The organism is Paenibacillus sp. OK060 (assembly GCF_900101205.1).
Taxonomy (GTDB): Bacteria; Bacillota; Bacilli; order Paenibacillales; family Paenibacillaceae; genus Paenibacillus; species Paenibacillus marchantiae.
This window is the reverse complement of the sequence record NZ_FNFR01000007.1, coordinates 55,798-388,501: the sequence shown is the minus strand read 5'-3', so window position 1 is coordinate 388,501 and position 332,704 is coordinate 55,798. Positions and strand designations below refer to the sequence as shown.

Annotated in this window: 309 protein-coding genes, 4 tRNA genes, 1 pseudogene and 1 riboswitch (1 of these 315 cut by a window edge); of the genes and pseudogenes, 64 read left to right on the top strand and 250 right to left on the bottom strand. The window is 46.4% G+C overall.

Annotated features, from left to right (window positions below):
- The 3 genes from BLS14_RS33315 to BLS14_RS25345 form a co-directional block, all read right to left on the bottom strand.
- Positions 1-4,968, bottom strand: a 4,968-nt coding sequence (locus tag BLS14_RS33315) for a hypothetical protein (protein ID WP_090954566.1), incomplete at its 3' end; no start/stop codon positions are given.
- Between the two features lie 208 nt (positions 4,969-5,176).
- Positions 5,177-6,130, bottom strand: a complete 954-nt coding sequence (locus BLS14_RS25350; protein ID WP_090954542.1) for an NAD-dependent epimerase/dehydratase family protein — start codon at positions 6,128-6,130, stop codon at positions 5,177-5,179.
- Positions 6,131-6,246: 116 nt separating this feature from the next.
- The gene (locus tag BLS14_RS25345) at positions 6,247-6,768 is read right to left on the bottom strand and encodes a TetR/AcrR family transcriptional regulator (RefSeq protein WP_063568300.1); all 522 of its coding nucleotides are present in this window, start codon (positions 6,766-6,768) and stop codon (positions 6,247-6,249) included.
- Between the two features lie 489 nt (positions 6,769-7,257).
- On the opposite strand from BLS14_RS25345, the gene BLS14_RS25340 reads away from it, so the two are divergent.
- The 3 genes from BLS14_RS25340 to BLS14_RS25330 all read left to right on the top strand — a co-directional run bounded on the left by BLS14_RS25340 (position 7,258) and on the right by BLS14_RS25330 (position 8,739).
- Positions 7,258-7,677: a MarR family winged helix-turn-helix transcriptional regulator gene (locus tag BLS14_RS25340; RefSeq protein ID WP_063568299.1), complete on the top strand. Its 420-nt coding sequence runs from the start codon at positions 7,258-7,260 to the stop codon at positions 7,675-7,677.
- Positions 7,678-7,704: 27 nt separating this feature from the next.
- Positions 7,705-8,355 (top strand): nitroreductase family protein, encoded by a 651-nt coding sequence (locus tag BLS14_RS25335; protein WP_063568298.1) that lies wholly within the window; start codon positions 7,705-7,707, stop codon positions 8,353-8,355.
- A gap of 87 nt (positions 8,356-8,442) precedes the next feature.
- Positions 8,443-8,739: a putative quinol monooxygenase gene (locus tag BLS14_RS25330; protein WP_063568297.1), complete on the top strand. Its 297-nt coding sequence runs from the start codon at positions 8,443-8,445 to the stop codon at positions 8,737-8,739.
- A gap of 147 nt (positions 8,740-8,886) precedes the next feature.
- On the opposite strand, the gene BLS14_RS25325 is transcribed toward BLS14_RS25330, so the two are convergent.
- The 6 genes from BLS14_RS25325 to BLS14_RS25300 all read right to left on the bottom strand — a co-directional run bounded on the left by BLS14_RS25325 (position 8,887) and on the right by BLS14_RS25300 (position 15,942).
- On the bottom strand, positions 8,887-9,936 hold the full coding sequence (locus tag BLS14_RS25325) for an NAD(P)/FAD-dependent oxidoreductase (protein ID WP_072735886.1): 1,050 nt from the start codon (positions 9,934-9,936) through the stop codon (positions 8,887-8,889).
- A 240-nt stretch (positions 9,937-10,176) separates the two neighbouring features.
- Positions 10,177-10,992 (bottom strand): helix-turn-helix domain-containing protein, encoded by an 816-nt coding sequence (locus tag BLS14_RS25320; RefSeq protein ID WP_090954540.1) that lies wholly within the window; start codon positions 10,990-10,992, stop codon positions 10,177-10,179.
- A 189-nt stretch (positions 10,993-11,181) separates the two neighbouring features.
- The gene (locus BLS14_RS25315) at positions 11,182-12,189 is read right to left on the bottom strand and encodes a FecCD family ABC transporter permease (protein WP_090954538.1); all 1,008 of its coding nucleotides are present in this window, start codon (positions 12,187-12,189) and stop codon (positions 11,182-11,184) included.
- Complete coding sequence (locus BLS14_RS25310; RefSeq protein ID WP_090954536.1) at positions 12,186-13,193, bottom strand: FecCD family ABC transporter permease; 1,008 nt, start codon at positions 13,191-13,193, stop codon at positions 12,186-12,188. The genes BLS14_RS25315 and BLS14_RS25310 overlap by 4 nt, the downstream gene beginning before the upstream one ends.
- A gap of 12 nt (positions 13,194-13,205) precedes the next feature.
- Complete coding sequence (locus BLS14_RS25305) at positions 13,206-14,180, bottom strand: iron-hydroxamate ABC transporter substrate-binding protein (RefSeq protein WP_063568294.1); 975 nt, start codon at positions 14,178-14,180, stop codon at positions 13,206-13,208.
- Positions 14,181-14,295: 115 nt separating this feature from the next.
- Positions 14,296-15,942: a helix-turn-helix domain-containing protein gene (locus BLS14_RS25300; RefSeq protein WP_090812082.1), complete on the bottom strand. Its 1,647-nt coding sequence runs from the start codon at positions 15,940-15,942 to the stop codon at positions 14,296-14,298.
- 535 nt (positions 15,943-16,477) lie between these two features.
- On the opposite strand from BLS14_RS25300, the gene BLS14_RS25295 reads away from it, so the two are divergent.
- Complete coding sequence (locus BLS14_RS25295) at positions 16,478-16,759, top strand: ArsR/SmtB family transcription factor (RefSeq protein ID WP_063568292.1); 282 nt, start codon at positions 16,478-16,480, stop codon at positions 16,757-16,759.
- Positions 16,760-16,831: 72 nt separating this feature from the next.
- A complete protein-coding gene (locus BLS14_RS25290) occupies positions 16,832-18,028 on the top strand; it encodes an MFS transporter (RefSeq protein ID WP_090954534.1) in 1,197 nt (398 codons plus the stop codon).
- Between the two features lie 219 nt (positions 18,029-18,247).
- Here the strand turns inward: BLS14_RS25290 and BLS14_RS25285 are convergent.
- From BLS14_RS25285 to nrdR, 3 genes are all read right to left on the bottom strand, one after another.
- Positions 18,248-18,320 (bottom strand) — tRNA-Lys (locus BLS14_RS25285).
- Between the two features lie 16 nt (positions 18,321-18,336).
- Positions 18,337-18,409 (bottom strand) — tRNA-Ala (locus BLS14_RS25280).
- 185 nt (positions 18,410-18,594) lie between these two features.
- On the bottom strand, positions 18,595-19,062 hold the full coding sequence (nrdR, locus tag BLS14_RS25275; protein WP_063568108.1) for a transcriptional regulator NrdR: 468 nt from the start codon (positions 19,060-19,062) through the stop codon (positions 18,595-18,597).
- A gap of 115 nt (positions 19,063-19,177) precedes the next feature.
- Between nrdR and BLS14_RS25270 the strand changes: the two genes are divergently transcribed.
- On the top strand, positions 19,178-19,399 hold the full coding sequence (locus BLS14_RS25270) for an alpha/beta-type small acid-soluble spore protein (protein WP_053783555.1): 222 nt from the start codon (positions 19,178-19,180) through the stop codon (positions 19,397-19,399).
- Positions 19,400-19,506: 107 nt separating this feature from the next.
- Here BLS14_RS25270 and BLS14_RS25265 read toward each other — a convergent pair whose 3' ends face one another.
- The 12 genes from BLS14_RS25265 to BLS14_RS25210 form a co-directional block, all read right to left on the bottom strand.
- Positions 19,507-20,070: a lytic transglycosylase domain-containing protein gene (locus BLS14_RS25265; RefSeq protein ID WP_063568107.1), complete on the bottom strand. Its 564-nt coding sequence runs from the start codon at positions 20,068-20,070 to the stop codon at positions 19,507-19,509.
- Positions 20,067-20,663 (bottom strand): dephospho-CoA kinase, encoded by a 597-nt coding sequence (coaE, locus tag BLS14_RS25260; RefSeq protein WP_090954532.1) that lies wholly within the window; start codon positions 20,661-20,663, stop codon positions 20,067-20,069. Before coaE ends, BLS14_RS25265 begins: the two co-directional genes overlap by 4 nt.
- A 9-nt stretch (positions 20,664-20,672) precedes the next feature.
- Positions 20,673-21,452 carry a manganese efflux pump gene (locus BLS14_RS25255; protein ID WP_063568105.1) on the bottom strand — a complete coding sequence of 260 codons (780 nt, stop codon included), beginning with the start codon at positions 21,450-21,452 and terminating at the stop codon, positions 20,673-20,675.
- Between the two features lie 154 nt (positions 21,453-21,606).
- Complete coding sequence (mutM, locus tag BLS14_RS25250; RefSeq protein WP_090954530.1) at positions 21,607-22,437, bottom strand: DNA-formamidopyrimidine glycosylase; 831 nt, start codon at positions 22,435-22,437, stop codon at positions 21,607-21,609.
- Positions 22,438-22,553: 116 nt separating this feature from the next.
- The gene (gene polA / locus BLS14_RS25245; protein ID WP_072733975.1) at positions 22,554-25,208 is read right to left on the bottom strand and encodes a DNA polymerase I; all 2,655 of its coding nucleotides are present in this window, start codon (positions 25,206-25,208) and stop codon (positions 22,554-22,556) included.
- Between the two features lie 220 nt (positions 25,209-25,428).
- Positions 25,429-26,088: a phosphate signaling complex protein PhoU gene (gene phoU, locus BLS14_RS25240; RefSeq protein ID WP_063568102.1), complete on the bottom strand. Its 660-nt coding sequence runs from the start codon at positions 26,086-26,088 to the stop codon at positions 25,429-25,431.
- Positions 26,089-26,151: 63 nt separating this feature from the next.
- Positions 26,152-26,907, bottom strand: a complete 756-nt coding sequence (pstB, locus tag BLS14_RS25235) for a phosphate ABC transporter ATP-binding protein PstB (RefSeq protein WP_063568101.1) — start codon at positions 26,905-26,907, stop codon at positions 26,152-26,154.
- 218 nt (positions 26,908-27,125) lie between these two features.
- Positions 27,126-28,319 carry a methyl-accepting chemotaxis protein gene (locus BLS14_RS25230; protein ID WP_090954528.1) on the bottom strand — a complete coding sequence of 398 codons (1,194 nt, stop codon included), beginning with the start codon at positions 28,317-28,319 and terminating at the stop codon, positions 27,126-27,128.
- A gap of 151 nt (positions 28,320-28,470) precedes the next feature.
- A complete protein-coding gene (locus tag BLS14_RS25225) occupies positions 28,471-29,199 on the bottom strand; it encodes a response regulator transcription factor (protein ID WP_053783546.1) in 729 nt (242 codons plus the stop codon).
- Between the two features lie 115 nt (positions 29,200-29,314).
- On the bottom strand, positions 29,315-31,144 hold the full coding sequence (gene pnpS / locus BLS14_RS25220; RefSeq protein WP_064639306.1) for a two-component system histidine kinase PnpS: 1,830 nt from the start codon (positions 31,142-31,144) through the stop codon (positions 29,315-29,317).
- A 30-nt stretch (positions 31,145-31,174) separates the two neighbouring features.
- Positions 31,175-31,519, bottom strand: coding sequence for a cupin domain-containing protein (locus BLS14_RS25215; RefSeq protein WP_079697696.1), 345 nt, complete (start codon positions 31,517-31,519; stop codon positions 31,175-31,177).
- 273 nt (positions 31,520-31,792) lie between these two features.
- A complete protein-coding gene (locus BLS14_RS25210; RefSeq protein WP_090954526.1) occupies positions 31,793-32,662 on the bottom strand; it encodes an SDR family oxidoreductase in 870 nt (289 codons plus the stop codon).
- 448 nt (positions 32,663-33,110) lie between these two features.
- Here BLS14_RS25210 and BLS14_RS25205 point away from each other — a divergent pair, with 448 nt between their 5' ends.
- Entirely contained in the window at positions 33,111-34,670 is a 1,560-nt protein-coding gene (locus BLS14_RS25205) for a histidine kinase N-terminal 7TM domain-containing diguanylate cyclase (RefSeq protein ID WP_090954524.1), read from the top strand.
- 227 nt (positions 34,671-34,897) lie between these two features.
- Here the strand turns inward: BLS14_RS25205 and BLS14_RS25200 are convergent, their stop codons facing one another.
- From BLS14_RS25200 to citZ, 4 genes are all read right to left on the bottom strand, one after another.
- Positions 34,898-35,323 (bottom strand): hypothetical protein, encoded by a 426-nt coding sequence (locus BLS14_RS25200; RefSeq protein ID WP_090808739.1) that lies wholly within the window; start codon positions 35,321-35,323, stop codon positions 34,898-34,900.
- A 138-nt stretch (positions 35,324-35,461) separates the two neighbouring features.
- Positions 35,462-36,403, bottom strand: coding sequence for a malate dehydrogenase (mdh, locus tag BLS14_RS25195; protein WP_072733980.1), 942 nt, complete (start codon positions 36,401-36,403; stop codon positions 35,462-35,464).
- A 15-nt stretch (positions 36,404-36,418) separates the two neighbouring features.
- Positions 36,419-37,711, bottom strand: coding sequence for an NADP-dependent isocitrate dehydrogenase (gene icd, locus BLS14_RS25190; protein ID WP_063568094.1), 1,293 nt, complete (start codon positions 37,709-37,711; stop codon positions 36,419-36,421).
- 149 nt (positions 37,712-37,860) lie between these two features.
- Positions 37,861-38,973 carry a citrate synthase gene (citZ, locus tag BLS14_RS25185; protein WP_063568093.1) on the bottom strand — a complete coding sequence of 371 codons (1,113 nt, stop codon included), beginning with the start codon at positions 38,971-38,973 and terminating at the stop codon, positions 37,861-37,863.
- 478 nt (positions 38,974-39,451) lie between these two features.
- On the opposite strand from citZ, the gene ytvI reads away from it, so the two are divergent.
- The gene (gene ytvI, locus BLS14_RS25180) at positions 39,452-40,570 is read left to right on the top strand and encodes a sporulation integral membrane protein YtvI (protein WP_090808735.1); all 1,119 of its coding nucleotides are present in this window, start codon (positions 39,452-39,454) and stop codon (positions 40,568-40,570) included.
- Positions 40,571-40,641: 71 nt separating this feature from the next.
- Here the strand turns inward: ytvI and BLS14_RS25175 are convergent, their stop codons facing one another.
- The 8 genes from BLS14_RS25175 to BLS14_RS25135 form a co-directional block, all read right to left on the bottom strand.
- Positions 40,642-41,043, bottom strand: coding sequence for an FxsA family protein (locus BLS14_RS25175; protein WP_063568091.1), 402 nt, complete (start codon positions 41,041-41,043; stop codon positions 40,642-40,644).
- 6 nt (positions 41,044-41,049) lie between these two features.
- Complete coding sequence (locus BLS14_RS25170; protein ID WP_090954522.1) at positions 41,050-41,556, bottom strand: acyl-CoA thioesterase; 507 nt, start codon at positions 41,554-41,556, stop codon at positions 41,050-41,052.
- Positions 41,557-41,686: 130 nt separating this feature from the next.
- Positions 41,687-43,114: a pyruvate kinase gene (gene pyk, locus BLS14_RS25165; RefSeq protein ID WP_063568089.1), complete on the bottom strand. Its 1,428-nt coding sequence runs from the start codon at positions 43,112-43,114 to the stop codon at positions 41,687-41,689.
- A gap of 105 nt (positions 43,115-43,219) precedes the next feature.
- The gene (locus BLS14_RS25160; protein ID WP_063568088.1) at positions 43,220-44,251 is read right to left on the bottom strand and encodes an acetyl-CoA carboxylase carboxyltransferase subunit alpha; all 1,032 of its coding nucleotides are present in this window, start codon (positions 44,249-44,251) and stop codon (positions 43,220-43,222) included.
- Positions 44,252-45,145 carry an acetyl-CoA carboxylase, carboxyltransferase subunit beta gene (gene accD / locus BLS14_RS25155; protein ID WP_063568087.1) on the bottom strand — a complete coding sequence of 298 codons (894 nt, stop codon included), beginning with the start codon at positions 45,143-45,145 and terminating at the stop codon, positions 44,252-44,254.
- A 405-nt stretch (positions 45,146-45,550) separates the two neighbouring features.
- A complete protein-coding gene (locus tag BLS14_RS25145) occupies positions 45,551-45,739 on the bottom strand; it encodes a hypothetical protein (RefSeq protein WP_017689496.1) in 189 nt (62 codons plus the stop codon).
- A 285-nt stretch (positions 45,740-46,024) separates the two neighbouring features.
- The gene (locus BLS14_RS25140; RefSeq protein ID WP_024629130.1) at positions 46,025-46,516 is read right to left on the bottom strand and encodes a phosphatidylglycerophosphatase A family protein; all 492 of its coding nucleotides are present in this window, start codon (positions 46,514-46,516) and stop codon (positions 46,025-46,027) included.
- Between the two features lie 560 nt (positions 46,517-47,076).
- On the bottom strand, positions 47,077-51,174 hold the full coding sequence (locus BLS14_RS25135; protein ID WP_090954519.1) for a DNA polymerase III subunit alpha: 4,098 nt from the start codon (positions 51,172-51,174) through the stop codon (positions 47,077-47,079).
- Positions 51,175-51,481: 307 nt separating this feature from the next.
- On the opposite strand from BLS14_RS25135, the gene BLS14_RS25130 reads away from it, so the two are divergent.
- The 3 genes from BLS14_RS25130 (at position 51,482) to BLS14_RS25120 (ending at position 52,761) form a co-directional block, all read left to right on the top strand.
- Positions 51,482-51,811 carry a YtrH family sporulation protein gene (locus tag BLS14_RS25130; RefSeq protein ID WP_024629128.1) on the top strand — a complete coding sequence of 110 codons (330 nt, stop codon included), beginning with the start codon at positions 51,482-51,484 and terminating at the stop codon, positions 51,809-51,811.
- A gap of 21 nt (positions 51,812-51,832) precedes the next feature.
- Positions 51,833-52,321, top strand: a complete 489-nt coding sequence (locus tag BLS14_RS25125) for a sporulation membrane protein YtrI (RefSeq protein ID WP_063564310.1) — start codon at positions 51,833-51,835, stop codon at positions 52,319-52,321.
- Between the two features lie 98 nt (positions 52,322-52,419).
- Positions 52,420-52,761 carry a YtpI family protein gene (locus BLS14_RS25120; protein WP_244552145.1) on the top strand — a complete coding sequence of 114 codons (342 nt, stop codon included), beginning with the start codon at positions 52,420-52,422 and terminating at the stop codon, positions 52,759-52,761.
- Positions 52,762-52,884: 123 nt separating this feature from the next.
- On the opposite strand, the gene BLS14_RS25115 is transcribed toward BLS14_RS25120, so the two are convergent.
- The 3 genes from BLS14_RS25115 to BLS14_RS25105 all read right to left on the bottom strand — a co-directional run bounded on the left by BLS14_RS25115 (position 52,885) and on the right by BLS14_RS25105 (position 55,193).
- Entirely contained in the window at positions 52,885-54,219 is a 1,335-nt protein-coding gene (locus BLS14_RS25115; RefSeq protein ID WP_064639320.1) for a DRTGG domain-containing protein, read from the bottom strand.
- A gap of 237 nt (positions 54,220-54,456) precedes the next feature.
- Positions 54,457-54,744, bottom strand: coding sequence for a hypothetical protein (locus tag BLS14_RS25110; protein WP_063564309.1), 288 nt, complete (start codon positions 54,742-54,744; stop codon positions 54,457-54,459).
- A 101-nt stretch (positions 54,745-54,845) separates the two neighbouring features.
- Positions 54,846-55,193: a YlbF/YmcA family competence regulator gene (locus tag BLS14_RS25105; protein ID WP_024629123.1), complete on the bottom strand. Its 348-nt coding sequence runs from the start codon at positions 55,191-55,193 to the stop codon at positions 54,846-54,848.
- Between the two features lie 280 nt (positions 55,194-55,473).
- On the opposite strand from BLS14_RS25105, the gene BLS14_RS25100 reads away from it, so the two are divergent.
- The 5 genes from BLS14_RS25100 to BLS14_RS25080 are packed head-to-tail and all read left to right on the top strand — an operon-like array spanning position 55,474 to position 61,831.
- Positions 55,474-56,841, top strand: coding sequence for a YheC/YheD family endospore coat-associated protein (locus BLS14_RS25100; RefSeq protein ID WP_063564308.1), 1,368 nt, complete (start codon positions 55,474-55,476; stop codon positions 56,839-56,841).
- A gap of 30 nt (positions 56,842-56,871) precedes the next feature.
- Positions 56,872-58,062, top strand: a complete 1,191-nt coding sequence (locus BLS14_RS25095) for a YheC/YheD family endospore coat-associated protein (RefSeq protein WP_090954517.1) — start codon at positions 56,872-56,874, stop codon at positions 58,060-58,062.
- 60 nt (positions 58,063-58,122) lie between these two features.
- Complete coding sequence (locus BLS14_RS25090) at positions 58,123-59,496, top strand: YheC/YheD family endospore coat-associated protein (RefSeq protein WP_090954515.1); 1,374 nt, start codon at positions 58,123-58,125, stop codon at positions 59,494-59,496.
- Complete coding sequence (locus BLS14_RS25085) at positions 59,496-60,602, top strand: YheC/YheD family endospore coat-associated protein (RefSeq protein WP_090954513.1); 1,107 nt, start codon at positions 59,496-59,498, stop codon at positions 60,600-60,602. The genes BLS14_RS25090 and BLS14_RS25085 overlap by 1 nt, the downstream gene beginning before the upstream one ends.
- A gap of 35 nt (positions 60,603-60,637) precedes the next feature.
- Entirely contained in the window at positions 60,638-61,831 is a 1,194-nt protein-coding gene (locus BLS14_RS25080; RefSeq protein WP_063564304.1) for a YheC/YheD family endospore coat-associated protein, read from the top strand.
- A gap of 106 nt (positions 61,832-61,937) precedes the next feature.
- Here BLS14_RS25080 and BLS14_RS25075 read toward each other — a convergent pair whose 3' ends face one another.
- Positions 61,938-62,624, bottom strand: coding sequence for an HAD hydrolase-like protein (locus tag BLS14_RS25075; RefSeq protein WP_064640984.1), 687 nt, complete (start codon positions 62,622-62,624; stop codon positions 61,938-61,940).
- Positions 62,625-62,910: 286 nt separating this feature from the next.
- Here BLS14_RS25075 and BLS14_RS25070 point away from each other — a divergent pair, with 286 nt between their 5' ends.
- Positions 62,911-64,629, top strand: a complete 1,719-nt coding sequence (locus BLS14_RS25070; protein ID WP_090954511.1) for a methyl-accepting chemotaxis protein — start codon at positions 62,911-62,913, stop codon at positions 64,627-64,629.
- Positions 64,630-64,750: 121 nt separating this feature from the next.
- Here BLS14_RS25070 and BLS14_RS25065 read toward each other — a convergent pair whose 3' ends face one another.
- Positions 64,751-65,722, bottom strand: a complete 972-nt coding sequence (locus tag BLS14_RS25065; RefSeq protein WP_090954509.1) for a Gfo/Idh/MocA family protein — start codon at positions 65,720-65,722, stop codon at positions 64,751-64,753.
- A 405-nt stretch (positions 65,723-66,127) separates the two neighbouring features.
- On the opposite strand from BLS14_RS25065, the gene BLS14_RS25060 reads away from it, so the two are divergent.
- The 4 genes from BLS14_RS25060 to BLS14_RS25045 all read left to right on the top strand — a co-directional run bounded on the left by BLS14_RS25060 (position 66,128) and on the right by BLS14_RS25045 (position 69,725).
- The gene (locus BLS14_RS25060) at positions 66,128-67,759 is read left to right on the top strand and encodes a thiamine pyrophosphate-binding protein (protein WP_063564301.1); all 1,632 of its coding nucleotides are present in this window, start codon (positions 66,128-66,130) and stop codon (positions 67,757-67,759) included.
- Between the two features lie 13 nt (positions 67,760-67,772).
- Entirely contained in the window at positions 67,773-68,141 is a 369-nt protein-coding gene (locus BLS14_RS25055; RefSeq protein WP_090954507.1) for a carboxymuconolactone decarboxylase family protein, read from the top strand.
- A 186-nt stretch (positions 68,142-68,327) separates the two neighbouring features.
- The gene (locus tag BLS14_RS25050; RefSeq protein ID WP_063564300.1) at positions 68,328-68,678 is read left to right on the top strand and encodes a hypothetical protein; all 351 of its coding nucleotides are present in this window, start codon (positions 68,328-68,330) and stop codon (positions 68,676-68,678) included.
- 54 nt (positions 68,679-68,732) lie between these two features.
- On the top strand, positions 68,733-69,725 hold the full coding sequence (locus BLS14_RS25045) for a 3-oxoacyl-[acyl-carrier-protein] synthase III C-terminal domain-containing protein (protein WP_063564299.1): 993 nt from the start codon (positions 68,733-68,735) through the stop codon (positions 69,723-69,725).
- A 220-nt stretch (positions 69,726-69,945) separates the two neighbouring features.
- Here the strand turns inward: BLS14_RS25045 and BLS14_RS25040 are convergent, their stop codons facing one another.
- The 7 genes from BLS14_RS25040 to BLS14_RS25010 all read right to left on the bottom strand — a co-directional run bounded on the left by BLS14_RS25040 (position 69,946) and on the right by BLS14_RS25010 (position 76,756).
- Positions 69,946-70,515, bottom strand: a complete 570-nt coding sequence (locus BLS14_RS25040) for a manganese catalase family protein (RefSeq protein WP_063564298.1) — start codon at positions 70,513-70,515, stop codon at positions 69,946-69,948.
- Positions 70,516-70,608: 93 nt separating this feature from the next.
- The gene (locus tag BLS14_RS25035) at positions 70,609-70,884 is read right to left on the bottom strand and encodes a spore coat protein CotJB (RefSeq protein WP_063564297.1); all 276 of its coding nucleotides are present in this window, start codon (positions 70,882-70,884) and stop codon (positions 70,609-70,611) included.
- Positions 70,874-71,113 (bottom strand): spore coat associated protein CotJA, encoded by a 240-nt coding sequence (locus tag BLS14_RS25030; protein WP_063564296.1) that lies wholly within the window; start codon positions 71,111-71,113, stop codon positions 70,874-70,876. Before BLS14_RS25030 ends, BLS14_RS25035 begins: the two co-directional genes overlap by 11 nt.
- A 222-nt stretch (positions 71,114-71,335) precedes the next feature.
- A complete protein-coding gene (locus BLS14_RS25025; RefSeq protein ID WP_371121669.1) occupies positions 71,336-72,724 on the bottom strand; it encodes a hemolysin family protein in 1,389 nt (462 codons plus the stop codon).
- A 52-nt stretch (positions 72,725-72,776) separates the two neighbouring features.
- On the bottom strand, positions 72,777-73,913 hold the full coding sequence (gene yfkAB, locus BLS14_RS25020; protein ID WP_090954505.1) for a radical SAM/CxCxxxxC motif protein YfkAB: 1,137 nt from the start codon (positions 73,911-73,913) through the stop codon (positions 72,777-72,779).
- A gap of 223 nt (positions 73,914-74,136) precedes the next feature.
- Positions 74,137-75,255 (bottom strand): HD-GYP domain-containing protein, encoded by a 1,119-nt coding sequence (locus BLS14_RS25015; protein ID WP_063564294.1) that lies wholly within the window; start codon positions 75,253-75,255, stop codon positions 74,137-74,139.
- Between the two features lie 70 nt (positions 75,256-75,325).
- Positions 75,326-76,756, bottom strand: coding sequence for a bifunctional metallophosphatase/5'-nucleotidase (locus BLS14_RS25010; protein ID WP_090954503.1), 1,431 nt, complete (start codon positions 76,754-76,756; stop codon positions 75,326-75,328).
- 120 nt (positions 76,757-76,876) lie between these two features.
- On the opposite strand from BLS14_RS25010, the gene BLS14_RS33505 reads away from it, so the two are divergent.
- On the top strand, positions 76,877-77,623 hold the full coding sequence (locus BLS14_RS33505; RefSeq protein WP_090954501.1) for a molybdenum cofactor biosynthesis protein: 747 nt from the start codon (positions 76,877-76,879) through the stop codon (positions 77,621-77,623).
- Between the two features lie 124 nt (positions 77,624-77,747).
- Complete coding sequence (locus BLS14_RS25000) at positions 77,748-78,797, top strand: HD-GYP domain-containing protein (RefSeq protein WP_079697685.1); 1,050 nt, start codon at positions 77,748-77,750, stop codon at positions 78,795-78,797.
- 139 nt (positions 78,798-78,936) lie between these two features.
- Here the strand turns inward: BLS14_RS25000 and BLS14_RS32965 are convergent, their stop codons facing one another.
- The 9 genes from BLS14_RS32965 to BLS14_RS24960 all read right to left on the bottom strand — a co-directional run bounded on the left by BLS14_RS32965 (position 78,937) and on the right by BLS14_RS24960 (position 86,875).
- Complete coding sequence (locus BLS14_RS32965) at positions 78,937-79,068, bottom strand: YjcZ family sporulation protein (protein WP_211754048.1); 132 nt, start codon at positions 79,066-79,068, stop codon at positions 78,937-78,939.
- Positions 79,069-79,210: 142 nt separating this feature from the next.
- The gene (locus BLS14_RS33500; RefSeq protein WP_090954499.1) at positions 79,211-79,930 is read right to left on the bottom strand and encodes a M23 family metallopeptidase; all 720 of its coding nucleotides are present in this window, start codon (positions 79,928-79,930) and stop codon (positions 79,211-79,213) included.
- A 244-nt stretch (positions 79,931-80,174) separates the two neighbouring features.
- A complete protein-coding gene (gene sufB, locus BLS14_RS24990) occupies positions 80,175-81,572 on the bottom strand; it encodes a Fe-S cluster assembly protein SufB (protein WP_024629097.1) in 1,398 nt (465 codons plus the stop codon).
- Positions 81,573-81,592: 20 nt separating this feature from the next.
- The gene (gene sufU / locus BLS14_RS24985; protein ID WP_063564289.1) at positions 81,593-82,024 is read right to left on the bottom strand and encodes a Fe-S cluster assembly sulfur transfer protein SufU; all 432 of its coding nucleotides are present in this window, start codon (positions 82,022-82,024) and stop codon (positions 81,593-81,595) included.
- Positions 82,014-83,234, bottom strand: coding sequence for a cysteine desulfurase (locus tag BLS14_RS24980; protein ID WP_090954498.1), 1,221 nt, complete (start codon positions 83,232-83,234; stop codon positions 82,014-82,016). The genes sufU and BLS14_RS24980 overlap by 11 nt, the downstream gene beginning before the upstream one ends.
- Complete coding sequence (gene sufD, locus BLS14_RS24975) at positions 83,231-84,535, bottom strand: Fe-S cluster assembly protein SufD (protein ID WP_090954496.1); 1,305 nt, start codon at positions 84,533-84,535, stop codon at positions 83,231-83,233. Before sufD ends, BLS14_RS24980 begins: the two co-directional genes overlap by 4 nt.
- Positions 84,536-84,559: 24 nt before the next feature.
- Entirely contained in the window at positions 84,560-85,339 is a 780-nt protein-coding gene (gene sufC / locus BLS14_RS24970) for a Fe-S cluster assembly ATPase SufC (RefSeq protein ID WP_063564286.1), read from the bottom strand.
- A 371-nt stretch (positions 85,340-85,710) separates the two neighbouring features.
- Entirely contained in the window at positions 85,711-86,286 is a 576-nt protein-coding gene (locus BLS14_RS24965; RefSeq protein WP_090808713.1) for a DUF1802 family protein, read from the bottom strand.
- A gap of 127 nt (positions 86,287-86,413) precedes the next feature.
- Positions 86,414-86,875, bottom strand: coding sequence for a Dps family protein (locus BLS14_RS24960; protein ID WP_063564284.1), 462 nt, complete (start codon positions 86,873-86,875; stop codon positions 86,414-86,416).
- A gap of 299 nt (positions 86,876-87,174) precedes the next feature.
- On the opposite strand from BLS14_RS24960, the gene mtnK reads away from it, so the two are divergent.
- Together mtnK and mtnA are read left to right on the top strand one after the other, a co-directional pair.
- Positions 87,175-88,392: an S-methyl-5-thioribose kinase gene (mtnK, locus tag BLS14_RS24955; RefSeq protein ID WP_176854740.1), complete on the top strand. Its 1,218-nt coding sequence runs from the start codon at positions 87,175-87,177 to the stop codon at positions 88,390-88,392.
- A 45-nt stretch (positions 88,393-88,437) separates the two neighbouring features.
- Positions 88,438-89,511 carry an S-methyl-5-thioribose-1-phosphate isomerase gene (gene mtnA / locus BLS14_RS24950; protein ID WP_090954492.1) on the top strand — a complete coding sequence of 358 codons (1,074 nt, stop codon included), beginning with the start codon at positions 88,438-88,440 and terminating at the stop codon, positions 89,509-89,511.
- Positions 89,512-89,616: 105 nt separating this feature from the next.
- On the opposite strand, the gene BLS14_RS24945 is transcribed toward mtnA, so the two are convergent.
- Positions 89,617-89,919 (bottom strand): YunC family protein, encoded by a 303-nt coding sequence (locus tag BLS14_RS24945; RefSeq protein WP_017689545.1) that lies wholly within the window; start codon positions 89,917-89,919, stop codon positions 89,617-89,619.
- A gap of 230 nt (positions 89,920-90,149) precedes the next feature.
- On the opposite strand from BLS14_RS24945, the gene BLS14_RS24940 reads away from it, so the two are divergent.
- Entirely contained in the window at positions 90,150-90,728 is a 579-nt protein-coding gene (locus BLS14_RS24940) for a hypothetical protein (protein WP_072734007.1), read from the top strand.
- A gap of 145 nt (positions 90,729-90,873) precedes the next feature.
- On the opposite strand, the gene BLS14_RS24935 is transcribed toward BLS14_RS24940, so the two are convergent.
- The gene (locus BLS14_RS24935; RefSeq protein WP_063564280.1) at positions 90,874-91,260 is read right to left on the bottom strand and encodes a DUF423 domain-containing protein; all 387 of its coding nucleotides are present in this window, start codon (positions 91,258-91,260) and stop codon (positions 90,874-90,876) included.
- A 278-nt stretch (positions 91,261-91,538) separates the two neighbouring features.
- On the opposite strand from BLS14_RS24935, the gene BLS14_RS24930 reads away from it, so the two are divergent.
- Positions 91,539-92,015 carry a hypothetical protein gene (locus BLS14_RS24930; protein ID WP_090808707.1) on the top strand — a complete coding sequence of 159 codons (477 nt, stop codon included), beginning with the start codon at positions 91,539-91,541 and terminating at the stop codon, positions 92,013-92,015.
- A gap of 120 nt (positions 92,016-92,135) precedes the next feature.
- Positions 92,136-92,984, top strand: coding sequence for a DegV family protein (locus BLS14_RS24925; protein WP_063564278.1), 849 nt, complete (start codon positions 92,136-92,138; stop codon positions 92,982-92,984).
- Between the two features lie 135 nt (positions 92,985-93,119).
- Here the strand turns inward: BLS14_RS24925 and pdaA are convergent, their stop codons facing one another.
- On the bottom strand, positions 93,120-93,899 hold the full coding sequence (gene pdaA, locus BLS14_RS24920) for a delta-lactam-biosynthetic de-N-acetylase (RefSeq protein ID WP_072734009.1): 780 nt from the start codon (positions 93,897-93,899) through the stop codon (positions 93,120-93,122).
- Between the two features lie 157 nt (positions 93,900-94,056).
- On the bottom strand, positions 94,057-94,455 hold the full coding sequence (locus BLS14_RS24915) for a hypothetical protein (RefSeq protein ID WP_053780509.1): 399 nt from the start codon (positions 94,453-94,455) through the stop codon (positions 94,057-94,059).
- Positions 94,456-94,603: 148 nt separating this feature from the next.
- Between BLS14_RS24915 and cysC the strand changes: the two genes are divergently transcribed.
- Positions 94,604-95,242: an adenylyl-sulfate kinase gene (cysC, locus tag BLS14_RS24910; protein ID WP_063564275.1), complete on the top strand. Its 639-nt coding sequence runs from the start codon at positions 94,604-94,606 to the stop codon at positions 95,240-95,242.
- 109 nt (positions 95,243-95,351) lie between these two features.
- Here the strand turns inward: cysC and BLS14_RS24905 are convergent, their stop codons facing one another.
- From BLS14_RS24905 to BLS14_RS24870, 9 genes are all read right to left on the bottom strand, one after another.
- On the bottom strand, positions 95,352-97,253 hold the full coding sequence (locus BLS14_RS24905; protein ID WP_371121668.1) for an ABC transporter ATP-binding protein: 1,902 nt from the start codon (positions 97,251-97,253) through the stop codon (positions 95,352-95,354).
- Positions 97,254-97,259: 6 nt separating this feature from the next.
- Positions 97,260-98,456 (bottom strand): nucleotidyltransferase domain-containing protein, encoded by a 1,197-nt coding sequence (locus BLS14_RS24900; RefSeq protein WP_090954488.1) that lies wholly within the window; start codon positions 98,454-98,456, stop codon positions 97,260-97,262.
- Positions 98,440-98,922 carry a lasso peptide biosynthesis B2 protein gene (locus tag BLS14_RS24895; RefSeq protein ID WP_090954486.1) on the bottom strand — a complete coding sequence of 161 codons (483 nt, stop codon included), beginning with the start codon at positions 98,920-98,922 and terminating at the stop codon, positions 98,440-98,442. Before BLS14_RS24895 ends, BLS14_RS24900 begins: the two co-directional genes overlap by 17 nt.
- Positions 98,923-98,925: 3 nt before the next feature.
- On the bottom strand, positions 98,926-99,225 hold the full coding sequence (locus tag BLS14_RS24890) for a lasso peptide biosynthesis PqqD family chaperone (RefSeq protein ID WP_072734011.1): 300 nt from the start codon (positions 99,223-99,225) through the stop codon (positions 98,926-98,928).
- A complete protein-coding gene (locus BLS14_RS24885; RefSeq protein WP_083584712.1) occupies positions 99,222-100,169 on the bottom strand; it encodes a hypothetical protein in 948 nt (315 codons plus the stop codon). The genes BLS14_RS24890 and BLS14_RS24885 overlap by 4 nt, the downstream gene beginning before the upstream one ends.
- 145 nt (positions 100,170-100,314) lie before the next feature.
- Positions 100,315-100,452, bottom strand: coding sequence for a paeninodin family lasso peptide (locus tag BLS14_RS32345; RefSeq protein ID WP_170867850.1), 138 nt, complete (start codon positions 100,450-100,452; stop codon positions 100,315-100,317).
- Between the two features lie 77 nt (positions 100,453-100,529).
- A complete protein-coding gene (locus BLS14_RS24880) occupies positions 100,530-102,461 on the bottom strand; it encodes an asparagine synthase-related protein (RefSeq protein WP_090954484.1) in 1,932 nt (643 codons plus the stop codon).
- Positions 102,458-103,726 (bottom strand): sulfotransferase family protein, encoded by a 1,269-nt coding sequence (locus BLS14_RS24875; RefSeq protein WP_090954482.1) that lies wholly within the window; start codon positions 103,724-103,726, stop codon positions 102,458-102,460. Before BLS14_RS24875 ends, BLS14_RS24880 begins: the two co-directional genes overlap by 4 nt.
- Positions 103,727-104,107: 381 nt before the next feature.
- Positions 104,108-105,448: an MFS transporter gene (locus BLS14_RS24870; protein WP_090954480.1), complete on the bottom strand. Its 1,341-nt coding sequence runs from the start codon at positions 105,446-105,448 to the stop codon at positions 104,108-104,110.
- Between the two features lie 263 nt (positions 105,449-105,711).
- On the opposite strand from BLS14_RS24870, the gene yhbH reads away from it, so the two are divergent.
- Together yhbH and BLS14_RS24860 are read left to right on the top strand one after the other, a co-directional pair.
- The gene (gene yhbH, locus BLS14_RS24865) at positions 105,712-106,878 is read left to right on the top strand and encodes a sporulation protein YhbH (protein WP_053780501.1); all 1,167 of its coding nucleotides are present in this window, start codon (positions 105,712-105,714) and stop codon (positions 106,876-106,878) included.
- The gene (locus BLS14_RS24860) at positions 106,875-108,314 is read left to right on the top strand and encodes a SpoVR family protein (protein ID WP_063564267.1); all 1,440 of its coding nucleotides are present in this window, start codon (positions 106,875-106,877) and stop codon (positions 108,312-108,314) included. Before yhbH ends, BLS14_RS24860 begins: the two co-directional genes overlap by 4 nt.
- Before the next feature lie 65 nt (positions 108,315-108,379).
- Here the strand turns inward: BLS14_RS24860 and BLS14_RS24855 are convergent, their stop codons facing one another.
- The 7 genes from BLS14_RS24855 to BLS14_RS24825 all read right to left on the bottom strand — a co-directional run bounded on the left by BLS14_RS24855 (position 108,380) and on the right by BLS14_RS24825 (position 120,842).
- Complete coding sequence (locus tag BLS14_RS24855) at positions 108,380-110,851, bottom strand: EAL domain-containing protein (protein WP_090954478.1); 2,472 nt, start codon at positions 110,849-110,851, stop codon at positions 108,380-108,382.
- Between the two features lie 299 nt (positions 110,852-111,150).
- Positions 111,151-112,812: an ABC transporter substrate-binding protein gene (locus BLS14_RS24850; protein WP_090954476.1), complete on the bottom strand. Its 1,662-nt coding sequence runs from the start codon at positions 112,810-112,812 to the stop codon at positions 111,151-111,153.
- A gap of 116 nt (positions 112,813-112,928) precedes the next feature.
- On the bottom strand, positions 112,929-114,698 hold the full coding sequence (locus tag BLS14_RS24845; RefSeq protein WP_371121666.1) for a sensor histidine kinase: 1,770 nt from the start codon (positions 114,696-114,698) through the stop codon (positions 112,929-112,931).
- 12 nt (positions 114,699-114,710) lie between these two features.
- On the bottom strand, positions 114,711-116,333 hold the full coding sequence (locus tag BLS14_RS24840; protein WP_090954474.1) for a response regulator: 1,623 nt from the start codon (positions 116,331-116,333) through the stop codon (positions 114,711-114,713).
- Positions 116,334-116,562: 229 nt separating this feature from the next.
- Positions 116,563-117,567 (bottom strand): LacI family DNA-binding transcriptional regulator, encoded by a 1,005-nt coding sequence (locus BLS14_RS24835; protein ID WP_064639398.1) that lies wholly within the window; start codon positions 117,565-117,567, stop codon positions 116,563-116,565.
- A gap of 129 nt (positions 117,568-117,696) precedes the next feature.
- On the bottom strand, positions 117,697-118,701 hold the full coding sequence (locus BLS14_RS24830; RefSeq protein WP_063564262.1) for a globin-coupled sensor protein: 1,005 nt from the start codon (positions 118,699-118,701) through the stop codon (positions 117,697-117,699).
- 245 nt (positions 118,702-118,946) lie between these two features.
- The gene (locus tag BLS14_RS24825; RefSeq protein WP_063564261.1) at positions 118,947-120,842 is read right to left on the bottom strand and encodes a PrkA family serine protein kinase; all 1,896 of its coding nucleotides are present in this window, start codon (positions 120,840-120,842) and stop codon (positions 118,947-118,949) included.
- 362 nt (positions 120,843-121,204) lie between these two features.
- Here BLS14_RS24825 and BLS14_RS24820 point away from each other — a divergent pair, with 362 nt between their 5' ends.
- Positions 121,205-122,053 carry a DUF2161 domain-containing phosphodiesterase gene (locus BLS14_RS24820; protein ID WP_090954472.1) on the top strand — a complete coding sequence of 283 codons (849 nt, stop codon included), beginning with the start codon at positions 121,205-121,207 and terminating at the stop codon, positions 122,051-122,053.
- 99 nt (positions 122,054-122,152) lie between these two features.
- On the opposite strand, the gene BLS14_RS24815 is transcribed toward BLS14_RS24820, so the two are convergent.
- The 3 genes from BLS14_RS24815 to BLS14_RS24805 all read right to left on the bottom strand — a co-directional run bounded on the left by BLS14_RS24815 (position 122,153) and on the right by BLS14_RS24805 (position 125,040).
- Positions 122,153-122,779: an FMN-dependent NADH-azoreductase gene (locus BLS14_RS24815; protein WP_090808694.1), complete on the bottom strand. Its 627-nt coding sequence runs from the start codon at positions 122,777-122,779 to the stop codon at positions 122,153-122,155.
- A 239-nt stretch (positions 122,780-123,018) separates the two neighbouring features.
- Positions 123,019-124,242, bottom strand: coding sequence for an aminotransferase-like domain-containing protein (locus BLS14_RS24810; protein ID WP_063564258.1), 1,224 nt, complete (start codon positions 124,240-124,242; stop codon positions 123,019-123,021).
- A 141-nt stretch (positions 124,243-124,383) separates the two neighbouring features.
- A complete protein-coding gene (locus BLS14_RS24805; RefSeq protein WP_063564257.1) occupies positions 124,384-125,040 on the bottom strand; it encodes a response regulator transcription factor in 657 nt (218 codons plus the stop codon).
- Between the two features lie 441 nt (positions 125,041-125,481).
- Here BLS14_RS24805 and BLS14_RS24800 point away from each other — a divergent pair, with 441 nt between their 5' ends.
- Both BLS14_RS24800 and BLS14_RS24795 read left to right on the top strand, forming a co-directional pair.
- Positions 125,482-125,892 (top strand): hypothetical protein, encoded by a 411-nt coding sequence (locus tag BLS14_RS24800; RefSeq protein WP_063564256.1) that lies wholly within the window; start codon positions 125,482-125,484, stop codon positions 125,890-125,892.
- Entirely contained in the window at positions 125,889-126,953 is a 1,065-nt protein-coding gene (locus tag BLS14_RS24795) for a phosphodiester glycosidase family protein (protein ID WP_090954470.1), read from the top strand. The genes BLS14_RS24800 and BLS14_RS24795 overlap by 4 nt, the downstream gene beginning before the upstream one ends.
- A gap of 346 nt (positions 126,954-127,299) precedes the next feature.
- On the opposite strand, the gene BLS14_RS24790 is transcribed toward BLS14_RS24795, so the two are convergent.
- The 7 genes from BLS14_RS24790 to BLS14_RS24760 form a co-directional block, all read right to left on the bottom strand.
- Positions 127,300-128,316, bottom strand: coding sequence for a LacI family DNA-binding transcriptional regulator (locus BLS14_RS24790; protein ID WP_063564254.1), 1,017 nt, complete (start codon positions 128,314-128,316; stop codon positions 127,300-127,302).
- 99 nt (positions 128,317-128,415) lie between these two features.
- Positions 128,416-131,787, bottom strand: a complete 3,372-nt coding sequence (locus tag BLS14_RS24785) for a GH36-type glycosyl hydrolase domain-containing protein (protein WP_063564253.1) — start codon at positions 131,785-131,787, stop codon at positions 128,416-128,418.
- A 124-nt stretch (positions 131,788-131,911) separates the two neighbouring features.
- Positions 131,912-134,077, bottom strand: a complete 2,166-nt coding sequence (gene bglX / locus BLS14_RS24780) for a beta-glucosidase BglX (RefSeq protein WP_090954468.1) — start codon at positions 134,075-134,077, stop codon at positions 131,912-131,914.
- 134 nt (positions 134,078-134,211) lie between these two features.
- Entirely contained in the window at positions 134,212-135,810 is a 1,599-nt protein-coding gene (locus tag BLS14_RS24775; RefSeq protein ID WP_063564251.1) for a type 2 periplasmic-binding domain-containing protein, read from the bottom strand.
- 54 nt (positions 135,811-135,864) lie between these two features.
- Positions 135,865-136,767 carry a carbohydrate ABC transporter permease gene (locus tag BLS14_RS24770; protein ID WP_063564250.1) on the bottom strand — a complete coding sequence of 301 codons (903 nt, stop codon included), beginning with the start codon at positions 136,765-136,767 and terminating at the stop codon, positions 135,865-135,867.
- Positions 136,768-136,785: 18 nt separating this feature from the next.
- Complete coding sequence (locus tag BLS14_RS24765; RefSeq protein WP_063564249.1) at positions 136,786-137,745, bottom strand: ABC transporter permease; 960 nt, start codon at positions 137,743-137,745, stop codon at positions 136,786-136,788.
- An 11-nt stretch (positions 137,746-137,756) separates the two neighbouring features.
- A complete protein-coding gene (locus tag BLS14_RS24760; RefSeq protein ID WP_079696555.1) occupies positions 137,757-138,521 on the bottom strand; it encodes an alpha/beta hydrolase in 765 nt (254 codons plus the stop codon).
- 464 nt (positions 138,522-138,985) lie between these two features.
- On the opposite strand from BLS14_RS24760, the gene BLS14_RS24755 reads away from it, so the two are divergent.
- A complete protein-coding gene (locus BLS14_RS24755; protein WP_079696554.1) occupies positions 138,986-139,903 on the top strand; it encodes a serine hydrolase domain-containing protein in 918 nt (305 codons plus the stop codon).
- Positions 139,900-140,331 (top strand): GNAT family N-acetyltransferase, encoded by a 432-nt coding sequence (locus BLS14_RS24750; protein ID WP_072734025.1) that lies wholly within the window; start codon positions 139,900-139,902, stop codon positions 140,329-140,331. Before BLS14_RS24755 ends, BLS14_RS24750 begins: the two co-directional genes overlap by 4 nt.
- A 94-nt stretch (positions 140,332-140,425) precedes the next feature.
- On the opposite strand, the gene BLS14_RS24745 is transcribed toward BLS14_RS24750, so the two are convergent.
- From BLS14_RS24745 to BLS14_RS24665, 17 genes are all read right to left on the bottom strand, one after another.
- Positions 140,426-140,680, bottom strand: a complete 255-nt coding sequence (locus BLS14_RS24745) for an AbrB/MazE/SpoVT family DNA-binding domain-containing protein (RefSeq protein WP_024629045.1) — start codon at positions 140,678-140,680, stop codon at positions 140,426-140,428.
- Positions 140,681-140,850: 170 nt separating this feature from the next.
- Complete coding sequence (gene trmL / locus BLS14_RS24740; protein WP_063564245.1) at positions 140,851-141,315, bottom strand: tRNA (uridine(34)/cytosine(34)/5-carboxymethylaminomethyluridine(34)-2'-O)-methyltransferase TrmL; 465 nt, start codon at positions 141,313-141,315, stop codon at positions 140,851-140,853.
- A 136-nt stretch (positions 141,316-141,451) separates the two neighbouring features.
- Entirely contained in the window at positions 141,452-142,561 is a 1,110-nt protein-coding gene (gene serC / locus BLS14_RS24735) for a 3-phosphoserine/phosphohydroxythreonine transaminase (RefSeq protein ID WP_170867852.1), read from the bottom strand.
- Between the two features lie 212 nt (positions 142,562-142,773).
- A complete protein-coding gene (gene glnA, locus BLS14_RS24730) occupies positions 142,774-144,198 on the bottom strand; it encodes a type I glutamate--ammonia ligase (protein WP_063564243.1) in 1,425 nt (474 codons plus the stop codon).
- A gap of 414 nt (positions 144,199-144,612) precedes the next feature.
- Positions 144,613-145,677, bottom strand: coding sequence for a 3-deoxy-7-phosphoheptulonate synthase (gene aroF, locus BLS14_RS24725; protein WP_063564242.1), 1,065 nt, complete (start codon positions 145,675-145,677; stop codon positions 144,613-144,615).
- 230 nt (positions 145,678-145,907) lie between these two features.
- Positions 145,908-146,861, bottom strand: a complete 954-nt coding sequence (locus tag BLS14_RS24720; protein WP_063564241.1) for a 4-hydroxy-3-methylbut-2-enyl diphosphate reductase — start codon at positions 146,859-146,861, stop codon at positions 145,908-145,910.
- Positions 146,862-146,929: 68 nt separating this feature from the next.
- Positions 146,930-148,390 carry a sensor histidine kinase gene (locus BLS14_RS24715; RefSeq protein ID WP_090954466.1) on the bottom strand — a complete coding sequence of 487 codons (1,461 nt, stop codon included), beginning with the start codon at positions 148,388-148,390 and terminating at the stop codon, positions 146,930-146,932.
- A gap of 1 nt (position 148,391) precedes the next feature.
- The gene (locus BLS14_RS24710) at positions 148,392-149,081 is read right to left on the bottom strand and encodes a response regulator transcription factor (protein ID WP_063564239.1); all 690 of its coding nucleotides are present in this window, start codon (positions 149,079-149,081) and stop codon (positions 148,392-148,394) included.
- A 195-nt stretch (positions 149,082-149,276) separates the two neighbouring features.
- On the bottom strand, positions 149,277-150,977 hold the full coding sequence (locus tag BLS14_RS24705) for a S1C family serine protease (RefSeq protein ID WP_063564238.1): 1,701 nt from the start codon (positions 150,975-150,977) through the stop codon (positions 149,277-149,279).
- A gap of 148 nt (positions 150,978-151,125) precedes the next feature.
- Positions 151,126-151,788, bottom strand: a complete 663-nt coding sequence (locus BLS14_RS24700; RefSeq protein ID WP_072734028.1) for a response regulator — start codon at positions 151,786-151,788, stop codon at positions 151,126-151,128.
- The gene (locus BLS14_RS24695) at positions 151,785-152,822 is read right to left on the bottom strand and encodes a HAMP domain-containing sensor histidine kinase (RefSeq protein WP_175480806.1); all 1,038 of its coding nucleotides are present in this window, start codon (positions 152,820-152,822) and stop codon (positions 151,785-151,787) included. Before BLS14_RS24695 ends, BLS14_RS24700 begins: the two co-directional genes overlap by 4 nt.
- Positions 152,823-152,825: 3 nt before the next feature.
- A complete protein-coding gene (liaF, locus tag BLS14_RS24690; protein WP_256336663.1) occupies positions 152,826-153,896 on the bottom strand; it encodes a cell wall-active antibiotics response protein LiaF in 1,071 nt (356 codons plus the stop codon).
- A gap of 170 nt (positions 153,897-154,066) precedes the next feature.
- Entirely contained in the window at positions 154,067-154,252 is a 186-nt protein-coding gene (locus tag BLS14_RS24685; RefSeq protein WP_063564337.1) for a hypothetical protein, read from the bottom strand.
- Positions 154,253-154,367: 115 nt separating this feature from the next.
- Positions 154,368-154,901, bottom strand: a complete 534-nt coding sequence (locus BLS14_RS33495) for a 3D domain-containing protein (RefSeq protein WP_079696588.1) — start codon at positions 154,899-154,901, stop codon at positions 154,368-154,370.
- A gap of 421 nt (positions 154,902-155,322) precedes the next feature.
- Positions 155,323-157,260 carry a threonine--tRNA ligase gene (thrS, locus tag BLS14_RS24675; RefSeq protein WP_079696550.1) on the bottom strand — a complete coding sequence of 646 codons (1,938 nt, stop codon included), beginning with the start codon at positions 157,258-157,260 and terminating at the stop codon, positions 155,323-155,325.
- Positions 157,261-157,265: 5 nt separating this feature from the next.
- Complete coding sequence (locus tag BLS14_RS24670; RefSeq protein WP_063564233.1) at positions 157,266-157,493, bottom strand: hypothetical protein; 228 nt, start codon at positions 157,491-157,493, stop codon at positions 157,266-157,268.
- Between the two features lie 196 nt (positions 157,494-157,689).
- Positions 157,690-158,634 (bottom strand): putative sporulation protein YtxC, encoded by a 945-nt coding sequence (locus BLS14_RS24665; RefSeq protein ID WP_090954464.1) that lies wholly within the window; start codon positions 158,632-158,634, stop codon positions 157,690-157,692.
- Positions 158,635-158,814: 180 nt separating this feature from the next.
- Between BLS14_RS24665 and BLS14_RS24660 the strand changes: the two genes are divergently transcribed.
- The 4 genes from BLS14_RS24660 to BLS14_RS24645 all read left to right on the top strand — a co-directional run bounded on the left by BLS14_RS24660 (position 158,815) and on the right by BLS14_RS24645 (position 162,289).
- The gene (locus tag BLS14_RS24660; protein ID WP_063564231.1) at positions 158,815-159,219 is read left to right on the top strand and encodes a hypothetical protein; all 405 of its coding nucleotides are present in this window, start codon (positions 158,815-158,817) and stop codon (positions 159,217-159,219) included.
- Positions 159,220-159,531: 312 nt separating this feature from the next.
- A complete protein-coding gene (locus BLS14_RS24655; protein ID WP_053780467.1) occupies positions 159,532-160,026 on the top strand; it encodes a cation:proton antiporter regulatory subunit in 495 nt (164 codons plus the stop codon).
- A 4-nt stretch (positions 160,027-160,030) separates the two neighbouring features.
- Complete coding sequence (locus BLS14_RS24650; protein WP_063564230.1) at positions 160,031-161,269, top strand: cation:proton antiporter; 1,239 nt, start codon at positions 160,031-160,033, stop codon at positions 161,267-161,269.
- Positions 161,270-161,383: 114 nt separating this feature from the next.
- On the top strand, positions 161,384-162,289 hold the full coding sequence (locus BLS14_RS24645) for a YitT family protein (protein WP_063564229.1): 906 nt from the start codon (positions 161,384-161,386) through the stop codon (positions 162,287-162,289).
- Positions 162,290-162,566: 277 nt separating this feature from the next.
- Here BLS14_RS24645 and BLS14_RS24640 read toward each other — a convergent pair whose 3' ends face one another.
- The 6 genes from BLS14_RS24640 to metA all read right to left on the bottom strand — a co-directional run bounded on the left by BLS14_RS24640 (position 162,567) and on the right by metA (position 169,491).
- Complete coding sequence (locus tag BLS14_RS24640; RefSeq protein WP_090954462.1) at positions 162,567-163,580, bottom strand: zinc-binding alcohol dehydrogenase family protein; 1,014 nt, start codon at positions 163,578-163,580, stop codon at positions 162,567-162,569.
- The gene (locus BLS14_RS24635) at positions 163,577-164,542 is read right to left on the bottom strand and encodes an aldo/keto reductase (protein ID WP_090954460.1); all 966 of its coding nucleotides are present in this window, start codon (positions 164,540-164,542) and stop codon (positions 163,577-163,579) included. The genes BLS14_RS24640 and BLS14_RS24635 overlap by 4 nt, the downstream gene beginning before the upstream one ends.
- A 251-nt stretch (positions 164,543-164,793) precedes the next feature.
- Positions 164,794-165,930, bottom strand: a complete 1,137-nt coding sequence (gene mqnC, locus BLS14_RS24630; protein WP_063564227.1) for a cyclic dehypoxanthinyl futalosine synthase — start codon at positions 165,928-165,930, stop codon at positions 164,794-164,796.
- A 245-nt stretch (positions 165,931-166,175) separates the two neighbouring features.
- Positions 166,176-167,369 carry a trans-sulfuration enzyme family protein gene (locus BLS14_RS24625; RefSeq protein ID WP_090954458.1) on the bottom strand — a complete coding sequence of 398 codons (1,194 nt, stop codon included), beginning with the start codon at positions 167,367-167,369 and terminating at the stop codon, positions 166,176-166,178.
- Positions 167,362-168,549, bottom strand: coding sequence for an aminotransferase class I/II-fold pyridoxal phosphate-dependent enzyme (locus BLS14_RS24620; RefSeq protein WP_053780460.1), 1,188 nt, complete (start codon positions 168,547-168,549; stop codon positions 167,362-167,364). The genes BLS14_RS24625 and BLS14_RS24620 overlap by 8 nt, the downstream gene beginning before the upstream one ends.
- Positions 168,550-168,573: 24 nt before the next feature.
- Positions 168,574-169,491 carry a homoserine O-acetyltransferase MetA gene (gene metA / locus BLS14_RS24615; RefSeq protein WP_063564335.1) on the bottom strand — a complete coding sequence of 306 codons (918 nt, stop codon included), beginning with the start codon at positions 169,489-169,491 and terminating at the stop codon, positions 168,574-168,576.
- Between the two features lie 234 nt (positions 169,492-169,725).
- Positions 169,726-169,850, bottom strand: a riboswitch (SAM riboswitch).
- A 453-nt stretch (positions 169,851-170,303) separates the two neighbouring features.
- Between metA and corA the strand changes: the two genes are divergently transcribed.
- A complete protein-coding gene (gene corA / locus BLS14_RS24610) occupies positions 170,304-171,239 on the top strand; it encodes a magnesium/cobalt transporter CorA (protein ID WP_053780458.1) in 936 nt (311 codons plus the stop codon).
- A gap of 92 nt (positions 171,240-171,331) precedes the next feature.
- Here corA and BLS14_RS24605 read toward each other — a convergent pair whose 3' ends face one another.
- From BLS14_RS24605 to BLS14_RS24570, 8 genes are all read right to left on the bottom strand, one after another.
- The gene (locus BLS14_RS24605) at positions 171,332-172,333 is read right to left on the bottom strand and encodes an HRDC domain-containing protein (RefSeq protein ID WP_063564225.1); all 1,002 of its coding nucleotides are present in this window, start codon (positions 172,331-172,333) and stop codon (positions 171,332-171,334) included.
- A 184-nt stretch (positions 172,334-172,517) separates the two neighbouring features.
- Positions 172,518-173,396: an ROK family protein gene (locus BLS14_RS24600; protein ID WP_090954456.1), complete on the bottom strand. Its 879-nt coding sequence runs from the start codon at positions 173,394-173,396 to the stop codon at positions 172,518-172,520.
- 71 nt (positions 173,397-173,467) lie between these two features.
- Entirely contained in the window at positions 173,468-174,163 is a 696-nt protein-coding gene (locus tag BLS14_RS24595; RefSeq protein ID WP_090954453.1) for an MOSC domain-containing protein, read from the bottom strand.
- Positions 174,164-174,192: 29 nt separating this feature from the next.
- A complete protein-coding gene (locus BLS14_RS24590) occupies positions 174,193-175,299 on the bottom strand; it encodes a phosphodiester glycosidase family protein (protein WP_256336662.1) in 1,107 nt (368 codons plus the stop codon).
- A gap of 5 nt (positions 175,300-175,304) precedes the next feature.
- Positions 175,305-176,198: a 5'-3' exonuclease gene (locus tag BLS14_RS24585; RefSeq protein ID WP_090954449.1), complete on the bottom strand. Its 894-nt coding sequence runs from the start codon at positions 176,196-176,198 to the stop codon at positions 175,305-175,307.
- Positions 176,199-176,371: 173 nt separating this feature from the next.
- Entirely contained in the window at positions 176,372-176,737 is a 366-nt protein-coding gene (locus BLS14_RS24580; RefSeq protein ID WP_063564222.1) for an arsenate reductase family protein, read from the bottom strand.
- A gap of 353 nt (positions 176,738-177,090) precedes the next feature.
- Positions 177,091-178,074: an RluA family pseudouridine synthase gene (locus BLS14_RS24575; protein ID WP_090808661.1), complete on the bottom strand. Its 984-nt coding sequence runs from the start codon at positions 178,072-178,074 to the stop codon at positions 177,091-177,093.
- Positions 178,071-178,652, bottom strand: a complete 582-nt coding sequence (locus BLS14_RS24570) for a cob(I)yrinic acid a,c-diamide adenosyltransferase (protein ID WP_076289912.1) — start codon at positions 178,650-178,652, stop codon at positions 178,071-178,073. The genes BLS14_RS24575 and BLS14_RS24570 overlap by 4 nt, the downstream gene beginning before the upstream one ends.
- Positions 178,653-178,878: 226 nt before the next feature.
- Between BLS14_RS24570 and BLS14_RS24565 the strand changes: the two genes are divergently transcribed.
- On the top strand, positions 178,879-179,490 hold the full coding sequence (locus BLS14_RS24565; RefSeq protein WP_024628348.1) for a DedA family protein: 612 nt from the start codon (positions 178,879-178,881) through the stop codon (positions 179,488-179,490).
- 105 nt (positions 179,491-179,595) lie between these two features.
- Here the strand turns inward: BLS14_RS24565 and BLS14_RS24560 are convergent, their stop codons facing one another.
- The 7 genes from BLS14_RS24560 to BLS14_RS24530 form a co-directional block, all read right to left on the bottom strand.
- Positions 179,596-180,132, bottom strand: a complete 537-nt coding sequence (locus BLS14_RS24560; protein ID WP_072734039.1) for a bifunctional adenosylcobinamide kinase/adenosylcobinamide-phosphate guanylyltransferase — start codon at positions 180,130-180,132, stop codon at positions 179,596-179,598.
- A 37-nt stretch (positions 180,133-180,169) separates the two neighbouring features.
- Positions 180,170-180,721 carry a type 2 periplasmic-binding domain-containing protein gene (locus BLS14_RS24555; protein WP_063564218.1) on the bottom strand — a complete coding sequence of 184 codons (552 nt, stop codon included), beginning with the start codon at positions 180,719-180,721 and terminating at the stop codon, positions 180,170-180,172.
- Positions 180,722-180,883: 162 nt separating this feature from the next.
- Positions 180,884-181,105, bottom strand: a complete 222-nt coding sequence (locus BLS14_RS24550) for an aspartyl-phosphate phosphatase Spo0E family protein (RefSeq protein WP_323374397.1) — start codon at positions 181,103-181,105, stop codon at positions 180,884-180,886.
- Positions 181,106-181,295: 190 nt separating this feature from the next.
- Positions 181,296-182,504 (bottom strand): aminotransferase class I/II-fold pyridoxal phosphate-dependent enzyme, encoded by a 1,209-nt coding sequence (locus BLS14_RS24545; protein ID WP_063564217.1) that lies wholly within the window; start codon positions 182,502-182,504, stop codon positions 181,296-181,298.
- Between the two features lie 13 nt (positions 182,505-182,517).
- Entirely contained in the window at positions 182,518-183,018 is a 501-nt protein-coding gene (locus tag BLS14_RS24540) for an Lrp/AsnC family transcriptional regulator (RefSeq protein ID WP_024628343.1), read from the bottom strand.
- Between the two features lie 158 nt (positions 183,019-183,176).
- Positions 183,177-183,572, bottom strand: coding sequence for a spore coat protein (locus tag BLS14_RS24535; protein ID WP_063564216.1), 396 nt, complete (start codon positions 183,570-183,572; stop codon positions 183,177-183,179).
- 35 nt (positions 183,573-183,607) lie between these two features.
- Entirely contained in the window at positions 183,608-183,841 is a 234-nt protein-coding gene (locus tag BLS14_RS24530; protein WP_063564215.1) for a hypothetical protein, read from the bottom strand.
- Between the two features lie 96 nt (positions 183,842-183,937).
- Here BLS14_RS24530 and BLS14_RS24525 point away from each other — a divergent pair, with 96 nt between their 5' ends.
- Entirely contained in the window at positions 183,938-185,158 is a 1,221-nt protein-coding gene (locus BLS14_RS24525; RefSeq protein WP_090954447.1) for an NAD(P)/FAD-dependent oxidoreductase, read from the top strand.
- 61 nt (positions 185,159-185,219) lie between these two features.
- On the opposite strand, the gene BLS14_RS24520 is transcribed toward BLS14_RS24525, so the two are convergent.
- The 4 genes from BLS14_RS24520 to BLS14_RS24505 all read right to left on the bottom strand — a co-directional run bounded on the left by BLS14_RS24520 (position 185,220) and on the right by BLS14_RS24505 (position 190,111).
- Complete coding sequence (locus BLS14_RS24520; RefSeq protein WP_090954445.1) at positions 185,220-186,434, bottom strand: MFS transporter; 1,215 nt, start codon at positions 186,432-186,434, stop codon at positions 185,220-185,222.
- Between the two features lie 128 nt (positions 186,435-186,562).
- The gene (locus BLS14_RS24515) at positions 186,563-187,129 is read right to left on the bottom strand and encodes a hypothetical protein (protein WP_090808656.1); all 567 of its coding nucleotides are present in this window, start codon (positions 187,127-187,129) and stop codon (positions 186,563-186,565) included.
- Between the two features lie 120 nt (positions 187,130-187,249).
- A complete protein-coding gene (locus tag BLS14_RS24510) occupies positions 187,250-187,627 on the bottom strand; it encodes a DUF350 domain-containing protein (RefSeq protein WP_053780553.1) in 378 nt (125 codons plus the stop codon).
- A 114-nt stretch (positions 187,628-187,741) separates the two neighbouring features.
- Positions 187,742-190,111, bottom strand: coding sequence for an endonuclease MutS2 (locus tag BLS14_RS24505; RefSeq protein ID WP_063564211.1), 2,370 nt, complete (start codon positions 190,109-190,111; stop codon positions 187,742-187,744).
- A gap of 187 nt (positions 190,112-190,298) precedes the next feature.
- Between BLS14_RS24505 and BLS14_RS24500 the strand changes: the two genes are divergently transcribed.
- Positions 190,299-190,664, top strand: a complete 366-nt coding sequence (locus BLS14_RS24500) for a phage holin family protein (RefSeq protein WP_053780442.1) — start codon at positions 190,299-190,301, stop codon at positions 190,662-190,664.
- Between the two features lie 204 nt (positions 190,665-190,868).
- Entirely contained in the window at positions 190,869-191,252 is a 384-nt protein-coding gene (locus tag BLS14_RS24495) for a cupredoxin domain-containing protein (RefSeq protein ID WP_079696537.1), read from the top strand.
- Between the two features lie 104 nt (positions 191,253-191,356).
- Here the strand turns inward: BLS14_RS24495 and BLS14_RS24490 are convergent, their stop codons facing one another.
- The 15 genes from BLS14_RS24490 to leuB form a co-directional block, all read right to left on the bottom strand.
- Positions 191,357-194,089 carry a cell division protein ZapA gene (locus BLS14_RS24490; RefSeq protein WP_090954443.1) on the bottom strand — a complete coding sequence of 911 codons (2,733 nt, stop codon included), beginning with the start codon at positions 194,087-194,089 and terminating at the stop codon, positions 191,357-191,359.
- Positions 194,090-194,227: 138 nt separating this feature from the next.
- Entirely contained in the window at positions 194,228-196,681 is a 2,454-nt protein-coding gene (pheT, locus tag BLS14_RS24485) for a phenylalanine--tRNA ligase subunit beta (protein WP_090954441.1), read from the bottom strand.
- Positions 196,682-196,753: 72 nt separating this feature from the next.
- Positions 196,754-197,788 (bottom strand): phenylalanine--tRNA ligase subunit alpha, encoded by a 1,035-nt coding sequence (gene pheS, locus BLS14_RS24480; protein ID WP_024628331.1) that lies wholly within the window; start codon positions 197,786-197,788, stop codon positions 196,754-196,756.
- A gap of 458 nt (positions 197,789-198,246) precedes the next feature.
- Positions 198,247-200,139, bottom strand: coding sequence for a ribosomal protection-like ABC-F family protein (gene abc-f, locus BLS14_RS24475; protein ID WP_090954439.1), 1,893 nt, complete (start codon positions 200,137-200,139; stop codon positions 198,247-198,249).
- A gap of 491 nt (positions 200,140-200,630) precedes the next feature.
- Positions 200,631-200,701 (bottom strand) — tRNA-Gly (locus tag BLS14_RS24470).
- 11 nt (positions 200,702-200,712) lie between these two features.
- Positions 200,713-200,786 (bottom strand) — tRNA-Pro (locus tag BLS14_RS24465).
- A 142-nt stretch (positions 200,787-200,928) separates the two neighbouring features.
- Positions 200,929-203,055, bottom strand: coding sequence for a bifunctional diguanylate cyclase/phosphodiesterase (locus BLS14_RS24460; protein WP_079696526.1), 2,127 nt, complete (start codon positions 203,053-203,055; stop codon positions 200,929-200,931).
- 401 nt (positions 203,056-203,456) lie between these two features.
- Positions 203,457-204,413 (bottom strand): aldolase catalytic domain-containing protein, encoded by a 957-nt coding sequence (locus BLS14_RS24455; protein WP_063564204.1) that lies wholly within the window; start codon positions 204,411-204,413, stop codon positions 203,457-203,459.
- Between the two features lie 83 nt (positions 204,414-204,496).
- Positions 204,497-205,813 carry a hypothetical protein gene (locus BLS14_RS24450; protein WP_090954437.1) on the bottom strand — a complete coding sequence of 439 codons (1,317 nt, stop codon included), beginning with the start codon at positions 205,811-205,813 and terminating at the stop codon, positions 204,497-204,499.
- Positions 205,810-206,925, bottom strand: a complete 1,116-nt coding sequence (locus BLS14_RS24445) for a DUF58 domain-containing protein (RefSeq protein WP_090954435.1) — start codon at positions 206,923-206,925, stop codon at positions 205,810-205,812. The genes BLS14_RS24450 and BLS14_RS24445 overlap by 4 nt, the downstream gene beginning before the upstream one ends.
- Positions 206,926-206,928: 3 nt before the next feature.
- The gene (locus BLS14_RS24440) at positions 206,929-207,897 is read right to left on the bottom strand and encodes an AAA family ATPase (RefSeq protein WP_063564201.1); all 969 of its coding nucleotides are present in this window, start codon (positions 207,895-207,897) and stop codon (positions 206,929-206,931) included.
- Positions 207,898-208,024: 127 nt separating this feature from the next.
- Positions 208,025-209,128, bottom strand: a complete 1,104-nt coding sequence (locus BLS14_RS24435; RefSeq protein ID WP_063564200.1) for an ATP-binding protein — start codon at positions 209,126-209,128, stop codon at positions 208,025-208,027.
- A 443-nt stretch (positions 209,129-209,571) separates the two neighbouring features.
- The gene (locus BLS14_RS24430; protein WP_024628323.1) at positions 209,572-209,988 is read right to left on the bottom strand and encodes a hypothetical protein; all 417 of its coding nucleotides are present in this window, start codon (positions 209,986-209,988) and stop codon (positions 209,572-209,574) included.
- 357 nt (positions 209,989-210,345) lie between these two features.
- Entirely contained in the window at positions 210,346-210,885 is a 540-nt protein-coding gene (locus tag BLS14_RS24425) for a peroxiredoxin (RefSeq protein WP_024628322.1), read from the bottom strand.
- 273 nt (positions 210,886-211,158) lie between these two features.
- The gene (gene leuB / locus BLS14_RS24420; RefSeq protein ID WP_024628321.1) at positions 211,159-212,244 is read right to left on the bottom strand and encodes a 3-isopropylmalate dehydrogenase; all 1,086 of its coding nucleotides are present in this window, start codon (positions 212,242-212,244) and stop codon (positions 211,159-211,161) included.
- Positions 212,245-212,475: 231 nt separating this feature from the next.
- Here leuB and BLS14_RS24415 point away from each other — a divergent pair, with 231 nt between their 5' ends.
- Complete coding sequence (locus BLS14_RS24415) at positions 212,476-213,456, top strand: aldo/keto reductase (protein WP_063564199.1); 981 nt, start codon at positions 212,476-212,478, stop codon at positions 213,454-213,456.
- A gap of 226 nt (positions 213,457-213,682) precedes the next feature.
- Here the strand turns inward: BLS14_RS24415 and BLS14_RS24410 are convergent, their stop codons facing one another.
- From BLS14_RS24410 to ilvB, 4 genes are all read right to left on the bottom strand, one after another.
- Positions 213,683-215,224, bottom strand: a complete 1,542-nt coding sequence (locus BLS14_RS24410) for a 2-isopropylmalate synthase (protein ID WP_063564198.1) — start codon at positions 215,222-215,224, stop codon at positions 213,683-213,685.
- Between the two features lie 123 nt (positions 215,225-215,347).
- The gene (gene ilvC / locus BLS14_RS24405; RefSeq protein WP_053780427.1) at positions 215,348-216,340 is read right to left on the bottom strand and encodes a ketol-acid reductoisomerase; all 993 of its coding nucleotides are present in this window, start codon (positions 216,338-216,340) and stop codon (positions 215,348-215,350) included.
- Between the two features lie 303 nt (positions 216,341-216,643).
- Complete coding sequence (gene ilvN, locus BLS14_RS24400; protein WP_024628317.1) at positions 216,644-217,126, bottom strand: acetolactate synthase small subunit; 483 nt, start codon at positions 217,124-217,126, stop codon at positions 216,644-216,646.
- Positions 217,123-218,874: a biosynthetic-type acetolactate synthase large subunit gene (gene ilvB, locus BLS14_RS24395; RefSeq protein ID WP_063564197.1), complete on the bottom strand. Its 1,752-nt coding sequence runs from the start codon at positions 218,872-218,874 to the stop codon at positions 217,123-217,125. Before ilvB ends, ilvN begins: the two co-directional genes overlap by 4 nt.
- A gap of 600 nt (positions 218,875-219,474) precedes the next feature.
- On the opposite strand from ilvB, the gene BLS14_RS24390 reads away from it, so the two are divergent.
- On the top strand, positions 219,475-219,918 hold the full coding sequence (locus tag BLS14_RS24390) for a GNAT family N-acetyltransferase (RefSeq protein ID WP_063564332.1): 444 nt from the start codon (positions 219,475-219,477) through the stop codon (positions 219,916-219,918).
- A 6-nt stretch (positions 219,919-219,924) separates the two neighbouring features.
- Here BLS14_RS24390 and BLS14_RS24385 read toward each other — a convergent pair whose 3' ends face one another.
- From BLS14_RS24385 to BLS14_RS24345, 9 genes are all read right to left on the bottom strand, one after another.
- On the bottom strand, positions 219,925-220,305 hold the full coding sequence (locus BLS14_RS24385) for a hypothetical protein (protein ID WP_063564196.1): 381 nt from the start codon (positions 220,303-220,305) through the stop codon (positions 219,925-219,927).
- 208 nt (positions 220,306-220,513) lie between these two features.
- On the bottom strand, positions 220,514-221,476 hold the full coding sequence (locus tag BLS14_RS24380; RefSeq protein WP_063564195.1) for an ABC transporter permease: 963 nt from the start codon (positions 221,474-221,476) through the stop codon (positions 220,514-220,516).
- Positions 221,477-222,556 carry an ABC transporter permease gene (locus BLS14_RS24375; protein WP_063564194.1) on the bottom strand — a complete coding sequence of 360 codons (1,080 nt, stop codon included), beginning with the start codon at positions 222,554-222,556 and terminating at the stop codon, positions 221,477-221,479.
- A complete protein-coding gene (locus BLS14_RS24370) occupies positions 222,549-224,087 on the bottom strand; it encodes an ABC transporter ATP-binding protein (protein ID WP_072734050.1) in 1,539 nt (512 codons plus the stop codon). Before BLS14_RS24370 ends, BLS14_RS24375 begins: the two co-directional genes overlap by 8 nt.
- Positions 224,088-224,427: 340 nt before the next feature.
- The gene (locus BLS14_RS24365; RefSeq protein ID WP_063564192.1) at positions 224,428-225,468 is read right to left on the bottom strand and encodes a BMP family lipoprotein; all 1,041 of its coding nucleotides are present in this window, start codon (positions 225,466-225,468) and stop codon (positions 224,428-224,430) included.
- Positions 225,469-226,046: 578 nt separating this feature from the next.
- Positions 226,047-226,406: a 50S ribosomal protein L20 gene (gene rplT / locus BLS14_RS24360; RefSeq protein ID WP_017689664.1), complete on the bottom strand. Its 360-nt coding sequence runs from the start codon at positions 226,404-226,406 to the stop codon at positions 226,047-226,049.
- Between the two features lie 78 nt (positions 226,407-226,484).
- Positions 226,485-226,685: a 50S ribosomal protein L35 gene (rpmI, locus tag BLS14_RS24355; protein ID WP_062320217.1), complete on the bottom strand. Its 201-nt coding sequence runs from the start codon at positions 226,683-226,685 to the stop codon at positions 226,485-226,487.
- A gap of 24 nt (positions 226,686-226,709) precedes the next feature.
- Positions 226,710-227,204, bottom strand: a complete 495-nt coding sequence (gene infC / locus BLS14_RS24350) for a translation initiation factor IF-3 (protein WP_024628309.1) — start codon at positions 227,202-227,204, stop codon at positions 226,710-226,712.
- A gap of 313 nt (positions 227,205-227,517) precedes the next feature.
- Positions 227,518-228,756, bottom strand: coding sequence for a glycosyltransferase family 2 protein (locus tag BLS14_RS24345; RefSeq protein WP_063564191.1), 1,239 nt, complete (start codon positions 228,754-228,756; stop codon positions 227,518-227,520).
- 711 nt (positions 228,757-229,467) lie between these two features.
- Here BLS14_RS24345 and BLS14_RS24340 point away from each other — a divergent pair.
- Positions 229,468-229,995, top strand: coding sequence for a phosphatase PAP2 family protein (locus BLS14_RS24340; protein ID WP_063564190.1), 528 nt, complete (start codon positions 229,468-229,470; stop codon positions 229,993-229,995).
- Positions 229,996-230,045: 50 nt separating this feature from the next.
- Positions 230,046-231,194 carry an MGDG synthase family glycosyltransferase gene (locus BLS14_RS24335; RefSeq protein ID WP_063564189.1) on the top strand — a complete coding sequence of 383 codons (1,149 nt, stop codon included), beginning with the start codon at positions 230,046-230,048 and terminating at the stop codon, positions 231,192-231,194.
- Between the two features lie 83 nt (positions 231,195-231,277).
- Here the strand turns inward: BLS14_RS24335 and BLS14_RS24330 are convergent, their stop codons facing one another.
- From BLS14_RS24330 to BLS14_RS24320, 3 genes are all read right to left on the bottom strand, one after another.
- The gene (locus BLS14_RS24330) at positions 231,278-232,831 is read right to left on the bottom strand and encodes an ABC transporter substrate-binding protein (protein ID WP_371121665.1); all 1,554 of its coding nucleotides are present in this window, start codon (positions 232,829-232,831) and stop codon (positions 231,278-231,280) included.
- A gap of 107 nt (positions 232,832-232,938) precedes the next feature.
- A complete protein-coding gene (locus tag BLS14_RS24325) occupies positions 232,939-233,778 on the bottom strand; it encodes a carbohydrate ABC transporter permease (protein ID WP_371121667.1) in 840 nt (279 codons plus the stop codon).
- Positions 233,779-233,867: 89 nt separating this feature from the next.
- Positions 233,868-234,773, bottom strand: a complete 906-nt coding sequence (locus tag BLS14_RS24320; RefSeq protein WP_063564186.1) for an ABC transporter permease — start codon at positions 234,771-234,773, stop codon at positions 233,868-233,870.
- 401 nt (positions 234,774-235,174) lie between these two features.
- On the opposite strand from BLS14_RS24320, the gene BLS14_RS24315 reads away from it, so the two are divergent.
- Positions 235,175-237,421: an AraC family transcriptional regulator gene (locus BLS14_RS24315; RefSeq protein WP_090954431.1), complete on the top strand. Its 2,247-nt coding sequence runs from the start codon at positions 235,175-235,177 to the stop codon at positions 237,419-237,421.
- A gap of 117 nt (positions 237,422-237,538) precedes the next feature.
- On the opposite strand, the gene trmB is transcribed toward BLS14_RS24315, so the two are convergent.
- Both trmB and BLS14_RS24305 read right to left on the bottom strand, forming a co-directional pair.
- Positions 237,539-238,288 carry a tRNA (guanosine(46)-N7)-methyltransferase TrmB gene (trmB, locus tag BLS14_RS24310; protein ID WP_090954429.1) on the bottom strand — a complete coding sequence of 250 codons (750 nt, stop codon included), beginning with the start codon at positions 238,286-238,288 and terminating at the stop codon, positions 237,539-237,541.
- A 152-nt stretch (positions 238,289-238,440) separates the two neighbouring features.
- On the bottom strand, positions 238,441-238,641 hold the full coding sequence (locus BLS14_RS24305) for a hypothetical protein (protein ID WP_062320234.1): 201 nt from the start codon (positions 238,639-238,641) through the stop codon (positions 238,441-238,443).
- A gap of 272 nt (positions 238,642-238,913) precedes the next feature.
- Here BLS14_RS24305 and BLS14_RS24300 point away from each other — a divergent pair, with 272 nt between their 5' ends.
- From BLS14_RS24300 to BLS14_RS24285, 4 genes are all read left to right on the top strand, one after another.
- Positions 238,914-239,867, top strand: a complete 954-nt coding sequence (locus BLS14_RS24300) for a tRNA modification radical SAM protein MnmL/YtqA (RefSeq protein ID WP_063564182.1) — start codon at positions 238,914-238,916, stop codon at positions 239,865-239,867.
- A gap of 1 nt (position 239,868) precedes the next feature.
- A complete protein-coding gene (locus BLS14_RS24295; protein WP_072734055.1) occupies positions 239,869-240,453 on the top strand; it encodes a tRNA 5-(aminomethyl)-2-thiouridylate-methyltransferase MnmM in 585 nt (194 codons plus the stop codon).
- Between the two features lie 187 nt (positions 240,454-240,640).
- The gene (locus tag BLS14_RS24290) at positions 240,641-241,618 is read left to right on the top strand and encodes a type I phosphomannose isomerase catalytic subunit (protein WP_090954427.1); all 978 of its coding nucleotides are present in this window, start codon (positions 240,641-240,643) and stop codon (positions 241,616-241,618) included.
- Between the two features lie 84 nt (positions 241,619-241,702).
- Positions 241,703-242,680, top strand: a complete 978-nt coding sequence (locus BLS14_RS24285; RefSeq protein WP_072734057.1) for an alpha/beta fold hydrolase — start codon at positions 241,703-241,705, stop codon at positions 242,678-242,680.
- Between the two features lie 127 nt (positions 242,681-242,807).
- On the opposite strand, the gene odhB is transcribed toward BLS14_RS24285, so the two are convergent.
- The 11 genes from odhB to BLS14_RS24230 all read right to left on the bottom strand — a co-directional run bounded on the left by odhB (position 242,808) and on the right by BLS14_RS24230 (position 257,149).
- Positions 242,808-244,082: a 2-oxoglutarate dehydrogenase complex dihydrolipoyllysine-residue succinyltransferase gene (odhB, locus tag BLS14_RS24280; protein WP_090808613.1), complete on the bottom strand. Its 1,275-nt coding sequence runs from the start codon at positions 244,080-244,082 to the stop codon at positions 242,808-242,810.
- Positions 244,083-244,087: 5 nt separating this feature from the next.
- Positions 244,088-246,961, bottom strand: coding sequence for a 2-oxoglutarate dehydrogenase E1 component (locus tag BLS14_RS24275; protein WP_090954425.1), 2,874 nt, complete (start codon positions 246,959-246,961; stop codon positions 244,088-244,090).
- A 677-nt stretch (positions 246,962-247,638) separates the two neighbouring features.
- Positions 247,639-251,265 (bottom strand): DUF5704 domain-containing protein, encoded by a 3,627-nt coding sequence (locus BLS14_RS24270; RefSeq protein ID WP_256336661.1) that lies wholly within the window; start codon positions 251,263-251,265, stop codon positions 247,639-247,641.
- 74 nt (positions 251,266-251,339) lie between these two features.
- The gene (locus BLS14_RS24265; protein ID WP_090954423.1) at positions 251,340-252,623 is read right to left on the bottom strand and encodes an S-layer homology domain-containing protein; all 1,284 of its coding nucleotides are present in this window, start codon (positions 252,621-252,623) and stop codon (positions 251,340-251,342) included.
- A gap of 342 nt (positions 252,624-252,965) precedes the next feature.
- Complete coding sequence (locus BLS14_RS24260; protein WP_256336660.1) at positions 252,966-253,379, bottom strand: NUDIX domain-containing protein; 414 nt, start codon at positions 253,377-253,379, stop codon at positions 252,966-252,968.
- Between the two features lie 163 nt (positions 253,380-253,542).
- Positions 253,543-253,905, bottom strand: coding sequence for a cupin domain-containing protein (locus BLS14_RS24255; protein ID WP_090954419.1), 363 nt, complete (start codon positions 253,903-253,905; stop codon positions 253,543-253,545).
- Positions 253,902-254,420: a GNAT family N-acetyltransferase gene (locus BLS14_RS24250; RefSeq protein WP_072734060.1), complete on the bottom strand. Its 519-nt coding sequence runs from the start codon at positions 254,418-254,420 to the stop codon at positions 253,902-253,904. The genes BLS14_RS24255 and BLS14_RS24250 overlap by 4 nt, the downstream gene beginning before the upstream one ends.
- A 166-nt stretch (positions 254,421-254,586) precedes the next feature.
- A complete protein-coding gene (locus BLS14_RS24245) occupies positions 254,587-255,009 on the bottom strand; it encodes a GNAT family N-acetyltransferase (RefSeq protein WP_371121664.1) in 423 nt (140 codons plus the stop codon).
- A gap of 169 nt (positions 255,010-255,178) precedes the next feature.
- Positions 255,179-255,547 carry a YybH family protein gene (locus tag BLS14_RS24240; protein ID WP_090954416.1) on the bottom strand — a complete coding sequence of 123 codons (369 nt, stop codon included), beginning with the start codon at positions 255,545-255,547 and terminating at the stop codon, positions 255,179-255,181.
- A gap of 44 nt (positions 255,548-255,591) precedes the next feature.
- Positions 255,592-256,086, bottom strand: a complete 495-nt coding sequence (locus BLS14_RS24235) for an 8-oxo-dGTP diphosphatase (RefSeq protein WP_063564170.1) — start codon at positions 256,084-256,086, stop codon at positions 255,592-255,594.
- A 277-nt stretch (positions 256,087-256,363) separates the two neighbouring features.
- Complete coding sequence (locus tag BLS14_RS24230) at positions 256,364-257,149, bottom strand: DUF3891 family protein (RefSeq protein ID WP_072734062.1); 786 nt, start codon at positions 257,147-257,149, stop codon at positions 256,364-256,366.
- 193 nt (positions 257,150-257,342) lie between these two features.
- On the opposite strand from BLS14_RS24230, the gene coaA reads away from it, so the two are divergent.
- Positions 257,343-258,272: a type I pantothenate kinase gene (coaA, locus tag BLS14_RS24225; protein ID WP_072734063.1), complete on the top strand. Its 930-nt coding sequence runs from the start codon at positions 257,343-257,345 to the stop codon at positions 258,270-258,272.
- A 58-nt stretch (positions 258,273-258,330) separates the two neighbouring features.
- Positions 258,331-258,693 carry a DUF423 domain-containing protein gene (locus BLS14_RS24220; protein ID WP_072734064.1) on the top strand — a complete coding sequence of 121 codons (363 nt, stop codon included), beginning with the start codon at positions 258,331-258,333 and terminating at the stop codon, positions 258,691-258,693.
- A gap of 70 nt (positions 258,694-258,763) precedes the next feature.
- On the opposite strand, the gene BLS14_RS24215 is transcribed toward BLS14_RS24220, so the two are convergent.
- The 18 genes and pseudogenes from BLS14_RS24215 to BLS14_RS24135 form a co-directional block, all read right to left on the bottom strand.
- A complete protein-coding gene (locus tag BLS14_RS24215) occupies positions 258,764-259,315 on the bottom strand; it encodes a histidine phosphatase family protein (RefSeq protein WP_090954414.1) in 552 nt (183 codons plus the stop codon).
- 32 nt (positions 259,316-259,347) lie between these two features.
- Positions 259,348-260,172, bottom strand: coding sequence for a glutamate racemase (murI, locus tag BLS14_RS24210; RefSeq protein WP_090954412.1), 825 nt, complete (start codon positions 260,170-260,172; stop codon positions 259,348-259,350).
- Between the two features lie 245 nt (positions 260,173-260,417).
- Positions 260,418-260,804, bottom strand: a complete 387-nt coding sequence (locus tag BLS14_RS24205) for a hypothetical protein (RefSeq protein WP_090954410.1) — start codon at positions 260,802-260,804, stop codon at positions 260,418-260,420.
- 227 nt (positions 260,805-261,031) lie between these two features.
- Complete coding sequence (locus BLS14_RS24200) at positions 261,032-261,700, bottom strand: GNAT family N-acetyltransferase (RefSeq protein ID WP_176854738.1); 669 nt, start codon at positions 261,698-261,700, stop codon at positions 261,032-261,034.
- A gap of 260 nt (positions 261,701-261,960) precedes the next feature.
- A complete protein-coding gene (locus BLS14_RS24195) occupies positions 261,961-262,845 on the bottom strand; it encodes a serine/threonine-protein kinase (protein ID WP_072734069.1) in 885 nt (294 codons plus the stop codon).
- Positions 262,842-263,423 (bottom strand): GNAT family N-acetyltransferase, encoded by a 582-nt coding sequence (locus BLS14_RS24190; protein ID WP_083584717.1) that lies wholly within the window; start codon positions 263,421-263,423, stop codon positions 262,842-262,844. The genes BLS14_RS24195 and BLS14_RS24190 overlap by 4 nt, the downstream gene beginning before the upstream one ends.
- Complete coding sequence (locus BLS14_RS24185; RefSeq protein ID WP_090954407.1) at positions 263,420-264,001, bottom strand: DJ-1/PfpI family protein; 582 nt, start codon at positions 263,999-264,001, stop codon at positions 263,420-263,422. The genes BLS14_RS24190 and BLS14_RS24185 overlap by 4 nt, the downstream gene beginning before the upstream one ends.
- A gap of 20 nt (positions 264,002-264,021) precedes the next feature.
- Entirely contained in the window at positions 264,022-264,144 is a 123-nt protein-coding gene (locus tag BLS14_RS33290) for a hypothetical protein (RefSeq protein WP_256336659.1), read from the bottom strand.
- 40 nt (positions 264,145-264,184) lie between these two features.
- Complete coding sequence (locus BLS14_RS24180; RefSeq protein ID WP_090954405.1) at positions 264,185-265,105, bottom strand: SDR family oxidoreductase; 921 nt, start codon at positions 265,103-265,105, stop codon at positions 264,185-264,187.
- A gap of 51 nt (positions 265,106-265,156) precedes the next feature.
- Complete coding sequence (locus tag BLS14_RS24175; protein WP_090954403.1) at positions 265,157-266,491, bottom strand: F390 synthetase-related protein; 1,335 nt, start codon at positions 266,489-266,491, stop codon at positions 265,157-265,159.
- On the bottom strand, positions 266,488-267,348 hold the full coding sequence (locus BLS14_RS24170; protein ID WP_090954401.1) for an MBL fold metallo-hydrolase: 861 nt from the start codon (positions 267,346-267,348) through the stop codon (positions 266,488-266,490). The genes BLS14_RS24175 and BLS14_RS24170 overlap by 4 nt, the downstream gene beginning before the upstream one ends.
- The gene (locus tag BLS14_RS24165) at positions 267,342-268,337 is read right to left on the bottom strand and encodes an NAD-dependent epimerase/dehydratase family protein (RefSeq protein ID WP_090954399.1); all 996 of its coding nucleotides are present in this window, start codon (positions 268,335-268,337) and stop codon (positions 267,342-267,344) included. Before BLS14_RS24165 ends, BLS14_RS24170 begins: the two co-directional genes overlap by 7 nt.
- The gene (locus tag BLS14_RS24160; RefSeq protein WP_090954397.1) at positions 268,334-269,626 is read right to left on the bottom strand and encodes an ATP-grasp domain-containing protein; all 1,293 of its coding nucleotides are present in this window, start codon (positions 269,624-269,626) and stop codon (positions 268,334-268,336) included. Before BLS14_RS24160 ends, BLS14_RS24165 begins: the two co-directional genes overlap by 4 nt.
- A pseudogene (locus BLS14_RS24155) lies at positions 269,616-270,601 on the bottom strand (beta-ketoacyl-ACP synthase III). The gene BLS14_RS24160 and the pseudogene BLS14_RS24155 overlap by 11 nt, the downstream one beginning before the upstream one ends.
- A 256-nt stretch (positions 270,602-270,857) precedes the next feature.
- Positions 270,858-271,739, bottom strand: coding sequence for a TIGR01777 family oxidoreductase (locus BLS14_RS24150; RefSeq protein WP_063564156.1), 882 nt, complete (start codon positions 271,737-271,739; stop codon positions 270,858-270,860).
- Between the two features lie 82 nt (positions 271,740-271,821).
- Positions 271,822-272,280, bottom strand: a complete 459-nt coding sequence (locus BLS14_RS24145) for a hypothetical protein (RefSeq protein ID WP_176854737.1) — start codon at positions 272,278-272,280, stop codon at positions 271,822-271,824.
- A gap of 103 nt (positions 272,281-272,383) precedes the next feature.
- Positions 272,384-272,941, bottom strand: coding sequence for a DJ-1/PfpI family protein (locus tag BLS14_RS24140; protein ID WP_072734078.1), 558 nt, complete (start codon positions 272,939-272,941; stop codon positions 272,384-272,386).
- Positions 272,942-273,316: 375 nt separating this feature from the next.
- Entirely contained in the window at positions 273,317-273,772 is a 456-nt protein-coding gene (locus BLS14_RS24135; RefSeq protein WP_072734417.1) for a hypothetical protein, read from the bottom strand.
- A 204-nt stretch (positions 273,773-273,976) separates the two neighbouring features.
- Between BLS14_RS24135 and BLS14_RS24130 the strand changes: the two genes are divergently transcribed.
- Positions 273,977-274,324: a helix-turn-helix domain-containing protein gene (locus tag BLS14_RS24130; RefSeq protein ID WP_072734079.1), complete on the top strand. Its 348-nt coding sequence runs from the start codon at positions 273,977-273,979 to the stop codon at positions 274,322-274,324.
- A gap of 99 nt (positions 274,325-274,423) precedes the next feature.
- On the opposite strand, the gene BLS14_RS24125 is transcribed toward BLS14_RS24130, so the two are convergent.
- From BLS14_RS24125 to BLS14_RS24105, 5 genes are all read right to left on the bottom strand, one after another.
- Positions 274,424-275,155, bottom strand: coding sequence for a YdcF family protein (locus BLS14_RS24125; RefSeq protein WP_090808573.1), 732 nt, complete (start codon positions 275,153-275,155; stop codon positions 274,424-274,426).
- Positions 275,156-275,207: 52 nt separating this feature from the next.
- Complete coding sequence (locus tag BLS14_RS24120; protein ID WP_371121663.1) at positions 275,208-275,759, bottom strand: nucleotidyltransferase family protein; 552 nt, start codon at positions 275,757-275,759, stop codon at positions 275,208-275,210.
- 262 nt (positions 275,760-276,021) lie between these two features.
- Complete coding sequence (locus BLS14_RS24115; RefSeq protein ID WP_090808841.1) at positions 276,022-276,903, bottom strand: glycoside hydrolase family 43 protein; 882 nt, start codon at positions 276,901-276,903, stop codon at positions 276,022-276,024.
- A 78-nt stretch (positions 276,904-276,981) separates the two neighbouring features.
- Positions 276,982-277,839 carry a DMT family transporter gene (locus BLS14_RS24110; protein ID WP_205524730.1) on the bottom strand — a complete coding sequence of 286 codons (858 nt, stop codon included), beginning with the start codon at positions 277,837-277,839 and terminating at the stop codon, positions 276,982-276,984.
- 42 nt (positions 277,840-277,881) lie between these two features.
- Entirely contained in the window at positions 277,882-278,847 is a 966-nt protein-coding gene (locus tag BLS14_RS24105; RefSeq protein ID WP_256336658.1) for a metallophosphoesterase family protein, read from the bottom strand.
- A 272-nt stretch (positions 278,848-279,119) separates the two neighbouring features.
- On the opposite strand from BLS14_RS24105, the gene BLS14_RS24100 reads away from it, so the two are divergent.
- The 3 genes from BLS14_RS24100 (at position 279,120) to BLS14_RS24090 (ending at position 281,692) form a co-directional block, all read left to right on the top strand.
- Complete coding sequence (locus tag BLS14_RS24100) at positions 279,120-279,890, top strand: DeoR/GlpR family DNA-binding transcription regulator (protein ID WP_063564152.1); 771 nt, start codon at positions 279,120-279,122, stop codon at positions 279,888-279,890.
- A 76-nt stretch (positions 279,891-279,966) separates the two neighbouring features.
- Positions 279,967-280,497: a TetR/AcrR family transcriptional regulator gene (locus tag BLS14_RS24095; RefSeq protein ID WP_090954392.1), complete on the top strand. Its 531-nt coding sequence runs from the start codon at positions 279,967-279,969 to the stop codon at positions 280,495-280,497.
- An 88-nt stretch (positions 280,498-280,585) separates the two neighbouring features.
- A complete protein-coding gene (locus BLS14_RS24090; protein WP_063564151.1) occupies positions 280,586-281,692 on the top strand; it encodes an MFS transporter in 1,107 nt (368 codons plus the stop codon).
- A gap of 36 nt (positions 281,693-281,728) precedes the next feature.
- On the opposite strand, the gene BLS14_RS24085 is transcribed toward BLS14_RS24090, so the two are convergent.
- From BLS14_RS24085 to BLS14_RS24080, 3 genes are read right to left on the bottom strand one after another with little or no spacing between them, the layout of a single operon-like run.
- On the bottom strand, positions 281,729-282,763 hold the full coding sequence (locus BLS14_RS24085) for a formylglycine-generating enzyme family protein (protein ID WP_090954390.1): 1,035 nt from the start codon (positions 282,761-282,763) through the stop codon (positions 281,729-281,731).
- 27 nt (positions 282,764-282,790) lie between these two features.
- Complete coding sequence (locus BLS14_RS33285) at positions 282,791-282,916, bottom strand: hypothetical protein (RefSeq protein ID WP_256336657.1); 126 nt, start codon at positions 282,914-282,916, stop codon at positions 282,791-282,793.
- Positions 282,913-283,458 carry a hypothetical protein gene (locus BLS14_RS24080; RefSeq protein WP_090954388.1) on the bottom strand — a complete coding sequence of 182 codons (546 nt, stop codon included), beginning with the start codon at positions 283,456-283,458 and terminating at the stop codon, positions 282,913-282,915. Before BLS14_RS24080 ends, BLS14_RS33285 begins: the two co-directional genes overlap by 4 nt.
- Before the next feature lie 246 nt (positions 283,459-283,704).
- Between BLS14_RS24080 and BLS14_RS24075 the strand changes: the two genes are divergently transcribed.
- Entirely contained in the window at positions 283,705-284,022 is a 318-nt protein-coding gene (locus tag BLS14_RS24075; protein WP_090954386.1) for a SunI/YnzG family protein, read from the top strand.
- A 116-nt stretch (positions 284,023-284,138) separates the two neighbouring features.
- On the opposite strand, the gene BLS14_RS24070 is transcribed toward BLS14_RS24075, so the two are convergent.
- The 10 genes from BLS14_RS24070 to BLS14_RS24025 all read right to left on the bottom strand — a co-directional run bounded on the left by BLS14_RS24070 (position 284,139) and on the right by BLS14_RS24025 (position 298,084).
- Complete coding sequence (locus BLS14_RS24070) at positions 284,139-285,101, bottom strand: glycosyl hydrolase (RefSeq protein ID WP_090954385.1); 963 nt, start codon at positions 285,099-285,101, stop codon at positions 284,139-284,141.
- A 91-nt stretch (positions 285,102-285,192) separates the two neighbouring features.
- Positions 285,193-286,203 (bottom strand): carbohydrate ABC transporter permease, encoded by a 1,011-nt coding sequence (locus tag BLS14_RS24065; RefSeq protein WP_079696486.1) that lies wholly within the window; start codon positions 286,201-286,203, stop codon positions 285,193-285,195.
- Positions 286,204-286,235: 32 nt separating this feature from the next.
- Positions 286,236-287,135 (bottom strand): carbohydrate ABC transporter permease, encoded by a 900-nt coding sequence (locus BLS14_RS24060; protein ID WP_090954384.1) that lies wholly within the window; start codon positions 287,133-287,135, stop codon positions 286,236-286,238.
- The gene (locus BLS14_RS24055; protein ID WP_090954382.1) at positions 287,132-289,717 is read right to left on the bottom strand and encodes a DUF5696 domain-containing protein; all 2,586 of its coding nucleotides are present in this window, start codon (positions 289,715-289,717) and stop codon (positions 287,132-287,134) included. Before BLS14_RS24055 ends, BLS14_RS24060 begins: the two co-directional genes overlap by 4 nt.
- A gap of 14 nt (positions 289,718-289,731) precedes the next feature.
- On the bottom strand, positions 289,732-290,352 hold the full coding sequence (locus BLS14_RS24050) for a Yip1 family protein (protein ID WP_090954380.1): 621 nt from the start codon (positions 290,350-290,352) through the stop codon (positions 289,732-289,734).
- Entirely contained in the window at positions 290,333-291,799 is a 1,467-nt protein-coding gene (locus BLS14_RS24045) for an NHL repeat-containing protein (protein ID WP_090954378.1), read from the bottom strand. The genes BLS14_RS24050 and BLS14_RS24045 overlap by 20 nt, the downstream gene beginning before the upstream one ends.
- Positions 291,800-291,810: 11 nt before the next feature.
- Complete coding sequence (locus BLS14_RS24040; RefSeq protein WP_064639582.1) at positions 291,811-292,674, bottom strand: carbohydrate ABC transporter permease; 864 nt, start codon at positions 292,672-292,674, stop codon at positions 291,811-291,813.
- 2 nt (positions 292,675-292,676) lie between these two features.
- The gene (locus tag BLS14_RS24035) at positions 292,677-293,588 is read right to left on the bottom strand and encodes a carbohydrate ABC transporter permease (protein ID WP_064641001.1); all 912 of its coding nucleotides are present in this window, start codon (positions 293,586-293,588) and stop codon (positions 292,677-292,679) included.
- A 75-nt stretch (positions 293,589-293,663) separates the two neighbouring features.
- Entirely contained in the window at positions 293,664-296,591 is a 2,928-nt protein-coding gene (locus BLS14_RS24030) for an extracellular solute-binding protein (protein ID WP_090954376.1), read from the bottom strand.
- Between the two features lie 116 nt (positions 296,592-296,707).
- Positions 296,708-298,084 (bottom strand): ABC transporter substrate-binding protein, encoded by a 1,377-nt coding sequence (locus BLS14_RS24025; protein WP_256336656.1) that lies wholly within the window; start codon positions 298,082-298,084, stop codon positions 296,708-296,710.
- 521 nt (positions 298,085-298,605) lie between these two features.
- Between BLS14_RS24025 and BLS14_RS24020 the strand changes: the two genes are divergently transcribed.
- On the top strand, positions 298,606-299,646 hold the full coding sequence (locus BLS14_RS24020; RefSeq protein WP_256336655.1) for a LacI family DNA-binding transcriptional regulator: 1,041 nt from the start codon (positions 298,606-298,608) through the stop codon (positions 299,644-299,646).
- Positions 299,647-299,758: 112 nt separating this feature from the next.
- Here the strand turns inward: BLS14_RS24020 and BLS14_RS24015 are convergent, their stop codons facing one another.
- From BLS14_RS24015 to BLS14_RS23920, 20 genes are all read right to left on the bottom strand, one after another.
- Positions 299,759-300,937: a DUF4272 domain-containing protein gene (locus BLS14_RS24015; RefSeq protein ID WP_079696479.1), complete on the bottom strand. Its 1,179-nt coding sequence runs from the start codon at positions 300,935-300,937 to the stop codon at positions 299,759-299,761.
- A 214-nt stretch (positions 300,938-301,151) separates the two neighbouring features.
- A complete protein-coding gene (locus BLS14_RS24010) occupies positions 301,152-302,372 on the bottom strand; it encodes an RtcB family protein (RefSeq protein ID WP_090954373.1) in 1,221 nt (406 codons plus the stop codon).
- 199 nt (positions 302,373-302,571) lie between these two features.
- Positions 302,572-302,994 carry a hypothetical protein gene (locus BLS14_RS24005; protein WP_256336654.1) on the bottom strand — a complete coding sequence of 141 codons (423 nt, stop codon included), beginning with the start codon at positions 302,992-302,994 and terminating at the stop codon, positions 302,572-302,574.
- 106 nt (positions 302,995-303,100) lie between these two features.
- Positions 303,101-303,538: a GNAT family N-acetyltransferase gene (locus BLS14_RS24000; RefSeq protein WP_076289992.1), complete on the bottom strand. Its 438-nt coding sequence runs from the start codon at positions 303,536-303,538 to the stop codon at positions 303,101-303,103.
- 40 nt (positions 303,539-303,578) lie between these two features.
- Positions 303,579-304,004, bottom strand: a complete 426-nt coding sequence (locus tag BLS14_RS23995; RefSeq protein WP_090954371.1) for a GNAT family N-acetyltransferase — start codon at positions 304,002-304,004, stop codon at positions 303,579-303,581.
- Between the two features lie 22 nt (positions 304,005-304,026).
- The gene (locus BLS14_RS23990; protein ID WP_072734098.1) at positions 304,027-304,509 is read right to left on the bottom strand and encodes a GNAT family N-acetyltransferase; all 483 of its coding nucleotides are present in this window, start codon (positions 304,507-304,509) and stop codon (positions 304,027-304,029) included.
- Between the two features lie 41 nt (positions 304,510-304,550).
- Positions 304,551-305,129 carry a CDP-diacylglycerol--glycerol-3-phosphate 3-phosphatidyltransferase gene (pgsA, locus tag BLS14_RS23985; RefSeq protein ID WP_090954369.1) on the bottom strand — a complete coding sequence of 193 codons (579 nt, stop codon included), beginning with the start codon at positions 305,127-305,129 and terminating at the stop codon, positions 304,551-304,553.
- A gap of 157 nt (positions 305,130-305,286) precedes the next feature.
- Positions 305,287-307,212 carry an FtsX-like permease family protein gene (locus tag BLS14_RS23980; RefSeq protein WP_090954367.1) on the bottom strand — a complete coding sequence of 642 codons (1,926 nt, stop codon included), beginning with the start codon at positions 307,210-307,212 and terminating at the stop codon, positions 305,287-305,289.
- Positions 307,209-307,964: an ABC transporter ATP-binding protein gene (locus BLS14_RS23975; protein ID WP_090954365.1), complete on the bottom strand. Its 756-nt coding sequence runs from the start codon at positions 307,962-307,964 to the stop codon at positions 307,209-307,211. Before BLS14_RS23975 ends, BLS14_RS23980 begins: the two co-directional genes overlap by 4 nt.
- 100 nt (positions 307,965-308,064) lie before the next feature.
- Positions 308,065-309,069, bottom strand: a complete 1,005-nt coding sequence (locus tag BLS14_RS23970; RefSeq protein ID WP_090954363.1) for a sensor histidine kinase — start codon at positions 309,067-309,069, stop codon at positions 308,065-308,067.
- Entirely contained in the window at positions 309,066-309,755 is a 690-nt protein-coding gene (locus BLS14_RS23965; RefSeq protein WP_090954361.1) for a response regulator transcription factor, read from the bottom strand. The genes BLS14_RS23970 and BLS14_RS23965 overlap by 4 nt, the downstream gene beginning before the upstream one ends.
- A 302-nt stretch (positions 309,756-310,057) precedes the next feature.
- Entirely contained in the window at positions 310,058-310,798 is a 741-nt protein-coding gene (locus BLS14_RS23960; RefSeq protein ID WP_090954359.1) for an SDR family NAD(P)-dependent oxidoreductase, read from the bottom strand.
- A 72-nt stretch (positions 310,799-310,870) separates the two neighbouring features.
- On the bottom strand, positions 310,871-311,590 hold the full coding sequence (locus tag BLS14_RS23955) for a class I SAM-dependent methyltransferase (RefSeq protein WP_090954356.1): 720 nt from the start codon (positions 311,588-311,590) through the stop codon (positions 310,871-310,873).
- A gap of 267 nt (positions 311,591-311,857) precedes the next feature.
- On the bottom strand, positions 311,858-312,364 hold the full coding sequence (locus tag BLS14_RS23950) for a GNAT family N-acetyltransferase (RefSeq protein WP_090954354.1): 507 nt from the start codon (positions 312,362-312,364) through the stop codon (positions 311,858-311,860).
- 30 nt (positions 312,365-312,394) lie between these two features.
- On the bottom strand, positions 312,395-312,868 hold the full coding sequence (locus BLS14_RS23945) for an NUDIX domain-containing protein (RefSeq protein WP_090954353.1): 474 nt from the start codon (positions 312,866-312,868) through the stop codon (positions 312,395-312,397).
- 28 nt (positions 312,869-312,896) lie between these two features.
- Positions 312,897-313,421, bottom strand: coding sequence for a YfiT family bacillithiol transferase (locus tag BLS14_RS23940; RefSeq protein WP_090954351.1), 525 nt, complete (start codon positions 313,419-313,421; stop codon positions 312,897-312,899).
- 47 nt (positions 313,422-313,468) lie between these two features.
- Positions 313,469-314,008 carry a GNAT family N-acetyltransferase gene (locus BLS14_RS23935; RefSeq protein ID WP_064639614.1) on the bottom strand — a complete coding sequence of 180 codons (540 nt, stop codon included), beginning with the start codon at positions 314,006-314,008 and terminating at the stop codon, positions 313,469-313,471.
- Complete coding sequence (locus BLS14_RS23930) at positions 314,008-314,550, bottom strand: hypothetical protein (RefSeq protein WP_090954349.1); 543 nt, start codon at positions 314,548-314,550, stop codon at positions 314,008-314,010. The genes BLS14_RS23935 and BLS14_RS23930 overlap by 1 nt, the downstream gene beginning before the upstream one ends.
- A 20-nt stretch (positions 314,551-314,570) precedes the next feature.
- Positions 314,571-315,011, bottom strand: a complete 441-nt coding sequence (locus tag BLS14_RS23925) for a cupin domain-containing protein (protein ID WP_090954347.1) — start codon at positions 315,009-315,011, stop codon at positions 314,571-314,573.
- 57 nt (positions 315,012-315,068) lie between these two features.
- Positions 315,069-315,740, bottom strand: coding sequence for a class I SAM-dependent methyltransferase (locus tag BLS14_RS23920; protein ID WP_256336665.1), 672 nt, complete (start codon positions 315,738-315,740; stop codon positions 315,069-315,071).
- Between the two features lie 224 nt (positions 315,741-315,964).
- Between BLS14_RS23920 and BLS14_RS23915 the strand changes: the two genes are divergently transcribed.
- Positions 315,965-316,738 (top strand): sporulation protein, encoded by a 774-nt coding sequence (locus tag BLS14_RS23915; protein ID WP_090954345.1) that lies wholly within the window; start codon positions 315,965-315,967, stop codon positions 316,736-316,738.
- A gap of 99 nt (positions 316,739-316,837) precedes the next feature.
- Here the strand turns inward: BLS14_RS23915 and BLS14_RS23910 are convergent, their stop codons facing one another.
- The 3 genes from BLS14_RS23910 to BLS14_RS23900 are packed head-to-tail and all read right to left on the bottom strand — an operon-like array spanning position 316,838 to position 318,272.
- Positions 316,838-317,128, bottom strand: a complete 291-nt coding sequence (locus BLS14_RS23910; RefSeq protein WP_090954341.1) for a hypothetical protein — start codon at positions 317,126-317,128, stop codon at positions 316,838-316,840.
- A 12-nt stretch (positions 317,129-317,140) separates the two neighbouring features.
- Positions 317,141-317,677, bottom strand: coding sequence for a tunicamycin resistance protein (locus BLS14_RS23905; protein WP_090954339.1), 537 nt, complete (start codon positions 317,675-317,677; stop codon positions 317,141-317,143).
- Between the two features lie 19 nt (positions 317,678-317,696).
- On the bottom strand, positions 317,697-318,272 hold the full coding sequence (locus BLS14_RS23900) for a DMP19 family protein (RefSeq protein ID WP_090808513.1): 576 nt from the start codon (positions 318,270-318,272) through the stop codon (positions 317,697-317,699).
- A 241-nt stretch (positions 318,273-318,513) separates the two neighbouring features.
- Here BLS14_RS23900 and BLS14_RS23895 point away from each other — a divergent pair, with 241 nt between their 5' ends.
- Positions 318,514-319,674, top strand: a complete 1,161-nt coding sequence (locus BLS14_RS23895) for a glycosyltransferase family 4 protein (RefSeq protein WP_256336653.1) — start codon at positions 318,514-318,516, stop codon at positions 319,672-319,674.
- Between the two features lie 233 nt (positions 319,675-319,907).
- Here BLS14_RS23895 and BLS14_RS23890 read toward each other — a convergent pair whose 3' ends face one another.
- The 18 genes from BLS14_RS23890 to BLS14_RS23805 all read right to left on the bottom strand — a co-directional run.
- Positions 319,908-320,426, bottom strand: a complete 519-nt coding sequence (locus BLS14_RS23890; protein WP_256336652.1) for an NUDIX domain-containing protein — start codon at positions 320,424-320,426, stop codon at positions 319,908-319,910.
- 66 nt (positions 320,427-320,492) lie between these two features.
- Positions 320,493-321,155, bottom strand: coding sequence for an HAD family hydrolase (locus BLS14_RS23885; protein ID WP_090954332.1), 663 nt, complete (start codon positions 321,153-321,155; stop codon positions 320,493-320,495).
- A gap of 287 nt (positions 321,156-321,442) precedes the next feature.
- Positions 321,443-321,613: a YHYH domain-containing protein gene (locus BLS14_RS23880; protein ID WP_094030628.1), complete on the bottom strand. Its 171-nt coding sequence runs from the start codon at positions 321,611-321,613 to the stop codon at positions 321,443-321,445.
- 103 nt (positions 321,614-321,716) lie between these two features.
- Positions 321,717-322,496 carry a Cof-type HAD-IIB family hydrolase gene (locus BLS14_RS23875; protein ID WP_090954330.1) on the bottom strand — a complete coding sequence of 260 codons (780 nt, stop codon included), beginning with the start codon at positions 322,494-322,496 and terminating at the stop codon, positions 321,717-321,719.
- Positions 322,497-322,777: 281 nt separating this feature from the next.
- Positions 322,778-324,313: a PH domain-containing protein gene (locus tag BLS14_RS23870; RefSeq protein ID WP_090954328.1), complete on the bottom strand. Its 1,536-nt coding sequence runs from the start codon at positions 324,311-324,313 to the stop codon at positions 322,778-322,780.
- A complete protein-coding gene (locus tag BLS14_RS23865) occupies positions 324,310-324,807 on the bottom strand; it encodes a PH domain-containing protein (RefSeq protein WP_090954326.1) in 498 nt (165 codons plus the stop codon). Before BLS14_RS23865 ends, BLS14_RS23870 begins: the two co-directional genes overlap by 4 nt.
- 104 nt (positions 324,808-324,911) lie before the next feature.
- A complete protein-coding gene (locus BLS14_RS23860) occupies positions 324,912-325,478 on the bottom strand; it encodes a GNAT family N-acetyltransferase (protein ID WP_090954324.1) in 567 nt (188 codons plus the stop codon).
- 296 nt (positions 325,479-325,774) lie between these two features.
- Positions 325,775-326,197: a hypothetical protein gene (locus BLS14_RS23855; RefSeq protein ID WP_143021582.1), complete on the bottom strand. Its 423-nt coding sequence runs from the start codon at positions 326,195-326,197 to the stop codon at positions 325,775-325,777.
- Between the two features lie 202 nt (positions 326,198-326,399).
- Positions 326,400-327,176 carry a hypothetical protein gene (locus tag BLS14_RS23850; RefSeq protein ID WP_090954320.1) on the bottom strand — a complete coding sequence of 259 codons (777 nt, stop codon included), beginning with the start codon at positions 327,174-327,176 and terminating at the stop codon, positions 326,400-326,402.
- A gap of 489 nt (positions 327,177-327,665) precedes the next feature.
- The gene (locus tag BLS14_RS23845; RefSeq protein ID WP_072734123.1) at positions 327,666-327,998 is read right to left on the bottom strand and encodes an HIT domain-containing protein; all 333 of its coding nucleotides are present in this window, start codon (positions 327,996-327,998) and stop codon (positions 327,666-327,668) included.
- A 20-nt stretch (positions 327,999-328,018) separates the two neighbouring features.
- The gene (locus BLS14_RS23840) at positions 328,019-328,468 is read right to left on the bottom strand and encodes an NUDIX hydrolase (RefSeq protein WP_090954318.1); all 450 of its coding nucleotides are present in this window, start codon (positions 328,466-328,468) and stop codon (positions 328,019-328,021) included.
- A 46-nt stretch (positions 328,469-328,514) separates the two neighbouring features.
- Entirely contained in the window at positions 328,515-329,111 is a 597-nt protein-coding gene (locus BLS14_RS23835; RefSeq protein ID WP_090954316.1) for an HD domain-containing protein, read from the bottom strand.
- A gap of 35 nt (positions 329,112-329,146) precedes the next feature.
- Positions 329,147-329,998, bottom strand: a complete 852-nt coding sequence (locus tag BLS14_RS23830) for a GNAT family N-acetyltransferase (RefSeq protein WP_090954314.1) — start codon at positions 329,996-329,998, stop codon at positions 329,147-329,149.
- Positions 329,998-330,795: an inositol monophosphatase family protein gene (locus tag BLS14_RS23825; RefSeq protein ID WP_090954552.1), complete on the bottom strand. Its 798-nt coding sequence runs from the start codon at positions 330,793-330,795 to the stop codon at positions 329,998-330,000. Before BLS14_RS23825 ends, BLS14_RS23830 begins: the two co-directional genes overlap by 1 nt.
- Before the next feature lie 72 nt (positions 330,796-330,867).
- Positions 330,868-331,323, bottom strand: a complete 456-nt coding sequence (locus BLS14_RS23820; protein WP_090954312.1) for a GNAT family N-acetyltransferase — start codon at positions 331,321-331,323, stop codon at positions 330,868-330,870.
- 18 nt (positions 331,324-331,341) lie between these two features.
- On the bottom strand, positions 331,342-331,776 hold the full coding sequence (locus BLS14_RS23815) for a cytidine deaminase (protein ID WP_064639657.1): 435 nt from the start codon (positions 331,774-331,776) through the stop codon (positions 331,342-331,344).
- Positions 331,777-331,863: 87 nt separating this feature from the next.
- Entirely contained in the window at positions 331,864-332,667 is an 804-nt protein-coding gene (locus BLS14_RS23810) for an aminoglycoside adenylyltransferase domain-containing protein (RefSeq protein WP_090954311.1), read from the bottom strand.
- Between the two features lie 26 nt (positions 332,668-332,693).
- On the bottom strand, positions 332,694-332,704 hold the end of the coding sequence (locus tag BLS14_RS23805; protein WP_090954309.1) for a PhzF family phenazine biosynthesis protein. Its footprint extends 883 nt past the window's final position; 11 of the gene's 894 nt are visible here — the last part of the coding sequence; the start codon falls outside the window, past its right edge — the gene reads right to left on this strand; its stop codon occupies positions 332,694-332,696.

Sequence of the window (332,704 nt, the reverse complement as noted above, 5' to 3'; positions counted from 1 at the left end):
CCCCGTTGCACCAGTGGCTCCCGTAGCTCCGGTTCCGGTTGCGCCTGTAACACCTGTTACCCCAGTAGATCCTGTCGCGCCGGTGGTTCCTGTTGATCCCGTTCCGGTAGCACCTGTTCCACCAGTTACCCCAGTTGAGCCGGTGGCTCCAGTTGCCCCTGTAGCTCCCGTTCCTGTTGCACCTGTCACACCTGTTACTCCAGTAAGACCCGTTGCACCTGTGGCTCCTGTTGTTCCTATTCCGGTGGCACCTGTCACACCTGTTACCCCAGTAAATCCTGTCGCGCCGGTGGTTCCCGTAGCTCCGGTTCCGGTTGCGCCTGTAACACCAGTTACTCCAGTAAGACCCGTTACTCCCGTGGCTCCGGTTGTTCCCGTTGATCCTGTCGTACCGGTGACCCCAGTTAAGCCCGTTGCACCTGTAGCTCCAGTTACACCGGTAAGACCAGTTGCTCCGGTAGCTCCGGTTGTTCCTGTTCCCGTTGCACCTGTCACACCAGTTACCCCAGTAATGCCCGTTGCACCAGTGGCTCCAGTTGTTCCTGTTCCGGTTGCACCTGTCACACCAGTTACCCCAGTAATGCCCGTTCCACCAGTGGCTCCCGTAGCTCCGGTTCCGGTTGCACCTGTCGCTCCAGTTACCCCAGTTGAACCCGTCGCGCCGGTCGCTCCGGTTATTCCCGTTCCGGTTGATCCTGTCGTACCGGTGACCCCAGTTGAACCCGTTGCACCTGTCACGCCAGTAAATCCTGTCGCTCCCGTGGCTCCAGTTACTCCAGTAAGTCCCGTTGCTCCGGTAGCTCCGGTTGTTCCCGTTCCGGTTGCACCTGTCGCACCAGCTACCCCAGTAATCCCCGTTGCACCAGTGGCTCCCGTAGCTCCGGTTCCGGTTGCGCCTGTAACACCTGTTACCCCAGTAGATCCTGTCGCGCCGGTGGTTCCTGTTGTTCCCGTTCCGGTAGCACCTGTCGCTCCAGTTACCCCAGTTGAACCCGTCGCGCCGGTCGCTCCGGTTATTCCCGTTCCGGTTGATCCTGTCGTACCGGTGACCCCAGTTGAACCCGTTGCACCTGTCACGCCAGTAAATCCTGTCGCTCCCGTGGCTCCAGTTACTCCAGTAAGCCCCGTTGCCCCAGTGGCTCCGGTTGTTCCAGTTCCGGTGGCACCTGTCGCACCAGTTACTCCAGTAAGCCCTGTTGCACCAGTAGCCCCAGTCGTTCCTGTTCCGGTTGCTCCTGTCACTCCTGTTACCCCAGTAAGACCCGTTGCACCTGTGGCTCCAGTTGCTCCTGTTCCGGTTGCGCCTGTTGCACCAGTTACTCCAGTAAGACCCGTTGCACCCGTGGCTCCGGTTGTTCCTATTCCGGTGGCACCTGTCACACCTGTTACCCCAGTAGATCCTGTCGCGCCGGTGGTTCCTGTTGTTCCCGTCCCTGTGGCACCTGTCGCACCAGTTACTCCAGTAAGTCCCGTTGCACCTGTGGCTCCCGTAGCTCCGGTTCCGGTTGCGCCTGTAACACCAGTTACTCCAGTAAGCCCTGTTGCACCAGTGATTCCAGTTGTTCCTATTCCGGTGGCGCCGGTGGTTCCTGTTACCCCAGTAAGACCCGTTGCACCAGTGGCTCCTGTCGTTCCTGTTCCGGTTGCCCCTGTCGCACCAGTTACCCCAGTTGAACCCGTCGCGCCGGTCGCTCCGGTTATTCCCGTTCCGGTTGATCCTGTCGTACCGGTGACCCCAGTTAAGCCCGTTGCACCTGTCACGCCAGTAAATCCTGTGGCTCCGGTTATACCAGTTGAACCCGTCGCACCAGTAGCTCCAATTGTTCCAGTTCCGGTGGCACCTGTCGCACCAGTTACACCAGTAAGCCCTGTTGCACCAGTAGCCCCAGTCGTTCCTGTTCCGGTTGCTCCTGTCACACCAGTTACTCCAGTAAGTCCCGTTGCTCCGGTAGCTCCGGTTGTTCCCGTTCCGGTTGCTCCTGTCACTCCTGTTACTCCAGTAAGACCCGTTGCACCCGTGGCTCCCGTAGCTCCGGTTCCGGTTGCCCCTGTCGCACCAGTTACTCCAATAAGCCCTGTTGCACCAGTGACTCCAGTTGTTCCTGTTCCCGTTGCTCCTGTCACTCCTGTTACTCCAGTAAAACCCGTTGCTCCTGTGGCTCCTGTTGTTCCCGTTCCTGTTGCACCTGTCGCACCAGTTACTCCAGTAAGTCCCGTTGCTCCTGTCGCACCAGTTACCCCAGTAAGCCCTGTTGCACCTGTGGCGCCGGTCGTTCCCGTTCCAGTGGCTCCTGTCGTACCGGTTACCCCAGTAAGACCCGTTGCACCTGTGGCTCCAGTAGCCCCTGTTCCGGTTGCTCCTATCGCACCTGTTACCCCAGTAAGACCCGTTGCACCTGTAGCTCCCGTCGTTCCTGTTCCCGTTGCTCCTGTCGTACCGGTCACCCCAGTTAAGCCCGTTGCACCTGTAGCTCCAGTTGTTCCTGTTCCGGTTGCACCTGTCACACCAGTTACTCCAGTAAGTCCCGTTGAACCCGTCGCACCAGTAGCTCCGGTTGTTCCTGTTCCGGTTGCACCTGTCGCACCAGTTACACCAGTAAGCCCTGTTGCACCAGTAGCTCCAGTCGTTCCTGTTCCGGTTGCACCTGTCACACCAGTTACTCCAGTAAGTCCCGTTGCTCCGGTAGCTCCGGTTGTTCCCGTTCCGATTGCACCTGTCGCACCAGTTACTCCAGTAAAACCCGTGGCACCTGTTATACCAGTAAGTCCCGTTGCACCAGTAGTTCCCGTTGCTCCAGTAGTTCCCGTTGCTCCTGTCACACCAGTTACACCTGTTAAACCCGTCGCACCTGTAGCTCCCGTTGTTCCTGTTCCGGTGGCGCCTGTCGCTCCAGTTGCTCCTGTTCCGGTGGCGCCGGTGGTTCCTGTTGTTCCCGTTACCCCTGTCACGCCAGTAAATCCTGTCGCTCCCGTGGCTCCAGTTACTCCAGTAAGACCCGTTGCACCTGTGGCTCCAGTTATTCCGGTTCCCATTGCCCCTGTCACACCAGTAAGCCCTGTTGCACCAGTGATTCCAGTTGTTCCTATTCCGGTGGCACCTGTCACACCTGTTACCCCAGTAGATCCTATCGCGCCGGTAGCTCCAGTTGTTCCCGTTCCTGTTGCACCTGTTCCACCAGTTACCCCAGTTGAGCCGGTGGCTCCAGTAGCCCCTGTAGCTCCCGTTCCTGTTGCACCTGTCACACCTGTTACCCCAGTAAGTCCTGTTGCACCAGAAGCTCCAGTTGTTCCTATTCCCGTTGCGCCTGTCGTACCGGTGACCCCAGTTAAGCCCGTTGCTCCGGTAGCTCCAGTTGTTCCCGTTCCTGTTGCACCTGTCGCACCTGTTACTCCAGTAAGACCCGTTGCACCTGTGGCTCCTGTTGTTCCCGTTCCCGTTGCACCGGTCGCCCCTGTTACCCCAGTAAGACCCGTTGCACCGGTGGCTCCAGTTGCTCCGGTTCCTGTTACACCTGTCACACCAGTTACACCTGTTAAACCCGTCGCGCCTGTGGCTCCAGTTGTTCCGGTTCCCGTTGCACCTGTCACACCAGTTACTCCAGTAAGACCCGTTGCACCAGTGGCTCCTGTCGTTCCTGTTCCCGTTGCTCCTGTCACTCCGGTTACACCAGTTGAACCCGTCGCACCTGTGGCTCCAGTTGTTCCGGTTCCCGTTGCACCTGTAGCTCCAGTTACACCGGTAAGGCCCGTTGCTCCGGTTGCTCCGGTTGTTCCCGTTCCGGTTGCACCTGTCGCACCAGTTACTCCAGTAAGCCCGGTTGCTCCAGTAAGCCCGGTTGTTCCAGTTCCGGTTGCACCTGTCGTACCGGTGACCCCAGTAAGACCCGTTGCACCTGTGGCTCCAGTCGTTCCGGTTCCGGTTGCCCCTGTCGCACCAGTTACCCCAGTTGAACCCGTCGCGCCGGTTATTCCCGTTCCGGTTGATCCTGTCGTACCGGTAACCCCAGTTAAGCCCGTTGCACCAGTAGCTCCAGTCGTTCCTGTTCCCGTTGCTCCTGTCACGCCAGTTACTCCTGTAAGACCCGTTGCACCTGTGTCCCCGGTTGTTCCAGTTCCGGTTGCTCCCGTCGCACCAGTTATACCCGTAGATCCCGTTGCACCAGTAGTTCCAGTAGTTCCAGTAGTTCCCGTTCCTGTTACTCCTGTCACACCAGTTACGCCCGTAGATCCTGTTACCCCAGTTAAGCCCGTTACACCTGTGGTTCCGGTTGCACCGGTAGTCCCCATCTCTCCCATGGATCCTGTTGCTCCTGTTATACCTGTGGTTCCAATCGTTCCGGTAGCCCCAGTCACACCTGTATTACCTGTAACACCTGTCACTCCAGTGCTACCTGTGGTTCCAGTTACACCTGTTGTGCCCAATGCTCCAACGGCTCCAGTTGCTCCCGTCAAACCTGTGGTTCCTGTGGCTCCTGTTTCACCAGGATCGCCCGTTGCCCCAGTTATCCCTGTCGTGCCAGTCACTCCAGTGCTACCTGTAGTTCCCATTCCAGTTGCGCCGGTTACACCGGTTATGCCCATTGCTCCCACGGCTCCGGTTGCCCCAGTCACACCTGTATTACCTGTAACGCCCGGATCACCAGTTGTACCTGTAAGTCCTCGGACTCCGGTTGATCCCGTTATTCCTATCGAGCCAGTAGCTCCCGTATTCCCCATCCTACCTACTATTCCCATTGCTCCTGTGATTCCCGTAGCCCCGGTTACACCTGTCTTTCCTTGAAACCCTCTATATCCCCTCGGTCCACGTAACACAGGACATCTGGATCTGACAGCTCTTTTCTTTTTAAGCGCAAGCTTCTTTTTGGATTTACATTTTACTTTTCTTTTAATAGAAACACGAGTGCCTGCTTTTTTTAATTTGCGTTTGGTTGTACTGATTGAGGACATTTTGCGCTCCTTTTTGGACATATAGCTCACAAGAAAATCCCCCCTCCTTGTACACCGTATCTATTCTCCGCTTTTGCAATACTACACTCTATGTCTAGGACAGGTTTTGTGCACCGCCCATTAATGAAGTCATATCAGCATTCAGCATTTTACTTTAGGTCGTAAGCATTAACCGATTCATAACGCAATTTAATTATTGATTGATCAATTACAAATCGACATAACACATTTATTTCTTTTGCAGCTCACCTATCGTCTGTGTAATCCCTTCTTCAAAAGAAGTCATCTTCACCGGCCCAACCTTGGCCTCGTATTTCTTTTTACTCAACACCAGCGGTTCTTCTGTCAAATATAACATTTCAACAATTTCTTTCATTACCGGTACGGCCAATCCAAGCAGTGAAAGCCCTGTTTTGCCGAGGGCTATGACCGGTTTCGCTTTACCCGCCGCCTGTTGTGCAATACGTACGATTTCCTTACCAGATATTATCCCAGCACCAGGGATATTCCAGTTCTGCCGATAGGCATCATCTCTGCTCGCCAACTCCACAACCATGACCGCTGCATCTGGCAAATAGATATATTCTCGTGGCATTTTCATAGTTCCGATAAAAAAAGTCATTTTCCCTTCCGCTATTGCTTCAAGCGTAGACCCCAGGTAAGAAGCCTGATTGGCAGTAGGACCATAATAATCAGGCAAGCGAACAATCATCACTTGCGCTTTGCGCCATTTGCTGCTAAATAACATCTGCTCAAAGGCAAGCCGAGTCTTTCCTTTTCGAGTATGCGGCTGCTTTGGATGTTCTTCAGTCACTTCTTTCATTTGTCTTCTGCCATACGGATAAATCCCGTCAATGACGACCACCTTTAGGCCCAATTGTTCTGCCGCCTCCATAACGGATTCACCCAGAGGAATCAGCTTGCTCTCCATTTCGTTATAAGGTACATTCGCGCAATGAAACATTACATCGGCTTCTAGTGAAGCAGCTATAATATCATCGAATCGGAATGCATCTCCAACAGCGATCTGTAGATGATCAGGCGAACCCAGTTTTACCGCAAGTTGCTCCAGTTTTTGACGTGAGCGACCAAAAATGATTGTAGAAATACCACGTTTAATCAATTCCTCTGTAATCGCTGATCCCGTTCCACCTGTTGCCCCAACCACGATTGCTCTTTTCATTACATCTCAACCTCTTTCTCTCAATTAGTTATTGATCAATTACTTACTTCAACACAATATAACGTATATTTAGTGATTGATCAATAACTAAAATGAAAAAAGGGACTCTTCCCTTTCTATCTATCCATAAGCTCTGGCATATCCAGTGCGGTTGATATATTACATAACATGCCGATTGCCAAGAATATCAACGTTCTTTGCTTTGGATTGGCACTGCCTGCCGCTGTAAAAGCTTCCAATACCATATCTCGCACCTCTGCGAATCCTTTTTGCATTGCTTGACGGATGACTTCTTCCTGAACCGTCTGCGCCTGCATTTGCAGCAAAATTTCGTTCTTGTGAGATTTAAGAATCTCTTCATAGGCTTCTGTTAACTCGTTCTCCAACTGATCTGGAGTAGCTGTCTCCACCACCGCTCGGAATGAATCAATCACTCGCGTCCAGGATACCTCAAGTGCTGTTAACAGCAAAGCTTCTTTGCTTTTAAAAAAACGAAAGATATACGGTTGCGAAATATTTGCTCTTTCTGCTACCTGAGCTGTGGTCGCCCGAAAATAGCCAATTTCAGCAAACACCTCAATCGCTGCGGATATGATATCACTACGTCGATTAACCGATACCGCTGCATTTTTAGCCATGTTATCACACCTCCATTACATAGTAATTAATTGATCAATAGCTTGAAGTATATAGGAAAGTCTAATGCATTGCAAAGAGACTCATCCCTGCAATCTAAGCACAGCTTAGAAGCTCTCTATTGTTTAAACATTTCTGTGACGTCAATTTCATCCGTATGTATATCGCCTCATTACAGTTTATAATTATTCTCAACCACAATATAAATCGATATAAAGTTACTTGAATGGATAACCTACACCTACGGAACCAAGAAGAATATCGCTTTGGAATAGATGGATTTATCTTCTCATGACTACCCTGTTGCAAAATCAAAACACCCATGATATATTAATTGAGCCATCAATGATTGATGCATCAAATATTGATACGTCAAAGATTAACTTAGTAGATATTACTGACTAAGCAATGGCACTTTATAATGGCAACTTTATGTATTCTGTTCACATAAGCCGTTGTTCATGGTCGAGATTCACCCGGGAGGTCTAGTCATGACACGTGTGTTTTCCAAGGAGGAGCAGATCATCAATCTGCTCAACGGGCTGGGTAACAAGATCAGCCCCAAGTTCGAACGCTGTACGGGCATCAGCTCATCACGCTTTGAGATTTTGCATGAGTTGGACCAGGTGGACGAGATTAATCAGTCCATGTTGCAAAAAATCATTAATATCGATAGTGCGGCGATCACTCGCCATCTGAAGCAGCTTGAAGCCGATTCGATGGTCACCAGACGTAAAAATCCGGAAGACAACCGCGTTACCTTTGTCCGCCTTACGGATGAAGGACGGAAGCAAATCGAAGGTTATAAAGTTGAGAAAACCAATTTTATCAATCAGATTCTACAGGATTTTAGTGAAGAAGAAGTTCATCTGCTTGCTGATTTCCTGGAACGAATGCAAAACAATTTCTAAACCCATATATAGAGGAGAGAACCATACATGAGTACATTCCAAAGCACTTTTCAAAAGACAAATGATTTTAATGAAATTACTTACGGCCGCCGGTCTGTAAAACTATATGATCCTGAAGTCAAAATCAGCCGTGAAGAAATGACAGAAATTCTGTCAGAAGCTTCTCGCGCTCCATCTTCCATCAATTTGCAGCCTTGGCGTTTTCTCGTTGTAGATACGGCTGAAGGCAAAGAAAAGCTTGCTCCTCTCGCGAAATTCAACCAAAATCAGGTTTTGACTTCCGCGGCAGTTGTTGGTGTATTTATTGATATGAACAATGTCGAGTACATGGACGAAATTTTTGGTAAAGCTGTCGAGCTCGGTTATATGCCACAGGAAGTCAAGGAAATGCAACTCAAAACTGTAATGCCTTATTATGAAAATATGCCCGCTTCCGCTCTTCGCGATGTCAATCTGATTGACGCGGGTCTGGCTTCCATGCAATTGATGCTCGCTGCACGTGCTCATGGGTATGATACCAACCCAATCGGTGGTTATGAGAAAGATCAAATTGCTGAAGCATTCGGTATGGATAAAGATCGTTACCAACCCGTTATGCTGATCTCGATCGGTAAATCGGCCAAAGAAGGTCACCCTTCCTACCGTCTGCCTGTTGAGACAATTACGACTTGGGCATAATATCAGTCAATGTTTTTATGTGCTCCAGCACCATTTACATTTCAAACAATAACAACATTCTAAATACACTAATGGAGGTTGAATATTATGATTATCATTCACGCTCACTTGCAAGTTAAACCAGACCAGGAACAAGCTTTTTTGGAAGCTACAAAAGTGCTGATCCCTGCAACACGTAATGAAGAAGGCAACATCAGCTATGATCTCGCCAAAAGTACTGAACGCGAACATCACTACACGATGATTGAGCTGTGGAAAGACGAAGCCGCTACAGCTTCCCATAATGCAAGCGCCCATTTCCAGACTTTCGTTCAACAAGCAGCAGCATTCATGGCCGCTCCAATGAACGTTGAAGTATTCGCTGGAGAAGCGGTTAAACACTAAAACATGAGCATTACATTAATTAATTAAGCAGACCGACGAGATCGTCGGCTTGTGAAAAAGAAACCGCTCCTCGTCATGCTGACGGGTGAGCGGCTTTTTTGATATTGAACGAATTTTTTTATGATGACCATTTTAGTTTGTTGTATTTTATTTGGTATATAGATGCTTCATCAGCTCACGGTTTTTCTGCGTGAACAAGTCATTGTGCGAGGAAACCATTCCATGTGTATTGGCTTCGGGTGCCACGTACAGTTTGGCTTTGTTCACCGCATTGGCTGCGTCCTGGAACGCTCCTGCGATCAAATGAAGCTTCCCTTCATGATGCAAAATATCTCCCGCAGCAAAAATGCCCGGTACGGATGTTTCGCTGACTGGTGTGCCTGCGATCCAATGATCCTTCATATCAATCTTAATATGACTGTTCACAAGCAATTCCTTGTCCCTCTCATAACCGTAGTTAATGATGACCTCATCCACGGCCAGCTCCAATGAAGCTCCGTCCTCATTACGTTTCAGCACAACCGTCTCAATCTGTTGATGATCGACTGTAGCGACCAGCTTCTCAATCGTTGTATTGAGCAAGCATTCGACTGAACTGTTCTCAAGACGTGATATTTCAGCTTCATGGCCTTTCAGCGTATCTTTCCGATATGTTAAATAGACTTGTTTGGCAATAAGGGCAAGCTCGTTTGCCCAATCAATCGCCGCATTACCGCCACCCGAGATCAGAACCGTTTTGTCCTTGAAACGGGACAGCGATTTGACTGTATAATGTAAGTTCGTTACCTCGAAACGTTCTGCACCTTCAATTTCCAGTTTAATCGGCTTCAGAATTCCTCCACCAATAGCTAAAATCACAGTTTTGGAGTAATGTTTTTCCTCAGAAGCGGTGTGCAGTACGAAGTGTCCTTGCTCATCCTTGGATATGGACGTGACCTTTTCTCCAAGAACAACCTCTGGCTGGAAAGTCAGCCCCTGATTGACCATTTGTTCGATTAGTTGTGCGCCCGGAACGGGTTGTAAGCCCCCTATATCCCAGATCATTTTCTCAGGATACACATGTACCTTCCCGCCAAGATAGGGCTGGAATTCAATGATTTTGGTTTTCATTTCACGCAAACCGCTATAAAAAGCTGAAAATAATCCGGCAGGCCCACCACCAATAATCGTTACATCAAACAATTCATGATCTTTCATCTTGAATACCCCATTTCCGAATTGGTTTGTCCAACATTCTTCTTCCATTTATTCCTGCATGGTTAGAACGGCCGAGGACGCATCGAGAGAGAATAAATAGCTTTTATTGTATTCATCTCAGTCAGCCTTCCAAACCTTTATAATAATGATTCTCATTATCATTTAATACTATAGCAAGGATCATTGAAAATGCGAATGCACAAATCACCAATTTGGGATGTACTATTGTCTAATGGAGGCTTAATTAAGATGCGTGTATTCCGAAGGAGAAACACCAAATTTACTTTTAAAAATTCGACTGAAATAGAGCGGATTGGTATAACCAACACTGATCGCAACATCGCGAATCAAATAACTACCTGATTTCAGCAGCTCCCCTGCCCTCTCCATGCGATAATGGATCACATAGTCAATTGGGCGGAATCCCGTGTATTTGTGAAAAAAGTAGGAGAAACGCTTTGAACTCATGCCATGTAACTCTGCTAGCTCATCCAGTGTCAGCAGATTCATGTAATGTCCATGTATATAAGAGATGGCTTGCTCAATCACCTTTTCACTCGGCGAAGTTCCATTTTCCCGTTGACTGCAGCCTGTAAAAACCTGAACCATGATGCTCAAAAATAATTCTTTGACTCGAAGTTTGCCAATTCCCCCTTGCGCGTGTAATTGTTCCTGCAGCATAACCAGTAATTCAACAACCCTTGGATTGGCCCCGGAGTCCAATTTGAAATGAGAGTCGCATTCCTGAATGCTGTCGCCCTTTTCCAATAGGTCAAAACTATAAAATACTAAATAATATTCATACTCTGAATGACCATTCACTTGTGAGTCCAACTGCATGCCTGGTGCTGCATGAAAAACGGACCCGGGCTGTAATTCGTATATCGTTCCATCTACTGACATACTGGCTTCTCCCCGTACCACAAAAAGAAATCCATGATTTAATGTTCTGAAATCACGCAATATACTTTTGGGCTGTAAAACCAATCGATTGATTCCATCTATTTTAAAAGAATTATCTGCAAATATTGAAGCTAATTGATCCATATCTGTCATGGTAATTCCACCTATCTTTTAGAATCGGTTTAAACTGTGCCTATTTTATCTTATCACACGAATCAAGTCATACTGGGTTGCTTAGTTCACCTTTCCCCCGTCAAAACTACAAACAAAGGCCATCCCTTGTCTTGACGACAAAAGATAGCCTCATTAGCTATGTGTTCAATTAATCTAAAGATTTTTAGATTATTTCTTCAATAATAAATAGACAAAATACGGAACACCGATTAGGGAGACCATAATTCCTGCTGCAATTCCATCAGGATCAACCAGGTTGCGTCCAACCGTATCTGCAATTAATAGAAGCCAGCCTCCAAGCAGAACGGCTACAGGAATAAATAACGAGTTACGTGGACCGACCAGCGCTTTGGCAATGTGTGGAGCCATCAAACCGATAAACGCGATTCCTCCCGTAACCGATACAGCAGATGCGGCAGCTGCAACAGCAATCACCATGAGTACCAAGCGTTCCCGCTCCAGCTTCAACCCCACTCCGATTGCCGTTTCTTCGTTCAATCCCATGAGATCAAGCCGTCTGGTTCTGAACAAAGTAAGCGGGATTAACACAATCAGCCAAGGCAGCAAAGCCCATATGAATGGCCAGTCTGCCCCCCATATGTTTCCGGAGATCCACTTGGCAATAAAGTCGACCTTGGATCGCTCCGCCGAAGATATGATGACAATCATGATGCCTGACAGCGCCATCGAGAATCCAACCCCGACCAACACCATTTTTATGGGATCAAGTCCCTTGGTCCGGCTATAGGAGAACATATAGATGAGCGCGGCTGTCAGTAATGCACCAATAAAAGCAGCTAACGGTAACATATAAACGAACGTGCCCACTTCAATCGGGAAATACAGAAAGAAGATGGCAACGGCAACACCTGCACCTGAATTGATTCCAATGATGCCTGGATCGGCCAAGTCATTACGTGTAATGCTCTGCAAAATAGAGCCTGACAGCGCAAGCGCCATACCAGCTAGTAATGTAATAAAAATTCGAGGTAATCGGACCGAAAACAGAACAAAGTCTTCTTTAAATGTACCTTGGCCAAATAACACCGGAATTACCCTTTTGAAAGACAACGAGGAATACCCCCAGCTCATACCTACCACAGCCGTGATGAGGATCAGCAGCAAACACACGAGCAGAATCAGTCGTTGCTTGCGAATTCGCGCAGACATTGTCATGAGAACGCTTTGCCCCCTCTACGCACAACGAACAGGAAGAAAGGTAAACCAAGCATGGAAGCAATGGCGACCACAGGTGTTTCGTAAGGTGCATTTATCGTTCGACCCAGTGTTTCGGCAAGCAGCATAAACGATGCTCCGGCAAAAATGGATACGGGTATAATATACCGATAATCCGTGCCCACCAATTTACGGACAATGTGCGGGATCATTAAGCCGACAAAGGCCATATTTCCCATCAATGCAACCGACGCTCCGGTAAGCACGATGACCAGCAGGAACAGAACAGTTTTGACGAGTACAAGCTTCTGCCCCAGTCCAGTCGCCACCTCATCGCTCAGGCTAAGAATGTTGATCTGGTTGGAAAGAAACGGAACTACAGCTAAACCAATCAGTATGACAGGCGCAATAGCTTGAATCTGGCCCCATGTCGTTCCGATGAGTCCTCCCGAAGTCCACATGGATACATCCTTGGAAATTTTGAAAAAGATACTGATGCCATCCGAGATGGCATACATAAAAGCGGATACAGCTGCCCCGGCAAGCACTACCCGAATAGGGGATAAGCTCCCCCTCCGCATCGAGCCGAGCACAATAACCAATGCTGCTCCAAGTGCAGCACCAACAAAACAAGCGACCATAATTCCAAAATATCCGAGTGATGGCATGAAAACAAAAGCCAGGGCGAGTGCCATATTGGCACCTGAAGTCAAACCGAGCAGTCCAGGATCAGCCAGCGGATTGCGAGTAATTCCCTGCATGATGCCTCCGGAGACGGCGAGAGCCGCTCCGATCAGCATGGCAGCGAGTTCCCGTGGGAGTCTGATCTCTCGCAGAATAAGAATATTATCGTTCTTCGTCGCAGAGGTCAGGGTCAGCCATAGATTGCGGAATGTCGTTTCTTCTGCGCCAAACATCATGGCGATGATGAAACACACGATAAGTACGAGTACACTACCCAGCAGCTTGGTTGCAAACCGAAAAGGAAGTCGTTTATTTTTCATCGCGTTCAAGTTTTACTTGCCAAGAAAATGTTCGATAAAGAATTCCAGCTGGTATTCCATGCTGAGTGGATCATTGAAGTAGAATGCCTTGGCATCGGCTTCAAATACTCGATTATTTTTCACCGCATCAATATTTTTGTATGTTTCGGTATTTTGGAACGAATTGTCCTCATCGGCATTTTTACTGAATATTACATAGTCTCCCATGTAGTCTTTCAATACTTCGTTCGATACAGCAAAGAATCCGTCTTTCTTAGTAGCTTCCTTGACCTTAACTGGCATACCTAAACCGAATTGATTATAGAGTATTTCCGTTCCACGTCCGAAATTTTCGCCATACACATAAAGTTGTTTATTGAACGTTTCAATAACGGATACAGTCGCATTGTCGCCAATTTTGGCTTTGATTTCTTCCCCTACTTTTTTGCTTCGAGCGTCAAAATCGTCAACCCAGGCCTGTGCTTCTTTTTCTTTGTTCACAAGCTTTCCGATCTCCAGTTGTTGCTTGAGGAAGTCCACCTTACCATATGTATAGGTGACTGTTGGAGCAATTTGCTTCAGCTTATCGATGTTCTTGATATCAGACAGGCCGATAATCAGATCTGGGTTCAATTCAATAATTTTCTCCAGACTTTCGTCGGTAACCGCCTCAGTATTCGCAAGTTTATCTTTGAAATTCGGGTTCTCCTTGGACATTTCATCCACACCAACCAGCGGCACATCCAGTGCCATCACGTTTCCTGTCAGGAATCGGGTCAGCACAACCACACGTTGCGGGTGGGAAGGAACTTCCACAGGACCTGTCTCCGATTGATATGTGAACGTACCCGAATCTGACTCGGATGAAGAACCTGTTGAATCCGTGTTCGAAGAAGTGGATTCGTTGGATGTAGTTGCATTCTCCGTTGTATCTTTGGCTGAGTTGCTTCCACAAGCGCTAAGCAATAAGACCAGAACTAATATAAATGGAACAAAAAGCTTTCTCATTAGATGACTCTCTCCCTTTTCTCTTTGAATATGAAAATCATTCTCATTACAATAGCTAATTATAGGCATGCAGGATGAACCTAACCATGCCTTTTTGTTTGAGAAAACCTTTGGATTATTGGATGCCAGTCCATAAGGATACAGCCCGTCCGAGCTGCAAACGAATGGAAACCGGGTTGTAGGGTATCCACTCTTCCTGCTCCAGATGATAGATCCGATTTCGCTTCACTGCCTCAAGCCCTTTCCAGTATTCCGAGTTAAATATACCTTCTGAATGAGCCTTGGACCCTTTTTCATCTGGAAAAACAATGACGAGCATACGAGTGCCCTCGTAATCCTGAAGTTCCGACAGTTGGATAGAGACCGAATGAAATTGGTCGCCAAACCTCTGTATTTCCTGGGCAATCTTGGCCGGAGGACGTAATCCGAGTGATTGATACATCACATATCCGACATTTCTGATTCCATATATTTGTAAAGTATCTGGTTTTATGACGAGAATGGTCAGCGTCTCATTCACAATCTGGCTCGTCTGAATGGCTTCCCGTGCCTGCTGTTCTTCCCTTTCAAAGTCTGCCAGCCATTGTTCTGCCTTCTCCCCCCTTTGAATGGCCTGTGCGATAAACCGCAGATGTTCTTTCCAACCAAGCTCCATCCAAGCAATTTCAACAATAGGAGCGATGGATCTCAGACGTTCAGAACTTAATCCGTTCATATGTAGATGCTGATTTGCTGCAATGATGAGCTCAATATTAGCATCTAGCAATGCGGACTTTATTTGTTCAGGTGAACTGTCAGAATGGATAAAACGTATCGTTTGAGGTGGGCTAACTCCCTCTGTGCTTACATATTCGCTGCTTTCCGAGATGACGACCGCTGGTTCCAATCCAAGTAACATTAGATGGCTTGCATAAGGTGCACACCACACAGCCACTCGTTGAGAAGGTCTGCGACGTGTGTAACCTGAAGGACTCTCTCCTGTCTGCTGCTTGAAGCGACGACTAAGATAGAATTCATCCTTATATCCGACCTTCAGCGCGATCTCACGAAGTGAAGCGGACCCGCCAATTAATAACTCTTTGGCACGGTGAACACGCAAGCGTGAGAGATACTCATTGGGTGAAAATCCAGTAAGCTGCTTAAATAGGATGGAGTAGTGAGAGCGACTGACTCCCGCAATTTCGGAAAGTCCTTCGGTTGTTATCTTCTCACTAACATGGTTTTCCATAAATGTGATGCTGCGTTCCATAGATGGTTGCTCACTCGCAATATATTTTGCTTCCATTCGTTCCAACAGACTCATCAGTACTTGATGAAACAGAATCTGGTTACGCATATGCCTGACTTCATTGCCAGGTAAACGATACATATAGAGCTCCTCAAGCTGTGCTGCAATCGCAGGTTCATAGAACTCAATAAGAGTTTCTGTTGCGAGCACACTGGACCGTCCCATGGCTATCATTGGCAGTGATCTCTTCTGTTCTTGCGTGCGAATGGAGAGGGTGTATATATGAAGTGGATGCATCTGATTCCCCTGTATAACGACATCACTCTGCGCCGGAATAAGGATTACCATGCCATCGGTGAGTTCGTATATGTGATCGTCGAGATGAAGTGAACCCTTACCACTTGAAACGGCCAACAGAACGGTTAGGTTCTCATGGATCCTATGTATCGGCATGGTTGACGTACTATACAATGATTGAATGCTGTCTGCTGTATATATTGGAAAATAGGACTCTGCCCATTCCGAGTTGTTCATTTTCTTATCCTCCGTGACTGTTATGACTGTTAGCGGAAAACTAAAATAATCGTTCCGTTCTGGGGTCACTCAGTCCACTTACTGATGATGGGATGATGCCTGATAAACGGCTCTGCATGACTATTTTAACATTAAGGCTTCCTTCAGAATACTAGCATTCCGATTATAAATAGCTTATACGATTGTCGCCATAATTATGGGCACAAATTTCAACCGCATTCTGCAACGCAAGTTACTTTTACATAATGGTCTTAAATAAAAGATTCCATCCTATCCTTTTTTAACTCGAAGCTCAATCATGTTGCGGGGAGAGCCGATTCAGGCTGCGAACGCAAGAAGCCGGGAACACCTGATTTCAGGTGTTCCCGGCATGAGAGCCTGGTAAGATGGTAGCTATTTTGACGGAAAGCCCAAGCGACTCATCTGTTAAAATAAACTACACAGTCTTATTCTCTGTTTACATTCAAAAAAAGGTGTGCTACATTATTTTTACGGATATAGAAATAACTATAGTTAGAAAAAAGGTGAATTTACGATGGTAGAAGAAAATGCGAATGTGCGTCAAGCTATTAAAGTGTACAAAGCGCTCGGAGAACCCACGAGAATCAAAATTGCCTTACTCCTTACGGAGGAGACAACTTTGTGTTGCTCGGATATCGAGTCTAAGCTGGAATCGGTAGCCAGCTCAACGCTTTCCCATCACTTGAAGCAATTGACAGACTGTGGACTGTTGAACCTCCGTAAGGAAGGAACGTATATCTACTACAGCGTAAACCGCGAAATGGCACAGAAATATGCGCCTTATTTGCTGGAGTAAATTTTTTTTAAACATTATTTCTATAGATCTAGAAATATAAAACATTGAAGTATAGAGAGGAGCTTTACCCGTATGTCGAACGCATTGAAAATTTATATATTGGCTATTATCAGCTTTCTAGTTGGGACATCCGAATATATTATTGCAGGGATTTTGGATAAGGTAGCTGTAGATGTAGGTGTCTCCGTATCGGTCGCAGGTCAGCTGATTACCGTTTTTTCGCTGGCCTATGCCTTCGGCACACCGATCGTCATAGCCGTCACTGGACGTATGGAGAGACGTAAACTTCTCCTTTATGCGCTTGGTGTATTTGCAGTAGGCAACCTGATTGCCATCGCGTTACCAGGCTTTACATTCTTGCTCGTATCACGTGTTGTTCTCGCGATTAGTACCGGCGTGTTTCTTGTTACCTCATTGACGGTTGCTGCCAAGCTCGCTGCACCTGGCAAACAAGGAAGTGCGATTGCAACACTTATAATGGGCTTCAGTGCCTCCTTAATTATCGGAGTTCCACTTGGAAGAGTCGCCGCTTCGGTTTATGATTGGAAGCTCATTTTCGGCGTTATCGGTCTACTAGGTTTGCTTGCCATGTTCTTAATCCTTATTGCTATTCCCCAATCCAATGGCGAGGCGCCTGTTCCGATTCGCAAACAGTTTGCACTGTTGAAGAAACCTGAAATTGCGATCGCGTTGGCTGTCGCCTTCATGTGGATTGGTGGATACTCTGTTGTTTACACCTATATTTCGCCCTACTTGCTGACCATAACCAAATTAAGCGAGCAAAGCGTAAGCATCGCACTCTTCTCTTTCGGTATCGCTAGCTTGTTTGGTTCTAAATTCGGCGGTTACAGCACCGATAGATGGGGAGCTCCCCGCACATTAGTCATCGGAATGCTGTTTAATACCATTGCTCTAGTTCTGCTCTCACTAGATGGACAATCGCCGTTGATCGTATTCCCACTTCTGATGTTTTGGTCTTTCACCGTTTGGTCTTCGAGCCCAACCCAGCAGTTTTATTTATTGTCACTTGCTCCAGAGGCATCGGGCATTATGCTTAGTATGAATACCTCCGTGTTGCATCTTGGCATGGCCGCTGGTGCTGGTCTTGGCGGTGTTGTCGTCGAGCAGGCATCACTGAGCTACATCAGTTGGATCGGCGCAACGAGCGTCATTCTGGCTGCTGTAACTGCTGCTACCTTCTTCCGTATTTCCTACTTGCGCAAACGCCGCGAAGAAGTAAAATGCAGCCTAGTCGAGACTTGTGCGTAATTCAAATCTACCAAAAAAACCAGGCTGCTAATTTACAGCACCCTGGTTTTTGTTTTTCTATTCAAGTCGGGTCAGGAATTTGTTTTTCTTCCCGTGGCGCAGCACGACAATTTCGTCATATAGTTAAGCATTTTGCCACTTAAAGACTCTGTGACTGTATAAAAGCAATCAAGTTGTCTCCTAATAAAAAAAGAACGGCATCTCTGCCGTTCTTTTTGATGGACTCTCAGGGACTCGAACCCTGGACCAATTGATTAAGAGTCAACTGCTCTACCAACTGAGCTAAGAGTCCATATGATGTTCTTGTATGGAGCCTAGGGGGATCGAACCCCTGACCTCATCGCTGCCAGCGATGCGCTCTCCCAGCTGAGCTAAGGCCCCAAATTATGAATGTAACAAGTTGTCCAACTCTGCAATGCTCCGCAGGCGACTCCTATATCATATAAAATACAGCTTTTGCTGTCAACAACTTTTTCTTGAAGCTAAAGTGATTGGAGAAGAACAACCTTTTTACTGGAACACACAGATGGTAACCCCAGAATGCTCTTCCCCTTTTACCCGTTTCACTAATCCTCGTTGTTGTCTTTGGACAATAAAGATTTCAGTTCTTTCATGAACATATTGATGTCTTTGAATTGACGGTACACCGAAGCAAAGCGCACATAGGCTACTTCATCCACTGGAAACAGCTGTTCCATCAGCAGTTCGCCAATCTGACGGCTCTCTACTTCTGCATCGGCTGTATTTCGCAGAGACTTCTCTGCCTCAGATACCATCATTTCCAGTGTCTCCACAGAGACCGGACGTTTCTCACAAGCCCGAATCAGGCCACGGAGAATCTTGTCCCGGCTAAATTCCTCACGACTGCCATCTTTCTTGATGACGATCAGCGGTGTTTCTTCCACCATTTCAAAAGTTGTAAATCGACGGCTACATTGCTCACACTCACGACGACGACGAATCGATTTCGATTCATTGGCCGGCCTTGAATCAAGCACCTTTGTGCCCAGGTAGGCGCAATAAGGACATTTCAAATCAGATCACTTCCCACGTTTTACTTTTTACCAGAAATTGCCTGCATGCATTTAGTTATGAAAATCGTATTGCCGACACATAATACTTTTACCAACCGCGAGGAGGTGAACAGCAATGGCACAAAGCAATGGTAACTCCAACAACCTGGTGGTAACTAAAGCTTCCGCAGCTCTCGAACAACTGAAATATGAAGTTGCTCAAGAACTCGGAATCAGCATCCCACAAGACGGATACCAAGGTAACATGACTTCTTACGAGAACGGTTCGATCGGTGGATACATCACGAAGCGTCTGGTAACAATTGCAGAACAGCAATTGGCAGGTCAATACCAATAATATCTGCATCGTAATACGGTACACAGAGGAGCATGGAGCGGCCGGTGAACAACCGGCCTGCTCGGTGCTTCTACTTATTTTAGAGCATGAATCCAAAGTGTCTTAACTTAGAACGTATTATAGATCTTTACATATTGATTATAATAATAAATGACGCGTTGTACATAGTGCCGGGTTTCACCAAACGGAATATCTTTGACCGTCTCGAATGAACCGTCCCATACGCCATCCCTTAACCATGAGTTCACTTTACCTGGACCTGCATTGTAAGCAGCAATCATAGCCGCTTCATTCCCGTCAAATTGATCTGACAGATTACGTAGATACCAGGTGCCCAGCTGGATATTCCTTTCAGGCTCGTGCTTCAATTCTTCCAATGAGGTTCCCGGAATTTTGGCTTGCTCCATAATCCAGTTCGCGGTGTCAGGCATCAGCTGCATTAATCCGATGGCACCTCTCTTGGATTCCTTGCTTGTCTTAAAATTGGTCTCCACCTTGATGATGGAAGCGATGAGAAACGGATCAACCTCATAACTCTGAGACTGGGCCCGAATCTCTTCCTTATAATGAATCGGATAGAACCATGACATCCAATTGGTATTCAGGAACAGCACCAATACAAAAGACACAAACATCAACAACAGTACCCGTTTCTTACGCAGCAATCTCATATTAGGCCCTTACGATGCAAAAATGAAATCAGTTGCTGCTCCGTCTCTGACCACAAGCCGCTGTTATCGATAAGCACGTCAGCACGCTGCTTCTTATCTTCAATATCCATCTGCACGTCTATACGGGCATCTGCCTGTTCTGCCGTCATTCCATCCCGGCTCATCAGTCGTTCTAGCTGCACTGACCTCGGAACGTAAACAACCATCACCTCTTCGAAGCCATCCTCCAGCCCTGACTCGTACAATAACGGAATATCCGATACGACCAGCTTGTCCGGATGTTCAAGCTCGTACAGAGCAGCGCGCTCGCGCATCTCCTTGCGGATCGCTGGATGTGTAATAGCCTCAAGTGCCTTACGTTCTTCTGGATTCTGAAAAACAATACTTCCAAGCTTTTTCCGATCCAGTGTTCCGTCCTCATTCAATATGGCTTGTCCGAACCGCTGAACAGCCGCAGCCAAAACGGGATGCCCGGGCAGCATTACTTCCCGGGCAATAACATCTGCATCAATGAGCAACGCTCCCTTACTGGCGAGAAAGGCGGACACGCTGCTTTTGCCTGTCGCGATCCCGCCGGTTAAGCCAATATTCATTATTTCACCTCACAACAACTTCATTATTCCCATAAACATTAATAAAAGCGCAGGTAACACAGATAATCTTCGCATCCACCGCAGAGCAGCAAAGCGCAACCCAACTTTCATGCCCAGTGACAGAAATGCCCCACTAAACAACGCAATAACTAATGCTGTCCACAAAGTCGGAAATCCCAATAATGCTGCCCCTAATCCTGCACCAAAAGCATCCAGAGAAAGGGCTATCCCCAGCCACATCGCTTCTTGGACGGATATACTGCCCGAGTTATCCATATCCGCCTTCGAGGGACTACGCAGGATCTGAATAACCACACCCAGCTTCCGCAGCTCAAGTGTAAAGACCATTCGTTCCAGAGATCCTCCAGAAGCAGATGGCTCAAGCTCCAGCGCGAGCACCTGATTCCTGCCCTTCGACTGAGCTTCTGGTGAGGCTTGCGTACTACTGCGGATTGTTCCTGCTCCTGCTCCTGTTCCCTCACCCACTCCATTGTCCGTTTCCAGCTGTTCCTTGCCCCGTTTTCGAATGAGTTGCAGCAACGACCATGCGCCAATACCGATCAGAATAACCGCTCCAACAATTGAAGCCACGTCCGGAGATACGACATGAGACAGAAGCACACCTACTTGCATCGATAATGCAATAACCAGACCCGAACAGATGGAAATGACGACAATGGATAACAGCGGAATTTTAGTTCTCCGCAGCCCATATGTAATCCCGACTCCAAAACCATCTAAACTAAGCGCCAAAGCAAGCGCCAGTAATGAAATAAAATGATGCAGCACCCCGGATTCCTCCCCTGTGCGGAACTCGTTCCAACTGGCGGCTGCCAGTATGGGTATACGCCCGCTTATTTCTGCCATATCAGTATATGGAGGGAGGAATCCAAGGGTGCTACAATTTGACGATTTCGTTCATGCTACCAAACCCATCAACGATTTAGAGCAGCGGTTGACAGTTTGGACAGTAATGCGTGCCCCTACCACCTACAACACTCTTCTCGATTAATGTGCCACACGTTGCACAAGGTTCAGACTTGCGTCCATATATTTTCAACTGATGCTGGAACATTCCCATCTCGCCCTGTCCATTGACATAGGACTTAATGGAGGAACCTCCTGCATTCACCGCATCCTGGAGCGTAACCACGATCGCTTCATGCAGCACGGTTAACTGGGCTTCGGTTAATGTCTTGGCAATGGTTTCTGGATGAATTCCAGCGCGGAACAAGGCCTCGTCCACATAAATATTCCCGATGCCGACCACATATGCCTGATTTAACAAGACGGCTTTAATTTTGGTCGTGCGTTTGCCAACAGCCTCACGGAATGCAGCTACAGTAAACGCAGGATCAAGCGGCTCCAGCCCCAGTTTTAACAAAGGTTTGGATACCAGTTCCTCCCCTGCATTGAAGAGATGCATTGTACCGAATTGACGAACATCCTTGTAACGTAATTCTGTACCATCGGTAAAGTGAAAGATAACATGGGTATGCTTCTCCACTTCCTCATGTTGTTGGTATACCCCGTACCTGCCTTCCATCCGCAGATGGGAGACAAGCACCAGCCCGTCCAGCAAAATACGCAAAAACTTGCCTCTGCGCTCCACACCGATCACGGTATGTCCCTTAAGTTCCATTGCAAATGCATCTATGTCGTCCGGCCGCTGAATAATCCGCGGCAAGCTAACGGTAACGGAGTCAATGGTCTTGCCAACAATAAGTTGATTCAATGTTCTTCTGACTGTTTCGACTTCCGGTAATTCCGGCATGATGTTCTCACCTCCCCTATATTATAACGGAAGATGGCGCTCAGCGGGACCCCTTCTTGTGTCGAAAACAGTTGAAAAATATTTTGTAAAATAACGGAAAACCCGCTTGGGATCTATTATTTAGCCTCGTACCAGTTTTCTCCGTAGCTGACTTCCGCTTTTAGCGGCACTGACAGCTCCAATGCTTTTTCCATCACCGAAGGAACCAGCTCTTTCATCAGTTCCATTTCATCCGCAGGCACTTCGAATACAAGCTCATCGTGCACCTGTAATAGCATGCGGCTCTTCAGCTTGCGTTCACGCAGTGCTTCATCCATCTGTACCATGGCAAGCTTGATGATATCTGCCGCAGTTCCCTGGATCGGTGTATTCATTGCTGTCCGTTCAGCAAAGGAACGCAGGTTAAAGTTACTTGCATTGATTTCTGGCAGATAACGACGGCGTTCCAGCAACGTTTTGACATAACCATCCTGACGGGCTTCCTTCACAATATCATCCATATATCGACGCACACCCTGGAATACTTCAAAATATTGATCAATGAACTGTGCTGCCTCTTTCCGCGTGATGTGCAGGTTCTGAGACAAACCGTAGTCGCTGATCCCGTATACGATACCAAAGTTAACCGCCTTGGCAGAACGACGCATGTCTCCATCCACCTCTTCTGGCTTCACGCCAAACACATCTGAGGCCGTCTTCGTATGGATATCCATGTCCTGGACAAAAGCTTCCTTCAGCCGCTCATCATCTGAAATATGTGCAAGGACGCGCAGTTCAATCTGCGAATAGTCTGCTGCCAAAATGGACCACCCTGGTTCGGAAGGAACAAATACCTTTCTGATTTTACGGCCTTCCTCCATCCGAATCGGAATGTTCTGCAAGTTCGGGAACTGGCTGCTAAGACGTCCAGTAGCCGCAATCGTCTGACGGTAAAACGTATGCACCTTGCCATCCTTATCTGAAATCTCTTTGAGGAGTCCTTCTACATATGTGGACTGCAACTTGGCAAGTTGACGATATTGCAGAATATGTTTGACTACATCATTATATGGAGCCAGCTTCTCCAATACTTCGGCATCCGTAGAGTATCCTGTCTTTGTTTTCTTCACCACAGGCAAACCGAGTTTATCAAATAAAATCTCACCCAGCTGTTTCGGTGAATTCAGATTGAATTCCGTACCGGAAAGCTTGTAGATTTCCGCCATCAACCTACTTATATTTTCTTCGAACTCACTACCCAAAGCCTTCAAATCTGCCGTATTAGCCTTAATCCCCTGTTTCTCCATATCTGCAAGAATACGTGACAATGGCATCTCCAGTTCATGGAAAAGTGCGTTCATCTCATTACTCTCCAGTGCCTGCTCTTGGAGTGGAATAATGGCTGCTACTGCCGCCGCTTTACGACATAGAAAATCGCCCAATATATTCGCCTCAGGCACTCTGTATTTTGCACCTTTGCCCATAACCGAATCATCCTCCACGAGGGAAGGCAGACCATACTTCGTGGTCAGGCCGCTAATCGTCTGATTCGATTCAGTTGGATCAAGCAAATAGGCAGCCAATTGCACATCAAAGGACGCTCCAGCAAACTCAATGCCATGCGCATGCAGTGCCAGATCAACACGATGTAGATCATAACCACGCTTGGGTTGATCTGCATTGCCGAGCCATTCTCGTACTGGGGCAGCTGCATCTGACTGGAGCAATTCGGAAGACAGGAATGTATAGGTTTCGGCTGAACCAACAGCAAGTCCAATGAGTTTCGCCTGATGCGGGTTATCACCATGTGTCTCCACATGCAGCACATCAATGGATTCGAGTGAACTGAACAGTTCACTAATCGTTTCTTCTGTTGCAATGGAGGATTCCACTACGGCCGCCGGAACGGCTTCCTGTTCAGAAACTACACTTGCACGGAATGACAGGCGCTCTAGCAAAGACTTGAATTCGAGCTTGGCCAAAGCCGGACCTGCCAGTTCCTCTTTTAAGCCAGCAAACTGCATATCTTCCCAAGTTTGTTCCAATGGAACTTCACGGTGGATCGTGGCAAGCTGCTTGCTCATACGTGCATCTTCGGCGTGAGCCTCAATTTTTTCTTTCATTTTGCCCTTTAGCTCACCTGTGCCGTTAAGAACTTCCTCAACCGAACCGAACTGGTGCAGCAGCTTCAGAGCCGTTTTCTCTCCAACACCAGGAATGCCCGGAATATTGTCGGACGCATCGCCCATCAGACCTTTGAGGTCAATGATTTGCAGCGGGGTCAGACCATAGCGCTCCTTGATCTGAGCGGGATCGTATAGCTCAATCTCGGTTACCCCTTTGCGCGTAAGCCCGATATGCACATGTTCAGAGGCAAGCTGCAGCATATCTTTGTCACCTGACACAACGAGAACCTGTCTTCCGGCTTCATCCGCACGTTTCGTTAATGTTCCGATAATATCATCCGCTTCAAACCCTGCAAGCTCAAACTGGGCAATCCCGAAGCCCTGAAGCAGCTCTTTCAGCAGCGGAAATTGTTCCGACAACTCCGGCGGTGTTTTCTCCCGACCACCCTTATACTCCTGGTAACCTTCGTGTCGGAACGTAACTTTGCCTGCATCAAATGCCACCATCACATGTGTCGGTTTATGCTCTTCCAGCAAGCGCAGCAGCATCGTGGTGAAGCCGTACACCGCATTGGTGTGCAAGCCTTTCGAGTTAGTTAGCGGTGGCATTGCAAAAAACGCCCTGTAAATAATGCTATTTCCATCTATAAGAATAAACTTGTCCATTCCAGCACCTCGCGTATCGTATGGTCAATCCTTCAATCACATCTACTCTCATGATACCATACACACCTGTTACAACAAAAAAATTAGTCATCTTTATAGGCCATGATCTGGCCTGCAAAAAAAAGAACTCCCTCCGCGGATGACCTGTTCACAGGCCGCCCGAGAGAAAGTCCCTTCATTTCGCTACGAATAATACCCCAATTCCACTAAAAACGGTTACCTATTGATTCAAATCAGGGCGTTTTCCTGTTACCAGATACACCGTGCTCTCACCAATGTTTGTTGCGTGGTCACCAATCCGTTCGATATAACGTCCTACCAACATCAAGAGCATCGCTTGGGAAGCCTTATTTGGATGGTCTGTCATAAACGAGTAGAGGTCACTGATCATATGACTGTACAATTGGTCAACCTGATCATCGGTCTGAGCCATTTTGTAGGCCAGATCCGTATTTTCTTTCAGGAAGGATTCAATGGATTCCTCAATCATGGACTTCACGATTTCCGCCATTCTTGGAATATCCACAAGCGGTTTAATGAGCTCCTGCCCATCCATACGAAGGGTCACTTTGGCCACATCCAGCGCAAGGTCACCCATACGCTCCAAGTCACTTGAGATTTTGAAGGCAACAATAATGCGTCGCAAATCCTTCGCTACCGGCTGTTGTGTAATGATGAGCTTGGAACCCAATTCCATAATCTTGTCTTCCAAGGCATTCAGATTCGCATCATTCTTGATGATGACCTGAGCTTTCTCGGCATCCATCGTCTGTAAACTTTCAATAGCACCATCCAACGCTGTGCCTACATGCTCACCCATTTGCCGAAGCAGTGTGCGCAGTTCCTCAAGCTCCTGATCAAATTCTCTTCTGCGAATCATAGATTCCATGTCCTCCTTATCCATCATCTCCGGACACGCCGGGATCGTTCGAACTCAGCTTGCTTATCCGAACCGTCCGGATATATAATCCTCGGTTCTGGAATCCTGCGGTGTGGAGAACAACGTTTCTGTATCTGCTGCCTCCACCACTTCCCCGTTCAGGAAAAATACCGTACGACCCGATACCCGTGCAGCTTGGTGCATGTTGTGGGTTACCATTACAATCGTGTATTTGTGGTGCAGTTCCTTGACCAGTTCCTCAATTTTAAGCGTTGAGATTGGATCAAGTGCAGACGTTGCTTCATCCATCAACAGTACGTCAGGCTGCACGGCCAGAGCACGTGCAATACAGAGGCGCTGCTGTTGTCCACCGGAGAGACTGAGTGCCGATTTTTTGAGCACATCCTTCACTTCATCCCACAGTGCAGCATGAACAAGACTCTGCTCAACCAAACGATCCAGTTCGGCTTTTTGCGTCACCCCATGAAGTCGTGGTCCATAGGCCACGTTATCGTAGATCGATTTTGGAAAAGGGTTAGGCTGCTGAAATACCATTCCGACCCGCTTACGCAGCGTCTCTACTTCAATCTCATTGCTATAAATGTCGGAACCGTCCAACATAACTTGTCCTTCCACACGTACGCCTGGAATCATGTCATTCATCCGATTCAATGTACGAAGCAAGGTCGATTTACCACAGCCCGACGGACCGATAAACGCGGTAACTGTCTTCTCCGGCAGGTCCATCGATATATTTTTAAGCGCGTGATGCGTATCATAGTATAAATTAAGTCCTTCAATGTGAATGAGGTCCTTCATGGATGTTCACTTCTCCTTCGCGGCAGGGACAACCAGATTCCCTTACGTAGACCGATGCCAATGATTGAACTTGGCTCTCGGTCATCTATAATATCCTACCCTCTCATTGTAAAAACAGTATCACTTTCATGTTAACGGAATGTAAAAAGTGACATCTTTCACACCCATGACCCTCCTATCCGATCATTGCGTATGAATGATGCCTATCCTACCGTCATTTAGTCATCCGCCTGGACCATATCTTCCAGTCTCTCCCGAATGTGCTCGGCCAATTCTCCAGCCGTTTTGCCTTCCTTCGCGATATCCTCTGCAATATGGGACATGCCTGCCACAGCCGTGTTCAGCTGTTTGAATGCAGCCCCTCCTTCGTTTACATGAACGGAGCTGCTGTCAATCTCTGCCGCGCTTGCTCTCACCAGTTCTACAGTCTGTCTGGTCAATCCTCCGATATCATCCAGTAAAGAGGACATATTTCCCGCAACCTCACGGGTCTGCTTGGCTAGTGCACGAATCTCACCAGCAACGACCTGGAAACCCCGTCCGTACTCCCCCGCATGTGCCGCTTCGATGGAAGCATTCATAGCGAGTAGCCCACTTTGGTCAGCCAATGAACGAATGGAACGTGCCATCCCGGAACCCATGTCGATAGAGCTCAGCATGTCATCAGCGTGTTTCTGCTGACCCTCCATATGCTGATATACACGGTTATAGGAAGCATCAACCTGACTGAGACTGCTCGCTCCCCGTTCGGACAACTGCATGATCTGAGACGCTTCTACCCCAGCCTTTTGAGCGGCTTGAACCAGTTTGGTGACGGAGTCGTTGATTCTCGTTATTTCCTGTCTGCTCTGTGTAATAATATGTACACGTTCTTCTGAAGCCACATGCTGCAGTTTACGGGAAAGGGACATAACATCCCTCATCGTCAACACACCCAGCAATCGGTCTTCTTCCGTAACGATCAAACAATCGTAGAAATATTGCTCACTGCGTGCAAGAGCGATGTCAATAATCGCGGTCGCTTCTGCGTGCACATCGACAATAACAGGAGAAGAGTCAGCTGCGTGTACAACCGGCTTACGATAGAAAAGATCTGCCGCGAAGCGTCCATTCAACATTCGGTATAATGTCTCTCGCATCAACAAACCTAATGGCCGCATGTGATCATCACATAATACAATACACGGATATTCCTGATCCTGATTGAGCAGGCTTGCCGCTTCCCCGCAGGTAGTGTGAACGTCAACTACAGGTATTTGACGGCAATAGTCCCGTAATGAAATTACATTCTCTTTGGTGACCCCAATTTCATCTTCATCTTTTTGTTCTCCCATGGGAGCTACAACTTGTTCCTGTTGCGTATTTATCATTTCTTCGGGCTGGTCGGGCTTCACTTCGAGCAACATGGGCATAAATGCGCAATCTCCTTTACGTATGAGCTCCGTCCTGAGGTGGAATATATAGGTATAAAGTATCACTCAGACAGCTTCATCCTACTCCCTATACGTAAAGGAAAATAATTGTTTATGTTAACGGAATGTAAAAAAAACTCCCCGATCATTGTTAACTTGAATGATGGGGAGTTTTTCTTTTTACAACCAATTTATAACCTACACCGCGAATCGAATCAATATGAACCGATTCCGGGTCCAGCTCCAACTTTTTCCGCAATGAACTGACATGAACGTCCACCGTGCGCTGTCCTCCGATATAATCGAAGCCCCAGACCGCATTCATCAGATCATCCCGTGTAAGCACAACACCCGGCTTCTTGGCCAGATAAAGCAGTACCTCAAACTCCTTGGGACGAAGACTGATGGATTGTCCACCCAATGTCACTTCATACTTCAAAGGATATATCTCAAGCTCTCCCAGAATAATACGGGAACCATCTTTATCCTCTGGTTGCGGCAAATCTTCACCGTTCGAATAACGTCTTAACACTGCATCTACGCGAGCAAGCAATTCGGATACACCAAATGGCTTCGTAATATAATCATCGGCACCTGATTTTAAGCCTTGTACAACTTCGGCTTCACCGTTTTTGGCTGTGAGAATAATGACCGGTGTGCTAACACCCTGAATTCGTAACTTATTCAGAATATCCAGACCGTTCATTCCAGGAAGCATCAGATCCAGCAGAATCAGATCAAACTCCTGGGACAACGCCCGATCATAACCTGAAGATCCGTGATCCTCAGCAATAACATCATAGCCCTCTTGTGTCAGGTTGTACGTAAGCAATCTTGATAATGTTGGTTCATCTTCAATAACGAGCAAACGCTGCGCCATGATACCCCTTCTCTCCTATAGGTTGTCTGTTGCCACAACACTTTCATTATCATAGCACCTAATTGTTAACTCTGTGTAAAACAGCACATTCCTTTTACATTTCACTTCCATCGCACTAGATTTCTTCATCCTGAATTAATGGAAGGATAACACGAAACGTAGTCCCCATGCCAAGTTCACTCTCTACAGACAGTTTGCCATGGTGCAATTCTACCAGATGTTTCACAATTGAAAGTCCAAGTCCAGTGCCTCCCGAGTTACGGGATCTGCCCTTGTCCACCCTATAGAAGCGTTCAAAAATCCGCGGCAAATCTTTCTTCGGAATACCAATTCCTGTGTCGGATACTGCAAATACAACTTCTTCTTCGTCCTCATTATGTTCAACCGACACTTGTAATTTTACCCTTCCGCCCTCAGGCGTGTAATTAATGCCGTTGGATAACAGATTAATAAAGATCTGCTTCATTTTATCCTCATCAGCTTCAATATACAATTCTTCGGGAACATTCATCTCCAGGCGAATTTCTTTCTTCTCCGCCACCTTGGACAAGGTACCCAGGACCATCTCGAAGAACGAATGCACATGCACAGGTGAACACTGCAGGGGAGCCCGTTTGGACTCAATTTTGGATAACTCCAGAATATCTCCGATTAATCGATTCAGTCTGTCACCTTCATCATAGATAATCTGCAGGAATGAACGCTCCGTCTCTTTGTCCTGTACCCCGCCGCTAAGAAGCGTTTCGGCAAAACCTTTGACCGCAGCCACCGGCGTTTTGAGTTCATGAGATACATTCGCGACGAACTCACTGCGCATTGATTCCAGCCTGCGGATCGCCGTGACATCCTGTAGGAGAAAGAGCATCCCCCGATAAGCGCCGTCATCTTCGGACATCGGTACTCCATCAATGCGAATTAATTTTTCCACCGGATTGAACACACTTACTTCTTCATGCATTGGTTCTCGCAACGCAACACTCTCTTCAATCGTGCGTGTCAGCTCATAATGCCGCTTCAATTCAATATATGGTTTGCCAGTAACCCGCTCTGCCTGAATGCCAAGCATACGCTCCGCTTCCCGATTGACCAGCGCAATAGATTGACCAGCATCGATCATTATAATGCCGCCCGTCATGTTGGCAAGCACACTTTGCAGCAGCGCTTCATTATCCCTGATCGTCTTCAGTTGCATCTGAAGGCTGTCTGCCATTCCGTTAATGGCAAGTCCCAGTTGACCGATCTCATCATTACGAGTTACATCCACTCTAGCATCATAATCCAGCTTGGTGATCCGGTGAGCCACCTTCGTAATATGCTCAATGGGCGATGTCAGTCCCCGCGCAACCCGGTAACTTACCAGAGCCACAATCAGGAACAGAAGGCCCAAGGTGAAGAACATCAAAATCCAGCCCTGCTGAAGACCCTGATCAACAGCTTCAAGACTCATGGATAGTCGAATGTAACCATCAAATTTCCCACTGGGTAACTCGATCATGTCGCTTTGATCCGAATTCACAGGAAGTGCCACATACAGCATGTCCTGCCCTAATGTTGCACTATAACGAATCGACTGACCATAATTTTGCCCAACCGCTTCTTTAATCTCCTGACGGTTCAAGTGGTTGTCCATTGAATTGGGATCGCTCTCCGAGTCGCCAATGACCGTTCCGTCTTTATTGATAAAAGTTACCCGTGAATCCGTCAGTCGATCCAGCTCAACCGCACGTTCTGAGTAATATTTCTGTGTCTCTGCATTTTTTGGATTGGTTGCATCATGGAACGGGAACGTTGCTTTTAGCAAGTTGATCTCACGCACCATCGTTTGCTCCAATGCATTAATGTGAGTAGTCTTAAAAACTCTGCCCATCGTATACCCCGCCACAATGACGGAAATACCGATCAGCACCATCATAATGATGGCAAGGCGAATTCGGAACGGTCTCATCTATCTCTTCCTTTGTTATAAAATTAATAATTACATATCCATTTCTATTCGATCACCACGAGTGGTGGGTTGTGAAATGACAAGAAATTCTACGTCTGCTTCGCCCCGATTCTGCATCTGATGTGGCATGCCCGACGCAATTTCTATCCCTTCATGGAGTTCAAGCACAAACTCTTCCCCGTTAAGTTCCATACAAGCCTCACCGCTAAGAATAAAGAAAAACTGACGACTTATCGAATGGTAGTGCCGGGTTTCAGAAGTTCCTGCAGGCATACGTTCATGAATAATGCTCAGTGTTTCATCTTGAACGAGATGCCAACCATCGCACTGTCCACCCCATATATAGTGTGCCGCATTTTGTTTGCTAATCTTCATGTGACCGCCTCCGAAGCTTACTTGTCGGTCTATATCATATCACAGATAGCATGGAGACCCTGCCATTTTTGATTAGCAGCACGCGGCGTCAGTTCTAGAACTATCTCCAGGCAAGCCTAATGATAAAGTATCATGGTTGCATCAACGCCGATCCCGACTTTTGTAAACTGGATCAAAATTATATCTCTTCCGCTATATGCTCATTAAAAAAAGACGTACCGACCAGTCATGCTGGTAACGATACGCCTTCATTCGAAATACGTCGTCAATGGATTATCCGTTGACCACTTCGCCGCCATTAACGTGCATCACCTGACCGCTCACGTAGGAAGAATCATCCGAAGCGAGATATACGTAAGCTGGAGCCAATTCATTCGGTTGCCCTGGACGTTTCATCGGCTGAGTAGCACCAAATTCACTCACCTTTTTCTCATCAAATGTGGATGGAATGAGCGGGGTCCAAATTGGCCCTGGAGCAACAGCATTCACACGAATTCCCTTCTCCACAACATTTATCGACAAAGAGCGTGTAAAAGAAGTGATAGCTCCTTTCGTAGATGAATAATCAATTAACGTCGGATTTCCGCGATATGCGGTAATGGAGGTTGTATTAATGATTGTACTGCCTTTCTTAAGATGTGGCAGAGCAGCCTGTGTAATATAAAACATGCCAAAAATATTTGTGCGGAACGTACGCTCCAGCTGTTCTGGAGTAATATCCTCCAGCTGCTGCTGGGGATGCTGCTCCGCTGCATTATTCACGACAATATCCAGCTTGCCTAGTTGATCCACCGTCTGCTTCACGGATTTCTTGGCAAAGGCATTGTCACCAATATCACCGGGAATCAATATGCATTTGCGTCCTTCCTGTTCGACCTGACGCTTGGTCTCTTCTGCATCCTCATGCTCACTCAGGTATACAATCGCTACATCCGCGCCTTCCTTCGCATATGTAACGGCAACAGCACGTCCAATTCCACTGTCTCCACCCGTGATCAGAGCAACCTTATCTAACAATTTACCGGCTGCTTTATATTCAAGTTTCTCAAACTCTGGTTTGGGGTGCATCTCCGATTCGATACCCGGGCGCTGATCCTGATGTTGGGCAGGCATCGTCTTTTTGTTTTGTGTGTCGGTTGACATCTGGCATTTCTCCTCTCAAAATGGAATGTCCTGATTCAGATTCATTCTGTAGGATGGCATGAACAGTACAGATTAATCCCTTTTCCAATGCTCATGCTCCAAAGTCCCTGTCTCTTGCCTCGATACATACTTACCACTCGCTTTTGGCGGTTAAACAGAAAAATTCCCAATACTCTAATGGCTGTTTCTTTATCGTTTCTCGCAGACATGCTGTCAACTGAGGCAAAGCCGCATTGAATTCGACCTATTATGCCAATCATTCGAAAATTTTATCGAAATTGAACGGATTCACCAACCAAATTGTATTCCTATGCCGTATGGGCTGATGTACAATGTACAGTATACAGATAAGCTTTAAATAAAATTAATCCAGTTTGGATGAAGCGCGGTCATGCAGTTATACTTCCCAACTAAGCAAATATTCTGATCTAATATGGAGACCAAACCCATGGAATCGCACATTAATTCTTATATAACACTTGTAGCAACTTCAGCTGTGCTGAATGTTTTTCTGTGTTTATATACTTATGTTAGAAGAGCAGAAATCCCCAGTTCGAAAATATTCATTCTCTATACAGCAGCTCTGTCGGTTTACACCTTCGGTTACGCGATTGAACTCGCCAGCAATACACTGGAGCAGATGAAATTCTGGACGGTCGTCGAATACATCGGTATGCCTTTCTCCGCCTCTCTTGGGCTGATGCTCATGATGCAATACACGGGTAAAACGTTATCCAAAAAAGCTTCTGCGGCACTGTTTGTAATCCCTTCCATTACCTTGTTCATGGTGGCAACAAATGATTTTCATCATCTTTTCTATAAAAGAGTATGGTTAAGAGAAGACAGTTCCGTCCCTCTAATGGATATTGCCGTAGGGCAATGGTACGTTGTTCATGGCGCATTCACCTTTTCCTGTCTGTTATGTGCCTGCCTTATTCTCGTCGGACAATGGAAACATACCAAAAAGATGTATCGTCGTCAGTTACTCACACTGATCACTTCACAGATTATTCCCATGGTAGCGGCCTTTGTGTATTTACTTGGTCTGACCCCAGGTGGTATGGATCCTGTTCCGGTTCTCATGTGCATTACATCCGCAATGTATATCTGGGCTATTCTATCCTCCCGTCTGTTAACCATCGTACCTATCGCCAAGGATAGTATCTTTGAGAGCATGCGTGAAGGCGTTATCGTGCTGGATAGTTCCAATCGTCTCGTCGACTACAACAAATCTCTGCGTGATATGCTGCCAGAGTTTGATTTCAGCATGGTAGGTCAACCTCTTAACGATGTATGGCTGTCGCTTGCCGGTGAGACCTTTCCAGTGGAATATGGCCGAGAAGGTCTGCAAACCGATCTGTACTGGCAGTTGAACGGAGAGACCGTCTGTTATCAGGTAAGAACCTCTTATGTCTATAACAAAGAAGGACAGGCCGTTGGCACACTGATTATGCTGATTGATATTACAGAGCAACGTTTCCTACAAGAACAATTGAAGCAACTGGCTTACTTCGATGGTCTCACCAAAATATATAACCGCACGCAGTTCCTGCTTAGAGGTCGAGAGATACTGAGTGAAGCCCAGCTTAATCTGCGGCCGACGGCCTTTATCTTATTTGACATTGATCATTTCAAACGAATTAATGACACCTATGGACATGACGTTGGGGATCAGGCCATCATTCATGTGGTCTCTGTATGTAATCGTTATCTGAATTCGGAGATGTTGTTTGCACGTTATGGAGGAGAGGAGTTTGTTATCGCGGTACCCAATGCCTCCCTCCAAGACGGTGAGCAGCTTGCTGAGAAGTTACGCGTGGCTTTGTTGAATGACCCGCTGGAGGTACAAGGTACTCGTATTCCACTGACTTCAAGCTTCGGAGTGGCACAATATAATGGAGGGTCCGATTCTCTGGAATCCTTGCTGCGTGATGCCGATACGGCACTATATGAGTCCAAGCGTAACGGTCGTAACACCGTATTTGCCCACGCTGTAAGCTTGGGTTAACTAAATGTAGCGTTTAACTACGTGAGCCATATATGCCGTTATTTCAACACTAGCACCTTGTTGGTTGTCAGACATCACCCCAGACGGAGCGAACAAAAATAGACAGCCTCTGGGCTGTCTATTTCAATACGGTTTAAGACCTTACTTTCTTATTCAGCTTGTCCCAACGTTTGAAGTGCAAACGCTTTAAGTTCAGCTCGCAAATAAAACTCGTTTCGCAGCTATTGTTAGATCACCTGGTTGTTCACCATCAGATACACCATAATGAGCAGGAATACGGCAAGCAATGTGCTGAACGTACGAATCTTACTTTGTTCTGCACTGACGTCACGGTTGCTTTTCACAGCCTCTGCTGCCAAGCGTAACGGTTTACCCATAATGCCACCGATTGCTGCAATAGCCAGCAACAGAACCACTACCACGCCCATCCACAGATAGGAATACTCACCCTTGGTCATTAAGTAACCACCCGTAAGAAGCTGAATTACAAGTCCGTACTGTGCGATACGGTTTAATGAACGGAGCGATGCAAATGCTCCCTCTTGAGCGGCAGCACTCAATGTACGGATTTTGCCCACAACGAATGGCAAGATCAGATAGAAGCCCATCGCCAGTGCTCCAATAATATGGAGCAAATACATAATCATTGTCAAAATGTCCATCCTCCTCAAAAATTTCAGTCAGTGTGCTATACATCACATCTCATTATACTGGGGAACTTATCCAAAGAAAAGAAAACCTCCGGATGATCCGAAGGTTTTCTGTCTGTTCCTGTCAAAAAGTTTTCAAACTTACAAGTTAACTACTGAAATGACGTTACGAACCGAATCCGCAGATTTGTCGAGTCCAGCTTTTTCTTCCGCAGTCAGTTCCAGTTCAAATATTTTCTCAATTCCGTTACCACCCAGAACGGTTGGCACACCAAGGAACAAGTCGTTGTAGCCATATTCCCCTTCAAGGTAAGCAATAACCGGAATGATTCGTTTTTTGTCTTTCAAAATGGCTTCGGTCATTTGCACCAATGAAGCTGCTGGTGCATAATATGCGCTGCCGTTTCCGAGCAGGTTAACGATCTCACCCCCGCCAACACGTGTGCGTTGTACGATGGCTTCAATGCGCTCTGCCGGGATGAGGGTATCGATTGGAATACCGCCAACGCTGGAATAACGAACGAGTGGTACCATATCGTCTCCGTGGCCGCCAAGAACGAATCCACGGACGTCTTCAACCGATACATTCAGCTCTTGTGCAATGAATGTGCAATAACGTGCAGTATCCAGAACACCGGACTGGCCGATTACGCGGTTTTTAGGGAAACCAAGCGTCTGATAAGCTGCATATGTCATTGCATCTACCGGGTTGCTTAGAATAATGACGATGGAATCAGGGCAATATTTTTTCACATTTTCACAAACAGACTTCACGATTCCTGCATTCGTGTTGACCAGATCATCACGGCTCATACCTGGTTTACGGGCAATACCTGCCGTAATAATAACAATCTCCGAACCTGCAGTATCCTCGTAGTTGGAAGTACCGACGATATTGCTGTCGAAGCCCTGAACAGGACTAGCTTCCCACATGTCGAGCGCTTTACCTTTAGTCGGGTTTTCCAATTGCGGAATATCAACCAGAATAACATCCCCGAGTTCTTTTTGGGCAAGCATCAAAGCCGTTGTAGCTCCGGTAAATCCGGCGCCGACTACTGTGATTTTTTTGCGCTGAATAGTCACGATTCACATCTCCCCTTACAGGTTTTTAATGATTTGATCAGCAAATTCAGAACATTTCACTTCAGTAGCGCCGTCCATCAGACGTGCAAAGTCATAAGTTACTGTTTTGTTGTTGATGGATGTTTCCATACCTTTGTAGATCAGGTTAGCCGCTTCTTGCCATCCCAGGTGCTCAAGCAACATTACGCCGGACAGAATAACGGAACCAGGGTTCACGACATCTTTGTCTGCATATTTAGGTGCAGTACCGTGAGTAGCTTCGAAGATAGCATGTCCTGTTACATAGTTGATGTTCGCTCCTGGAGCGATACCAATTCCGCCAACTTGTGCAGCCAGTGCATCGGACAGATAGTCACCGTTCAGGTTCAACGTTGCGATTACATCGAACTCACCTGGACGAGTCAATACTTGTTGCAGAGCGATATCGGCAATAGCATCTTTCACGATGATTTTGCCAGCATCTTCAGCTGCTTTTTGAGCTGCATTAGCTGCATCCGTACCGTCTTTTTCTTTAATGATATCGTATTGTGCCCAAGTGAACACTTTGTCAGCAAACTCGTCTTCAGCAACTTCATAACCCCAGTTTTTGAAGGCACCTTCTGTAAATTTCATGATATTACCTTTGTGTACCAATGTAACGCTCTTACGGTTGTGATCGATGGCATATTGTACTGCTGCACGTACCAAACGTTTGGAACCTTCGGAGGAAACTGGCTTGATACCAATACCGGAAGTTTCAGGGAAGCGGATTTTGTTTGCACCCATCTCCTGTTGCAGGAATTGGATTACTTTTTTCACTTCTTCTGAACCTTCTGCGTATTCAATACCTGCATAGATATCTTCCGTATTCTCACGGAAAATGACCATGTCTACCAACTCAGGACGTTTAACCGGAGAAGGTACACCATCGAAATAACGAACAGGACGCAAGCAAGTGTACAGATCCAGTTCTTGACGAAGCGCTACGTTCAGGGAACGAATTCCGCCACCGATTGGTGTAGTCAATGGTCCTTTGATCGCTACGATATACTCGCGAATAGCTTCAAGCGTATCGTTTGGCAGCCACTCCCCGTATGTATCGAATGCTTTTTGTCCAGCAAACACTTCATACCATGCGATTTTTTTGTTGCCGTCATATGCTTTTTCAACAGCTGCATCCAATACACGTTTGGAAGCTTTCCAGATGTCACGGCCTGTACCGTCACCTTCGATAAATGGAATGATCGGGTTATTAGGTACTTGCAGTGTACCGTTATCAATTTGAATTTTTTCGCCTTCAGTTGGGTGAGCAAATTTTTCTAATTTCATTAGTATAATTCCTCCTTGGGTTTCGTAGATGCAGTATGATAACACACCGCTTGTCTTATTGGAGGAAGGGTTATGAACGTGCTGCTAATTTCAGCCAACATGTTACACCCCTTCACCCCGTCCTTTTTATTATACTGGTTTTGATGCCATTAGCGAAGTTCGATTGAAACGTACTTCTGATCTGTTGGGCCTGTGTACTCGGCACGCGGACGAATAATACGGTTATCCGCAAGCTGTTCCAGAATATGAGCAGTCCAACCTGATACCCGGCTAATCGCAAAGATTGGTGTAAACAGGACCTCTTCAATACCCAATTGGGTATATACGGAAGCGGAGTAGAAATCTACATTTGGTTTCAGACCTTTTTGTCCTGTCACCAGTTCTTCGATCTTCACCGACATATCGTACAAGCGTGTATCGTTGTTCATTTCCCCCAGTTCCTTGGACATCTTTTGCAGATGTTTCGCACGTGGGTCTCCATTTTTGTAGACACGGTGTCCAAAGCCCATGATCTTCTCACGGTTGTTCAATTTTTCTTGAATAGCTGCTTCCAGACGATCAGGTGTTCCAATCTCATTCAGCATTTTCATAACGGCTTCATTTGCACCGCCATGCAATGGCCCCTTCAATGCGCCAATCGCAGAAGTTACTCCCGAATAGATGTCGGAAAGCGTAGCTACTGTTACACGTGCTGCAAATGTAGAAGCGTTCAACTCGTGATCCGCATGCAGGACAAGCGCTTGATCAAGAGCTTTAACAGCGGTCTCGGCTGGTTGTTCTCCAGTCATCATATATAAAAAGTTTTCTGCGATGGAAGCGCCTTCTTTTGGAGCCACAGGTTCTTTGCCCTGACGGATACGGGCTATGGCTGCCACAATGGTTGGCAACTGCGCTTGCAGCTTAACCGCTTTGTTCTCGTTCGCTTCCGCTGTCATCTCGTCAGCCTGCTCATCGTACAGAGCCAGTGCGGATACCGCGGAACGCAGTGCTGCCATGGTACTCATGTTTTTCGGATACAATTGGATTTGTGCAATCAACTCGCTCGGAATCGGCGCGTAATCGCTCAGGCTTTTGCGAAGGGATTTCAGTTCATCCGTAGTTGGCAATTTACCAAACCACAGTAAATAGGCAACTTCTTCAAAGCTTGCATGTTCTGCCAGATCGTCAATATCGTAACCACGGTATGTAAGCACACCGTCTACAATGGAGCTGATCGAAGAGGTTGTTGCAACGATGCCTTCCAGACCTTTGGTAGCTGTCATATTACATCTCTCCTTTAATAAACGAAATCAAGAACCCATCCAGAGTGTCATCTACGTGCTCAAACGCACTCGTCCTTCTTTTGTAACCATTTACATTTTAAAATTAATAAATACCTCAATATCCGGTTTTCATATCTGTCAATCGGTATTTCCTTATCTCATCATACTGGATTTTGTCGTTTATGTGAACATGATGCGAGGTCATCCGCACATCAAACTTCTTTATCAGACCGATAAAGCATTTTTGAAAACCTTTACAAAAACAAGGTTGACATTTTATTCTTTTTATATAAATCCGTGCTATAAATCAAGTTTTTATTGCTATATTTTGTGAACATGAGGCATACTCTAGGCAAAAGAAAAGATATAATTCGACGACATCCTGGCGTTTCAAATCAGTGTATTTGCTCTATATTAACTAGATAGCTTCCTATGCTTCCTTCATGGTAGCTTGAAATGGAATAAGGAGAGTTGATGCTTGGATAGAATCATAATGAAACGCCTGTTGCGCGGTTTATGGGTGATTGTTGCGACCATACTCATTGCCGTTGCCATATACCTGCTGTTCCCACTGTTATATCCTTTTGCCATCGCCTGGATTATCGCTTATGCGATGAATCCTCTGGTGAAGTTGCTTCAATACAAGGCCCGATTTCCCCGCTGGCTGGCTGTAACCTTATCAATAATCATTTATTTCGGGGCCATTGTCGTCGTATTGTCTGCTGCGGTAACCCGTATGGTCAAGGAAGTCATTTCACTAACGACGAGCTTCGACCTTCATGTCGATGAGATTAAGGCTACGTTCATCCGCTGGACCCAGAATGATACGATTCAGAGTTTAATTGGACAGATCAATGAATTTTACAAGGAAAATCCCAACTATCAGGAGACCATTAACAGCAATATTAGCAAAACAACCGAAACGGTAGGTACAGCTGTAACGGACCTGGTGACCGGATTTTTCAACATGATCCTGAACCTACTCACTTCTCTACCCAATATGGGAGCCGTATTAATTGTGGTTCTGCTATCAACTTTCTTTATTAGCAAAAGTTGGACCAGACACAGTATTACCGTATCGGGCTGGGTGCCCTCATCCATTCGCAAACCGATTACCGACATATGGAATGATCTCAAAAAAGCACTGTTCGGTTATGCACGAGCCCAGTTGATCATGATCTCTATCACCGCATTATTTGTCATGATTGGATTGCTTGTGCTCCAGGTTAAGTCTGCCTTCACGATTGCTTTGCTTATCGGTCTGGTGGATCTGCTTCCTTATCTCGGCGTTGGCCTGGTGATGGTTCCCTGGGCAGCATACCTGCTTATGAATGGAGACTTGTACCTGGGGATCGGCATCAGTATTATATATCTCATTGTGCTGATTGCTCGCCAAATCATTGAACCCAAAGTGCTTGCCAGCAGTGTCGGATTGGACCCTCTGGCCACATTGGTTGGCATGTTTGTCGGATTGAAACTGTTCGGTGTACTCGGTTTGATCATCGGCCCTGTCAGCCTCGTTATCCTTGATGCATTTAATCGAGCGAACGTGTTCCGTGATCTCCGAACATATATTATTAACGGACGTGTCCGATGAATAAAAAAAGGCACCGCTCATCAGACTGAATCTGGTGGTGGGTGCCTTTCTTTAACTGATGCTGGTATATCCTATTTTTTCGGACCACGATAAAACTTAATACTTCCGTTTCTCATTTTTTTCTCCAGCCAGCCCAGGAAGAATAGACGGTACACTGAACGTGTTACTGGGAACAACAGTGTAAATCCGATCAGATCTGTGATAAATCCCGGAATCAACAGCAGGAAACCACCGACAAAAATAAATAGTCCATCTACCATTTTCCTTCCGGGCACCTTACCGCGCTCCATCTCGGATTTGGCATCAATAAGTACTTTTCGTCCTTCAAACTGCAACATTGCTATACCGATCAAGGACGTGAGAATCATGAGAAGCAATGTCTTTCCGGCTCCAATCCAGTCACTCATAAGAATGAAACCAAACAGTTCAATCACCGGAATGATTAATAGCAGGGCCCACATCCATCTTCGCATTACGTATTACCCCTTTCCTGAAAGCCACACTTTCTCAAGCGCGCTGTAGAGCTCAGAAGCTGCCTTATCCAGCCTGACTGGCTTCCAGTCCCCTTTGACCCATACATGTTGGGTAGAGCCTGTAACCAATCGTTCACCAGGAAGGGACTCCTCAGATGACCATACTCGTTGCCCGCTGCCTATCTGCTCATTAAGGTCTGGAGTCATGCGCCTTATGTCATACTCATAGTTCAGTCGCAGACCACTAAATGCAGCAATACGGGTGAAAATGATGATGTCATCATCATACCGGGCAGGTTTATGATATTTTACATCCAGTCCGGTTACCGGAAGCAGTAACCCCTGTTCCTCCATTTTACGATATGTATACCCCATTTGGCGAATCATCTCGGTTCGACCGATTTCAAACCAATTCAAATAGTTGGCGTGATAGACCACACCCATCTGATCACTTTCTTGATAACGCACGCGAAGGCGTGCCTTGTACCAACTGCCATTGCTTTGTTGTTGCATGTTACCGGCCTCCTTCGATATACCAATTATTACGTATCTAGCGACGACAAAGTCTCATAAAGATGGAAAAAAAGCAACGGGACGCAAACGCCCCATTGCTTCATTCCTGTTGCTTCTCGTCCAAACACAATTATGCGTTGTTTGGAATTTGGCTTACTTTGATCAGGTTAGTGGAACCCGAACGACCCAAAGGTACACCCGCTGTAATAACAACAAGATCTCCTTCTTTTACAAGTCCGGATTTCACGCCGCCTTCAATTGCATTTTCAAACAAAGCGTCAGTGGAATCAACAAGTCTTCCTTTGACTGGTGTTACACCCCAAGCCAATGCAAGACGACGGGAAGTTCTGTCTTCCGTTGTCACCGCGATGATTGGAGATTCTGGACGATATTTAGAAATCATGCGTGCTGTATGACCGGATTCAGTCGAAGTAATGATCGCTTTAGCGTTCAGATCTTGAGCTGACAGGGCAACAGATTGGCTGATTGCTTCAGTAACTGTTGTTTGTTGAGCAACACGTTGTTTCAGATACAGCTCTTGGTAAGGCAGAGCGGATTCTGCTTTTTCGGCAATACGGGACATTGTCAGAACGGATTCAACTGGGTATTTACCAGCAGCTGTTTCACCAGACAACATGATTGCATCTGTACCGTCGAAGATCGCATTAGCCACGTCACTTGCTTCTGCACGTGTTGGACGCGGGTTGCGTTGCATGGAATCCAGCATTTGTGTAGCTGTGATAACCGGTTTGCCTGCAACGTTACATTTTTCGATCATGCGTTTTTGTACCAATGGTACTTCTTCCGCAGGAATCTCTACACCCAGGTCTCCACGAGCAACCATCAGGCCATCGGACACTTCAAGGATTTCATCCAGGTTGTCCACACCTTGTTGGTTCTCAATTTTGGAGATGATTTGGATATGTCCAGCATTGTGTTTTTCAAGCAATTCACGAATCTCAAGGACGTCGCTTGCTTTACGAACAAATGAAGCCGCGATGAAATCGACACCTTGCTCGATACCAAATACGATATCGTTAGCATCTTTTTCAGTAATACCCGGCAGAGAAATGGCAACGCCAGGAACGTTAACACCTTTTTTGCTTTTGATCGTACCGCCGTTAACGATACGGCATTTGATCTCGGTGCCTTGTACTTCCACCACAGTCAGTCCGATCAGACCGTCGTCGATCAGAATTGTAGATCCCGGTTCAACATCACTCGGAAGATCTGCATACGTAATGGAGAGACGTTCTTTGGTGCCCAGAATTTCTTCTGTTGTCAAAGTGATGTACTCGTCTTGAACCAATTCGATTGGCTCCACTTCGAGTTTACCTGTCCGAATTTCCGGTCCTTTGGTGTCCAGCAAGATCGCTACTGTCTTGTTCAGCTCTTCGCATGCTTGGCGAATTGCTGTGATCCGTCCGCCGTGCTCATCGAAATCACCGTGGGAGAAGTTCAAACGGGCCACGTTCATACCGGCCATAATCAATTTTTTGGTATTCTCCAATGATTCACTGGATGGACCAATCGTACATACAATCTTTGTTTTGCGCATTTTGGGTTTCCTCCGATTTTAAAGGTCTATCTTTTTATCTCTTTTTCTTTTTCCAACTATTAAATTTACTATACTTTTGCTCATTTGTATAGGAAATTCGTCACATCATTCAGCATTTCCCGACAAATTACCTGCTGTATCGACTTCAACAGGTACTTGAGGGGCCTCAATTTGCACCTCAGGTTCAAACGTGACTGATCCAATCTTACGGAATTTCTCATACCGATCCTGCTTCAATTGGTCACCAGTCCAGCCTTTCATCTCGTCCAGATGACGAACCAATGCCTCGCTAATTGCAGCCGCAGATTCTTCATAATCCCGATGAGCACCACCGCGTGGCTCAGGGATTATTTCTTCAATGACCTCCATCTCCAGAAGGTCTTTGGCCGTTATTTTCATCGCTTCGGCCGCCTGATCTGCCTTGGATGCATCTTTCCAAAGAATGGACGCAGCACCGTTCGGAGAGATCGCTGAGTAAATCGCATGCTCCAGCATCAACACACGATTACCCACAGCCATAGCCAGGGCCCCGCCGCTTCCGCCTTCGCCGATGACCACTATAATAACAGGCACCGAGAGCTTCGCCATTTCCAGCAGGTTACGGGCAATAGCTTCCGATTGACCTCTCTCTTCAGCAGTATTACCCGGATACGCCCCTTTAGTATCAACGAATGTAATAATTGGACGACCAAATTTGTTCGCTTGCTTCATGAGACGCAGCCCTTTTCGGAATCCTTCTGGATGTGCGCTCCCAAAAAAACGGGCGATATTATCCTTCGTATCTTTCCCCCGCTGTTGGCCGATGACCGTTACTGTTTTTCCGTTTAGCTTCGCCAGTCCGCCAACAACCGCCAGATCGTCTCCGAACATGCGATCACCGTGCAACTCAATGAAATCGGTAAATATCAATTGGATTAAATCCAGTGCCGTCGGACGCTGCTGATGCCGCGCCAGATGCATTTTCTGGGCAGCCGTTATGCCGGTATAAATCTCTTCTTCGAGTCTATGATAACGTTCTTCCAGGCGGGCAATTTCATCAGTGAAGTCGATGCCTTTTTCCTGTCCAAACTGTACGAGCTCTTCGATCTTTTTGCGCATCTCAACCAGAGGCGCTTCATATGGCAACTCACCCGCCATTTAGACCCCTCCTTTTTCACTATGCATGTCTAGAAGCTTGCCAAGGGTGGCTCGAAGTTCTTTACGATGGACCACCATGTCCAGCTGACCGTGCTGCAAATTAAATTCTGCCGTCTGGAAATCATCAGGCAGTTTCTGACGGATCGTCTGCTCAATGACGATTCTACCGGCGAAGCCAAATACAGCTCCCGGCTCGGCGATGATGATATCACCAAGGCTCGCAAAACTGGCCGAAACTCCACCTGTCGTAGGATCGGTAATGACCGAAATATACAATCCGCCCTGTTCATCCAAACGGGACAAAGCCGCACTAGTTTTCGCCATTTGCATAAGGCTAAGAATACTCTCTTGCATCCGGGCACCCCCAGATGTTGAGAAAATGATCAAAGGTAAGCGTTTCTCTGTTGCATGCTCAATCGCACGGGTAATTTTCTCCCCTACAACCGAACCCATACTACCTGTGAAGAAGTCGAAGCTCATGACAGCAACAACCACAGGCAAACCTTCTAAAGTTCCCTCACCCGTAATGACAGCTTCCTTCAGTCCTGACTTCAGGCGCTGTTGTTCCAGTTTGTTACTATATCCAGGGAATTCAAGTGGATCAACTGATACCATATCAGCGTCATACTCCACAAACCCTTGCTCATCTAAAACCATGGCGATACGTTCCATTGCGTTCAAACGCATATGGTAGCCGCAAGCCGGACATACTTTCAGGTTTTTTTCCAATTCCTTGCTATATTGAATCGTGCCGCATTTGCTGCACTTGTTCATAAGTCCTTCAGGTATTTCCCGTTTTGGACGTTCTCCAGCTTCCTGACCTTCGCCACGAAGCGCACGCTCGGAAGGTATGGTGGCGTACTTCCGTTTTTTCTGGAATATATCTTTGAACACAACTACACCTCTCCAGCCGTTGATTTGATGGCCGCAACTGCAGTCCGTTGCATGTAGCAACTTCATCCGCGCGCTGCGGTAAACCGCTTACGACCCATACGCTGCCATGGGCCTTGTCCAGCATTCACAACAAAAAAATCCGCCGGTATAAGGCAAGGATCAGCGGCTTCTGTCAGCACGATTGATGTTACCTGCAATAACCGAAAGATTGTTGCGCTGATGTTTGAATCTGTCTTGGTAGGGTCTCTGGGAGCAATCTGGTCAGTCCTTGTCCTAACAAAAAAAGAAGGAAGGACAGCAGCATACAATACATGCAAGTCGATTCCTCTTTCCGCTTACGCGGTCAGTCCCTTATGTACCATTGGTACTTCTTCATCTGCCAAGGCACGTCTGATATCGAATGAATCAGGAATGCAGAATCGAATTCAGCACTTCCTGAACCTCTTCCAATTCCCCTGAAGGGACGCGAATCTCAAATTGCTGCTTGGATAAACTGATGGGACGGGTCTGTACCAGAAAACCTTCTTCCGAAAGCTTGGTCTTAATCTTGTCCGCAACCTTTGCTGTCGGTGCAATGTAAATCACCGTCCACATGCCATGTCCGCCCCCTAAGCTAATGTTCAGAGCCCGTATATTGGACTAATGATAACATACCTCACTTTTTTTCTGCAAGGAAGGGTTCGGGACCTTTGGGGAGAAAACGAGATCTAGAGGGACATTTGTCCCGCGAGGATAACCGATATGGTTGATGCAATGTTCCTAAGACTTTCTTTATCAAAAAGGAATTCCAGGCCGCTCAGGGCAGCAACAGCCACCCTGGATGACCTTCCATTGAACAAACAAAAGATACCAAATGAATGAAAACACAAATGGAGAAAATCAGATATCCGATGGATATTTCTTGGCTTTAATATTTTTGTGAGCAATTCGGGCAGAAGCAGCGGCGGCGAGCCCGGCAACCAGGTCGTCCAGAAAAACATGTATAGCTGGTCCTGCTTCGTTTAGATCATGAATGACACCAATCTTTTCTTTATCCAGATAACCAAAACTGGTTAAACCGATCATACCATACACATGGGTAATGCCAAGAGCAAGAGTCTCGTCCACTCCATACAGGGATTCATCCGCCTCCATAATTGCCTGCAAAGGTTGCGGCAAAAGGCGTTTCTCAGCAAGCTCGTCGAGGGCTATACCTGTGTACAGCGTATATTGCACCTCACGTTTCTGCAGTACCGATTTCACACTCGTGACACAGTCATCCATAGTCAGTTCCGGGTGGTACCCTTTTTGCAGACGATATACAATTTCCGCGATTGCATCAATCTGTACACCCCGCCGGGCCAGCATGGCTTCTACGATTTCATATGACATATCTCGACCTCCCGCATCGCTCCCCCGAGGACCCCCAGGTCCTTCGGTGTTCTCAAGTGTATGCGGCAAACTTCCAAAATGTTCATAAAAAATGCGGAATGCACATTCGCTTTGATAGTCTGCTTATCCTATAAATTATGTAAAAAGATTCACATATTACATTCTTGCTTGCGTTCAATATCTCCTTCGCCTGCATACCTGATGGAATTGGTAAAATAAATACAAAAAAACCTGCTCGGCAGTTGGCCGAACAGGTTTCATCATTGGAAATACGAGGGGGCCCAAAGTCATGAGCATGGCTTGAGACACCTTTCAAGTTTTATTCGATTCGGACCTAACGAATCCAGCGCACGTTATTAGCTCCAATTTCCACAGAACTGCGGTTTAACGAATCACAGAGATGTTATTTCGTCATTCTATAAAGTCGTGCCGCAGTTTTGTACCGGAGTAACGTCACTGAAGTTCGTTAAATTTTGCATTTTACGATCATCTGCCTTTTAAGGCACGGTAGATTCGTTAGCGCTTTGAATCGAGAAAACAATCACTTGCGTGATAGGCTTTTATTTTATTTTGACCGTGCCCTCACCCAGCATCTTCTCCATCTCGGAGAACAAAGAGGGCGAAGGTTTAATCCGGTAGGCATCACTCAATGCGAGCAACTTCTGCTGCTGTTCATAGAAGAGCACCGTCGCCACCGGGCCCGAATGCTGCTGAAGCAACTGTTTCAGTCGGGCCAGAAGCTCGGGCTTCTCCGCCTGCGGGGTGATCTTCACGAACACCCGCTGCTCCGCCACTCGTGGCCCACGACTCTGCTCCGTGCCGCTAGCGGCCTCAGGGGCCCGACGAGCCACGGAAGCGACCCCATTGGCATCGGCCGCCCCAGATCCACCCCCAGCGCTGTGCGACGCTGCCGGCCCCTGGCTTCCGCTGCTGCGTGCAGCTCCAGCATTCACGCCTGCGCTGCTGCGCTGAGCTACGGCTCCCGCGCCGCTCGCCTGCCGTGGCGGAGCCGCCGGGCGCGAAGCACTGCCGCCGCCGGGCTTACCGCGCCGTTCGCGGCTGCGCAGCTGCTGTTCCAGTGCCGCCGGTGACAACGGCGCCACTTCCTCAGCCAGCAGCTTGAACCCTTCGTCCTGCTGCTGCACCTTGGCGCGTACGACGAGCAGTTCACCTTTCCCGACATGCTGCTGGCTGCGCCGCCATACTTCGGGAAAGAGAACCACTTCACAGCGTTCGATCTGGTCTTCCAGCTCCATGAACGCCATAGCCTTACCCTGTTTCGTCGTAATCGACTTCACAGACACAACCATCCCGGCTGCCACGGCCATCGTATCGTCAGCCGCTTCCGTCAGCTCCATAATGCGATCTGCGCCGCTGGATTCAAGCACATCTTCATAGTCATCTAATGGATGACCAGATAGATACAAACCTAACAGCTCACGTTCCAACTCCAATTGCTGACTCCCGGAATAAGGCGGAATTTGAGGATATTCAATCTCCCAGTTCGGCGTCTCGACAAAATCAAACAATTGAATTTGCAGATCCTCGCGTTCTTTGCGCCATTTCAAAGCCGCTTCCACAGTCTCATCCAGCATGGCAAGTAATTGGGCACGGTGCCCAGGCAATGTGTCAAAGGCTCCCGCCTGAATAAGCGATTCAATTACACGTTTGTTGCATACCCGCAAATCGACGCGACGACAAAAATCGAGCAAACTGTCGAACGGTCTTTCCTGCCGTACAATCATAATACTTTCCATCGCCTGGGTGCCTACATTTTTCACCGCAGCCAGACCGAAACGTATCGCCCCGGTTGCTGTATCTGCATCAGAATTCTGATTCGACAATCCATCTTTCTCCTGTACAGCAGACATCCCACGCTGCTCAGCGTGCGAGGACTCTTCTTCCCCAGTCCCATGCAGACGTTCTGCTGTAGAAACAGTCACTACGCCCGAATTAATCCGATCCTCGGACTGCTCTGGCACAGCCGTCGCTGCCTGCCACTCATAGGCACTACCGTCTTCGTCTGGTGAGGGACCCGGGTCATCTGGTAGAGGTGCTTCACCGTACTCCGCTTGTCCGGAATAATGATCATCAACATGTATGGCATGTTCCATCGTAGAACTTGCTGTACCGTCCTCCCCATGTTCTCCCTCTAAACGTTGGGTTTCCGCCGCTTGTCCAGCCTTTGTTCTGTTGGATGATGCAAGCACAGGTGTAAACAGAATGCCGCTCTCATTCACATCCGGTGGAAGTACTTCAATATCCATGCGACGGCATTCCACAACGTACTCCGCTACTTTGCGGTGACTGCCCATAACGGCTGTTAACATCGATGCCATAAAATGAATGGGATAATGTGCTTTCAGATAAGCCGTCTGGAAAGCAAGCACACCATACGCAGCGGCATGAGCACGCGGGAAACCGTAGTTGGCAAACTTGACGATCATGTCATAGACCAGGTCTGCCTCCGCTTCACTGTATCCTTGCTTAAGACTGCCTTGGACAAAATGTCCACGTTCGAGATCCAGTACTTCCCGTTTCTTCTTGGAAACCGCTCTACGGAGCAAATCCGCTTCGCCGAGAGAGAAGCCCGCCATCCGGGAAGCAATCTGCATAATTTGTTCCTGATATACAATGATGCCGTACGTATCCTTGAGGATGGACTCCAGATCCGCATGCGGGTAATCCACTTCGATCTGTCCATGTTTGCCCTGAATGTATTTGGATATGAACTCCATTGGGCCCGGACGATACAAGGCCAGTACGGAAATGATATCTTCAAATACACTTGGCTTCAGCTCCTTCAGGACACGACGCACTCCTGCGGATTCGAGCTGGAATATCCCCATCGTGTCGCCTCGACCAAGCATCTCATATGTGAGTGCGTCGTCATCCGGAATATGACGAAAATCCGGAATTTCGCCATTTGCCCCAATCCAGCGCAGACAGCGTTCAATAATTGAAAGGGTACGCAGACCGAGGAAGTCCATTTTGAGCAGTCCAATAGACTCCAGGTTTTCCATGGAATATTGCGTTAAGGCCGTTCCCTCACTGCCCTCCTGAAGCGGAACAGCATCCGTCAGCGGATCACGGGAGATGACAACCCCCGCCGCATGCGTGGAAGCATGACGAGGCATACCTTCCACCTTCATGGCCATATCGAGCAATTCACGTGTTTTCGGCTTGGTCTCATACAAAGCCTTTAGTTCAGGGGTGGCTTCCATTGCCCGCTGAATGTTAATACCAAGCTGTGCAGGAATCAGCTTCGCTGCCTTGTCCACCTCGCCGTAAGGCACATTCAGTGCACGTCCGACGTCCCGAACGGCTGCACGGGCAGCCATCGTACCAAAGGTAATGATCTGGGCGACATGGGCTTTGCCATATTTTTTCGCCACATATTCAATGACTTCGTCCCTACGTTCATCGCTGAAGTCGATATCAATATCCGGCATGGAGATCCGTTCCGGATTCAAAAACCGCTCGAAGAGCAGGTTATACTTCATGGGATCAACGTCTGTAATACGCAAGGTATAGGCAACCAGACTACCTGCCGAGGAGCCACGTCCCGGTCCGGTAACAATTCCCTGCTGGTGAGAATAGGCGATAAAATCCCACACGATCAGAAAATAATCCGAGAATCCCATACTGTCTATAACCCGGAGCTCATAATCCAGCCGCTGTTCAAGTTCGGCTCTGAGCTCCGAGTCCGTCCAACGTGATGATTCACTATAGCGCTCTTCCATTCCCTCTTCGCACAACTGACGCAGATAGGTAGAAGGACTTTTCCCTTCAGGAAGCGGTCTGTACTCCGGCAAAATGGATTTGCCGAATTCGAGCTGCAACTCACATGACTCCGCGATGCGAACCGTATTCGCCAAAGCCTCGGGCACATGTGGGAACAAACGCGCCATTTCTTGTTCACTCTTGAGATAGAGCTGATTGGTTCCAATGCGCAGCCGATTCTCGTCATCTACCGTTTTCCCTGTTCCGATGCAGATCAACACATCCTGAAGCTCAGCGTCCTCTTCGGACAGATAATGCGCATCATTAGTCGCCACCAATGGAATATCCAGTTCTGCTGCCAGACGAATCAGCTGAGGGTTCACTCTTTTTTGCTCAGATAGCCCATGATCCTGCAGTTCCAGATAGAAATCGGCACCAAAAATATTTTTGTAACGCAGCGCCGCACGCTTTGCCTCTTCCTCTCGTCCATGCAGCAGATGCTGGGGAACCTCGCCTCCCAGACATGCACTTAAACAGATGATACCCTCGTGATGGGCAGCCAGACTCTCCATATCAATACGTGGTTTGTAATGGAAGCCTTCCAAATGTCCGATGGAGCATAGTTTCATCAGATTTTGATAACCCGTCATATTTTTGGCTAGTAAAATCAGATGATGGATCGGCTGATCCTTGCGGCTTCCCCGCTCTTTGCGAGACCCGGCAGTCATATAAGCCTCACATCCAATGATCGGCTTAATTCCCCGCTCGACGCATGCTTTATAGAAAGGAATAGCACCATACATTACACCGTGGTCGGTCAATGCCAGCGTAGTCATTCCGAGATCCGCGGCCTTATTCACGAGATCCGGTATACGCGCAGCGCCGTCCAGCAAACTATATTCACTGTGAACGTGCAAATGCACAAAAGAACTCATGTTTTTTTTCTTCCTTTCGCCATGGACAGTCGCATCAACCTTTTTGCATCAGGTTACTGCACTGTCTTCTTCTATCCGTATTTTTCATCCTTCGGTTCAGACCGAAAGTCGTTTTCTGTATTCATGTAAAATGCTCTATTAATGAAATGAATGAAATATAAGGATTCATCCTAATGGAGCGCGTTTTATTATTCTATTTTATCATAACGTTCGGGGGCACGCCCATACAATAGAAGTACAAGCCGCTCCCCCTGTTACGGACCGAAGACAGGAGGTGTGCTGCTGGGTCTGAAAGGGGTGTTGCCGGATGAGCACATTTTTGTCCAAAGCTATTCTTGATTTCTTCATTGCGTTTGGGATCGTGCTGGGCGGCGCGATGATTGGAGGTATAGGAGCGGTGGTCTCTCTCCAGCCTCCGACACAGACGATGCTTGATGTCGCTGGGAAAATTAAAATTTGGGCGCTCGCAGCGGCCGTTGGCGGTACAATCGATCCGATGCGGGTGATCGAAAGCAACGTGCTGGACGGCAATCTGTCTCCGGCAGTCAAACAAATTTTGTACTTGATATCCGCCTTTATGGGCGCACACATGGGTACTGAACTGGTGAAATGGGTTTGCGGTGGAGGACGGGGTTAGCATGACTCCAGGACAGCGCCCATGAGAATCCCGCCTTTTTCACGTTACCGCCCGCTTATGCGCATGACTGCTGTCTTTGTTCTGGGAATGATCGCCGGTTGTGTCGTGTACAACGGTGTATTTCACCTGAGTTACAACGAGTTGTGGCTCAACAATCAGGAGTTGCAGCTTCAGCTGCATCAGAATGAGGAGGATATTAAAACGCTGAAAAAATACAGTAAACGCCAAACCGTCATCAAGGAAATCAAGGTCCGTGCAGAAGACTCTGACAAAGGTCCGGACGAGGCCTCCCTAAAAGTGATGTTGCAGAAACTGGGGGATGAACTTGAGGTGCTCCGGGGTCGCGACGTCTTCAATATCGATGAGTACAGCAAAATGACGCGGATTATGCTGAACCAAAAAGTGTATACGGTCAGAGAAAAGGAATATACCGTCCAGGTGAAAACGATGCTGGTGATGGAAGGTGTGCTGCAAGTTTGGGTACAGATTCGGATGCACGTTCCGGCTTAGGAAATGGATGACAGCCCCGGAAAAAAACTGCCCTTGCCCTCTGCCTGCATGGTACAATAAGGGCAGTAAATGCTTTCCAGAAAAGGAGCTGCGTCTTTGTGTTCATCGATGTACTCAAATATGCCCTAATCGCCATCTTTGCCCTGGCCATGGTCTGTTCAGCTCTGAACAGCATTCGTTCGCGCAGGACCACTGATCCCATCGCCATAGGTCTTTATCGCTCATGGACCAACATCTGGATGGGTAGCATGCTGATTATTCTTTCCCTCATCCTGATGTTTGTGTTTACCGGTTCTACGCTATCCGTCGTTGTGGAAGCGCTATTTCTGATTATAGGAGCGTACAATCTGTTCGCCGGATTACGTAACCGCAGTTACTATGCCCGTCTTCAGCAGCATGCAGACGGTGGAACTGGCAAGACATCCGGACAATCTGCCTGATGCACTTAGCACGATGTCATTGCTTTTTGCCAAAAAGAGAGTATCCTCATCTATCGAACAAGCCTGAACCACGTCGATTTCGGGGTACAGTTCGCTCTTTCGATAAGAGGATACTCTCTTTTTCTAGGCATGGTCAATGGATTGCAGGGTCATTACTGCTTTGCATACAACATTCCCATCACGGGAAATGACAATATCCATTTTGCAGGTCCGACGACTTGTCTCCAGAATAATGGGACGAACCAGAATCTGATCTTCAATCTGTACCGGACGAACAAAATACGTTGTTACATTATCCACGACATGGTCGTTTCCTGTAACATCCCAGGCTGCGCGCCGTCCTGCCTGTGTCATCACATTCAGCAGAACGCCTTCCGAGATGGTACCAAGGTCTGTCGCCATCTGCGGAATGATGAATCCGTGGAAAAACAATTCGTTCTGCTCTCCGCGCTCTTCCGCAAACCCGTTCCAGATCAGATGATCAAACGTCTCTCCAAGCTGTGGCTGCTTCTGTGCATCACGCATCGCCTGCAATACTTCCTTACGTGTGACGGATGCAATCAGTTTACGGTTCCGATCTACAATCGGCAGGAAGTCAATGCCTTCCCACGTCATGATCTGTGCAGCCGAAGCCAGTGAGGTTTGCAGCGAAGCTGTGATCGGGCGGCGTACGACACACTTCTCAATACTCTGATCCTCTTTTAACTCACTCACATCTTTCAGACTGACAATACCGATAACCCGGTTCCATTCATCTACTACCGGGAAGCGATGCTCTCCCGTTTCGGAAACCAGCAGATGAAAATCCGCGGCTGAACTGGTCACCTTTAGCACCTGAAGGCGGGGTTTCTGACCGATAATATCCTCTACCAACATAATCTTTTTCTTAATCAGTCGATCAAAGATCGCACGGTTAATCATTGAAGCCACTGTGAACGTATCATGTCGGGAGGAAATAATGGGCAGACCCAACTCATCAGCCATCACTCTCACTTCACGGCTTGTACCGAAGCCACCTGTAATTAATACACCAGCGCCCTGTTCGAGCGCGAGGGAATGTGCATTGTCCCGGTTACCAACAATCAACAGGCTTCCCGCGTCAATGTATCGGGCCATGGCCTGCTCTTTCATCGCACCGATCACGTACTTGTGAAGCGGTTTGGCTAGACCGTCACTTCCACCCAGCACATGACCTTCGACGATGGTTACCACATCGGCAAAAGTCAGCTGCTCGGTCATACCGCGAGGTCTTTTCTCGATCCGCACTGTTCCAATTCGTTCCTTGGTCACGACCAGGCCGAAGTTCTCTGCCTCTTTTACCGCACGATATGCTGTTCCTTCGCTTACCCCCAGCTCCCGCGCCAGTCCGCGCACCGATATTTTACTGCCTACCTTCAGTTGTTCAATATGTTGAAGCAATTGTTCGTGCTTCGTCACGTTTTCTTCCTGTCCGTCCATCTGTACCACCCCCGAAGATGCATCTGTACTATTCTGTATCTATTATAACACGACCTCAGGAAAATAACCCCATTCTACGTACCTTTCTCCTAAAGAACCTCGCTACATGGATCTGAATAATCGGAGCAGCAAATTACGGGCATAAAAAAAGACCGGTTCCTTTTATGCCAAAGGGAATCCGGCCTTACTTAGACAAATAGAACCATCTCTATTACCATGTCGTATGTGATCCAAACCTTATACAGATTTGCTCTGCTCCTGCTTGTCCACCAGTTTCATCTCCCACTGCCGCAGCTTTGCCCGTCGAACAGCTTCCAGTGCACGCTTCTTCTCTTCATCCACACCTAGAATAAAATGCAGATGTGCACCAATGATTAATAACGAGAACAGCACCCATACGATGCCAAAAATATTAACCCAGTCCATTCCACCAGCAAAGGAAATCCGCGGCAACGCAATAACCAGCATCGACAACGCGATAACCAGATAGATCACATGTTTTGCTTTCTTTAACCTTTTCACCATTCACAGCTCCTTCGTTCTTGATCGACTCTATATGTCTAGTCTATGAACGATAAGGAGCTAATATGAGAGGTTCAGGCAAAAAAACGGGACAAGGTTTAAGTTTAGGCTTCAGCGCCACCGTACAGATGACCCAGGCTGTCTGCAATAATTTTGTTCACGTCTTCGATAATGACACTCAGGCGACGTTCAGCGTCAAACAGACGACGGATATTCAGGTTCAGGCTCAATACTTCGAACAGTTTCTCCATTTTCTCCATTTCGTCCGGTGCAGGCATATCCCCACTCATCATACGTTGTTGCAATTCCATCTGTTGATCACGAAAATTATCCAGCATAGCCTTTGCTTCCGGGTCTACTTCGATCAGCTTCATCGCAGAAGTTATTTCTTCCACCTCGCTACTTTCTCTCAGTGCTTTGGCCAAATCATTGGCTTTGTCATAAATGTTCACTATAATTCCTCCTCAAATTGGGTTGTTCTTCTGTTATTCATTCGTATTCATTCGCATTCTCATCGCAACGTTCACCCGTGTTAATACACGTATTTCACTTCCGTCAAACAAAGGTTGCGGAAACATGCCATCCATTACCTACCGAGCATCAAATGCATTTAATCCAAATGGGTCAATCACCAAGGGTTATATGTCCTCATATGATGAAGCACATGCCATGTTCAGATGCCGTTCAACTTCGAGATCAGACATCAAGTTGCCGCCCGGAAGGAGATCCGTGATGTCCACTAAAAAAGTAACGATTCAGGTTACCGGCTCGGGCATCCTGCAGGACGACGTCATCATGCTCGGTGAAGGGCTGCTCAAGGCGCTTAAAATCCCTTCGGGAAGGCCGCTTCAGCTGCAATTCGGCTCTTTCCGCCGTGAAGTTACTGTCATCCCTGTTCCCAGGTATGACGGTCTGCGCATCAATCAGACGGTAGCCAGCAAGACCGGCCTTGTTTCCCGTTCGGTCCTGAGCATATCTTATCGTTCAACCAGCCGTACTTTGCGTCTTGGACCCTACATCAGTGTATTGGTCAGCCAGGATTACCCCGATCAGCCCGATCGGCCCTTTGGCTCCATCACGATGTTCTGTCAAGAACTGGTGAACGCCTGCCGGAAGAAGGGCGCCTATGTATCCTTTTTCACACCGGAGGATATTGGAGCGGTAACGGGTTATATGAAAGGCTGGGTGTATGATGACGGCTGGAAAAAGACCGTTCTGCCTATAGCAGACGTCGTCAATAACCGGCTGACGTCCCGTAAGCTTGAGAACAAACCTAGCGTACAGCATTTTATGAAAGAAGTAAAATCGCTCTACGGTACACAAACCTTCAACGAAAAGTTTCTGGACAAAAATGAAGTATTCGATGCCTTGAAGTCCATTTCAACACTGAAGAGGGTACTACCCGAATCCCATTTGCTCAAAGCTTCCGCCACACTCAAAACGATGTGCAATCGATATCCGGTTGTCTTTCTGAAGCCTGTTCGCGGGTCGCTTGGCAAAGGTATCATCCGGGTCTCTCGTCAAAGCGACGGCAGCTTCCTCACCCTCGCTACAAGCGTTGGGGGGACCCGAAAACAAACGTATGCTTCTCTGGATAAACTGTATGCCAGTCTGTCTGGGAAAATGAAAACAACGCGCTACCAGATCCAACAGGGTCTTTCCCTAATTGATAACAGCGGCAGACCCGTAGACTTCCGTGCGCTTGTGCAAAAAAACCGTACGGGCAAATGGAGTGTCACTTCCATCGTCGCACGTATTGCAGGCGGCAGTCACTATGTATCCAACCTGGCACGAGGTGGAAGTCTCAGCACCGTCAAGGAAGCTGTAGCCAAAACCCAATTATCCTCATCAGCCAAAGCTTCTGCGTATGCAGGATTGCATACGGCGGCGCTGGATATCGCCAAAGGCATTGAAGGTGCCATCCCCGCCCATTTCGGTGAACTCGGCATCGACCTTGCCTTGGACACCAGCGGAAGGGTCTGGCTGCTTGAAGTAAACTCCAAACCATCCAAGAACGATAATACGCCACTTAGCGAGAGCAAAATCCGGCCTTCGGTCAAAGCGATGCTGGAATACTCTACCTATCTGGCCGGATTCTGAAGAGTCATCCATTAGAGGAGGTGCAGCGGCATGTTCCTGCAACATCAGACAAACACACTAGCCATCCTGGTTCGGGCAACAGAAGGCTCGCCTCCTTTCGTGGATGAACTCTTCTGTCGTCGTCTCAGTTTGGAAAGCGACCGTTACGGCCTAAATATCATTGTGCTGGCCGTAGCGAATAACCCCAGCGTATCTCGGCTCACACAGGGCTATGTATTTGACAGAGGAGAATGGAACATCGTGCCTCTTCCTGCTGTGGACCTAATCATGGACCGCTGTCTGCTGCCACTTCCCAGAACATTCAAACAGCAGCTTCAGCAGCTAGTTTCCTTAGGCAACGGACACCACGGTCGTTACTGGTCTGCTTCCTTGCCTGGTAAATGGAAGGTATATCGCGCTTTGTCTACTGATATAAGACTGCGTGCTCTTCTTGCGCCTACGACACTTCTTCAGTCGGATACCCGATGGGAGAAATGGCTGGAGCGCTGGCCGAAAGGCATTTTCTTCAAACCTGTATCGGGCACCCATGGTAAAGATACGTTTCGCCTTTATCGCGAAGATCACCACACCTCCTGGATTATGGAGGGCAGAAATACTCGCAATGAATTGATTCACCGTACATTTGAGCATCGCCAGGATGTCTCTGCCTGGCTGGATTCACACAAGGCCGGTAAAAAGATGATCTTACAGCCGTACCTGGAACTGAGTCATCACGGACGACCATTCGACATTAGGGCCTTGATGCAAAAAAATGGGCAAGGACGCTGGTCTCTAACCGGATGTATGGTACGGGAAGGGCCGGCTGGCTCACTCACTTCCAATTTGCATGGAGGGGGAAAGGCGTACCCTGTGCATCCTTATCTGCTGGAACGATATGGGAGCAAGCAAACCAGCGCTCTGCTGGAGAAGATCAGGCAGGCTGCTGCCCGCATCCCTACCCTGTTGGAAAGCCAATTTGGCAGACTGGCCGAACTGGGTCTTGATTTCGGAGCAGATGTTCAGGGTCGCCTCTGGCTGATCGAAGTGAATTCGAGACCGGGACGTTCCTCATTCGCAGAGGCGGTTGACCCCCGTATGCACAGTCTGACCTACACCCAGCCGCTTGCCTATGCCCGTTATTTGCTGCAACAACATGTTCTCACGGACGTGAAGCGTCCAATGAAAATGCCGAATACATCCAGCACAGCTGGCCTGAAACCCATCCCGATTCACGGCGGTTGAGGCACGCAGCGCCCCGCTGCCATGGAGCCGAAGGATCTTTTCAGGATAGGAGGATAAATCATGAGTTTGACCTTTTGCAATCTGCATTTCACACAGCAACCGGATAAAGTGGTTTATGTATCCAACGCATTAATGAAAAGCCTAAATCTAACCGGCAAAAAAACGATTCATCTGCGGTTTGGTCGTGACAGGGTGCCCGCAACCATCAAACCGATCAAAAAGGCTGGCAAACATCTCTATCTCGCTTCTGGCATACGCAATCTGATGAACGTTCCGAAACGGGGCAGCATCTACCTCCGCAACTTGCAGAACGATGAAGTCCAGTTGGGTCCACTGATCGGCGTGCTGTCTGACGGACCTTCGTCTGGCTCCAATCCGTTTGGTTCCCGTACCGGTTTTATCAAGCAGTTGCTTCGCGAAGGCAGCCGTAAATCCTATATTTATGCGTTCACTCCAAGAGATATCAACTGGCAGAACGAAACGGTATCCGGTTTTTTCCTTAACGACAATGGAAGCTTCAGTCGCAAAACCGTACCTCTGCCAGACGTCGTGTATAATCGGTTACCCAGCCGCCGCTCTGACTTCTCACCAGCGATCAACCAACTGCGGGAGCGATTCATTCGCCGCAAAATCCCTTTCTTTAACTGGAGTTTCTTTAACAAATCAGATATCTACAATTTGCTGGAGAATGACCCGGCAGCAGGGAGATATATACCTGAGTCCATCACCAACCCGACGGTAGAGCAAATGAAAGAAATGCTGGAACGCCATCAGTTTGTCTATTACAAACCAACAGCGGGAAGTCTGGGCAACGGTATCTATCGATTGACCTACTCTCCCAAACGTGGATATTTTGCCCGATATCGCAAAAAAAGCGGCAACGCACTTCTGCGCTTCGGCTCATTTAACAGCCTGATGCGCATGCTTCAAGGCAGACATGGCAAACAACTTCGCGGTTATGTTGTTCAACAAGGCATCCGGCTTATTGAGATTGACGAATGCCCCATTGATTTTCGTTTTCACATGCACAAGAATGGCAACAATCAATGGGTCGTCGTTGGAATCGGCGCCAAAAAAGCTGGTCGCGGCAGTGTAACCACACATATCAAAAACGGCGGCTCCCTGATGACACCTGAGCAGGCACTCAAACGAAACTTTGGTGACCGCTCTGGAGAAGTGCTTCAGCATGCCAAATCTGTCGCTATTACACTGGCCCAGGCGATTGAAACCCAGCACCAGCATCTGATTGGTGAGATTGGCTTTGATCTGGGCATTGATCAGGAGGAACATGTATGGATGTTCGAAGCGAACGCCAAACCCGGCCGCTCCATTTTCCGTCACCCTTCGCTGCGGCTGGAAGGAAAATCATCGGTGGAGCACATCCTGGAACATTGCCTGTATTTGAGCAAATTCCGGAAGAAAGACGGCATTTGATGAGCTTGCAGGATGATTTTAGACCCGTTATTGCTATCCTGACCATGCATGATGATCAACGGATGTTCAGAGGAAACCATCAAAACTTCCTGGATATTGTGCAGACGGGCGAAAATATGGGATATGTGGTGTACGTCGTGACTGTAAGAGATTTAAACGTGAGCGGCCCCACCGTAAAAGGATACACTTACAACAATGGGAGTGGGAGATGGACTTCACAGTCCTTCCCCCTTCCCCATGTACTCTACAATCGGATTCCCAACCGGGAAGATGAACGCAAATCTTCAGTACAGCGAAAAATTGAAGAATGCATGCATTCTGGAATCGAACTGTATAACCCGTTTTTTTTCAATAAATGGAATCTGTTCGAATGGCTTAAGAAATCCAAATCCACCCAGCAGCTGGTCCCCCATACTCGCCGGATGCGAACAGCAACTGCTCTCGGGACGGTGCTGCGATCACATCCCTACCTATATCTGAAACCAGAGAGCGGCAAGGCCGGCAAAGGCATCATGATGCTCAAGTTCCAGGAAAAAGAACGTCTTCCTTACCGACTTAAAATACAGAGTACCCGAAAAAGCACCACGTACAAAGCAGCAACCCTTTCCAAGTTATGGGCAAGAATTCGCAAGGAGACCGGTCACACGCCCTATATCATGCAACAGGGTATTGAGCTGGCGTCATCTCACAAGCGCCCATTCGATCTCAGGGTACTCGTGCAGAAAAACGGCAAGGGACAGTGGAGCGTAACCGGTGTTGGCGCCCGTCTCGCTGGCTACCGAAGCATTACCACCCACGTTCCGCGTGGAGGTACGGTGGAGGACCCGGAGAAGCTGCTCACTGATCTGTTCGGGGAAGAAATGTCGACTTCATTGATGAAGCGGGTGAAGTCCACTTCATTGTTGATCGCGAGACAAGTGGAGCGAGGCTCAGGCCATACGCTTGGTGAAATGTCCATGGATCTGGGCATTGACGATCTGGGCGAGATCTGGTTCTTTGAAGCGAATGCAAAGCCGATGAAGTTCGATGAACCGCAGATTCGGCGGAGGTCATTGGAACGTATTTTTCAGTACAGCGCCTACCTTGCCCGTCAGTCCAAACGATGATGAACAGGAATAACAGCTAAAGAAGGTGATTGTTTGTGTCCTCACCTGTTCTGGGCATTATGACGTTGTACTTAAATGAACATCGCGCTCTGGAAGAACGGAGCATATACCGCAGAATGATCCTTGAAGGGCGCAAGCGGGGACTCGATATATATGTGTTCACACCTGCCGATGTACATCCAGGAGGCAAACAGATTGAGGCCATGGTCTTTCATTCGGGAAAAGGCTGGTCCCGGGAATGGCGTTCATTCCCGGATATCATCTTCGACCGCTGCCGCATACAGCGCAATCGCAGATTCCAGCAGCTGCTTGCCTTTCGGCAAAGGTATGGTCACTTGCTCTTTCTCAACCGCCCATTGCGTAATAAGTGGACCATCCATCAGACACTCTCGGCGAAATCAGCCTTTCGTGAGCATTTGCCCGACACTTTTCTGTATCAGGATATGTCCGACGTCAATCGAATGCTGAAGGCCTCCTCCCTGCTCTACCTGAAGCCCATTAATGGAACCGGAGGGCGCGGAATTCTCCGCATCGAACGCAGTGGCAGCGAGGCCAATACAGTTCTCGTACAGGGACGGGACCAGAAGCGGCGGATCATCACCCCGCGTAAAGTCCATCTGTCACGCTTGGGTTCACTTCTCCAGAACTGGAATATGAAAGACAAATATCTGGTTCAACAGGGGATTCAACTCCAGCTTCCGAATGGCCGTGTTCATGATTATCGAATGCTGGTCCAGAAGAACGGCGAAGGACAGTGGGAATTGACCGGATGTGCCGGACGGATGGGTGCGGAGAAAAGTGTTACCTCTAATCTGCATGGTGGTGGTCAGGCCATAGCGATGCACAAACTGATGAAACAATGGATCACGGATGAGAAGCAGCGAACAGAAATTTACGCAACGGCCGAGAAATTCGGGATTGATGTAGCTACGTTTCTGGAAAACACCTATGGCAACTTGTGTGAATTGGCTCTCGATTTGGCGATTGACAAGAGCGGGCACATCTATCTGCTTGAAGTGAATCCGAAGCCTGCGCGTGAGGTGTTTGCCCGCATTGGTGAGAATGATATCTATTCCAAAGCGATCACCCAACCATTGGAGTACGCCTTGTGGGTGTACCGCAATCATGCAAATACAATTCGTCCCCCTCGGGGGGTGAAGGTAACTAAACCGGTCAAACGCGTAAAAGGTAAATCCGCAACCCTCAAAAGAACCAGAGGATCCCGGTGATGACCGTCAGACTTCATTGGTAGTAAACCAAATCCTCCTTGAACTAAAAAACCGACCACTCCGATGTCCGAATGGACTAGGGGTGGTCGTTTTTTTTGGTTTTGTTCTACTCGGCTTCCCGATACAAACGAAGCAGTTCCGTAAAATCAGAGATCAGTACATCTGATCCTGCCAGTTCTTCGTCCCGTCCGAATCCTGCATAGGCACAGCCGATGACGGTCTGGTTATTCATTTTGCCTGCCTCCACATCCGAAGAGCGATCCCCTACCATCCATGCATCCTGAATCCGATGCTTCTCAAGCAGGATCTGAACCAAGTTAACTTTGGAAGGGGTCTTGTACTGTCCAGCACTATACACGCCTTCAAAGAGCGGCATAATCTCATGGGCAAAGGCCACGCCTTTGACATAGTCCTCCAGCCCGTTGCTGGCGACAAACAACCGCACACCCTGTTCTTTCAACGCTTTCAGCGTCTCTTTTACTTGTGGGTACAGCTGCGAGCTTCCCCCATCCAACCCTTCAATCTCCAACTGAAGCAGCAATTCGTCTGCACGTCGATGGGCCGCAACTGAAGCTTCGGGCATAACTACTTTCCATATATCCTCTAGCAACATCCCCAGGCTTCCCAGCATTCGTTCTTCAGGAGGAGTCTCTCCCTCAAAATGCCCTTCGGCCCGCAATGTATCAAACAGCTGATGATAGGCTGGCAACAACAGAGTTTCCGTCTGAAACAAAGTACCATCCATATCAAAAATCATCGCTTCCGGTTTACGCAATACCGTCTCTTTTGTCATGTCCAATGTTCCTTTCGGATTGGGATATGTATTCGGAATCGTTCCCCTTCCATGATAAACATAAACGTTTGGCAGTGTAAACCGCGCAATGTAAAACATCTGTATCGTCGACGCCATACAAAATCCACAAACATTATACTTAAATTAAACAAACTATATACAAGTAAACATCCTTTAAGTATAATACTGAAAATAGTTCTTTAGACACCACACCTAAAGGACTATAATAGCTATTGTTCAAGTTTTTTCGACAAATACATATACCCCAAGGAGAGGCATAACAAACATGAAAAAGCACAGGACCTTCAAAATTTTTTATAAGATTGGTTTAGGTTATTTGCTCGTACTCGCGGTGCTCGCTGGCTCTATTTTATTGATTCAAAACAGTATCAGCCAGTTGCAACGAGAACTGGACTTTCTGGTGGATCACGATATGAAGGTACATGATCTAACCTATGAGATTGAAAATATTATGGTGAACATGGAGACAGGACAACGAGGTTATGTAATTACAGGACAAGAAAACTACCTGGACCCTTATAACACAGGCGTTCAACAGAAGAATATACTCAAGGATCAGCTTGCGGTGCTTGTCTCGGATAGCCCGGCACAGCAGGCACTTCTTGAAGAAATCTCGGCTAAAATGGATGACTGGATTCAGATCGCTGGCGAACCGGTTATTGCGCTTCGAAAAGCGAATGATATGGCGGCGATAAGGCAATTTTTTGTGGAGGACCCCGGCAAGAAGGATATGGATGAGATTCGCGGTTTATTGAATACATTTCGCACCAATGAGCTGGCGTTGACTGAAAATCGCACCGAAGCGCTGAAGCAAAAGAACAAAATTTTGAACTGGGAGCTTTACGGAGCGCTTATCGTTGTGGCCTTGATCTCGATCTTTGCAGCCTTGATTCTATCCCGTTCCATTGTAAAAAACATCCGAACAGTAATCCGCGCGCTGAATGACATCGGCTCCTCCAATGGCGATCTGACACTGCGCATTGCCACGCCGATGAAGGATGAAACGCGGGAACTTGCGGAGGCAGCCAATACGATGCTCCTTGGTTTGCAGCAGATGATGCTGGACGTCCAAAGCAACGCTACCACCCTGAACGCCGCATCTGACCGGCTGGATAAAGGCGTGTCCGACAGTCATCTGGCTGGAAAAGAGGTTGCCGCAGCCATGGAACGTGTGGCCGAAGGCGCAGATGAGCAGGTTGCACTTACACAGACGATGGTTGCCGCCATGGAACAATCCCTGACCGGACTCAACCGGGTTGCTAGCTCCGCATCGGAGGCTGCTGAACGCGCTGTACGCACAGAGTCCATTGCACTCGATGGACAGCAGCGAATTAATAATGCGGTTGGCAAAATGGGGACCATCGAACAATCCTTCCTGTCTGTTCAGGGAGCCATTCATGAAATATCCAAAATGTCCGATCAGGTCATCAACATTGCCGATTCCATGTCAGGCATTGCAAGACAAACGAATCTACTCGCGCTCAATGCCGGAATTGAAGCGGCGCGTGCAGGGGAGAATGGACGCGGATTCGCTGTAGTCGCTGGCGAAATTCGGAATCTGGCAGATCAAAGCGCCACCTCTGCCAAAGAAATTACAAGCATTCTGGAGACGGTCGTAGCTGGTATACAGAGCACCGTTCATGAAGTCGAAGGCAGTACACAGCATGTCAGCGAAGGCTTACAGACGATTGAAGACGCGGGCCAAGCCTTTGCGAATATTACGCAGCACATTCAAGACCTCAGCGCTGAGATGCTGGATGTATCCGCTGTGGTTGAAGAGCTCACCACAGGCAGCGAAGCAGTAATGACATCCATTAACGAAGTATCAGCCGTTGTAGAGGACACCGCATCTGCCACGGAGGAAGTATCGGCTATGACCGAGGAGCAGCTTGCGTCGTTACAGGAAATGGCGGATACGTCCAAGCAATTGAACGAAATGTCAGATGCGCTTGATCAATTGGTTAACCGATTCAAGCTGTCCTGACCCTATTGATCAGTCCCAGATAACACAAAGAAGCAGATCCTACTCTATAGGGATCTGCTTCTTTTTTCAAAATGAAAGAACATTTAACACGAATCCTTTTCTAGCTCAGTACCTTTTTCGATCAGGATTGATCCGGATTACGCAGCGCTTCAAGGACAAGCTGTGCATGATAGCCATCGTTGAAATCGTATATTTTGGTAGGTTGGCCTTGAATACGGGCAATGACGTGTTTAAGTACAGGCAGCTGGCTTAAGGATTCATCCACTTCGACGGGAACAAGCGGCTCTCCGATGCGCCCACTCCATAGTTGGTCCCAGTTTTCCAAGGCAATCGTTCCTTCTGTACCGTAAACCACCATGGATACACGCTCTTCACCTGCAAAATGAGCAATCCCATTTAATTGAATTCGGGTTCCATCCTCTAGCTCCATCGCGGCCTGAACTTCATGTTCACATTCACCTGTATTTTGAGGAAATTGAACCTGACTGTTAATCACACGGATAGCACCAAACACATTTTGGATCATATGAATCCAGTGGATTCCCACTTCAAGAATGAATCCGCCCTGCTCGCGGCTGGTAATCCAGGCATTTTGCTGCCACGCTCGTGGCCACTGAGGGAATTGCAGAATCAGATCGATTTTGCGAATCTCACCAATCGTTTCCTGACGAATCAGCTCTTGCAATTTCACTACTGATGGTTCATGCGGCATGGAGAAATGAATTGCATGTACTACACCAGCCTTCTCGGCTGCCTCGAGCATTGCTCTAGCTTCCTCCACGCTATTGGCCAATGGCTTCTCACAGAATACATGAATCTTGCGCTTTAATGCCCCCATAACGACTGGATAATGATATTTAGGTGGAACTGCTATGTACAGCAGATCAACCGGATGTGTGTCGAGCAATTGCTTGAAATCCATATACGTCTTCGTCTCCGGATGCGAGGAAGCAAACGATGTCAAATTTTCCTCACTGGAATCGCACACTGCTACAATCTCTACTTTTTCGGATAGTTCTGCCTCTGTTGCCTGATGTATCATATGTATTCCCATTTTGCCCAGACCAATTACGGCCATTTTTATCGTTGTCATTTAACTCACTCCCATCGAATTTCAGTATAACAGAAAGCATAATATTGCCAATCCTTGCACGGGACGAAATGGAAAGCATACGCTTCTAATTTGATCTACACAAAAAAATACATCATATTATATATTATTTTACATTTAATTCTATAAATCTTGTTTATAGGTAATTCGGTGCAGGAATATATAACCAATTTATTTTCTCATATGGGACAAGACATTAAGCGTTTCCAACCTAAGAATCAGGAACTTATACTCATAAAAGCGGTTGACAAAAAACCACAAAAAAAGCTACTCTTCCTATTAACAAGGATTTATTTCCTTTTACAACCTTAGACAACGACATACACTCCAAAAATGGAACTTGACCTGTGGGTCCAAAAACCTATTTTGTGAAGCGAGGTGTCCCGCATGAGAACAGTTGCGGACTATTTGGCAGAAGCTCTGCGTAATTTAGGCGTTACTCATGTCTTTGGTATTATCGGAAAATCCATCTGTCCTGCTGTCCTGAAAATGGTCGATTACGGTTTGGAATTCATTCCAGGTCGCCATGAATCCAGTTCAGGCTTTGCCGCATCGGGCTATGCCCTCCAAACAGGGAAACTGGGTGTGGCCTTCGCCACTTCTGGTCCGGGCGGAACCAACTTGCTCACCGCTGCAGCCCATGCCAAGGCCAATAATTTGCCCGTCCTGTTTATTACGGGTCATCAATCCATTCAGGAATTGGGGCTTCCGCAATGTCAGGACTCTTCTTCCTACTTGGCTGATCTGGCGGAGATGTTCCGTCCTGCCACGCTATTCAGCAAACTGGTGGAGCGTGGTGATCATTTCAGCACCATATTGAATCACGCCCTTTCCATTGCACTCGGTCCCAACAAAGGGCCCGTCCATCTCTGTCTTCCTTTTGATGTACAAACCGAACAGCTTGCTGACTTTCGGGTTGTCATCCCGGAGCCAGAACCCCTGATTAGCGTATCCAACTTGAATCGTATCCTCCCCTTACTTCAACAGTCCAGTCATCCTTTAATTATTGCAGGCAAAGGCGTCAGCCGCGCCAGAGCCCATGATGAATTGCTCCATTTTGCCGAACATTTCAATATTCCTGTCATTACTTCTCCTGGCGGAAAAGGTGCCATTGCTTGGGATCATCCCCTATATCATGGGCCCTGCGGTGTTGGTGGCTTCCCTCATGCAGATGAACTACTGAATCAAAGTGATCTCTATATCGTACTCGGTTCACGTCTAAGTGATATGACGATCTGTAATTTGAAGCCTGAGAACCATCCTGCACATCTGATTCAATTCGACGCTGATCCTACATTCGTTGGTAAAATACTTAACGCTCAAACCTTACATATCACCGGAGACTTGAAGGACAACCTGCAGTTTTTGCTCGGTACACTGACAGAACAACCTATTGTTCCAAAAGAAACGACAACTGTAGATTACACCGTACCTCTCCCGGATCTGCCGAACCTGTCCCTGGCATCCGTGCTGGAAGAAATGAGTGAACTGCTTCCATATGATCATAAGCTGTTTGTAGATGATGGTAGTCATGGTTTTCATGCCGTTCAACGATATAAAGTCAAGAAACCCGGCAGCTTTGTGTTTGACGCCTACTTTGCCTGCATGGGTAATGCCATCGGCATGGCTATTGGGGCCAAGACTGCCGCACCGGAAGAAACCATCGTATGCATTACAGGTGACGGATGCTTCATGATGCTTGGAACCGAGATTAACACTGCTGTATGCAACAATCTGCATGTCATCTTCATCGTCGTGAACAATAAACAGCTGGATATGGCACTGAAAGGCATGGAAAAAACAACAGGCCGGATCGATGGCACCTTGTACGAGGTTCCCGTGGATGCGGCAAAGTTTGCGGAGTCTCTCGGCGCTGTTGCTTTCCGGGCGGAAACACGGGCCGAATTCACATCTGCTCTACAGACCGCGCAGCAGCTGAACCAAGTTACTGTAATTGAGCTTCTTACCGATCGCGACGAGATTCCACCCACGGCTCACCGTACCGTGACTTTGAATTAGGAGGAACATAGGCATGAGTGAACAAGTAACTCAAGGATTGGAGCGTTTTGCAAAGCTTTCGGGTGAATATGGTGCAAAAGCATTGGCACCCATTAAGGATCAGTTCCCTGAGCTCGCCGAGTTTATTATGGGAACGGCTTACGGTGATATTTTTCAACGTACCACCATTACCGATCATTGGAAGGAAGTTGCGATTATCTCCTCACTGATCTCACAAGGGCAGTATGAGCAGTTGGGGGTTCATTATACGATGGCGCTAAGTGTCGGTGTAACTGTAGATCAGCTCAAAGGAATTTTGCTGCATCTGGCACCTTGTGTTGGAGCACCGCGGATCATCAGTGCTTTTAATATATTGCTCGCTACACTGGATGAAATCCAATAATTCACTCTTCTACATTTTTATACACGATTCGACTTTTTTATTGATCTTATTACATCTCTACCTTTATAATATGGTTAAATTATCCTTCGAATCCGCCTACATCTCAGAAGCATTCAGCGAGGGCCTCAAGGCCTATGTCTTGGTGAGCGGGATAGCCTTAACTCATTTAAAGGAGAGATAACAATCATGGGAAGTTTTATACTGAATACTGACGTTCCGAACAAGGTGTTGAACATTGAACTGGAGGGCTCTTTCTCTCAAGAAGACGGTTTACGTTCCATCTCGGCATATCAGGACACGATCGCTCCGATTAACACCAAGGAGTATGAGCTGAATATTGATTGCAAAAAGTTGAATGTTACCGCTCCGGAAATTGTGCCTCTTCTCGAGGGCTGCCTGCAGATGTTCAAAAAAGATGAATATAAAAAAGTGGTGTTGACGCTTGAGAATAATGCCATTCTGAAAATGCAGCTGTCCCGTCTTGGACGGTCTGTCGGACTGGAAAATCTTGAGATCATCTCCACGGTTACTACCTAATAAACCAGGCGGACAAGCTGAGGGTTCACCCATCCGCTCAGAAGGAGAATGAAGATGGCTGGAATTCGTATTGTAGATATCGATATCTATCATCCAACGAACAAGGTGGGCAATGACTTTTATATTGAACATTTTGATGCAAGAGGTGTAGATATTCGGGGATTGTTAAAGGCACTTGGGCGTGATACACGTTACAAAATTGACAACGATGATGAAAACTCACTAAGCATGGCCTTTGAGGCCGCCAGTAATTTGCTCGAAAAGACCGGACTCACCGGTGCCGATATCGATCTGATTGCTTATGCAAGTCAAACGCCGGAATACATCTTTCCTACGAATTCCTTAATGATTCATCGCCTGATTAACGGGGCATCCCATACGATCTGCATTGATAGCAATGCCAACTGTGCGGGCATGACCGCAGCCTTTGAACAAGTTAGCCGTCAGATGATGAGCAATCCCAGAATTCGTCGTGCCTTGATTATTGGCTCGGATTACGTGGCTCCTCACGCCAGTCCGGATGATCCTGTATACTTCGCGAACTTTGGGGACGCAGCAGCAGCTGTCATTGTTGAGCGGAATGAGCAGGCTGTCGGTTTTATTGACTCGATCTATCAGACCGATACCTGTGTGTACGGCAATTCTCTTTTCCCGGCACAAGGTCTTGCAAAACTGGGCCAAACCGGTGTTGACGCAGGAGCCTTCCATGTCAAATTCATACCGTTTGATGATTCCATCTGTGTAGGTGCAGCCTCTGAATCGATTCGCACGCTGCTGAGTCGTAACGAAATCGGAGCAGATGAGATCAAAGCCGCTTGTTTCTCCCAATTATCTATTGGCAATATACGTGCTGTATCCGAAAACATTGGCATTGGCGAAGATATTGCCGTCTACATCGGAGACGAGTTCGGGTACACCTCAACCAGCAGTCCGTTTATTGCATTACATCGAGCCATTACATCCGGCCAAATTCAGCGTGGTGATAAAGTGCTGTTCTGGACCGTCGGAGCTGGGTGGCAAAATGTTGCCATGGTCGTTGAATACTGAGAGCTTGACACGGAATTCCAAAAAGCAGGGCAGCCTTTTTTAACAAAAAAAGGATGGTCCTGCTTTTTTATTATTTTATATTTGAATGATAACTTACATTGGATAACATTCCATTCCCATTACTTCAAAACCAACGAGGAGCATGCTCTAAACGTTCCTTTCATCGCAAAAACCGCTCCCTTTGCAGAGAACGGCAATGAGAATTGATATGTTATCCTCATCAGAAAATCTTCTTTGTCTCCCGATCATCCTTCAGAATCTCTACGGCCTCACGAAAACGCAAGGAATGCACAATCTCCCGTTCTCTCAGAAACTTGAGACTATCTTGTAGATCAACGTCATCCGTAAGATCGATCAACCACTGATATGTAGCCCGAGCCTTCTCTTCCGCTGCAATATCCTCGTACAAATCTGCGATTGGATCCCCTTTCGAAGCAATGTAGGCTGCTGTAAATGGTACACCGGAAGAATTCGTATAGAACAAAGCAGAATCACGCTGTGCATAGTTCGGCCCAAGCCCCGCTGCTTCCAGTTGCTCCACAGTCGCATCCTTTGTCAGCTTGTAGATCATTGTTGCAATCATCTCAAGATGAGCAAATTCCTCCGTGCCTATATCATTCAACAGCCCGATAATCTTGTCCGGAATCGTATAACGCTGGTTCAAATACCGCAGAGCGGCCGCCAGTTCTCCGTCTGCGCCCCCATACTGTTCCGCCAGCAATTTCGCCATATGAGGATCACATTTGCTAACCCGAACGGGATATTGTAATTTTTTCTCATACACCCACATGCAGACGCCTCCTCTTTTAAATCAAATCCTACCTGTTACGATCCCTCGAGTTCCCGGCCTGGAACGACTGCAAGGAAACCCGAGGATGTTATCTCACACTTGCCAAGGCCATGGTGTCTGGGACCATTCCCACGGATATTTGGAGAAAGCATGCCCAAAGTTCATCAGCGGTCCGTACAATTGCTGAAACTCATGTGCCACTCTCATCCGCTCCTGGCTGAATTTGTTGTATTGCTCGATGCTTTGATAGTCGCCTGGGTGGGTGTCCAGATACAGATTCAGCTCAACCAATACAAAATCCAGGGCCTGAAGTTCCTCCAGCAGCTCATAGTATTTTGCATCACAGGCTTTGGGTGCTTCAGGTTCCATCTGCTTCCACCTTCCTTCCCTTCGAGCTCGCAGGTGTATAAGGACTGTATAAAGCAGGCCACAACGTTCCAATTCTTAAAGCTTCTGCGGGACTGTACTGCGGCCAGCCCATCGGCTGAAATGGGATAAACAATTGCGGAGGAACCAGGTACGTCCGAATCGTCTTCGGTGGACATGGATCAAACGGCCCCACAAAAGGGGCGTAAGCACGAAGCTGCGGATCTGACACAGAACAACGCCTCCTTCATCACTGATTTGGTACATTCGACATCCCTACATTACAAGCTTTCATTTCCCGTCTCTATAACCATATGTCGCTGTCCCCCAAGTTAATCCCATATTTAGCGGAACGCAAAAAAAGACCTTCGAACAACTTACCCCGCTGGGCAGTGTCCAAAGGTCACTTCATTTGATATGGCGGCATAAGCATCAATGATTATTTCATCAATACTCAGTCCCTGTTACGTTCACGATCATCATCCTGCATCGAACCTGGTTCCTTTTCTTCCATTTCCACCTTATCTTCTTCAGGATCGGGTCGCTTATATACCTTCACACGGGTAATTCGGAGACGGGTGGATTCTTCCACTTCAAAGACATAACCGTTTTGCTCCCGTGTTTTACCTTTGACCGCGCTGCCTTCCAATTCCTTGAACAGCCAGCCGCCAATCGTATCGACTTCCTCATCCTCAATGACAGCTCCTGTCCATTCATGGACCTCTTCAATCAAGGAACGACCATCGATGGAAAAGGCTTCTCCACTGCGCTCCATATGCGGACGTTCGTCTTCGAACTCATCATATAGATCACCAACGATCTCTTCCAAAATCTCTTCAGCAGTCAGCAAGCCGGCTGTACCGCCATATTCGTCGACCACCAGCGTCATCTGGGAGTGCTTTTTCTGCATCAGACGAAGTACATGACTGATCTCCATCGATTCAGGAACATTCAGAATTGGTCGAACAAGGGCAGCCAGATCATGCTGCTGGGCTGGTTCAGCGAGAAGCAGATCGGTAATGTGGATAAATCCGATAATCTCATCCTTATCCTCAACAGCTACAGGGTAACGGGAATGCTTCGTTGCATTAATGATTTTCAGGTTTTCTTCCAGCGACATATGAGTGTACAGACAGTCCATATCCGTACGTGGCAGCATAATTTCACGTGCCAGCATATCGGAGAAATCAAAGATGTTATCCATCAGTTTGATTTCATCCTTGTCGATAACACCACTCTTCGCACTTTGCTTCATCAAGATGCGAAGCTCATCTTCCGAATGGGCCTCCCCTTCGCTGGCGGGTTCGATGCCCGCCAAACGCAGCAGTGCATTGGCTGATACGTTCAGTACCCAGATGAATGGGAAGAAAATTTTATAAAATAACAGCAACGGCGCCGATAGCAACAAAGCCACTCCGTCTGTTTTTTGAATCGCCAGAGATTTGGGCGCAAGCTCACCCAGCACAATGTGCAAGAACGTAATGATACAGAATCCAATGATGACCGATACCGTGGATATAAGTCCTGTGTCCGCTACACCAAGCTTGAACATCAGAGGTTCTACCAGCAATTCGGAAATAGCCGGTTCACCTAGCCAACCAAGCCCCAGCGATGTCAGCGTGATTCCGAACTGGGTTGCCGATAGATAGGCATCCAATTTACCATTCACCTTCAGTGCATAACCAGCCAACTTATTCCCTTCACTCTGTAATTGAGTGAGGCGTGTTTGTCTAACTTTGACCAGAGAAAATTCCGCTGCGACAAATACACCATTCAAAAATACGAGCAGAAACACACAGACCAGATTAAAAACCAACTGCCCAAGATGAAATTCGGTATGAATACCCAAGTCGAAACTCCCCTTTTCTCTCTATTTCAGGAATACACCTGGAATATCAACGTGTAATTGCTTTTCTCGATTTGAAATCCACACCTTTATAATACATATCTGCCACCAGCAGATTCGGACCGCAGCAAGAAGCAGCATCACAATGACAGTTCACTGTCTGATTCAAAGGATGTTCCGCCGACCACTCATGGAATACGTCATCCAACTTCCGGTCACTAATGTTGCCAAACGCCGGGATGTCGGCAAAATCGGTAACATACACGTTCCCAGTGAACATGTTCACGTTAACGCGGTTACGACCATCGGGATCATTACGAACCGTCACTTTAGGCTCGCTATACAGGCGGTTGATCAATTCGCGATCCTGCTCTGCTGCACTGCATGCGAAGAACGGAAGTGTACCAAACAGCATCCACATATCCTTGTCACGCACATCTAACAAACGATGAATTGCTGCTCTCATATGATCAAGGGAAAGCACCGGCAGCGAAGAAGCAAAATTCGAATTGTACATCGGATGCACTTCATGACGGACACAGCCCATCTCACGGATCAATTGATGAATGCCCTCAAGCTTGTCATGAGTACGGAAGTTAATCATGGACTCCGCAGAGATAAACATGCCCGCTTCACTGAGTTTTTGGGAATTTTCAATCATTTTCTCATACATCTTCACCGCGACTTCCCGTTTTACAGGTCTACCACTGTTGGCAAACCCGACTTGGTGAAAGTCATCTGCATTCAGATAATTGAATGAGATATGCATAACGTCCAGATAAGGCAGAAGCTGCTCGTACCGACGGTAATCCAGCGTCAGATTGGAGTTAATCTGGGTACGAATGCCCCGTTCCTTGGCATATTTGAGGAGCGGAATGATCATCTCATCCACGGTCTTCTGGCTGAAGCTCGGCTCACCACCCGTCAGACTGATTGTCTGAAGGTGCTCAACCTCATCCAGCCTTTTAAGCATCAAAGGCAGCGGAAGCGCAGGTGCTTCGCGCATCGTTAACATATCTCCTACCGCACAATGCTCGCAGCGCATATTGCACAGATGAGTCACGGTCATTTCTACACTGGTCAGCACATGGCGTCCATATGTACGCAAAGAGCCGATCGGATCCCAAGGATCATTAGTCGGCGATAAAGGCATCGGTTCTACCGATCCTGAGTTTAGCATGGTCATTGTTCTTCACCTTATTCCTTTTATTAACCTAAAAAGTTTTATTTACAACATACCCCGTCTGCAACTTTTGGAGTTATCTTTAATCATAGCACAATTTCCTGTGCTCTGGCATGAGCATGCTCTGTCCATTACATGACAAAAAACGCCCGCGTAATATCAAGGCCTTGCTGGCCCGGATATTACGAAATGAGCGTTGACCCATTCTCCATTTGACGTCAGGATATCAAAATAATTCGCCACGCGCTGAAGCTGGCGTAGCGTCTTCCACACCCTCAACACCTGTAATCATAACAGACAACGCTGTAGACAAATCGATCTCGTAGGGTGCACTTAATGTCTGTCCGTCTGCATCCTTGAGAACACGAATACGTGGTCGTTGCGGAATGCGCGTATGGATGTCTGCAACAACCCCGACCTCCCCTGTACTCAGCGTGACGGAGATACCTAAGGGATAAATGGCTACACAGTCACGGAACTTTTCCAGCATTCGCTGTTCATATAAAGTCCCTGAACCCGTGTATAATACTTCCACAGCTTGATGTGGCAGCAAAGCTTGTTTATATACCCGATTGGTTGTCATCGCATCATACGAATCGGCAAGAGCTAGCCATTTGGCGTACTCATGAATCTCTTTGTCTTTCAAACCAAAAGGATAGCCGCTGCCATCAATCCGTTCATGGTGTTGTAATGCGCAATGGGCAGCAAGGAGCGGTATACCCGGTTCGTCTTTGAGAATACGATGTCCATATGTAGTATGCTGCTGTATGATTTTAAATTCCTCATCGCTCAATTTGGCAGGCTTGTGCAGAATTTCTGGAGCAATCTGTGTTTTTCCAATATCATGTAACAAGGCACCCAGACCAATCTCCATTAATTGCTGGCGGGTATAACCCGATGCCACACCAAGAACCAGCGTATAGACACATACATTAAGAGAATGATTATACAAGTCAAAATCACTGGCGTTCATATCCATCAGCATAATCATTGCTTCCTTCTGACTGCCGATGTCCTCCAGAATCGTATTCATTAACCCGCTAAGTGCTTTTCCGAAGTGTGGGATTCGGCTTTTGGTTTTAAGACCCGACATACTCTGAAACTGCTGTTTGATCTCAACCAACGCTCTGCGCCTGGTCTCTTCCTGCAGCATATCCGGAATGATGATATCCTCTGTTGCTGCATCCGAAATATACACATATCCAATCCCCAGGTCCTTCAGACGTCCAATCAACCGACTGGTCAGCTCCACTCCCTCACTGAGCAGAACCAAACCCTCTTCACTATATATTCGTTTCCCCAGCTTCATGCCAGGCTGCAATAGGTTTATATGTACTAAACGCACAGCCTATCCTCTCCCGCTCCGTAGATGTAATTTCCACTAGCCGCCGCTTCAGCAGAAGGGCAAGTACTTGTTAGATTTTATGCCAACGGGATCGCAGGCTGTCATCCAGCGCCCCAGGCCTTTTTAATTCCGTTTCGAGCAGGTCACGTATGAATTCAGGAAGTCGATACGATATATCCGTTCCAAGAGCAAGGGACGGATATCCCACGTTAAAGGTAAACATGTCGAGTGTTCCTACCACATATTCATGTTCATCATGAACCGGCTCGCCCTCAATATATATGGCACGGATTTTCTCATATGGAGGCGAATGGGGGTCATACTCCACATCCATACCATCCATGCACAATGTTCCTAAAATATCCCCACGAAATCCAAACCCGATAATCGGTTTACGTGAAAACTCTGACAACAGGGACTGCTCCAGAGCCTCCCGAATCTGAATTCCATTCAAGCATATTGTACAGGCATTAATGGGAGATGGACATAGGGAATGTAACATTCCCTTCGTGATACTCCCCTGCGGAAGATTTCCAAGGAGCTGCCCGGCGTTAACAAGAGACAACTGCGCTCCAGTGAACTGCCGAACTGCCTGGGCAAGCAATGACGCAAACGGTGACTCATGATCGTAATCAATGGTCAGCGTCCTGTCCGTAATAACGGCTGTTTGGCCCAGCGCACGCTCAGCTTCCGTCCGGTGTGTATCTATAGCCAGCGATACGCTTTCTTCGAGCAACATGTTCTGGACCGGAACACAGCCGCTGCTCACCAGTGTAAGTTCATTCGCTTCATATTCCCGCTCCAGTACCACCTTACCGAGCCACTGGCCAAACTTCCCTGCCGCTCCAAGCACCGTCTGACCAATGATTAATGGTGCTTCCAGTACATGATGTGTATGTCCGCCCAGAATGACATCGATGCCCTGGATCTGTTCGGCCAATCTGCGATCTGTGGAAAGCCCCAGATGAGACAAAATAACGACTACATCCACCTGAGGACGCAAAGCTTCAACTTGCTCACGCAGCGTCTCTACCGGGTCCAATACATCCCAACCCAACAATTCATAAAAAGCGGTAAAGGGTGCTGTAGCACCAAGCAAACCGACGCGAAAAGGCCCCTTCTCCAAAATGAGAGAGGATTTCATCCAGACTGGTGGCAGGCCTGTAGCCTGGTCCACAACATTTCCACATACAACAGGACACAGAAGTCCAGAGTAAGACTGCGCCAGTTGCTCTGATGTAAATGTTAGTCCTTCGTTGTTCCCGATCGTTACCGCATCATAACCAGTCAGGTTAATGACATCCACGTTGGCTGCCCCCAGGGTACCCTCCGTCTCAACTGCCATCCGGTCCATATGATCTCCGATATCCACTACCAGAAATTCTCCAGCCTGTTCCTTCTCGTATCCGATCATGGCGGCGATGGAGCTCATGGAGCCAAAATGACTATGAATGTCATTGGTGTGTAGAATCGTTAATGTTTGCGCCTTCTTGGTGCTCATCACACCGCCTCCCTCATATCGTCGATAACGTACATTCCTCTAATGGATAAGCATAACATTTTCCGCGTCGTTATGATATATTTATAGGGTTTAGAGATTAAAAAGAGGTGAGTAATTTCCATGAAATTAACAATTCAACTATTTGCAGGAATCGCTGAACGTCTGGGCACATCCCTGCTTGAATATGATTATCCCGGAACGGATCCAACTCCTGTGCAATTAAAAGAAAAACTGGGCCTTGCTTACCCTGAAGCGGCTGCTCAAATACGTGTTTCTTTTCTTGCAGTAAACCAGCAGTATGCTTCTGCCGATATTATAATTAAGGCCCAGGATGAACTCGCCTTAATCCCCCCCGTATCGGGAGGAGATGGTTCCCATTTGAATGGTGACGGACATCGTTCTACCCATCCTGAGCATCGTACGGATGACGGATTATTCCTGATCACCCAGTCCCCACTGTCCGTCGAAGCTACAACGGAGCTCGTCATTACGGCAAACCATGGAGCTGCCCTTACCTTTGTTGGCACCACCCGTGAAATGACCGGACAACAACGAACGGTTCATCTTGAATATGAGGCCTATGTACCTATGGCACTTTCTCAGATGGCAGCTATCGGTAGTGAAATCAATGAACGCTGGCCAGGCGTAAAATGTGCGATTAGCCATCGGATTGGGAAGGTAGACGTAGCAGAGATCAGCGTCGTTATTGCCGTTTCCTCCCCTCATCGCAGTGACTGTTATGACGCAAGCCGTTACGCGATTGAAAGACTCAAACAGAATGTACCCATCTGGAAAAAAGAAATATGGGAAGATGGTTCCGAGTGGAAAGGTCATCAACTAGGACCCTGGAACCCTACAGACAATTAAATAACTAGTCATTCGACCTGTTCGACGGGTGATGAAATTAGTAAATAAGTCGTTGTCAACCCATTTTTTTCTTGTTATTATAATCATATATGTCGATATTAGTCGAGGAAAAGGTGGTTTATACGTGAGAGTGCATGTTACTGATCTTAAAACTGGCGACCTGTTAAAAAATGATGTGTACAACAGTTCGGGTCTCCACATGCTGATGAAAGGTTCCACACTCAGCGACGATGATATTGCCAAGCTGCTGCAGCACGGAATCGATTACGCAGATGTAGAGCATACAACATCTGACCTCCACTCTGATGCACAAACCTTACCTTCCGATCAAACCCGTCTGTTAACTAACCTGTTTAACGATACGATCAAAGGTACAGAATCTCTGTTTGGACAAGCGATGGAGAAGGGTTTTATTGATGAGACTCAGGTCGATGAAATACTGATAACCCTAACGGGACAGCTTGAAAAACAAAAGGACGTTGTCTCCTTGCTGCTGATGCTTGACGGGGATAACGACTATACCTACAACCATTCCTTACAAGTCGGAATGCTCGCTTTTTATATCGCCGGCTGGATGGGCTACAATCCTGAGGAGTGTCTAACCGTGGCCAAAGCAGGATATCTTCACGATATTGGTAAGTCCAAGATTCCTTCTGAAATTTTACATAAGCCGGGCAAGTTAACGCCGGAAGAATTCGAAGAAATGAAGAAACATACGTTATATGGTTATGAGATTGTCAAAGAGTCCACTCAGGACGAGATCCTTGCAACCGTTGCCCTCCAGCATCATGAGCGCGAGGATGGAAGTGGCTACCCTTACGGACTGAAAGGTGACGAGATTCATCCATTTGCCCGTATAACGGCTGTAGCCGATGTGTACAGCGCGATGACGACTAATCGGGTGTATCAGACTAAGCAGGAATTAATCTCCGTGCTATGCGAACTGTACAGCCTCAGCTTCGGCCAGTTGAATGCTGAAGTTACGCAGGAACTCATCAAACACATGCTACCCAATTTTATTGGCAAAAGGGTTCTGCTCACGACCGGCGAAACCGGTCTGATTATCTTGAACAACCCTGCGGATTACTTCCGCCCACTCGTTCAGACCTCTACAGCCTTCATTGATTTAGCGAAGGAAAGAGATGTAGCTATCGTTGAAATTTATATCCAGTAACCATTAGTATTTAGGTATGCGCAGCAGCAGTTAGAGTAACCCAAGCTCAAGTGAACTTCTTACACAGTTATATTATTTGACGCAAAAAAGGGGAGCCGTTAAGGCTTCCCTTTTTGAATACCGATTTGTTCATATCATATTAAATAAAGAATGCTTTAGTGATGATAACCAACAGAATGAACAGTACCAAGATCGCACCCGTGTTTGTGAACATATTGTATCCGCCTACGCCGCCTACGTTGCCCCCACAGCCATATCCTACTTCGCTCATGTGATTGCCTCCTCTTCATCAGGTATACCCTAACATATGACGTTTGCGTTGGGATGAACCGGGCGAACTGGAAACATTCAATAAATGGTTGTCTGCCTGCTTTTGCCTAAATCAAGCTTCACGTATACTCCTGATCTGTTCGTTAACTTGAGGAACTGGAAGAGACCGTGATTCCCTTCTCCTTACGATACATGATGACAAGTAATCTCCAAAAGTCATAACTGCCCGTATCGTTCATTATATATGGTTGGTAGTAATGATAAGCTTCCTCAGCCCAAGACGGACAAGCCATACTGGAAATGCTTTTCTGCTGCTGAATCCAGGCTGACTGGGATTCCAGCATCTTCTCCATCGCTGTTAATCGTGCCCTTTCCTCCGTCGTCATTGGGGTCCCCTCCTGTCCTTCAACCGTCGAACTATATTCAGATTGCAAATATATCCCTGGATCAACAACACCATTTTCACTAGCCGTGTATCCATACGAAGGGGAGCTCGTTTTGCGTACCTCATAATGCACATGCGGACCCGTGCTTTCACCCGTGCTTCCCTGGTTGCCAAGAAGCTGTCCTTGTTTCACTTGCTGTCCAACTTTCACTGCAATTCGGGAAAGGTGAGCATAACAATGCAAGTAGCCCCTATGATCCTGTACTGCAACCGTAAGCCCGTAACCGCCGAATCCTGAGCCTGTAGCACCTTCCGCAGCAAAACGTACAGTCCCGTCCATAAATGCATGTATGGGCCCATTCCATGGCTCTGTGACGAGATCGATTCCACGATGAAATGTCTGACCGCCAGAAATAGGATGAATTCGATAGCCAAATGAACTCGTAATCCGATATCCCTTAAACGGATTTATGCTCATGTATTCACATCCTTTTCTATCATTAGATGCTTAAATCTAGTAAATGGCTTGTGCTATTGATCTTATTTTATTACAAATAAACCCAGGATAGAGCATCCCAGTTCGTTTCTACTGCAACAAAAAAAGATCGAGGGATAAACTCCCTCGATCTTTCTTGATATGCTATTTAGTTCACGTGAAACTGATTCAGCACAACTTTGCCACAATCAGAATCGACGTTTCGAAACGGGCCAGGGCAGTTGGATTAACCAATTGACCCTTCCATTTCGAATTTGATCAATCTGTTCATCTCTACCGCATATTCCATCGGCAGTTCCTTCGTGAACGGTTCAATAAAGCCCATGATGATCATCTGTGTTGCTTCTGCATCGGTCAAACCACGGCTCATCAGGTAGAAGAGTTGATCCTCGGACACTTTGGATACCGTAGCTTCATGCTCAAGCATGATGTTATCATTCATGATTTCATTGTAAGGAATCGTATCGGATGTGGACTCATTATCCAAAATGAGCGTATCACATTTGATATTGGATTTTGCGCCCTCCGCTTGGCGACCAAAGGAAGCCAGACCACGGTAGGTTACTTTACCACCATGTTTACTGATCGACTTGGATACAATCGTTGATGTTGTATCTGGAGCCAAGTGAATCATTTTCGCGCCTGCATCCTGATGCTGATTTTTACCAGCTACAGCGATGGACAGAACCGAACCTTTAGCTCCGCGGCCTTTCAGTACAACTGCTGGATATTTCATCGTCAGTTTGGAACCGATGTTGCCATCGACCCATTCCATCGTTGCATTTTCTTCAGCAACCGCACGTTTCGTAACCAGGTTGTAGATGTTTGGTGCCCAGTTTTGAATCGTTGTATAACGAACACGAGCATTCTTCTTACAGATGATCTCAACAACCGCACTGTGAAGTGAATTCGTGCTGTAGATTGGAGCTGTACAGCCCTCTACATAGTGAACGAAGCTGTCTTCGTCCGCAATGATGAGTGTACGCTCGAATTGTCCCATATTTTCGGAGTTAATCCGGAAATAGGCTTGCAGAGGCACTTCACATTTTACGCCTTTAGGCACGTAGATGAAGCTTCCTCCGGACCAAACGGCACTGTTCAATGCAGCGAATTTGTTATCTGCTGGTGGAATAACGGTTGCGAAATATTCACGCAGGATTTCCGGATGCTCTCTAAGTGCAGTATCCGTATCCATGAAGATTACGCCCTGATCTTCCAATTCTTTTTGCATGTTGTGGTATACAACCTCGGACTCATACTGAGCCGATACACCTGCGAGGAACTTTTGCTCCGCTTCAGGGATACCCAGTTTATCAAAAGTTTCCTTGATTTCGGAAGGAACTTCTTCCCATGTTTTTCCTTGCTTGTCAGAAGCACGGACATAATACTGAATTTCGTTGAAATCCAATCCGTCAAGATCTCCGCCCCATTTAGGCATCGGCATTTTTTCGAATTGTTTCAGGGATTTCAAACGGAATTCCAACATCCATTCCGGTTCGTTCTTGATTTTGGAAATCTCCGTAACGACTTCTGCAGTCAGACCTTTACCGGTTTGAAAGATGGATTTGTGCTCGTCGCGAAAACCATATTTATACTCTTCCATTTCTGGTGCTTTTTTAGCCATCTTGCTCTACCTCCCTATCGTTATTGTACATTGTCCTCTTCGTCAATTCCTTTGCGTAAAGCATTCCAGGCCAATGTGGCACATTTGATGCGTGCAGGGAACTTGTTCACACCGGATAGGGCTTCGAGATCTTCATAATCGTCGAAATCGACTTCTTCCCCTTTCATCAGTGAGGAGAAACGGTTAGCCATGTCGAGTGCCTGATCCATCGTTTTGCCTTTGACTGCCTCGGTCATCATCGATGCCGAGGACATGCTGATGGAACAACCTTCCCCCGTATACTTGGCTTCCTGAACGATTCCGTCTTTCAGCAAAAGTTGCAGTGAAATCCGGTCGCCGCACGTTGGATTGTTCAAATTCACCGTGACAGCTTCATTATCAAACGTTCCGCGGTTCCGCGGGTTTTTGTAGTGGTCCATTATGACACGCCGGTACAGATCATCAAGTTGCATCGCCAAAATACTCCTTTGTCTGGATTAAGGCGCTGACAAGCCGGTCCACATCTTGTTCGTTATTGTATAGATAGAAACTGGCACGAGCTGTTGAACTGACTTCAAGCCAGCGCATCAGCGGTTGGCAACAGTGGTGTCCGGCACGAATGGCTACGCCACTCGAATCCAGCACAGTTGCCACATCATGCGGGTGTACATCACCGAGGTTAAATGTAACCACTCCGACATGACGCTTGGCTGGTCCATAAATGGTCAGTCCGTCAATCTCGGCCATACGTTCCGTTGCATAAGCTGCCAGCACACTTTCATGATGAGCAATCTCATCCATGCCAATCTGCTCCAGGAAATCGATAGCAGCGCCCAATCCAACCGCACCTGCGATAATCGGTGTTCCACCTTCGAATTTCCAAGGAAGCTCTTTCCAATTGGATTCATAGAGACCCACATCATCAATCATTTCACCGCCGAACTCAACCGGCTCCATGGACTCCAGCAGCGCCTTTTTGCCGTAAAGTGCACCGATCCCGGTTGGTCCGCACATTTTATGGCCGGATAATGCGTAGAAATCACAGTCCAGATCCTGCACATCCACCTTCATGTGCGGTGTGCTCTGTGCGCCATCCACAACGATGACTGCACCATTGCGGTGTGCAATTTCAGCAATTTGTTTTACTGGATGAACAACACCCATAACATTGGATACATACGCGATTGCTACAATTTTGGTATTGTTCGTAATCGTCTTCTCCACATCAGCCAAATCAATGTTGCCATCCGGCTGTAGCGGAATGTATTTCAATGTCGCTCCCGTTTCCTTGGCTACTTGCTGCCATGGAATCAGATTGCTATGGTGTTCCATCTGCGTAATAACAATCTCATCGCCTTCTTTGCAGACTGAGCGTCCGTAGGACGAAGCCACCAAATTCAGAGCGGTCGTTGTCCCACGGGTGAAAATAATCTCCTGTGTGCGCCGTGCGTTGATAAACTTGGCAACCTTCTCACGTGCGCCTTCATAAGCATCCGTTGCACGGCTTCCAAGCGTATGAACACCACGATGCACATTGGAGTTCTCAAATTCATAATAATGTTTAATCGCTTCGATTACAGCCAGCGGCTTCTGGGAAGTCGCTGCGTTATCTAGGTATACGAGCGGGTGTCCGTTGATTTCCTGGTGGAGGATCGGGAACTGCTCGCGGATAGCCGGGTTCATTGTCCCAGTTTCCGTTCGATGAGAGACTGCAATTGGGTACGCAGTGCTTCCAAAGGAATATCCGCCACCACCGGAGCCAGGAAGCCGTAAATGATCAGGCGTTCCGCATCCGTACGGTTAATCCCGCGCGACATCAAGTAATGAATTTGCTCCACATTGACTTGACCTACAGAAGCCGCGTGACCAGCTGTTACATCATCCTCATCAATGAGAAGGATTGGGTTGGCGTCTCCACGTGCTTTCGGGCTCAGCATCAGTACTTTCTCTGTTTGCTGTCCGTCCGCTTTGGTAGCACCTTTCTCAATCTTCGTGATTCCGTTAATGATTGCAGAAGCCTCTTCACGCATAACTGCACGTGTAATCATCTGACTTGGCGTGTTTTTGCCAAAGTGACGAGCTTCTGTTGTGTAGTTCAGTTTTTGGGAACCGGAACCTACTGCGATAACTTTGGAATCGGAGCTTGAGCCGTTCCCTTTAAGAACCGTCATCGTGTTGCTAGCAGTATCACCGTTGTTCATCTCACCAACGATCCACTCAATCGAAGCGTCGTTCTCCACCACTGCACGGCGGAAAGATACGTCAGTAACACTTGTGCTCAGTTGGTGAACTGATGCGAAACGGACTTTGGCACCAGCTTTCACGAATACTTCCACAACACCGTTATGGAATACAGGTGAAGACAGTTCGCCAGATACATAGTTATCCACATAAGTAACGGAGCTGTTGGACTCAGCAACTACAAGCACATGCGGTGCAAATGTTGCAGTAGCATCATCTGTAAGCAGTACCGCTTGCAGCGGAACTTCAATCTCTACGTTTTTCGGAACATAGAGGAATACCCCACCGTTCCAAAGTGCTGCATGCAGTGCAGCAAGGGAATGCTCATCTGCTTTCACAGCCGTATTCAGATATGGTTTTACCAGATCGCTGTGTTCGCGAACCGCTGTAGCAAGATCCGTGAAGATAACTCCTTTTGCTGCAAGATCAGCAGACAACTTGGAATATACCGTACTGGAATTACGCTGGATAACCAGACTGCCTTCCGCTTGGTCCTTAACCATATCTTTAATGGAAGCTGGTACTTCCTCAAGGGAAGCAATCGCTTCACTAGCTTTATACGTGCCGTACTCGCTGACATTCCAGCGTTCGATTTTTTGTTTTTCCAGTTTAGGAAGCGCAAGCCCACTTGCTAGCTTAAGGGCTTCGAGACGCTGCTCGGTCAACCAGCCGGGTTCATTGTTGCTTTCCGACAAGGCGCGAAGCGCTTCAGATTCAACCGGAAGAATTGTTTGTGTAGTCATTGATTATCCTCCTCCGTTTTGTCTTTACGCTTGACCTACAGTTTCGTCTGTGATTCCCAGCTCTTCCTTAACCCAGTCATATCCTTCAGCTTCCAGACGGTGAGCCAGTTCAGGTCCGCCAGACTTCACGATACGACCTTGCATCATTACGTGTACGTAGTCAGGAGTAATGTAGTTCAACAGGCGTTGGTAGTGAGTGATGATCAGGAAGCCGCGATCTTCGCTCTTCATTGCGTTTACACCGTTTGCTACGATTTTCAGAGCATCGATATCCAGACCGGAGTCGATTTCATCGAGTACTACAATTTTTGGATCAAGCAACATCATTTGCAGAATCTCGTTCCGTTTTTTCTCACCACCAGAGAAACCTTCATTCAGGTAACGGTGAGCAAACTCAGGGTTCATGTCGAGTTCTTTCATTTTACCTTCCATTTGGCGAATGAACTTGATCAGGGAGATCTCGTTACCTTCACCACGACGTGCGTTGATTGCGCTACGCAGGAAGTCAGAATTCGTTACGCCAGCAATTTCACTCGGGTATTGCATAGCCAGGAACAGACCTGCACGAGCGCGCTCGTCTACAGCCATATCCAGTACATCTTCACCATCAAGTGTAATCGTACCTTCTGTTACTTCATATTTAGGGTGCCCCATAAGTGCAGAAGCCAGTGTTGATTTACCTGTTCCGTTCGGACCCATGATTGCGTGGATTTCTCCACCTTTCATTTCCAGGTTGATGCCTTTCAGGATTTCCTTACCTTCGATCGTCGCTTTCAAACCTTCAATGACGAAATTCGTAGCCATGTGTATTGTTTCCCTCCATTGATTAAATTGATGTTTACTGTCGAAAACGAAAAAGCACCTATTAATATCTGAACAGGGCTTCCCCTGAATTTCTCCTGTACTCCAATCTCCAAAGCAAGAATCACTTTAGAATAATTCTAAACTGATTCTCAATGATTATCAAGTCATTTCCTAAGAACTCTTGTCCCTTACAGGAAACATTATTCTATCTGATTCTATAATAAAAGCCAGATTGAATCAAATGACAAAACTTCTACGTCATAAATAGACAGTGAGAAAAATCACAGGGATTCAATCTTTTATCAAATCTGATCCTCTCAATTGAAAAAGGACCTATCCATATCATGGACAAGTCCTTCCGATAAATAACATTACATTTTGAGCGTCTCGTTAATCTTCTGTACCTGTTCGTCAAAATCCGCAACGTCCACCACCGGCGTCATTTCGCGCGGCACCGGACCATTCGGAATGGAAATCCATGAACGGCATCCGTTGTATTCAGGTAATACGGGAATCTCCATCGGTTCCTTCAAACGGTACACTCGGAGTATCAATACGTGGAGTGGATCTTTGCGTTTCCACTTTAGGCGATCTTCGGCAAAATCCGCAGTCCACATATGAAAGTCAAGAAGTCGATCCAGCATCTCCTGATCTCTGATCTCCAAATCCTGTGTCACTTCAGCATATGCTGTGAGATGGATCGTCGAAGCTTCAGGCACCCATTCGGCCAATGATTCCTCAACATAGAAATGATCAGAGGACTTTATCAGTTCTTTACGCTGATGTTCATAAGTCGGATACAGATAGAACGCTGGACTTTTCAACTCAAAACGTCGGGTTTCCTCCACAATCCCGCCTTTGCGCATCACCATAACTTGGCGACCCGTTTCCAGCGCTTTGATTGCGGAGGCCCATTCTTTTAACGCTGGTATCGTTGTGCCTATCATAAAGTTATCCTCCTGAAGTCAGTCTTGTCAGCAGTATAGACGCTAGGCGTCATCCTGACAACGTGAAAGATCGGTTAGAGTAACTGTATGGTTTATAAGCCAACAAACTCGGTAAATGCGGATGGAATTAGCCCAAGAAAGAGCGCAGCATCCACATATGTTTCTCCAGATCAGCTTTGAAGCCTGTCAGCATATCAGATGTTGGTTGGTCTTCCGCAGCGTCTGCCACTTCAATACCTTCCTGGTACTCGTTCGACAATGTAGCAAAATCTTCGATCAGATTCTGTACCATTGTATTGGCATCTTCGCCACCAGCTGCTTCCTGAATGGAGGAAATCTCCAGATATTCTTTCATCGTAGCCGCTGGGCTACCTTTGAGGGTAAGAATACGTTCAGCAATTTCATCCATTTGTACAGTCACTTCATTGTAGAATTCTTCGAATTTTACGTGCAGTGTGAAAAAGTTAGGTCCTTTTACATACCAGTGATAGTTATGGATTTTAACATACAGGACGTTCAGGTTTGCCACCTGACGATTAAGTACTTGTTCCACCGATTTTGCTTGATCTGTTTTGTTTTTTGTAGCCATCTTAATCCCATCCTTTTATTATAAAATTAGTCTGACATTCACTATAAGCAGGGTACCCTGCCGTAAATGACAGAGATTTAACATTTCGGCACCACCCAGTGGTGGGAAGCCTTGTCGGCGGTATTTCTGTCAACCGTCCGGCCTATTTGTTTTTACCCGTACACCGGAAGTTCGAAACAAGTCCAGTATGGGCTGTCTCAAAAAAAGGGTACAAAATCACAGTTATTTCCGATATACTGACATATACCAAGCAAAGAAGTGGGTTTTCCTGTTTCTTCATATATATGGAGGTGGCATTCTTGTCCCAATATCACTCTTTTACACCCCAGGATGCAATCGAACTGGCCAAAACTTTACCGGGTCCGTTTGCGGCAGATGCGAATCTGGAATGTCGTGAGATCGGTGACGGCAATCTGAATTTGGTCTTCCATATCACGGATCAGAACTCCGATAAAAGTATCATTATCAAACAGGCTCTTCCTTATGCGAAAGTGGTCGGAGAATCATGGCCATTGTCTCTGGTACGTGCCAGAATTGAACGGGAAATCCTACAGGAAGAGTATCGTCTATGTCCGGGAATGGTGCCCGAAGTGTACCATTATGATGATGATCTCGCCTTAACCGTGATGGAAGATTTGAGCGATCATGTGATTATGCGTAAAGGCCTCATCGATGGCGGAACATATCCTCTTTTTGCACAACATATTGGGGAGTTCATGGCAAGAACATTGTTTTTCACGTCAGATCTTGGCATGAACCAGCAATTGAAGAAAGAGAAACAGGGCAGATTCGTCAATCCGGATCAATGTAAAATAACCGAAGATCTGATCTTTGATGAACCGTATCGCATTGCGGAGAAAAATAATTATGAGGCTTCCATTGAAGATGAAGCGGAAGCACTTCGTACAGATGGAGAACTTCATCTTGAAGTAGCCTTGCTGCGCGAGAAATTTCTCACCCATGGTCAAGCTCTACTTCATGGTGATTTGCATACAGGCAGTATTTTTGTCACACCTGAATCCACGAAAGTCATTGATCCCGAATTTGCCTATTTCGGCCCAATGGGATTTGATGTAGGAGCCGTGCTTGCCAATCTGCTTCTCCACTACGCGTCGCTGCCAGGTCGAATTCAGGATCAAAAGGCTCTTCATGAGCGTGAAACGATTTTGCTGGATATGGTTCGTGACGTATGGACTGAATTCGAATCCCGCTTCCGTGGTCTGTGGACTTCCGACCTGGTTGATCCTATGGCCAAAGCACCTGGATATGAAGATCTTTATGTACAACAATTATTCAGAGACTCTGCTGGCTTTGCTGGCGCAAAAATGGTCCGTCGTATTGTTGGACTCGCGCATGTCGCAGATATCGATACGATTGAAGATGCGACACAACGTGAACGTGCTCAGCGCAAAGCGCTGGCGATCGGTAAAGCACTCATCAAGCGTAATCGCAATCTGAACACCATTGGTGAACTTCTAGATACAGTAGCTACTGCGGTTACTTCTATTAAAGCCTGACTCAAAGAATGCATACAGCTTAACTCAAGGAACGGAGGAACATCCATGACAACCCCTGAACATCAGCCTCTGTCCTCCCTTATATGGAAACAGGACAAGCTTGAAATGCTTGACCAGCGTCTGCTGCCTGAAACGATTTTGATGCTGAAACTGTACACACCCGAGGAAGTATGGGAATCCATCCACTCGATGAAAGTACGCGGTGCTCCCGCGATCGGGATCGCTGCTGCATTTGGCGTCGTGCTCGGTGCCAAGGCATATGACGGACTTGCCGTACAAGGCTGGTTGGATCATGTAAAATCCATCTGTGCTCATCTTGCCACTTCCCGTCCAACGGCTGTGAACTTGTTCTGGGCGTTGGATCGTATGATGCAAAAAGCCAGTGACCTCGCTGAATTCGGTGCAAATATCGAAGATAGTAATGCTGCTCTTGAAGCGGAAGCTCTCTTGATTCAAAAAGAAGACGAAGAAGTGTGCCGCCTAATCGGTGAAAATGCTCTTCCTTTGTTCGCAGACGGTATGGGTGTCCTCACACACTGTAATGCCGGCGGACTTGCAACCGCGAAATACGGAACAGCGACTGCACCAATGTACCTCGCTCACGAGCGCGGCATCAACCTGAAAGTATTCGCAGACGAAACTCGCCCTGTCCTTCAGGGTGCACGCCTTACGGCCTTCGAGCTTCAGCAAGCGGGCATTGACGTTACTCTGATCTGCGACAACATGGCAGGCATGGTCATGTCCAAAGGCTGGATTCAGGCAGTTATCGTGGGTACAGACCGCGTTGCTGCCAATGGGGATGTAGCTAATAAAATCGGAACTTACAGCGTAGCGGTCCTTGCCAAAGCGCACAACATTCCATTCTATGTAGCCAGCCCACTGTCCACCATTGACCTGTCTACGCCATCCGGAGATCTCATTCCGATTGAGGAACGTGCTGCGGAGGAAGTAACCGAAGGATTTGGCAAACGTACAGCACCGCAAGGTGTAAAAGTATTCAACCCGGCGTTTGATGTCACACCTAACGAATATGTAACGGCCATTATTACGGAAAAAGGCGTCGTTCGCGCTCCTTTCAAAGAGAATCTGGCTGCCTTGTTCGCCAAGGATGAAGCTTAATTAGTGGAAGCATGTTTGATTGTTTGAGATAGATTAGTACATGTAAATTAAAGAGAGGGCTTCCCAGTAGGGGAGCCCTCTCTTTAATTGTTGATTATTCAGGGATTAGATCATCTTGAGCAATGCTTCTACACCCGTCATGCCAACCGTAATGCCCATAGCTTCGGCTTCCGTTGTCACCGACTCCATAGGTGCATGCAGCAGCTGTTCCAATGTGCGCACGCCAACCGCCCGAGCTGCAATAATTTTGCGATCCCCAAGCTTCTCATTAAGTAATCCCACATCGAGTGCTCCGCACATAATATATCCTTTGGATGTATTAATCGTCAGTAATGTCGTTTTGGGCAACTTCACTTCTACCCCGACCAGAACATGTTCTCCAACCACAATCGGCTCCATCGTCACCATAATTTCCCGATACACCTCCTCTTCCACAGGTCACGATAATTGTATGCCTCATTCTGGATAGCCGTGTGGACACCTGCGGAAAAGGATTGGAAATGCATATGGTTTTACTTGATTTCGCCTAAGTGGTTGCTCATTTTCTATGTCTCCAGCACTATGATTATTGCCTTTTTAATGATATAGTGTATTGAAGCATGTTTTTGCTGACATATCTTTTAACGGGGCTGGGATCAATGAAAGAAACCTTATCCAACGAAGAAGAAATCGGCTTTTTATTCAATGTCGATATTCTTATTAAGAGCCGCTCGAATGCATTGGCACTGCAGTCCCTGTTGGAGTTCATAAACAAAGAGGAACAAATTGCAGACTTCCGGATTCAATCCGGCATAGAGCTTGGCAAAATTATTGAAGTGACACTGCAGTCCAAAAAGGACTCATTCGCCTTTCTTCATAAAGAAAGAAAAAAATCACAATCCAATGCAAGACAGAAGAACACTTCACCAAATCAAGCGACGGCTTCAACCGTTCCAGTCAAACCACAAAGTGAAATCGAAACACCTGCTTCCCAGAAAGCTCCTTCAACCGAAGCATCCAACACTACCAACGGAAATTCATTCGATGTATGGATTGATACCCTTATCAAAGAAAACCGTCTTACTCGGATCGTTGTGAACAACAAGAACGGCCGGCATCAGAGCATTCCATGCCGAATCTTGAATTTTGATCGGGATACCAGCATTGTAAGCGTCTACCATGTGGATGAAAAACAAGTGTATACGTTCCGAACCAATGAAATTGATGAGTTTCTTTAACTCAATGAGCATTCAAACAAAAAGCAACTTACGGGGGAATTCCATAACATTTCCCAGGCAAGTTGCTTTTTTAGGTATTCATTCATGTAACAATGAACTGGTACATCGTACGTTGGCCATAACTATGCCCATCCATTGTAAATCATCATGAGCGATCTTTTCCCCGCTGCCACACGTCTATTGCTAATAACAACCATCCGACAATAAAGGCTACCCCGCCAATTGGGGTGATGGCTCCCAATATTTTAATACCTGAAATACTCAGTACATACAGACTACCCGAGAATATGATAATTCCGATAAATAGCAGGCGTGCTGCCCACTTGAGCTTGGTGGACGGTCCAAGTTGACCCGCTGTAAGACCAATAATCAGCAGTGCGATTGCATGTATCATGTGGTACTGCACTCCGGTTTCATACACGGCTATGGCGTCTGCACCAATTTTTTCCTTGAGCATATGTGCACCAAACGCACCAATAGCTACCGAAAGCATTGTCAGTACAGCACCAAGCATCATCCATTTCCGTTGCATTTAACTTCTCTCCCTTAATTCATCTCTCAACTATTATTTTAGCGAATCCTTGCAGTGTTTACCAGCCAGCTCCGATGCGGAAGGCATTTATATGTCTGGTTATATATACTTTGTTGCGCTTTTGCCTCAAAATCGACGAAAACTGGCGTTAAACCTTGATTTTTATCGATTTTTATGGAAAAGTAAAAAGGAATGCCTTCATTCTCTTGATGAGAATCATAATACCCGGATTAGGTTAATTACAATCATGCCACGATTAAGGGAGGGATACACCATTTATGGATAATCACAATAAACAGAATAACAATAATCCTTATCAATCCGGTTCCGGCACGGATTATTCAGATCCCAATCATGACAACCTGTTTACACCTTCCCCTTCCTCCCTGGAAGATCCATCCATGGGTCGATTGAAACATTCCGGGCCTGGTATTGCAAGTTTTGTGATTGGATTGGTCTCAATCATTGGTTACATGCTGACTTTTTTTATTGCCACAATGGCTATAAACAGTTCAATTGGCGTTGTAACCACACCGATCCAAGTGGAGGAGATTGCATTACATCCAGCAGTTGTTCTGGCTTCTCTGGCTGTTCTAGTTTGTTTGATTCTTAATCTGGCCGGAATCATTCTCGGCGTGATTGGGCTTATTCTCAAAAATCGAAAAAAAGTCTTTGCTATTATTGGAACCATTCTCAGTGGAGCCATGATCCTGGCGTTTGCAGGGCTTATTATTGCAGGTATCTATATGATGTAGAAGCGTATATCCGCTTTACATTCATTCTTCAAAAATGATAATGAAATAACACTGATTCATCTCAACATGATCCATTTGATCCATTCTATTGCCAAATTTTCGTATCCAAAGGAGATTGACATGTCACGAATCAAAATTTTCACGGACAGCACAAGTGATCTGGCCCCAGCATGGATCCAGCAGCACGATATCGGTATCATCCCTTTATATGTCGTGTTCGGTGAGGAATCACTGAAGGACGGTGCTGAAATTAAGCCGGAGCAGCTCTATGAACGTGTAAGCAGGGATGGGCGTCTGCCCAAAACAGCAGCACCTTCACCTGCTGATTTCATGACGGCATTTCAACCTTACATAGAACAAGGGTATGATATCTTATATATCAGCTTGTCCTCTGAACTTTCGTCAACTTACCAAAATGCAAGATTGGCCAGTTCCGAGTTCCCGGAAGGTCGCATCTCTGTCGTGGATTCTCTGAATCTTTCTTCCGGAATTGCCCTGCTGGTGATGAAGGCAGTTCATGCAGCAGAAAAAGGGCAAAGCCTGACGGAGATTACACATCTCGTTGAAGCCATCAAGCCAAATGTGCGAACTGAGTTTGTCATCGATACGTTGGAGTATCTGTATAAAGGTGGACGCTGCTCGGGCATGCAAAACCTGATTGGCAGTCTGCTGAAAATTCGCCCCGTCATTCGGGTAGCCGATGGCAAGATGTCTCCTGCCTACAAAGTCCGTGGCAAACGGGAAAAGGCGCTGGAACAAATGCTGCAAAACACACTTAACCATAAGGAACAGATCGATCGCGATCTCGTTATCGTCGTGCATACCATGGCCGAGGAAGACGCGCTTGATTTGCAAAAGTCTCTGCAGGAGCAGACTGGAGCACGAGTGGAATTAACTACGGCTGGTTGCGTTATATGTAGTCATTGTGGTCCCAAAACGATCGGTATCATTTACAACACGGTTTTATAAAAGGCCTCTCATCACACAGCATGTTTCCTTAATGATTAGAATCATGTCTGCTGAAACCATTAAAGACCAAGCCAGAAAGGGCATCCCAAGCTATCGTAGCTCAGGATGCCCTTTTTCTATTGTAAACATGTAACATTAATAACTTTTTGTTTTCAGGTCATTCAAACTTTTGAACGCATATCCTTGCTTACGTGCCTCATCAATGATGGAGGCTAGCGCCTCTGTGTTATCCTTCGACACAGAGTGAAGCAGAATGACTGCTCCCGGATGAAGCTGTTTCAAGACTTGCTGACGTGCATACTCTGTCCCACGTTGCACTTTGGTATCCCAATCTTTATAGGCAACGGACCAAAACACATTAACGTAACCTTGGGCGTGGCTCTCTGCAAGCGTCCGGTTGTTAAAAATGCCACGTGGTGGCCGCAAGAAGGTCGCTTGCTGTCCAGTTAACCGATTGATCTCAGAACGTACCTGATCAAGCTCTGTTCTTATTTTTTCATTGGAAACTCGGGTCATATCGGGATGGCTCCAGGAGTGGTTACCCACAATATGGCCTTCAGCCGACATTCGCTTCACCAATTCAGGCTGGTCTTTCAGATAATGTCCGGTGACAAAAAAAGCAGCTGGCACCTTTTTGTCGCGCAGAACATCCAATATAGCTGGCGTAAACCCATTTTCATAACCGTTATCAAACGTAAGATACAGCTCTTTCTGTTTTGTATCCCCCAGGAAAATGGCATCATTATGCTGCAATATCTCCTTAAATCCTTCCTGATCAATGGAAGGCAACTGGCCGTTTTGGCTCTTTTTGAAGCCAAAATGATAAGCTCCATTTATTGGCGATGCTTCAGTATGTGCCGGTAATGTACCGAACGTCAATACAGCCAGCAGCATGTAAAGAACCATTCGCTTCATTGCTATCCGCTCCTGTTCCTGAAAAATTCGGTTTGTCGTTTCCTATCACGAACACCTTCAGGTAATATGCCACAGGAACAGCTAATGTATGTAAATTTCGATTACAGATCGCATCACATACTTACACACCATGGAGCCCCGGTTCTCATTTCTCCGTTCAAAACCGTTTATTGTCTCGCTCGGGATGATGAAACAATTCAAGTAAGGTCTGAGGTTTTCCACTGGAAGCCAACCATTCTCTAACCATCTCTATTGCACGTGTCTGACCATCACCACTATCCCGCCAGGTTAGCAGCTCAATTACTTTAATAATCAGGGCAGACATATTATGATTATCATGCTCAGAGCGATCTGCGCGCAATTTATGATATAGAGCCTCCTGCTCCCAATCAAGTAAAATCTCGTCACCAATGGTAGGCTTCATTAATGTGTATGCTCTACCACACTCTGAACAGCGAACCGCACTCACCTGCTCTTGAGCAAAGATTGCCCGAATATCCTGATCGCAATCCGCGCACTGAAAATATACCTGTATGTTGTGTATGTTATTGTTCATGTTGGTCTTCCTCCTGCTATGTATGTACTACATCTATACCCGAATTGTCGTTGATTCACGCTAAATTCCGCCAAATTCAGAAGGTGCTATAATCTTGTAAATATGTTAAAATATTATACATATCATAAGTAGGAAGAGGCGGATATTCATGTCAAAGGAAGAGCGTAATATTACTTGGCAGCAATCCAGCTTAAACAGGCAGGACAGGGAAAAACATAACGGTCATCGCAGTCGTGCCTTATGGTTCACCGGCTTATCCGGCGCAGGAAAATCCTCGCTTGCATTTGCCCTCGAGCAGTATCTGTACGAAAAAGGGGTTCATTGTTACGTACTTGATGGGGATAACGTACGTCATGGACTGAATCGGGATCTTGGGTTCACGGCCGAGGATCGGCAAGAAAATCTCCGCCGGATTGGTGAAGTATCCAAGCTAATGGTAGATGCCGGGTTATTTGTTCTTTCCGCCTTTATCTCGCCAGATGCACAAGACCGGAATATGGTTAAACAGCTCTTTGAAGCGGATGATTTCATTGAAATTTATGTTCGTTGTTCGATCGAAGAGTGCGAACGCCGTGATCCGAAGGGGCTTTACAAAAAGGCCCGCAGCGGCGCTATTCCACATTTCACAGGGATTTCTGCCCCTTATGATATTCCAGAAGATCCTACACTGATTATTGATACCGAAGAGCTGTCCATCGAAGAGGCCGTGCATGAAATTGTGCAGCATCTGGAACGTGTTGGTGCTTTTCAGCTGCCGCAACCTGTTAGTAATGCCATCGTTCACTAAATGCAAATGGCAATCAGATTGAATTACTTCCCTACTACACATAGATCAAAGGCGCTGCCTCTAATGGCGCGCCTTTTTGCTTTATTCATTTCCGGATTTACCGAGAGACTCATTGCCCCACGACTCCTGCCTGCATGTTTAACAGTTTGCTGAACGTGCCTACCGGATCAGTAGACAATTGCTGATAACCCCCTTGTTGGATAACCCGGCCCTCATCCAATACAATCACTCGATCTGCTGTTCGAATAGTGGATAGTCGGTGGGCGATAACAATAACCGTCACATGCCCTTTCAGGCGCTCGAGAGCCTCATGAATGTGCTGTTCATTCTCACTATCCAGCGCACTCGTCGCCTCATCCAATACCAGTACAGAAGGGTTCCGAAGCATGGCGCGGGCAAGCACCAAACGCTGACGTTCACCGCCGGACAGGCGGATGCCCCGATCACCGATAATGGTATCCAGTCCTTGGGGAAGTTTGCTGACAAACGCTGCAGACGAAGAAAACTGTAGTGCTTGCCACATCTGTTCCTCACTGGCATTTGGATCTACCAGACGCAAATTTTCACGAATACTCGTATGGAACAGAAAAGGGTCCTGAGAGACATAACCGATTGAACTTCTCCAGGCTAACAATCGATTCTCGGTTAACGGCACCCCATCCACCAAAATCTGACCACTCTCCGGACGTATGAGTCCCATAATCAAATCAATCATCGTGCTCTTCCCGGCTCCAGACTTGCCTACAATGGCTGTCATACCTCTCGCAGGGATGGATGCATACGCTTCGAATAACGAGTAGGTATCGCTGCCTTCGTAGCGATAATTCACTTGCTGACACTCGATGGACTCCTTAAGTACCAGGGGTTCAATAGGTAGCATATTGCCATCTTTCTGCTGCTCATTCAGCTTGGCCTGGGCCTTCATTCTAACCGAACGAGGACCGGGAATCGTTGACTCCTCATCATATGGTTCACTAGCATTACCCGTTTTTTCGCTAATCTCACGGCTTTTCTCGGTCTCTGTCTGTAACTCTCTGACAATCTGAAACGCGGGCAGCATCGAACTCATATACTCCAGATTGGATTGAATGGATGTAAATCGTGGCCACAACCGTGAAAAGATCAGAATGATGAGCAACAAACTTGCCGGAGGCACAGCGAGCACATGCAGGGATAAATAGATAAAAGCAGCAATAATGACAGCCGCCGATATTCGATGAATCAATTGTGTGCCACTGTTTAACTGGCTGAACTGAATCACATTACGTTCAATCCGCCCACACATACGTTCAAACCAGCTAATATGTGATTTTTCAAGCATATTGCTTTTAATGTCCTTGATTCCGTTAAAGTGCTCTGTAATGCCGTTATAATAGCTCTGGGAATATTCCGACGTCTGATCCCCAATCTGTTTTGCTCGTTTCACGAATTTTCTCAATACAATAAACAGTACCAATCCGCAGACCAAGACAAGGGTAGTTAACTTGGCAGACAACCAGAAGGCCAGGCCGATTTGAATGCCGGTGAAGATCAAGGAAGCAGCCATTTGCAGCATAATATTCGTTCCCTGACTGACACGGGCGAGTTCGGTCGTTAATATATGATTAAAATCGGATTTTCGTTTTTGGAGAAAAAAAGACCACTGCGCCATAATGATGGCACGATAGGTTTCCATGCGCAGCGTTCGAACAAATTGCTGCTGAATTCGAGTGTTGCGAATCGTCTGAAGACGTTGTAGCCACGCCTGTCCAGAGACAATGAGAACAAAGGTCAACAATACAAGCAGCAACCGGCCATTTTCCGGAAAACGATTTAAAAATTCAGATATCCAGGGTAAGTGCAGACCTGTTGAACCCATTTCAAAAATACCAATAAGACTTAACATCGGAACGAGCATATAAATGCCTATTCCTTCCATCAGACTGATGCAGATCATGCCCAGCAGGTTCCAATATAACACTGGGCCCGTTACACGATGCAGTTTCCGCATAAAGAATTGTAATTCCGAAATCATACGTTATCCCCTCTCCGTCATCGTGTTCCTTTTGATTCGCCGCCAGAACCAGAGAAACGGACGTAACGGAAAATACAAAAAATGCAGTGAACGCGGAAGTGGTAGTTGGTCTACATCCCAGGTACTCGGATACAAACGTTCGATAAAGAAAAACAGCTTCTGCCTTGTGCTTCGCAGTGCGAACAGATAGGAACGATAACTCTTTACATCTGCCGGGCTCTCAATCATCTCATTCATGAACACTACGCCGCGTCTGGCTAATTTCTCTCCCGCACGTTCGTGAGCAGACAACAAAGCAAGATAATTGGCATCCAAAGGGGTGTCCATTAATACCGAAGCCAGATGAAGAGCTTGTGAACCGATAGATAATCTGCCTTCTGCTTTCAGGCGTCGCTCCACTTTTTTGACATCCAGTGGCATATTGCGAATCATCTGGTCGATATCCAGTAACCAGCGCATTCTGAACCACCCGTGTCTTGCGCCGTGCGTCACCAAATATGTCCACAGATCCTCCCTTTCCAGCATACGGACAGGCGTCTGGGTATAGGTGCTGAATCGGCTGCGTTTCCACAGTAATTCAAAATCGGTTTCTCTTCCGGAATCCGGATTAAGCCGCCAATGGATCTCGACTTGGGTTCTTTTGACCGGGTGTTTGTAACAGATATGATGTTCCCGCCATTTCCAGCTGGCAACAGTGGGTGTTCTCTTGCCTTCCTTTGATTCATAACCAAGCGATTCAAGGATCTCTTCCGCAGACTCCACATCATCAAAGGGAATGAGAATGTCCAGATCTTTAGAGGTCCGCAATGAAATATCTCCGTATAGATCATGTGCCAGCGCAGGCCCTTTGAGCGTAATATTCCGTATGCCTCGTTCACGAAAAGCACCACACACCTGCTCCATTTCGGCAGTCAGATGTAACATGCGGAACGTATTGGCTGTATATTGCTGCTTCAGGTTTTCCACTACAAAAGCGGGAATAAGCGCTGAATCCAACTCTTTTATGTTCAGATAGAGTACAGAGTACAGTCGATGATGATGGGCAAGCTGCAAAAAGAGCTGCCAGTCCATGTCCTTCATCCGTATTTGGGCATCCTCAGGGGTTATTGCTGTTAGATCGCCTTTAATCATGCTCAAAATCAGCTTAAGCTCCTGCGGAAAATCCACTGTATATTGTTCCCACTCAAGAATCGTAGACAATCTCCCCAGCTCCCTTCTCAGGACACCGCTTGCCAAACACCCCGACAACCGTATATTGGTCCATTGTATCTGCTCCGGTCACAATCAATTTCCCACTGCGCAGCCATGCATGAGCCATCATTTGGCCTTGTTTATTCCGTGCAGTACCCATATATAGAGTACTCTCCACTCTACGGCGTTCCAGCATCTTCATCGCTGCAATTGCCATGACAAGGCAACGACTCTCCCATAATGTATACCTGCTGGCAATAAGTATAGCTTTAGAAATATTTCGTATTGTCGTCACATCACTTCGATTGAGTCCCGTCATCGGCGTTTCGTACATGGGTGTACCGAGACCAGGAGCAATCTTGGCAAAAGGTATCGCCTTTAGTATTCGTGCCCATCCCAGGTGGACATAAGCTTCCCATACCAATCCACGAATTTCACGCGGCAATGAACGATATGCTTTTATTTTTCGCAACATGGTCTACTCTCCGCGGGTAACGTCAATTAATCCTTCATGCGTCAGATGCTCTAGAAATTGTACAACCTGCTCACGGCATAGGTCTGGTTCAATCTCATATTCTGAAGCTAACACTTCAACCAATTCGGTCAATGTTCGTTCTTGACTGATCAGATCCCAGATTCGTCCACCTGTGCTGCCCAGATTATAGTACTTGCCGTTATGGATGCTCATCATGACTTTTTCCCCGCCCATGTCACTGACAAGATTGCCTTCCTTACGCAACACACGGTCTTCCCCATTCATTGGCTTCGTTGCTGTCATTGTCCCGTATACACTCCTTTGCGCGCATATTCTGTAATTCGGTCAGCCATCTCAAATGCCGTAAAATCAGAGCCTGACCTCGTGATTCTAAAAACTTCAATACCGGCGGACAGCCGTGAAACCGTCTCGAACAGCCATTGTGCCAGACCCTGCCTGGAAACAAGTCCACTACGAAATGTATGAGAGCACAGCATGTGAAGACGTTCCAATCCGGCAACTTCCTTCAGTTGTACGGGTTTCAGCATCTCTTCCGGTTTCGGATCAAGTTCAAACACAGCGGCAAGCGGAACAGGTCTATCATGAAAATAGTGCTGAACCGGTATCGCGTATTTCGTAATCTCCGCATGAACCGTTGCGTAATCCTGTTCCTTCATGCCGAATCCGTCCAGACTGGGCTGCCATAACTTTTGCTGCGGATAACCCGGTGATACGATTGCTCTTCCTCCTGCATCCCATGTCAGTGCCACGACATCATCCGTTAAGAGTGGAAAGCCGCGTGAGGCAAGTGCAGCTGATAAAGTGGATTTGCCTGCACCCGAGTGTCCAACAAATGCATAAGCCCAACCATCAATGACCACCGCACTTCCGTGGAGCGGAAGAATGCCGCGCTGCATCATAATGACGGCCATACATGTGCCCAGCACAAATAATCTAACCTTTTTGTCATCTGCTCCCACTTGAGGGGATACCACGATACGGCGTCCTTGTTCCATGAGAAACAGACCTGTATCTTCGATCCGAAAAAAAAGACTGCCATTCCGGGATACAAAGTTATCACTCCCCACATCCCACGCTTCCCACTGTGCCGCCAAATCAGCTATTTCAATGTGTACGTCCGTATAGGCAGCTAGAGAATCTGTATCGTTCTGTACGATTTGGAGTTCAGGCATTGGGAATTGGCTCAACCAAGACAAGCCATACGCTTTATACTGCACAGGCAACAATGAATGACTCCTCCTTCGCAATTCTGCATGTAAGTAAAAAAAGCCCTTATATTCGTAATGCTCAATATAAGGGCGGAGGCGAAAAGTTGGAATATTGCCCTTTCCGCCCTTCTAAGTATGATGGCACATGTTAAAACTAAACAACTTAGGAAGTTGGATCGTAGAGATCAGCATCGTGGACAGTAACCCAGTCGATCTGTCTGTAACCTACTCCTGCCATCGTTTGGTTCACTTCCAATACTTCCAGTGCTGGTGCTTGCCATTCCTTTTTTTCCATTTGCATCGTGTTCACCTCCTCTCGTGAGTCAACTGATTAATGAACCTGTAACCCGGTTCATATCGCTACGCCCACTAGCTACATCAGAACTTTCGGATGAATCGATACACGATCAGGCTATGCATCATCAACCGCAAGTCGGGGTGGGAAGCGAGCTCCGGCCGAGGGTTTGGAAAATTCGCAAGTGCGGACTTGATTCGCTCTGTGTTCAATATGCCAGCGACCCGGCTGTCAGAACATAACGCACGCAATTCGGCAGTAAAATCGCCCCAATTGGGAATCATGCGGTGCAACCAATCCGCGGGCTGAACACCGCGCACTCGCTGGTTTAACCTCACTTTGTCAGGCAGCTCAGGCGATGTAGCCCTCCGAATCAAAGCACGGTCCGTTCCTTGATTAACATATTGTTCAATCGGTACAGACAGACAGAAACGAATCACTCTGGCGTCACTCGTAGGATCACGCTCCCACGCCCGATAACGAAGGGAGCATTTGGTGGCGACAGCACCATTTTTGTTCGCAATGGCCAGGTTGTTGAATTTCTCTGCCCGTACTTTGAGCGCATCTGCCTGCGCACCACCTTGCAGAACGATAATTGATTTGAGCCGATCCAATACGCCTGTTCTTCTAGCAAACTCCGGATGGATTAATTGCACCGATGCGGCTTGGGCAGCTCCCTTTGACATGGATTTAAACAATTCCGGATAAGCTTTACGGCCCGTAATTTTGGCAATTCGTGAGAACTTCATCCCGGTTCGTTCACTGTACTGCTGCATTTCCCGTAGCCACCGGAACCAGCGTCCGCTTTTTAGCAAACTGGCGTAATAATCTAGTGCTGGGCCCCAGGAGACCGTGAAGTTACCCCGGGCTCCAGTCAGTAGAATGCCTGCATCCTGCTGGCTCGCTTTTTCATAAAAACCACGAATCCAGAAGGAATTCTCAAAGTATTTATAAGGCATTTCCATAATATCAAGCCAGGTGTCCACTTCACTAAGTGGGCTTCTTCCCTCAAAATCAAGATAATTCTCTGTGATATTACCCACATGATTAACCGTAGACTGGATAAACGGTCGTTCATCTGCTAACAGTGTTTTCGATGTATAATCCGTGAAGTCAGGCACCGGAACATAGCTATACGCATTTAACGTTTTTCCCTGTCTCCGCAGTGTTCCTGAGGCAAATCCAACCACAGCTCCGGAATCCAGCCCTCCGCTTAAAGCAGCAGCCACCTGTCGATGCGTTCGCAAACGCGATCCAACAGCTTGACCAAATACCTCGCGGAATGCTTCTACATATTCCCCATCGGACTTGAGCCGTAAAGGCTCCACTTCGTCCCAGCGATGATATTGTTTCTGTTCCAGCCTTCCATCCCTGAAGCTAAGCGTATGGGCAGGGGGCAGCTGGCTCACTCCGCGATAGACGGTAGAATGGATATCTGCTGAGTCATGCATGTCGGGAATGGCAAGAAATTCGGACAACCAGATCTCATCCAGTTCTTTATGTACACCTTCCAATTGCAGCAGCGGATTCATTAAGGTACAGAAGGCAAACCGCTCACCATCATGCCGAAAATAAAAGGATCTCATGCCCGTAATATCTCTGGCAGCGAAGAGTCTGCGCTTGCGATCATCCCAGATTGCGAAGGCGAAATCGCCAAGCAGTTTCTCTGCCATATGTTCATCCCACCGCAGATAGGCTCGCAGGATCAGTTCACTATCCGACAATCCTGCTAACTCCGCTCTTGATATGGACAGTTGGTCTGCCAATTGCTCCCGATTATCCAAAATGGCATCCGACGTGATAGTCAGACCGCTCACTTCATCATATAAGGGCAATTGCTCGCTGACCGACTCCGGCGTAATCCACTGGGCGTGGCAGCTCAGAAAAGCTTCATTTCCTTTCCAGACCCCCGTTGTATCCGCTGGAACGTGGCCTAGACTGGCATATAGGCGCCAACTGTCCTCCCACAACGCTTGCTGACCATCGGTGTGAACAATTCCTGCTATAGCGCTCATGACTTTCCTCCCCGGAGTATCTTGCGCTGTGAAGCCCAGGCGCTTATCTGGTTACCAAACGGAATCAAGGATTTGATACGCTGAATCTTACTGTGAGCAGAGGCAAGCTGTACCTTCAATCGTTCCCGCTCACTGTACCCTCTCTCCAGCCGATTATCGGCTGCACGTAATGCGGCTTCCAACTGCCTGATCGTTGCCAATGCGGCCAGTGTCGGGTCAATTGCATCGGGTTCATTCGCTGCCTGATTATCCCTGTTTTCATCTGGAGTATTGCTCACTAGGTCTACAGGCTGCATCCGGTAACCTTGCTGCCAGCTGCTGCCCGTTGCTTCGGAGAATTGACGCGTTAGCTTGGATATGACTTCCTCATCCGGGCCAGCTTCGTAACGTACACCCGTCCATCGCTCGGCTTCTTCGAGCTGTTCACTGTAGCCCATCCGATGGAACAGATCTGCGCCTATCACTCGGCAATAGAATTCAACTTCCTGTGGATCGAGTATTTTTTTCCAGTTGTTAACAGAATCTTGATGAGCTTCCTGATGCGAGGACAGAAATGGATCACCGACACCCATACTATAGAACATATTGGACTTTGTACTGTCCACAAAGCGTCCATATTGCTCAATTCCCTCTTCATATCCGATGCCAAGAAAACCGCATAGCTTTTCCATTTCGTCCCGAGGGTTGGAGACAAGTTGTTCGTACTGAACTTCATAGGCATTCGTGTGTTTGTCCGCAAAATAATCGTTCAAACGGAGCATACCCAGTGTGAGATCAACTGCTTTCATATTAAGGTTCGGACTCTGCAAGCTGCCTATCAGTTCGAATCCTTCTCCTGTATGGCGGTTTACCTTTTTGTAGGAAGCAGCTATGGCAAGGGGGTTACGCTGGAGATGAATGCGCTTGGACTGTGGAAACAGGCGATCAAGCCATTCCAGCATATAATAGTAACGAGGAGATTTATCTACGATGAAGTCTGCCCCACTCCCCTCCAGAAATCCGTTATAGATTTCAAGAGCAAAGCTTCTGCACGCCTTCTCAAAACCTTCGTCTGATACCATAGCGCTGTAAAACTGACGGATAATTGCACTTCCACCATAGGGGCGGGAATCAGCCTTCTGCAAATCTACAAGATTCATCAGAAACCACATCTCCTGTGTGGCAAATACACGGCTGTGATTTTGCAGCATCACGGTGGATAGCGAACTTCCACTGCGAGGTACACATAGTAGTAAGACAAGTCCGTTACCATGAACATCTACCAATGGCAGCCTCTCCTCTGTAAAATTAAAATAAGCATGCAGTTGGTATAGCTCTTTATATCAAAATCCGCTAATAATCCTACTTGGGAATAGGTAATATGGATGATGTACTTTCGACAATTTTTAGATACGATATGTATTCATACTTTTACTCTATGATACAAAATGTATCATGTCAATCTTTTATTTTCACCTTTTCATAATATCTTTCTATCCACTCTATTCTGTTCTCTGTCGTTTAAGCACTTATACTTATTCTATGACCCTCACCATCTATAACTGTTGCATAAACATGAAAAAGCTCCAAAGCAGTTTACGAATAAACAGGCCCACGGAGCTACTATTATTAATGATGAACATTAGCTATAAAAGGTTAATAACTACTCATCCAGTCGATCTTGCCTCTGAGCTTTTCCCCGATATGGGACGATGCATCCAGCCCTGCCCTTCTTCCTGATCCGCCTGAATCGCATCCGACATCCCCTGCTGCACTTTCACAGTCACTAGCACTGCAATCCCCACAGCGAAAAAGAAAATTAGAGACAGAATCCCCCAACGGGTTGACCCTGTTAATTGGCCTACCCAACCAAATACAAAAGGCCCAAAACTGGAAGAAAATTTGCCTGTAATATTCACAAATCCAAAATACTCTCCAGTTCTGCCAGCAGGCATCAAATTGCTAAACAAAGAACGCGCTGTCGATTGACTTACGCCCTGCACTACGCCAACCAGCCCAGCGAGCAGATAAAAATGGATGGCTGATGTCATGAAATACCCTAAGATAACGATGCATATGTAAATGGACAAGCTTACCATCAACACCTGCTTCGCGCCCCAACGCTGTGCCCATGCCCCCAGCAACAATGTACAAGGAAATCCGATAAACTGGGTCAGCAACAAAGCAAGCATCAGATCTGCTGTCCCGATCCCAATGCTTGTTCCATAAATCGTGGCCATCAGGATAATCGTGTTAATGCCATCATTGAAAAACCAGAAAGCAACCAGCATGCGCATCAGCTGCGGAAAACGCCGTATCTGGCGAAAAGTTTGGCCAAGTCTGCGCACGCCCACACCGGCATATGCTTTCCATGACTTGGGCATGTCCGGTGCTGCAGGACGACGTGGTGCATGGCGGAATAACGGAATGGAAAATACCAACCACCACAACGCTACGGAGATAAAAGCAAGTCTTGTTCCCGCAAGTGTGCTCGCCATCCCAAACCACCCAGGCTGCTGAATCATGAGCATATTGATCGCAAGCAACAATCCTCCACCAATATAACCATAAGCATAGCCTTTAGAGGAGACCATATCTCTTCGGTCCGCTGATACCAGATCAGGCAGCATCGCATCATAGAACGTGTTACCACCCGCAAAACCGATTGTCGAAATGACCAGCAGTGCAGAAGCGAGCAGCCAGTCTCCCTCCCCAATGAAGCTGAATCCGAGCGTTGCAACGATACCAATGATGGAGAATACTCGCAGAAAATCACCTTTGCGCCCCGATAAATCCGCTAATGTCCCCAGCAAAGGGGTTAACAGCGCTACACATAACATGCCGATGGAATGGGTGTATGCCAGATATGATGCCGCGGTATCTGTATCCAGTGTAACTGCAGCCACGGAAGCGTAGAAGACGGGAAGAACGGCTGCAAGTACCGTCGTCGCATAGGCCGAGTTGGCCCAATCATACATAATCCATGCCTTAACTGCCCGTTTATTCAAATGGGATCCTTCCTTTGCACACATCCCTCTGAGGGATGCCAAGTAAACACCTTGTCCCTATTGTAAAGGAAGTTCGTCACACTTGTTCATCGTTTCTGTAAAAAAGTTCCGGACGATCGGTACAATTTTAGTTGATCCAGGAAGGCAAACTTGCGTAATTGTATCATTTTATCTACTCACGCATCACATATCGTCCCCGCCCGTGAATATACTTAATTACCGACAGGCCAAACTGTGCCGCGTAATCAATGGGGGGTGCCTACATGTCAAATTCACACCAGCCTTACTCGTTCGTCGTATCCCGGGAAGATTGGTCGCTTCACCGCAAAGGGTACCAGGACCAGCAACGCCATCAGCAAAAAGTTAAAGATGTCATCAAGCAGAATCTGCCTGATTTGATTACTGAAGAAAACATCATTATGTCCGATGGACAACAAATCATCAAGGTACCAATCCGCAGTCTGGATGAGTACCGTTTTGTGTATAACTACCAAAAGCAAAAACATGTGGGGCAGGGAGACGGTGACAGTCAGGTCGGGGATGTCATTGGTCGTGATCCCGCTTCGAAGAAACCAGGCAAAGGTGAAAAGGCCGGAGATCAGCCCGGGCATGACATTGTTGAAGCCGAGGTGAGCATCGAGGAATTGGAAGATATGCTTTTTGCGGAACTGGAGCTTCCGGATCTGAAGCAAAAAGACAAGGATCAGATTGAGACACATACAGTGGTATTCAACGATATTCGAAAAAAAGGCATGCAGTCCAATATTGACAAGAAACGCACCATATTGGAGAACTTGCGCCGCAACGCCACTACCGGCAATCCGGGTATTCACCATATCAGTCCGGATGATCTGCGTTACAAGACGTGGGAAGACAAAATCATTCCACAGTCCAATGCAGTCATTATCGCCATGATGGACACTTCCGGGTCCATGGGCTCCTTTGAGAAATATTGCGCACGCAGCTTTTTCTTCTGGATGACCCGTTTCCTCCGCCGTCAGTATGAGAAGGTTGAGATTGTTTTCCTAGCCCATCATACCGAAGCCAAGGAAGTGACCGAGGAAGAATTTTTCACCCGCGGCGAAAGTGGAGGCACCATTTGCTCCTCTGTATATATGAAGGCACTGGAAATTATTGATAGTCGTTATCCGCCTTCCAGCTACAACATCTACCCTTTCCATTTCTCGGACGGAGATAACCTGACCTCGGATAATGAGCGGTGTGTCAAACTGATTGGTGAGCTGATGAAGCGCAGCAACATGTTTGGTTATGGCGAGGTGAACCAATACAATCGCAGCAGCACACTGATGTCCGCCTATCGTCATATCAAGATCGACCAGTTCATGTATTATGTGATCAAAGAAAAAGGCGAAGTGTATAAAGCTTTGCGCAGCTTTTTCCAGAAACGGGAAGGAGGTAGCGTAAGATGACAGATGAAATCCGCGACCTTGAATACGCCATTGCCGAGATTATGGAGATTGCCGATGGATTCGGCCTGGATTATTATCCGATGCGTTATGAAATATGCCCTGCCGATATCATCTATACCTTTGGAGCGTATGGTATGCCGACCCGGTTCAGTCACTGGAGCTTCGGGAAGACTTTTCATAAAATGAAGATGCAATATGATTTTGGACTCAGTAAAATTTATGAGCTCGTAATCAATTCCAACCCTTGTTACGCCTTCCTGCTGGATGGCAACTCGCTGATCCAGAACAAGCTGATTGTCGCACACGTGCTGGCTCACTGCGATTTTTTCAAAAACAATGCTCGCTTCTCCAAGTCGAATCGTAATATGGTGGAGAGCATGGCCGCGACGGCTGATCGGATCAGCAACTATGAGATGGAATATGGTACAGAGGCTGTTGAAGCGTTCATCGATGCCGTTATTGCGATTCAGGAACATGTTGATCCACAGTTGATCAAACCCCGCCATTTGGACAAACAACGTTATATGGAGATGAAAATGCGGGAGCAGCGTGGGGAGAAAACGCCAAAGCCGGAAGGTCGCTATGATGACTTGTGGTCCCTTGATGATACCCAGCCCGAGGAAACACCTGCGGAGGGAATACAAGTGCATCACTTCCCACCAGAACCGGAAAAGGATGTCATGTGGTTTATCCAGGAATTTTCCGAAGTGTTGACCGATTGGCAGCGGGATATTATGAGTATGATGCGTGAGGAAATGCTCTATTTCTGGCCGCAGATGGAAACGAAAATTATGAATGAAGGCTGGGCCTCCTACTGGCATCAACGTATTATACGGGAGCTGGACCTGAACAGTGAGGATACGATTGAATTTGCCAAACTGAACTCTTCCGTCGTGCAGCCATCCAAGCAAAGTTTGAATCCCTACTATTTAGGGCTGAAAATATTCGAAGATATTGAACGTCGCTGGGATAACCCGTCCCGCGAAGAAAGAGAACGTTTTGGGCGTCAACCAGGGCAGGGTCGTGCCAAAATGTTTGAGGTACGCGAATTCGATTCCGATACCTCATTTATCCGCAACTACATGACCAAGCAATTAACCGAAGACCTCGACCTCTACGTATTCGAGAAAAAGGGCCCGGACTGGAAAATTACCGACAAGTCCTGGCAAAACATACGGGATCAGCTTGTATTTTCACGCATCAACGGTGGTTCTCCGTATCTCGTCGTTCAGGACGCCGATTACCTGCGCACCGGAGAACTCGTGCTCAAGCATCAATACGAGGGCATCGAGCTGGATCTGAAGTATATGGAACGGACCCTGCCTTATCTGTACCGGCTTTGGGGGCGTACCGTCCATGTGGAAACACGGGTGGAAGATAAACCGATCTGGTTCACATATGATGGCAAGAAGCACCACCGCAAGTTTTTATCATAAGAACTCAAAAAAGCGGCAAGTCCCTGGCATAAGGCGGGGACTTGCCGCTTGGCATTTCAGTGAACTTAGAGAATCGATGGAGTTCCATGCAGCCGCAGTGGCACAAAAAAGTCATGCTCCACTTCGCTTGCCGGCAATGGACGACTGAAATAATATCCCTGAATTTCGCGGCAATCATTTTGCATCAGAATATCCAGCTGTCCTTTCGTCTCGATCCCTTCCGCGATCACTTCCATCTTCAGATTTTGAGCCATCGATATGATTGTGGCCACAATCGCCTGATCACTCCGGCTCTCCGTAATATCCGTCACGAAGGAACGGTCAATCTTTAACTTATGAATTGGAAAATGCTTCAAATAACTCAGCGAGCTATATCCTGTCCCGAAATCATCCAGGCTGATTTTGACTCCAAGCGCTGTAAGTTCATTCAGAATACCTGTGGATACGGATGCATCCATCATCATGCTCTCTGTAATTTCCAATTCAAGATAGCGGGCATCGAGGCCCGTCTCCGTGAGTGCATTTTTGACCTGCTCCACTAGGTTGGATTGATGAAACTGCTGACTAGACAAGTTAACGGATACCGGAATGAGTGGACCGCCACTGGCATGCCAAAGTTTCATCTGTCTGCACGCTTCGCGCAATGTCCAGTTCCCGATCTCATAGATCAGGCCTGTCTCCTCAGCTAGTGGAATGAACACATTCGGAGACAGAACGCCTTTGTCTGGATGATTCCAGCGAATCAAAGCCTCCACGCCGATCATACGGCTGTCTTCTGTACGTATCTGGGGTTGATAATACAAGACCAGCTCATCTCGTTCCAGTGCCTTGCGCAAATACCCTTCCAGTTCAATTCGTTCATACAGCTCCGAATCCAGTTGGGCCGTGTAAAACTGAAAACCGTTCTTGCCGTTTTTCTTGACTTCATACATGGCAGAGTCTGCATGCTTCAACAACGCATCCGCTCCTGTTCCATGATACGGATACATTGCGATCCCGATGCTGGCTGTAACGTAAAAGTCATTTTCCTTTAATCGATAAGGTAGCTGAATCGCTCGAACAATCCGTTCGGCCAGTTCGGCCACCCGTTCTTCATTCCCCTGCTCATTTGTAACAACCAGTGTGAATTCATCGCCCCCCATACGAGCAAGCATGACATTATCCGTCGCGTTCGGGTCTGAATCTTGGATTGCACTCATAATTCTGCTGCTCACTTCTCGAAGAAACATATCTCCAATGGAATGTCCCAGAGAGTCATTAATCATTTTGAAACGGTCAATATCCATCACCATAACCGCAAATGAACTTCCTGCTGCCCCCGAAGTCGCGATCGTGCTCTCCAGCACATCATCCAGCTTGCGTCGATTAGGGAGCCCGGTCAGCGGATCATGCAGAGCCTGATGGCGGATGCTTTCCTGAGCCTGTTTCTCCTCGGTGACGTCTTTAATCAGGATATGGCTTCCCTGATGTTTACCATCAATCAGTACAGGTACTACAGCGATACTTAGATCAAGAAGATTTCCCTGAACGTTTTTCATTTTGCCCATGAAATGCTGCTGTTCACGGCTATCATCATCCCACACCACATGCTGCATTTCACTTGCCCAATGAATATCAACATGCTTTGAAATCTCATCAATAGAATGATGAATAATCTCTCTTTCTTGGTACCCAGTAATTCGTGTGACTGCAGCATTAATCCCCTTGATAGCCCCTTGCTTATCCACCGAAATAATGGCATCTGAATGGTTTTCGTACAAGGCTTGATACCACTGTTCATTTTCATGAATCCGGCGATCCTTCTGAGTTAGACGCTGATTAATGAAGATGCCGAATAAGGTTAACCCCAATGCAATAAAAGTGCCCGCAGCGATCAGATATGCGAGAAGTGAAGGTTCAATCTGCATCCCCGAACCAGCCATTGCATCATGTGCATGATGAAATTGTGCAGCTGACATCCCTGTATAATGCATTCCCGAGATGCCCAGCCCCATAATGAGTCCGCTACCCATCTTGTACACCCATGTATAATGTGACTGATGCTGCCGGAAGAAAAACATGAGCCACAAGGCAGCAAATGAAGCTAAAGCTGCGATCAGGATGGATAACAACACTATGCCTGGTTCATATGTGATGGTAACCGACATGGCAGCCATTCCGATGTAATGCATGCTGCTAATGCCTGCGGTCATGAGCACCCCTGCGATCAGGAGCTTGCTTATTTTACCTGACTGCTGACCTGCAATATTTAACGCAACACCAGATGCAATGATTGCAAGCAGAACGGATAGAAAGACCTCACCTGTGGAATACGACACATGCATGGGAAGAACAAAAGCCAGCATGCCCACAAAATGCATGGACCAAATTCCCAAACCCATAGAGACTGCGCCGCAGGTAAGCCAGACATTTCGGGACATGCCCTTAGCCAGACTTACTCGGCCCGCAAGGTCAAGCGCTGCATAAGAAGCCAACGCTGCAATAATGTAAGATAAAATAACCAGTTCTAAGTTGTACGTTCCATGTAGGTGCTCCACTCACTTTGTCCTTTCAACCGGGAAATGCCTTGTATGTATGCAAAATGTAAAAAAAAGCGAGTGCGCTGTCTGGATGACAGGCACTCCCTCCACATCATTTGTCTGGAGACCACCGACTTATTATAAAGCCAAAGTCATACATCTCTAACCCGTTAATATTGATGTATATAGTCTAAACGTCCCAGACGTGAAAATCAACACTTTTTTCCAGATAAAACGAATGTTTAATATTGTCGAATTCCCATTCACCACGCGCCTTGCAGGCGCTTATCCCTCCATGCCATCCTTTCCTCACCACCTTATTCACCTTGGACCAGTTTTGCCTTCTTGCGAACTTCTTCGGTCATCGTCTGTTCATAGCCCTTCACATCGAGCTTGTTGAATTCCTTCACATATTCATCCCAGACCTTGTTAAAGTCAGCCGGACTGGAGAGGACTAGTTTGGGCACATATTTCTTTTGCAAATCTGTACGTTTCTGTCCATAGATATGGGCTGGGGAACCTTGATCAAAAGCAATGCTCCAAGCCGGGTACCATGGACGTTCATCCGGCGCAGCGAACAGTTGAGAGAACGTCTCCACGCCATACTTCTCCAGAATGAGCTTATCTCCATCCGTATAGGAGAATTGGGCAACTTCGGGTTGTCGTTCTACACCGACAGAATTACCGTCAGGCAGAGTCGATCCATTACCGTAACGTGGCCAGCTGTACTCAAAATATTTGAATCCGAACGATTGACGGAACTCATCTGAATCTGTTTTCCGGATCATTTCCGCAGAGCGCGTAAACCGCCCCTTGTCATCCACTTCGTAGGTTTCTCCTTCGATCCCCCAGTTGGACAGAATCTGATTCTCATCCGTTAATAGGTTATCGAAGAATTGGATGATACGGACCGGATCTTCTGCACTTACGGTAATGCCAATCCCCCGGTTATTAACAAAGCTCGGCGGATCAGTATACTGATCCTTGGTGTTTGCGTCGTACACAATCGGCAGTGCCATATAACGCAAATCGTCATTACCGGCTTCCTTCAGATTGTTCATTTCCTGCCCTACCTGCCAGGCATAATCAAAGAATCCAAGCACTTTCCCACTGGTCACTTTCGCAAGATACTGGTCATAGTTATCGACAAAGGAGGACTTATCAAACAGCTCTAATGAATTCATTTCATTCAACTTCTGCATCCAGCGTTTGGTCTCTTCCGTAAGCCCATAGTCCTTGGCTTCCTGTGTCTGCATATCCACCATAATGGCTCCATCATTCGGATAACCTGCAAGGTGCATGGCCGGATTAGTGATCGTAAAAAATTTATCATCATACGTCAACGACAGGAATCCAGTCAATCCTTCAACCTTATGTTTGTCAGCGTATTGTTTAATCAGATCCATGTATTCATCCAGCGTGGTGATCTTTGGATATCCAGCCTCCTTCAATACACGACGCTGTATCCAGAAGGCACCTTGATCCACATTCGGATTAGGCAGATAGTTTCCAACCACTGCGCTCATGGGCAGAAAATAAATGTTGCCATCTTCCTCTTTCATCAGGTTGTAGTACGACTCATACACCCGTTTAATGTTGGGTCCATACTGATCAATCAGATTGTTGAGAGGAATAAATGCACCGGCATCCACGATTTTGTCAATAGCCCCGTCCGGGACCATCACATCCGGGTACTTGTTGCTTGCAATCATCGTTCCAATTTTGGTATTAATATCACCAACCAGGTATTCAATTTTGAAATTAACCCCGGTTTGTTCCTCCAGCTTTTTGCCGATTGTGGTTTCATTTGTATTGATGTCCTTGCCTGAACCCGCTTTAAAATACGAGAATGTCACTTTCTCTGTGCTTACTTTGCCGTCTCCCCCTGCTCCAGCTTCCGGTTTAATCTCACTTCCTCCCCAGGAACAAGCCGTCACCATGGTTAAAGCTAATACTGCCGGCAGCCAGCGCTTCAGCATGTGATTAACCAATATGAACGCACCCTCTTTCCCCCCTCTAATGTAAGCACTCTCATTATAAGGTTGATGACAAACTTTGTTTACCGGATAAACTATAGGTTTATGCCTTAGAATGTTTAATGCTTTGGTGGATTGGATGAATCTTCAAGGGGTAAACCAATTTCCACACGTGTGCCTGTCCTAGGAGCGCTATCGATCTGAATATGGAACCGGCTATCGTAGATCAGCTTCAGACGATAGATGACATTCTGTACACCTACGCGATCACCCATTGAATCTTCCGTTTCCACGTAAGAGAGTAGCTGCTTTCTTTTGTCCTCTGTCATACCTGCCCCGGAATCCTCCACCACACAGATCAGTTCTGTGCCTGTTCGTCGAATACAAAGCCGAATTTCCCCGCCTTCCTTCAGTGGTTCGATCCCATGAATGCTGGCATTTTCAACAAAAGGCAACAATGTCATCTTGGGAATGGAACAATCCGCAGCCTCTGGGTCCAGATCAATCGTATAATCCAGCTTGTGACCAAAACGATATTTCTGGATTTCAAGAAAACAGGTCACATACTCCAATTCCTCCCGTATGCTGACTTTATCCCGATTCCAGGTGAGGGCATTCCGAAAAATTTTAGCCATATGATAAATAATTCGTGCCGTCTCATCCTCATCTTTCATGAGGCTGCGCATGCGGATGGTCTCCAGCGCATTAAACAAAAAGTGTGGATTAATCTGGCTCTGCAATGCGTTTAATTGGGCATGCCGCCGCTGTAACTCCAAATTTTTATGTTGAATGTCTGCTACATAGACGTCGTTAATCAAACGATGGATCGTCATCGTCATGCGATTGAATTCGGCTGTCAGCTGCCCAATCTCGTCCGACGATTCCGGCTGTCTGATCGGTTCAAATCGCTGATGCTTCACTTTTTCCATGTGTTTCAGTATTCGAGCCAGCCTCACGTGGATTGTGCGTGTCATCCAGATAATAATCCAGGTCGGCAGGATCAGATTGATACAGGCCAGCACAACGACAAGGTGACTGGGTTTGCCCAGTTCCTTGTAAATCTCGGATTCATCGAACATTCCGTTGATTTTCCATCCCTCCATTTCACCGGACAATGGATAGGCCATTTCGAACTCTTTCTTACTTTGTTGATCCATGACATCACTATAATTCACGAGTTGACTGGACCATGGGATACCAGAATCCGTCGAGTAGTCTATTTGTCCAGCCGGATTAATCAGATACAGGTTGCCCTGTACGTTAAGGTTGGTGAAAATCTGGCGAATCGTCGATGGCTTCAGATCCAGTCGTACGAACTTTTCCTTCCACCCGGGCAGAGCTTCATAATAATTGAGTTTGCGTAAAATGCTGAACGTCTGCCGATTCCCTTCAGGACCGGATCTCATCAGAATGGGTGCGGAATGTTTACTGTTTGCCAGCAGCCTGTATGGCTCGGACTGTCGAACCTCTTCGGTTAGAAACTCAACTCCCCCGGAAGGCAGTACACTTTTGTTATCCACATATATCGTCAAACCTTGGAGGGAGCGGTAACCGGAGTAATAGGTATTCAGGATTTTGCGAAGATAAGAATCGTAGGCTTCGATATACTGAACCGGATTGGTGTAATTCACATCCAGCATGTCATTCAGTATACTGTCCGTATAAAAGCTTGAGGAAAAATCGGCCGCATTGCGAATTTCCCCCATAAATTGACTTCGAATCTGTTCCATTCCTTTGGAGAGGTCAGCCATTCGCTGGGATTTTACGTTCGCTATGGTCACCTGATAGAAAATAACATTCGTCAGGATAACGGGTACGAGTACAAAGAAAAGATACAAAATCAGCATTTTATCCCGTAGGCGGATATTATTAAAAAAGTTGAGCTTCACAGTGTCATCTCCCTACCCTTCATCCAGAATGCGATTTCGATATTCCGTAGGAGCGCATGATTCCGTTTTCTCAAATTGAGTTGCGAAATAATCACTGCTTCCGAACCCAACCCTCTCGGCGATTTCATATACTCGCATATCCGTCTGACGCAGCAGCTTCTTGGCTTCCTCCATCCGAAGTTGAAGCAGGAAGTCGTTGAAATACATGCCATACACCTTGCGGAAGCGTTGACCCAAATAGACCGGATTCATGTAAAATATGGAGGCAATACTTCTCAAACTAATATTGCTGCTGTAGTTGGCTTCAATATAATGTTTGATTTTTGTCATGGCACCCCTGTGATTGTACTGACGCTGTTCCGCCAGCTTCCGCGCTGAATCTAACATGAAAACCGTCAACAACTGTCTGGCCTCAGCCAATGTTCCCCGATCTGCTTGCCATGCCAAAATTAGCTTGAACGAAGGTATCTCTTTCACATTCGCCTCAGCCGATTTCAGAATCGATAGTACCGCTGAGATCAGTTGGTGGATTGCAGACGTCACTGCAACAGGAGCGTAATTGGCCGTTCTCATATCGGTGAACCATTCACCCATTGCATACTCTAACGCCTGAATCCGTTGTTCCTCCATAAGTGTCAGGAGCTCCTGCTCCTTTTCATGATCGATATGCACCCACTGTACAGACTCATGCAGCATGTTATCATACAGAACGATCCCACTCTTCTCTGAAATAAATTTATAGGAAATCGCCTTCAGTGCGGTTTGATAGGCATGTCCAATGAGTAAAGGTTCATAACAAACCTTCCCGATATATATGCATACAGAGTCATGACCCATTTCGGCGAAGCAGGATTGCATTTGCCCGGCAACCGCATGTAGATTCATTGAATAAGGGCGTAGATGTTCCGCAGTTAACAGAACTCCGATACGTTCGCCGTGCTCTTTTACATGCAGATATGAGCGATTTGCATACATCTTTCCAAGAACAGACTGCACAATCCGGCCAAAATTTTCTCCGTTCCTGGCCCCCGTCCCCTCCTCTTGAACAGTATCCGAAACCTGGAAATGTGGCGTGTTATTCTCAAACAGCAGATATGCCAGCGGATCGTTAGCACTTGTACCCGTCAGTTCAATCCATTGTTCAACCGTTTCCAAATCCGATTCGCCATAAATAAACTGATTAAGTAATCTGACGTATTCCTGCTCCCATCGGGTTTGTTCAGCATGCTTGCGCCGATTCAACTCCTCCGCCAGCTTGCGTAAAGTCTCTTCCAGTTCAATCTCATCAATTGGCTTCAAAATATAATCCTGTACCCCGTACCTCACGGCCTGCTGGGCATAAGCAAAATCATTATATCCACTCACGATGATAAAATAGGGCTGTTTGCACTTATTTAGAACCTGCTCATTACGCTCAACCGTGCGCCGGATCAATTCCAGTCCATCCGTCTCCGGCATACGTATGTCCGTAATGACAACGTCAGGCTGTAGCTCTTCGATCTGGGTACTAGCCTCATCCCCATCATTCGCCTCTCCAGCCACTTCGAACCCGCATGCTTCCCAGCGGATCAGTTTTCTAAGTCCTTTTCGTGCGTATACTTCATCATCAACCAGCAGTACCCGATGCATGCCCATCACCCTTCCCTTTGAATGACAATTGCAGTGTCCCTATATTCATCAGTAAAAAGAAAGCGATTACATAAATTTTGTATTATTCTGCCTTTTATTGTTAAGGTCTGTGTGGTAAAAAGTCAACAGCTTTTCCTGCAAGCATTGCACAACAACTTCTGATCTCCGTTATTTCCCAAAAAGAAATGGCATACCAAAAAAGCACAGCCCATAGGCTGTGCTGGTTCGAAGACCTTTACGCTTGCACAGGTGCAGTCGTTTGGCGAATCACCAGATTGGATGGCTCCGTAACGACTGGAGGAGTATATGCAGGATTCTCAATCATGGCGATCAGATATTCGATGGATTTGATTCCAATGGAATGAATATTTTGATTAATCGTGGTCAACCCTGGTTTGAACACTTCCGCATAGTATGTGTTATCAAATCCGACAACAGATACATCCTCAGGCACCCGTAAACCATGCTTCTCAATTTCGTGGATCGCACCAAAAGCAGACATATCTGAAGCACAGACAATCCCCGTAGGCTGGTCCTTCAATGCAAGCAATCGGCGAGCTGCCTTACTGCCACCATCGAAAGAATAGTCACAGACCTCCAGATACACCGTTGAATATGGAATGCCGCAGACTCGCAAACCTTCCCGATATCCATCCAGTCGAAGATTCGCTACGGCAGGCCCAAGTGTACCTGAAATATAGGCAATTTTCTGGTGACCCAGTTCATGCAAATGCTTCACACTCATAGCTATGGCATTTGCATTATCCGTCGTTATGTATCCTGCCCGCTTGCCAAACAAGTCGGTATCAACGAACATCGTCGGAATCTCAGCAGTAACCAATTCCTGAATACTCTCGTTGTCTCTTCCTTCCCCGAATACAACAACGCCATCCACATTTCGGCTGCGGCAATGTTTAATAAAGGAGTATGTCGGATCATCAAAACGTGTAGATAAGCGAACAAGATCGTATCCGCTGTTTTCCAGCGCTGTTTTGATTCCTTCAAGCAACTCCGATACAAACGGATTGGTAAAAGGAACCGTCAACAATACACCTACCGTCCAAGAACGGCGTTTTACAAGTCCACGTGCAACCACATTCGGTTGATATTTCAATAGTTCGATGGCTATATTGACTTTTTTGCGAGTTTTGTCACTTACATCGGGATAATCGTTCAGCACTTTGGAAACGGTTGCAACAGATACGCCCGCCTCTTTGGCCACATCATGGATAGAAGCCACCTGATCACCTCAACCTCTTTCAAATCCCCTGTCTCCGGCTGCATTCACTATAACATCGGCAGGTTTGTCTACCCATTATAGCTTAAAACAGCCAGAAACGGTATCTCAGCTTCCAGCCAGTATTACCGCCTATTCCTGTTGATCTAATTTCCTGAGATCAAGTGCCAGTTTCTCCATAGTGGTAGCAAAAACCGCAAGCTCTTCTGAACGGGATGCCTGACGCCTTGCTCCCGAAGCAGTGTGCTCTGACTCCTGTTGAACACTGCCCAGCTTCTTCATGATCTGTGCCAGGTTCGACTGAATTTTTCCTTGAGCTTCTCGGGAACTAGCCGCAAGCTTGCGAACCTCACTGGCAACCACCTCGAATCCCCGTCCAAATTCTCCTGCATGTGCAGCTTCAATGGCGGCATTCAAACCCACTAGATGACTCTGATCCGATATTTCACGAATGATCTCACCCATTTTGCCAATCTGATGAATTTCCTTAGTCAGCTCTTCCAACAGTCCATTGGCCTGATCCTGAGAGGCAGCCGTTTCTCTGGCCACATCAGAGATCGCCTGAGCATTTTCGTTCAATTCACTAATCATGCCCGTCAACTGCTGGGTAATCTGCGTGATCGCCAGCAACGTATGCTGCTGATCTTCAGCGAGTTGATTTAATTTTTCCTTTTCCTTCTTCTCGTAAGCCTCCAATACAAGCTGTGAGTCGAGGTTGAACATTTTACTAAGGGCCTGAATGACCACATGCCAGCGTTCAGGAATGACTTGCTGGAATATGCTTGTTGCAATATCGAGATAAACCATATACGTGCCCAAGTAATAATCTTCGGACAAACCAATGCGGGAATGGACTAGTCCGATTGCAATGCGCTGTTCAATGTATGCATCATCAACTACACCATCGGTCATGGATAACCAGTATAGCTTTTGTGTTTCCTTCAAACGATCAATGGAAGAGAAGCGGGCAATCAGATCGACCAAATTCGGATAATTGCCCACATGATTGTAGAAGTGGTCCACCACTTCGTCCACGACTTTCTCAAAAGCAGGTCGATGATCAGCAAGCAATTGCAGATCTCCGGCGGTCAATCCAATATAATCAAGTTGTTGTTGTCTTGCTATAGCAATACTCATAACTAGTTCTGTCAGCTCCTTAATAACCACAAAAAATATTAAATTGTAAATATCTGTATCGATTATAGACTAAATGACCTAATTTAACATATACCATAAGAACTAATTTGTCATGGAATTGACCTTCTTTGTCAGTTTATTAGTCTTAATTGTACATCTCCCCCATATAAAAAGACCCCTGACCCTGCTGTGAAGGAGCCTCACAGCAGGCGTCAGGAGCCTGATCCGGAATGGTTCGTTGCAGATTAGCGATTCAACAGGCTGCCCACATAACGGAGCAGTTCATTCGCGCTGGCTGCGGTATATCCATGTTCTTCAATCAAACGTTTAATCACTTCATTCATTCGTTTCAGTTGCGTCGCATCTGGTGTCTTAGTTGAAGTTGTAATCTTCACAATATCCTTCAAGTCAGTGAACAGTTTCTTTTCAATCGCTTCACGCAAACGATCATGACTGCTGTATTCGAACTTCCGTTCCTTGCGGGAATAAGCCGAGATGCGGATCAATATCTCTTCCCTGAAAGCCTTTTTGGCATTTTCAGAAATACCGATCTGCTCCTCTATCGAACGCATCAAGCGCTCATCCGGGTCCATCTCCTCATCCGTCAGTGGATCACGAATTTTGGCCCAGTTGCAGAATGCCTCGATATTATCGAGGTAATTTTCGAACAGCGTTCTGGCCGACTCTTCGAACGAGTATACAAACGCTTTCTGCACTTCCTTCTTCGCCAGCTCATCATATTCTTTCCGAGCCAGGGCAATAAAGTTCAGATAACGCTCACGTTCCTCTTTTGAAATCGAAGCATGCTGATCCAGACCATCCTTGATCGCCCGGAGAATATCCAGCGCGTTAATGCACTGAAGGTTTTGCTTAATCAAAGCACTGGATATCCGGTTGATGACATAACGCGGGTCAATGCCCGACATGCCTTCATCCAAATATTCATTTTGCATCTCACGCAGATCAGCTTCTTTGTACCCTTCGACTTCTTCACCGTCATACATCCGCATTTTTTTGACCAGATCCATGCCTTGTTTCTTCGTTTCTTTCAAGCGGGTAAGTATGGAGAAAATGGCTGCAGTCCGCAGAGCATGCGGTGCAATATGGACATGCTTCATATCACTTTGCTGAATGAGCTTGCCGTAAATCTTCTCTTCCTCGGAGACCTTCAGGTTGTAGGGAATTGGCATGACGATCATCCGGGATTGCAAGGCTTCATTCTTTTTGTTGGAAATAAATGATTTGTACTCGGATTCATTCGTATGCGCCACAATCATTTCATCCGCACTGATCAAGGCAAATCGGCCTGCTTTAAAATTTCCCTCCTGCGTCAGCGATAACAGGTTCCACAGAAACTTCTCATCACATTTCAGCATTTCCTGAAATTCCATCAATCCACGGTTGGCCTTGTTCAATTCACCGTCAAAACGATAGGCGCGTGGATCGGACTCGGAGCCGAATTCAGTAATGGTTGAGAAGTCGATACTTCCCGTCAGATCGGCAATATCCTGGGATTTGGGATCGGATGGACTGAATGTTCCGATTCCCACCCGGTTATCCTCGGAAATGGTGACCCGTTCCACTCGCACCTTGCTGATATCACCGCCATATTCGGTCCGAAGACGCATCTGGCAGGATGGGCAGAGATTGCCCTCAATGCGGACACCGATCTCCTTTTCCACTTCGGGACGAAGCTCCAGCGGAATCAGATGCAAGGGCTCCTCATGCATTGGGCATCCGTCAATGGCGTATATAGCACCCTTCTCTGTGCGGGAGAATTGTTCAAGGCCACGTTTCAGCAGCGTTACCAGTGTTGACTTACCTCCGCTGACCGGACCCATAAGCAGCAGAATCCGTTTGCGAACATCCAGACGGCGTGCTGCCGAGTGGAAATATTCTTCCACCAGCTTTTCAATGGACCGATCCAGCCCAAAAATCTCCTGTTCAAAAAACTTGTACCGTTTGTGCCCCCCAACTTCTTCCACGCCAAATGATTCAATCATCTGGTACACTCGTGCGTGAGCCGTCATTGCCGGAGTCGGGTCCTCTCTCAGCAGTGCAATATAATCTTCAAATGTCCCGTTCCATGATAAACGGTCACTCTCTGCCCGATGTTCCGCAACGCGTTCAAAAATATTCATGCTTGGTACCTCCCATGGCTCCTTTAGTGTGATTGTCAACCATTCCGAATGGTATGAAGAAATCAATAGAATTACGGCTTGTGCTTGAATACCAATCTTGCGGTCCGGATTAGTCCCGCCACCCTCTGTCCAAACATCGTGTATTGTTGTGAAAAGTGTATTACATACCTATGCGGCAAATCCGATAAGTTGACCTCTTTTTTTTCAATCTGCGGGTCTTAATTTGAGGCTTTCCCTGTTCTATCAGACATCTTGTGCGCTCAGAAAAAAAAGAACGGATATGATATAATGAAGGTTCTAAATTCAGAAAACGGAACAATAGATGGCCAGAGACGAGCCACTTCAGGAAAGGAGCAGAAACGATGGCAGTAAAGTACGAAACCGAGTTATATTCGCCTGTAAAGGCTTTTTTCGAACGACGCGGCTACGACGTGAAGGCTGAAGTCAAACATTGTGACCTGGTTGGGGTCAAATCGGATCAAAATGAACCACTCATTGTGGAGATGAAAAAAACATTTAATCTGTCTCTGCTGTTACAGGGAATGCAGCGCCTGAAGCTCAGCCCCTTCGTGTATCTGGCTGTTGAGCGGAACCGCAGCAAGCGTGGTGCCGTGAACCAGCGCTGGGGCGAATTGACCGCACTGTGCAGACAACTTGGGCTAGGGCTTATCACCGTTACGTTCTACAAAACTAAATCACCTCTGATAGATGTGCTGTGCGAACCTGCTGCCCAAGCTCCTATGTCTGGTAGCGGCAGCACCAGTGTCCGTAAAGGCGGTATCCGGCGGCAACGACTGCTGAAGGAATTCGACGAGCGCAGTGGTGACTACAACACGGGAGGAAGCACACGCAGGCAGCTGGTCACCGCTTACAGGGAAAAAGCAATACGTGTGGCTTCCGCCCTTCGCGCTCAGGGAGAAGCCTCCCCCGCCTTGATCAGTAAACAGACTAGTGTGGGTTCCGCTGCGGCCATTTTGCAAAAAAACTATTATGGCTGGTTCGAGCGGCTATCCCGTGGACGATATGTGCTGACGGTTAAGGGTGTGCAGGCACTAACTGAGCATGCTCACATGCTTGAGGATAATGATATGATTGAACGGAGTATAAATGAACTAGAAATGGATTTTTCCTTGAATCAACATGACGACAGTGAGCTAGAGATTATTGCGGAAGTAGCGGAGCCTTACCTGATCCATGGAAAGAATGACTGAGGCAACAGGTAACGTAGCTTCATGCAAAATGAAGATGCAAAAAAGCCCATCATCTCCAATGGAGATGATGGGCTTTTTCGGTTTCTATATATTAGGCTATTAGAAGCTTGCTGCTACTTCGGAAGCCAATTTCAGACCTGCTGCTACGATCTCTTGGGAACGGTCAGGTGAAGCATTGTGGCCTTCAACGATAACCAGTTCAGGGTTTTGGATACCCCAGAAGTTCAGTACATTTGTTACATATTTAACGGACATTTCAGCGGATGCCATAGGCTCTACGGAGTAAACTCCGCCACGTGCGTTCAACAATGCCACTTTTTTGTCGCCTACCAGACCTACAGGGCCTTCAGCAGTGTATTTGAACATTTTGCCAGCTTGGCTCAGGTAGGAAATGTAGTTCACCAGTGGTGCTGGAACAGTGAAGTTCCACAGTGGGAATGCAAATACTACTTTGTCTGCTGCCAAGAATTGATCTTGCAATTGTGCTGCCAGTGCAGCTGCTTTTTGCTCTTCAGCAGTTGCTTCGATACCATTAGCGGCTTTGTATCCACCTGTAATTACAGTGTTGCCGTAGTAAGGAATATCTGTATTGTAGAGATCCAGTTCGGTAACTGTGTCACCTGGGTGGGATTCTTTGTATGCGCTCAAAAATGCATCGTACAATTGTACGCTGACTGCTTGTTCTGCAGGACGGTCGTTTGCTTTGACAAATAAAATGTTAGACATGTTCGTTCCCCCGTTAGTTAAAATATATGAGTGCTTCTCCTGAACTTGCAATGATTGCAGCTTATATAAAGAAAACAACAACTCATTAATACATATTATATATAAAAATGTTAGTGGATGCAATAACGTAATTACTTTGGGGGTAACCTATTTGCTTCCAAATCCAATGCCTGGAACTTCTGCTGTCCCAAGTTCCAGGCATGAATTTGACCCTACATTCTTTCTTTTCTAAATCCGGTTTAGCTCCGGGCTGTAAACTCTGTTATGGACTCACTGATCAGATTCATGCCAAGCAGCAACTCATCCCGGCCGGGATGACTGAAGTTCAACCGGATGTACCGATGATCCTGTTCACCCGTGGAGCAGAGGGAACCGGGAAGGAAGGACACCCCTTTTAACAGCGCTGCTTTGAGCAGAGCTCCGCTGTCCAATCCATCCGGTAACTGTACCCACAGATACATCCCCCCTTCAGGAATGCTATACTGACTGCCTTTCCAACCCGGGCGCTTCAACAATTCGAGCATAAGCTTGAGTCTGGTCTTATACTCCCTGTTCAGCATGGAGAGATGATCACTCCACTTAAAAGGAGAATGGGCAAGCAGTTGATACAATAACCGCTGATTCATGGGACTGGACTGTCCGTCTGCTATCCGTTTCACGGAGGCCATAGCCTGGATCAAGGCCGGATGTCCGGCAGCCCAACCTGTACGCAGGGCAGGTGCTACAGTTTTGCTAAACGAACCAATGTAGAGAACATGTCCACCCTGATCCGCTGTATCCAGCGCAAAGAGGGAAGGATATTTCCGGTAGAAGTCTGCTGGTTCCAATCCATCGAAATGAAGTTCACCATAGGAATCATCTTCCACGAGCAGTACGCCATAACGTGAACACAGATCAAGAACAGCCTCACGCCGCTCCATACTCCACAGCACGCCAGTTGGATTGGAAAAACTGGGTGCAGCAAAAAGCAGCTTCGGTCTCACCTGCTGCATGTGATGCTCCAAAAGGTCAGGCAAAATGCCATCCCCATCGCCTGTGACGGGCACGATTTTGGCACCTTGCATCTCCAGAACCTCGAGACAGCCTGGAGAGGTAGGATGCTCGACCAGTACGGAATCTCCAGGCTCAAGCAGCAAACGCATCACAAGATCGATGGCCTGCTGAGTCCCTGTGGTCAATAAAATCTGCTCTGGGACTGTCCGTATGCCCTTGCGAGCATTCCAATCGTTGTCCAGCCATTCTCTCAACGGTCTGTACCCTGCCGGCTCGCCATACTGCAATGCGGAGGGTCCGGAACTAAATACAGACACCGCTGCTTCTTCCAGCAGTTTGAATGGAAACAGCTCCTCCGCAGGCAGTTCTTCTGCCAGAGAAATGAAATAATCCCGACCAGACATCTCACGTATGTCCCTCAGCGGTGATGTCAAAAGCCTGTTTGTACGGGAGGCGAAGAAATACTTCATCGGTCCGTTCCCCTTTCATCCCTAATCCGAACTGTGCTCGCAGTCCGTAGCCCCTACAACCTATTCCTGTTGGACACTGAATATGACCAGACCGGAAACTTGACGAGTCATCGTATATAGGGATTCATGGAACCATGCTCGTCAGGATACGGTTTTGGTCTGCCTCGCATATAAAGCGTAACGTTCAATCGCCTGTGCCCTGCTGCTTACATCCAGTTTCACGTATATTTTACGCAGGTAATTATCAATCGAACGTCTGCTAACGTTAATCTCACTGGCTATTTTATCATAGGTTACGCCCTGAACAATTCTTTCCATGATAAAAGTTTCGGTTTCTGTTAATTCAACAATAAGTTCTTCTGCAGGAGATTCGACGGGCTGAGCCCACTCCGAACTGGCTAACCATGATAAAGGAATGGATACACATCCCTCACGCAGCCCGGAAATCAGATGAATCAGCTGGCTAGGGGAAGCCTGTTTGGACAGCATACCACTAGCACCAAGACTGATCAGATGACGAAATAATTTTACATTGTCCTCGTCCGTTAGAATAATGATGTGACTATGAGCCGACAGATTTTTCATTTGGGATATATACTGATCTGCCTGGCCCTCAGGAAGCCGGTAATCCATCAAAATCAGATCGGGCTGGTGAATGTTCACCAGGTCAAGACCTTCGGACCCGGTCGAAGTCATCCCCCGTACCAACAGATCCTGCTGTTCTTCCAAAATCAATTTTGTTCCCAGCATGCTGGTGGGGTGGATATCTACGATGACCACCTGCCATACTTTTTTCATTGTTGTTCCCCCTGTTATGTATTGGACAAATTCCTTTTCTACCATCAGCCATGATAATGCCTCTATCCTTGCGACAGTCCGTGTATAGAAGAAGTAAAAGTCGGATGATGTCGAAAAATAGAAAAACAATTGATACAGCTGTAAGAACAGCTCTATTTCTACTGTATTTTGCTGTCGTCACATCAGGACTTTTGTCTTCCCAAGCGAAGAAAGATCAAAATATAGTATAAATTTCCTGCATTTCTATCTAAAAAAGTCGAAAAACTTGCCCAAAGTTCCTACTTATTGCATCTATAAGAAATTGTATCCTAGGACTTCCTTCCGATGCAATCTCTTTTTATCCTATTACTCAAAGAATTTCATTTTTGCGTAATCAATAGTGGCATGATAGAATGAGGACTGGAAAATTTTTTGTACCTATAAATAACCAGGAGTGATGATATGAAACCTTCTGTCCAACCCTCTGACATCCATCACACCCGGAGCGCCAAAGGTAAGGCCGGATCTTCAGTCAAGCTGTTTCTGGTCATGTGGATTGTTCTCATTGCACTTGGAGTACTCGGAACCTACTATTATAGTAACCACCTCCAGCAACAGATGATTAATCAGCTTCAGACCCATAATCAACAGCAGATTGCAGCGCTCAAAGCCGACTACGAAAAGCAGCTAACAACGATATCCAAGGAAGTAGCGGACCTGCAGGGCCAGGTGCAGTCCTTTAATGAATTACTGACTTTCACCAAGGATAATGCAAACGATAAAACCGACAACAGCAACAAATTGTATACCCAACTGAGCGAAGTCAAAAAACAACTGGAGACACTCCAGAAAAAGATGGACCTGCTCAAATGATTACACCCGTAAAAAAGGTTAATCGTTTATTTATGCTTGCACTTGCTCCTTTTGTTGGATTGATGTTATGCATGCTGCTGATTCGTCCTCCGCTTGAACCGGGAGACTTCATTCATTCCGGTCTGGCTGAAGAGAATGTTACACCCCGGACCCAGGCAATTAGCCAAGAGCTTGCAGGGGCAAAAGAAGCTGCTGTTCAGACTTCTTCTTCTATTAAAAGAACAACACAGCTGTACAATCAGACAACGAGTACGATGTCGACGCTTGTACAGAAGGCTACGGTTCAAGCCGCTCGCCCGGAAACGATCTACAATCAACGGATCTCATCCAAGCTGGGCGTTCCGTTTGAACGGATAGACAGTGATCGAGTTACGATTGAACTCTATAGGGTCAATCCAGGCGCCTATAAGGGCTATGCGATGAAAATCAAGCTAAAAGACCCCACGGCCATGAAGATGGCTCTGGACAGCGAGCCAGGCCGATCTGAGACAACTATGCAGGCGGTCAAGCGCAGTGGTGCCATTGCCGGAATTAATGCCGGAGGATTCGCCGACAGCGGCGGAAAACGGTATCCGCTGAGTACTACCGTTATGGACGGCAAGTATGTGAATGGTTTTCAGGCCAGCTTTAAGGATCTGTTTTTTGTAGGTCTTGATGATGCCGGTAAGCTGGTAGGCGGTAAATTTTTCGACAAAAGTTCCCTGGATCGCCTACAACCCCAATTTGGTGCCACATTTGTACCCGTGCTCTTGCAGAATGGACAAAAAACGGTCATTCCCGCCAAATGGAAAGTCTCACCCAAGCGGGCTCCACGCACCGTGATCGGCAACTACAAGGACGATCAATTGTTGATTATCGTTGTTGACGGGTATAACGAAGGGGGCAGCTCAGGAGCCACCCTGGAAGAGCTGCAAGGACGTTTGTACAAACTTGGCGTCATGGACGCCTATAATCTGGATGGCGGCGGATCGTCCTCACTCATCGTGAACAACCGGGTTGTGAATAACCCTTCGGATGGGAGCCTCCGACCGGTACCTACTCACTTTTTATTTTACAAATGATGGAGTGAAGCATTTCTTTTCTTCCTATAATGGTTATAATAGAAGTAAAGATTTTGCAGGAGGTGCTATGGTATGTCATTTTCACTGACATTTTGGATTATTGCAATTGTATTGGCTCTCTTCCTTACAGGCATTCTCACTTCATCCTACAACAATGACAAAACTAAGGGCCTTTAAGGGCCAAGCCTCTCCTGGTGAGAGGTTTTTTCATTTTATAATGGGTCAAATAAACAAGCTAAACAAGAGACAAGGCTTAAAAGAATGCTTCAATTCTTCTAAGCCTTGTCTCTTGCTGTACAGTCGTCGTTTAACACAACATCCATGGAATGAAGAGGGGGCAGCGTCGTCAATAGCTAACCGCCTTTTCACCTTGGGCTTGTGCAAGATATGCTGACTGTACCTTGCTGTTTACCGACCCGCCCTCCACCAGTGTCACGTAGATGCGTTCATGATCAACAGGCTCTCCGGCAATAATCTTGATTAATTGTTCGGCTGCCAGTGCGCCCCATTTTCGTTTGGAATAATCAATCGTGACCAGTCTTGGCTGCACATATTTGCTAAGTTCAATATTATCAAATCCGATAATATCAATCTCCTGACCAATGTTTAACTCGCTATCAGCGAGCCGGTCACACATCCCAATCGCCATCTCGTCATTGAGACAAAACACCCCAACTGGTTGAGTATATTCCTGAATAATACGTTCGGCTGCCCGTTCTCCGCCACTCTTCTCGAAATCTCCGGTAATTTCGATCCATTCCACATTCGCTTCCCGCTCCGATACTTGCCTCACAGCCTTCAACCGCTGAGCCGAGTCAAATGAACCTTCAGGACCTGTCACGACATAGATCTTCGTGTGTCCCTGTTCGATCAAATGCTCCATCGCAAGGGTTGCTCCTGCCTTGTTATCCAGTAGAACCTGATTAATATTGGGGTGATCCAGTTCCCGGTCAAGAACGACAATCTTGTGTCCTATGTCTGCATATTGCATTAGTTCCTTGCTCGCAAATGTATGATCCAGAATGACAGCACCATCAATCATTCGCTCCGGAAGCATTCGATGAGATTGTTTCCCGCTGCACACAATCAGGTCGTACCCTTGCGCGTTACATACAGATTTCATACCACTAAGTAAGTCTCCATATACATCCCCGCTAAAATCCGTCAGAAATACACCCAGAATTTTGGATTCTCTCTTCTTCAATGTTCTGGCAGCAGCATTGGGAACATAGTTCAGCTCTTTGGCGATAGCCAAAATTTTGGAACGGGTCTCATCTGTCACTTTGTTGCTACCATTCAGAGCGTATGACACGGTAGAGATCGAAACTCCCGCCTGTTTGGCGATATCCTTGATACTGACCACATTCTTCGCTCCCCTGTTATGTTCATCAGGCCCTTCGAAATCGAAGGACCTGACATCTAAAATATTTATACTTGATAAAATGGACTAACGTTTACACGATTAACTGTAAATCTCAATCACGTTATTCTCGCTCAGGCTCTGTTCAAGCTCCTTACGTGAAATACGCAGTCCACCAAGACGATAAGGTTGTTGCAACCTAGTCGCATCCAGTTCCTTGCCATTCAGCACAATACGTTGTACGGCCTCTCCGCTGAGATGATAGACGAAGGTTACCTTTTTGCCGGCAAATTGGAAATCAAAATGCAAGCCATCCAAGCTGACAGGTAACACAGGGTCCAGAACCAGATCTTCTTCCTCCTGGCGAATACCCAGGGCGTTCGAAATGAGCTGATTCATGTAGATTCCCGGTCCACTGGAGTAGATTCTCCAGCCGCCCTTCACCTGCACATCTCCGGTGCGAAGCTTATCGAACTGCTCCTGCGCTGCATAACGGTTGTTGAATTTCCCGTCAGAACTGCTGAAGTAGGCATTACTCTGGCGTAGATCTGCGTTAGGAACAGCTTCCTGAATACCCACTGGATTGATAATGCCCAGCCCATTCCAGACCTCATCCGGGTTGCCCAGCTTCGCCATGGCTTCAATATAACGGATGTGAGCATGAACATATTGCAAGCCCACTTCACGTCCGAAGTTGGATGCCTGCTCTGCACGTTTGAAATGAGTGCTGACGCCGCCATCATATTGTGCTGGACGATTCATCAATCTGACACCATCCGGGCAGTACAGCTTGTCCTTGATCAGTTCATAATGGGATTGCGCTTGCTCAGGTTCCAGCAACTCGGCAATCATGCTGCGTGTCATCGGCAGCAAACGGTACTGAATACCTGTCTCGCTGTCATCCGGATGCAGCATGCGCTTCGCTTGTGCCGGATCTTCCATATATACAAAGCCCGGAATCACATCGGTATCCAACATATACTTGCTGAAGTCCCTTTTCACACCCGCTGCCATATCGCTTAATTCCGAAGAAAGCTCCGGTTTCACAGGCGCAAGCGCTCTGGATAGCTGCTTCAACGTTTGATAGGTGAGCGCCACAGTCCAGCTGCTGACCATATATTGCTTCAATTGAGCATTGGCAGGCTGTAATGTATCGTCCCAGTCCCCGTCACCATATGAAGAGAGGAATGTATCATGCAGGAAATGACTGCGGATATACTCCAGTTCTTTCTGGGCATGCTCCAGCACGCTGGCTGTCTGATCAGTAAAGTCAAAACCATGTTTTACGGTATAAGGTACTTCCTCATTCAGAATCGAATAATCCTTGGTGGCAATCAGATAATCACTTAGCACTTTGAGAGGCCAAACAATAATGTCACCATGGCTTTCTTCCTGCTGAACTTTGAAATAACGATCGAACATAAACCATTGCGGCCAGTTACCGTCATCCTCATACTGATGCGAATATACCGTCTTCAGAATGTCGCGAACCTGCTCATACTTTTGTGTAGCCATAAAGTATTCGACCGGACCCTGGCAGACATCCCGTGTACCCCAAGCTGCACCGCCATATTGCTCCAATCCGTGAGGAACAGAGTAATGCACCAGCATATTGTGGGTGTACCACCATGCAAGAGCATTCACTTTGAACAACTCATCTGCTCCTTGCTTCTGAGGTTGAGACAAATGGAACCCATTCATCACTTCTGCATAGAAGGTACGATAAGCTGCCACTTCCTCTTCGAAGCTGCGTGTCGAGGATGCAATCTGTCCTCCTTCCAACAGCCCTTGAATGGTCAATGTCCATTCAGCACTGCTGTCCAGTCGTAAAGTCGTCAGTGAGTCGTCGCCTGCGTTTACTCCACTAGCCAGTTCAGTCTCATCGCCAACCGTCACTCCTGCTCCGCTTACCCGCATGCGGTACTCCAGATTAGGATATACTTCGGCACTGAGGGAGCTGTGATCTGCCTTGAAGATCAATTCACCATTCTGCTCCGAAACATGAACAGGAAGTTCATATTCATTCACATTCATCGTAATCTGATTGGTAATCAAGTATCGATAAGCTATTCCTTTTTCCGACTTCACATGAAGATGTACTTCAGGAGTATCCAAAGTTGTATAATTCGTGATAATCAGCGTATCCTCAGCTGTTTTGTAATACCAGCGAACATAGTTGAAGCCCATTTCAAACAGGGAAGGCATCGTGAGTAGGTGGAAGATTCCTTCAACCTCGACGTAGATCCGCTGACCGGATGATTTGGGTATGTTGAGTGCGCTACGTGCATTGCTCATCATTTTATTGAAGTTCGTATTTCCCACAACCACATGGGAATTGAAGATACCATACATATAGGAAGACGTTGTGATTACGTTCTGACCCAGCTTCACATTGTTACCACTCATCAGAATATGTCCATGCGGACGTTCCACACGCATTTCCTTTTCCTTGAGCACAATATGCTCATACGTATCTGTAAAGAACGCCAGCAATTTACCATCCGCGCGCTCTTCTTGATGTCTCTTCGAAGCCGGGAAACGGGAATTCACTTCTTCTTCGGTCATCGATAAAGTAGGCAAGGGTTCACCCACTACCGGATGGAGAGATACTTTTGGGAATACGTTGGATACTGCTTGTACCGTGCTTGCATTCTCTTGACGCTTCGCTTCATACTCGTCCCAAGCCTGTTGGAGAACATCCTGGTATTCGAGTTCCTTCACCGCTTCAGCGTGGTTAGACTGAAAGAGTCCATAGAACACAAAGCGAGCTTCGCCACTCAACACCACTTTTTCGGACTGCAGGGCTGTATATGCAAATTCATACTGGTACACTTCATTCGCAAGTGTTGGCTTACCCAGACTTTCAGGGACATTCGTCTCCTTGTAACTCAAGCCAAAGAACTGAAATCCATCTGTGGAGTAACCTGCTGCACGGGTTAATGAACCCTGTTGAAGATAAGGAAAAGCCCCGCCCTGCGGTTGATTCTGCCGTGAAGCTACGATATATCCAAGTTTCGCATCCTCAAATACGGCATGGTCAATATATTGCGACAAGTAAGCCTCATTGCTGCGTACCGCACCTGGATCGGCATTGCCGACATCCTGGCCATAGACCACGTCGACCTCTTCTCCATTACCGTTTACGGTTACATCCCAGAACCATACACCTTTTGTTGTTGGAGCAAATACAACCTGATAGCCTACACCCTCAGCGGTACCTGTCCATACCATACGACTGCTGTCGGTGCTCACCTGGCTGTCGGAGTGAATGCCAAGCATTGGCACAAAACGAATGCCAGATTCACTGTGAAAACGCAAGTATAGATTGTTCATGGAGCCGTCCACCGGACTAGCCATCCACTGATTAATCATCGTTGTTCCACTTACAGCCTTGAACAAATCACCGCTTTCCCAGAACGTAAAGCACAGGTCGCCGGATTGTACGTTGATTTGAGATTTATTCATGGTCTTCATATATCTATTCATATCCTCCTATCCTGCCTTGTTCCCTGCTGCTGAACAGAAGAGAAGAAGGCAGTGCAGATTTGCTGCTTTTGTATGATGAGTTCAATCATTCATCGATATGAGGTGTATCCCATTACACCAGCTTGAACGTGCTCTCCAATGTATCGCGGCTATTCGGCCCTACGAAAATGTGGAATGTTCCCTTATCACTGCGATGACTCAAATCGGAATGATGATAACGAAGCTGTTCTTCGTTTAATGTAAATGCAGCCGTACCACTTTCACCCGGTGCGAGTGACAGCTTGACATACCCTTTCAGCTCACGCATTGGACGTACAACTTCACCAGTGACATCACGTACGTACAACTGAACCGTCTCTACGCCAGCACGTTCGCCAGCATTGGTTACACGCACTTGGATTGTCAGAGGTTGATCAGCAGTCATTTCATTGCTTGAAACTTCCAGGTCACCATACTCAAACGAGGTGTATGACAAGCCGTAGCCAAACGGAAGCAGCGGATCATTCGGACTATCAATATATTTGGAAACATAACGCTCTTCCGTCTTTTGCGGATTGAGTGGACGTCCTGTATTAAAATGATTGTAATATACCGGTATCTGACCTACAGATTGCGGGAAGGACATCGTCAGACGCGCACATGGATTCACCACACCTGTCAATACATCGGCAATGGCCGCTCCACCCTCACTGCCCGGGAACCACGCTTCAAGCACAGCATCGGATTCTTCAAATACACCATGTAAGTCCAGAGGGCGACCGTTGAAAATAACGCTGGCGATTGGTTTGCCGGCTGCTTTGAGCTGTTTAACCAATTCCAGTTGAGCTGCTGGCAAACGAATATCCGTACGCGATCCACCTTCACCACTCATTTCGGAATCTTCACCAAGTGCAAGCACGATCAGATCGGCTTTGCTTGCTACTTCAAGCGCTTCAGCAATCTGTTCAGCGGTGATCGTGTGAACGTTGCTGCCTTGAGCAATATGAACTTTCCCGGCAGTAAGACGTTCCTGCAAAGCAGTTCCGAGTTTAACGGCATCTTCTTTGACACCTTCACAGGACCACCATCCGAGAATGTCTTCACTTTGGGCAAAAGGTCCAATTAACGCTACATTGGCTTCTGGCTTGAGTGGAAGAACGTCATTATCATTTTTCAACAATACAGCAGATTTGGTTGCAAGCTCATACGATACCTGACGATGTTCTTTCGAGAACACGATCTCGCGCTCACGCTCCGGATCCGCTGCACGCAGTGGATTATCGAACAATCCCAGCTTTTCTTTCAGTTGCAGAATACGCAGCACCGCTTCATCAATAAGCTTTTCTTCCACTTCTCCGTTCTTGATCAACTCTGGCAGATGATGAACATAACAAGGTGTCATCATCTCGATGTCCACTCCTGCACGAATGGCGCGGTATGCAGCTTCACGATCATCTTCAGCTGCGCCATGAGCAATCATCTCGCGAATGGAAGCCCAATCCGAGATCAATACACCATCAAAGCCCCACTCGTCACGCAAGATGTCACGCATGAGCTTCTCATTTCCGCTCGCTGGAATACCCTCTACAGTATTGAATGAAGCCATAACCATTTCGACGCCTGCATCCAGTGCTGCCTTGTAAGCCGGTAAATAGTACTCACGCAAGTTGCGTTCAGACATGTCGACCGTGTTGTAATCACGACCACCTTCTGCTGCCCCATATGCTGCAAAGTGTTTTACACAAGCCGCCAGACGATCCGGCTCATCCTTCAAACTGTCGCCCTGATATCCACGTACAAATGCCGCAGAGAACAGACTGTTCAAATAAGTATCTTCGCCTGTCGTCTCCATTACTCGACCCCAACGCGGATCACGAACAAGATCGACCATCGGTGCAAAAGTGACATGGAGGCCAGATACGGCGGATTCACGTGCTGAAATCTCAGCACTTTTCTCAGCCAGTTCGGTGTCCCATGAACAGCCAATGGCTAGCGGGATGGGGAAAATGGTCTTAAAACCATGCACGACGTCCGCCATGAACAAGAGCGGAATGCCGAGACGGCTTTTTTTCAGGTAAGCTTGCTGTACATCTATAATGGCCTGTGCACCAGACAATCCCAGAATGGAGCCACTGGCATCCACGGACTGCTCCGTGATTCCCATCTCTTCCATTGGACCTGTGATCTGACCTTCAACATTGGTTCCTTCATAAAAGTTAGCGGTCAGCTGAAGCAGCTGGGCCGTTTTTTCTTCCAGGGTCATTTGGTTTACAAGGTCTAGCAACTGCTCGTTATTCATAGACATTATCCTCCACTACATGTTGTTGAAATAAAGAACCCGGCTGCGTTCGGGGAGAGACCGCGCACCGGGTTCGATTGGATGGGACAGACAGAACACACCTGTCATATCCCATCTTGCTAATTACTGAATGATTACTTGAATTCTTTGTTCAGTTCATCCAGATAAGGTTGAACCAGGGACATTTTACTGTTTACCCATTCTTTCCAGTTCGCTTCAAGATCTCCATTTTTGAGGATCAAGTTGGCATATTCATTCTGGTAGTCGAATGAAGCCTGACTTTTAGCTTTGGAATCGTACAGGTTGATATCCCAGTCGTATGTTGCGAGTGACTGACCTTCTGTACCGAGTTTTGCTTTTTCCTCGAACAGCTTCACAGCTCTATCACGGTAATCCTTTTTAATTGCAGGGTTTACAACACTAAAGTCGTCACCCAGCAGGTACAGACCTTCGAAACGTGCTGGGTATTTGTCTTCCAGAACAGTTCCTTCTGGCAGCAAGCTAACCAGTTCTTTGTTTTCATCATATTTCCAATCTTTACCTTCGAAGCCCATGTTGATGAGCAGTTGTCCTTCTTTGGTAGTCGAGTAGTCGATCAGATCCATGATCCGTTCGAATTTCTCGTCACTGATGTTCGGATTGAAGATCAATGCAGACCAGAAGTTCGCTTGCTCCATGTTGCGGTATTTCCCATCATCACCCAATACGATTGCTGTGTGTACCAGGTCATCACTATCTACACCCAGATTCTTTCTCATATCGGAATCCAGACCTTGTCTGTACGAAGCCAGTCCGCCCAGACTTGTTACTGCAGCTGTACCTGTTACTTTGAAGTTGTTTTGACCTTCATTGTTTTTCCATGTGTAGAACTCAGGATTGAGCAAGCCATCTTTGTAGGCTTTTTGCATCAATTTAAGTCCTGTCAGAGTTTCAGGATCTGATGGTCCCCAGTGGAACTGTCCATCTTCTCCTTTATAGAACGGAGAGTCAGTCATGGCATGCACACTGTTCGGCATAATGATATTCGTCATGGCATCTGCCGCATTGTAGGACAGAGGTACAAGTTTGTTGCCCACTTTGCCTGGATCTTTTTCTTTCACAAGCTCAGCGTATTCATTCAATTCAGTAGTTGTATATGCATCTTTCAGTTCGAAACCAACCGCTTCAGCCCAGTCTTTGCGAAGCGCAATAACACCAATTTGGTTCGTCAATGGGTCAGCAGGTTTGTTCTCGAAATAGATTGGTCTTGGCAGGACGTATGTTCCACCCGTCAGTTCTTCCAGCTTGTCTCCAAGACCGGTCAACTTGTAGGCTGCTGCCACGTTAGGCCAGCGTTCTTTCCAGTCATCCGGGAATTTGTAGAACAGGCCTTGATCAATACTGTTCATGGCATCGCCATGCACGTAGTTCCATACTGCTACATCCGGCAAATCGCCAGAGTTGATCCACAGACGAAGCTTCTCGCCCCATGAATCCCAATCGATATAGTTGTAATCCCATGTTACATTGAACTTGTCTGTCCAGAACTTGTGGAAGTCATTATCCAAGTTCCCGTTTTTAATTTCTGTCAGGTTAGCTACTGAGATGGTCAGGTTGTCTTTGTAATTTCCCTCTGCATCTTTTTCGTTACCACCTGAAGCTCCTTGGCTGGAACAAGCGGTCACCATCAGCATAACTACACTAAGCGTGATGGCAAAGAGAGCTCTTACTGACAACTTTTTGTTCGTTTTCATGTTTTACCCCCATGTTTTTTAGTAGAATTTTAATGCAAAATCCTATACGTATAATCAGGTCTTGATAGCCCCTGTTAATACCCCTTTGGCAAAGTGTTTTTGCAGCATTGGGAAGAAACACATAATTGGTACCATGGTGACAAATACTGCCGCCATCTTCATACCCATTGAGAAATTGCTTGCTTGGGCAGCATCCACACTGGATGCATTGGATGCGTTCGTCTGGGATGTGACGATAATGTTTCTGAGTACATTCTGGAGCGGTAACTGATCCGCTTTTCGAAGGAATATCATCGCATCATACCAACTGTTCCAGTACGCCACACCGTAGAACAACGTGATTGTAGCCATAATTGGTGTAGCCAGCGGAAGAACAACTGAGAACAGAATTCTCCACTCTCCTGCTCCATCCAATCTCGCCGATTCCATCAGCGATTCAGGCAAGGTATAGAAGTAGTTCATCATCAGAATCATGTTGAAAGCACTGAAGCTTCCCGCCAGGATAACGGACCACAGCGTACCTGTAAGGTGAAGTGATTTCATGATCAGGTACAGCGGTACAATACCACCATTAAAGATCATGGTGAACAGTACTAAGAAAAAGAGAAATTTCTTGAACGGAAATTTGTTGCGACTAAGGCCATATGCCATGCTTGTTGTCAGGAACAAGCTGAGTGGCAAACCGATGACTAGCAAAATAATTGTATTTTTGTACCCCGACAGAATCGTTCCGTCAGCGAACAACGCCTTATAGGAATCCAATGTCCATTCTTTAGGGAACATCAAAAATGGATTGTCAGCATATTCTTTTTGTGTTGCGAACGAGATCATAATGACATTCCAGAACGGAATCAGAATCATCAGAGCAAGCACAAGTAAAATGGCGAAAATAATGTAATCGAGAAATGTCATTTTTTCTGTACCAATTCTCGGTTTTTTGTTAGACTTCTTACTCATTTCATTTTTCCTCCTCTCTTATCGGAACAAACCGTCTCCGCCAAGCCACTTGGCAAATCTGTCTGCGAGAAGCAGCAAGACCATATTCACGAGGGAACGGAACAAGCTGACCGCTGTCGAGAATGAGAAGTCCGTTGAGGACTGGAACGTAATCCGATAGATATATACATCCAATACTTCCGATACATTTTTAGTTGCGGCATTTGCCAAGTTGAAGATCTGGTCGAAACCGGAAGACATCAATCCACCAACCGACAGAATGAACATGACGGTGATTGTTGGAAGAATGTTTGGCAATGTAATCTTGAACATTTGCTGCATACGGGAAGCACCGTCAATCTGCGCCGATTCATACTGATCCTGATCGATACCGGAAATGGCTGCCAGGAAGATAATCGCACCCCATCCGCTTGATTTCCAAATATCCGTCAACAGCAGCATCGGTACAAAGTTAGACTCGGAACCAAGGAAGTTAATGGTTGGCAATCCAAGCAAACCAAGTGCGCTGTTTACCAGTCCGTCATAAGCCAAGACGTTGATGACTACCCCGGATACGATGATCCATGAAAGGAAGTGAGGGAACGTAAGAACCGTCTGGAACCACTTTTTCCCTCTGCGCATCCGCAATTCATTCAACAACAGGGCAAGAATAATCGGGAACGGGAACTGAATAATCAGTTTTAGAATGTTGATGTACAGCGTCCGCCATACCGCGTCAATAAAGGTTGGATCCCGGAAAACGTATTTGAAATTCTCAAATCCGCTCCATGGGCTTCCCCAGATCCCCAGGTTTGCCTTGTAGTCTTTAAACGCAAGAGACAGGCCACCCATTGGCATGTAGGCAAACAGGATCAGCCAGACGAGCCCTGGAATAAGCAGGGTGTACGTCATTCTGTGCTTCCAGATTTCACTCCAGAGCGAATTGCCTTTCAAGTTTCCCTTCAGCTTTTTGCTAGGTCCTTCGGCTGCAGGTTTCAAATTGCATCTCCTCACTCTACTTTGGTCTTGTCGTTATACAGAAAATCAAACATTGTTCTCAGGTGTTGCTCCCAGAATCTCCATTCATGGGTACCCGGTGTCTCCACATACCGAAACTCAAAATCCGTTTCCTGCATGTATTCCGCGAATTTGCGATTCATATCCACAAACGGATCAATGTCACCACAACAACTCAGAATATCCGGTAAATCTCCACCTTGCTTCAACAGCTTGGCAGACAGTGCGTACAGGTCCTGATCAGGTTTTACCTGTAACCGTTCTCCAAAAACCGCTTTCATTTCCTTGATCATGCCTGATGGCATCTCCAGATCGTGAAGCCGGGTCTGAATATCAGTTACACCTGATAAGGACACCGCTTTGCGGTACCTCTCGGGATATGTCAGTGCACATTTCAATGCACCGTACCCACCCATGGATAGACCGGCTACGAAAGTCTTTGCCGGGTCTGTATTGAGATTGAGCTGACGCCTGCAGAATTCAGGCAGCTCCTGAGTGATGTAATGGAAGTAATTCAGGCCGTATTCCATATCGGTGTAATAGCTTCGGTTCGCTTCCGGCATAATGATGGTACAGCCATATTGTTGCGCATACATTTCAATTGTAGTCAAACGTTGCCATGTACTTGCGTTATCGCCTGCCCCATGCAGCAAATATAGCGTACCGCCTGAAGTGTCTCCGGAGTCACTGGACACTACATGTATGCTTGTATTCATGCATAACGTAGGCGATCCGGTTTCGATCGTTATATGCGCCATATGTAACCCCTCTCATCGTCGGCTGCTGTCTGTAAACTTCTGTTTCTCTGCCTTTTTGTTGCAACTTCCAGTGATTCCCCCGTATTTCGCTCGGTTATCGAAACGATTTTCTCGAATCGTTTCAAAACATAGCCAACGTTGATTTACTTGGACTTGATTACAACACATTTTACGTGGAAGCGATTTCTTCGAATCGTTTCGAATAAATCATAATCCCGAAGTACAAACCCTGTCAATAACCTTTTTACAAATTTCGCGCTTTTTTCTCAAAAAACTGATTTTCCGTGATAAAATTTGCGTCAAAAGGCACTTTTAATTTGAAACAATTTCCTTTAAGTAACCGTTTGCACCTATTCATTGACATTGAACTTCGTTTGTACTAACATAAGTTCTAATTTTTGATCCAGATTGCGGAAACGTTTCACCAACAGTTAAAATTCTTCTTTTTTAGAAAGGATGTTAAGATGTCTAGTATTATTAATTCTTTTGTTCATCACATAGATGAGCAGCAGTTAAACGTTCATTCTGTTCGGGTATTGCAGAGAGGGGTTACAATCGGAGCGTGGGATCGCACCAGCGATATGCGCCGCTTACAGCATTCTGTCAGCAAATCGTTCACCTGCATGGCGATTGGACTTGCTTTGGATGCGGGCACACTTACACTTGAATCCAGACTAGGAGACTATTTCACATCACCAACACCTGCTTCCCATTTAACAGCCTTCCCTCCTGCGGACCTCACCCTGTACGATTTGCTGCGAATGTCATCGGGGCATGACGTACCTGTGTTATGGGCAGAAGAGCGAGCCACCCTTCCTGAGAAAGATTGGGCGAAATATTACATGTCCCTTCCTTTGAACAGAGTTCCTGGTGAAACGTTTACATACAGCAGTGCAGATACGTTTATGATCTCCGCCATGTTCCAGGCTGCCTCTGGTCAAACCGTTAAGGACTATCTGACTCCCCGGCTATTCGAGCCACTGGGCATTACGAATGTAGAGTGGGAGACTTCTCCCTTAGGCATTACATTGGGCTGTGCGGGCCTGCAACTCACCAATGAGGAATTAGGCAGGTTCGGTCAACTGTTGCTTCAGGAGGGCCACTGGAACGGCGAGCAGCTCATTCCTGCGGAATGGATCCGATTAGCGACAACACAACAGATCCCTACACCAGGAGACGGCGACTGGGGACAAGGTTATGGATATCAATTCTGGAGATGTTCCCATAACGCTTACCGTGCTGATGGCGCCAATGGTCAACTATGTGTTGTCCTACCGGAGCTGGAGTCCGTCGTTGCCATCAATAGTGATGAACAAAATATGCAAGCCATTCTTGATCATGTATGGTCAGATATATTGCCTATTCTGGAGGGGATCATTTGATTATACGAGCAGCCACTCAGGCAGATTATGCGGAGTTGAGAATCATCTATCTCGAGTCGCGACGTGCCCGGTTCCACTGGGCTAAGCCGGAAGAGCTGTCCCTACAGGATTTTGATACAGACACCGTTGAAGAATATATCCTCGTGGCTGAAAATGAAGAAGGACAGCTTCTCGGCTTCGCTTCGCTATATCTTCCCGAGAACTTTATTCACCTTCTGTTTATCCATCCCGGTTTTATCGGCGGGGGTACAGGTTCACGCTTACTTGATGCGTCAATTTCACTTATGCAGCAGCCTGTTCGATTGAAATGTGTATCTGATAATCATAAAGCAATTGGCTTTTACGAACGACAGGGTTGGAAAAAAGTCATTGAAGAAGGTACACCCGGCGAGAAATATTGGGTGATGGAATACAACACGAATAGCTGAATCCATTCGTTTGATCCCGGTAAATTGGAAGTGGACATGATTTTTCCACACAAAAAAAGTATCATGACCTTTAGAGGCCATGATACTTTTTATTTTACCCGTGCTGTGGAAGCTGGGTCATTTCATCTAAACATTGTGCGCATATGTAACGCTCTTTGAACTCATTGACTTCTTCCATCGATCCACAAAAAATACATTTTGGACGGTATCTCTCTAGAATGATATGGTCCCCTTGTACTAAGATCTCTACAGGATCTCCCTCATTCATTTGATACCTTTTACGCAAAGATTTAGGCAATACGATCCTACCCAATTGGTCAACTTTGCGAACGACTCCAGCTGGCTTCATAGCTACGGCACACCTCTCCTATCTTACTCTAAATTTCTAGGTACATTTGTACTATGTTTATTAATTCGCCAAGATTTTGTCGAATCCTGCTGGAAAAAAACATTTTTTGTCCTTTTTTTTGAAAAATGTTTTTTTAGCGAATTCTAACCGTCACTTATACGCGAATTGGATTAATCAAGACCCGGGAAATTAAGTTGACGCAATGCCTCATACACAATGATTGCTGCTGAGTTTGACAAGTTCAATGATCTAACATCACCTGTCATCGGCATCTTCATACAAGTTTCTGGATTAGCAGCAATTAACTCTGGAGGAAGGCCTTTGGTCTCTTTACCGAACACCAGAAAATCTCCATCCTGAAACTTAAAATCGCTATAACGGTTCTTTGCCTTCGTGGTTGCGTAGAAGAAACGCCCTTCAGGATACTGTTCCTGAACCTCGGCAAACGAATCATGATATTCAATATGAACGGCATGCCAGTAATCCAGACCCGCGCGTTTCAGTGTGGCATCATCCGTACGGAATCCAAGTGGACGCACGAGATGCAAATGTGTGCCGGTAGCCGCACATGTACGAGAAATATTGCCCGTATTTGCCGGAATCTCCGGTTCAACCAGAACGATATGTAAAGCCATATGTGTTCAATCTCCTTTTCATTTCATGTAAACGACAATTCTCTAATCTTAAAGAAAAGCCCTCCACACGTCAATGTGGAAGGCTCTGGTAAAACACAAGTGTAATGCTTGAATTCACAACTCGCTGCCAGGTTATTTATCCATTAGTCTTCTGGAAGTGGGACATGAAGTCCGTAAGTGCTTTAACACTTTCATATGGAGCAGCATTGTAAATGGAAGCACGCAGGCCGCCAACACTCCGATGCCCTTTCAGACCAACAAATCCTTCTTGCTCCGAAGCCTTGATAAACTGTTTCTCCAAGTCCTCGTTAGCTAAGCGGAAGGTCACATTCATCAGGGAACGATCTGCCGGATTTACACAGCCACGGTAGAAGTCTCCGGAGGAATCGATCGCATTATAGAGCAAATCCGCTTTCTTCACGTTCTTCTGTTCAATTCCAGCCAATCCGCCTTGTTCCTCGATCCATTTCAGAACCTCGTTCACCATGTATACGGAGAAGGACGGTGGTGTATTATAGAGAGAATTGTTGTCCACATGTGTACTATAACGAAGCATCGTCGGAATCGTTTTAGGAGATTCACTAACCAGTTCTTCGCGAGCAATAACAACCGTAATCCCTGATGGGCCCAGGTTTTTCTGTGCACCCGCATAGATCATGCCGAATTGATTAAGGTCAAACGGTTTGCAGAAAATGTCACTCGACATGTCGGCAATAAGTGGAACTGAACCGGTATCCGGGAATGACTTGAATTGAGTTCCCTCAATTGTTTCGTTAGACGTCAAATGAACATAAGCTGTGCGATCCGGGAAGCTAAGATTCGACACATCCGGCAATTTCATATATTTATCCGCTTCGGAAGATGCAGCGACCTGCGTCTCCCCAATCAGTTTCGCCTCAGACAGTGCCTTCTTGGCCCAGCTGCCTGTCATGACGTAACTGGCTGTCTGCCCTTCCCCGAGCAGGTTCATCGGCAGCATGGCGAACTGAGTGCTGGCTCCGCCCTGAAGGAAGAGGACCTTGTATCCCTTGGGGTTGCCTAGCAGAGACAACAAACGCTCCTGAGCTTCATTATGTACAGATTCGTACACCGCTCCACGGTGAGACATCTCCATAATCGACATCCCTGTATTCCGAAAATCAACAAATTCTGCCTGAGCACGCTCCAGAACCTCAAGTGGCAACGCCGCAGGTCCTGCATTAAAATTATACGCTCTCTTTGTCACAAAATCCCCCGCCCTTTCCATCCGTAGCTGACATATGAAGTGAATATTATCGCTATGATATCAGTATTCCCTATCTGCTTCAAGGGCAATAAGCACCGAAGCTGCGAATCAGGGTTATCAAATTCCTTTATCACCCTGCAAAGTTAATGCACTACATCGTTCAATTCAAGGAAAAGCCTCCGAGAGCGAGTCCCGGAGGCTTTACATTGGGAACAGTTTCTGTTCCGACTGGATTAGCAGTCGAAGTAGAGGCTGTACTCATGCGGATGAATGCGAATTGCCACTGCTTTTGCTTCGTCACGTTTGAGGTTGATATAGTTTTCGATGAATTCTTTCGTGAAGACGCCGCCTTCAGTCAAGAATTCGTTGTCCGCTGCCAGAGCGTCAAGCGCTTCTTCCAGGGAAGCTGGCACACTGCGGATATTTTCTTTGTCTGCATCAGACAAATCATAGATGTTTTTGTCGAGTGGACCATATCCAAGCTCAGTTGGGTTGATTTTGCGTTTGATTCCATCCAGACCCGCCATCAGCATTGCAGCGAAAGCCAGATAAGGGTTAGCTGTGGAGTCCGGTGTACGGAACTCGATACGACAACCTTTTGGTGTCACAGCTGCAACCGGAATACGTACTGCTGCCGAACGGTTACCTTTGGAGTAAACCAGGTTAACCGGTGCTTCATAACCAGGTACGAGACGTTTGAATGAGTTCGTACTAGGGTTAGTCAAAGCAATCAGAGCTGGTGCGTGGTACAAAATGCCTCCGATGTAGTGCAGAGCCATTTCGCTCAGGTTTGCATATCCCGCTTTGTCATAGAACAATGGGGAATCGCCATCGAAGATGGATTGGTGAACGTGCATTCCGCTACCATTGTCACCAAACAGTGGTTTTGGCATGAATGTTGCTACTTTACCATATTGACGTGCAGTGTTATGCACGATGTATTTGTATACAAGCAAGTTATCTGCTGTTTTCTTCAACGTATCAAAACGGAAGTTGATTTCGGCTTGACCAGCTGTCGCCACTTCGTGGTGATGACGCTCGATCGACAGGCCCGCTTCTTCCAAAATGCGACACATTTCACTACGAATATCTTGTTGTGTATCCACTGGAGCTACAGGAACGTATCCGCCTTTAGTGCGAACTTTGAAGCCCAGGTTACCGCCATCTTCCTTACGGTTGGTGTTCCAAGAAGCTTCTTCGGAATCTACGAAATAGGAAGAGCTGTTCGTGCCGCTCTCATAACGTACATCGTCGAAGATGAAGAATTCGGATTCAGGTGCGAAAAATGCTGCTGTACCTACTCCACTTTCTTTCAGGAACTCTTCGGCTTTGACTGCGATACCGCGTGGGTCACGCTCATAACGCTCCCCATCCGGAGTGAAGATATCACACATAACATTCAATGTAGGGTGTGCTGTGAACGGATCGACAAAAGTCGCTTCAGGATCTGGAATCATAACCATATCGGACTCTTCAATTCCGCGGAAACCTTGAATAGAAGAACCATCAAAGGCTACTCCATTTACAAAAGTGTCTGCGTCAACTGCCGAAGCTGGTAACGAGATGTGGTGCGCACGACCGGATAAATCTACAAAACGAAAATCTACCCACTCGATGTTGTTCTCTTGAATTGATTTCAATACGTTTTCAACCGACATGTATTCGTCCTCCCAAATATTCCGAACATTAAACAACCCCGCTAAGAAAATGTCCATATTCGAATTTTTTTCTGTCGTCATTATAAAATCTCAAATGTGACATCGTCAATACTTATGTAAGGTATTTTTTGCAACTATGTAAGCTATGCTAACATTTTATAAACCTATTGATTTCACTTAACAACGTAAATACACTATATTTAACTGGTTTAATGCGGTAAAGCAGGGGTATATTTAGCCTAAATTATGGAAATAACATTACATCATAAATGTTTCTTATCACCTATGATTAATAAATGCGTTCAAGGCTCCAAATAACATAAAAACCGGACATTTTGTCCTAGCCTCATTCTCATCGAACGGAGCCAGGGCAGATGCCCGGATGATATATATTACCTATGCTATGAAGATCAGTTATACGCCTACTCGTGCTGGAAAGAACTCCGCCGGTTGTTTGGCTGTGTTGAATGTTTTACCCACGATTGGTGCCAATTTCTCCAGATCCTGAAGCAGGTTGGCAAATTGGTCAGGGAACAAAGATTGCACGCCGTCACCCGTCATGGAATTATCCGGGTCCGTATGCATTTCGATAATTAGGCCGTTAGCACCAGCAGCAACAGAAGCCTTCGTCATCGGTTCAACCAGCTCACGGCGACCCGTACCATGACTTGGGTCCGAAATGACTGGCAGATGACTGAGAGACTGCAGAACAGGGATGGCCGACAAGTCGAGCGTATTGCGTGTGTAGGATTCGAATGTACGAATACCACGCTCACACAACATTACATTCGGGTTGCCACCCGCAAGAATGTATTCAGCCGCATTCAACAGCTCATCATAAGTTGCACTGAAACCACGTTTCAGCAGTACCGGTTTGCCACACTCACCCAATTTGCGCAGCAAATCGAAGTTCTGCATGTTCCGTGTACCTACTTGCAGAATGTCTGCGTACTCGGCACAGATATCCACATATTCAGGCGTCATAACTTCTGTAATCGTCAACAGGTCATGTTTCTTACCTGCTTCTGCCATCATGATCAGACCTTCAACACCCGTTCCTTGGAAGCTGTACGGACCTGTACGTGGCTTAAATGCACCACCGCGAAGCACCTGTCCACCGGCAGCCTTAACCAGTCCGGCAATCTCATCAATCTGTGCAGCTGATTCAACCGCACACGGTCCGCCCATAACGACGAGTTCTTTCCCGCCAATATCTACACCTTTGATGGAGATAACAGTATCTTGAGGATGGAAATCACGGCTTGCCAATTTGTAGGACTTCGAAATCTTGACGACATTCTCTACACCTTTCATTTGACGGAGATGCTCAGCCATTTTCGGTTCTACTTTACCAATAAGGCCAATGATGGTGCGGTCCTCTCCACGCGAGATATGGACCTGAAGTCCTTCCTTTTCAATTGTAGCGACGATATCCTGAATATGTTCCTCCGGAGTAGCTTTACCTGCGATAACGATCATTATAAATCCCATCCTTCCTTGTATGAGAGCGCCTAAGCGCGTCTGATTTAATCTCCAAAACTCTTCTTCACTTAAACGCTTGTTCGCTTTTAAGCTTTTATCCACTAAAGTAAATATAACATATTCACCCTTTTCAGTCAAGCCGACTCTTATCCCCTTAAAAAAAAGAATCCTGCAGTCAGTCACCGGATTTCGGCTCTGTACTGCAGGATTCTTATAATAATGTTTGTTTACGTTGTACGAGTCTTTTCCCTTACAGGAGGTAATAGCTTGCTCATATTCACCGTACGCTTGATTTCCCATGTTTCCGGCTTGTCATGTTCATATTGCTCCAGATACAGGATGACTTCCTTCGTGATCGGTGTTGGTGTAGATGCGCCCGAAGTAACCGCCACCTTATTCACACCTTTCAGCCATTCCTGCTGAATCTCAGCCACATCTGATACACGATATGCCGTTACACCCGCAATTTCCTCCGATACTTGTGCAAGTCGGTTGGAGTTATTACTGCGAGGATCACCGACAACAATGACCAGATCGGCTTGCCCTGCCTGTTCAGCAACAGCTTCCTGACGTACTTGGGTAGCCAAGCATATCTCATTATGAATTTCTGCGCCTGGATACTTCTCCAGAAGACGGCTCATAATGTGTTTAATGTCCCATTGGCTCATCGTTGTCTGATTCGTAATAAGGATTTTGCCGGGAGGTACGTTCAGTCCGTCAATCTCCTCTTCCTTCTCGATCAGATGAACATGATTGGGTGCAACACCAACCGCACCTTCAGGCTCTGGATGGCTCTTTTTCCCGATATAGATAATGTCATATCCTTCAGCCGTCTTCTCTCGAATAAGGTCATGGGTTTTGGTTACATCCGGACAAGTTGCATCCACTGTAGTCAAACCTTTATCACGTGCCATCTTGCGCACTTCCGGAGATACACCATGGGCAGTAAAGATCACTGTTCCGCTCTCTACTTGGCTCAAAATATCAATCCGGTTCGGTCCGTCCAGTGTAATAATGCCCTCATCTTCAAAAGAGTCCGTCACATGTTGGTTATGCACAATCATACCCAATATATAAATAGGCCGTGGTAGGTCCAGATTGCGTGCCGCCTGGCGCGCGAGCACCATCGCATCCACAACTCCATAACAATATCCCCGCGGCGAAATTCGCAGTACTTCCACTTGGTTGCCACCCGCTTTCTTTCTCGGCAAAGATAGCCGATGTAATTGCAGTCCTGTCTATTATAACCTTATTCGATAGGCGGAGCAAAGACAACCGGCAACCAAATGATAAAGGTCGTTCCTTCTCCACGTCTGGTTACAACCTCGACAGATCCTTGGTGTTCCTCAATGATCCACTTGGCGATCGACAGTCCCAGACCTATGCCTGGTGTGGCACCGCGCGACTCATCTGCCCGATAGAACCGGTCAAAGATAAATGGAACTTCATCCCGATCCATTCCGATGCCCGTATCACTGATGCGCAGTCCTACCTGACCTTTATAAAGTATTGCATCAAGCGTAACCGAGCCATCTGGAGTGTACTTGAAAGCATTCTCGATAAAAATAAACAACATTTGCTGCAAATAGTCCTTGCTGCCGTTCACATAAATGCCATTCAAAATCGATAGTTCACCTGGACGCCAGTCAGCCTGGTGATCAAGGAATTGCGATCTGCGAGCCACTTCCTGCACCAGAATCTGCAACGGGATCGGATTCAGTTCGATTTTCTGTCCTGTATCGGCTCTGGCCAAAGACAACATGTCACTGATCAGTCTGCTCATGCGTTTGCCTTCATCCGCCATGTCCTCTATCGCTTCAAGCGACATTTGTTTAACCGTTTCTTCGTCCAGATTCGGTCGGTCCGTGCTCTCCTGATCCCACAGCTTCTTAAGGAAGTCCACATTGCCACGGATCGTGGTCAGCGGTGTACGCAGCTCATGTGAAGCATCAGATACAAATCTGCGCTGAGCTTTATTCGTCTCCTCGAGCCCGCGGAATGACAGCTCTGTTCGTTCAAGCATATTATTAACTGTTTCAATCAGACGTCCAATCTCATCCTTAGGACCCGTGTATTGAATACGCACACTAAGGTCATCCCCGGACTGAATCTGATTAGCGGCATCAATCACATTGACGAGTGGACGCATCGATTTACGAGCCAGAATCAGACCCGAAGTAATGGCAAGCGCCATCGCTACAAGCCAGCCAAAGACCAGAATATTTCGCAGAGCCTCCAGCAATCGTTCCTGGGAACTAACATTGGCACCGACTTGAAGGAGCCCCCTTATTTCATTGGTCCCCTGAAGAGACAAGGGCTGTTGATTCACCAAGAAAGGGGTCCCATTGACATAGATCTTGGATATCCCACGCTTTTTCTGGATCTCATTGGATTTCACAACGGGAAATTGAATCTGAAGCTTCTCCATATTGCCTGAGATTTTACCAGATCTGCTCTGGTAGTCCCACAACTGGATGTATATCTGAGCTTCCTGAAGCTGACTTTCCGTAAAAGGGTCCAGGTCCAGCGACTGTGAGAGCGGATTGACACCGATCTGATTCGTTATTCGTTCACTTTTATCTTTCAGTTGCTGTTCCACTTCTTGATACGTATTAAAATAAACAAAAGCGTAGATCACAACTCCCCAAAAAATGAGCACGGCTGCCAAGATGCCTGAATACCACGCGGTTAATCTTAACCGAATGGACATGTCAGGAGTCACCCCTCAAAATATAGCCGGCTCCCCGGATCGTCTGGATCAAACGTTTGCCGCCGTATTCTTCGGTTTTTTGTCTGAGCATGGCAATATACACTTCGAGCACATTGGATTCACCACTGTAATCATAACCCCAGATTTTATCCATAATCAGATCACGGGACAGCACACGTTTCGGATTTTGCATGAACAGATTCAGCAATTCGAACTCCTTGGCAGTCAGTTCCAGACGCTGACCGTCACGCAACACCTCACGAGAATCATTATCCAGAATAATATCCTCATACATAAGTCGATTATCAGGCGTGTCTGCTATATCCGCTTTACGACGCAATAAGGCACGGACACGAGCCAACAGTTCTTCAAGCGCAAACGGCTTCACGAGATAATCATCTGCACCTGTATCGAGCCCAATTACCCGGCTCTGTACTTCATCTTTGGCAGTGAGCATTAGCACGGGCACTTTGCTCCCCGCTTCTCTGAGTCTGCGGCATACTTCAAACCCGTCAATTTGCGGCATCATGACATCAAGAACCACGATATCCGGCTCTTTATCCATCAGCTTACTGAGGCCCTCCGCCCCATTCGAAGCTGTCTGTACCTCATATCCTTCAAAAGCAAGTCCCCGCCGAAGCATGGAAACGATTTTTTCATCATCATCAACAATCAGAATAGTTGAGCGCATGGTCTTTCTCCTTTATCCCTTAACGTTTTAATCTTATTGTAACAGCCAAAAGCGCAATCTGCATCTTTCCAAACACCTTGTTGCTTTGCGAGTCAGACCTTGATGGAGTACAAACGAATATAGTGCAAAAAAAGCGAAAGGGCCCTCGAACCCTTCCGCTCTTCTAAACCTTATTCTATAACCCATAATTAAGCATTATGGTTGTTGTTGCTGTTGTTGATCCGTTGTTTGTGTAGTATCGTAATCATTTTTGTTGCCGATTTTGAGTTTCACATCCATTTTTTTGCCGTCCCGAACAACATTCAGTGTCACTTCACTGCCAATTTCCTGTTTCTTGATGAAATCAATCAAATCCTGACTTGTGCTGTACGCTGTACCATTGGCACCTGTGATGATGTCATAAGCACGCAGGTCTGCTTGGTAAGCAGGGGATTGATAGATCGTGCTGGCTACAACTGAACCTTCAGTGATATCCGTTCCCATCTGTTTAGCCACTTCAGGCGTAAGGGCCATCAGAGATGCACCAATGAACGGTACGGGCTCTTTGGGAACTTCTTTATTTTCTTTCAAATATTTAACCGCATCCGAGATTACACTCGAAGGAATGGCAAACCCAATACCCTGGGCATCCGCGCTAACCGCAACGTTCATACCAATGACTTCACCATTCAGGTTAAGCAATGGTCCACCGGAGTTACCAGGATTGATGGAAGCATCCGTTTGTAACAAGTGGCTGTACTCACGAGTTTTGCCGGTTTCTTCGTCCGGAATGCTGATGGTACGTTCTTTCGCACTCAACACACCTGCAGTAACTGTATGTTCAAATCCTTCCGGGTTACCAATAGCTACAAGCCATTCACCAACTTGAGTACTGTTAGAATCGCCCAGTGGAGCGACAGGGAAAGCATCATCGCCACTGTTTTTCTCAATTTTCAATACGGCAAGGTCAAGGTCGAAGCTGCTTCCCAGCAATTTTGCTTCATACGGTTTGCTGTTGTTCTCCAGCGTTACCTGAATCACATCTGCACCCTGAACCACGTGTTGGTTCGTCAGGATGTAGCCTTCTTTGTCAAAAATAAATCCGGAACCAATGCCGAGTGGAACCAACTGATTGCTGCTTTGTTGCTGTTGCTGCTGATTATTTTGGCCTTGGTAGCTATCTGTTCCACCATTACTTCCGTTACCAAAGAAGTATTGGTACAATGGATCGCTCATCGTAGAACCACCCTGGCTGCTGCTGCGTGTAGACTGCTTGGCAAGTGTTTCGATTTTGACGACAGCCGGACTTGTACTGGTTACTACAGAGGATACATCCTCTTTGCCCGTTGGCAGTAATGACGCTGTCACGTTATTGCTGCTGCCTGAGTTAGTAGGAGAAGATGACTGACTGGAGCTTTCATTGTCTGCACTTGTCAGCGCTTCCTGTGGTGTAAACATGTTTGTTCTGTCCGCTGTATACATCAGCACTGTAATGACCAGCATCCCGGCGATGAAAGAGAACAGGAGCGATCTTACGGAAGAACGTGGCCGACGGTTATTATAATTCCAATTCCCATTGTTCTTGCCGCCGTTCCCCTGATCTCCTCCGTTGCCTGAACCATTGCCGCCGCCCCCTCTGGAGGACGTATTAGCTTGATCAGATGATTCGTTATTGTAATTACTGTAGTAAGTAGGTACGGGCTTCACGGGTTCAGGTCTTGTAATCTCTACATTTCCTTCTTCACGTTGATTATGTTCCCCATTATGACTTGCTGTATCTTCCTGATTCACGGACTGAAAAGGTCCGTAAGAATAATAATAGGAGGAATCGTCCGTCCCTGATGAATTGCGATTCTCCGCTTGTTTAGTTTCATTTTCCTCGTCTTGACGGTTCGCTCTGTAATTACGTTCGTCCATGCCTCTCTACCTCCCAATCTCTTCTTCGCAAGAGATATTCTTTAACTGTCCTTATTTTGTACTTTAAACCTTAACCGTACCTTAAAAACAATTAAAAAGGAGATAAAAGCACGCTGTTATAGAACATTTTTCCCGCCAAATCTGCATTCTAACCCTTATTCTTCACCCAGCCCTGACGATGAGCGTAGATTGCCAGCTGTGTCCGATCGTCCATTTCACATTTCATCAGCAGATTGCTCACATGAGTTTTGACGGTTTTGATACTAATATGTAGTTCTTCCCCGATGTCCTTATTGGTCTTGCCCTCTGCAATCAGCAAAAGCACTTCCTTTTCCCGTTCCGTCAGGCCGGATTCGTTCTCTCTTGCTGTGCGCTGCCTGATGCCACGGGTCAATGCCTGTGATACGTCGCCTGTCATTACAGGCATACCTCGGTATGCTCCTTGCAGAGCGTAGATCAACTCTTCAGCAGATACTGTCTTCAGCACATAACTGACCGCACCGGCTTCAATCGCTTGTACCACAAGGTCATCCTCCAGAAAACTGGTCAGCATCACAATTTTCATCCCCGGAAATTCGGTCATAATCGCTTGTGTCGCTTCCGCGCCATTCATTACCGGCATCATCAAGTCCATCAGGATCAGGTCAGGCAGTTCGTTTTCTCCCAGCTTGCGCAGCTGATTCAATGCATCCTGTCCGTTACCCGCTTCCCCCATCACATGAAATGTAGGCTCCAGCATAAGATACGTTTTTAACCCCATCCGCACCATATCATGATCATCCACAATCATTACATTTATTATTCCGCTCATTCCGTTTCCCCCTCTGGTTCTTTCGGGAATTTCGGGATGAATACCCGCACCGTCGTCCCCGCTCCCGGCTTCGATATAATCTGAACCTGACCCCCAAGCTTCTCTGCCCGTTCACGCATCGTTGATAACCCGTATGAACCAGGACGTTCTGCTTGCTGTAAAAACCCTTGACCATCATCGCTAATGCTCATGCTGATCTGATGTTCACTCTCTCGTATGGACAGGCTGACCAGACCCGCTTCCGCATGTTTGACCACATTAGCGACCGCTTCCTGAATAACAAGAAACAGCTGGTGCTCGATGGCATCGGAAATTCCGCCATCCAGTTCCAGCTCTTTCACTCCTTTTAAACCATTCTGCCTGCAATAATCCGGGAACCAGCTATCCAGCGCTTCGCCAAGATTCCTTCCCTCCAACTCCACTGGGCGAAGCTGAGCGATAAGCCCGCGCATCTGCCGCTGTGCGATATGGGACATCTGAATAAGTTGATCCAGCACTTTGCTGCCATGCTCTGGATTCATCTCCAGCAAACGTGGTAAGGAAGAAGCCGACATATGCATGGCAAAAAGCTGCTGGCTGACCGTATCATGCAAATCTCTTGCCATCCGTTTGCGTTCTTCAATCACAGCGCGTTCGGATGCCTGTTCCTTTTCAATGACTTCCTGCTCACCAAGCCGCTGAAGCAATCTCATTTTTTTCTCAATCGAATCCATCATGACATTGAATTCCTGATATACCCGTCCGAAGGAGGCATCATCTGCCTCAGGCATACGAACGGCAAGATTGCCCTTGGACACTTTCAGCATGTTGAGATCCAGAAGATCAATCTTGCGTTGAAGCCGCAGAGCGGCAATATATCCCGTGATTATGGTAGCCAGGAGAACAACTGCAACATAGGTCCACGCACGCTGACGCCCTGTTCCCATCAGCACTTCCCCGTATAGCAAGTAAAACCCGCCCAAAGTAATGAGTCCGGTCAGCGCAAAATACATCATCAGTTCCCACTTATTTGCTTTGAGAATCGTTCGAATCATGCGTTAACCCACCTTGTTCACTTTGACATCTCCAATAAACACACTAACAACAATCCGTACTTTTTTTCCAGCTTCGCGATAATGCGCCGTTTCAGCCTGAGCACTGCTTAGGAATCCACCCCGTTTTTGATTTAACAGCGACATGTCCCCAATAAACGAGTTCGTCGTCACGGTCACACCCAGATCCATATCTTCCGGTACAAATACCTTCACATCCCCGATAAAAGAGGAAATGTTAATCTTCGTCTCACCGTAAGGTATCTGTGCCTTCGTCAAATCAATCACCGTATCGCCAATAAATGCCGAAATGTTCATCGGTTTCAGGGAGAACACTTCCTGTCCCATATACATATCACCGATAAATGCCGATTTGTTAATCGTATTCCCGTGGTCATCATAATAATTCGAATCATCATCATAGTGGTCATCATCAAATGTTCCATATGCCTTTTTATTTGAACCGTAACCTTTATGCTTGTGATGATGATGTTGATGTTTATGATGATGTTGATGTTTATGATGGTGTTGATGTCCGTGTGATTTATCGTCCGCCTTATCTGTATAAAAAGAGCCATGCGAATCATTTTTTTGTTCCTGTTTCGGTTTGCCAAATGTTTTCTCGAACTGTTCGTCAAACGAAGATGGCATTTCCAGGTCCTCAGGGGACAATGGCTTATAAGGTGGCTCCGGCGGTGGAGGCGGTTGCACTTGGTCATGATGTTTCCGGTCACGACGACGAGGTCCGATCAGAACGAACAATCCCCCACCAATCAGCATCACTGGAATTAAGTAGCGAATGAACTCACCCATGGAGTAATCGATCCATCCCAGATTGCGTGCCAAGAAGTAACCACCAATCGCCAGTACAATGGCAGGCCCAATCAATGCATGACTCCCGTTGCGCCGAATTTCGGTTATACCTTTTACACCCCACCAAATCAAAAATAACGGCCAATATGTTCTGAACATGTATCCGATATCTATGTCATATCCCAATTGCCTGAACAATATTATTGCGCCAATCGCAATAAGAGGAATGCCAACCCACCAGCGGTCCCGCGTAGATCGTTTCATCGCTCATGTCTCCTTTGTCTGTATTCTGTATCCAGTTTACATCAGACAAGGATTGGTTAACAGCGGCGGCAGATGGAATTGATCTCAGTCTCCAGACCGAGACGGAAGGGTATTTATGTAAAATATTAAAAACACCCTGGAGAAATTCTCCAAGGTGTCTGTGCATTGATTTACTTTTGTGATTTGCCTGTGTTCTCAGTACCGAACTCAGCATTGTATTTTTCATCAGGTGTTTGGAAGTTATCCTTCACTTTGTTTTGGTGCGATTGTTTCACTTTGCTTGCTGCATTCTCTTCTCCAAACTCTGCATTGTACTTCTCGTTTGGCGTTTGTGAACCTTGAGATTTCTTAGCCACGACGATCACCTCTCTCTTCATATTTACATTGCATGTCTGCAACGCGGGGTTCGTCCCCAGAGAGTATTATGTGAAGAGTGCGCGTGCGTTATTCATGTATTAAAATTCATCATCATTATACGGCCTTGTCCAGCCATGAATCGGGTACGGATTTGTACACATCAATGGCTTCCGATAATTCTTCCAGCATTTTTTCAGTGCATTTTCCAGCACCTTGTTTGATCACCTGTACTTCGACGTCCTTTTTGCCCCATTCTTTATACACTTGCTTTGTTGTAGGGAAATAAAGATCAATTTTATTGCCCTTGATCGCCGAGCCCGTATCTGCAACGATGCCGTAACCGTAACCGGGAATATATAAAATAGAACCCAGTGGGAACAGCTTCGGATCAGCTGCAATCGTTGAGACCGTTTCTTTATCACGGCGCACCTTTACACCTGAATACGTGATTCCGTATTGAGGATGTTTTGGGCCTTTTCCGGTTGATTCCACACCTGCAGTGTATCCGGTAGCAGTCACTTTATGCGTGTCCAACACCTGTTCTGTACGCGGAGCGAGCACCGGCATGGATGGGTCAACTCCAGTCTGCTTCTCCGGAACTTCCGGCCGTGGAATAACAATAGGCTGTGGAGACCATAAAAACCCCATATAGACCAAGGTTGTGAGTTGAGCCTGATCGCTGTATTCATAAACTGCCGTTTCAGAATGTACGCCTTCAAGCTCTCCTGAAGTTTCGCTGTGCTGATTCTCCACATACATGACTTCATTTTCCTCTTCGAAGGTATATGCTTCTACCTGATTCCAGCCCAAGACTACTCCGGCGAACATTACACAACAAGAGATGATTAACCTTATGTTTTTCTTTTGAATTAAGAATTGCTTTTTCATTATAGAACCTCCCCCTTACTGCAAAGGTTTTCCAAAATGAAAAAATTCTATACTTTTCACCTATTAAGGCTTTTAAACCGGATGTCAGAAAACCAGAAAACAAAAAAAAAACCGTCTGAACCCTTGGATTTACTCCAATATGATTCAAACGGTTTTCTATTATAGAACCCACAATTCAGGATTACACCAGTCTTGTTGCAATCTCTTCTTTGAGCTGGGCTACAATTTCGTCCACAGGTTTCATGCCGAGGTCGCCTTCTCCACGTTTCCGCACAGATACACCCTCTGCATTACGTTCATTTTCACCAACGACGAACATGTAAGGCATTTTCTCAAGCTGTGCTTCACGAATTTTATAACCAAGCTTCTCGTTACGCAGATCCGCTTCAGCAGAGATGCCTGCACGTTTCAGTTTCGCTTCCACTTCACGTGCGTAGTCGTCGAAGTTGCCGGATACAGGAATAACCTTCGCCTGTACAGGAGACAACCACAGTGGCAGAGCCCCTGCAAAGTTCTCCAGCAAGAATGCAGTGAAACGCTCCATCGTACTGATTACACCGCGGTGGATAACGACCGGACGATGTTTCTGCCCATCATCTCCCACATATTCAAGCTCAAACCGCTCTGGTAAGAGGAAGTCCAATTGAACGGTAGACAATGTCTCTTCTTTGCCCAGTGCTGTCTTGATCTGAACATCCAGTTTTGGACCATAGAATGCCGCTTCGCCTTCTGCTTCATAGAATGGAAGGTTGAGTTCTTCCACAACTTCACGGAGCATGCGTTGGGACATCTCCCACATCTCGTCATTCTGGAAGTATTTCTCGGTATCCTGAGGATCGCGATAGGACAGACGGAAACGATATTCGTGAATGCCGAAATCTTTATAAACCGTTTGAATTAGCTCAATAACACGAGCGAACTCTTCCTTGATCTGATCCGGGCGTGCGAATATGTGAGAGTCGTTCAGCGTCATCGCACGTACACGATGCAGACCTGTCAACGCGCCCGACATTTCGTAACGATGCATCATGCCAAGCTCGGCAATCCGGATCGGCAGATCACGGTAGCTGTGCATGCTGGACTTGTACACCATCATGTGGTGAGGACAGTTCATTGGACGAAGAACGAGTTCTTCATTGTCCATAACCATTTTCGGGAACATGTCATCCTGATAGTGCTCCCAGTGACCTGATGTTTTGTACAATTCAACATTACCCAGCACCGGTGTGTACACATGCTGATATCCGAGGCTCTCTTCCAAATCCACGATATAACGCTCCAACGTCCGGCGCAGCTTGGCACCATTAGGCAACCAGATTGGCAGACCTTGTCCAACCAGTTGGGAGAATGTGAAGATTTCGAGTTCCTTACCCAGTTTACGGTGATCCCGTTTACGAGCTTCTTCCAGGAAGTGCAAATGCTCATCAAGCTGTGCTTTTTTCACAAAAGCTGTACCGTAAATACGTTGCAGCATTTTGTTTTTGCTGTCTCCACGCCAGTAAGCACCGGCAACATTCATCAGTTTGAATACTTTGATTTTGCTGGTGGATGGTACGTGTGGTCCACGACACAAGTCGAAGAATTCACCTTGCTCATAAATAGTGATAACACTGTCTTCTGGTAAGTCACGAATCAATTCGAGCTTGTAAGGATCGCCCACTTCTCCGAAGATTTTGATCGCTTCCTCGCGGCTAACTTCCTTACGTACAATCGGCAAGTTCTCATTAACAATACGTTCCATTTCCTTCTCGATCTTTTGCAGATCTTCGGGATTGAGAGGTTGTTCCAGATCCATATCATAGTAGAAACCATCTTCAATGACAGGACCAACGCCGAGATGTACCTCTTTGTTTCCATATAAACGCTTCACAGCTTGAGCGAGCAAGTGAGCTGTACTATGACGCATCACTTCCAGGCCTTCTGGTGAATCCAGTGTTACGATCTCCACCAATGCTCCCTCTTGAAGTGTTGTGGACAAGTCCACCACGATTCCATCCAGTTTGCCGGCTACGGCATTTTTGCGAAGTCCGCTGCTGATCGAAGCGGCCACATCTTCAATGCTGCTTCCGTCGGCATACTCACGAACCGAACCATCGGGTAGTTTAATGTTAACTGCCATTTGTCTCATTCCTCCTGTAAATTCAACCTCTGTCCATACATGATCATGGATGGATAATCTATTGCTGTTCCTGCAATTTTTGCAAAGGAACGCAAAAAACACCCGTCCCGGCAAAGGGACGAGTGTTGTATACTCTCGTGGTTCCACCCTAATTCAGCTGCTTCATCCGTATTGGAAGTACAGCCCTCATTGGCATGACGGTAACGGGCATGACCCGGCATATCCTTACTCATGGATGACTACCTGTATTATAGAGGCAATATTTATATCCATTTTCAAAACTGCAGCTACAAAGGGGTAAACCAAACGTGGCATCCGGAGGAAATTTCAGCCTAGTTCCCTCTCTCTGCACTGACCGTGCGTATGGTTCTTGTCTTTGTCAACGCTTTTGTTTATTGTTCCATAACAACCTCAAATAAATATCATGGATCAACAGTTATTATAATTGCCGATATCACTTGCGTCAAGACCTATCAACAATCCGGAGCGCAGCACTTCACACTCAGGGCAATGATGGCATAATTGCACCTTGTCTTCAAAGATCTGACGGATCGTAGAGATGATAGGCAGATCTGGAGTGCGTGTATGCAGCATGACCTTTTCAGGCGAGATGGAGATCAGCGTACTCACGATCATGTCTTCGATATCCATTTCCAATTCAAGTCCAGGCATCTCTACAACGACCTGTTCATCCTTTTGTACGGGCAGCACATTAAGCGCAGCATCCAATACTTGAAATTCATGCAAACCTTTGTGTATCAAATGTACAAGAGGTACTTTCGCCTCCTGAAAGAACACAAAATATTTGAGTAGCCCCATAAACTCTTCATATTGACGATCCATCCAGAATTCATCCAGCGCATATTCTACCAGCTCATGAAGTTCCTGCTTATATGGCCGAATCCGGAAATTAAGAATGCCTTCAAGATGAAAAAAATGCACCTCTTCCAAATCTTGCTTCAAACCATTGGCCAAAGTGGTACGGCGACGCTCGCGCAGGCCTGGCTGATCCAAGTCACCATTGAATAATAAAGGCATGCAAATCCGATTTACCTTCTCCACCTCATGTTCATCCATGACTGAGCAGGCCTTTGAGATCATCTCTTCCACCATAATACGTTCACGTGTATCCATGATGTAATCTGCAAGTCCAGTGGCAAGCAAATCACTGATCTGAGGCAGCCACTGCTGGAAGTCAGCGTGATTCTCATTGCCTCTGCATACCCAGGCCGCTCTTCCGTCATTATGTTTGAAGGTGAGCCGAAATCCTCTTTTGCTTATATGTAAACCTTTGGTTTTTTCCTTCACACAACGATAAAATTGATCCGCTTCCTCCTGCCCTGATACATCGGTCCATACGGCGAACAGTTCCATAAGAATCACTCCTTTCCTTCCTGTTCAAAGTATATGGCAAGGCTGATAGGGATATACGAAGCGGATTGATGGAAAGCGTGTCATGATTTCTCAGTATATTATCAATCTGTTTGGAGTTAAGACAAAAATGTGTTATTATTTTTATAACAGTATGTTTCACGGAAAAGGGGGGAAGCCAAAATGAGACAACAACCAAGAATACTCCGTTACGCTTTTATTATCATTTTGTGCGTATTCCAAGCGTTGTCCTTCCCTATTCCGATGCAGTCGGAATCCGCTGTCGAGGTAACCGTTGAGACGACTTCCAACAAGGAAGTGCTTGTCCACACATTGGAGTCTCAGCAGAAACCTGCCATTCGCAAATACCCACAAGTCATGTCGAAGTTGATTGCGGTCACGCATAACAAACCTGTCTTTCTTGTGCTCGCTTTGTTGCTAATGCTGCGAATTCCTACACCGCGTCTACCCTTTAAACCGTTGATTTGTCTGTTTAAACGCAGATTATTTCTGCTACCCATCAAATTCACCAGTATGTATGTATCTCCCACCCCTATAGCACCAAAATACGTGAACGCTCTTAACTAGCCTTTACACCGTATTTTAGGTTGCTTTGCATGGAGACACCTCTGTCTGATAGACGGTGTGCTTGTGCATAACTTTTAACCCTTTTAGCAAATGTTAGATATCGATCAGCCTCATTGGCAACACCTATTTGTTAGCATCTATTTTGTTATCCCCATTTTCATTAAAAATTCACAACACAAGGCTGTGTGTCAGGAGTCCCTGGCTCTGTTTACCCGCATCATTTAATGTTCCTAAGTTCAGCTGTTCATTCTATTTTCGGGAAATAAGCCTGTCTTCTGTGGCCAGCCCTCAATTTAAGGAGGCATACTATCCATGGATGTACGCGAAACAGATTTGCCGGGAATCGGCAAGAAATTTCAGATTGAAACGAGCAGTGGAGATAAAATTATTGTCATTATTCACGATGACGGTCGCCGGGAAATGTACCATTTTGAGTACGATGATCCAGACCAAAGCATCTCCATGATTACACTTGATGACTATGAAGCAAGACAGATTGCTGCCATCGTTGGTGGATTGACCTATAAACCAAAGCAGCTTGAAAATATTGAAGTAACGTTTGACGATCTGATTATTGAATGGTACAAAATCGAGCCATCCTACGGATGTATCGGTAAATCTATTGGTGAACTGGACGTACGTCAAAACTCAGGGGCAACGGTTATTGCCGTTGTAGAGAAGAATCACAAAAAACATATCAGCCCCGGTCCGGAGGTCGTGATTAGTGCAGAGTCCACGGTAGTAGCCGTTGGCGAACGCAATCAGCAGAAACTGTTTAAATCCCTCCTCCTGACTGGAAGGGGGTAAATAGATGGATCATTTGATATTCGAAGTAGGTCTGGCCCTTGTGCTCATTGCGGCAGCCGGCCTTTTATCGGCAAAACTAAGATTTTCGGTCGTTCCGTTTTATATTCTGATCGGGATGGCTGTTGGGCCACATGCTATGAAAATCTGGCATCTGGACTTCCGTTTCATTGAAAGTCAGCCGTTTATTGAGTTTATGGGCCGCATTGGTATTCTCTTCCTGCTCTTCTATCTAGGGCTGGAATTCTCGGTTGGTCGTTTGATCAAATCGGGTAAATCCATTGCAGTCGGCGGGTCTATCTATATTGGGATTAACTTCACGCTGGGATTAATATTCGGTTTTATGTCCGGTTTCCCAGTTGCAGAAGCACTTATTATCGCAGGTATAACTACCATCTCTTCCAGTGCCATCGTGGCCAAGGTACTCGTGGATTTGAAACGAACGGCCAATCCTGAAACAGAGATGATATTGGGTATTATTATGTTCGAAGATGTATTCCTCGCTGTATATATCTCGATCTTGTCCGGACTTGTGCTTAGTGATTCATCCTCCATCGGAGGCGTCATCATGTCCGCACTTATTGCTCTCGGATTCATGCTTATCGTGATTATCCTTGGACGCAAAGCAACACCGCTACTAAACAAATTGCTTAAAATTCGATCGAATGAGCTATTCTCTCTCGTTGTATTCGGAGCCTTGTTCCTGGTAGCCGGCTTCTCTGAAACCATTCATGTTGCCGAAGCGATTGGTGCATTACTGGTTGGTCTGGTGCTTGCTGAAACAGAACACGCGAAACGGATTGAGCACTTGATTCTACCGTTCCGTGACTTCTTCGGAGCAATCTTCTTCTTCAGCTTTGGATTGTCCATTGATCCGTTGTCCTTGGGTGGCGAAGCCGTATGGTTAGCTCTGATTGCAGTTGTTATTACATTGTTCGGTAACTTCCTGGCAGGTATGATGGCCGGACGCAGTGCAGGACTATCGCCCAAAGCATCGGCGAATATTGGATTAACCATTGTGTCACGGGGTGAATTTTCCATCATCTTGGCCAACATGGGTAAAGCCGGAGGACTGTTGCCAATGATTCAACCGTTTGCCGCGCTCTATGTCCTAATTCTGGCCATTCTGGGTCCTTTATTAACCAAAGAGTCCAAACATGTATTCCGTTTATTGGATAAAATATTCAAGTTCAAGGATCCTCGGAAAAAGAAAGAAGAACCAAAGGTTCTGCAGAAAGAAGGATAATTCCTTATGTCTGTACAGAACAGACACACTAACGTACTTCGCGGCTCTTATGCCGATCTTTCTGTGACTAACCCAGGGAGAATGGCTCGAAAGCCGCACTAAGGAGGATGACCTATGAAAGCACCTCTGATATCGGCTAATCCGGTGCCACAAACCGCCAAGACCAGATTATCATCTGCCCGTCGCATGTTGAATTTATTGTTTGTAATCGCGGGTGGAATTCTGGCCTCCGTGGGACTTGAATTGTTTCTACATCCCAATAAGATCATTATTGGAGGCATTACAGGTATCTCTTCGTTGTTCGCCCACTGGACCGAAATGAGGATTGGTTTGTTCCTGTTTTTGTTCAACGTTCCGTTTATCTTTCTGTCCTATAGACTCGTGCAAAAGAAATTCGTACTGGTCACTGTTCTGGGTTTGGTTGTCTTTTCGATTGGTGCCATTGTGCTTCATCCCATGCCGCCGCTTGTCGAGCACCCGCTGGCTGCCGCCATGTTTGGCGGATTATGTCTCGGTCTAGGAATCGGTCTAGTCGTGCGGTATGGTGGGACACTGGATACGCTGGAAATCGGTGATCCGTCCTCCCGTCCACCTGAACGTGTATTTAGCGGGAAACGGATGCTTATCGAAAAAATAATCATGCTGCTCAACTTGTTGATTCTAACCGCCGCTGGTGTTGTCTTCGGTTGGGATCAAGCGATGTACTCGGTAATTGCTTATCTCATTGCATATGAAATGGTGTATATTGCATTCCGCGGATTCACAGCTAAGCGCAAAATATGTATTTTAACTACACAAAGCGCTCAAGTTGAAAAAGCCATCCGTAAACGGCTGCGCCGTGAACCTGGAACATTGGCTGCTTCAACGGATCCAGGGCATCCAGCTGTCGCTGAAGGTTGGATCCAACACGTTCCGGGAGCGCTCTACTATGAGATTCATTTCCTCGAAATGATCTGGCTCAAATCCATTGTGCGTCATATTGATCCACATGCAGGTATTGTGACAAATCCGGAAAAATAATAGCTCATGTAAGTTGAACTAAAGATATTTACACTGACACTACGATGACAGAACAACCTTCCAATCGCTGTTATCCCCAGATTTTTTCGATTCCCTTTTCTGAAGGGAAAAATCCGGGGATAAAGGCGAACGCTTCGCTTTTTCAGGTTTTTTCTGTCCTCTTCGTTATCGTGTAATTTTAATTCAACTTACAAAAAACGCTCTCTTCCCTTATGGATGGACAGTATTGTCCAGTAAGGTCAGAGAGCGTTTTTTTTGTTATCAGACTTACTTGTTATTATAGCTCAACGATGGCTTTGACTACATGTGAATCTGGCAATAACCATTGATCTATTGCAATAGGTAACTCATCAAATTCCACTCGGTGTGTGATATACCCATCCATGCTTAATTTCTTTTGACGCAAGGTCGACAGGACTTGTTCAAAATCTTCACGGGTTGCGTTTCGACTGCCCAAGATACTCATCTCCCGCTTGTGAAATTCGGGGTCATGAAAGGTAACATCCGCTTTCACCAGTCCCACGAAAATAAGTTGACCACTATGAGCAACATATTGAAGCGCCTCATTCATCGAATTCACGTTACCTGTTGCATCGAAGACAGCTGTAGCATAGTCGCCTCCCGTAATTTCAGCCACTTGTTGTACAGAATGTTCATTGGCCTGTACCAGGTCATCCGCTCCAGCCCAAGTCCGGCTAAGCTCCAGCCTGTCCAGATTACGATCAACGGCAATAACACGCGCCCCCGCCTGTCTGGCAAATGCCATCACACCCAATCCAATGGGGCCAGCTCCAATCACAACCACATGCTCACCATACTTGATTCCCGCTCTTCTGACGGCATGGGCTCCAATGCTTAATGGTTCTACCATTGCCGTCTCATCCAGCGTCAAACCTTCTGCTGAGAGCAGATGTGAGACAGGCACGCTGATTTTTTCTCTCATGCCTCCGTCTACGTGCACACCCATGACTTGCATGGACGCACAACAATTGGTTTTTCCACTGCGACATGCAATACAGAGACCGCAGTGCAGATACGGAATAATACTTACCTGATCCCCAGGCTGTAATCCTGCCTCGTTCGGACCGATTTCTTCAATAACAGCCGCCAGTTCATGACCCAGAACACGAGGATAGGTAAAGAATGGCTGATTGCCTCTGTATGCATGCAGATCTGTGCCGCAGATACCAATTCGTCGGATAGTAACCAACGCCTGATTCTCGGTTCTTTCGGGTTCAGCTATGTCTCGCAACGCCAAACGATTTATTTCTTCACATATAACTGCTCTCATTCCTGTTCCCCCTTCGATGATGCTTGTGACTTCATGTTATATTCAGGACGGCCGCTGGCCCAGCTCTCATTATGAACCGGAGCCAGGATTCGGAGCACCTCCGATAACAGTTCCTGGTCTAATGGTTCCTCAATCCAGGCTGCATTGTTGCGGATATTATGTTCACTTGCACTGCTGACCAGTGTCGTTGGAATCCGTTCATTGGCTGTTGCAAACTGCACGGCAAGCTTCGCAATATCGCTGCCCTGTTCCGCGCAGAACCGCGCCGCTTGCAGGCAGACCTGCTTCACGCGATCATCTGCCGGGTGCCAGGCAGGAGCTCCTCTTGTGCTTAATAAGCCCATAGAAAGAGGCGAAGCATTCACAAGGCCAACTTCTTTATTTTCCAAAAGGGGCAGCAAGGACAGTAGTGAAGTATCATTTAATGCATAATGACAGTAGGAAATGATAGCGTCAGCATCAATCTGTGGCAACACTGTTTCGAATAACGGCAGCGGTAAGCCACAAATCCCTGCATGGCGAATGACTCCCTGCTCCTTTAGGCGGAGTAAGGTTGGGAAAGCTTCTTCAATAATAATATCGGCCGGGACAAACTCGATGTCATGCAAGAACAGGATGTCGATATAATCGGTATGCAGTCGATCCAGACTCTCTTGTACACTATCATGTATCCGCTTACGCGAAAAATCAAATGCATTCTCCCCATAACGTCCAGCCTTGGTCGACAACGTAAACGAGCTACGTGGCAAACTACGGATGGCTTCTCCAAGGACCGATTCAGCCTTCGTTAATCCATAATAGGGCGAAACATCTATATAGTTCATCCCTGCATCTACAGCGGCGTGAACCGTACGGACACCCTCACCTCGGTCAATATCACGAAATACTGAACCTAGAGAGGATGCTCCAAAGCTCAGTACAGGTACTTCCAATTCCGTCTTCCCAAGTCTTCTTGTTTTCATCGGCCTGCCCCTTCCCAGCATGTCTGCTTACTCACGTGTCCTTTCATTGTAACAGTTGAATTTCAAACTAAAATATCGCCAAATGCGTAATATGTACTGTTTGATGATCTGTGAATAATCGCTTGGTGTGAAGTGAAATTAAAAAGTCCGCCGATTCCCCCTTAAAGAGTAATCAACGGACTTCATATCCAAACTGACTGAATGATTCTTATCCATTCAATTCATCAGCGTGATGTACTATAAAATAAATATTAGTTCTGCATTACAAAATCTTGTTGAATGGCATTATTCTCATCAAACGTCCGCAGGATGTCATATCTTGTGTTACGCTGTGCCGGAATATAACCGGACTCCCGAATCAGTTGCGTAATGGAACCAATGTTGACTTTGTACGTTGCGCCTGCAGCAGATACCACGTTCTCTTCAATCATGGTGCTACCAAAGTCATTGCAGCCAAATTCGAGTGATTTTTTGCCGACTTCAGGTCCCATCGTTACCCATGAGGATTGAATGTTTTTGATGTTGTCCAACACCAGTCGACTGATCGCTACCGTCTTCAGGTACTCTTCTGGCGTCTGACGCTCCAGCTTCAGGTTTGTATTATCTGGTTGGAATGTCCAAGGAATGAACGCCAGGAATCCTTCGGAATCATACTTGTTCGCAATGCACTCATCCTGAGCTTCACGTACACGAAGCAGGTGCAGTGCGCGCTCTTCCATCGTTTCACCAAGGCCGATAACCATCGTTGCCGTTGTGTTCATACCGATACGGTGAGCTGTCTGCATAACGTCCATCCAATCGCGCCATGAACCTTTCAAACGGCTGATTTTGCGGCGTGTACGGTCATCCAGGATTTCCGCACCACCACCAGGCAGAGAATCGAGTCCCGCTTCGTGAATTGCACGTACAACCTCTTCCAAAGTAAGACCGTCGGACACTTCAACCATTTTCATAATTTCAGCTGGCGAGAAGGAGTGCATCGTAATATTAGGGAAACGCTCCTTGATCGCTTTGAGCAGGTCAGTGTAATAGCTAAACGGCAGATTCGGATTCGTTCCGCCTTGCATCAAAATCTCGGTACCATTTACGTCTTCGGTTTCTTGAATCTTCTGGAAAATGACTTCATCGGGAAGTACATATCCTTCGTCAGAGCCAGGTCTGCGGTAGAAAGCACAAAAACGGCAGTACACATCACACACGTTCGTGTAGTTGACGTTACGCCCAATTACAAATGTTCTGTATGGTTCGGGGTGCATGCGTTTTACAATCACATTGGCGGCGGCCCCGATTTTGTCTACTTCATTTGATTCAAACAGCTGAATCGTGTCTTCCAAGTCCAAACGTTCGCCCCGAAGGGCTTTATCTAAGATACGGTCTACCGTACTCATCGTAAAAAAGCCTCCCTCATGAAGAGAAAATATAATCACGATCCGTCCCAACTTGCTCATATAGATGAAAGTTTTGGTGGCAACATCGCATTTCTGTACTCCACATATCGTAACACAGGTTACATGTGAAAAAAAGCACCTTATGAGAAGGTGCTTTAAAAATTAATAAAAATGTTTACATATGCTATCTAATTTCATTTCTTTTTCAGCGGGCTCTAACACCCGTGTTTCAATACGGTTCGATCCTACGAGTCCTGAAGTGCCTGATCCAGATCTGCAATCAGGTCATCGATGTCTTCCAGACCTACAGAGAAGCGCAGTAATCCGTCAGTTATACCCCGATCACGGCGAACCTCAGCCGGCATAGCCGCATGAGACATCATCGCAGGATAAGACAAGATACTTTCAACCGCACCCAAACTCACGGCAACAATTGGCAATTTCACACGATTAAGTACTGCCTTGGCCCGATCGCCTGAACCAACGTCAAATGACACGACTGCCCCGTATCCGCTTGACTGACGTTCATGAGCTTCACGGCCGGGATGATCCAGCAGCCCCGGATAAAATACAGCCGTAATATCACTGCGTCCACTAAGCCATGCAGCCAGCTTCGCTGTGCTCTGTTCACTGTGTGCCATACGCGCACCCAAGGTTTTCATACCACGCATCAGCAGCCAGGATTCCTGAGCCCCGAGCACGGTTCCAAGTCCATTCTGCAATTGTTTTAGCTGTGTACCCAATGAATCCGTACTAGCAACGGCTAAACCTGCCAGCACATCACTGTGTCCGCCAAGAAACTTGGTCGCACTATGTACGACAATATCCACCCCGAGCTCAATCGGACGTTGGTAATAAGGCGTCATGAAGGTGTTATCAAGAATGGAGATTAACTCATGTTCCTGTGCCCAGGAGGTGACTGCAGCAATATCCGTGATCCGAAGTGTCGGGTTGGATGGTGTTTCCATATAGACTGCCTTCGTATTCGGTTTGAGCGCTGCCTTCACTTCATCAATATTGGTCATATCCACAAAGGTAGTCTCAATCTGCATCCGGCTCAGAATGGAAGTAAGCAGTCGATACGTTCCTCCATATACATCTTCCGTCACAATCATGTGATCGCCTGCCGAGAACATCATGAACACACTGGAGATGGCAGCCATGCCTGAGGAATAGGCAAATCCGCGTGCCCCACCCTCCAATAATGTAATGTAATCCTCCAATGCCTGACGAGTCGGGTTACCGGAACGACTATAATCATGTTGAGGTGGATTAAAAATATCAAAATGATGGAATGTGGAGGCCTGGTAAATTGGCACACTGGAAGCCCCGGTGGTTTTATCGATTTCATCACCGAAATGCAGCAGCTTGGTATCGAACTTCAGGTCGGAATGAACATTCCGTTCATGATTGTTGGCATTATTGTTTTGCTCACTCATGATGCGTTCCCCCTTCTATCTCCTGCTGTGCAGCTGTGAGTGCATTGCCCAGATCGGCAATCAGATCTTCGGCGTGCTCGATCCCTACAGAGAAGCGCAACAGACGGTCATCTACACCTACCGCGTCACGAATTTCAATCGGAATATCCGCATGGGTCTGTACCGCAGGATAAGTCATCAATGACTCTACACCCCCGAGGCTTTCCGCAAAAGCAATCAGTTTGATGTGACGAAGCAACGGTTCAACATAACGAGCATCCTTTACTTTGAAAGAGAAAATGCCTGTATTTCCACTGGATTGTTTATTCTGTATTTCAAATCCGGGATGATCCGACAAACCAGGATGATACACTTCATTAACGGCTGGGTGCTCCAAAAGGTACTTGGCAATCGTCAAAGCATTATACTCATGCCGCTCCATACGAAGAGCGAGTGTCTTCATGCCTTTCATCAGCTGATAGGAGTCGCTTGGAGACAACACTGCTCCAATAGAATTGTGCAGGAATGCCATTTCGGCCGACAATTCTTCCCCTTTGGTAATAATTAATCCGGCAAGTACATCATTATGACCACCCAGATACTTCGTGGCACTATGGATGATGATATCAGCACCGAGTTCAATTGGACGCTGGAAGAATGGAGTCAGTAGTGTATTATCCACAATGGTCAGCAAGTTATGGCTCTTGGCCCAGGAGCATACCGCTTCCACATCCGTAATCATCATTAGTGGATTGGTTGGTGTCTCAATAAATACCGCTTTTGTATTCGGCTGACGAATACTTTCCAGAGCTGCCAGGTCATTGGTATCTACGTAACTTGCCGTCACACCAAATCGAGACAGGATGCGTTCAAGCAAACGATACGTTCCGCCGTACAGATCCAGCGATACAATCAGATGATCCCCTTGTCCAAATAAAGCGAAAATCGTTTGCAAAGCAGCCATGCCGGAGCTACAAGCAAAACCTGCATCACCGGATTCCAACGCTGCCGCTGCTTCTTCCAACACTTTACGGGTTGGATTGGTCGTACGAATATAATCAAATCCCGTGCTTTGTCCAAGCTTTGGGTGGCGAAACGCAGTGGATTGATAGATCGGAAAATTAATGGCGCCCGTTACCGGTTCATTGATAGACCCAATTTGGGCCAATCGACTTTCGATTTTCAACTTATTGTCTTCCATTGCAGCATCCTCCTGTAATGTCGATTAGATTTGCGGACCAATATCGTAAGGTGTCTCTTGATACACATAGTAATTGAGCCAATTAGAGAATAATAAGTTTGCATGTGCCCGCCAAGTGGCCGGGGGAACACGGGAAGGATCGTCATTCGGGAAATAATGTCTAGGCAGCGCAATGTCCATGCCTTTAGCTGCATCACGGTCATATTCCCATTTCAATGAAAGAGGGTCATACTCAGCATGTCCGGTTGCAAAAATCTGTTTGCCGTCTTTGGTAGCAACCAGGAAAATACCCGCTTCCTCAGATTCAGCCAATATCTCAAGGTTTTCGTTTTTTTCAATATCTTCACGTCGCACTTCCGTATGGCGGGAATGCGGGACGTTGAATACTTCATCAAATCCGCGCAGCAACTGCACATTGGATCTGTTGATCGTATGTGAGAATACGCCAAAACATTTTTCATCCAGCGGAACTTTGGGAACTCCAAAATGATGGTATAAACCCGCTTGGGAAGCCCAACATATATGCATGGTCGAAGTCACATTGGTTTTGGTCCATTCGAAGATCTCCTGGATTTCTTTCCAATAGTTCACGTCTTCAAAGTCCATTTGCTCTACAGGAGCGCCTGTAATGATCATGCCGTCAAAACGGCGGTGTTCAATCTCATCAAAGGTTTTGTAGAACAAGTCCAAATATTCCTGGGAAGTATTCTTGGACGTATGAGACTTCGGATGAACCAGAACGATATCTACCTGAATTGGTGTGTTACCCACCAGACGAAGCAATTGTGTTTCTGTCGTTTCCTTTGTGGGCATCAGGTTTAATATAGCGATACGTAGTGGACGAATGTCCTGCTGGTAAGCAGATGTCTCGTCCATGACAAAGATGTTCTCTCCTGCAAGTACTTCCTTGGCAGGCAGTGTGTCTGGAATTTTGATTGGCATGGTGTTTCTAACTCCTCCTTGTGCATAAATAGATGCAGCCACTGCGGAATCGATACGATTCGCATCCGTACAGTTATAGGCTGCCATGAGCTTGCCTGCAGGCGCTGAATTGCAACCACATTGCTGGCGGCAAGCTCAAGTTCCTTAGCGAAAATCACTGCTGAGAAGTCGGTGCATATAACAAAGACCTTCCTCGGATTCCGAGAAAGGTCATATGTAAATAGATATGCGCCTCTCTCATCTCTCAGTTACAACAGTGTCACTTGGACACTTGGTCGCTGCAAGAATTAGCACCGTGCGGTATACCGCCGGTTGCCGGGTTTCATCGGGCCAGTCCCTCCACCTACTCTTGATAAGATTTCGCTTTATTCAATTGTAAATACTAGTGTGGTTCACCTTTTACTTTAAGACATTAATCCCCTCACGTCAAGGTGTAGTTCAATGTCTGTTCCTCAGGATCGGAACCGTTCATCATCCGTTGTCATACACTGCTCCAGGGCGCGAAATCGACACATTTTTGCGCTTGAAAGGACCCTGTACCAGCGGTATACTAGACAAGTGTTATAAACCCTTATGTGAGAGGTGACATATTCAATGGATGGCGACCCGAGGCCTGACTGGCAGCCGAATTCCGACAAACTGCATAGAGAATTGATATCAGCATGCCGGCAGCGGGACGTTACTTCCCTTTGATTATAGAGCGAACGCAGTCCTGACTTCCAGGCTCCGCTGCCGACCGGCTGATCTGTTCTTTTTGCGCCCATATTGATGAAATCCGCCCATTTGGCGGGTGCAGAAGGAGTAGATGAATAATGAAAATCCGGTTGGTAAATAACGGTGTATTTATTCCGGTGGACGACATTCAGCAGGCGCTGACTCCACCAGCGGAGGGGTTTTACTGGATTGATGCGGACGTAGACGATTTGGCGGTACTTCAACCGCTGTTCATGATGCATGATCTGGCCGTGGAAGACTGTTTGAGTGACGAAGAACAACGTCCGAAGATTGAAATTTATGAGAGCCATTATTTTATTGTTATTAATAGCATTCGTTTTGATGATGAAGAGATTTTTTTACGTGCCGTCAACTTGTTCCTTGGCAGACACTTTATTATCAGTGTGACCAAACAGAAAGTCAGCGAATTGCGGACATTGAAACCGATCCTATGGGAACAGGAAATCAGTACGCCGGATAAGCTACTGTACCTGTTGGTTGACTTAATTGTTGATAATTACTTTACCGTCGGTGACCGAATTGAAGCGCGTATCGAGAAGCTAGAAGAAGACATTCTGATGCACACCAAGAAGTCTCATCTGAATGAGATTATCGGGTTGCGCAGTGAGATTCTGTGGCTGAAGAAAGTGCTTGGACCTCAGAAAGAGGTCATTAACACACTCAATAAAAAAGATCTGCGTCTTATTGATGATCAACTGCAAAAGTATTTCAGTGACATTTATGAGAATGCTGTGAAAATATCCGAAACCTTTGAGACTTATCGCGACCTGATGGGGAACTTACGAGAAGCTTACCAATCCAGTATCGCCAACCGGGCGAATGAAATCATGCGTGTGTTCACCGCCATTACCACGGTGTTCATGCCGCTGACCGTTATCACTGGCATCTATGGGATGAACTTCACGAACATGCCTGAGTTGGACTGGAAATATGGTTATTTCGTGGTTATTGGCCTAATGGTTACGCTGGGCCTAAGCATGTTCTTTATTTTCCGCAAAAAGGATTGGGTTTGAAATAGCAAAAGACGAAGCGCTCCACTTTTGGAGACGCTTCGTCTTTTTTTATAATTAGTTTATTGTATGACAACTAACGTCCTATTTCCAATCTAGCCTGCATTCTGCTCCGTCTCTGTGTGACGACGAAACCGGATGCGAATCATGCGCAGTCTTTCGTAGACCTGCTCCAGATTGCTCCCGCCAGGCTTCTCTTCTCCATACACCTTATGTAACACGGGCTTCAGAAACGTATCTCCCAGCTCCTCGTAGGCGCTCCATACCGCCTCTTGCTCCTCTTCGGGCATGACAGCAAGCTCCGCATCGAGTAGACAATCTGTGTCATACCCCTCCAAATCCAGTGCCTCTAACAGTTCAATTAGCTCCCGACGGGACAATCCGGAACGATTCACGATCTCCTCTAACGTATATCCTTCTTTCATCCCTTCAAGTACCTGCTTCCGTGTGGTAAATCTGTCTAGCTCCTGCTTGTATTTCTGCTCTCTCTGTTTGTACAACCAGCTCTCATATTCTTGTTCCTTCAGAACCGAGTACACCCACTCTAGCGGAAAAGATGTGGAACGTTCCAGTCCATTCGTAAGCTCCAACCATTCAGCTCCGTACTCGGAAGCCTTGCTCTCTCCTACGCCAGGCAGTTGCATCAATTCATCGATGGTTTGTGGAACAAATGCACTGATCATGCGTAACAACCGGTTCGTTGCAATAAAATAGGGGGCCTTCCGGTCAGACGCTGCTCTCTTCCTGCGCCATATGCATAGGTCCATATACAGCCCCTCATTGCCATATAATTCACTGTAACAATGAAGACGTTGACCGCCATAACTGCGCGACTTCAAATCATCATTTTCGTGAAACATACCCTGCAGCAACGGACGATATCCTTCGCCCATCTGTATGGCTAACTGATGACGATAAACATGTAACAGCTCGTCCCACGAACTGCCAGCATACCAGATGTCATCCGTTCGATCTCCTTCTTCATATCGGCTCCATCCCAGATGCCACGCTCCTTCTTCTTCACCGATCCACAACTGCGCATGCTCTTCATTCTGACCTGACATTCTGGATAATCTGTTCATGAAAATGACTTCCATTTCTTGTCCCTCCTTCAATAGTTCAGCTCGACACAGTCTGTTTTGTGCTAAATTAAGCAACAAAAAAAACACCTCTCCTGCAAAATCCATGCAAGAGAGGTGCTTCCTCATAAACCGTGCTATGCTGTTGCTCATAATATTACCACAATGGAAAAATTCGTCAACTGCTTGTTTGTAAAGCTATTTACTTGTTCAAAGCCAATTTGGCCAACGCAAGCGAACCACACAGTCCTGCGTTATCGCCAAGTCCCGGTGAAACGACATACTTGTCAATTTCGGACTGAAGTGCAGGATGCTGAACGTATCCAGCGAGCAATTCCTGCAGTTTGCTGCGAACCATTGGGAACAGATGCTCCTGCTTCATCACACCGCCACCCATTACAATTTTCTGAGGTGTGAGGATCAATACATAATTCATCAGAGCATGCGCCAGGTAATGTGCTTCAATCTCCCAGGCCTTGTGATCGGCTGGCAGATCGTAAGCTGGTTGCTCCCAACGTTTATTGATAGCAGGACCTGCGGCAAGCCCTTCCAGACAGTCTCCATGATACGGACAGAACCCTTCATACGTATCTTCAGGATGTCTGCGTACAATGATGTGTCCCATCTCTGGATGTGACAATCCATGGACCATTTTGCCACCTACAACTGCGCCTGCACCAATACCCGTTCCGACAGTAATATACAGACAGCTATCCAGGCCTTGTGCAGCCCCCCAGGTTGCTTCCCCAAGCGCAGCACCGTTCACATCCGTGTCGAACGTCATCGGTACATCAAAGTGCTCCTTGAGCTTACCAATCAGGTTATACTGACCCCAATGCGGTTTGGGTGTTGTTGTGATGTAACCATAGGTCGGGCTTCCTTCAATCGGATCAATTGGACCAAATGAACCTACACCCAAAGCTTCAATACCTTTACCTTCAAAAAAAGCGATTACTAGAGCCATCGTCTCTTCCGGTGTCGTCGTTGGAAAGCTTACGCGCTCAAGAACTTCTCCTTCTTCCGTACCGATACCACATACAAATTTGGTTCCTCCAGCTTCAATTGCGCCTAAAATCGTCATGTTAGTCACTCTCCCAAGTAGTTTAAAATTAAAATGGATCTTCGAATCTGTTCTCTAAACGAGGGCATGAATTAATCCTGTTCAGCAGTTTCGAGCTTGGCCAATCGCTTCAATAAGGTCTGCTTCCAGCTGTCGGCTAACGTTGGAATGGCCAGCAAAGCACGCATAGCAACGGCATCCTGCTTCCCCTGATGCATAATTCGATTGGCTTCCAGAATGGTCATTGATGCAGGGTTCGTGCTTATTCGTCTGAATATTGCAGAAGGAGTTACCTCGCCCTCTTGCAACACCCGAAAATAAAATCCGGTATGCCCGCTATCCTGAAAATAAACAGGCAGCTCTTTGTAATCATACCGTGCACCAAGCTTGAAGCAAGGCTGTCTTGGCTGGCTGACCTGTACCGTAGCTTCCCCCAATTCATACACATCACCGATCCGGACTTCTTCCTCCATACAGCCTTCAACTGTCAGATTTTCTCCACAAGCTCCCCAATCCAGCTTGCGATCCATCAGTTGTTCAAGCGCCGCATAACGACTGTAATCGTATACACAAACTGCCTTATCAGGCCCACCATGATGCTCGAGATCCGCCTGGGCATCCCCTGTCATTCCGGTGAATGACAGGAAGACCGGGCTGGATATGGGATTTTTCACAATGCCGCTCATCACTTCGCGCTTCTGGCCAGGCAAGGCCTGAAGTTGCCCTACGTTTACAGCTAATACCGCCGTTTTGCTTTCATCTGGCTTCCGGTTATGTGTGAGTGTCATCTGATCCTACCTCCCATATTAGCTTTCTTTTAACGAACAGAGCCACCAAAAACAAGTGTATTACTTAACAAGCGGCCCGGGGAAGTAAGCATTTTGCCACCAGCATACATGCCAGAAGATGCACCACCATCCAGGTTCATTGCCTCCTTGGCACCAAGCTTCTGCATGACAGCAGCCCATTCTTTGATCGTCGCTCCTGAGACGGTAGCCAACATAACCGAACCGTCGGCCATTATGGCTATACCGCTTCTTGCGCCGGAGGCATTGAGAATTTTGGTATCCTTGAAGCCCTCACTCGTTGGATTTACGGCAACTTTGCCGTCTTTCACCAGACGCGGACCTGCGCCCACAGCGGTAACTACATCTTGCCAAGGGATCTCTTTGCCTGCTGCATTGGTGTATTTATAATTCATCTCTACAGTTGATCCAACGGTGAAGCGATCCGACGAAGATTTCTGATTTCCCGTGAAGACCAGCACCGAGCCATTCTTCGGAATGGCTACATCGGTATTCGGTACTTTCTTGGTGACAATCCCTTTCTCCATCACAACCGCCGTACCTCCTTTGAACCCGACTGTAGATCCCCGCTCTGGCGTGTATAACATCGTAATACTCGCATTCGCGGAAGGTGTTCGGTTAATAAAGGTCGCATACCAACTGCGTGATTTCCCTTCTTTATCTGTTACTTTACCCGTCAGACTCACTTGAAGCGAATCCATGATGGCTGAACCATCTTCCTTAAACCCAATCGTTGTTCCGTATCTTCCAATATGTATAACCTTGCCATTTGCTATTAACATGCCGTATGGATCTGGAGCTCCGTTATAAGCTTCAAAAAATGCTCCGTTAATGGCCGCTTGTGCGCCATATGCCTTAACAATCGAAGGTAATGTTGCGGTCTGACCGACCTGCTTCTTCGCCAATCCTACGGTAACTGGTGTACCCTTGGGAATACTAACCGTCTGCACGGTAAAACTGCGTCCTGCTGCTTTTACTTTCTGTACCTTGGTGCTAATTGCCGCTTTGGCATCCGCTGTCTGTGGAGCACTCACCGCTCCTGAAAGGATTACCGGCAAAGCAAGGACGAGGGCCATAGCCCCTGTCCACCACTTTTTGCCCGTCCTTTTTGTCTGCATACTACTCACCCTATTGCCACTCCCATCCAAGAGCCCAGGCTCTTCATCTCAAGTTGTTCGAACTTGTCCATCACCGTATCCGGATCAAGACGCAATTCACATACATCCAGTGCACAAGCTACCGGAACAGCACAGTGAATCTCTGCCAGTTTACGAGACAGATGAAGCATATCGAGATCATTCTCAATCTTGTTACGTACCGAAGGGGTAAGTTTATCCATATTGTCCAAAATGCCTTCTATGGAGCCAAACTCCTGCACAAGTTTCAAAGCCGTCTTCTCCCCAATGCCCCGTACCCCAGGATAATTGTCACTGGCATCGCCCATCAGACCTTTCATGTCAATCACTTGACGAGGTGTCAGTTGTTTCTCCGTCATTAGAGATTCAGGCGTATACACCATGTAATTGCCATGACCTTTTTTCATAATAATAATGCTTGTGCGGTCATCAATCAGTTGCAGCATATCATGGTCACCCGTAAGTACCATCACGTTCATATCCGTCTGCTCGGTGTAGTACTTGGCAAGTGTACCGATGCAATCATCAGCCTCATATCCTTGAGCGCCAATATTCGGAATGTTCAAACTATCCATCACTTCACGAATCAGAGCAAATTGAGGAATCAGATCATCCGGAGCTTCCGGACGGTTCCCCTTGTACGCTGCATACTCTTCACCGCGAAACGTCTTGCCCCCCATATCCCAACAGCATACGACATGACTTGGCCCAAAGGTCTGAACCGCATCCCAAAAATAACGGATAAATCCGTATACTGCGTTGGTTGGCACGCCTGCCTTTGTACGTCTGATATATCCGCTTGCAGATGTTGCATAGAATGCACGGAACAACACCGCCATACCATCTACCAGCAACAAAGTAGGTTCATTACGTTGATTCACTTGAATTTGTTCTCTCCTGTCCTGTATCTAGCAAATAAAATATCGAACTAATTCTATCATTATAGCATAGTTCCGCCAAGGATCGACCAGCCAAAAAAGCCCTGAAATTTGAACATTCAGAGCCTTTTTCACCTTGGTTCATTTAACAATCAATGAAATCATTCATCTATAAATTACGCGTTGTTCCATTCCTGCTCATACGTGTCTTCTTTGAATCCTACGGTCACTTTGTGACCATCCGTAACGATTGGACGTTTAATCAGACGACCATTGGAAGCCAGCAAACGAATCTGCTCTTCTGTGGACAACCCTGGCAGCTTGTCCTTCAATTGCTGCTCCTTGTACACTTCCCCACTCGTATTAAAGAACTTCTTCACTTCAACTCCGCTCTTCTGAATCAACTCCGTTAATTCTGCTTCGGATGGAGGTGTGTCGAAAATAGGGATTAATTCCAGCTCATGCCCCTGAGCTTCCAGCCATTTTACGGCTTTGCGGCACGTGCCACATTTGGCGTATTGATATACTTTTAGATTACTCATCGTTACTTGTCCTCCTATGTGTGCTCCGGTGGTGCTCCGGTTTCGACTTCTCGCTTCCCTTGGTTTGCTTTGCAAATCCAAAAGTCGCTTCAAACCGATACCATCGCACTGTAATTTTAAACCTCTTTTCGAATGAGAAAAATATACATTCGGTTATATCATTTTAGGATCAAGACACTATGACCTAAGAGCTCTAGAACCAAAGAGCTTATAATCGCAAGACCTTAGCCTACGGCATATTGTTCGGATACATCGCATCCCTCACATGGGTTATCTTACATCCAGTTGATATGCGGACGCACCATGCACTGAAGTCCGCACACAGCGCAAATCACAGGCCGTTTGACAGCATTTCACAATACTTCTCTAGGTGATGCCTCCGTATCCAGGCGAGCCTCCAGGGCAGCCATATCAGCGGGCAACGGGGCTTGGAACGTCATACGGCTTTGCAAAATGGGATGGTCAAACGCCAGCTCACATGCGTGCAATGCCTGACGGGCAATCCAAGTATCTCGTTCCTCCCGAACAGCCATGGTCTGCCCATCGATCTCATGCACAGGAAGGGTCTTGTACATCCGATCCCCAATTAACGGGCAGCCAATCGATGTCATATGTACCCTTATTTGATGGGTTCTGCCGCTCTCCAACTTCAGATTCACCGCACTGGCACTTCCGCCCGCCCATCGGACAACGGTCGTGTATAACGTTCTTGCCGCATACCCGTCAGGTGTAACGATTCGACGATGCGGCTCTTCGGGATCACGATCAATCGGGCCATCGATGGCCCCCTCTTCTTGGGCAGGACTACCGTGCACTAAGGCAATATATTGTTTATCCACCGTTCCTGCGATCATCTGTTCAGACACATGCTGGTGCACATATGGATTTTTTGCGATTGCCAGCACACCCGATGTTTCCTGATCCAGTCGATGAATCGGCCTGAAGCGGAATCGCTCGCCTTTGGACTTCCAATAATGGACAACCCCGTTTGCCAAAGTACCTGTGTAATGCCCATGTGTTGGATGTACGATGACACCGGAATCTTTGTTCACGATAAGCAAGTGCTCATCTTCATACAGTATCGTAAAGGGAATCGGCTCAGGTAAAATATCATCCGACTCTTCCTGTTCCATTCGGACTTCCAGGACGTCACCTGCGCTAACTTTGACGCTGATGTATACCCGCTCGCCATTCAACATAATTCCCTGCTCTGTAAGTTTGATTCTCGACAGGAGCTTGCGCGAAACCTGTAGGCGCCGCTGAAGCACGGTCTTCAGCAGCCAGCCATCTTCATTTTCCGGAACCGTGTAAATAAGTGGTGAATAATAATCGCTCATTCTTTGTCTTTGCGGCGGAATACTTTTTTGCTCCGCACATACTCAATGTCAGCTACCTGTTGTCTCGCATTAGCAGTCCGAGCTACAACGAAGAAATAATCAGACAGACGATTCAAATAACGTCGTACAGAAGGGTTGATATCCGTGTGCTGTCCGAGTGTTACGGCACGGCGTTCAGCGCGACGACATACTGTACGGCAGACATGTAATGTGGAAGAGAGCAAACTGCCCCCTGGCAAAATAAACCGTTCCACCTTCGGATTTTCCGCATCATACAGATCAATCCATTGCTCAAGCCGGGTGACCATCTCATCACGTACTTTATATTTGGTTTCGCTAATTTTTACAAAGGCGAGATCGGACCCGCAATCAAACAATTCTTGCTGAATTTCGAGCAAGTGTTCACGCAAATCCTCAAATTTCCCGTTAGCTTGATCAATAAAACTGATGGCCTGCCCAACAAAACAATTCAGCTCATCAATTGTCCCATAAGCTTCAACCCGGTCATCGTCCTTGATAACCCGTCCACCAATGACTGAGGTCTGTCCCTCGTCACCTGTTCGTGTATATATGCCCATTGTAATCCCTCCTATTGTTAATATCATTCGCATGGTAGAACGCTGGGGTTAAACATAAATGCATGCCCTTCTAGAGTTTAACTTAATCAGTATACTTGACCTACTATGAATACGGGAATGCTATTATTTTCAGAAACCAGTGAGATCCTTCACACGTATATATGAGTTGGTGTACTCTGCCGAGTATACGCCAAATCCTTGCAAACCAAAAGTAGAGGAGACGATTATGCAAAACTGGATAACCGATTTCATGGAACAATACGGCTACATAGGCATTGCACTCATTATTGCGCTTGAAAACGTATTCCCCCCCATCCCCTCCGAAATCATATTACCTTTTGGCGGCTTCATGACCACCTATACCAGCTTGACTCTTCCCGGTGTTATTATTGCTGCTACCATTGGTTCTGTGCTTGGGGCAGTCATTCTCTATGGGATCGGACTGCTGATTGATGTCAATCGGCTGGAGAAGATTGTAGAACGTTGGGGTCATATTCTGCGGATCAAAAAAGAAGATATCCACCGTGTCGATGCATGGTTTGACAAATATGGAATGTGGACCGTACTATTCTGTCGCATGGTCCCCCTTGTTCGCAGCCTGATTTCGATTCCTGCTGGCATGTCCAACATGAAATTTGGTTTATTCCTGCTCTTCACAACCATTGGAACACTGGCCTGGAATATTATTCTCGTCTCGGTTGGTGCAGCTCTCGGTGCGTCATGGGAGAGTATCCTGCACTTTATGGACGTGTACTCCCTGGTCGTATATGTACTTCTGGCGATTATTGTTGTTGGCTGTATAATCTGGTGGATCAGACGCAATAAAACTCGGAAATAAAGAAATTTACACGCATAGCTTTTGTCATAAAATAAAGCCTCCGCACCACAATTTGTGGTAACGGAGGCTTCTTTAGGCTCGTCCATCGTTTAACACTATGAAATACTAATCTTCATATCGCAGCCCTCGATCTTTGAGATCAACAGGCAAGCCAGATATCAACAGATACATCTGTTCCGAATGCGCCTGCAACGCCCGGTTAACTGACGCCATTCTTGCTGCAAAAATTCGTTCTTCCTCTGAAGGATATAAAGAACCGTGCATTTCATTGGTAATCACGAGCAGCTTTCCCTGGTAAGACAGAAGGGCGTCCAGCAACAGCTGTGTCTCTGAACGCTGCTGATCCAGATCATCACTTGCCCTGAACCCGGCTGCCATCCATGCGGTCAGACTATCCACAATGACAATCCGCTGATCTGCCAGGAAGAGATTGGATTCCCGATTAATCTGGTGAAGCACCTCCGTCAGGTGCTGGCCGTTCCCAGCCTGGATGGCACGATAATGAGCGGATGGCAATTCGGGAATCACGGGATCATGATCACCAGTGGATAAATAGATGCCCTCCCGGCTAATCCGGGCTGCGTATCCAAGCGCAAATCGGGTTTTACCACTGCCTATGCCGCCTGTGACCGTAATTAGCAATCCGCTCCCCTCCTTCAGTAGCCATACTAGATTGCATTTACTCTGTCAGCGCCTTCAGCACTTTCTTGGATTCTTCGACATTAGACGCCGACACTGGAATGGTAGCAAACAGATTTTGCGCAGCATAATCTACATCTTTGAACATTTGCATATCTTCCAGCGGAATGCCATAGAGATGTGATTCTGTCTTGATATCTGAACCGTCATCTCCTTCACCCTTTTCAACCAGGACCCCGCCTTCAAATACACCGCGCTTATACTTCTCCGCATCAAATGTATCATCCAGCGGAATATTGGAGCCGTTACTTCCGTACTGCTTCATATCAGCCTCAGGCAAAATGAAAATATCATGACCGCCAGCCGCATATTCTACCATAATTTTCTGAACATCATACATCGCACTGGTGATAACCTCCACCTTGGGCTCCTCGCCCAGCTTCTGCTGCAAATTAGCTTGCAACTGCTCCGAGATCACGGATGGATTTCCTTGGTTGTCAATGATAAAAATTGTAAAACCGTCCTTACCGCCACAGCCAGCAAGCAGAAAAATCATAGAAATAATTGCGGTAAGCCCCCAAAATCTCTTCATTCCAGTTCCCCCTTTAGTCTCCTATGTACAATATATCACAATTGTTCCACGCAAAAAAATAACCCTACCTATCCAAAGCAATCTGTTCATAGATCAAAAAAAAAGACCCTTTCCGGGTCTTCTTCGAATCGAATATGCGTAACGTTTCGATACAACGAAAAATTACTTTCCTTTAATCGGATTAGCCTTCATGTATTCATTAATCTTCAAATCTAGCAAACTGCTAATTTCAATTACAATATCGGATGTGAATGATTTCTCTTCAAGGAATATCTGTTCCATCTTGCGGCGTAGCATATGGATCTCATCTTCCAAGGAAACGTTATGCAAAGATGCGTGATCCGGTTTCACCGACCATCGGTCGCCATGATCGCCTTCTGCCAAATAATGCCCACGATTAGTCGGTAAATCATATTCAACACAAAACAAAGCCAACCCCTCCTTGGAAAAATTAGTTTCCAAATACAAGAAAAACTTATTTCAAATTGAAATTATATCACAATATTTTGTAAAAGAAAGTTATTTTTTTCTAGTTTGAAGAAAGTTTATGTCGATCAGAAGCTTCTAATCCCTATTAACCCTCTTTTTGCAGTTTGTAAACAAAGTTTCCGATTCGTTCCAAGGCTTCATTCAATTGGGTCACAGATGTTGCATAGGAACAACGAAGAAATCCTTCACCTTGTGGACCAAATACATTCCCCGGTACAGCCGCCACTTTATTTTCCGTTAGCAAACGCTCAGCAAAAAGATCCGAACTCAGCCCCGTCTTCTGGATACTAGGAAATGCATAAAATGCTCCCTGGGGTTCATGGCAGTCCAGTCCAATATCTCTAAAACCCTGCACGATAAGGCGTCTGCGCTGATTATAGGATTCAACCATTCTATCCTTCTCACCCAAACCGTTCGTCAATGCCTCAAGCGCGGCCACCTGTCCCATAGCAGGTGCACACATCACCGTGTACTGATGAATTTTGAGCATGGCTGCAATCAGTTCGGGATGTCCGCACATATACCCAATTCGCCAGCCGGTCATCGCAAAAGCCTTGGAAAACCCACTAACCAAAATGGTACGTTCCTTCATATCCGGAATCGTAGCGAAACTAACATGTTTTTGCGTATACGTCAGCTCAGCATAAATCTCATCCGCAATGACGATCAGATCATGCTTTTTGATCACTTCAGCAATAGGCAGCCATTCTTCATAGGTCATGATGGCACCTGTCGGATTGCTCGGATAACAGAGGATAAGAACCTTCGACTTCGGCGTAATTCCCGCTTCCAGCGCCTCGGCAGTCAGTTTAAATTGATCCTTCGCATACGTTTCTACACCAACCGGTATACCTCCACCAATCGAAGCGATTGGAGAATATGCCACATACGAAGGTTCTGGAATCAGAATTTCGTCTCCGGGTACAATCAATGCACGCAATGCCAGATCAATGGCTTCACTGCCACCAACGGTAACGATAATTTCGTCCTTTGGATCATACTTGGTATCAAATTGAGTATCCAGATACTCGCTGATGGCTTCCCTCAGTTTCGGCATACCCGCATTGGAAGTGTAACTGGTCATGCCTCTTTCGAGTGAATATACACAAGCTTCACGCATATGCCACGGTGTTACAAAGTCCGGTTCACCTACACCCAGTGTGATGATATCCTTGTTATCGCCAACCAGATCAAAAAATTTGCGTATACCGGATGGCGGTATCTGTTGAACCAAAGGTGCCAAATACGAAGTCATTTTCTTGTTGTTTCCTGTTGTCTGTTCATTCACTATCATGACGCATCTTCCTTTACGGCGAGATCATGAGACGGTTGTCTTCCTGATGGTCTTCAAAAATAATCCCGTCCTGCTTATATTTTTTAAGAATAAAATTCGTTTTGGTTGAAAGTACAGAGTCAATCGGAGACAATTTCTCCGATACAAAATTAGCGACTTCACGCAGGTTGCCACCTTCTACTTCTACGAGCAGATCATATGCACCTGACATGAGATATACCGATTTCACTTGCGGATACAGATAAATGCGTTCAGCGATCCCTTCGAAGCCACGACCACGCTCAGGCGTAATCTGTACTTCAATCAAGGCCGTTACTTTCTCATCATCAATCTTGCTCCAGTTCACAACGGTTGCGTATTTCACAATCACGTGGTCCTGTTCAAGCTGGGCCACGGCGTTCTTGATCTTATCTTCCGACTCCCCCAGCAGCGTCGACAGCAGTGCGGGAGTCCTTCTCGCGTCTTCCTTCAACAAATCCAGAACTTTTAATTGCAGATCGTTCAGATCCTTCATGTCTTTCCCTCCAGCGTCATCCAGCTTCCTGAAAATGAATTAATACTTATATTACATGAATTCAACGATCATGCAAAGACAAAAACCGCCCGCCCTGAATTCGGGCAAGCGGTGGTATGGTCTGTAACAGTACCTGCTTCAAACCATAATTACAAAGGTTACATGTAATAAGGGTTACCGTAATTCGGTTGATGCTGGGGTACATTAGGCGCCTGGTTGTAAGCACTGGCCTGCGTATTCTTTTCCTGAATGAACTGCTGGCATTTCTGTTGGGTCTGGTGGGCCGATTGAATCTGCTTGTCCACATCCTGGCGCAATGCCTTCGAGCCTACCGAATACATGTTGTTCTGCTGCATCACATTAAACAGCTCACCTTGCAAACGGAGTGTATCATTGGTCAAATCTGTGAACATCCGACGTGTAATGGGACAGGAAGCTTCGGTTGTTGCTGTCGTATATTCGCGCGCGGTTCGTCTTAAATCCGCAAGAATCGACTTCAACAAATCCTGTTCCTGCATAAAAGATCCACTAGATGATAAAGATTGAGAATACACACGATTTCCTCCTATACGGTTAGATTCGGCTTCTATTACTGTGCTTGTGTTGGAGCAATAGATTGATGTTGTTGCAAAGCATTAACGAGTGTGTTCAGATGCTGTTCATGGGAACGAACATAGTGATTCAGTGCCTGCTGAATTTGCGGATTATGTGAGATAGAAGCTGTAGCCGCGCACTGCTTGATCAGCAGTTCTTCATTGGTTATTGAATCCGCAATATAATTCAATTCTTTCGGACTCAGCGCTTGCATGGATTGATTCTGCATGTTTCGTTGACCTCCTCGGCATAAAGTTTATGCGCAATTATTGTTAACCCGGTCACTCAAAAGTATACAAACGTAATCATGAAGGAGATGTTTCTATTGGATCTGGTCTATGGTACACCGTTCTGGCCTTCCACTTTCAACCCAAATTCTAACTATCCCTCGCTACAAACCGACATCTCCTGTGACTGCTTGATCATAGGTGGTGGTATGGGGGGGGCACTGACTTCCGAATTGCTTACGGAGCGTGGAGTTAATACGGTTGTTATTGATAAGAGAAAGATTGCGCATGGCAGTAGTTCAGCCAATACAGGACTTTTGCAGTACACAAACGACAAAACACTGACCTCCTGTATCAATACCTTTGGTGAAAAGACAGGCGTGCGCTTCTATGAACTATGTCGTGAAGCCATGCAGAAACTCACACAAATTGCGGACAGGCTGGATACCGATCCCTGGTTTATTCCACGGACCAGTCTCTGTTTTGCCAGCAGCATTGATGATGTAGCCATGCTGGAGGAAGAATATCAAACGTTGAAGCATTATGGCTTTGAAGCTGAACTGTGGAATTCCGACAAAATCAGCACCCATTTTCCCTTCAGCAAACCTGCCGCATTATATACGTTGGGGGATGCTGAAGTGAACCCGTATCGTTTTGTTCATGCCTTGTTTGAATCGGCAAGCAAGCGAGGAGCACGAATCTATGGACAGACTGAGATGATTCATTGTGAATTCGATGATGATGGTGTGCTGTGTCATACTTCAGGTGGGAAAATCCGCGCCAGCAAGGTTATTTTTGCTGCCGGTTATGAGACGCAGGCCATCAAAAAGGATCAAGGAGCCTACCTACAAACCACCTATGCTATCGCTACTAAACCGTTGCCTGACCTTAAGGAATGGTATGAGCACAGTCTGATCTGGGAGACGGCACGCCCTTACCTGTATATGAGAACCACACCAGACGGACGGATCATTGCTGGCGGTCTGGATGAAGAGACACCGAGGGAAGATCAGCGTGAGATTCGGGCAAGACACCGGGGAGATACACTCCTGGAAGAAGTTCGCTCTTATTTCCCACTGGAGGGTCTTGAAGTTGATTATGCCTGGGGTGCCGTATTTGGCAATACGAATGACGGACTTCCGTTTATCGGCCCACATCCTGAATACCCGCATTCTTATTTTCTTGAGGGTTATGGCGGTAACGGTACAGTGTACAGCATGTTCGGTGCTTCTATTTTGGCCGATGCTGTTACAGGAGTTGAGAATGGCGATATGGAACTTTTCTCATTAACGAGAACGAGTAAACCTTCTCCTGTGTAAGCAACGCCTCAAATAAATAAGGGTACAGCTCAGGATTATTCCCTGGACTGTACCCTTTTCCCTATGCTGAGGGTTCTTGCTGATCCGGATGTACTAACAAGTTGCGCATGAATATCCAGCCAATAAGCGGGAAAGCCCCAAGCGCCACAATAAGCCAGGTTAATGTTTGTAAAGAAGGGCCATTCATGACCGTCAGAATAAATACAGCAAGGCCAAATAAACGACCGACCATCAAACAAAGCTCCCTTAATACGACAAGTTCAACCCTTTTCTCTACATTTTCGCCGCTCGCTCCCATCAGGTCGAATCCTGCCGAAATCATTGGCAAAATATACAACGGCATCGACAAGGCAGATCCAATTCCCATAATTAAAAGCGTACCATAGCTGACCTTCCATAATAGCGGAATTAACACGATGAATAACAATATCGCACCGGCTAACATCCCTCTGGACCTGTATTGCGGCTTAAACCATTTTCCTGCGGCCCAGTAACTCACCAGTGCTACGGCTGAAGTAAATAGCGAGAACTGCCCTAGTTTATATTCCTGCTTAGTTGCCACATAGACGAGCAATGCAATCAGAAAGGCAAATACGCCTTCCCTCACGCCTTGTGCAAACAGTCCCATGCCAAGCGGTCTCCATGCGCTATCTTTGACAGACAACTGTCGCCACGGTTCAGACCAGCGGTATGTGCCGCTGACCTCCCTTTTTTTCAGAAAAAAACTGAACACAACGGCAATCACATATATGACCAATGACACCGTAAAAATAAGGCGATAACCCGAATTATCAACCATTCGTGAAATAATAAGACCTGAGAACCACGGGCCGATGATGCCTGTCATGGAACCCAGCAGACCCACCCAGCCATTGAACAGGTCCCTATTCTCCCGGTCAGTCACCTCAAAATAAACCACATTGAACGCAATCCAGAACAATCCAAGTGCACATCCAAACAAAATCCCCAGAGGCCATATCCAGTCAACCGCTTTTGGTCCCGCCCATAAAACAAGCATGTAAAAAATACCTGACAAGGCCGTTCCTAATCGCAAAGCACTCATTTTGTTATGTTCCTTGACCCACTTTCCCGCAAGCCAAAACGTGAGTCCAAGTGCAATTTGCTGGCTGATCGTAAACCATCCCAGCATAGCGTAGTCGGGACGACTTTTCCACAGATACACATTCAGAAACGTTCCCGACAAAGCTCCGGCTAACACAAACAATCCATTCACGCCTAGTAGCAGAATGGATTGTCGGCCCAGAGAAATCTTCATCTGCTCCCTCCTTATTCCACCTGAAGTCAGCACTTCACAGGCAAGGTCTAAGGGTTAACGTACCCCAAGCAGAAGGAAAACATGATGAATTTCCCGGATTATTATATTTTCAGAAGCGTCTTACTCTCTTATTTCCGTGCACTCAAATTCTGGATCAGACGCAGACGGTCATCTTCGGACAGGTTATATTGAACCTGGAAGCAACCTGAGCATACATACATTTGTACAGAGAACGGCGCATCCAGCAACGAATCCGTACCAGAGACAGCGTTGGCAACAGGGTTGAACGTATCCTTGGTTGCCTTCTGTGTACCCGTGAGGATCATGAATTCACGGCAGTGTGGGCATTCCGGAACCTCTTCTTGCAAATCAAGCTGCTTCTCCACGCCTTCTTCGTATTGAATCAGATCATTGCCCTCATCCGCATATTTCGTCAATGTACGAAGCTCCGGCAATTTCAGCTCTACTTCATCTCCCCACAAATTGGCGAGATCCGTAGTTTGTTCACCGTCCTCAACATCATCCATATCATAGATGTCTTCCTCGGCTTCATTGTTCTCTTCATCACCGATATTGATGTTTAGAGTACGATATCCCTTTAATTCATTATGACAGTAAGGGCATTCTTCTTCTGGACCTAGCTCCTCATCCCATACAATCTCGGTGTGGCACCATGGACATACTGTTGGTTCCATATTAAATCAACCTTTCTCTTTCAGATAATCATGTGTTTAACACATATATGATGCCTATGGCAAAAAATACAATCGATGCAGCAAACAGAATCCGTATCAATATCTTCATGAACGGTCCCCCTACATGATGCTCGCGCCAATAACAAATGACAACGAGACGGAAATAATCATGGATATCAATCCAACGGCCCGGTTATCCGCTTCAATCTCCTTATCAATGGAGAACACCGGTGTCAGAAACTCGAATAGAAAATAGGCAATGAGCAGAAGGACAAATCCTACAAATGACCACGTCATAGCTTCATACACCGATGATTTGGCCTGAATGCAGAAATGAAGCACGTTGCAGATTCCAAAGATCTTGCCTCCTGTAGCCATCGCAACCGCCACATTGCCCTTCTTGATTTCATGCCAGCATTTGTACTTGGTCACCAGTTCAAAGCAAGCAAGAAATACAAGCAGCTCCATAATCGCTACGGAGAAAAATCCGAGCACCATCCCCAAGGGATGAGACAGCAATTCGTCAATCGTCCCTTTCACTCATCGTTCCCCTTCCCCATTCTGCCGCCTGAACTCACTCAGGCGGCAGAACTTCTTTGATTCCTGGTCGGGCTATTCCAATTCTGCGACGGTCACACCGTTTCCGCCTTCTCCGTAATTGCCCAGCCGGTAACTTTTTATATGTCTATGCTTACGCAGGTAATCCTGAATACCGGAACGCAAAATTCCTGTTCCTTTACCGTGAATAATATACACCTGACCCAGATTAGCAAGGAAAGCTTCGTCGATAAAACGATCTGTCTCCATCAAGGCTTCTTCCAGATTCGTCCCCCGCAAATCCAGTTCACTTTTCACATTGTCATCGCGAGTTCGTTTCACGCCGGTTACCGGTTTCTGCTTCGGTTTGGCTTCTGCTGGTGCAGACTGCTGTAATTCCAGGTCATTCAGGGATACTTTCATTTTCATGATCCCCAATTGAACCATGGCATCCTTGGTGCCTGACATCTCCACCACATGACCTTTTTGATTCAAACTGTAGACAAGAACTTCATCGCCCGGTCCGATGGCCCGAGACTTCGTTGCCGTTGAAGTGCGCTTAGCCGTCTTCTTGCGTTTCTCAGGTTCAGCTTCATCCAGTTGTTTGCGAGCAGCAATAAGTTTGTGCTCCTTCACGGATGCGCCTTCTTCCATAGCGAGCTGACGAAGATCAGTTATAATCTTCTCAGCTTCCGCTCTGGCCTTGTCCACAATGTTGCGGGCATCTTCTTCCGCTTTTTCAATGCGTCGGTCACGCTGCTGTTCCAGCTTCTCCAGTTCGGCTTGATGACGGCTGCGCAATTTCTCCATGTCCTGGCGCAGACGTTCCGCACTCTCACGTTCTTGCTCCGCAGTAAGCCGGTTCTCTTCCAGGGAAGCGATCATATGCTCTACACGCTGGTCTTCTTCTTTCACTTCGCCACGCGCGTAATCCAGAATGTATCCTGGCAGACCTAGCCGCTCCGCAATTGCAAACGCGTTACTCCGTCCCGGCACACCGACGAGTAGTCGGTAGGTAGGGCTCAGTGTATTAACGTCGAATTCCATGCTGGCATTAATAACACCTTTTCGCTCATAAGCGTAAGCTTTCAGCTCACTGTAATGCGTTGTTGCTACCATGCGGCATCCGGTCTGATGCATATGCTCCAGAATGGAGATCGCCAGTGCAGAACCTTCTGCCGGGTCGGTACCTGCCCCAAGTTCGTCAAGCAACACCAGACTTTTGGTTGTCATGTTCTTCAGTATCCGAATGATGTTCGTCATATGACTGGAGAATGTACTCAGGTTCTGTTCAATGCTCTGTTCGTCACCAATGTCCGCGTAAATCGCATCAAAAACACATAACTGGCTGCCATCTTCCGCTGGAACGAACAAACCTGACATTGCCATGAGGCTCAGTAAACCAATCGTTTTGAGTGTTACTGTCTTACCACCCGTATTTGGACCCGTTACGATAATGGACGTATAATCGTTGCCGAGTTCAATGTCGGTTGGCACCACATTTTCAATCGAGATCAGCGGATGGCGTCCCTTTTTGAGCTTGATGAATCCGCGATCGTTCATGCGTGGCAATGTGGCTTTCAATTCACGGGCAAGACGTGCTTTGGCAAATATGAAATCCAGCGATCCCAGCAGGTCAACATCAACCAATAACCACTCTGCCTGTTCACTGACAAGTGCCGTTAATTTCTGCAAAATCACTTCAATTTCGCGTTCTTCCCGGATTCGGGTCTCGCGCAATTTGTTATTCATCGCAACGATGGATTCTGGCTCAATAAACAGCGTTGCTCCTGAACCGGATTGATCATGGACAATCCCGCCAAAGTAAGAGCGATATTCCGATTTCACGGGAATCACGAAACGGTCTCCCCGAATGGTTATCAGCTGGTCCTGCAGCATTTTGGATACTGTAGAAGAACGGATCATCGAATCCAGTTTCTCACGGATGCGAGCTTCACCGCCGCGCAGCTCACGACGAATCTGCGCCAGTGTTACACTCGCGCTATCTGAGACTTCGGCATTGTCGTCAATACAGATACGAATTGCATCTTCAAGCGTTTTTTGCTCAGATAACTGATCACTGATGTAGAAAATCGATTCCACCTTTTCATCATCGTGGAGTGCAGCGATCTGACGTTTCAATCGACGTGCTGCAAAAGTGGTGTTGGAAATTCCCAGTAACTCATGCGGGTTCAACGTGCCCCCTATTTCGGCGCGTTTGATCGAAGCAGTAATATCCACAATTCCCCCAAAAGATGGAGAGCCTTTCAGACGATCAAACATAAAAGCTTCATCGGTTTGCTGGAGCAGTCTCTTCACTTCTTCCAGTTCACTGATCGGCTCTAATTGTTCCGCTTTCTTTTTTCCCATCGTAGTCTGGGCAAAGCTTTGCAATGTATTTAAAATTTTGCGATATTCCAATGTTTTCAAAATTTTCGTGTCCAAGTGTACAACTCCTTCCAAACTATAACTGTATTATAACGAAAGAAACTTTCTAGCGCTATTTAACGAATCCTTCCACACATAACTTGGGACATAGCGCCGCAAACTACAGGTGTCAGGATTGTGCAACCTCACCATTGAACAGGATGTACAATGCTCAATCCGATCTGAATAAAGGAGGTATAACACCATGAATTTTCTGGGACATGTCGTGCGATTTATCATCGCCGCAATTGTATTGATGGTCGTCAGCTGGATCGTACCCGGATTCGCCGTCGGTGGTTTCTGGAGCGCACTGATGCTTGCTCTGGTTATTGCTCTGCTTGGCTGGGTTGTTGAAGGCATCTTCGGTAAAAGGGTTAATCCTTTTGGCCGCGGTATAGTCGGCTTCATCGTCAGCGCACTGGTGATCTGGATTGGTCAATATGTCGTAGATCATGTACATGTCAGTCTGCTTGGTGCTGTTCTGGCTGCATTGGTCATTGGGATCATTGATCTGTTCATCCCGGTTTCCACCCCTTTTGATGCCGGAAGAAGATCCAAAGATCACGCATAGGCTCCAACGTACCTACTCCCCATAGGCTTCCCCTAAACCTCTGATGGCTTAAACGCCTGATGAGGTTTATTTTTTAGGTTGTGCGCATGCTGATGTTCAAAAAAACGACATAGGCAGCATGTACAGGCATCGTCAATTTGCGGTATGATGACTGGAGAAATCATTCAAATTTTATCCATATCACGCTTTTTGAGGAGGCAAATGATGAAGAAAGGCATGGCATGGCTTGCGGCCTGTATGTTGATTCTGGTCCTTGCTGCATGTGGTGGAACTGGACAATCCGCAGAATCAAACGGCGAGTCCGACTCGGGTGCAACTGCAAGCGAAGAACTGGTGATCAAAGCAAGCAACTATGAATTTGACCAACCTGAATACCATTTAAAAAAAGGTGTCCCGGTTAAGATTGTTTATGAAAATACAAACGGAAACCATGGTGTTCTCGTGCCTGAGCTGAACCTTCGGCTGGATACCAGGAACAATTCCAAAGTGATTACTCCCGACACAGCAGGGGAATTTGAAATGTCCTGTTCCGTCTATTGCGGAAGCGGTCACGGCAGTATGATCTCCAAAATTATTGTTGAAGAATAGTGTTCAAGACAAGGAGCCCCCGTAGCGACGGGAGCTCTTTCTTCATTATAACAAATTGTACAAGAGTGCGCTGTCCAGGATTCCAGTTATGACATAATCATCAGCTAGGTCTGATCCTGCTCAATCAATTCAATCCATTCGTTATATTCCGTCTGCAATTTCGTATATTCATCCCGCAATTGGCGGTAATCTGTATTCAGTTGCTCCGCCTTCTCCTGCTCCATCTCACGTTCAACCTGCAGCAAACGTAACTGATTGGCCGCAAGTTCATACCGCTCACCGATATCCAGCAGTTCATTTTCCATCGTCTGCTTTTCTTCGATTGCTTCCGCACGCTGCTGGGCAAGCTGCTGCCGCTCGTGTTCCAGCTCTTCTACCTTCTCCACACTGGCAGCACTTTCTTTCTGCCAGAGATTCAATTCATTCTCCAGTGTAGTCCATCGATCTTGCCAGGACTGTTCCTGAGCCGCCCATTCATCTGCACGACGTTGCCAAACCTGATCTTGTTGTTCCGCTTGTTGTTCCGCTTGTTGTTCTGCTTGTTCTACTCTTGAGCTTAGCTCAACTTCCCGATCAGTCAGCTCTTTCAAGCGAGAGGAGAGCTCTGCCTGTTTGGCAGCCAATTCTTCATGCTTAATCTGCCACTCAAGTGCTTCTTCTTCTGTCTGAGTCAGTAAGCTAGCTTGTTCATCGATACGCTCAGATAGCTGATTAGCATTCTGTCTTGATTCTTCAAGCGCACGCACGATTTCTTTCTTTTCTTCGCTCATCTCATTCAGCTTGTGAGTATAGTCTTCTTCACGCTGCAGTGCATCACCATAATCCTTACGGATTTGTTTATAATTTTCCTGCAGCTTGTTCAGTTCTTCACGAGCTTCATTCAATTCACCATCAAGCTCTTTATGTTGTAGCTCCAGACGACCAGCTTGCGCAAGATAACGTTCTGCTTCTTCGCTGGCGTGACGAGCTTCTTCTTTAACAACGGATAATTCATCATGAAGGGACTGTACACCAGACTCTAACGTCTCATTCTGTTCTGCAGCTTCAAGTACCTGAGTCTCCAATTCGCCGATCTCGATCAGACGTTGTTCAGCCTGCTCTTTCCAAGACTGCTCGCTCTGCGTCAGTGCACCAAGTTCATGTTGCAATGTGCGTACTGCCGCATGGGCCTGCTCAAGCACTTTTTGCAGCCTGCGCTGCTCATCCTCGGACTTCACTTCGGCTTCACGGAGTTTTTTGATTTCCTGTTCAAGCTGACCGTGCTGATCCTGTACTTTTCGCAGTTGTGCTGTCAGAGAAGATTCACGTTCAACGGTCTCGTTATACTGCTGTTTCCATTGCTGTTCCGCTTCCCGGAAATGTTCGGCCTCAGCTTCTGTGTTGCGGAGTTGTTCAGTCAGCAGAGCACTATCCGCTTTTAGTTGTTCCAGCTGCTGCTCCAATTCCGTAATTCGACGAAGCTGAACATCTTGCTCCTGTTTGTATACGGCTTGTTCACTGCGCAACATTTCAGTTTGATTACGCTCGTGTTGGAGCTGTTGCTCCTGATCCACAACAACCTCTTGAGCATTCTTGAGCTGCTTGCGTACCTCGGCTAATTGGCCTTCAACATCGATTAAGCGCGATTTGGCCTGTTTACGTTCTTCTTCCAACTGCTGCTTCAGCTTGCCTTGCTCTTCTTGTAGCAAAGCTTCAGCAGTTGCCGCAGCTTCGTTCGCCTGAGTCTGGGCTGCTTCATGGATTTGCTGAAGCTGTTCTTCATAAGATGCTTCTTTTTCCATCCATTCCAATTCCGCCAGTTCGGATGACTCCTTGAACGTTGCATTCAGCTGTTCAATCTCAGCCAGTCGCTTCTGCTCTGCTTGTTGCTGCAGTGCGGTTTGTTCTTCTTTTGCCTTCTCAGTCAGTTCTCGAGCTTGATTGACGGCAGCTTGCTCTGCCTGCTGTATACGCTGCTTCATCTCGGACTGAAGTTCACGGTATTGAAGCTGGGCTTCTTCCTGAACCTTTTGCAACTGAGACTCGGCTTGTTCCAATTCAGACAAAATTGCCGCTTCTGCTTGCTCCTTCGCCGTTTGTACTTGCTGTGCAGCCTGCACCTCAATTTTTTGACGTTCTGCCACGGCCCGAGCTTCGGCTTCTTTCAGTTGAGCTGCCGTCTTATCCTGAAGCTCCTTGTATTGTGCAGCCGCTTTGGCTTGGGCTTGCTGCAACTCATTTGCTGAACGTGTCTGTGCTTCTTTCAGCTGAGCTGCCGCCTGAGTCTGTGCATTCTTGAGTTGATTCGCTGCTTTTTCTTCTGCTTCTTTGAGACGCGCCTGTGCCTTCTCCTCAGCCGCTTTCAGTTGCGACGCAGTTTGAGCCTGAAGCTTTTGCTCGCGACCTGCTGCCTGAGCGCGTTCCTGCTCCAGTAATGTATTCAGCTTGGCTACTTCTGCCTGCTGATCCTTCTGGAGCTTCGCGATGGCCTGTTCCGCCTCAGATTTAAGCTTCATTGCTTCAGCGAGTTCTTGGTCACGGCGTTCCAGTTCCTGCTGATGTTCATTTTGTATGGCATTCAGCCGATTGAGTTCATTTCTCATTTCGGTACGTTCACCGGTCAGCATTTTCAGCTCATTCCGAATTTCCTGAGTCTGAAGAGACTGCTCAGCCATATGTACAGCTGCCAGAACTGCAATACGCGGGGTATCCAGTCGGGAATTATGTTTGGAGATGGCGCTCATTCGCTCATCCACCAGGTTAGCTACTTGTTTCATATAGTCGGCACTGCTGCCAACCAGTTTATAGGAAGTCCCGTAGATCTCTACGGTGACGCGTGTACGATCAGGTATAGTCACAGTTGTGCCCTCCTTAAAGTCTGTATGTTGATTCTAAGCTGTAAAACAAAAAAAGTCACATCGATCCTCTAATGCTAAGGATTCGATGTGACTTCAAGCAATTCCTGCTAATCTTTGTTCAAAAAATTGACTTATGTTCTATTTACGCAATTCGGCTCCAAATTGCTCCTCCAGACGAGCAACAACACGAGCATGAACCTCGGTAATTTCCTCATCTGTCAATGTGCGTTCACGGTTGCGATAAACGAGAGCCATCGCTACGCTCTTCTTGTCTTCACCCAACTTGCTGCCTGTAAACACGTCGAATACCTGTACGGTTTGCAACAGTTCGCCAGCAGATTCACGAATTGAGCGCAGCATATCCCCAGCTTCGATTTCTTTACTCACAACAACTGCGATATCCCGCTCAACTGCCGGGAATCGTGGAAGCTCACGATAACGGATATCCGCATCCGCTTCACTATAGATAGCTTCAAGCCCGATCTCTGCGAGATATACATCGTTCAAATCATATTGCTGTTGCAGTTCAGGATGCAATTGACCCATCGTACCAATCAGTTTGCCCTCTCCGCCATCTTTTGCTTCAAGGTATACCGACGCGGAACGACCAGGGTGGAAGCCTTCTGGACTGTTTGCTACCAGGCGAATGCGCTGCTCCAGGCCCACATAGGCGAACAGGTTCTCAAGTGCACCTTTCAGATCGAAGAAGTCCACTTTCTCTACTCCCACATTCCACTGCTGAGATGCACGATTTCCAGTGAGCAACAAGCTCAGGACCGGAATTTCATGCGGTTGCTTCGTCAGCTTTTCTTCTTCAGTGAAGAACACACTACCTACTTCGAATACAGCCAGTGAATCATGTTTGCGGTTCATGTTATACACCGTGGCATCCAGCATTTGCGGCAAGATGCTCTTACGAAGCACGCTGCGGTCCTCACTCATTGGCATAGCCAGCTTCACGGCTTTACTGCCTTCTGTTAGAGAAGGGAACAAGGATACTTTATCCGGGTGTACGAATGAATAGCTGATCATTTCCTGCCAGCCACTACCTGCAAACAAACCACGAATGGTACGGCGCATTGCTTGTGAACGCGTGTAAGCACCCGGTGTTGTTGGTCCTTCGATCAACGTGGTTGGAATATTGTCGTATCCATACAGACGGGCAATCTCTTCAAACAGATCCACATCAAGTGTAATATCCCCTCTGCGGCTAGGCACTTCAACATCAAGCAGACCCTGCTGCGCATCACCACATGCAAAGTGCAAACGAGCGAAGATGGTTTTCACTTCAAGCAGGGACAACTCGGTTCCCAGATAGCGATTCAGTTTATCCAGCGACAGCTGCACAATATGTTTATCCGCTGCGGCTGTTCCAGCTTCCACGATCCCCTGATAAACTTCGCCTTCCGCATAACGCTGAATCAATTCAGCCGCACGGTTCAATGCCGTAATGACAGCAGCCGGATCGACTTCTTTCTCAAAACGCATGCTTGCTTCGGAACGCAGCCCCAGTTGGCGCGACGTTTTCCGAACGGTTCCGCCGTCGAACTTGGCGGATTCCAGTAACAGATTCACTGTGGTTTCCGTTACCTCGGAATTTTCGCCACCCATAACACCCGCAATGGCTACCGGTTTCACGCCATCGGTAATGAGCAGCATATGCGGCTCCAGCTTGCGCTCCTGGCTATCCAACGTCACGATCGTTTCGCCTTCTTTGGCCATCCGCACTTCAATATGGCCCTTCTCCAGCTTATCTGCATCAAAAGCATGCAGCGGCTGTCCGTATTCCAGCATGACATAGTTCGTGATGTCAACGATATTATTGATCGGACGGATGCCAGCGGCCATCAAACGGTTTTGCATCCACTGCGGGGAAGCTCCCAGCTTGATTCCAGTTACATAGCGGGCTGCATAATGACTGCATTGTTCGCCAGCCTTAATCTCAACCGAGATATGATTCGCAGCCGCATCACCGATTTCCACCAACTTTTGAGTTGGATCAGCCAGTTTCACTTCACGACCAAGAATTGCACCCACTTCATAAGCTGCACCCAGCATGCTCAAACAGTCGGAGCGGTTCGGTGTCAGGTCCAGTTCAAGAACATGATCGTCAAGACCAAGCACTTGGCTGATTGGTGTGCCAATTTCCGTTTGTGCCGGCAATACGAGAATGCCTTCTTGTTGGTCCTTCGGCAGCAACTTGTCGTTCATGCCTAGTTCTTTCGCAGAGCAGATCATGCCAAGGGAAACAACGCCGCGCAGCTTGGCTTTTTTGATATCGAGTCCACCAGGGAGCTTCGCTCCTACCAGGGCAACGACTACCTTTTGACCGGCATCCACATTTTTCGCACCACACACGATCTGCAGATCTTCTTCCTGTCCGGCATCAATCACACATACATTCAGCTTATCAGCGTCAGGGTGTTTCTCCTTACTCTTCACGTAACCAACAACCACTTTGTTCACGCCCTGGTTCCGGTTCTCCACTACATCAATCTCAATCCCCGCACGGGTGAATTTCTCTGCCAACTCCTGCGGTGCCACGCCTTCCAGCGCGATATAATCAGACAGCCAATCTGTCGATACTCTCATGGACGTTCACTTCCTAATCTATGAATTGGTGTTGCAAATGAAGGGCGTTCGCCCTGTATGCTACTTCGGTAATTACAGTCGTCCGAATTGTTTCAGGAACGCCATATCACTGTTGTAGAAATGACGAATATCATCAATGCCATATTTCAGCATGGCGATACGCTCTACGCCCATTCCGAATGCAAACCCACTGTATTTCTCCGGATCATAACCGCCCATCTCGAGCACTTTCGGGTGAACCATACCGCCGCCCAAAATCTCAAGCCAACCGGTCTGTTTACATACCCGACAGCCACTGCCACCACATTGCACACAAGTCACATCCACTTCAGCACTTGGCTCTGTGAACGGGAAGAAGCTTGGACGGAGACGAATTTCGGTGTGTGAACCGAACATTTCGCGTACGAATTGCAGCAAGGTACCTTTCAGGTCACTCATGCGAATGTTCTCGCTAATAACCAAACCTTCTACCTGATTGAACTGGAACGAATGCGTCGCATCGTCATCGTCACGACGGTATACTTTACCCGGACAGATGACTTTAACAGGAACTTCACCTTTCATGCTTTGCATCGTACGAACCTGAACCGGAGACGTATGCGTACGCATCAACAGATCTTCTGTTACATAGAAAGAATCCTGCATATCACGCGCCGGGTGGTTCTTCGGCAGATTCAGTGCTTCGAAGTTGTAATAATCCATTTCAACCTCAGGACCTTCCGCTACGCGGTATCCCATACCGATGAAAATATCTTCGATTTCCTGTACCACTTTGGTCAGTGGATGCAGTCCGCCTTGACGTCCGCGACGTCCTGGCAGGGTCACATCAATTTTTTCGGATTGCAGACGTTTCGCCGTCTCTTCCTTCTGGAACTGCTCCTGCTTGCTGTCAATGACTTCTTCAATCGCCCCGCGAACATCATTGGCAACCTGACCAATCACCGGACGTTCCTCTGCACTAAGCGCACCCATACCGCGCAAAATCTCGGTCAATGCACCCTTTTTCCCCAAATACTTTACACGCAGATCACTCAGCGTCTGTGGATCGTTCACGCCAGACAGTTGCTCCAACGCTTCGATCTTTAATGCCTCCAAACGTTCTTTCATGTGTAAATGCCCCCTTTATGTGGTTTAATGCAACAAAAAAAGGCCTTCTCTCCCCTGAAGGGACGAAAAGACCGTGGTACCACCCTTGTTAGACATTCAGTGCTGCCCGGCCCTTCCGGCCTGCAACATGTTTGCCTCACTCTATACGGAATAACGACCGTTAACCGTTATCCCCTACTGACTCCTGCGATGAATCGCAAGATATGGTTCAGGGAACCGCTCCGGAGTGAATTTCAGCAGCCTTGTTCTACAGAAACGCTCTCAATCTACGGCGCTTCCTCCCTGTACAGAGGCACTGCTTACTTGTCTCCATCATCACGTTTGCATGTCAGATAAACCTTCAAATTTACTGATGATCGTCCATTATTATATGCAAAATCGCTCGAAATAGCAAGCCGTAAAGCCGCATGATCAAACGTTAAGCCAAAAAGTAAAACGGCATAAGCTTCGTCAATCGATTACTTCTGTTTTCGCAGCTCGTGCAACTGTTTCAAACGACGCTGAATTTCGCGAACCTCGGCAACTTCAGCCGCCCGTTCAATTACATCATCAGGCTTAGTCAACACATCATTGCCCCCACTGTTCATGGGAGATAACAATTCGGATAAACGCATTTCAAGCCGCAGCCGTTCATCATCTGACTCCCGAACCTCAAGGGCAGACTCTCGCAGTTTGATGGATTGCTCCCAGTCCTCCACTCCGCCTTCATACAGTGTAGCCTTCCCACCGGGTTCTAGATCAAGCAAGCGGCTGGCGAGTACTTTGGTCAACATACGGTCATGGGATACGAGTACCAGTGCTCCGGATGCCTGCTTCAATATATTCTCCATCACTTCCTGTGTGTCAATATCCAGATAATTGGTCGGTTCATCTAACACCAGTACATTAGATCCCCCGAAGTACAACCGCAGGAATGCAACTCTGCACTTCTCTCCCATACTCAAATCCCCAATACGCTTGAACACATCATCTCTTGAGAATAAAAAGCATCCGAGAATGGTACGTGCAGCACTTTGTGTCATGGATGGAAGACTGAGCAAACTGTCCAGAAGTGTCTCTCTTTCCGGTAACCCCTCAAGCTCTTGCGAAAAATAACCGATCTTCAGTTGTGGATGACGTGTCACTTTGCCCTGGGATGGTTCCAGATCTCCAATCATCAGTTTGAGCAGTGTCGTCTTGCCTGTGCCATTCGGACCACGTACGGCAAGACGATCTCCACGTTCGACTGCAATCCGGAGATTGTGAAGCAATGTCGGGCTCCCCGGATAAGCAAAGCTAACGTCTTCCAGTGCAAGGAGTTGGCGGGCAGCCAGCGTTTTCACCTGCAGCTCCATGTTCAATTTTGCAGCTTCGCGGGGTTTATCCACGCGTTCCTTCTCCAGGCGCTCCAGTTGCTTTTGCTTGGCATGGTAGCGGGAAATGTTCTTGTTGGCTTTCGCTTTGTAAAAGCTCTGAGTTATTTTCACTTCCACATCGCTTGCTGAATTATGAGCCTGATGAAACCACTGCTGATAATTGCGGATCGTCTCTTCTAGCGCTTTCCGTTCCAGCTCCTGCTTGCGATAGGTTGCTTCCTGCTCACGTAATTCGCGTTTCTTATGGCCTTTGTAATCAGTGTAACCACCTTTATATTTGGTCAGTGCATCCGGACTAAACTCAATAACACCCGTTGCAACCTCATCAATAAAGGTCCGGTCATGAGAAACAAACAACAATGTTCCGGCATAGGCAGAAAGCCATTCTTCAAGCCAGCACATGCTCTCTTCATCCAGATGATTCGTCGGTTCATCCAAAATCAGAAATTTGGGTTTACTGACCAATAGTCCTGCGAGACGAGCCTTCGTTTTTTGCCCACCACTCAAAGAATGATATGGCCGACTCCAATGTTCCGACGATAACCCCAGACGAGTCAGTACCTTCTCTACCTCAGTCTCCCACATATACCCGTTCAATTGCTCATATTGCTCCATCGCTATCGTATAAGCTTCGAGCAGCCGCTGCTCATCTGCCGCTCCACTGTTGCTCATCCGTTGTTCCAGTATTTCCAGGTCACGCTTTACTTCGTAAATCCGTCCACTTTCCTGCCGGACAGCATCAAGCACATTCATCTCAGGCTTGATCAATGAGCGCTGGCGCATGAAACCCCACTCCTGCTGCGGAATGTGACGTTCAATGCGTCCACCACCCTCTTCTTCTCCAAGAATGATGCGTAATAAGGTGGTCTTGCCACATCCGTTGCGACCCAGAATGGCGAGCCGCTCACCTTCATTTATTTCGAGATTCAAACCTGCAAACAACTCATTCCCGTTCCACTCTTTCGATACTTCATGTAGGCGTACCATTGTCATCATGAGGCCTCATCCTTCCTGCAATTCAAAATAAAAAAACCGCTGGCATCAGCCGGCGGTAGGCAATTCAGGATTGGATAAAGCGTCAAAAAACAAGCATAAGATACCCCACGGTATGAACAAAGAACCCTTAAAAGGGTACACACAAGCTAAGCCAGAACAGCCTGCCTGTTTCCATACCTGATCCCATAGCTGAATTTGGACACACGAATCCCCTCATTGCTCAGCCGCTTTTTGGCTGACTGCGTCATAAACTCTCTGCAGTTACTGGGGTTCAATTCATGTGTTTTACTTCATGGGACGTATGGTTACCTCTCATTCATGTGTAGTATCGATTTCTCCGTTATTGTACCAGATGATGGGGGAAAAGCAAAGTTTTTGAATTTGGAGTCAGTGATATTCTCCATTCAAACATGACTTAAAATACGCTAACTAACTTCTAGAAAAAGAAAAAACCCTTGTTTTCACAAGGATTTCAGGTGTTGCATTAGTTAAGCGGGTGATGGGAATCGAACCCACGCTATTAGCTTGGAAGGCTAAAGTTCTACCATTGAACTACACCCGCGCGAATGACGATCGGGACGACACGATTTGAACATGCGACCCCCTGGTCCCAAACCAGGTGCTCTACCAAGCTGAGCTACGTCCCGTCAAGTTCCGAGGAACATTAACATGAATTTTACAAAATTAATATACCATGATCATCCAATGCTTGCAACTTCTTTTTACCATTTTTCCTCTAACCTTTCGAAACAAAACAAGACAGAAGCGTGTCCACGCCCCTGTCTATCCTTACCCCGTGGGTTTATCCACATCTCTCAAAAACTTTTTTTCAAAATCGGCTGCCACAATGGGTTTGCTGAAAAAGTACCCTTGAGCCTCATGACAATGCTGATCACGAAGAAATGAAAGCTGGTCCTCATTTTCAACGCCCTCAGCCGTCACTTTCAACTGCAGGTGATGAGCCATCGACGTAATGGTCGACACAATTGCCGCGTTATTGCTGTCCTCCATCACTTCATTGACAAAGGAACGGTCAATCTTGAGGCGGTCAATCGGCAAATCTTTCAAATAGTGCAGTGAACTGTACCCTGTACCAAAATCATCAATACTGATGTGCACACCAATTTCCTTGATTTTGCGCAACTGCTCAAACGCACGATCCTTGTCAAACGTCATGCTCTCCGTAATCTCGAGCTCAAGCCACACAGGTTCCAAGCCTGTTTCCTTGAGAATGCCGCTGATGTTGTCCAGCAGATGGGAATGTCTGAATTGTCTCATGGACAGGTTAACCGATACACACAGCTTGCGGTAACCTGCTTCTTGCCAGCGCTTGTTCTGTGCACAGGCCTCACGCAATACCCATTCTCCAAGTGGCACGATCAGCCCACTCTCCTCCGCAAGAGGAATAAATTCCCCAGGGGATACTGACCCTCTCAGCGGATGCTGCCAACGTACCAAAGCCTCCATACCCACAATCAAACCACTAGCTAGATTAACCTGCGGCTGATACACAAGATAGAACTGCCCTCGATCCAACGCTTTGCGCAAATCATTCTCAAGCTGCAAACGTTCTTGGGCTTTCATCTGCATCGCATGAGCATATCGGTTTAGCTCTATTCCCTGCTCTTTGGCATTATGCAGCGCCGTATCCGCATTTTGGATGATCTCTTCCGGTGAGTCTCCGTCATGCGGAAATATCGCCATACCAATACCCAACGTGAGATGGTACTCGTTCCCATCCACCGTTACAGGTTTTTCGAACAGTTGCAAGATCGATCTTGTCCGTCGCAACGCCGTATCTGTTGTGCAGAAGTCTGTCATTGTCAGTACGAATTCATCTCTTCCCAGTCCGAATACTTCCTCTCCCGGGAGCGAAGAATGATTCAAACGCTGTCCAACCTGACGAAGTACACGGTTTGCCGCTTGTTGGCCCAACGAATCATTAATCGTTTTGAACCGATTAATATTCAATACCAAGACTCCAACAAGCTGCTCCTCTACCATAGCTGCATTCATCATCACTTTCAGTCGCTGAGAAAGACGACGGCGATTCGGCAGCCCTGTCACATCATCATGGTGAGCAATAAAGTTCATTTTAGCTTCAGCCACCTGTTGTTTGAGGAAAGGCGTATCCACCACAGACGAATACAGTCCCTTCTGGATGAAGAAATAACCCAAACAATCGCTTAACAGACCTAGCAACAGATTGAGATCATTAATCTTCGTAGCAGAGACAAAGTAACATTCTCCAAAGAAGAAACAGAGAATTGCACAAAGGATGGTAGGCAGATCACCATCTTTGCCTTTTTTCCATTGAACGAATAACACAACAGCAGTCACGCCATACAGGATTCCGATCAGAAAATGAATTCGGGTAAACATGCCTCCAAGTACATTGCCCTCCAGCAAGTTCGGCAGTACAGCCCATTCCTGAATAGCCACTGTATACAAAACAACAAAAATGCCGAGTGTTCCGCTGAAGAGTAAAAATTTGCGTGGTAACGCAATTTCCCTCTCGCTAACTGCATATATGAACAGCAAACCTGCCGCACAAACAAGAGATCCCAACGACATCATCTTCAGCGAGAATTCTGATTCCACCATTGCGCCATTCGGCATTTCTTCGGCAAAAGAAACGATGTGAACCAGTTCAAATAAACCAATTAATAAAAACAGTGTAGTCATAAGGACCCTTCGGAGGGTCAGTCTTTGAGTCTGAAATAACCAGCTTTGATTATAAATGCCGATACAGGCCGCTGCTGCAGCGAAGCCACCCAAGAGTGTCAAAACCGGGTAACCCGATATGATCAGATCAGAGCTTGCAGAGGAACGAAACCATTGACTTGCGAGGAAACACAATAAGCCGCCTATCGCGACCCAACCTATTTTTCTCTGATCTTGCTGATTAGCCTTCATGCCGTGTTTTCCTTCCCGGGATCACCTATCCTGAAATAACTTTAACGATATAAATTTACATTGTTACAATATTCGACATTTTTACATCTACCAACGTTCAATTCACATGCGAATACATGCTATCTGGTACATAATAACATTTATTTCCGCAGACGTGAACAAAAAAATAAGCACTCCTAGGAATATTTATTCATAGATATGTAGAAAAACAAGGCAATAAGAACTAAAAAAACATGAACTCCTCATTGGAGTCCATGTTTTTTTGATTTGCAACTGTATTTTAGACTAATTTTCGCCACATGTGCATCATTCGACTTAAAACGCTAATGCGCTAAAGTTATAGTCGTATTAGATCCATCTCTTGTTGACTTGAAGTCAATCTCAAGAATTATGCAACAAGCTTATTTGTCAAAATTCACTTCTGGTGTTGTCAATTTATCATAGAAATCAACAACCTTATCTTTGTCTTCCGACGAACGCAGTGCCATCGCCGAGCGAGGATGCTCGTCCAATGTACCTGTAATCATATAAGGCAAAATGTAACCCCATTCTTCTTTTTCACGGAGAGGGACCATCAATTGCTCCAATACACCCAGTACTGGACGCAGGTTGTATTTTGTGCCTTTCAAATGAGCAACGAGCAGTTCAGTAGGACAGTTTCCTGCAGCACGTCCCATACCGTATACGGAAGCATCCAGCAGTTCAACGCCAAGCTCAGCTGCTACCAACGAGTTTGAGAACGCCAGTTGCATGTTATTGTGTGTGTGAACGCCAAGACGTTTGTTCGGCAGATGAGTTTTGAACTTCTCCACCAGATATTTCACATCGTTATGATCCAGGCTTCCATAGGAGTCTACTATGTATACAACATCCACAGAACTTTCCTTGATCAGTTCAAAAGCTTCCAGCAGTTCATTTTCCATAACATTAGACAATGCCATAATGTTCAGCGTGGTTTCATATCCACGATCGTGGAATGTTTGAACCAGAGCAAGTGCCTTGTCTACATCTTTGCTGTAACAAGCTACACGGATCAGATCCAGCATGCTTTCGCTGCGCGGCAGAATGTCATTTTCGTCCACACGTCCAACGTCAACGAGTGCAGACAATTTGGTATTGCCTTTTTGCGGAATTACTTTACGCAGGAAATCATCATTCAGAAAACGCCATGGTCCTGCTTCTTCTGCACCTTTCAAGAGCTTAGGTGAGTTTTTGTATCCAATTTCCATATAATCAACGCCGGCTTCATTCAATCCAGCATAGAGCTGTTGAACAAAGTCCACGCTAAAGTCCCAGTTATTTACCAATCCGCCATCACGGATTGTACAATCTACTATTTTGCAATGATTTGTCTTCATTAATGTCTGCTCCTTTTCTGACCAACTTGTGTATTCCTCTCATGATACTTGAACGTAACAAGAAAAGTAAAGGGATTCCCGACTTATTTACTTCGATAAGATTTCCATATCCGATCAATCTCACTCATCTCGGAATCATCTGGAGATTTCTTCCCATAGCGTACAGCGTTATAGGTATCTGGTAGCATTACAGAGAGCTTCTGATCATCTTCTCTGACCCCATGCTGAACAATCGTCTCCGCAGCCTCCAGTGGCGTATGTGCACCCTGTATATCCACGCCCCGGTGTGCAGCCCTGTCAATCCACTTTCGATAATAATATCGAACACGTTCAGCTTCCTGTGAGGGCAGCGACTCCTTCTTGCGGAACCAGGATTTTCGCGTTTTTGCAGGCGCCTCTAACGTTTCGCTAATGTCCACATACTCCGTCCGGGGTTCTACCTTCTTCTGACCGGGCTGCAGTAGCCCTTTGAAACGCTCCATAAGTTTGTTTATCGCCTTCTGTCCCAAACGTAGGATAAGCCACAAGATCACAACTGCGACAGCCCCCATGACTACCCAACCCAGGATATCCCAGAAAATAGAGGGCTCCCCTGCCGATTCCATCCCTTCAGGTATCATTGGCGGTTCATTTGGAGCTGTAGGCGTAATAGGTGGCTCCTGATTGGAACTCGAACCTATTAAACCTCTGATCCAAGCAAGCAGACGGTCACGCAGTGGTCCTAGCCAGGCAACAAGACTGGGAAAAGCACCAATTCCTGCGATCACAATCAGCATCCATAACAGACGCTGATGATTCGCCCGGGCAAACTCACGTAACACGATCCTTTTTGAGCCATCATTTAATATCGCCCGATCCAGCTGCATACTGTATTGGCCTACCAACCAGCCAACAAAACTGATTACTCCCGCTGCATATATGGTTCCGGTGTAAGCCCGAAGAGGTTGCATGAATTCAATTCCATTGGCCGCCCCACTAAGCACAATTGCACTGACTACACCCCAAATCTGCAAGCGCCAAATCAAAATCGAACGGAAGACAGGTTGAAAATTCAACCCAATATAGGCTGAAATAATACCCCATACCACTGCCGTCAGCAAATCAGGTAAAGGAAAAGCCCACACTAGTGCGATAACCAATGAGACCAACATCCCCATAAGCAACGCTGCACCCCATCGAATAAACGTGTTTTTTTCACTGATGGTTGGTAACCTGTGTTGTACCCACTGACCTAACCAGCCAGCAATAACAAAGATAGCCATTAATGTGTATGGAAAATGTCCCGTTGCATAGAGAGAAGTAAGCGTTAATAGCGGATAGAAATATACTCCAATCAACAGAACGGCCGACAAGGATAAAAGTACTTTTTCCTTGGTATTGTTGCTGTTGGACTCATTCATGCACTCACCGCCTTGGAATCGCTTTTCCCGCCCTCTACGGGGAGTATGGTCACACGGTGGCCTTGCTCATGCAAACGCGCAATTTCATGTTCCATAGCTGGAGATACATAGGACGTAATTAAGAGATAACTGCGAACCTGCTGAGCCTCTTCATTCCGTTCGAACTCATCACTCAGGAACTGCTCCATGGGAACCATGCATTTCAGCTCCGTCTCTGCCATAGCTTCCAGTAACATTTCCAGATGAGGACTGCCGTAATCTGGCTCAATCCGTAATGGATCACGCCCTCCACTTACACGGTAGCCATTATGAGCAAATCCTGCGGGTAACCCTCTTCCAATCGCATCTACCGCGGCTGTTGCCGCATAACGGAGTGCCCGTTCGATCATCTCGGGGCGGGTAACGACACTCCACATGTCTGCTGACTCCTGAATGTTAACCACAATCCAGGATTGAGGGTCCGCAGTCCATCCCTGCTTATAAACCTGCAATTCTCCTGTGCGTGCACTCGCTTTCCAATGAATACGGTTCATCGGATCACCCGCACCATACGGTCGTACCCCGAGAATCAGAAAGGGATCTTCAACAATCCAACGGGATACTTCAACCTCACCCTGCCATACCTGATAAATCGCAGGCAGATCCTCCGCATGAACAAGTGAAGGATAGACGACCATGGACAGATGAACGGGAATAGGCTTCGAGGTACGCCAAAGGCCGAACAAGTCCCCTCCGGTCATGGTTACGGTGTTTAACGTGTAGATCCCACGTCTACTGCATACAAAAGGATGCTTGCGCGTAATACGGGTAAACGGTTTCAAAGTAAAGATACTTTTATGATTCTGATAAATATCTCCCTGACTGATATCCATGCCTGAGCCGGAACGGAATACAAATGAAACTGGCATCATAGCTTCAAGTCTGAGCCATGGAACCGATATTCGTTTTTCATTCGCAATCGTCTCAACCATCTCCAGCTCATCCCCGGCGTAACAACGCATTTTGCTGAACTGTCTGGTATACTTCAGCTTGCGTAAAGCCGGACGGCCGAACCATATGCCGTGTACTCCAATAACAATGCCTCCAACAACGACAAGCCATAGTAATGCCATATGTTATCGCCCGCTGCCTGTAGCAAGATTCTCCGTCGGCACTTCAATCTGGCTCAGAAGTTCCTGAATAATACGCTCCGCCAAGCCCTCTTGTTGTCTCACCCGGTTACGGAATACAAGCCGATGGGCTAACACGGGCTCCGCCAATAATTTAATATCATCAGGGAGAACGAAGTCTCTGCCATGTAAAGCAGCCCAGGCCTGACTTGCCTTGAGCAACGCCTGAGCTCCTCGTGGGCTTACGCCCAGTGAAAGCTCGGGATGCTGCCTAGTCGCTTCTGTCAGACGGATAATATATCGTAATAGATCTTCGTCGATTTGGACCGATGTATAAGTGCTCTGTGCCTCAAGCAGCTGCTCGCGACTAATGATAGCGGACAGATCGGCAACAGAAAGGCTCGCTACCGTACGTCTCAGAATTTCTACACTTTCTTCACTGCTTGGATAGCCCATTCGGATCTTCATCATGAAACGATCCATCTGTGCCTCGGGTAATGGAAAAGTTCCCTGGTTATCTACCGGGTTTTGTGTGGCAATGACGATAAATGGTCGTTCCAGCTGTCTGGTTGAACCATCAATACTGATCTGCCGTTCCTCCATACACTCCAGCAAACTGGATTGGGTACGCGGTGTAGCCCGGTTAATCTCATCTGCCAGCACCAAGTTGGCAAACAGGGGGCCAGGTCTGAATTCAAAGTCACCTTCTTTTTGGTTGAAAAAATGAATACCTGTTAAATCGGATGGCAACAGATCCGGTGTGAACTGAATACGCTGGAAGGTACAATCCAGTGAAGAGGCTACAGATTTGGCCAACATGGTTTTCCCCGTACCGGGTACGTCCTCCAACAGAACATGCCCTGAGGCAATGATGGCTGTCATTACAAGCTCAATCGTATGGTCTTTGCCCACAATGATCTTCCCTACATGGTCCATTAGCTGTTTGTTCATTTGTTCCATTCCCTGGATATTCATAATTGGTTCTTCCTCCCGTAAATTGAGCTATGTATTCGCATTCATTCTAACTATAACCCTAATCGTCCCAACAAAAAACAACAGGAATCGGCGGGTAGGCCAATTCCTGTTTTCATAACTCTTGCCTCTACACCAAGGGAAGCATAATGATGAACCGGGTGCCTTCCCCTTTTTTGCTATCCACAGAAATATTGCCTCCGTGATTTTTGATAATGCGGTAACTCACGGAAAGTCCCAGCCCTGTTCCGCTCTCCTTGGTGGTGAAAAACGGGTCAAATAGGCGCACAAGGGTGTTGTGGTCCATCCCCTGTCCATTATCAGCAATGGAGATCTGCACATACTTGTTCTCGGTTCCCGTAGAGATCTGAATCAAGCCAGTATGCTCTTCGCCCACATCCTCGATGGCATCCATTGCGTTTTTAACCATATTCAAAATTACCTGCTTAATCTGTTTGACATCAATGGACACATTTAACGGCACTTCTGCTTCATCCAGGGTGATCTCGCACCCCTTCATCAATCCTTCGCTTTCTGTCAGCAAGACCACCTCTTTGAGCAAAGAGTTAACAGAAATAATGGTCTTCTGAGGAGCTGACGGTTTCGAGGAATTCAGAAATTCGTAGATAATGTCGTTCGCCCTGTCAATCTCCGTTAGAATGATTCGAGCGTACTCGTCTTTCCCCAATTGCAACAAATGAGGACGAAGCAACTGGATAAATCCGCGGATAGCCGTCAAAGGATTGCGAATCTCATGGGCAATCGATGCCGAAATCCGCCCCAACATTGCAAGTTTGTCATTCTGATAAGCGGTCTGCTCAATCTGTTTATAATCGGAAACATCCTTCACACTGAAGAGGAAGTCCCCATCCATCTGATCCCCGTACGTTACTGTAACCAGCCAATGCCTGCCATACTCGTCAATCAATTCATGATAGCGCTTACGATGAAAGATAGTTTCCCGATAGATGCGTAAAATTTTCTTTTTCTTGAATCGGCTCATCTGTGGATGATGCAGCATTTGCATCAGGGTGCAGCCGCTCAATAGACTCCTAGGAAGCTCCAACAATTTTGCCATTTGAACGTTAATAAACGTCAATACACCGTTACTGTCAAACAACATTATACCGCTATCCAGATGTTCCAGGACATTCTCATACTTGTTGTTATCCAGATGTACAGGCGGGAATCCATTCGTTGGTCGAGGCACTGTATCCTGAAATTCACTAATCATGTCAGGTTCCTCCTTTTCACGTAAATGATAAACTTGCCATTCGGACATCATATCATCACAGAAACAGGAAGGGCCGATTTTATTTTTCATTACCGGTGCCCTTTCATTAGGGGGCTGAGCCGAAAATATGGATGGCATGTCCGGAACCCAAGCTGGTCTATTCCGGGTAACCAAGAGTCGATCCGGAAAACATTATACGTCTGTTCCATTCTAACCTTCTCCTATTCCCAAACACGAACATTTTTTGCTCCGCCTCTTTTGCAAGTCTGTTTTTATCATAGACAAGTTTATAGAAGGGAGTCAATCGGAGAAAGTGTCGAATGGAAATTATTTTAAGAAAAACCGTGAATTAGTTTCTATATACAACAAAAACGAAGCTTATTCGCTCGATTAGCGAATAAGCTCCGTTTGTATAGTTTAAATTTTAAATAATTAAATTCAATCTATAGTCCACTCTTGTTATGCTGAATTTTGAGTCTGCGCTGACTCATGACGGCTAAGCGACGCTTTAGTTCACTTTCCCACTTCTCATCCTTCATTTCCTTGGCAAGACGAAGTAGATCCAGAGACATGTCGATCTGACGCTGCACAATGACCATAGCATCCTCGCTTTCACGATTCACGCAATTTTCAAAAATCGCATCTTCGTCTTCCGTCACGTAATCTTGAAAATCAATCTCCGACGCACCATCTCCATGCGCATATTCAGCCAAAATTTCATATTCATTTTCCACTTTATAATGCACTTCTACCCGGTGACACACCGGACAAAACAGCAGGGGAACATTATGAACCTGGGTGCGGTAATGCTTCAGCGTGCCCTTTGTTCCCACCATACTTGCCCCACAACAGTAACTCATTTTTGTTCACCCTCCTTATAACGTGCCGAGACTTTTTAATGGATAGCAGTCCCGTACACTTCAAGCACTTCCGAAAAAGGAATAGTTCCATCAGTGTATCACATTCATGTACAAATTATAAATGCAGAGCACCGGAATATTTACCGGGTTTCCATACCCTATTCGCCTTAAGGCCCTTCGATTCCTCTTTCCAGAGATAAAATGAAGGCTTTCTTCTATTACATCATTACCACGTTTACGTCCCTGTTTAAACACTTTTCTTCCTTTAGGCTTTATATTCTCGCAAAAGGGTGCAAAAAGCCCTCAATCCCATGAGGGATGAGGGCTTGAACAATAAACGTTCAAGTTCAATCAGGCTTACAGGTTGTTGTCGCCTGGTTTCCAGTTCATTGCACACAATCCACCGGATTGCAGAGCTTGCAGTACACGAAGTGTTTCTTCAACACTACGGCCTACATCATTGTGGTTAACGACTTGGTATTTCAATTCGCCTTCTGGATCGATGATGAACAAGCCGCGCAGTGCAACGCCTTCTTCTTCGATCAGAATGCCATAATCTTTAGCAACTTGTTTCGTGATGTCGGAAGCAAGTGGGAAGTTCAATTGACCAAGACCATTGCTGTCTTTAGGTGTGTTGATCCAAGCTTTGTGGCTGTGTACGGAGTCAACGCTCACGCCAAGAACTTCAGTATCCAAAGCTTTGAATTGCTCAGCAGCATCACTCAAAGCTGTAATTTCAGTTGGGCACACAAAAGTGAAATCCAAAGGATAAAAGAAAAATACGAGCCATTTGCCACGATAATCGGACAGTTTTACGGAACCAAAGTCTTGTCCATCTCCCGATACTGTTTCCATTGCAAAATCCGGTGCGGGTCTACCAACCAAACGTTCTGCCATAACTAACAATTCCTCCTTTGGGATTATGTAAGCACTCAAGTTGAATGCTCATCATCAAGAAAAACGAGAACGCTTTTCCTGTAATTAAAATGGGTTTGTTACTTGATAACAAGTACAAGTAAAATGTTATCATCCGGACTTCTCAAAGTCAAGATTATAATCGTTGTTTTATTATAATAATTATAAATAAGGATTTTTCGTGGCAAAAATCATAAAGATACAGCCCTCTGCAATTCCGGATCGGAGCAAAGGGCTGTACTGTTCGTACTATTATTAAGCCTGTTTCTGAATTGCCGCGACGATCAGATCGCCCATTTCCGTCGTGCTGATCGCTTTGCTCTTGTCTACAGCGATATCGCTTGTACGATGTCCCGCATTCAGCACATCAGACACAGCTGCTTCAATTGCATCAGCACCTTCTGCATAACCAAAGGTTGTACGGAACATCAATGCCAGCGAAAGGATCGTTGCGATCGGGTTCGCCAGTCCTTGACCTGCGATATCCGGTGCTGAACCGTGTACTGGCTCATACAGACCAAAGCTGCCTTCACCCAGCGATGCAGATGCCAGCATGCCGATCGAACCTGTCAGCATCGCTGCTTCATCACTAAGGATATCTCCGAACATATTTTCAGTCACAATAACGTCAAAGCTGGATGGACGACGCAGCAACTGCATTGCACAGTTGTCTACAAGCACATGTTCCACTTCAACATCCGGATATTCCGGTGCTACACGGTTAACGACTTCTCTCCAAAGACGGGAAGTTTCCAGCACGTTAGCTTTATCTACCGAAGCCAATCTTTTGCTACGTCCTTGGGCAATTACAAAAGCCTGACGAACGATGCGCTCCACTTCAGTTACATTATATACGCATGTATCCACTGCTTCTTCGCCTTGTGCACCTTCACGTCTGAACTTTTCACCAAAGTAGATTCCCCCGGTCAACTCACGCACGACCATCAGATCCGTACCTTCCAGCACTTCCGGTTTCAAGGTGGAAGCATCCTTCAAGCAATCAAATACCACTGCCGGACGCAGATTTGAGAACAATCCGAGCGCTTTGCGAATGCCGAGCAAGCCTGTTTCCGGACGCAATTCCTTGCTGTTGTTGTCCCATTTTGGGCCACCAACGGCTCCGAGCAGCACAGCATCTGCACTCTTACATACTGTCAGTGTTTCTTCAGGAAGCGGCGTACCTTTCTCATCAATAGCGATTCCACCAAACAACGCATGCTCTGTCTCAAAACGGTATCCGAACACTTCCTCCGTACGTTTGAGAACTTTCTCTGCCTCTGCTACAACTTCAGGACCAATTCCGTCACCTGCGATAACTGCAATTTTTTTCACGTCTGCCATGGGTTGTCCACTCCTTATATCCATTCATTCGGTTATTCACTTCAATAATTAACGTGTCATTTTTAACTCTCTCCTTTGTATCATATTCAGAGGTCATTTGACCAAGATATACAATCTATGACTTTAATAGTTTTTACCTATAAGTGGTTTAAGATTGGTTGTTCTGTACCTCTGACTGAGTTAAAATAAAGCCTGAAGACAAATTCAGGTAACTCAGGAGGGATTGCAATCATGCAATACACGTACTTGGGAAAATCAGGTCTTAAAGTCAGCCGGATCTGTCTCGGCACGATGAACTTTGGTCCTGCTACAGACGAAAAAGAGGCATTCCGTATCATGGATGCGGCACTCGATGCTGGTGTGAACTTTTTTGATACCGCTAACATTTACGGCTGGGGCGAAAATTCAGGTCTCACCGAGGAGATCATTGGACGCTGGTTTAAACAGGGCGGCGGCAGACGTGAAAAAGTTGTACTTGCGACCAAAGTCTATGGCTCTATGCACGACGATACAGACGGTCCAAACAACGATGCAGGTCTCTCCGCTTACAAAATCAGACGGCATCTGGAAGGTTCCCTCCGCCGCCTGCAAACCGATCATGTTGAATTGTACCAGATGCACCATGTTGATCCCGCCATCTCGTGGGACGAGCTTTGGGGCGCATTTGAGAACGCTGTTCATCAAGGCAAAATTGGTTATGTAGGTTCAAGTAACTTTGCTGGTTGGCAGATTGCCGTTGCCCAAAGCGAGGCCAAAAATCGCCATTTCCTCGGTCTTGTATCCGAGCAGCATAAATACAGTCTTAACTGCCGTTTGCCTGAGCTCGAAGTGCTGCCCGCAGCGAAAGAACTGGGCCTTGGCGTTATTCCATGGAGTCCGCTTGATGGTGGTTTACTTGGACGCAATGCCCTCCAGAAGCTGGAAGGTACACGCAGTGGAGGCATTGCTGAACGGATTGAATCCCATCAAACTCAGTTGGAACAATTCGCAGCACTTTGCCGCGAACTCGGCGAACCACAGGATACCATAGCTTTGGCTTGGGTTGCCGCCAATCCAGCAGTTACCGCACCCATTATTGGGCCTCGTACGCTGGAGCAGTTTGAAACTGCGCTTAAATGTTTGGATGTACCTTTGGAAGAAGCGGTCCTCAAACGTTTGGATGAAATCTTCCCAGGTCCGGGAGGACAAGCTCCAAACGCTTATGCTTGGTAAAAGCTTATCAGCTTAACTGAGTACGTCTTTTCAATAAAAATGCTCTAAATAATAATGCAATTATCCTATACGTAACAACAAAAAAGTCTGACCTTCAAATGTTGAGGGTCAGACTTTTTATGTACCTCACTGAACTACAATACTTAGGGCTGGGGACTCCATCTCAGCTTCTCCAGCCAGACGAATTCCAGTCCAATGAAGAGCTTTGCTTGCTGCAAATGATGTGTTAAAGGTTCACATTAACGCGATTCGTGTAAGTCTTGCGTTTTTCGATCAACTTGTTCAATCCATCGACATAAGCACGTGCACTGGCACCCAGAATATCGGTGCTTACGCCACGTCCTTGTACAGATATTTGGTTTTGAGTAAGTACGACGTGTACCTCACCCAATGCGTCCTTACCATGTGTAACCGATTTGATCGAGTAGTCGGATAAAGTTACCTCTTCCCCGCTCACTTGATCAATTGCATTATAGATGGCATCTACCGAACCATTTCCTTCTGCTTGTTGTTCCACCGTATCACCATCAAGTGTAGCAATACGAACTTTAGCCGTTGGAGTAGATTCATCACCATACGTCACAAAGATGGATTCCAGTTTAAACACCTCAGGTGCATCCTGCAATTTCTCTTCGATGACCGCCAGCAAATCCTCATCTGTCACTTCTTTTTTCTTATCAGCCAGATCTTTGAATTGGGCAAAAGCACGGTTCAATGCTTCATCTTCCAGTTCATAACCCAACTCAATCAAGCGCTCACGGAAGGCATGACGTCCCGAGTGTTTACCCAGTACAAGCTTACTTTCCTTCAGACCGATGGTCTCTGGCGTCATAATTTCGTATGTTGTTTTCTCTTTCAGCATGCCATCTTGGTGAATTCCGGATTCGTGTGCAAACGCATTCGCACCAACAATCGCTTTATTTCCAGGCACAACCATACCCGTCAAACGACTCACGAGGCGGCTGGTCCGAGCAATTTCAGAAAGTTGCAGCGAAGTTCTCGCCTGGAAAAATTCCTGACGTGTCTCCAGTGCCATAGCAATCTCTTCAATCGCGGTATTACCTGCACGTTCACCAATGCCGTTAATGGTGCCCTCAATTTGATCGGCTCCATTCAGAATGGCTGCAAGTGTGTTGGCAGTTGCCATCCCCAGGTCGTTATGACAGTGTGCACTCAGCTGCACCTTATCAATGTTGTGTACGTTTTCCTTAAGATGTTTGAAAATATTACCGTACTCATATGGGCTCAGATAGCCCACCGTATCCGGGATATTTACAACAGCTGCCCCTTCTTCCACTGCCATATTTACCATCTCAACGAGGAAATCATACTCGGTACGACCTGCGTCCTCCAACGAGAATTCAAGCTTCGAAAAAGTTTTCTTCGCATAACGAATTGCGGAACGAGCTGTATCGAGAACCTGAGCTCTGTCCATCCGCAATTTATGCTGACGGTGAATAGGTGAAGTTGCCAAAAAGATATGGATACACGGGTCTTGAGCGCCCTTCAATGCCTCTTTCACCGCATCGATATCCTGCTCTCTGGAGCGGGACAAGCCAATGACGGTAACGTTTTTGACCGCTTTGGCTACTGCATTAACTGCCGCCAAATCGCCTGGAGAGGCCGCGGGGAAACCGGCTTCCATCCGGTCAATACCAAGCCGCTCGAGCTGGTGCGCAATTTCCACCTTTTCACGAGTATTCAGATTGACCCCCGGGGATTGTTCTCCATCACGCAGCGTTGTGTCAAATACATAGATTTTACGCACGCCTCGCACCTCCTAGACTTGTATTTTATGTTCCTCTAAACCAGTAATAGCGGCACACGCATATGCACGGCCGCTATTCCCGGTTGAAGCTGTAAGTTTACTAGATTACCTTAAAACGAATGCTTACTTCTTGATCCAGTGCATCATCTCACGCAATTGTCCGCCAACCACTTCGATTGGGTGTTCAGCTTCATTGCGACGAGTTGCTGTCAGGAATGCACGACCGGATTGGTTTTCCAGGATGAAGTCACGTGCAAATTTACCTTGTTGGATATCTGTCAGAACTTCTTTCATTGCTTTCTTCGTATCTTCAGTTACTACGCGAGGTCCAGTTACATAGTCACCGTACTCAGCTGTGTTACTGATGGAATCACGCATGCTTGCAAGTCCACCTTCATACATAAGGTCAACGATCAATTTCAATTCGTGCAGACACTCGAAGTATGCCATTTCAGGAGCGTAACCCGCTTCTGTCAATGTTTCAAATCCAGCTTTTACCAGGGCGCTTACACCGCCACACAGAACAGCTTGCTCACCGAACAGGTCTGTTTCTGTTTCTTCACGGAAGGAAGTTTCGATAACCCCTGCACGCGTGCAACCGATACCTTTCGCATAAGCCAAACCGATATCTTTTGCTTTACCTGTTGCATCTTGCTCAATTGCGATCAGGCCCGGTACACCGAATCCTTCCACGTAGGTACGACGTACCATGTGACCAGGGGACTTAGGAGCTACCAGCAATACATCGCTGTCTTTTGGAGCAACGATTTGACCGAAATGAACATTGAAACCGTGGGAGAAGAGCAATGCAGCGCCTTTTTTCAGGTTTGGTTCGATTTCGTTTTTGTATACAGAAGCTTGTGTTTCGTCAGGCAGCAAAATTTGAACTACGTCTGCACGGCTAGTAGCTTCAGCCGGGGACAGAACTTCAAATCCGTCATTTTTTGCAGTGTCAAAAGATTTACCTTCACGAAGTCCGATGACTACGTTCAATCCACTGTCACGCAGGTTTTGAGCTTGGGCATGGCCCTGGCTACCGTAACCGATGACCGCAATCGTTTTTCCTTTCAATACGTTAAGCTCTGCATCCTGTTCATAATAAGTAGTTACTGGCATGTTTATAAGTCCTCCTTTGTATTGTAAAGAACCCTTCATTAATGAGCGGGTGTCTCAAGGGACCGGCACGCTTTTCCTGCTTTAGCGTCTCTGGTCTGATCCGATCCGTTCAGACACCCGCCCATTAATGCGGGTGTGTGGCTATATAGTCAAGCGTTACATCACTAAAATGTTAAATTGCAACTTGTACGGGACTGGCACCTCATCTAAGATGAACGGTATTTCTCAGCTTAATGCTGCTAACACATCATTGTCGTTCCGTCGATAAGCATCAGACCATGCTTTTTTTCTCAATATAATTGCTTAAACGTTGCCTCGTACCAATGCAGTTATGCCTGTACGTGAGAGTTCGCGAATGCCGTATGGCTTAAGCAGTTCAATCATCGCATCAATTTTATCTGTATCCCCGACCACCTGTACAATCAGGCTGCCTGGACCAACATCTACAACAGATGCGCGGAATGTCTCCACCACACCCAGAATTTCTGGTCGTTCAGATGGCTCTGCCTTTACCTTGATCAATGCAAGTTCACGGGCAACCATCGGTTTCAGACTGAAATCAACCACTTTGATGACATCGATGATTTTGTAGAGTTGCTTTTCAATCTGTTCCAACGTTTTGTCATCACCGATCGTCACAATGACCATCCGGGACAAACCCGGTTCCTCGGATTGACCTACCGTGATGCTCTCAATGTTGAATCCCCGTCGACCGAACAACCCTGATACCCGCTGCAGGACGCCAGGCTGATCGTTGACCAAAATCGAAATCGTATGTCTTATCATTCCTCAGCATCCCCCATCAGCATTTGATCGATTGTCGCTCCTTGCGGAACCATTGGATATACATTTTCTTCCTTGCGTACTACGAATTCAACAACGACCGGTCCTGGTGTATCCAGGGCTTCTTGCCAAGCACGCTCGGCTTCTTCCTTGTTGGTTGCACGCAATCCTTTTACGCCATAAGCTTCAGCAAGTTTTACAAAATCAGGGCTACCTGCCAGATCGATATGACTGTAACGGTTCTCATAGATGATCTCTTGCCACTGACGTACCATTCCAAGGACCTGATTGTTGATAATAACAATTTTCACCGGGATGTTGTTAATGGCACAAATCGCGAGTTCTTGAGAACACATCTGCATGCCGCCGTCACCATTGATGGAAATTACGAGTCTGTCTGGATTGGCCATTTGAGCGCCAATTGCAGAAGGGAATCCAAAACCCATCGTTCCTAGTCCACCAGAGGTTACCCATGAACGCGGTTGGTTGAATTTGTAATATTGGGCTGCCCACATTTGATGCTGTCCAACGTCCGTAGTCACGATTGCTTCACCTTTGGTTGTATCATTGAGCATTTCCACAACCCATTGCGGTTTTAATACTTCATCTGAATCTGTGTAGCTGTAAGGTTTCTCTTGTTTCCATTGTTTGATCTGATCTCTCCAAGCATCCGCACGTTCAGCACGTTGAACCTCTTTGTTCGCTATTTCGAGAACCGTTTTCACATCACCAACGATTGGAATGTCGGTTGCAATGTTTTTGCCGATTTCAGCCGGATCAATATCAATGTGCACAATTTTGGCATGTGGAGCGAATCCGTCCAGCTTGCCTGTTACCCTGTCATCGAAGCGTGCGCCGATGTTGATGAGCAAATCCGATTTTTGAATCGCCTGATTGGAAGTGTATGTTCCGTGCATACCCGGCATCCCGGTCCACAATTCGTGACCACTCGGGAATGCTCCAAGTCCGAGAAGTGTTGTCGTGATTGGAATGCCTGTCTTCTCCACAAATTCGAACAGTGCTTCGTGTCCACCGGAGTAAACTACACCGCCGCCTGCCAGAATCATCGGACGTTCTGCTTCCTGAATCGCCTGAGCCAGACGATCAACCTGAAGTTTGTTCGGTACTGTCCGTGGGTTGTAACCTCTCAATGTAACAGGTTCAGTCACCGGTTCAAACAACGTTTTGTTTGCCGATACATCCTTCGGAATGTCGATCAATACGGGACCTTTACGACCTGTATTCGCAATATGGAATGCCTCATGAATGACACGTGGCAGATCTTCTACGTCTTTTACCAGGTAACTATGTTTGGTGATTGGCATTGTGATTCCGGTGATGTCCGCTTCCTGGAAAGCATCTGAGCCGATCAGGCTGGAAATTACATTCCCCGTAATGACTACGAGTGGTACGGAATCCATATACGCTGTTGCAATACCCGTAACTAGATTCGTTGCTCCAGGTCCGGAGGTAGCGATACAGACACCCACTTTTCCGCTCGCCCGTGCATATCCGTCAGCTGCATGAATGGCGCCTTGTTCGTGACGGGTTAACACGTGCTTGAAATCCTCGAAACCATACATCGCATCGTAAATGTACAACACTGCGCCGCCCGGGTAACCAAAAACACACTCTACACCTTCCAGCAACAAGCTTCTCAGCAGAATTTCGGAACCGCTAATGACCTCCGGCTTCATCCATTTTTCACGTAATTCATCTGTCGATCGTACTTCTGGAATTTGAGCTCCCATCAGTCATCCTCCTCTCGGAATTTACATCATTCTGACATTTAAAGTTACAAAAAAAACCTTCCATCCCTGCAAACAAGTTTATGCTTGCGAGGGACGAAAGGTTGTTGCTTCCGTGGTACCACCCAACTTTGTCCGAAATTTCGCAATAACGGACCTTACCAGGTACAAAAAACGATAGATCAAACGGATATACCCGTTCTCCATACCTGTTGTCTGTAACGCAGACATACGATTTTCCCTAATACCCAATGGAGTGACATCCAATGCTTTTCAGGAAAACAGCTCCGAGGTGAGCTCGTATATAAGGGGTAATGGTGGTGGTTTCAGCAATTCCAGCCACTCTCTGAGCAAAAGAGCCCTTAAAACTTCGTCCTCTTCATAGCCGATGAAATATTCTCGTTAAATGTTAGGAACATTATATGATTCCTCTAACCGATAAGTCAATACCCCTTTTGTATAAAAATTCAGAACGTCCCTAATCCTTCATTCTCCATCTTTAACGTTACCCCAATCCCAATGCTTCATTCAGTCACCTTTCAACTTGCCTCAGGCATAGGATATACGAGCAGCACGACTGGTCCTGAAAGGAGGCTTCCGATGGTGATTCGGCAACGTAAATCCAAGCTGGATGATGCCGCCATAATGAGGCTGATTGACTCTCAACTTGTTCCTCTATCTCATATGAGTGAAATTGAAATTAATAAAATACGCAAAGAAATACCCCTGCGAATGAACAGGGGCATGACCTTTGTTGTCTCATCGAATCCTGACAACGAAGCTGTCGCATTCATCCATTTTCTCATGCACGGCGAACTGCTGTATGTGGATATGATGGCTGTTGCTACAAAAGAACAGCGAAAGAAATACGGTCAGACCTTGCTGCTCAAAGCCGAGAATTTTGCAGCATCTCGTGGTTGCAAAAGATCCAAAGTGATGGTTGACGAAGGCAACACAAAAGGTCTTCGATTTTACCAGAAAAATGGATATATCACCATTCGATACATTATGTTAAGCCGCTGTTACGAGTTGGAAAAAACATTATAAATCGGTCTAGAAAAAGCCTGGTGGCCGTGGTCCATAGGGTCCATATCCCGGTCCTGGCCCTGGTCCATATCCACCACCAAAACCAGGTCCATACCCTGGGCCTGGTTTTGGTCCCGGGCCAAATCCTGGTCCACCACCTGGACCATAACCGAATCCAGGGCCAGAGCCGTAAGCATAAGGCAGCGTTGCGACAGCGAGTAAATCAAATAATACCAATGGCAAAATAGCTTTGGTGTGTACTTTTTTGCCAACTGCACGTTTCAGCACTAATTTATTGCCCGATACTTTCAACAGTCTTCCGGTCACCCGAGTACCGTCTTTTTTGATCGCGACAATATTTTTGCCTATTAATTTCATCGCTTCATCACGCGTAACATGTTGTTTCATACTATCCCCTCCTCCTCGGATCGTTCAAAACAGTGTATTCGTCCAGGGCCGGCTTCGCCTGTTTCTTTGTCCCTAAATGAAAATATGGGTGTCTTTCTCTATAACAGTTAAGAAAGCTGATGACCTGTTCTTTGTGAAACAAAAAAAAGGTTCGCACGAGGCGAACCTTTTCTAGTAAAGCATTATGTGGGAAACATAATTTCGGTTGTTACCTTTTCCCCGGATCATACGGTTCCCCGAGTGCAGACGGAGCAGAAGAGCGTCCAACAGCCGCAACGAGCACGATGATGGTGAGCAAGTAAGGAAGCATATAAATAATTTCCTGGGGAATACTTTGAGACCATTCGAACAACTGTACATAGTTCCGGATAGCTTGCGAGAAACCAAAGAACACAGCCGCCCCAAAGGCACCAATCGGATTCCACTTACCAAAGATCATCGCTGCAATCGCAATGTAACCTTGGCCGGAAACGGTATTATGAGAGAATGTGCCTGTCGTAGTCAGCGTGATTGCAGCTCCACCAATAGCAGCCAGCGCACCACTGATCATTACCGCAACATAACGATAACGACGCACTTTAACACCCACGGTATCCGCAGCACTTGGATGTTCACCAACCGAGCGAAGACGAAGACCGAATGGAGTTTTGTACATAATGTAATACGTCAGGAAGACGAACAGAATAGCCAGATATGTTGTCGGGTACACATTCTTGAAGAAAGCTTCCCCAAGCAAAGGAATATCCTTTAACAGTGGCACATCAAACTTGCTGAATCCTTGTACCAATGGTGAATCGCCTGATCCTTCAAACAGCAGCTTTACCAGATAAAGTGTGCTTCCTGCTGCCAGAAAGTTAATGACGATACCGCTGATAATTTGGTCAGCCTTAAACGTAATGGAGGCAACCGCGTGGATCAGTGAAACCACTACACCCAACACAACCGCGAACAAAATCCCCATCCAGGCAGACGTCGTTCCTCCCATGCCAGCTTCTTGTGCATAATGCGCAGCAATCCCTGCAGCAAACGCACCAAATACCATGAAACCTTCAAGTCCAAGGTTGGTCACACCGGATTTTTCCGAGAAAATCCCGCCCAGGGATGCAAAAATCAATGCCGTGGCAAAGACAAGCGTCGTATTGATAATTTGCCCAATTGTCAACAAGTCCATCTACAACACCTTCTCTTTCTTGCGCTTGGAATAGAACGGTTTAAGTACCCAGCGCACGATGCCTTGTGCCGCAATGAAGAAGATAATCGAACCGATAACAATCCGAATAATCTCGGGCGGTACATCCGCAGCAAAGCTCATTCCCGCAGATCCATAAGTGAGCGTACCGAATAACAAAGCACCCAGCAACACACCAAACGGATGATTCAAACCAATCAGTGCAACCGCGATTCCGTCAAAACCTGTACCTGGCGAGCCCGACATAACGGTCTGATATTGGAACACCCCGAGTACCTGGAATGCACCGCCAAGACCTGCAAGCATACCACTGATAAACATAGCTTTAACGATATTGCGATTGACATGCATACCCGCATACTCTGCCGCATTCGGGTTATATCCTACGGCACGAATCTCGTACCCTTGTTTGGTTTTCCACATGTAAATATAAAAGAGTACAGCCATGACAAGAGCAATCAATGTTCCCATGTGAACACGGGAGTTGCCCATCAGCTCAGAAAGCCATGTCAGACTAATCGATGCGCTATCACTGATATCCACCGAACGATTTTCACCTTTTAACAGCAGGAATTGGCGCACGATCAGGTTGGCCAGATACAGACCAATCCAGTTCAGCATGATACTACTGATAACTTCGTTAACCCCACGCGCTGCTTTCAGATAACCGGCAATAGCTGCCCACAGACCACCAAATACTGCACCAGCAATCAAAGCCAGTGGAGCATGAATGTAGATTGGCAGACCTGCAAACTTCACGCCTACAAAAGTCGCCGCAGTCATACCGACGAGAAATTGTCCTTCGCCCCCGATATTAAACAGTCCTGCACGTGCCGCAAATGCAAATGCAAGTCCTGTCATAATCAGTGGTGTCATTTCCCGGACTGCTTCACCAAAGTTGTACATGTCTCCGAAAACCTTCGTAAACAATGCACTGTACGCTTCAATCGGGTTGTATCCGCCGATCAGCATGACAATACCACCCAGGATGAGACCCATAATGATGGCTACAATAGGTAATATAAATGAATCACGGGTAAACCATTTTAATACGTTATTCATGCACAGTACCTCTCTTTTGGGTGCTGCCCGCCATCATCAAGCCGAGCTCCCTGTCATTGGTTTCTTCCGGCAGCACCTCGCCCACGATCTGTCCTTCATAGATGACAGCAATTCGGTCGGATACGTTGATAATTTCATCCAGCTCGAATGAGATCAGCAATACCGCTTTGCCCTGATCACGTTGTGCAATCAATTGTTTTTGAACAAACTCAATAGCACCTACGTCCAGACCACGAGTTGGCTGGGCAGCAATAAGCAGTTCAGGATTTTTATCAACCTCACGTGCGATAATGGCTTTCTGTTGGTTCCCTCCCGATAAGGAGCGGGCCTTTGTTTCAATGCTTGGTGTACGCACATCAAATGCCTCGACAAGACGCTTCGCTTGCTTCTTGATCGCATCGAAGTTAAGGAATCCTTTACGCGTATAAGGAGACTTATAATACGATTCCAGAACAATATTTTCACTCACAGAAAAATCAAGGACAAGTCCATGCTTGTGCCGGTCTTCCGGAATGTGGGCTACACCCGACTCCGAAATATGGCGCGGAGAATGATTAGACAGTTCTTTACCCTCAAGGCGAATCGAACCGCTATCTACTTTACGCAGTCCGGTAAGAGCCTCAATCAGTTCGCTCTGTCCATTACCATCGACACCTGCGATTCCTACAATCTCTCCTGCACGTACATTCAGGTTGAGTTCGTTCAGAACCGAAATGCCTTCTTTGTTTTTGGCGGTCAATTTGCTAACTTCAAGCACATTGTTTCCTGGTGTAGCCGGCTTTTTGTCCACTTTAAATGTGACATTGCGACCAACCATCTTTTCTGCCAACTCATTTGGATTCGTTTCTGATGTTATAACTGAATCAATCACTTTACCACGGCGAATAATTGTCACCGTATCGGAGATTTCCATGATTTCTTTCAGTTTGTGTGTAATCAGAATAATGGACTTGCCTTCGGCCACTAATTTTTTCATGATTACCATCAGTTCTTTGATTTCCTGAGGTGTTAATACAGCAGTAGGCTCGTCAAAAATAAGAATGTCTGCACCACGATACAACGTTTTTACAATTTCAACACGTTGCTGCATTCCGACAGAAATATCATGAATTTTGGCATGCGGATTCACTTTGAGTCCATACTGTTCAGACAGACGCTGCACTTCAGCAGCAGCTTTTTTATAATTAATGTTGAGACCTTTCCTTGGTTCAGATCCCAAAATAATGTTCTCTGTTACCGTGAACGGCTGTACAAGCTTAAAGTGCTGATGCACCATGCCGATGCCAAGATCGATTGCTTTGTTAGGGCTATCGATGATGACAGGCTTGCCATTCACTTCAATGGAACCTTCATCCGGCTGATAGAGACCAAAGACAATATTCATCAACGTTGATTTACCAGCGCCGTTTTCGCCCAGTAGAGCATGGATCTCGCCTTTACGAAGCTGAAGGCTGATGGCGTCGTTGGCAACAATGCCTGGGAAACGCTTCGTGATTTGTTTCAACTCAACGACGGGGGTTGCTGCACCCATGTAATCACCCTTATACCTGATATAGTGTGGTTCCGCAAACGTAAGAAAAACGTCTAACGACGTTTATTCAAGGAAGATGACCGCATTTCAGCGGTACTTTTTCTTGGGATTATCGAATCCTTCAGTTTCAGCGAAACTTCTGCATTCCATAATCTTAAGAAAAGCTCCTACCGGAGCGTTGATACGAAGACTTCTTTCTTTTGCCGTGGCTAATGCCCAAGCACATACTACATAGCTTGTACAATTGTTATGATGACCTGAGCAAATTTTCCTACTCTGACAATCATAAGGCCGGTCAAGACCGGCCTCGATGATTATTCATTTTCACAGCAGAATCAGATTACTCTGTAGGAACTTTGATTTCGCCGTTGATGATTTTTTCTTTGTACTCGTCCACTTTTGCAAGTGTATCAGCAGAAACATTTTTCGTAGAAGTATCAGCGATACCTACACCGTTTTCTTTCAAAGTCAGGTTCTCAGCTCCGCCTTTGAATGTTCCATCGATGATTTCTTGGTTTACGCGCTTAACAGCTTCGTCAACTTTTTTGATCATGGAAGTCAGTGTTACTTCATCACCAAACTCCAGGGATTGGTCTTTATCTACACCGATAACCCAAACGTCTTGACCTTGTTTCTTACGAGCGATTGCTTCGTTGAACACACCATTACCTGTAGCACCGGAAGCGTGGAAAATGATATCTACGCCTTTGTTGTAAAGTGTAGCTGCTGCTGCTTTACCAAGGTCAGGCTTATCAAATGCACCTGTGTAGTTGGAAATGAATTCAGCATTAGGATTAACCGCTTTAACGCCTTCTCTGAAACCTACTTCAAACTTTTTGATCAGTGGGCTTTCCATACCGCCAACAAAACCAATTTTGTTCGATTTAGTTGTCAGACCAGCTACAACACCTACCAAGTAAGAACCTTCTTCTTCAGCAAATGTTACCGATTTAACGTTAGGAGCATCAACAACACTGTCGATGATCGCGAGTTTGGAATCAGGATTTTGTTCAGCTACAGTCTTGATCGCATCAGCCAATTGGAAACCGATACCCCAAGTCAGATCATATCCACCTTTAACGAACTCGTTCAGGTTTGGAATGTACTCTTCATCGGATTTACTTTGCAGGTATTTAACAGCTACACCTGTTTCAGTTTCAGTTGCTTGCAGAGCTTCCCAAGCGGATTGGTTAAACGATTTGTCGTTAACTCCACCTACGTCAGTAACCATACCGATTTTCAAATCGGATTTAGCTTCAGTGTTTTCGCCACCTGTAGTTCCTCCGGCATTTGTTTCCTCTTTCGGTTTGCTACCGCAACCTGCGAGCATAACCGATACTGCCAGCAACATGACCAAAGACAAGCTGAGCATCTTTTTCATTTCTCTGTTCCCCCTTAATGATATATACCTAATTCCTGTCCAGGCCAAAATGGAACGGATCAACAGATCGATAATATGGCTTTTATGCAGAATGTATGGTTTCTTCGACATTAAAAGCGCATTCTTACCACTAAACAATTGTGTCACCTGTCGAAAAACCGAACATTATGACTTGAAGAGAAAATTTTAGGACTAGCCTACTAGAGGTGATTATACATTCAACCCGTGGTAAAATCCAGATGTTTCATCACCAAATCTCACTTATTTTTGCTCTTTTTTTATTGAAAGCGCTTAATAATTTAACGATTTAACACACTAACGTTACAACGATGTGATGTTATATAACAAAAACGTATCACACTCCCTAGAAGGATGTGGAATTCACCTGTTTTTGTTTGCATTATTTCACCGTTCGTATTTTATGTATTATCACAGCCTGTTATTCACCCGTTATATGCTTTCATTGTGCCCTTACAGATTGCAGCATATTCGTCGCGCATAACCAGACTCTTTGGAGTAGATCAATCTTTAAGCCGTAAAAAAAGCCGCCATAGGTACGGCGGCTTGCATAAACAATTTTAAGCGTTGATTTTGCCTTTAGCTACAGTAGCCAAAGAGTTGAACGCATTGATGTCGTTAACGGCCAGATCAGCCAACATTTTGCGGTTCATGTCTACACCAGCAAGTTTCAATCCATGGATCAGTTTGTTGTAAGACAAACCATTCATACGTGCTGCAGCATTGATACGAACGATCCACAGTCTGCGGAAGTTACGTTTTGTGTTGCGACGGTCACGGTATGCGTATACCAGGGATTTCATTACTTGCTCGTTAGCTGTTTTAAAAATACGGTGTTTGGAACCGAAATAACCTCTTGCCAGTTTCAAAACCTTTTTATGACGACGACGTACTACAAAACCGCCTTTTACTCTTGCCATATTAAAAGAACCTCCCAATAAATATTAAATGTATCCGTGGTATGTGTACGGCCTAAGCCGATCCCCCATACGGATTTACTATTTCAAGTTAGCCAGACCTTGTTTCAAACGTCTTACGTCCCCGGCAGCCATTACTGGGTTGCCGTTCAGAACGCGCTTAGCACGTTTTGATTTGTGGGAAAGCAAGTGGTTTTTGTGAGCTTTGTAACGCAGGACTTTACCGGAACCGGTAATTTTGAAGCGTCCTTTCAAACTGCTGTGTGTTTTCATTTTAGGCATTTTGTGTTTCCTCCTCCAATGTTATCAGGCTTTAGGAGCCAGAATCATGATCATACTGCGGCCTTCCAATTTTGGTTGACGTTCGATGGTGCAAAGTTCTGCAACCTCCACCTTAACGCGTTCCAAAATCCGTTGACCAATGGCGGCATGCGCAATTTCACGTCCGCGGTAACGAACGGAACATTTTACCTTGTCGCCTTCTTTCAAGAACTTAACTACATTACGAAGCTTCGTTTGATAATCATGCTCCTCAATATTGGAACGGAACCATACTTCTTTAATGTCAACAATTTTCTGGTTCTTACGGGCTTCTTTGTCTTTCTTTTGTTGCTCATAGCGGAATTTGCCATAGTCCATGATGCGGCATACCGGCGGTTTAGCCTGTGGTGCCACATTGACCAGGTCCAAGTTCAGGTCAATCGCCATTTGCAGTGCTTCCCGAATCGGCGTGATCCCAATTTGTTCTCCTTCAGCTCCGACAAGGCGTACTTCCTTCGCCCGAATCTCATCATTAATCATGTGATCTTTACTAATAACCGTCCACCTCCAGGTCATTTTGAATATCCTGTTACACAAAAATAAAAGGGATGCCGGTTAAGCTACCGACATCCCTGTAATCAACACAATTCTTCATGAGTAAACACTTCATAAATTATTGGGATCGTTGACCAGCCAACATGTTTGTTGATCAGGTGAGAAGTCGGACTTCTACTTGTGATTCCATAGCTATTCATTTAACGCACTTGAATACTATAACATCCTGCAAAACTATTGTCAACGTCTCTACAATATTTATTTTTATAGACATGCTTTCATCCAAGTCAATCATTCATTATCCCTGCTTACTCTGCACCTCATCCAAACGTACAACACGTGTATGTTGAGTATGGCTCCATTGTTTGTTGTTCTGCGTGAAGAACGCGTAGAACGTAATTGGATACCATGAAAGAAGGTAAATCGGGAACAAGATCAGGTACAGATACACTTTGGCAAAAGTAACCTTTTCCAGCGCCATGGACAACAAGAATGTCAGGACATTCAGACCAATCGCTACGAACCCTACCCAAAGCGGGAAGTATCCGTATATGTTTGCGATATGTGGACCACTGAATATCGCTGTATCCACCCACAGGACAGCAGTCATCAGGAACGTAAGCAAAACAACGTACACGTTTGCTCCATACACAGCAAGGTCAAACTTCACCAAGCTTCTTTCCTTGATACTCTGCCACAGCAGCGGGAAGAAATATCTGCGCGCAACCGTAAAGTGACCTTGCATCCAGCGAAGACGTTGTCTTGCTGAAGCTTTAAAGGTTAACGGCTTCTCATCAAATACTTTGGCATCATAGTTAAAGACAGGATATACATTACGCTGAACACTGCGCATCGTAAACTCCAAATCCTCAACCAGACTTGTAGCGCCCCAGCCAATTTCCTTGAGCAGGTTGGTCTCGAAGCACATTCCAGTACCTCCGAGGAAATTCGCCATATTCAAATTATGACGGGACAACTGCCACAGACGGTTGATGTACCAGTAAGATACACCATATGCTGCAGTGATCCAGGAATCCTCCGGATTCTTGGTATCAATGTATCCTTGAATTACACGCGAACCATTGCACAAGTCGTCATTCATCTCAAGCAAGAAGTTACGGTCAACCAGGTTATCCGCGTCAAACATGACAACTGCGTCATACTGACGTGGCAATTTCCACAAGTATTTAAGCATCCATTCAATGGCATACCCTTTACCTCTGAGATCAGCATTCGTACGTACACAAGCATTTAATCCATGCTGTCTTACAATTTGAGCCGTTCCATCCGTACAGTTGTCACAAATGACAAACACATCGTACAGATCTTCCGGGTAATCCAGTTGTTTCAAGTTCTCCATCAAAGCACCAATAACTTGTTCCTCATTGTGTGCTGCGACGAGTACAGCGAATGATTTTGTCGCCGGATAATGTTTCTTTTTCTTTTTCTTAATCAGACCGAACAGCGAAAACGTGAATTGGTACACGGCTAGCAGTGCCAGAAGGACCTGCATCGTGACGAATATAGCGTCCAACATCGTTCTCTGTTACCCCCTTTTTTTCAAAACCAGATTACTTTAAATGTTTCTCTTCCTGGATTCTGCACTTTTATTTTTTTGTGATGCGCAGAATATGACCCTGTTCTTTTGTTTACTACGTAAATATTTCAGACAATGTTTCAAGCATGGTTGATGCCAGTTGGCTGCTTTATCGATTTTGTATTCTTTTCAGCCATTTGTCAAAACCGCAATTCCACTTCCTGAAGCAGAAATGTGAACTTTAAACGCTGAATAGGCACCTCGTGATACTCCAACCTCGCATTCATGCCTGTTATATCTTATTTTCAGCCGTTTACTTAATTTTTATTTCTAAAGTCCCTGCTTTTTTCATCAGGCTGATACATATCGACAGAGGCTCTATATCAAATAACGTAAACAGACCTCAAAAAGTTCAGTCTTAAACTTACATTTTTTTAACCGCATTTCAGCCATGTTGAATCATTGTATCTTTTTTAGATAGTCCGAGTCAAAAAGTTAAGTTGGGTGTATATCCACTCTTTAACATGAATTTTACCTTCTTCACATGTGTTCTTCTTGAAAAGGACAACATTTAAAAATATGATAAACATATACCTGAAATAACCTCAAGTTCACGAAAAAACGGTTATATACTATTCAGGACGAAACCGGACACAGCAATTTACCGGAAATACTGCCGCCAACATGGGGCCTGACTGGCAGGAGGCCAATATGAGCCGTTTATTCGTAAAGTTTCAAGAGTATGATCGAAATGTATTTATGTGGATTAATGGTCGACTTCATAATCGATTTATGAACTTTTGGCTGTATTATTTCACCCATCTGGGCGGAGCAACATCTTCTATTGCAGTATCCTTACTAATCTGGCTGCTGGCTCCCGCTCCTTGGAGTACAACAGGACTTCAGGCATGCATCGCTCTAGCGGTTAGCCACATTCCCGTAGCAATCGCCAAAAAACTGTATCCGCGCATTCGGCCTTACCTGGCCTTACCGGATACGATTACGTTCCGCAATCCCCTGACGGACCATTCGTTCCCTTCAGGGCATACTACTGCCGTATTCTCGGTTACAGTCCCTTTTATGACGATGGAGCCGTTCCTGTTGCTGTTGTTACTCCCTGTTGCATTAATTGTCGGATTTTCACGAATTTACCTGGGATTACACTATCCCTCAGATGTTCTCGCAGGTGCTACGATCGGTACTTTAGTCGCACTTGCAACTGTTGCTTTATGGACATAATGTGAATATGTTAGACTAAGGAAAACCTAGCAGGAACAGGTGAAGCAAGCGTGGAGAAAAAAAGAGTATTACTATTATCTGAAGGCTTTGGCGCTGGTCATACTCAAGCCGCTTATGCGCTGTCCAGCAGTTTGCGAAAACTTTCGCCGAATGTGCAAACCAAAGTGCTTGAGTTGGGGAGTTTTCTGAACCCCAGAGTTGCGCCACTCATCATTACAGCGTACAAAAAAACGGTCATTAACCAGCCCAAGCTCATCGGGTATGTATACAGGCACCAATATAAAAAATCCTTGAACCGGCTGACTACACTCGCGTTGCATAAACTGTTTTATACCCATACACGCAGTATTGTCCGTCAGCTTCGTCCGAATGTTATTGTATGCACCCACCCTATTCCCAGTGCTGTCATATCCAGACTGAAACGTCTGGGTGTGCAGGTTCCACTTTGCACAGTCATTACCGATTATGACGCGCACGGGACGTGGATTAGCCCTGAAGTGGATCTGTATCTTGTTTCTACAGATGAGGTAAAGTCCAAATTAATGCTGCGGGGTGTATCTTTAGACAAAATTCGCGTTACCGGCATTCCGATCCACCCCAACTTCTGGGAACATCCCGGGCGGGACGAGATCCGAGGAAAATTCAATTTGAAGAACATGCCTACTGTGCTTGTGATGGGCGGTGGTTGGGGAATGCTTAGTGATGAAGTAGTTAACCAATTATTGACACGCTGGCATGAGGATGTTCAGATTATTTTCTGCCTTGGCCGCAATGACAAAAGCCGAATCAGCATGGAACAAAATCCGTTGTATAAAAAAGATAATATCCATATCATCGGGTACACCAATGAAGTGGACAAATTAATGGAAGTATCTGATCTCCTGATCACCAAGCCGGGTGGAATGACATGCAGTGAAGGGTTGGCAAAGGGAATCCCCATGCTGTTCCATAATCCCATACCGGGTCAGGAAGAAGAAAATGTTCAGTATTTCACCGCACGAGGTTTGGGGGAGCCCATTACTTCCCTTGATGTTGTTGTGAAATGGATGAATAAACTGCTTCATAACTACCCTGACATTGTTCGCAAACGCAAACGCCACATGGCGCAGATTGCCAAGTATCACCCAATGCAAAGCGCACAAAGTATTATCGACCTTCTGGATCTGCGTCCCTACTCGGCAGACCAAGCCAGACTGTAACGGCTTCAAACAAGCCTGCATGTACACAGCAAAGGTGCCTTCGAATCGAAGGCACCTTTTTTTAATATGAAGAATAGTACAAACTATTGAATACCAGCCGACTTCAAGTAATCCTGCCACTGCTTGGTATACTCGGTCTGAATCTTCTCAAGGCCTGCCTGTTTGGCTTTTTCCATAAATGTATTCAGACCCGCTTCTACATCCTCCACCAATCCCACATTTAACGGATAGAGATACTGCTTCTCTACCTGCTCCAGTGCAGCTTTCTCAGCTTGGTATGGCGTCCAATCCTCAGCAAATCCAGTAAAGATATCCGGCTTTTTCATTTTGTCCAGCTCTTTGAAAATAGCCAGTACGTCATCAAAGCTCTTATCATAGAGCATGAATTCCGGATTACGCCAAGCCCAACCATTCATGCCTTCGCGCGGAAATCCATTGGTCTGGGCATCGCCCACCATTTTATAATAACCGTCTTGAACTTCAAAGTTCTTGCCTTCCACACCATATTCGGTAAGCCAGTTGTAACGTTTGTCGGTAACCAGTTTTTCATAGAATGCAAGTGCTTTCTCCGGGTTTTTGCTGCTGCGTGGAATTGCAAAACCATTGTGAATCGGGTGAACTGGTTGTGCAAATCCTTTGGCATTCGGGTAAGGGAAATAACCGAGCTTCCAATCCGGGTGAGTGGACTGGACCTTGATCACATCCGCATTAAATTTGTTCGGGTTCTCACCCGACAGTACAACAGCCGATTTGCCATTTTGCAGCAATGAGTTGGACGTATCCTTTACATTCAGCACGTTTTTCGGAAAAAAGCCTTTGTCCATCCAGCGTTTGTACGTTTTCAGGTCCTCCAGATGCTGTGCAGACCCCCAATAGGAAGTGATATTGGATGGTGTGTCATACATGATGTCCAGACCATAAGGGAGCTGACCTGCCGTATTCACCAGCTTGGATGTCAATTGTCGAATACCATGGGTATGGTTCGCATTGCTATCCGCGATTGGAATCATATTCGGTTCATTGGCTTTGATACCCTCCAGATAGGCTTCGAGTGTCTCCAGAGATTCCGGTTTGGGCAGATTGTACTTCTCACGCAAATCCTCACGGTACGCAATACCCTCAGTAACATATTCAGTCCATGTCGATGGTACAGTATAGATCTTGTCATTGACTTTTACCGCGTTCCACATGTCATCAGGTACATAAGCTTTGAGCGTTGGTGCTGCCTTAGGCAGTAATTCATCCAGAGGCAGGAACGCTCCTTTTTTCGCATAGGACTGATAGAACGTCCAATCCGCGGTAAAAATCAGATCAATCGGTTGACCGGAAGACAGCAGCAATTTGTATTTTTGGTCCCAGTCTGTCCAGGAGGTATAGTTAAATTTCACATTGACGTTCAGATCAGCCTCAGCCAGCTTGTTGATTTCCGACTCAATCACAGGCAGATCCTTGGGGGCATCACCAAGCATGTAGAATTGCAGTGTTACCTTCTCCCCTTTGTTCTCAGAAGAACCTCCCTGCTCACTTCCTTGCGCAGATCCCCCCGAACCGTTATTACATGCGGCAAGCACCCCGGCAAACAACATCAGGGCAAGTACCATAGACAGGTGCCGAATTGTTTTGTTACGCATACGCATCCTCCCTTTTTGTGGTCAACCTTATATGTTAGCGCAGACTCGCCATGATTCAGACGCAGACGGATAGACAGCTATCCCGCCATCTGCACCCACAGCGCGTGCACGTTCTAACCTTTCACCGCACCAATGGTAAGACCCTTGACAAAGTACCGCTGCACAAATGGATACAGGAACAAAATGGGTCCAGTAACCACAATAGCCATCGCCATTTTGGTCGATTCGGTAGGTACATCCTGGCTAAGAGTTATGCCGGTACCAATCGCCATCTGGTCAATGAAGGTAATCGTGTTCATGGTGTTATACAAATAGAATTGCAGCTGGTACATATCCGGGTTGTTAATGAACAAGGATGATGTGAACCAGTCATTCCAATATCCCAGTGCCAGAAATAACCCTACAGTGGCAATGCCGGGCATCGCCAGTTTCAGTACTACGCTAAAGTAAATGCGGAAATCATTCGCACCATCGATTTTGGCTGACTCAATCAGCTCATCCGGAACGGCTGAACGAATGAAGTTTTTCATCAGGATAATGAGAAAAGGCGTCATCAATCCCGGAAAAATCAACACCGTATACGTGTCCGTAAGATTGAAATAATTTGCCAGCATGATGTACCAAGGAACCAATCCCCCACCAAAGAGGGTTGTAAAGTAGATGAAAAATGAGAAAGCGTTCCGGTACTTGAAATCTTTGCGTTGCAGTACAAATCCCGCCATCGTAATAAGAAATAGTCCAAGGGCCGTACCCACAACGGTTGTAAATACCGTCACGCCATAAGCTTTGAGCACCTGGGTCGGAAATTTGAACACCATCTTATAACCTTCCAAGGAGAAATCGGTGGGAAAGAGGTGATACCCGTCTCTTACAATCGATTCGTTGCTGCTGAATGAGCCGGATAAAATCAAAAGAAATGGAATGATACAGATTAAGGAAAGAATCAGGATCATGCTGTAAGCGATGATTTGAAACAACAAGGTGAATTCCGTATCTCGGGTACGCGTGTGCATAGTAGGTCTCCCTTCTGCCTATAGGCGTTTTAGAACAAGGCGTAGTCCTCATTCACTTTACGGATGATATAGTTGACGGTCATGATCAGGATAAAACCGAACAGCGATTGATACAGACCAGCCGCAGTAGCCATTCCGATATCAAACGTCACTTTCAGGGAACGATACACATACGTATCGATGATATCTGTAGCGTTATATAAGACACCGTTATTTCCAATGAGTTGGTAAAAGAGATCAAACTGTCCCTTCATAATGCTCCCGAGTGAGAATAACAACAGGATGACAAAGGTCGGTTTTAGCATCGGTACGGTGATGTACCAAATGCGCTGAAAGATATTGGCCCCGTCAATCCGGGCTGCCTCGTAATACTCATCGCTGATCCCTGTAATAGCTGCAAGGTAGATGACCATGCTGTACCCGAGATTTTTCCACAGATAAAAAATGATGATCAGGAACACCCAGATCCAGGGTGTATTGTAAATATCAACAGGCCCCGCCTCGAAACGTTTGAGTACCGTGTTCACAAAACCGGATTCATAGTTGAACATGTTGTAAGCGATTACACTTAATAGTACAAACGAGATGAAATACGGTAAAAACATGACCGACTGCGTAATTTTCTTAAACACTTTTCCCCTAATTTCACTGAGCAAAATCGCACAGAAGATCGCTAGCCCGTTTCCTAATATAATGAAGGCCAGATTGTACCCCACCGTGTTGGTTGTCAGCTTCAGCAGCATTCCGGATTGCCACAGAAACTTGAAGTTCTCCAGGCCCACAAATGGGCTGCCGAACAATCCACCTTCAAAATCATAGCGGGTAAACGCATAATAGATGCCGACCATCGGAAAATACGAGTTAATCAGAAAAAAGATCAGTGTAGGCAGCAGCATGAGAAACATGATTTTGTTTTTGTTCAATTCTTTGAGCATGGCTCGATCCCTCCCGAATTTCTTACGGCGCGGCGCGCAGTGGAGCTCTGTTTTATTGTAGTTGCCCTAAGTGCTACCGGATACTGAATCATTCGGCCGGATCATGAACGATTCTGCGAAACAGAATATGAACAATATGAACGAACACTGAAATGAATGCCTGAGCGTTCACAAAAGTTGATATCGTGCATAGGTTGAACCTAGTGAACAATAAAGCGAAAGTTGAACTTTAGCTACGGAAATCGGCCATAGCATGCTGTCCACCGTTGATGTAAACGCATACATACTATATAATTCGAAATACATCTGTGATTCACCACACCCATATTATGAATTCTCATCCTTCGCTATGAAGTCTAACTTTGTTCATCCAAAACAGGAGGTCCACGGGAGGGAAGGTCATGCGCAAACGTTCAGAGGACAGCCAGAAAGTGTTTGCACGGATTCTCATCGGCATTATTGTTAGTACTGTTGCCACCTTGCTTGTGGCTTCTACCATTTTGTACGTCAACTATAATCGTATTGCCCTTCGTCAGGTCTACCGAACCGATATGAACGGTCTTACCCAGACCAGTCGGGAAGTCTCCAAGATGACCGAGACCGCCAAATCACTGTCTTATCAGATTTATCAGGATTACACGATCTCTGCCCTGCTGCTCTATTCAAATCCGAGCATCTATGAAATTACGTCAGCGATGGAACAACTCGACAACTATCGCATGTCCCTCCCTTTTATCGAATCCATCTATGTATATAACTCCAAAAATGATGAGTTCTTTATCAGCTCCAATGAGGTTCGTAATGGACAACAATCCATCTCTGAAATAGACGATCAAGGGATTACAAGTATCCTCAACCGTTTCCATGATTACAAACCTTTTGTACCCATTCCGCGTACTTACCAAGTTGGCTCCACCGAGGAAACCCAAGTCAGCAGTTATACGTACCTCTGTTACGACACGATCAATGACAATGCTACACTGAATTATGCTGTTGTCGTAAATATTAAGGACGACTGGCTCAGTCCCAATATGAACTCAGCTGATCAGCCAGGGAAAACGTTTATTATCAATGAACAGGGACAGTTATTGTCCGATTTCAGCAATCGTGCGCTAATGAAAGATTTGTCCAATGAAACGTTTATGCAGCCAATCCTAGAAAACACGGAGCAGTCCGCCTACTTTACGGCAGAGGTTGATGGAATAAAGTCACTCATTACCTACACTGCTCCTGATAACCTCGGGTGGCGCTATGTAAGAATAACGCCTTATGACCTAATCACCTCAGATATTCGTAATATGCGAACTCACACCGTTCTGTTTTGTATTGGGCTATTAATTGCGGGAGTGCTCTTATCCTACCTCGTGTCCCGGAAGCTATATCATCCCATTGATAAAGTGCTTGTCCGTATGCGTGTGATGGAAGCGGAGCGTCGTGGCAGTCTGCATCTATTACGACAGGATTTTCTGCGTGGGGCTTTGCAAGGACGTGAAACGGTAACGGGAGGCATGCTGGAGGACAGAATGAAGTTCTACGGCTCTTCTGTTGATGTTCATCGTCTAACAAGACTGGTACTGCTTCGTATTGATCATTTTACCGATTTCAGCGATACCTACAGGGATGAAGTCCAACTTATAAAATACGCGATGATGAACATTTGCATGGAAACGGCTGACCTTTACTACCACACCGAAGCTGTGGATTTGGGCAGCGATCTGATTACACTTATCTTTAATGATAAAGTTCAGGATGAAGCTGATGATGAGTATTGCCCCATTGAGGACCTGCTGCGCATGATGCAGGCTGCCGTGATGACACATCTAAGATGTTCCATTTCATTTACCATCGGGCCAGTGGAAGATTCACTGGAAAACAGTATTGCTTCTTATACTCGATCAGCAGAAGCTTCTCTTCATCGTTTGTTCATGGGTCCTGGATGCCTGATTTACACCTCGGACATCATGGCGTACCATTCCAAAGAATATGCTTTCCCTGTTGGAAAAGAGAGACAGTTGATTGATTACCTGATGACAGGCAAGACAGGCGAAGCCAAACAGGTCTATGCAGACATCGTGAGCGAAACGGCAACATATCCATTTACCGTATTTCAACTGGCTCTGTCCCATCTGACCATGACTCTGAATCATGTGAGAAACACACTCAAAAAGAACAACCAGCTTACACTTGAATCCATCTCCGACCGTTCGATGCTGCCGATTCATGATGCCGAGGATCTCAGTGAAGTTCACGCCCACTTCTATCGCATGTTTGATGAGCTTGGATCCAAAGTTGAGGAGAAAAGAACGCTTAAACATGAAGAACTCATTCGCAAAATTAACTGCATTATTGAACGAGATTACGCAGATACCAATCTTTGTCTGACCTCGATTGCAGATGAACTAGCCATGTCACCCATCTATGTCAGCAGACTCTATAAACAACTAACGTTAAAAGGTCTAACCGATGTTATTAACGAGACCCGCATAGCCAAAGCGCAATTCCTGCTCATTGAGACGGAAAACTCTGTAGCTGATATTGCTGAGCAAACCGGGTTCACCAACAGTTCTTATTTCTATCGGATGTTTAAGAAATTCAACGGGGTTACTCCCAACGATTATCGACGTAAGGAGCTTCATTCGGAGCTTTAGCAGAAGTAAAACGAATTTCCACAAGTGACTTCATGAGGTTTAGTTCATCGAAATTAGCAAAAAAAGCGTGATATGAGAGTCTGGTAGCCAGATGCATATCACGCTTTTTTTATAATATCACTCTTGATCTTCGCCAGACTCGTCCGTAGCTTCCCGAACTTTATACTTGTCCAAGCGGATTTGTTGATACTCGCGCAAGGCCTCTTCACCAACGATAACTTCAACCCGGTGAATGTTCATGCCTTTGCCCATGAATTTCTGCTCATACTCTGTCATGACATGCTCTTCATTCAATCCATCACGGTGCAGGTTCAGAGACAAATTGGTCATTTGCAGACCAAAGTCGGCAATTGCATTGAGAGAGAAATCAAACAATGTTTCCGAATCTGTTTTGAAATGAATCTGTCCTTTGGTGTTAAGCAGTTCCGTATATTTCTTCAGGAAACGTGGATGTGTCAAACGACGACGTGCATGCTTGGCTTTCGGCCAAGGATCGCTGAAGTTCAGATAAATCCGTTCCAGTTCTTCCTGTTCAAATACTTCCTCAATCTGTTCGATATTAGCCAGCGCCAGCTTCAGGTTGGGTGGTGTCTCCACTTCTGCCTGACTCCATGCTTTCCGAGCCTTCTCGCTGGCACGACGCACCAATTCATCATACATATCAATACCGATAAAATTAAATTCCGGATATTTATAACTCATTTGGCTGATAAATTGACCTTTACCCATGCCAAATTCCACAAAGATTGGATGGTCATTGCCAAACAGTTCAGACCATTTTCCTTTGTACTGTTTGGGATCAAGAACAACGAGGTCAACTTGTTGCTCCAAATTTTCACGAATCCCTTTTCTGCCACGTAAACGCATCTTATTCCTCCGTTTATCCATACTTGTCTCAGAATCATTTTGCCGAAGAACTGGCTAATTGTAAAGAGCAATGAAAAAGGAATCTTCGGATCTGCCACTTTGGGGCAAATCTCAAAGATTCCCTCTTCGATTTATTTGGAATTGGGGTCCAACTACTTTAATAGTTCATAGTCTACCTTATCTTGGTGTGAAAAATCAAATGTCTTTTCGAAAGCATCGCGAACTTTTTGTCTTGCAGCCGCTTTCACTTTCGGATTGCCATTGAAACGAACACCTGTCAAAGCCAGAGCTTCTTCTGCCGTCAGTTCTACAGAAACATGATGAAGATCATTATTTTTAACTTGGGAATTCATTCATATCACCTCACGGTATAGTATGGTCCATGACGTCAACATTGATTCAAATGCTATGATGAATAGTACCCATTAGATGGTGTCTGACGCTGGTTTAAATATAACATAATGTGTAAACTATAGCAAGGATAAAACCTCGTTTCTACGGCCTATTTTTGCGACTAGATTCCCCTTTTTTTGAGTTTTTTGATACAATGGTAAAAGTTCAAAAAGAGTCGAATTCGGTAATAGAATAAGCAAGCCATTAGGTAAGCCAAAGGAGTACCCTGAAGATGAATGCACCTTCAATACAACCTCCTCTTCTGTGGGGAGATAAACGATTCCATACCTGGAATTACGAAATGAGAGACGAATTTAACAATAAGGTTTTCAAAGTGATGCTGGATGCAGGTTTCACCTGCCCGAACCGAGATGGATCTATCGCCAAAGGAGGCTGTACATTTTGCAGCGCTCGTGGATCGGGTGATTTCGCCGGTAGCAGACGCGATGATTTGGTCACCCAATTTAATACCATTCGGGATAAACAGCATCTGAAATGGCCGTCAGCTCACTACATTGGCTATTTCCAAGCCTATACCAACACATACGCACCCGTTGAAGAACTGCGTGAATACTTTGAAGAAATTTTGAAGCAGCCCGGTGTCGTGGGACTGTCCATCGCCACTCGCCCTGACTGTTTACCGGATGACGTCGTTGATTACTTGGCTGAATTGAATGAACGCACCTACCTATGGGTTGAGATGGGTCTGCAAACCATTCACGAGTCCACGTCAACCCTAATTAACCGTGCGCATGATACGCAGTGTTATGAGGAAGCCGTTGCGAAGTTACGCAAACGGAATATTCGGGTGTGTACACATATTATTTACGGACTGCCTCAGGAAACCCATGAAATGATGCTGGATACCGGACGGGCTGTTGCCAACATGGATGTGCAGGGAATCAAAATTCATCTACTTCATCTGATGCGCAAAACGCCAATGGTGAAGCAGTATGAAGCCGGGCTCCTTCGTTTCCTGGAACAAGACGAGTACATTAAACTCATCGTCGATACGCTGGAGATGCTTCCACCGGAAATGATTGTACACCGTCTTACAGGTGATGCACCGCGTGATTTGCTGATTGGGCCAATGTGGTCCATGAACAAATGGGAAGTTTTGAATTCGATTGATCGTGAGCTGCGTGAGCGGGATTCCTGGCAAGGTAAATACTGGAGGGGTGCTTAAGATGGGCTTTCTTTCGGTTTTAAGTTGTGCCCATCAATGGATTTCTTCCCGGCTACAGCCTGGAGATTTAGCTATTGATGCAACGGTTGGAACGGGGGCGGATACTCTGTTTCTGGCACAAAAAGTTGGTAAACGTGGTCAAGTCATTGGTTTCGATATTCAGAGCGAGGCACTTACCTTGGCACAAGCCCGTATTCGCAAACAAGAGGATAGCGCAAAATTAGGCTCCATCTCCATGCTTCAATTAAGCCATGATCGAATGGCTGAGGCCGTTCCTGAAACATGGCAGGGTAATGTCGGTGCTGTAATGTTCAACCTGGGGTACCTGCCTTCGGAAGATGCGGACTCCACCATAATTACGGAAACAGACAGTACTATTGCTGCTCTCCAGGCGGCACTGGCATTGCTCAAGCCGCGCGGCATTATTACCGTTGTGCTGTATCCAGGTCATGATGGAGGATCACAGGAAGCGGATGCGGTATTGGAGTGGTCCTCTGCTCTACCTGTAGAGCAGGCACAAGTGGTGATTTATCGCCAATTGCAGCGTGATGCCTCTCCTTTTCTGATTGGCATCGAGAAAAAATAATTTCCTTTGTCCCACAAATGCAATAAACTAGACACAATCGCAACAAAGCACTCTTTGGGTTTAATTTATGCGATTTGTGTACTACATAAAGACGTGCAACCGTATTCACTGTTACATTCATGCCAACTACGCGGTCATGATTGATTAAAGCGATCCACCATTTCATATACTAGAGGAGAGATTAGGAATGCCTACGCCATACCCAATGCAATTTCAACCAGAGTTTAAAGAACGTGTATGGGGAGGTCGCGCGCTGGAGCAATTCGGCCTGACGCCGCCTGAAGGACATATAGGAGAAGGCTGGATGATTGCGGATCATCCCAATGGTACAACCAAGGTATTAAATGGAGCACTTGCCGGAAAAGGCCTCGATGAAGTCCGTGAACAACTGGGCACAGCTTGGCTTGGAACCAAAGGAGTTTCGGAAAAGGGCGGACGATTCCCGCTTCTGATCAAACTGCTTGACTGTAACGATGATCTGTCCGTACAAGTTCATCCAACAGATGATTACGAAGCGCTCCCTCCTGGCGAGCTTGGCAAAACGGAAATGTGGTATGTGCTTGATGCCAAACCAGGAGCTCATATCATTTACGGCTTGAATGAAGGCGTTGATCGTGAAGTACTGAAGGAAGCGCTGGAAAATGGTACGGTCATGGATACCCTTCGCCAAGTACCTGTAGAGGCTGGAGATACGTTCTTTATTCCTGCGGGAACGGTACACGCTTTATGTGCAGGTGTCGTTGTGGCTGAGATTCAGCAAAACTCGGATACAACATACCGGATTTATGATTATAATCGTCCAGGCCTGGATGGCAAACCACGTGAGCTGCATGTTGAGGATTCATTGAATGTAACGGCTTATGAGGGTGCTGGCGCCACGACGATGAAAACCAACAACGCAACTCCAGGTGAGTGGCTGAAGCTTGCGGAATGTCCATACTTTGTAGTGGAAAAAGGAATTGTTACAGGACGTTGGGAGCTCTCTACAAGTGCTGAAAGCTTCACTATTCTTGTGGTCTGTGAAGGTAGCGGAACGCTGGAGTGGGATAACGCGGAATCGGATAAAATTGAATTGAAAGCTGGACAATGTTACTTACTGCCTGCCAACCTGGGCTCCTATACGCTGGATGGCAACACTACTGTTCTTCGCTCTTATTTGCCTTAATTGAATAATCAACTATCTATTCAAGGGTGAATTCCCTGATTTGAACTGGCTTTAATGTGACCTGTGAAGGAGGATTTACACGAGATGCAGGAATCTACCTTTAGCCTGGTTGGCAATGAAGGTACCCGTATTCATGTGTACCGCTGGCTTCCCGATCCGGAGTGCAACATCAAAGGTGTGGTCCAGATTGCACATGGCATGAGCGAGACTGCTGCCCGATATGCTGAATTTGCCCAACATCTCACCACGCACGGCTACGCGGTCTACGCAAATGATCATCGTGGTCATGGTAAAACAGTCGAAAACTCGAATTTGTTGGGCAATGCCGGCGTCGATGCTTTCCGCTGGATGGCGAGTGACATGATGAATCTGGGCGAAGTTGCCGCCAAAGAAAACCCTGATGTGCCCCTCTTTCTGATGGGGCATAGCATGGGGTCGTTTTTGGTACAGCATCTAATGTATGCTGGCCACGAGCGTTACCATGCATTTATTTTGTCCGGCACCAATGGCAAGCGCGGTCTGCTTCGGATTGGAGAGAAACTGGCTTTCTTGCAGTGTGGCATTCAGGGGAAGGGTCATCCAAGTATGCTGCTCAATGCGCTCGTATTTGGCGGATTCAACCGTTCTTTCCGTCCGGCAACAACGCCGTTTGATTGGCTGTCCCGGGACTCCGAAGAGGTCAAGCGGTTTATGGATGACCCTTTGTGTGGAGCCGTCTGCTCTGCAGGTTTTTTCCGTGACTTTTTCAAACTGCTGTTGGACATTCACTTGCCGCGCAACATGAAACGTATTCCTAAGGATAAATCTGTATATCTGTTCTCGGGTGAACAAGATCCGGTGGGACTTCATGGCAAAGGAGTGCTTAACCTGGTCTCCCAATATCGAGAGCTTGAGCTTGAGGATATTGAATACCGCCTCTATCCGGGGGGGCGCCACGAAATGCTGCATGAAACGAATCGGACTGAGGTTGCCGGGCATGTCGTGGAGTGGCTGGAGAGGCATACGTCCGACTACAGTGCCTATCATTCCACAGCACATGCAGAAACCGCCGATTCCATATAATGCGACACAAATTACCTATACAATGACGAAAGCCCCTGAACGGGTGCACAGCATACACTGTGCTCCGCGTTCAGGGGCTTTACTTTTTTTATTTATAAGATGGCAATTTAATGTTAATCGTTATGGATTACCCTTCGATCAGCAAAGACTCTGGATCTTCAAGCAATTCTTTTACCGTCACGAGGAAACGTACGGCTTCGCTACCATCAATGATACGGTGATCGTACGACAGGGCGATATACATCATCGGACGGTTCTCCATCCGCTCTGCATCAATCGCTACCGGACGAAGCTGGATTTTGTGCATACCCAGAATACCTACTTGAGGTGTATTCAAAATTGGTGTGGACAACAAGGAGCCAAACGTTCCGCCATTGGTAATGGTGAAGGTTCCTCCTTGCAGATCAGACAAAGCCAGCGTGTTGGAACGGGCTTTGGATGCCAGGTCAGCAATGCTTTTCTCGATCTCAGCAAAGCCAAGACGATCTGCATCACGTACAACCGGTACGACAAGACCTTCTTTGGCAGATACCGCAATACCGATATCATAGTACTTTTTGAGAACTACATCTTCGCCATCAATCTCCGCGTTAATGGTTGGGAACTTTTTCAGTGCGCCTACAACTGCTTTGGTGAAGAAGGACATGAAGCCGAGATTGATTTCATGTTTCTCTTTGAACTTGTCCTTACGACGTTTACGAACATCCATGATTGCCGTCATATCCACTTCGTTAAACGTAGTCAACATCGCTGCAGTCTGCTGTGCTTCTACCAGGCGTTTCGCAATGGTAGCACGACGGCGGGACATACGTTGACGCTCCACTGGTTTGGTATACGTGGAACCACCTGCTGCCGGAGCACTAGGTGCTGCAGCGGGAGCTTTAGCAGGAGGCGCTGTAGGAGCGGCAGCCTGCGTGTTGTGAGTTTTCACATCATCCTGATAAACACGGCCAATCGGATCCTTGCTCTGTACCTGATCGAGCTCAATACCACGCTCACGTGCAAGTTTACGAGCAGATGGTGAAGCTGTCTTCGAGCTGCTATCCGAAGATTCCGGTGCTGCAGCAACGGGTGCTGGTGGCGGAGTTGGAGCTTCCGGTGCAGGAGCTGATTGTTTCTGCTCTGTTGCTGCTGGTTGGGAAGCGGACGCGCCGCTTCCTCCTCCAGTTCCAGCTGAAAGTGTTCCAATCGTTTCACCAATTTCTACAGTCTCGCCTTCCTGGCGAACAATTTTCTCAAGAACACCGCTCTCTTCAGCACTGATCTCAATATTTACTTTATCCGTTTCCAGTTCCAGAAGAACATCACCCTGATTAACGGTTTCGCCTTCTTTGACCAGCCATCTGGATACGGTTCCTTCCGTTATCGACTCACCCATTGCAGGTACTTTAATTTCACTCACAGCTGTTACCTCCCCAGTGGAATATTATTCTTCGTCGTTTGCTTCAATGCGGATGTAATGATCTGTTGCTGTTCCATGCCATGCACAAGTTGATAACCGCTGGAAGGACTCGCATGTTCCGGGCGACCTTCGTATTTAACGGTTGTTCCTTCTGGCGCGATTTCACGAAGACGAGGCTCCATGTATGTCCAGGCACCCATGTTTTTGTTTTCTTCCTGTACCCACACCAGCTCTTTCAGCTTGCTGAAACGTGCAAGTACACGCTTGATTTCTTCCGCCGGGAACGGATACAGCTGTTCGACACGAATAATGTGAAGCCAAGACCAATCTGCTTTATCTTTCTCAAAAGCATCTTCCAGATCGATGGCGATTTTACCACTGCACAAAACAATGCGCTCTACGCGATCCGGTTTCGTGCCCAATCCTGCTTGCTCAAGCACAGGCTCAAACTTGCCTTCGCTGAACTCTGCTGCAGGTGAAGCGACACGAGGATTACGAATGAGACTTTTCGGCGACATCATAACGAGCGGACGAGCATCTTCCGTTTCAGTCAACGAAGCCTGACGACGCAACAGATGGAAATATTGCGATGCACTTGTCAAATTCGCAACGGTCATATTGTCTTCTGCACAAAGCTGCAGGAAACGTTCCAGACGAGCACTTGTATGCTCAGGTCCCTGACCTTCGTTCGCATGCGGGAGCAGCATGACCAGACTGGATTTTTGTGACCATTTGGCACGGCCGGCAGATACGAATTGGTCAAAAATAACCTGTGCACAGTTGGCAAAGTCTCCGAATTGTGCTTCCCAGATTACAAGCGTATCTGGTGAATAGACGTTATATCCGTATTCGAAACCAACAACGGACTCCTCAGACAACGGACTGTTGTAGATGGCAAAAGATGCTCTTGCCTGTGGCAGATGATGCAGTGGGCAGAATTTCGCACCATTCTCGGAGTCATGCAACACCAAGTTCCGATGGGCAAACGTTGCACGCTCTGCATCCTGTCCACTGATCCGGATTGGTTTGCCATCCGCAAGAATGGTAGCAAACGCAAGCGTCTCTGCAAGACTCCAGTCTACTTTCTCGCCTTCGTTCAGAGATGTGCTTCTGCGCTGCAAAATACGCTGCAACTTCGGATACACATTAAAATTCTCTGGCCATTTCAGCAAATCGGCGTTAATTGTCCGCAGATTTTCCAATGGTACCGCAGTTGGAATAATCGAAACGGCTTCTGGCTCGCTAATTTGACGTTGATAATATTCATGTACTTCATTGTTCTTCATCTGCTCGTATGCTTCTTTTAAGCGGTTCGTCACAGCTTCACGAATGCTGTTGATGGAGGCATCGTCGATAACCGATTCCTCTTTCAGATGATCCTGATACAAGTGACTAACCGTTGGATGAGCTTTTACTTTGTCATACACCGTCGGCTGTGTTGTTTCTGGATCATCCGTTTCGTTATGACCATAACGACGGTAACCGATCAGGTCAATCAGGAAGTCCTTTTTGAACAGGTTACGGTATTCTGCTGCCATACGAATAGCTGCGATACACGCATCCGGATTGTCTGCATTGACATGCACAATCGGAATCTCATATCCTTTGGCAAGGTCACTCGCATAATACGTTGAGCGTGAATCGCTACTGTCTGTTGTGAATCCAAGACGGTTGTTCACGATAATATGAATTGTTCCGCCATTTTGGTAACCAGGCAATGCTTTGAAATTGAGCGTTTCTGCTACAATACCTTCCCCAGGGAAAGCCGCATCACCATGCATCAGAATAGTTGCCGCTTTGGTTACATCCTGCTTCGGATATCCCGGATCACGGCGATCATCCTGTGCTGCACGTGCAAAGCCCTGTACAACCGGATTTACATATTCCAGGTGACTCGGGTTATTGGCTAGCGTAAGACGCGCTTGTACTGTTTCACCGTCTTTTACATAACGGTTTGCGCCCAGATGATATTTGACATCCCCCGTCCAACCGTAATTGATTCCTGTTGACCCTTCGGAAGGAACCAAATCCTTGTTCGGAGAATGATGGAATTCAGAGAAAATTTTGCTATACGGCTTGCCCAGTACATGAGCAAGTACGTTCAATCGACCACGGTGAGCCATCCCCATCAGAATATGGCTGGAACCAGCGTGTGCCATAATTCGGACTGCTTCATCCAGCATAGGGACTAACACGTCGTTACCTTCAATGGAAAAACGTTTTTGCCCAACAAATGTTTTGTGGAGGAAATCTTCAAATTGCTCCACTTCAACCAAACGTTCCAGTAAAGCTTTACGCTCCTCTGGATTAAGCGGTGCCGGCGAAGTACGAGATTCTGCACGGCGGTTCAGCCATTCCCGCTCATGAACCTCATGCACATGGCTGAATTCATAAGCGATAGGACCAGTATATATTTGCCGCAGGCGCTGGATGGCATCCAATCCTGTTACCGTCTGTCCATCTGCACCTTCCCAGATCAGGGAAGCTGGCAGAGCTTTCAAATCTTCTTCATTCAATTCAAAATGCTTCGGTTCAAGCAAAGAAGTATCTGAATCTTCACTGATTCCAAGGGGATCAATATCGGCCGCAAGGTGACCATAGGTACGAATATTCATTACCAGTTTCCCTGCTGTAACCGCTTTCTGTAATAGTTGAATATCCACGCTTCCGGAAGCCTTTTGGGCGTTGCCAGAATACGAGACTGTATGTGCATCCCTGCCAGACATCGGCGGTGCACCCCATTGTTCAAATAATTCCCGATAAGCCGGTGTAACTGCACCCGGGTCTTGGGAGTATAATTCATATTGTTCCTGTACGTATCCCATATTCGGGCCATAGTAACTTTCCCAGGGTTTCTTGTTGCCTTCCTCGATCGTCATCGACGTTCCCTCCGTCTTGATTTAGTCATAAGTTTTTGACGGAAATCATTGACTAAGCCGTAATTTGCGTTCGTTCAACATTTTAAGCTAAATTTTTCATGAAGTCCAATAATCGTGCTGTTGGTGGTAGTAACGTTGTTCCGACGCTCCCGTCAAGGTTTGTCTGCGTTTTCAAAATCATAGTAAACTGATGATTGTATATACCGTCGCACAGATGTCGAATACTGTCCTGATCCGTTCGAGGGTTACACCTTCCTCAACTTTTTCAAGTGAAGTCCGTGTTCTAATATCTATTCTATAAACTTTTACGCTCAGGAGCATTTCCTATTTTTAGTTCAATTGATGCATAAATTAGATGAATCGAATAATTCGAACATTTCCGACCCACAAATGTGCTCTGATTGTATGCCGTTTTGTTGATAAACGCTTATCCTGCGATGGTTTATACACAATTTCAGATTTCGCCCGATTTGCAGCCCCCTTATTTAGAATTGTGGTCCATAATGTTCAAAAACAAACCGTCAAGATAAATATTAACCATTTGGCTTGGTATTCAACAAAAAAATGGGTGTTGCTTGAAATTCAATGTATAAACCAAAAGCCGCCTGTAATGCGTAAAAGCATCCGGGCGGCTCTTTTGGACTTAGTTTATTTAAACTGACAGACATTTTATTTTTTTAATGTGGCACCTGAGACTGAAAATCGCTCCGGCTGGACTGATCTGCATGGTAAAAGACCACATCGCCATCCTTTAAGAGCCAAGTTCTGCCTTGACTGTCTACTGGACTGTTGTTGAAACCTTCCATCTTCCACTGATTCATCAGCGGAGCATAAATGTATTGCAGGTGTGGAGCCTCTGTATTCCCATCTCGAAGTGTCTCGATATTAAAGTTGACCACGATATATCCGTCCTTCAGAAATACAGAAGCCTTTTCATCCAGTTGATTTTGTCTGGCAAGCGATTCGAGATTGGTTCCCTTTGGCACGGCGTATACATCTGCAGGCAAGCTGTATTCTCCGTACCAACGCTGGATCGCCGCATTCGCTCGGTCCACACTAACACCCGAAGGAATGTCTGTCTTGGGTCCAATCAGTGTACGAATGGAAGCGGGTAGGATCATCCAGTCATAGCGGCCTACCCATGTTTTCTGGTGAGAGGTTTGATCTACAAGCGTAACCATATAATCGGCGAGCGATCTCTGGTTACGTTCATCGGCTGTCAGTTCATACGTATACTGATAACGCGCCGTATCCCCCAATTCCGTACCGGGTACATTACGCAATCTCGAGTTCAGGACAACAAACCGTTTCTCCAAATCCTGCGCCGATCCTATTCTGATAAGTCGCTCTTGACCGCGGTGGTAGTAAAGATCGACTTCTTGTCTGGAAGAGCCGTCTTTGCTCACAAAGTAGAATGTTGGAGTAATTCGAACACCATCCTGTTTGCCAAACATATTTCCTTTTGTTTTCAGGTCGAACTTGATATGGTAACCCGTTTTCACCGCAATATTACTAAAACCCTGCACAGGGTGACTGCCTGGGCGAACAGGTAACACGAATGGTGCCAGATTCCCTCGCGGATCACCATCAATACTGTTAAGTCCTGTCCAGTAGCTCACTCCTGTCGGCTCCGAACTCCCGAGTTGCTTGCGGAACACGTTCTCCCAATTATAATCGGCGATATCCGTAACATGAAAATCATACAATCGCCCAACAACCTCCACCGGGACCGTATCTGCCGCGACATGATGGGTCAGATTTGTGTTGGCATCCTGCTGATCGGTGAATGTCGAAGGAGCATTTTCCGCAATATTGCGAAATTCAATTCGGTAATGCCCTTCATCCACCCATACTGGAAGATAGAAAATGGTGTCCAGTTGGTTGACCGGAATGTCTACCCAGGTCTTGGCTGGAATGAACTGACTTCTATCGGCGTTATAGACGTCAAATGGGAAACGAATCTGCTTGATGCGAAAATACTTAGCATAGTCCCTATTGCCATAACCCGGGTAACTGGTTGCGTCCAGATGCTGCCCTGAGGTCGGGATGCGCACGATAAACGGTCGTTCCAGAATAAGCGCCGAACTGGTCGGATCAGGCACTGTTTTCTGGTTATGGGGCTTATCATCAGACACCCAGGCGTAGTTAACGACAGGCGTGTGCACCGTGACAGAATTGATTCCTTGAATAGAAAACTTCTGATCCTGACCGCCTTTAATGTTGCCAGGAATCAAGCCATATGCGATCTCGCCCGTTGTCGGTTGGTCCGCCTTGTTGACCAGTGTATTCTGAATAGTTAAACGATTCTGGTACAGCACGTTGTCGCCGATCATACCAGGCTGTGGAATTGTCCCAGGTCGCGGAGCAGTCTTATCCATCGAAGCAGAATCCATCACAGTGGTACCGTTAAACACTACCTTGTCATTATTTACAGTGTTCTCTTTAACCTCGGCTTCTGCTTTGGATTGGAATAATGACGTCTCATCAGGTGTAGGCGGCTCGCTGTCACCGCCTGACTTTGTTTCAGTGCCAAGGTCGATTTCCTTGCAAGGTGCAGGTTTCACATGTGCGGTAACCGCATCATCATTAGCCGATTGTAAGGTCGGGGGTGTATATCCGTTTGGAGTCAACGTTACTGTACCACCGTAGCCACCAAGTGCATAATTGGATATCGTAGCTTGATTTAGCTGATAGACTTCCAAATTATCAATCTGCCAATAACTATATTGTCGTGTAACCTGCATTGGTTTTTCCACAGGAACGTCTAGTTCCTTAGGTTGTGGAGGTGTTCCTGGATCATTAGGCCCTGTCGAGGCTCTGCCCGGAATCGTCCATGTTTTGTGATACTTCTTTTTTACGTTGACCGTATAAGTCACTGTTCCCGTCATGTTCACCCAACGGTGCTGGAACAAGTATCCTCTAGCCATGACATTTGCATAGAGATCTTCAGAAGTCGGGATGCCACGGGTGACATCAAACTTCTCAGACCCCCGATCATCAGCTTTCAGCACGCCCGAAACGGAGGGGTCCATGACAGCCGATTCGATCAACGCTCCTTTATTAGGAGGACTGATGGTCACGGGGCAACCCACAACACCGCCGTTACCTGGATCAGTTCCCCCGTCTCCTCCGTTGCCTGTGCAGTCCTTTACCTCTAACACCTGTGTTCCTCGCTCATCCAACTGCTGGGCAGTGTCCACAAATCGGGCAGTGATGGTGGTGCTTCCGACGAAACCTTTGATCGTCATTTTCCCATCTGCACCTATGGTCGCTACTGCTGGATTGGAGCTTTGCCAGGTCAATTTGGGATGAGCGGTAAGCTCATGAACAGAAAGATCTGACTTGGTCAGGATAGCTTTAGCTTGCAGCGGTGTGGCTGTGTCTGCTTTACAAGCGTTTGGCAGGTTCACAATGAGTCCTGGTTCGGACGTTACCGTAATGTCAGCCGTATCCGAGATGAGGTATGTACCGTTGTTCCAGATTGCACGCACAAAAGCAGTACCCGGCTTTTCAGCCTTCACCATTCCGGTTTTGGGTTCAATACTCACAATACTAGGATCGGATGACCACCAGGTGGTTTCAGCTTCGCGCCGACTTACGTCGATGCCTTCTACATTCCAATCTATGGCACCGTAATTCTTAGTCTTAACTTTGGCTACCATTTGTTTGGTTTGTCCAACAGTTAAAGTGGAATCTGGGTTTACATCGATTTGCTTTTCTTCATGGATCTTACCTTCCCAGAAAATACTAACTGGAGTATGATATACCATCTTGAATTTTGGTTTATTACCAGGTCTGGTTCCATAACGTTCTCTTTCAAAGAAATCAAAACCTTTTCCCGTGTATGTTCTTAAGTCAGCATTTTTTTCACTTGTAACTCTCGGAGTCCCTATTCCTTCATAACTGTTAACCTGCTTATATTTTACACCTTCAGGGTTATCTTTTAGTTTAATATCAGTAACAACAACTGAATTATTAACTGTTATTCCTTTGTATGGTTTCCAGCTTAGTGGCGGCCACCTACTCATATCAACATTATCCGGTATTTCCGTTTTTACTGGATATGCATCATCATCGGAACCTCCATTATCTACAATTTTGTACGTTCCCTGAAAGTCGGCTCTAAATTCTCCTGAATCAAGTTGGTACCAGTAAACTCCAGGGATTCCTTCCGTTGCATTTGCATCTACAGTCACTGAAGGTCCTTTCATAGATTTAGGCCCATAAGGCTGTTCTACAGCACTAACTGTAGAAAGGGTATGAGGGGTAAAGTTATAGATTATTGTGATCATAAACAGAACCATAACCGCTCTGAATGAAGTTCGGAAGTAACCTCGTCCAAAAAATTTAATATTGAAATTAAACACCACCAAAAATTCTATTGATAGATCTGAACCTCTTTTCCAGCATCATTCTTCAACATATAACCCCCTTTTACAGGGTCTAAAGTATGTGACGTCCAAAACTTTGCTGGCCTTTCCTTTTTAAGCATTCCATTTGAATCATCTGGTAAAGTAATAAACCCTTTAGCCTTCAAATAATCTATGTTAAATAGTCGTTGAATTGGAATAGCAATGTTATCATTCGCTCTAGCAAAAGTTAAGAGATTTGACTTTTCAACCTTTGATGTGAACGTAATCTCGGCATAGGTAGAAAATTGTCCCTTTTGTGCACGGGTTAAGTTCTTTTCATCTACAAACAGCGAAGCGTAAAGACCTTTAGGCTTACTTCCTCTTGTATCCACTACAATAAATCTATGGTACTTTACAACACCAACATTGTTTTTCAATGTGTAATCGGTGTTAACGATATCTGCAAAGCTACCTTTGATATATTTATAGTTTGAAACAGTCGTTAAATTCGTTCCTGTTGTACCTACCTCACGCATTTCATTCAGATCACTGTACTTCCCTGCATCCGTACCCTCGACATCCATATAACGCAGCAAAATGGCAGACACTTCAGCTCGCGTTGTTGGATCAGCAGGCTTCAAGGAACCATCCTCAAATCCACCCATAATGCCAGTGCCGCGAACAAGTGCAAGATAAGGAATTTGCTCTGCACGAATCGTTCCGCGATTTACTTCAGGGGTAGGTAGCAGTGTATTTTTGCTATCGTCAAAAGCATCCTGGAAACTGGTTCCCGACTTGATCAGTCCGTTTGCAATCCATTTCATCATCTCGTAGCGTGTGAGCTCGGCATTGGGGTTGAATCCTTTCGGATAATCATTAGCGTTAATAAAGCCTTGGCCCACCAACTGTGTCACAGCGGATTCAGACCAGTGCCCCTTGAGATCAGCAAAAGGATTCTCGCTTTGTACCTTTTCCGAGCTGGTTGCACGGCTGAGAAGTGTGGCATACTCACCACGTGTGATTTTGGCATTGGGGCGGAACGTACCATCCTGATAGCCGGAGATCAGATTTTTATCATAGGCTTTGACAATTGTGGCTTGCGCCCAGTGCCCTTTGATATCTTTGAACTTCGTAAGCGCAGAGGCAGTTGTGCCCGCTCCATTCGTGCTTGTAGCAGCATCCACAGTAGACACCAGACCCACGGTTCCAGTAGTCAGCAGCGTTCCTGCCAGCAAAGCCGTCGTCAACAATCCGACTATTAACACATTCCTTTTTGATTTACTACCGTTTAATCTCATCTGCTTCTTCAAATCTACTCACTCTCCTATGTACCTTAGTATGGGGCAAACTTCTGCTTCTTCAGCACTCGTACTACTCTTCAAGCCAAAACCTAAATTTGTCATAATCATCAATATTCTACCATGCAAATCTAGGCTATTGGTATTATTTTTCAGCAATCCCCATCACCACAAGGCCTGCAACCTCCCCTTCCAAAGACCCAATTCACCCCTAAAAACACAAAAAAAGGCCACGAATCCGCAGATTCATAGCCTTATGCTTTAAGGTGTCAGTCCTTTTCAATTGAAAAAATTATAATCTATCTATCACAGAATAAACGATTCTGTTCCATTTGACCAGTCCTAAAATTCAAATCAAGTAGTTTTGTTAATCATATACTTTGCAAATGGCGTCAACGACAACGCTCCGACCTCTTCCACAGTAAACCATTGTGCGCCCAGCGAATCTTCGCCATCTGGTTCCCTTTTGATCTCATAAGGCCGACTTTCGCTTGTCAAATATACATCGTATAGAATTCCAATATGGTGCAGCTCTTCCGGCTCGCCTTCGTGAACCCACTCCAATACGTTCGATTCCGCAGAACGAATCACCAATTGTAGATTGGAAAGACCCGTCTCTTCCTCGATCTCACGGTGTAGGGCGGTCTCCGGTTGCTCACCAAACTCCAACCTTCCTCCAGGCAAATCCCATTTCCCTATATAGGCTCCTCTAGCCTTATGTATTAACAGGACTTTTTGCTCCCAAGTGACTAAACCGTATACCCCCATGTGTGTGTACCGATGCACTTAAAGGTTCTTCCTCTCGTCTGAAAGATGCCTAACTTGCTCTTCCAATCTACGAATACGCTTATTCAACTGATAGAACGATGGAGTAAATATCACTCCAATAATAATAACAATGACCCAAACACTCAAATCATCAGCCCCTATCTTAAGAATCTCCCGACTCTAGCGATAACCGAACAATCAGTTCTTCACCCTCAATCAACAATGCGGTTAACCCTTTATCCGAGCCAGATTGGTGATTCTCTCCGTTGGTCCAATACGCAGCTTCTCCTGATCGTATCGCTACCCGTTCGCCTGTCTCGCCTTCCACCCAACCTTCGCCTTCAAGCACCAGAAACACCTGCTCACCCACTGCTGGATGCAAGCCTACACTTCCCCCAGCTGACAGTTTCAATTGTGCTATGTGACCAGCTGTTGTGCTTCGGAGTATCGGCGTAATCTCTGCTCCCTCACTGCCATAAGCGGTGATGGTACGTCGGTCCTCTGGTTTGAGACGATATATCTTCACTTCTTATTCTCCTCTGCCACGGTATCCAGATCCAGAGACAAACGAATCATATCGACGCAGCGAATACCATCTTCTATAATCTCTTCTTCATAATGTTTCACAAAGAAATCCCGATCAACCCCTACAATGCGAAAACCACAGCGTTGATATAGCTTCAACTGATGAAAACTTGAGTTGCCTGTCCCAATTTCTACCGTTCGACCACCGAGCCTGCGTGCTGCTTCTATCGCTTCCTTGATCATGTGTTTGCCAACGCCCTGTCCCTGTAATTCTTCCTGTACGGCAATATTAACAATCTCAACCGTCTCTGGACGCGTCTTCAGCAAGACAAACTCTCCTACCATTTCCCCTTCATATTCAGCGATAAAACAAACACCGCGACTCAGATATTCGTCAACTATGGCTTTGGACGGATCAGCCATCAATAAAAGTTGATAAGGTTTTTCTTCTTCCCAGTCCAAAATCCGGAACGACAATTTCACACCAATCTCCACCTTTTCCTCGTACATATTCATTTACGTCCCGTTTGCAGAAGCCTATGTATGGCTAGTCACCAAATATATAACAACCTTCCGTATATAAATGTTTTAGTCTGAATTCATATTTTTCTCTTTTTATAACTTCGGGTTACTACGGAACGATTTTTATACTTTATTTCAACCATCTAGTTCACCAAATCTATTAGCTACTTACCGCTCCAGCCTGATTTTGATAATGACGAATCACCATGCCAGATGCTTTTTGCATGCCCTGTTTCTCATAGAACTCCTGGAGTTCGTTATCGCACAAAAGATCAATCATATAGAGATCACCCAGACGATTAAACATACGCTTGATGAGATCTGTTCCGATCCCTTTACCCTGATACTCCGGAAGCACTTCCAGTAATGGAATATATGCACTAAGAACTCCATCTGAAATCGCTTGAATAAAACCCACCACATTTCCGGTTTCTTCATCAATAGCCAGTTCGACAGCATAGGATTGTTCCAGCAACTTCAGAAATGTAGGCGTAGATGGAGGGTTTGGCCAACCTTCGAAAAAAGCCCCGCTAAGTTGGTCGATACATATTCCCTCCAGCGATTCACGAAATGTAATATCCATAATAGCAAGTCCTCTCCTTTTAAAAAAGTAAACTTCATTATATCATAATATCTGGATATAAATATATAGAATTGGCTGATAAAATAAGAGACATGCTTCAAATAGAAGCCTTAATTATTAGCTTTATTCATGTAGACTGTTATAACAACGCAACGTTCTATTCCTCACGTTATACACCCGTACTTAAATGTTCGTGGATTAATTTCCATTCTCCGTTGATGCCTGCAACAAAAACATTGGTAGCTCGACCTTTTCCAGCAGCCGGCTCCCCTTGATACATTCCTTTCCAGTGATACGTATAAATACAGACCGCCTGTTCTTCGCCAGTCGTAATCCACGTGACATCTTCTGCACGATATACCTCATCCTTGACTGTCTCCCAAGCGTTTTCAAAATAAGCCCGAATTTCGTTAAGGGTAGTACAAGACGTTCCCGTAAACCAATATACGGCAGCCGGTGATAACCATTTGCTTACCTCATCAAACTCATGTGTATTGGTTGCTGCAATGTATCCTTCCAGTGCATGCTGGTATCCCATAAATGCTTCCTCCTCCTGAGCGTTTTGAATTATTTAACTTCACTCTATTCAAGAACCGAATCGCTATACACCATAAACGTCTCTTTCAGTGTACGTCCGGTTGATTTCTCCCAGATCACACTCCGCTCAAACGTACCTGCTTGAAAAAATCGCGGGAAACGTTCTGCAAACCAATCCTGCATGGGCAGCTCAAGCGCCTGTCCTAGAGACACCCACAACAGTTCGCCTTCCGGCGGCTCGTTCAATAGCTCTCCCTCATAAGAAGTAGCCACGTAGTTGAAGACCATATAACGCAATCCTTGCTCCGGATCACAAAATTCATCAAGACCTTTGTATGTAATCTCTTTCACAACAAGTCCTGTTTCCTCTTTAACTTCTCGCACGGCACCATCCACAATACTTTCTGGAAAATCAACTTTCCCTCCAGGAGCAATGTATCCCGGAAATCCTTTTTGGTTCGGACGATTCATTAATAGCACCTGATCATTCCGTTTGTCCCATACCATACACATCGTTAAAATCTCAGTTCTAGTGTCCATGTTTATCCTCCCAGTTGCCTTATACAAAACTTAATCCCTTGCAATTCATACATAGAATTAAGCTTATATACTTCGTTGTACTCTAACACTTCTGGTACATAGATAGATTCTCCTGCTTCAATCTCTATTCAGAATCCCTCTTCACTTTCCTGATTATCTGCAAAGTCAATTTTGATATAAACGCATACGAAAGACGGACACCGGAAATTTCGGAGGCCCGCCTCTTTATGATGTATGCAATGTTTTGTTTTTGAACCGAATATCGAATAGGCGATACTCAGCTCATGCCTGTAATTAATACCCGGCGTTCTTTCCACTCGGCACGGCGATAAGCCTGCAGCAGACCAAATTTGCGGATACTTGCTTTCGGTACCGATTTGTAAGGCATAACGACTGTAAAGTCCTCATCAAACGGCACAAAAGACAATCCGACTTTCTCATTGGAAAGCCACTCGGCCTGAATGGGCTGCCTTGAACAGGCATCGAAGGTAGAGCCCAGTCCATCAGCGAAAAAATCATAACGTGCAGCAGGTGTTCCGGGTTCCTCCATACAGAGAAAAAGGCTGAGCTGATCACAAAATAGCATAATTTCTAAATCATGTTTCAGCCTAAGCTTCAACGCTTCACCAGCACCAAGCTGCTGTTCCCAACGTAACTGATGCTCCCGTTCATCGTTTAGATACTCCCTGATATCTTCATCATCATTGGCGTTAGCACCCAGGTTTTTTTGAAACAAATCTGTATACATCATGCTGCACAACAACCCGGCGTACAGGTTTTTCTCCCGAACCTCTTCAATACCTTTACGGTAAAATACAAATCGTGGACGTAGCGGAAAATCACGAAACGAATACGGTATCTGACTATAATCATTCCAGAATGGAGCAGAATCCAGTTCAATCCATCCCCGATCATGCTCTTTTGCGGCAAAAATCAGATCTTCTCGATGCGCTTCATCAGTTAATAATTCCGTTTTCCAATGGGAAGCCATTTCTCCGGCTACTAATCCATGCTCATGCTGTGCGGTCAAAACAAAATCATGCTCTCTCTCATATACGATCATTTGCTGTCACCCTCCCGCATGGTATACGTTGACTTTAACATAATTTGGTTTACAATTTCCTATAAGTTGCTTTTCATTCAACTTTCAGGGAATATACTAAGGGACCATCAATGTAAAGGTGTTGTCAGTTCCCTGAAATTTGGTACACTAATGATTGTGCCAACATAACATTACATACAGAAAGCGGGATCTCATGAATTTATACTCTCCTTACACCGAGTTTAACCGCAAGGAATGGGCTGACTTGAAGAAATATCAGACCACTCTTCCACTAACGACAGCGGAATTGGAACAGCTAAAGGGATTAAATGAAGAGGTATCCATTCAAGAAGTTGAGGATATTTATCTACCTCTTACCCACTTTATTGACTTATATGCAGGAGCTTCACGAGAGCTGAATCGCTTAACGGCATCTTTTTTAAAAAAAGAAGCACATCACGCTCCCTACATTATCGGTATTGGGGGCAGTGTTGCCGTGGGCAAAAGTACAACTGCCCGCCTGCTTCAGGCTATGCTGGCCAGAGGCAAAGGAAATCCAAAGGTGGATCTGGTCACTACGGATGGTTTCCTGTATCCCAATGCCGTGCTGCAAGAAAAAGGCATCATGAACCGAAAGGGATTCCCGGAAAGTTATGATATCAAGTCACTGATTCAGTTCATGGGTGATGTCAAATCGGGCAAACCCGAAGTGATGGCTCCCGTATACTCCCATCTTGCCTACGACGTCATTGCAGGTGAAGAGAATGCCATATGTCAGCCGGATATCCTCATTATTGAAGGAATTAACGTGCTCCAGGTCAAAAAGGAAACCCCACTGTTGGTCAGTGATTTTTTTGACTTCTCCATCTATATCGATGCAGAAGAGGAGCATATTCGCCACTGGTACATTGAGCGTTTCAAGTTGCTACGCAATACAGCGTTTCAGAATGAGAATTCCTTCTTCCACAGCCGTTTTGCCAATCTGGAAGAAAATGAGGCTGTTCTTACGGCAAGTCAGATATGGAAAGATATCAATGCCAAAAATCTGCACGAAAACATCCTGCCAACTAAAGGACGAGCCAGACTGATTCTGAAAAAGGAAGCGGACCATTCGATTCAGCGCATTCAATTGCGTAAGCTGTAAGTATCATAATGAGCAGAAACATTCTGCTTAATACTCATTAAAAAGGAGACAAGACTACATGCAGACCTTGATTGTACTTGGAAGTATCATGATGTTTCTTGCTGTTGCCCTTGGAGCATTCGGTGCACATGCGCTCAAACGCAGATTGTCTGCTGACATGATCAAAATATACGAGACTGGCGTTCAATATCACCTTGTTCACGGACTCGGAATCATCCTTCTCGGACTGTTCGCTGATCGACTGGAGCAGCCTTCTCTTGTGTTGCTGGCTGGATGGCTGCTATTCGCCGGCATCCTCTTGTTCTCGGGCAGTCTGTATGTCCTAAGCGTAACTGGCGTTCGAAAACTGGGGGCGATCACACCCCTTGGCGGAGTAGCATTTTTGGTTGGTTGGGTAATGTTATTAGTCGCCGCTTTGTAAAACCAACATCGTAAACTGAAAAGAGTGTTCTAGCCGATCTCAAAAAATCGCTGGAGCACTCTCTTTATGTTTAACTTCGCCATATACGGCGAATGCTGTGTGTGACTTTATCTCCCTGCTGTTTTTCCAGGACATATACATCAGGATTAGATAGATTTTTCCACTCCTCGAATCCAAAGGATTCATCATGGCTGCGAATGAGCAGAGATAACAGATTACCGTGTGTAATCACAGCCCCGCTATGCTCAGGCCGGCTCCACAGCTCGTCCAGCACCTCAAGGCCCCTGGCTGTCGCGAAACGAGAAGATTCACCACCTTCTTCCGTCCAGTCTTCGTCCGTGTATGTACGTTCAAGCACATCCATCCAGTTATCCAGATGAAGGGTACTAAGCACCCTTTCTTGAAGACGTTCATCCGTATGTATATGTTGCAGGACGGTTTTGCCCAGTGGGGCAGCGGTTTGAAGTGCTCTTTTCCACGGACTCGACACAATGTATTGGATTGGGTGCTCCGCCAACATCTCAGCAAGTTCTTCTGCCTGACGAAGTCCTTCATCCGTAAGCTCGGCATCCAGTTCTTGCCCTGTAGCTTTGGCATGACGAATGAGATAAATAGACTGCATCGCCCTTCAACTCCTGTTGATTCAAATTACATTCAATGCTTCTCCAGATATTCGAGTGCAATTCGCATGTTCTCCCGGTCTTCCGAACGGCCAGATGAACTAAGAAAAGTAACATTATCCTCTGTCCACACGCCCTTTTGGTCTGCCAACCCAAGAAGCTGCTTCAAGCGGTTAACCGTTCCCGTACTGCCATCAATAATCTGAATATGATCTGGTAGAACCGTACGAAGAATCGATGTATAAAACGGGTAATGCGTGCAGCCAAGCACAACTGTACCGTATGAGTTCATATCAAGGTCAGCCAGTTTGAGGCGGAAATACGCCGCAATCTTCTGTGGATCAAAGTCCAACTGCTCACACCACTCCACAAGTTCAGGTAATGGAATGGAATCGACACTGTGGTGATCATCCACTCGGGATACCAATTCATGATATTTCGTTTGACTCAAGGTTAGGGCTGTAGCAAATACAAGCACTCTTTTGCCGCTTCTTCGATTCATTTCCACAGCTGGTTTCACAGCAGGCTCCATCCCGATAACGGGGATATCATACTTGGCACGTAAATCCTTCACGGTCAGACTGGTCGCTGTATTGCAGGCAATCACAATCGCTTGCACATTTTCCTGAACAATAGCCTCCACACAATGGAAGATATGTCCTCTAACCTCATCGGCGGACTTGGTCCCATAAGGAACATGCAATGTATCGGCATAATACAGAAACGCTTCTTCAGGGAATTGATGCAAAGCTTTATGCAAGACGGTTAAACCACCGATTCCCGAGTCAAAAAATGCAATTTTCTTCTTCAAGGGTTTCACCTCTATAACGTATTCTTTCAGGTTCCTGGAACCTCTCATTCCTGCTCATGATGACTGGGAGGTGAGTTATGTTATTCCGGATCATCACAGACGTTAACGTTTGACGACCTGCGGTGATCGTTTCGGTTACGGATCGTTCTTTCGATCGCTGTTGTCTCCAAATTTTCTTGATATATTTTATAAATGTCCAAATTTGGAGACAAAGGCGAACGCTACCGCTTCTTCAGAATCGATTCCGTTCCCTCCACTACCTTCGCTGTAAGTCATGCACTAATGAAGAGCCATTATTCTAACTTCATTTTATACTGTCTGAGCCAGTCTTTGCCACTTTGCCAGCGTTCCACGGGGTTACGCTCTCCGAGCAGTTCAGTACTAGTCTGAGCCATAAGCCATTCCTTAAGGCCATCATTCGAACTGGACTCCAGCTGCTGAATCAGGACGTTCAGTCCCTCTTCACCCGTATCCAGAATCTGAGCATACGCCTCTGTATTAGCAGCAATATAATCACCTGGATTACTGCTGGTCAGAATCTCAGTTTCGTTCACGATTTGCTGAAGATTGCTATCAATTTTCCAGCTCACGTCATGACTTTCCACCTGATTCGAGCATGCTACCAACATCCATGCTGCACACAGCATCACCGTGCCGCTTGCAATACGTTTGCGAATCATGGAATCACTCCTGTCCCTGCTCAAACTTATGAACGGCACTCTCAATAAACTCGACAAAGCTATGATCATAATTATACTCATCCCGATAGATACGGATATGCGCTACAATGACTTATTGCAGGTTCTTTTGTACAAAAGTCCTAATTATTGCTGCAACAACAACTTTTGATCCAGAGTTTCAACCCTGCGGATTGATGCCCTTCATTTAACACAAATGATTGCATCTTTTATGACGAGGTCGTGATGCTGAAATCCACACCAAACTGGATTAGTCCCAACTTCCGGGCAACAGTCTGCGAAGCTATATTATCCCATGATGTGCTATAGATTGGAATGCGCCCGCTCTCTTTAACATGATACTTCCAGCACTTTACAGCCTCTGCTGCATAACCCTGTCCTCTGAAATTAGGCGCCGTATACAGACTAGCCTCAGCACCCTGTTGGGATACACGGGCCGAACAACATACAGCGACAGCCGAATTCTCCATTACATAAGCGGCAATGGGCATTTTCTCTTGCAGTCGTTCTATTAAATCAGGAAAATGCTCTTCCAGCAAAAAAGCACCATGACTCTCTATAAGCTGAACATTCGGATGCCATTCGCCGCACTTCTCGGGAAATGTATAAGCCGGGCCCATCCATGCACTCTTCACTGGCTTAAACGTCTCCACTCTCCGAATCAGCTTCGCAATATCGAGCGGAAGCTCAGCATCACAGCCTAGCTCCTCAATCAGAGTGAACGGCAACTGCTCATGATAGTAGGAACATTGCCCGACAGAAGTTATTCCAATAAATAAGGCTGGAGCCTGCCCACCATCCGGCTCGTTAATATTTAACAGACGCTTCTGATTGTCCATCGTATACAATGTATTTGCCTGAATTTTCATCATATCCATGGGTGAAGGATTTAATATGGGATTCATAATTACGGAATGAACCTCTGCAATAACGGTTCGCCTACACTTCTTATTCCAGCGTCATGCTGCTTCAGAAAATCAGTTATTAATCCTGATATCGTATATTTGCACATTGGCTATACCCCCTCATTAATTTCCATTATACGGTATATCCCGTGCAGATACGAATCCAATGTGCACAATTACGTATGAGAAATATATTAGATAATTTTAAGATCTAAACAAGGATTCAATATCGCTTATTGATCCTGCAGTACGGCTTTTTTCCATGCTTCACCTAATTCAGCAACCGACGCATAGCGACTCGCTCGCTCAGGGTCTATCGCACGAATAACCACCTGGTACAACGCTTCTCCCGCATCCCATCTGGCATATGAACGATCCAACTCTCCACCCAGCAGGGAGAAAGCCATCGCTCCCATGTTGAACACATTCGTGACTCCATCCATTGGTGCACCCAACTCAAATTCCTCAGGAGACATAAACCGGGATGATCCCCACATCCGTCCCATCGTATTCGTGAAAGAGCCCTTTCGATACAAATCAATATCACATATTTTCATCGATTGTTTGTCAAAATCATAGATCAGACTGCCATCGTAAAAATCAACAGCCACATACCCTCTCCGTTGCACTTCGATGTGAAAATCCAAAATCTGCTTCATCGCCTGAATACGCGTCTTTACCGGAAGCTGTCTGAATCGATAATAGGGGGAACGAGGGTCCTCATACTTGGCTGGTGGTGGAAAATCCCAATGGGAATGCAGACATTCTCCTTCCACCCAATCGAATACACAGACGTAGCCATGTTCCGTTGCAAAATGGTCTTTTAAATGAATCAATGTGTCATGTGCCAAATCTTCGTATATGGAAACGGATGATTTCAAATAATGAATCGCTTCGGCAGGTGTACTTAAACTGTTCGCATGTATCGTGCATGCTCCAGCATATTTCACGAATATCCGCTTTCCGTCCAGACCCAGAATACCAAAGGACAAATTGCCAGAATCCTGCTGATCAAACACACGGAATACAGTACCCAGGCGCGCGATCCACTCGAATGAATGAGGTTCTTTTAACTCAAAAGAAATGCCGTCAAGTTCAAGCTGAACCGTGTCCGTCATAAGTCACCACCTTCTTCAACATGCTCATCGCTCACATTCAAACGCTCAGCATAAAAGTACGTCATATGCGCTTCATCGTAACCCTTTCCCTGGACGACCAGTGCATTGCGCTCAATGCCATAGGTTTCAAATCCATGCTGCTCATACAATCGCCTTGCTGACCCGTTTGTGGTAACCACACTGAGATTGATTTGCTCTATGCCTTCCAATTCCCTGCCCCGATCCAACACTTCGCGGAGCAATCGGGAAGCAAGTCCACATCCACGATAAGACGGTGAGACATAAACTCCCCAGATGTATCCTTTGTGCCTCAGCTTTAGTCCCTGTTCTCTTTTGAACCCCATTGTCCCTGTGAGGATGCCTTCTTCTGTATATGCACCCAGAATGTAATTATCGGGTTCGGTATGTATACGTTCCTGCACTTCACTCATGGGAAGCTGAATGGACATTTCAAATGAAGCCCCGAAGGCTTCCGGATGATTTTTCAGTGCTTCCAGCCGCAAAGGCCAATATTTCTCTGCCTCATCTCTGCGTATATTGCGAAGGATGAACACGTTCTCCTTCTGACCTTCATTCATTCTTCAACCACTCCCTGCATGTCATAAGGATAATCAATTTGTAGCTTTACATTCGCTGCGGCTTCCTGGCCTGCAAGCAAACCTACAACATAGACCCCAAGATCAATGGACGTCGCTACCCCTCCGGCCGTAATCACATTTCCGTCTTTCACAATCCGGGTTTGGATCACCTCGGCAACGTATGGCTCAAGCAATTCATAGACATTAGGATGCGTCGTTGCTTTTTTACCTGTTAAAAACCCAGCTGCCCCCATTAGCAGAGAGCCTGTGCACACAGATACCTTTAGTGGAACATTCCCGGCCTGTTTCAGCCAGCCTACAAAAGCCTCATCGAATCGAAGCTTGCGTGTTCCCATGCCACCAGGCACAAAAATGAGATCATATTCCGCTAAATTAGGCTTCACCCGGTCCACCTTCAACGTAAGGCCTGATTCGTCCGTAACCTGATCTGTCATCGCACATGTTTCCCACGTCGTGCCTTTGGTTTGTTCAAAGAAATTCAACCGATTGATCACATCATAAAATCCTGCAAAATCAAGGAAAGTCAAACCATCAAACAAAACAAAAGCAATTTTCATATGAAGCCCTCCAGTGTTTTTTATTTCGACGCATCCCGCTCCATGGCTTCTTTCACCCAATCACGTTCGGGTAGTTTGCTATTGATACGGAAGAGCAGGCCAACAATGGACAGCAGTAAAATAATGACGATGATTTCGAACATAGCTCTTTACCCCCAGCATATTAGTTGAATGCGTTTTACCCTACTTCAGTCCACGCGCAATAATCCACTCCAGCCATTTCCAGGGAAGCAGCAGCTTGCCGATGATAAGCAAACGCGAGCCTTTGCCCAGCGCATAACGAAGTCTTGGTGCACGCATCCGTGCAATGCGAGCAATCAGATCGGCCACTTCCTGCGGATCAGGTGCAGTCTCTCCAGCATGCTGGGAGTAACGAAGAACCGCATCCAGCTTATCTTTATAGGGAGAATGATCACTCCTGTGAATTTCGCCCAAACCTTTACTCCATATGGGTGTACGATAAGCACCCGGCTCTACTAGCACAACCCGGACGCCTAACGAAGACATCTCATGACGCAAACTTTCCGTGAAACCTTCCACGGCGAATTTGGATGCAGCATACGGCGCATAACCTGGAAAACCGGACAATCCACTGACGCTAGACAAGTTGATGATCAATCCCTGCTTTTGCTCACGCATGACAGGCAGGACCGCACGTGTAACGGCAATTAAGCCAAACAGATTCGTTTCCATTTGCCGACGCCAATCATCCATGGATACTTCCTCAATAAATCCGCCAAGCGCAAATCCTGCATTGTTCACCAGCATATCGATCCGCCCATTGTTTTGAAGTACCGTCCGAACAGCCCCCTGCACTGAATCAGCATCCGTTACATCCAGGCGAATAACCTGTAACCGATCTGAGATACCCGCCTGCTCCGCCAGCCTTGCCAATTCTACATTCCGACTCAAATCTCGCATCGTTGCTATAACACGATATCCTTGTTTAGCCAGCGTAACCGCCGTAAGCATACCGAACCCACTCGATGTACCCGTAATTAACGCCACAGGGGCGTTTGGGTTGAACTCTTTCGATTTCCCCACGGTTAAACCTGTTTCGCCCTGTATATGATCATCCTCTGTCTGTATCTTCTGTTCTGTCATCTGCTTCACCTCTTCCCTCGATGGATTTAGTCGATTTATCACGTTACCTTATCATCCAAACGCTTCACTACAAGTGTGCTGTCTCTCCACTCGGCGCAGCTTCGTTATTCCCGGTTCAAACGTATAAGGGACAAATATGATATCAGGTACGATGCATTCCAGCCGCTCTCCCAGCTTCATCAACTCCCGCTTCACACCAACTTCCACCTGCTGCATCCCTTCTCCTCCTCCAAGCCGAAGCGATACTTCCAACATCCCATTACCTCGCTGCACGACGCGATAATGCTCAATAACCGGAGAGGCTGCAATCACCGCACGCGTAACAAAATCCGGGAATACAGGTACGGCTTCGCCCGTTTGTCGATGTGGAAAATAAAGCGTGTCATCACAGCGGCCTTCGATCCGCTCAATGGCAGTGAATGGAGACCCACAGGCACAAGGAACCGCTCCCTCGGTCAAAATGTCGTTCAGTCGATACCGGATAATCGGCTGTGAGGTTCTGGAGAAATCCGTGATTACAGGCACGAACCTCCGGGTCGTGGGGTCAATGAACTCTTTTTCAATATGAACGATATCTTCATTCAAATGCAACGTACCGAAGCCACAGGTTGCGCCCAGAAATCCTTCAGTACACTGGTAAACCTGATGAATGGTTTGCCCAAAAACACTCTCCAGCACCTTGCGATCCAGGGGGTCCAGCACTTCAGCAACCGAAATGATTTTGTCCGGTACAGTGGTCAATGTGCCTGACGTATAAGCCTCAGCCAACATTCTCAGCATGGAGGGCGGCGCTACCCATACGGTGGGTCGGTATGTTTCCATACGTTCAACCAAGGTATCGACACGCTCCAGCAGATCAAAATATTGAAATTGCAGCTTACCCCGCTGCACCGATTCATACAGATTACTGTTGGCCCGGAGGAAAAAGGCGATCTTGGCAGGCTTCCACAGTCCGCCAGGCAGGAGCTTGGCCAACACAGTCCCTGTCCACGCATCCTGCTCACGATCACTCACCAGAAACAACCCCCGGTTGCCCGATGTGCCTGAGGACAAGCCTACCGTCACGCCCTGAACGGATGGCTTGAAATCACGCGTTTCCTCACTTTCCCCGGCGAGAGCCATCGCTTCGCCCTTGGAAATGCCCACCGTGTTGAGCCGATCGAAATGCTGCATCATGATCGTTTTGTCAATCAGCGGAAAGCTTCTCCAGTTGGATGCATCAACATCACCCCACCACTCCCGGTAAAAAGCGGACTTTTTACGAACCCGTTCCACTTGCCGAATGATCTGGCGTTCCTGCCAGCGTTCAAGCTGCGCTCGTGTTTTCCATTTTCTCAATCCCCGTGCAAGTGCATAATGGTAGACAATACGCAGTGTACTGCTCATATGTGCTCACCCTCTGTACCCCAAGCATTCAGCGCTTCATGGCAATGACTGGGCACAATCCGAATCGCTGGAAACTGCTGATGCAACTGAACGAGTCTGTCAAAATTCCTTCGATACGCCTGACGATCCGACATAATGATTCCAGCGAGTGCATGAGGTCTGCGTTGTTCCTGAAAAGCACGACTCGACCACACTGTGTCCGCGCACAGAAAATAGTCATGTGACTCCGTACTAAGCAAAATTCCCATCATGCCTTCCGCATGACCCGATACGTCAACACCCAGCAGACTGCCATCACCGAAAATATCGTATACCTCGGGAAAAGGAAAATCCTCACCCGCTCTTACCCATCTCTCCGGCTGCTTCGTAACAGGCAATGATCGGGCATCAAAGTCCTCTGGCAGCAGCCCGGACAGAAACCCTGCCTTTACAGCCGCAATGGGGCCAAGTGAACGCACGGCGTCATAGGCTCTTGGCAGATAGATCAATTGCGCCTGTGGGAAATCCCGCACACCTGCAATATGATCCCCATGAAAGTGCGAGAGGATGATGTACCGAATATCCGAAGCTTCCAGTCCTAAACGAGCCAGAAAATGTACCGCACTGTCTTCTTCACGATAGACCACAGGTGTAATATGACGATACAGCGCGTTTGGCAAGCGGGCGGTTTCCTTGAAAAAACGGGAGCTATATCCCGTGTCCAGCAGAATCGGACCATGTACAGGATGAATGATGCACGCAAAGCCTGCCGGAAAGGCCACCGGAAGCAAACTTCCACCACGCAGCGTCAGAAACTCCGGATGTGTGCAATAACCCGCTGCTCCAAGATGAAGCTTTACCGAAGTTGTTGTCAGCATGATTCAGCCCTCCACCAGTCTGCAAATTGTTGTAACCCCTCATCAATGGACAACCGAGGCACATATCCCAGCTTCTCACGGGCATCCGTAATATCCAGCGTCTGCGGGATAGATAATGAACCAACCGTATACCGCGTCAATTGAGGTTCACCTAACGCAGGAATCAAGCGGTGTACACGTTCCAGCACTGCGGCTGCTCCGTATGCTGCTCCGTAGGGAATATTTCGACGGTGTAAAGACATTTCCAGCTTTCCAAACAACGTGCTCACCAAATCCTGAAACGGTCTCGGATCTCCATTGGAAATATTGTAGGCACGACCCAGCACTTCTGTCTTAGCATCCCTGCATAACAAAAGCGCATCCACCACGTTATCCACACAAGTCAGGTCAATGAGTGCCTGTCCGCCTCCGATCATAGGTACACCCGATTTGGCATTTGCTGCAACGATTCTGGGAAAAAGGGTCTGGTCATACGGGCCAAAAATAGCTCTCGGACGAATCATGATCGATGGAAGTCCCTTAGCATGAGCCTGCAAAACCACCTGCTCAGCGAGCCGCTTGGTGGCTGCATAATGATTAGCTGGCTTGGATGGCAAGGGGTCATTCTCATGTATGTCATATCGCGGACTGTAGTTAAAATATAGGCTCGGCGTTGATACATGAATGAAGCGCTTTATGCCAACTTTCATACAACGGTCCACCAAATGCTGTGTCCCCTCCACATTGATGCTGTAAAAATCCCGGTATTTGCCCCATGGCGACGATAACGCCGCACAGTGAAACACAACATCCTGACCCGAACAGACCTCATTCACCGCCGCCTGATCCCGTATATCTCCGTTATAAAATCGAATGCCTGCTGCCTCAAGCTGTGCACCGTGCTTTGGCTGGCGTCCCATACCCGTAACTTCCCAGCCTTGCTCTGCAAGCCGTATCGCCAGATGCCTGCCCAGACATCCGGTTGCTCCTGTAACCAATGCTCTATTCATCGTTGTTCACCGTTCCATTCTATGTCGTGAGTCAAAGCTTCAGTCAGCGAGAACTTATGTTTCCTTGCAAGCCGCCAGGCGGAGAGTACAATTGCAAATTGCTCAAACAAAGGTTTCATATCGTATCTCAGATACACCACATCCCTCGTTCCCCGCCAGGCTGTCATCCATGTCCGCAGGCCGCCCTTCCCCCAGAGTTGCTGCAATCCACTTCCCAACATCGGAAGCATCAACATCGCTTTGCTTCCTTGCTTGGGGATGATCACCTTTGCTGCTTTCACCAGCTCTTCAGGTGCAATTAAAGCACGTACCAAGCCATCACCAGGGTGAAACAAATGGATGCCACTGGTCGCCCTCGGATTACACTCAATGGCATACACTTGTCCGTCCTCTGTTTCGATAAAATCAAACCCAATCTGCCCGCTAAACCCTGTCGCCTGTACAAATTGCCTTACCCACTCGTAAATTCCTTCATGCTCCACATGTTCAAAAAAAACACTCGCCCCTACGCTGCCCGTTCGATAGCGACTGTCGTAGGTTGTATGTGCAACGATTTTCCCTTCATAAGCTACGCTGTATGTACATAACATTTGCCCGGCAACAAAAGCCTGTGCAACCCAAGGGGAAGCCGAGGATATTTCCGTGTCACCAGGAGGATCATTCAAACGGTGCTGCTTCATTTTACCTTCGTATATCTTCTGATCAGGTGCGCCTCTATCAAAGTCTGCTGTGGAGGATATCGGCATACGAACTCTGGCAGCAAAGCGGGAGTATACGGGCTTCCATACCCATTCCCCTTCTATATCCAGATCAGCCTGCGCTTCCATCCATTCCTGCCGACTGTTGATTAGACGGGTATCCGGCACCGAAAGGCCAAACGACTCTGCAAGCTGAATAAAGCGATATTTATGATGCAATTCATGCAGCTGCTCTATAGGCGAAACAAGTACACGGCAGTGATTACGCAGTCGATCTGTCCCTTGGGCAATATAAAAAACTTCTTCACACATCGGAATCAACAAGTCGATCTGCCAGGTTTGAACCAGACTCTCCATCTCTAACAAGTAATCCTCTGTTTCATGACGTGGAGATGGAACCATGAAACACTGCTCCACCGCACTGGTCAATCTGCACAAATGACGCACCACGCTCTCCGCGACGTAAACCCGGTGACCCGCACGATGAAGCATACGCGCCAGATCGAGCGTTACCGGAGCCCGCCCGCCTGTGAGCAGCACATTTAAGGATTCTGATGTTTGATGTCCATTCTTCGTGAATCTAGTAGTCAAAAATAAGTCCTCCCAGTGATAATCCGGCGGCTGTTCCGATCATTAGCACCCGATCTCCCCTCTGAATGCGCTGCTGCTTGATCGCTTCATGCAACCCCATCGGAATGGAAGCGGCAATGGTATTGCCGTGATTTCGTGTAATGTCCATAAAACGGTCCTCTTCGATTCCTAGCTTCTTGCGGATCAGCCTCATCGCCATGGCACTTCCCTGATGCGGAATTACCAATTGGAAATCCTTCATCTGATTACCGGTTGCTTGCAACATATCGTCAATAAATGCTGGCAGCAACCTGGAAGCCATACGGAAGATGGCCTGTCCATCCATATGAAAAAGATAGGGGTCCGGCTGCTCTGCCACATAATTCGAGGCATGCAGACGAGTACCCCCACCGGCAATTTCCGAAAACCGCGCGCCGCGGCTGTACGTTTTCAGCGAGGCATGCACAATCTGCGAAGACTCTCCTTCAGCAGAGCGTTCAATAATGACAGCAGCAGGGCAGCACTCTCCTTGTTCGACCAATTTAACCCCTTTGAGGCGATCTCCGTAGCTACAAGCAGCACCCTTTTATAACGCCCGGCATCCACCATATAGGAGATAACATCCAACCCGTTTAGGAAACTTAAACAGGTCGCATCCATGTCAAAAGCCGGTACACCTGAATCCTGCTGTCCCATCGCCTGCTGAATGAATACCGCCGTACTGGGTAAAGGTTGTTCCTTCGTACCGCTCGTACACACCAGACAGTCTATATCTGCGAACGTCAATCCCGCATCAACAAGTGCGGCTTCGGCAGCCCTCGCTCCCATGAAGGAAGAGGTCTCTGCACCAGAAGCGTAATGACGCACACCTACACCTGTTGCTTTGCTGACCCAGCCCGCAGGCACCTGCAAACGGCGATCCAACTCCTCGTCGGTTACTTCCTGTTCAGGCAAATACTTGCCTGTTCCAACAATTCTCACTCTTCTAAGCTGCATATGACCTACCTCTTTCTCTTCTTCTGACTGAATATAAGTTCAACTAATAAATATGTACACTAACACTCCAATGACAGAACAACCTTGTTATCGCAGTTATCGTGTAAATGTTTAGTCGAACATATCTAAATGAAAATTACACTTCACCCCGCCTGGCTAAACGCCATGACGAAGTGCAGAAAATACAGCAGAAGGGCAGATATCTCTGCCCCTCCCGTTGTGTTATTTTTTTATTCAGTCATGTTGATTCATTTCCTTACTTCAAAATCTCGGCCAGTGCAAGATCGAGCGTATCATACTTGAATGTAAATCCTTCTCTTTCCAGCCTCTCGGGAATAACCCAGCGACTTTTGAGAACCAGCTCTGTTTCGGTCCGGATGAATCGTGCCCCCAGTTCCAGCATCCAGCGAGGTGAAGGAAGTCCAATACGAACTCCCATCTGCCGCCGCAGACTCTCCATAAGCTGGCGGTTCGTGACAGGATGGGGAGAGGATGCATTAAATACACCCTCCAATTGCGGATGCTGCTGAACATAGATCACCATGCGGAACAAATCTTCTATATGAATCCAGCTAAACTGCTGGGTTCCAGGTCCTTGTGATCCACCCAGCCCAAAGCGGACCAGATTGGTGAGTGGCTCCATGACGCCGCCTTCTCCCAGCACAATGGCAATCCGTAATGCAATCTGACGTGTAGACGGCAGACTGAATTCAAAAAAAGCCTTTTCCCACGCCTTGGCGACATCCACCGAGAATCCGGAGCCAATCTCGCCCTCTTTCTCCGTCATGGGACGATCTTCTGCATGTCTGTATATGGTGGCCGTGCTCGAATTAATCCATAATTCAGGAGGGTTGCTACAAGCCAGAACAGACTCGCCCAAAATGCGGGTTGTGCGTGTTCTGGATTCCAAAATGACTTTGCGGTTCTCGTCCGTGTAACGGCAGTTTACGGATTTTCCGGCCAGGTTAATCAGCAATTCTGCACCTTCAAGTGCCTCTATGATTCCAGCCTGGTTCTCCCAGGCAATATGACCGGGCTGACGTGAGATGATGAGCACCTCATAACCAAGCTCCTTGAATCTTTGGGCAAAATCCTGACCAACAAACCCTGTTCCACCCGCCAACACAACCTTTTTCACGGTATCCCCTCATTTCCCCATACTGGGTAAAGCAACTACGCTATATATGGACTAACACTGTCTGCGACGGTTTTGTTTGATTTTAATTTATGCCCAAGGCTGCGTATAAACGATTGCGTTCTTCAATCGCCCATGCGTTCGCTGAGTTTTGCTCCAACTGATACATAAGCTCATCATGGAAATCATGAATCATGAACCCTTCAGGCAAATTCCCCAGCATGGCTGTAAAATTGTATTCAGGCAGTTTTCTTTGTCCTTTACCGATCTGCTTCAACCATTCCATCCATTCGACAAGCGTCAGCACTTCTACCTGCCATAGTTCGGCCTGTAATCCAAGTGCATCCTGAAACTGCTCATAAGCAGATGGCTCGGAGAAGGGACGACAAGCTTGCACAGCCAATTCATACAACTCGATTACTGCGCGCCGCACCTCATGCTCAAGCTCGATTTCCAACCCTTCCATGAAGTCCTGAACTTGAATTGACAGCCCGTCATCATATAGTAATGGTGCGTGTGCCAACAAACGCACAATCTCTTCCATGTCATGCGCTGAAACTTTCTTTTGCTCATAGAGAGCAGGTAACATATATGCTGTAATGATCCTTCACTCCTACATCGTTCTTCTATTAATGACGTATATTATATCATGATTTGGCGTTGAAATATTTGAACACTTGAATCGTTTCTTCCAGATCTTCAGGACCTGAATAGATATTCATAACTTTACCGATTTCGATTCCAAAATCCACATAAGCACTCGCCTTGGCTGTAATGATATGTCCATCAACAACAACACCTTCATTTACATATTTCCCTTGGGCTGTGATAGCTCTCATCTCGGATTCAGCATTAGTCGTAAATGATCTGCTCTCCAATATTTGCGCTTGACCGAACAATAATATTCCTGCACAGATGGCTGCAATGGGCGTCTTGCGCGCATTAAGTGCTTTGATGAAGTACATCAAGTCCGGACGTTGCAGCATTGCCGTAACATCTCCTCCGGGAATTATCAAAAGTTCCACTTCTGACGGATCAATCTCATTTAGTAGAACAGAGGGATTAACCGAAAATCCCTCATATGACTGTAAAGGTCCTTTTTCCAACGCTACCGTTATGATGTCTCCTTGGGTTTTCATAAAATAGCTGGCTAACATAATCTCAAATGATACGTATCCTTCAAATAATAATATGTATGTTTTCAAATCAGCTGCCCCCTTCTTTTTGTCCTTCTACCCTCGATACATATTAGTCTGCAAACATTTTTAAAGCATACTGATGATTATTTCTGATCAGATGATCATGGGCCATTCTCAAAAATTAGTTGTGAGCATCATTTGAATCCCGCAGCTGGATAAAATGCTTTTAATCCTGCTCTTCTATTTCACATAAAATGATCTTGATAACTAATGCATCCTCTCATGTTTATCCCCTATTTATGTTTCAATTTTCCAACTACCTCATTGTACAAAATTCTTTCGATTGATGGCGTGTTCCAACAAAAAAACAGCCCCGTGTAGGCCGATTTGGAATACGGAAGCTGTCGCAGTCAAACAAAACTTTTTATATATTTTCAGCAATTAAAAAAGTGGAGTGTTTGGTTCACTAAGAATTCGGGCGGATAGTTCACTCAACACTTGTTCTGTTCGTTCAAGCAGTTTGTCAATGTTGGTTGGCTCTGCAAGAAAAGAGTCTGGGCCGTTTTCTATTGAAGATATATATTGTATCGTGCTGATGAATAAGACAATATCCAATCCGGGATTCTTATCTGTATGCACAAAAGAAAGAATTTCGTTCATCGTCCATTTGTCAGGTAAGATCGTTGTTTGGTGCTCATGAATGTACAAAGCCTTGATCATGGCAGTCAAAGCCCAGTCACAGAGAATCAGGCAAACTTTCCTTTGGCTATGCTTATGCATCATAAAAGCCAATTTCATATGATATCCAGCAAGTTTTTGATAATCGAACACATCTCTTTTCACATTGGAAATCTCATCAGTTAAGTACAATAAAGGTTTATCGATCTGCCGATTCATGAAGGAGTGCATTTCATTCAAGTCCAACAACCCCTTTATCCGTTTTACTCTCTGTACAAAAAACTGGTGTGTATTTTTTAAGTTTTGGGCAAGATATAGATAAAATATTACTATATAGTAGTTTTTTAATCAAATTACTTATTAAGTATTGGTTAATCAACCTCTATTCTTTCTCTACACTTCTAATTAAAGAGAGGTGTACCCATGTCAGAACTTTTGGAGTTAGTTGGTGCAAGAATAAGAGATCTTCGGAAATCCAAGGATCTATCTCAAGAGGCTTTAGCTGAAAAGGCAGGATTTAATACAAGCTATATCGGATTCATTGAACGCGCGGAGCGTAACATCTCTTTGAAAAATTTGGATAGAATCGCGGATGCTCTTGATGTCGGCGTTAATCAATTATTTACATATGTGAATGAAAACGAGGCACTCTCCTATGAAGATAATAACATTCAGAAACTAATTACCATCCTGAGAACCCATGAACCACATGAAATAGCTATGGCTCTCAATGTGATCACTGAAATTTTCAAAACGTATGATAAGAAATAACAAAAAGGCAACGTTCACTCGATTAAGAGTTGATCGTTGCCTTTTTTGGATGTGATATCTTGAAGATTGTAATCCATTTCTGAATTCGCGCATTATCCATTAGATAAACGCTTTAACCGCTGCAAAATACTCCCGGATCATATTGATCGGTTTCAGATAACCCGGTGAAGGAGCGGAAATGCCGTATTCGGCAGCGTAACCGTTCTTGGCGGCCAAATACTTGGATCTGAACATATGGTAATCACTTGTGACAATCATGATCTTGGGATGCTCCAGCCCGGATGCATCAATGATTTTTTTGGAAAAAGCCATATTCTCCTGGGTGCTCGTCGATCGATCTTCCATAATGACTTGTGTGGGGCTGATCCCCTGATCAACAAGGTAGTTTTTCATGGCGAGTGCTTCCGGAATCGATTCTCCCGGCCCCTGCCCGCCGGATACAATCACTGGCGTCTGAGGATGACTGCGGATATAGTCCAAACTGGCATCCAGCCTTTGTTTCAAGGTCAATGACAATTCAGTTCCCTTGATGCCCGAGCCGAGAATAATGACATAGTCCGCTTCTTCCGGATCATTCGCGTTAAGCTGAGTAAACACAAGTGCTTCGATAATTACAAATGAAACCGCAGCGATCCCGAAGCCAGTAAGCAGAATGCGTTTTAGCAGGATATACTTTTGATAATCAATCCGCCTCAACACGATAAAAGCTATAGTGATCATGCCAAAAAACTTCACCGCGAAGTTCCAGCCCCAGAAAACAAGGAAGAACACAAAACATGCAATGAAAATAAGATCAAGGATTAGGCCTTTTTCTCGTATAAACTTTTTCATAAATCCAGTAACACTCCTTCTCGGGCCTTCACTTCCGTCATATGCCCTTGATTCAGGATTTTATGATCGTGAGCTTGGGCCACTGTTGTTGCCAGCATTTCTTCTCTACACGATGATTATAGTAGTCTGCATCCGTGAAAAACGGACTTTGGCGTACGATTAACGCATACAGATCCTCCAGCCCATGCGGGGCACAGATACGCACCTGACCTTGTTCATCTAACCGCACACCTATGGCTGTGACGATTTCTGGCCAATACCGAAGGGCATCTTTTGTGGATTGATAGGGCTTGTTTCCATTGCGCAGATGCATCCTCGCCTGATTTTTCACCGACCATTTGGAATTGCCTGTCTGCTCGCGAAGCCCTTGTTCCAGCAGCAGGTCCCGCTCCTCACGCATATCTTCCGTATCGTAGTAAATAACATCAATATCGCTGTGAAGTTCGCGAAGAGGATAGCCATGAAGCACATCCCAGATATAATTGCGAATATACCCCGCACCTATGTAACACTGAGGCAGATCCAGACTGCGAATCCGCCGCAGGTCGTGCATTAATTGTTCATGCTCCGTAATCGCCTGGATCAACTTTTCCTTATGCAACATATAACGTCTCTCCCCGTCACTCTGTCCATTTCATTATAGAGCTATCATTGCTCGCTTTTACATTACCGACACGCTGCTCCTTCCAATATATCATGTTTGAGTACCTGCGATAAAATAAACAAATCCCCTCAGGCAGTCATCCTAGGCTCATCTGAACAGATGTTCCTTAAGATCATTTACCCTGAGGGGATGAATTGAAGAAGATTGAAAAAGCGATTAGGCCAGTGGCTTTTCCGAATACGTGATCTGCATTTTCTACATTTTACGTTGGATTATCCAATAGCGTCAGTTGTCCTTGCTTCTCCTGCATGCGGAAAATAACGGGTCGTTCCTTCGGATGATTGTTCGGAGCATGAATGGTGAGACACAGTTGTCCTTCGAACGTTCGAAACAGCATCCCATGTCCTCCATTATTGGCGAACAACGGCTTGTCATCCTGCTTCCATGGACCTTGCGGTTTACCGGACACCGAGCGGGCCAGCCCCAGTGTATAACCGTCTTGACCGGATGTGGACCACATCATGACGAGTTCATCATTTTGCATACGATACAGAAACGGACCGTCCGTGACATAACGGTTTCGCTGTTCTCCACCTCCGACAGACCATGGCGCTTCGGAAGCTTTGAATAACAGATCAGGTTTGCCTATCGTTCCTTTCAGATCCGGTTTCAGACGTACCGCGTACATCTCCCCATCCTCCACCTGCACCCATTCCTTGCAAAAGATCATCCACGGATCACCCTGATCGTCCACATACAATGTACCGTCCAGGCATTCCCAATCTGGTGGCGTCAGGGAGCGACACCACAATTCAAAAGGCCCTTCTGGCTGATCAGCCACCAACACACCTGTTACCCGCGGAACACCTTCCGCCTTGAAGCTGGCAAACATATAAAAGCGACCTTCCCATTCATAGACTTCCGGGGCCCAATAGTGGTGATCGGACCAGAAGTTCGCTGGTGCACGGAAGCATGGGGAAGGACCACTCCAATGGATCAGGTCTTCACTCTCATAGACATCAAAACCGATGGCTGGGCCGTTCCACACATTTTGCCCGATAGAGCCATATAAATAATATTTCTTGCGCGATGGTATAGCCAATATGTAGGGATCACGAAAATGAATATCTTCCAAACGGTGCACGTTCAATGGTTCATCCTCCTCATGAGAGCGGTTCATTAACCATGAGTATACACCATATCTCCAAATACTGGAATTCCATTAACCCCACATACCAATCAGCAATATGCCGCCAAAAATAACGATGGAACAGAGAATGCGCTTCTTCCCCTGCTGTTCTTTCAATAACAAAATACCGAGGAAGGCCGCAAATACCGTTCCTACTTCCCGAAGCGGGCCCAGTCTAGCCATTGGCGCCTGCTGCAATGCAAACAGAAACAACAAGTACGAGCCCGGATTCAGCAGCGCTCCCAGCATAATGGTTGATCGGTTCTTCTTCCACTCCTGACGCAGTTGGCGGGAAGCGAGCAGCGCCGGAGTCAAGCCGGCAACAAAGCCAATGTTCGTCACTTCAAGTAACGACAGGGGTGAAATATGCTCTAGATTTAATTTGTCCACGAACACATAACTCGTTGTACATAACCCGACACATAAGGCCATCAGAACCGGCTTTGATCCTGTTACACTTGAGCCAGATTTGCCAACTCTGCTTCCCACACCACTCAGCACCGTAAATCCTACAATCATGCAGGCAATACCGACCCAGCCGAACATGGACAACGTTTCCCCCAGAAAAGCAACACCGATCAATGGCACTAACAAGGTGCTCGTTCCCCGCATAATCGGATAAATCTGCGACAAATCGCCCAATTCATACGTCTGCGATAGCAGCCAGGAATACAAGGCTTGCAGCGCCATTGATAACACGAGTAGTGCATAGGCTGGCATGGATAAAGGTTCCCGTACCAATTCCACAATAAGCACAGGCAGCAGTATTACGGTTGGAATCATCATGATAGACCATAAAAACACACTTTTGTTTAAACTGCGTTTGGTGAACATACTCCAGACAGCGTGAGCCATCCCGGAAGCGAGCACCAGAACTATAGGTAAAATCATAATCAAAACGTTCCTCTCTAATGCCTTGCTCTTCTATATTCTCTAATGTGCCAAAGTGCTCTCAGGTTGATGTTCTGGCTGTTCCTTCACGACCGATCCGTCTTCCAGACGAATCCAGGTATCAAAGCTGCGTTGTCCCGCCTGCAATTGAATGACCCGTCCTCCGCGCAGCATGCCTTCCCTTCCATATGTACTGTGTCCACTCGAACGCCCGTAGCAGAGACGAATGCCGTGGTAAGTCCCCTGAAAATCATTCACATGATCATGTCCGCAAAAGGTCCCCATCACATCGCCCATCTCCAGCAGTGCAGAGAACAGACCCGAGTTCACTTGGGCAGAGCAGACAGGTTCATATTTGCTGCCGTAACAGATCTGTGTGTCCCACATGGACTGATATTCAGGAATCGGGATATGGAAAAACGCCAAGGCTGGGAGCTTCTCCCCGCGGCTGCGGCCGGGATTAACGCGTGTGGATTCAGACATCAGCCACTGGATCTGATTAGGCTGAATCCAGCCATAACCGGGAATGGACTCGAACTGGGAATAGTTCCCCGAATCGAGTAAATACAACACTGCCCCCGGACGGCCATCCGCTCCGGCAATCTCCAATGTGTAATTGCCTAGTCCCGCAATCTCACGCGGTCCAGGTTCTGTCACGGTATGCGCATGCTCCTGAATCACATCCATTAATGCATCGGGGGTAATCCGATTCTCTGTATCATGGTTTCCATACACAAAAGCCCACGGAATACCACGCTCTTCCACTACAGACACAGCATCACGCAATGCCTGCTCCGGGTGTTCACATTCCTTATTGCCAGGATCGACTGGTCCCGTGTAGATGACATCGCCTGTAAAGACAACCAGATCGGGCTGTTCCGCTTCAATGACCGTTTTCATTAATTGCCTGGTCCGAAGATCTTCAGGTCGCCCATCTTTCCAGTGTAGATCTGTAAACTGCACGATTTTGAATGCTCCATTTGCTTGAAAAGCAAGCTGACGTTTCACCCTTTTTCCTCCCTGATGATCCATGTACTATGGATTGAAGTTTTCAATGTTGTTTGTTGTGGTTTTACGTTGTTTTATATGATCTTATCGTCACATCATATTGCTGTCAATACATATTAAGAACAGAATTTACTTCTCATTATACTCCTCATTACATTTCAAAATTGACAAGGTCTTCTCTCCAACTTAAACTATTAAAACAACAACAATCCACACTATCTCACAACTCTAAAATAAATAGAACTTAGATCGAAACTTCAGGAGGCACAAACATGTCTTTAACGTATGAAGAACGCAGACACACCATTCTTAACCAGCTTGCTACACAGGGCAAGGTTCAGGTACAGGTTCTGGCGGATCTGTTTCAGGTGTCTACGGAGACGATTCGGCGGGATCTGGACCGACTTGAAAAGGAAGGCGAATTGCGCAAAGTATACGGAGGCGCTGTACGTGTACGCTCAGGCATGATCGAAGCCCCTTTTCAAAAGCGTGCGCAGCTTCAACTGAACGAAAAGCAGGCCATTGGCGTGGCAGCCGCCTCTCTGATTGAGGATGGAGAGACCATAATGCTGGACAATGGTACAACAACGCTGGAGATTATGCGGCAGCTGCGACATCGGTCTCAGGTGACCGTCATAACCAACTCCGTCCCCATTCTTACCTGTGCGCTAGAGGAGTTTGCAGGCAAAATCATTTTCGCAGGAGGAGAAGTCACCCCGGTCGTACAAGCCTCTACTGGACCCATTGCTCATGAATTGCTCAGTCAATTCAAAGTCAATAAGGCATTCATCTCAGCAGGTGGCGTGTCATTAACGGATGGGATCACAGATTATGTGCTGGAAGAGGCACTCATCTCCCGCAAAATGATGGAGCGTGCGGAGGAAGCCATTTTGGTAGCAGATCATACCAAGTTTGGACGTTCAACCTTCGCCCAGATTGCACCTATAAATCAAATATCCATGGTGATCACAGATTCTGGATGTCCCACAGAATGGATAGATGCTCTTCACCAAATGGAAATCGAAATGGTTCACAGCATTTGACAATGTGAGCCATTTTCTATATTTTAGAAGTATAATGATCGTTCTATCTTATTCTGAAAGGAGCGTATCACTTCTTATGAGCAGCAAAAAGGAAATGCTGTTGAACGTGGCTGAGGAATTATTCTACCTGCACGGCTTTCATTCTATCGGCTTGAAGCGAATCATCACAGATGCCGGGATTGCCATCATGACGTTATATAATCACTTCAACTCCAAGGATGATCTCATTGTTGAAGTACTTCGGCGGCGCGAACAGCGCTATCTGGAACAGTTGCGGCAGTATGCCGACAACAAAGCGCAACCCGTATTCCTCAATCTGGCGGAAGGACATGCACGCTGGTTGATGGAGCATGAGTCGAGAGGATGCTTGTTTTTGCGTGCCAAGGAGGAATTTGGCGGAGATCCAGACAACGTCATTGTACAAACTGTCAACGCACATAAGAAACATGTGATGACCTTGATTAAAAATCTTGATCCTGCCGCAAGTGACCGTGCAGTGTTTCAATTTAACCTGTTGCTGGAGGGTTCTACTGCACTCGCTGAGACAGAAAATGTAAATATCGTCTGCCGGGAACTCATTGACATGACGCAGAATAGTTTCAAGTAGTCCCACACCGGGTGAGTTAGTAGTTCAACTCACTTTTTTATTTCAAAGAAAATATAATGATCGTTCTATCTAAAAGGCGGTGGATTTGATGAAAAAAATTATTTTCCCAGGGATTGCCCTTATCGCTGTATGTTATGCATTCGGGAGATTCAGCTATGGGCTGTTTATGCCGGAAATCTCGGAAGCACTCCAACTGGACGATGCCCAATCCGGAGCAATCAATTCCGCAACCTACATTGCGTACTGTCTGTCTCTACTTAGTGCCCCACTGTTAATTAATCGCATTGGGCACTATCATGTCATTCAAATAGCGGGCGTTAGTGCTGTGCTTGGTTTATTGGGCATAGCCTTGTCTCCAAACGCGTTTGTTCTCACACTAGGTGTATTTCTTGCCGGATTAAGTACAGGCTTGGCCTCTCCTGCATTGGGTAACACCGTCTACGCTGAGCTTGCACCTGAGCAGCAAGCCAGGGGGAATAGCTGGATTAACACAGGTACCAGCTTTGGCATTATCGTATCCGGTCCGATCTACTGGCTGTTCACCGAGTATTGGCGTTTTACCTACATCTTCTTTGCTGTTCTGGGTGTTGTAGTAGTGTTATGGAATAGACGTGTTCTTTCCCCACGCAAAACAGAGCCTTGTACCAAGTCCCTCTGGGCATGCATGAAGCCGACCAGACCCGGTGTGGCTCTGCTCATGGCTTCCCTTCTGACAGGTATCAGTTCTGCGATCTATTGGACCTTTGCCCGAAACTTCCTCACCGACGAAAAAGGGGCCTCTGATTCGGAAGCCGTACTGTTCTGGATTGTGATGGGGATTATGGGGATTCTCGGCGGGTGTGCTGGTCGGATTATTGAACGCATCGGAATTGGATGGTCCTATCGGATAGGCCTTCTGCTCTTGTCTGTTTCACTTGGCGTTATCCTTCTTCCATCGATGGCCGCCAGCCTGGTCTCAGCTGTTATGTTTGGCAGTACCTATATATTTCTGACCAGTGTATTCATCGTGTGGGCGACCAGGTTATTTCGTCCAAATACGTCCATCGGAATCAGCCTTGCTTTTCTCGCGCTCGGTGCGGGGCAGTTCATTGGATCATCGATAGCGGGGTACACCATTGAGATGTTCTCCAACACGACAGCATTTCTGGCCTTTGCTGTGCTGGGTCTGTTCGGATTACTTATTCGGGTGAAATAGCCAGACCCTTATCCTACAAACAAGCAAACCAACAGACTATACATCCGCTGCGCATCTGAAACCAATATGCCCAGTAGATGTATCAGGCGTGTTGGGGATTCTGGCCGCCACTCTATAGCGATTGCAGTAGGAACGGTGGCATAGGTAGGAACCGCCTTTTAACACCTTGCGGTCTTCATGAGGAGATAATTCCGTGGCAGCATCCGCAGCCTTCTCGTGATCCGTAACGTAGTTGTCTGCGCACCACTCCCATACATTGCCTGACATATTATAAAGTCCGTATGCATTGGGAGGAAACGATTGAGATGGAGCGGTGCCTGCATAACCGTCGGCTGCATTATTTTTCGTTGGAAATACCCCCTGCCAAATGTTGCAATAGTGCTGTCCATCCGGCCTTAACGTATCGCCCCAAGGATATTTTTTCTGAATTAGGCCACCCCGGGCTGCATATTCCCATTCGGTTTCTGTAGGCAGACGTTTACCCGCCCAGCGGCAATAGGCATTGGCATCATTCCATGAGATATGAAGAACGGGATGATCAGAGCGATCTTTTATATTAGAATCGGGTCCTTCAGGATGAGCCCAGTCTGTGCCTTCAACAACCCACCACCAGGGTGTCTGTTGTACCACGGTTCGAACTTGAGTCGCCGTTTGCGGAGAAACGAACAGATGAAAAACAAAAGACCAGCCAAACCGCTCCGCCTCAGTCCTATACCCCGTCTTACGAACAAACTGTGCAAATTCCGCATTGGTTACCGTACAGGCATCCAGATAAAAGGAGTTCACCTGAACTTCTCTGACGGGGCCTTCTCCATCCGCTGCAAAAGCTTCAGGGTCATTCGTGCCCATCAGGAAACGTCCACCTTCAATACGAATGCTTTCTTTCTTCTCTGCTCTATTGGTTAGAGCTATTGTGAAGTCAGCTGAATAACTGGTATGACTTGATGGCTTGTCCTCAACAGCCTCTACCGATGCAGCCGTTTCTTCTGGCAGACTCTTTTCCTCGAGCTTGCCGCTCCGACTTGCAGCGCAGCAGCAGGAAGAAGGTTTCTTTGGCAGCCGATCATGCATCTCAAGCATCCCCTTCTATGGTTAGGTTTAAGACTCGTTCTCCCTATTGTACACGGCAGGGCGAATATTCGGATACGGTGGTGTTGTCATTCCTGTTCCTACTTTTTTGAAAAGTTCATTCATCTGAATTTCTTCATCCGTTTCGCATATCAATCAAGGTGACTATATGGTCCGATGATGCCCTCGTTCCACACCTGTACTTCGATATAACGCTCCGGTCCGAGATCACCCTGTTGATTCCATTCTTGAGGCCATCCATAGGAATGAATAATGTCCAGAATTTCATCTTTGGTGTACACCTGCTTACGGTAGGGTTTATCATCCATATAACGCATCGTTGGAAACAAATCACCGTAGGTAAAACTTACGGAATCAGCAGGCAGATCCTTCCATGAGATCATGACCCAATCCGGTTCGGTATACCATGATTCCAACCACGCGCATGCACCCAGGGTCAAGTAATGAGGATAATGGTTGCTCGGTTTCCCACCTTTGGTGATAAACTGCTCGTACGCTTTCCGCTCAAGTTCTCTGCGAATCATCATGTAATCTGCTGATCGCTGACTGGCAAAATTCCGGCCTTCCTGCCGGATATGCTGCGCAACGGCTTCTGCATCCTGCTCGGACAGACTGGAGAGATTGCGGAATGGTCCAACACTTTTTTCAAAATAATGATACGCGTTCAGGTCTGTCATATGGCACCACCTTCATGTACATCTCTTCGTCCCCTGTTTCGTTAGTCATAGTGTACATCATGCCAACATGTATGGAAATAACTGTAGTAAACCATTTCCTCTGGTGCACTATGCCATTTCAATTACAGTACCATCTTCGGATCGCTGCTTCGCTACTCCAGAATGATTCAGCACCTCTCTATCCAATAAGTGATAAACTAATGAAAAGGCATTTATCTTCAACAGGCTTAAAAGGAGGTTGTGTGTATGTTAGGCATTAAAGTACAGCAAGTAGAGAATAAACTCATCATCCGTTGGCAGCTTTCCAAAGTAGAAATTCCCATCTCAGATATTAAAGCATTTACCCTTGATGATACATATGGTGGAAGTGAGCCTTCAGCCATTCGAATCGGCGCAGCGTATGGCGCTTCCGAAACAATCCTGATCCGTACAACCAATCAATCCTACATCTTGTTTACTTCCAATGAGGCATTGTATCCAAAAATCAGTGCCATGCTATCCAATAATTCAGGTGAGCGGAATGCGTCAAACTTGCAACGTGCTAACGAATCTAGCGCACCTTAAAGGTCCGATTCTCAAGGCAGGCCAAATTAACGCGAACAAGAGGCGTCCACCGTCATGTTCATGACTTATGGAACAGCCCCCTTTTTTTCACGTCGGTAGAAGTTCAGATAATACCCCTATCTCCAACTCCACTTCGGTAATTGATCCAGCGTAATGACTTCTTCACTATTATATACTTCCTTCAAATACGCCACGGTATTATGATTGCCACCCTTTAGGAATTCCCCTGTCCAGGTACAGAACCAGCTCCAATGTACACCTTGCTCTTTCATCTGCTTTGGATCAGGAATGGAGCCATTCTCGGCTAAAGCAATGATTTTGCTGTCATTCACTAATTCACGCAGATTTTCATAACGCTTAGCTAATGGGCTGTGATCCCCTGCTTCTGGATACACATCCACACTCACAATGTCCACCACATCGTCACCCGGATACCAATCCGGCTTTTCCGAGTTCCACACCCAGATCAGATTACCCAGCTCATACGTGTTGACCAATTGATCATACATTAGGCGGTATAACTTTTTGGCAGGTTCAGGTCCTTGGGCTCCCCACCAGAACCAGCCTCCTTCCGCTTCATGAAGCGGCCGGAATAACACAGGCACCCCAGCCTCCTTGAGTTCTTGCAGATGTACTGCAATTGCATCGATATCCCGGATCAATAAGGTATACTCTTGCGATTCAGGATGAGCCAATGCTGGATCGAGATCGTAGGTGGTGGCATCCGTATAGAAACCGCGCCACCATTCTTTGCCTGGTTCATCTATCAGATGAGTAGGTGCATTCCAGTGCCAACACAATGTCACAATTCCGCCTTGCTGATGCCATGCAATCGCATCCCGAATCTCCTGAGAGATCGCGCCGCGTTCTGTCCTTGATGGAGAATAATCCATGAGATCGAATCCAATTACCGCCGGCTTGCGGCCTGTATTCTCATTAATCCAGTTCAGATTGCCGTAATCCTGCTGACCGGACAGTACCCCTTTTCCATAACGCTCCGCCAAGTACTTCATCAGTTCTCTAGCCTCGGAAGTCGCATCTTTATTCACTAAATTACTGCTTATCTTTTGTTCCGTCATTGATAATCCCCCATTCCAAGGTAGGATACATAGAGACCCAAATATCAAAAACACCCGAATTACGCATCCTACACGACTACGCCAAGCCCGGTTAACCAACTACACCTGAACGTTCAATACTTTCCACGAAATAGCGCTGTACAAATAAATACAAAATAATGAGCGGTGCAATCGCCAGCAGAATTCCTGTATCCACGATCATGGCAACATAATTGGGGTCTGCCTTCATGCCCGAGTTCGAGCCAAAACCCATCAATTGGGGAATTAACTGGTTCGCCTGGGCAGGCAATGAAGCCACCTTCAGCGAGATAAGCGGGCTTTCACTCATGAATAGCGCGGAATAGAATGTATCGTTGTACTGCCAGACAAACGAGAACAGAATGACTGTGATCAGCGGTGAAATGGCGTTCGGCAGCATAATTCGAGCAAATGTCCGAAATCCGCCTGCTCCATCAATCAACGCAGCTTCTTCAATTTCCTTGGGCATGCCCTTGAAGAACTGGCGGAAAATATAAATGAACAGCCCCGCCTTCAGCCCACCAGCCGTAGCCGCAGTAATCATCGACGGCCAGTATGTATTCAGCAGGTTGATCCCTTCTCGCCCCGTGAACAGCCGAATCATGCCGAGAAAATCAAAGTTGCGGAAATGCAGATACATCGGCACCATCAGGGTGCTTGTCGGTACTAAAATAGTGAGGATGACTAATACAAACAGCACATTGCTGCCGGGAAAAGAAAAGCGGGCGAAGCCGTACCCGGCTAACGCACAGGATATCGCTGTGAGCAGCGTTGTAATCGTGACGAACAACAACGTATTCGCCAGCAAAGGTAAATAATCCATCACCTGCGCCGCAAGCTTGATATTATCCAGCGTAAAATGCTGGGGAATCATATAGATGGTCGGATTATAGATATCCTGTTTATCTTTGAACGCAACCGAGATTTTAAGAAACAATGGATACAAAATAATAAATGAAATACCAATAATCAATGCATATCTGAAGATGGAATACAGGAGGTCCGATGTCTTGTTTCGTACCCTCTGCATGCGGTAGTTCTCTTTCGGAACCACCACCATGCGATCCGTTCCCGACACAGCCATAGTCTCATGCCTCCTTCAACGTTCGTTAGCTTTCAGTTGTAATGAACCCGTCGTGACAGTACCCATCCCACAACAACCAATACCAGACCGATGACCAGCGTATACAGCCAGGACATGGCTGAACTCAGGCCGAAGTTCTGGGTTTTAAATGCCGTCTGGTAGATGGCCTCCGTCACCGGGCTGCCTGCAAAGGAATCAATAATCGTATAGATGACATTCGTCAGGATCAATGGACTCACCATCGGAAACGTAATTTTCCAGAAGGATTCATAGGCCGTTGCACCTTCAATTTTGGCCACTTCATACATCGAGCCGGGTACCGATTGCAGCGCAGCGAGGAAGATCAGAATCTGTACGCCAGAGCTGCTGACAATATCGTAAATGCGCATGATGGCTTCAACGATGTAATCGACATATGCCATTGGCAGCCCCACATCATTCAGCATTCGCACGATTGAAACGACGTTGAACGAAGCTCCCCCCTCCGCCGACGTATCCACTGCACTGATGTCTCCCATCAGATTGATCAGACCTGCGGACTCGGCCGCCGCCACAGCACTGGAGGCCAGAATGACCGGCAGGAAGAAGATCGCACGTGCCATCGTTCTGCCCTTGAATTTCTGGTTAAGCAGTGTCGCCGTAAATAAACTGAAGAATAGAATCATCGGCACATTCAGCAGCATCGCTCCGACCGAATCCACCAAGATCCGGTTAAATGTTGCATCGACCAGGATGGCATCTTTGAAATTTTTCAAACCGACAAAATCCAGTACATAGCCTCCTGGGGCAACCGACAGATTGCTGAAACTGAACCGGATCGATTGCAGCAGCGGCGTAGCGAACAAGAAGATGAAACCAATCAACCAGGGCGAAATAAACGCAAGGCCAAGCAGCGCTCTCCGTGATTTCAAGGATAAACGAAGGGTTCTCATCGGTTCACTCCTTCCACTGCATAGTCCGCCCCGCCAACGGTAATTCCATCAATCGTTACCGGATCAGCCGTGTAATTCACCAAAATCGTTGCATCGCCACTATATGTGACACGCACCACGCCATCCTGAACTCGTTCATGCTCGGTTATTGGCTGGTTCCGCAAATGACCTAATACCTCATTCGCTTCCTTGTATAAGGCTGCTGCGTCATCTACCCAATAGGCAAAGTCAGTGGCATAAGCCGAATCATAACTGGTCAGCTTCAGCTTGGACGATGGTTCATACGTCCATTGAAACTGCGGAGCTGATCCCAGCTCCAGACTGCGGAGCAGCTGTTTGCGCAGATCCTGATCCCCTGACGTATTCATTGCGGAAGCAGCGTAGTCCATATATCCATGAATGACCATCTCATAAAAAGGAACTTCCTCATCGGTAATGTTGAACCGACTGGAGCCTGAGGGAGCATTAACAATATGCTGCGTATATCCCCACGCATACGCATTAGCGGATGATAACATCATGTTTGGATATTCCTGCTGCAGCTTGCCCAGCTGCTCCTTCACGATGTTCTTCGCGGTCTCCCGGTGGATGACACGACTATCCCGATAATCCGAGCTCAATACCTGCCCGAGATCACGCAGCGATAATGCGCTGAGTTCCAATTTGTTGATTTTCCCGGCAAACTCGCTCACCACATACGGCAGCTTGGCGGCCGACAACAGATAATAACTGTCTTTGCTCTGATCCATCCGGTTGAGGGCAGGACTGTATGGATACAGTTCAGCTGTCTCCTTGGTGACAAATCGCGCTGCATCTGAGGAAGGGGCAAAGTTCCAATCGTCGTGATAAATACGCTGAAACGCCACATCAGGGAATAACGCTCCACCGGACTGCTTCAGTTGTTCAGACAGATCATGCAACTCGGAACGACTGCCCACTTCACTGTCCAGCTTGACCTGGGTCGGTGTATGGTGACTGAAACCTCCGCCAAACCATCCCTGATACCGCATCTGCACGCGGTTCACACCTTCCTGCTGCAGCCTCGCAGCCATTTCAGCCGCTTGTTCATATGTCGTCATAGCCAATGTGGTCCGATAAGGTACACCCAGGAATGAAGCTTTTTTGTCCACTGCACCTAACACATCCACGTAAAAAGGCAAGGCTGATTCGTCCTCCAGCGGTTTCAGTACGTTCTGCCCAACCAATTGCTGCTGATACAAACGGGCCATACCGGAATAGCTGGCATCCTTACCATTAAGGAAATGGTATCGCACCTGAATATCCCCGCGGAATGGTTCCTCGCTTAGTAGCTGAATCTCCTGCATCTTTTGCGAGGTATACATCTCCAACTCATCCTCACCCCGCAGGGAGAACGTGCCGTAGACGTGGTTATAGCTATTTTGCCTGCCTCCAATGTCCGCAGAGATACTGGCCATGCCATCCCCTTTTTCAATCACGGCAAACCAGGCATGTTCACCGTTCTTCAAACCAAAGACAGGCATATGCACAGATTCACTAACCTGCGGGCGACTGAGTGAATTGTCATTCGGATCTGCACCGTACACACGCTGTACGTACTGCTCCTCATTGACCTTTCCGTTATTCAGATGGATCAGACTGCCTGAACCGTCAGGTACAAACATATAACCTTCACCTTTCGTATCGGCGGCACCAAAGTAAGCGAGCAGATCGATATTACGAATACGGTATTGACCGCTCTCTTTCACCTGACTTAGCGGCACGGTTACAACCAGCGAACCTTGATCCAGCCGATATTCCACCGGAATGACGAAGCTTGGTTTATCCGATGTGCCCCCGCCTTCGACTCCATTCTCCTCATTGTCAAAAGCAAGATCTTCAGCGGTGTAACCCGCCGTCTCAAAGGCATCCAGCATCTTGTTCAGTACAAGCTGCTTTGATATCTGTCCATCCAACCGTTCCAGCACATCCGGATTGTTCTTGGTTGGATAGTAGCGGGCAGATGTATATCTTGCGACTGTGGCATCCAGTTTCGAAAGGACCTTCTCCTCCAGACGCTGTTTGCTGATCAGTTTGGGCAGAGCATCAATGCCTAGCGAGGTATCCCCAAGCGTGTATGTAACACGAATGCCCTGATCCACATTGGCAGCTGCGAACTGTTTGTTGCTGATGCTGGAGCTAAAGTTCGGAAAGTTCTCCAGTGTACCGATCGCATCCCGAAATGACACGTTCAGCTGGGAGGACAACACTTCCTTTTCATAAGCAGAAGCCAGGCCATCCTGATTACGTTCGTTCGGATTGCTGTACCAGATCTGTCCACTCGCTCCATCACGAACGGCAATTTCCGTCGTCTCCTCGTTGTAATAAAGAGCCAGGCCCTGATCCTCGGCGACCAGTTGCATACCCGGCACCCCCTGCGAGAAATCGGTAAGGAATTGCAATGATTCCGTCTCGGTTGGCATAGCCTCTGTTGTTGCTTCAAGATAAGTCGTTGCCTCCACGGCTGGAACTCCCCTGTTATTGATATACAGCAGTCCGGCTGTAAGCAGGATCACAGCAACACCACTGGCCAGCACCGTATATATTCGTTGCCTTTTGTTCACGGATGCCGCCTCCTTTAGGTCCGAAAAATCAACTCGCGGTAGATGTTGTAACCGAATTCATATAACTGCTGCAACATGCTGAACACCAATGCTCCGAGGAACACGATTATGCCCATGACAATTAACGTCAGCAGCATCGTCAGGATCGTTTTGATCACGGTGTACTGGTGTACCGTCATCGTGCCAATGAAGAGCAGCAGCACGAACCAGAAGAACGCGATGCTATTAAACAAATAATAAAACGCCGTCTCTTCCTGTACCATAAACCGGCTGATGATAATCATCGGGACATAGATCAAAATAATCGGAATAAGTGAGTATCCTGTTGCCAGAAAAATCTCCTTGAACTTCCCTTCACCTTCCATCAGGGTGGTTACAGCCCAATTGGCTATGCACCAAAGAAAGAACGGCACTGCAACCGTTGCGATCTCTCCTATGCTGTTGATTGTACGAGGATCGATGTAATTCACTAGAAACCCGGCGTATTGTTTTTGCAAAATCATCAGGATAATGGTAAGCGCCAGTGCTCCAAAAGCAACGGTCAACCTGCCCCGCTGATCCGACTTGATATCCCAGAATGCATCAATGGGGTGAAAAATGAGATGCAGCGGAAACTTAATGTAATCCTGCTTCACGGTCAATCTGCCTCCTCCGTCTCCATTTAACCGCCACTCGGACCAGGATCAGAATGAAAATCAGTGCGATGGCAAGCGTCAGAAAGGTGCCGAAATGTTCCTTCATCATCTCTCGCCGATATCTTTTGAACGCGACAGAATAACTTTTGCGATCCATACCCAGTTCGAAATAACCCAGAGCTTCCTCGTTTTTCTTCTCCATCAGCAAGGATTTTCCGATACCGATATAGGCGATATCATAGTTGGCGTTCAACTTCAGCACTTCTTTCCAAATATGAACAGCCTCCGTATCCTCACCCTGATAATGAAGGGCAACCGCCTCATTCACGCTGGCTCCAAACCGTGTTGGCTCATAGATAACCAGATTGCTTTTCCCCCGATCCAGTACCAATTGATGATCCCCGGATTGTTCCATGGCGACTGGTGTTTTGAGCGTTCCCACCTGATTTCCTTTGCCTCCATATACGTAGAGCAGATGACCTTCATCATCGTAAGTAAACACCCGGTTCTGCGTCGCATCCAGCACACTGTACATACCGTTGCCCAGTACCTTCACATCAATCAGTTTGGACGGACCCGGGTTATTGCGGAATCTGATATCTCCTTTGACTTCAAAATAACCAAATCTCTTCAGCACATCCTCGCCGGATGGATTGAGACGTTTAATCGGTTCGCTGGAACCCGGGTCGATATTGGTCGCATATACGAACCCTTTGGTGTCGATATCGACATTGGAAAACTCGGTCGGTACAAACAAAACCATCTGCGCCCGCTGGGCTTTGGTTGAGAGCATCCGCCAAATGTATTCGCCGTAGTCGCGTTCCACCTTGTTCGTACCAACGTAACCAATGAACTGGCCGCGCTCGTCAAACTGCATAATTCCTTCGTAAACACCCTGAGCCACCACATACACGCGGCCTACCCGGTCCACAGTCAATTTCAGCGGTTGGAACTGAAAATTGGTCGCGAGGATATCGGACTCCGGCTTCGTAATCGTATGGACCAGCTGACCTTCCGCATCCAGGACAACTACACGGCTGTTCCCCGTATCAGCGATGTATACTCGATCCTCTTCATCCACGAATAATCCACCTGGCGTATTAAAACTCTCCTTGCTGCCGTCCATCATAAATCCTTCGATCACCCGCAGCAGCTTATAATCCGCGTCCAGGACAACAATTCGGCTGTTGCCACTGTCCAAAATATAAATCTGCCCGGAGGGAGAAACGTTTACATCACCGGGGTCTTTGAATTCGCCAATGCCCAGGTCACTGCCCGAGATGGTTTGCTTGGGCAGATAGGCATCCGGTGAAGGAACGGCCTCTTTCCAGTAGTTGTAGTTATAACTCTCATACGGCGCCGGGGAGGCCGCCGCAGGCACGGCATTCACCAGCAGCAGCGATACTGCCGCCAGGAGAACAAGCCATCTTTTCACTGTGCGTGCCATATCGTTCCCCCTTATTCCTTCATGCCCGAACTCGCCATCGTCTCAATGATGCGGCTCTGCGAGAAAATGAACAGCGTAATGGGCACACTCATCAAAATAAGTGCTACCGCAGCTCCTGCCCCGGCCCGGGATATCCCGCCCTGAATGATCTGACCCGCCGCATAGTGCAAGGTCTTGAGCTGTTCACTGTAGATGTATCCATTGCCATCACTGCCCCACAGCATCTGGAACAGCAGAATGATCAAGGTGAGCCAAGCTGGCTTTACATTGGGCATGACAATGGACCAGAAAATCCGGTATTCACTAGCACCGTCAATTTTGGCTGCTTCCAGCAACGCATCCGGGATCTGCTCCATGAACTGCTTCATCAGATACAGACCCAATGAATAGGCAAATGCCGGAATAATGACGGCCCAATACGTATCAATCCAACCCAGCCATGACATGATCATATAGTTGGGAATGGCCGTCACGGCAGGTGTGAACATCAGGGAAAGCACAACAACCTGGAACATGAACACTTTGCCCGGAAATTTGTGCTTGGCGAGTGGGTACGCCGCTGCCGAAGCGAGCAGTACATGGCCCACGATGCCAATGCCCGTAATAAATACCGTGTTGAATATATATCGTGAGAACGGAACCCACGAGTCACTCAGCAGATTCAGCAGATCCGTAAAGTTGCTGAACGTTGGATTTTTGACAAATAGTGTGGGTGGAAAAGTAAAAATCTCATCCAGCGGTTTGAACGCATTATTGATCGCATAGATCAGCGGCAGCACCATGAAAGCACCAAATACGAGCAGAAGGGCAAACAGGGAGATGCTTCCTGATAAAGAGCGGTTGACCCGCTTTTTGCCTGTCGCAATTGCAGCCATTGCTATTCTCCCACCCTTCGAAGCAGTTTCTGTACCAGCAGGTTGGTGCCCACCATAATCATGAACAGCACGGTTGCAATCGCCGAGGCGTATCCCATCTCAAACCGCGTTGTACCAAAGTCGATCAAATGGGTCACCACCGTCTCCGCCGCATAGTTCACACTTGGGAACCCCGCCAGCGCAATGGACACATCCGCCACCGCGAATGAGGTCGTAAGTTGAATGACCGCACCGAACATCAATTGCGGGCGCATCGAAGGCAGGGTAATATACCAGAGTTCCTGCCAGCGATTTTTGATTCCATCTACCGCACCTGCTTCATATAACGTCCGGTCTACGGTCTGCAAACCGGCGATAAACGCCAGAAAGCCTGTGCCAAGACTTAGCCACAATTGCACCAGAATGAGGATTGGCATAATGTAGGCTTCCGTTTTCAACCACTGGATTGGCTCCAGCAGAAATCCCCATTTGATCAGCAGTCCATTGGCTATACCGTAGCGATCCCCCGAGAAAATCATCAGCCAGATAAAATAGACGTTCCCCGATATGGATGGCGCATAGAAAATCAGCGTCATGAACGCTCTCCATTTGGGTGTTAATTCATTAATGATCCACGCAAATACGAAACAGGCAATATAGCTGATGGGTCCGGTAATAATGGCAAACAGCAACGTATTTTTGATAGCAATCAGAAATACGTCATCCTCCAGAAACAGCCGGGTATAGTTCTGCCAGCCAATAAAACGCGGAAACTCCAACATGTTGAAATAAGTGAAGCTGAGTATGATGGAGATGACCACCGGAATCACAGTGAACATGATGAATAGGATCATATAAGGAGCTAGCAGTACATAGGAATGTTTGCTGGCCTTCATTTCCTTGAGCTTCCAGGACCACCATGATTTCATGCCCATGCCTGGTGTTTTCTCAGGAGGACTGTTTTGTCCGTCTCGGAGTGATATTTGTGACACTGTTAACCCTCCCTCTACTTACGGAAGACCAAATTCATTACGCTTGACTCGAATCTCGTCCTGAATATACTGGGTGTAATCCATGATGGATTCCCTGGCTTCCACTTGGCCAACAACCGTCTTGTAAAATGCATTGAACAGATGGCGTCCGGTAAAATAACCGCCAGGCACCTCGGGAATGCCCTTTACCGTCTCGAATTGTGCTTTCAGATTCGCATAATCCTCAGCAGGCCACGGAAGTGAATCGAGTGCCTTGATGTTGGCTGTCGGATAACGCGCAGCCGCACCCATCAGCCCTTCCATCTCGCGGCCAAACTCAGCCTGAACCGTTGTACTGGTCCACCATTTCATGAACTCCCACGCGGCCTCTTGGTCCTTGGCGCTCTCCAGCATCATGACCGCGCTGCCGCCACCCGGAACGTCCCGATTCAATGTTCCATCCGGCTGCACAGTCCCCGGAACCGGAACAAATCCCCATAATCCACGGATCTCCGGTGCAAATACAGACAACTGGTTATACATCGTGTAATCCGTCAGACCAATCGGCATCTGTCCGGTCCGGAAACGGTTGGCAAAGTCATACTCCCGCTCCAGCTTGTAATCGGTATAAAACTCTGTCCACTTCTTAAAGGTCTCAATACCGATGCGCGAGTCCAGATCCGATTCCTTGCCGTCATTCCGATAGAAGGAGCCTCCGTTCTGCAGCAGCATTGTGGCATACTGCGAGTTAGGCGGGATATTGACCCCCTGAATGTTGGCTTGGGCCACCACCGGCATGCCAAATTCCATATGATTTTTACTCAGAATCGCCAGCAGGCTCTCGACATCATCCCACGTTTGAGGAACTTCAAGCCCCAGCTCTGCAAGCACATCTTTTCGATAAAACAACATATTAAAGGTCTGTGTCTCCGGCAGGGCGTACACGCCTGAATCATAGGCGTACGGTACGATGGCACTGTCTCTAAACTCCTGTTCTACCGTGGTATAGTCACTGAACTGGGTGAGATCCACCGCCGAGTTCCGCATCGCAAAGTTCACCGGCAGATCATTGCCGATCTGCATCGCTACATCAGGTCCTTCACCCGACAAGGTGGCTGGCAACAGCGTACCCATGTTGACCAGCTTCAAATTGACGTTGATGCCGCTCTCCGGTGTGAATGTCTCATCAATCATCGCTTTCATCGTGTTCGCCTGATCACGGCCACTGCCGATCCAGACCGTCACCGTGCGCTGATCCTCTGATGTGGCTACGTTCCCGATCTGGTTATAATCAATGAAGAACGAGTGATAGAATGTCTTCGCTTCATGACCAAGCTTCGCCAGTGGACCCGTACCCGTTCCGGGAATGCTGCTGTCTAATGAAGCTACATAGAGAGCATCAATCTCAAGCGGTTGCTCGCGAGCCTGCTGCACCCATGTCCCCAGTCCGCCTGTGTTCGTTTTGTAAGCGGCAAGTCTTCTTGGAATGGTATCCGGCTTATCGATCATCTCATCCAGCTGTTGGGCCATCGTTTTGATCAACGCTTCCTGATCGCTGGACTGGCCTGACAGAAGACGAAGTTGCCTTGCAACTTCCTTCAGACGTTTGCTTTCTCCGCTAAACACCTCCAGCAGATTTGGGATCTGCTTCTCCACCCGATAATCCCGGAATTCATCCGGCTTGGTGCCTGTAATCATTAGGATTCTCCGGTACATGGAGTTCAGGTTGTACAGGCTGTCCTCCACATTGCGAATAAGTGGTGCGAAGTCGCCCAGGCTGTTCTCCAGCCGAATGACATGTTTGCCTTTATCCAACTGGAACTTGTAAGCATCCTCACCGCCCAGCACATCAATGCGATAGTCGCTTTGGTAACGGAACGGGGCTTTCGTCATCTCCGCAAACGGAATCTTGCCATCGATGGTCAGCTTGCGTGTGGAATAGATGCCTTTGACAAAATTTTGCTGAGCGGTAAAACCAATATGATAAAGTCCACTCTCCGGCACATCCACTTCCCATTCGATCCACTGTCCTGGCAGACGCCAGTTAAAGCCACCAATCGTATTAATACGCACTTGGGAAGCACTGTACGGAGATACGGCTGAACTTGATCTTTCACTGGTTGGATATAACGTAGGTGAAGATTTGGCAACAGCCGCTTCCCCTTCAATTCGGATGAGCACATCCTTAGGCTGACCGGAAGGACCCATCTGCTTGGCCCCCGCGGTTTCCGCATAAGCAACGGCTGGCTTCTCGTTGAATAGTCGTATGGATCGAATTACCATGGGTTCGCGAGAGGATTTCAGCGTTAACGTGTGCTTCCCTTTTTCCAGATAGAATTTGAATGGAGCCTGTTCATACCCGTCCGAGTCCTGAAATGTTTCCTCCATCCAGCGGGGCTTCTCCACTTGTTTTGGACGAAGATCATTGCCCTGATTATCCTGTTCAACAGCTTGTTTCTCATTGCCCCATACCCGGTCAAACTGCAAATAGGCGGCTTCCGCAAACGGAAGTTCACCGTCAATGTACAATGCACGCTCAATGGCCGAACTCTTGCCTTCTACGGGAAAATAGACAGCAGAGAGGTTGTACAGCCCGGTTTCCGGTACTTCAACTACCCAGTCGATCTCGCCTGTCTCCCCAGTATGAAGCGATACACCCGGCCTGCCCTCATAATTATTCAGCTTGCGTACCTCTTCACCCTCTGCCCGTATGTAGTCTCCTGCTTCGATGGTCATATCCACATTCGGACGTGAGGCCTCGCCTGCTTGGGACAGATATTGTTCATATCCGTTCTTCTGCCTCGTCTGCTGCAAGATGGCATCCACCTTAATGGCAGGCAAACTGCCAGAAGGCACAACTGCACTCTTTACACCTGCACCGGAAGTAAGCAAAAGTATAATGCAGACTGCCGCTGCTGCAATGACTATGGGCAGGATCCATTTCTTTCGTTGTAGAATTCCAGCCATCCTACGAGCCCTCCTCATCAAGGCTGATGCCAGCAATGCTTAAATGGTGATACAGGAAAAGAGGTACCCGTGCGTGAGCCCGGACACGAGGCACCCCTGTCTGAATCATGCTGGTATTACTGTTTGCCAAGTTTATCGACTGCCGCTTGTGCCTGTGCTTTATACTTCTCAGCTGTTGCTGTAACGGAAGCATTGTTTTTGATAATGTCGTTTACATAGTCACCGATTGGATAACCCGCGTAGGCGTCATCCAGCAGGATGCGGCCCGTTCCCGCGATATGCTCGCGAATCATAGCGATGTCCTTCTCGTCGGTATAACGGCTTTCCAGGTAATCCTGACCTGGGTACTCTTCAATCTGCGGAATGTCGAAGGTTTCTTCATAGATTTGGTATACAATTTTAGGATCTTCCACACCTTTGGGAATGAATTTTGCTGAGGCAGCGTTGTTGGCGTATGTTACATCCTTGTTACCCTGAGGACCGTTCGGAATTGGTACGACTCCAGCAGCAAAGGTGATATCGCCCAACTGCCATTCCGCAGCAGTGAACAAAGCCACATCTCCATCCTTGAATGTGTTGCTTTCCTCCCAGTTCGTTTTGTCGCCTGTTTTGACTTTCACAACATTCTCGACGTTATACAGGCGTTTGACGAATTCGGCAGCTTCAATCGTTTTCGGATCGGATAATCCTTCTTTTGAATGTTCGTCGTCTACGATCGTGCCGCCATTGGCTGCAGTAAAGTGACGAAGTACGTCGATGGCCCAGCCAGAGAACCCGTATACGTCAATTTTTCCGTCGTTATCCGTATCTTTGGTCGCCTGTTTCGCCAGTTCCATGAATTTATCCCAATTCCATTCGCCTTTGTTGTATAGCTCCTGAGGATCAGGCAGCGACAACTTCTTGAATAAGTCACGGTTATAGTGAAGTCCCAGACCGATGCTGGTTGGAGATTCAAATGCGTAGTAGTTGCCTGCGATGGCAGGGAATTTCGTGATCAGGTTTGCCTCTTGGTTGATGTTATTCTCAGCTGTGGTGAATTCGGAGATCGGAAGCAGTTGCCCTTTGAGGATGGCGGGTAATGCGGATTTGTACTCCATCTGAACGATGTCTGCGAACGGTTCGCCAGCCAGCGCTGTCGTGGTAAATTTGTTCATGTATTCTTCGAATGGCACGTTTACAAACTCAATTTTCACGTTGTATTTCTTCTCGACTTCAGCGATTTTATCCAGTCTAGCCTTATCCGATGCGGTCTCCCCCGCTGGCTTTAGATCCCACCAGGCCGCAACCTTGATGACACGTCCACCCAAATCAGGTACATTTACGGCCACTTCTTCTTTTCCGCCTTCTTTGTCTGTTTCGACGGTTCCAGTGCTATTGCCCGAATTCGCTGGTGCATCATCAGCTGGCTGAGCCGCCCCCCCACCACTGCAAGCGGATACAAAAAGCATTACGACCAATAACATGAGCGGCAAAACGTTCCATTTTCTAGTCACGATTTTAACAACCTCCCCGAATGTGTATACAAATCATGGTCCGGCATAACTCCCTGACTTTCATTTACCCTAATGAAATTCGACGACCACCACCATTTGTTATTTTACCGTTTGGTTTTGACAAACAAAATTTAACATAGCATAATGTAAGCGTCAACATTTTTATTGTTAACATTTTCTAATTATTCTGATAAAATGCTGTTATATCGCTTTAATACCTTATGATATAGCATATTATCCGAATACCATTCTGAGTACTTCCATATCCAAAACGAAAATCATTTTTGATTATTTTGTTATTTTATAAAATAACAAAAAGATAATAACCTATTCAAAATTCGTCTTTTTCTCTTGCAACATGTCCATTAGCCAAGGTCTATTTTCGTCGTTACATGTATGGAACACTAACATTTTCACTTCTACAGCCGTTATTAGATTAAGAGAAATACATCATGATATACTAGAAACAGCTTTATTGCACAATGTAAGGAATACGGCAGAACTACGAGTGTAAGGATGGTATGATGAAGACGAAGGTAACAATTCAGGAAATTGCACATTTTACAGGTCTGTCGAAATTTGCGGTCTCACGAGCACTGTCCGGAAAATCAGGTGTTAGTGAGCAGACACGGGACGTTATTCTTAAGGCCGCTGGCAAACTTGGATATTTCAAAGATAACAGCATGTTGTCTGGTGATATGTATAGCAGCAATGAACTTCAGGACCCGCAAAACACGCGGTGGAGTGGCACCATTTTGATTTTGTTTCCTAATGTTCGTTATCAGAATCAGGAATCCGTATATTGGGGGCCTGTCTTTAACGGGATATCCTCCAGACTGAACCAGAAAGGCATCAATATTCTTACTCTGACAGAGCCTTCTGCGGATCAACTGTTCACGTTGCTGAATCCGGATGCCATTCGGGGCATTATTACGGTTGGTTCTATCTCCACACCCATTCTACTTGAAATTAAGCGTCTGGGCATTCCTGTTGTCATGGTGGATCATCTGGACCCCGTCTTTCACAGTGACAGTATTTTCACAGACAACTTTGCTTCCATGCGTGACATTATGCTCTATTTGCTGCGCAAGGGATTCAAACGGTTTCAGTTTGTTGGAAATACCAGTGATGCGCACAGCTTCTATGAACGATGGGTCGCCTATACTTCGGTATTAATGGGTCATGGATTGGAAATGAATCAGATCCCCGAACTAAGCAGCCCGGATGTGGATGATTTTCGAAAGACGTTCACTTCGGTCATTCATGAGGGGAATTTGCCTGAGGTTTTTGTCTGTGCCAATGACTTCTATGCGCTATACACCATCGAAGCTCTGGAGAGTATTGGGATTAGTGTACCCAACCAGTGCGTAGTCACCGGTTTCGATAATGTGTATGATAATATCCCTGTACTCGCCACAGTTAATGTGAACAAGGAATTGCTTGGTGCGCGTGCGGTTGACCAGATGTTATGGCGAATTGTAAACCCTGAGAGCAGTGTGGAGAAAAAGCTGATTCTTGCTGATGTGATGATTCGGGAACAGTACGGAAGACATAGCGGATAAAACGGCAAGGTAACCATAGACACCAAAACACCCCCATATCCAGTGTTCGGCTGGCTTGGGGGTATTTGAATTTGAATGTCAAATAAAAAATAGTTGATGTTAAAAGTCCATTCTACGTATCTGTCCGGACATCATCCCAATCTTGATCCAGATAACAGATCAGCCAATTGAGCGCACGGTGACGTTCGTAGGCCACTCCCCCATTCAGACCCCCGGGAGGTGTTTGCTCCTTCACACGACTGTCTACACACACCCAGTTGTACCGGTAGATTAGATCCGCTGCATCCAAAATCTCACTTTTGGAGCGAAGCTGTGCCCCGGCTACAAAGGCTTCAACATCGTCACATTGCTGCAAATACCCTACATCTTGTCCTACGTTACAAAGATTTACCGGAGCTCCAAGTTCCTTGACGTAGCCAAGCGCCCATAACATCACATGATAAGCCTCATATCCCCATGAAAAGGAGATAACCTCCTGATGCTCTGCCCCATGCTGCTCCACAAATCTTCTCTCCACAGGTGAAAAGAATGAAGCTGCATCATACTTGTCGATCACTTCCTGGACCAGCGCTGCTGTATCTTCTGCGCTCTCCCCCGCCCCCAGGCATTCACCCTTGAGAGCTGCAATACAGAGGGCTACCGCGCGATCTGCGACTTGTTCTACACTGCGGATCGTTGTATGCTCATCCCCCGCTCTTGCAGGTAAATGAACATTGAATGGGATTCCTTGCTCCGTTAGAAGCTGCTCGGAGCGCTCTTTACGCTGCATTGCAGATTCCGACGGGGGTCTGGCATCATCCAGAAAACTGGTGTGCGCTGTCACTTTGTAATCCTCTACTTCGGATTCTCCGTTGACATCCAACAGCAGCTGACCTTGCGCATTCAGCAAGGAGCCACCTCCCCAGAAGATGACTGCATCCAGGGCATCGGCCAGATGCAATAATTCATTAAAGAATTCTTCGGAAATGTCTTCTTCTGTCTCGATCCCAACAACCATATTCAGTGTAGAGCATTTAATAAGTACCTTTTCCTGTAGCGCAGCATTCTTTCCCTCAATCTGACTTAGAAATCCCAGCATCCCCTGAATCATTGCAGTAAATTCTTCAGGGTGGGTCTGGCTCGTCATGATATTGAAGCCCTTTGTCTTCTTACTAAATAACTTCTTACGTGTAACTTGAATATGGGTTTTGTCTTCCTTACGCTCAATTGTATCCTGAGGGTATATGGATTGAATCATTTCAAACAGCTGATCCAGGTCAAACTGGGAGCTGTATATTGCACAATTTCTCATGAGGTTCACCTTCTTCTTTCTATATAAGTTCAACTAATAAATATTTACACTGGCACTCCGATGACAGAACAACCTTCCGATCGCTGTTATCCCCAGATTTTGTTGATTCCCTTCTCCAAAGGGAAAAATCCGGGGATAAAGGCGAACACTTCGCTTCTTCAGGTTATTTCTGTCCTCTCCGTTGTTGTGTAAATGTTGAGTTGAACATATCTAACTAGTCCTTATACGGGTCGAATTCATTACCTCCGGCCATCGCGACACCTACGGGACGCAGGATATGGTTGATTTTCAAGGTATGCGCATGCGCATTCAGCACGTCCTGCAGCTTCTTGTACACAAATGGACTTTCATCCGTTCCTGCACCCCGAAGCTCCACACCATAGGCACGAATCGCCGCTTGCATCTGTTCCTCGCTGATCTCGCCGCCCATGCGTGTACGCAGCTTGTAATTCATTTTGCCAGCCGCCTGGGTTCGGCTCATAGTGCGTCCTGCACCATGAACGGTGCTGCGGAAAGACTCGGTATTCTCTTCGCTGTGGATTCCTTCCACAATCACCGAGATATCTCCCATGCTTCCGCCCACAAAACCGAGCTGGCCCGGTGCCAGCGGCGTTGCTCCTTTGCGGACCACCACCACGTCTTCGCCCATATGCTGTTCTTTCCAGGCAAAGTTATGATGGTTATGAACCGAATATTCTGCGCTCGCTCCGAGGATGCCGAGAACCTGCTCAATCACATAATCGCGCCCTGCATACGCATAACGGCCTGCCAATGTCATCCCGTCCCAATACATATCACCCATTTCACTCTTGAGGTCAAACAGTGTTGGTGGTTGGTCCATCGATTCTCCCGGCGCTTTGCCACTAAACGCACGTCCGGCAACCAGATTCAGAAAACCACTGGCGACCTTATGCCCAAAGCCACGACTGCCAAAATGGTTTGCAATCCATACTTTACCCGTCGCCTCTTCCACAAAAATATCAACAAAATGATTACCACTGCCCACAGTCCCGAGCTGGTTGCGCGCGAGTGTCTTCAACTTGTGTTGTAGTCCAGGCTCAATGGAATCAAACAGCTTCCAGCTGGCATCGTCGAACAGCTCATGCTCCACAGGATTTGGATTGTTGCGTCCTACACCGAAGGATATGGTCGCATTAATATCATCCATAATCAAAGCAATCTGATCCCGGATATCATCCCACATCAGGTTGGTGCGCACTGCCTTGTTACCGCAGGCAATATCATATCCAACCCCTGACGGACTGATCATGTTCCGGTAGGCAACTACGCCCCCGATGGGCTGTGAATATCCTTTGTGATGGTCTGCCATTAGAGCCACGCCCAGTACATCTCCATACTGCGAGCAAGTCACCGCCTGACTTACCGCATTCTCCAGCGGCTCCCCCCAGACTTTAATGTTATCTACGATACGCATGATCTGGTTAACCTCCTTTTGTCTTCATTAAAACTTACAATTAAATATGTACATTGAAACATATAAGTCCCCGCCCACAACTTTCTTTATTTTACCAAAGAGGGACCCTTCCCGAAACTATACATTCCTTCAGCTCAAAGATATCCGTATAAAGTAAAAAAAGAGAGCTAGGCTCTCTTTTACATGATCAGTCCCAATTTTATTTCTTACTGATCTTAAACTTGAACTCCCACATCGCTGTGTTACCCGAATAACGGCCCCTGTTCTCCGTCACGACAACCGATAGAGTCTTGTTGATTGATTTGGTAATGGAGGAAACCTTAACGTTCATACTTTTGCTTCCCAGATCAGGAATTTTGTCCTGCTCTTCGGCATTCGCTTGTAATTTAAGCGTATCTGTAGGTTTCAGGTTCAACGTAACCGACGAACCCTCCTCCAGGCTCTTGCCGTTCACACTTGCCCCAATGGCCCATTCATTACCAACGGAATTGTTTTCCACCAGTTCTGCACTGACAAGCGTCACGGTTACTTTAACCGTCTTGGCAGCGGCATAGGATGTTGGGGAACATACAGCGAATACCAAACTCAGAATCATCAAGACATTAGCCCATTTTTTGAACACGAGAGTGCCTCCCTCATATCAGTTCATTTATTTCGAGACTATGCCTTATTCGCCCTGCTCCTTAAGTAGTCCTTCTACCGATTAGACATTTTCCGTGCTATATTGATTAATTAAAATGCTTCCGATAACCCTGAACTTTCTCATCTTTAAAGCCCAGCTTTTCATAAAAAATATGAGCCTCTTTACGCTGATCACCAGACACCAGAATCATGTATTCACATCCAAGATCTCTCGCAATGTGCTCAATCTGAAGCATAAGCTTCTGACCAATTCCCTGTCTGCGTACCTGATCGGATACAATCACATTCTCCACAACCATGAAGGGATTGCACTGCCCTGCCAGATCCATACATTCAATACCCATAACTGATCCGGCCAGTTCGCCGTTGTAAAATGCACCGAGTACATGGTAGTGTCCATTTTGCTGGATATAGTGAAACATCTTCTGCATCTGTTGTTCATTAGTCGGTGTACCCATCAATTCGTTGTATAACTGACTTAGCGCCGGTAGATCCTCAAGTTCGATTGCTTTAATGGTAACCATAATAATCCTCCTGATTTTGCCCTATTTCACATACGCTGTCTTACGTTAGGTCCTTCTTAAAATAACAATGACTGTGTCCGGTCGGTGCATTCTCGATCGTTGTGATCAATTGGTAGCCATGCTTCTTGTAAAATTCAGGTGCTTGATATGAGAATGTGTTCAATTGGATGAAGTCACAGGATTTCTCGCGCGCAATACGTTCAACCTCACGTAGCAACTGGGAACCATAACCTTGTTGCCGCTGATTTGCATCCACCCAAAGAATATCAACCTCCAGCCAGTTCCAACAAAGTGTACTAAGCACACCTGCAACTATCTCGCCGGTCTCATTTTTGATATTGAAATTCAGTTCTTCGTAACGATGCCTTAATTCCTCGCTCACATGCGCAGCATTAAATGCGATAAGTTGCTGGCGAACATACTCTGAATCCTCTGAAGTACTTGGATTGATGTTTATTTGGGACATCCTCTTCTCCTCCTTCTCGTCATTACTTCGTGGTAAACATCTGAATAGGACCTTCCCAGTCAGGCTCTCTAACCTCTTGGTATTTATTATCGGTATAGCGTGCGATGACCTTACGCCAGAAAATCTGAGCAGGCTCATTCGTCTCCATCTCCGCTACTTTCCATGTCCCAGGGAAAAGGTTGAACACATGGATGGCAGCTTGCGCACCCATTCCCAGCTTTCTGTATTTTTTCATTACAAAAAACTCTGCCATAGCGTATATACTCGTTCCCTGTTCACTCTCGATTTCACGAATCAGTGCGAATCCCGCCAATTGTCCTTCTACCCGAAACAAAAAAGGATATCTGCCCGCTTCTGTCCAATAATGGTCCAGGTACACATACTCATATAACCCGTTTTCGTTAACATCTTCCGGGTCATACTCACTAAAATCGTATTTGTACAACTCCATCAGATTACGCAAAGTTGATTTATGTTGGTAATCCGCCTTATGAATCGATAACATGAGATTATTTCCTTCTTTCCGTTAGGTTTCGCAGGGGTTCTTTATTTCAGTAGTCTATAATTTACTAAGATATAGTTCAATCCTGAGAACAGCGTAACTCCTGCCGCCAGCCATAATAAAATCATATCAACCCGCACATCTGTCAGCAAACTGAACGGAAAATTATTCAATAATACAGCGATGATGGCTGCCACCTGCAGCACCATTTTGATTTTGCCATATCGATCAGCAGCCAAGGCAATTCCCTGTTCACTCGCAATCATACGCAGTGCTGTAATGACAATTTCACGTCCAATGATGATCACAGCAATCCATGAACCGATCAGATTCTCCTGAACCATCATAATCAGTGCAACCGAAATCAAGAGTTTGTCTGCCAGTGGATCAAGCAATTTCCCCAGATTGGTGATCTGATTATATTTTCGGGCCACATACCCATCCAGCTTATCCGTACCCGCAGCCAGTGTAAAAATAATAACGCCAATCACCAGACCATGCTGATCCAAAAAACGAATAAGTTCACTCGACTCCAGTATCCATGATGGCAACGGGATGAAGCACAACATAAATAAAGGAATCAATGTCATTCTTGCCAGGGTAATCTTGTTAGCCAGGTTCATGGAAAACCTCCCTCTACTTCACTCCAATATGTTGTGATTTCTCCACCCTTGCGCCATCCTCCTTTTTTTCACAAAAAAAGAAAGGGCAGACTGTATATCATACAGTTGCCCTTCTTCGGAATTTTTTAATGTATTCCTCTGTTCCTCCTCCTCTGGTCTACAATGATTCCTTAATCACTCGTTTGTAATACCATATGGACAACAGGCCGAAGATGGAATACAACAACGTATACACTATCATGACGATTACAGTCGGTGTGGCAAGTTCTGTACCGAAGAAAAACCAGCCTGATTTCACGGCAAAATAACTATGGCTCAGTCCCACAACAAGGGGAATGCCGAAATTAAACAACTGCTTGAACTGAATTCCGCGTAACAGATTGCTTTGCGTAAACCCGAGTTTGCGCAGAATCGTATAGTTTGATTTCTCTTCTTCGCTCTCATTCATTTGTTTGAAATAGAGGATACACCCGGATGTAATCAAGAAGGTGAGTCCCAGGAAACCAACAATGAACATAATCAGGCCCATACTGGTACGTTGATTATTTCTGAACTCGATCTGGGAGAAGCTTGGGGCCTTCAATTGCAGATCTGCAAAAATAGCATATGCATTCTCGTCTTGCCTCGAATCTGTAATTTGCACACCGTAATAATCGGTCGCTTGCCCTTTTTGAAGTTTTGGATCAAGATCCTGCGCAAGCTCTGCATAAATCGATTCATCCACAACCGTCACGGGCGTGCCTTGGTTATAGTATACGGGAAGCACGCCCTGTTTCGTGGTTCCGATTAGCTGCTGGTCAATCGTTTTCTTCAACCCGTGAAGAACAATGGGACCTTCATCCTTAATAGAAAAGAATTGCTGAATCACATTGCCATATCCCATGAAAATAACTTCGCCTGGTTTCAGGTCGATGTTATCCACCATGCTGTCACTTAACACACTGCTGAACAATCGATCTTCCGACAGGGAGTCATTCATGACCTTCGATGCATCAATCTCAATATATAAAGGTTGTCTGTGCTTTTCTTCATACGGAATTTGTTTGTTATCCAGCTCAGCAACAAAACGATCCTTTACCTCAGCCTGAGCAAATGAAAAATCTTCCGGCAGGCTTTCCTTGGCTTGTGCCTCTGCCGAATAATAGGAAATGTAACTGAGCGACAACAAACCTATGGCGAGTGCAGATACGGTAGTAATAATGGTCAGCAGCAAGGCATTCGACCTCATGCGAAACATGATGGAGGATAACGACAATACCTCATTAATGGAGAGATAGCCTTTTTTACTTTTGCGAATCAGATTAAAGAGAAAACTGACGGAACCTTTATAGAACAGATATGTCCCCAGAATAACCGAGAACAAAATCAAAATCATGGTGTACATTAACTGCTGCATATCCAATTTCTCGACGCTGAACAGCCGTGCAGACAGGATGTAACCGAACACGATCAGAGCAATACCCAAGATACCCATCAGAATCTGCCCCACAGATAACTTCTGTACCTGGTGCTCCGTTGTAGAAGATACTCGGAAGAGCGAAAGAATGCTTTGAGCTCGGATAAACGTGTAATTCATCAGCATGATGAGCAAATACATGACAGCAAAGACAATCAGCGTTTGCAACAGCGCCATCGGTGAGAAATATAGTTTTGTTATCGCATCAACGCCAATAATTTTGAACAAAATCATCAATATCAGCTTGGAACCCAGAAACCCGATTAGAATACCGATTACCATAGAACCAAAGTAGAGAATGCAATTTTCCGCACTCAAGATGCCAAATATTCTCCCTTTCGTCAGTCCGATCAGTTGAAACAAGCCGATCTCCTTACTGCGTCGCTTGATAAAGATTGTATTGGCATAGAGCAGAAAAATGCCCACAATGACAATCAGTAACACGGACGAGGCCCCTATCGCGGCAGCCCCTTTCGTTGATTCAGCAACCTCATCCATGGAGGGATCATACTGTAATGTCACAAAGGAAAAATACAGAGCCACACTAAAAATCAGGGCAAAGACGTAAAGATAATAATTCTTCAGGTTTTTCCTCAGATTGCGAAAAATGATGTAGTTCAGGCTCATGGCTGCACACCACCCAACACGCCCTGAGTTTTGATAATATCGTTGAAGAAGGATTGCCGGGACTCGTCTCCTTTATTTAATTGGGTGTAGATCTGACCGTCCCGAATGAAAATCACCCTGCTGCAATAACTCGCGGCAAACGGATCATGGGTGACCATAATAATGGTGGCCTGATGTTTGCTGTTCATATCACTTAATTTGCCAAGCAGATCCGAAGCCGATTTGGAATCGAGCGCACCTGTCGGCTCGTCAGCGAAAATAATGCTTGGATCATGCACAAACGCACGCGCGGCCGACGTCCGCTGCTTTTGTCCACCCGAAATTTCGGACGGATATTTGTCTTTCAACTCGTATATGCCCAGTTCACGAGCGATTTGTTCGAACTTCAGGTGTGCCTCATGCTTCGGAATACTCGTAATCGAGAGCGGCAGCAATACATTTTCCTTCACCGTGAGGGTATCCAGCAGATTATAGTCCTGAAAAATAAAGCCGAGATGGTGTTTGCGGAATTCAGCCAGCTGTTTTTCCTTCATGCCGGTGAACTCCTTACCCTCAATGTCAATCGTGCCCTGACTTACCCGATCGATCGAAGAAAGAACATTCAACAGCGTCGTTTTCCCCGAACCAGAGGGCCCCATAATCCCAACAAATTCGCCTTTACTTACCCCGAGATCAATCCCCTTGAGGACTTCCTGTTTATTTAATTTGTTGCCATAGACTTTATGAATTTTTTTGGCTTCCAGTATCCACATATCCCACTCACTCCTCTTTGGTATATCTTTATCATAGGCGGGATGCTCCAATTAATCGTGCGATTCACCGAACAAAACCAAAAAGCATGTGACAATGTTGTCACACGCCTGCAAGGTGGATCATGTCATTTTTTCGCGGGAAGGTTAGCTTGACGCTAGTGCCCTCTCCGGGAGCAGACTGTACCTTAACGTCTATACGAAGTGCTTGTGCCACCTGTCGGGTCAAATACAAGCCCATTCCCGTTGCCGTTCCTTCCAGTCTACCCTGAGTTGAAGTGAAGCCTTTATCAAAGATACGTGGTAAATCCTGCGCTTCGATCCCTCTTCCATAATCCTGAATGGTCAGTATGATGTGCCCATCCTGTTCCTTGCTTTCAATGATAATGTCAGAGGAATGACTATATTTCACCGCATTGCTGAGCAGCTGTCGTATGATAAAACCTAACCATTTGCTGTCGGTCAGCACCTTGGTCACCTGTAATGACACGTCGAACCCAATCCGTTTGGATATACACCACGACTTCAAAGCTCTAATCTCGCCATTCAAAATCGGTTCAAGCTCTGTTTCTTCCACAAACAAATCATTATGCATAAATGGAATACGCTTCTGGTGAAGCTGCTGATCGAGAAGTTGGTGAATTCGCAGCCATTCATACGTCATCTGACCCTGCAGCTTGTCATCCGGCATTCGCTCAATCATTAATTGTAGCGCGGTTAAGGGCGTCTTCACCTCATGAATCCAGGACAGCATCTCATCCTTTTCTTGCTCCAGCAAAATAAAATGAGATGAGGACTCCTTCCGATAACGTTCGGTCTGGGAAGTCACGGCATCGTGCACAATCCGTTCATAAGGGCTTTCAGCGATATCCAAATCCCCTGGATCATAGGTATGATCCCAGGCAGTTAATCTTTTGTAGAAACGAGTCTCTCTTGGATATCTCGCCCAGATAAAAACGATGCATACCACCACATTCAGCACGACGATATAGGATACGGATCGGAATGGAATGGACGTGTCGATATAGGCTACAAATAAAAAGATGAGCTGCATGCTTATAAGCAACACTAACCAGCTTAGCTTTTCCCGTATGTACTTACCAATCATGTTTCCGCCTCTTCTGTTGCCATGTAGCCCTGACCTACTTTCGTTTCGATATAGCCATCCAGATTTAGCGGCTCCAACTTCTTGCGAAGGCGATTCACGTTGACCGTGAGTGTGTTGTCACTCACAAAATGTTCATGATCCCATAAGCTGCGAATCAGGTCTTCCCGGGTCACAATCTGATTTTTGTGCTCCACTAGCACTTTGAGAATGAACATTTCATTTTTGGTCAAAAGGACAGATTCATTGTTATGGGTAAGTGTATTTTTCACATATTCAATGGTAGCCCCACGCCATGTGCGCAGCTCAATCCGCTCTGTATTGTAGTTATACACCCTACGCAGGGTCGCCTGGATCTTGGCAATCAGCACATCGAAATGGAAGGGCTTCTGGATAAAATCATCTGCGCCCAGATGCATCGACATGACCATATCCGTAGGATGATCACGTGAGGACAGAAAGATAATCGGTACATTGGAATGGGCTCGAATCATGCGACACCAATGAAATCCGTCATACTGGGGAAGCTGAATATCAATAATCACTAGCTGTGGTTGAATGGCACTGTACTCCTGCATCACTTTGCCAAAATCACGCACGCCATACACCTCATATGACCACTGGGATAACCGTTCTTTGATTTCACTGAACAACGAGTCATCGTCTTCAATGAGCATAATTTTAAACATATTTTCACCACGTTTCTGTTCTTCTTGGGTATTGCCCGAAGCATATTGTTTGACAATCTACGGGGGACCGTTTCAGATACGGATCGTTCTTCCGATCGCTGTTGTCCCCAAATTTCCTTTATTAAATTTATTAAATGTAGAAATTAGGTGACAAAGGCGAACGCTACCGCTTCTTCAGAATCGATTCCGTCTCTTCCACTCCTGCCGCTATTACATAGAACAATACAAATTGTCGAGGCAAAGTAAAATCCATAGTCTCTTACCAATTTAGATGAATCTAAACGTTTATAACTTTTAATCTGTTATCCCTCCATAGTATGGAGGACCTTGCTTGGATCACTGATTTCTTCCATCCGTTCGATTAATTGCTTTGCGACATCTTGTGGCGATCTTAATTGGCCTGCTTCATAGACCTGACCGAATACCTCAGACAGTGCAAATTCCTCTGCACTTTTGCCTCTTGCCACAACCTGTAGCTCAGTATCTACCATCCCTGGATCGAATGCAATCACTTCAACGGAATTGGGTTGCCCGGATTGTTCCATCGCTACGCACTGGGTGAACATGTTTATTCCAGCTTTGGAGGTACAGTAAGATGCCATTGAAGGTGCCGGATAACTTCCTGACCCGGAAGATACATTGACTATTTTTCTGCGTGTGGTCAGGTGGTTGGTATGTTGTATAAAAGATGAAGTCAGAATCATAGGCGCTGCCAAACTGATGTTCAGATTAAGACTGATCTCCTCTGCACTGCACCGATCTATCGATTTCAACGGTTCCAGCATCGCTGCATTGTTAATGAGCCCGATGAATTCAACTTCTTGCGGTGGAATCTGTTCCAATATGCCTGAGACAAGATCGTCGATGCTATGAATATCTGCCAGATCAAACTGAACATGCTGGTAACGCTCGTAGGCTTCCTCCAAGTCAGACGTTCCGCGTGCAATACCGTAGACGTGACCTCCCTTTTCCAATAACAATTCCGCAAGCTGTTTGCCGATTCCTTTGGATGTACCTGTAATGATAAAATACCTTTGTCCCATATTCTCCCCGCCTTTCTCTCGCTCTGTGCAATATTGGTTAAACACGTCAAATCTATGACCCTTCCTCTATGACTACACGTTTGGTTTTCTCCACAATGTCACCCATAGGATGGGCAAGCCAAAACAATCTTCATCCTGATCCATCGCCTTCATCGGTCGCAGCTCCACGCATTCAAAAGGATCTTCCAGCAAATAGCGAAGCTTTTCTTCCGTAAAAGCCAGACCACCTTTCATCGACTTCTCACGGTATACCTCCCAATCGTCCATAACGCTCTCCGGTCCACCCTGACCGCCAAATCCTGGAGCAAAGCAGGTCATTCCAAAATACCCTCCAGGTTTAAGTCCGTTCTGAATCTTCTGTATGTAGGGAATTCGCTGATGTGGCAGCAGATGGTGAAGACAGCCCGAATCATAGACGAGATCGTACTCTTCATGTGGCGTGAGTTCAAATGCTGATTTGCATTCGAAATTCACTTCAAGCTGTTCCTCCACAGCTCTTTCCTTGGCCCAGGCAATGGCTGTCTCTGAAAGATCATAAGCATCTACTTTATAACCCTGACGTGTTAGATATATTGCATTTCTTCCCGGGCCACAACCGAGCTCCAATGCTTTTCCCCCAGGTAATATTCCTGAGTTCACATGTGCTACCAGATTTTCATCCGGTTTGTTTGGAAAAAAGGGAATCGGCCGGGCTCGATCCTCGTAAAAAGGTTCCCAAAATTGCTTCGCTGATCTGAATTCTGAGTCAAGCATGTCATATAGATCCTGGACATTTTTAATCGTCTTCTCCATAACCACATTCCTCCTCAAATCCATATAAATTATCCTTCATATTCCCTCTTATGTTTCGATCTCTGTGCTCACCATTTGCCCGCTTTATCACGGTTTATACGCTAAATCAACTACCCTCTATTATAACATTTTCACCCAATCCAACTCTATTTTTCTTGTAAGATTCGAGCCGAAAACAGTCTGATTATATGTAAAAAAACGCTGTTTAGAAGAAAGTAATTCCCTGTCCTCTCAACAGCGTTATAATCCTTTTTATTCAGGATTCGATCAGCTTAACTTCTTCGTTAAATAGAGCACTACATCGTCGTCGATGATCGTTTCATCGCCCCATTTTAGATAACGATCATGCTTGTGAATGCCCTGTCCATCTGGTATATATCCACGACGGGCATACAGAATTTGAGCTTTGCCATAATCGGAGAACACCCCGACACCAATCCCGGCAGTTTCGGTTCGCTCATGAATGACTTCTTCTGCCCGGTCCATCAAACGTGATCCAATTCCCTGACGCTGATACTTGATCAGCACATTGAAATCATTAATTTCCGGAATACCCTGTTCCCTGAACGAAGGGTAATACGAATTCCACAATACATTCACGTAACCGGCAAAAGCTCCATCCAATTCCGCTATCAAAGTCACTCGCTCACCATTCTGCTGCTCTGCAAGATATTGAATGTACTGCTCCGCCGATTTCGCCCAACCCTGTTCCTGAAACGCCTGCGAAATTACGACCGGATCACTCTCATCCAAAAGTCTGATATGTATATTCATCGATGTAATCTCCTTAATATTATTAGATATTTAAATGTTATTTTCACAAAAAGTCAGATCCACAAAGTGTTCGTGTGTCCCTTTGGCAGAATATACCTTCCACTGATGCAAAAAAGAATAAAACATATCACCAAAATTCATGCCCTCTGGTAGTGTATCTACCATTTTCATTGCACCTATTTCGGAGTTAGGTTCCAGCGATAGAGCACGGAATTTTGTAATATTCGCATAATAAACCATACCAAACGTTCCATTCATTTGGTAAATTCCGAAAGGTTCTAGCATGAACCTCAATGCTCCTGTCTCTTCGAACAGTTCTCTTTCTGCAGCCCTAAGAACTGACTCGTCAGGTTCACGATTACCTCCTGGGAATTCCCAGCCTTGGCGTTTAAGGTTATGGATAATGACGTATTTCTCCTGAAACTGAGTAACCATGATGACATACTGAATCTCTTGTTCCAATTCATCATATTCACTGAGATCTAGCCACTGTTTCTCTATCATCAGAAATTACACCTCACATATTTCACCACTAGATTCCCAATCTGCTTCTAAGCGAGGTAATATGGGCAACGTGGTGTCTGCCATGCCATGCATATACGCCCAAATTATAGTCCAGTCTGGTCGTTTCTTTGGATGCAGGGTGATAAAAGGTTTTGGCATAGTCTGCATCCGTTAATGTGTTTAATAGCGCTACCCAACGTCGATGCATCGCATCTAGGATTTGCAGAGAAAACTCGACATCCAGTTCCCGTGAATCACTCAGTTCAGCCCATCGTTCCTCGTAATATGGTCTTATCGTAGGGTTATCCTCCGTCAGTGCCAGCTTGAAACGAACCAAGCTATTCATATGGCTATCTGCCATATGGTGTATGACCTGTTTGAGCATCCAGCCACCTTCCCGGTAGGGTAACCTCAATTGTTCTTCACTCAATCCGTTAACCGCTTCGCGGGCGCGCTCCGGCAACTCCGCAATATCCTGAATCCACTGCTTCCGCTGCTCTGATGTAACCTCGCCTGTATGTTCAAATGTTCCAATCGGGTACCTCAAATCCATCAATCTTTCCTCCTTGGTTAAATGGTTTAAATATACACATTGCACTCCTATGGGGCATACTCCATCAGCCAGCAGTCTCTCATTTTCCCTTCGTGCAGCTCATGTTCTGGTAACAGTCTGACCTTCCTGAAGCCACACTTCTCGTAACAGGATATGGCTCGTTCGTTCCATGATTGCGGGTCCATGACCACTTTCCGAGCTTGCTTATCATTGACCAGATAGGTCATCATGGATTGTACTAGTTGTGTGCCAATACCGCGGTTCCAATAATCAGCTTCTCCAATAAACTGATCTGTTCCATAGATGATTTCATCGGTGTCTCCATAACCATACTCATTCCGTTCTTCCTCCTCCAGTTCATAGAACTGGATATAGCCGATCGGTTTACCTTCGTGTTCAACCATACAACGATTTGCCGTATCCTCTTGTCTATAAAAGTGATCTCTGACCAAATTCAGATCATGTGGCTGATCACGGCCTTCGTAATATTGAAGCACTACTGGGTCAGACAACCATTGAACAAGGAACTGCTCATCTTTTTCATCCAGTAAACGTACCGTAATCTCATTCCATTGATAGATTAGCATCACTCTGCGTACTCCTTAATGATTTCCAGAGGCTCTCCTGAGACCCAGCTCAGGTCTTTGCCCAGTAATTTTTCCTGATGAACATAATAGATCATCGGTTGCCGAATCAGTTCTGCCTCATCACCCAAAGGATGAATGGTAAAACGCACCTTGTACGTGCCCACCGCATCAGGTATGGAGAACCCTGCAAATTCAGAATTCGCTGTTGATGATTGCCTCTGTAACACTTGACGAAGAATCTCTTCCATTGCACCTGTGCTGCCGACGGAAGTAGGTCGAATAAATCGGTTGTCCTGTTTGTCATCAAAAGATATTGAACCCCAGCCAGCTACAAGGGGATATATGGTGTGCTGACCCTTATCTTCTTTTGTACGTGTAATGGTTAATTGCACCTCGTATTCATCCGTAGCTGTCTGCCGAATCGTGCCCTTCATGTTAACATCCTGCGCTGTAATGCTTGGAGCCAGATTATTATATACAAGAAACACTGCTACAATAATAATTGCAATACCAGTTAGCCAAAATATCGTACTTTTTCGCATGTTTTTAACCCCCAAGCTGGTTAAGCGTAAGTCTGAATTAATTCACTCTCCATTAGCTTCTGTGTAACGCTGTCCAGTTCCGGAGAAGCAGACCAATCACTATCTGTATTCAAACCATATTTAATCGTATGGATAACGCTATTAGCTGACATATATAAATTATGGTGTACTCCTGGTTGCACAATGATGTGATTTCCTTCGCCCATAACTCTGATTTCAAGCGTCTGATCATTCGTGAAATTTGCATAAGCGATCCAACCAGACTGCACAACATAGAACTCGGTTATATGGTTATGGAAATGGCTATTTTGCCATGCTCCCTGAGATGAAGCTACCGTTCTGCAATAATAACTGCCATCTTCTGAAACCATCTTGTATTTCCGTTCCCCGTTAGCCATCTGCTCGAAGCTGGTATTCACATTATCTGGTCCTAAATTTTGTTCTAAAGTTTCTCTATTCAAAACACAACCTCCAGATCTGAAATACGAAGTCAGGCATTCATATTTTATAATCTTTCTTTAACGCCTTACGGCCTTCCAGATATATTTGTGCTCACGCACAGCAAGTCTCCCCTCAATCTGAATTCCCTTCAGCTTAACTTGAAGCTGCTCATGGTACTCAGGCTGTGTGTAATCCGGGTTGCCAGGGATATCGGAAAGAAAAATAGCGAACTCTTTTTCATCAGGGAAGACCATTAGGGCCTCATTGAATTCCTCAATTTCAATGTTTTCATACTGATTTGTATGCAGCCTTTCTCGTACCTTGATTACATCGGTATGAATGCCAAAGATAACGCCACCCTTTCGCAACAATCTCCTATGTTCAATTATCGACGTAGGTCCTCTGCGGTCATAGATCAGGTCGAACTGTTCGTCTTGGAAGGGCAACTCTGTTTTGGTTGTAGCGAAGACAAATTCAACATTGCCAACGTCACTGGCCACAAGCCCAGCCTGAGCGATACGCAGTAGCTCCTTCGAGTTGTCAAAACCCGTAATATGATCGGTATAGGCCGACATTTTTAATGTGAATTCCCCATGACCACAACCTGCATCAAGCACAGATTTATACTGAGGCAGCAACTGCATTAAGCGCGCTTCATATACATCTTCTGCGGAATTGCCCTCCCATGTAAATACCGATCTGCCCTTGTATCCTCCGTTACGTTGTCCGATCATGTCATACCATTCCATCCCCAATAGATATCCCCCCAGAAGAAAATCCCATATTAAACAACATTCGACACAGACAAGTCGATTTTCCTGTCCATAGGTTAACTTTTTTCTCACTTAAGAGTTTTATCTATCCTCATCTTGTGCTTGTTAAAATTTGAAACGCTTCTCTCGTAGGCGCCGTATTATGCTCGAAGTCGTATTTTGCCACTTGGATAAACCAATAGGATGTGGAGGTTGAATGAATGTCTTTTTTTAAGAAAATGTTAGCCAGTGTAGGTGTTGGAGCAGCCAAAGTAAATACAGAATTACATACACCTGAGGTTACGCCTGGAGGAATCATCTCTGGGATCGTCTACATCGAGGGTGGAGACGTGGAACAGAATGTAGACCGAATCTACCTTACGATCAAAACCCATTACATACGGGAGCACAATGATCGAAAAGTAAATGAAACTGCCGTTGTAGCCAAATACTTGCTTACAGAAGGTTTTATTTTACAGCCTGGCGCCAAACTGGAGAAATCCTTCTCCTTTGATCTACCTGAAAATCTCCCAATTACACTGCATCGTGCAGAGGTATGGGTTGAAACGGGCCTCGATATCTCAAGCGCCATGGACCCCTCAGACCGGGACAGACTCCATGTAGTTCCTACAAAAGATATGAATACTGTGCTTGATGCGATTGATCTCCTTGGTTTCAAGCTGCGTGAAGTGACCAATGACTATGCTCCAAAGCTTGGTGGCAATCTTCCATTTGTACAGGAATTTGAATTCGTGCCAACGAGCAAGTTCCGTGGTTATTTGGATGAGCTGGAAGTACTGTTCTACCCGATGGGAGATTCACTTGAACTGTTGCTTCAGATCGACCGCCGCGCACGTGGACTTGGTGGCATTTTCTCGGAGGCGATGGGGACGGATGAGAGCTTTGTCCGACTGCATCTCTACGAGAGACACCTTGCACGGGGTGCGCAGTCGGTTGCCCAAGGTCTGGAAGAAGTCATTTCCAAGCATTTATAATCTATTAATAATAGATACAAAAACAAAAAACAGTTCTCCTACCAACTTCATTGGTATAGAACTGTTTTTTGGCTATGCTTTTCTTTTATTAATAAACAATCAGGAACGCTGTGTCCAGCGCTGTATCCCCGATCGAAGTCCATAGTATGCGGCAGCAAGCAAGAGAAATCCAACAGCAGCGATCAGAATGGAAGTCATATCCCAACGGGCAATGGAACCAAAAGCAACTCTGGACTGCAACGTGCTGGTAGATGAATCAGTGTTCATCATTTCAGGTGTATGATTCAGCGTCATTAACATGCCTTGAATGACATTCCAAGCCATAAAACCCAGTGTGAATAGCAAAGTTACCAACAGGGACTCCATACCTAATCGTTTGTTGATAGTCATCATTTTGCCTCCTCATTTACGGTTTGACAACACTTTGGAAGTTATAAAATTCACTACATCATCTGTCGTTTGCCCATCCGTCTGAATGTACTCTTCAAAGCGTGATCCATGGAATGCTTCGACACACTTAACCGCTTGTTGAAAAGTCCATCCATCAGGCTTATCCCAGCGCTTCAACAATCTCTCATGTAATGTTTCCATGGATGTCATTAGGGTAAAATGAAAAAGGTCAGTATCTATCTCTTTCAGACCTCGATGGATGTAACTGAACTGCTCTGACTTGTAGATGGTCATTGGAACAATCAGATGTTTGTTATACTTCTGCCTGATTTCACGGGCGACTTTCACGGTAAGGACTTTCCACAGCTCCATATCCTGAAAATCGTCCGTTTTCTCCACATCCATTCGGACGTCATCCACAATCACGTTTCTTAACATGTATCCAATCTCTTCTGGATCGTAGATCATGCTGTTCGGAATTAACGGCTGCAGCTTGGTTGCAGCAGAGGTTTTACCCGAGCCAAATGCCCCATTAATCATCACAATCATAGTGAAGTCCTCCTGCGTGTCAGATTGAATTAGACAAGAGGTGCTCCAACTCCTGTTTCAGGCGATCTTTGTTCGTATCCACATATTGATAAAGGAGTTCAAATACCTCTTCATTATCCGATTGCATGCTTAAATTACCCGCTTCCAGCTCAACCCGTTGCAAAACTTCATGGATCTGTTGTCCATGCGTATTCAGGGTCGTCGTTACATCCTGCTCGGAGAGTGCGTTCACATTTTCTCTTAACTGCTCAGGCGTTACACCACTTTCGGATAACATATGCTGGATGTTCTTCAGAATCTCTGCATCAGCATCATTGCCTATGCGCTGCATCGCTTCCGTCGTTTCACCAAGAAAACGCCCACTCAAATTTTCAAGAAAACCAGTAATGCCGCTCATGGATAGCTCTGTATCCAGATCTATGATCAGGATGGTATCTCGCAATACCTGTGGAAGTTCAGGTCCACACTCCCGAATGGTCGCAAATTCCGCGCGATACAGATCCATCGCAACACTCCCCACCACTTCCTCACCTGACATGCTGTCAAACTGATCCAAGGGTAATAATTGCTGCAATTCTTCCTGTAATTTGTTCATCTCTCTGCCTCCTGTATCTCTCTATCTATATAAGTTGGACGAATGATTTCACACAGGTCCACTAAAACGAAACGCCTATACATCATAGCAGAATATGTTATATAAGTTTATCCGATGTAAGTTTGCACCAGATCACTTCCCCGCACACTTTACACGGAATATGGATAAAGTTAACCTTCACTTGACCTTTGGAAAATGATCCGCTGTTATGATCTTCTCATCAAGAGTCTTGGGAGGGGTTATGATGCGCCTGGCCTTGTTCACCGACACCTATGTTCCGGAAACCAATGGTGTTGCCGGTACGCTGCACCGCTTGAGTAATCACTTGAACCGCAAAGGAATTGAGCATCTGTTATTCACACCGCAGTCTGTTATTGAAGGCAACGATGCCGCTCCAGTCCGTTCGGTTACCAACATCCCCTTTTTCCTCTACCCGGAATGTCGTATCGCCTTACCTAATCGAGCATCCATCCATCGGGAGCTAAAGACCTTTCAGCCAGATCTGCTGCATATCGCCACTCCGTTCAATATGGGTCTTTTCGGTCTCAGATATGCGCTCAAGTATCAGCTTCCACATGTCATCTCCTACCATACTCACTTCGATCGGTACCTCGAATACTACAAGTTGAAAAGTGTCATTCCTCTTTACTGGAAGTATATCCAATGGTTCCACCGGGCCTGTGATGCAACATTGACACCGTCTCAGGAGACCTTAAACTCATTGCAATCAAAAGGTATTCAACGTCTGAAGTTATGGTCCCGCGGGATCGATTGCAGCCTGTATTCACCTGATAAACGAAGTTCCGATATCCGTACTCGCTACAATATAACCGCTCCTCTAATTCTACTCTACGTTGGACGAATTGCCCCGGAAAAAGATATCGCTACCCTCACCCTTGCCATGCAGCAGTTGCCAGAACATATGCAAGCCCGTGTACACTGGATCATTGTAGGCGATGGGCCATTGCTCCCCAAAATGCGTATGCAATCCCCACCCAATGTCACCTTTACAGGGTATCTGCATGGTGAAGAGCTTGCTGCTATGTATGCTTCGGCAGATATCTTTGTGTTTCCTTCCTCAACAGAAACATTTGGCAATGTGGTGCTGGAAGCGATGGCTTCGGGATTGCCGGTTCTCGCTGCGAATGGTGGCGGTGTAAAAGACTTGGTCACACATCATCGAAGCGGTGTTCTGTTCAAGCCAGGCCATGCGGATGCATTGATTCGGGAGATATGCCTCTGGGGAGATCATATGGATCAACTGAGGAATATGGGTCTTGAAGGCCGAAAACTTGCTGAACAGCGTTCGTGGGATCACATTTTTGACAGGTTGGTCGGAGATTATGAGGAAGCCATTGAAAATCGGAGAAGACGCACGAAAGATCGAATCATCACAGCTTGATTTTCATTAAATAAACCGAATTGAATAATGGATGATCACTGCTGTTTCAAGACCCGCCTATGGAAGTTTGGATATTCATATCCTTCCTCCTTCCAATGAGGAAATTTATATTCAATACGAGGTATTAAAAAAGAGCGGGGATGGTTAATATCCTCGCTCTTTATAACAGTCGCCTACAGACGTTTACTTTTTCGATCAGAGATAGGTCCCTTTCCCGGTCAAGACGTCTAACATTACACAACGGGTTCAAAGGATATCGTATCTTGCATAATACTCCATTCTACCCTCGGTCTAGCCGCTGCCCCTTCCCCCTTTAGGACATTACCGATCCATATCTCGTCGGTCTCCTGATTCTGCAAAAAGTGCCGGATCGCTGCTTTAATCAGAATGGATGTATGTAAATCCAGCAGCTCATCCAAAGGTATCCAAAATAAATCCCCTTCATCTGATGGAATAAAGGCTCGATGTGCCGTCTCACCAAAATATACAAACTGCTGCCGAACTTCACCGTCACTATACTGCAACAAAACATATCGAAGACGGAAATTATCAATTTCCGCTTGCTTGAACCCCGTCTCTTCTTCAATCTCCCGGTAACTGGCGGTCATTGGTGAATTAAGCTCGCCGTGCTCCAGATGCCCGCCAATACCACCCCAGAACTCAAAATCGAACAGCCTGCTGCCTGCCTTCTTCATCATTAACATGTCGTTGCCATTACTCAAAAATGCGGTAGCCATTTGTCTGATCTCCATGTGCACCTACCTCACTGTTCTGTTATGTAATGTTGTGTTGCTTGAATCTAATCTGAAGATCTCCCCTTAGAGCAGGCCTTTTAATTCACCAAGATGCTCAATAGCATGTAATGGTTTGGTTGTAATGCTGTCCTGCCAAGGCTGATTGACCTTCATCCAGATCGTGCTCATGCCTACTTTTGCCGCTCCTTCAACATCATTGACGGGATGATCTCCAATGTAGATACACTGCTCGGCAGAGAGGTTGAAATGATCCAATGCCAATTTGAAAATACGAGGATCGGGCTTTTTGACTCCAGCCTCTTCCGAAACGATAATATGATCAAAATCATCTCGGATGCCAAGTTGATCGATTTTGCCGTACTGAATCTCGGTTTTACCATTGGTGATTAAACCTGTTTTATATTTTCCTCTTAGATGCTGAACCACTTCTCGCGCCTGCTCCATCAGAACAGCACTTTTCACATACTCTCTGCCATAGAACTCCATAAGCTCCGCGTGAGGTGGATTCTCAGCCCATGGTAATTCATGGAGCAACTCGTTGAACAAGACATCCTTGTCCTTGTAACCATCCTCATCCAGCTCAATAATTCGTTTAAGAATATCATCCGTAGTCTCAAGATGAGCAAAATAAGTGTTGATCAAGCTCTGGCTGAAGCCTTCAAAGGTACTTGTTCTGTTGAGAATCGTATTGTCTAGATCAAAAATAATCGCTTTAATATGATCCATCGTCATACTCCTCCTGTCTGGTCTTAAAAACGTTCTTTCCTTAATAGTTGCTCCAGTTTCCGATTGGTTTCGGCCTGCTCTTGAATTAACCGTTTCGTATTACTTTCTATGCTGATGAGTGTGACCGTCATAATAATTACACAAATGATCCCAATAAACCCCATAATACTACTCACCTCTAACGTAATGTTTATTGTATTCTGTTAGCTGCGACTACCATGAATTATAAACATGCAAACCCAACCATAGATTAGACCAGGGCTGGGTTTAGCTTGTAAAACTCAATTTCATTTCTTCTTTTTGTGATAATGGTAGCCTGTGCAAAGGCCCTTTTGTTTGGATTTCGCGGAACAATTATGTCCACCATTTTTGTCCAGTCTGCCTGGATGGGCATAAGCTGAAGAAGATACACCAATAAGTACGACAAAAGACAAGATTACAATGACAACCTTTTTCATAAGTCACCCTTCGATCACACCCTATGCTTTAGGGCTTAATTCATCCTCCATCATTCTACATTAAAACCCATAATTAGGATATCCTTATTACTCCAAAATTTGCTTATTCTATAATTTTAAACTTCCTCAACGCATGTGTGATGCCATCCTCACTTGCTCGCAGTGTGACATAGTCGGCACTTTGTTTGACGCGTTCTCCTCCGTTTCCCATCGCAATGCCAAGTCCCACATACTCTAGCAAATCAATATCATTTTCACCATCGCCAAAAGCCATTGCTTCCTCTTTCGATATTTTCAGGTGGGCGAGCACTTTTCCTGCCGCTATCGATTTGGATACTTCGTTCTCTTCCAGTACGTTAGACACGTAAGGATGAAACCTCACGAATTTTAATGCAGGGAATCTGGATTGGAATTTCTCCGCTTCGGCTTGATCGGCATATAAACAAATGCAATACACTTCCTGGTCCAAAGAACTGATGCTCAATGGGTACTCCATCAGACCGAGCGTATCTCTCAATGCATCGGTGACACGTACATCCGTTGGGCATAAACCATTCATTTCGAATGACTCTGTAAAATAAGAAATACTGCTGCCGTTCAGCTCGGCAAATTCACTGAATTCTTTAACCATTCGTGCAGAAAGCACCGATTTATGTATCACTTCTTCACCGCACTTGATCAATGCCCCGTTAGCCGAAATCATGGTATCAATCCCGAGTTTTCTGAAATCTCGGCATAAATTGTACGGTCTGCCAGTGACCAGCACGACCTCTATGCCCCTATGAACCAATTTTCGAATGGAATCCTCTGTACTTGGAGAGAGACTTCGATCCTTCTCACTGAGTAGCGTACCGTCCACGTCCATAAATACGATTTTAATCAAAAGGATACCTCCTTAGCTATATCAATTGAACTAAAGCATATTTACACCTGCCACTCCGATGACAGAACAACCTTCCGATCGCTGTTATCCCCAGATTTTTTGATTTCTATTTTCAAAGGGGAAAATACGGGGATAAAGGCGAACGCTTCGCTTCTTCAGGTTTTTTCTGTCCTCTCCGTTCTCTTGTAACTGTTTAGTTCAATTGATATAGAAATTAAAAATTTCAATACAAAAGGCAAGTGCACAGTTAACTTAGTAGTCTTCCTGCACTTGCCTTTACATTAACGGGTCTGGACGTTCTGGCTCCGCTCCATATACCACAGCTGAAACGACTCTACGGCTTCAAGCGGTATATCGTTTAGCGTATGATGCAGAACAGGTTTGGCACGATTCACGGTTTGAATCGAAGCAACTCCAAACCAGCGTTGCAGCAGATTCCGGGTGATCTGTACCTCAATGACTTTTTCTCGCTTGGAGATGTATAGTGTTGAGGTTAATGCACCCGTTCGCAATTGGATAAAGTTCTGATTCAGGACGTATCGTGTATGGAGAAAATCAATTATTCTGCATATGACAATCCACAGTAACAGAATAGCGGAAATCATCCACCATGCCTGATTCTGTCCCAGAATCGGCGGTTTGAAATAAAACAGTAACCCTGTTGCAATGATCCACACCCAGCTTGGTGTCAGCATGCGCAGCCATAATGATTTTCGTGGAAGCTTCTGCATCTCTTGCGTAACCTGATAGGATGGCAAAATCTCCGAGATCATATCGTAAGCTTGCTTCACAGGCAGAAAAGGATAGAGTGAGTTAACTTCCTGGTCGGATTCTCCCACACCACCTGCTGTCGTAAGTTCCACTTCTGCCAATCCTAGCAGTCTTTTCATCGGAGACTGTGTGATTTTCACCGCCTGTACTCGTTCTTTCAGGATCGAAAATGCGGTCTGTTCCAACATACCCTTCGTAATGTAGATACGTTTGCGATCAGAGGAGATTTGGAAATCACCATACTTCACAAAGGTTCTGACAATACCTAACATAATGGAAACAGCAATAAGTCCTGTAATGATCAATGCGGTAATCCACCATGTATCCAGCCACGTTAATAGGATGCTCTCCGTCACTTTTTCATCGGGAAAGAAATCTTTCACCGACGAATAGAGCGATCCCAGAATCGGAATAAGTACCAGAAAGCTGAGCGAGGTAAATGAAGCTTTGAGTATATCCTTTCGGGTGGACTGGTAATGAACAATCCGTTCAAGTTCCTCTTTTACAGGCGATGGGATATCTTCTTCCAGTGTTACGTGTTCAGGTGGTGTCACTGTTTCTCCATTTGGTTCTACAGCATCACTGACGATATTCGCTTCCGACATATGCCCTGCTACAACCTTTTCAAGCCGATCCGATTCTGAAAGTGAAACGACTTGCAGCTGAAAAGTAGCATCGTCTCCCTTGATACCCGTCTCAAAACGAATGGATGTGACTCGGAACAAACGATGAAACAGCGACGTATGCCGGTTCACGTTCTGAATTTTGGTATAGGGAATCGTTCTTCTTGTGCGATTGAACACCCCACTGTAGATCTGAAAAGCCTTATCATCTGCGGTATAACGTAGTGTAAACCAACTCCAGATGATGCTTATCACACTAAACGCGATAGCCACATAAAAGACGATTCTGCCATACATAATCCACGTGGACGCCGAGCCATGACGGAGAATAAATAAAAAAACGATAAATGCAAAAGAATTTTTCACCAGTTTCCACAAACTCCAGAGCATGGCTAACGGGTGTTGTCTTTTCATCTCGTTCATTCATCCACCTCATTAATCCTTGCATAGGACGCAATCTGATTACGCAGTTCAAGCGCCACTTCCTCTGGCAGCGCCGGGATCGTATGAGATGAACCCATCGTGCCAACCGATACAGAATATAGTCCATATTTTCTCAAAAGAGGACCTTGGTTCGTCGTGACGGATTGTACTTTGGCCATGGGAACGATCTGATGTACCTTTTTCAAAGCCCCATGTTTCAATTGCAAGAACTCCTCATTCGCATCGTAATACCAGTGCTTGTATAACAATGAAGGCCGGATAAAAACCTCCCACACCGCATACAGCACTGATATGGCAGTCACTCCCCACAGCAACCAACCAATCCACGCCCTCCATCCAAAGACGGAATCCAGAATCAGCAGTGCTGCAAGCACAATCAACCCTATTCCGTTCGATATAATCGCACTGATTCTCCATGTGGTTATGGCATCCGGCGATAAACGTTGCTCGGGTGTACTCTGTATGTACTGCATATCTTCACTCCTTTTTCTTACTGTACGAAGAATAGTCCTCTATCGATGCAGAAAGATTGACTTAGTAAAAGAGATGACCCCTGTTCAGTACAGGTCGTCATCTCTTAGTCATTTATTGCAGCAAAATCCTTCACATTACATAACCACACCATATGGTCCGTGCCTTCACCCCAGTAGTTCTTTGCCACAGCATAGGGTTCTCCAAACTTCCGCTGCCATTTCTTCTGGGCCATCCGGTATCCACTATCCAGGCAAAATTGCGTAATCTCACGTCTCTGAAGTTCAGTAGCCAAGGCGTGAATGAGAACAGAGCCAATTCCCCGGCCCTGATCCTCTGGCAGAACGTACAGACTACCCAATTCCCCTACGTAGTTCAGTTGGTGGTCGGTGCATTCTTGAATCTCCTCGCCGCAAGGTCCATACGAAATAGTGCCTACGACGGTATCTTCCCTTTTGGCCAGCAAGAAGAAAACATTCGATTCCTGTTTGTTGTCAGGATGCAAAGCTGAGTAAAGCAACGCTTTTTTGTGTTCAATTTCATCGCGTATGTCTTTGTGCAGGGAACCCAGCCCTTCCTGTGTAAATGCATTCGTTATGGATGTCTCGAATACCCGCCAGGCACCCGCCATATCCGATGCTGTTAAAGGTTGAATGGTAATCAGGTGACTCATATGACCGTCTCTCCGTTTCAATAGATATATAAATTAAACCAAAGAATATTTACACTTGCCACTCCGATGACAGAACAACCTTCCGATCGCTGTTATCCCCAGATTTTTATGATTCCTATTTTCAAAGGATAAAATCCAGGGATAAAGGCGAAGCTGATGCTTCCGATGCAGCTTTCTTTCAGAAAGCTTTTAGCTTCGCTTCTTTAGGTTTTTTCTGTCCTCTCCGTTATCGTGTAATTTTTTGTTGAACCTATATAGTAAACTGACTTACCGATGGTAATCTGTAATCTTCTGTGTCAGTCCGTATGACTTTGAATCAGTTTCCTCACTCGGTTTGCATCCTCTATGGGTATGCTGTATCCTACGTGGGTATCCTCGTGGTTAACCAGAAGGGCTGACTGCTTGGGATCTTTGCCTATGGAAAAATCATACTGGGTTAAGGACCCATCGGCATCTGTTAAGATCATCTTGTACTCCGCGCTATAATCAAGACTTCCCGCTATGCGCTCCGCTTTGTTTATAGCCTCGATTACGATTCCAATCTCAACCGGATCTTTGAATTCCACATCCTCACACGCTTCAATCGTGAAGTTGGGGTTGCAGGTTAATGTAATGAGCGAAGGCAGAGCTTCTTTCGGATTAGAATTATTTCCATTGGTAGGATTGCAGCCTGCAAGGAGTACCGCGAAGAGAACTAAGAGAATCCCTGCTTTATTCATTAGCATATATACCTCCCGGCTCAACTAAACACATAGTACTCACTCTCTAAGCAATCATCTGTATCTAGCTCTAGATGCTTATGCTCGCATGCTGCAGCTCGGTGTCCCATCCTTGGAGCAGGACTTTTAAACGCTGTGCAGTATCGGCCACGAAAGCACTTATCTTTACGTCCGTAATGAATTTGGGGACTATACCCGGTGTTCAACCCTGCACTCGCTCTGTTTGTATCCTGTCAAATAACTGCTCCAAATCCGTATGAAGATCCGGCTGTTCGTTAACGAGCAGGCTTATGTATTCCGACCCGCATTCATAGAAAACAAGACGATTAAACGGAGCTGAATCCCCCATATGATTGATTTCCAGTCCCAATTTCTCCCGAATTCGATTCTCCAGATAGCGCGCGTAACCTTCGTTCCATTCCAGCCAGTTGAAGTACTCACCTTGTTCTTCACTCAAAGAACTGAACAGGGCCACTCTCGCCTCTTTCACTTGCAAGAGATCCTTACTCTTCAAGGCTGATAGCAACGAAGTGATCCGCTGGACAACCGTCTCATTGTCATAAGGAAACTCATAATCTAGTTCCCATGTTACACGTTTGATTTGCTCCATCTTACGTTTGATCTCAAGACGGTCACCAATGTCGGTATACTGCTCATAAACGTAACAATGGACAAACTCATGAAAGAGGTAGACTTTCTGCTCAAAATTTTGGAATGCCGCATCCGTCACCACTGCGCACATCCGCCCACCCATATGATGCACCGGGAACGCTGCAAGGCACTCATCGGGAATGTTCAGGTCATCCGGAACAGTTTTTACCCATTCATATTGCTGCGTTTTGGACGAATAATCATACATATATAACAAAGATTCAAATGCCACAACAACGGGATAATACTCTGCGAATAAGGGATGTATACTGACCAAATCTTTTTGAAGCTCCTGCAATTCGTTGATTTGCTCTAAAAAAGTATCCATGTCATTTACCCTCTCTTTAGTTGAATGATGAGTTAATCATATCAATAGAACAACAATAAAACACTGAGAGAAAAATGATAATTCTATTGTTGAGTGATATTTCTACAGCTTAGAACCGTTCTCCTCGTTTCTCATATAGATAAATGTCCAACGCCTGAATTCCGCGTTTAGCAAGATTGATAAATAAAATGAGGGCATATACACCCAAACCGAATAACACCAAGTTAAATAAAACTGCGAATGTTGAAATGAATGAAAAGCTCTTCAAAATTCCTCCTTTTTTATCAACGTACTGAATTCATAATTCATATGATCATCATGATTGATAAATAGTTCAATTTATTAATTCACCAAACTATTTTAGCATATTTTACCTCCATTTACTTTCTCCAATCAAATTCCTCATTCTTGATAGAGTGAATTCTAATCATTAAATTCAAAAAGTCTTCCCCCGAACATCCGGCAGGAAGACTCTACTTAAGACTTATTTTATTGGATACGTTCACCGCTTACCACATGCCAGTGTTGATGCTTCGAATCCTGGTAAGTGCCCAGGTTGGTTACGATTTTGGAAGAACCCGTCTGGACAACCATGTCCGCAGCAACCTTTTTGATAACGCGCATGATCTCCAGTAATAGTTCATCATTATTAGCTTCTTCCTGTGAAATGAACGATTGGATATGGATCTTTGGAATAACAACAATATGATGCTTGTAGTATGGTCGGGTATGATGATAAGCCAGCACCTTGTCTGTTTCCATGACGATATTTACTTTGGTATTACCACTAAGCACTTCATCACAATAAAAATCCTGTGTCATATACGATCTCCTTTCACTACTTAGTTAATATATCCCGCTTTTTTCAGCACATATTCCGTGAACGGATTAATCTCTAGGATGGGCATACTCAGATCAAAATAACGCAGTTCCAGTCCTTCATCATCCATGACCGTTGGTTTGCCCTGAATTTCTGTAGCTTCATAGACTGCCATGACATTATACACTTCATCTCCATGCGGATACTTGTAATACATGTCCTGACCAGAGAAAACGGTAATGAGTTTATAGGCACCCGCTCTCAGTCCGGCTTCCTCATATAATTCACGGGCAGCAGCTTCCTCCAAAGATTCTCCCGGTTCCAATGATCCGCCAAGGGTTCCCCAATCCAGGCTATCTGTACGTCTTTGCAACAGCAGATGGCCCTGCTCATTGAAGACCAACACACATGAACCAGCCATGATTAGAGGGCGTGAACCCACCAGCTTTCTCAACTCCATGATATATCCCATAAAGATTTTCCCCCGTCTGTAATCAGATAAGTTCAACAACGTGTCTCTAAGACTTGGATTTAGTCAAGATTCCCTTGTCTACGGAATTTTGGATAATCTGCTGTGCGTACGTCCACAATGTTTTGGAACCGTTCTCAATCTCACGATTTCTATTTAACACCTGTTCACTTGTTATATTGTATTTCTGCCACGTATCTCCCTCATTCTGATGATTGTGGATCAACGGCTGCAACCGATCCATCGACGAGGCAAACTGCGCTTCATTGGTCTCCTTTGCCTCAAACTCCAGCCATAGGTTCAACAGTTCTTCGGCTTGTTCCTCAGGTAAAATCCCAAATAGTCGATGCGCAGCCTTGATCTCTCGGTCATATTTATCCGCATGTCCTACCGTATCGTAGGCAAATGTATCTCCGGCATCGATCTCAACGAGGTCATGAACAAGAAGCATCTTAATGACTTTGAGAATATCCACCTCCTTGTTGGAATGACTCTGCAAAATCAAGGCCATCATCGCCAGATGCCATGAATGCTCCGCATCATTTTCAAGTCTGTCACCATGGATGATTCTCGTTTTTCGTTCAATCGTTTTCAGTTTATCAATCTCAATAAGAAATTGAATCTGCTCCTGTAATGATTCGTTCATTTAAGTCTCCTTTCAGCATTTTTTTTCCAAACCCCTCAAGAGAGATTGTACCAGTAAACTCTGTAATCAAAGTTCAGAGACATACCCACACCCTCTGCCAAACGTATTGAACCTGCATTATCTGGGGAACAGTCCCAATACGGATGAATACCTTTAATCCTGCATTCTTCTACAAATGCTTGCGCTACCCGTGCACCGTAATTCCTTCTCTTGTATGCTTCGATAGTTTCAATATCAATTGCATGCCACTGATCTGATATAAACGCCGAAAAGCAAACACTCGCGATATCCTCGCCTTGTACTGCAATGTATCCAAAGCCATGTTCCAAGAACTCATCCATGTTATCCCAAAAGCGTGAGACTTTGTCCTTTAGAAAAGATAGATTGTTGAACTTCCCAGCTTTCAGTAATGCCTCGTCTAATTTGAGAAGCCTGACAACCTCATTCTGAGAAACATACCCTTCATGAATACCCGGATGACTTAGATGTTCAGTCATACCTTGGTCTGAATCCAATGTGAATACATGCTGAATATCGCTATGGAGCTCTTTATTCACGGCCATATGATGAAGCACATCTTCCCAGCTTTCATCCGCCACACCTACCTCGACTGTGTGGATATTTAATCTTGATAACTCAGGTTCTATGTGTTCTTTCATGAAATCTTCCAATTCATTCAGGAAGGGTTCACTTCGAGCGTCTCCGACCAACTGAAAACCGTTTTGTCCCTTCACCCAAATTAACGCTGCTGTGATATTTGCTGCATCATCAACGTAGATTCGGCCAGGATTCAACCCAGATACCACGGCCTTCACCTCAATATTTCTGTATAAGTCCGTGAAGTGCCTCAACTTACAGAATTCATGCTTATTAAGCTCGCTAATCATCAGTTCATTCCCTCCAGAACGACACTCAGGAAATACTCACGATGATCCGGATGACAGGCAATCAGATATGGCTCTGAATTCATGCCTTCAAAGGGAATACCTTCAAAATCCATAACAATGGCACCTGCTTCTTTCGCCATTAATATACCTGAATACAAATCGTCTCCTTCCGAATTGTAGAGCACAATACCGTCAATATCCCCCTTTGCTAACATGCACCACTGTATGGTTGGAGCCCATAATCGCATCATTCGTTTGAAACGAACATCCAGATGTTGACGTAGCCGTACAGCCTTCTCCTCATTTTGCACCTGATGCCCCTGGATCCAGCCAATGGTCCCTTTATGAATCTGCTCTTTCTTTTGAACTTTCATGGGGTTCTGATTACAACTCGCCCCATTCCCACGTGATGCCACAAACAAACGATCCACCAGAGGTTCGTAAATAACTCCGAGGACGGGTTCTAAACGATACAATAATGTAATGGAAACGGAAAATATCGGTAGGCCAATGGCAAAGTTGTTTGTTCCGTCTAACGGATCAATCATCCACAGCCAGTCACTCTTCTGTCCGTTATGGCCCCGCTCTTCACTATGGATCTCATGATCGGGAAAACGAATGCTAATTTCATCACATATTATCCGCTCTGCTTCATGATCTACTTCCGTAACAACATCACCAAAGATGCCCTTCTCCACTGCACAGGTGATCTGATCAAAATGCTCTTTAGCAACCTCTCCTGCTTTTCGAATGACTCTCTCCGCAAGGTCTTGAGCTAAACGAATGGTTTGTTCGATGACCATCACTCCGTTCGGTTACTTGATAGTCTTTCCGTATTTCCCTTTTTCTTTTGTTATTAAAGCTTTTCTTTATATGCATATTTCATAGATCCGAGTCTCTTCATCATCGAGCAAATATCCTTTACCGATATACGCCCAGTTATTTTTTTCATAATAGTCCGTCAAATCCGTACATAAATACAGCTTGTCGTAACCCTTCGTCTTCACCTCATTGATCGCATGATTCTGTAGTTGCCCACCAAGGTTCTTGCCTCGGTATTCTGGATCAACATGAAGGCACGCAAACCACGGGAACAGATCCTGGCGGCTATTCAAATCACTCCTTAACAGAGCATATCCTCCAACAATCCTGTCCCCATCCAACAGTACATAAAATCGGGGTACATCACTCTCGGTTTCCACGGAACGCTCAATGCAATCCCGGTAAAAATGATAACTTGATTCCGAGCCCCACTGCTTCCAAAAGTATTGTACAGCTGTCTGCAGCATGTCCGGCTTTTGCCGAATATCAACTATCTCAAACATCACAGTCTACCTTCCTTATTATGTTCTTGTATATTTTTGTGGTAATAGCTGCCCAATCGTTGTTTTAGAATAACCCTCTTCTCCCTGCAAGATGACCTGTGTGTCCTTCCCATAATCACTAATCAGTTCTCTGCAAATACCGCAAGGAGATACCACATCTAACTGGATTTCCGCTCCGTTCGGTGCATCATTAGGATCAACTTCGGGATGTCTTACGGCCACGATCGTTTCGAATTCATGTTCCCCTTCCGAAATGGCTTTACCTATAGCAATCGCTTCCGCGCATACTGAGACACGACCGATATAGGCTTCCAGATGTACCGCCGTAAATATTTTTCCAGATCGAGTTCGTACTGCTGCCCCAACGTGATGCTTGCCCTCCTGATACAAACGCAAAATTACGTTCTTTGCTGCTTCAATCAGTTCCAGATCCTCTGTCGTTATAGTCATCATGATGTCTCCTTTATTAATAGATCCTTTATTGTGCGGTATCGCACCTACCCTTTAAGCTTTGCTTTGCTTTGCTTTGCTTTGTTCTACTCAACCTTGTCCTTCATCGCTTTCCACGTCATGCTCCAAACCAGACTCCGCCAAACCTTTTATTTCATCCAACATGTACTTCGCATAATCCAGAAGTAAATCATCACTTAGATTCACGCTCTCCAGCTCTCCGTTATATTTTGCTAGACATTGTGAGATGACTTCTTTGTACTTCGGTAAAATATGAATGAGTGCCCACTCGCCTGCTTCTCGCTTGGAGTATATAACCGACTCTTTCACATACAATAGAACACGTGATAGGTTCAAAACATAGTAGACAGGATTCTCCGTTATTTCTTCCATAGCTGAACCAACGTCAGATGTAATAGAGGCCAACATATATTCACGTTTTACGGGCTGGAATAACTCCTTAATCGGTTTGCCGACAAGCACAATTCCACGGTCAACAATAACGGCCAGGTGTGCTACCAGATCCGGATCTTCGTATCCACCGCAAAGATATTGATCATCAGTTCTATACTTTTCCCGGTGATACCCCGAGTAATGAAACTCAAATGGAGTCGGAAACGTCAGTTTAGCAACCGTAGACTCCAAAACAATACTAAGTTCAAATCCTGTGACAATATGCATTTCATCTTCGGTCTGCATCAATCTCTTCGCAATCCTTCGATAGGTATCAGCAGACAGCTGCTCCCGGCATACCACCATAATATCGATATCGCTTTGATTAGGAAGGAAGCACCCCATAGCCATGGACCCGTGCAAATAAATTCCTACCAAAGAGTCCGAACATTCTTCTTGTAACAAATGAGAAACTGTATGTAATACCGCCTGTTCATCCACCTAAACCCTCTCCTTCATTTACGTTGTTACGTATTCA

Coding starts and splice junctions, on each gene's coding strand:
- BLS14_RS25325 (WP_072735886.1), bottom strand. CDS start 9,936: ATGAAAGATCATGAATTGTTTGATGTAACGATTATTGGTGGTGGGCCT.
- BLS14_RS24415 (WP_063564199.1), top strand. CDS start 212,476: ATGCAATACACGTACTTGGGAAAATCAGGTCTTAAAGTCAGCCGGATC.
- BLS14_RS24375 (WP_063564194.1), bottom strand. CDS start 222,556: ATGAATAACGTATTAAAATGGTTTACCCGTGATTCATTTATATTACCT.
- BLS14_RS25125 (WP_063564310.1), top strand. CDS start 51,833: ATGAGAATCCCGCCTTTTTCACGTTACCGCCCGCTTATGCGCATGACT.
- BLS14_RS25225 (WP_053783546.1), bottom strand. CDS start 29,199: ATGGCGCAGCGTTTGCTCGTTATTGAAGATGAACCAACATTATCAAGA.
- ilvC (WP_053780427.1), bottom strand. CDS start 216,340: ATGCCAGTAACTACTTATTATGAACAGGATGCAGAGCTTAACGTATTG.
- BLS14_RS24500 (WP_053780442.1), top strand. CDS start 190,299: ATGAATTTTCTGGGACATGTCGTGCGATTTATCATCGCCGCAATTGTA.
- BLS14_RS24890 (WP_072734011.1), bottom strand. CDS start 99,225: ATGACAGCAACGAAGCCAATGAATGGGGAAGACCGTGTGTTGCGTAAG.
- BLS14_RS24805 (WP_063564257.1), bottom strand. CDS start 125,040: ATGAAAAAAGTATGGCAGGTGGTCATCGTAGATATCCACCCCACCAGC.
- BLS14_RS24425 (WP_024628322.1), bottom strand. CDS start 210,885: ATGGCAGAACGTTTGGTTGGTAGACCCGCACCGGATTTTGCAATGGAA.
- BLS14_RS24640 (WP_090954462.1), bottom strand. CDS start 163,580: ATGAGAGCAGTTATATGTGAAGAAATAAATCGTTTGGCGTTGCGAGAC.
- BLS14_RS24840 (WP_090954474.1), bottom strand. CDS start 116,333: ATGGGCATGCATCGGGTACTGCTGGTTGATGATGAAGTATACGCACGA.
- BLS14_RS24275 (WP_090954425.1), bottom strand. CDS start 246,961: ATGACGATCGAGGAAGGCAACAAGAAACCCTGGGAAAGTTACTATGGC.
- leuB (WP_024628321.1), bottom strand. CDS start 212,244: ATGGCAGACGTGAAAAAAATTGCAGTTATCGCAGGTGACGGAATTGGT.
- BLS14_RS24205 (WP_090954410.1), bottom strand. CDS start 260,804: ATGATTCGCAAACGTATTGCAAGCGGCACGGTGATGCTGTGTGCAGCA.
- BLS14_RS24940 (WP_072734007.1), top strand. CDS start 90,150: ATGAAAGAAACCTTATCCAACGAAGAAGAAATCGGCTTTTTATTCAAT.
- BLS14_RS24190 (WP_083584717.1), bottom strand. CDS start 263,423: ATGAATGAAGGTCAGAAGGAGAACGTGTTCATCCTTCGCAATATACGC.
- BLS14_RS25205 (WP_090954524.1), top strand. CDS start 33,111: ATGGAATCGCACATTAATTCTTATATAACACTTGTAGCAACTTCAGCT.
- BLS14_RS24215 (WP_090954414.1), bottom strand. CDS start 259,315: ATGCAGTCTATTTATCTCATTCGTCATGCCAAAGCTACAGGGCAAGAA.
- bglX (WP_090954468.1), bottom strand. CDS start 134,077: ATGAATAACGAGCAGTTGCTAGACCTTGTAAACCAAATGACCCTGGAA.
- BLS14_RS23820 (WP_090954312.1), bottom strand. CDS start 331,323: ATGTTTGAGATAGTTGATATTCGGCAAAAGCCGGACATGCTGCAGACA.
- BLS14_RS25050 (WP_063564300.1), top strand. CDS start 68,328: ATGGGAAGTTTTATACTGAATACTGACGTTCCGAACAAGGTGTTGAAC.
- BLS14_RS24180 (WP_090954405.1), bottom strand. CDS start 265,105: ATGACAGAACAGAAGATACAGACAGAGGATGATCATATACAGGGCGAA.
- BLS14_RS33290 (WP_256336659.1), bottom strand. CDS start 264,144: ATGTTCGAAATCATCGTCATTATTTTACTGCTGTCCATTGTTGGCCTG.
- BLS14_RS24815 (WP_090808694.1), bottom strand. CDS start 122,779: ATGTCTAACATTTTATTTGTCAAAGCAAACGACCGTCCTGCAGAACAA.
- BLS14_RS23855 (WP_143021582.1), bottom strand. CDS start 326,197: ATGAATAAAGCAGGGATTCTCTTAGTTCTCTTCGCGGTACTCCTTGCA.
- BLS14_RS24810 (WP_063564258.1), bottom strand. CDS start 124,242: ATGAAGTATTTCTTCGCCTCCCGTACAAACAGGCTTTTGACATCACCG.
- BLS14_RS24705 (WP_063564238.1), bottom strand. CDS start 150,977: ATGGACGAACGTAATTACAGAGCGAACCGTCAAGACGAGGAAAATGAA.
- BLS14_RS23945 (WP_090954353.1), bottom strand. CDS start 312,868: ATGATAGAGAAACAGTGGCTAGATCTCAGTGAATATGATGAATTGGAA.
- BLS14_RS25315 (WP_090954538.1), bottom strand. CDS start 12,189: ATGACAATGTCTGCGCGAATTCGCAAGCAACGACTGATTCTGCTCGTG.
- BLS14_RS23910 (WP_090954341.1), bottom strand. CDS start 317,128: ATGACTATCAACAAACGATTAGGTATGGAGTCCCTGTTGGTAACTTTG.
- BLS14_RS25230 (WP_090954528.1), bottom strand. CDS start 28,319: ATGCCCATGTTGCTCGAAGTGAAGCCCGACCAGCCCGAAGAAATGATA.
- sufD (WP_090954496.1), bottom strand. CDS start 84,535: ATGACTACACAAACAATTCTTCCGGTTGAATCTGAAGCGCTTCGCGCC.
- BLS14_RS25110 (WP_063564309.1), bottom strand. CDS start 54,744: ATGGTGAAAAGGTTAAAGAAAGCAAAACATGTGATCTATCTGGTTATC.
- BLS14_RS24145 (WP_176854737.1), bottom strand. CDS start 272,280: ATGGAAGAGATTGTGCGTTTGTTGGCACACGCACCATTACTATATGAT.
- BLS14_RS24165 (WP_090954399.1), bottom strand. CDS start 268,337: ATGAATAGAGCATTGGTTACAGGAGCAACCGGATGTCTGGGCAGGCAT.
- BLS14_RS25170 (WP_090954522.1), bottom strand. CDS start 41,556: ATGCAACAACAAAGCAATGGCAGTTGGTACAAGGCACGCCTTCGCGTG.
- BLS14_RS24660 (WP_063564231.1), top strand. CDS start 158,815: ATGAGACAACAACCAAGAATACTCCGTTACGCTTTTATTATCATTTTG.
- BLS14_RS24930 (WP_090808707.1), top strand. CDS start 91,539: ATGGATAATCACAATAAACAGAATAACAATAATCCTTATCAATCCGGT.
- sufU (WP_063564289.1), bottom strand. CDS start 82,024: ATGCAACTTGATGATCTGTACCGGCGTGTCATAATGGACCACTACAAA.
- BLS14_RS24450 (WP_090954437.1), bottom strand. CDS start 205,813: ATGAATGAGTCCAACAGCAACAATACCAAGGAAAAAGTACTTTTATCC.
- BLS14_RS24235 (WP_063564170.1), bottom strand. CDS start 256,086: ATGGACACTAGAACTGAGATTTTAACGATGTGTATGGTATGGGACAAA.
- BLS14_RS25345 (WP_063568300.1), bottom strand. CDS start 6,768: ATGGCTAAAAATGCAGCGGTATCGGTTAATCGACGTAGTGATATCATA.
- BLS14_RS24380 (WP_063564195.1), bottom strand. CDS start 221,476: ATGGACTTGTTGACAATTGGGCAAATTATCAATACGACGCTTGTCTTT.
- icd (WP_063568094.1), bottom strand. CDS start 37,711: ATGAAATTAGAAAAATTTGCTCACCCAACTGAAGGCGAAAAAATTCAA.
- BLS14_RS25270 (WP_053783555.1), top strand. CDS start 19,178: ATGGCACAAAGCAATGGTAACTCCAACAACCTGGTGGTAACTAAAGCT.
- BLS14_RS23940 (WP_090954351.1), bottom strand. CDS start 313,421: ATGGATTTGAGGTACCCGATTGGAACATTTGAACATACAGGCGAGGTT.
- aroF (WP_063564242.1), bottom strand. CDS start 145,677: ATGATCGTTATCGCAGGTAAAGCTACTCCGGAGGAACATATTCAGGAT.
- BLS14_RS23995 (WP_090954371.1), bottom strand. CDS start 304,004: ATGTCCCAAATAAACATCAATCCAAGTACTTCAGAGGATTCAGAGTAT.
- cysC (WP_063564275.1), top strand. CDS start 94,604: ATGTCAAAGGAAGAGCGTAATATTACTTGGCAGCAATCCAGCTTAAAC.
- BLS14_RS24220 (WP_072734064.1), top strand. CDS start 258,331: ATGCAGACCTTGATTGTACTTGGAAGTATCATGATGTTTCTTGCTGTT.
- BLS14_RS24075 (WP_090954386.1), top strand. CDS start 283,705: ATGTTAGGCATTAAAGTACAGCAAGTAGAGAATAAACTCATCATCCGT.
- BLS14_RS24620 (WP_053780460.1), bottom strand. CDS start 168,549: ATGGAAGACAATAAGTTGAAAATCGAAAGTCGATTGGCCCAAATTGGG.
- BLS14_RS24565 (WP_024628348.1), top strand. CDS start 178,879: ATGCAAAACTGGATAACCGATTTCATGGAACAATACGGCTACATAGGC.
- BLS14_RS25065 (WP_090954509.1), bottom strand. CDS start 65,722: ATGACAACGATAAAAATGGCCGTAATTGGTCTGGGCAAAATGGGAATA.
- citZ (WP_063568093.1), bottom strand. CDS start 38,973: ATGACAGCTACCAAAGGTCTGGAAGGCATCGTTGCAACAACCTCTTCG.
- BLS14_RS24070 (WP_090954385.1), bottom strand. CDS start 285,101: ATGACGGAACAAAAGATAAGCAGTAATTTAGTGAATAAAGATGCGACT.
- BLS14_RS23870 (WP_090954328.1), bottom strand. CDS start 324,313: ATGAACGAGATGAAAAGACAACACCCGTTAGCCATGCTCTGGAGTTTG.
- BLS14_RS24700 (WP_072734028.1), bottom strand. CDS start 151,788: ATGAGCGGAATAATAAATGTAATGATTGTGGATGATCATGATATGGTG.
- BLS14_RS23905 (WP_090954339.1), bottom strand. CDS start 317,677: ATGATTGTGATGATTAATGGGGCATTTGGCTCGGGTAAAACCTCTGCT.
- abc-f (WP_090954439.1), bottom strand. CDS start 200,139: ATGATGACAATGGTACGCCTACATGAAGTATCGAAAGAGTGGAACGGG.
- BLS14_RS23960 (WP_090954359.1), bottom strand. CDS start 310,798: ATGGGACAAAGGTATTTTATCATTACAGGTACATCCAAAGGAATCGGC.
- BLS14_RS24020 (WP_256336655.1), top strand. CDS start 298,606: ATGATGAAGACGAAGGTAACAATTCAGGAAATTGCACATTTTACAGGT.
- rplT (WP_017689664.1), bottom strand. CDS start 226,406: ATGGCAAGAGTAAAAGGCGGTTTTGTAGTACGTCGTCGTCATAAAAAG.
- BLS14_RS24325 (WP_371121667.1), bottom strand. CDS start 233,778: ATGATCCTGATTCTTTCCTTAATCTGTATCATTCCATTTCTTTTGATT.
- BLS14_RS24030 (WP_090954376.1), bottom strand. CDS start 296,591: ATGGCTGGAATTCTACAACGAAAGAAATGGATCCTGCCCATAGTCATT.
- BLS14_RS25045 (WP_063564299.1), top strand. CDS start 68,733: ATGGCTGGAATTCGTATTGTAGATATCGATATCTATCATCCAACGAAC.
- BLS14_RS25140 (WP_024629130.1), bottom strand. CDS start 46,516: ATGTCATATGAAATCGTAGAAGCCATGCTGGCCCGGCGGGGTGTACAG.
- BLS14_RS24915 (WP_053780509.1), bottom strand. CDS start 94,455: ATGAACAATAACATACACAACATACAGGTATATTTTCAGTGCGCGGAT.
- BLS14_RS24605 (WP_063564225.1), bottom strand. CDS start 172,333: ATGGAAGTCATTTTCATGAACAGATTATCCAGAATGTCAGGTCAGAAT.
- BLS14_RS24060 (WP_090954384.1), bottom strand. CDS start 287,135: ATGAGAACCCTTCGTTTATCCTTGAAATCACGGAGAGCGCTGCTTGGC.
- BLS14_RS24320 (WP_063564186.1), bottom strand. CDS start 234,773: ATGCTCAAAGAATTGAACAAAAACAAAATCATGTTTCTCATGCTGCTG.
- infC (WP_024628309.1), bottom strand. CDS start 227,204: ATGATTAATGATGAGATTCGGGCGAAGGAAGTACGCCTTGTCGGAGCT.
- thrS (WP_079696550.1), bottom strand. CDS start 157,260: ATGGCAGTTAACATTAAACTACCCGATGGTTCGGTTCGTGAGTATGCC.
- BLS14_RS25215 (WP_079697696.1), bottom strand. CDS start 31,519: ATGAAGATTAGCAAACAAAATGCGGCACACTATATATGGGGTGGACAG.
- BLS14_RS24260 (WP_256336660.1), bottom strand. CDS start 253,379: ATGGGGGTATACGGTTTAGTCACTTGGGAGCAAAAAGTCCTGTTAATA.
- BLS14_RS24980 (WP_090954498.1), bottom strand. CDS start 83,234: ATGAACCCGGCTATCCGCGAGCAGTTCCCGATCCTCCACCAGGAAATC.
- metA (WP_063564335.1), bottom strand. CDS start 169,491: ATGCCAATCAAAATTCCAGACACACTGCCTGCCAAGGAAGTACTTGCA.
- BLS14_RS23865 (WP_090954326.1), bottom strand. CDS start 324,807: ATGCAGTACATACAGAGTACACCCGAGCAACGTTTATCGCCGGATGCC.
- BLS14_RS24245 (WP_371121664.1), bottom strand. CDS start 255,009: ATGGATATTACATTTCGTGAATCGCTGGAGGGAATATGTATCGACCAA.
- BLS14_RS23835 (WP_090954316.1), bottom strand. CDS start 329,111: ATGAACGAATCATTACAGGAGCAGATTCAATTTCTTATTGAGATTGAT.
- BLS14_RS23920 (WP_256336665.1), bottom strand. CDS start 315,740: ATGGAATGGTATGACATGATCGGACAACGTAACGGAGGATACAAGGGC.
- BLS14_RS24770 (WP_063564250.1), bottom strand. CDS start 136,767: ATGAGTAAGAAGTCTAACAAAAAACCGAGAATTGGTACAGAAAAAATG.
- BLS14_RS24240 (WP_090954416.1), bottom strand. CDS start 255,547: ATGGGATACCAGCATGCACTGGAAGGATACATTGCAGCAACCAATACA.
- BLS14_RS24555 (WP_063564218.1), bottom strand. CDS start 180,721: ATGAAGAGATTTTGGGGGCTTACCGCAATTATTTCTATGATTTTTCTG.
- BLS14_RS25295 (WP_063568292.1), top strand. CDS start 16,478: ATGGTAGAAGAAAATGCGAATGTGCGTCAAGCTATTAAAGTGTACAAA.
- BLS14_RS24820 (WP_090954472.1), top strand. CDS start 121,205: ATGGCAGTAAAGTACGAAACCGAGTTATATTCGCCTGTAAAGGCTTTT.
- BLS14_RS23950 (WP_090954354.1), bottom strand. CDS start 312,364: ATGAATATACATATCAGACTTTTGGATGAGAGTGATCCGGTCGTAATT.
- BLS14_RS25175 (WP_063568091.1), bottom strand. CDS start 41,043: ATGCGAAGATGGATGTGGGCCCTGCTATTAATCATTCCGGTGATTGAA.
- BLS14_RS24785 (WP_063564253.1), bottom strand. CDS start 131,787: ATGAAGACCATGAATAAATCTCAAATCAACGTACAATCCGGCGACCTG.
- BLS14_RS24515 (WP_090808656.1), bottom strand. CDS start 187,129: ATGGAACCAACAGTATGTCCATGGTGCCACACCGAGATTGTATGGGAT.
- BLS14_RS24760 (WP_079696555.1), bottom strand. CDS start 138,521: ATGGCGCATATAACGATCGAAACCGGATCGCCTACGTTATGCATGAAT.
- BLS14_RS24045 (WP_090954378.1), bottom strand. CDS start 291,799: ATGGCACGCACAGTGAAAAGATGGCTTGTTCTCCTGGCGGCAGTATCG.
- BLS14_RS25145 (WP_017689496.1), bottom strand. CDS start 45,739: ATGTGGACGGTGATTTACATTGCACCGACAGCAAAGGTTGCGGACAAG.
- BLS14_RS24175 (WP_090954403.1), bottom strand. CDS start 266,491: ATGAGCAGTACACTGCGTATTGTCTACCATTATGCACTTGCACGGGGA.
- BLS14_RS24270 (WP_256336661.1), bottom strand. CDS start 251,265: ATGGTTCTGTTTATGATCACAATAATCTATAACTTTACCCCTCATACC.
- BLS14_RS24495 (WP_079696537.1), top strand. CDS start 190,869: ATGAAGAAAGGCATGGCATGGCTTGCGGCCTGTATGTTGATTCTGGTC.
- BLS14_RS24120 (WP_371121663.1), bottom strand. CDS start 275,759: ATGTTGCATAAGGAAAAGTTGATCCAGGCGATTACGGAGCATGAACAA.
- pheT (WP_090954441.1), bottom strand. CDS start 196,681: ATGAGAGTATCGACAGATTGGCTGTCTGATTATATCGCGCTGGAAGGC.
- BLS14_RS24345 (WP_063564191.1), bottom strand. CDS start 228,756: ATGTTGGACGCTATATTCGTCACGATGCAGGTCCTTCTGGCACTGCTA.
- BLS14_RS24595 (WP_090954453.1), bottom strand. CDS start 174,163: ATGACACTCACACATAACCGGAAGCCAGATGAAAGCAAAACGGCGGTA.
- BLS14_RS24430 (WP_024628323.1), bottom strand. CDS start 209,988: ATGAGTTACTGTTGTGGGGCAAGTATGGTGGGAACAAAGGGCACGCTG.
- BLS14_RS25035 (WP_063564297.1), bottom strand. CDS start 70,884: ATGGAACCTGAAGCACCCAAAGCCTGTGATGCAAAATACTATGAGCTG.
- BLS14_RS25310 (WP_090954536.1), bottom strand. CDS start 13,193: ATGAAAAATAAACGACTTCCTTTTCGGTTTGCAACCAAGCTGCTGGGT.
- BLS14_RS33500 (WP_090954499.1), bottom strand. CDS start 79,930: ATGAGCATAAATCCGTTTAAGGGATATCGGATTACGAGTTCATTTGGC.
- BLS14_RS24715 (WP_090954466.1), bottom strand. CDS start 148,390: ATGTCCATTCGGTTAAGATTAACCGCGTGGTATTCAGGCATCTTGGCA.
- BLS14_RS24710 (WP_063564239.1), bottom strand. CDS start 149,081: ATGCGCTCAACTATTCTGATTGTTGATGATGATGAAAAAATCGTTTCC.
- polA (WP_072733975.1), bottom strand. CDS start 25,208: ATGGACAAGTTTATTCTTATAGATGGAAATAGCATTATTTACAGGGCG.
- BLS14_RS24655 (WP_053780467.1), top strand. CDS start 159,532: ATGGATGTACGCGAAACAGATTTGCCGGGAATCGGCAAGAAATTTCAG.
- BLS14_RS25130 (WP_024629128.1), top strand. CDS start 51,482: ATGAGCACATTTTTGTCCAAAGCTATTCTTGATTTCTTCATTGCGTTT.
- pgsA (WP_090954369.1), bottom strand. CDS start 305,129: ATGAACCTGGCTAACAAGATTACCCTGGCAAGAATGACATTGATTCCT.
- BLS14_RS25085 (WP_090954513.1), top strand. CDS start 59,496: ATGAGCTTGCAGGATGATTTTAGACCCGTTATTGCTATCCTGACCATG.
- BLS14_RS24570 (WP_076289912.1), bottom strand. CDS start 178,652: ATGGGCATATATACACGAACAGGTGACGAGGGACAGACCTCAGTCATT.
- BLS14_RS24665 (WP_090954464.1), bottom strand. CDS start 158,634: ATGGAACTGTTCGCCGTATGGACCGATGTATCAGGGCAGGAGGAAGCG.
- serC (WP_170867852.1), bottom strand. CDS start 142,561: ATGGAAAGGGCGGGGGATTTTGTGACAAAGAGAGCGTATAATTTTAAT.
- BLS14_RS24065 (WP_079696486.1), bottom strand. CDS start 286,203: ATGGCTGTGTCGGGAACGGATCGCATGGTGGTGGTTCCGAAAGAGAAC.
- BLS14_RS24895 (WP_090954486.1), bottom strand. CDS start 98,922: ATGTTGCGAAAAATAAAAGCATATCGTTCATTGCCGCGTGAAATTCGT.
- pstB (WP_063568101.1), bottom strand. CDS start 26,907: ATGAAGGACCTCATTCACATTGAAGGACTTAATTTATACTATGATACG.
- BLS14_RS23980 (WP_090954367.1), bottom strand. CDS start 307,212: ATGAGCCTGAACTACATCATTTTTCGCAATCTGAGGAAAAACCTGAAG.
- BLS14_RS33495 (WP_079696588.1), bottom strand. CDS start 154,901: ATGGGGTTTTTATGGTCTCCACAGCCTATTGTTATTCCACGGCCGGAA.
- BLS14_RS24600 (WP_090954456.1), bottom strand. CDS start 173,396: ATGACGATTTTAGGCGCAATTGAAGCTGGAGGAACCAAATTTGTATGT.
- BLS14_RS24185 (WP_090954407.1), bottom strand. CDS start 264,001: ATGAAAATTGCTTTTGTTTTGTTTGATGGTTTGACTTTCCTTGATTTT.
- BLS14_RS24250 (WP_072734060.1), bottom strand. CDS start 254,420: ATGAATATGTACGAGGAAAAGGTGGAGATTGGTGTGAAATTGTCGTTC.
- BLS14_RS24670 (WP_063564233.1), bottom strand. CDS start 157,493: ATGAGTAAGGATATGCCGGGTCATGCCCGTTACCGTCATGCCAATGAG.
- pnpS (WP_064639306.1), bottom strand. CDS start 31,144: ATGAGACCGTTCCGAATTCGCCTTGCCATCATTATGATGGTGCTGATC.
- BLS14_RS23830 (WP_090954314.1), bottom strand. CDS start 329,998: ATGATTAGCGAGCTTAATAAGCATGAATTCTGTAAGTTGAGGCACTTC.
- BLS14_RS24825 (WP_063564261.1), bottom strand. CDS start 120,842: ATGAATATTTTTGAACGCGTTGCGGAACATCGGGCAGAGAGTGACCGT.
- pyk (WP_063568089.1), bottom strand. CDS start 43,114: ATGCGCAAAACAAAGATTGTATGTACGATTGGTCCATCCAGTGAATCA.
- BLS14_RS24850 (WP_090954476.1), bottom strand. CDS start 112,812: ATGCTGAAGCGCTGGCTGCCGGCAGTATTAGCTTTAACCATGGTGACG.
- BLS14_RS23955 (WP_090954356.1), bottom strand. CDS start 311,590: ATGGAGAAGACGATTAAAAATGTCCAGGATCTATATGACATGCTTGAC.
- BLS14_RS23935 (WP_064639614.1), bottom strand. CDS start 314,008: ATGCTAATCTATCAATGGAATGAGATTACGGTACGTTTACTGGATGAA.
- BLS14_RS24440 (WP_063564201.1), bottom strand. CDS start 207,897: ATGAATATCCAGGGAATGGAACAAATGAACAAACAGCTAATGGACCAT.
- phoU (WP_063568102.1), bottom strand. CDS start 26,088: ATGATTCGCAGAAGAGAATTTGATCAGGAGCTTGAGGAACTGCGCACA.
- BLS14_RS24795 (WP_090954470.1), top strand. CDS start 125,889: ATGATTACACCCGTAAAAAAGGTTAATCGTTTATTTATGCTTGCACTT.
- BLS14_RS24695 (WP_175480806.1), bottom strand. CDS start 152,822: ATGATTCGAACGATTCTCAAAGCAAATAAGTGGGAACTGATGATGTAT.
- BLS14_RS23860 (WP_090954324.1), bottom strand. CDS start 325,478: ATGAGTCACCTGATTACCATTCAACCTTTAACAGCATCGGATATGGCG.
- BLS14_RS24125 (WP_090808573.1), bottom strand. CDS start 275,155: ATGAAAAAGTTTATACGAGAAAAAGGCCTAATCCTTGATCTTATTTTC.
- BLS14_RS25010 (WP_090954503.1), bottom strand. CDS start 76,756: ATGAGCACCAAGAAGGCGCAAACATTAACGATTCTACACACCAATGAC.
- BLS14_RS24445 (WP_090954435.1), bottom strand. CDS start 206,925: ATGGCATTACTATGGCTTGTCGTTGTTGGAGGCATTGTTATTGGAGTA.
- BLS14_RS25115 (WP_064639320.1), bottom strand. CDS start 54,219: ATGGACGGACAGGAAGAAAACGTGACGAAGCACGAACAATTGCTTCAA.
- BLS14_RS24135 (WP_072734417.1), bottom strand. CDS start 273,772: ATGAATCGGCAGATCGATAAACCTTTATTGTACTTAACTGATGAGATT.
- BLS14_RS24590 (WP_256336662.1), bottom strand. CDS start 175,299: ATGCAGACAAAAAGGACGGGCAAAAAGTGGTGGACAGGGGCTATGGCC.
- BLS14_RS23990 (WP_072734098.1), bottom strand. CDS start 304,509: ATGTTATCGATTCATAAGGCGGATTACCAACATAAATCAACTTTGCGT.
- BLS14_RS25290 (WP_090954534.1), top strand. CDS start 16,832: ATGTCGAACGCATTGAAAATTTATATATTGGCTATTATCAGCTTTCTA.
- corA (WP_053780458.1), top strand. CDS start 170,304: ATGAAAATCCGGTTGGTAAATAACGGTGTATTTATTCCGGTGGACGAC.
- BLS14_RS24000 (WP_076289992.1), bottom strand. CDS start 303,538: ATGGTTACCATTAAAGCAATCGAACTTGAGGATCTACCGGCGCTAAGT.
- BLS14_RS24195 (WP_072734069.1), bottom strand. CDS start 262,845: ATGACGGACACGGTTCAGCTTGAACTTGACGGCATTTCTTTTGAGTTA.
- BLS14_RS24085 (WP_090954390.1), bottom strand. CDS start 282,763: ATGCATGATCGGCTGCCAAAGAAACCTTCTTCCTGCTGCTGCGCTGCA.
- BLS14_RS24015 (WP_079696479.1), bottom strand. CDS start 300,937: ATGAGAAATTGTGCAATATACAGCTCCCAGTTTGACCTGGATCAGCTG.
- BLS14_RS25265 (WP_063568107.1), bottom strand. CDS start 20,070: ATGAGATTGCTGCGTAAGAAACGGGTACTGTTGTTGATGTTTGTGTCT.
- BLS14_RS24100 (WP_063564152.1), top strand. CDS start 279,120: ATGTCTTTAACGTATGAAGAACGCAGACACACCATTCTTAACCAGCTT.
- BLS14_RS24315 (WP_090954431.1), top strand. CDS start 235,175: ATGCGCAAACGTTCAGAGGACAGCCAGAAAGTGTTTGCACGGATTCTC.
- BLS14_RS23895 (WP_256336653.1), top strand. CDS start 318,514: ATGATGCGCCTGGCCTTGTTCACCGACACCTATGTTCCGGAAACCAAT.
- BLS14_RS24230 (WP_072734062.1), bottom strand. CDS start 257,149: ATGATCGTATATGAGAGAGAGCATGATTTTGTTTTGACCGCACAGCAT.
- pdaA (WP_072734009.1), bottom strand. CDS start 93,899: ATGAAGCGAATGGTTCTTTACATGCTGCTGGCTGTATTGACGTTCGGT.
- BLS14_RS24385 (WP_063564196.1), bottom strand. CDS start 220,305: ATGAAACAACATGTTACGCGTGATGAAGCGATGAAATTAATAGGCAAA.
- murI (WP_090954412.1), bottom strand. CDS start 260,172: ATGAGAGGTTCCAGGAACCTGAAAGAATACGTTATAGAGGTGAAACCC.
- ilvN (WP_024628317.1), bottom strand. CDS start 217,126: ATGATAAGACATACGATTTCGATTTTGGTCAACGATCAGCCTGGCGTC.
- BLS14_RS32965 (WP_211754048.1), bottom strand. CDS start 79,068: ATGAGCGAAGTAGGATATGGCTGTGGGGGCAACGTAGGCGGCGTAGGC.
- BLS14_RS24035 (WP_064641001.1), bottom strand. CDS start 293,588: ATGGGCATGAAATCATGGTGGTCCTGGAAGCTCAAGGAAATGAAGGCC.
- BLS14_RS24435 (WP_063564200.1), bottom strand. CDS start 209,128: ATGATTAGTGAATTTCAGGATACAGTGCCTCGACCAACGAATGGATTC.
- BLS14_RS24925 (WP_063564278.1), top strand. CDS start 92,136: ATGTCACGAATCAAAATTTTCACGGACAGCACAAGTGATCTGGCCCCA.
- BLS14_RS24935 (WP_063564280.1), bottom strand. CDS start 91,260: ATGCAACGGAAATGGATGATGCTTGGTGCTGTACTGACAATGCTTTCG.
- BLS14_RS24290 (WP_090954427.1), top strand. CDS start 240,641: ATGCCTACGCCATACCCAATGCAATTTCAACCAGAGTTTAAAGAACGT.
- trmL (WP_063564245.1), bottom strand. CDS start 141,315: ATGGCTTTACATATCGTTCTGGTTGAACCGGAGATTCCGGCAAATACG.
- BLS14_RS24340 (WP_063564190.1), top strand. CDS start 229,468: ATGAGCCGTTTATTCGTAAAGTTTCAAGAGTATGATCGAAATGTATTT.
- BLS14_RS24370 (WP_072734050.1), bottom strand. CDS start 224,087: ATGGGTGCAGCAACCCCCGTCGTTGAGTTGAAACAAATCACGAAGCGT.
- liaF (WP_256336663.1), bottom strand. CDS start 153,896: ATGAAACGATCTACGCGGGACCGCTGGTGGGTTGGCATTCCTCTTATT.
- BLS14_RS25340 (WP_063568299.1), top strand. CDS start 7,258: ATGACACGTGTGTTTTCCAAGGAGGAGCAGATCATCAATCTGCTCAAC.
- BLS14_RS23890 (WP_256336652.1), bottom strand. CDS start 320,426: ATGGAGATCAGACAAATGGCTACCGCATTTTTGAGTAATGGCAACGAC.
- BLS14_RS24960 (WP_063564284.1), bottom strand. CDS start 86,875: ATGGCTACAAAAAACAAAACAGATCAAGCAAAATCGGTGGAACAAGTA.
- BLS14_RS24510 (WP_053780553.1), bottom strand. CDS start 187,627: ATGGTGCTCGGATTTTTCTCCGTAGCGATTATGGAGCTGCTTGTATTT.
- BLS14_RS23885 (WP_090954332.1), bottom strand. CDS start 321,155: ATGGATCATATTAAAGCGATTATTTTTGATCTAGACAATACGATTCTC.
- BLS14_RS24040 (WP_064639582.1), bottom strand. CDS start 292,674: ATGGCTGCAATTGCGACAGGCAAAAAGCGGGTCAACCGCTCTTTATCA.
- BLS14_RS24775 (WP_063564251.1), bottom strand. CDS start 135,810: ATGAAAACGAACAAAAAGTTGTCAGTAAGAGCTCTCTTTGCCATCACG.
- BLS14_RS23850 (WP_090954320.1), bottom strand. CDS start 327,176: ATGGATACTTTTTTAGAGCAAATCAACGAATTGCAGGAGCTTCAAAAA.
- BLS14_RS23930 (WP_090954349.1), bottom strand. CDS start 314,550: ATGCGAAAAAGTACGATATTTTGGCTAACTGGTATTGCAATTATTATT.
- BLS14_RS24170 (WP_090954401.1), bottom strand. CDS start 267,348: ATGCTGACAACAACTTCGGTAAAGCTTCATCTTGGAGCAGCGGGTTAT.
- BLS14_RS24520 (WP_090954445.1), bottom strand. CDS start 186,434: ATGAAGATTTCTCTGGGCCGACAATCCATTCTGCTACTAGGCGTGAAT.
- BLS14_RS25060 (WP_063564301.1), top strand. CDS start 66,128: ATGAGAACAGTTGCGGACTATTTGGCAGAAGCTCTGCGTAATTTAGGC.
- BLS14_RS25305 (WP_063568294.1), bottom strand. CDS start 14,180: ATGAGAAAGCTTTTTGTTCCATTTATATTAGTTCTGGTCTTATTGCTT.
- BLS14_RS25210 (WP_090954526.1), bottom strand. CDS start 32,662: ATGTCAACCGACACACAAAACAAAAAGACGATGCCTGCCCAACATCAG.
- BLS14_RS24650 (WP_063564230.1), top strand. CDS start 160,031: ATGGATCATTTGATATTCGAAGTAGGTCTGGCCCTTGTGCTCATTGCG.
- BLS14_RS24530 (WP_063564215.1), bottom strand. CDS start 183,841: ATGCAGAATCAATCCATGCAAGCGCTGAGTCCGAAAGAATTGAATTAT.
- BLS14_RS23815 (WP_064639657.1), bottom strand. CDS start 331,776: ATGATGACTATAACGACAGAGGATCTGGAACTGATTGAAGCAGCAAAG.
- BLS14_RS24575 (WP_090808661.1), bottom strand. CDS start 178,074: ATGAGCGATTATTATTCACCACTTATTTACACGGTTCCGGAAAATGAA.
- BLS14_RS33505 (WP_090954501.1), top strand. CDS start 76,877: ATGAAATTAACAATTCAACTATTTGCAGGAATCGCTGAACGTCTGGGC.
- BLS14_RS24860 (WP_063564267.1), top strand. CDS start 106,875: ATGACAGATGAAATCCGCGACCTTGAATACGCCATTGCCGAGATTATG.
- BLS14_RS24300 (WP_063564182.1), top strand. CDS start 238,914: ATGAATGCACCTTCAATACAACCTCCTCTTCTGTGGGGAGATAAACGA.
- BLS14_RS25300 (WP_090812082.1), bottom strand. CDS start 15,942: ATGAACAACTCGGAATGGGCAGAGTCCTATTTTCCAATATATACAGCA.
- BLS14_RS24880 (WP_090954484.1), bottom strand. CDS start 102,461: ATGAGCGCTATAGCAGGAATTGTTCACACCGATGGTCAGCAAGCGTTG.
- BLS14_RS25135 (WP_090954519.1), bottom strand. CDS start 51,174: ATGAGTTCTTTTGTGCATTTGCACGTTCACAGTGAATATAGTTTGCTG.
- trmB (WP_090954429.1), bottom strand. CDS start 238,288: ATGCGTTTACGTGGCAGAAAAGGGATTCGTGAAAATTTGGAGCAACAA.
- BLS14_RS24540 (WP_024628343.1), bottom strand. CDS start 183,018: ATGAAGGATCTGAACGATCTGCAATTAAAAGTTCTGGATTTGTTGAAG.
- BLS14_RS23975 (WP_090954365.1), bottom strand. CDS start 307,964: ATGTGGATACTGGAAGCCAAAAAAATTCATAAAGTCTATGGCAACAAA.
- BLS14_RS23840 (WP_090954318.1), bottom strand. CDS start 328,468: ATGGGATATATCATGGAGTTGAGAAAGCTGGTGGGTTCACGCCCTCTA.
- BLS14_RS24090 (WP_063564151.1), top strand. CDS start 280,586: ATGAAAAAAATTATTTTCCCAGGGATTGCCCTTATCGCTGTATGTTAT.
- BLS14_RS23915 (WP_090954345.1), top strand. CDS start 315,965: ATGTCTTTTTTTAAGAAAATGTTAGCCAGTGTAGGTGTTGGAGCAGCC.
- BLS14_RS23970 (WP_090954363.1), bottom strand. CDS start 309,069: ATGATTGGTAAGTACATACGGGAAAAGCTAAGCTGGTTAGTGTTGCTT.
- BLS14_RS25320 (WP_090954540.1), bottom strand. CDS start 10,992: ATGACAGATATGGATCAATTAGCTTCAATATTTGCAGATAATTCTTTT.
- BLS14_RS25070 (WP_090954511.1), top strand. CDS start 62,911: ATGAAAAAGCACAGGACCTTCAAAATTTTTTATAAGATTGGTTTAGGT.
- BLS14_RS25055 (WP_090954507.1), top strand. CDS start 67,773: ATGAGTGAACAAGTAACTCAAGGATTGGAGCGTTTTGCAAAGCTTTCG.
- BLS14_RS32345 (WP_170867850.1), bottom strand. CDS start 100,452: ATGCAAATGGAAAAAAAGGAATGGCAAGCACCAGCACTGGAAGTATTG.
- BLS14_RS24965 (WP_090808713.1), bottom strand. CDS start 86,286: ATGATAGGCACAACGATACCAGCGTTAAAAGAATGGGCCTCCGCAATC.
- coaA (WP_072734063.1), top strand. CDS start 257,343: ATGAATTTATACTCTCCTTACACCGAGTTTAACCGCAAGGAATGGGCT.
- sufC (WP_063564286.1), bottom strand. CDS start 85,339: ATGGCTACGAATTTCGTCATTGAAGGTTTGAAAGCGACGATCGAAGGT.
- BLS14_RS23900 (WP_090808513.1), bottom strand. CDS start 318,272: ATGAACAAATTACAGGAAGAATTGCAGCAATTATTACCCTTGGATCAG.
- BLS14_RS24745 (WP_024629045.1), bottom strand. CDS start 140,680: ATGAAGCCAGCTGGAGTCGTTCGCAAAGTTGACCAATTGGGTAGGATC.
- BLS14_RS24635 (WP_090954460.1), bottom strand. CDS start 164,542: ATGAAAACAAGAAGACTTGGGAAGACGGAATTGGAAGTACCTGTACTG.
- pheS (WP_024628331.1), bottom strand. CDS start 197,788: ATGAAAGAACGTTTGGAGGCATTAAAGATCGAAGCGTTGGAGCAACTG.
- BLS14_RS25330 (WP_063568297.1), top strand. CDS start 8,443: ATGATTATCATTCACGCTCACTTGCAAGTTAAACCAGACCAGGAACAA.
- BLS14_RS24830 (WP_063564262.1), bottom strand. CDS start 118,701: ATGAGTATTGCTATAGCAAGACAACAACAACTTGATTATATTGGATTG.
- yfkAB (WP_090954505.1), bottom strand. CDS start 73,913: ATGACCATGCTAAACTCAGGATCGGTAGAACCGATGCCTTTATCGCCG.
- BLS14_RS24285 (WP_072734057.1), top strand. CDS start 241,703: ATGCAGGAATCTACCTTTAGCCTGGTTGGCAATGAAGGTACCCGTATT.
- BLS14_RS24625 (WP_090954458.1), bottom strand. CDS start 167,369: ATGAGTGAGCAAAACAATAATGCCAACAATCATGAACGGAATGTTCAT.
- BLS14_RS25160 (WP_063568088.1), bottom strand. CDS start 44,251: ATGGCGGGTGAGTTGCCATATGAAGCGCCTCTGGTTGAGATGCGCAAA.
- BLS14_RS24095 (WP_090954392.1), top strand. CDS start 279,967: ATGAGCAGCAAAAAGGAAATGCTGTTGAACGTGGCTGAGGAATTATTC.
- yhbH (WP_053780501.1), top strand. CDS start 105,712: ATGTCAAATTCACACCAGCCTTACTCGTTCGTCGTATCCCGGGAAGAT.
- BLS14_RS25090 (WP_090954515.1), top strand. CDS start 58,123: ATGAGTTTGACCTTTTGCAATCTGCATTTCACACAGCAACCGGATAAA.
- rpmI (WP_062320217.1), bottom strand. CDS start 226,685: ATGCCTAAAATGAAAACACACAGCAGTTTGAAAGGACGCTTCAAAATT.
- BLS14_RS25335 (WP_063568298.1), top strand. CDS start 7,705: ATGAGTACATTCCAAAGCACTTTTCAAAAGACAAATGATTTTAATGAA.
- mutM (WP_090954530.1), bottom strand. CDS start 22,437: ATGCCGGAATTACCGGAAGTCGAAACAGTCAGAAGAACATTGAATCAA.
- BLS14_RS24365 (WP_063564192.1), bottom strand. CDS start 225,468: ATGAAAAAGATGCTCAGCTTGTCTTTGGTCATGTTGCTGGCAGTATCG.
- BLS14_RS24080 (WP_090954388.1), bottom strand. CDS start 283,458: ATGACAGACCTGAACGCGTATCATTATTTTGAAAAAAGTGTTGGACCA.
- BLS14_RS23965 (WP_090954361.1), bottom strand. CDS start 309,755: ATGTTTAAAATTATGCTCATTGAAGACGATGACTCGTTGTTCAGTGAA.
- BLS14_RS24545 (WP_063564217.1), bottom strand. CDS start 182,504: ATGATAGTGAATGAACAGACAACAGGAAACAACAAGAAAATGACTTCG.
- glnA (WP_063564243.1), bottom strand. CDS start 144,198: ATGTCGGTTGAAAACGTATTGAAATCAATTCAAGAGAACAACATCGAG.
- BLS14_RS25350 (WP_090954542.1), bottom strand. CDS start 6,130: ATGAAAAGAGCAATCGTGGTTGGGGCAACAGGTGGAACGGGATCAGCG.
- BLS14_RS24455 (WP_063564204.1), bottom strand. CDS start 204,413: ATGAAGACAAATCATTGCAAAATAGTAGATTGTACAATCCGTGATGGC.
- BLS14_RS24755 (WP_079696554.1), top strand. CDS start 138,986: ATGTCTAGTATTATTAATTCTTTTGTTCATCACATAGATGAGCAGCAG.
- BLS14_RS24645 (WP_063564229.1), top strand. CDS start 161,384: ATGAAAGCACCTCTGATATCGGCTAATCCGGTGCCACAAACCGCCAAG.
- BLS14_RS24580 (WP_063564222.1), bottom strand. CDS start 176,737: ATGAGTAATCTAAAAGTATATCAATACGCCAAATGTGGCACGTGCCGC.
- BLS14_RS25100 (WP_063564308.1), top strand. CDS start 55,474: ATGTCCACTAAAAAAGTAACGATTCAGGTTACCGGCTCGGGCATCCTG.
- mtnA (WP_090954492.1), top strand. CDS start 88,438: ATGACAACCCCTGAACATCAGCCTCTGTCCTCCCTTATATGGAAACAG.
- BLS14_RS24110 (WP_205524730.1), bottom strand. CDS start 277,839: ATGATTTTACCTATAGTTCTGGTGCTCGCTTCCGGGATGGCTCACGCT.
- BLS14_RS24460 (WP_079696526.1), bottom strand. CDS start 203,055: ATGAAGGCTAATCAGCAAGATCAGAGAAAAATAGGTTGGGTCGCGATA.
- BLS14_RS24200 (WP_176854738.1), bottom strand. CDS start 261,700: ATGGATATGATGAAAATTCAGGCAAATACATTGTATACGATGGACAAT.
- BLS14_RS24330 (WP_371121665.1), bottom strand. CDS start 232,831: ATGCGTATGCGTAACAAAACAATTCGGCACCTGTCTATGGTACTTGCC.
- BLS14_RS24305 (WP_062320234.1), bottom strand. CDS start 238,641: ATGAATTCCCAAGTTAAAAATAATGATCTTCATCATGTTTCTGTAGAA.
- BLS14_RS24130 (WP_072734079.1), top strand. CDS start 273,977: ATGTCAGAACTTTTGGAGTTAGTTGGTGCAAGAATAAGAGATCTTCGG.
- BLS14_RS25075 (WP_064640984.1), bottom strand. CDS start 62,624: ATGACAAAAGAGACGGTATTGCGTAAACCGGAAGCGATGATTTTTGAT.
- sufB (WP_024629097.1), bottom strand. CDS start 81,572: ATGGCTAAAAAAGCACCAGAAATGGAAGAGTATAAATATGGTTTTCGC.
- ilvB (WP_063564197.1), bottom strand. CDS start 218,874: ATGGGAGCTCAAATTCCAGAAGTACGATCGACAGATGAATTACGTGAA.
- BLS14_RS23880 (WP_094030628.1), bottom strand. CDS start 321,613: ATGAAAAAGGTTGTCATTGTAATCTTGTCTTTTGTCGTACTTATTGGT.
- coaE (WP_090954532.1), bottom strand. CDS start 20,663: ATGAATATTGGCTTAACCGGCGGGATCGCGACAGGCAAAAGCAGCGTG.
- BLS14_RS24800 (WP_063564256.1), top strand. CDS start 125,482: ATGAAACCTTCTGTCCAACCCTCTGACATCCATCACACCCGGAGCGCC.
- BLS14_RS23845 (WP_072734123.1), bottom strand. CDS start 327,998: ATGACACAGGATTTTTATTGTGATGAAGTGCTTAGTGGTAATACCAAA.
- BLS14_RS24945 (WP_017689545.1), bottom strand. CDS start 89,919: ATGGTGACGATGGAGCCGATTGTGGTTGGAGAACATGTTCTGGTCGGG.
- BLS14_RS24010 (WP_090954373.1), bottom strand. CDS start 302,372: ATGCGTATCGTAGATAACATTAAAGTCTGGGGGGAGCCGCTGGAGAAT.
- BLS14_RS25040 (WP_063564298.1), bottom strand. CDS start 70,515: ATGTGGGTGTATGAGAAAAAATTACAATATCCCGTTCGGGTTAGCAAA.
- BLS14_RS25095 (WP_090954517.1), top strand. CDS start 56,872: ATGTTCCTGCAACATCAGACAAACACACTAGCCATCCTGGTTCGGGCA.
- mqnC (WP_063564227.1), bottom strand. CDS start 165,930: ATGAGTACGGTAGACCGTATCTTAGATAAAGCCCTTCGGGGCGAACGT.
- BLS14_RS24295 (WP_072734055.1), top strand. CDS start 239,869: ATGGGCTTTCTTTCGGTTTTAAGTTGTGCCCATCAATGGATTTCTTCC.